The sequence below is a fragment of the Telluria sp. GW821-FHT07G12 genome, assembly GCF_059418525.1.
Genome location: NZ_JBWKQA010000002.1, coordinates 655,360 through 1,001,416 on the forward strand (window position 1 = coordinate 655,360; position 346,057 = coordinate 1,001,416).

At 66.1% G+C, this 346,057-nt stretch carries 291 protein-coding genes, 1 pseudogene and 1 riboswitch (1 of these 293 cut by a window edge); of the genes and pseudogenes, 168 read left to right on the plus strand and 124 right to left on the minus strand.

What is annotated here, in order from left to right; all coding sequences use genetic code 11:
- Positions 1–300, minus strand: partial view of a hypothetical protein gene (locus AC07PE_RS11035; RefSeq protein WP_498764166.1) — the 5' portion only. 201 nt of this gene lie to the left of the window's left edge; only the first 300 of its 501 coding nucleotides appear in the window; the start codon lies at positions 298–300; the stop codon falls past the left edge of the window.
- An 850-nt stretch (positions 301–1,150) separates the two neighbouring features.
- On the opposite strand from AC07PE_RS11035, the gene AC07PE_RS11040 reads away from it, so the two are divergent.
- Positions 1,151–3,268 carry a pilus assembly protein gene (locus AC07PE_RS11040; protein WP_498764168.1) on the plus strand — a complete coding sequence of 706 codons (2,118 nt, stop codon included), beginning with the start codon at positions 1,151–1,153 and terminating at the stop codon, positions 3,266–3,268.
- A gap of 4 nt (positions 3,269–3,272) precedes the next feature.
- On the opposite strand, the gene AC07PE_RS11045 is transcribed toward AC07PE_RS11040, so the two are convergent.
- A complete protein-coding gene (locus AC07PE_RS11045; protein ID WP_498764170.1) occupies positions 3,273–4,304 on the minus strand; it encodes a DUF3108 domain-containing protein in 1,032 nt (343 codons plus the stop codon).
- 76 nt (positions 4,305–4,380) lie between these two features.
- Between AC07PE_RS11045 and AC07PE_RS11050 the strand changes: the two genes are divergently transcribed.
- From AC07PE_RS11050 to AC07PE_RS11065, 4 genes are all read left to right on the plus strand, one after another.
- Positions 4,381–4,929 (plus strand): flavin reductase family protein, encoded by a 549-nt coding sequence (locus AC07PE_RS11050; protein WP_498764766.1) that lies wholly within the window; start codon positions 4,381–4,383, stop codon positions 4,927–4,929.
- A 149-nt stretch (positions 4,930–5,078) separates the two neighbouring features.
- Positions 5,079–6,356: a YaiO family outer membrane beta-barrel protein gene (locus AC07PE_RS11055; protein WP_498764173.1), complete on the plus strand. Its 1,278-nt coding sequence runs from the start codon at positions 5,079–5,081 to the stop codon at positions 6,354–6,356.
- Complete coding sequence (locus AC07PE_RS11060) at positions 6,350–8,734, plus strand: LTA synthase family protein (protein ID WP_498764175.1); 2,385 nt, start codon at positions 6,350–6,352, stop codon at positions 8,732–8,734. Before AC07PE_RS11055 ends, AC07PE_RS11060 begins: the two co-directional genes overlap by 7 nt.
- The gene (locus AC07PE_RS11065; protein ID WP_498764177.1) at positions 8,734–9,666 is read left to right on the plus strand and encodes a hypothetical protein; all 933 of its coding nucleotides are present in this window, start codon (positions 8,734–8,736) and stop codon (positions 9,664–9,666) included. The genes AC07PE_RS11060 and AC07PE_RS11065 overlap by 1 nt, the downstream gene beginning before the upstream one ends.
- On the opposite strand, the gene AC07PE_RS11070 is transcribed toward AC07PE_RS11065, so the two are convergent.
- From AC07PE_RS11070 to AC07PE_RS11080, 3 genes are read right to left on the minus strand one after another with little or no spacing between them, the layout of a single operon-like run.
- Entirely contained in the window at positions 9,663–10,115 is a 453-nt protein-coding gene (locus tag AC07PE_RS11070) for a universal stress protein (RefSeq protein ID WP_498764179.1), read from the minus strand. The two genes, AC07PE_RS11065 and AC07PE_RS11070, sit on opposite strands and share 4 nt — an antisense overlap.
- A gap of 20 nt (positions 10,116–10,135) precedes the next feature.
- Complete coding sequence (locus AC07PE_RS11075; RefSeq protein ID WP_498764181.1) at positions 10,136–10,573, minus strand: universal stress protein; 438 nt, start codon at positions 10,571–10,573, stop codon at positions 10,136–10,138.
- Between the two features lie 44 nt (positions 10,574–10,617).
- Positions 10,618–11,481, minus strand: a complete 864-nt coding sequence (locus AC07PE_RS11080) for a MaoC/PaaZ C-terminal domain-containing protein (RefSeq protein WP_498764182.1) — start codon at positions 11,479–11,481, stop codon at positions 10,618–10,620.
- 114 nt (positions 11,482–11,595) lie between these two features.
- Between AC07PE_RS11080 and AC07PE_RS11085 the strand changes: the two genes are divergently transcribed.
- On the plus strand, positions 11,596–12,723 hold the full coding sequence (locus AC07PE_RS11085; protein ID WP_498764184.1) for a branched-chain amino acid ABC transporter substrate-binding protein: 1,128 nt from the start codon (positions 11,596–11,598) through the stop codon (positions 12,721–12,723).
- 3 nt (positions 12,724–12,726) lie between these two features.
- On the opposite strand, the gene AC07PE_RS11090 is transcribed toward AC07PE_RS11085, so the two are convergent.
- Positions 12,727–13,314, minus strand: a complete 588-nt coding sequence (locus tag AC07PE_RS11090) for a TetR/AcrR family transcriptional regulator (protein ID WP_498764186.1) — start codon at positions 13,312–13,314, stop codon at positions 12,727–12,729.
- A gap of 153 nt (positions 13,315–13,467) precedes the next feature.
- On the opposite strand from AC07PE_RS11090, the gene AC07PE_RS11095 reads away from it, so the two are divergent.
- Entirely contained in the window at positions 13,468–14,469 is a 1,002-nt protein-coding gene (locus AC07PE_RS11095) for a diacylglycerol/lipid kinase family protein (protein WP_498764188.1), read from the plus strand.
- On the opposite strand, the gene AC07PE_RS11100 is transcribed toward AC07PE_RS11095, so the two are convergent.
- Both AC07PE_RS11100 and AC07PE_RS11105 read right to left on the minus strand, forming a co-directional pair.
- Complete coding sequence (locus AC07PE_RS11100) at positions 14,455–16,524, minus strand: putative bifunctional diguanylate cyclase/phosphodiesterase (protein ID WP_498764190.1); 2,070 nt, start codon at positions 16,522–16,524, stop codon at positions 14,455–14,457. The two genes, AC07PE_RS11095 and AC07PE_RS11100, sit on opposite strands and share 15 nt — an antisense overlap.
- A gap of 170 nt (positions 16,525–16,694) precedes the next feature.
- Positions 16,695–16,997: a hypothetical protein gene (locus AC07PE_RS11105; RefSeq protein WP_498764192.1), complete on the minus strand. Its 303-nt coding sequence runs from the start codon at positions 16,995–16,997 to the stop codon at positions 16,695–16,697.
- Positions 16,998–17,163: 166 nt separating this feature from the next.
- Between AC07PE_RS11105 and gntR the strand changes: the two genes are divergently transcribed.
- On the plus strand, positions 17,164–18,192 hold the full coding sequence (gntR, locus tag AC07PE_RS11110) for an HTH-type transcriptional regulator GntR (RefSeq protein ID WP_498764194.1): 1,029 nt from the start codon (positions 17,164–17,166) through the stop codon (positions 18,190–18,192).
- A gap of 26 nt (positions 18,193–18,218) precedes the next feature.
- Here the strand turns inward: gntR and AC07PE_RS11115 are convergent, their stop codons facing one another.
- From AC07PE_RS11115 to AC07PE_RS11125, 3 genes are all read right to left on the minus strand, one after another.
- Entirely contained in the window at positions 18,219–20,576 is a 2,358-nt protein-coding gene (locus tag AC07PE_RS11115) for a GH36-type glycosyl hydrolase domain-containing protein (protein WP_498764196.1), read from the minus strand.
- A complete protein-coding gene (locus tag AC07PE_RS11120) occupies positions 20,557–21,942 on the minus strand; it encodes an MFS transporter (protein WP_498764198.1) in 1,386 nt (461 codons plus the stop codon). Before AC07PE_RS11120 ends, AC07PE_RS11115 begins: the two co-directional genes overlap by 20 nt.
- A gap of 75 nt (positions 21,943–22,017) precedes the next feature.
- Positions 22,018–23,835 (minus strand): sensor histidine kinase, encoded by a 1,818-nt coding sequence (locus AC07PE_RS11125; RefSeq protein WP_498764200.1) that lies wholly within the window; start codon positions 23,833–23,835, stop codon positions 22,018–22,020.
- Positions 23,836–23,959: 124 nt separating this feature from the next.
- Here AC07PE_RS11125 and wrbA point away from each other — a divergent pair, with 124 nt between their 5' ends.
- The gene (wrbA, locus tag AC07PE_RS11130) at positions 23,960–24,559 is read left to right on the plus strand and encodes an NAD(P)H:quinone oxidoreductase (protein WP_498764202.1); all 600 of its coding nucleotides are present in this window, start codon (positions 23,960–23,962) and stop codon (positions 24,557–24,559) included.
- 15 nt (positions 24,560–24,574) lie between these two features.
- Here the strand turns inward: wrbA and AC07PE_RS11135 are convergent, their stop codons facing one another.
- Entirely contained in the window at positions 24,575–26,527 is a 1,953-nt protein-coding gene (locus AC07PE_RS11135) for an APC family permease (protein ID WP_498764204.1), read from the minus strand.
- 155 nt (positions 26,528–26,682) lie between these two features.
- Between AC07PE_RS11135 and AC07PE_RS11140 the strand changes: the two genes are divergently transcribed.
- From AC07PE_RS11140 to mntP, 12 genes are all read left to right on the plus strand, one after another.
- Positions 26,683–28,251, plus strand: coding sequence for an ATP-binding protein (locus AC07PE_RS11140; RefSeq protein WP_498764206.1), 1,569 nt, complete (start codon positions 26,683–26,685; stop codon positions 28,249–28,251).
- On the plus strand, positions 28,248–28,943 hold the full coding sequence (gene kdpE, locus AC07PE_RS11145) for a two-component system response regulator KdpE (protein WP_498764208.1): 696 nt from the start codon (positions 28,248–28,250) through the stop codon (positions 28,941–28,943). The genes AC07PE_RS11140 and kdpE overlap by 4 nt, the downstream gene beginning before the upstream one ends.
- Before the next feature lie 187 nt (positions 28,944–29,130).
- Positions 29,131–30,360, plus strand: a complete 1,230-nt coding sequence (locus AC07PE_RS11150; RefSeq protein ID WP_498764210.1) for an ABC transporter substrate-binding protein — start codon at positions 29,131–29,133, stop codon at positions 30,358–30,360.
- A 13-nt stretch (positions 30,361–30,373) separates the two neighbouring features.
- On the plus strand, positions 30,374–31,252 hold the full coding sequence (locus AC07PE_RS11155) for a carbohydrate ABC transporter permease (RefSeq protein ID WP_498764212.1): 879 nt from the start codon (positions 30,374–30,376) through the stop codon (positions 31,250–31,252).
- The gene (locus AC07PE_RS11160) at positions 31,249–32,175 is read left to right on the plus strand and encodes a carbohydrate ABC transporter permease (protein WP_498764214.1); all 927 of its coding nucleotides are present in this window, start codon (positions 31,249–31,251) and stop codon (positions 32,173–32,175) included. The genes AC07PE_RS11155 and AC07PE_RS11160 overlap by 4 nt, the downstream gene beginning before the upstream one ends.
- 9 nt (positions 32,176–32,184) lie before the next feature.
- Positions 32,185–33,246, plus strand: coding sequence for an ABC transporter ATP-binding protein (locus AC07PE_RS11165; RefSeq protein WP_498764216.1), 1,062 nt, complete (start codon positions 32,185–32,187; stop codon positions 33,244–33,246).
- A gap of 62 nt (positions 33,247–33,308) precedes the next feature.
- Positions 33,309–34,337, plus strand: coding sequence for a LacI family DNA-binding transcriptional regulator (locus AC07PE_RS11170; RefSeq protein WP_498764218.1), 1,029 nt, complete (start codon positions 33,309–33,311; stop codon positions 34,335–34,337).
- Between the two features lie 95 nt (positions 34,338–34,432).
- Complete coding sequence (locus tag AC07PE_RS11175) at positions 34,433–35,794, plus strand: GH1 family beta-glucosidase (RefSeq protein ID WP_498764220.1); 1,362 nt, start codon at positions 34,433–34,435, stop codon at positions 35,792–35,794.
- A gap of 118 nt (positions 35,795–35,912) precedes the next feature.
- Positions 35,913–38,423 (plus strand): glycoside hydrolase family 3 protein, encoded by a 2,511-nt coding sequence (locus AC07PE_RS11180; RefSeq protein WP_498764222.1) that lies wholly within the window; start codon positions 35,913–35,915, stop codon positions 38,421–38,423.
- Positions 38,420–39,397 carry a glucokinase gene (locus tag AC07PE_RS11185; RefSeq protein WP_498764224.1) on the plus strand — a complete coding sequence of 326 codons (978 nt, stop codon included), beginning with the start codon at positions 38,420–38,422 and terminating at the stop codon, positions 39,395–39,397. Before AC07PE_RS11180 ends, AC07PE_RS11185 begins: the two co-directional genes overlap by 4 nt.
- 20 nt (positions 39,398–39,417) lie before the next feature.
- Positions 39,418–40,719 (plus strand): L-fucose:H+ symporter permease, encoded by a 1,302-nt coding sequence (gene fucP / locus AC07PE_RS11190; protein WP_498764226.1) that lies wholly within the window; start codon positions 39,418–39,420, stop codon positions 40,717–40,719.
- A gap of 84 nt (positions 40,720–40,803) precedes the next feature.
- Positions 40,804–40,979, plus strand: a riboswitch (yybP-ykoY riboswitch).
- A gap of 9 nt (positions 40,980–40,988) precedes the next feature.
- A complete protein-coding gene (mntP, locus tag AC07PE_RS11195; protein WP_498764228.1) occupies positions 40,989–41,555 on the plus strand; it encodes a manganese efflux pump MntP in 567 nt (188 codons plus the stop codon).
- Positions 41,556–41,606: 51 nt separating this feature from the next.
- Here the strand turns inward: mntP and AC07PE_RS11200 are convergent, their stop codons facing one another.
- On the minus strand, positions 41,607–49,616 hold the full coding sequence (locus AC07PE_RS11200; protein WP_498764230.1) for a hemagglutinin repeat-containing protein: 8,010 nt from the start codon (positions 49,614–49,616) through the stop codon (positions 41,607–41,609).
- Positions 49,617–49,643: 27 nt separating this feature from the next.
- Positions 49,644–51,368 (minus strand): ShlB/FhaC/HecB family hemolysin secretion/activation protein, encoded by a 1,725-nt coding sequence (locus tag AC07PE_RS11205; RefSeq protein WP_498764232.1) that lies wholly within the window; start codon positions 51,366–51,368, stop codon positions 49,644–49,646.
- A 495-nt stretch (positions 51,369–51,863) separates the two neighbouring features.
- Here AC07PE_RS11205 and AC07PE_RS11210 point away from each other — a divergent pair, with 495 nt between their 5' ends.
- A complete protein-coding gene (locus AC07PE_RS11210; protein ID WP_498764234.1) occupies positions 51,864–53,381 on the plus strand; it encodes an FAD-dependent oxidoreductase in 1,518 nt (505 codons plus the stop codon).
- A 14-nt stretch (positions 53,382–53,395) separates the two neighbouring features.
- On the opposite strand, the gene AC07PE_RS11215 is transcribed toward AC07PE_RS11210, so the two are convergent.
- From AC07PE_RS11215 to AC07PE_RS11240, 6 genes are all read right to left on the minus strand, one after another.
- Positions 53,396–54,562, minus strand: a complete 1,167-nt coding sequence (locus tag AC07PE_RS11215) for an acyltransferase family protein (protein WP_498764236.1) — start codon at positions 54,560–54,562, stop codon at positions 53,396–53,398.
- Positions 54,559–56,049: a tryptophan halogenase family protein gene (locus tag AC07PE_RS11220; protein ID WP_498764239.1), complete on the minus strand. Its 1,491-nt coding sequence runs from the start codon at positions 56,047–56,049 to the stop codon at positions 54,559–54,561. Before AC07PE_RS11220 ends, AC07PE_RS11215 begins: the two co-directional genes overlap by 4 nt.
- A gap of 24 nt (positions 56,050–56,073) precedes the next feature.
- The gene (locus AC07PE_RS11225) at positions 56,074–57,096 is read right to left on the minus strand and encodes a cupin-like domain-containing protein (RefSeq protein ID WP_498764241.1); all 1,023 of its coding nucleotides are present in this window, start codon (positions 57,094–57,096) and stop codon (positions 56,074–56,076) included.
- Positions 57,080–57,826, minus strand: a complete 747-nt coding sequence (locus AC07PE_RS11230; protein WP_498764243.1) for a SapC family protein — start codon at positions 57,824–57,826, stop codon at positions 57,080–57,082. Before AC07PE_RS11230 ends, AC07PE_RS11225 begins: the two co-directional genes overlap by 17 nt.
- A gap of 34 nt (positions 57,827–57,860) precedes the next feature.
- Positions 57,861–59,390: a tryptophan halogenase family protein gene (locus AC07PE_RS11235; protein WP_498764245.1), complete on the minus strand. Its 1,530-nt coding sequence runs from the start codon at positions 59,388–59,390 to the stop codon at positions 57,861–57,863.
- A gap of 98 nt (positions 59,391–59,488) precedes the next feature.
- Positions 59,489–62,443, minus strand: coding sequence for a TonB-dependent receptor (locus tag AC07PE_RS11240; protein WP_498764247.1), 2,955 nt, complete (start codon positions 62,441–62,443; stop codon positions 59,489–59,491).
- 273 nt (positions 62,444–62,716) lie between these two features.
- On the opposite strand from AC07PE_RS11240, the gene AC07PE_RS11245 reads away from it, so the two are divergent.
- The gene (locus AC07PE_RS11245) at positions 62,717–64,291 is read left to right on the plus strand and encodes a family 16 glycosylhydrolase (protein ID WP_498764249.1); all 1,575 of its coding nucleotides are present in this window, start codon (positions 62,717–62,719) and stop codon (positions 64,289–64,291) included.
- Here the strand turns inward: AC07PE_RS11245 and AC07PE_RS11250 are convergent.
- From AC07PE_RS11250 to AC07PE_RS11275, 6 genes are all read right to left on the minus strand, one after another.
- Positions 64,234–64,569, minus strand: coding sequence for a hypothetical protein (locus AC07PE_RS11250; RefSeq protein WP_498764251.1), 336 nt, complete (start codon positions 64,567–64,569; stop codon positions 64,234–64,236). The genes AC07PE_RS11245 and AC07PE_RS11250 overlap by 58 nt on opposite strands.
- Positions 64,570–64,621: 52 nt before the next feature.
- Complete coding sequence (locus AC07PE_RS11255; protein ID WP_498764253.1) at positions 64,622–65,005, minus strand: hypothetical protein; 384 nt, start codon at positions 65,003–65,005, stop codon at positions 64,622–64,624.
- Between the two features lie 182 nt (positions 65,006–65,187).
- The gene (gene merP / locus AC07PE_RS11260; protein ID WP_498764255.1) at positions 65,188–65,478 is read right to left on the minus strand and encodes a mercury resistance system periplasmic binding protein MerP; all 291 of its coding nucleotides are present in this window, start codon (positions 65,476–65,478) and stop codon (positions 65,188–65,190) included.
- Between the two features lie 13 nt (positions 65,479–65,491).
- Positions 65,492–65,845 carry a mercuric transporter MerT family protein gene (locus AC07PE_RS11265; protein ID WP_498764257.1) on the minus strand — a complete coding sequence of 118 codons (354 nt, stop codon included), beginning with the start codon at positions 65,843–65,845 and terminating at the stop codon, positions 65,492–65,494.
- Between the two features lie 13 nt (positions 65,846–65,858).
- The gene (locus AC07PE_RS11270; protein ID WP_498764259.1) at positions 65,859–66,977 is read right to left on the minus strand and encodes a transglutaminase-like domain-containing protein; all 1,119 of its coding nucleotides are present in this window, start codon (positions 66,975–66,977) and stop codon (positions 65,859–65,861) included.
- Between the two features lie 47 nt (positions 66,978–67,024).
- A complete protein-coding gene (locus AC07PE_RS11275; RefSeq protein ID WP_498764261.1) occupies positions 67,025–67,549 on the minus strand; it encodes a TlpA family protein disulfide reductase in 525 nt (174 codons plus the stop codon).
- A 118-nt stretch (positions 67,550–67,667) separates the two neighbouring features.
- Here AC07PE_RS11275 and AC07PE_RS11280 point away from each other — a divergent pair, with 118 nt between their 5' ends.
- The 10 genes from AC07PE_RS11280 (at position 67,668) to AC07PE_RS11325 (ending at position 81,278) form a co-directional block, all read left to right on the plus strand.
- Positions 67,668–68,000: a DMT family transporter gene (locus AC07PE_RS11280; protein WP_498764263.1), complete on the plus strand. Its 333-nt coding sequence runs from the start codon at positions 67,668–67,670 to the stop codon at positions 67,998–68,000.
- Positions 68,001–68,067: 67 nt separating this feature from the next.
- Positions 68,068–69,894: a family 43 glycosylhydrolase gene (locus AC07PE_RS11285; RefSeq protein ID WP_498764265.1), complete on the plus strand. Its 1,827-nt coding sequence runs from the start codon at positions 68,068–68,070 to the stop codon at positions 69,892–69,894.
- Positions 69,895–69,994: 100 nt separating this feature from the next.
- A complete protein-coding gene (locus AC07PE_RS11290) occupies positions 69,995–72,025 on the plus strand; it encodes a glycoside hydrolase family 2 TIM barrel-domain containing protein (RefSeq protein WP_498764267.1) in 2,031 nt (676 codons plus the stop codon).
- A gap of 66 nt (positions 72,026–72,091) precedes the next feature.
- Positions 72,092–73,393, plus strand: coding sequence for an extracellular solute-binding protein (locus AC07PE_RS11295; protein WP_498764268.1), 1,302 nt, complete (start codon positions 72,092–72,094; stop codon positions 73,391–73,393).
- An 8-nt stretch (positions 73,394–73,401) separates the two neighbouring features.
- The gene (locus AC07PE_RS11300; RefSeq protein WP_498764270.1) at positions 73,402–74,289 is read left to right on the plus strand and encodes a carbohydrate ABC transporter permease; all 888 of its coding nucleotides are present in this window, start codon (positions 73,402–73,404) and stop codon (positions 74,287–74,289) included.
- Positions 74,286–75,119 (plus strand): carbohydrate ABC transporter permease, encoded by an 834-nt coding sequence (locus AC07PE_RS11305; RefSeq protein WP_498764272.1) that lies wholly within the window; start codon positions 74,286–74,288, stop codon positions 75,117–75,119. The genes AC07PE_RS11300 and AC07PE_RS11305 overlap by 4 nt, the downstream gene beginning before the upstream one ends.
- A gap of 19 nt (positions 75,120–75,138) precedes the next feature.
- Entirely contained in the window at positions 75,139–76,296 is a 1,158-nt protein-coding gene (locus AC07PE_RS11310; RefSeq protein WP_498764274.1) for an ABC transporter ATP-binding protein, read from the plus strand.
- A complete protein-coding gene (locus AC07PE_RS11315; protein ID WP_498764276.1) occupies positions 76,293–77,348 on the plus strand; it encodes a LacI family DNA-binding transcriptional regulator in 1,056 nt (351 codons plus the stop codon). Before AC07PE_RS11310 ends, AC07PE_RS11315 begins: the two co-directional genes overlap by 4 nt.
- A gap of 96 nt (positions 77,349–77,444) precedes the next feature.
- Positions 77,445–80,288, plus strand: a complete 2,844-nt coding sequence (locus tag AC07PE_RS11320) for a TonB-dependent receptor (RefSeq protein ID WP_498764278.1) — start codon at positions 77,445–77,447, stop codon at positions 80,286–80,288.
- 12 nt (positions 80,289–80,300) lie between these two features.
- A complete protein-coding gene (locus tag AC07PE_RS11325; RefSeq protein WP_498764280.1) occupies positions 80,301–81,278 on the plus strand; it encodes a glycoside hydrolase family 43 protein in 978 nt (325 codons plus the stop codon).
- Positions 81,279–81,309: 31 nt separating this feature from the next.
- Here the strand turns inward: AC07PE_RS11325 and AC07PE_RS11330 are convergent, their stop codons facing one another.
- Positions 81,310–82,218: an alpha/beta fold hydrolase gene (locus AC07PE_RS11330; RefSeq protein ID WP_498764282.1), complete on the minus strand. Its 909-nt coding sequence runs from the start codon at positions 82,216–82,218 to the stop codon at positions 81,310–81,312.
- Between the two features lie 130 nt (positions 82,219–82,348).
- Here AC07PE_RS11330 and AC07PE_RS11335 point away from each other — a divergent pair, with 130 nt between their 5' ends.
- Positions 82,349–82,984, plus strand: coding sequence for a class I SAM-dependent rRNA methyltransferase (locus AC07PE_RS11335; protein WP_498764284.1), 636 nt, complete (start codon positions 82,349–82,351; stop codon positions 82,982–82,984).
- Positions 82,985–83,007: 23 nt separating this feature from the next.
- On the opposite strand, the gene AC07PE_RS11340 is transcribed toward AC07PE_RS11335, so the two are convergent.
- The 3 genes from AC07PE_RS11340 to kefF are packed head-to-tail and all read right to left on the minus strand — an operon-like array spanning position 83,008 to position 85,982.
- A complete protein-coding gene (locus tag AC07PE_RS11340; RefSeq protein WP_498764286.1) occupies positions 83,008–83,622 on the minus strand; it encodes a DUF3885 domain-containing protein in 615 nt (204 codons plus the stop codon).
- A 10-nt stretch (positions 83,623–83,632) separates the two neighbouring features.
- Positions 83,633–85,441 carry a glutathione-regulated potassium-efflux system protein KefC gene (gene kefC, locus AC07PE_RS11345; protein WP_498764288.1) on the minus strand — a complete coding sequence of 603 codons (1,809 nt, stop codon included), beginning with the start codon at positions 85,439–85,441 and terminating at the stop codon, positions 83,633–83,635.
- 4 nt (positions 85,442–85,445) lie between these two features.
- Positions 85,446–85,982 carry a glutathione-regulated potassium-efflux system oxidoreductase KefF gene (kefF, locus tag AC07PE_RS11350; protein WP_498764290.1) on the minus strand — a complete coding sequence of 179 codons (537 nt, stop codon included), beginning with the start codon at positions 85,980–85,982 and terminating at the stop codon, positions 85,446–85,448.
- Between the two features lie 121 nt (positions 85,983–86,103).
- On the opposite strand from kefF, the gene AC07PE_RS11355 reads away from it, so the two are divergent.
- Both AC07PE_RS11355 and AC07PE_RS11360 read left to right on the plus strand, forming a co-directional pair.
- The gene (locus AC07PE_RS11355) at positions 86,104–86,400 is read left to right on the plus strand and encodes a hypothetical protein (protein WP_498764292.1); all 297 of its coding nucleotides are present in this window, start codon (positions 86,104–86,106) and stop codon (positions 86,398–86,400) included.
- Positions 86,401–86,411: 11 nt separating this feature from the next.
- Positions 86,412–86,675 carry a hypothetical protein gene (locus tag AC07PE_RS11360; RefSeq protein WP_498764294.1) on the plus strand — a complete coding sequence of 88 codons (264 nt, stop codon included), beginning with the start codon at positions 86,412–86,414 and terminating at the stop codon, positions 86,673–86,675.
- Positions 86,676–86,743: 68 nt separating this feature from the next.
- Here the strand turns inward: AC07PE_RS11360 and lpdA are convergent, their stop codons facing one another.
- The 4 genes from lpdA to AC07PE_RS11380 all read right to left on the minus strand — a co-directional run bounded on the left by lpdA (position 86,744) and on the right by AC07PE_RS11380 (position 91,888).
- Positions 86,744–88,171, minus strand: a complete 1,428-nt coding sequence (gene lpdA / locus AC07PE_RS11365; protein WP_498764296.1) for a dihydrolipoyl dehydrogenase — start codon at positions 88,169–88,171, stop codon at positions 86,744–86,746.
- A gap of 15 nt (positions 88,172–88,186) precedes the next feature.
- On the minus strand, positions 88,187–89,581 hold the full coding sequence (locus AC07PE_RS11370) for a dihydrolipoamide acetyltransferase family protein (protein ID WP_498764297.1): 1,395 nt from the start codon (positions 89,579–89,581) through the stop codon (positions 88,187–88,189).
- Between the two features lie 2 nt (positions 89,582–89,583).
- Positions 89,584–90,588, minus strand: a complete 1,005-nt coding sequence (locus tag AC07PE_RS11375) for an alpha-ketoacid dehydrogenase subunit beta (RefSeq protein ID WP_498764768.1) — start codon at positions 90,586–90,588, stop codon at positions 89,584–89,586.
- 67 nt (positions 90,589–90,655) lie between these two features.
- Positions 90,656–91,888 carry a 3-methyl-2-oxobutanoate dehydrogenase (2-methylpropanoyl-transferring) subunit alpha gene (locus AC07PE_RS11380; protein ID WP_498764298.1) on the minus strand — a complete coding sequence of 411 codons (1,233 nt, stop codon included), beginning with the start codon at positions 91,886–91,888 and terminating at the stop codon, positions 90,656–90,658.
- 296 nt (positions 91,889–92,184) lie between these two features.
- Here AC07PE_RS11380 and AC07PE_RS11385 point away from each other — a divergent pair, with 296 nt between their 5' ends.
- Positions 92,185–95,406, plus strand: coding sequence for a hybrid sensor histidine kinase/response regulator (locus AC07PE_RS11385; protein WP_498764299.1), 3,222 nt, complete (start codon positions 92,185–92,187; stop codon positions 95,404–95,406).
- Here the strand turns inward: AC07PE_RS11385 and AC07PE_RS11390 are convergent.
- The 3 genes from AC07PE_RS11390 to AC07PE_RS11400 are packed head-to-tail and all read right to left on the minus strand — an operon-like array spanning position 95,378 to position 98,654.
- Entirely contained in the window at positions 95,378–96,373 is a 996-nt protein-coding gene (locus tag AC07PE_RS11390; RefSeq protein ID WP_498764300.1) for an alpha/beta fold hydrolase, read from the minus strand. The genes AC07PE_RS11385 and AC07PE_RS11390 overlap by 29 nt on opposite strands.
- Complete coding sequence (locus tag AC07PE_RS11395; protein ID WP_498764302.1) at positions 96,370–97,179, minus strand: SDR family NAD(P)-dependent oxidoreductase; 810 nt, start codon at positions 97,177–97,179, stop codon at positions 96,370–96,372. The genes AC07PE_RS11390 and AC07PE_RS11395 overlap by 4 nt, the downstream gene beginning before the upstream one ends.
- Complete coding sequence (locus AC07PE_RS11400; protein WP_498764304.1) at positions 97,176–98,654, minus strand: flavin-containing monooxygenase; 1,479 nt, start codon at positions 98,652–98,654, stop codon at positions 97,176–97,178. Before AC07PE_RS11400 ends, AC07PE_RS11395 begins: the two co-directional genes overlap by 4 nt.
- Before the next feature lie 83 nt (positions 98,655–98,737).
- Here AC07PE_RS11400 and AC07PE_RS11405 point away from each other — a divergent pair, with 83 nt between their 5' ends.
- Positions 98,738–99,358: a TetR/AcrR family transcriptional regulator gene (locus tag AC07PE_RS11405; protein WP_498764306.1), complete on the plus strand. Its 621-nt coding sequence runs from the start codon at positions 98,738–98,740 to the stop codon at positions 99,356–99,358.
- Between the two features lie 9 nt (positions 99,359–99,367).
- On the opposite strand, the gene xth is transcribed toward AC07PE_RS11405, so the two are convergent.
- The gene (xth, locus tag AC07PE_RS11410; RefSeq protein ID WP_498764308.1) at positions 99,368–100,144 is read right to left on the minus strand and encodes an exodeoxyribonuclease III; all 777 of its coding nucleotides are present in this window, start codon (positions 100,142–100,144) and stop codon (positions 99,368–99,370) included.
- Positions 100,145–100,354: 210 nt separating this feature from the next.
- On the opposite strand from xth, the gene AC07PE_RS11415 reads away from it, so the two are divergent.
- The gene (locus AC07PE_RS11415; protein WP_498764310.1) at positions 100,355–102,766 is read left to right on the plus strand and encodes a glycoside hydrolase family 31 protein; all 2,412 of its coding nucleotides are present in this window, start codon (positions 100,355–100,357) and stop codon (positions 102,764–102,766) included.
- A 690-nt stretch (positions 102,767–103,456) separates the two neighbouring features.
- A complete protein-coding gene (locus AC07PE_RS11420) occupies positions 103,457–104,209 on the plus strand; it encodes a hypothetical protein (protein ID WP_498764312.1) in 753 nt (250 codons plus the stop codon).
- A 19-nt stretch (positions 104,210–104,228) separates the two neighbouring features.
- On the opposite strand, the gene AC07PE_RS11425 is transcribed toward AC07PE_RS11420, so the two are convergent.
- Positions 104,229–104,618, minus strand: a complete 390-nt coding sequence (locus AC07PE_RS11425) for a cupin domain-containing protein (protein ID WP_498764314.1) — start codon at positions 104,616–104,618, stop codon at positions 104,229–104,231.
- Positions 104,619–104,736: 118 nt separating this feature from the next.
- On the opposite strand from AC07PE_RS11425, the gene AC07PE_RS11430 reads away from it, so the two are divergent.
- The 5 genes from AC07PE_RS11430 to AC07PE_RS11450 all read left to right on the plus strand — a co-directional run bounded on the left by AC07PE_RS11430 (position 104,737) and on the right by AC07PE_RS11450 (position 111,421).
- The gene (locus AC07PE_RS11430) at positions 104,737–107,088 is read left to right on the plus strand and encodes a hybrid sensor histidine kinase/response regulator (RefSeq protein ID WP_498764316.1); all 2,352 of its coding nucleotides are present in this window, start codon (positions 104,737–104,739) and stop codon (positions 107,086–107,088) included.
- An 89-nt stretch (positions 107,089–107,177) separates the two neighbouring features.
- Positions 107,178–108,074 (plus strand): PLP-dependent cysteine synthase family protein, encoded by an 897-nt coding sequence (locus tag AC07PE_RS11435; protein WP_498764318.1) that lies wholly within the window; start codon positions 107,178–107,180, stop codon positions 108,072–108,074.
- Between the two features lie 59 nt (positions 108,075–108,133).
- Positions 108,134–110,104, plus strand: coding sequence for a CocE/NonD family hydrolase (locus AC07PE_RS11440; protein ID WP_498764320.1), 1,971 nt, complete (start codon positions 108,134–108,136; stop codon positions 110,102–110,104).
- Positions 110,104–110,679, plus strand: coding sequence for a flavin reductase family protein (locus AC07PE_RS11445; protein ID WP_498764324.1), 576 nt, complete (start codon positions 110,104–110,106; stop codon positions 110,677–110,679). The genes AC07PE_RS11440 and AC07PE_RS11445 overlap by 1 nt, the downstream gene beginning before the upstream one ends.
- A gap of 79 nt (positions 110,680–110,758) precedes the next feature.
- Positions 110,759–111,421, plus strand: a complete 663-nt coding sequence (locus tag AC07PE_RS11450; protein WP_498764326.1) for a TonB family protein — start codon at positions 110,759–110,761, stop codon at positions 111,419–111,421.
- On the opposite strand, the gene AC07PE_RS11455 is transcribed toward AC07PE_RS11450, so the two are convergent.
- Both AC07PE_RS11455 and AC07PE_RS11460 read right to left on the minus strand, forming a co-directional pair.
- Positions 111,408–111,938: a DUF6438 domain-containing protein gene (locus AC07PE_RS11455; RefSeq protein WP_498764328.1), complete on the minus strand. Its 531-nt coding sequence runs from the start codon at positions 111,936–111,938 to the stop codon at positions 111,408–111,410. The genes AC07PE_RS11450 and AC07PE_RS11455 overlap by 14 nt on opposite strands.
- Entirely contained in the window at positions 111,935–113,302 is a 1,368-nt protein-coding gene (locus tag AC07PE_RS11460) for an amino acid permease (protein WP_498764330.1), read from the minus strand. The genes AC07PE_RS11455 and AC07PE_RS11460 overlap by 4 nt, the downstream gene beginning before the upstream one ends.
- Positions 113,303–113,530: 228 nt before the next feature.
- On the opposite strand from AC07PE_RS11460, the gene AC07PE_RS11465 reads away from it, so the two are divergent.
- On the plus strand, positions 113,531–115,927 hold the full coding sequence (locus AC07PE_RS11465; RefSeq protein ID WP_498764332.1) for a TonB-dependent receptor domain-containing protein: 2,397 nt from the start codon (positions 113,531–113,533) through the stop codon (positions 115,925–115,927).
- Here the strand turns inward: AC07PE_RS11465 and AC07PE_RS11470 are convergent, their stop codons facing one another.
- From AC07PE_RS11470 to hmgA, 8 genes are all read right to left on the minus strand, one after another.
- Positions 115,928–116,623, minus strand: coding sequence for an MBL fold metallo-hydrolase (locus AC07PE_RS11470; RefSeq protein ID WP_498764334.1), 696 nt, complete (start codon positions 116,621–116,623; stop codon positions 115,928–115,930).
- 97 nt (positions 116,624–116,720) lie between these two features.
- On the minus strand, positions 116,721–118,250 hold the full coding sequence (locus tag AC07PE_RS11475) for an FAD-dependent monooxygenase (protein ID WP_498764336.1): 1,530 nt from the start codon (positions 118,248–118,250) through the stop codon (positions 116,721–116,723).
- Positions 118,247–118,702, minus strand: a complete 456-nt coding sequence (locus AC07PE_RS11480) for a DUF6691 family protein (protein ID WP_498764338.1) — start codon at positions 118,700–118,702, stop codon at positions 118,247–118,249. Before AC07PE_RS11480 ends, AC07PE_RS11475 begins: the two co-directional genes overlap by 4 nt.
- Before the next feature lie 4 nt (positions 118,703–118,706).
- Complete coding sequence (locus AC07PE_RS11485) at positions 118,707–119,138, minus strand: YeeE/YedE family protein (RefSeq protein ID WP_498764340.1); 432 nt, start codon at positions 119,136–119,138, stop codon at positions 118,707–118,709.
- Positions 119,135–119,473, minus strand: a complete 339-nt coding sequence (locus tag AC07PE_RS11490; RefSeq protein WP_498764342.1) for an ArsR/SmtB family transcription factor — start codon at positions 119,471–119,473, stop codon at positions 119,135–119,137. Before AC07PE_RS11490 ends, AC07PE_RS11485 begins: the two co-directional genes overlap by 4 nt.
- A 39-nt stretch (positions 119,474–119,512) precedes the next feature.
- A complete protein-coding gene (locus tag AC07PE_RS11495) occupies positions 119,513–120,280 on the minus strand; it encodes an OBAP family protein (protein WP_498764344.1) in 768 nt (255 codons plus the stop codon).
- A 23-nt stretch (positions 120,281–120,303) separates the two neighbouring features.
- Positions 120,304–121,614, minus strand: a complete 1,311-nt coding sequence (locus tag AC07PE_RS11500; protein WP_498764346.1) for a hemolysin family protein — start codon at positions 121,612–121,614, stop codon at positions 120,304–120,306.
- Between the two features lie 90 nt (positions 121,615–121,704).
- A complete protein-coding gene (gene hmgA / locus AC07PE_RS11505) occupies positions 121,705–122,985 on the minus strand; it encodes a homogentisate 1,2-dioxygenase (protein WP_498764770.1) in 1,281 nt (426 codons plus the stop codon).
- Between the two features lie 131 nt (positions 122,986–123,116).
- Here hmgA and AC07PE_RS11510 point away from each other — a divergent pair, with 131 nt between their 5' ends.
- From AC07PE_RS11510 to AC07PE_RS11535, 6 genes are all read left to right on the plus strand, one after another.
- Positions 123,117–124,022: a LysR family transcriptional regulator gene (locus AC07PE_RS11510; protein WP_498764347.1), complete on the plus strand. Its 906-nt coding sequence runs from the start codon at positions 123,117–123,119 to the stop codon at positions 124,020–124,022.
- A gap of 30 nt (positions 124,023–124,052) precedes the next feature.
- Positions 124,053–125,132: a 4-hydroxyphenylpyruvate dioxygenase gene (hppD, locus tag AC07PE_RS11515; protein ID WP_498764349.1), complete on the plus strand. Its 1,080-nt coding sequence runs from the start codon at positions 124,053–124,055 to the stop codon at positions 125,130–125,132.
- A gap of 169 nt (positions 125,133–125,301) precedes the next feature.
- The gene (locus AC07PE_RS11520; protein ID WP_498764351.1) at positions 125,302–126,129 is read left to right on the plus strand and encodes a TorF family putative porin; all 828 of its coding nucleotides are present in this window, start codon (positions 125,302–125,304) and stop codon (positions 126,127–126,129) included.
- 44 nt (positions 126,130–126,173) lie between these two features.
- Positions 126,174–126,542, plus strand: a complete 369-nt coding sequence (locus tag AC07PE_RS11525) for a CidA/LrgA family protein (RefSeq protein ID WP_498764353.1) — start codon at positions 126,174–126,176, stop codon at positions 126,540–126,542.
- Complete coding sequence (locus AC07PE_RS11530) at positions 126,535–127,290, plus strand: LrgB family protein (RefSeq protein ID WP_498764355.1); 756 nt, start codon at positions 126,535–126,537, stop codon at positions 127,288–127,290. The genes AC07PE_RS11525 and AC07PE_RS11530 overlap by 8 nt, the downstream gene beginning before the upstream one ends.
- An 85-nt stretch (positions 127,291–127,375) precedes the next feature.
- Positions 127,376–129,760: a sensor domain-containing protein gene (locus tag AC07PE_RS11535; RefSeq protein ID WP_498764357.1), complete on the plus strand. Its 2,385-nt coding sequence runs from the start codon at positions 127,376–127,378 to the stop codon at positions 129,758–129,760.
- Between the two features lie 125 nt (positions 129,761–129,885).
- On the opposite strand, the gene AC07PE_RS11540 is transcribed toward AC07PE_RS11535, so the two are convergent.
- Positions 129,886–130,467 carry a hemerythrin domain-containing protein gene (locus AC07PE_RS11540; RefSeq protein WP_498764359.1) on the minus strand — a complete coding sequence of 194 codons (582 nt, stop codon included), beginning with the start codon at positions 130,465–130,467 and terminating at the stop codon, positions 129,886–129,888.
- 153 nt (positions 130,468–130,620) lie between these two features.
- The gene (locus AC07PE_RS11545; protein WP_498764361.1) at positions 130,621–131,121 is read right to left on the minus strand and encodes an arsinothricin resistance N-acetyltransferase ArsN1 family B; all 501 of its coding nucleotides are present in this window, start codon (positions 131,119–131,121) and stop codon (positions 130,621–130,623) included.
- 273 nt (positions 131,122–131,394) lie between these two features.
- On the opposite strand from AC07PE_RS11545, the gene AC07PE_RS11550 reads away from it, so the two are divergent.
- Complete coding sequence (locus AC07PE_RS11550) at positions 131,395–132,309, plus strand: manganese catalase family protein (RefSeq protein ID WP_498764363.1); 915 nt, start codon at positions 131,395–131,397, stop codon at positions 132,307–132,309.
- 44 nt (positions 132,310–132,353) lie between these two features.
- Positions 132,354–133,256, plus strand: a complete 903-nt coding sequence (locus tag AC07PE_RS11555; RefSeq protein ID WP_498764365.1) for a ZIP family metal transporter — start codon at positions 132,354–132,356, stop codon at positions 133,254–133,256.
- A gap of 10 nt (positions 133,257–133,266) precedes the next feature.
- Here AC07PE_RS11555 and AC07PE_RS11560 read toward each other — a convergent pair whose 3' ends face one another.
- From AC07PE_RS11560 to AC07PE_RS11570, 3 genes are all read right to left on the minus strand, one after another.
- Positions 133,267–134,088: a hypothetical protein gene (locus AC07PE_RS11560; RefSeq protein ID WP_498764367.1), complete on the minus strand. Its 822-nt coding sequence runs from the start codon at positions 134,086–134,088 to the stop codon at positions 133,267–133,269.
- A gap of 135 nt (positions 134,089–134,223) precedes the next feature.
- A complete protein-coding gene (locus tag AC07PE_RS11565; protein ID WP_498764369.1) occupies positions 134,224–135,837 on the minus strand; it encodes an EAL domain-containing protein in 1,614 nt (537 codons plus the stop codon).
- Between the two features lie 149 nt (positions 135,838–135,986).
- Positions 135,987–137,333 carry an MFS transporter gene (locus AC07PE_RS11570; RefSeq protein WP_498764371.1) on the minus strand — a complete coding sequence of 449 codons (1,347 nt, stop codon included), beginning with the start codon at positions 137,331–137,333 and terminating at the stop codon, positions 135,987–135,989.
- A 162-nt stretch (positions 137,334–137,495) separates the two neighbouring features.
- On the opposite strand from AC07PE_RS11570, the gene cyoA reads away from it, so the two are divergent.
- Genes cyoA through AC07PE_RS11605 form a run of 7 tightly spaced genes read left to right on the plus strand, consistent with a single transcriptional unit; the run spans position 137,496 to position 144,241 of the window.
- A complete protein-coding gene (gene cyoA, locus AC07PE_RS11575) occupies positions 137,496–138,518 on the plus strand; it encodes a ubiquinol oxidase subunit II (protein ID WP_498764373.1) in 1,023 nt (340 codons plus the stop codon).
- Positions 138,519–138,520: 2 nt separating this feature from the next.
- A complete protein-coding gene (gene cyoB, locus AC07PE_RS11580; protein ID WP_498764375.1) occupies positions 138,521–140,524 on the plus strand; it encodes a cytochrome o ubiquinol oxidase subunit I in 2,004 nt (667 codons plus the stop codon).
- Entirely contained in the window at positions 140,517–141,152 is a 636-nt protein-coding gene (cyoC, locus tag AC07PE_RS11585) for a cytochrome o ubiquinol oxidase subunit III (protein WP_498764377.1), read from the plus strand. The genes cyoB and cyoC overlap by 8 nt, the downstream gene beginning before the upstream one ends.
- Positions 141,149–141,577, plus strand: a complete 429-nt coding sequence (gene cyoD, locus AC07PE_RS11590) for a cytochrome o ubiquinol oxidase subunit IV (protein ID WP_498764379.1) — start codon at positions 141,149–141,151, stop codon at positions 141,575–141,577. Before cyoC ends, cyoD begins: the two co-directional genes overlap by 4 nt.
- Positions 141,578–142,396 (plus strand): SURF1 family protein, encoded by an 819-nt coding sequence (locus AC07PE_RS11595; RefSeq protein WP_498764381.1) that lies wholly within the window; start codon positions 141,578–141,580, stop codon positions 142,394–142,396.
- Positions 142,380–143,687, plus strand: a complete 1,308-nt coding sequence (locus tag AC07PE_RS11600) for an ATP-binding protein (RefSeq protein ID WP_498764383.1) — start codon at positions 142,380–142,382, stop codon at positions 143,685–143,687. Before AC07PE_RS11595 ends, AC07PE_RS11600 begins: the two co-directional genes overlap by 17 nt.
- Before the next feature lie 17 nt (positions 143,688–143,704).
- Positions 143,705–144,241, plus strand: a complete 537-nt coding sequence (locus AC07PE_RS11605; RefSeq protein WP_498764772.1) for a response regulator transcription factor — start codon at positions 143,705–143,707, stop codon at positions 144,239–144,241.
- A 136-nt stretch (positions 144,242–144,377) separates the two neighbouring features.
- On the opposite strand, the gene AC07PE_RS11610 is transcribed toward AC07PE_RS11605, so the two are convergent.
- Entirely contained in the window at positions 144,378–145,079 is a 702-nt protein-coding gene (locus AC07PE_RS11610; RefSeq protein ID WP_498764385.1) for a hypothetical protein, read from the minus strand.
- A gap of 202 nt (positions 145,080–145,281) precedes the next feature.
- Here AC07PE_RS11610 and AC07PE_RS11615 point away from each other — a divergent pair, with 202 nt between their 5' ends.
- Positions 145,282–147,693 carry a catalase gene (locus AC07PE_RS11615; protein WP_498764387.1) on the plus strand — a complete coding sequence of 804 codons (2,412 nt, stop codon included), beginning with the start codon at positions 145,282–145,284 and terminating at the stop codon, positions 147,691–147,693.
- A gap of 3 nt (positions 147,694–147,696) precedes the next feature.
- Here the strand turns inward: AC07PE_RS11615 and AC07PE_RS11620 are convergent, their stop codons facing one another.
- Entirely contained in the window at positions 147,697–148,464 is a 768-nt protein-coding gene (locus tag AC07PE_RS11620; protein WP_498764389.1) for a ZIP family metal transporter, read from the minus strand.
- Positions 148,465–149,421: 957 nt separating this feature from the next.
- Between AC07PE_RS11620 and AC07PE_RS11625 the strand changes: the two genes are divergently transcribed.
- Both AC07PE_RS11625 and AC07PE_RS11630 read left to right on the plus strand, forming a co-directional pair.
- Positions 149,422–150,738, plus strand: coding sequence for a hypothetical protein (locus AC07PE_RS11625; RefSeq protein ID WP_498764391.1), 1,317 nt, complete (start codon positions 149,422–149,424; stop codon positions 150,736–150,738).
- Between the two features lie 301 nt (positions 150,739–151,039).
- Entirely contained in the window at positions 151,040–156,805 is a 5,766-nt protein-coding gene (locus AC07PE_RS11630; RefSeq protein ID WP_498764393.1) for an RHS repeat-associated core domain-containing protein, read from the plus strand.
- Between the two features lie 833 nt (positions 156,806–157,638).
- Here the strand turns inward: AC07PE_RS11630 and AC07PE_RS11635 are convergent.
- A pseudogene (locus tag AC07PE_RS11635) lies at positions 157,639–157,725 on the minus strand (helix-turn-helix domain-containing protein); the annotation flags it as partial.
- A 341-nt stretch (positions 157,726–158,066) separates the two neighbouring features.
- Here AC07PE_RS11635 and AC07PE_RS11640 point away from each other — a divergent pair.
- Positions 158,067–158,300, plus strand: a complete 234-nt coding sequence (locus tag AC07PE_RS11640) for a hypothetical protein (protein WP_498764774.1) — start codon at positions 158,067–158,069, stop codon at positions 158,298–158,300.
- Positions 158,297–158,599 (plus strand): hypothetical protein, encoded by a 303-nt coding sequence (locus AC07PE_RS11645; RefSeq protein ID WP_498764395.1) that lies wholly within the window; start codon positions 158,297–158,299, stop codon positions 158,597–158,599. Before AC07PE_RS11640 ends, AC07PE_RS11645 begins: the two co-directional genes overlap by 4 nt.
- A 781-nt stretch (positions 158,600–159,380) precedes the next feature.
- On the opposite strand, the gene AC07PE_RS11650 is transcribed toward AC07PE_RS11645, so the two are convergent.
- Complete coding sequence (locus AC07PE_RS11650; protein WP_498764397.1) at positions 159,381–161,813, minus strand: TonB-dependent receptor plug domain-containing protein; 2,433 nt, start codon at positions 161,811–161,813, stop codon at positions 159,381–159,383.
- Between the two features lie 172 nt (positions 161,814–161,985).
- Between AC07PE_RS11650 and AC07PE_RS11655 the strand changes: the two genes are divergently transcribed.
- The 3 genes from AC07PE_RS11655 (at position 161,986) to AC07PE_RS11665 (ending at position 165,915) form a co-directional block, all read left to right on the plus strand.
- The gene (locus AC07PE_RS11655) at positions 161,986–163,398 is read left to right on the plus strand and encodes a metallophosphoesterase family protein (protein WP_498764399.1); all 1,413 of its coding nucleotides are present in this window, start codon (positions 161,986–161,988) and stop codon (positions 163,396–163,398) included.
- Positions 163,399–163,598: 200 nt separating this feature from the next.
- Positions 163,599–164,780: a cation:proton antiporter gene (locus AC07PE_RS11660; RefSeq protein WP_498764402.1), complete on the plus strand. Its 1,182-nt coding sequence runs from the start codon at positions 163,599–163,601 to the stop codon at positions 164,778–164,780.
- Position 164,781: 1 nt separating this feature from the next.
- Positions 164,782–165,915 (plus strand): YbdK family carboxylate-amine ligase, encoded by a 1,134-nt coding sequence (locus tag AC07PE_RS11665; protein WP_498764404.1) that lies wholly within the window; start codon positions 164,782–164,784, stop codon positions 165,913–165,915.
- Positions 165,916–165,926: 11 nt separating this feature from the next.
- On the opposite strand, the gene AC07PE_RS11670 is transcribed toward AC07PE_RS11665, so the two are convergent.
- Entirely contained in the window at positions 165,927–166,433 is a 507-nt protein-coding gene (locus AC07PE_RS11670) for a MarR family winged helix-turn-helix transcriptional regulator (RefSeq protein ID WP_498764407.1), read from the minus strand.
- Positions 166,434–166,513: 80 nt separating this feature from the next.
- Here AC07PE_RS11670 and AC07PE_RS11675 point away from each other — a divergent pair, with 80 nt between their 5' ends.
- The 3 genes from AC07PE_RS11675 (at position 166,514) to AC07PE_RS11685 (ending at position 173,199) form a co-directional block, all read left to right on the plus strand.
- Positions 166,514–167,821, plus strand: a complete 1,308-nt coding sequence (locus AC07PE_RS11675) for a chloride channel protein (RefSeq protein ID WP_498764409.1) — start codon at positions 166,514–166,516, stop codon at positions 167,819–167,821.
- A 55-nt stretch (positions 167,822–167,876) separates the two neighbouring features.
- Positions 167,877–170,687, plus strand: coding sequence for a bifunctional diguanylate cyclase/phosphodiesterase (locus AC07PE_RS11680; protein ID WP_498764411.1), 2,811 nt, complete (start codon positions 167,877–167,879; stop codon positions 170,685–170,687).
- 79 nt (positions 170,688–170,766) lie between these two features.
- The gene (locus AC07PE_RS11685) at positions 170,767–173,199 is read left to right on the plus strand and encodes a penicillin-binding protein 1A (protein WP_498764413.1); all 2,433 of its coding nucleotides are present in this window, start codon (positions 170,767–170,769) and stop codon (positions 173,197–173,199) included.
- Positions 173,200–173,264: 65 nt separating this feature from the next.
- On the opposite strand, the gene AC07PE_RS11690 is transcribed toward AC07PE_RS11685, so the two are convergent.
- The 4 genes from AC07PE_RS11690 to AC07PE_RS11705 all read right to left on the minus strand — a co-directional run bounded on the left by AC07PE_RS11690 (position 173,265) and on the right by AC07PE_RS11705 (position 175,976).
- The gene (locus AC07PE_RS11690; RefSeq protein WP_498764415.1) at positions 173,265–174,143 is read right to left on the minus strand and encodes a glucose 1-dehydrogenase; all 879 of its coding nucleotides are present in this window, start codon (positions 174,141–174,143) and stop codon (positions 173,265–173,267) included.
- Positions 174,144–174,239: 96 nt separating this feature from the next.
- Complete coding sequence (locus AC07PE_RS11695) at positions 174,240–175,385, minus strand: mechanosensitive ion channel family protein (protein ID WP_498764418.1); 1,146 nt, start codon at positions 175,383–175,385, stop codon at positions 174,240–174,242.
- 161 nt (positions 175,386–175,546) lie between these two features.
- Complete coding sequence (locus tag AC07PE_RS11700) at positions 175,547–175,729, minus strand: DUF3606 domain-containing protein (RefSeq protein ID WP_498764420.1); 183 nt, start codon at positions 175,727–175,729, stop codon at positions 175,547–175,549.
- A gap of 112 nt (positions 175,730–175,841) precedes the next feature.
- Complete coding sequence (locus tag AC07PE_RS11705; protein WP_498764423.1) at positions 175,842–175,976, minus strand: hypothetical protein; 135 nt, start codon at positions 175,974–175,976, stop codon at positions 175,842–175,844.
- On the opposite strand from AC07PE_RS11705, the gene AC07PE_RS11710 reads away from it, so the two are divergent.
- The 4 genes from AC07PE_RS11710 (at position 175,975) to AC07PE_RS11725 (ending at position 181,326) form a co-directional block, all read left to right on the plus strand.
- Positions 175,975–179,076 (plus strand): amidohydrolase family protein, encoded by a 3,102-nt coding sequence (locus tag AC07PE_RS11710; RefSeq protein ID WP_498764425.1) that lies wholly within the window; start codon positions 175,975–175,977, stop codon positions 179,074–179,076. The genes AC07PE_RS11705 and AC07PE_RS11710 overlap by 2 nt on opposite strands.
- 230 nt (positions 179,077–179,306) lie before the next feature.
- On the plus strand, positions 179,307–179,630 hold the full coding sequence (locus tag AC07PE_RS11715; protein ID WP_498764427.1) for a thioredoxin family protein: 324 nt from the start codon (positions 179,307–179,309) through the stop codon (positions 179,628–179,630).
- Positions 179,627–180,916 (plus strand): MFS transporter, encoded by a 1,290-nt coding sequence (locus AC07PE_RS11720; RefSeq protein WP_498764429.1) that lies wholly within the window; start codon positions 179,627–179,629, stop codon positions 180,914–180,916. The genes AC07PE_RS11715 and AC07PE_RS11720 overlap by 4 nt, the downstream gene beginning before the upstream one ends.
- A 2-nt stretch (positions 180,917–180,918) precedes the next feature.
- A complete protein-coding gene (locus AC07PE_RS11725; RefSeq protein WP_498764431.1) occupies positions 180,919–181,326 on the plus strand; it encodes a GFA family protein in 408 nt (135 codons plus the stop codon).
- Here the strand turns inward: AC07PE_RS11725 and AC07PE_RS11730 are convergent.
- A complete protein-coding gene (locus AC07PE_RS11730) occupies positions 181,323–182,129 on the minus strand; it encodes a DUF481 domain-containing protein (protein ID WP_498764433.1) in 807 nt (268 codons plus the stop codon). The genes AC07PE_RS11725 and AC07PE_RS11730 overlap by 4 nt on opposite strands.
- A 210-nt stretch (positions 182,130–182,339) precedes the next feature.
- Here AC07PE_RS11730 and AC07PE_RS11735 point away from each other — a divergent pair, with 210 nt between their 5' ends.
- Both AC07PE_RS11735 and AC07PE_RS11740 read left to right on the plus strand, forming a co-directional pair.
- On the plus strand, positions 182,340–182,972 hold the full coding sequence (locus AC07PE_RS11735; protein WP_498764435.1) for a response regulator: 633 nt from the start codon (positions 182,340–182,342) through the stop codon (positions 182,970–182,972).
- 297 nt (positions 182,973–183,269) lie between these two features.
- Positions 183,270–185,897 (plus strand): GGDEF/EAL domain-containing response regulator, encoded by a 2,628-nt coding sequence (locus AC07PE_RS11740; protein ID WP_498764437.1) that lies wholly within the window; start codon positions 183,270–183,272, stop codon positions 185,895–185,897.
- A 19-nt stretch (positions 185,898–185,916) separates the two neighbouring features.
- Here the strand turns inward: AC07PE_RS11740 and AC07PE_RS11745 are convergent, their stop codons facing one another.
- Entirely contained in the window at positions 185,917–187,209 is a 1,293-nt protein-coding gene (locus tag AC07PE_RS11745; RefSeq protein WP_498764439.1) for an NCS2 family permease, read from the minus strand.
- Between the two features lie 343 nt (positions 187,210–187,552).
- Between AC07PE_RS11745 and uxaC the strand changes: the two genes are divergently transcribed.
- The 13 genes from uxaC (at position 187,553) to AC07PE_RS11810 (ending at position 207,410) form a co-directional block, all read left to right on the plus strand.
- Positions 187,553–188,947, plus strand: coding sequence for a glucuronate isomerase (uxaC, locus tag AC07PE_RS11750; protein WP_498764441.1), 1,395 nt, complete (start codon positions 187,553–187,555; stop codon positions 188,945–188,947).
- Positions 188,948–188,964: 17 nt separating this feature from the next.
- A complete protein-coding gene (locus AC07PE_RS11755; RefSeq protein WP_498764444.1) occupies positions 188,965–190,563 on the plus strand; it encodes a UxaA family hydrolase in 1,599 nt (532 codons plus the stop codon).
- Positions 190,564–190,565: 2 nt separating this feature from the next.
- Positions 190,566–191,993: a tagaturonate reductase gene (locus AC07PE_RS11760; RefSeq protein WP_498764446.1), complete on the plus strand. Its 1,428-nt coding sequence runs from the start codon at positions 190,566–190,568 to the stop codon at positions 191,991–191,993.
- 41 nt (positions 191,994–192,034) lie between these two features.
- Positions 192,035–193,339 carry an MFS transporter gene (locus tag AC07PE_RS11765; RefSeq protein WP_498764776.1) on the plus strand — a complete coding sequence of 435 codons (1,305 nt, stop codon included), beginning with the start codon at positions 192,035–192,037 and terminating at the stop codon, positions 193,337–193,339.
- Between the two features lie 23 nt (positions 193,340–193,362).
- Positions 193,363–194,634 carry a porin gene (locus AC07PE_RS11770; RefSeq protein WP_498764448.1) on the plus strand — a complete coding sequence of 424 codons (1,272 nt, stop codon included), beginning with the start codon at positions 193,363–193,365 and terminating at the stop codon, positions 194,632–194,634.
- A gap of 27 nt (positions 194,635–194,661) precedes the next feature.
- Positions 194,662–196,791 (plus strand): glycoside hydrolase family 28 protein, encoded by a 2,130-nt coding sequence (locus tag AC07PE_RS11775; protein ID WP_498764450.1) that lies wholly within the window; start codon positions 194,662–194,664, stop codon positions 196,789–196,791.
- 106 nt (positions 196,792–196,897) lie between these two features.
- Positions 196,898–197,827 carry a 2-dehydro-3-deoxygluconokinase gene (gene kdgK, locus AC07PE_RS11780; RefSeq protein WP_498764452.1) on the plus strand — a complete coding sequence of 310 codons (930 nt, stop codon included), beginning with the start codon at positions 196,898–196,900 and terminating at the stop codon, positions 197,825–197,827.
- Positions 197,824–198,501: a GntR family transcriptional regulator gene (locus AC07PE_RS11785; protein ID WP_498764454.1), complete on the plus strand. Its 678-nt coding sequence runs from the start codon at positions 197,824–197,826 to the stop codon at positions 198,499–198,501. Before kdgK ends, AC07PE_RS11785 begins: the two co-directional genes overlap by 4 nt.
- Positions 198,502–198,555: 54 nt before the next feature.
- On the plus strand, positions 198,556–200,145 hold the full coding sequence (locus AC07PE_RS11790; RefSeq protein ID WP_498764456.1) for a methyl-accepting chemotaxis protein: 1,590 nt from the start codon (positions 198,556–198,558) through the stop codon (positions 200,143–200,145).
- 104 nt (positions 200,146–200,249) lie between these two features.
- Positions 200,250–201,470 carry a hypothetical protein gene (locus tag AC07PE_RS11795; protein ID WP_498764458.1) on the plus strand — a complete coding sequence of 407 codons (1,221 nt, stop codon included), beginning with the start codon at positions 200,250–200,252 and terminating at the stop codon, positions 201,468–201,470.
- A 424-nt stretch (positions 201,471–201,894) separates the two neighbouring features.
- Entirely contained in the window at positions 201,895–203,130 is a 1,236-nt protein-coding gene (locus tag AC07PE_RS11800; protein WP_498764460.1) for a glycosyltransferase, read from the plus strand.
- Between the two features lie 74 nt (positions 203,131–203,204).
- Positions 203,205–204,476 carry a lipoprotein-releasing ABC transporter permease subunit gene (locus AC07PE_RS11805; protein WP_498764462.1) on the plus strand — a complete coding sequence of 424 codons (1,272 nt, stop codon included), beginning with the start codon at positions 203,205–203,207 and terminating at the stop codon, positions 204,474–204,476.
- 81 nt (positions 204,477–204,557) lie between these two features.
- Positions 204,558–207,410: a M16 family metallopeptidase gene (locus AC07PE_RS11810; protein ID WP_498764464.1), complete on the plus strand. Its 2,853-nt coding sequence runs from the start codon at positions 204,558–204,560 to the stop codon at positions 207,408–207,410.
- Between the two features lies 1 nt (position 207,411).
- On the opposite strand, the gene AC07PE_RS11815 is transcribed toward AC07PE_RS11810, so the two are convergent.
- From AC07PE_RS11815 to AC07PE_RS11830, 4 genes are all read right to left on the minus strand, one after another.
- Positions 207,412–208,242 carry a metallophosphoesterase gene (locus AC07PE_RS11815; protein ID WP_498764466.1) on the minus strand — a complete coding sequence of 277 codons (831 nt, stop codon included), beginning with the start codon at positions 208,240–208,242 and terminating at the stop codon, positions 207,412–207,414.
- Between the two features lie 74 nt (positions 208,243–208,316).
- Positions 208,317–209,471: a UDP-galactopyranose mutase gene (glf, locus tag AC07PE_RS11820; RefSeq protein ID WP_498764467.1), complete on the minus strand. Its 1,155-nt coding sequence runs from the start codon at positions 209,469–209,471 to the stop codon at positions 208,317–208,319.
- 353 nt (positions 209,472–209,824) lie between these two features.
- Entirely contained in the window at positions 209,825–210,160 is a 336-nt protein-coding gene (locus AC07PE_RS11825; protein WP_498764469.1) for a hypothetical protein, read from the minus strand.
- Between the two features lie 143 nt (positions 210,161–210,303).
- Positions 210,304–211,416: a mechanosensitive ion channel family protein gene (locus AC07PE_RS11830; protein ID WP_498764471.1), complete on the minus strand. Its 1,113-nt coding sequence runs from the start codon at positions 211,414–211,416 to the stop codon at positions 210,304–210,306.
- Between the two features lie 140 nt (positions 211,417–211,556).
- Between AC07PE_RS11830 and AC07PE_RS11835 the strand changes: the two genes are divergently transcribed.
- The 3 genes from AC07PE_RS11835 to AC07PE_RS11845 all read left to right on the plus strand — a co-directional run bounded on the left by AC07PE_RS11835 (position 211,557) and on the right by AC07PE_RS11845 (position 216,200).
- On the plus strand, positions 211,557–214,844 hold the full coding sequence (locus tag AC07PE_RS11835; RefSeq protein WP_498764473.1) for a response regulator: 3,288 nt from the start codon (positions 211,557–211,559) through the stop codon (positions 214,842–214,844).
- Positions 214,841–215,278: an NUDIX hydrolase gene (locus tag AC07PE_RS11840; RefSeq protein WP_498764475.1), complete on the plus strand. Its 438-nt coding sequence runs from the start codon at positions 214,841–214,843 to the stop codon at positions 215,276–215,278. Before AC07PE_RS11835 ends, AC07PE_RS11840 begins: the two co-directional genes overlap by 4 nt.
- A gap of 82 nt (positions 215,279–215,360) precedes the next feature.
- A complete protein-coding gene (locus tag AC07PE_RS11845) occupies positions 215,361–216,200 on the plus strand; it encodes a phytanoyl-CoA dioxygenase family protein (RefSeq protein WP_498764477.1) in 840 nt (279 codons plus the stop codon).
- Here AC07PE_RS11845 and AC07PE_RS11850 read toward each other — a convergent pair.
- The 4 genes from AC07PE_RS11850 to AC07PE_RS11865 all read right to left on the minus strand — a co-directional run bounded on the left by AC07PE_RS11850 (position 216,181) and on the right by AC07PE_RS11865 (position 217,433).
- Positions 216,181–216,435 (minus strand): hypothetical protein, encoded by a 255-nt coding sequence (locus AC07PE_RS11850; RefSeq protein ID WP_498764479.1) that lies wholly within the window; start codon positions 216,433–216,435, stop codon positions 216,181–216,183. The two genes, AC07PE_RS11845 and AC07PE_RS11850, sit on opposite strands and share 20 nt — an antisense overlap.
- Positions 216,436–216,501: 66 nt before the next feature.
- Positions 216,502–216,765, minus strand: coding sequence for a DUF5985 family protein (locus tag AC07PE_RS11855; RefSeq protein WP_498764778.1), 264 nt, complete (start codon positions 216,763–216,765; stop codon positions 216,502–216,504).
- Positions 216,766–216,776: 11 nt separating this feature from the next.
- Positions 216,777–217,040 (minus strand): DUF5985 family protein, encoded by a 264-nt coding sequence (locus AC07PE_RS11860; RefSeq protein ID WP_498764481.1) that lies wholly within the window; start codon positions 217,038–217,040, stop codon positions 216,777–216,779.
- Positions 217,041–217,433: a hypothetical protein gene (locus AC07PE_RS11865; protein WP_498764483.1), complete on the minus strand. Its 393-nt coding sequence runs from the start codon at positions 217,431–217,433 to the stop codon at positions 217,041–217,043. It abuts the gene before it with no gap.
- A gap of 201 nt (positions 217,434–217,634) precedes the next feature.
- On the opposite strand from AC07PE_RS11865, the gene AC07PE_RS11870 reads away from it, so the two are divergent.
- From AC07PE_RS11870 to AC07PE_RS11890, 5 genes are all read left to right on the plus strand, one after another.
- Positions 217,635–218,459 carry a DNA/RNA non-specific endonuclease gene (locus AC07PE_RS11870; protein ID WP_498764485.1) on the plus strand — a complete coding sequence of 275 codons (825 nt, stop codon included), beginning with the start codon at positions 217,635–217,637 and terminating at the stop codon, positions 218,457–218,459.
- Positions 218,456–218,722: a hypothetical protein gene (locus AC07PE_RS11875; RefSeq protein ID WP_498764487.1), complete on the plus strand. Its 267-nt coding sequence runs from the start codon at positions 218,456–218,458 to the stop codon at positions 218,720–218,722. The genes AC07PE_RS11870 and AC07PE_RS11875 overlap by 4 nt, the downstream gene beginning before the upstream one ends.
- A gap of 148 nt (positions 218,723–218,870) precedes the next feature.
- Positions 218,871–219,305, plus strand: coding sequence for a YsnF/AvaK domain-containing protein (locus AC07PE_RS11880; protein ID WP_498764489.1), 435 nt, complete (start codon positions 218,871–218,873; stop codon positions 219,303–219,305).
- A gap of 22 nt (positions 219,306–219,327) precedes the next feature.
- Positions 219,328–221,022, plus strand: a complete 1,695-nt coding sequence (locus tag AC07PE_RS11885; protein WP_498764491.1) for a DUF2382 domain-containing protein — start codon at positions 219,328–219,330, stop codon at positions 221,020–221,022.
- A 152-nt stretch (positions 221,023–221,174) separates the two neighbouring features.
- On the plus strand, positions 221,175–221,630 hold the full coding sequence (locus AC07PE_RS11890) for a hypothetical protein (protein WP_498764493.1): 456 nt from the start codon (positions 221,175–221,177) through the stop codon (positions 221,628–221,630).
- Positions 221,631–221,648: 18 nt separating this feature from the next.
- Here the strand turns inward: AC07PE_RS11890 and AC07PE_RS11895 are convergent, their stop codons facing one another.
- The 3 genes from AC07PE_RS11895 to AC07PE_RS11905 all read right to left on the minus strand — a co-directional run bounded on the left by AC07PE_RS11895 (position 221,649) and on the right by AC07PE_RS11905 (position 226,177).
- Positions 221,649–224,471 carry a M16 family metallopeptidase gene (locus AC07PE_RS11895; protein WP_498764495.1) on the minus strand — a complete coding sequence of 941 codons (2,823 nt, stop codon included), beginning with the start codon at positions 224,469–224,471 and terminating at the stop codon, positions 221,649–221,651.
- A gap of 78 nt (positions 224,472–224,549) precedes the next feature.
- Positions 224,550–225,509: a GGDEF domain-containing protein gene (locus AC07PE_RS11900; protein ID WP_498764497.1), complete on the minus strand. Its 960-nt coding sequence runs from the start codon at positions 225,507–225,509 to the stop codon at positions 224,550–224,552.
- 182 nt (positions 225,510–225,691) lie between these two features.
- Positions 225,692–226,177, minus strand: a complete 486-nt coding sequence (locus AC07PE_RS11905; protein WP_498764499.1) for a hypothetical protein — start codon at positions 226,175–226,177, stop codon at positions 225,692–225,694.
- Positions 226,178–226,335: 158 nt separating this feature from the next.
- Between AC07PE_RS11905 and queE the strand changes: the two genes are divergently transcribed.
- The 9 genes from queE to AC07PE_RS11950 all read left to right on the plus strand — a co-directional run bounded on the left by queE (position 226,336) and on the right by AC07PE_RS11950 (position 234,314).
- Complete coding sequence (gene queE, locus AC07PE_RS11910; protein WP_498764502.1) at positions 226,336–226,971, plus strand: 7-carboxy-7-deazaguanine synthase; 636 nt, start codon at positions 226,336–226,338, stop codon at positions 226,969–226,971.
- Positions 226,972–226,988: 17 nt separating this feature from the next.
- Entirely contained in the window at positions 226,989–227,435 is a 447-nt protein-coding gene (queD, locus tag AC07PE_RS11915; RefSeq protein ID WP_498764504.1) for a 6-carboxytetrahydropterin synthase QueD, read from the plus strand.
- Entirely contained in the window at positions 227,428–227,943 is a 516-nt protein-coding gene (gene tadA / locus AC07PE_RS11920; RefSeq protein ID WP_498764506.1) for a tRNA adenosine(34) deaminase TadA, read from the plus strand. Before queD ends, tadA begins: the two co-directional genes overlap by 8 nt.
- A gap of 115 nt (positions 227,944–228,058) precedes the next feature.
- Entirely contained in the window at positions 228,059–228,982 is a 924-nt protein-coding gene (locus tag AC07PE_RS11925; RefSeq protein ID WP_498764508.1) for an alpha/beta fold hydrolase, read from the plus strand.
- A complete protein-coding gene (gene ldcA, locus AC07PE_RS11930) occupies positions 228,979–229,896 on the plus strand; it encodes a muramoyltetrapeptide carboxypeptidase (protein WP_498764512.1) in 918 nt (305 codons plus the stop codon). The genes AC07PE_RS11925 and ldcA overlap by 4 nt, the downstream gene beginning before the upstream one ends.
- Positions 229,897–229,978: 82 nt before the next feature.
- Positions 229,979–231,580: an ABC-F family ATPase gene (locus AC07PE_RS11935; protein WP_498764514.1), complete on the plus strand. Its 1,602-nt coding sequence runs from the start codon at positions 229,979–229,981 to the stop codon at positions 231,578–231,580.
- 111 nt (positions 231,581–231,691) lie between these two features.
- On the plus strand, positions 231,692–232,825 hold the full coding sequence (gene nadA / locus AC07PE_RS11940; protein WP_498764780.1) for a quinolinate synthase NadA: 1,134 nt from the start codon (positions 231,692–231,694) through the stop codon (positions 232,823–232,825).
- The gene (gene nadC, locus AC07PE_RS11945) at positions 232,822–233,697 is read left to right on the plus strand and encodes a carboxylating nicotinate-nucleotide diphosphorylase (RefSeq protein ID WP_498764516.1); all 876 of its coding nucleotides are present in this window, start codon (positions 232,822–232,824) and stop codon (positions 233,695–233,697) included. Before nadA ends, nadC begins: the two co-directional genes overlap by 4 nt.
- A 116-nt stretch (positions 233,698–233,813) precedes the next feature.
- The gene (locus AC07PE_RS11950) at positions 233,814–234,314 is read left to right on the plus strand and encodes an NUDIX hydrolase (protein WP_498764518.1); all 501 of its coding nucleotides are present in this window, start codon (positions 233,814–233,816) and stop codon (positions 234,312–234,314) included.
- 6 nt (positions 234,315–234,320) lie between these two features.
- Here AC07PE_RS11950 and AC07PE_RS11955 read toward each other — a convergent pair whose 3' ends face one another.
- The 6 genes from AC07PE_RS11955 to AC07PE_RS11980 form a co-directional block, all read right to left on the minus strand.
- Positions 234,321–235,334, minus strand: coding sequence for an alpha/beta fold hydrolase (locus AC07PE_RS11955; RefSeq protein WP_498764520.1), 1,014 nt, complete (start codon positions 235,332–235,334; stop codon positions 234,321–234,323).
- Positions 235,331–236,248 (minus strand): NAD-dependent protein deacetylase, encoded by a 918-nt coding sequence (locus AC07PE_RS11960; RefSeq protein WP_498764522.1) that lies wholly within the window; start codon positions 236,246–236,248, stop codon positions 235,331–235,333. Before AC07PE_RS11960 ends, AC07PE_RS11955 begins: the two co-directional genes overlap by 4 nt.
- Before the next feature lie 80 nt (positions 236,249–236,328).
- Positions 236,329–237,228, minus strand: a complete 900-nt coding sequence (locus tag AC07PE_RS11965) for a DMT family transporter (protein ID WP_498764524.1) — start codon at positions 237,226–237,228, stop codon at positions 236,329–236,331.
- An 18-nt stretch (positions 237,229–237,246) separates the two neighbouring features.
- Entirely contained in the window at positions 237,247–238,875 is a 1,629-nt protein-coding gene (nadB, locus tag AC07PE_RS11970; RefSeq protein ID WP_498764526.1) for an L-aspartate oxidase, read from the minus strand.
- 120 nt (positions 238,876–238,995) lie between these two features.
- Positions 238,996–240,156: a glycosyltransferase family 4 protein gene (locus tag AC07PE_RS11975; RefSeq protein ID WP_498764528.1), complete on the minus strand. Its 1,161-nt coding sequence runs from the start codon at positions 240,154–240,156 to the stop codon at positions 238,996–238,998.
- A gap of 11 nt (positions 240,157–240,167) precedes the next feature.
- Entirely contained in the window at positions 240,168–241,448 is a 1,281-nt protein-coding gene (locus AC07PE_RS11980; protein WP_498764530.1) for a glycosyltransferase, read from the minus strand.
- A 180-nt stretch (positions 241,449–241,628) separates the two neighbouring features.
- On the opposite strand from AC07PE_RS11980, the gene AC07PE_RS11985 reads away from it, so the two are divergent.
- From AC07PE_RS11985 to AC07PE_RS12000, 4 genes are all read left to right on the plus strand, one after another.
- Positions 241,629–242,129 carry a pyridoxamine 5'-phosphate oxidase family protein gene (locus tag AC07PE_RS11985; RefSeq protein ID WP_498764532.1) on the plus strand — a complete coding sequence of 167 codons (501 nt, stop codon included), beginning with the start codon at positions 241,629–241,631 and terminating at the stop codon, positions 242,127–242,129.
- A gap of 78 nt (positions 242,130–242,207) precedes the next feature.
- Positions 242,208–242,837: a nicotinamide riboside transporter PnuC gene (gene pnuC / locus AC07PE_RS11990; protein ID WP_498764534.1), complete on the plus strand. Its 630-nt coding sequence runs from the start codon at positions 242,208–242,210 to the stop codon at positions 242,835–242,837.
- Positions 242,834–244,129 (plus strand): Xaa-Pro dipeptidase, encoded by a 1,296-nt coding sequence (locus AC07PE_RS11995; protein WP_498764536.1) that lies wholly within the window; start codon positions 242,834–242,836, stop codon positions 244,127–244,129. Before pnuC ends, AC07PE_RS11995 begins: the two co-directional genes overlap by 4 nt.
- A gap of 75 nt (positions 244,130–244,204) precedes the next feature.
- Positions 244,205–244,549, plus strand: a complete 345-nt coding sequence (locus AC07PE_RS12000; protein ID WP_498764538.1) for a four-helix bundle copper-binding protein — start codon at positions 244,205–244,207, stop codon at positions 244,547–244,549.
- On the opposite strand, the gene AC07PE_RS12005 is transcribed toward AC07PE_RS12000, so the two are convergent.
- Positions 244,550–244,927: a hypothetical protein gene (locus AC07PE_RS12005; protein ID WP_498764540.1), complete on the minus strand. Its 378-nt coding sequence runs from the start codon at positions 244,925–244,927 to the stop codon at positions 244,550–244,552.
- Between the two features lie 154 nt (positions 244,928–245,081).
- On the opposite strand from AC07PE_RS12005, the gene AC07PE_RS12010 reads away from it, so the two are divergent.
- The gene (locus tag AC07PE_RS12010) at positions 245,082–247,583 is read left to right on the plus strand and encodes an alpha/beta hydrolase fold domain-containing protein (RefSeq protein ID WP_498764543.1); all 2,502 of its coding nucleotides are present in this window, start codon (positions 245,082–245,084) and stop codon (positions 247,581–247,583) included.
- A gap of 8 nt (positions 247,584–247,591) precedes the next feature.
- Here the strand turns inward: AC07PE_RS12010 and AC07PE_RS12015 are convergent, their stop codons facing one another.
- Positions 247,592–247,870 carry a hypothetical protein gene (locus tag AC07PE_RS12015; RefSeq protein ID WP_498764545.1) on the minus strand — a complete coding sequence of 93 codons (279 nt, stop codon included), beginning with the start codon at positions 247,868–247,870 and terminating at the stop codon, positions 247,592–247,594.
- A gap of 188 nt (positions 247,871–248,058) precedes the next feature.
- Here AC07PE_RS12015 and AC07PE_RS12020 point away from each other — a divergent pair, with 188 nt between their 5' ends.
- A complete protein-coding gene (locus AC07PE_RS12020; protein ID WP_498764547.1) occupies positions 248,059–249,222 on the plus strand; it encodes a tyrosine-type recombinase/integrase in 1,164 nt (387 codons plus the stop codon).
- A 265-nt stretch (positions 249,223–249,487) separates the two neighbouring features.
- Here AC07PE_RS12020 and AC07PE_RS12025 read toward each other — a convergent pair whose 3' ends face one another.
- Positions 249,488–249,766, minus strand: coding sequence for a hypothetical protein (locus tag AC07PE_RS12025; protein ID WP_498764550.1), 279 nt, complete (start codon positions 249,764–249,766; stop codon positions 249,488–249,490).
- A 149-nt stretch (positions 249,767–249,915) separates the two neighbouring features.
- Between AC07PE_RS12025 and AC07PE_RS12030 the strand changes: the two genes are divergently transcribed.
- The 15 genes from AC07PE_RS12030 (at position 249,916) to AC07PE_RS12100 (ending at position 262,221) form a co-directional block, all read left to right on the plus strand.
- The gene (locus AC07PE_RS12030; protein WP_498764552.1) at positions 249,916–250,806 is read left to right on the plus strand and encodes an ROK family protein; all 891 of its coding nucleotides are present in this window, start codon (positions 249,916–249,918) and stop codon (positions 250,804–250,806) included.
- A complete protein-coding gene (locus tag AC07PE_RS12035; protein ID WP_498764554.1) occupies positions 250,799–251,530 on the plus strand; it encodes a copper homeostasis protein CutC in 732 nt (243 codons plus the stop codon). Before AC07PE_RS12030 ends, AC07PE_RS12035 begins: the two co-directional genes overlap by 8 nt.
- 49 nt (positions 251,531–251,579) lie before the next feature.
- A complete protein-coding gene (locus AC07PE_RS12040; RefSeq protein ID WP_498764556.1) occupies positions 251,580–252,245 on the plus strand; it encodes an amino acid ABC transporter permease in 666 nt (221 codons plus the stop codon).
- Positions 252,245–252,916, plus strand: a complete 672-nt coding sequence (locus tag AC07PE_RS12045) for an amino acid ABC transporter permease (protein WP_498764782.1) — start codon at positions 252,245–252,247, stop codon at positions 252,914–252,916. Before AC07PE_RS12040 ends, AC07PE_RS12045 begins: the two co-directional genes overlap by 1 nt.
- Positions 252,894–253,652: an amino acid ABC transporter ATP-binding protein gene (locus tag AC07PE_RS12050; RefSeq protein ID WP_498764558.1), complete on the plus strand. Its 759-nt coding sequence runs from the start codon at positions 252,894–252,896 to the stop codon at positions 253,650–253,652. Before AC07PE_RS12045 ends, AC07PE_RS12050 begins: the two co-directional genes overlap by 23 nt.
- Positions 253,649–254,575: a glycosylasparaginase gene (locus tag AC07PE_RS12055; RefSeq protein ID WP_498764560.1), complete on the plus strand. Its 927-nt coding sequence runs from the start codon at positions 253,649–253,651 to the stop codon at positions 254,573–254,575. Before AC07PE_RS12050 ends, AC07PE_RS12055 begins: the two co-directional genes overlap by 4 nt.
- Before the next feature lie 11 nt (positions 254,576–254,586).
- A complete protein-coding gene (locus AC07PE_RS12060) occupies positions 254,587–255,375 on the plus strand; it encodes a transporter substrate-binding domain-containing protein (protein ID WP_498764562.1) in 789 nt (262 codons plus the stop codon).
- A 21-nt stretch (positions 255,376–255,396) separates the two neighbouring features.
- The gene (locus AC07PE_RS12065) at positions 255,397–257,109 is read left to right on the plus strand and encodes an EAL domain-containing protein (RefSeq protein WP_498764564.1); all 1,713 of its coding nucleotides are present in this window, start codon (positions 255,397–255,399) and stop codon (positions 257,107–257,109) included.
- A gap of 24 nt (positions 257,110–257,133) precedes the next feature.
- On the plus strand, positions 257,134–257,817 hold the full coding sequence (locus AC07PE_RS12070; RefSeq protein ID WP_498764566.1) for a type 1 glutamine amidotransferase domain-containing protein: 684 nt from the start codon (positions 257,134–257,136) through the stop codon (positions 257,815–257,817).
- A gap of 6 nt (positions 257,818–257,823) precedes the next feature.
- A complete protein-coding gene (locus AC07PE_RS12075; protein ID WP_498764568.1) occupies positions 257,824–258,384 on the plus strand; it encodes a hypothetical protein in 561 nt (186 codons plus the stop codon).
- The gene (locus AC07PE_RS12080) at positions 258,384–258,938 is read left to right on the plus strand and encodes a hypothetical protein (RefSeq protein ID WP_498764570.1); all 555 of its coding nucleotides are present in this window, start codon (positions 258,384–258,386) and stop codon (positions 258,936–258,938) included. The genes AC07PE_RS12075 and AC07PE_RS12080 overlap by 1 nt, the downstream gene beginning before the upstream one ends.
- A 76-nt stretch (positions 258,939–259,014) precedes the next feature.
- Positions 259,015–259,482, plus strand: coding sequence for a hypothetical protein (locus AC07PE_RS12085; RefSeq protein ID WP_498764572.1), 468 nt, complete (start codon positions 259,015–259,017; stop codon positions 259,480–259,482).
- Entirely contained in the window at positions 259,482–260,387 is a 906-nt protein-coding gene (locus AC07PE_RS12090) for a DUF2145 domain-containing protein (RefSeq protein ID WP_498764574.1), read from the plus strand. Before AC07PE_RS12085 ends, AC07PE_RS12090 begins: the two co-directional genes overlap by 1 nt.
- Before the next feature lie 32 nt (positions 260,388–260,419).
- Entirely contained in the window at positions 260,420–261,775 is a 1,356-nt protein-coding gene (locus AC07PE_RS12095) for a serine hydrolase domain-containing protein (RefSeq protein ID WP_498764576.1), read from the plus strand.
- 95 nt (positions 261,776–261,870) lie between these two features.
- On the plus strand, positions 261,871–262,221 hold the full coding sequence (locus AC07PE_RS12100; RefSeq protein ID WP_498764578.1) for a hypothetical protein: 351 nt from the start codon (positions 261,871–261,873) through the stop codon (positions 262,219–262,221).
- Here AC07PE_RS12100 and AC07PE_RS12105 read toward each other — a convergent pair.
- Positions 262,211–263,317 carry a catalase family protein gene (locus AC07PE_RS12105; protein ID WP_498764580.1) on the minus strand — a complete coding sequence of 369 codons (1,107 nt, stop codon included), beginning with the start codon at positions 263,315–263,317 and terminating at the stop codon, positions 262,211–262,213. The two genes, AC07PE_RS12100 and AC07PE_RS12105, sit on opposite strands and share 11 nt — an antisense overlap.
- 196 nt (positions 263,318–263,513) lie before the next feature.
- Between AC07PE_RS12105 and AC07PE_RS12110 the strand changes: the two genes are divergently transcribed.
- From AC07PE_RS12110 to AC07PE_RS12120, 3 genes are read left to right on the plus strand one after another with little or no spacing between them, the layout of a single operon-like run.
- Positions 263,514–265,799 (plus strand): FdhF/YdeP family oxidoreductase, encoded by a 2,286-nt coding sequence (locus AC07PE_RS12110; RefSeq protein WP_498764584.1) that lies wholly within the window; start codon positions 263,514–263,516, stop codon positions 265,797–265,799.
- 11 nt (positions 265,800–265,810) lie between these two features.
- On the plus strand, positions 265,811–265,951 hold the full coding sequence (locus AC07PE_RS12115) for a hypothetical protein (RefSeq protein ID WP_498764586.1): 141 nt from the start codon (positions 265,811–265,813) through the stop codon (positions 265,949–265,951).
- 37 nt (positions 265,952–265,988) lie between these two features.
- A complete protein-coding gene (locus AC07PE_RS12120; protein ID WP_498764589.1) occupies positions 265,989–266,375 on the plus strand; it encodes a PPC domain-containing DNA-binding protein in 387 nt (128 codons plus the stop codon).
- Positions 266,376–266,406: 31 nt separating this feature from the next.
- On the opposite strand, the gene AC07PE_RS12125 is transcribed toward AC07PE_RS12120, so the two are convergent.
- Entirely contained in the window at positions 266,407–266,655 is a 249-nt protein-coding gene (locus tag AC07PE_RS12125; protein WP_498764591.1) for a hypothetical protein, read from the minus strand.
- Between the two features lie 116 nt (positions 266,656–266,771).
- Between AC07PE_RS12125 and AC07PE_RS12130 the strand changes: the two genes are divergently transcribed.
- Entirely contained in the window at positions 266,772–268,742 is a 1,971-nt protein-coding gene (locus tag AC07PE_RS12130; RefSeq protein ID WP_498764593.1) for a peptidase U32 family protein, read from the plus strand.
- 15 nt (positions 268,743–268,757) lie between these two features.
- Here the strand turns inward: AC07PE_RS12130 and AC07PE_RS12135 are convergent, their stop codons facing one another.
- Complete coding sequence (locus AC07PE_RS12135; RefSeq protein ID WP_498764595.1) at positions 268,758–269,213, minus strand: pyridoxamine 5'-phosphate oxidase family protein; 456 nt, start codon at positions 269,211–269,213, stop codon at positions 268,758–268,760.
- A gap of 307 nt (positions 269,214–269,520) precedes the next feature.
- Between AC07PE_RS12135 and AC07PE_RS12140 the strand changes: the two genes are divergently transcribed.
- From AC07PE_RS12140 to AC07PE_RS12165, 6 genes are all read left to right on the plus strand, one after another.
- On the plus strand, positions 269,521–270,855 hold the full coding sequence (locus AC07PE_RS12140; protein ID WP_498764597.1) for a sigma-54 dependent transcriptional regulator: 1,335 nt from the start codon (positions 269,521–269,523) through the stop codon (positions 270,853–270,855).
- A gap of 281 nt (positions 270,856–271,136) precedes the next feature.
- Positions 271,137–273,494, plus strand: a complete 2,358-nt coding sequence (locus tag AC07PE_RS12145; protein WP_498764600.1) for a hypothetical protein — start codon at positions 271,137–271,139, stop codon at positions 273,492–273,494.
- 82 nt (positions 273,495–273,576) lie between these two features.
- Complete coding sequence (locus tag AC07PE_RS12150; protein ID WP_498764602.1) at positions 273,577–274,005, plus strand: hypothetical protein; 429 nt, start codon at positions 273,577–273,579, stop codon at positions 274,003–274,005.
- Between the two features lie 44 nt (positions 274,006–274,049).
- Positions 274,050–274,691 (plus strand): C39 family peptidase, encoded by a 642-nt coding sequence (locus tag AC07PE_RS12155; protein WP_498764784.1) that lies wholly within the window; start codon positions 274,050–274,052, stop codon positions 274,689–274,691.
- Positions 274,692–274,701: 10 nt separating this feature from the next.
- Positions 274,702–275,205 (plus strand): hypothetical protein, encoded by a 504-nt coding sequence (locus AC07PE_RS12160; RefSeq protein ID WP_498764604.1) that lies wholly within the window; start codon positions 274,702–274,704, stop codon positions 275,203–275,205.
- Between the two features lie 23 nt (positions 275,206–275,228).
- Positions 275,229–276,518, plus strand: a complete 1,290-nt coding sequence (locus AC07PE_RS12165; RefSeq protein WP_498764606.1) for an acetate kinase — start codon at positions 275,229–275,231, stop codon at positions 276,516–276,518.
- 69 nt (positions 276,519–276,587) lie between these two features.
- Here AC07PE_RS12165 and lpxO read toward each other — a convergent pair whose 3' ends face one another.
- From lpxO to AC07PE_RS12180, 3 genes are all read right to left on the minus strand, one after another.
- A complete protein-coding gene (gene lpxO, locus AC07PE_RS12170; protein ID WP_498764608.1) occupies positions 276,588–277,487 on the minus strand; it encodes a lipid A hydroxylase LpxO in 900 nt (299 codons plus the stop codon).
- A 131-nt stretch (positions 277,488–277,618) separates the two neighbouring features.
- The gene (locus AC07PE_RS12175) at positions 277,619–277,846 is read right to left on the minus strand and encodes a DUF6139 family protein (RefSeq protein WP_498764610.1); all 228 of its coding nucleotides are present in this window, start codon (positions 277,844–277,846) and stop codon (positions 277,619–277,621) included.
- A 105-nt stretch (positions 277,847–277,951) separates the two neighbouring features.
- Positions 277,952–278,152, minus strand: a complete 201-nt coding sequence (locus AC07PE_RS12180; RefSeq protein WP_498764612.1) for a hypothetical protein — start codon at positions 278,150–278,152, stop codon at positions 277,952–277,954.
- Between the two features lie 202 nt (positions 278,153–278,354).
- Between AC07PE_RS12180 and AC07PE_RS12185 the strand changes: the two genes are divergently transcribed.
- Complete coding sequence (locus AC07PE_RS12185) at positions 278,355–279,068, plus strand: hypothetical protein (protein WP_498764614.1); 714 nt, start codon at positions 278,355–278,357, stop codon at positions 279,066–279,068.
- Positions 279,069–279,073: 5 nt separating this feature from the next.
- Here AC07PE_RS12185 and AC07PE_RS12190 read toward each other — a convergent pair whose 3' ends face one another.
- The 3 genes from AC07PE_RS12190 to AC07PE_RS12200 form a co-directional block, all read right to left on the minus strand.
- Entirely contained in the window at positions 279,074–280,006 is a 933-nt protein-coding gene (locus AC07PE_RS12190) for a class I SAM-dependent methyltransferase (protein ID WP_498764616.1), read from the minus strand.
- 130 nt (positions 280,007–280,136) lie between these two features.
- Positions 280,137–280,790 (minus strand): ankyrin repeat domain-containing protein, encoded by a 654-nt coding sequence (locus tag AC07PE_RS12195; RefSeq protein WP_498764618.1) that lies wholly within the window; start codon positions 280,788–280,790, stop codon positions 280,137–280,139.
- A 2-nt stretch (positions 280,791–280,792) separates the two neighbouring features.
- The gene (locus AC07PE_RS12200; protein ID WP_498764620.1) at positions 280,793–281,575 is read right to left on the minus strand and encodes a TatD family hydrolase; all 783 of its coding nucleotides are present in this window, start codon (positions 281,573–281,575) and stop codon (positions 280,793–280,795) included.
- A gap of 156 nt (positions 281,576–281,731) precedes the next feature.
- Between AC07PE_RS12200 and AC07PE_RS12205 the strand changes: the two genes are divergently transcribed.
- From AC07PE_RS12205 to AC07PE_RS12220, 4 genes are all read left to right on the plus strand, one after another.
- The gene (locus AC07PE_RS12205) at positions 281,732–283,333 is read left to right on the plus strand and encodes a L,D-transpeptidase family protein (protein ID WP_498764621.1); all 1,602 of its coding nucleotides are present in this window, start codon (positions 281,732–281,734) and stop codon (positions 283,331–283,333) included.
- 60 nt (positions 283,334–283,393) lie between these two features.
- A complete protein-coding gene (locus AC07PE_RS12210; protein WP_498764623.1) occupies positions 283,394–284,251 on the plus strand; it encodes an endonuclease/exonuclease/phosphatase family protein in 858 nt (285 codons plus the stop codon).
- Between the two features lie 72 nt (positions 284,252–284,323).
- Positions 284,324–284,536, plus strand: a complete 213-nt coding sequence (locus AC07PE_RS12215; RefSeq protein ID WP_498764625.1) for a hypothetical protein — start codon at positions 284,324–284,326, stop codon at positions 284,534–284,536.
- A gap of 7 nt (positions 284,537–284,543) precedes the next feature.
- Positions 284,544–285,179, plus strand: coding sequence for an HAD family hydrolase (locus tag AC07PE_RS12220; protein ID WP_498764627.1), 636 nt, complete (start codon positions 284,544–284,546; stop codon positions 285,177–285,179).
- Here the strand turns inward: AC07PE_RS12220 and AC07PE_RS12225 are convergent.
- Genes AC07PE_RS12225 through mltG form a run of 5 tightly spaced genes read right to left on the minus strand, consistent with a single transcriptional unit; the run spans position 285,176 to position 288,794 of the window.
- Positions 285,176–285,697, minus strand: coding sequence for a GNAT family N-acetyltransferase (locus AC07PE_RS12225; RefSeq protein WP_498764629.1), 522 nt, complete (start codon positions 285,695–285,697; stop codon positions 285,176–285,178). The two genes, AC07PE_RS12220 and AC07PE_RS12225, sit on opposite strands and share 4 nt — an antisense overlap.
- Positions 285,698–285,702: 5 nt before the next feature.
- The gene (locus AC07PE_RS12230) at positions 285,703–286,089 is read right to left on the minus strand and encodes a PilZ domain-containing protein (protein ID WP_230023003.1); all 387 of its coding nucleotides are present in this window, start codon (positions 286,087–286,089) and stop codon (positions 285,703–285,705) included.
- 28 nt (positions 286,090–286,117) lie between these two features.
- Entirely contained in the window at positions 286,118–287,161 is a 1,044-nt protein-coding gene (locus tag AC07PE_RS12235; RefSeq protein ID WP_498764631.1) for a DNA polymerase III subunit delta', read from the minus strand.
- Positions 287,158–287,784, minus strand: a complete 627-nt coding sequence (gene tmk, locus AC07PE_RS12240) for a dTMP kinase (RefSeq protein WP_498764633.1) — start codon at positions 287,782–287,784, stop codon at positions 287,158–287,160. The genes AC07PE_RS12235 and tmk overlap by 4 nt, the downstream gene beginning before the upstream one ends.
- A complete protein-coding gene (gene mltG, locus AC07PE_RS12245; RefSeq protein ID WP_498764635.1) occupies positions 287,781–288,794 on the minus strand; it encodes an endolytic transglycosylase MltG in 1,014 nt (337 codons plus the stop codon). Before mltG ends, tmk begins: the two co-directional genes overlap by 4 nt.
- A 97-nt stretch (positions 288,795–288,891) precedes the next feature.
- Here mltG and ygfZ point away from each other — a divergent pair, with 97 nt between their 5' ends.
- The 4 genes from ygfZ to AC07PE_RS12265 all read left to right on the plus strand — a co-directional run bounded on the left by ygfZ (position 288,892) and on the right by AC07PE_RS12265 (position 293,013).
- Positions 288,892–289,950, plus strand: coding sequence for a CAF17-like 4Fe-4S cluster assembly/insertion protein YgfZ (ygfZ, locus tag AC07PE_RS12250; protein ID WP_498764637.1), 1,059 nt, complete (start codon positions 288,892–288,894; stop codon positions 289,948–289,950).
- 12 nt (positions 289,951–289,962) lie between these two features.
- On the plus strand, positions 289,963–290,265 hold the full coding sequence (locus AC07PE_RS12255; RefSeq protein WP_498764639.1) for a DUF4936 family protein: 303 nt from the start codon (positions 289,963–289,965) through the stop codon (positions 290,263–290,265).
- Positions 290,256–291,014 carry an NRDE family protein gene (locus AC07PE_RS12260; protein WP_498764641.1) on the plus strand — a complete coding sequence of 253 codons (759 nt, stop codon included), beginning with the start codon at positions 290,256–290,258 and terminating at the stop codon, positions 291,012–291,014. Before AC07PE_RS12255 ends, AC07PE_RS12260 begins: the two co-directional genes overlap by 10 nt.
- Before the next feature lie 142 nt (positions 291,015–291,156).
- Entirely contained in the window at positions 291,157–293,013 is a 1,857-nt protein-coding gene (locus AC07PE_RS12265; protein ID WP_498764644.1) for a cellulose binding domain-containing protein, read from the plus strand.
- Positions 293,014–293,129: 116 nt separating this feature from the next.
- On the opposite strand, the gene AC07PE_RS12270 is transcribed toward AC07PE_RS12265, so the two are convergent.
- From AC07PE_RS12270 to AC07PE_RS12290, 5 genes are all read right to left on the minus strand, one after another.
- Positions 293,130–293,327: a hypothetical protein gene (locus AC07PE_RS12270; protein ID WP_498764646.1), complete on the minus strand. Its 198-nt coding sequence runs from the start codon at positions 293,325–293,327 to the stop codon at positions 293,130–293,132.
- Between the two features lie 23 nt (positions 293,328–293,350).
- The gene (locus AC07PE_RS12275; protein WP_498764648.1) at positions 293,351–294,064 is read right to left on the minus strand and encodes an SDR family oxidoreductase; all 714 of its coding nucleotides are present in this window, start codon (positions 294,062–294,064) and stop codon (positions 293,351–293,353) included.
- A 78-nt stretch (positions 294,065–294,142) separates the two neighbouring features.
- Complete coding sequence (locus AC07PE_RS12280; RefSeq protein ID WP_498764650.1) at positions 294,143–294,736, minus strand: TetR/AcrR family transcriptional regulator; 594 nt, start codon at positions 294,734–294,736, stop codon at positions 294,143–294,145.
- Between the two features lie 107 nt (positions 294,737–294,843).
- A complete protein-coding gene (locus tag AC07PE_RS12285; protein ID WP_498764652.1) occupies positions 294,844–295,173 on the minus strand; it encodes a hypothetical protein in 330 nt (109 codons plus the stop codon).
- Between the two features lie 92 nt (positions 295,174–295,265).
- Positions 295,266–296,645, minus strand: a complete 1,380-nt coding sequence (locus AC07PE_RS12290) for an MFS transporter (RefSeq protein ID WP_498764654.1) — start codon at positions 296,643–296,645, stop codon at positions 295,266–295,268.
- A 124-nt stretch (positions 296,646–296,769) separates the two neighbouring features.
- Here AC07PE_RS12290 and AC07PE_RS12295 point away from each other — a divergent pair, with 124 nt between their 5' ends.
- Positions 296,770–297,684 (plus strand): LysR family transcriptional regulator, encoded by a 915-nt coding sequence (locus AC07PE_RS12295; protein ID WP_498764656.1) that lies wholly within the window; start codon positions 296,770–296,772, stop codon positions 297,682–297,684.
- Here AC07PE_RS12295 and AC07PE_RS12300 read toward each other — a convergent pair.
- From AC07PE_RS12300 to AC07PE_RS12310, 3 genes are read right to left on the minus strand one after another with little or no spacing between them, the layout of a single operon-like run.
- Positions 297,647–298,552 carry an SDR family oxidoreductase gene (locus AC07PE_RS12300; protein ID WP_498764658.1) on the minus strand — a complete coding sequence of 302 codons (906 nt, stop codon included), beginning with the start codon at positions 298,550–298,552 and terminating at the stop codon, positions 297,647–297,649. The genes AC07PE_RS12295 and AC07PE_RS12300 overlap by 38 nt on opposite strands.
- A gap of 22 nt (positions 298,553–298,574) precedes the next feature.
- On the minus strand, positions 298,575–299,357 hold the full coding sequence (locus AC07PE_RS12305; protein ID WP_498764660.1) for an SDR family oxidoreductase: 783 nt from the start codon (positions 299,355–299,357) through the stop codon (positions 298,575–298,577).
- A 10-nt stretch (positions 299,358–299,367) separates the two neighbouring features.
- On the minus strand, positions 299,368–299,670 hold the full coding sequence (locus AC07PE_RS12310) for a Dabb family protein (RefSeq protein ID WP_498764662.1): 303 nt from the start codon (positions 299,668–299,670) through the stop codon (positions 299,368–299,370).
- 250 nt (positions 299,671–299,920) lie between these two features.
- On the opposite strand from AC07PE_RS12310, the gene AC07PE_RS12315 reads away from it, so the two are divergent.
- Positions 299,921–300,934 (plus strand): tyrosine-type recombinase/integrase, encoded by a 1,014-nt coding sequence (locus AC07PE_RS12315; protein WP_498764664.1) that lies wholly within the window; start codon positions 299,921–299,923, stop codon positions 300,932–300,934.
- Positions 300,935–301,095: 161 nt separating this feature from the next.
- Positions 301,096–302,799, plus strand: a complete 1,704-nt coding sequence (locus tag AC07PE_RS12320) for an MFS transporter (RefSeq protein WP_498764666.1) — start codon at positions 301,096–301,098, stop codon at positions 302,797–302,799.
- 42 nt (positions 302,800–302,841) lie between these two features.
- Here the strand turns inward: AC07PE_RS12320 and AC07PE_RS12325 are convergent, their stop codons facing one another.
- The 5 genes from AC07PE_RS12325 to AC07PE_RS12345 all read right to left on the minus strand — a co-directional run bounded on the left by AC07PE_RS12325 (position 302,842) and on the right by AC07PE_RS12345 (position 308,524).
- A complete protein-coding gene (locus AC07PE_RS12325; RefSeq protein WP_498764668.1) occupies positions 302,842–304,035 on the minus strand; it encodes an MFS transporter in 1,194 nt (397 codons plus the stop codon).
- 76 nt (positions 304,036–304,111) lie between these two features.
- A complete protein-coding gene (locus tag AC07PE_RS12330) occupies positions 304,112–306,196 on the minus strand; it encodes a 3-hydroxyacyl-CoA dehydrogenase NAD-binding domain-containing protein (protein ID WP_498764670.1) in 2,085 nt (694 codons plus the stop codon).
- Between the two features lie 84 nt (positions 306,197–306,280).
- Positions 306,281–306,832 (minus strand): GNAT family N-acetyltransferase, encoded by a 552-nt coding sequence (locus tag AC07PE_RS12335; protein WP_498764674.1) that lies wholly within the window; start codon positions 306,830–306,832, stop codon positions 306,281–306,283.
- A gap of 6 nt (positions 306,833–306,838) precedes the next feature.
- Positions 306,839–307,681 carry a DUF817 domain-containing protein gene (locus AC07PE_RS12340; protein ID WP_498764675.1) on the minus strand — a complete coding sequence of 281 codons (843 nt, stop codon included), beginning with the start codon at positions 307,679–307,681 and terminating at the stop codon, positions 306,839–306,841.
- Positions 307,682–307,702: 21 nt separating this feature from the next.
- Positions 307,703–308,524: a DUF6597 domain-containing transcriptional factor gene (locus tag AC07PE_RS12345; protein ID WP_498764677.1), complete on the minus strand. Its 822-nt coding sequence runs from the start codon at positions 308,522–308,524 to the stop codon at positions 307,703–307,705.
- Between the two features lie 107 nt (positions 308,525–308,631).
- Here AC07PE_RS12345 and AC07PE_RS12350 point away from each other — a divergent pair, with 107 nt between their 5' ends.
- Positions 308,632–309,258, plus strand: a complete 627-nt coding sequence (locus AC07PE_RS12350; protein ID WP_498764679.1) for a glutathione S-transferase family protein — start codon at positions 308,632–308,634, stop codon at positions 309,256–309,258.
- A 3-nt stretch (positions 309,259–309,261) separates the two neighbouring features.
- Here AC07PE_RS12350 and AC07PE_RS12355 read toward each other — a convergent pair whose 3' ends face one another.
- From AC07PE_RS12355 to AC07PE_RS12365, 3 genes are read right to left on the minus strand one after another with little or no spacing between them, the layout of a single operon-like run.
- On the minus strand, positions 309,262–311,103 hold the full coding sequence (locus tag AC07PE_RS12355; RefSeq protein WP_498764681.1) for a hypothetical protein: 1,842 nt from the start codon (positions 311,101–311,103) through the stop codon (positions 309,262–309,264).
- 9 nt (positions 311,104–311,112) lie between these two features.
- Positions 311,113–312,054 carry an ABC transporter ATP-binding protein gene (locus AC07PE_RS12360; protein WP_498764683.1) on the minus strand — a complete coding sequence of 314 codons (942 nt, stop codon included), beginning with the start codon at positions 312,052–312,054 and terminating at the stop codon, positions 311,113–311,115.
- Positions 312,051–312,461, minus strand: a complete 411-nt coding sequence (locus AC07PE_RS12365; RefSeq protein WP_498764685.1) for a GntR family transcriptional regulator — start codon at positions 312,459–312,461, stop codon at positions 312,051–312,053. The genes AC07PE_RS12360 and AC07PE_RS12365 overlap by 4 nt, the downstream gene beginning before the upstream one ends.
- 126 nt (positions 312,462–312,587) lie before the next feature.
- Here AC07PE_RS12365 and AC07PE_RS12370 point away from each other — a divergent pair, with 126 nt between their 5' ends.
- Genes AC07PE_RS12370 through AC07PE_RS12380 form a run of 3 tightly spaced genes read left to right on the plus strand, consistent with a single transcriptional unit; the run spans position 312,588 to position 315,574 of the window.
- The gene (locus tag AC07PE_RS12370) at positions 312,588–313,379 is read left to right on the plus strand and encodes a quinoprotein dehydrogenase-associated SoxYZ-like carrier (RefSeq protein ID WP_498764688.1); all 792 of its coding nucleotides are present in this window, start codon (positions 312,588–312,590) and stop codon (positions 313,377–313,379) included.
- Positions 313,380–314,303 carry a quinoprotein relay system zinc metallohydrolase 2 gene (locus AC07PE_RS12375; protein ID WP_498764690.1) on the plus strand — a complete coding sequence of 308 codons (924 nt, stop codon included), beginning with the start codon at positions 313,380–313,382 and terminating at the stop codon, positions 314,301–314,303.
- A gap of 2 nt (positions 314,304–314,305) precedes the next feature.
- Entirely contained in the window at positions 314,306–315,574 is a 1,269-nt protein-coding gene (locus tag AC07PE_RS12380) for an FCSD flavin-binding domain-containing protein (protein ID WP_498764692.1), read from the plus strand.
- Here AC07PE_RS12380 and AC07PE_RS12385 read toward each other — a convergent pair whose 3' ends face one another.
- Positions 315,575–317,236, minus strand: coding sequence for a 3-(methylthio)propionyl-CoA ligase (locus tag AC07PE_RS12385; protein WP_498764694.1), 1,662 nt, complete (start codon positions 317,234–317,236; stop codon positions 315,575–315,577).
- Positions 317,237–317,447: 211 nt separating this feature from the next.
- Between AC07PE_RS12385 and AC07PE_RS12390 the strand changes: the two genes are divergently transcribed.
- From AC07PE_RS12390 to AC07PE_RS12420, 7 genes are all read left to right on the plus strand, one after another.
- Positions 317,448–318,926, plus strand: a complete 1,479-nt coding sequence (locus AC07PE_RS12390; RefSeq protein WP_498764786.1) for a protein adenylyltransferase SelO — start codon at positions 317,448–317,450, stop codon at positions 318,924–318,926.
- Between the two features lie 28 nt (positions 318,927–318,954).
- Positions 318,955–319,350 carry a peptide-methionine (R)-S-oxide reductase MsrB gene (gene msrB / locus AC07PE_RS12395; RefSeq protein WP_498764696.1) on the plus strand — a complete coding sequence of 132 codons (396 nt, stop codon included), beginning with the start codon at positions 318,955–318,957 and terminating at the stop codon, positions 319,348–319,350.
- A gap of 27 nt (positions 319,351–319,377) precedes the next feature.
- On the plus strand, positions 319,378–320,025 hold the full coding sequence (locus AC07PE_RS12400) for a septation protein A (RefSeq protein WP_498764698.1): 648 nt from the start codon (positions 319,378–319,380) through the stop codon (positions 320,023–320,025).
- On the plus strand, positions 320,022–320,339 hold the full coding sequence (locus AC07PE_RS12405; RefSeq protein WP_498764700.1) for a BolA family protein: 318 nt from the start codon (positions 320,022–320,024) through the stop codon (positions 320,337–320,339). Before AC07PE_RS12400 ends, AC07PE_RS12405 begins: the two co-directional genes overlap by 4 nt.
- A 74-nt stretch (positions 320,340–320,413) precedes the next feature.
- Positions 320,414–321,205 (plus strand): peptidylprolyl isomerase, encoded by a 792-nt coding sequence (locus AC07PE_RS12410; protein WP_498764702.1) that lies wholly within the window; start codon positions 320,414–320,416, stop codon positions 321,203–321,205.
- Positions 321,206–321,283: 78 nt separating this feature from the next.
- Positions 321,284–322,063 carry a peptidylprolyl isomerase gene (locus AC07PE_RS12415; protein ID WP_498764704.1) on the plus strand — a complete coding sequence of 260 codons (780 nt, stop codon included), beginning with the start codon at positions 321,284–321,286 and terminating at the stop codon, positions 322,061–322,063.
- Between the two features lie 57 nt (positions 322,064–322,120).
- Positions 322,121–324,340 carry a hybrid sensor histidine kinase/response regulator gene (locus AC07PE_RS12420; protein ID WP_498764706.1) on the plus strand — a complete coding sequence of 740 codons (2,220 nt, stop codon included), beginning with the start codon at positions 322,121–322,123 and terminating at the stop codon, positions 324,338–324,340.
- On the opposite strand, the gene lpxD is transcribed toward AC07PE_RS12420, so the two are convergent.
- The 3 genes from lpxD to AC07PE_RS12435 form a co-directional block, all read right to left on the minus strand.
- Positions 324,318–325,358, minus strand: coding sequence for a UDP-3-O-(3-hydroxymyristoyl)glucosamine N-acyltransferase (gene lpxD / locus AC07PE_RS12425; protein WP_498764708.1), 1,041 nt, complete (start codon positions 325,356–325,358; stop codon positions 324,318–324,320). The two genes, AC07PE_RS12420 and lpxD, sit on opposite strands and share 23 nt — an antisense overlap.
- A gap of 81 nt (positions 325,359–325,439) precedes the next feature.
- Complete coding sequence (locus tag AC07PE_RS12430) at positions 325,440–326,105, minus strand: PEP-CTERM sorting domain-containing protein (RefSeq protein ID WP_498764710.1); 666 nt, start codon at positions 326,103–326,105, stop codon at positions 325,440–325,442.
- Between the two features lie 179 nt (positions 326,106–326,284).
- Entirely contained in the window at positions 326,285–328,060 is a 1,776-nt protein-coding gene (locus AC07PE_RS12435) for a glycoside hydrolase family 16 protein (RefSeq protein ID WP_498764713.1), read from the minus strand.
- 256 nt (positions 328,061–328,316) lie between these two features.
- Here AC07PE_RS12435 and AC07PE_RS12440 point away from each other — a divergent pair, with 256 nt between their 5' ends.
- The gene (locus AC07PE_RS12440) at positions 328,317–329,333 is read left to right on the plus strand and encodes a DUF2515 family protein (protein ID WP_498764715.1); all 1,017 of its coding nucleotides are present in this window, start codon (positions 328,317–328,319) and stop codon (positions 329,331–329,333) included.
- Positions 329,334–329,392: 59 nt separating this feature from the next.
- Here AC07PE_RS12440 and purL read toward each other — a convergent pair whose 3' ends face one another.
- Positions 329,393–333,394 carry a phosphoribosylformylglycinamidine synthase gene (gene purL / locus AC07PE_RS12445; RefSeq protein ID WP_498764717.1) on the minus strand — a complete coding sequence of 1,334 codons (4,002 nt, stop codon included), beginning with the start codon at positions 333,392–333,394 and terminating at the stop codon, positions 329,393–329,395.
- A 131-nt stretch (positions 333,395–333,525) separates the two neighbouring features.
- Between purL and AC07PE_RS12450 the strand changes: the two genes are divergently transcribed.
- Both AC07PE_RS12450 and AC07PE_RS12455 read left to right on the plus strand, forming a co-directional pair.
- A complete protein-coding gene (locus AC07PE_RS12450; RefSeq protein WP_498764719.1) occupies positions 333,526–335,163 on the plus strand; it encodes a tetratricopeptide repeat protein in 1,638 nt (545 codons plus the stop codon).
- 105 nt (positions 335,164–335,268) lie between these two features.
- Positions 335,269–335,529, plus strand: coding sequence for a hypothetical protein (locus AC07PE_RS12455; protein ID WP_498764721.1), 261 nt, complete (start codon positions 335,269–335,271; stop codon positions 335,527–335,529).
- A gap of 190 nt (positions 335,530–335,719) precedes the next feature.
- Here the strand turns inward: AC07PE_RS12455 and AC07PE_RS12460 are convergent, their stop codons facing one another.
- Entirely contained in the window at positions 335,720–339,322 is a 3,603-nt protein-coding gene (locus tag AC07PE_RS12460) for a hydantoinase B/oxoprolinase family protein (RefSeq protein WP_498764723.1), read from the minus strand.
- A 110-nt stretch (positions 339,323–339,432) separates the two neighbouring features.
- On the opposite strand from AC07PE_RS12460, the gene AC07PE_RS12465 reads away from it, so the two are divergent.
- The gene (locus tag AC07PE_RS12465; RefSeq protein WP_498764725.1) at positions 339,433–340,938 is read left to right on the plus strand and encodes an NAD(P)H-hydrate dehydratase; all 1,506 of its coding nucleotides are present in this window, start codon (positions 339,433–339,435) and stop codon (positions 340,936–340,938) included.
- A gap of 93 nt (positions 340,939–341,031) precedes the next feature.
- Here the strand turns inward: AC07PE_RS12465 and AC07PE_RS12470 are convergent, their stop codons facing one another.
- Positions 341,032–341,757, minus strand: a complete 726-nt coding sequence (locus AC07PE_RS12470; RefSeq protein WP_498764727.1) for an ABC transporter ATP-binding protein — start codon at positions 341,755–341,757, stop codon at positions 341,032–341,034.
- Here AC07PE_RS12470 and AC07PE_RS12475 point away from each other — a divergent pair.
- Both AC07PE_RS12475 and mnmH read left to right on the plus strand, forming a co-directional pair.
- Complete coding sequence (locus tag AC07PE_RS12475; protein WP_498764729.1) at positions 341,756–342,394, plus strand: arylesterase; 639 nt, start codon at positions 341,756–341,758, stop codon at positions 342,392–342,394. The genes AC07PE_RS12470 and AC07PE_RS12475 overlap by 2 nt on opposite strands.
- Before the next feature lie 3 nt (positions 342,395–342,397).
- The gene (gene mnmH / locus AC07PE_RS12480) at positions 342,398–343,459 is read left to right on the plus strand and encodes a tRNA 2-selenouridine(34) synthase MnmH (protein WP_498764731.1); all 1,062 of its coding nucleotides are present in this window, start codon (positions 342,398–342,400) and stop codon (positions 343,457–343,459) included.
- Here mnmH and AC07PE_RS12485 read toward each other — a convergent pair.
- On the minus strand, positions 343,441–343,872 hold the full coding sequence (locus AC07PE_RS12485; RefSeq protein WP_498764733.1) for a GNAT family N-acetyltransferase: 432 nt from the start codon (positions 343,870–343,872) through the stop codon (positions 343,441–343,443). The two genes, mnmH and AC07PE_RS12485, sit on opposite strands and share 19 nt — an antisense overlap.
- 76 nt (positions 343,873–343,948) lie before the next feature.
- Positions 343,949–345,865, minus strand: a complete 1,917-nt coding sequence (locus AC07PE_RS12490; RefSeq protein WP_498764736.1) for a SurA N-terminal domain-containing protein — start codon at positions 345,863–345,865, stop codon at positions 343,949–343,951.
- Positions 345,866–346,057 lie beyond the last annotated feature (192 nt).

The following is a 346,057-nucleotide window of genomic DNA, read 5'->3' on the forward strand; positions in this document are numbered from 1 at the left end:
CCAATACACCGCGTGCGTGCGCAGCCCGACTAGCAGCGCCGTGCAGGATTGCGCAAGCTTCGGCATTAACCTCCCGACCAATAACATGGTTGCCATCGTGCCCGTCGTATGTGCGACCGGCGCGACAAAGGCCAATGGAGATTGCACCGTCGTTGCGGATGGCAGCCGCAACGGTTGGACGCTCAGCGTCAATGCCCAGACCAAGACCTTGAGCAAAGGTACGGACGTTATCCCGTCCACAACGGCTGCAATTGGCGCGGGCGCCTCAATCTTCGTCCGCACCGATATCGTCTCGAGCAACAATAGTTACCCGAAAGCGGATGCCCGTACTGATTGCGCCGGTGGCACCTGCACCTACGATGAGGAAATGACCAACTTTGCCAACTGGTACGCGTATTACAAAACACGTAACCAGATGATGAAGACGGCGGTGGGTCAAGCCTTTCAGTCGCTGAATGGCAACTACAATGTCGGCATTGTTTCACTTGAATCCGCGGACGCTGAAGCAGCGAGCGGCTTCACATATCCGGCCCAATTCACCGGTACCAACCGCAGCACTTGGTATAACGCTCTTTACAAGATGAAAGGCTCCAACGCGACGCCGATGCGTAAAGCGTTGAATGCAATCGGCAAGATGTATGCGAACCAGGGAAATTTTGCCCGCCCAGCAGGATCGGAAGTCATTCAATACCCCTGCCAGCAGAACTTTGCCTTCGTTACGACAGATGGGTATTGGAACGGAAACGCCGCGACCAACGTCGCTAGCAATGACAACACCGAAAATTTATCGCGTTTTTGCAGCAAGCGCCTTGGCTGTGTCGACACGCGTACACAGAGCGCAGCCTCTCTTGCCGACGTAGCCCTGCATTGGTATAACGGCGGCTCCAGCACGGGCACAACGTCACTGCGTACCGACATCGACCCGATGACCAAAGACGGCTTAGTGCCAGCTGCCTCAGGTGACAATCAACATTTGCACATGAACACCTACGCACTCGGTCTGGGCGTCGATGGGGTGATGACCTTCGACCCTAAATACGACACAGGTGCCACCGAAGGTTCAGACTTTTACAAGCTTGTCACTGGCGTTAATACTGGCTGCCCTTGGAACAATAATGGCGCCTACGTCTGGCCTGATCCTAATACCACTGTGACTAGAACCGACGTGGCCTACCAGGAGCGCGTCGACGACTTGTGGCATGCCGCCATCAACGGCCATGGCAAGTACTTCAGCGCCTCCGATCCGACCCAGGTGGTGGATGGCCTGTCCAAGGCCCTGGCCAACATCGAAGTGCACGTCGGCGCAGCCGCGGCATCCGCGACATCGACCCCGAACATCACGCTCGAAGACAATGACATCTTCTCCGCGACCTTCACCACCGTAAAATGGTTCGGCGTGCTCACCGACCGCAAGCTGGATCCCGTCAGCGGTGAGGTGATCAAGACCATCACCTGGCACTCGAGCAATACGCTCGGCGCCAAGGTGGCGGCGGACACCGATACCCGCAAGATCAAGATGTTGGACGTCGACAACGGCGGCCTCAAGGACTTCTTGTACGCTAACCTGAACGCCACCGAAAAGGCCTGGTTCGACAACAAGTGCGGCGCGCTGGCCCAGTGCACCAACCTGTCGGCGGCCGACCGCCTGATCGTCAACGACGGCAGTAACATCGTCGACTGGCTCCGGGGGCGCCAGCAGTACGCGGACGACACCCGCCTGCGCGCCTACACGCTGTCCAGCACAAATGACGAAGGCGTGACCAGGGCGCTGCCCATCGTCCTCGGCGACATCGCCGCGTCCAAGCCGGCCTACCAGCGCGATCCGCGCAAGAACTATACGGCCGCCGGCTACGCCCAGTTCAAGGTCGACAAGGCCGGCCGCACGCCGGCGGTATTCGTCGCCGCCAACGACGGCATGCTGCATGCCTTCAACGCCGGCAACGGCGACGAGCTGTGGGCCTACCTGCCGCGCGTCACCATGAAGAAGCTGCACCTGCAGGCCAGCACGACCTACAGCACCAACCACCAGTTCAGCACCGACGGTTCGCCGGAGATCTCCGACGTCAAGATCGGCACCGAATGGCGTTCGGTGCTGGTGGCCGGCCTGAATGCCGGCGGCCGCGGCTACTATGCGCTGGACGTGACCGACCCCGCCAATCCGGTGGCCCTTTGGGAGCTGTGCGCCGACTCCAGCGTCTGCAGCGGCGGCAATTACGACGCCGACATCGGCCTTACCTTCGGCAATCCGCAGTTCGGCACCTGGAAGGACGCGTCCGGCGTCGAGCGCTGGGTCGTGTTCCTTACCTCCGGCTACAACAACATCCCGAGCACCGGCTTCAGCGGCGACGGCAAGGGTTACCTGTACGTGGTCGACGTCGCTACCGGCCGCGTGCTGAGCAAGAAGGGCACCGGCGCGGGCGACACCACCACGCCGTCGGGCCTGGCCAAGATCACGGCGATCACCAACAATCCGCTCACCGATCCGCTGGTCACCTATGTGTACGGCGGCGACAACCAGGGCAAGATGTGGCGCTTCGACTTTACCGTGCAGGGCAACCCGACGGTGGTACAGATGGGCGACGCCGGCACCGCCCAGCCGGTGACCAGCCGTCCGGAAGTGACGTTGTGCCAGATCGAGAACACCGACAGCGCGGGCGTCAAGACCGTCAGCGCCCAGAAGGTGGTGGTCTTCGGCACCGGGCGCCTGCTCGACCTGCCCGACATTGCCGACACCAACCTCCAGAGCGTCTACGTGCTCAAGGACAGCAGCACCGGTATTGCCGCGGCCAGCTGGCGCAATCCGACCGCGATGGTCGAGCAGACCCTGGCCCACCCGGCCAACACCCAGGCGTACACCATCAGCGGTGCGAGCACGAACCTCGGCAGCAAGGCCGGCTGGTTCTTCGACCTCGACCAGAACGCCGGCGAGCGGGTCAACCTGGATCCGAAGGTGGCGGCCGGCACCCTGACCGTGGTGTCGAACATGCCTTCATCCTCGTCTTCGTGTAAGGTCGGCGGCAGCAGCAATGTGTACCAGCTCAATGTCTGCACGGCGGCCCCGGTGAACAGCCAGCAGGGCATCGGCGCGATTGCCGGGACTTCGCTGTCCGGTAATTCGGCGGCGGTCGGCTTCATCATCGTGCGGCTGCCCTCAGGCGCCCTGAAGATGGTCACCACCACCGCCGACGGCAATACCATCACCTCCAGCGTGGCCCGCGCCACCGACGTGGAGGCGCACCGCGCCGGCTGGCGCCGCGTGCGCGAGTAAGCGCCTAGCGTTCGACCCGGGTCAGCACCTGGGTCGAAACCGTTCCATCTGCAGTTGTCAGGCGCATCTGTACTGGCAGCCAGTCCTGTGAAGGCGCGAGCCACAGCTCCAGGCGCGTTTGGCCCTGTGCCACCGCCTGCGCCAGATGCCAGGCGTGCAGGGTGCCAATGCCAGTAGCAACGTCTTCTTGACCCAGCAGTTGGTACTGGCTGACGCTCACTGCAACGGCATCCGCTACCGCTATCCCGATCACGTTCTGCAGCTGCTCAGAGTTGGCACGGCCGATGGCGGCTAGTTGCACTAGGACCGACGCGCGGTCCTGCATCCCGATGGTAGCTGACGCACTCACTCCGCCTGCTGAGAAGCTGACCTCGCCCGTTTCCTGGTCAAAACTAGTTCGCAACACAGTATCACCTTGCATTTCGTTGGCCTCTAAGGGGACGATGCCAGTATCGCCGCCAACGCCACGGCTAGAGAGACGGCCTGTCAGGCCGTCAAGTTCCAAAGTATAGCCCGCGCCGTCGTTTCGCCAGTCGAGGTAGGCCTGCTTGTTGGGTGCTGGCCGCCCTTGCAACACTAGGTCGTAGTACAGTCGTGCCGAGGGAGGCAGGAACGCGCGGTAGCGGTCAGGCATTTTCCGTAGGAGGCGAGTGCCAGATACCGGCTGTGTAGTAGCAGACGTGTTGTCAGCGGTAGGCGTCGGCGCGGGCATCGCCGCCGAGGAAGTTGCCACGTTGCGGGAATTAGCAGAACGCATCGGTGCTTGGACAGGTGCGTCGGGGACGTGCTGTGTTGGCTGCGCGGTTTCAGGACCAGATATGGCGGTCGGCTGGCGCTGTACATCGGCGGCACCGCTCCGCACGTGCGGCCCCAACTCCACCAGGCGCAGCGCCAGCGGCGCGGACGCCGCCATGGGCGCAATGGGCCCCGGCGCGCGGCGCGCGGCCAGTTCCAGCAGCGCGCCATGCAGGGCGATAGACAGCGCGCACAAGGCCAGTAGCCGGCGGTTGCGCGACAGGAAAGCGTTGGACTTCATCCCGCTAGTGTACCGCCTGGCGGCGCTGCCGCCCATCCGTGCGCCCCGGCTGCTGCCGCCGCGCGATCATGGGAACATGAACACGTCCCGCAAGCACGCGCTGCCGCTGCACCAGGTGCGGCGCTACCTCGAACCCGGCCCGGTGGTGCTGGTGTCCTCCGCCTGGCAGGGGCAGCGCGACATCATGACCATGGGCTGGCATACCGTGATGGAGTTCACGCCTTCGCTGGTCGGCTGCATCATCGCGTCCAGCAACCACAGTTTCGAGCTGGTGCGCGGCAGCCGCGAATGCGTGATCAACCTGCCGACCACCGCGCTGACCGACGCCGTGCTGGGCATCGGATCCACCAGCGGCGCCGGGATCGACAAGTTCGAGACCTACGGCCTGAGTGCCCAGCCCTCGCGGCTGGTGAGCGCGCCGGCCATCCGCGAATGCCATGCGCAGTTCGAATGCCGGCTCCATGACGACAGCCTGGTCGACAAGTACAACTTCTTCATCTGGGAAGTGGTGGCGGCGCGGGTGGCGTCGACCCCGGCGCATCCGGAAACCCTGCATTACCAGGGCGACGGCATCTTCACGCTGTCCGGGCGCGTGGTCGACCTCAGCCGGCCCGGACTGAAATAAGCTTGCCGGTCCGGCAGCATGGTTGACGGTATGACCATCGATTTGCGTGTTTTGCGCGACAGAAGGGCCGCACGATAGGGTGCTTTCCTTGACGCAACAGGATGAGTCCGGCACAGTTTGGCCTGCGTCTCTTGCCTCTCGTTCCCTACATGCCCATCGACTTCCAGCTCCCCGCCGATCCGCCCGCCCAGGTCCAGCCTCCCAGCGCCCCGTCCTTCGACGACCAGTACGCGAATGCGCGTGCGCTCGCCAATGGCGGCCAGCCCGAACTGGCCCTGGCCGCGTATTCCGCGCTGCTGACGCGCTCCCCGGGCAATGCCGACGTCCTGCTGGGCCGCGGCATCGTGTATTCGCGCCTGGGCCGCTGGAGCGAGGCGGTGGCCGACCTGAGCGCGGCCGCAAGCGTCTCGCCGGGCTATGACGACGTCTGGGAAGCCCTGGGCAATACCTGGCGCTGGAGCGAACAGCCGGCCAGGGCGCTGGAGGCCTACGAACACCTCGTGGCGCTGCGCCCGAACGACCCGGCCGCCCTGGTGGCTAGGGCGCGAGCGCAGCGCGCCCTCGGCCATGCCGCGCAAGCGCAGGCCGACCTCGAACGTGCGCGCGCCCTCGGCGGCGATGCGGGCGAGATCGACGGCCTGCTGGCCGACCTCCAGCCCGCAGCGCAGCCGGCAGTCCAGCCGAATGCGGCGCTGCCCTCCGCGGGCAATCCGGACGCCACCATCGCCGCCGGCTATTCCTGGGCCGCCGGCCTGTCCGCGAGCTGGACGGACGTCGGCAGCGGTCCGCGCTGGAACGACCAGACCGCCAGCGTGCGCCACTACATGAAGGCCGGTTCGCTGGGCTTCGAGACCCTGCGCGCGCACCGCTTCGGCCAGCAGGACATGGCCTGGGCGCTGGACGGCTACGCCAGCCTGTGGCAGGGCGCCTATGCCAACCTGCGCTACCAGCACTCGGCCACCAGCCGCCTGTTCCCGGCGAATTCGGGCCGTATCGAGGTTTGGCAGGCCCTCGGCAAGGGCTGGGAAGCCTCGCTCAGCGACGACGTGCTGGGCTTCGATGGGCGCGTCAACATCTATGGTGTCAGTCTCGCCAAGTACACCGGCAACTTCTACATTCAGCTGCGCCACCAGAACATCGTCTCGCAAGACTCGCACAGCACCGGCGACCGCCTGCTGGCGCGCTGGTACTACACGGGCGAGGCCGACAACTATCTTGAATTGAGCGCCAACAGCGGCCGCAGCGACGATCCCCTCAGCCTGGTCGGCGGGCGCGCCCGTTCGGGCGGCGGCGGTGTCGCCTGGGTGCGTTACTTCAGCCCGCAATGGGGCGGCAAGATCGGCGCCAGCTTCTCGCGCGCCGCCGCCACCGGCGCCAGCTCGGGCAATGAGCGCGGCTTGACCTTCGCGCTGTATCGCCGATGGTAGCCGTCGTCGAAAAGCCGCCGGCGCCCGTCAAGGAGCTCGGCCCGGTACGCCGCGCGCTCGGCGCCGCCCTTGGCGAGGTCCTGAGCTGCCTGCCGGCCCTGATGCTGGCCTGGCTGTGCCTGCGCGTGGCCGAGACTTCGCACGTGGCCGGCGGGATCAAGGTGTCCATCCTGTTCGGCCCCGCGCTTGCCAACGACCTGCTGTCGCTGCTGCGCTATGGTTTCCTGTTCCTGCTGGGCGCGCCGCTGCTGGCGCTGGTGCCGGCGCGGCGCTGGCGGATTGCGATCCTCGGTGTCTGCTGGTCGGCGCTGCTGGCCGCCCAGGCCGGCCTGCTGCAATACCAGTGGATCGCCGGCGTGCCGCTGGGCGCCGACCTGTTCGGCTATACGCGGGCCGAGGTCGCGACCACGGTCGGCGGCGGCTGGCGGGTGTATCCGCCGCTGGTGGTGGCCCTGCTGTCCGCCCTGGCCGTGCTGTGGGTGGCGCTGAATGCCTGCAGCCGCCCGTGGTGGCCGCGCGCCGGCGCGGGCCGGACCCTGGTCGCGGGCGCCGTCAGCCTGCTGGCCTTCGCCTTCCTGCCCGACCATTTCGCGCCGCCGGCCGCCCAGAGCGAAGCCAGCGTCGACTACCTGCTGAACAAGACGGCCTATTTTGCCGACCGCAACCTGGCCCACCTGACGGGCACGGGCGGCGCCGGCGAGTTCGAACACGGCAAGGGCGATCTGCCCTGGGCCGGCAAGGACCCGCGCTATCCCTTCGCGCATGCGGACCGCACGCCGGATACCCTGGGCCCGCTGTTCGCGCGCCAGTCCGCGACGCCGCCCAACCTGGTCTTCATCATTGTCGAAGGCCTGGGCCGCAACTTCTCCGGTCCCGGCGCGCGCCTGGGCAGCTTCACGCCCTTCCTGGACGAACTGGCCGGGCGCAGCCTGTATTTCGAAAACTTCCTGTCCGGCCAGGGCCGCACCTTCGGCGTGTTGACCACGGTGTTCGGTTCGCTGCCTTTCGGCGACAACGGCCTGGCCGCGCTCGGCGACAAGATGCCGCGCCATGCTTCGCTGCTGAGCGTCCTGAAGTCGCAGGGCTACCGCCTGAACTTCTACAGCGGCTCGAACCTGGAGTTCGACAACGAAGGCCTGTTCCTGCGCCACGAAGGCGTGGACAGTTTCGTGAGCGAACGCGATTACGGCCCGCCGGCCCAGCGCAGCAACGAGTGGGGCTATCCGGACGGCGAGCTGGTCGACATGGCCTTGCGCCGCCAGGGCCGCGAGCAAGCTGCGCCTACGGTCTCGATCATCCAGACTACCAGCATGCACGATCCCTTCACCTTCCCGGACAAGCCGCGCTATCTGGAGAAAGTGGGGCAGCGCCTGGCCCAGCTGGGCATCGCCGGCAACGCCAACCCGGGCTATGCGGCCCAGCGCGAGATCTTCGCCTCCATCCTCTACACCGACGATGCGTTGCGCCGCTACTTCGAGGGCGCCGCGCGCCTGCCGGGTTACGAGAACACCATCTTCATCATCACCGGCGACCACCGCCTGCCCGAGCTGCCGATGGACACCCGCATCGAGCGCTACCACGTGCCGCTGATCGTGTATTCGCCGATGCTGAAGGCGCCGCGCGCGGTCAAGGCGATGTCCTCGCAGTTCGACATTGCGCCCTCGCTGCTGGCCTATTTGTCGAACAACTACGGCATGAAGTCGCCTTCCGAAGTCAGCTGGCTCGGCACCGGGCTCGATACCGAGACCAGCTTCCGCAACCTGCACGTAATCCCGCTGAAGCAAACCAAGACGGAACTCAGCGACTTCGTCTCCGGTTCGGTCTACCTGGCCCAGGGCCGGCTGTATGCGCTGGCCGACGGCCTGCTGACCGACCGCGCCCCCGACGGCAAGGCGCTGGCCACGGCGCGCAGCCAGTTCGAGGGCTTCCTGCAGGCCAACCGTGTGGCGGCCCGCGCGCCGGCGCTGACGCCGCCCGGCGCGATCGAAGCGCTGGCGCCTTACCGCGCCGAGGTGCGCAGCCTGCGCAGCGTGGCGCTGGCGGCCGAGGGCGGGGTCGGCGTCTCGGGCGTCAAACGCGCCGCCGCGCCGGGGCCGGACGGCGCCGCCGTGATCGAAGCGACCATGAGCAACCAGTCGACCTCCACCTCGCAGCCTTTCGTGCCGTTACTGGTGATCAGCGACGCCGGCGGGCTGGAAGTCGGCGAGGCCGCCGGCGAACTGCAGACGCTGGCGCCGGGCGCCACGCTGAAGGTGGCGCTGCCGGCCAAGCTGGGCAAGCTGCCGCACGGGACCTATTTCGTGTCCATGATTCCCTCGCATCCGGAGACCGGCCGTTCGATCGGCATCGGCCAGTATCACGTGGAGATGAAGCTGTGATGCGCAGCCTGGTCCTGGCAGTCTTGCTGTGCGCGGGTGGCGCGCAGGCTGCCGACCTGGGCGCAACCGCCGCCGGCCCGCGTGCGATCTGGACCTGGGAAGGCGAGTCCTACGCCATGCTGGAAAGCGAGGGCACGGCGGCCCAGGGCATCGCCTTCCTGAAGTCCAAGGCGATCGGCACCATGTATTTGTATGCCGACGCCTACCGCGGCCGCAACCTGATCGCTTCCCAGCCGCAGGCCTACCGCCGGCTGCTGCGCCGCATGCACGCCGCCGGACTCAAGGTCTATGCGCTGCTGGGCTCGGGCTACCTGAACACGGAACGCTACGTGCTGCCGCGCCACCGCGAGGAGGCCGTGGCCATGCTTCAGCGCGTGCTCGACTACAACAAGGCCGCGGCGCCGGAAGAACGCTTCGACGGCATCAACCTCGACATCGAGCCGCACATCCTGGCCGAGTGGTCGACGCGCAAGATGGCATTGCTGGCCAACTTCGTCGAGATGTCGGACGCGCTGATGCGGGTGAAGGCCGCCTCCGGCCAGGACTTGCCGATGGGTCCTGCGATCCCGTTCTGGCTGGACGGCATCCAGCTCGAGTGGAAGGGCCAGCGCAAGCCCGTCAGCCAGCACGTGCAGGACATCTACGATTTCGTGGCGCTGATGGATTACCGCGACCACGCAGAGGGCGGCGACGGCCTGGTCAGCCATGCGATGGACGAGCTCACGTATGGCGAGGCGATCGGCCGGCCGGTGATGATCGGCATCGAGACCATGCCCAACGAACTGAAAAAGGTGTCCTTCCACCACCTGCGCGAGGCCGAGCTCGAGCGCGAGCTGGCGGCGACCTCGCGCGGCGTGGGGCGGATGCGTTCCTTCGGCGGCTATGTCGTGCACCACTACGCGGCCTACCGCCGCTGGCTCGGCCTCGACTAGACGCTTTTGCCGGCCGGCCCGCGCACCACCAGCACCGGAATCGCGCAGGTCTCCAGCACCTTCGAAGTTTCGCTGCCGAGCAGGCGTGCGCGCAGGCCGCCCTTGCCGTGCGAGCCCATCACGATCAGGTCGCACTGGCGGTCGCGCGCGGTTTCGACGATGGCCGCGGCCGGGCTGTCGCGGTGGACCAGCAGGGTTTCGCAGGGTACGCCGGCTTCCCCGGCGCGGCGCGCGATCCAGGCCAGTGCGTCGTCACCGGCCTGCTCGCGTTCGTTCAGCCAGGCGGCGCGCACCGGGTCTTCTTCTGCGAGCGGGTTCAGGCGGTCGGGCGGCCCGGCATGCAGGCCAAGGATGGATCCTCCGCCCAGTTGCGCCAGTTCGAGGGCGGCGGCAAGGGCGGCGGTGCACAGTTCGGTGCCGTCGGTGGGCACGAGGATGCGCTGGTACATGGTGTTCAGCCCGATGCGCTTCAGCGGTGCACCAGCACCGGGATCGTGCTGTGCACCAGCACCTTCTGGGTCTCGCTGCCCAGCAGCAGGCCCTTGAGGCCATGGCGCCCGTGGGAGGCCATCACGATCAGGTCGCAGCCGAGGCGCGCGGCGGTGGCGACGATGGCGGCATAGGGATCGTCGTCGACCGCATGCTCGCCGCGGCAGGGCACCCCGGACTGCCGCGCGGCGCTGTCGATGTCGGCCAGGATGCGCCGCGCGCGTCCTTCGCTGGCGGCGGCATAGCGCTCGGGCGTCTCTTCGATCATCTCGCTGCTCGTGCTGAGCACGTGGAACTCGGGCGTGACCGTCAGGCCCACCACTTCGGCGCCGACTTCGCGGGCAAACTCGACCCCGGCCAGGATGGCGCGCTGGGAGGCTTCGGAACCGTCGCTGGGGATCAGGATGCGTTTGTACATGGCCGTCCCTCCATGGATGCGCCGCCCGGCATGGGGCGGCTCACTCAGGATCGCGGATATGCACTTTGCATGGCTTGAGCTGAATCAAAAGCGAATTCGCCCTCGACGGCAATGCGGCCGCCGGCTTCGACCGTGCAGCGGCCGTCCGCCAGGCTGGCCGCCAGCGCCACGTCCAGGCCGAGTGCGATGGGCGCGCGGAAGCGTCCGTCCAGCTGCGCCAGCGGGCGTCCGCCTGCGCGCTCCAGCTCGGCGCAGGTCCGGCCCAGGGTCTGCATGCCATGGATGATGGGCGCGTCCAGGCCCATCAGGCGCGCCGACCACGGCCACAGGTGGATCGGGTTCCAGTCGCCGGACAGGGCGGCATAGGCGCGGCCGCTGGCGGCGGACAAATGCCAGCCGGCGACCGGCGCCAGTGCCGGCGCCGCCTCCGCCGTGCGCCGCGAGGAGCCGCCGCGCTTGCCGCGCACCACCAGGTAGGTGCTGCGGCAGGAAAACACCAGCTGGCCGTCCTGGCTCGCCCGGGTGTCCAGCACCGCATGCACGGCGCCGTTGGCGGCCGGCGCTGCGATGCCGACCTCGGTCGCCAGCTCCAGCGGGCGCCCGGCAAGCGGCTGCACACCGGCGCGCAGCGCATTGTCGACGTGGATCGCGCCCACCAGGCGGAAAGGGAAGGCGGCGCTCAGCATGGTCGCCAGGTGGGCGCGCTGGGCCAGCAGGTAATAATAGGTAAGCGGCACCCGCTCGCCGCCAAAGCCGAGCGCGGCCCGGTAGCGCGCCACCTGTTCCCGATCGACCTGGTCGAGCAGGTAGCGGGTGGCGATCGGCGCCGCGGCCGCGCCGGAAGCGGGGCGCTTGAACAGGGCCCGCAGCAGGGTGGCGGCGGAAAGTGTCGGCAGATTCTGGAGCATGGCCGCATTGTGCATGAAATCCGGATTGTTACCAGGGAATACTTGTTAGTTCTAACTTTCCCTTGTAACATATCGTTTTCGATATAAAGAATCACCTGTATATACGAGGATGGAATGAAGAAGTACGTATTTGCCTTGACCGCATTGTCGGCGGCCGGCCTGGCGCCGGCCCAGGAAGTCGTCCGTATCGGCCACGTGGCCGCCATGACGGGACCGGTGGCCCACTTCGGCAAGGACAGCGAAAACGGCGTGCGCATGGCGATCGAAGCGCTGAACGCGCGCGGCGCCAGCATCGCCGGGCGCAAAGTGAAATGGGTGCTCGCGCCCGAAGATGACGCCGGCGAGCCGAAGCAGGCCACCGCCGCCGCCCAGAAGCTGGCCGATGCGAAAGTCAACGGCGTGATCGGGCACGAGACCTCGGGCACCACAATCCCGGCCTCGAAGATCTACTTCGATGCCGGCATCCCGCAGATCACCGCCTCGTCGACCAATCCGGCGTACACGAAGCAGGGCTTCAACACCACCTTCCGCGTGGTCGCCAACGACATCCAGCTGGGCCGCGCGTTGGGCCGCTACGCCGTCAAGAACATGGCCGCCAAGCGCGTCGCCGTGATCGACGACCGTACTGCCTACGGCCAGGGCCTGGTGACCGAGTTCGTCAACGGCCTGCGCCAGCAGGGCATGAACGTGGTGGCCAAGGAGTTCACCAACGACAAGGCGACCGATTTCTCGGCCATCCTGACCCGCATCCGCGCCAGCAACCCCGACCTGGTCTTCTTCGGCGGGATGAACGCGGTGGCCGGCCCGATGCTGCGCCAGATGAAGCAGCTCGGCCTGAACGTCAAGATGATGGGCGGCGACGGCATCTGCTCGGACGAGATGCACAAGCTTTCCGGCGGCACCATGGCCGACGGCCAGGTAGTGTGCGCGGAAGCGGGCGGCGTCGAGGCGGCCGGCAAGGCCGGCATGGACAAGTTCCGCGCGGATTACAAGAAGCGCTTCGGCATCGACGTCCAGATCATCGCGCCGTATTCGTATGACGCGACCCTGATCCTGGCCGAGGCGATGAACAAGGCGGGTTCCTCGGCGCCGGCGAAGTACCTGCCGGAGCTGGCGAAGCTCCGCTACAAGGGCGTGACCGGCAACATCGCCTTCGACCCGCAGGGCGACATCCGCGACGGCACCATCACCCTGTACACCTTCAAGGGCGGCCACCGCACCGAGATCGCGGTGACCAAGTAAGTCCTAGTCTGCGCGCGGCGCCAGCAGCGCCGTTTCAATGAGCTTGCGGGTCGCGCGCAGCACCTCTTCCGACAGCACCGGATCGCCCTTGACGGCGCCGCGCGCCAGCGCCTGGGCGCCCACCATGGCCGCCACCAGCGTCAGCGCGCGCGCCCGGGCGTCCTCGCCCGGCGCCATGCCGTGCTCGAAGGCGCCCGCCATCGTCTGGATACCTTCCGCAAAGCGGGCGCTGATGGCGCGGTCCTGGCGTCCGATTTCGCTGGCCGAGGCGGCCACCGGGCAGTTGCCCGCATAGTCGTCGCGCCCGGCTGGCGACAGGTAGCCGTCGAGGAAGCGCGCCAGGCCGCTAGGGCCTTCCGCGCTGGCTTCGTCGAGGCCGGCGCAGGTCCGATCGAGCCCATGCGCGAGGGCAGCCAGCGCCAGCTCTTCCTTCGAGCGGAAGTGGGCGTACAGGGCGCCATGGGTGAGCCCGGCCGCCTTGCTGATCTCCGCTACGCCGACGCCGTCGATGCCGCGCTCGCGTATGAGTTTGCTTGCGGCGCGGACCAGGGCATCCCTGTTCTCGGCGGCTTTTTCCTTGCTGATTCTCATAGCGCCGCAGTATAAGCCTCGCCCGTGCGCGACGATGTAGCGAAATTGGCGACACAGCCAGCCGCGAATCCGGCCGGCAAGGGGAAGCGGCGCTTCGTCCAAAACTGCTATTCTGAAAAGAGGATGGCAAGCTGGAGACGAATCACGATGCACATGCAGGACCCAAGGCCCGACGCGCCCTATTATGTCGTGCTGAACGCCGGCTCGGGCCGCACCGACACCGAGCTGCGCTGCGCCATCATCCGCGAGGTGCTGGAAGGGGCGGGGCGGCGTTGCGAGATCGAGGTGGTGCGCGAGGGCGCGCGCATGCCGGCCACCGCGGCCGAGGTGGCTGAGCGCGCTGCACGCGACGGCGCGATCCTGGTCGCGGCCGGCGGCGACGGCACCCTGAACGCGGTCGCGCACGAGGCGGTGCGCCACGGCTGCGTGTTCGGCGTTCTGCCCCAGGGCACTTTCAATTATTTCGGCCGCACCCACGGCATACCCGAAGACCTGCGCGATGCTGTGCACGCGCTGCTGCGCGCCCGCGTGCGCCACGTGCAGATCGGGATGGTCAACCAACGCAGCTTCCTGGTGAATGCCAGCGTCGGCCTGTATCCCCGCCTGCTGGAAGAGCGCGAGATCGATAAGCGCCAGTTCGGGCGCAGCCGCGTGGTGGCGCTGATCTCGGCCCTGAAGACGGCGCTGGGGCGGCACCGCAACCTGCGCATCCACCTCGAACTGGACGGGCGGACGCACCGCCTGCGCACGCCGACCCTATTTGTCGGCAACAACCGCCTGCAGATGGAGCAGGTCGGCATGCAGCCGCTCGATCATGCGGTGGAAGAGGGCAGGCTGGCGGCGATCGCGCCGCGCCCGGTGGGCAAGCTGCGCATGCTCGGGCTGCTGCTGCGCGGCGCGCTGGGGCGCCTGGGCGAGGCGGAGGACGTGACCGCCTTCGCCTTCCGCAGCATGACGGTGCGTGCGCCGCTGCTGTCCAGCCGGCGCAAGATCAAGGTGGCGGCCGACGGCGAGGTCTGCGAGCTGGAACTGCCGCTGCGCTTCGAGGCGCTCGAAGGCAGGCTGGCGCTGCTGGTCGCGGATCCGCTGGAACCGGCGCCGGACCCGGGCGCCGGCGACAAGGACACGGCCGCCTTCTGGTCAGCCGCGCAGTAGGTTCTTGAGGTCCGCCAGCGGCAGCGGACGGCCCAGCAGATAGCCCTGGGCCTCGTCGCAGGAGGCCGCGCGCAGGAAGTCCAGCACCTCGGTGGTTTCCACGCCTTCCGCCACCACGTGCATCTGCAGCGCGTGCGCCATGTCGACGAAGGCTTTCACGAAATCGAAGGCGCTGATGCGGCCGTCGTCCTGCAGCACGAAGGATCGGTCCAGCTTGAGCACGTCGATCGGCAGGCGGCGCAGGTAGGCCAGGCCGGAATAGCCGGTGCCGAAATCGTCGACGGCCAGCTTCACGCCGAGAGCCTGCAGCTCGCCCAGCATGGCGGCGGTGCGTTCCAGGTCTTCGATCAGGGCGCTCTCGGTCAGCTCCAGCTCCAGCGCGACCGGGGCCAGGCCGGCGTCGGCCAGCGCCTCGCGCACCTCGGCCGCGAAGGCCGGCTGGGCCAGCTGGCGCGCCGAGACGTTCACCGACACCCGGATCGGGCGCCCGAACTCGTCGATCAGGCGGCGCGTCTGGCGGCAGGCTTCGCGCAGCACCCAGCGCCCGATCGGCACGATCAGCCCGGTCTCTTCGGCGATGCCGATGAACTGCTGCGGCGGCACCATGCCCTGCTGCGGATGGCGCCAGCGGATCAGCGCCTCCATCCCCACTACCTCCATGCTGCGCAGATCGACGCGCGGCTGGTAGTGCAGCTCGAATTCCTCGCGCGCCAGCGCCGGCCGCAGCGACAGCTCGAGCGCCATGCGCGAGCGCGCCGCCACCGTCATCGCCGGCTCGAAGAAGCGGTAGCGGTTGCGGCCCTCGGCCTTGGCGCGGTACATCGCCGTGTCGGCGGTCTGGAACAGCAGCTCGCGCGTGGCGGCGTCGCGCGGGTACATGCTGATGCCGATCGAGGCGCCCACCACCACGTCCTGCGCACCGACCGTGACCGGCAGGGTCAGTACCTCGAGCAGCTTGGCCGCGATCGCCGCCGCAGCATCGCTCCCGCCGCCGCTTTCGGCCGCCACCACGAATTCGTCGCCGCCCAGGCGCGCCACCACGTCGGCCGGGCGCAGCACCCTGCGCAGGCGCGTGGCGACTTCACACAGCAGGACGTCGCCGTATTCGTGGCCGAAGGAGTCGTTGACTTCCTTGAAGCGGTCGAGATCGAGGAACATCACCGCCACCGTGCGGCCCGGCGCGCAATCGTCGAGCATGCGCTGCAGGCGTTCGTGCAGCAGGGCGCGGTTCGGCAGCCCGGTCAGGGTGTCGTGGGTGGCCAGGTGGCGCAGCTGGCGGTCGGCGTCCTCGCGCTCGGTCAGGTCGCGGATGATGGCCTGGAAGAATTCCTGGCCGTTGTCCTCGAAGCGCGAAACGTGGACCTCGGCCGGAAAGGTGCTGCCGTCCTTGCGCCGCTTGAGGATGCGCAGCAGGTGGGTCTGGCCCTGGCGCAGGCTGTCGGCCAGCTCGGGCCCATAGTGGAAGTTGCTGTCGATCGCGCGCGCGGACATGCCGATCAACTCGTCCTCGCGGTAGCCGAAGTGGGCGCAGGCGCGGCCGTTGGCGGCCACGATGCGCAGCTGGCCGTCGGCGATCAGGATGCTGTCGCCGGCCTGCTGGAACAGGTTGCGGAAGCGCTGCTCGCTCTTGCGCAGCGCTTCTTCGGCGAGGCGCTTCTCGGTGATGTCGTGGAAGTAGACCGACAGCCCGTCGGCGGTCGGGTAGGCGCGCGCCTCGAGCCAGGTGGCCGATGGCTCCCACCAGGTTTCCATCGCTGTCGGTTCGCCGGTGTCCATGGCGGCCCGGTAGTTGGCAAGCAATTCCGTTCCAGCCAGGCTGGGCGCCACCTCCAGCAAGTGCCGGCCGATGCTGGGCTCCACTTCGACCCCGACGAAGCTGGCGGCTTTGCGGTTGGCGTAGATGATGCGCCAGTCGCGGTCGACGGCAAAGAAGGCGTCGCCGATACTCTCCAGCATGGCGTTCATGCGCTCGCGCGAGCGCTTCAGCTCTTCCAGGGCGTCGTCGATGCGCAGCTGCGGGTCTGCGACGAGGGATTTCGGGGCCGGCGCGTTCATGGTAGGAGGGAAAGGTGATATGCACGCAGGGTAGCCCTGCAGAGGCAGTATAGGCTTTCCGTGCGGAAACAGCCAGCGCCTGCGGCATGGATACGACAGTTCAAGAACCCTGGGATGGCCGGCGGATGCGAGTGCGCGGCGGACATTGCGCCCGCCGCTGAGGGAAGGGCTTACTTCTGCTGCTTGTTGCCCTGTTGCTGATTTAAATTTCCTCCTTGCTGACTGTTGCCCGGCTCCACCTGACCGCGCTGGGAGCGTCCCTGGGCTGGAGTACCGCCCGGTTGGCCGGCTTTGGCCGATTGCAAGTTACCCGAGTCGGCGAGGTCGGGCGATCCGATGCCGCCGTCGCGGCCGCCGTCGTTGAGATTGCCAGTGGTGCCGGTCTTGCCAGCGCTACTGGTGCCCACGCCGCTCAATTCATCGACATTGCGGCTCTTCGTGCCTTTACCTTTGTATTCCTGGTTACTTGGCATTCTTTCTCCTTGTCCCGTGCCGGAAACTTCATGCTAGCCGCATTGCTGATAGTCGCAATCGGAAAATAGGGGGTGGATTTGTAGGACCTCTCGGACATGACATTGACAAATTAGCCAAAGCATGGCGCAATCCGGGGTCGGCCGCGTGGCCTCAAGCAGGATAGCGATGAGCAGAAGCAGCACAGGGAAGAGCCGGGGAACGGGACGGGCAACGCTGGAGGAAGTGGCGCGGCTGGCGGGGGTGTCGACCATGACCGCCTCGCGCGCGCTCAGCCGGCCGCAGCTGGTCTCGGATGCGACCCGCGCCAGGGTCGAGCAGGCGGTGCTGGAGCTCGGCTATGTGCCGAACCGGGCGGCGCGGGCGCTGGCGTCGAGCCAGTCGCGCGTGATCGTGGCGCTGGTGCCTTCGCTGGCGAATGCCGTGTTCACGGCAGTGCTGGACGGGATCCAGGACGCCGTCGAGGCCAGCCAGTACCAGCTCCTGATCGGCAATACCCACTATTCGGACGCCGAGGAAGAAAAGCTGCTGCGCACCTACCTGCAATCCGACCCCGACGGCATCCTGCTGCCGGGCCTGAGCCACAGCCCCGAAGTCGCGGCCATGCTCGAAACGCTGCAAGTGCCGGTAGTGGCCATGATGGACCTGGCGGAGAAGCCCTCGGCACTGTCGGTCGGCTTTTCCCAGCTCGACGCCGGCATGGCCCTGACGCGCCACCTGCTCGGCAAGGGCTACCGGCGCATCGCCTTCGTCGGCGCCCAGCTCGACGAACGCACCCTGCGCCGCGCCGACGGCTGGCGCCTGGCGATGCAGGAGGCGGGCCTGTTCGATCCGCGCCTCGAAGTCATGACGCCGGCACCCTCGACGCTTGCCCTCGGTGCGGAGCTGATGCGGCGCGTGCTGGCCGAGCTGCCGGATTGCGACGCCGTCTTCTTCTGCAACGACGACCTCGCCCACGGCGCGATCTTCCACTGCCAGCGCGCCGGCATTGCCGTGCCGGGCCGGATCGCGGTGGCCGGCTTCAACGACCTGCCGGCGTCCAGCCTGCTGGTGCCCTCGCTGACCACGGTCGCCACGCCGCGTTACCAGGTCGGCTACCAGGCGGCGTCGCTGCTGCTGGACCTCATTGCCGGCAAGCCGCCGAAGGCGCGCCGCATCGACCTCGGTTTCACGCTGCGCGAACGCGAGAGCGCTTAAGAGAGGTCTAAGCCGCGGCGCCGCGTTCATTCGGCCGGCACCAGCACTTCCAGCCGGTAGCGGCGTCCGGGCGCGATGCCGTCGACGCGCGCCGCCGGCTGTTCCACGCCGTCGAGCCAGAGACGCAGCTGCCTGGTGTCGCCGCGCCGCACCTGCACGTCGAACTCGGCGCCGCGGAAGCGCCGCTGTACACGCATGCCAGGCCAGCCCGCAGGCAGCTGCGGCGCCACCGTCAGACCGCGCGCATCGCCCCTCAGGCCGCACAAGCCCTCGACCACGCTGCGATAGGCCCAGGACACGGTGCCGGTGTTGAACAGCTGGCTGGAACGGCCTGCGGTGCGCGGAATTTCCTTCACCGCGCCGCGATAATAGTTGGGAATGTAGACCGGCATCTGGCCGCGGCGCAGCAGGTCGTCCTGATCCGGCCCTGGGATCATTTTGCGCAGCGCGTCGAAGGCGCGGTCCGGCTCGCCGATCGCGTACATGGCATGGACCCAGAACGCGGCCGCGTGGTTGTAGACGGCGCCGTTCTCGGCGGAACCGGGATGCTTCTGCGTGACGCGGCCGATGTCCTCGCGCATGGCGCTGAAGGGCGGCGCGAACATCTGCATGCCGTAGCGTGTGTTTAGCTCGGCCTCGACTTCCTTCAGCATGGAAGCGCTCTGCGCGGCCGAAGGCGTACCGGCCAGCAGGGCCCAGCTCTGCGGGTTGAGCCAGATGCGGCCTTCGTGGTCGGCCGCGGTGCCGAACACCACGTTGTCGTCGGTGATGCCGCGCGCGTACCAGGCGCCGTCCCACAAATGGGTGTTGGCGGCGGCGTTCATGGCAGCGCAGCCGCTGGCATAGCGGTCCGCCAGCGACGCTTCGCCGCGGGCGGCGCAGACCGCCGACCACAAACCGAGTGCATGGGCCGCGGCCACGGTCAGCCAGCCCGACACCCCGCGGCCCTTGTGGCCCACCATGTTCATCGGGTCGCACCAGTCGCCCTGTTCGATGAAGGACAGGCCGCGCGCGTCGCGCTTGTGCAGCAGCCAGTCCATCGCCAGCGAGATCCGGTCGAACACGCTGTGCGCACCGCCCTCGCGGTCGCTCACGATCTCGTCGAGGATGGCCAGGTCGCCGGTCTCGTCGAGGTAGGCCTGCAGGCAGACCGGCAGCCACACGCAGTGGTCGGTATGCGGCACCTGGTTGATGTACTTGAGTTCCGCGCCCTCGAACAGCAGGATCCCGTCCGGCATCGCGCCGCCGGGCTCCTGCTGGGACAGTGCGTGCAGGAAGGCGGCCCTGGTCGCGGCCGGACGCACAAAGGCCATGCCCATCGCGTCCTGCAGGTAATTGCGGGTCTGCGGGTCGGTGCTGAGGCGGTTGACGTCGCCATGGTAATAGACCTGGCGCGCCAGCCAGTGATTGACGAAGCGGTCGAAGTCCGGGTCCGGGGTTTCGATCTCTACGGCCCCGCTGCCCTCGGCGATGTAGGCGCCGTAGTCGCGGGCGGCAGCGGCGAACTGCGCTTCGCCCAGGTAGCGCCGGCCCAGATCGGCGATCTGGGCGTCGTCGAAGGCGGGGCCGAACAGGAAGCGCTTCACGGCGCCGCCGCCGGCCTCCAGGCAGAGGCGGTACTGGACGGCCGCAACCGGGGTCTCGTAGCGGGCGTCGCCGCCGGCCAGGGTATCCATGTCCAGGGCGGAGGGCAGGTGCAGGCCGCCTTCGCCCTCGAAAGCGGCCTGGCTGGCTTCCCAGGCGTCGGGTGCGTCCTCGCACAGCAGCACCGTCTTGTCCATCAGGTGGCGGTTGCGGTAGTAGTCTTCCAGCTTCTGGTAGGGCGTGATGCTGGAGGCGACGATGCCGCCGAGGTCCGCGCGGTATTCGGCCGACTGGTTCATCCACGACATGGTGCCGATCGTGAAATAGGGGTAGACACTGATCCGGCGCGGACGGCCGGAGAGGTTTTTCACCTCCAGCGTCCACAGCTCGGCCACGTTCTCGAGCGGCAGGGCCAGGCGCAGTGTCACGCGTATGCCGAACTTCTCGACTTCCCATTCGATGCTGTCCGGGCCGGCGGTGAAGGCGAAGCGGTCCGGTTCCGCGCGCACCGGCTCGTGCGGTGCCGAGAACAGCGCGCCGGTCTCCTCGTCCTTGACGTAGAAGAAGCGCCCAGGGTGGTGGGCGTAATAGGCCTGCTCCGGCTGCATGAAGCTTTTCGCCTCCAGGCAGGGCGCGTGCGAATACTTGGCCGGCTCCGGCTGCATGAACTGGGCGGTGGCATAACCGCGGCAGGTCACGTGGATCATCATGCGGCGGTTCCACAGGAAGGCCCCGGCCTGGGGCATGGCGGTGGGGCTGGTCAGGGTCTGGCGTGAGCCGTCAGGGCTGGCGTAAAGCATTGCTGTCTCCGGAGTGATGGACGGTTGCGGCCTTGCGTGCGGCCAGTTCGGCGCCCACGCGCGCCAGCAGGGGTGCATCGAGCCTGTAGAAAGCCATCGCCGCGACCGCAGCGAGGGCGAAGCCGGCCGGGATGAAGGACATCAGCCACACGATGCCGGCGCCCGAGGCGCTGCTCTGGACCGCGTTCGGGGTGTAGCCCAGTGCGGTGAACACGGCGCCGATGGTGGCCACGGCCAGCGCGGTGCCGAGCTTCTGCGAGAAGGTGGCGGCGGCGAAGGTCAGCGCGGTGGCGCGCCGTCCGGTGCGCCACTCGTTGTAGTCGGCGGTGTCGGCCAGCATGGCGAAGGCCAGCGGCGACTTCGGCCCGAGCACCAGGCCGAGGGCGGCCTGCAGCACGAACATCAGCCAGACCGCACCAGGAGGCACGAAAAAGAAGGCGCTTGACAGCACGGCCGTGGCGCTCATCAGGCCCATCATCAAGCGCTTGCGGTCGAACCAGCGGGTCAGCAGCGGCGTCATGGCGGCGCCGAGCGCGGCCGCCACCATATAGGTCGGTACGAAGGCGGCCAGCAGTTCCGGGCGTCCGACCACGTACTTCAAGTAATAGGCGGCGCCGGCGCTGCGCAGCGTGATCGTGACCATGATGGCGAGGGCCAGGACGAACAGCACCAGCCAGGGACCGTTGTGCGCCAGGTCGCGCAGTTCGCGCCGCAGGTCCGGGCGGGTACCCGGCGCCGGCGCCACGCGCTCGCGGGTGCTGGCAAAGGTCACCAGGAACAGCAGCGTGGCCGACACGCTCCAGGCCAGCATGGCCAGTTGCCAGCCGCGGCGCTCGTCGCCGGCGCCCAGCAGCGCCACCAGGGCTGGCGTGGCCGCCGTGACCAGGGTGCTGCCGCCGAAGGCGAACACGAAGCGCAGGCCGTTCAAGGTGGCGCGCTGCTGGGGATCGGCGGACATCACGCCGGACAGGGCGTTGTAGGGGATGTTGACGCAGGTGTAGCACACCATCATCAGCAGGTAGCTGGCCCAGGCCCAGGCCAGGCGGGCACCGGGAGCCAGGTCCGGCGTGGTGAAGGTGAGGACGGCGGCGCCGGCCAGCGGCACGCCCATCCATGCCAGCCAGGGCCGGAACTTGCCGTGGCGGGTCGTGGTGCGGTCGGCGGCCGCGCCGATCAGCGGGTCGGTGAAGGCGTTGATCAGCTTGACCGCCGACATCATCCCGGCAGCGGCGGCGGCCGACATGCCGAAGGTGTCGGTGTAGAAGATCAGCAGGAAGGTCGCGACATTGGTCCAGTAAAAATTGAAACCCATGTCGCCGATCCCGTAGCCGATCTTTTCGCGCCAGGACAGGGCGGTGCTGCTCACGATGCTCTTTTCCTCAAGGGCGGCTCCGATGATACCGCTAACATCCGCGAGTATGCCCGAGCCGGAAAAGGCTTGTCAATCCAGTAATGCGGGGCTGGCCTGTTCCTGAGCGAGCGGGAAGCGCAGCGTGAACACCGTCCCCTTGCCCGCGCCGTCACTGTTCGCGCTAACGCTGCCGCCGTGCAGGGCAGTCAGCTCCCTCACCAGCGCGAGCCCCAATCCGAGGCCGCCCTGGGCGCGGTCGATCCCGGTCGGACCCTGGACCAGCGCATCGAAGATCATCGGCAGGGTGTCGGCGTCGATGCCGACGCCGGTGTCGGCGACCTCGATCACGGCCTCCGATCCCGACGCATGGGCGCGCACGGCGATGCTGCCGCCGGCCGGGGTGTACTTGATCGCGTTGTGCAGCAGGTTGTCGAAGATCTGTTCGAGGCGGGTCGGATCGGCGGCGATCCACAGGCTCTCCGCGTCGACCTGCCAGGCGTGGGCGCCGGCATCGGCCAGCCTGCGGGTCTCGCAACACTGGCGCAGCAGGGCGCCGGCGTCGATGCGCTCGCGGCGCAGGCTGACCTTGCCGGACAGGATGCGGCGCACGTCCAGCAGGTCGTCGACGATGCGGGTCAGGTGGCGGACCTGGCGCCGGCCGATCTCGCGCGCGTGCGCGGCCAGCTCCGGCTTCACGCCAGGCAGGTCGAGCACCTGGACGGCGCCGGCGATGGCGGCCAGCGGGTTGCGCAGTTCGTGGCTCAGCATGGCCAGGAAGGCATCCTTGGCATTGCTCTGGGCCTCGGCATGGCGCCGCGCTTCCTGCTCGCTGCGCAGCAGGGCTTCGCGCTCGTCCTGCAGGCGCTGGCGCGCGGCGCGCTCGCGCGTCAGGTCGGCGCTGGTGAGTCTCAGGCCGTCCAGCAGCATGTCGACTTCCGCCACCATCGTCGATCCGGTCGGCGGCTCGGCACCGCCGGCCAGCGCCTGGGCGGCCACGCGCGCCTGGTCGAGCGACACCGACAGGCGCTTGGCCAGGAACACGGCGATCGCGATCGCCAGCCCCATGACGCCCAGCAGCGCCAGCGCCGCGTACAGGGTCGCAGTGCGCGCCTTGGCTTCGATCTCGACCGCCGGCACGCCGATCGCCAGCGTCCAGCCGCTCAGCGGCGCGCGGGTATAGACGCTGTAGACGTCGACCCCGTCGTGGGTCGTGTGGCGCAGCACGCCGTTCGGCTGGCGCCGCGAGGCCTGGTACAGCTCGGGGCGCACCGGCTTGCCGACCAGCTCCTCGGCGTTGCGGTTGCGGGCGATCGAGATGCCCTTGGCGTCGAAGATGGTGATGACCCAGTCGCGGCCGATGGCCTGGTCGTCGAACACGCGGCGGAAATAGCTGGCGTCGAAGATCCGGCTGACCACGTAGCGCTTGCCCAGCGCCTGCGGCACCGGCACGTCGACCGAGATCGTCGGACGCCGCGCCAGGAGGCCGATGAAGAAGCCGGACACGCGGGTCTTCTGGCTGTCGTAGAGATCCGACACCCACCTGGCCTTGTAGCCTGGCAGCGGCTGGCCCCAGGGCACGAGGGTGTTGAACAGCGGCGTGCCGTCGTAGTCGGACAGCAGGGTCCAGGACCAGGGCGTGGCGCGGTCCATCGCGCTGGCCTCGCGGTGCAGCTGGGCGAAGTCGCCGCGGCGCAGGGCTTCCGAGTTGACGATGCCGCGCAGCGAGGCTTCGGCTACCGCGATCTCGCGGTCGATCAGCAGGGCAGTGGCGCGGCCGGTCTCCTGCACGCTGCGGATGCGCGATTCCCGTTCCGAATGCAGCAGCCGCGACAAACCCACCGATGCGACGAGGGTCACCGGGACCAGGATCGCGGTGGCCATCAGGATCAGGTAGGCTCGGGCTTTCATCGGGCCGTATTGTACTAGCAACATCCTGCAGCCGCTCGCCTCTCGACCGCGCGCCCCGTGGTCGCGCGAAGCGTTAGCATGCCCGCAGCACCCACCCACTCACTCACGAGCAAAGGAGAACGGCATGGCGAAAGTATTGGTGTTGTATTACTCCACCTATGGCCACATCGAGCAGATGGCGAAGGCGGTCGCGGAAGGGGCGCGCAATGCCGGCGCGACGGTCGAACTGAAGCGGGTGCCGGAGAGGGTCCCGGAGCACATCGCCCGCCCGGCGCACTTCAAGCTCGACCAGCAGGCGCCGATCGCCACCGTCGACGAGCTACCGGACTACGACGCCATCATCGTCGGCACGCCGACCCGCTATGGCCGCATGGCTTCGCAGATGGCGGCCTTCCTCGACCAGACCGGCGGCCTGTGGGCGCGCGGCGCCCTGAACGGCAAGGTGGGCGCGGCCTTCACCTCGACCGCGACCCAGCACGGCGGCCAGGAGACCACCCAGTTCTCGATCCTCACCAACCTGCTGCACCTGGGGATGGTGGTGGTCGGCCTGCCGTACAGCTTCCAGGGCCAGATGACGCTGGACGAGATCACCGGCGGCAGCCCCTACGGCGCCAGCACCATCGCCGGCGGCCAGGGCCAGCGCCAGCCCAGCCAGCTGGAACTGGAGGGCGCCCGCTTCCAGGGCGACCTGGTGGCGAAGACGGCTGCCAAGCTGTTCGGCTGAGCGGGGCGCCGCAGTTCAGACCTTCATCGGCAGGATGACCACCTGCAGGCCGTCGAAGTGCAGGCGGCGCTGGATCGCCAGCGCGGCCTGGTTGTGCAGCAGGCGCGTGAACGGATTGTCCGTCTTGAACACCAGGCGGCTGGTGAAGAACACCGCGTGCGGGAATTCGGCGCTCAGTTGGCGGCACATGCCGGTGATGGTATCGACCGGATCGGTGCCGAAGCCTAGCCGCGAAGTCGCCGGGATGCCGTGGCTGCGGCAGAAGGCGGTGAAGTCGTCGAGCGTCCGCTCGCTGGCGGCGCGCAGGCGCTCGATTTCGCCGTCGCCGCCGTAGGCCTGGGCGTCGACCGTGCGCGCGCTCAGGAACACCACGTTGCGGAAATGGCCGGGGAACATGCGCTGCACCCACAGCAGCGCATGCAGGCCGCCGCCGCGCGAACTGCCGACGATGAACACGGCGGTCGGCGCCTGCGGGGCGACGGCGGGCGTATCCACGCAAGGCCCGAGGGGCTGGCCGGCGAACACGCGGTCGACTTCCTGGATGCGCTCGCGGGTGGCGCGGTAATGGGCGCGCACGGCCAGGCACAGCGCCACCACCGTGCCGGTCAGGACGATGGTGACCCAGCCGCCTTCCGTGAATTTCTCCAGGATGGTGACGAGCAGGATGCTGCCGGTGACCAGCAGACCCGTCATCGACAGCAGCAGGCGGCGCAGCCAGCCGCTCTCGCTGCGATGGCGCAGCCAGTAGCGGCATAGGCCCAGCAGCGACAGGCTGAAGGTGAGGAAGACGTTGATGCTGTACAGGACCACCAGCAGCTCGACGCGGCCACCGCTGCCCAGCAGCACAGCGGCCGCTGCGGCGCCCATCAGCAGCACGCCGTTCTGGGTCACGAGGCGGCTGGACAGATAGCGGAACTGGTGCGGCACCCAGGAATCCGCCGCCATGTTTGCCAGCACCGCCGGACCGCCCAGGAAGCCGGTATTCGCGGCCACCAGCAGCAGGCCGGCCTCGAAGGCGAGCGTCGCCGTCAGGGCGATGGCGGCGGCCGGGCCGTCCAGGCCCACGTCCGCCAGGATGGCACGGAAGGCGACCGCGTTCAGGGTCTGGCCGGCGCTCGGCATGGCGTTCCACAATAAATACAGCAGGATGATCCCGCCGGCGGTGAAGGCCAGGCTGCAGGCCATGTAGAACATGGTGGCGCGGCCGGTGCGCACGCGCGGCTCGGCCAGCGAATTGACGTTGTTCGACACCGCCTCGATGCCGGTATAGGTGCCGCCGCCCAGCGAATAGGCCTTCAGCAGCAGCGCCAGGGTGAAGAACCAGGAAGTGTCGTGCGCCAGGCCGGCCGTTTCCGTGACGGTGTCCGGCAGCAGGCCGGGGATCAGCGGCGCCTTGGCCGCGATGCCGTACACGATCAATAGCGCATGCGTGACGACGAAGCCGAGGAAGATCGGCAGCAGGATGCGAATCGATTCCTTCACCCCGCGCAGGTTCAGCCACAGGAGCAGCAGCACCAGCGCCAGCTCCGTGCCCAGCTTCCAGTGCTGGAATGCGAGCGGCAGCATCGAGAACAGGGCGTCGGCGCCGCCGGCGACCGAGATTGCCACCGTCAGCACATAGTCGACCACCAGGGCTGCGCCCGAGACCAGGCCGGCGTGCGGTCCAAGCAGGACAGTGGCGATGCGGTAGCCGCCGCCCCCGGTCGGGAACAGCTCGATCACCTGGTTGTAGGCGAAGGCGATGATGAACACGGTGACGGCCGTGGCCAGCGCCAGGTAGAGGCCGAAGTGGGTGTGCTGCCCGAGTGCCTTGAAGGCTTCTTCCGGGCCGTAGGCCGAGGACGAGAGGCCGTCGGCGCCGAGGCCGACCCAGGCCAGGAAGGCGGCCAGGGTGAGTGAGTGACGGGTTTCGGCTTTGAGCGGGTCGAGTGGACGGCCGAGGAGGGCGGTGCGCAGGTTCGTTGGCATGGGAAGTCGTGAAGATGGAACAGGCTGTCACGATAGGCTTCGGTGCCGAAAATTGTCGTAAAGGCCGGCGCCATCCATGTAAACGCGGCGTAAACGCGATGGATTTTTACGCCGCGTTTACGCCCGGATGCGACCGGATCGCTTACCATGCCGGCATGCCCACGTTCCGCCCCAACCTGGAATCGAATGACGCGCCGCTGCGCGGGCCGGTGCTGGCCGGCGCCGGCATCGGCCTCCTGACCGCGCTCGCGGCGCTGCCGCTGCTGCCCCTGCTCGACCTGGCCAACGTGGCGATGCTGTTCCTGCTGGCGGTGGTGCTGGTGGCGATCCGCTTGGGGCGGGCGCCGGCGGTGGCGGCAACCCTGGTGGCCTTCTGCGCCCTGGTGCTGGCCGCGCATCCGGCCGGTGCGGAGGGCTTCGGTCCTGGGGAGTTCCGTTACGCGGTGGCGCTGGCGGTCATGCTGGCGGTGGGCTGGATCACGGCCGGCCTGACCGCGGAATTGCGCGAGCAGGCCGTCGGCGCGGTGCGGCGGGAGGCGCGTACCCGTTCGCTGTACGAATTCGCGCGCGCCCTGCAATCCGCCCTGCTGACCGAACAGGTATTCGAGATTACCCTGCGCTTTGCCGAGCGCAGCTTCGACGCCCGCGGCGCCATGCTGCTGCCGGATGCGCAGGAACGCCTGGCCTTGCCGGCATCCGCGGCGGGCATGCCGGTGCTGAGCGTGCTGGACATGGCCGCTGCCCAGTGGGCTTACGACCACGCCAGCGCGGCCGGCGCCGGCACCGAAACGCTGCCCGGCAACCAATACGTCTACCTGCCCCTGGTGGCCACCATGCGCACCCGCGGCGTGCTGGCCCTGCGCCTGCCGGAACAGGGCATGACGATGGAGCCGGCGCAGCGCGGTCTGCTCGATGCCTTCGCGGCGCTGGCGGCGATCGCGCTGGAACGCGTCCATTACGTCGAGGTGGCGCAGGATACCGAAGTGAAGATGGAAGGCGAGCGGCTGCGCAACTCCCTGCTGGCGGCCCTGTCGCATGACCTGCGAACGCCGCTCACCGGCCTGGTCGGCCTGTCGGAATCGCTGACCCTGTCGCGGCCGATGCTGGAAGGCGCGCAGATGGAGCTGGCCACCGCGCTGCGCGACGAGGCCCGCCGCATGAGCACCCTGGTCGCCAATCTGCTGGACATGGCGCGCATCCAGAGCGGCGGTGTGCAGCTGAAGCTGGAGTGGCAGCTGGTCGAGGAACTGGTCGGCAGCGCGCTGCGGGCCTGCCGCTGGCAGCTCGGCGCCCGCACCGTCGAGACGCGCATGCCGAAGGATCTGCCGCTGCTGCGTTTCGACGCTGCGCTGCTGGAGCGGGTCCTCTGCAACCTGCTCGAGAACGCGTGCAAGTACACACCGGCCGACGCCCATATCGCGGTCGAGGCGGCGGTGGATCCCGGCGCCGGCGTGCTGCACTTGTGCGTGCGCGACGACGGCCCCGGCCTGCCGCCCGGACGCGAGGATGCGCTGTTCGAGAAATTCGTGCGCGGCCAGCAGGAGTCGCCGATCGCCGGCGTCGGCCTCGGGCTCGCGATCTGCCGCGCCATCGTCGGCGCGCATGGCGGCCGCATGCGTGCATTCAACCACGAAGGCGGCGGCGCCTGCTTTGAAGTGAGCCTGCCGCTGGGCGATCCACCGCCGCTGCCCGTGCCCGATCCCGTCGACACCGAACACCCATGAATAACGAAACTTCCCCTGTCGCCCTCATCGTCGAGGACGAACCGCAGATCCGCCGCTTTGTGCGCATGGCGCTGGAAGGCGAGGGCTGGCAGGTGCACCAGTCCGAAACTCTGAAGCGAGGCCTGATCGACGCCGGCACGCGCACGCCCGACCTGATCATCGTCGACCTCGGCCTGCCGGACGGCGACGGCGTGGAGCTGATCCGCGAGGTGCGCGGCTGGAGCCCCGTGCCCATCATCGTGCTGTCGGCGCGGGTCGACGAAAGCGACAAGATCACGGCGCTGGACGCCGGCGCCGACGACTACCTGACCAAGCCTTTCGGTATCGGCGAGCTGCTGGCGCGGGTGCGCGCGGCACTGCGGCGCCAGCACAAGGCGGCCGGTGAGCCCTCTGCGCGCATGGTCTTCGGGAAGGTGGAGGTCGATTTGCAGAAGCGCCGCGTGGAGCGCGCCGGCCTCCCGGTCCACCTGACGCCGACCGAGTACAAGCTGCTGTCCGTGCTGCTCGCGAACGTGGGCCGGGTGGTGACGGCGCCGCAGCTGCTGCGCGAGGTGTGGGGGCCGTCGAACAGCGACAACGGCCACTACGTGCGCATCTACATGGGGCATCTGCGGCAGAAGCTGGAGGACGATCCGGCGCAGCCGCGCTATTTGTTGACGGAGACGGCGGTGGGGTATCGGCTTCAGCCCTGAAGGCCGTGTTAACGATTTGCCACACAAGTAACAATCTCCCCATCCATACCGGGTTTTATAGGAAAATCCACGCCAGGTATTTTCTGTTTGACACTAATTTCGGCCCGGGTGTATAGTCCGGCCAAAGCCATGGGAACGTTTCCAAACGGAGGTCCCCGCAAATGGCAGCCGATACATTGGAGACGAGATGGTTGCAGGTCGTAGCTTGGCGCTCGCCGCCTGGCTGTGCGCATCCGCTGCGGCGGCGCATGCCGGTCCGCGGGCCGAGGTGATCCACTGGTGGACCTCGGGAGGCGAGTCGGCCGCCGTGCGCCAGGTCGCCCAGGCCTACCGCGATGCTGGCGGCACCTGGATCGACAGCGCCATCGCCGGCGGCGACCAGTCGCGCGCCGTCACCGTCAACCGCATCATCGGCGGCAATCCGCCCACCGCCGCCCAGTTCAACACCTCCAAGCAGTTCCTCGACATCATCGAGGAAGACATGCTCAACGACGTCGACGAGGTCGCGCGGCGCGAGAACTGGGATCAGCTGCTGCCCGAACCCATCGTCGGCGTCATCAAGGTCAAGGGCCACTGGTACGCCGCGCCCATGAACATCCACATGCAGACCTGGCTGTGGTATTCGAAGGCTGCCTTCGCCAAGGCCGGGGTCAAGCAGGAACCGGCCAGCGTGGACGAACTGTTCGCCGCCCTCGACAAGCTGAAGGCCGCCGGCCTGATCCCGCTGGCCCACGGCGGCCAGTCCTGGCAGGAAGTCATCCTGTTCTCGAGCATGTTATCGAACCTGGGCGGGCGCGAGCTGTATCTGAAAGTGATCCGCGACCGCGACCAGGCGGCCATCAATTCCGCCGCCTTCCGCAAGGTGCTGCTGGCCTACAAGCGCCTGCAAAACTACGTCGATCCGGCCTCGCCGGGCCGCAACTGGAACGACGCCACCGCGCTGGTCATTTCGGGCCGTGCCGGCATCCAGATCATGGGCGACTGGGCCAAGGGCGAATTCACCAACGCCGGCCAGAGCCCGGGACGCCAGTACGGCTGCATTCCCGGCCTGTCGGCCAACAGTCCCTACCTGATCCAGGGCGACGTGTTCGTGTTCCCGAAGACCGCGGACCGCGACGCCATCCAGGCCCAGAAGCTGATGGCCAGCGTGGTTCAGCGTCCGAACGTGCAGCTCCAGTTCAGCAAGCTGAAAGGTTCGCTTCCGGTGCGCCCGGACCTCGACGCCAGCGAGCTGGATGTCTGTGCGCAGAAGGGCGTGGCGATCCTGCGCGACCGCTCGCGTCCGGTGGGCGTGACCGAGGTCTACCTGACGCCGGACCAGAACGGCGCGCTGCAGGACGTCCTGACCGCCTACTGGAACACCAATATGCCGGTCGAGAAGGCGCAGAAGAGCATCGCCTCGGCGCTGCGCTATTAAGGAGGGGACCCGGATGATCGCCAGAAGCCAGCTCCGCAACATCACGCCCTACACGGCGCTGCTGCCGATGTTCGTCACGGTCCTCGTCGGCTACATCGGCGCGGGCCTGTGGACGCTGGGGATGTCGCTGACGGCCTCGCGCACCTTCCCGTCCAGCCACTTCATCGGCCTGGCCCAGTACCAGCGCCTGTTCGACAACGAGCGCTGGATGCTCTCGCTGAACAACCTTGCGGTTTACGGCCTGCTGTTCGTGCTGGCCTGCCTGGTGATCGGCTTCCTGCTGGCCGTCTTCATCGACCAGAACGTGACCGGGGAGGGTGTGCTGCGCACCGTATTCCTGTATCCATATGCGATGTCCTTCGTCGCCACCGGCCTGGTGTGGCAATGGCTGCTGCAGCCCGGCGACGGCATCGATTCCGCCGTGCGCGCGCTGGGCTGGCACGATTTCACCCTCGGCTGGATCGTCGACCAGGACATGGCGATCTACACCGTCGTCATCGCCACCGTGTGGCAGGCCTCGGGCCTGGTGATGGCGCTGATGCTGGCCGGCCTGCGCGGCGTCGACCCGGAAATCTGGAAGGCCGCGCGCCTGGACGGCATCCCGGCCTGGCGCGTCTACCTGCAGATCGTGCTGCCGATGCTGTGGCCGACGATCGCCACGGTCCTGCTGCTGCTGGCCACCGCGGTGGTGAAGCTGTACGACGCCGTGGTCGCGATGACCCAGGGCGGCCCCGGCACCGCCAGCGAAGTGCCGGCCAAGTTCATCATGGACCACCTGTTCCTGCGCTCGAACGTCGGCCTGGCTTCGGCCGGCGCGGTCGTGCTGCTGGTGCCGGTGCTGGCGCTGCTCGCGCCTTATGCCTACGCACGCAGCCGCAAGGAGGCCGCATGAACCTCAACAGCATCGCCCAGCGCCTGCCGGCCGCAGCTGCCGGGGAACGCAACGCGGTCCGCACGCGCAAGCGCCGCTTGACGCCGGCCCGCATCGGCATCTATGCCTTCCTGATCGGCGCCGCGCTGTTCTTCCTGCTGCCGCTGTACGTCATGATCGTCACCTCGTTCAAGAGCATGGACGAGATCCGCCACGGCGGCATCTTCGCGCTGCCCCTGGCCGCCACGCTGGAACCCTGGCGCCAGGCCTGGAGCACGGTGTGCACCGGCGCCGCTTGCGAAGGCCTGCGCACCGGCTTCTGGAATTCGGTGGCGATCGCGGTTCCGTCGACCATCCTCCCGATCCTGATCGGCGCCATCAACGGCTATGCGCTGTCGTTCTGGCGCCCGCGCTACGCGAACCTCCTGTTCGGCATCCTGATGGCCGGCGCCTTCGTACCGGTGCAGGTGATGATCTATCCGCTGGTGCGGGTGCTGGCGCTGGCCGGCGTGTTCGGCTCGCTGCCGGCGATCGTGCTGGTGCACCTGGTGTTCGGCATGCCGATGATGACCCTGCTGTTCCGGAATTACTACTGCTCGGTGCCGCACGAGCTGTTCCAGGCGGCGCGCGTGGACGGCGCCGGCTTCTGGCGCATTTTTATCCGCATCATGCTGCCCATGTCCCTGCCCATCATCGTGGTGGCGGCCATCATCCAGGTGACAGGCGTGTGGAACGACTACATCCTGGGCCTGGTCTTCGCGGGACGCGAGAACCTGCCGATGACGGTCCAGCTGAACAACGTGATCAACACCACCACCGGCACCCGCCTGTACAACGTGAACATGGCCGCGACCATCCTCACCGCGCTGGTGCCGCTGACCCTGTATTTCGCATCCGGCCGCTGGTTCGTGCGCGGCATCGCCGCCGGCGCAGTGAAAGGTTAAGAGGACAGCATGGCGAACGTGAACCTGCGCAAACTGAACATCATCCTGGGCGGGAAGAGCATCATCCGCGACCTCGACCTGCAGGTCGAGCCGGGCGAATTCCTGGTGCTGCTGGGGCCTTCGGGCTGCGGCAAGTCGACCCTGCTGCACAGCATCGCTGGCCTGGTCGACGCCGACTCCGGCGCGATCGAGATCGGCGGCCGCGACATGACGGACGCCGACCCCAGCGAGCGCGGGATCGGCATGGTGTTCCAGTCCTACGCGTTGTACCCGACCATGAGCGTGGAAGACAACATGTCCTTCGGCCTGAAGATCGCCGGCACGCCGAAGGCCGAGATCAAGCGCCGCGTCACGCACGCGGCGGAGATGCTGCAGCTCGACGCGCTCCTGAGCCGCAAGCCGTCCCAGCTCTCGGGCGGCCAGCGGCAGCGGGTCGCGATCGGCCGCGCGCTGGTGCGCCAGGCACAGGTGTTCCTGTTCGACGAGCCGCTGTCCAACCTCGACGCCAAGCTGCGCGCCGAACTGCGCCGTGAACTGAAGCTGCTGCACCAGAATCTCGGCTCGACCATGATCTACGTGACCCACGACCAGGTCGAGGCGATGACCCTGGCCTCGCGTATCGTCGTCATGCAGGGCGGCCAGGTGCAGCAGATCGGCACCCCGCTGGAAGTCTACGAGCGCCCGGCGAATCGTTTCGTGGCCGGCTTCCTGGGCGCGCCGGCGATGGCCTTCGTCGAGGGCCGGCTCGACGGGGAAGGGCGCTTCACGGCGGGCGAACTGGATGTGCGGCCGGGCGCCGGCTGCTGCGCGGCAGCCGCCACGGACCGCGTCGCGGTACTGGGCATACGGCCGGAACACGTGGCGATCCGCGCGGATGGCCCGATGCGCGGCGCCGTGTCCCTGGTCGAGCCGATGGGGAATCACCAGGTGGTATGGATCCGCTGCGGCGTCCATACGCTGGCGTCCCTGGTGCGCGACGACGGCGCCTTCGCGCCGGGCCAGGAAGTGCGCTTCGGCGTGGATGCGAGCCGGGTCTCGCTGTTCGATCCGCAGTCGGGAAACCGACTCTGAGCGGGCGGGATACGTTATGCTTCTGTTTTTATCGACCCTGAATTTAGTCTGAGGATCTGCCTGTGGCCACTATCAAGGATGTAGCGAAGCTAGCCGGTGTCGGACTGGGCACGGCCTCGCGCGTGGTCAGCGGCAAGGGCTCGGTGTCGCCGGCCACCTTCGAAAAGGTGAAGAAGGCCATCGACGAGCTGGGCTTCCGTCCTTCGCACGCGGCGCGCGCGCTGCTGTCCGGTTCCAGCCGCATGATCGGGGTGTATATTCCGGTGCTGAGCGGGACCTTCTACACGCCCATCCTGCAGATCATCGACACCGAACTGCGCGCCGCCGGCCTGCACATGGTGCTGGCCTTCGGCGTCGGCCTCGGCGACGAGCGGCGCCAGGCGATCGACGGCATCGAGTTCCTGATCGAACGCGGCTGCGACGGCCTGATCGTTATGACCAGCGCCCTGCAGGAAGAGGACATCCCCTCGCTGGGCATCAAGGCCGGCCAGCTGGTGGCGCTGAACCACAGCTTCGAGAGCATCGCCGAGCAGTGCTTCACGGTCGACCACACGCTGGGTGGACGGCTGGCGGCGCGTGCGCTGCTGGACCACAAGCACCGCCGCATCGCGCTGATCGAAGGCCCGCGCCGCCTCGAGGACAGCGTGGCACGTATCGACGGCTTCGACAGCGAGCTGCGCGAGCAGGGCATCGACCCCGGCAAGATCTGGCGCATCGAGAGCGACTTCTCGCCGGCTGGCGGCTGGGCCGCGGCCAAGGCGCTGCTGGAATCGGATTACCAGTGCAGCGCGCTGTTCTGCGCCAACGACGAGATGGCGGTGGGCGCGCTGTCCTACTTCCAGGAAGCCGGCGTGCGCGTGCCGCACGACCTGTCCGTGATCGGCTACGACGACACGCCCAGCGCCGCGTTTTCGGCGCCGCGCCTGACCTCGGTGCACATGCCGTGGCGCGAGATGACCCAGAACGGCATCAACGCGCTGCTGAACCTGTGCTACGACATGAAACGGCCGGTGACCCGCGACTTCCCGGTCAGCGTGACCTTGCGCGCGTCGCTGTCGAAGGCCGCCACCGGGAGGCGCAAGGCGGCCTAGGCATGCCGGAGCGGCGCCGCGCCAGGCGCTTTTTTTTGTACGGACACTGGAAAGCTTTCCAACGAGTTCAAGAACACTACTGAAGAAACGAGACCATGAGCAAACCGACCCGCACCGAACCGCAAGCGCCCAAGCGCGCCGAATTCGCCTCCGACTTCCTGTGGGGCTGCGCGACCTCGTCCTACCAGATCGAGGGCGCGGCGCACGAGGACGGGCGCGTCGAATCGATCTGGGACCGCTTTGCGGCGACCCCGGGCCGCATCAAGGACGGTTCGAGCGGGGAGGTCGCTTGCGACCACTACCACCGCTGGCCGGAGGACTTCGACATCGGCCGCGAAATGGGCCTGAACGCTTACCGCTTTTCGATTGCCTGGCCGCGCATCTTCACGGAGCCCGGCAAGGTCAACCCGAAGGGCCTGGACTTTTATTCGCGCCTGGTCGACGGCATGCTGGAACGCGGCCTGCAGCCCTGGGCCACGCTCTACCACTGGGATCTGCCGCAGTACCTGCAGGACCGCGGCGGCTGGAACGAACGCGCCACCGTCGACGCCTTCGTCGAGCTGGCCGACGCCATGACCCGCAAGCTGGGCGACCGCGTCAAGCACTGGATCACCCATAACGAGCCGTGGTGCACGTCCATCATCGGCAACTTCGAAGGCTGGCACGCGCCGGGCCTGACCGATCTCAAGACCGCGCTGCAGGTCAGCCACCACGTGCTGCTCTCGCATGGCAAGGCGGTGCCGGTGATCCGCGCCAACGTGCCGGATGCGAAGGTCGGCATCTCGCTCAGCCTGCACCCGCTGCGCGCGGCCAGCGATAACCCGCGCGATATCGCGGCGATGGAGCGGCACGACGGCCTGCGCTACCGCTGGTTCCTCGATCCGCTCTATGGCCGCGGCTATCCGGCGCAAACGCTGGAACTGGTGGGCGAGAGTGCGCCGACGGTGCTGCCGGGCGACCTGGAAGCGATCGCCGTGCCGACCGACTTCCTGGGCGTGAACTACTACTTCCCCGAGACCATCGCCGACGATCCGGCGCACGCGCCGCTGGGCGCCCGCGTGCTGGCGCCGGACTCCGACGACATCACCGCGATGGGCTGGCCGGTCGAGCCGCAGGGAATGGCCGAACTGCTGGCGCGGGTCGAGAACGACTACCACCCGGGACCGATCTACGTGACCGAGAACGGCTCCTGTTATGAGGACACCGTGAGCGAAGACGGCAGCGTGCACGACACCGAGCGCCGCCACTACCTGATGCGCCACCTGGGCGCGCTGCGCCAGGCCATCGGTGACGGCGTGCCGGTGAAGGGCTATTTCGCCTGGAGCCTGGTCGACAACTTCGAATGGGCCGAAGGCTATCAGAAGCGCTTCGGCCTGGTCCACATCGATTACACGACCCAGCAGCGGCGCCTGAAGGACAGCGCCAAGTGGTACCAGTCCTTCCTCCGGGCCGAGTAAGCGGGCGTGGGAAGAGGGTCTTTTTGTTGACAGCTTCATCAATGTCATTCACTATTGTCGGATCGCATTGGAATCGTTTCCAATGCGATCCGAAAAAGAAAACGTGGAGACCTCCCGCATGCACAAGCCCCTTCGTTCCAGCGCCCTGGCGCTCGCCATCGCACTGGCCCTGCCGGCCTTCGCCGCCCAGCCGGCATCGAAACCTCTGAACGACTGGCCGCAGGTCAGCAGCGCCTTCAAGAAGGACGCCGCCATCGAGGCGCGCGTGGCGGAAATCCTCGGCAAGATGACGCTGGCGCAGAAGGTCGGCCAGATGACCCAGCCCGAAATCAAGTCCGTGACTCCGGACGAGGTCCGCCAGTACTATATCGGCTCGGTGCTGAACGGCGGCGGCAGCTGGCCGAACAACGACAAGCATGCCAAGGCGGCCGACTGGGTGGCGATGGCGAACGCCTTCTACGACGCCTCGATGGCCACCGACATGGCGATCAAGGTGCCGGTGGTGTGGGGCACGGACGCGGTGCACGGCCATAACAACGTCTACGGCGCCACCATGTTCCCGCACAATATCGGCCTGGGCGCCGCGCGCGACCCCAAGCTGGTCGGCGAGATCGGCGCCGCCACCGCGAAGGCGGTGCGCGCCACCGGCATCGCCTGGGTGTTCGGCCCGACCCTGGCCGTGGTCCGCGACGACCGCTGGGGGCGTACCTATGAAAGCTATTCGGAAGAGCCGATGTTAGTGCGGGAATATGCCGGCGTCTACGTGAAGGGCATGCAGGATTCGTTCAGGCGGGACGCCAACACTATCGCCACCGCGAAGCACTTCATGGGCGACGGCGGCACCGACCAGGGCAAGGACCGCGGCATCAACAAGTCCAGCGAACGCGACATGATGAACATCCACGCCCAGGGCTATTACACGGCGCTGGCCGCCGGCGCCCAGACCGTGATGGCGTCCTTCAACAGCTGGGACGATGTCGCCGCCGGCAAGAATTACGGCAAGGTGCACGGCAGCCGCGCCATGCTGACCGATATCCTGAAACAGAAGATGGGCTTCGACGGTTTCGTCGTCACCGACTGGAACGGCAACGGCGAAGTCCCGGGCTGCACCGCCGCCAGCTGCGCCCAGGCCATCAACGCCGGTGTCGACATGGTGATGGTGACCGACGAGTGGAAGGCCTTCATCAAGAACACCATGGCCGACGTCGAAGCCGGCCGCATCCCGCTGGCGCGCATCGACGATGCCGTCAGCCGCATCCTGCGCGTCAAGCTGCGCGCCGGCCTGTTCGGCAAGCGCCCCTCGCAGAACGCCTATGCCGGCAAGGACGATTCCTTGCAGGCACGCGAGCTGGCGCGCCGTGCAGTCCGTGAATCGCTGGTGCTGCTGAAGAACGAAGGCCCGGCGCTGCCGCTGACGGCCGGTAAAAAAATCCTGGTGGTCGGCAAGGCTGCCGACAGCATGGCCAACCAGACCGGCGGCTGGGCGCTGACCTGGCAGGGCACGACCAATACGAATGCCGACTTCCCGCATGCAGACACGATCCTGGCCGGCATCCGCGCGGCCGCCGGCGACGCCAATGTCCGCTTCAGCCTGGACGCCAAGGACGTCAACCCGGCCGACTACGACGCCGTCATCGCCGTGATCGGCGAAGGCCCGTATGCGGAAGGCGACGGCGACATCGGCCCGTCCGGCACCCTGCGCCATAGCAGCCGTTATCCGGAAGACCTGGCCGTGCTGCAGCAGGTGACGGGCAAGGGCAAGCCGGTGGTGACGGTCTTCCTGTCCGGCCGCCCGCTGTGGGTCAACGACCTGATGAACCTGTCCGACACCTTCATCGCGGCCTGGCTGCCGGGCACGGAAGGCAAGGGGGTATCTGACCTGCTGGTCGCGGCCAAGGGTGCGAAGAGTTACGACTTCAAGGGCACGCTGTCCTTCTCCTGGCCCAAGACCGTCTGCCAGACCCCGCTCAACGTCGGCGACGCCAACTACGCGCCGCTGTTCGCCTACGGCTACGGCCTTAAAAAGGGCGCGCGTTCGCAGCTGGGCAAGCTGGATACGAACTACCCGGCCGGCGGCTGCGGCGTCTCGAACGTGTATCCGCTGTTCGGCCAGTCCGACCGCGCCAGCTTCCCGCTGCAGATCCGTAGCGGCGGCAAGGTGCAGCCGCTGGGCGCGGACCTGAACGCCACGGTCAGCCTGCCGGGCATCACGGTCACCACCGCCCAGATCAACACCCAGCAGGACGCCAAGCTGGTCACCTGGACCGGTCCGGCCGCCATCGAAGCCCATGGCATGAAGGCGCTGGCGCTGCCGGCGGCGGCGAGCAAGGATGCGGTGCTGCGCTTCGACACCATCGTGCAGTCCGCGCCCGCCGGCAAGGTGAGCATCGCGATGGGCGGCACGGCGCTCGACGCCACGGCCCTGTTCCAGCGCCTGGCCGGCAAGGGCAAGCAGGCGGTCAAGATTCCGCTGGCCTGCTTCACCGCCAAAGGCGCGGACCTGGCCAGACTCGATACCCCATTCGTCATGAGCAGCACCGGCGCCTTCGCAGCCGCCATCGGCAATATCGATGCGGTCGGCGGCGCGGCCGGCGACCAGGACACCGTCCGCTGCGAGGAGCTCCAATGAACGGGCAGGCCGGAAGCGTGCGTCTGCTCGCGGACATCGGCGGCACCAACGCCCGCTTCGCACTGCAGCAGGCCGGCGGCGACGGCTTCGCCGACATCGAAGTGCTGGCCTGCGGCGACTACCCGGCGATCGGTGACGCGGTGCGCGCCTACCTGGGCAAGGCTGCCGTGCGGGGACTGGCGGCGGACGGCGTCAGGCACGCCGCGATCGCCATCGCCAACCCGGTCGAGGGCGATGAAGTCAGCATGACCAACCACTGCTGGAGCTTTTCCATCGGCGCGCTGAAGGCGGAGCTGGGCCTGGACACTCTGCTGGTGGTGAACGATTTCGCGGCGCTGGCGATGTCGCTGCCGCACCTGAAAGCCGAGCAGCGCGAGCGCATCGGCGGCGGCGTCGAACAGGCGGGCAAGCCGATCGGTTTGATCGGCCCCGGCACCGGGCTCGGTGTGTCCGGCGTGGTGCCTTGCGGCGCGCGCTGGATCGCGCTGGCGGGCGAGGGCGGCCACGTCAGCTTTGCGCCGGTGACGAAGCAGGAGATGAAGATCCTGCAGGCGCTGTGGGAAGAGTACGGGCACGTGTCGGCCGAGCGCCTGCTGTCCGGCCTCGGCCTGGAACTGATCCACCGCGCGCTGGCCGGCCAGCGCCTGAGCGCTCCCGAGATCACCGGCCGGGCGCTGGACGGCAGCAGCGTGGCCTGCCGCGAGACCGTCGAGACCTTCTGCGCGGTGCTGGGCAGCGTGGCCGGCAATGTCGCGCTCACGCTGGGCGCCACCGGCGGCATGTACATCGGCGGCGGCATCGTGCCGCGCTTGGGCAGCCTGTTCACCGGCTCGCGCTTCCGCGAACGCTTCGAGGGCAAGGGCCGGCTGTCTGGCTACCTGGCGCGGATCCCGACCTGGCTGATCACCGAGGAATACCCGGCGCTGCGCGGGGTCGCGGCGATGCTGGACGATGAACTGAACCTACAACGATAACAAGCAAACGAGGAGACAACATGGCACAAACCGCACCGAATACGGCGATCTCGCCGACGACGCAGGCGACCGGCAGCAACACCGGCCCGCTGGTGATCGTCACCATCCTGTTCTTCATGTGGGGCCTGCTCACATCGCTGAACGACGTCCTGATCCCGCACCTGAAGGCCATCTACACGCTCAGCTACGTGCAGGCGATGCTGGTGCAGTTCTGCTTCTTCGGCGCCTACTTCATCGTCTCGGTGCCGGCCGGCGCCCTGATCCGCCGCGTCGGCTATCAGATGGGCGCCGTCATCGGCCTGCTGATCGCGGCGGCCGGCTGCGCGCTGTTCTACCCGGCGTCGAAGAGCGGCTACGGCCTGTTCCTGTTCGCCTTCTTCGTGCTGGCGAGCGGCATCACCATCCTGCAGGTGGCGGCCAACCCCTACGTGACCGTGCTCGGCCCGGCCAGTACGGCATCCAGCCGCCTGACCCTGACCCAGGCCTTCAATTCGCTCGGCACCACCATCGCGCCCTACGTGGGCGGCATCCTGATCCTGTCCGCCGCGGCGGTCGGCGCCGACCGCCTGGCGGCCATGAACGCCACCGAGCTGGCCGCCTACCGCGCGCATGAAGCAGCGAGCGTGCAGGGGCCTTACCTGGCGCTGGCCGCGGCGCTGGCGATCCTGGCCGTGCTGTTCGCACTGGCGCGCCTGCCGAAGATCAGCCACGGCGAAGAGACCACCGCCGCCGCCAGCGGCAAGGCGTCGGCGCTGGCCTACCGCCACCTGGTGCTGGGCGCAGTCGCCATTTTCCTGTACGTGGGCGGCGAAGTCAGTATCGGCAGCTTCCTGGTCAACTTCCTGGGCGAGCAGCAGATTGCGGGCCTGGCGCCGGCGGTTGCCGCCGGCTACGTCAGCGTGTACTGGGGCGGCGCCCTGGTCGGCCGCTTCGTCGGCTTTGCCGTGATGCGTTACGTCAGCCCGGGCAAGAGCCTGGCCTTCAACTCGCTGGTGGCCATCGTGCTGGTGTTGACGGGGATCTTCGGCAAGGGCGCGCTGGCGATGTGGGCGATCCTGGCGGTCGGCCTGTTCAACTCCATCATGTTCCCGACCATCTTCAGCATGGCCGTGCATGGCCTCGGCCGCCACACCGGCCAGGGCTCGGGCATCCTGTGCATGGCCATCGTCGGCGGCGCCATCGTGCCCTTCATTCAGGGCGCGCTGGCCGATTCGATCGGCCTGCAGACCTCCTTCTTCGTGCCGGCGGCCTGCTATGCCTTCATCCTGTATTTTGGCCTGAAGTACGCCAAGCTGCACCTCGAGGTGTCGGCGCCGGCCTGACCCGTTTCTCACTGTCCCTAGGGTAGTCTTCCCGGCGGCGCGCCTGCGTGTCGCTGGGTTTTTTGTTTGTATTCGTGTAAGATGACCGCACCCATTGGGGAGTAGCCTGCTCCTGGACCCTTCAGGAGTTCCCGTATCAACATACTCGTTGCCTCTCTGGCGACGTGGTACGGGCAGCCGTCTCGGTTGGCAAGACCTTTGGCATCCTGCGCGCTTTTGACCGGGCCGTGCAGGCATGCCTTCGTGTTTGCCCGGCCAGCGAGAGTTCAATGAATGTAGCCGCCACGCTTGCCATCGCGCTTGCCATGTCCACCGACGCCTTCGCGGTCGCCATCGGCAAGGGCGCCGCACTGCACCGTCCCCACCTCAAGGAAGCCCTGCGCACGGGCCTGATCTTCGGCGTGATCGAGGGCCTTACTCCGATTGTCGGCTGGGCCCTCGGCAAGGTCGCGGCGCCCTACGTCGAAGCCTGGGACCACTGGATCGCCTTCACCCTGCTCGGCGTGCTTGGCCTGCGCATGATCCACGCCAGCCTGACGGCGGACGAGGAGGAAGAAGAGAAGCCCAGCAGCCATGGGTTCTGGCTGCTGGCGATCACCGGCTTCGCGACCAGCATCGACGCCATGGTGGTGGGCGCCAGCCTGGCCTTCATCGACGCCAACATCTTCACCACCGCGGGCGCGATCGGCCTGGCGACCTTCACCATGGTGACCCTGGGCGTGATGCTGGGGCGCGGGCTGGGGCAGCTGGTGGGCAAGCGCGCGGAGCTGATCGGCGGGCTGGTGCTCATTGCGATCGGGGGACTGATCCTGTACGAGCACCTGAGCGTGGGCTAAAAAAACGGCGGCCGGTTCCCCGGCCGCCGTTCGCACTTCAGGCAATGACGATCAGTTGGGTGCAACCGGCGGCTTTGCCTTTTCGTCCTCTTTCTTCTTTTTCGCATCGGCTTTGGCCTTCGCGGCGCTGACCTTGACCGGTGCGGCCTTGACGGCCGGCGTCACGCTCACCGGCGCGCTCTGCGCCGCGGCGGCGGCCGAAAGACCCGCGCTGCCGGTCTTCACCTGCACGCCGCCGCCGCCCGAGATCGTGGTCCTGGTGGCGCTGCTGGAACTGCTGCTGTCGTAGCCGGCCTCGATGGTGCCGACCGCGCCGCCGCTGTCCTTGCCGCCTTCGCTCTTGCTCTTGGCGCTGATCCCTGCCGCGAAGCCCGAGCTGGTGCTGCTGCTGGTCGACTTGGCGTCCTTCATCTCGACCGTGCCCGCGGCGATGGTGGCGGCGCCTTCGGCCTTCAGCTGGGTGCCTTCGAAGCTGGCCTTGCTGCCCGAGCTCAGGGTCAGGCTGCTGCCCGACTTGACGCTGCCGGCCGCCGCCTTGTCCGACTGGCTGCTGTCTTCCTGGAAGCCGCCGCCGAGTTCCACGCCCATCTTCGATTCGCCGCCTTCGCCGCCCCCCTTCTTGCCTCCGCCTCCAGATACCTGGATGCCAGCCTGGAAGGAACTCGAGCTGCTGGTCGAGCTGCTGGTGCTGTGCGCCGCGTCCATGGTCAGCTTGCCGCCAGCATTGACGCTGGCGTCGCCCTTGGCGTCGATGTTGGTGCCTTCGAAGCGGGCGTCGTTCTGGGTCTTGATGGTAATGCCGCCGCCCGACTGGATGCCGCCGGCCACCGCGGTGGACGAGTTGGCGCTGCTGCTGTTCTTCGCGAAGCCGCCGCTGACGCCGCCCTCGACGGTGTCCGAGCCCACGCCCACGCCGATGTTGGCCGAGGCGTTGATGCTCTGGTCGCTCGAGCTGCTGTTCGAGGTGTTGCGTGCCGCCGTGTAGTTCAGGTCCCTGGCGCCGATCTCGACGCCTTTGCCGGCGTCGATGTTGGTGCCTTCCATCGTGGTGGTGCCGGTCGACGTGCTGCTGACTGTGCCGCCGGCGCGGACGTTCGACACCACGGCGGTGCTGCTGCTTGCACTGGACGACGAACGCGAGCCATTGTACGAGGCCTCGACCCCGACGCTGGCGCCCGCATCCGCGCCGCTGGTGCCGGCGCCGGCATCCGCGCCGGCATACACGCCGATGCGCGCCTGGTCGGCCGAGGACGAGCTGTTCGACCAGCTGGTATTGGCCGCAGCCTTGCTGTCGATCGTGGTGGCCGACTGCGTGAAGTTGCCGGCCGCGTCGATGCCGGTGCCGACGTCGGTGATGTTGCCTTGCGCGGTACGGCTGATGCTGCCGTTGCCGGAGCGGATGGTCGAGACGTTGGCGGTGGTGGTGCCCGACGAGTCGGTCGACTCGTTATGGCGGCCCTGCAGGCCGACGCCGGCTTTCGCCTCGGCGCCGGCATTGGCGCCGCCGCCCAGCACGCCGGTCGAGGCGCCGGCTTCGGCGCTGGCGCCGCCGCTGACGTAGAGGCCGACCGAGGTCTTGCTGCTGCTCGAGCTGGTGCTGCTGACGTCCTGGGTGGCGCTGAACTCCATGTCCTTGGCCTTGACGTCCACGCCCTTGTCGCCGGACAGGTCGGACCCCTGCACCGTCAGTTTGTTGCCGGCGTTGATGTTCAGCTGGCCGCCGGCGTTGACCGTGCTGCCCTTGTTGTGCACGTTCAGCGTGTCGGTCTGCGAAGTCATGGTGCGCGCCAGGTCGATATTGGTATCCGAGCTGGCGCCTGCCTGCGCGCCCGCGCTGCTGGTCATGCCGGCATGCGCGCCCGCGCTGGCGCTGGCTTCGTTGTTCGAGTCCACGTACAGGCCGATCTGGCTGGTCTCGGTCTTGCTGCTGGTAGTGTGCACGTCCTGCGCGGCCAGGATCTTGACGTCCTGGGCGTTCAGGTTGGTGTCGCCACCGGTGTTCAGCTTGGCGCCCTGCAGGGTGATGTCCTTGTTGGCCGTCACCGTCAGGTCCTTGCCGACCGAGATCTCGGACCCGACCGCACGGGCGTTGTAATCCGTGTTGGTGGTGGTCTTGGTTTCGGCCAGGGTCACGCCGCCGCTCGCGCCGGCGCTGGCCTTGGCGCCGGCTTGCGCGCCGACGCCGGAACCGGCCACGCCACCCACGCCCTTGCCGGATTGCGCGCCGGCGCCGGCCGCGGAGTCGGCGCTGCCGCCGTCCAGCTTCAGGAAGGAGGTGGTCTTGGTCGTGGTGCTGGTGCGGTCGACGTCCTGGCCGGCCAGTACCTCGACCTTGTCGGCCTTGATGTCGGCGCTGCCGTCGACCTTCAGCTTCGAGCCCTGCATGGTCAGGGTGCCGTCGGTCTTGATGTCGGCATTGCCCTTGACCTCGATGCCGGAAGCGACGTTGCGGCCCTGGAAGGTATCGGTGGTGGTGGTGCTGGTGCCGAACAGGCCGCCGCCCACGCCGAAGCCCGACCCCGTGGTCGAGTTCGAGGTCTCCTTGGTATCCTGGCGCGAGACGACGTTGACGCCGCCCTTCGCGTCCATGGCCAAGTCGCCGCCGACCTTGACTTGCGAGCCGGCGATGGTGGTCTCGGCGCCGCTCTTGATCGACACATTGCCGCCGGTGCTGAGGCCGGAACCTATGTTGGTGGTGGTCGCGGTATGGGTCGAGCTGCCCGACTTGTTCATGCCGAGCAGGCCGCCCTCGGTCGAGCGCGAGAAGGAATCGGCGCGCTTGTCTTCGATGGTGTCGAAGCTGACCTTGCCGCCCGCCGCCAGGCTGGCGTCGCCGCCGGCCTTGACGTCCGCGCCCTTGACGGTGATGTCCTTGGCCGCGCCCAGGCTCAGGCTGCCGGTGCTCTCGATGCTGCCGGTGGCGCCGATGGTGGTGCGTGCGAAGTCCTTGCCGCCCTGGGCTTCGGCCACGGTCTGGTTGACGATGCTGCCTTCCGTCGACTTGAGCGCGACTTCGCCGCCCTTGATCTTGCCGCCCGTATTCGTGATGTCGCCCTTGGCCGTGATGGCCAGCTTGTCGCCGGCGATGGTGCCGCCGGTGTTGGCGACTGTGCCGGCATCGATCTTGAGGTTGGTCGCCGAGATCACCGGGCCGCCGTTGTCGATGGCGTCCTTGGTCGACTTGGCCAGGAATACCACCGGCGCCACGACTTTCTGGCCGTTGACCACGGTCTCCACCATCCACACCATGTCTTCTTTCAGGTTCGCCAACTGGTCGGCGGTCGGCGCCTTGCCGTACACCAGACCGAGCTTGGCTGCTTCGGCCGAGGCATTGTCCATCAGCGCCTGCATCTGTGCGGCTTCGCTTTGCATGCCCTTGAGGACGTTGTTGCCGGTCTGGGCGATCAGCTGGTCGCGCACCAGCTTGGCTTCATAGTTGGCGTCGCCCAGGCGTTTGATCTGCTGGTCCGGGTTGATGTTCAAGAGCTTGGTCAGGTAGTCCGAACCCACCGAGTTGCTGCCGGCGCCGAACAGCGGGTTGGTCTCGACCAGGAACTGCGAGTTCGGGTTCTTGACCGCGACGAAGTAGCCGTTCGGGTTGGTCGGCAGGTTCAGGTTCAGGCCCTGGAACTGCACCGTCGGGGCGGCCGCCACGCTCACCGTCTTGGAGACGGCCGGCGTGGTGCTCACCAGGGCGCTGAAGGCGGCGGCAAAGGGCGTGCCGGCCAGCGGATTGACGGCCGCCGCGCTGTCGGCGTTGACGGTCTGGTTGGCGGTGCCCTGCTGGTAGGGCGATCCGAGGTTCATCAGGCTGCCGCCGGCGAACGTGAGGTTGGTCGCGTAGATGCCGGCCTTCCATTTCTGGATCACGTGGCGTCCGGTTTCCATCCGGTAGGCGGCGTCCTGCGCGGCGCCGAGGCTGCCCGCGGTGCCGCCGAAGCAGTCGCCGTCGTTGCAGCCGCCCAGCTGGCCGGCGCTGGTGGCGTAGTTATAGGTGTGCCCGATCGGCCCGAAGGTCGAGTTGGTGCGGTAGTCGCGCCAGCGGCGGGCGTAATCGATCTCCTCCAGGTGCAGGTCGGTGTTGGTGAAGGCGCCGGCGCCGCTGATGCGGACCGTCGGCGCCGAGATCAGCGAGGCCTGGTTCAAGCCGCTGCCGCCATAATGGATGTCGATCGCTCCGGCCGCGATCACCTGGCCGAACTGGGTCGGCATCGGACGGTCCAGGGTCTGGGTGACGATGATGTCCTGCGCGAAGGTGGTCTTGCTGTCGCAGGCCGCGCCGAAGATGTTGCAGTTGCCGCTCCAGTAGTATGGCTGGGTGACCGGACGGTAGTCGTAGTTCGACACGATGGTCGGCATGGCGCCGGTCGGCAGGTTGCTGAACGCGGTGGTGGTGGTGATCGCCGTGTCGCCCAGCGCGATCACGGTGTTGTAGTTGTTGAAGGTGCCGGCCTTGACCACGATGTCGTGGGCGTCCATGGTGCCGGTCACGTTGTTTGCGAAGAGCTGGTTCAGGGCGCTGACGCTCAGGGTCGCGTCGGCATAGAGCGCGCCAGCGTTGTCGAAGCCGGCGCCGCCTGCATTCATGCTCAGCGACGATTCCGACGAAATGCCGCCGGTGCCGGTATTGTCCAGGCGCTGGCCGCTCACCGTGAGCGCGCCCGCGCTGTGGATCGCGCCTTCGTTGCGCACGCTGTTGCTGCCGGCGATGCTGCTGGCGCTGCCGTCCATGCCCAGCAGGATCACGGCGGCGCTGCCGAGGTTGGCCAGGTCGGCCGCGCTCAGGGTGCCGGCGCCGTTCGCCTGGATGCGGCCGCTGTTGGCGAGATTGCCCGCGTAGACGCCAACGGTGTCGCCGAACAGGGTGCCGCTGTTGGTGGCGTAGGCGGCCGCGTTGCCGGCGGCGCCGATCGCCAGGCCGGTCGCGGCCTGGATGCGCCCGCTGTTGTTGACGCCAAAGCCGGCGCCGCCGGAAATCGCGACGCTCGACTGGCCGATGATCTTGCCGCTGTTGTCGAGCTGGGTGCGGGCGTCCAGCAACAGCGCATCGGCGGCCTGGATCTGGCCGCCGTTGCCGATCGCGCCGGCCGTCGTGGACAGGCTGGCGTTGCCGCTGGCGTTCAGGCTGCCGCTGTTGCCGATCGAGCCGGCATGCACGGTCAGGCTGCTGCCGGCGCCGCGGGTCTGCACGGCCAGGCTGTTGGTGAGGGCGCCCGCGGCATCGATCGCCAGGCTGTCGTCCGCCTGCACGGTGCCGCTGTTGTCGATGTTGACGGCGCCGAGGCGCACGTTGTCCGCGCCGAGCAGGCTGGTGGCGCCGTGGTTGGCGATGTCCTGGCTGGCGCTGAGCTGCAGGTTGTGCGCCGCAGTGGCCTGGCCCGTGTTCGCGATCGTGCCGTGGATGGCGGTCAGGGCGGCGCTGCCGGCCGCCTTGACCGTGCCGGCGTTGCTCAGGGTGGCGCCGGCGATCGACAGCGCGCCGCCGTCGGCGCCGGTCTGCAGCAGGCCGTTGTTGACGAAACCGGCGCCGGCGCTGGCCAGCAGATTGCGCTTGGCCGTGATGGCGCTGTCGTTGACGATGGCGTTGGCGTGAGCGGAGAAATCGCCGCCGGCCTGCAGCAGCGCGGCGGCGCCGGTATTCGTCAGCGTGGTCGTGGCGGACACGCTCAGGTCGCCGCCGGCCACCACGTTGTTCACGTTGACCAGCTTGTCGGTGGTCGCCGCCAGGCTTGCGCTGCCCGCGGCCTGGATCGTGCCGACGTTGAAGAAGGTACCGCCGGCCAGCCTGGCGTTGCCGGCCTTGTCCAGCGCCTGCAGCGCGCCATAGTTGTTCAGCTTGCCGACAACCGCGATGTCGAGGTCGAGCCCGGCCTGCACAGTACCATCGTTGTCGAGGTCTTGCGCCTTCAGCGTGGCGCCGCCGCTGGCCAGCAGGCTGGCCTCGCCGCCCTTGTTGGCGAGCAGGCCGCCGGCGCCCGCGGCCAGGGTCGCGCCCTGGATCAGCTTCGTGTTCTCGATGCCATTGGCGGCGTTCAGCACGGCGGCGCCCGCGGCGACGATGGCGCCGCTATTGGCGATGCTGTCGGCCTGGCCGCTCAGCGCGCCGTCACTGCCGCCGTCCATGGCGGACGTCGTCAGCATCTTGCCGCTGTTGGCGGCGGCGCCGCTGCTGGTGAAGCTCAGCTTACCGGCCGACTGGATGGTGCCGCTGTTGTCCAGGCTGCCGGTGCGCAGCACCAGGTCCTTGCCGGCGGCGGTGTCGAGCAGCGCGCCGCTGTTGCGCAGCGCGCCGCTGGCGTCGACGCTCATGCCGCTGGTCGCCTGCATGGTGCCGGCGTTGGCCACGGTCGTCGCCTGTATGGCGATACGGTCGGCCAGCACGCGTCCGGCGGCGGTATTGGCGATGGCCGACGCGTGCTCCGCGCCGAGGCCGAACTGGCCTGCGGCCTGCAGCAGGCCGCTGTTGTCCAGGGTCAGCGCTGCGGCTGCGCTGCCGCCGTCGATGGTCAGATCGGCGCCGGCCTGCACGCTGCCGGCGTTGACGATGCTGGTGGCGGCGCGCAGGGCGGCCTTGCCGGCGGCCGCGAGGGCCGCGTCGGCGCCCAGTGCGATGCCGGCCTTGCGCGCTTCGACGGCCAGCGCGCCGGCGCTGGTCAGCTTGCTCTTGTCGATGGCGATGTCGCCGTCTGCGTCCAGCGTCAGCGTGCTGTCGGCCTTCGCGGCGGCGCCGCTGTACAGGGTCGCGTTGATCAGCTTGACGCTGGCGGCGTCGAGGGCCAGGCTGGCGCCCGCGCCCCAGCTGGCGCCGTCGATGGCGGCGCCGCCGCCCAGCTTGACGTCGACTGCGCCGTCGGCGCTGCGGGTTGCGGCCGCCGTCGACGTGTCCGCCAGGGAAGCGGCGCGCACCACGAGATTACTGGCGGCCTTGAGCTGGGCTTCGTTCAGCGCCAGCCCGCCGTCGGCCTGGATCGCCAGGTCGTTCTGGGCGCTGAGGGCGGCGTTCGCGCCCGCGATCTCGACCTGGCCGGGCGAAGCGTCACCGGTCTGGGTGATGCGCAGGTCGTGGGCGGCCGAGATGCGGCTCTGCACCAGTACCTTGCCGGCGGCGTCGACGCTGAAATCGCGGGCGCTGGCGGCGGCGTCGCCCAGCATGCGCACGCCGACCCCGGCCTCGGTGGCGATCAGGCGGATGCGGCCCGCGTACATGCCGCCCAGCGAGGTCGAATCGATCGCATACTGGGGTTTGGCGTCGCTGACGCCGATGGTGCCGGCGATGTTGCGGCCGGCGTAGTTCCACTGGATCGCACCGGTGAACACGCCCAGTTCGCCGTTGGCGCCGGCATTCACCTGGCCGTCGATCCGCACCGAGCGGGTCACCAGGTCGAGGATCTGCTGGGCGCTGCCGTTCAGGCCAGTGCCCGTGATGGCGATGTCGCCGCCCGTGACATTGAAGCCGATGAGATTGCCGTCGGCGGCCCATACCGGCGCGCCGGTGCTGAGGGTGACGCGGTCGGTGTTGATGAAGCCGCAGCCGGTGCAGGTGAGTCCGTTCGGGTTGACCACGATGACGTCGGCGCGGCTGCCGTACACTTCGGTGTAGCCGGCCAGGGTCGAGCGCCTGGTCGAGACCACCTCGTTGAGGATCACCTTCGCGGGGTCTTTCAGGTTGGTGTTGCCGACCACGCCGCCGGCCAGCTGCGACTGGCCGATTGCGCCTTTCGAGAAGGGCGTGTTGTTCAGCACCAGGCCCTTGGCTTCGACGTCATAGGTCGTGAAGCGGTTGTGCGAGATGCCTGTGGCGTTGGCGGTGTCGATGTTCACCACCGGCACGCCGTTCGTCGCGATATAGGTGTTGGTCTTGCCTCCGGTCGGGACGACCGAGGTCGGCGTCTTTATCTGTCCCCAGGCCGGGCCGGCGAGCAAGGCGCCGGCGAGGAGGGCGAGGGCGGGTGCGGCGGCCTTGACGGCGCCGCCGGATTTGCCGCGGCCGCGTGCGGTTTCGGCGGCGATGATGTAGGCGCAGCGGGCGGCGCTCCAGACGTGGCGGTACGAGCGGTTCATTGCGTTGTTCTCTCTCTCGGTGGGTGCTTAGATGTCGACGTTCAGGCGGACCCAGACCTGGGTTGCTTCGCGCTGGAAGAAGTGCGGTTCGTGCAGTGCGCGGGTGGCGGAGACGTCGAGCGAGGCGCCTTTGAAGGCGGCATTGAAGCCCAGTGCGACGCCGCTCAGGGTGCCGTCCGGGATGCCGTCGACGCGGTTGGACACGTGGCCGACGTCGAGGCCGGCGTAGAGGCGCAGCGGAATCGCCCGGCCGGCGATCTGCACGGCCGGACGCAGCGCCAACTCGTTGCGCAGATAGGCGCCGTGGTCGCCCGACAGCGTGTTGTTGTAGAAGCCGCGCACCGAGAACGGGCCGCCGATCAGCATTTGTTCGGAGCCGAACAGGGTGTCGAACGCATACTGGCCGCTGAGGCTGGAACTGAAGCTGGCGTCCAGGGCGCCGAGCTTGAAGGGGCGCATGAAGCTGGCGTTGAGGGTCAGCTTGCCGAACTGCGCGTGCGGCGCTGTGTCGATCAGGCCTTCCTGGTCGTGCAGGGCGCCGGCGATGCCGAGGCCGCGCGAGTAGCCGAGGTCGGCCGACAGCGCGCCGCCCAGCAGTGCGGTGCTGGCGGTGCCGCCCAGGTCGAGTACCGACAGCTTGCGGCTGCTGACGCCCAGCAGTTCGCCGCCGAGGTAGTTCTTGCTGTCCTTGGCGGTCAGGTTGCCGTACACGCCGGCGCGGGTGACCTGGTTGCGGTACAGGAGTTGGTCGACGCGCAGGCTCGCGTTGCGGGTGCGGCCGCGGAACTGCAGCGCTTCGCCGCTGGGCAGGTCCACCATGCTGACGAACTCCGATTCGCTGCCGGAGAGCGTGACGGTGGTCCAGCGGAAGGGCACGATCGCGGTCAGGCTCTTGCTCTCCGAACCCTTGTGTTCCATGTCGTTCGGCTGCGAGCGGCGGAAGGTGGCCAGCAGCAGTTCGTTCATGCCCAGCAGGCTGTCGCCGCTGAACGAAAAGCCGGCCTGCTTGCGGCCGGTGCTCTCGGAACCGCTGTTGTCGGCGGAAACGCTGGCGTGGACCGGGCGGCCCGGCTTGTTGTGGATGACGACCACGCTCTCGCCGGCACTGGCGCCGGGCTGGATGTCGAGTGCGGCGTTGTTTGAGGACAGGCGGTTCAGCTGGTCGATGCCCTGTTCGAAGTCGCGCAGGTTGAGCAGGCCGCCCCGCGCCGGGAACACGTTGCGCGGATTGATGCGCGCGCCGTCGTCGACCTTGACGCCGCCCAGGCGGCCTTCGATCACCAGGATTTCCAGGCGCCGCTTGGCGAGTTCCTGCGCCGGCAGGTAGGCGCGCGTGGTCACGTAGCCGCGGTCGATGTAATCCTTGGTGATCAGCCCCAGGATGGTCTCGATTTCGCTGACGCCCAAACAACGGTGGCTGAAGCGGGCCTCGATGTCGGCGCGCACCCTGGCGCTCAGTTGCGGCGCGCCGTTGATGACGATGACGTCGATGTCGTGGCAGCGCGGGCCGGCGCCGGAGGCGTCGACCGGCGGGCGCAAGCGGCTGGTGTCGATGCCCGGTTCCTTGCGTTCGGCCGGCTTGGCCGCTTCGATGTCACGCTTCAGGCGTTCCTGTTCCTGGCGCTGCAGCACGTCGGCGCGTTGCGCGGCAGCGGCGGGATCGATGCCGGTCTGGGCATGTGCGATGGGTACGATGGCGAAAGCGGCGGCAAGGGCTGTAGCGAGCCGGGTCTGGAATTGGGAGATGGCCATGTTGGCGGAGAGATCCTTGGTGGTCTGGAGTGCAGGGCTGCGTCTGGCGGCGCCGGTGACTGATGCGACGGGTATGCATGGGTTCATCTTTTTTTGCCCGTCGGAAACTGAACAGATCTTATTTGCAGGCCATTCGGCTGTCACGTGCTTCCTGTAAGAATCATCCTACGCTGTCGTCAATCCGCGACGATTTGTGCTTTTTGAATGCAATTACGATCAGATAATTATTGAAAGACGACGATATTAGAGAACGTGCGTTCTCTTTTTCCTTGCCATACTGGCAGCAACAGACGCTAGCATGCTAGAATTTTCGGGTCGAAAAAGGCAGCGGCGGTTCCCGGTAAGTCCGCCCGCTTCCCACGCACGGAAGTTCTGTTCCTTCATCTCGCATGCATGAGAACCCACGACGAACCCGAGACATTTTTTGTTCGGGCTCGTCTGCGTTTTCGCTTCGCATCTTCGCGACGCCGATGAGCCCCCAACCATGGAGCTCACATGCACACATCTCACCCCGACGTCGACGTCCTTATTGCCGGCGCCGGCCCGGTCGGCCTCTTTCTTGCCTGCGAACTGGCGCTCGCCCGCCGTTCGGTCCTGGTCCTCGAACGCGAGGCCGATCCGTCTTCGCCCTTCAAGCAGCTGCCTTTCGGCATACGCGGGTTGTCCGCGCCCACCATCGAAGCGCTCCACCGGCGCGGCCTGCTGGACCAGCTCGAGGTGCCGCGGCGCCTGAAGAATCCCTTCGGCAGCGGCAGCGCGCAAGCGGCCCGGAAGCCGCGCCAGGCCGGCCACTTTGCCGGCATCGGCTTCCAGGCCGAGCGCATCGACGCTGCGCGCTGGCCGTGGCGGCTGGCGGGATCGCCGCCCACCTCGCTGATCGCCGAGATGGCGGAACTCGAGACGGTGCTGGCGCGCCGCGCGCATGCGCTGGGCGTGGAGATCCGGCGCGGCTGCGCCGTCAGCGGCTTCGAGCAGGATGCGGAGGGCGTCGACGTCCTGGCCGGCGAGTTCAAGGTTCGCGCCGGCTGGCTGGTCGGTTGCGACGGCGCCCGCAGCATCGTACGCAAGGCGGGCGGCTTCGAGTTCGCCGGCACCGAGCCCGAATTCACCGGCTATTCGGCCCGCGTGGACCTGGCCGATCCCTCGGCCATCGGTGCGGGACGGCAACTGACGCCGCGCGGCATGGTGTTCCAGTCGCAGCCGGACTACCTGGCCATCCAGGAATTCGACGGCGGCGCCGGGCACACCGGCGAGCCGCTCACGCGCGAGCGCCTGCAGGCCGTGCTGCGGCGGGTGTCAGGCGTAGACGTGGCCATCACGGCACTGCACGCGGCCAGCACCTGGACCGACCGCGCGCGCCAGGCCACGCGCTACCGCAAGGGCCGCGTGCTGCTGGCCGGCGACGCCGCCCACATCCACGCGCCGCTGGGCGGCCAGGGCCTGAACCTCGGCATCGGCGATGCGATGAACCTGGGCTGGAAGCTGGCCGCGGCCATCCAGGGCAGGGCGCCGCAAGGCCTGCTCGACAGCTACGAGGCGGAACGGCATCCGATAGGCGTGAAAGTGCTGGACTGGTCGCGGGCGCAGGTGCTGCTGATGCGGCCCGACCCGGCATCCCGCGCCATGCGCGCGATCGTCGAGGATCTGATGGACACGCAGGATGGCGCGACGTATATGGCAGGCCGGGTCTGGGGTGTCGAGACCCACTACGATCTCGGCGGCGGCCATCCATTGGTCGGCATGAGCGCGCCTGGCTTCGCATTCGCAGACGGCATGGGTCTCGCTGAACGGATGCGGGATGGCCGGGCGCTGCTGCTCGACTTCAGCGCACAGGACGCGCTGGCAAGGCTCGTGGCGCAATACGGCGAGCGCCTCGACTACTGCGCAGCCAGCCCGGAAGAAAGCCTCGGCCTGGCGGCGCTGCTGCTGCGCCCGGACGGCATCGTCGCCTGGGCTTCGGCGGAAGCGGGCGACCTGGCCGGGGCGGCGTGCGCCGCCGCGGCCTGGCTATGATTTGTGACTGCCAGTCATAAATCCCGGACGGCGCCCACGGGCGCTGCCGGCGCCGCCGATTCCGGCGCGAGCCAGCGCCGCGCCAGCCAGCGCCGTACAGGTTCGTCATAGAACTTCAGGACCACCCAGGCCAGCCCCACGGAGCCGACAAAGGCCAGCGCCGCCACCGGCATGGCGTCGCGCAGCGCCGGCTCGGTGTCCGCCACCCACGCCGCATAGGTGTAGATGATGGGGTAGTGCAGGATGTACAGCGGATACGAGATCGCCCCCAGGAAGCCGCATACCCGCACGCCGAAGCCGGTATGCAGGCTACCGCTCGCACCGAGCCAGACGATCAGCGGGAACACCAGCACGATCGCCAGCGACTCGTACAGCCCATTCATCCACAGCGTCTGGGCGCCGCCGAAGCGCGGCAGCGCAAGCACCGCCACCAGCAGCAGGCTGCAGACCGGGAAGGCATGCCGCACCCGTCCCGGCTGCACCGCCCGCGGCAGCAGCAGTCCCGCAAAGAAGGGGAACATCAGCCGCGTGAAGCCCAGCTGCAGCTGCACCGGTTCCAGCGACCAGCCGCCGATCACGTCGCCCCTGGGGCCGAGCACCAGATAGGGCACCAGCACCGCGCCGGCCGCCAGCACCAGCAGGGACAGGGCCAGCTTCGAGAAGCGGCGGACGAACAGCGCGTACAGGATGTTGGCCACGTACTCGTAGAACAGCGACCAGGCGGGCGCCGCAAGCGGATGCATCTCGCCCCAGCCGCGCAGTTCCAGCGAAGGCGGCAGCGGCAGCAGCGTCATCCCGATCAGCATGGTCAGCACCACCTGCCAGGCGCCGGCCTCGTGGATCTTCGGGAAGACCGGGCTGTCCTGGAAGGGAAGGGCGAGGGCGCCGACGATCATCGCCGCCACGATCATCGGGTGCAGGCGGATCAGGCGGCGCTTGCCGAACTCGCCCAGCGTCATGCGGTTCCAGCGGTCGTCGTAGGCATAGCCGATCACGAAGCCGGACAGCAGGAAGAAAAAGTCGACCGCCAGGTAGCCGTGGTTGATCACCTGCTCGAAGCGGTTCGGCGCATGCGGCTCGAGCAGGTGGAAGGCCAGCACCATCAGGGCCGCGACGCCGCGCAGGCCATCGAGGATGGCGTAATGCGGCTTGCTGTCGGCGTAGCGCGGCGTGGCGATCACGGCTTGGCGCCGCAGTAGCGCTCCACGTATTCCTGGTGCGAGGGCAACTGCGCCACCGTGCGCTCGACGCGGGTGCGGATGCCTTCCAGGAAGCCGCTCAGTTCTTCGTCGCCCATCAGGTCGGCGCTCGGGTGGTGCTGCTCGGGCATGATGCCCTGGCCCAGCATCACCTGGATCCACGAGTTCTCGGCGAACAGCTCGTTCACGACGCGGAAGGAGCGGCCGGTCTGCTCGAACATGTCGATGCGGTGCTGCAGCTGGGGCGGCACTTCCATCTCGGCGGCCTGCTTCCAGTAGGGCGTGTCGCGGCGCTCGGTCACCTTGTAGTGCAGGATGATGAAGTCGCGGATGAATTCGATCTCGGACCAGGTCTGGGCGTTGAACTCGTCGACGTCGGTCTTGCGGATGCCCTGCGAGGGGAAGTTCTGCAGCAGGCGCACGATGGAGCGCTGGATCAGGTGGATGCTGGTCGACTCGATCGGCTCCAGGAAGCCGCTGGACAGGCCGATCGCCACGCAGTTGTGCGACCAGGTTCTTTCGCGCTGGCCCGGCTTGAAGCGGATCACGCGCGGTTCGGTCAGCACCTTGCCTTCGATATTCCCGAGCAGGGTCGCCTTCGCGGTGTCGTCGTCGACGAAGCGGCTGGCGTACACGATGCCGTTGCCGACGCGGCTCTGCAGCGGGATGCGCCACTGCCAGCCCCAGTCGTGGGCCATCGAGCGGGTCATCGGCAAGGCCGGGCCCGTGGATTCGGTCTGCACCGCGATTGCGCTGTCGTTGAACAGCCAGTGAGACCAGTCCAGGTACTCGACGCCCAAGGTCTGGCCCAGCAGCAGCGAGCGGAAGCCGGTGCAGTCGATGAACAGGTCGCCCTCGATGCGCTTGCCGGAATCGAGCACCAGCGCGGCGATGTCGCCGTTCGCGGCCTGCTCGACGCTGGCGATCTTGGCCTCGATGCGCTGCACGCCGAAGTGCTCGCTGTAGCGGCGCAGGAAGCGCGCGTATCGGCCGGCGTCCAGGTGGTAGGCGTAGTTCAGGCCATCGTTGGGCAGGTGGGCGAACTTGTGTTCGAGACCGGCGCGCAGCTCCAGGCAGTAGTCGCCATAGTCGCGTGCCAGGCCCTTCTTGCGGCCCTTCATCCAGAAGTGCTGGAAGCCGGCGGTCCAGTGGTCGGTGCCGGTGGTGCCGAAGGAGTGGATGTAATCCTTGCCGCGGTCGCGCCAGCCCTCGAAGCTGATGCCCAGCTTGAAGGTGGCCTGGGTGGCGGCCATGAATTCCTGCTCGTTGATGTCGAGCAGGCGGTGGAAGTGGACCAGGGTCGGGATGGTCGCCTCGCCGACGCCGACGGTGCCGATTTCGTCGGACTCGACCAGCGTGATGTCGAGGACCTTGCCGAGGGTGCGCGAGAGCGCCGCCGCCGCCATCCAGCCGGCGGTGCCGCCGCCTGCGATCACGATGCGGCGGATGGGCTTGTGTTCTTGTTCCATGATGTCTCCTGCGATTCGGTATTGTTATCGGTTGATTCGGTTCAGCAGCGTGCCGCGCAGGGCGCGGGCACGGTCTTCGTCGAGCGGCGCCAGCGCGTGGCGCGCGTGCGGCGGCAAGTGCGCCTCGGCTTCCTCGCTGGGCTCGAAGATGTAATGGCGGAAGACCTCCTGCCAGGCGCGGCGCTGCTCGGGCGGCAGTTCGCGCATCGTCAGCAGGGCCAGCATCAGGGCATTGGTCGGCGTGTCCATGTAAGCCGGGGACTGGCGCCACCAGTAATTCACCAGCACGTTGAAGGGCGCGAGCGCTTCCACGTGGTGCCACCACATCGACGGAATGAAGATGGCGTCGCCCGGCTCCAGCTCCGCCACCTGGGCGTGCCGCAGCGCCTCGCGGAAGCGCGGGAAGCGTTCGTCATCGGGCGCAGCGAAGTCGACCAGGCTGATGGCCTGGCCGGCCGGGTTGAAGTCGAGCGGGCCGATATAAAGATTCGCCAGCTGGTCCGGCGGGAACAGCGTGAAGCGCCGGCGGCCGGCCGCCACCACCGCCAGGTTGTCCGGCAGGTCGTAGTGGGCGGCAATGCGGGTCTGGTTGCCGATCCAGATGCTGGCCAGGGCATCGCGTGCGCCCAGGTCGATGTCGTTGTCGCGGCGCAGGCCGGGCAGCACGCTGTCGATCGTGGTCGAACCGACGTAGATGGCGGCCGGCTGCGGGTTGTCGCGGTAGCCCTTCATCTCGTCGAGCACGGCGTCCAGGCGCGCGCGGGCCGAGTAGTAATTGAAGCCGGTCAGGTCCTGGTTGTAGAAGAAGCGGCCTGCGATCTCGGGCTTGCCCAGCATCGCGCCCACCGGGGCGCCCTGGTAGAAGCGGCGCAGGTAGGCGTCCGCGGCGTCGATGGAGGTACGGGCGGCGTCGACCAGCGGCCAGTGCGCCGCCAGGCCGCGCACGATGTAGGGCTCGGTGGCGCGCAGCAGCTCATCGGGCAACTGCGCCGGCAGCTTGCCGTCGACCGCGCCCAGCTCGCGGATGCGTTTATCGATGGGCAGCATCGGTGCCGGCGACTTGGCGGTTCTTGCGGTCGATCAGGCTGCGGAACTGCGCCAGCGAGGCCAGCACCATGTAGATCGCCTGCAGATAGCCGGCCTGGTGCAGGCGCGCCAGCTGCTCGGCCTTCAGCGCCGCCAGGCGTTCCTCGTGGATCGTGTAGAAGCCGGCCAGGCGGTTCTGCGAGCCGTCGTTCAGTTCGATGTCGAGCACGAAGGATTCCAGCAGCTCCAGTTGCAGCAGGGCTTCGACGAAGCCTTTCGAGTTCTCGATGCCGTCGTGGATGGTGCGCAGTACGCGGCTGATGCGCTCCAGGTACTCGCTGCTGCCGCCGTAGGACAGGAACAGCGGCTCGCCTTCCGTCGCGCTCAGGCGCGGGCTGTCGAGGTCCACGTGGATCATCATGTTGTCCCCGCCGTCGGCCGGGCGGCCGATCAGGAAGGGCTGGCGCTCCACGGTCAGCGGGATGTAAGGCGCGTCCCAGCCATTGCCCAAGCCTTCGCCGCCGCCCAGGAACAGGTTCTCGCCCTGCTGGAAGCCGAACAGCGCGATCGCGTCGAAGGAGGTGCCGTCGTGGTTCTTGGCGAAGACGATCGGATAGTGCGCCTGCAGTTCGCGGAACTCGGCCGGGAAGGTGAGGGCGGACATCACCGCATCGCCATAGGCGGCGCCGCGCTTGGTGAGGATGCGCAGCTGCTTGTGTTCGATGTTGTTCAGGATGGCGTGATTGGGCATGGTGTCTCTTTGCTTTGTTATTGGTGTATCAGTATCAAATGCGCGGCAGGCCGTGCCTGCGGATGTGGTCCAGCAGTTCGCGGTTCGAGGGCAGGGCCGGCAGCATGCGCGCGGTCAGGCGCGCGGCCTCGCGGAAGGCTTCGTCGGCCAGGTCGGGGCGGTCCGAGCCGCGTGCGGGCGCCTCGAGGTTGAAGCCCATGCCGTACAGGATGTACTGCCAGCTGGCGGACGGGAACACTTCCTCGATGCGCGAGAAATCGCGGCGCGAGGGCGGGCGGGCGCGCCACAGCTGCAGCAGTTCCTGCAGGCGCTCGGGAATCGACGCCGCCTCGCGGTGCTCGCGCCAGTAGTCCGTGTCGCTGCGCTTGCTGAGCACATAGTGCAGCTTGAGGAAGTCGATGATCCGCTCCCAGCGGTAGGTAAAGGCTTCGTTGAAGCGCGCCGCCACCGTGTCCATCTGGGCGCGGGTGGCCGGCAGGTCGTCGGCCAGCCATGAGGCCGACAGCTCGACCAGGGCCAGGGCCGATGCTTCCAGCGGTTCGATGAAGCCGGCGGACAGGCCAATCGCCACCACGTTGCGGTGCCAGAAGCGCTCGCGGTAGCCGGGCTCGAAGCTCAGCTTGCGCGGCGCCGGCATGTCCGCCGGACCGCCGGATGCGGCGACGTAAGCGCGCAGCACGCGCTCCGCATCCTCGTCGCTGGAATGGGCGCTCGAATACACGTGGCCGATGCCGCGCCGGCTGGGCAGGCCGATGTCCCAGATCCACCCGTTCGGCTGCGCGCTTGACGTGGTCTGCGAGGCGATGGGCGCGTCTTCGCTCGCATACGGCACCTGCACGGCCAGCGCCGTGTCGTTGAACAGCACGTGGCGCTGGTGCAGCAGCGGCACGCCGTAGTGCTTGCCGAGCAGGAGCGACTGCATGCCGGTGCAGTCGACGAACAGGTCGCCCTCGACCATGTCGCCGCCACGCAGCACCAGGGCCGCGATGTCGCCGTTCTCCTTCGAACGGATGTCCTCGACGTGGCCGACCACATGGCGCACGCCCAGCCTGTTCACGCAGTGCTCGCGCAGGAAGACGCCGAACTTGCCGGCGTCCAGGTGGTAGCCGTAGTTGGCTACTGCTGCAAATTCGGGGGTGGCGGCCTGCTTCGGCGCCCGTCCGTTCACGCACAGGTGGGGCTGGAAGCTGACCATGTCGGCGAAGGGGATGCCGCGGTGGGCGCGCTGCCAGGCTGCCGGCAGGTTGGCGTCGAAATATCCCTGCGGGAGTACGAAGGGGTGGAAATACGCGTCCCGGTCCGAGCCGTCGACCCAGCGTTCGAAGCGCGAACCCTGCTTGAAACTGGCGTCGCACTCGCGGAAGAAGTCGGATTCGGACACGCCGATGCGGTGCAGGGTGTCGCGCATCGAGGGCCAGGTGCCTTCGCCGACGCCGATGGTGGGCACGGCCGGCGATTCGACAAGGGTTACGCGCAGACGATGTTCGGCGGCCAGGACACCGGCGACCAGCCAGCCGGCGGACCCGCCGCCGACGACCACGATGTGTTCGATCGTGTTATTCATCCGTAAAGTCTACCCAAAATCACTGTAGTTGAGGAAATTTTTAAAAAAAACGGCCGGGTCATCCCCGGCCGTGCGCGTTCATGAGCGTCGTGAAACGATCAGAACTTGTAACGCATGCCCAGCATGTAACGCGGGCCGGTCTGGGTCACGTACTCGGCCATTTCCTTGGCGCGGCCATGGCTGCGGGTGATCTCGTTGGTCAGGTTGATCGCCTCGAACTGCACGCTGAGCTTCTCGGTGATGTTATAGCCGAGGCTCAGGTCCAGCTGGCCGTACGGTTCGACGTAGATCGGGTTGGGACCGGCCGAATCGAAGGTCGACGACAGAAACTCGCCGCGCCAGTTCCAGGCCAGGCGGGCATTCATGCGATCGTTCTCGTAGATGCCGACCACGTTGTACGAGTTCGACAGACCGACCAGCGCGAACTGTTCGCCCACCGACTTGTTGTCGTAGCGGAGGCCCGAGTGCACGTAGGTGTAGTTCGCCGACACGCCGAAGCCGTTGTTGAACATGTGCTGGAGGTTGAATTCCAGGCCGTTCAGGCTCGCCTTCTTCTGGTTCGAGAAGGAGGTGATGCGGAAGTTGGCGATCGGGTCGCCCGGCTGGCCGACGATGGTGCCGGTGGCGTTGCCGAGGGCGTCATCCGCGCCGCGGGTCACGCCGTTGCTGCCGGCGTGGTTGCGGAAGATGTAGTTGCGGATGCAGGTGGTGTCCGAATTCGCGCAACCGTTCTTCAGGGCCTCGTTCCAGAACGCGCCGCCGACCGGGGTATGCAGGCCGAAAGGCTGCTCGACGACTTGCGACTGGCCGGCGTAGTTGTCCAGGTCCTTGTAGAAGGCGTTCACCGAGGCGAAGCTCTGCTTGGCGTAGTACCACTCGAAGGACAGGTCGAAGTTCTTCGACTTGACCGGCTTAAGCGCCGGGTTGCCCTGCGAGCCGGTGCCACCTTCGACGCGCGCCAGGGTATTCAGGATCTGGCCGCCGGCGATCTGGTCGTAGCGCGGACGGCCGATGGTTTCGCCGTAGCTCGCGCGCACCTTCATGTCCTCGCGCAGGTCCATGTCCCAGTCCACGCTCGGCAGGAGGTTGTGGTACTTGCCGGTGAGGGTGGTGAAGGTCGGCGCGCCCATGTTGACCGTGAACTCGTTCTGCGAACCCCAGCTGATGGAGGTTGCGGCCGGCACCAGCGCGGTCGAGGTGACGTCGGTCTTCTCGTAGCGCACGCCGACTGCCGTGTGCATCGGGAAGCGCGTATCCCAGTCCGTGTTGAACTGCAGATAGAGGTTCTTGGTGTCTTCCTTGGTGCGCTGGTCGGTCGTGAAGCTGGTCTTCGGCAGATAGCCGGCCGGGTTCTTGGTCGCGTTCGCAGCGGCGGTGCGGGCCTCGTTGAAGTTGAAGGTGTAGAAGTTGTTGAAGAGCTTGGGGTTGTCGCTGCCGTCGATCTGGTCGAAGTAGCCGCGCACGGTGGCCGGATGCCACAGGCTGCTCGGGTAGTCCGAGGCCTTGGAGGCGCCGCCCCAGGTGTCGAGCTGGTTGTTCGATTCGGCCGAGCGGTTGTTGACCTTGATGATGCCGAGGCCGAAGTTCAGGTTCGAGGACTCCAGCATGCGCAGGCGGCCCTTGGCCTGGTACTGGTCGATCTTGCCCAGCATGTAGCGGTTCTGGAAGTTCGAGCCGGTCACCTGTTGCGGCGCCTTGACGAAGTCCGCGCCGACGATGCTCAGCACCGGGAAGTCCTTCGAGAAGTCGGCGGTGGTGTCGCCGCGCGAGAAGCTGGCGGTGCCGAGGGTGTTGAAGGAGCCGAAGGGGCTGTCCGCCATCGATTCGGCGGTCGAATGGTGGCCGTCGAATTCCAGCTTCAGGTCATTGGTGGCGCGCCACTGGGCGTTGAAGCCCAGCGACTTGTTGTTGGTCTTGGTGGCGAAGTCGCCGGCGCCCATCGCGATGTCGCTGGTGGCCGGGGAGATCTGCTCGGTGTACAGCAGCGGCGCCGCGACCGGGCCGTTGGTCCACGAGGAGGTCGACGGACCGAAGTTGAACCAGGCCGAGAGGTCGTTGCGCTTGGTCTGCAGCTTGTTCTGCGAGTAGGTGTAGTCCAGGGTCGTGACCAGTTCCTTGACCGGTGCAAACTGCAGGGTCAGCTGGCCGTTGGTACGCTGGCGCTTGACGCCGGTGAAGCTGTAGTTCAGGTTCTGCGGCACCTCGTAGACGTCGCTCGGCTTCGGGTGGTTGGTGGCGCCGGTGGCGGGGATCGTGCCCCAGTTCTGCTCGTCGCCGCGGAACGGACCCTTCCAGCCGCTGGAAACGGCGGCCTGGTTGTAGCCCAGGTTGCGTTCCTGGTAGCTGGCGCTGATGCCCAGGCCCCACTTGCCGTCCTTGCTGGTGGTGGTGTAGATGCCCGAGAACTCCGGCGTGAAGGAGCTGTCGGCACGGTCGTCGTTCGGCAGGTTCTTGTTCGAGGTGTCGTCCATCATCTTGACGCCGATGCTCGAATAGGTGCCGAGGCGGTCGAGCGGACGCGCGGTGATGACGTTGATGGTGGCGCCGATGCCGCCGGTCGGCGTCTCGGCGCGGCTGGTCTTGTAGACCTGCAGCTGCGAGATCGCTTCGGAGGCCAGGTTCGAGAAGTCGAAGGCGCGGCCGTTCAGGTCGCCCAGGTTCGAGGTCGGCATCTGGCGGCCGTTCAGCAGCACCATGTTGAAGTCGGGGCCGATGCCGCGCACGGTGACCTTCTGGCCTTCGCCGTTGACGCGGTCGATCGAGACGCCGGAAATGCGCTGCAGCGACTCGGCCAGGTTGGTATCCGGGAACTTGCCCATGTCTTCGGCCACGATGCCGTCGACGATACCGTCCGAATTGCGCTTCAGGTTCAGCGACGAAGCCAGCGACTGGCGGATGCCGCTGACCACCACCTGCTGCACGCCGGCGGCTTGCGCCGTGGTGTCGCTGGTGGCACTGGCAGCGTCCTGCGCATGTGCCGACATGCCGAACGCCGTACAGGCGCCGGCGACCGCCAGGCTGATCAGTTTCTTGTTTGCCTTGGGATAATGCATTGGGTCTCCTCTGTTTTTCTTGGCGTAGTTGTAATTCATCAGGTGAGGGCTTGCTCCTTGAATCCTTTCAACTCATCTGGAAATGTTTGGAAACGTTTCCATATCAGTTGTCTGAATCTTATGTTCAGTAAAAATAATTGTCAACGGGTTACTTTGTTTTTTTCGAGAAGCGCGTGGCGGACGCAACACCTGTCAAAAGTGCTATAGTCGGCGCCGATCTGGGAACGTTTCCAAGCGGACCCGAAAAATAGAAAAAATGGAGACTGCCGAACGATGAAGATCCGTGACCTGATCCAGGCCGCGGCGCTGCTGATGTGCGCGCCGCTTTGCACCGACTCCGCGCTGGCAGCGGGCCGTCCCTTTGCCTGGCCGAACGGCGCCCGCGCCGCCGTCAGCCTGGCCTACGACGACGCCATCGATTCCCAGCTCGACCACGCCATCCCTGACCTCGACCGCTACGGCTTGAAGGGCAGCTTCTACCTGCAGCTGTCCAGCCCATCGGTGCAGAAGCGCATGGCGGAATGGCGGGCGGCAGCGAAACGCGGTCACGAACTGGGCAACCATTCGCTGTTCCACCAGTGCGCGCATTCGAAGCCGGACCGCAGCTGGGTGCAGGCGCAGCGCGACCTCGACACCACCACGCCCGCGCAGATGCGCGACCAGGTCGAACTGGCGAATACCATGCTGCAGGCGATAGACGGGGCGGTCGAGCGCACCTATACCGTGCCCTGCGGCGACCGGCTGGCATCGGGCCAGGATTACGTGGACGGCCTGCGCACGGCCTTCGTGGCCATCAAGTCAGGCGAAGGTTCGGGCGTGATCGATTCGATGGAGGCCCTCGACCCTTGGGCGGTGCCGGTGCTGGCCCCCGTTGGCCTGAGCGGGCAGGAGCTGATCGCCATCGTCAAGCGCGCCGAGGCGAAGGGGACCATGGTGAACTTCACTTTCCACGGCATCGGCGGCGACTACCTGACGACCTCCAACGAGGCGCACCGCGAGCTACTGGGCTACCTGGCGGCGCACCGCAAGACGGTATGGACCGACACCTTCCTGAGCCTGATGCGGCACGTGAAGGCGCAGCAGGCTCCAAAGCCGGCGGGCTGGGTGCTGGACTGGAGCGACGAGTTCGACGGCACGGCGCTCGACCACCGCAAATGGGTGGATGAACTCGGCGGCCATGGTTTCGGCAACCACGAGCTGCAGTTTTACACGGCACGGCCGGAGAACGTGCGCGTGAGCGAAGGGAATCTGGTGATCGAGGCGCGCCGCGAGAACTGGGAAGGCAAACAGTACACCTCGGCGCGGATCAAGACCGCCGGCCTGTTCGAGCGTACCCACGGACGCTTCGAGGCGCGCATCAAGATCCCGCGCGGGCAGGGCATCTGGCCGGCCTTCTGGCTGCTGGGCGCGGACTGCGAGCGGACCGGCTGGCCGCGCTGCGGCGAGATCGACATCATGGAAAACATCGGCAAGGAGCCTTCGACCGTGCACGGCACCCTGCACGGCCCGGGCTACTCGGGCGGGCAGGCCTTCGGCGAGCCGTCCAGTATCGAGGGCGTCTTCGCCGATGACTTCCACGTCTATGCCGTCGAGTGGGAACCGCGCGAGATCCGCTGGTACCGCGACGGCGTCCTTTACCACACAGCGCGTCCTGCGCTAGTGAAAGGCGACTGGGTCTTCGAGCACCCCTTCTTCGTGATCCTCAACCTGGCCGTGGGCGGCGACTGGCCCGGCAGTCCGGACGCCACGACGAACTTCCCGCAGCGGATGCTGGTCGATTACGTGCGCGTCTATCGTCGCTCAGGTTCGGGCTCGGCAGGCTCCGTGGGCGCCACCGCCGGCAGATAGCGCTCGCGCGCCTCGCGCGTCAGCTTGGCAATGCTGCGCAGGCAGTCCAGGGTTGGCACGCCGGCGTTCGCATCCGCCCCCTTGGCGTACATGCGGGCCAGCCTGGTTGCGACCTCCGCCGCGCCGGGAATCTGCTCGCGGAACAGCTTGATCAGGCTGACCACGGTTTCGTGGATGGCGGCGTGCGAGGCGCGCGCGATATTCTTGCCGCCGGGGTCGGCGGCCAGCGATTGCGCGATCGTGAGCTCGAACTGGGTTTCCGCGCGCTGGATGAGCATGCGGAGCTGTGCAGGTGTGTACTGTAGTCGCATGATGGTCTCGTCCTCGTGACTATTCCGCCCAGGCCGGCTCGCCTTGCGGCTGCGGCCGCAGGCGAGCGTGGGACTTTCCCGGCCTCACCCGCAAGGGCGCACGCGGCGCGGACGAGCGCACCGGTGTGAGCGGGCCTTCGTAGGGCGGGGTGTCGTGGTCGATTTCGGCCGGTTCGCCACGTCCGGCGCCGGCCAGGAACTGGGCGATCGCGATTTTGACGATGGCCCGGTTGCTGAGTTCTGCCGTCAGGCGGAACTTCCGGTTGTAATAGAAGAAGGTGGCCTTGTTGCCGTCGCAGCCGACGATGTCGACCTTCTTGGGCAGCGAGAAGCCGTAGCGTCCGCTGGCCCAAAGCTTGACCGTGCAGACCCCGGCATCGGGTGATGAAAAAGTAAAGTTCATGCAGGAATCGTAATCCTGCATACGGCCGCGCACGGAACGAAATTGTTCCAAACTATTACGGCGGGAACAGTTCTTTCCCGCCGGTAGCTTTTACTGCCTGGCGTAGGGTGGGCACTCTGTGCCCACGGTTGCATGCGGACCACCTACACATGGGTGGGCACGGGGTGCCCACCCTACATTGCTTATTGCCGGGTCGTCTTCAGCATCGACGGATAACCGACGTCTTCCGTAGCTTTCTTGAGGTCGGCCACGCTGGCCTGAGCGTCGTCGTAGACGATCACGGCTTCGCGCTTTTCGTAGCTGACTTGCACCTTGGACACGCCCGGCACCTTGACCAGCGATGCCTTGATCGTGATCGGGCAGGTGGCGCAATCCATGGTCGGCACGTTCAGCTTGACGGTCTGCTGCTTGGCCAGCGCGAACGGTGCTGCGAACAAGATGGCGATCAGGGTCAGTGCTTTCATCGTTTTCATATTGGCCTCAATCTCAATAGAACAAGGGGGCGATCAGCGGAAAGCCGAGCAGCAGGGCGATGAACAGGGCGCAGCCGAGGAACAGCTTGCGCATGGCGGGCCGGGTGGTGGTGCAGGCCGGGTCATCCACGGCGCAGGCTTGCGCCGGGCGGAACAGCAGCCAGCCGGCCCAGCCCAACGCGCCCAGGGTGAGGGCGATCGCGTAGGGCGTCAGGGGCTTCAGCGCGGTCAGGTGCACCATCCAGGCGCCGGTGATGCCGACCAGGACCAGCACCAGCGGCAGCACGCAGCAGGTCGAGGCCAGTATCGCCGCCAGTGTGGCGACGGCGATCAGCTTGCCGGCACTGCGTTCGGATGGTGCTTCCATGGCCGCTTGTACCTCAGATGGCGCGCGAGGTGATGGTGTAGGCGAAGCTGTCAGGCGCCAGCGAGTCGTAGGCCTCGCCGCGGCTTTCCGCCTGCGGGTACATCAGGAAGCCGACCTTGCCCTGCTTGGCGCCGGGCAGGCGAACGTCGTGGGCGAAGTTGTAGCCCATCCAGTTGCCTTCCCAGCCGCCGAACAGCGCCTGCTTGACCGGCGCAACGACCGGGTGGTCAGGGTCCTTGATCCAGTTCGGGGTTTCCTGGCGCATGACCTTGGCGACGTCGGCCGGATCCATGGCGACCCAGCCGTGGCGCTTCAGGTAGACCTCGGCGCGGCAATGCTGGGCGCCCTGCAGCGAGGCTGGCTTGCCGCCCAGTTCCTTGTAGCCGAAGGCGCTCGGGGCAATGCGGATGCCGTAGACGTCGCGCGCCGGCACGCCGGCAGCGCGGCAGAGGCCGACGAACAGGCCGTTCAGGTCGGCGCACTTGCCGCCGAAATTGCCGGTCTCCAGCATGGTCTTGATGTCGCCGGTGCCGCAGCCTTTGACTTTCGGCTCGCGGAAGGTGTTCAGCACGATCCAGTCGTAGATGCGCTGGACCTTGTCTTCATCGGTCTTCGCACCCGAGGTGATCTGCAGGGCCGTCTTCTTGACGATGCCGTCCAGCGGCATCAGGTCGGTGGGCTGCAGCCACAGGCGCAGGTCCTCGGCGGACTCGGCGCCGGCGCCCGGCTTCTTCCAGTTCTCGGCGCGGTCGCGGGTCTGGATGCGCGAGACGACTTCCAGCATCGGCGGTGCGCTGCCGTCGAATTCGGCCACCAGGAAACGGGCGCCGTAGCGCGGGTCGCTGCCAACCTTCATGCTCTTGGCGTTGCCCGACCAGTTGTTCGACAAGGTGCGCTGCCAGTCGGTGTCGACCGAGGGCAGGGGGATCCAGACGGTCGACGGGCCGGCCGCGCGCTGCAGGTTCACGCGGGTGACGACTTCATAGCTCTTCCAGTCGCCGGGGCGCGGGTCGAAATGGCGTTCGGCTTCCGCGGCGTTCTGGGCCAGCAGAGTACGCGGCAGGGCGCCGGCCAGCAGGGCGCCGGTGGCGGCTTTCAGGAGGGCGCGGCGGTTCGTCGGTTTGATGTTCATGTCGTCGAAGTCTTCCAGTCTGGATGTTGTTAATTATGCGTTGTTCTTCATTCGGCCACGAGGGCGTCGATTGCTGCTTTCAGGCGCGTGTCGCTGGCCCCGATCTCGCCCGCGCTGCGCCAGCGCGCGCGGCCCTTGCGGTCGACCAGGATCGTGGTCGGCATCACACCGGCGGTCCACTGCTTGAACATCTCGCCGCTACGGTCGCGCAGCACCGGGTAGGCAAAGGGATGGGCCGCCGAGAAGCGTTCGATGGTGTCGAGCGGCTCCTTGTAGTTGACCCCGACCACGGCCACCTTCGCCGGATCCTGGCCCGCCAGCGCGTTCAGCACCGGCAGCTCGTCCACGCAGGGCCCGCACCAGCTGGCCCAGAAATTCACCACCACGACCTTGCCGCGCAACTGGTCCAGCGTCCACTCCTTGCCGTCCAGTGCGGACAGGCGCAGCGCCGGCGTCGCCTGCTTCGCGGGCCAGGGCCGCAGTACCGCGTTCTCCGCGGCGCTTGCGGCATGGCCGGCGCAGGCCAGCAGGCAGGCGGCCGGGAGTAGGCGCGGGAGGAACCGGATCTGCATCGGCGTTCGTACTGGACCTGGTGGAATGGCCCCGCATGATACCAGACTGTCGTTTTCGCCGCCGGGACCAGGCCGGCTGGCGCTGGCTTGTTCGCGAGGTCTTGTTCATAATTGCCGCATGAATAACTGGATCTGCCTGGCGATCGCCATCCTCGCCGAAACCGTCGCCACCACGGCCCTGAAGGCCAGCGCCGGCTTCACCCGTCCCTTGCCCTCGCTGCTGGTCGTGGGCGGCTACGGCATCGCCTTCTACATGCTGGCGCTGACCTTGCGTTCGATACCGCTGGGTGTGACCTATGCGGTGTGGTCTGGCGTGGGGATCGTGCTGATTACGCTGGCGGGCTGGCTGCTGTACGGGCAGAAGCTGGATGCCGGGGCGCTGGCGGGCATCGCGCTGATTTTGGCGGGTGTGCTGGTGATGAATCTGTTTTCGAAGACGGCTGGGCACTAATTCCAAACGTGCAACGGCGCGGTCAACGCTACGGTATCCTCTTCCGCAAAAATCCGAGGAGACGCCCATGCACCCGTTCCGCTCCCTTGCCGCGGTCCTGCTGACGCTGCCGCTGCTCGCCAGCTCCGCCGAACCAGCCGCCTCTACCCGCGCCTACCACAACCCGCTCACGGTCCGCCTGGCCAGCGGCGAACCCGCCCAGAACTGCGCCGACCCGGCGGTGCTGCGCGACCCGCGCGCCGGTGGAAAAAACGGCGCCCCCACCTGGTACATGTACTGCACCAGCGACCCGGTCAGCAAGCGCGAGCGCGACCCGGCCGGCAAGGACGGCGGCTGGCATTTCCGCATGATCCCGATCTACCGCTCCACCGACCTGGTGCACTGGGACTTCGTCGGCGACGCCTTCTCGGACCGGCCGGCCGGGCTGGCCGCACCCACCTCGGGACTGTGGGCCCCGGAGCCGGAATACCTGAACGGCCGCTACTACCTCTACTTCACGGTCACCGACGTGGTCGACGAGCACAGTCCGGAGAAGGGCTGCGGCAACGACAGCGCGATCGGCGTGGCCACCTCCGACTCGCCCACCGGGCCCTGGCGCGCCAGCACCACGCCGGTCGTGATGCCGCGTCGCGCCGGCCCGGGCTGCAATTTCCACTGGACCTTCGATCCCAAGGTGATCGAGGCGAACGGCCGTAAATACCTCTACTACGGCAGCTACGGCGGCGGCATCTTCGTCACGCGGCTGAGCGAGGACGGCATGCGCGCCGAAGGGCAGGCGAGCATGGTGGGCGCGCCCGGCCGTTACGAGGGCGCCGAGGTCAAGTTCCATGACGGCTGGTGGTATCTGTTCGCGTCCGCCACCGACTGCTGCAACGGCCCGCTGACCGGCTACGCCGTCTACACGGGCCGCGCCCGCAAACCGGAAGGGCCCTTCCTCGACCGCTACGGCAACGACATGGCGAAGGGGCGCGCGGGCGGCACGCCGCTGTTGCTCCAGAACGGCAATCGCTGGATCGGCGTCGGCCACAACACCGTGTTCACGGACGCCGCCGGCCAGTGGTGGACCATCTACCACGGCATCGACCAGGCCGAGCCCTTCTTCAGCGCGAAGGACAAGCTGACCCGCCGCCTGGCGCTGCTCGACCGTATCGACTGGGTCGACGGCTGGCCGGTGGCGGGTGGCGGCCAGGCGCCGACCGACCAGGCGATGCCGGCGCCGATCGTCATCGAAGGCGCCCGCGCGGAGCAGCATCCGCGCGCGCTACACGCAGCGGTTCGTGTCCGCCCGCTGTGGCAGGACGAGTTCAAAAGCACAGCCTTGAATCCGCGCTGGACCTGGCTGCGTCCGCGCGATAAAAGCGGCTGGTCGCTCGGCCGAGAAGGCCTGCAGCTGAGCACCCAGGACGCCGACCTCCACGTCGACAACAACACCGCCAGCGTGCTGCAGGCCGCGCTGCCGAAGGGCGATTACCGAGTCGAGCTTGAACTCCGCCTGGACGCGCCGGAAGACTGCTGCACCACCGCGGTGCAGGCAGGCCTGGTCGTCATGCGCGACGACGACAACTACGTCAAGCTGGTCGAGATGGCGCGCGAAGGCCTGCGCCAGGTCGAGTTCGCGAAAGAGATGGCGCCCGTCGAGCAGTTCTACCCGCGCTACGGGAACACCCTGGCCGGCACGCCCGGCGCCACCACCTGGCTGCGCCTCGATGTCCACCGGGATGGGGGCGTCGAACGTTACACAGGGTATTCGAGCCAGGATGGCCGCAACTGGGTCGGCGGCGGTACGTGGACGCATCGCCTCGGCCAGGACGCCCGTCTGGGGCTCGTCGCGATGGGCGGCGCGGGCCGGCGCGCCACCGTCGTGCGGGTCGCCGTCAGCGCGCTGTCGCCATAAAAATACAGGGCGTGAAACCAGATGTAACGAGGCGCGAAAGCGCTTGCTTTCGGGTGCGGCGGGTCATTAAATAGGCTCATAAGAACAGCAGGAGCTGATCGTGGAATACCCCCGCCCCCAATTACGCCGCGCCGCCTGGCGCAGCCTGGATGGCCCATGGCAGGCCATGCTCGACGACCTTGCCGCGTGCGCCGACCCATCCGAAGTCAACTGGGACCGTACCATCGTGGTCCCGTATCCACCCGAGGCGCGCACCAGCGGCGTGCATGACCGCGGCTACCGGCGCCGGGTCTGGTACAAGCGCCAGATCCAGCTCGACCCATCGATGGCGCCCTCGCGCGACGAGCGCCTGATCCTGCACTTCGGCGCCGTCAACTACCGCGCCCGCGTGTGGGTCAACGGCCGCTTCGCGGTCGAGCACCGCGGCGGCCACAGCCCGTTCTCGATCGACGTCAGCCGCCACCTCGACGGCTCGCTGCTCGAGGTCGTGGTGCAGGCCGAGGACGATCCGCAGGACATGCACAAGGCGCGCGGCAAGATGGACTGGGAGCCGGAGCCGCACAAGATCTGGTATCCGCGCTCCAGCGGCATCTGGCGCACGGTGTGGATCGAGAAGCTGCCGCGCGCCCACGTCAGCCAGCTGCGCTGGACCGCCGACGTCGCGTCCTGGCAGATCCGGCTCGACGCCGACCTCGCCCACGTGCCGGAAGGCGGCATGGCCAACGTCACCCTCAAGCTGGGCGACAAGCTGCTGGTGGCCGACCGCTGCCTGCTGACCGGGCCGCGGCTGTCGCGCATCTTCCAGCTGCCCGACCCCGGCATCGACGACGCCAGAGCCCTGTGGATGTGGAGCCCCGAAAGCCCGCAGCTGATCGACGCCGAGATCGAGATCAGGACCAGCGACGGCAACCTGATCGACAGCGTGCAGAGCTACACGGCGCTGCGCACGGTGAGCGTCGAGGGCGACCATTTCGTCCTCAACAGCCGGCCTTACTTCCTCCGCATGGTGCTGGACCAGGGCTACTGGCCGGACAGCCTGATGGTGGCCTCCAGCGACCAGCTGCGCCACGACGTCCTGCTGATCAAACGGCTCGGCTTCAACGGCGTGCGCAAGCACCAGAAGTCCGAAGACCCGCGCTGGCTCTACTGGTGCGACGTGCTGGGCCTGTGCGTGTGGGGCGAGATGCCCTCGGCCTACGGCTTCTCCAGCGCTACCGTGCACGGCGTGATGGAAGAGTGGAAGGAGCTGGTCGAGCGCGACATCTCCCACCCCTGCATCGTGGCCTGGGTGCCTACCAACGAATCCTGGGGCGTGCCCGAACTGATGAACGACCGCCGCCAGGTCGACTTCGTGCGCGCCCTCTACCACATGACCCGTGCGCTGGACGGCACCCGGCCGGTGGTCGGCAACGACGGCTGGGAGATGCCCTGCGGCGACCTGGTCTGCGTGCACGACTACGCGCAGGATCCGAAGGTGCTGGTCGAGCGCTACGGCAGCCGCGATGCCGTCGCTTACACGCTGCAGCACGTGCAGCCGGACCGGCGCCGGCTGGTGATCGACGGTTTCACCGGCGTCGGCAAGCCGCTGTTCCTGTCGGAGTTCGGCGGCATTGCCCTCATGAAGAGCAACGAGGAGCCGGGCTGGGGCTATTCGGTGGCCAAGGACGGCAAGGAGCTGCTGGCGCGCTACCAGCAGCTGATGGCGGCCGTCCACGCCTGCCGTCCGCTGTCCGGCTTCTGCTATACCCAGCTGACCGACACCTTCCTGGAAAAGAACGGCCTGCTGACCGAGGACCGGGTGCCGAAAGCCCCGGTGGAGGCGCTGGCCAAGGCCACGCGCGGTCCCGACGCCCATCTGCAGGACTGGCATCTCGATCCGCTCGGGCACGCCAAGCGCTGGCTGGCGCGGCGCGGGCCGGATTTCCCTATAGAATGGACGCGCGTCGGAGATATTGCAGAAGTGTTAGCCTATCCGGGCGAGCGCCAGGGGAACGGTAAGGCTGCGGCCGCGCCGGGACCGAACGATCCGGGCCCGGACGATCCGCCGGCCAGTCCGCCGACCGGTCCGGGTGGATTCGAACGCCGGAGCCGTGGCGGCGCGGGAGTGCGGGTGCGGCGCAAGGCGGCCTGACCGGGATGGATCGAGTAGCACGGCAGCGCTCCGACAGCACATAAAAAAGAGAATGGAGATGACGACGTGGCGAGACGAGGATGGACCCTCGCCGCCGCCGTCGCGCTGCTGGTAACGCTGGCCGCAGGGCCGGCGCCGGCATGGGCCCAGGTTGAGGTCAGGATGTGGACGCTGCTCAGCGGCGGCGACGGCGCCCGCATGCGGGCCCTGGTCGAGGACTTCAACGCCAGCCAGCGCGAGGTGCGCGTGGTGAGCACGACCCTGAAATGGGGCGAGCCGTTTTATACGAAGCTGATCACCTCCTCGGTGGTCGGCGCCGGGCCGGACCTGGCCACCGTGCACCTGTCGCGCCTGGTCAACCTGGCCGGCGGCGGCGTGCTGCGCCCGATCACGGACGCCGAGCTGGCATCCGTCGGCCTGAAGGGCAGCGACTACCTGCCGCGCCAGTGGGAGAAGTCGCGCTGGCAGGGCCAAGCCTGGGCGGTGCCGCTGGACATGCACCCGCTGGTCCTCTACTACAACAAGACCCTGCTGGCGAATACCGGGCTGCTCGACGGCGACGGAAAACTGAAGCCCATCGAAGGCGTCGATGCACTCACGAACGCCTTTCGCATCGCCACCGAGACCAGCCACCGTCACGGCCTGACCATGGAGAGCAGCCAGAGCTCGTTTGCGATCTGGCGCCTGTGGCTGTCGATGCTGGCACAGCAGAACGTCGCCATCGTCCGCAACGGCCAGTACAGCTATGGCCCGGCCGGCGCGGCCACGCTGACCCGCATCAGCGACTGGTTCCGCAAGGGCTATGCCCAGGCCGGTCTCGATTATCCGGCGTCGACGTCGCAATTCATGGGCGGCGGCGCCGCGTTCATGCTGAACGGTGTGTGGGAAGTCCCGGAGCTGGTGCGCGCCTCGAAGGCCGGCAGCCTGGGCTTCGAATACGGCATCGTGCCGCTGCCGAAGATGTATGCCAATGCCAGCGCATGGGCCGATTCGCACGCCTTCGCCATGCCTTCGAACGCCGGCAATCCGCCATCCCCGGCCAAGGTGCAGGCGGTGCTGCGCTTCGTCGCCTACGTCAGCAAGCACTCGATGGGCTGGGCCGAGGGCGGCCACATCCCGGCCTACCGCGCGGTGGCCGAGTCGCCGGAAGCACTGGCGCTGCAGCCCAACGCCCAGTATGCGGAAGCCGCGCACAATGTGGTCTACGATCCGGACGGCTGGTACATGGGTGCCGCCGGGCCGCTGGAAGCGATCGCCTCGAAGTTCCTGCCGGCCGCGCTGTACGGCTACATGACGCCGGCGCAGGCGGTGCATCGCTTCGAGACCGAGGGCGCGCGTCTGATCCGCAAGAACCCGCCACGCTATTGAGGAGCCGGATGAAACCGAACGATCTAGTCCTCACCAGCGCGCGCCGCGAAGGCCTGCCGGCCAGCTTGCTGCTTGCCCCCTTCGTGATCGTGTTCCTGCTGTTCTTCCTGGTGCCGGCCGGCGTCACATTCTGGATGAGCCTCACCGAGAGCAGCCTGACCCGCACCAATGCCTTCGTCGGGCTGGCCAACTACCACACCCTGCTCAACGACCCCTCGTTCTGGGACTCGGTGCTGAACACCTTTTACTTCGCGCTGCTGACCGTGATCCCGCTGACGGCGCTGGGCCTGGTGATGGCGCTGCTGGTCAACCGCTTCGTCAAGGCCCAGGCCTGGCTGCAGGGCGTGTTCTTCCTGCCTTTCGTGCTGCCGATCTCGGTGATGACCCTGATCGCGGACTGGATGCTGCAGCCCTCGAGCGGCGTGATCAACCACATTCTCGGCGGCCAGCGGCCCTGGCTGGCGGATCCGTACTGGGCGCTGCCCGCGGTCGCGATCGGCACCGTGTGGTGGACGGTCGGTTTCAACATGCTGCTGTTCCTGGCCGGCCTGCGCAACATCCCTTCCGACCTGTACGAAGCGGCGGCGCTGGACGGTGCGCGCGGCTTCACCTTGTTCCGTTCGATCACCTGGCCGGCCCTGCGCCCGGTTGCGACCACCGCCCTGATCCTGCAGATCATCGCCTCGCTGAAGGTATTCGGCCAGACCTATATCCTGACTTCCGGCGGGCCCTTCAATACCACGCGGGTCACGCTGCACTACATGTACGAAACCGCGTTCACCCAGAGCGATGCCGGCTACGCGGCGGCGATCGCGATGGCTTTCGTGACCATCGTGATCCTGCTGTCGGTGCTGCAGGCCGGTGTCGTGCGCTGGCTGGCAAGGAGAGACGTATGAACGGCCGTTCAAATGTTGGCTGGTCCGTCATCGGCGTGATTGCGGCCGTGCTGCTGGCCGCCTTGTGGGCAGCGCCGCTGCTGTGGGCCCTCAGCACCGCGCTGCGCCCGGAACTGGAAACCGTCTCCGCCGAGTTCCACTGGCTGCCGCAGACCTGGACCCTGGACGCCTTCGCCAAGACCCTGGGCGCCGGCAATGTCGTGCGCTGGCTGTTCAACAGCTTCCTGGTGGCGCTGCTGGTGACCGTGGTGACGATGGCGATCAGCCTGATGGCCGCCTACGCCTTTTCGCAGCTGCGCTTCCGCGGCCGGTCGGTCCTGTTCGGGATTGCCATGCTAGCGTTCCTGTTACCGTTCGAGGCGCTGCTGGTGCCCCTGTTCCGCACCATGAACCAGCTCGGCCTGATCAACACCTATGCCGGCATCGTGCTGCCGCAGGTGGTGGCGCCGGTGGTCATCTACGTGTTCAAGCAGTTCTTCGACGAGATCCCGGCCGACTTCCGCGAAGCCGCGACCATCGACGGCGCCGGCCCGCTGCGGGTGCTGTGGAGCGTGTACCTGCCGATCTCGGGGAATATCGTGTGGGCGATGGCGATCGTGACCTTCATCGCGGCCTGGAATAACTTCCTCTGGCCTTTCATCATCGTCACCTCGAACGATATGATGACCATACCGCTGGGACTGACCCAGACCTACGACGCCTTCGGGGTGCGCTACGCCCAGCTGATGGCGGCGGCGCTGCTGGGCGCGATGCCGGTGGCGCTGGCCTACGTGGCCTTCCAGCGCCGGGTGACGCAGGGCTTCCTGGCGGCGAGCGGTCTGAAGGGATAAAAATATAAAAGGAGTGGAAATGGCTTCTGTAAGGCTGCGCGGCATCAGTAAGGACTACGGCGACAATCCCGTCATCAAGGGCATCGACCTCGACATCGCGGACGGCCAGTTCGTGGTCTTCGTCGGCCCGTCCGGCTGCGGCAAGTCGACCCTGCTGCGCATCATCGCCGGGCTCGAAGATGTGAGTGCGGGGGAACTGGAGATTGGCGGCGTGCCCAGCCTGGGCGTCGATCCGTCCAAACGCGGCATCGCCATGGTGTTCCAGAGCTATGCGCTGTACCCGCACATGACGGTGGCCGAGAACATGGGCTTTGCGCTCAAGCTGGCCAAACTGCCGAAGGACGAGATCGCGGACCGCGTGCAGCGCGCCGCCGAGATCCTGCAGATCGCGCACCTGCTGGACCGCAAGCCGAAAGCCCTGTCGGGCGGCCAGCGCCAGCGCGTGGCAATCGGCCGCGCCATCGTGCGTAAACCCGAGGTCTTCCTGTTCGACGAACCCTTGTCCAACCTGGACGCGGCACTGCGCGCACAGACCCGGGTCGAGCTGGCCCGCCTGCACCGCGAACTGGCCACCACCATGATCTACGTGACCCACGACCAGGTCGAGGCCATGACCCTGGGCCAGAAGATCGTGGTCTTCAACGCGGGCCGCGTCGAGCAGGTGGGCACGCCGTTCGAGTTATATGAAAGACCCGCCAACCTGTTCGTGGCCGGCTTCCTCGGCTCGCCGCGCATGAACTTCCTGGATGCCAGCCTGGTGGGCGAGGAGGGCGCCATCGCCACCGTGCGCCTGGCGGGTGGGGCCCAGGTGGATGTTGCGGCCGACGTCGACAGCACGGCGGTGGGCGCGAAGCTGACCCTGGGCGTGCGGCCCGAGCACTTGCGCATGCTGCGTGCGGAGGAGGGAGACACAGGCGGCATCCCGGGCACGGTGAGCCTGGTCGAATACCTGGGCGACGTCACCCTGGCCTATGTCCAGGTCGAGGAGGCGCCCGAAATGGTGGCCGTGAAGTGCGGCAGCGGCCAGCCGGCGCCAGCCACCGGCACGCGCGTGCTGCTGGCCTTCGAGCCGGGCCAGGCCTATCTGTTCGGCGCCGACGGCGTCGCCATGCCCGCACGCGCACGCAGCAGCCGCAGCGCCGCGCCGCGCCTGCGCATTAGGGACGGCGCACGATGAGCAGGCCTGCGCGCGGCCGCCGTCCGACCATGACCGACATCGCCAAGCTGGCCGGCGTGTCGCAGTCGACGGTCTCGCTGGTGATCAATCACCTGAGCGGGGCCAAGGTCTCGCACGCCACCCGCGAGACGGTGCTGCGGATCGCCCGCGAGCTCGGTTATCCGCTCGAGCGCCACCATGGACGCATCGACAACCGCCCCGGCGCAGTCAAGGAAACCCGCAACCTCATCATCTACCTGACCGACGAACTGACCACCAGCCCGCACGCGATGCAGACCATGGATGGCGCCAAGGACGGCGCCTGGGACCAGGACTGCCTGGTGGCGGCCTTCGCCACCCGCGGCGACCCCGAGCAGGAACAGGCGGTGCTGGCGCGCATGCTCGACCACCCGGCGCTGCTGGGCGTGATCTACGCCACCATCTTTACGCGCGCCGTGACGCTGCCGCCGGCGCTGGACGGGGTGCCGACGGTCCTCCTCAACTGCCATGAGCGCGAGCGCGGCCACCCGGCCGTGGTGCCGGCGGAGCAGCAGGGCGGCTATACGGCCACCATGCACCTGGTGGCGAACGGCCACCGCCGCATCGGCTTCATCAACGGCGAAGGCTGGATCGAGGCGGCCAGCGACCGTTTGAAGGGCTACCGGCTGGCGCTGACTGAGGCGGACATCCCCTTCGACCCGCTGCTCGTGCGCGAGGGCGACTGGCAGGTCGACAGCGGCTATGCGCACGCCTTGTCGCTGCTGGATGCCGCGAACCGGCCCAGCGCGCTGTTCTGCGCCAACGACCTGATGGCGCTGGGTGCGCTGGATGCGGCGCGCGAACTCAAACTGGCGGTGCCGCGCGACCTGTCCGTAGTCGGCTACGACGACCAGGACCTGGCGCGCTACACCCATCCGCCTTTGACAACTGTGTTGTTACCAAACTACGAAATGGGGCGTTGGGCGGCGGAAACTCTGATCGCCCAGGCGCGCGGCGGCAAGGCCGAAAACCGCGTTTTCAAGAGTGAATGCCCGCTGGTGAGCCGGGATTCGGTGGCGCGTCCAGCGTTGTAAAACGGTCACGGAAATCGTGCAAGCGCGCGCTCTTGTATAGTCTTTTGCGTTAGCTTCCTGATAAAAATTATTACTAATATTTTTCAGGAGACTTGCATGACCAGCTTCCAGCTTCGCCCTGTCTGCGCGGCGGTTCTTGCCCTGATCGCCCATTCGGCCGCCTTCGCGCAGAGCAGCGCCGGCACGCCGCCATCCCAATCCGACCAGGCCAATGTCCAGCAGGGCGCACCCGGCGCCGATGCCGCGCCCCAGAGTGACGCCAGCCCCGCCGCATCCACGCAGCCCGCGCAGATCCAGCAGGTGCAGGTGACGGGCCTGCGCAGCAGCATCCGTAGCGCGGAGGCGATCAAGCGCAATGCAGACCAGGTGGTCGACTCCATCAACGCCGAGGACATCGGCAAGTTCCCCGACCGCGCCACCGGCGACGCCCTGCAGCGCATCGCCGGCGTGCAGGTGGGCCGCGACCGCGGCGAGACCAGCACCGTCATCATCCGCGGCCTGCCCGACGTGGTGACGACCATCGATGGCAACCAGATCTTCACCGGCAACGGCCGGCGCCTGTCCTACCAGGACCTGCCGGTGCAGTCGATCGGCGGCCTGGACGTGTACAAGAGCGCGACCGCGAACCAGCTCGAAGGCGGCATCGCCGGCGCCGTCAACGTGCGCCTGCGCGCGCCCTTCGACATCAAGCGCGCCGAGGACGGGGGCTATAACGTCACCGGCTTCCTCGAAGAGCGGCGCCAGAAGATCAACGGTTCCAGCGCCACCAGCGACAAGAACAACCCGGCCGGCGGCTTCGCCGTCAGCAAGCGCTGGAACACCAGCTACGGCGAGATCGGCGCCCTGGTCGACGTCCAGTTCAACCGCGAGAACTGGGGCTATCCCGTGCAATGGGTCGACCGCCCGGACCGCATCTTCTCGGTCAGCCCGGACGGCACCGCGGTGCGCCTGAACGACGACCAGCCGATCGCGCCGCTGAAGGCCGGCGACCGCCTGGGCGAGCTGCCCAACGTCGGCGGCATCTACAACCAGGGCAAGCGCGACCGCGGCAGCATCCACGGCGCACTGCAGTGGAAGATCAGCCCGCAGATGGACGTCGCCGCCCAGTACCTCGGCACCGGCTACCGCGCGCGCAACGCGGTCGACTACATCCTCGGCATCGTCACCTGGACCCCGCGCCTGAGCAACGTCGTGCTGGCGCCGCAGGGCGACTACTGCAACACGCCGAACGGCTCCATCTGCCCGATCCAGTCGGCCTACGCGGGCGCTGCGCAGTTCGGCGGTCCCTACGACTGGGATCCCTACACCGCCACCTCGACCTGGGGCCAGAAGGAGCACACCACCACGCACTACCTGAACCTGGCGGTGAACTACAAGGACGGCCCGTGGAAGGCGTCGTCCAACTTCGCCTGGACCAAGTCGACCTTCGTCAACGACACCGTGATCGTCGACCAGCAGATCCCGGGCGCCAGCATCAACGTCTACACCTACGGCAGGGACGGCCACGGCGGCTACAACACCGTCACCACGCCGACCAGCGCCAACGCGCTGCGCGACCCCAGCCAGTTCGTGCTGCGCGGGATGGTGCAGAATTGGGGCATCTCGACCGGCGAGCAGACCCAGTGGCGCCTCGACGGCAGCTACCGCCTGGGCGACGAGGGCTTCTTCCGCAGCATCGACAGCGGCATCCGCCTGTCCCAGCGCCGCGCCGGCTTCAAGGGCGCCGAAGGCCACAGCGACATCAGCGGTACCCGCGCTTCGCCGATCGGCGCTTTCGGTCCGTCCTTCGAAACCCTGGTGCCGGGACTGGACCGGCTCGGCGGCCCGTGGGTGACGCCCTCGCACGACTTCCTGATCGACCAGGCGGACACCGTGCGCGCCTTCTACGGCGCCGCCCCCGGCCGCGTGGCGGAAGACCCGACCCGCGCCTTCAGCCAGAACGAGAACAACACCACCCTGTATCTGCAGGGCCGCTGGGAAACCAAATTCAACGAGATCGGCATCAGCGGCACCGTCGGCGGGCGCTACATGCGCATCAGCCGCAGCCTGCTCGGCAACAGCCGCATCGGCGACGTGGTCAGCCCGATCGACGTGTCCTCGCGCGACAACAACTTCCTGCCGAGCGCCTCGGCGGTGATCGCCTGGCGCGAGAACCTGCAGTCGCACCTCTCCTACGGCAAGACCCTGACCTATCCGGACTTTGCGTCGCTGAATCCGGCGCTGTCCCTGATTCCGCCGACGGTGAACGCGCCGGGCACGGGCTCGGCCGGCAACCCGAACCTGAGCCCCACGCGCTCGAAGAACTTCGACGCCACCCTGGAGTATTATTTCCCCAAGAACGGCTACGCGCAGATCGCGCTGTTCCATCGTGACATCGACGGCTACTTGCAGAACATGGAGTCGAACGAGACGATCGGCGGCCTGAACTACCGCGTGACGCGGCCGCAGAATTCCGGCTCCGGCAAGCTGAAGGGCGCCGAGCTGGGCATCCAGAAGTTCTTCGACTTCCTCCCCGGCATCTGGAGCAACTTCGGCGCGCAGGCCAACTACACCTGGATCCTGGGCGAGAACCAGACCCTGGTGTCGTCGACGGGGAACAGCTTGGCGACGACACCGCTGATCGGCGTGGCGAAGAAGAACTACAACTTCGCCCTGCTGTACGAAGGCAACGGCATCACCGGACGCTTGAGCGCCACCCACCGTGGCGACTACGTCGAGCAGATCGCCGAGCCCCGCTTCGGCCAGGACCGCCACGTCAAGGCGGCCACCTTCGTCGACCTGAGCCTGTCGTATGCGATCACGCCGAACATCTCGCTGCAGTTCGACGCGATCAACATCACGAAGGAGAAGTTCGAGAGCTATTTAAACGACCCGATCCGCCCGCGCGACATTCGCTACAACCCGACTACCTACGGACTGGGCCTGCGCTTTTCGCTGTAAGTGCGCCTTGATATGAACAAGACTTACCGCAATCCGGTCTATCCGGACATCTTCGCCGATCCCTTCGTGCTGCGGCACGACGGGGTCTACTACGCCTACGGCACCGGCCCGGGCGGTGACGACGGCCGGCAGGTCCCGGTGCTGCGTTCCACCGACCTGGTGAGCTGGCAGCCGCTCGGGCACGCGCTGGTGCCGGCGGCCGGCATGGAGGCGGAGCAGGGCTACCACTTCTGGGCGCCGGAAGTGGCCAGCCACGACGGCCGCTTCTACATGTACTACTCGTCCGGCAACGCGCCCGAGGGCACCGACCAGAAGCTGCGGGTGGCCGTCGCCGAGCACCCGGCCGGGCCCTTCTACGACGCCGGCAAGCTGCTGGTGCCCGACCAGCCGTTCTCGATCGACGCCCATCCTTTCCGCGACGATGAAGGGCAGTGGTGGCTGTTCTACTGCGTCGACTTCCTCGAAGCCTCACACGACGAGCGCATCGGCACCGGCATCGTGGTCGACCAGCTGCTCGACATGACGACCCTGGCCGGCGCGCCGCGCGTGGTGGTGCGCCCGCACCAGGACTGGCACGTGTTCCGCAAGGACCGGCCGATGTACGGCAGCGTCTACGACTGGCACACGGTCGAGGGCGCGGCGGTGCTGTACCGCGATGGGCACTACTACTGCTTCTACAGCGGCGGTGCGTGGGAGAAGGAGAACTACGGCGTCAGCTACGTGGTGTCCAGGCACGCCGAGGGGCCCTACCGCCGGCCCGAGGGTGGGCACGAGGCGCTGCTGATGCGGACGCCCCAGACTGGAGAATTGCTGGGGCCGGGGCACAACTCGTTCACGGTGTCCCCTGGCGGCAGCGAGACCTGGATCGTGTACCACGCCTGGGATCCTGCGCAGACCGCGCGCAGGATGTGCATCGACCGGGTGGATTGGGTGGATGGGAAGCCGGTCACGGCTGGGCCCACGTGGACCGATCAGCCGGCGCCTAGTTAGTGCGTCATTCCCGCGGACGCGGGAATGACGGTTATTTAGCCAAAAACTCCTTCACCTCCGACTGGAAGCGCACCGGCTGGTCCCACATGATGAAGTGCGCACTGTCCGGCACCCGCTTCAAGCTCAGCTTGCCCACCGGCGCGAACGCGCCCTTGTACACCGCATCGAACTGCTCGGCCGGGATCGGCACGTACTTCGGCTGGATGTACAGCACCGTCACCGGCACCGAAATCTTGGATAGCTCCGGCCCCAGGTCGGTGACGATCAGCTCGCGGTAGGCGCGCGTGCCGACGTCGGCGTCGCTGCGCATCGAATCCTCGATCGCCCCGACGCGCATGGCTTCGTTGTCGACCATGCTGTTGATGGTGGCGGCCGCGCGCTTGCTGCGGTCTTCCGGCGTCGCCGCGCGCATGCCGGCTTCGATGCGGTCGGCAACCGGCACGATGGTGGCGGCCGTTGCGCCGGGCCCGCCGAAGAACACGCCCAGGAAGGGCACCATGTCGACCACCATCAGGCGCGACAGATCGCCCGGATGGCGCGCCGCCAGCATCATGCCGATGGTGCCGCCCATGGAATGGCCGATCACGGCCGGCTGCTTCAAGCCGGTTTCCTTGATGTAGCGGTCGATTTCCTCGGCCACCGGCGCGGCCACCGGGCCTTCGCCGTTGCCGCCCTTGGGCTGGCCGGCGAAACCGGACACCTGCACCAGGTGGTAGCGGTAGCCGGGCACGGCCTTGATCATCTCGGTCCACACGCGTGGCGAGGAGTTCAGGCCGGGGATGAGGACCACGTCCGGGCCGGCGCCGGAGGTGGCGACCGTGATGCGGGTCGATGCGAAGGGCGCAGCCGAAGCCGGGACACTCGCGCCAAGCAAAGCGAGGAGGGCTGCCGCGCTGGCGGCCTTGAGGGTGAAACGACGTGGTGACAGTGCGGCAGGCATGTTGGCTCCAGGGACGTAATGGGGTGATTCTATTTCAAATTGACAACATCAACGCCTGCCAGAAATGACAGTATCCGGGCGAGGCGGCGGCGGTGCTGTATCATCCCGTCCCTCGAAACGAAAGCCGCACATGCTCATCATCACCATCAAACAGGGCAAGGAACGCAGCCTGCTGTCCGGCGACCCGCTGATCTACGTCTCCGCCATCGACAAGGTCGAAGGCAAGCCTTCGGAACGCAACAAGCCGGGCGCCACTGCGATCGTGCAGTCCTCGTCGCGCCAGTTCCTCGCCCGCGCAGCCTACAACGCCAAATCGCAGGTCGCGGCCCGCGTCTGGACCTTGCGCGAGGACGAGCCGGTCGACCATGCGATGATCAAGCGCCGGGTCCAGGCTGCGGTCGAGCTGCGCGCCGGTGCCATGCGCACGGCCGACCCGGAAGCCCTGTTCCTGCTGGTCGATGGCGACAAAGACGGCTTGTCCGGGCTGCTGGTGCACAGCTACGGCGGCGTCCCTGGCTATCTGGTGTGCCAGTTCAATGCCGCCGGGGTCGACCATTGGAAGGTGGCCGTGGTGCAGGCGCTTATCAAGGCCACCGGCTACGCCAACGTGGTCGAACGCTGCGACCCGCTGATGCGCAAGGGCGAAGGATTGTCCCTCACGCCCGGTACGTTGGCCGGCGACGAGCCGCCCAAGCGCCTGATGGTGCGCGAGGGTGGCCGCTTGCTGCCGATGGATATCCGCACCGGCTTCGTTTACCCGCGCTGACGTCGGCGGCCGTACGGCCTGACTCAGCCCGCCTTGAACGTCCTCGCCATGGCTTCCCTGTCATGGTCGAGGAGCCAGCGATTATGCTTCTCGTACAGGCCCTGAAGGCGCGAAGGGGCCCCGCAGATGATGTCCATGCCCCTGTCGTCGTAAGGATGCGCGAGGGTGCCGTTTGCCGCATCGATGAGGTATATCTGGCAGTGCGGATTCGGGCGTAGGGCAGGGAAATCCTTGACGAGAGCGCACCAGAGCAGACTTTGTAACACGGACGCCGGGACTTCGAACGCGCAGTTCACCCAGAACCCTGCACCGAAATCGTCGGTCTCATCCACCGCTATAACCCAGGTGTCGCGGCGTTCCGGTATCGCAATGCCGGCGTCACGGAACGCGCGAAGGCTGCCTCTCAGCCCGAAGCGCGACGACGACACGAAACGCTGCAGGTGCACAAGGATGGCGCTGTCGGCCTCAAAGACCTCTTCGCAAATGACGCTTGCCTTGCGCAGCGCAGTCAGCACAAGATCGAGCGGGCCGCCGCTTTCGGATAGCTCGAAACGCAGGCCCCCAGGGAGATGATGAAACAGCGCGTGCCGGTAGCTGCACCCATCGGCCAGGCTATCGATGATGTGCTTGTAGTTCATCGGGGCGCTCTCAATCCCAGTCATGTCTTGTCTCGTCCTCCTGCGCCCGCCGGTCCCGCGCAATCATCTCTTCCAGCTCCTCGCGCGCCCGCTTCGCCACCGACTCGTACTGTTCGCGGTCCTTGTAAAACGGGTAGACCGCATGCACGTTGGCGATGTTCAGCTTCCTGAACTTCAGCGCCGCCTGGCGCACGCGGTAGGCGTTGTGCCCGAGGCCGGCCGTCAGCACGGCGCGCCCCATCTGCAGGGATGACTCGAAGGTCTCGCGTTCGATCATGCTGACGCCGCGGTCCATCAGCTGGTAGTAGTGGGTGACGTTGCGGGCGCGCGCGAAGATCTGCAGCTCCGGCCAGTCGCGCCGCACGGTCTCGACCAGCTCCAGGCTGTCTTCGACGTCGTCGATCGCCACCACCAGCGCGCGGGCGCGGGCGGCGCCGGCGGCGCGCAGCAGGTCGGCGCGGGTGGCGTCGCCGTAGAAGACCTTGAAGCCGAAGCGGCGCAGCACCTCGATCTGGTCGGGGTCGTGGTCCAGCACGGTGAGCTTAATGCCGTTCGCGTTCAGGAAGCGGCCGACGATCTGGCCGAAACGGCCGAAGCCGGCGATGATCACGTGGTCTTCGTTCGGCTCGATGGCGTCGGCATCGGGTTTGTTCTCTTTGCACTCGCGGCGCGCCATGATGCGGTCGTAGGCCATCAGCACCAGCGGCGTGACCACCATCGACAGCGCCACCACGACCACCAGCATCGAGGCGACGTCCTCGGTGAATACTCTGGCGGTGGCGGCTGCGCCGAACACCACGAAGGCGAATTCGCCGCCCTGCGATAGCAGCAGCGCGAACTGCAGGTGCTGGCCGCGGGCGATGCCGAAGATGCGCGACAGCGCGTACAGCACGGCGGTCTTGATGAGCAGGAAGCCCGCCACCAGGCCCAGGATACGCCACGGATGCGCGAGGAAGACGGCGAAGTCCACCGACATGCCGACCGCGATGAAGAACAGCCCGAGCAGCAGGCCTTTGAAAGGTTCGAGGTCGGTCTCCAGCGCGTGCCGGTATTCGGAATCGGCCAGCAGCACGCCGGCCATGAAGGCGCCCAGCGCCATCGACATCTCGATCCACTGCATCAGCAGTCCGATGGCGATCACCAGCAGCAGGGCGAAGGCGGTGAAGATCTCGCGCGTGTCGGTGCGGGCGATGACCTGCAGCAGCGGGCGCACGAGATAGCGGCCGCCGACGATGATCCCGGCCAGCACGCCGACCACCTTGAGCGTGGCCAGCCAGAAGTTGCCGCCTGAGCCGGCATCGTCGGGGATGCCGAGCAGGGGCACGATGGCGATCATCGGAATCGCGGCGATGTCCTGGAACAGCAGGATCGCGAATCCGGCCTGGCCGGCAGGCGTGGGCATCAGGTTGCGTTCTTCCAGCGAGGCCAGCGCGATGGCGGTCGAGGACAGCGACAGCCCGAGGCCGGCGATCAGCGCCAGCTTCCAGCCGACACCCAGCAGCAGCGCCGCGCCGAACAGGGCCAGCGCGACCGCCGCCACCTGCGCGCCGCCCCAGCCGAAGATCGGGCGGCGGAGCGACCACAGGCGCTCGGGTTCGAGTTCGAGGCCGATCAGGAACAGCAGCAGCACCACGCCGAATTCGGCGAAGTGCAGCGCATCCTCGACGTTGGCGATCAGCTTCAGGCCGTAGGGTCCGATCAGGATGCCGGCCGCCAGGTAGCCGAGCACGGTGCCCATGCCGAGGCGTTTCGACAGCGGCACCGCGACCACCGCGGCGGCCAGGTAGACGAGAGCATTGGTGAGCAGGCTGTGTTCCATCGTCTTACTCCGTATAAGCCTGCAGGCGGCGCCTGAATTCGGCGATGTGGGCCTCGATCGCCGCCTCGCCGGCCTGGGCCGCGCCGTGCATGACCAGCGGTGCGATCCAGTCCATGCCGCACAGGGCGGCGGTCTGTTCGAAGGGGGCGAGGAAGTCGGCGAAGGGCCGTCCGTGCAGGCCGCCGGGCTGGTAGGCTTCTTCGCCGCTGCCCGTGGTCGCCACCAGCCAGTAGCCCTTTCCGCGCAGGACGGCGTCCGGCTTGCCATAGGCCCAGCCGGGCACCATCACCACATCCATCCACTCCTTCAGCAGCGAGGGCATGCCGTACCAGCGGATCGGGTGCAGGAAGACCAGCAGCCCGGCACCCTGGACCAGGGCGCGTTCGCGCTCGGCGTCGATGTCGAAGTCCGGGTAGGTGTCGTACAGATCCTGCACGATGACGCCGGGGGTTTCGCGCGCGGCGTCCGCCAGGCGGCGGTTGAGCGGCGAGCGGTGCGGCGCAGGGTGGGCATACAGGACGAGCGTGTGTTGTTTGTTCATGAGCTTGATTATTCCACAATGCCCCGCCCGACATGTCCTACAAGACAGCCGGGCGCCTGCCTATTTGCCATCGTCCGGGGTCGGACTATGATGAATCAAACCTTACCGAGAGGAGGGCATCATGTCCAACCAGAACGAGAGCAAGAACCCGAAAGGGCGCAGCTACGAGCAGGTGACGAAGGACGGGACCGGCTCGGCCGCGAGCGTGGGCACGGGCGGCACCGGCGATATCGGCCGCATGTCGGGCCAGACCGGTGCAGGAAATTCCCAGTCGGAATCACGTACCGATGACTGGCTGAGCCCCGGCACTGAGCAGGAAGAACGCCAGGGCTTCCGTCCCACCGACCCGGAAGGGATGAAGACCGGGATGGAAGGCATAGGCAACAAGAACCGCGACAAGACCGGCAACCGCCAGTAAAGGAGTTTTGCATGGCAATACCCAACGAATCGAAGCAACCGAGGGACGGCGCCGACATTGGCGGCGCCGGCAACCAGCACAATGACTGGGGACACAGCGACGTCGGCAACAAGCAGTCGGATTCGCGGCTGGACGATGTGGTCGGCTCGGATACCGGGGCCGGCAGTGAAGAAGCGGGCGAGTTGCAGCCCGGCCTGGGCGGCATCGAGAGCCTGAGTACCGGCAATGCAGGCAGCCGGCAGGCCGAGGACGAGCGCGGGCGCAACAAGCAGTAAGGTTTCAGGAATCGGGAGCGGACGGGAAACGCCAGAGCGGGTTTCCCGTCCGCATGCGTGCGTCCGGATCAGATATGCAGCGCGTGCCCTAGAGCCCGCAGCGCCGCCTCCTGCACCGCCTCGCCCAGGGTCGGGTGGGCGTGGATGGTGCCGCCCACGTCCTCCAGCTGCGCGCCCATCTCGATCGACTGCACGAAGGCCGTGCTGAGCTCGGAAATCGCGCTGCCGACCGCCTGCCAGCCCACAATCAGGTGGTTGTCCTTGCGCGCGACCACGCGCACGAAGCCGTCCGTCCCCTCGATGGTCATGGCGCGGCCGTTGGCGGCGTAGGGGAAGCTGGCGCTGATGCAGTCCAGGCCCTGTTTCGCGGCCTCCTGCGGAGTCAGACCGACCACCACCACTTCCGGATCGGTGAAGCAGACCGCCGGGATCGCCGCCGGCATGAAGTGGCGGCGCTTGCCGGCGATGATCTCGGCTACCATCTCGCCCTGCGCCATGGCGCGGTGGGCCAGCATCGGTTCGCCGGCCAGGTCGCCGATCGCCCAGACGTTGCGCATCGAGGTGCGGCACTGGTTGTCGATGCGTACCGCGCGGCCGTTCATGTCCAGCATCAGGCTTTCCAGCCCGAAGCCGGTGGTGCGCGGACGGCGGCCGACGGCCACCAGCACGCGGTCGGCCTCGATCGCCACTTCCTCGCCGCCGCCATTCTTCATGCGCACGGACTTGCCGTCCTCGCTCATGCCCAGCACGCTCGATTCCAGGTGCAGTTCCACGCCCAGCGACTTCAAACGCGCCGCGACCGGCCGCGAGAGCTCGTCGTCGTAGGCCGGCAGCACGCGGCCGGCTGCTTCGATGACGGTCACGCGCGCGCCCAGCTTGCGGTAGGCCGTGCCCAGCTCCAGGCCGATGTAGCCGGCGCCGACCACCACCAGGTGGCCGGGCAGGGTCTCGGGCGAAAGCGCCTCGGTGGCCGACACGACATTGCCGCCGAAAGGCATGAAGGGCAGCTCGACGGCTTCGGAACCGGTGGCCAGCAGCATGTGCTCGCAGCGGATGCGCGTGGTCTGGCCGCCGGCGTCGTTGGCCGCGCCGGTCTTGCCGCCTTCCGCGCCCACGACCTCGACCGTCTTGCCGTCGAGGATGCGGGCCCAGCCGCGGACCACTTGCACGCCGTTCTTCTTCAGTAGCGCGCCGACGCCACCGGTCAGGCGTTTGACGATACCTTCCTTCCAGGCCACGGTGCGGTTGACGTCGATGCTTGGAGCCGCCGTGCGGATGCCCAGGGGCGAGTCGCCTGCGTAATGGCAGGCCTTGTGAAATTCCTCGGCCGCATGGATCAGCGCCTTGGACGGAATGCAGCCCACGTTCAGGCAGGTGCCGCCCAGCTGGGCGCCTTCGACCAGCACGGTCTTGATGCCCAGTTGGCCGGCGCGGATGGCGGCCACATAGCCGCCCGGTCCACCGCCGATGATGAGTAAAGTCGTTTCCATCGTCATATTCTTGCTTGTCCTTTATTCGACGAACAGCGTGGCTGGCGATTCGAGGTAGCCGCGGACGGTCTGGATGAACTCGGCCGCCACCATGCCGTCGATCACGCGATGGTCGAAGGACGAGGACAGATTCATCAGCTTGCGCGGCAACAGGCCGCCGTTCTTTACCACCGGCCGGTCGAGGATGCGGTTGACGCCGACGATGGCCACTTCCGGATGGTTGATCACCGGGGTGGAGACGATGCCGCCCAGCGGACCCAGGCTGGTGATGGTGATGGTCGAGCCGGACAACTCGTCGCGCGCCGCCTTGCCGGTGCGCGCGGCTTCCGCCAGGCGCAGGATTTCCTTTGCGCTGGACCACGGATCGCGGGCCTCGGCGTTGCGGATCACGGGCACCATCAGGCCGGCGTCGGTCTGGGTGGCGATGCCGAGGTGGACCGGCTGGTAGCGGGTGACGATGCCGGCGTGGTCGTCGAAGCGGGCGTTGACCTCGGGGAATTTGCGGATTGCCAGCACCACGGCGCGCATCAGCAGCGGCAGCAGGGTCAGCTTGCCGCGTTCCTTGCCGTAGCGGTCGTTGAGCTGGGCGCGCAGGGCTTCCAGTTCGGTGACGTCGACTTCCTCGACGTAGGTGAAGTGCGGGATCTGCCGCTTGGACATCTGCATCTTCTCGGCGATCTTGCGGCGCAAGCCGATCAGCGGCACCGCTTCTTCGCCATGCAGCTCGGCATAGCGATTATCACCGCCGCCTTGCGCCGAATGCCCGCGCTGGCGGCCCGACACGTAGGCGTCGAGGTCGGCGTGAGTGATCTGGCCGGCCGGGCCGCTGCCGGCCACGTACTGCAGCTCGATGCCCATATCCCAGGCGCGCTTGCGCACGGCCGGTGCGGCCAGGGGTTTTTCGTTCGGATCACGGAAAAGCGCGCGCGAGGCGGCGCCGTTTCCCTGAGGCGCAGAGCCCGCAGCACGTGCAGCCGGTGTAGCCGCCGGTGCGCGCGACGCCGATGCCGCCGGGCCGGACACGCTGGCCGCAGCCGCCGCCATCCGTTGCGGCTCCGGTACGAAGCCGTGCGGCACCTCGGCCGGTTCGTCCGCAGCCGGCGCCGCGGCGGGCGCAGCGGCAGCGGCAGCGGCAGCGGCCGGCTTCGCAGCCTCGGCTTTCAAATTGCCGGCGCCCTCGATTTCGAGGCGGATCAATTCGCCGCCCACCGGCAGCGATTCGCCGACCTTGCCGCCCAGGGCCACGACGGTGCCGTGCACCGGCGACGGAATCTCGACCGTCGCCTTGTCGGTCATGACGTCCGCCAGGATCTGGTCTTCCGTGACCGCGTCGCCGGGCTGCACCCGCCAGGCCACCACTTCGCATTCTGCAATACCCTCGCCCACATCGGGCATCTTGATGACGTGAATACCCACCTTTATGCCTCCATCGCTCGTTTGAACGCCGCGCCGACGCGGTCCGGTCCCGGGAAATAAGCCCATTCCTGCGCATGCGGGTAGGGCGTGTCCCAGCCGGTCACGCGCTCGATCGGCGCTTCAAGGTGGTAGAAGCAATGTTCCTGCACCAGCGAGGCCAGTTCGGCGCCGAAGCCGCTGGTCTTGGTGGCTTCATGGACGACCACGCAGCGGCCGGTCTTCTTGACCGACTCGACGATGGTGTCCAGGTCCAGCGGCCACAGGGTGCGCAGGTCGATGATTTCGGCGTCGATGCCGGTCTCGTTGGCCGCCGCTTCCGAGACCCAGACCATGGTGCCGTAGGTCAGCACGGTCAGGTCTGCGCCCGGGCGGAAGATCGCCGCCTTGTCCAGCGGCACCGTGTAATAGCCCTCCGGCACCTTGCCCAGCTCGTGCTTGGACCAGGGCGTGACCGGGCGGTCGTGGTGGCCGTCGAAGGGGCCGTTGTACAGGCGCTTCGGCTCCAGGAAGATGACCGGATCGTCGTTCTCGATCGAGGCGATCAGCAAGCCTTTCGCATCGTAGGGATTGGACGGCATCACGGTGCGCAGGCCGCAGACGTGGGTGAAGAAGGCTTCCGGGCTCTGGCTGTGGGTCTGACCGCCGTAGATGCCGCCGCCGCAGGGCATGCGGATGGTCAGCGGAGACGTAAAGTCGCCGGCCGAGCGGTAGCGCAGGCGCGCCGCCTCGGAGACGATCTGGTCGGTGGCCGGGTAAAAATAGTCGGCGAACTGGATCTCGACCACCGGGCGCAGGCCATAGGCGGCCATGCCGACCGCGGTGCCGACGATGCCGCCCTCGGAAATCGGGGCGTCGAAGGCGCGGTGCTTGCCGTACTTGGCCTGCAGGCCGTCGGTGACGCGGAACACGCCGCCGAAATAGCCGACGTCCTGGCCGTAGACGACCACGTTGTCGTCGCGTTCCATCATCACGTCCATGGCCGAGCGCAGGGCCTGGATCATGGTCATCGGCGTGGTCTTTTCCTCCGTGGCGTCGTCGACGCCGACGGATGTTTTCTCAATATCTCGCATCACGTCACACCCCCAGTTGTTGGCGTTGGCGGCGCAGGTGTTCGGGCATCTCTTTATAGACGTCCTCGAACATCGATGCGGCGCTCGGCACCCGGCCATCGATCAGCGTGCCAAATTGCTCGGCTTCCTTTTGCGCGGCCAGGACTTCGGCTTCCAGCTCGGCCTGCAGCGCATCCTGCTCGGCGTCGGACCACCAGCCTTTTTTTACAAGGTGGCGCCGCAGGCGGGCGATCGGGTCGCCCAGCGGGAAGTAGGTCCATTCGTCGGCCGGGCGGTAGCGCGCTGGGTCGTCGGAGGTCGAGTGCGGGCCTGCGCGGTAGGTCACCCATTCGATCAGGGTCGGGCCCAGGTTGCCGCGGGCGCGCTCGGCCGCCCAGCAGGAAGCCGCGTAGACCGCCAGGAAGTCGTTGCCGTCCACGCGCAGCGACGCGATGCCGGCGCCGACGCCACGCGCGGCGAAGGTCACGCTCTCGCCGCCGGCGATGGCCTGGAAGCTCGAGATTGCCCACTGGTTATTGACCACATTCAGGATCACCGGGGCGCGGTAGACGTGGGCGAAGGTGAGGCCGGTGTGGAAGTCGCTCTCGGCGGTGGCGCCGTCGCCGATCCAGCCGGAGGCGATTTTCGTGTCGCCCTTGATGGCCGAGGCCATGGCCCAGCCGACCGCTTGCGGGATCTGGGTGGCGAGGTTGCCGGAGATCGTGAAGAAGCCGTCCTTCTTGGACGAGTACATCACGGGTAGCTGGCGTCCCTTCAGCGGGTCGCGCTCGTTGGACAGCAGCTGGCAGACCATCTCGACCAGTGGATACTGGCGCGCCATCAGCAGGCTCTGCTGGCGATAGGTCGGGAAGCACATGTCGCCGTCCTTCAGGGCCAGCGCGTGGGCGCTGCCGATGGCTTCCTCGCCGAGCGAAGTCATGTAGAAGGACATCTTCTTCTGGCGCTGGCCGATGACCATGCGGGCGTCGAAGATGCGGGTCTTCATCATCGTGCGCAGGCCGGACAGGAGGGTTTCCTTGTCCAGTTCCGGAGCCCAGGGGCCGACGGCATCGTCGTTGTCGTCCAGGACGCGGATCAGGCTGGAGGCGATCTCCGCGGTGTCCTGGTAGCGGACATCGACGGGCGGGCGCGGCACGGTGCCGGCCGGGTTCACGCCTAGGTACGAAAAATCAGTCTTGCAACCCGGCCGGCCGGTAGGCTCCGGGACATGCAGCGACAGAGGTTGACTCTGGCTCATAGTTCATTTTCCCTCGGTAAAGGTGTGTGCAGCAGAAAACATATTAATGGCCGTAAGGCCGCACACGCATGTTTTGCGGGAATATTTTTCTGCTGCCCTGCAGCAAGTGAAGCGGCTGTAAGGATGCCGCTGCCCCGCAGGTACAGGACAAGACACTAGCATGCGCCGCAGCGAAGCCGTGCCGACTGCGGCAAGCGTGCGCGCCCGGGCGGAGGTCCGTTTCTAATCGTGTTTCCTCGAATCTTTAAACCCTTTACAATTGCGCACTTCACAGAAATAGTAGGCATATTGACAAGATGGCGATGCGCGATGCGGCCCCGGCAAGGACCTTTTGCAGTGGCGGTGGACTCCTCGGGAAACTGATCGACGAGCACGATTGGACTGCCACCAGCCTCGGACCGATCGGCGGCTGGCCGGCCGCCATGCGCACCACCATCGAACTGGTGCTGCGCTCGCCGGCGCCGATCGCAACCCTGTGGGGCCGCGAGGGCATCATGATCTATAACGCCGGGTATGCCGCAATTGCCGCCTCGCGCCATCCGGCCATGCTGGGCACCCCGGTGTGCGAGGCCTGGCCCGAAGCTGCCGCCTTCAATGCGAATGTGCTGAAGGTGGTGCTGGGCGGCGACACGCTGTCCTACCGCGAGCAGCCGATGACGCTGGAGCGCGACGGCAAACCGGCCCAGTGCTGGTTCGACCTCGATTATTCGCCGGTCGCCGACGAAGACGGCACGGTGCTCGGCGTGATGGCGGTGGTGGTGGAGAGCACCGCCAAGGTCAGGGCCGAGGCCGGACTGGACGTCGAACACAGCCGCCTGCGCGCCATCTTCCAGCAGGCGCCGGGCTTTGTCGCCCAGCTGACCGGGCCGGAGCACGTGTTCGCGTTGGTGAATACCGCCTACAGCACCCTGATCGGCGAACGCCCGGTGATCGGCCGGCCGTTGCGCGAGGCGCTGCCGGAGACCGTGCCGCAGGGCTTCGTCGCCTTGCTCGACAAGGTGTACCGCAGCGGCGAACCGTGTGCCGCCACCTCGGCGCCCTTGTGGCTGTCCGAAGGCGGCAACCAGCGCCGCCTGTATTACGTCGACTTCGTCTGCCAGCCGATGCGCGGCGAGGACGGCGGCGTCACCGGCGTGTTCGTACAGGGCCACGACGTCACCGAGCGGGTGCTGGCGGAGCAGGCGCAACGCGCCAGCGAGGCGCGTTTCCACAGCTTCGCCCAGGCGATCCCGCATCACGTGTGGAGCGCCACCGCCGACGGCAAGAACGACTGGTTCAACGACTGCGCCTATGCCTACAGCGGCCTGGGCCTGGAAGAACTGGGCGGCACCGGCTGGACCGCCATCGTGCATCCGGACGACCTGGCGCAGGTGAGCACGCGCTGGGCGATCGCAGTGGCATCCGGCGCCACCTACGAAGCGGAGATGCGCCTGCGCGCGCATGACGGCAACTACCGCTGGCACCTGTGCCGCGCAGTGCCGCTGCGCGGCGACGACGGCGAAGTCAGCGCCTGGGTCGGCACGAATACCGATATCGAAGACCGCAAGCAAAGCGAGCGGAGGCTCGAGCAGCTGAACGCCAGCCTGGAACAGACTGTCGCGCAGCGCACCGCGGAGCGCGACCGCATGTGGCGCCTGTCGAAGGACGTGATGCTGGTGGCCGGTTTCGACGGCCGCATCGAAGCGGTCAGCCCGGCCTTCGGCTCGCTGCTGGGCTGGGGCGATGCCGACGTCGTCGGCCGCAACATCCTCGACCTGGTGCACCCGGACGACCATGCCGCCACGATGGCGCAGATGGAATCGCTGGGCGCCGGCCACTACGTCTACAAGTTCGAGAACCGCTACCGCCGCAAGGATGGCAGCTGGTGCCTGTTGTCCTGGTCGGCCGCACCGGACGCCGCCTTCATCCACGCGATCGGGCGCGACATCACCGCCGACCGCGAACAGGCCGAGCAGATCCGCCGCACCGAGCTGGCGCTGCAGCAGTCGCAGAAGATGGAGACCATCGGCAAACTGACCGGCGGCGTCGCCCACGACTTCAACAACCTGCTGCAGATTATCTCCGGCAACCTGCAGCTACTGGAAGTGCATTGCGAAGGCGCCGAGGTGCAGCGCTGGATAGGCAATGCCCGCTCGGCGGTCGAGAAGGGCGCCAAGCTGGCCAGCTACCTGCTGGCCTTCGGGCGCCGCCAGCCGCTGGAGCCGCGCGTCGTAAAAGTCAGCCGTGTCGTGATGGGCATGGAAGACATGCTGCGCCGCGCGCTGGGCGAAGAGATCGAAGTCGAACTGGTGATCTCTGGCGGCCTGTGGAATACCGCCGTCGACGTCGCCCAGGTCGAGAACGCGGTGCTGAACCTGGCGATCAATGCGCGCGACGCGATGGGCGGCGCCGGCCGGCTCACCATCGAAGCGAACAACGCGGTGCTGGACGACCTGTACTGCCGTAACCATGCGGAGGTGGCGGCGGGCCAGTACGTGATGATCGGCGTGACCGATACCGGCGCCGGCATGACGGCGGACGTGCTGCGCCAGGCCTTCGAACCCTTCTTCTCGACCAAGGACGAGGGCAAGGGGACGGGCCTGGGCCTGTCGATGGTGTACGGCTTCGTCAAGCAGTCGGGCGGCCACGTGAAGATCTACAGCGAACCGGGGCAGGGCACCACCGTCAAGATCTACCTGCCGCGCACCCTGGCGGCGGAGGACGCGATGGCGCCGGTGGTCGAGCCCGCGCCGGCGGTGGGCGGCACCGAGACCATCCTGGTGGCCGAGGACGACGAAGCGGTGCGCACCACGGTGGTCGAGATGCTGACCGACCTCGGCTACCGGGTGCTGAAGGCGGCCGATGCCGCCAGCGCGCTGGCGGTGGTGGAGTCCGGCGTGCCGATCGACGTGCTGTTCACCGATGTCGTCATGCCCGGCACCTTGCGTAGCCCGGAACTGGCGCGCATGGCGCGTGAGCGCCTGCCCAAGCTGGCGGTGCTGTTCACCTCGGGCTATACCGAGAACGCGATCGTGCACGGTGGCCGCCTCGACCCCGGCGTCGAACTGCTGGGCAAGCCCTATACGCGCGAAAGCCTGGCGCGCCGCATCCGCCAGGTGCTGGCCAACCAGCGCAGCCGCACGCTGGGCGAACCGGCCGTGATCCATCCGCGCGCGGACGAAGGCGATGCGCGCGCCTCGCTGCGCATCGTGCTGGTGGAAGATGAAGAGGAGATCCGCGACGCCACCGAGGCCCTGCTGGTCCATCTGGGCCACGAGGTGCGTTCGGCCGGCACGGCGGAAGAGGCGCTCGGACTGATCTCCGGCGAATCCGACCTGCTCATCACCGACGTGCAGCTGCCCGGCATGTCCGGCGACATGCTGGCCGCCGAGGCGCGCGTGCTGGCGCCCGGGATCCGGATCGTGTTCGCGACCGGCAAGGGCGAGGTGAACAACTGGCCGGATGCGGTGGTGCTGCGCAAGCCCTACGACTTGACGGCGCTGGCCGGCATCATCCAGCCGCAGCGTCTTTCGTGCTGATCGTCGACAGGCCAAGGATCGCAGTCTCGATGAATTCAGCGGTCTTGTCCACCTGGGTCACCGGCAGCATATGCCCGCCCTCGATCAGCTCCAGGCGCGCACCCGGCACCTTGTCGACCAGCGCCTGGCCATTCGCCTTCCAGTCGAGAATCCGGTCATCCTTCCCGTACAACACGCTCACCGGCACGCGCAGCTCGCCGTAGCGCGCCTGCACCAGCGGCAGCCGCTCCGGTAGCGCCTGCAGGTCGCTGGAGGCCGACAGGAAAGCCGAAGGGCGCAGGCTCAGCAAACCGCCGCCTTTGGTGGCGAAATCCTTGGGCACAGCTTCCGGCCCGAACACGACTTCCAGGGTCGGAGCGCTGTTCTTGATCGAAGCGGGAATCGCCAGCGTCCACGCGACCAGCTTGCGCACGAAGGGCGACTCGATGGTCAGGCCCTTGAAGACCGGCGGCACGTCCTCGCGGATGTGCGTGAGCGGCGCCAGCAGGCCCAGGCCGGCCACCTGCTGCGGATGCTCCAGCGCCAGGGTCAGCGCCACCGCGCCGCCCAGCGAATGGCCGACCACGAAGGCCGGGCCAGCGCCCAGGCTGCGGATCAGGGCCGCGATTGCCGCGGCTTGCGTGGACAGGTCGGCGGAGGTTTCCGGCGCGCGGGTCGAATAGCCCGAACCCGGGCGGTCGACCACGACCACGCGATGGCGCGCGGACAGCTTGCCGGCCACGCCGTAGGTGTAGTGCGAGAGCTGGCCGGCGAGGCCATGGATCATCACGATGGGCGGGCGCTCACCGTCGGCTTCGCCGAACTCGCGCACGTGCAGGCGCGCGCCCGGGACCTCGATGAAACGTCCCTTCGGCGGCAGCGCGCTCTCCACTTTGCGCGCGGTCCAGGTGGTGAACAGGACGAGGATGGCGCCGAGCAGCACCAGCACGCCAAGCAGAATGCCGAACACGGTAAGAAGGGTGGTCATCGCTTCATCGCTTTCTTCAGGAGGTTCCAGTAACCGACGGGGGCGAGGCGCTCCAGCAGCGCGGCGGCCTTGGAGTCGCTGCCCACGAGGATGCGGGCCTTACGCTTCTCGATGCCGCGCACGATGATCTCGCCGGCCTGTTCGGCCGGCATGCGCAGCATCTTTTGCATGGCCTTGCGGCCGCGCGCGATCTCGTCGCTGTGTGCGCCGGTCGGCACGCGGGCATTCTGCGCGATCGATGTGGCGACGCCGCCCGGATGCACCACGGAGACCCCGACCGTGCTGCCTTCGAGCTCGAGCCGCAGCACGTTCGAAAAGCCGCGCACCGCGAACTTGCTGGCCGAGTAGGCGGCCTGACCCGGCGGTGTAATGATGCCGAAGATGCTGGAGACGTTGACGATGCGGGCCTCATCCGAGCCGTGCAGCAGCGGCAGGAAGGCGCGGGTCATGCGCACCACACCGTGGAAGTTGATCTCCATCAGCCAGTCGAAGTCGTCCGCGCTGACCTGCTCGAAGGTGCCGCCCACGGCCACGCCGGCATTGTTCATCAGGATGTCGACCCGGTCGTGTCCCTGCCTCACTTCGTCCGGAAAGGCGGCGACGGCGGCGCGGTCCGCCACATCCAAGCGGTGGGCGGTGGCGCGCACGCCCAGGGCCTGGGCCGCGCGCGCGGTCTCCTGCGCGCCGGCTTCGTTGATGTCGGCCAGCGCCAGGTGGCAGCCGCGGCGGGCCATGGCGAGTGCGGTGGCGCGGCCAATGCCGCTGCCGGCGCCGGTGATGACGGCGACGCGATTACTGAGCTTCAAGGCATGGCTCCTTTCGCACCGAAGTGCATGACGCCGTCGGCGATGCGGCCGTAGCGGATGGTGATCATGTCCTGCAGGTAGTTCTGGTAGACCTGCCACGGTTTGCGCGAACCCTGCTGCGGCAGTTCGCCCTTGGCGCGCTGCACATAGCCGGAGGTGAAATTCAGGAAGGGCTCGGGTTCGACGCCGGCTTCGCGGCGCGGGACGGCGATCGCGATGCCCTTGCGGTCCATGTAGCGCAGCAGCCGGCACACATAGGCCGCGGTGAGGTCGGCCTTCAGGGTCCAGGACGCGTTGGTGTAGCCGAAGGTCATCACGCAATTCGGCAGCTCGCTCAGCATCATGCCCTTGTAGGACATCGATTCGCTGGCGTGGAAAGGCTTGCCGTCCACGGTGACGGCGATGCCACCGAGGATCTTGATCTTCAGGCCGGTCGCCAGCACCACCACGTCCGCAGTCAACTCCTTGCCGGACCTGAGCAGCACGCCGGTCTCGGTGAAGCGCTCGATGTGGTCGGTCACCACCGATGCCCAGCCCTTGCGGATGGCCTTGAACATGTCGCCGTCCGGGACCACGCAGACGCGCTGGTCCCAGGGCTTGTAGTCGGGCGTGAAGTGGGTGTCGACGTCGAAGTCCTTGCCCAGCTGGTGCCGCGCCATCGCCACGATCTTCTGCTTGGCCAGCTCCGGCTTGCTGCGCGCCACGCGGTACAGCAGCATGCTCTCGAAGATCACGCGCCAGCGCGTGGCCCAGTAGGCGGCCTTCTCAGGCAGCCAGCTGCGGAACTTGCGGGCGAAGCCATATTCGGACGGCCGGGTGACGACGTAGGTGGGGGAGCGCTGCAGCATGGTGACGTGGGCTGCCTTCTCGGCCATCGCCGGCACCAGGGTCACTGCGGTGGCGCCGCTGCCGACCACCACCACCTGTTTGCGCCGGTAGTCGAGGTCCTGCGGCCAGAACTGCGGCTGCACGATCTTGCCGAGGTACTCGTCCTCGCCTTCGAAGTGCGGGCGGTAGGCTTCCTCGTAGCTGTAATAGCCGCTGCACATGTACAGGAAGCGGGTGCGGATCGAGACCGGGACGCCGTCGTGATCGGCGCGGATGGTCCAGCAGGCGTCCTCGCTCGACCACGATGCGCCGGTCACCTTGTGCCTGAAGCGGATGTGCCGGTCGATGCCGTTGTTCGCGGCGGTGTCGCGGATGTAGTTGCGGATCGAGGGCCCGTCGGCGATGGCCTTGCCGGCGGTCCAGGGCTGGAAGGCGTAGCCCAGGGTGTACATGTCGGAGTCGGAGCGGACGCCGGGATAGCGGAACAGGTCCCAGGTGCCGCCGATGGCGTCGCGCGCCTCGAGGATGGCGTAACGCTTGTCCGGACAGCGCTGCTGGAGGTACCAGGCCGCGCCGATGCCGGACAGGCCGGCGCCGACGATCAGCACGTCCAGCAGCTCGTCCCGATGAGTCGAAGGAGAGTGCATGTTGTCTCTTTGTTCTGGTTCTTTATAGTGACACTGTACATTGTCACATTTGTTCTGACAACATTCCGTGGCAAAATAGAGGGATGTCTCGAGAAACTCCTTCAGCGCGTCCCTACCGGGGCGTGTCGCAAGACGAACGCCGCGCGCAGCGGCGCAGCCAACTGATCGCCGCCGCCATCCAGGTGTATGGAGAGCGCGGCTATCGCCAGGCCACCGTCAAGGCGGTCTGCGAAGCGGCCGGCCTCACCGAACGCTATTTCTACGAATCCTTCGCCAACAGCGAGGACCTGCTGATCGCTTCGTACAATGCGGTGACCTATTCCGTGTTCCGCGAGATCCGCGAGTCCGGCGCCGCGGCCGGCGCCACCCGCGCCGAGCGGGCGCGCGCAATGCTGCGCGCCTACTTCTCGGCCCTGCAGCGCGACCCGCGTTCGGCGCGCGTGTTCCTGGTCGAGATCCGGGGCGTCAGCCGCGCCGTCGACAAGGCCTTCGATGCCTCGCTGCGCGCGATTGGCGAAGAAGTCGCGCGCATCGCCGGACCCGAAGCCGGCGTTGCCGATACGCTGCTGCAGGCGGGGGTGGTGGGCGGCGTGATTCACATCGCGCTGCGCTGGATCGAGGACGGCTACACGCCGGATATCGACAACGTGACGGACAGCGCGATGCGCCTGGTGATGGTGGAGGCCAGGCCGGCGCTTGCCTGAGCGGGCTGCTTACGGCCAGTCCAGCTCCACCCAGGTCGGCGCATGGTCGCTCGGCTTCTCTCGGCCGCGCACCTCGCGGTCGACGCCGGCGGCCTTCAGCTTCGGCGCCAGCGATGGACTCAATAGCAGGTGGTCGATGCGCAGGCCGGCGTTGCGGCCGTAGGCGTCGCGCATGTAGTCCCAGAAGGTGTAGATGACTTCATCCGGATGGGTTTCGCGCAGCGCGTCGGTCCAGCCCTGGTCGAGCAGCTTGCGGTAGGCGGCACGGGTCTCTGGGCGGAACAGGGCGTCGTCGAGCCAGCGCTCGGGCTTGTAGACATCGAGCTCGGTCGGCATCACGTTGTAGTCGCCGCACATGACGACCGGCGCGCCGGTATCGATCAGTTCCTGGGCGCGCTTGTGCAGGCGCTCGAACCAGCGCAGCTTGTAGTCGAACTTGGGGCCGGGCGCCGGGTTGCCGTTCGGGAGATACAGGCAGCAGACCAGGATGCCGTTCGCCGCCGCCTCGATGTAGCGGCTTTGCTCGTCGTCCGGATCGCCGGGCAGTCCGCGCCCGACTTCCTGCGGCTCCGCGTCGCGCGCCAGGATGGCGACGCCGTTCCAGCTTTTCTGGCCGTGCCAGATCGGGTGGTAGCCGGCGGCGCGGATCTCCATCTCGGGGAATTTCTCCTGCGGGGCTTTGAGCTCCTGCAGGCAGGCGACGTCCGGCTGCGTCTCTTCCAGCCATTGGATCAGGGCGGGCAGGCGGCTGTTGATGCCGTTGACGTTGAAGGTGGCGATGCGCATGGAGGCTCCCGATGTCGATTTGTCAGTATTGTGGCAGAGTCAAGCCCTCGCCGCCGCACGCTGGGCTCGGCAGTAGTCAAACTACTTGGCGTTGACTATACCTGGATGGCTACTCCAGCTCGTCGACGTGTTTGCGGCTGTAAATTTACTACCTCATCCATGTAAATTCTGGCATGCTCTCGGAAGAACCATGACCATCATTCCGAGACCATGAAACACACCCGCCTCAAGGCCGCCCTGGCCGCCGCTTTCGCCGCGCTGGCCGCCAGCCCGCTCGCCCACGCCCAGAACGCCGACCGCCATTTCCTCGGTTTCAAGCAAGCCGGCAGCGGCTTCGAGATCGCCACCAGCGACGGCCGCTACCTGATCAAACCCTACGCCCCCAACATCGTCGAGACCAGCTTCGTGCCGTCGAACGAGGAAGGCAAGCCGCAGGCCGCCTCGCATGCCGTGGTCTTGCAGCCCGCCCAGGTGAGCACGCAAATCAAGGAAGACGCGAACCGCATCGTGCTCGCCACCGAGGGCATCACGGTCACCGTCGAGAAGTCGCCATTCCGCATCGGCTACAGCTACAAGGGCAAGCCGCTAGTGGCCGAGAAACTGGGCTACGGCCGCGGCGACAAGCTGGAGTCGATCGAATTCGCGGTCGACGGCGGTGAGGCGCTGTATGGCGCGGGTTCGCGCGCGGTCGGCATGAACCGCCGCGGCTATCGCTTCCCGCTGTATAACAAAGCCTCCTACGGTTTCGGCAACCACGCCGAGCAGATGGGCTACGGCATCCCGATGGCGCTGTCCTCGAAGCGCTATGCGATCCACTTCGACAATCCGCAGGCCGGCTACCTGGACCTGGACAGCCGCAAGGACGGCACGCTGCGCTTCGAGGCGATCGGTGGCCCCAAGACCTACCAGGTGGTGGCGGGCGACGACTGGGCCCAGATCATGGATGGCTACACGCGCCTGACCGGCCGCCAGCCGCTGCCGCCGCGCTGGGCCTTCGGTAACTTCGCCAGCCGCTTCGGCTACCACGACGAGGCGGAGACGCGCGCCGTGGTCGACAAGTTCATCGCCGACGGCATCCCGCTGGACGCCGTCGTGCTTGACCTCTACTGGTTCGGCAAGACCGTCAAGGGCACGATGGGCAACCTGGCCTGGGACCGCGACAGCTTCCCGCACGCCGAGAAGATGATGGCGGACTTCAGGCAGAAGGGCGTGCAGACGGTGGTGATCACCGAGCCCTTCGTACTCACTACCTCGCAGCGCTGGAACGAAGCGTCGCAAAAAGGCGTGCTCGCGACGGACAAGGACGGCAAGCCCTTCACCTTCGATTTCTATTTCGGGAACACGGGCCTGGTCGACGTCTTCAAGCCGCAGGCGCGCGACTGGTTCTGGAACATCTACAAGGAGCTGAAGGCGGGCGGCGTGGCCGGCTGGTGGGGCGACCTGGGCGAGCCCGAAATGCATCCGGCCGCGGCCCAGCATGCAATCGGCAGCGCCGACCAGGTCCACAACATCTACGGCCACGAATGGGCGCGCCTGATCCACGAGGGCTACGCGCGCGACTATCCGGCCGAGCGTCCCTTCATCCTGATGCGCTCGGGCTATTCGGGCTCTCAGCGCTTCGGCATGATCCCCTGGTCCGGCGACGTCAGCCGCGGCTGGGGCGGGCTGCAATCGCAGATGGAGATCTCGCTGCAGATGGGCATGCAGGGCCAGGCTTACATGCATTCGGACCTGGGCGGCTTTGCCGGCCCGGTGCTGGACGACGAACTCTACGTGCGCTGGCTGCAATACGGCGTGTTCCAGCCGGTGTTCCGTCCGCACGCGCAGGAGGACGTGGCGGCGGAACCGGTGTTCCGCGAACCGAAGACCAAGGCGCTGGCGCGCGAGGCGGTGCGTCTGCGTTACGCGATGCTGCCGTATAACTACACGATCGCCTTCGAGAACAGCCGCACCGGCATGCCGATGATGCGTCCGATGCTGTTCGAGGAGCAGGACGAGGAAGGCGCGGCAGGCATTTCGTCGACCTATCTGTGGGGCCCGAGCTTCCTGGTGGCGCCGGTGGTGGAGCCGGGCGCGACGCGCAAGGAGGTCCACTTCCCGAACAAGGGTACGGTCTGGTTCGACTTCCACGACGACCAGCCGCACCGCGGCGGCATCACGGAGGTGGTCACGCCGGTCGCCGGTCATATCCCGGCCTATGTGCGCGCCGGCGCCTTCGTGCCGATGGCGAAGGTGGTGCAGAGCACCCGCGACTACAACACCCGCGCGCTCGAGCTGCACTACTGGCACGATGCCGGCGTGACCGCGTCGACGGGCCAGCTGTACGACGACGACGGAAAGACCCCGAACGCCTATGAGGCCGGCAAGTACGAACTGGTGCGCTTCAGCAGCCGTGCCGACGCCAATAAGCTCGAGATCGGCCTGGCGCCGGAAGCCGGGGCGGGCTATGCCGCCTCGTCGCACAGCTTCGCGCTGAAGGTGCACAACGTCGCGCGCAAGCCACGCGCCGTGCAGGTCGGCGGCAAGGCGCTCGCCTACCGCTGGAACGCCCAGCGGCGCCTGCTGGAAGTGGACTTGCCACTGCTGCGCCAGAGTGCGATGCAGGTGTCGGTGACCCTGTAAGTACTTGTTTTTACTGCTGAGTTTTATCGCTGAGCAGCAAGGGGAGCGCGTTCAGGCGCGCTCCGGCAGGATGGGCGATCCGGTAAACTAAGAGGCCGGAACGCAGAAGCGACGCGATCGCCCATGAAGACCCAACTGCTACAGGATTTCAACGAGAGCCGGGCTGACCACGCCGGTACGCCGCGGCATGGTGCGCCTGCGCGGCCCGAGGCGCCGGCGGCGCCTGCTGCCTCTGCCGCACCGGGTGCGCCTGCGCTGCCGGAGTCGCCGGCTGTACCTGCCGAGGCTGCGGCACCTGCTGCATCGGCTACGCCGGTTGCGTCTGGTGCAGCTCCTGCGCCCGCACCGCGGGAGGCGCCGGCAGCACCTGCCGCACCCGTGGCACCGGAGCCAGCAGCTGCGCCCCTGGCCGGTCCGGCCGCACGACCGCGCCCGGCAGTGTGGCAGCGCCCGAAACAGGTCGATGCAGACGCAACGGTGCAATTCCCGCCGCACCCGATGCCGCCTGTCTCGCCATCGCCCCCTGAACCACCACCACCGCCACAAGCACCGCCACAAGCAGCGCCACCGCCACAAGCAACGCAGGCCGCGGAAGGGAACCAGCAAACCACGCCATTACCCGGCCGGGCCCGCGGATTCGCCCCGCAGCCGACGGCGGCAGGCCTGACGCCGCCTTTATCCGACACCACGGTGCGCGAGTGGCCGCCCGCTGCGCAAGCAGGTGGCGGCGACCCCGACTGGCTCACGGAGCGCCTGGCGCGCGACGCGGCCACGCACGACAGGACGGAATGGAACGGGCGCTGGAAGACCCGCCTCGTGAGCTGGGGCGCGGCAGGGGTGCTGCTGGCGCTGGTGGCGGGCGGCGGCTTCTGGCTGTACGAGCAGAGCCGGGTGGAAGGGGCATTGGTGGTCGTGGCGAATACGAATCCGGCGCCGGAGGCCGGTTTGCCGAGGTCGGCCCGCGCGCCCGAGCCGCTGGCGCTGCCGAAAAGCGCCCCGGTGGCGAATGCCGACAAGCCGGTCGCGATACTGGCGCCTGTTTCGGCGCTGCCGCCTGCACCGCTGCCTGCCGCGACGCCCGTCGCGCCGGATATGTCGGGCGCCGGCACAGGAAGCAGCGCGGTCGGCGGTTCAGTCGGGCCCGCGACGGCTTCCAGCGCGAGCACCATCGACACCTCGTCGCCGGCTATTACTGACCGGACGGTTAAAGCGGTCGCACTCGACGGCGAGCCGCCGCCGCTGCCGAAGCGCTCCCGCAGCCAGAGCCGCAAGCAGGCCAGGGCCCAGCAGGAGGCCAGCGCCCGCCTGCCAAGCGCCGAACCCTCGGCCCGCCAGCGCCGCGAAGAAACCCTGCTGCAATGCCGCGCCCATGGCTACAACGAGCGCCAGTGCCTGCAGCGCGGCTGCGAAATGACCCGCTACGGCTTCGCCTGCAAAGGCTGAAGCCGCGGCGGCGTCAGGATCATTCCTCGTGGTGGTGTTTCTCGTACTCGTCGGCTTCGGCCTTGGTCGCGTGCACGATGCCGTCCGGGTGCTCAGGCGGCGTGTACAGCGTGTACAGGCGCATCGGCTCGGTCTTCGAGGTATTGATCACGTTGTGCTCGGTGCCGGCCGGGACCACCACGGCCACGCCGTCTTCCAGCTTGTGCTCTTCGCCGTCCAGGATGGCGACGCCGGTGCCGGCTTCGACGCGGATGAACTGGTCGTGGCCGGTGTGGTGTTCCATGCCGATTTCTTCGCCGGGCTGCAGGGTCATGATGACCAGCTGGCTGCGCGGCGTGGTGTAGAGGACTTCGCGGAAGTTGTTACCCGCAAGGGTTTTTTCTTCGATATTGATGCTGTAACCTGACATGCTTGTTCTCCTGTTGATTCGGATTTGCCCAATGACGATTGTATAAGACGCGGCGATTCGGTGCAGGCAGTTCCCCCACTGCTATACTCGCCGCACCATTCCTTTCAGGCCTTCCTCCATGTCGAGCGACTTCAATGCCCAGCGCCGCGCCCAGCTCCTGATCGAGCGGGTGGCGGATTACGCAATCTACATGCTCAACCCGGACGGCACGGTGGCGAGCTGGAACGCGGGTGCGCGCCGCTTCAAAGGCTATACCGAGCAGGAGATCCTGGGCCAGCACTTTTCCCGGTTCTACACGGATGAGGACCGCGCCGCCGGCATCCCTGCGTACGCGCTAAATACGGCGCTGGAAAGCGGGCGCTTCGAGGCCGAAGGCTGGCGCGTGCGCAAGGACGGTAGCCAGTTCTGGGCGTCGGTCGTGATCGACCCGATCCACGACGATAGCGGTCAGCTGTTCGGCTTCGCCAAGATCACCCGCGACATCACCGACAAGAAGCTGGCGCGTGAGGCGCTGCGCCGCACCGAGGAGCAGTTCCGCCTGCTGGTCGACAGCGTGGTCGACTACGCGATCTACATGCTCTCGCCGGAAGGCGTGGTCACGACCTGGAACGCGGGTGCGCGCAAGATCAAGGGCTATACGAGCGAAGAAATCGTCGGCAGCCATTTCAGCCGTTTCTATACTGAGGAGGACCGCCGCAGCGGCCTGCCCGAGCGGATCCTGGAACAGGTGCGCCAGCAGGGCCGCTTCGAAGCCGAAGGCCTGCGCGTGCGCAAGGACGGCAGCACCTTCCGCGCCAACGTCGTCATCGATGCGATCCATGACGCCGACGGCAAGCTGGTCGGCTTTGCCAAGATCACCCGCGACGTCACCCAGCGCACCCAGCTCGAGGACGCGCGCGAAGCCCTGCAGCACTCGCAGCGCCTGGAGGCGGTCGGCAAGCTGACCGGCGGCGTGGCCCATGACTTCAACAACATCCTGCAAGTCATCGGCGGCAGCCTGCAGCTCCTGAGCGGCACCGTGGCCGGCATCCCGGCTGCGCAGCGCCACCTCGGCATGGCCTTGTCCGCGGTCGACCGCGGCGGAAAGCTGGCGGCCCAGCTGCTGGCCTTCGCGCGCCGCCAGCCGCTGCAGCCGGTGGTGCTGAACGCCGGGCGTGTCGTGCGCGGCCTCGAAGACCTGGTGCAGCGCGCCGTCGGCGAGACCGTCGAGGTCGAGACCGCGGTGTCGGCTTCGCTGTGGAATACGCAGATCGACCCGCACCAGCTCGAGAACGTGGTGCTGAACCTGGCCATCAATGCGCGCGACGCCATGCCGCAGGGCGGCAAGCTGACCATCGAGCTGTCGAACACCATGCTCGACGATACCTATGTGAGCGCGGCCCACGAGGTGCCGCCGGGGCAGTACGTGCTGCTGGCGATCAGCGATACCGGCACCGGCATGTCGTCCGAGGTGCTGGCGCGCGCCGTCGAACCCTTCTTCACGACCAAGGGCGAAGGCCAGGGCACGGGCCTGGGCCTGTCGATGGCCTTCGGCTTCGTCAAGCAGAGCGGCGGCCACTTCCGCATCTACAGCGAGGTCGGACACGGCACCACCATCAAGGCCTACTTCCCGCGCTCGCTGGAAGCCGAGCAGTCCTTGCCGGAACCGGCGAGCGGCGAGATCCGCGGCGGCAGCGAGACCATCCTGGTGGTCGAGGACGATCTGAACGTGCAGGCCACCGTGGTCGGCATGCTGTCCGAACTCGGCTACCAGGTGCTGCGTGCCGATAACGCCGAGATGGCGCTGGCCGTGCTGCGCGCCGGCGTGCGCTGCGACCTGATGTTCACCGACGTCGTCATGCCGGGCAAGATCAAGAGCACCGAGATGGCGCGCCAGGCCAAGGCCATGCTGCCCAACCTGAAGGTGCTGTACACCTCGGGCTATACGCAGAACGCGATCATCCACGGCGGCCGCCTCGACCCGGGCGTGGAGCTGCTCAGTAAACCCTATCGCCGCGAGAAGCTGGCCGCCAAGGTGCGCCAGATGCTGGGCGGGCAGGAGCAGCAGGCCGCGGCGGCGCCAAGCGCCAAGGCTGCGCGCGACATCAGTCCGGACGGCCTGCGCGTGCTGCTGATCGAAGACGATGCCCAGGCCCGTGAGCTGTACCGCGACATCCTGGAAGCCGCCGGCTACCGTGTCGCCGAGGCGCCGTCCGCGGCCGCCGCCATGGACATCCTCGGGCGCGAACGCTTCGACGCCGCCGTGGTCGACTACAGCCTGCCGGACCAGGATGGCCTCAGCCTGGCGCGCCGTATCGTCGCCGCCCACCCCGGCGTGGCGCTGGTGTTCGCGTCCGGCTACGGCAGCCTGGTGGCGGGCGCGTCCGACATGGCGGCGCGGGTGCTGACCAAGCCCTTCACCGACATGCAGCTGAAGCACGCGGTGCTGGCGGCTGTCGACGAACACGTGAGGACCGGCAAGCGCGCCTGAGCGTCTCTTTGCACGATTGCCAATCTAGCGCCGGGAAAAATCTGGTCGTGCTAACGTTTCCTTGTGGCAATCTCTCAAGGAAGCAAAGCGTGCAATCCCAAGTCAAAGCATCGGTGATGGAAGCAATCGGCGAGACGCCGGTTGTCAGGTTGGGCAGGATCTTCCCGGCGGCGAACGTGGTCGCCAAACTGGAGTACATGAACCCGGGCGGCAGCATCAAGGACCGCATGGTGCGGCACATGCTGCGCCATATGCCGGACAGTGCGACCCACGTGGTCGAAAGCTCGTCCGGGAACACCGGCGCGGCGCTCGCGATGGCCAGCGCCGTGATGGGACTGCGCTGCGACGTCACGGTTCCGGACACCACCAGCAGCGAGAAGGTCAAGCGCATCGCGGCCTACGGCGCCGCGGTCCACCTGTGTGCGCCCGACGATTACCACGCCGCGGCCGAACGCCTGGTCAGCGAGAACGACGCCCACTACCTCGACCAGTACTGCACACCGCTGAACCGCGAAGCCCATTACCGCGACACCGGCCCGGAGCTGTGGCGCCAGCTGGCCGGCGAGGTCGACGTGTTCGTGTGCGGCGTCGGCTCGGGCGGCACCATCTCCGGCATTGGCCGCTACCTGAAGGAACAGAATAAGCAGGTGCGCGTGATCGGCGTCGAGCCCGTGAACTCGGCCTACCGCAAGCTGGTGACCGACCGTCTCCCGGAAGGGGACTTCAAGTCCGCGATCGAAGGCGTCGGCAAGCGCCAGCCCTCGCGGAGCTTCGACCCGGCAGCGGTCGACGACGTGGTGCAGGTGCGGGACGAGGATGCGCTCGACTGGTGCCGGCGCCTGGCGCAGAAGGAGGGCATCCTGGCGGGCGGTTCCAGCGGCTGCGTCGTCGCCGGGATTGCGCAGCTGCTGCCCAAGCTGCAGGGACTGCGCGTGGCGACCGTGTTCCCGGATTCAGGCGCGTATTACCTGTCGAAGTATTTTTGAGTGGCAGTCACAAATCATCGACCTTATACTGGCGGTTTTGTCATTCCGCCAAGGACCCCATGAACGCCTGCCGCCTTTCGATCATTGCGCTGTCGCTGTCCCTCGCTTTTGCCGCCGGCGCCCATGCCGGCACCACGGCCGCCGCTGCCACGGCCGGTGAAACGGCCGCCGATGCGCCCGCGGCGCAGCGCGACCTGCGCGCGCTCTACACCAAGTACGAGTACCGCATCCCGATGCGCGACGGGACGAAGCTGTTCACGGTGGTCTACGTGCCGAAGGATGCGTCCAAGAGCTATCCCTTCCTGCTGAACCGCACGCCTTATAGTTCGGGCGTCTACGCGGACGGCGAGCTGCGCTACGGCGAAGACTGGTTCCCGACCTCGATCGGCCCGTCGAAGGAGTTCGAGGACGCCGGCTACATCTTCGTCAAGCAGGACGTGCGCGGCCGCTACATGTCGGAAGGGAAGTGGGTCGAAATGACCCCGCACCTGAATGCCAAGCGCGCGGCGGGCGAGGGCCAGGAAAGCCAGGACATGTACGACACCATGGAATGGCTGCTCAAGCACGTCCCCAACAACAACGGCAAGGCCGGCATCTACGGCATCAGCTATCCAGGCTTCTACACCGCGGCCAGCATCATCGACTCGCACCCGTCGATCAAGGCGGCATCCCCGCAGGCGCCGGTGACCGACCTGTACATGGGCGACGACTCCTATCACGGCGGCGCGTTCATGCTGGCGGCGAACTTCGGCTTCTACGCCAACTTCGTCGAGCAGAAAAACCCGACCACCGGCCCGAAGAACCGCGAGAGCTTCGACTACGGCGCCGCAGACGCCTACGACTTCTTCCTGAAGCACCAGACCATGCCCAACATCCTGGGCACGCTCACCGACGGCCAGCGCGCCTACCTGGCGCCGACCATCGAGCACGACACCTACGACCAATTCTGGCAGACCCGCGACATTTCCCGCCACCTGAAGAACGTCAAGGCGGCCGTGCTGACCGTGGGCGGCTGGTTCGACGCCGAAGACCCGCAAGGCCCGTTCACGACCTACAACGCGGTCAAGAAGTACAACCCGACCACGTTCAGCGGCCTGGTGATGGGCCCCTGGGTGCACGGCGGCTGGGCGCGCTACGACGGCCAGCAGCTGGGCCACGTGCGCTTCGACAGCAAGACCGGCGAGTACTTCCGCACCCAGATCCAGTTCCCGTTCTTCGAGCAGCACCTGAAGGGCGTGAAGCCGAATCGGCCGATCGCCGAGGTGACGGCCTTCGAGACCGGCTCCAACGTCTGGCGCCAGTACACGGCCTGGCCGCCGGTGCAGGCCAAGGCGCGCACGCTGTACTTCGGTGCAGGCGGGCGCTTGAGCTGGACCCAGCCTGTCGGCGGGGCCGAGTACGACGAATACGTGTCGGATCCGAAGAAGCCCGTGCCCTACATCGGCTACGCCTCGACCCACGTGCCGCAGGAGTACATGGTGTCCGACCAGCGCTTCGCCTCCACCCGTCCGGATGTGCTGACCTACCAGTCCGAGGTGCTGGAAGAAGACGTCACAGTGGCCGGCCCGGTCACGCCGAAGCTGTTCGTCTCGACCACCGGCACCGACGCCGACTGGGTCGTCAAGCTGATCGACGTCTATCCGGCCGAGTATCCCGCCGGTGAGCGCGGCGCGCGCGGCAAGGACGTCGGTGCGCCGGAGACCAGCCTGGCAGGCTTCCAGCAGCTGGTCCGCGGCAATCCGCTGCGCGGCAAGTTCCGCAACAGCTTCGAGAAGCCCGAGCCTTTCGTGCCGGGCAAGGTCGAGGCGATCAGCTACCACCTGGGCGATGTCAACCACACCTTCCGCCGCGGCCACCGCATCATGGTGCAGGTGCAGAGCTCCTGGTTCCCGCTGATCGACCTGAATCCGCAGACCTTCACGTCGATTCCGAAGGCGAAGCCGGAGGATTTCAAGGCGGCGACGCAGCGGGTTTATCATGCGGCGCAGACGCCGTCCGGGCTGCAGTTGCTGGTGATGCCGGGGCATTGATGGCCGAGCGCGTACCCGTCGAGTTAAGCAAAGCCTACCGCCTGATGAATCACGGCCCGACCGTGATCGTCACCAGCCATCACGGCGGGCAGTCGAACATCATGTCCGCGGCGTGGTCGATGCCGCTGGACTTCGACCCGCCCAAGGTGGCGGTGGTGATCGACAAATCCACTTTTACGCGCGGGCTGATCGAGGCGTCGGGCGAGTTCGTGCTGAATATTCCTTCGCGGACGCAGGCGCGGCTGACGGTGGATGTCGGGAACGAGTCGGGCAGCGATATCGACAAGTTCGTGGCGCATGGCATCGCTACCGCTCCGGGCTCAAAGGTGCAGGCGCCGCTGGTCGAGGGTTGCCTGGGCTGGCTGGAGTGCAGGCTAATCCCGGAGCCGCATATCCAGCAGGCGTATGACTTGTTCCTGGGCGAAGTGGTGGCTGCCTGGGCCGATCCGGAGGTGTTCGACGGCGCGCACTGGAAGATGGTGGAGGGCGGCAAGCGCAGCATCCATTACGTCGCGGGCGGGCACTTCTTTGAGACTGGCGAGGCGTTCGACGCTGGCGAGGATAAGGGCGCCTGATTCCGCCTACGCAAAGTTTGTCGCGGTGTTGACAATACTTTATGATTGCTATTTCGACCACTCGACCAGCGAGCGCCCCATGAAACGGATCACATCGGCTTTCGTTCTTGCCGCGGGCTTGTATTTCACCAGCAGCCTTGCGATTGCCGAGGGAGTGCAGTACAAGCTACCGACGATCGACTTCAAGCAATGCGGTTTTCCTTCCTACCCGAAGTCGGCCTTGAGGAACAGCGAGGAAGGCATGGTCTTCGTCGGCCTTCAGGTGGATGAAAACGGCGCCGTACTCGATTCGAAGATCCTGCTCTCCAGCGGGTCGGCGGCCTTGGACCAAGCTGCCCTGCAAGTCTTCCGCAAATGCCACCATACGCCCGGAATTGTGAGTGGCCAGGCGGTGACCATGTGGATGACTGTGCAGTATCTGTGGACGATCGATCCGTCGAACGGAAAGACGCTCGCGAAGCTCAAGCAGGCTGCTCTCGATGGCGATGCGCAAGCGCGGTATGTGCTCAGCGCTATCATCGAATCGCGGGCCAAGACCGACGAAGACCGTGCCGCAGCCCTGAAGCTGATGACGGCCGCTGCAGAGGGTGGGGAGCCCATGGCGCAGATATCGCTGGCGAAAAAGTACGAAAGCGGAAAGCAGATTCCCCGCGATATGGATGAAGCGCGGCGCTGGTATGCCAAGGCTGCGGCACAGGGCAACGTCCTCGCGATCGATCACCTGCGCATCATCGGGGAATAAAAGTGAGCGGGCGAATATTGGCCAGGAAATCGATGGTCTCCGCCAGCCAGTTCACGGCCTCGGTGGGGACGGCAGGCCCGCCACAGCCCTGGTAGAGCGTCACCGTCTTTGTCTTTGCGCTGTTGGTGACGCTGATTGTCACGGAGGGATTGTCGGTGTACATGGTGGTACATCCATCCTCGGCGGACAGGTAGCTGGTCTTCCACGACGCGAAACCGGACCGGTCCACCACCGCCGACATCAGGGCGACGTCCCCCGGGCTGAGCCGGACGTCGTGCACGCCCTTCGACTTGACGAATTCCTTGCCGGTGAAGGTGCCGGATCCGTCCTTGGCGATGTCCAGCTGGTACACCGGGCACTCGCCGAAGCATGCGGTACGCTCGAGATGGAGGCCATCGAATCCCGCTGTAGGCTTCGTGGCCGGCGGCTTCGCGGCCGGCGGCGCGTCGGCATGCCGCGCGCAGCCCGACACCGTCAGCGCGAGCATGGCGAGGCAGGCGAGGGCCGCTTGCTTCACGATGCGCTGCTTGCCACGAGCTTCCTGCGCTCGCTCATGCGATAGCCTATGCCCAGCGCCAGCAGCCACACCGGAATCAAATAAACCGACACCTGCATGCCCGGCGTCAGGAACATGATCACCAAAATCCCAGCCAAAAACGCCAGGCAAAGCCAGTTCGTCACCGGATAAAACGGGCTGCCGAACACCGGTTTGAACCCCTGCGCCGCCTTCGCTTGACGGAAGCGCAGATGGCTCCAGCTGATCATCGCCCAGTTGATCATCATCCCGGCCACGGCCAGGCCCATCAGCATGCCCAGCGCCTTGCCCGGCAGCGCATAATTGACCGCCACGCAGATGATGGTCGCCACAGCGGACACGCCCAGCGACACCAGCGGCACCCCACGCTCATTCACCTTCAGCAGCGCACGCGGCGCATGCCCCTGGGTCGCCAGGCCATACATCATGCGGCTGTTCGAATACACGCAGCTGTTATAGACCGACACCGCCGCCGTCAGCACCACCAGGTTCAGCACGTGCGCCACGACGCCGGCATCGAGCGCCTTGAAGATCAGCACGAACGGGCTGGCGCCAGGCTTGATCTGGTCCCACGGATAGAGCGACAGCAGCACCGCCAGCGAGCCGACATAAAACACCAAGATGCGCCACAGCGCCTGGTTGGTCGCCTTCGGGATCGACTTCGACGGGTTGTCCGCTTCCGCCGCGGTGATGCCGATGACCTCCAGTCCGCCAAAGGAGAACATCAGCACCGCCATCGACATCACCAGGCCTTCAACGCCATGCGCGAAGAAGCCGCCGTGCTGCCACAGATTGGCCACGCCCGCCTGCGGACCGGCGCCGCCGGTGAAAAGTAAAAACACGCCATACAAAATCATCGCAACGATGGCGACCACCTTGATCACCGCGAACCAGAACTCGGTCTCGCCGAAGGCACGCACATTGAACATGCTGATCGCGTTGGCGAACACGAAGCAGCCCAGCGCCGACACCCAGGTCGGAATCTCGGGGAACCAGTACTGGACGTAGATGCCGACCGCCGACAGCTCGGCCATGCTGACCAGCACATACAGCACCCAGTAGTTCCACCCCGTCAGGAAGCCGGCGAAGCGGCCGCAGTATTTGTCGGCGAAGTGGCTGAACGAGCCGGCCACCGGTTCGTCGACCATCATCTCGCTCAGCTGGCGCATGATCAGGAAGGCGACCAGGCCGGCCACCGCGTAGCCCAGCAGGATCGAGGGCCCCGCCATCTTGACTGTCTCGGCAACGCCGAGGAACAGGCCGGTGCCGATGGCGCCGCCGAGGGCGATCAGCTGGATGTGCCGGCTCTTGAGGCCGCGCTTGAGGTGATTTTCGTGGAGCGCCATCGGTTCCCGCCTTTGAACGTATTGCTTTAAAGACAGCAATAATAATCGATGCCTGACGCGTGGGGGAGATTATCCGAGCGTCGGGTATTCCCATGCTGTATTGACATGTGCAAAGAGTTGTAAGTCTCGGCAACTTTTTCGGGCGTTCAGGTATGCTTCACGCTTCGTTCGCCCGGCATGGCGCCCGGTCGGCGATTCCGAGACACGTTCGACGCCTACAACAATCAAATGAACCACTCCCCACGCAAGCGCACCGGTGGTGCGTCCCGGCGCCGCCGCGCGCATTACCTGGCCCTCGGCCTGGCCCTGTGCGACCTGGTCGCGCTGCAGCCGGCACTGGCGCAAACTGCCGAAGGCGCCGCGGCACAGGCGGCCAGCCCGGCATCGAATGGCGCCGCCACCTCCGGCCAGGCCACGACCGACGGCAAGATCCAGGCCGTGAACGTGGTCGGCGAACGCCAGACGAACCGCATTGACCGCCAGGTCTACGACCCCAAGACCGATGTCAGCACCTCGAACGACAGCGCGGCCGACGCGCTCGCCAAGGTGCCCTCGGTCGGCGTCGATCCGGATGGCACGGTCTCCTTGCGCGGGAATACGAATGTCCAGATCCTGGTCGACGGCAAGCCCTCGGCTATGCTGCAAGGCGAGGGCCGCGGCCAGATGCTGCAGGCGATGCCGGCCGAAGACATCGATTCGATCGAGGTCATCAACAACCCGGGCGCCGAATTCGGCAACGAGGGCGGCGGCGGACCGATCCTAAACCTGGTGATGAAGCGCACGCGCCGTCCGGGCGGCCAGGGCACGGTGAACGCCAACTATGGCAGCGCAGGCCGCTACAACTCGACGCTGGGCGGCGGCTACAACAGCGGACGCTGGGGCATGCAGGGCCGCGTCTTCGTGCGTCACGACGGCCGCGACACGACCACCGAAAGCGATCGCGACCGCATCGATCCGCGCACCGGCGTCGACCAGCACACCAGCCAGACCGGTTCGCGGACCGGACTGAACGACATGGCGGGCTTCGCCGGCCAGGTGACATACAACCTCGGCCAGGATGACACCCTGGAGGCCAGCCTCGGCTATCAGAAGCGCGATACCGATAACCTCAACCAGAACCGCTATACGACCGCGAATAACGGGGTAGCGTACAGCGATTACCTCCGCAGCGCCAAAAGCAGCGGCGACACCACTGGTTCCAACTGGGGCGCGCGCTGGGATCACAAGGGCGAGAAAATCGGCGAGTTGTTCCGCATGGACCTGCGCGTATCGAACAGCGACACCGACAGCCAGTCGCGCTCGGTCAACGATTACTTCCTGTCCCCGCCGCGCTCGCTCGATCCGCGTTTTCCATTCTCGGGTGTCGATTCGACCAGCCAGCAATACGGTGCGACCAAGGTCAGGATCGTCGATTACACGGGCGATTACGAGAGGCCGCTCGACAGCGGCGCGATCGTCAAGCTCGGCTACAAGATCATCGACACCGACAGCCAGTTCGACAACCGCTACTTCGACCTCGACCCGGTCACCGCCGCCGAACTCGCCAACGTACGCCTCACGAATGCCTTCGAGGTCAACGAGCGCGACGCGGCGCTGTACGGTTCCTACCAGTGGAAGGTCAACGAACGCTGGGGCGCGCTGGTCGGCCTGCGGACCGAGCACACCCACATGGACCTGGACCAGATCACGACTGGCACCAGCGTGACGAACAGCTACATGAACTGGATTCCGAGCGCGTTCGCGACCTACAAGCTGAACGACACGACCAATCTGCGCTTCGCCTACGCGCACCGGATCCGCCGCGCCACCGGGCAGCAGCTGAATCCCTTCGTGGTCTACCAGGACGAGCTGAACGAGTCGAGCGGCAATCCGAAGCTGAAACCGGTGCAGACCGACTCCTTCGAGATCGGCTACGAGACCAAGGCGGGCCAGCTGAACGCCAACCTGCGCGCCTATTACCGCGTCGATCGCGACATGATTCGCAGTCGCCAGCTTGCGGTCAGCGATACGGTGCTGCTGACGACGCTTGAGAACGGCGGCAGCAATCGCGCCGGCGGCCTCGAGTTCACCTTGAACGGCAAGCTCACGCCCAAGCTGACGATCACGACCAGCGGCAACCTCGCGTTCACGGAGCAGCAACAGATCGACATCACCGGCGCTGAGTACAAGCGCTCCGCCACCTCGCTGACCGCGCGCGGGCGCATCCAGTACCAGCTCACGCCTCAGGACGTGTTGCAGGTAATGGTGAATGCGCAGGGCAAGACGCTGGCGGGCACGGGCTACCGCGAGCCTATGTCGACCATGAATCTCAGCTACAAACGCTCGCTGACGCAGACCCTGAGCCTGGTATTCAACGTCAACGACGTGTTCCGTTCGCAGAAGATGGAGACGATTACCGACACCCAGTACCTGAAGCAGCACACGATTACCCGCTACGCAGGGCGTACCGCTTTCATCGGCTTGTCCTACCGCTTCGGCGGCTTCCAGGGCGGCGGGCAGCGGCAGCGCGGCGAGGGCGGGGAAGGACGTGAAGGCGGCTGGCGCGGTGGCCCGCCGCCGGGCGGACCTGGCGGCCCCGGTGGTCCAGGCGGATTCGGTGGCGGTGGCGGCGGCCCGGGTATGTAATTACACGCTGTGCGGCAAACCCAGATTGCGGTTTGCCGGCACGGCGACGTCGATCAGCTTCGGCCGGGGCAAATTCAGCTGCCCCATCAGTGCAACGAAATCAGCGCGCGTCCGGTTCGCCAGGCGCGCGTTGTTTTTTTTCTCCCAGCCGATGGTCGATACGGACTGTCCCTTATAGTCGTGGCCAGGCCAGACCTTGGTCTCGTCGGGCAGGCCGAACAGCTTGCCGGTGACGCTGTCGTACAGTGCCTCCGCGCTGCCGCCCTGGAAGTCGGTGCGGCCGCAGCCGTCGATCAGCAGAGTGTCGCCGGTGAAGACGTTCCCTCGCCAGACGTAGCACATGCTGCCCGCCGTGTGGCCGGGCGTGTGCAGCACCGCGATCTCCTCAATCTTGCCGAAGCGGACGGTGTCGCCGTCGCGCAGCTGCAGTTCGGCCGGCGGGATGCCGCAGCCGCTCGGCACCGCGGCCTTGGCGCCGGTCAGCGCGCACAGGCGGCCGGCCGAGGTAACGTGGTCGGCGTGGGCATGGGTCTCGAGGATGTAGGCCAGGCGCAGGCCGAGGCGCTCGATGTGGGCGAGATCGCGCTCCCAGTGCTGGTCGACCGGGTCGATGATCGCCGCTTCCTTGTCGCCGGGGCCGGCGATGATGTAGGTGAAGGTCGAGGAGACGGGGTCGAAGAGCTGGATGGGGTTCATGCCGATGTCTATACAGGTTGGATAGAGGCGCATAGTGCCATGGCGGGGCCATACCGGCAAGATACCGCCGTCGTTCCCGCTTTCGCGGGGATGACGGTCAGCTTGCGAAGCGCCGGTAGCCGATCTCACGGAAGTAACGCTGCAGTGCCTCCGGCTTCCCGCCCGCATCCGCGCAGCCCACATAGCCGTCCGGCCGCACCAGGTAAGCCGTATCGCGCGCCAGGCCCGCGTGCTCGTGCGCGCGCTCCCAGTCGAACACGTGCAGCGGCAGCCCCGCATGGTGGCACCAGCCCGACAACGCGTCGGTGGCGGCGCCGTACACGTGCACCTGCCAGTCCACCGTGCCGGTCGGCGCGAAGTTGTCGATGGCCGCGCCGGCCGCCCACGGCAAGCGGTCGCCGCCCTTCACCTTGCCGGCGGCCGTGCCGCTCAGCGGGCTGTGATGGTAATTCACCATGCACTGCGAGATCACGCGGAACATGAATTCCTTGACCGCGTCGACGCTGTAGGCGGCGCTGACGAACAGCGGTGCGATACGGGTGCGGACGAAGTTTGCAAAGCTGCCTTCGGCGCTGACAAAGGTGAACAGGCGGTCCGTGGTTTCGACCAGCGTGCGTGCGAAGGCGATCCTCTCGGTTTCGTAGCTGTCGAGCAGGCTGTCGTCCGCTTCGCCGCGCAGCACGGCCTTCAGCTTCCAGGCCAGGTTGATCGCATCGCCGATCCCGGTGTTCATGCCCTGGCCGCCGGCCGGGCTGTGGATGTGGGCGGCGTCGCCGAGCAGGAACACGCGGCCGTGGCGGTAGTGGTCCGTAACGCGGTGATGCACCTTGTAGGTCGAGAACCAGTTGACTTCGGCCACCTCCAGGCCGAGGTTGTGCAGGGCGCGCCCGCGGACGTCGTCGAAGCCGAGCGCTTCGGGATGCGCTGCGCGCTCGTCGCGTATCGTGCCGATCAGGCGTCCGCTTCCATCGTTCGAATAGGAGAACAGGGCCAGGAAGTCGGCGTCGTCGAGTGCGATATGGATTTCCCCATTGGTGGGCCCGCCCGTGGTCCTGACGTCGGCCACGTAGAACAGCTGGTCGTAGGTGCCACCTTCGAAACTCGCCCCGACCGCGTGACGGACCGGCGAATGGGCGCCGTCGCAGCCGGCCAGGAACAGAGTTTCGCAGGTTTCCTCCCTGCCGTCCGGCCCGCGCAGGCGTATCACGATGTGGCCGTCCTCCTGCTCGAAATACAGCATCTCGGTCTCGCGCTCGACCTCGACACCCATCTGCTGCAGATGCTCGACCAGCAGGCGCTCGTGCCGGTCTTGGGGGTACATGAGGACGTAGGGATAGGGCGTCAGGGTGGCGCCGGCGTCGCTGAAGGACACATGGGCGCGGCGTTCGCCCTTGACCCAGAGGCTGATGGCAGGGTTGATGTGCCCCTGTGCGACCACTTCGCCGGCAAGGCCGATCTGGCCGTAGAGCTCGAGCGTCCGCGCCTGTACCGCGACCGCGCGCGAGGTCGTTCCCGGCGCCGCGGTCTTGTCGACGATGCGCACGTCGACGCCCTGGCGGGTGAGGTAGAGCGCAAGGGCCAGGCCGGTGGGGCCGGCGCCGGCAATCAGGACTTCGCTCCGCTTCATGGGGCCTCCGTTGCGGGGTGCAGGCGGGACGCGCGCCAGGCCGCGATGCGCTCGCTGACTTCGAACACGGCCATCCCGGCGATCATGGCGGCCACGAACAGCAGCGTCGGCCAGCCGCCCACGCCCAGGCTGGTCAGTGCCGGGCCGGGACAGTAGCCGACCAGGCCCCAGCCGACGCCGAAGATGGCGGCGCCCAGCAGCAGCCGGCCGTCGACGCGCGCGGCGCCGGGCATGTGGATGGTGCCGCCGAAGACGGTGCGGGCACGCGCGCCGCCGATGCGGAAGGCGATGGCGGCGACCAGGATCGCGCCGACCATCACGAATACGAGCGAGGGATCCCAGCGCCCGGCGACGTCAAGGAAGGCCAGCACCTTGGCGGGATTGCTCATCCCGGACAGGATCAGGCCGGAGCCGAACAGCAGGCCGGCGATAAAGGCAGTCAGCATGGGCATGGCATCATCCTAAAACGTGACGGATCACGAAAACGGTGGCGAAACCGGCCAACATGAAGCAGGCTGTCGCCGCCAGCGAGCGCTTTGATGCGCGGGCGATGCCGCAGACGCCGTGGCCGCTGGTGCAGCCGGAGCCAAAGCGGGTGCCGATGCCGACCAGCAGCCCGGCTACCGCCAGCAGTGCCGGCGAGTGGTCGATCTGGGCCGGCGGCATGGCCTGCATCGCCAGCCAGATCAGCGGCGCAGCGAGCAGACCAAGCAAAAAGGCCAGGCGCCAGCCGATGTCGCCGCGCGCAGGCCGCAGCAGGCCGCCGGCAATGCCGCTGATGCCGGCGATGCGGCCGTTGGCGAGCAGCAGCAGGGCGGCGCCGAGGCCGATCAGCAGGCCGCCGGCCAGCGAGGCCAGCGGGGTAAAGTGAAGCCAGTCGATGTTCATGCCGATTCCTCCTGCTTGCAATAAAGCTGGTACAGCAGCTGCATCACGGCCAGCGCTTCGTCGCTGGCGATGCTGTAATAGATCTGCTTGCCTTCGCGGCGGGTGGCGACCAGGCCCTCCTGGCGCAGCACGCCCAGCTGCTGGGACAGCGAAGGCTGGCGCATGCCGAGTGCGCTTTCGAGCTCGCCGACCCGCTGTTCGCCCCGAGTGAGCTGGCACAGCAGGAGCAGGCGGTCGGGGTTGGCGAGCGCCTTCAGCAGCGCGCCGGCACGGCCCGCCGCCGCACGCATGGCGGCCGGATCGAAGTCCGGCGTGGAACGGATATCGTCTTTCATGGCTTCAGTCTATCAAACTATATTATATAATTCAATAGACTATTGCTGGGTTCGGCTGTCGCTGACGCCTGGAATCTCCTGGCTGGCGCGCCCGAACTTGCCCTTCAGGTCGTCCACGCCCGACTGCGGCCTGGCCAGCTTGCCCAGGTCCGCGCGTTTCTTGCGCTTTTCCGCTGTCCGGATCTTCATGCGGGTGTCGCGCTCCTCCTGCAGGTTGGGCAGCATCTCGCCGTCGCGGTTAAAGGACCAGGCCAGCATCGCCGGGCCCAGCGGCAGGCTGTCGCCTTCCTTGCCGTTGGCGCCCGTGTTCCAGACGTGCCAGGTCTTGCCGTAGCTATTCATCTTCTTTTTCATGAGCTCATGCTCGGCGGCGTCCGGGATGCCGGGCGCGACCAGCTGGCCGCTGAGGATTTCGCCGTTGTGCGGATGCCAGAAGCGGCGCTCTTCCTGGGGCAGGGTGTTGAACAGCTTTTCGGAGATGATGTATTCGATGCCGTTCAGGTTGGCGGTGGCCGTGTTGCCGTCGAACAGGGCGCACTGGGCCAGGTCTTCGTTGACCTGGCGGCAGAAGTGGTGGGCCTCGACCTGCTGGTCCGGCTGGTCCTTCATCGGGTGGAATCCGTTCAGGTAGATGTCAAACTTCGCCAGCGGCGCATTGCGCTGCAGGAGTTTGGCGCCGGCTTCCAGCGCGCGTGTCTTGGGCGCCTTGGCCTCGCCGGCGGGTGTGACCTGGGGTTTGGAGTCCTGCGCTGCGGCTGTTGCCGATGCCGTCACGAGGGCAGCGGCGATGAGCTTGTTGACCTGCATGTGACCTCCTTGTGGGTTGAGGTTCAGGTGGCGGCAGGCCTCGCCGGCATCACCAGCAGCCGGTCGATGCGGTTGCCGTCCATGTCCACGACTTCGAAGCGCCAGCCTTCCCAGTCCAGGGTTTCGCCGGGCTTCGGAATGTAGCCGAGCTGGTAGAGGATGAAGCCGGCCAGCGTGTGGTAGGCGTCGTCGCCTTCGTCGGGGAATTTCAACGCGGCGCCGGTCAGGTAGCGGAAGCGGTCGAGCACCATGCCGCCGTCGACCAGCCAGCTGCCGTCTTCGCGCTGCACCGCGTCCGGCGCTTCCTCGTCCTCCACCGCCGGCACTTCGCCGACCAGGGCCGTCATGACGTCGGTGAGCGTGATCATGCCCTGGATCTCGCCGTACTCGTCGACGACCATCGCGAGTTCCGCGTGGTTCTTCTTGAGCTGCTCGAGCAGGTCGATGGCACTCACGGATTCCGGCACGTAGAGCGGCACGTCGAGCTCGGCCTCGATGTCGATCTGCTGCAGCGAGCCCTTGCGGATCGCCTGGCGGAACAGGTCGCGCACGTTGACGATGCCCAGCACCTGGGAACGGTCGCCGCGGTAGACCGGGAAGCGGGCGTAGGGAATCTCGGCCAGTCGCGCCAGGTTGACTTCCAGCGGCTCGCCAAGGTCGAGGAATTCGAGGTCGACGCGCGGCGTCATCAGGGCGCGCAGGTGCCAGTCGTCGAGGCGCAGGGCGCGCGCCGCGATGTCGTATTCGGCCTTCTCGAACACGCCGGCGTCGGTGCTCTCCTTGATCATGCCGGTGACTTCTTCCTCGGTCGGCGTCTCGTCCTTGTGGTGGCGCATGCCGAGCAGGCGCATGATGAAGTCGGTGGTCAGCGACAGCAGCTGCACGAAGGGGTGCATCAGGCGCGACAGCTGGCGCAGCGGGCGCGCCACGCGCGAGGCCAGCACTTCCGGGTAAAGGATGGCGATGCGCTTGGGAACCAGTTCGCCCAGCACGATGGAGGCGAAGGTGATCGCCACCACCACGATGGTGAGGGCGACCGGCCGCGCATAGCTCTCGGCCATGCCCATCGCCGTCAGGCTGGGCGCCAGGCGCGCCACCAGCGAGGCTTCGCCGAAGGCGCCGTTGAAGATGCTGATCAGGGTGATGCCCACCTGGACGGTGGAGAGGAAGCGGCTGGGATCGTCGTTCAGTTTGATGGCGCTGCGGGCGCCGGTGCTGCCGTCGAGCGCCATCTTTTCGAGACGCATGCGTTTGGCCGAGACCACGGCCAGCTCCGACATCGCGAAGATGCCGTTGAGCAAAATAAGGGCAAGAATGATGATGATGTCGGCCATGCAGGTCCTGTCGGTTGTCGGCCTGATCATCGCACGGCGGCAATCGTGCGCCAACTCGCGCACGATTGACCTCAGCCGTTATTCAAGGTTTTAGGGCTGATTTGGCGAGAAATGCTTGCCGATCCCGGCCCAGCAATCCTGGTAATTCGCCTGCAGCTGCGGCGAATTCAGCGCATGGTCGGTCGCCGCGATCGGCGTGCGGGTCTCGAACATGAATGCCATCGTATCCGTCACCTTGTGCGGCTTCGAGGTATCCGCGCTGCTGGCCTTGTCGAAGGTCGAGGCGTCCGGGCCGTGGCCGCTCATGCAGTTGTGCAGGCTGGCACCGCCCGGCACGAAGCCCTCCGCCTTGGCATCGTAGGCGCCGTGGATCAGGCCCATGAATTCGCTGGCAACGTTGCGGTGGAACCAGGGCGGGCGGAAGGTGTCTTCGCCCACCAGCCAGCGCGGCGGGAAGATCACGAAGTCGAGGTCGTCGACGCCCGGCGTGCTGGTGGGCGAATGCAGCACCAGGAAAATCGACGGGTCCGGGTGGTCGTAGCTGATCGAGCCGATGGTGTTGAAGTGGCGCAGGTCGTATTTGTACGGCGCATAGTTGCCGTGCCAGGCCACCACGTCCAGCGGCGAATGCTTGATAGGCGCCGACCACAGCCTGCCGCCGAATTTGGCCAGCAGTTCGAAATCGCCCTCGACATCCTCGTAACGCGCCACCGGCGACAGGAAATCGCGCGGATTCGCCAGGCCGTTGGAGCCGATCGGGCCCAGGTCCGGCAGGCGCAGCAGGGCGCCGAAGTTCTCGCAGATGTAGCCGCGCGCCGCACCGTCCGGCAGGTCGACGGCAAAGCGCACGCCGCGCGGGATCACGGCAATCTCTTGCGGCTCGATCGCCAAGAGGCCCAGTTCGGTGGCGATGGACAGGCGGCCCTGCTGCGGCACGATCAGCAGTTCGCCGTCGGCGCTGTAGAAATAGCGGCCCTTCATCGGCTGGTTGGCGGCGTACAGGTGGATGGCGCAGCCTGCCATCGCGCCCGGCGAGCCGTTGCCGGCCATGGTCACCAGGCCTTCGACGAAGTCGGTCGGTGCATCGGGCATGGGCAGCGGGCTCCAGCGCATCTGGTTGGGCGAGGCCGCAAGGCCGTCGAACGAAGCGACGATGCGGGTGCGTTCGACCGGCTTGAAGGCCCCGTGCATGGCCGCAGGGCGGATCCGGTACAGCCAGGAGCGGCGGTTGTGGCTGCGCGCGGCGGTGAAGGCCGTGCCGGAGATCTGCTCGGCGTACAGGCCGTAAGCCACGCGCTGCGGCGAGTTGCGGTGCGCCGGCAGGGCGCCGGGCAGGGCTTCGGTGGCGAACTCGTTGGCGAAGCCGGACATGTATCCGTGGGTCAATGCAATCTCCTGGTGATCGGTGTGACGTTTTTGTCACTGTAGAGGAGACCAGCCAATTTTACGAGATGAATATAAAAATGTAGACTATTCATTACATCAATAAGACTATCGAGCGCATGATCGAACCGTCTAGCATCGACCTGAACCTGTTGTCCGTGTTTCAGGAGGTCTACCGCGAGCGCCAGATTTCGGGCGCGGCGCGCCGCCTCGGCCTGACCCAGTCCGCCGTCAGCAATGCGCTGGCGCGCCTGCGCCGCACCTTCGGCGACGAATTGTTCGTGCGGACCGCGCACGGCATGCAGCCGACGCCGCTGGCGCAGCAGATGGCCGAGCCGATCGGCGCCGCGATGGCCCAGGTGGCCCTGGCGCTGAGCCAGCGCAGCCGCTTCGAGCCAGGCACGAGCACGCGCCGCTTCACGCTGGCGATGACCGACGTCGGTGAGGTCTACTTCATGCCGGTGCTGATCGAGCGTTGCCGCGCTCTCGCGCCGACGGTGGAGATTTCTTCGGTGCGCGCGAATGCGCTGACGCTGAAGGACGACATGGAGACGGGCAGGGTGGACCTGGCGATCGGCGCCTTCGAGGAGGTGTCGGAAGCCTTGTACCAGCGCCAGCTGTTCCGGCAGCCTTTCGTCAGCATGTTCCGCAAGGGGCATCCGCTGGCGACGGGAACCGTGGACCTGGCGCGCTTCGTGCAGGCGACGCATCTGATCGTGGACGCGGCCCAGAGCCCCTACGACCGGATCAACGCGCTGCTCGAGAAGGCCGGCGTGACGGCCCAGGCGAGATTCAGGGTGCCGCATTTCACCGCGGTGCCGTATATCGTGAGCGCCAGCGACCTGGTGGTGACGGTGCCGCAGAAGCTGGCCGAAAGCGCCGCGGCGCCGTTCGGCTTGAAATGGATAACGCCGCCGCTGGAGCTGCCGACCCTGCAGACCAACGTGTTCTGGCACCGGCGCTTCAACCACGACCCCGGCGTGCAATGGTTGCGGGGATTGATCGCGGACGTGTTCGCGGAGTAGTACATAATTAATGAGATAGAGGACAAGACAATGGCTGACCTGTTTGAGAATCCGATGGGCCTGATGGGCTTCGAGTTCGTGGAATTCGCTTCGCCGACCCCGGGCCTGCTCGAGCCGATCTTCGAGAAGCTGGGCTTCACCAAGGTGGCCGTGCACCGCTCGAAGGACGTGGTGCTGTACCGCCAGGGCGAGATCAACTTCATCGTCAACAACGAGCCGAAGTGCGCCGCCGCCTATTTCGCGGCCGAGCACGGCCCGTCGGCCTGCGGCATGGCCTTCCGCGTCAAGGATTCGCACAAGGCCTATGCGCGCGCGCTGGAGCTGGGTGCGATCCCGATGGAGATTCCGACCGGCCCGATGGAGCTGCGCCTGCCGGCCATCAAGGGCATCGGCGGCGCGCCGCTGTACCTGATCGACCGCTTCGAAGACGGCAAGTCGATCTATGACATCGACTTCGAATTCATCGAAGGCGTGGAGCGCCATCCGAAGGGCCACGGCCTGCAGATCATCGACCACCTGACCCACAACGTCTACCGCGGCCGCATGACTTACTGGGCCGGCTTCTACGAGAAGCTGTTCAACTTCCGCGAGATCCGCTACTTCGACATCCAGGGCGAGTACACCGGCCTGACCTCGAAGGCGATGACGGCGCCGGACGGCAAGATCCGCATCCCGCTGAACGAGGAATCGCAGGCCGGCGGCGGCCAGATCGAGGAGTATCTGCTGAAGTTCAACGGCGAGGGCATCCAGCACATCGCCCTGCTGACCGAGGACATCTTCGCCACCGTCGACGGCCTGCGCGCCGCCGGCATCCCCTTGATGACCGCGCCGCCGGAAACCTATTACGAGATGCTGGAAGCCCGCCTGCCGGGCCACGGCGAAGACATCGAGGCCCTGAAAACGCGCGGCCTGCTGGTCGACGGCAAGGTGGAAGACGGTTCGAAGCGCCTGCTGCTGCAGATCTTCTCTGAAAACCAGCTGGGTCCGGTGTTCTTCGAATTCATCCAGCGCAAGGGCGACGAGGGCTTTGGCGAGGGTAACTTCAAGGCGCTGTTCGAGTCGATGGAGCGGGATCAGCTGAAGCGCGGCGCCCTGAAGACTGCTGCTTGATTCCACTTTAGCTTTTCAGTCTGTCATTGTTCACTACCGAAAGTGTTGTATGCGCACCGCATATCCTCACTTTCGGTAGATTCTCCCGGGCGATCCGCGCAAATCCGCCGCCGATCCCTCTAGAATTGCCGTGTGGAATCTCTCCACGCCACCCCACACGGACAATCCCATGCATCCAGCACACTGGCTCGCGCCCTGCGCAGCCCTGCTGCTGGCGGTTGCTTCGCCGCTAGCCCATGCCACTGACGCCAATAACGGGCCCTATGCCGCCGCCATCGAATCCGCTCTCGCACCTGCGCCCCTGAGCGCGCGCGTGACCGTCGCCTCGCAATACGTCTCGCGCGGCATCCGCCAGAGCTGGGGCCGGCCCGCGCTGCAGGCGGGCGTCGACTACGTGCGCCAAGATGGCTGGCGCGCCGGCGCCTGGACCTCGACCGTGGACAATCGCTTCATCGACAACGGCTCGGTCGAGATGGACGTCTACGCCGGCTACAGCCGCGCCGTCGGCGACTTCGGCTACAGCGCCCGCGCCACCTGGTATCACTATCCGGGCGCGCGGGTGCAGGGCAGCAGCATCGGTTTCGACTACGGCGAACTGACGGCGGGCCTGAGCTGGAAGACGCTCTACGCCAAGTACAACTACACCTTCACCCGCGACTTCTTCGGCGTGGCGGATGCGCGCGGCACGGGTTATCTCGATCTCGGCGCGAAGCACGAGTTCGGCCCGGGACTGCTGCTCAAGCTGCACGCCGGCGATGGCCGCGTGGCCGGCAGCGGCAACGGCGTGTGGAACTGGCGCGATCTTGCCGCCGGCCTGAGCACCCGGCTGGAAGGCGGCTGGACCGTGGCCGTGAACCTGACCCGCGCGATCGGCGGCGCCGGCGGCACCGGGGTCTACGACCGCTACAGCACCGGCAACGTGCGCGCCGACAGCCGTCCCTGGGCCGCGAGCGCCGGCCGCCGCTCCATGGTGTTGAGCCTGACCCGCCGCTTCTGATAGTTCTGCTATCCTCGCCGGATCGACCCGATCCGGAGAAAATCTTGCTGCAAGCGTTTGCCGTCCTGCTGGTGTTCCAATGTCTGGGCGAAGGCCTGGTGTTCCTGTTTGGCTGGCCGGTGCCCGGCCCCGTGACCGGCATGCTGCTCCTGCTGGCCGCCCTGGTGGCCGTTCCGCGCCTGCAGGACGTCGTCGAGTCCGGCGCCAGCGAGCTGCTGCGCCACCTGTCCCTCTTGTTCGTGCCCGCCGGAGTCGGCATCGTCGTGGCGGCTGCCAGCGGCAGCGGCCAGTGGCTGGCGATCGGGGCCTCGGTGGTGGCCAGCACCCTGGTCACGCTGGCCGTCACGGCCCTGGTCCTGCAGGGCCTGACGCCGCGTACGAAGCCTTCGAAGGAAGAAGGCGGCAGTGCTTAGTTTCAATGAACTGAGTTTCGACGAGCTCACCCACTTCTGGGTCTACCTGTCCGCCTCGCCGCTGCTGGGCCTGACGCTGACCCTGTGCGCCTATGTGTTCGCGCACTGGGTGTATGCGCGCTGCGGCATGTCGCCGCTGGCGAACCCGGTGGCGATCGCGATTGCCCTCATCAGCCTGGTGCTGGTGGCCAGCGGCATGTCCTACCAGCGCTACTTTGCCGGCGCCCAGTTCGTCCACTTCCTGCTCGGGCCCGCCACGGTGGCGCTCGCCGTGCCGCTCGCGCGCCAGGTGCCGCGCCTGCGCCGCAGCCTGTTCCCGCTCGCCTGCGCGCTGGTGTGCGGCTGCGTGGCGGCGATTGTGACGGCGGTCGTGGTAGCCGTCATGCTGGGCGCCTCGCCCGAACTGGCGCGCACCATCGCGCCCAAGTCGGCCACCACGCCGATCGCGATGGCGGTATCGGAACACCTGGGCGGGATCCCGGCGCTGACCGCGGTGCTGGTGATCGGCACCGGCATCTTCGGCGCCATCACCGCGCGCTTCCTGCTGAACGCCCTGCGCGTCGAATCCCATGCGGCGCGCGGCCTGGCGCTGGGCGTCGCCGCGCACGGCATCGGCACCGCGCGCGCCTTCCAGGTCAGCCCGGAGATGGGCGCCTATGCCGGTCTCGGCATGGGGCTTAACGGCGTGCTGACGGCAATCTTCGCGCCCTGGCTGGTGCCCTTGCTGCTGGGCTGGATGGGGCGCTAGCGCGGTCCGGGACGCGTATCGCGCGCCAACACCGCTGTGGCGGCGTATGATGGTCGTCCCGGGTAGTCCGTGCCAGGAGAACGAATTGAATCTGTCTCCACTGCCGCTCGCGGTCTTTGTCGCCGACGCCAGCGGCGCGATCACAAGCTGGAATCGGGCTTGCGAAAAGCTCGCCGGCTACACTGCGGCGGAGATGCGCGGCCGTACGCTCGGCGATCTGGTGGAATTCGAGGACAGCGCGGGCAAGGACGCATCGATCCAGGCCCGCGTCGACCAGGACAGCGTCGGCAGCCTGGTATGCGCCGACGGCCGCCGCGTGCCCGTGCGCGTGACGGTGGCGCCGCAGTCGCTGGATCCCGAACAGCCGGGCAGCTACAGCGTCATCGTGGTGCCGCGCGGCGTCACGGCGCCCTCGCGCTATGCGCTGATCCAGGACCTGCCGATCAACGACGTCATCGAAGGCCTGCCCTGCGTGTTCTACGTGGTCGACCAGAGCGGCCGCCTGCTGCTGTGGAACCACCAGCTCGAGGAAGCACTGGAGATGCCCAGCGAGGAGCTGCCGACCATCGAGGTCAAGTACTTCTTCGACGAGTCCCACCGCGCCGCCATCGTGCAGAAGATCCTGGACGCCTTCGAACAGGGCTCGTCCTGGCACGAAGCGGAGCTGATCGGCCGTAAGGGCAAGCGCACCAGTTACCTGTTCCAGTGTGCCCGCACCAGTGTCGGCAGCCTGCCTTGCGTGTTCGGCACCGGGCTGGATATCACCATGCGCAAGGAAGCGGAACACGTCCTGAAGGTGCGCGAGCGCGCCATCTTCGCCAGCGTGAACGCGATCTGCATCACCTGTTGCGACGGCCCGAACAACCGCATCGAGTACGTGAACCCGGCTTTCGAACGCATCACCGGCTATTCGCTGGCAGAGATCAAGGGACGCGACCCGCGCTTCATGCGCATCGAAGGCTTTGACGCCGGGGAGCACCGGCGAATCCACGAGGCCCTGCGCAAGCACCAGAGCGTGCGCTCGGTGCTGCGCAACGCCCGCAAGAACGGCGAGGTGTTCTACAACGACCTGCGCATCGACCCGGTGATGAACGCCGACGGCGAAGTCACGCACTTCGTGGCCGTCATCAACGACGTCACCGAGGCCCGCCATTACGAGCGCCGCCTGCATCACCTGGCCCACCACGATCCGCTGACCGGGCTGGCGAACCGCACCCTGCTGCAGGAGCGGCTCAAGCAGGCGATCCAGCACGCGGTGCGCAACCACACGCAGGGCGCGCTGGCCTTCATGGACCTCGACAACTTCAAGCACATCAACGACAACCTGGGCCACGACGTCGGCGATGCCGTGCTGCGCGAAACCGCCGAGCGCCTTCGCGCCACCATGCGCGAGGAAGACACGGTGGCGCGGGTCGGCGGCGACGAATTCGTGCTCGTGATCTGCAACCAGGACAGCGCGGAGCAGGTGGGCGACCTGGTCGAGCGGGTGCGCCGCAGCGTCGGGCGGCCCATGCTCATCGAGGGCAAGGAGGTAGTGTCCGGCACCAGCATCGGGGTGGCGCTGTTCCCGCGCGACGGCAGCTCGGTCGACAAGGTGATGCGCGCCGCCGACGCCGCCATGTACCACGCCAAGAGCCTGGGCAAGAACAACTGCCAGTTCTTCTCGACCGAATTGAACCGCCTGGTGCACGAGCACCTGCTGCTCGAGGCCAGCCTGGGCCGCGCGATCGGCAACCACGAGATGGTGCTGGACTACCAGCCCAAGGTCGACCTGCGCAGCGGCAGGATGGTGGGCGCCGAGGCGCTGGTGCGCTGGAACCATCCGGAACACGGCCTGATGGGGCCGGACAGCTTCATCCCGGTGGCCGAGCAGACCGGCCTCATCGTGCCGCTGGGCGAGTGGGTGATCGACGAAGCCTGCGGCGCGCTGCAGTCCCTGAATGCGCTGGGCATCCACGACTTCGTCATATCGGTCAACCTGTCGCTGCGCCAGCTGCGCCAGCGCCAGTTCGTCGACCGTCTGGCGGACAGCCTGCGCCGCCACGGCGTCGCGCCGGCCTGCCTGGAGCTGGAAGTGACCGAAAGTCTGCTGATGGAGCGCCCCGAGGAGGCCAAGGAAGTCATGGCCCGGCTCAAGAAGCTCGGGGTGCGGCTGTCGATCGACGATTTCGGCACCGGCTATTCGAGCCTGAGCCAGTTGCAGGCCTTCCCGGTCGACCACATCAAGATCGACCGCTCCTTCCTCGGCGACGTCGCCGCCGACGGCCACCTGGTGATCACGCGCGCCATCATCGCACTGGGCCACAGTCTCAAGCTCAAGGTGATCGCCGAGGGCGTCGAGACCCACGAGCAGCTGACCTTCCTGCGCGACCACGACTGCGACCAGATGCAGGGCTATTATTTCAGCCCGGCGCTGTCGCAGCAGGGGCTGGCGGACATGCTGAGCCGCGGCGTAAGGCTACACGCCTGATCCACTGGTAAATTAGGAAGAAAGAGGTGCCCGCCGACGCGCACGCACGCGAAGGCGGGCTTGGCACGGCGGGAGCGCGTGCCGGGGGAGCGCAAACGGCAGTGCCGCTGCGGAAACGGGAAGCGTCAGGTCGGTTGCTTGCGGGTGAAGGCGCGCGCGGCGAACAGTGCGCCGGCCACGCCCATGACGACGGCGGCGGTGCTGCCGGAGAAGCCGACGGCGGTGTTCTTGGCGATCTTGCCGGCCTTAGGCGTCACCAGTTCAAGGCGGCGCTTGGTCATCTGGGTGCCCAGTTCCGACAGGCGGTCCTTGCTCATGGTCTGCTCGGCTTCCGGCAGCAGCACGGTTTCCTCGTCGGCCACATGGTGCACGACGTCGCGCATCAGTTCGAAGACGAGATCGTCGTGGCGGCTGTCGCGCGGATCGGTATCGCGCAGTTCCTGGATGACGCGGCGCATTTCCATGTGCTCGGGCTCGCTCTTTTCCATCACTTTCTGGTCGGCTGCGCGCGGGCGCATCGCCGGGTAGAAGATCTCTTCTTCCAGGGTCGCGTGGATCTCGAGGGCGTCGCAGATGGTTTCGGCCAGGGCTTTCTTCACGCTCGGACGCTTGTCGCGGGTGTACTGGTGGAAGGTCACCATCACGTGCGAGTGGTCGAAGCGGATCATGTCGGTGATCGACGGGCTTAGTTTTTTCAGAGAAAACATCATCTTCTCCTGTCGTTGTAGTCGGATAGACAAATGTTAGTGCGCACGCCATGGCCGGCGCGTAGGAGTGCGGCGCAGCGCTTTGTCAGCGCAGAAGCCATGGCCCGGCCCGTCCAGGCCCGCAGTCGGGAAAACCGGACCGTGCCGCGTCCGTCAGGGCAGGGTCAGCTGCCAGTAGCCGACGTCGACCCAGGCGTCGAACTTGTGCCCGACTTCGTGGAAGCAGGCCACCTGGCGGAAACCGAGCCGCTCGTGCAGCCCGATGCTGGCCGCGTTCGGCAGGGCGATGCCGCCGATCACGCTGTGGAACTGGCCCTGCAGCCGGGCCAGCAGCGCGCTGTACAGCGACCGCCCGTGGCCGCGGCCGCGCTGGCCGGGCGCGACGTAGGCGCTGGACTCGACCGAGTTGCGGTAGCCGGGACGGGCGCGCCACTTGCTGGCGTAAGCGTAGCCGCGCAGCTCGCCGTCCTCGAGCAGCACCAGCCAGGGCAGGCCGCCGCCCTGGACGTCGGCGATGCGCTGCGCCATCTCGCTGGCTGGCACGGGATCGGTTTCCATCGAGATCGTGGTGGTCGCCACGTAGTGGTTGTAGATGGCGGCGATGGCGGCCGCGTCGGCCGGAACGGCGTCGCGCAGGGTCAGGGAGGTGTGCATGGGCGGTGATGGGAAAGATGCAAGAAAAACCCTATCGCATCCATAGATCTATTCTATGAATAGTGTTTCTTGCATTATTACATTGCTATTGGTTTACATCAACCGGATATCGCTTTGCGTCCTACACGGACACGGCGAACACGCTGATGCCCGCTCCCGGCAAGCCTGCGATGATGGGTCATCGACGGTCGTACAACAGTGCGCCTGTCAGGCTGCGCCGGCAACGCATGACGCGTTCCGGTGCGGTAATCCAACACGATCGGAGGACACGGAATGTTTGCACATAACAAGCGTCTGCAGTACACGGTAAGGGTCAGCGAGCCGAATCCCGGCCTGGCCAATCTCATGCTGGAACAGTTCGGCGGTCCGCAGGGCGAGCTTGCCGCCGCCATGCGCTACTTCACCCAGGCCGTGAGCGAGGACGATCCGGGCCGCAAGGACATGCTGTTCGACATCGCGACCGAAGAGCTCAGCCACCTCGAGATCATCGGCCACATCGTCGCCATGCTGAACAAGAGCGCCAAGGGCGAACTCGCCGAAGCTACGGACAGTGCCGCCGAGATGTACCGCAAGATCAACGGCCCGGGCAACGACAGCCACGTGACCCAGATCCTGTACGGCGCCGGCACCCCGCTGATCAACTCCGCCGGCGTGCCCTGGACCGCGGCCTACATCGACACCATCGGCGAGCCGAGTGCCGACCTGCGCTCGAATATCGCCGCCGAGGCGCGCGCCAAGATCGTGTACGAACGCCTGATTGCCTGCACCGACGACCCGGGCGTGAAGGAGGCGCTGGGCTTCCTGATGACGCGCGAGATCGCGCACCAGAAGTCCTTCGAAAAGGCACTGTATTCGATCAACCCGAACTTCCCGAGCGGGAAGCTGCCGGGCGACCCGCGCTTTGCCGATACCTATTTCAACATGTCCCAGGGCCCTGGCGAGATGCGCGGCTCCTGGAACCAGGGCGAGAAATGGGACTTCGTCTCCGACCGCGAGAAGCAGATGGCGGTCGACGGCGGCAGCGGCGAGGCCGAGGTCAAGCTGCCGGCCAAGGACATCGACATCCTCAGGGCCATGGCCGAGCGCACCAAGTCGGACCCGTCCATCGACCCGCCGACCGGCGCCGAGCTGGGCATGGGCAACCAGACCATGGCGGAAGGTAAAACGGTTCAGGGCAAGGGCAAGTAAGCGCCGGCGCCCTGGTCACCAGGCCTGGCCATACAAGGACAAGCATGAATACCCAAGTCATACGCAGCCTCACCGCGCGCAAGGCGCTCGGCATCCTGATCTGCGGCCTGGGCTGCGTACTGCTGCTGGCCAGGCTGTTCAGCCAGCTGCTCGACGGCGCGACCAACCTGCGCGCCGCGCTGATCGGCGGCGGGACCGCCGCCGCGGCAACCGCGCTCGGCACCATCCCGGTGCTGCTGTCGCAGAATTTCTCGAAGCGGACCTACGACTGCTTCCTCGGTTTCGGCGCCGGCGTGATGCTGGGCGCTACTTCCTTCTCGCTGGTGATCCCGGCGCTGGCCGCGGCCAAGGCCGCCGGCGCCGGCAACTGGAGCGCGAGCCTGAGCGTCGGCGCCGGCATCCTGATGGGCGCCGGCCTGCTGCTGGTGCTCGACCGCCTGATCACCACCGACGGCATCCTCAAGCCGAACGAGGCCTCCAGCGCCCATACGCTCAGTAAAATCTCCATCAAGCGCGCCTGGCTCTTCGTCTGGGCCGTGTCCCTGCACAATATGCCGGAAGGCCTGGCGATCGGCGTCGCCTACGCCGGCGTCGACCTCGGCAAGGCCAATTCCCTGGCCACCGGCATCTCGATCCAGGACGTGCCCGAGGGCCTGGTGGTGGCGCTGGCGCTGCGCACCGTCGGCTACGGGCGCGGCGTCTCCACCCTGCTGGGCGTGGCCTCCGGCCTGATCGAGCCGGTGGCGGCAGTGCTCGGCGTCGCCCTGATCGGCATCTCGGCCGGCCTGCTGCCCTTTGCGCTGGCCGCAGCCGCCGGTGCCATGCTGTTCGTGATCGCCAACGACGTGGTGCCCGAGTCGCACCAGAACGGCCATGGCACCTGGGCCAGCGTGGCCCTGATCTTCGGCTTCATCCTGATGACGGTGCTGGATACCGCGCTGGGCTGAGCGCGCGGCCTCAGATGCCGGCCGGCCACTGGTACTTCGGCACCACCGACATCGTCGAGCCGGTCACGATCAACACCTCCCGGTGCGGCAGCAGCTGGATCTGGTAGGGATCGCCGTCGTAGCGGGTGATGGTCGCGTTGTCGATGATATAGAAACGGACCGGCCCCGCCAGCCCCGCCACGTTGGTGCGCGACAGCGGCTGCTTCCACAGCGAGAACCACTGGCCCAGCTTGAACTGCCGGGGCGTGTCCGCTTCCATGTGCACGATGCCGGTGACGTCGTGCACGTGCATTTCATAGGCGTGGTAGCAGCCGGCGTGTACGCGCCCGATACCGTCCGGGAAGCCGAGGCGTTTGCCGTTGCTGTAGATCGAGATGAGTGCGTGCTTGTGCCAGTTTCCGTTCAGGAGGCAGTTGACGCCGTCGACCGGCTTGCCGTTGCCGTACCATACCGGCCAATAAGGCACTGCGTTGATGGTGGCCGGCACCAGCGCGGTCCAGGCCGGCGCCAGGCGGATGGTTTCGCCTACCGTGACGGCGGCGAGGGCGCTCTCCGACTGCACCGCGTCTGCCGGCGGTGTCGGGGCGGTCACGGACAGGCCGGCGCCGGCGGAGGTCGCGGCGGGATCGCCGGCCATGGGTGCCGGGTGGCCCTCGGCCGGAAGCAGGCCGGATTGCGGGCCGGCCGACATCGTGGCGGCATAGCGGTCGTCGACTTGCGATGGGGCGGCGCTGTCGCCGCCGCCGCAGGCGCCAACGAGGAGCAGGGGCAGCAGGGTGGCGCAGGCGGCAGGGAGCCGCTTCTGCGGCAGGCATTGCGGGAAGAATCGCATGATAGGTCCTGTGAGCTGGTTGTCTGGCGGGAGGCCAGTCCGTATGCTCACTGAATGGGCTGCGCCCGGTTTGACCTGCACTCAGCCCGCCGGCGAACCATGCGCGCCGCATCGATTTCGATCAAGCAGGACCCGTCAATCCGACCCGACGCCGGGCTCGAAGGGGGCCGGTGCCGCCAGGCACTTCGCGCGGCTCTCGAGCGCGGCACGGTGCAGGCCCGCAGCACGTTCGAAGCTCCCCGGGTGCCCGAACAGCCAGCCCTGCGCGAAATCGACCCCGCGCACCCGCAGGAAGGCCGCCTGCTCGTGGTTCTCGACGCCCTCTGCGATCATGCGCAGCTCCAGGTTATGGGCCATGCCGATGATGTGGCTGACCACCTGGCTGGTCGGCGCCCCGGTGCCGATCGACTCGATGAAGGAGCGGTCGATCTTCAGGAAGTCGAGGTCCAGCGACTCCAGGTAGGACAGGCTCGAATAGCCGGTGCCGAAATCGTCGACCGCCACCTCGATGCCGCGCGCATGCAGCGCGGCGATCACCGCGCGCGCCGATTCCTTCTCGACGAAGCCGCGCTCCGTGATTTCGACGATGACGTTGGACGGCAGGGCGCCGCTACGCGCTATCATGCGGTCCAGCAGGTCAACGATGGCGGTGGAGCGCAGGTCGGCCGGCGACAGGTTGATCGCCACGTGAAAGCCGGGATGGCTTGCCAGGAAGTGGCCCGCGTCCGCGGACACCAGTTCGATAACCCTCTCCGTCAGCTTGCCGACCAGGCCGCAGGACTCCGCGACCGGGATGAAGACGTCCGGGGGCACCAGTTCGCCGGTGCAGTCGCGCCAGCGCAGCAGCGCCTCCACGCCCACGCAATGGCCGCTGTGCAGGTCGATCAAGGGCTGGTATTCGAGGAAGAACTGGTTGCGGCGCAAGGCGACGCGCAAGCTGGATACCAGCGACAGTTGCTGGCGCGCCAGCAGCAGTACCGCGGCGGCCGCGGCCAGGCCGGCGAACAGGCCGGCTGGCACCAGGCGCGCGGCGATTTCGCGGTAGCGTGACTCAACGAGCGTGATCGGGATAGCGGCGATGGTCGCCGTCTTGTAGTGCTGCGAGCGGGCGATGGTGACGAGGTAGCGCCCATCGCTGAAGGCAACGCTGGCTTGCTTGCCGAGGCGGTTCAGCCAGGCCTGGTCGATGTAGCCGTGCTGCAGGCTGGTGATGCCGCGTTCCAGGTGCACGGCTGCCAGCGACACACCTGGCGCCGCGGTCCAGATGTCGAGCGGCAGGTCGCGATGGATCAGCACCGCGTAGCTGTCGCGCTCCATCGAGAGCAAGGGATGGCCGTAGGTGCTGCGGATCGGGACGTCGAGGTAGAAGTCGATGCCAGTCGAGGTGCGAAAGGTGCGCGGCCCCAGCGGTACCGGCGCGCCCGTCATCGATGAGCACACCAGCACGCCGTTGCGCACGTAGCCGATCGCCTGCAGGTAGGTGGAGGTGAGGTCGATTTCGCGCATCAGTTCACGCGCGCTGACGGAGCACGGCGGGAGGCCGGAGCGGACTAGCGCCCCGATCCCCGCCAGCGCCTGGCGCCCGGTTTCGTCAACGCGGTGCAGCACGTCGCGCGCATAGCCGAGCGTGAGAGCGGATTCGGCGTCGAAGGCCTGGCGCCGGGCTTCGCGCATGGCCAGCCAGGGCGGCAGGACGAGCACCGCCAGCGCCAGCATCAGCGTGAGGCCAAACGTCAAGTGTTTGCGCATGTCGAGCCCTCCCCGGACGCCAACGCGGCCATGCCGGACTTGTCCGGCACTCGATGACCGATTATAGCGAGGGGTGTAAAGACGCAGCGCGCCAAAAAAAAGCCCCGGCATGGACCGGGGCTCAAGCTCTGCTAGCGCTTACTCTAACGTCAGTTTCGGATCTCCAGCGCGCGGTTCAGGCTCAGCGCCGCCAGCGAGCCGACCGCGCCCGATAGCAGGTAGAGGCTGACGAAGCCGAGGCCGTAGTTGGCGGCCAGCCCCAGCGCGACCAGCGGGGCGAAGGCGGCGCCCACCAGCCAGGCCAGATCGGAGGTCAGGGCCGCACCGGTATAGCGGAATTCAGGCAGGAAGTTCGAGGTCACGGCGCCGGCGGCCTGGCCGTAGGACATGCCGAGCAGCAGGAAGCCGACCAGGATGAAGGTGTTCTGGCCGGTCACGCCGCCGTCCATCAGGGTCGGCACGAAGCCCGAGAACAGGGCGATCAGCGCGGCCAGGGTGCCGAGGGTGTTGCGGCGGCCGAATTTATCGGCCACCAGGCCGGATACCAGCACGCCGACGATGGCCAGGCCGCCGCCCCACATCTGGACGATCAGGAAGTCGGACATCGAGCGCGTGTCGTAGAGCTGCAGCCAGGACAGCGGGAACACGGTCACCAGGTGGAACAGCGCATAGCTGGCGAGGGCGGCGAGGGCGCCCAGCACGATGGTGCTGCCCTGTTTGCCGACCACTTCGCGTACCGGCACGGCATCCAGCTGGTGCTCGTCCAGCAGGTGGGTGTAGTCGGGCGTCGAGACCAGGCGCAGGCGGGCGAACAGCGCCACCACGTTGATGGCGAAGGCGACGTAGAAGGGGAAGCGCCAGCCCCAGACCAGGAAATCGTCCTGCGACAGCTCGGCCATCAGGTAGGAAAAGATGCCGGCTGCGATGATGAATCCGACCGGTGCGCCAAGTTGTCCCAACATCGCGTACCATCCGCGCTTGTGTTCAGGGGCGTTCAGCGCCAGCAGCGAAGGCAGGCCGTCCCAGGTCCCGCCCAGCGCGAAGCCCTGGCCCAGGCGCAGCACGGCGAGCGAGATGATGGCCCACTCGCCCCAGCGCGAATAGGTGGGCAGGGCGGAAATGGCGACGGTGGCCGTGCCCAGCATGAACAGCGCGACGGTCAGCTTGATCTCGCGGCTGAGGTGGCGCTGGATGGACATGAAGACCAGGGTGCCGACCGGCCTTGCAATGTAGGCAAGGGCGAAGATGGCAAAGGAATACAAGGTGCCTTCGAGCCGGTCCGCGAACGGGAAGAACACCGCCGGGAACACGAGCACCGAAGCGATCGCGTAGACAAAGAAGTCGAAATACTCCGAGGCGCGGCCGATGACCACGCCGACGGCGATGTCGCCGGGGGCGATGGCGGTATCGCGGGAGTTGATGTTGCGTGCGCCGCTGTGCGGGGCGCTGATTGGAGCGGCGGCTGCGTCGCCGTAGGTAGTTGTGTTCTGCTGCATATTCCGTCTCCTATAGTCAACTGACAACTGGGCAAAACCCTTCGGGATGAAACGTCGACAACAAATAAGTACGAAGGGTGGGACAAAACGTCCAATCGCCAAACGTGCACTGTTGGCGTTACATTAGCATGTTATCTTTCCCATGTAACGTAAAACACAAGCATGATTCCCAAGACCGTAAGTCGCGGATTGCTTCTCACCCCTCTGTTGGCGGCCCTTGCCGGCTGCAACACGGTGGTGATGAACCCTACCGGCGACATCGCCAAGCAGCAGGCGCATCTGATCACCGTGTCGGTGGTCCTGATGTTGTTGATCATCGTTCCAGTCATGATTCTCATCGTCTGGTTCGCCTTTAAGTACCGTGCCAGCAATACCGAGGCCGCCTACGAGCCCGACTGGGACCACTCGACCAAGCTGGAACTCGTGATCTGGGGCGCACCGCTCCTGATCGTGATCGTGCTGGGCCTGGTGACCTGGATCTACACCCACAAGCTCGACCCCTATCGTCCGCTGGACCGCCTCGACGAAAACCGTCCGATCCCGGCGACTGCCAAGCCGCTGATCGTGCAGGCCGTGGCGATGGACTGGAAATGGCTGTTCATCTATCCGGAGCAGGGCATCGCGACGGTGAACGAACTGGTGGTGCCGGTCGATCAGCCGCTGCGCATCAAGGTCAGCGCGACCTCGGTCATGAATGCGTTCTACGTGCCGGAACTGGCGGGCATGGTGTACGGCATGCCGGGCATGGAGATCACCCTGAACGCGGTGCAGAACAAGCCGGTGCAGTCCTTCGGCATCTCGTCCAACTATAGCGGCGCCGGCTACTCGGACATGAAGTTCGCTTACCGCGGCGTGGCCCCGGCCGATTTCGACGCCTGGGTTGGTTCCGTCAAGAGCACCGGCACCGTCAAGCTGGACCGCGCCAACTACCTGGTGCTGGAAAAGCCGAGCATCAAGGACCCGGTCCGCCACTACGGCGCCGTCGACGACGATATGTACTATCGCATCCTGAACCGCTGCGTCGCCGATGGCGTCGTCTGTCAGGACAAGATGATGATGGACGACGCCCGCAAGGCGCGCGAGATGGCGATGAACAAGATGCCCCAACATGCGGCAGCGACCCGCCTGGCCCAGGCCAACGGCGAAGTCTGCACCACGCCCGATGAATCTGTGAAGAAGAAGTAATCATGCACGAGCAACTAGACTTAATGAAGTTGATCTTCGGTCGGCTCAGCTGGGAAGCGATTCCCTACCACGAGCCGATCCTGATCGGTACCTTTGCCATGGTGGTCCTGGGCGGCCTCGTCGTCCTCGCCGCCATCACCAAGTTCAAGCTGTGGGGCTATCTCTGGAACGAGTGGTTCACCAGCATCGACCACAAGAAGATCGGCATCATGTACATGATCCTCGGCCTGGTCATGTTCCTGCGCGGCTTTGCCGACGCACTGATGATGCGCGCCCAGCAGGCGTTCTCCTTCGGCGATTCGCACGGCTTCCTGCCGCCGCACCACTACGACCAGGTCTTCACCGCCCACGGCGTGATCATGATCTTCTTCGTGGCGATGCCGCTGATCACCGGTCTGATGAACTACATCGTGCCGCTGCAGATCGGCGCGCGCGACGTTGCCTTCCCCTTCCTGAACAACTTCTCGTTCTGGATGACCACCATGGGTGCGCTGCTGGTGATGGCATCGCTGTTCGTCGGCGAATTCGCCCGCACCGGCTGGCTGGCCTTCCCGCCGCTGTCCGGCATCCTGGCCAGCCCCGACGTCGGGGTGGATTACTACATCTGGTCCTTGCAGATCGCCGGTATCGGCACGCTGCTCTCGGGTATCAACCTGCTGGTCACCATCGTCAAGATGCGCGCCCCGGGCATGGACCTGATGAAGATGCCGGTCTTCACCTGGACCGCGCTGTGCACCAACATCCTGATCGTGATGGCCTTCCCGATCCTGACCGCCACGCTGGCGATGCTGGGCCTGGACCGTCTGTTCGACACCCACTTCTTCACGAACGAACTGGGCGGCAACGCCATGATGTACGTGAACCTGATCTGGATCTGGGGCCACCCGGAGGTGTACATCCTGATCCTGCCGGCCTTCGGCATCTACTCGGAAGTCGTTGCGACCTTCTGCAACAAGCGCCTGTTCGGCTATTCGTCGATGGTCTATGCGACCGTCGTGATCATGGTCCTGTCCTACCTCGTGTGGCTGCACCACTTCTTCACGATGGGTTCGGGCGCGAGCGTGAACTCGTTCTTCGGCATCACCACGATGATCATCTCGATCCCGACCGGGGCCAAGATCTTCAACTGGCTGTTCACCATGTACAAGGGCCGCATCCGCTATGAACTGCCGATGATGTGGACCGTGTCCTTCATGATCACCTTCATCATCGGCGGCATGACCGGCGTGATGCTGGCGGTCCCGCCGGCCGACTTCGTGCTGCACAACTCGCTGTTCCTGATCGCCCACTTCCACAACGTCATCATCGGCGGCGTGCTGTTCGGTCTGTTCGCAGGCGTGAACTACTGGTGGCCGAAGATGTTCGGCTTCAAGCTGGACCGTACCTGGGGCGTGCGCTCCTTCTGGCTGTGGTCGATCGGTTTCTGGGTCGCCTTCACCCCGCCGTACATCCTGGGCTTCATGGGCGTGACCCGCCGCCTGAGCCACTTCGACGATCCGTCGATCCACTGGCTGTTCCAGATCTCGCTGGGCGGCACCGTGATGATCGCGCTGGGCATCGCCTGCATGCTGATGCAGTTCGCCGTGTCGATCATGAATCGCAAGGCGCTGCGCGACGTCACCGGCGATCCGTGGGATGGCCGCACCCTGGAGTGGGCCACCTCGTCGCCGCCGCCGGACTACAACTTCGCCTTCACCCCGGTGGTGTTCGATAACGACACCTTCGCCGACATGAAGAAGGCCGGCTACAAGCGTCCGCTGAGCGGTTTCGTGCCGATCCACATGCCTGCCAACACCTGGGCCGGCCCGGTGATCCCGTTCGTCACCTTCGTGCTCGGCTTCGGCATCATCTGGCACATGTGGCTGCTGGTGGCGCTGTCGTTCGTCGCGACCATCGCCGTGACCATCTACCACACGTTCAACTACAAGCGCGACTACTACATCCCTGCGGAAGAAGTGGCGCGTACGGAAGAAGCTCATACCCGACTGCTGGAAGCCCATGTCTGACATTAATACCAACACCGTCAGCGCCACGAGCGCGGACATCAGCTCGCGCTACTACGCGGTCGAGCACCACCCGGAAAACGGCACGCTGCTAGGTTTCTGGATCTACCTGATGAGCGACTGCCTCATCTTCGCCTGCCTGTTCGCGACCTATGCTGTGCTGGGCCGGAACTACGCGGGCGGCCCGTCGGGCGCCGAGATCTTCGAGCTGGGCACCGTCGCGCTGAACACGGCCTTCCTGCTGTTCTCGTCGATCACCTATGGCTTCGCCATGCTGGCCGCGCAGAAGAAGAACGTGAAAGCCACCCTGATCTGGCTCGCCATCACCGGCGTGCTGGGCGCCTGCTTCCTGTACCTGGAACTGGACGAGTTCGCGCACCTGATCCACGAAGGCTTCGGCCCGTGGCGCTCGGGCTTCCTGACCGCATTCTTCTCGCTGGTCGGTACCCACGGCTTGCACGTCACCTTTGGTATCGTGTGGCTGGTTACGCTGATGTTCCAGGTCGGTAAGCATGGCATCAATGCCGCGAATTACCGCCGCCTCGCCTGCCTGTCGATGTTCTGGCACTTCCTGGACGTCGTCTGGATCGGCGTGTTCACCTATGTCTATCTGATGGGAGTTCTGCCATGAGCGATCACCACACCCACGCTCACGGCCACGACCATGGGCACGGCCACGGCCATGGCATCGACCACGGCGACCACATGGAAGCCCACGGCAGCTTCAAGGATTACACGATCGGCTTCATCCTGTCGGTGATCCTGACTGCGATCCCGTTCTGGCTGGTGATGACCCACCAGCTGCCGCCGAACACGACCAAGTTCGTGATCCTCGGCTTCGCGGCCGTCCAGGTCGTCGTGCACATGATCTACTTCCTGCACATGAACTCGAAGTCCGAGGGCGGCTGGAACATGATGGCCCTGATCCTGACGGCGATCCTGCTGTTCATCGTGCTGACCGGCTCGATCTGGGTCATGTACCACATGAACGCCAACATGATGCCGAGCATGAGCAACGAGGGTTCGTCCGTGCATGGCATGCACGACATGCAGTAAATGGCAGTAAGCGATCAAGCAGTAGTGGAAGGGGCGCCACGGCGCATACCACGCGTCCTCCTGGCGGCCCTGGCGCTGCTGCTGATCGTGCTGTTCTCGGGTCTGGGCACCTGGCAGGTGATTCGCCTGCAATGGAAGCTGGACCTGATCGCACGCGTCGAACAACGCGTGCACGCCGCACCAGCCGCGCCGCCCCCGGTGGCGCGCTGGGACGGCATCACCGCCGAATCCGACGAATACCGTCGGCTGCAAGTCGCCGGCACCTATCTCTACGAATACACGACACCGGTCCAGGCGCTCACCGAGCAGGGCAGCGGCTATTGGCTGCTGACGCCCTTGTGCACCACGGACGGCCACGTCATCCTCGTCAACCGCGGCTTCATTCCCGCCAGCCCGGGAGAGCGCACGCGCTACGCGCCGCGCAAGTCGGACGGCTATCCCTGCGCCACCAATGCGGGCGGCGCGGTCCAGCTGGTCGGCCTGCTGCGCATCAGCGAAAAAGGCGGGGCCTTCACCCGCACCAACGACGCGGCGCAGAACCGCTGGTATTCGCGCAACGTGGCGGAGATCACGGCCGCGCGCGGTCTTCCCGGCTCGCTCACCGCGCCGTTCTTCATCGACGCTGCCGCCGGCCAAAACCCGGCCGGCTCGCCAGACCAGCCGCAGGGCGGCCTCACGGTGGTCAGTTTCCACAACAGCCACCTGGTGTACGCCCTGACTTGGTATGCTCTGGCCCTGATGGTGGCCGGCGGGTGGTGGTGGACCACGCGCGGCGCCGGATCGAAAGCCAGGGCCGGGAACGATGAACACGACGACTGACGTACTGAAAAACACCGCCGCCGACGTCGAATACGTCGCCGGCCACAAGAACATGCTGCAGCTGATCGAGCTGCGCTGGATCGCCGTCATCGGCCAGATCACCACCATCGCCGGCGCCATCCTGGTGTTCGACGTCCGCCTGCCGCTGGTGCAGATGCTCGAGGTGCTGGCCTGCCTGATCGCCTTCAACGTCGCCAGCCACCTGCGCTGGCACGAACACCGCCCCGTAACCAACAATGAGCTGTTCCTGGCCCTGCTGGTCGATGTCGCCAGCCTGACCATGCAGCTCTACCTGTCGGGCGGCACCACCAATCCCTTTGCCTTCCTCTACCTGCTGCAGGTGATCCTGTCGGCCGTGCTGCTGGAAGCCTGGTCGACCTGGACCATCGTCGGCATCACGCTGGCCTGCCTGGCCGGGCTGTCGATCTTCGCGCGGCCGCTGCCGCTGCCTTTCGACCACGCGCGCGGCATCTCCAGCCTGTACGTGCAGGGCATGCTGATCTGCTTCGTGCTGAATGCGGCGCTGCTGGTGGTCTTCATCTCCCGCATCACGACCACCCTGCGCGGCAAGGCCGCCCAGCTGGCCGACCTGCGCCAGCGCGCCGCCGAGGAAGAACACATCGTGCGCATGGGCCTGCTGGCTTCCGGCGCCGCCCACGAACTGGGGACGCCCCTGGCCACGCTTTCCGTCATCCTGGGAGATTGGAAGCGGATGCGCGAGTTCAAGTCCAACCCGGACCTGATCGAGGAAATCACCGAGATGCAGGCCCAGCTGAAGCGCTGCAAGTCCATCGTCAGCGGGATCCTGCTGTCGGCCGGCGAAGCGCGCGGCGAATCGGCGGTGCGCACCACCATCCGCAGCTTCATGGACGAACTGGTCGGGGAGTGGCGGGAAACGCGCCAGGTAGCGGAGTTCGCCTACGTCAACCGCATCGAAAAAGACATGCCGGTGGCCTTCGATTCGGCCCTCAAGCAGATGATCGACAATGTGCTGGATAATGCACTGGAAGCCTCGCCCGACTGGGTTGGCCTGGAAGCCTGTGCGCAAGACGGCACGCTGCTGCTGTCGGTGACGGACCGCGGCCCTGGTTTCGCGCCGGGCATGCTGGCCCAGTTCGGCAAGCCCTACCAGTCCACCAAGGGCCGGCCGGGCGGCGGGCTGGGGCTGTTCCTGGTGGTGAACGTCGCACGCACCCTGGGCGGCAGCGTGTCGGCCTCGAACCGGCCGCAGGGCGGCGCCGAGGTGCGCCTGACGCTGCCGCTGAAAGCGATCGCATTGGAGCAAGAGTGAACGAAGAAGAGAACATGCTGGAAGAGGATCGGCTCCTTCTGATCATCGAGGACGACGACGCCTTCGCGCGCACCCTCGGCCGCTCCTTCGAACGGCGCGGCTACACCGTCCTGCACGCGCCCGGCTTCGACGAAGCCCAGGAACTGCTGAAGGAGCACGACCCGCACTACGCGGTGGTCGACCTCAAGCTGAAGGGCAACAGCTCGGGCCTGGCCTGCGTGCAGCTGCTGCATGCGCACGACGAAGAGATGCAGATCGTGGTGCTGACCGGCTTCGCCAGTATTGGCACCGCGGTCGAGGCGATCAAGCTGGGCGCCTCGCAATACCTGGCCAAGCCATCCAACACCGACGACATCGAGGCCGCCTTCGGCCATGTGGCCGGGAACACGGAGCTGGAGCTGACCAACCGCGCCACCTCGATCAAGACCCTGGAGTGGGAGCGGATCCACGAGGTGCTGGCGGAGACGGATTTCAATATCTCGGAAGCGGCGCGGCGCCTGGGGATGCACCGGCGTACCCTGGCGCGCAAGCTGGAAAAGCAGCGGGTGAAATAGTTACATCCGTCATTCCCGCGCAGGCGGGAATCCATACCGAGGCGCCGGCAGTCGATATGCCTTAGTCACGTTGTCCGAAATCTGAGGTTCAGCATGGATCCCCGCTTTCGCGGGGATGACGGTCGCAATTGGCGGCTCAGACGTTCAGCATCACCGGCTTGCTCTCGGCGCCCACCGCCGGCACCGCGATATCCGCACTGCGCGCCAGCTTCACCACCGTCCCCATGAAGCCCGAGACGTCGACCGCCACCTTGGCCAGCATCGGGATCGCATCCTTCACCGGCGCCACGCGCACCAGTTCCATCGGGTTCATGCCCACCGAGGCCGCCATCGCCTTGCCCTGGCGGCCCAGTTCCACCGCCTGCAGCGCGCCGATCGCGAAGTTCAGCAGGGCCTGGCCGATCAGCTTCTTCTTCTCGCCATCCAGCGCCGCCATGCGCTTTTCCATGTCGCCGGAGTCGATCAGGCGTTTGGTTTCGCTGGCTTCCGCATCGTACAGCTGGCGGTAGCGCGCCGCCTTTTCCTTCGGGTCTGCCACTGCGGCGATCGCGGCCAGCGCCGCGCGCTTGGCCGTCAGCTGTTCCTCGTTGGCGAAGGCGGCGTTGATCGCTGTCACTGAACGGCCGGCCATCTCCGACAGGTCCGCCGACTTGCGCACGAAACCATCGACGTCGTAGGCGTCGGCGCCAGCCATCGGGTTGACGGTGCTGGTGAGCATGCCGCCAAGGCTGCTGGCCAGGCCGCCGAGGGCGGACAGCTGGGCATGGGCGGCGTTCATCGTCAGCAGGCAGGCGCCTGCGGCAAATATGGAAACAAGCTTGGAAGAAATGCGGGTCATGGAGGCCTCGTTGCTTTAATCGTTATTCGGAGGTGCGACGGTCTGCACGATATCTTTCGTCCATACGCCTGTAAATGAACTGTACGCAACATGAATTCGCTTCCCCCATGGATGGGGTGGCCTCCGGTTTGTAGTCGCTCAAGACCGCTGCGCGTGGCGCTAGCAGACTCGGCTATTGAATACACCAACCGGAGAGTGAATCATGGCTACGAACAACAACGGCCCCTTCGACGGCGCCGGTTCCATCCTCAGCACCGTCGGCGGGCCATCGGACCCGACCCCGCCGGAAAGCCTGGGCGCGGTCACGCCCGAGAGCGAGCGCCTGCTCGAGAAGGTCAGCGAAGATGCCGAACTGGCGGCGCGCATGCCCTTCAACGAGGTCAAGCCGCTGGAGTACGGCCAGGACGCGTTCACGCCGCACCGCGGCGAGACCCGTACTCCCGATACGCCGCTCGCCACCGCCAGCACCACCACCGAGGACATCGCCTCGCGCAAGGTCGGCGACGGCGCGCCGGACATCGGCGAAAACCCGCTGAACGGGCCGCTGGACCGGGTGCGGGTCGACGATTCGGGCCGCGAGCTGACCACCAACCAGGGCGTGAAGGTGGCGGATAACCAGGACTCGCTGAAGATCGGCCTGCGCGGCCCGACCGCGATGGAGGACTTCATCTTCCGCGAAAAGATCACCCACTTCGACCACGAGCGCATCCCCGAGCGCGTCGTGCATGCACGCGGCGCCGGCGCCCACGGCTTCTTCGAAAGCTACGACGACCTGTCCGCCATCACGCGCGCCTCGCTGTTCTCGAAGCCCGGCAAGCGCACCCCGGTGTTCGTGCGCTTTTCGACCGTGGCCGGCTCGCGCGGCTCGGCCGACACCGCACGCGACGTGCGCGGCTTCGCCACCAAGTTCTATACGGACGAAGGGGTGTTCGACCTGGTCGGCAACAACATCCCGGTGTTCTTCATCCAGGACGCGATGAAGTTCCCGGACCTGGTCCACTCGGTCAAGCCCGAGCCGCACAACGAGATCCCGCAGGCCTCCAGCGCCCACGACACCTTCTACGATTTCGCGGGACTCTCGCCGGAGATCTTCCACATGCTGATGTGGCTCGAGTCCGACCGCGCGATCCCGCGCAGCTTCCGCATGATGCAGGGCTTCGGCGTGCACACCTTCCGCCTGGTGAACGCGAAAGGGGAGACCCACTTCGTCAAATTCCACTGGACGCCGCTGGCCGGCACCCATTCGCTGGTCTGGGACGAGGCGGTCAAGCTGGCCGGCGCCGACGCCGACTTCCACCGGCGCGACCTGTGGGAAGCCATCGAATCCGGCAATTTCCCGGAGTGGGAGCTCGGACTGCAGGTGTTCACCGAGGCCCAGGCCGCCGCCTTCAAGGTGTTCGACGTATTGGATGCGACCAAGATCGTGCCCGAGGAACTGGTGCCGGTGCGGCCGGTCGGGCGCATGGTCCTGGACCGCAACCCGGACAACTTCTTCGCCGAGACCGAGCAGGTGGCCTTCTGCATCGCCCACCTGGTGCCGGGCATCGACTTCACCAACGACCCGCTGCTTCAGGGACGCATCCACTCCTACGTGGACACCCAGCTGACGCGCCTGGGCGGGCCGAACTTCCATGAGATCCCGATCAATTCGCCGGTGGCCCCGGTCCACAACAACCAGCGCGACGGCTTCCACCGCCAGGCCATCAACCGCGGCCGCGTCAGCTACGAGCCGAACTCGCTGGCCGGCGGCTGCCCCTTCCAGGCGGGTTCGCGCGGCTTCGTCAGCTATCCGCAGCCGATCGAGGGCAGCAAGGTGCGCGGCAAGGCGGAGCTGTTCGCCGAACACTACGGCCAGGCGCGCCTGTTCTGGAAGAGCCAGACCGCGGTCGAGCAGAAGCACATCATCGAAGCCTTCCGCTTCGAGCTGACGCGGGTGCAGACGCCGGCGGTGCGCGAGCGCATCGTCGCCGGCCTGGTCAACGTCGACCTCGGACTGGCGAGGGCGGTGGCGAGCCAGCTTGGCATCCCGGTGCCGCCGCCGCTGCCTCGCGTGCACGACACGCCGATTCCGGATTATCCGCCGTCGCCTTCGCTGTCGCTGTTCGCACGGCCGGGCCGCATCGGCATCCGCACGCGGCGGATCGCGATCGCGGTGGCGGACGGCGTCGACGGCGCCGTGGTGCGCCAGATCTACGCCTCGCTGCTGAAGGATGGCGCGCAGCCGCGCCTGGTCGGCCAGCACTTGGGCGAGGTCAAGGCGCTGAACGACAAACCGCTCGACGTCGAGGTCACCTTCGAGGCCACGCCGGCGGTGATGTACGACGCCGTGGTGTTGCCGCCGGGCGAAGCCGCCAGCGCGGCGCTGGCGAAGAACGGGAAGGTGCTGGAATTCCTGCGCGACCAGTACCGTCACGACAAACCCTTCCTGGTGCTGGGCGCCGGGCGCCAGCTGGTGGCCGCCGCCGGGCTGCCGACCGCGCTGCCGAACGGCGAGCCGGACCCGGGCCTGATCGTGGCCGACCCGGCCGGGCTGAACGCGGCGCTGGCGGCCTTCAAGACGGCCGTGACGCGTCACAAAATCTATGTGAGGGAGACCGACCCGCCGCGGGTGTGAAGTTCAGCGGCCGCCCAGCCGGCTCAAGGCAAACGCCGCCAGGAAGCCGGCCACGGTGATGATTCCCGCGAAATCGTGTGCCACCTCGAAGGCTTCGGGGATCATGGTATCGACCAGCATCGCCAGGATCGCGCCGGCCGCCACCGCGGTCGTCGCGGCCACTACTTCGCTGGAGAAGTTCTGGAAGACCGTGTAGCCGACCAGCGATGCGATGCCGGAAATGAGGGCAATGCCGCCCCAGATGCCGAACACATAGCCGGCCGATCGTCCCGCCTTCTTCATGCCGGCGGAACTGGACAGGCCTTCCGGCACGTTGGAGAGGAAGATCGCGGCCACGGCCACCATGCTGACCACGCCCCCCTTCAGCATCGAGAGACCGATCACGATCGATTCGGGAATGCCGTCGAGCAGGGCGCCGACAGCGATCGCGAGGCCGCTGCCGCTGTCCTCGGCCTCGGACGGCTGCTGGCCGCCGGAGCGCTTGCGGTGCTTGGCGCCGCGGTGGTTGAGGTACCAGTTGGCCGCCGTGTAGATCGCGGCGCCGGCCAGGAAGCCGAAGGCGGTGGCCTCGAAGCCGCCCTGGCGGTAGGCCTCGTCGACCAGTTCGAACGAGAGGGCGGAGATCAGCACGCCGCTGCCGAAGGCCATGATGGCGGCGATCAGGCGCTGCGGCACCTTGAGGTAGAAGCCGGCCGCCGCGCCGAGCAGCAGCGCGGCGCCGGCCACGAAACCCCAGAAGCCTGCCTGGGCCCACATTGGAATGCTTGCCATCCGCTTGCTCCCGTCGATGTCTTGTCTTGATGATAACCAGATTTGTAGGGATGGCGGTGTACGGCACTGCCGGATGCATTAAGAGGGCCCGGCCAGGCGCTACTTGTCGTGGGAGTAACAAGGCCATACACTGGTCGCTCCGACTGTCCGCAATCGGCCAGAAGCGGAGGTTCCCGTTGTCTACGTATCATCGACGTTCAAAGCCTTTGGTGACAGTTTCCTCGAACACAATCTCGCCATCGCGCACCCATGGGCCCACGATTCGCAGCATCTCATCCATTCGGTGTAGATAGTGGCGTGCCAATATGCTCTGCATGGTAGCGCGCTGCTAGAGGAGGTGGTGGAGTAATCACGGCCCCGGCGGCGATGCCTCAAGGCCGCCGCTGTGTTGACTAATCTGGCCGCAAATGACAATTCGGGTGCGTCGGTTAATCTGAGGGATTACTGCATCTCTGACCATGCGGTCGACGTTATCGAAGTACACGTGGACACACCGCTTAGCGCGCACACGTGCACACCGAGCTGTCCGGCGTTGGCGAAGCTACGATAGTCCGCTGCCCAATCCGCCCCAAGGAATTCGCGCAGCTACACCCACTTATCTCCGCCTTCAGTGCCGCGCGCCAGTGGCCGCGCTCGGCGTCGCGCGCAACGGGAGCGACCGCTGTCGAGCTCGCGGGAGCGCAGTAAGAGCAAACACGCAGTCTTGAATGGCCAGCCATATCAGACCACTAGGCATACGCAACTCGCACCCTTAGGGTGGGGCGACCCAGCACTTTCTCTGTAAACTATTTTTACATAATGTTACTTTTGGAGAGAATATTTGCTAGTTCAATAATGCACTATCCGGTTGGAAAGTTTCCTTGATGAAGCTCATTTCACAGAAATAGACGAGCACGACGAATAAATTACTGCCGCAGCTGATTGACCGATCAATAATCAACACGTAGGAGAACCGATTTGAAGTTCACCAAGTGGTTATTTTTGGCACTATTTGCGGCGTGTTGTTCCGCAAACGCTGCGGACCTGTTCTTCGTCGTTGGCCAAGTTGGCAATACTTGGCCTGGCCAGAAGGCGCAGTCGGGAGTAAAGCTTCTGAGCTGGAGTGTCGGGTCCAAGTTCACGTCGGTTGCCAGTCAGGCCTGCAAGGGAAACTGTCCAGACGTTGACCCCGTTGACGGCGTAATACCTGCCTTCGCCTACACATGGACAGGCCTGAGCAAGAGTGCTGCACACTTTGTCATCTACCGTAAGCCAGATGTTGCACTGACGCTGGCAGGAGCCGATGGCAAAGGCTACTGGACCGACTTCGAAACCAGTAAAGGCATTTATCAGGAGGCTCTGTCGGAGTTCCGCAAAGCCCAACAAAGCTCGACCTTCATCACGCCCGACGGCATCACCCGCCGCTACCTGATCTGGGTGCAGAACGAGTCCGATGCGCGTGCGGGGGTTTCCGCCAAAGACTACGCCGCAAAGCTTATCGAGCTCAACGATCGCTTCAACAAGGATCTCAGTACGGACGGCAAGCCGTTTGACGCCATGTTCATCGTCAGCAGCGGACTAGTGCGGGCCACCGGTGCGGCTGTTGCTGATCCCAATGGCAGTACGGCCGCAACGCCGGCTCTCGACAAGGTCAATGCCATCGTTCAGGCACAGGACGACGCTGCGGCGCAGGGCAAGCTTGTGATGATCTCGCGCTCCATGCGCAGGAGCGTAGCGGACTGCACCGGCAACCCGGGACGCCCCGGCTGTGCGAGCAAGGACCTGCTGCGCTACCAAACCTGGCTGTTTGAATCTTTGGGGGCAGAGATGGCCCGGAACGCGTTCACCTACCACACAAAGAACATCAAGCCGCTGTTGCCGGAGAGCTGCAAACAAGAGCCGGCCAGCTGTGCCGGCACGGTAGATGTCTACCGCTGGGTAGCAAAGGGCGACACAACACGCAAACCAGTCTACGGCACCGATCCCTACGAATTTGACGAGAAGACCTATTACAACAGCCGCATGCGCTTTGCCCTGTTCATGGATGCCGCGCCTGGGCGCATTCCTCTGTATCGCAGTGCCGAAGCTGGCGGGCCGGGACTCAGCACTGAGCGAGACAGCGCTAAAGTCAAGTCGCTGGGCTACTGCTATGGGGCACCGAGTGGCAACGCTAACGCCAAGCTCGTGTCCATGCGACAAGATGGCATGACCGCTGTCGCCCGCCAACCCACCGACGCGAGCGAGGTCAACGTGCTGAGCCAGGAAGGGGACAAAACCCTGTGTTATGTGAACTGAACCGTTGCCACTGTCGCTGCAGCGTGTAGGAACACATTTTCGGTTGTTGTAAAAATAATAACTATACATTCGGCATGTGTAACAGCGATCAACGTTCACTGTTACGCATGTTGCCCGAGGGGTAAACATGAATCGACTGATTGGCCGGCCAGCACATGTGCAAGGCTCGAAGGGACGCGTCCGCACTAGTGGGAATGGCAAAAATTGGCTGACGGGAAGTGGGCTAGCCCTGCTGTTCGCCGTCGGAGCGGCCGCTTTCGCGCAGACCGACCCTCCCCCGACCACGCCGCCTCTCGTACCTGTGCCGCCGGCCACCGACGTGCCGGTTACATCAGTCGAGGCGCCGTCGGACCCACAAACCGCGTTGAAGACGGTGGTCGAGCCGAAGTACGAAATGGACCCGACCAGTCTTGCACCGCTCGGTGACCACTTCAGCCCGGCAACGGGCACGATTACGTTCGCGGCCACCGACATATCTATACCAGGTAATTTTGCAATTCCCGTAGCACTTCGTCGTTGGCTTCCTTCCGATGACGCCGACACTGGTGGCCCTGCTGGTTGGAAGTGGAACATTCCATTTATAAGAGGCAACTACCTAGACGTCAAGGACGGACACAGTAGCGCAGGTTTCGATTGGGGCGGGCCTCTGATCTGGCGGAATGGGAAGAACTGCGATGGCAGTGCTGCCACCGTAACTTACGCCAACACTGACAATATTGCTCCCGATACGTATTGGCAGGGCAAGCTGCTGCACATACCGGGAGTCACATCGGAAACCTTTCTAAAGCCGAATAACGGTAGTAGCAGGGAGGTTACCAAGTCCCACTTCAAGATCGTCAGCTGCATCGACAATAACCCTCCCGACGAGCAAGGCATTGTTCAACAAGGCATCGTTGTCCTAGGGCCAGACGGTACCACCTATACCTTCAATCACATAAAAAGTTACTACAACGGCAAAGCTACGCTCAAGGATCCAATAGTCCGTACCCGCTTGCTGATGGTCACGAAGATCAAAGACCGCTTCGATAATGAGGTGAACTACGACTACGATGCAGAAGGCAGGCTCGTAGACATTAGCGCGAGCGATGGGCGTCACATCGCGATCACCTATCTAAACGGCGAAGTTCAGGCCACAGCACACGGGCGTACTTGGACATATCGATTGAATAGCGACGGATCCAACAGTGTCACGCTGCCTGACGGGCGGCAGTGGAGCTATACGGGCCTTGCCCCGCTGGCCTTCAACCCGAACGGGATCGGCGGCTACAGCCAGCAAATAAAACTGAACGCAACGCCTGCGATTGTCCCAGGCTGCGGGGTAGCAGCCGGCGATTACCTCGTCACGATTCAGAGTCCTGACGGTCTGCAGACGAGCTACACCTTCCGAGACACCATCCATTACCGCTCCGATGTCGAGCCCGACATCTACACTGACCGTTACATCCAAGACTATTCGCTCTCGCGGTCACTGTATTGCACGGTCAAACGTTCGCTGGTGAGCAAGACAAGCTCTGGTCCAGGCGTCGGTCCCTATACCTGGAATTACACCTATTCGGGCAATCGTGGCACATACAAAGAGGCCAGCATCCCGAGCAGTCTTCTTACGGGCCCGTTCGCCTTGCCCGCGCCGGTAGGCGGTTATCCTGCACCGGTATCCATCGGTGGCACTGTGAACTACCGCAGCGTTACTGTCAGCGGCCCTGACAAGCAAACTGTTTTCTACATTGATCGCAAATTCAAGTCGATCAGCGAGGATCGTGTCGTAGCACAAGACACACTCAACATTGCTGGCACGCAGGTGCTCGAACGCAGCGAGTCCAGTTTCGGGCAAGGTGCGGCGGTGTGTACGTTTTGGTCTAACTATGTCTGCGAGGGCACGACTCCGGCGGCCAACGAAAACCAGCTTAACTACCATGTTAACGAGACGCTGGCGCGTCGCATCCGCTACGTCGGCGGCGTTGCGGACGCCACGTTCACTACAGAGTATCCACTGGCTGATTTTGACGCACGTGGTCGTCCCAAGACGGTCAAGCGGTACGGGAGTGGAAATTCTCTTGGCCGTACAGAAACAATATTGTACGCTGCGGACAACACGACGTACGGGGTCATGGGGCAGGTCGAGAGTATCAGCGTCGCTGGAATCACTCCAGAAATGGTGAAGTACGTATACAACTCCAAAGCGCAACGTGAATCGACGACAAAGTTTGGTATCAAACAGGCGAGTTATGAGTATCACCTCGACGGGAACCTTTCAAAGCACACTGACGGTGGATCGCACGCAACTACATATGAAAACTATTATCGCGCGCAGCCGAAAACCATCACGCGCGCCAATGGGGCCGTCGAGACGGCAAGTATCGATGACTGGGGGCTGGTAACCGGTCGTACCGACGCGAATGGCTACTCTTGGAGCTACAGCTATGACGATGCCTTCCGGCTCCAAGGGATCACTCCGCCAACGGGCTGGAACCCTACGACTATCGCTTACGAGCGTGCCCAGTCGTCCGATTATGGGCTGCCGATTGGCCATTGGCGACAAACCGTTCAAAAGGGCAATGCTACGACCATTACTTACTTTGACGCACTGTGGCGTCCATTGATGGTACGTAGCTATGACACCGGTAACGAAGCCAACACTCGCAAAGTTGTTGTCAAGACCTTTAATGTCGGTGGACAGGTGGTGTTCGAGAGTTATCCAAAGCGCGACTTCAGCACAGTGGCAGTCAACTCGCCAGGTCGACGCATGCAATATGATGCGCTGGGCCGTATTACACGCATGGCCACAGACAGCGACACAGGAGAGTTGGTAACGACGACCGACTATCTGAGCGGTTTTCAGACCCGCCTGACCAACCCCCGCAATAACATCACGACCCAAGGCTTCTGGGCTTTGGATAACCCGAACGAGGCGCGGTTGGCGAAAGTCACGGCCCCCGAAGGCGTCAATGTTGACATCGCCCGTAACGTATTGGGTAACCCAACCAGCATTCGCCGCTCGGGCAGTGCCAATGGCGTGAGCGCCGACGTCACTCGCAGCTACGTCTACGATGCCGGTCAACGTCTGTGCAAGACGCTGGAACCCGAGCTTGTTGCCACTGCTCAGGGTTACGACGGTGCTGGAAATATTGATTGGCGTGCTACGGGCGTGAACTTGAGCGGCAATAGCAGCTGCGAATTGAAAGACAGCGTTCCTGCGGCTAAAAAAATCACGTACACCTACGACGCCGTCAATCAGTTGGCGACGATAACTTATGGTGACACCAATCTCAGCACTACTCGCACTTACTGGCCCGATGGCTTGCTCCATACAATCGATAATAACGGCGTGGTATGGTCTTACAATTACAACAGCCTGCGCAAACCCACGACCGAGCAGCTGACTTACGGCGGCAAAACATATGATCTCGGCTGGAATTACGATACCAACGGTAATCTCAGCACCTTGACCTACCCTACGGGTGGTCCAACCATTACATACTCGGCCAATGCCTTAGGCGAGCCAAGCCAAGTAGGCAATTACGCAACTGGCGTCACCTTCCATCCTAATGGCGCCATCTCCGGTTTTAAGTTTGGTAACAATATCGATCACAGCCTTAGCCAAACTCTAGAGGGTACGCCGAAGCTAAATAGTGATGGCACAGTCTTACAGGATTTGTACACTTACGACGCTAATGGCAACGTCAGCGGTATCGAAGACAAGCGCGTCAGTCCGAGCGGGGGTGGATTCAGTCGTACGATGACGTACGATAATTTTGACCGCCTGGCTGGTGTAACCGCGCCTGGTGTCTGGAGTACTGCTACCTATCTCTACGACCCGGCGGACAATTTACGAACGGCTAATGTCGGTACGCGTGCCAGCACGCTGTATTACAACGCTACTACCAAACGGCTCGACAGCGTTGTCACCAACGGCACAAGCACCGCCTACTATTATGATGGTAACGGCAACGTCTCGTCCAAGGGCGGCCAGACATATACCTTTGACCTGGGCAACCGACTTGTATCACCTCCTCAAGGCGGAAGCTACGCTTACGACGGTCACGGTCGGCGGGTAAAGATCCTGAGCAGCGATGGCAAGACCACCCGTATACAGGTCTACAGCCAGAATGGGCAACTACTTTGGAGCGAGAAAAACGAAATCGGTACTTTCCCGGCGATGGCAACCTACAGCTGCAGTACGGGCACCCTGGTGGGCCAGCAATGCGTGACCACAAGCACCTACCTTGCCACGTCGGGGTGCAATGCTGGTGACAGCCTCAGCGGCGGCACTTGTACCCATACCACCAGCTATGCCGCTAATGCCAGCTACAGCTGTCCGAGTGGCGGAAGCCTGAGCGGGAATACCTGCAGTCGCGATGACAACTACGCGGCTAGCGGCAGCTACAGCTGCCCGAGCGGAGGTACGTTGTCTGGCAGCACCTGCGTCAGTACCACCTATGTGCAGGCATCGGTGAACTATAGCTGCGCGTCAGGAGACACGCTGCACTACACGACCTGTACCACGCCAACATCGACGCCAGCCGCGGAAAGCTACAGCTGCAATGGCCTTCAACTCGATGCTTCCGGACAGTGTAACGGGGAGGGGACCCTGGCATACGATTATTATGAAGCAATGGATTATTGCTACGCTGCGGGCGACTATTACGGCTTGATATTGAACGACGTTGTGCTCGTCAGGGGCAGGATATACAACTGTGTCTTCCAAGCGAACATTGTTTATTCCTGCCCCAACGGCGGGATGCTCAGTGGCAGTCAATGCATTTCCTCGAGTAGTTACGCGGCAACGGCTACCTACACCTGCAACAACGGCACGCTCAACGGCAACCAGTGCGCGGTGACGCAGTACTACACTGCCTCATCCAGCTATAGCTGCCCAAGTGGCGGCACACTCTCCGGCAGCACCTGCATCAGAACGACGTCCTACACGGCAACAGCGTACTACAGCTGCCCGAGCGGTGGGACCCTGAGTGGCAGCACCTGCACGCAGACGAGTACGTACTCGTCCGCTTACCGCTGCAATACCGGCGACAGCCTGAGTGGCAGCACCTGTACCCATACAACCAGCATCGCGGCTACGGTGGTTAATGGCTGTCCAAATGGCGGCACGCTGACGGGGAATCAATGTGTGGGCCCGAACTCGATCAGGACAGCCTATATCTACTTGGAAGGCAAGCAGATTGCCGAAACCGTCATCAACGGCGCCACGCAGTACGTGCACACCGATGCGCTGGGTTCGCCGGTGGCGCATACCGACCAGTCCGGGTTCGAGCTCAATCGCACGAAGTTCGAGCCCTACGGTAACACCGCCGCTGGCACGAAGCCGGGGCCAACGACCCCTGGTTGGATCACGACGGGTAGCGCCATCGGTTTTACCGGGCATGTGAATGATCCCGAGACGGACCTGGTGTACATGCAGCAGCGGTACTATGATCCGATTGCGGGGCGGTTTTTGAGCATTGATCCGGTGGTGACGGATGCCAACACCGGATCGACTTTCAACCGCTACGCGTACGCGAACAACAGCCCGTACAAGTACATCGATCCAGACGGTCGCGCGGCAATCTCGGGCGAGGCCTGTCTTGGAATATGCTTAGGACTAACCGTTGGGTATAGCGTGAAGAGTGGCGAGCTTGCAGTCATAGGCAATTATGGAAGCGGCCTTGGCGGCGGTGTGAGCCTAGATCTCCGGCCAAACGAAAACGGGCGTGCGAACGCGAGCGATACAAGCCAAGGAAATGGTGCCGTCGTTAATTCCTACGCGAAGGCGGGTGTCGAAGGAAGCATTGGGCCGCTTACAATCGGTGCAGGCGCCAAAGGTGTCGCTGGAATGGACGTGTCAACAAAACAGGGTTTCGCTAGTAAATCGGAAGAATACGGGGTTTCCAAAAGCGAGGGACCAGGTAAGATTGGAGCCAAGGTTGTTGCAGGCGTTGGGGTCGAAGTTGCTGGTTATGTCAATGTTAAAGATATGGCGAAAAACGTAGTTTCAGGCGTGAAAGATTTCATTAAGACGGCTAATAAAGAATTCACGATCGAGAAGATTCGCGGGCCTGCGGAGGGATATTGATAAAGCAAATAACTCATAAGAAGGCGCTAATGTTTATCATAGTCGTCTGCTTGGTAATTATAGGCAGGTTGGCATTGGATTTGAACTCGGACGCCTACAGGTCAGCCAAAACTGCGCTTTATCAATCCGAGCAAGCAAGGAATTTTTTTAATGGCAGAATCAGGGGCTCCGTACTTGTCGGCCTAACTAACAAATATTACATAAATACAAAGCATGGTTCTCGAACGTCGGGGAAGTGTGCTTCAAGAATTTTTCTTGTTTGGGGGAATAGCATTGGCTTCGCTGAAGTCACGATGCGTTCGGATGTTGAGCCCAATTCCCAGTGGAAAATCCGGGAGATACTGCTTGGATGGTCCTCTTCTAGCTCGATTCCTTGTCCGACTAATTCTTAGGGGTGGGAGGGGAAAGGTCGTAGGCCGTTGTTTCGCCATTGCCATATGATAGATTGGAATTAATTAGAATCGTCAGGACTGTTGTATATTTCTGTGGGCGCAAAGAACGTCCACCACAACCTATACGCCAACGTCCACTGGAACGTCCACTCTAACGTCCATTCCAACGTCCATTCCAACGTCCACTGTCAGGGTAGGCATATCCCGGACAGGATGAGAAATGTATCCACGCGCAAGCGCGTGGATACACCGCTGCCCGGCATTCGGTGGCCTGCGGCCCCCTTCACGCCGCGCAGCTTTTCCTGAACTCAGGGCAGGCCCCGAGACCCTTACCGTTGGCGGTAGAAATTACCTCTTCTTTTTAAACAAAAAAAGCCACTCCCTCCGGTATCCCGGATGCGAGTGGCTTCTTCTTTTTTAGCCGCTAAAAAGCGGTTTCGTTTAGCTGCTCAAGTTGCCCACCATCTGCTTGGTCTGGAACTTGATGATCATCCCCTCGAGCAGCGCCTTGACGATCTTGCGCTCTTTCCAGGCGCTGCGCGCAGTCCACCATACGGGGTGAAGCCAGTCAGGCGCACAGGGCGCGCTCCTGCGTCGCTTGCCGCCGCGCTTCGCCGTCAGTCAGACGGAATCCACGCAAACCCAACCCCAGCGGCCAAGTCGGGCCATTAATAAACAGGCAAAGAAACAGCTTGTCGCGTGCGCGTGCGCGAGCCAAAATCGCGTCTAGGGAAAAATTCGCTCTTTACGCACAAGCCGCCAGCAAAAACCTGCGCCAAGTCCTTGAACGGGCTAGGGAAAATCGGCTCGCCTACGATAAACGCACGTCGGGTGGACGATTCTTGAGCGTTGATCCGGTAGTGACGGATGTGAAGACGGGAAAAAGCTTCAATCGTTACGGGTACGTCAACGGTAATCCGTACAAGAATATTGATCCGGATGGACGAGATGCTATTTCCGTAGATGCGTGTCTGTTGGGATGCGCCGGGGCGACTGTAGGGATTAATCGTACGACTGGAGAAGTCGCTCTTACTGTCAGCGTTGGCGTAGGTGTGGGTGGTGGCGCCCAATACGATCCCCGCCCCACAGAAAATGCCGAATGAGCCCAGTGACTGATGACAGTAAAGTGGCGCCGGGTCTGTCTGTAGCTGCCTATGGAAAAGCGGGAGCAACTGTGCTATGGGGTTCGGCGGGCGCAAAAGTCGGTGGTGGAAAAGACCTTGTTACTAAAGAACGTATTGGCGGGATTTCCACTGAAGCTTCGATTAACAAAAAGGGAGCAGAGGCTTCCATTCAAGGCGGTATAGAGTTTTCTCTCCACGTTAAAGTGTCAGATATCGTCAATAGATTTTCAGATGCTGTAACTGAGGCGCTTCAAAAAATTACACCAAGGTATAACTAATGTTTAAAAATAAGTTTTCTCCGAAAATAAGAATCAAATATGCTATCTACATTAGTTTAGTATTTTTAATACTTTATTTTTTCTTTTTGTTTGTTTTTGTAAAGACGTCTGATGCCCATCCTTTAGCCCTGACAGCAATACGAGCCAAGGTTGCGGCCGAGCGCTCTCATGGGGGAAACCCTATTGTCATACCAACTGGGGTAGAGTTTAAAGCAATCGGTACCAATCAATGCATGAGTCCAAGTTATCTAGTGTACAGTGCAGCCGGATGGCAATCGATCCAAGTTCGTATCGTGAGACGCGCAGGAGACGCTTGGCATGTTCGCGAAATTGCTTTTAATGGTCAAGGGCTGCGGTCCTCATGTTATAACTAATCATTAAAACGACTGTTCGAGTGAATGTCACAGCTCGTACATTATCTCGTGGATGACACACAACATCGACTATGCCGCCAACCGTTTGACAAGCCTGCGCGGCAGCTATGGCATGGGCTACTAGTACGATAGCTAGGCAACGTCGTCCAGCGCGCGGGCAGGTTTATGGGGCGACATACTTTGGCTCACTGCAGCGTCCTACTTTTTGCTTGTGGGCTGTATATGAAAGTGGCATTTTGTGCGTCGATGAGGCTGGCCGTTCGATGACAGTCCGCTTTGGGTCGTAAGCGGAAGCAGTCGAAGGTCTCCAATTGGCAATACAAACGATCGCTAAGCCTACAAGAAAACGGCGGCACCGAAGAAATCCGGCCCGCCGTTCGTAAAGCTATTCCAGAAAATTCAAGGAATTACCAGCTATAACCCACCTTACCGTAGAAGAAGCGCCCATTGAACCCATTCGGCGCCCACACGCTATACGGCTGGGTGCCATTCACATTCAGGTTACCCACCGAAGTCACCTGCGCCGGATAACGGTTGGTGACGTTGTCGATACCCAGGGTCACGCGCCAGTCGCTGGCCACGCGCACCGAGGCCGACAGGTCGAGCACCCATTGCGGATCGTAGGTCTGATCGAGCGCCGCATTGTTCTGCGGGACGGTGAATTTTCCGTAACGCGTCACGTTGGCATGGCCGCTCCACTGGCCGCGGGTGTAGTCGCCGGACAGGCTCAGCTTGTCCTTCGGCGAGCCGACCGTCAGGCGGTTGACGGTCTGGCGGTCCGCCAGCACCAGGCCCGCGTCGGCCAGCACGGCCGGGGTGGCGGCCACGTGGCGCACTTCGTTGTCGTTGTGGTTGTAGGCCAGCGTGAAGTCGGCGCGCGCGCCCTGGGCCAGGTTCATGCGGTAGGTGCTGACCACGTCCACGCCCTTGGTGCGGGTATCGACGGCATTGGTGAAGTAGCGCGCCGCGCCGACGAAGATGCCGCGGTTCTGCAGCGCCGTGTTCAGACCCGCCGCTGCGGCGCCGGACAGCTGCAGGTTGGACGAGAAGATGACGCGGTCGTCGATGTCGATGCGGTACAGGTCGACGGTGGTGGTCCAGTTGCGGATCGGCTGCCACTGCGCGCCGAAGCTCAGGTTGCGGGCGCGTTCCGGCTTGAGCGGCTGGGCGCCGAGGGCCTGGGCGGCGGCGCTGTTGACCGGGAAGGTGCCGGTTTCGATCGGCGTGTTCTGGCCGTTGACGACCAGGAAGTTGGTCGTCGTGATGGTGTAGAACTCCTGGGCCAGCGAAGGTGCGCGGAAGCCGTTCGAGAAGGTGCCGCGCAAGGCGAATTGCGGCGTGAAGGCATAGCGCAGCGCGGCCTTGCCCGAGGTGGTGTTGCCGAAGTCGCTGTAGCGTTCGTGACGCACGGCCACGGAGCCGGACAGCTGCTTGGTGATATCGCCTTCCAGGTTCAGGTAGAGCGACTGGTTGTTGCGGCTGTTCTTGCCCGCGTTTGCAAGGCGGAAGCCGGAGAAGCCCTGGGCGCCGCCGCCGAAGTAGGAGTTCGGTTCGCCGGCGCCGATCTCGTAGGACTCGTAGCGCGCTTCAAGGCCCAGCGCCACGGTCAGCGGGCCGGACATCCAGGCCACCGGGATGTCGCGCGCCACGTCCAGGTTCGCGATTTCCTGGGTCGAGGTCAGCTTGCCGGCGTAGAAGCTGGTCTGGCCGGGGTTGGGGAAGCCGGTGCTCAGGTTGGTGGTGTTGTCGACGTCCAGGCTGAAGCGGTTGCGTCCGTAGTTGACGCTGGCGTCCCAGCGCCAGCCGGCCAGCTCGCCGCGCAGGCCGGTGACCAGCGAGCTGTCCTTCGATGTGCTGTCTTCCAGCGGCAGGAAGCCTTCCGGATAGAGGGCGGAACGCAGGGTCGGATTCGCCGCGTTGAAGGGCGTGGTGTAGGCGGTGCGCCAGGTGGCCGCGGACGAGGTCTTGCGCTCGCCGTAGTTGGCGAAGGCGTACCAGTCGAGGTTCTCGTTGATGTTGTATTGGCTGTTCAGGAACAGGCTGCGCGGACGGCTGTCCGGGTCGCCGTAGCGCTGGGTGAGGGTGCCCCGGCGCGGGCCGGCTTCCGGACGCGGGTCGGGGAAGGCGCGGTTGGTCGGGTTGCGGTTGGCGGCTTCCACGGCCACGCGCACCCAGCCCTTGTCGCCGAGCTTGAAGCCGGTCGAGCCGCGCACGGTGGTCTGTTCGCCGTCGCCCTTGTCGTATTCGCCGTACTGGACTTCGGCCTCGCCGGCATCAAAGCCTTTCTTGAGGATGACGTTGACCACGCCGGCGATGGCATCCGAGCCGTATTGCGCTGCGGCGCCGTCGCGCAGGACTTCGATGTGGTCGATCGCGGCCAGCGGGATTGCGTTCAGGTCGACCGGCGCCGAGCCGCGGCCCTGGGTGCCGTTGACGTTGACCACCGCCGAGGTGTGGCGGCGCTTGCCGTTCACCAGCACCAGGGTCTGGTCCGGCGACAGGCCGCGCAGCTGGGCCGGACGTACGGCATCGCTGGCGTCGGCGCCGACCGGGCGCGGGAAGTTCATCGAGGGCAGCAGGCGCGAGAGGACGGTTGCCAGTTCGCTCGATCCGGTGCTCAGCAGTTCCTTGCTACCGATGACGTCGACCGGCGATTCGGTCTCCAGTGTGCGGCGGTTCAGCGAGCGGGTGCCGGTGACGACCACGGCCTGCATCTCGCCGCCGGCGGCGGGCTGGGCGTTGCTGGTTTCCTGGGCCTGCGCGGCGGGCAGGCTTGATGCGATCAGGCCGAGCGCGAGGAGGGCGCGGGCCGGGTTGGGACGGGAATGCTTGACGCTCATGTTCTTCTTTCGCTATGTTGCGCAGCACCATGGCTGCGGAGGGGCGCGAGCTTAACAGGCTGCCATCGCACACGGAAATAACGATTTGGATTATGTATATGCCCACCCTGGATAAGCGCCAGCTTGCATCCCGTGAATGTGGTAACTTGCCAACTTTGCCTGGATAGCATCCATGTCCCTGCCTCGAACTTCCCTCGCACTCCTCAGTGCGGCTCTGCTTGCCGGCTGCGCTGGCCTGCAGTCCCAACCGGCGCCGCAGTCGGCTTACGTCATCCTCGGCGACGACGGCGCCGCGATCGCCCGCGCCATCGTGACTTCTCCATCTTGCCCGGCCATCGAGATCGACGGCAAAGCCGCAGCGATGGCCGTGCGCTCGCCCTTGTCTGCCATCCCGCTGCGCCCCCAGACCGGGGATGCGAAAGATCGGCCGACGCCGGTATCCTCACCGGTGCAAAGCTGCGAGACGCCGCTGCCTGCGGGCACGCGCAGCGTCAGCGTGGCCGGCCAGCGGCTGCCGCTGCCGGTGCAGGAACCGAAGCGCATCGTGGTGATCGGCGACACCGGCTGCCGCTTGAAGGGCAAGGAATTCCAGGACTGTAACGATGCGGAGGCCTTTCCCTTCGCCAGGGTGGCTGCCAGCGCGGCCGCCTGGAAGCCGGATCTGGTGATCCACGTCGGCGACTTCCACTACCGCGAAGATCCATGCCCGGCCGATCGCCCCGGCTGCGCAGGCAGCCCCTTCGGCTATGGCTGGGATGCCTGGAACGCCGATTTCTTTGCCCCGGCCCGGACCCTGCTGGCGGCCGCGCCCTGGGTGGTCGCGCGCGGCAACCACGAGACTTGCGTGCGCGGCGGGCAGGGCTGGTGGCGCTTCCTCGATCCGCGTCCGCTGCGTCCGGAAAACAGCTGCGACGATCCGAAGCAGGACGGTATCGGCGACTACACCGATCCTTATGTGGTACCGCTCGGCGGCGACGCCCAGCTGCTGGTCTTCGACAGCGCCAACACCAGCTACAAGGGCTTCAAGGCCGGCGACGTCCGGATCGAGAAATACGCTGACACCTACCGCAAGCTGGAGGCTCTGGCCGGCCGTGCCCGCCACACCATCGCCGTCGACCACCACCCCCTGTACGGTTTCGGCGCCGAGCAGGACAAGAAGACGAATGAAATCCGGCTGTTCGGCGGCGATGCCGGGCTGATCCAGACCTTCGGCGCCATCCAGCCGCGCCTGTTGCCGGCGAACGTCGACGTGCTGCTGTCCGGTCACGTCCACCTGTGGGAGCAGGTCAGTTTCTCGTCCGACCATCCGACGCAGTTCGTCAGCGGCTTCGCCGGCACGGCGGAAGACATCGTCCCACTGCCGGCGACGGTTGCGCCGGGCACCACGCCGGCCCCCGGCGCCATCGTCGAGGCCATGAGTTCCTGGATCGACGGCTTCGGATTCATGACCATGGAACGCCGGGGTGCGGACCGCTGGGACGTGGTGATCCACGACCGTGACGGCAAGGAGCGCAACACCTGCACGGTGGAGGGCCGCCACTCGCGTTGCGCCTTGCCGCAGGTGCCGCGCGCGGCGCAGCGATAACTATATTTGCATAAATATGGTTGCCTGCAATACACGATCTATGTCACAATCGTCTCGTGAGCGGGGCTGCTGAGCTGGATTCTGGCAGTCTTCGCGATCAGCGATGAGGATACTTTGTATCGTTATGCTCCCGGCCCGGCCGGGAGCTTTTTTTCCCTGGTTGCCCGCTCCATCCGTCTCAATCACTCGGAGGAGGGCATATGGACGAGTTGATTTCCGCCGCCGCCCAGCTGGCCTGGCCGCTGGCACTGGTGGTCTCCTGGATGGCCGGCGAACTGGCGCACCGCTGGACCGGCGTTCCCCGCATCAGCATCTACGGCCTGGCCGGCTTCCTGGCCGGTAATCTGGCGCTCAGGGTACAAGGTCCGATCGACCATTCCCCCTATCTGCTGCTGGCCAGCCTGGCCTTCGGCCTCGTGTTGTTCGAACTCGGCTACCGCATCAACCTGCGCTGGCTGCGCGCCAACCCCTGGATCCTGGCGACTTCGCTGCTCGAATCGGGCGCCACCTTCCTCGCCGTCTGGCTGGCGGCTCACTGGTTTGGCGCGCCGCCGATCAGCTGCGGCCTGCTGGGCGCGCTGGCGATGGCGACCTCGCCGGCCGGCCTGGTGCGGGTGCTGAACGAGGAGGGCGCCGGCGGCCAGGTCAGCGAGCGCGCCATGCACCTGGCGGCCCTGAACTGCGTCGCTGCGCTGTTCGTATTTAATATCATCGTCGGCGTGAAGGTGTTCCAGACCTCGGGCGACCTGCTGCATGCGGCCGGCGCCACCCTGCTGGTGCTGGCCGCGTCCGGCATTCTCGGGGCGCTGGCCGGCATGCTGGTGCCGCTGTGGCTGCGCAGCATGGACGGGAAAAATGCCACGCTGACCTTCGCGCTGGCGGTGCTGTTGGTGGTGGCCGTTACCCACGTGTTCAAGCTGTCGCCGGTGTTCGCCGCGCTCTGCTTCGGGCTGGCCGCGCGCCACCGCCGCAGCGCGCTCGGCGTCGCCCAGCGCAATTTCGGCGCCCTCGGCGACCTGCTGTCGGTGCTGCTGTTCGTGTTCGCGGCCTCGACCCTCACCTGGGACCACGTGCAGCAAGGACTGCTGCTGGGCGTGCTGCTGGTGCTGGTGCGGATGTTGGTCAAGGTCGGCGTGTGCGCTGCGCTGGCGCGGCCGTCCGGGGTTTCGGTACGCAAGGGCGCGCTGTCCGGCCTGGCGCTGGCGCCGCTGGCCGTGTTCACGGTGCTGATGATCGAGCAGACCCGGCGCCTGGGCGTCGACTTCAACTACAGCCTGGCGCCGCTGATGGCGATGTGCCTGGTGCTGCAGGTATTCGGGCCGCTGATCACCCAGCGCGCCCTGGCCTGGGCCGACGAGACCCACCAACACAAGGAGATCTGACATGGCGCTGGGACCTTTCGCCGCCTCCGACTCGCTGACCATGGGCGTGGAGCTCGAGCTCCAGCTGGTCAGCCTGTCCGACTTCGACCTCGTGCCGGCCTCGCCCGACATGCTGGACCTGCTGGCGCGCGCGCCTTTCCCGGGCAATGTCACGCCCGAGATCACGCAGAGCATGATCGAGATTAACAGCAGCGTGCACACCGGCCACGACAGCCTGCTGGCCCAGCTGCGCCAGATCCGCGACACCCTGCTGGCGGCCGGCGACCGCTTGAACGTGGGCGTCTGCGGCGGCGGCACCCACGCCTTTCAGCAGTGGTCGGAGCGGCGCATCTTTTCGAAGCCGCGCTTCAAGGAAGTCTCGCAGCTGTACGGCTACCTGGCCAAGCAGTTCACGGTATTCGGCCAGCACGTGCATATCGGCTGCCGCTCCGGCGACGAAGCGATGTACTTGCTGCACGCGCTGAACCGCTATGTGCCGCACTTTATCGCGCTGTCGGGTTCCTCGCCCTTCCTGCAGGGCAGCGACACCAGCTTCCAGTCGGCGCGCCTGAATTCCGTGTTCGCCTTCCCCTTGTCCGGCCGGGCGCCTTTCCTGCTGGGCTGGGACGCCTTCGCCGAGGAATACTTCGAGAAGATGGCCGGCACCGGCATCGTGAAGAGCATGAAGGATTTCTACTGGGACCTGCGTCCCAAGCCGGAGTACGGTACCATCGAGCTGCGTGTCTGCGACACCCCGCTGTCGGTCGAGCGCGCCGCCGCGCTGGCCGCTTATCTGCAGGCCCTGTGCCGTTATCTATTGGAGGGCAACGAACCGGCGCCGCGCGAGGACGACTACCTGGTCTATAACTACAACCGATTCCAGGCCTGCCGCTTCGGCCTCGATGGCACCCTGGTGCATCCGCAGCGCCACGAGCAGGTGCTGCTGCGCGACGACATCCTCGGCACCCTGCGCCGGCTGGAGCCGCACTACGAAGCGCTCGGCAGCGGCGCCGCGCTCGAGCAGCTGCGCCGCGACATCCATCTCGGCAGCGACGCCGACTACCTGCGACTGGCTTTCCGCGAAGGCGGCAGCCGCGAGGCGGTGGTGGACGCGGCGTTGGAGCGCTTCCGCCAGGACCAGCCGGTCCCGGCCTGAAGCACGTGGACTTAGATTTGCTGGGACAGCAGGACCTTGGCGCTGGACTCGTCCGCCTCGAGCAGGGCGATCAGCGCGCCCAAATCCTGCTCCAGGCGTTCCAGCGTGGCCGGATCGAGACTGGACAGGGCATCGGGCAGCACACCGGCAAAGGGCATCGGTGCGGTTTTCAGCACCGCTTCGCCGTCCGGCGCGATGCGCAGGGAGACGCTGCGCCGGTCCATGCCTTCGCGCGCGGCCGTGACCAGGCCGCGCTCGGTCAGGCTCTTGATCAGGTTGCTGGCCGTGGACTGGTGGATGTCGAGCTCGCGCGACAGCTCGGTGACGCCGATGCCGGGGCGGCGCTCGATGACGGACAGCGCCCACAGCTGGGCGCCGCCGACGCCGGCTTCGCGCTCGACCTGGCGGAAGTGCGTCTTGACCGAGTTGAACACGATCCGGAACTGGCGCAGGACGCGGGTCTCGGGTGACGCGACCTCGGCCGCGTCACCTTCTTTTGACGAAAATGATGAGGACATAGGCGAATGATAACGGATAAATCGGTGCCAAGCCCAGCGTCTTGTTGCGAAGATACTGAAAAATGAAAGCGCCGCGCTCGATGAGGGAAGCGATACGCCAGGAACTGGCCGACTGGAAGCTGTGGCTGGCGCGCGCCCTGGTTGTGGCGGCCGCGGTGGTGGCCGGCTTGACGGTGGTCGGTTTCACCTGGCTGGCGGAGAAGGCGAGCAGTTATTTTGCCGCGCTGCGGGCCCAGGCCTGGTGGGCGCCGCTGTTGTGCGCGCCGCTTGCAGCCGCCGTGGTGGTCTGGTACACGCGACGGTTCGCCCCGGGCGCCGCCGGCTCGGGCATTCCCCAGGTGATGGCGACGCTCGAAAAGGAGGTCGGCGAGGCCGAGCGCGGCCTGTTCGTGTCGCTGCGCCTCAGCGTGGCGAAGATCCTGCTGACTTCCGGCGGCCTGCTGGGCGGGCTGTCGCTGGGCCGCGAAGGGCCGTCGGTGCAGATCGCCGCCGGCATCATGCTGCAGGCGCGGCGTTTCATGCCGACCGGCGCGCCGGTCGGCGTCCACGGCCTGCTGGTAGCTGGCGGCGCCGCGGGCATCGCGGCCGCCTTCAATACCCCGCTCGGCGGGGTGATGTTCGCGATCGAGGAGCTGGCGCGCGGGCCGGAGCGGCGCAGCAGCGGCCTGATCATCGCGGCGATCGTGCTGGCCGGCCTGGTGGCGGTGTCGGCGCATGGCAACGGCACCTATTTCGGCGTGATCCACGCGCCCACGCCCGGCCTCGACCTGCTGCTGCCGGGCCTGCTGCTGGCGGTGCTGGCCGGCATCGCCGGCGGCCTGTTCTCGCGTTTGCTGATCGCCTCGCTGTCCGGGCAGTCGCCCGACCCCTTCAGCCGCTTTCGGGCCCGCCGGCCGGTGCTGTTCGCGGCCGGCTGCGGCCTGGCGGTGGCGCTGATCGGCATCGTGACCGCCGGCGCGGCCTTCGGTTCCGGCTACGGCGCCACCCGCATCATGGTCGAGGGCACGGCCGCCATGCCGCCGGCTTATGCCTTGTTCAAATTCCTGGCCACCTGGCTCACGAGCTGGTCCGGCGTCCCGGCCGGCATTTTCGCCCCTTCGCTGGCGATCGGCGCCGCGATCGGCAACGACGTCGCTTTACTACTATACGGCATGCAGATGCCGGCCCTGATCGCACTCGGCATGGTCGGCTTCCTGTCCGCCGCCACCCAGGCCCCGCTGACCGCCTTCATCATCGTGATGGAAATGGTCGACGGCCACGCGATGGTGCTCAGCCTGATGGCCTGCGCCCTGGTGTCCTATGCGGTGGCGCGCGCGATCAGTCCGCCGCTGTATGCGACTCTGGCCGGCTTCCAGCTCGCGCGCCTGCCGTCCAGCCCGAAAGAATAGCCGCGCCTGCCGGTGGAATGCGGCGTGCGCGGGGCCATACCTGCTACCATGGCTTATGTCGAATTGGATAGCGCGCCTCGGCCGCGTCCGTCTGCGGCCACCGGATATCGCCGCCTTGCTCACCCTGCTGGGCGGCGCAGCAGTCGCTTTTGCGCTCGCCAGCGGCCTGCATGAGGCCGAACGCGAACGCGCCCGTGCCGAATTCCTCCAGCGCGCCGAGACCAACTACGCCGCCGTCGCCAACAGTTTCGGCGACGTGCTGGTCGTCCTCCAGGCCAGCAATGCCTTGTTCCAATCGGTAGGCGTGGTCGACCGCGCCCAGTTCGCCGCCTTCGCGCGTCCCCTGATGGAGAGCCATCCCTACCTGGACGCCATGGTGTTCCACCGCATCGTCGAGGCCGACGGCCGCAGCGGTTACGAGGCCGGGCAGGCGCGCCTGCAGCCCGGCTTTCGCATCCGCGAGCGGGGCCAGACCGGACTGGCGCCGGCAGGCGCCCGCAAGCGCTACCTGGTCGCCGAGTACATCGAGCCCATGAACGGCTACCGCGACGCGCTCGGCTACGACGCACTGTCCTTCGCGCCCCAGGCGCGGGCTTTCGAGCGGGCGCTCGACAGCGGCCAACCGGCCGCCAGCGTACTGCTGCCGCTGCTGCAGTACGAGCAGAAGCTGGGCGTGGTGTTCGTCATGCCGGTCTACCGCGGCGGCGTCGTCCCTTTCCAGGCCGCCGAGCGCCGCGCGAACGTGATCGGCGATACCTCGGTGGTGCTGGACGTGGCCGACCTGATGGGACGCAACCTGGCCGGCGCCCGGCTGCTGGGCCGCGCCGGCACGGCGATCGAGCTGGCCGGGATGGGAGAAAAGGGCATGCGCACCGCCTTCCGCTGGGACAGCATGGGCTGGCGCGCCAGTCCGGCCTGGCATGGGTGGCTGGGCGAGGAAATCTTTACCGTTCGCCGCCCCTTCGACGTGGCCGGCCAGCGCTGGGCGTTGCGCTTGTCCGGCCGCTCGACCGACATGGGCAGCGGCGCGGCGCCGCTGGCGGTGCTGGTGCTGGGCTGCCTGCTGAGCGCGGCGCTGGCGGCCTGGGTGCGCACCCGCAGCCGGCGCGCCGGCGAGGTCGAAGCCCTGATCGAGCGCCGCACGGCCGACCTCGAACAGGCGCTCGGCCAGACCAACCTCTACCTGCGCGCGATCGAGGCCAGCGCCAACGTGGTGATGCTGGTGAACGCCCGGGAGCCGGGCTATCCGATCGAATACGTGAACCCGGCCTTCGAGCGCATGCGCGGTTATAGCGCCGCCGAAGTGGTCGGGCGGCGCCTGTTCGACACCGCCCAGCGCGAGCCGGAGCAGGCCCCGGTGGCCGAGCTGCTGCAGCTGATGCGCGAGCGCCGCGAAGGCAATGCCACCATGCGCCTGCTCTGCAAGAGCGGGCAGGAGCTGTACGCCGACGTCTACGTGGCGCCGGTGTGGGAGGGCGAGGACGAGCCGGGCCACTTCGTGATCACCCAGTACGACGTCAGCACCGCCAAGCGCTACGAGGCCGAGCTGGAAGTACGGGCACGCTACGACACGCTGACCGGCCTGGCCAACCGCGCGCTGCTGCAGGACCGCATCGAGGCCGCCATTGCACTGGCCGGCACCGACGCCGCGGTGTGGGTGGCGGCGCTCGACCTCGACCACTTCAAGTACGTCAACGATACCCTCGGCCACAGCGCCGGCGACGAGATGCTGAAGGCGGTGGCAAGCCGGGTCCAGGCCGCCGTCGGCCGCGCCGACACGGTGGCCCGTACCGGCGGCGACGAGTTCGTGCTGGTGCTTCCCGGCCGCGCCGACGAGAGCGAAGCCGCGGCCGCGGTCCAGGCGGTGCTGCAGGCCCTGGCCGAGCCGCTGCGCCTGCACGGGCAGGACCTGGTCATGACGGGCAGCGCCGGCCTGGCGGCCTGGCCGGCGGACGGCATTGATGCCGCCGCCCTGGTCCAGCACGCGGAAGTCGCGATGTACCGCGCCAAGGACCTCGGCCGCAACGCGGTCCAGTTCTATACGCCGGCGATGAATGCGCGGGCGCGCGAGCGGATGGCGCTCGAGGGTGCGCTGCGCAGTGCGCTGAACCACGGCGAGTTCGAGCTGCACTACCAGCCCCAGGTCGACCTGTCGAGCGGCTCGGTGGTCGGACTGGAGGCCCTGATCCGCTGGCGCCACCCGATCCTGGGCATGGTGCGGCCGGACCGCTTCATCCACCTGGCGGAAGAGACCGGGCTGATCGTGCCGATCGGTTCCTGGGTGCTGCGCACCGCCTGCCGCCAGAGCCGCGAATGGCAGCATGCCGGCTACGGCCACTTGCGCATCGCCGTCAACCTGTCGGCGCGCCAGTTCGCCCAGCCCGGCCTGGTGCGCGAGATCGAGCGGGTGCTGGAAGAGACCGGGCTGTCGCCGGGCTGCCTGGAGATCGAGCTGACCGAGAGCCTCATGATGGACGATGTCGAGAGCGCGATCCGGACCATGGGGCAGCTCAAGCAGATGGGGGTGAAGCTCTCCATCGACGACTTCGGCACCGGCTACTCGAGCCTGTCCTACCTGCGCCGCTTCCCGGTGGACGTGCTGAAGATCGACCGCTCGTTTGTCCGCGACATCACCAGCAGCGAGGACGACGCGGCGATGGTCTCGGCCATTATCGAACTGGCGCGCGGGCTGCGCATGCGTGTCATCGCCGAAGGGGTGGAAACCGAGGCCCAGCTCGACTACCTGAAACGGCGCGGCTGCGACGAGGTGCAGGGCCATGTGTACGCACGGGCGGCCTCGCGCACCGAGGTGGAAGCGATGCTGCGGAACGGCCGCCACGTCACGCCGCAGACGGTCATTGCTTAAGCGGTCTGGCGCACCGTGAATCCGCACGCGCTCGGCTATACTTGCGGCGGACATAAACAGGAGCAGGCGGGAACACCACGTGGACGATCACAAGAACAACGAGGAAGAGCAACAAGGACAGGAACAGCGGCCGATGGGCTACCCCGGACCGGACCGGCGGCGCGGCGGCGCGGCGGCGGCGCGGGCACGGGCGCGCTACGCCCAGGTGCGCGCGGGCCTGATGGCGCGGCCGCCGCTGGAACGCTGGCTGCTGATCGGCCTGTGGTCGCTGCTGGCGCTGATCGTGATCTTCGCTCTCTACGTGGCCATGCTGTTCCCGCTGACCCCGGGCATCGAGGACGTCAAGCAGGCGCGGGTCGCGCAGCCCACCGTGGTGCTGTCGGGCGACGGCCGCGAGCTGGCCAGCTTCGAGCAGGGCCTGCAGGAAAAGGTCAAGCTGTCGCAGATCTCGCCCTATGTGATCACGGCCCTGATCGCGACAGAGGACCACCGCTTCTACGACCACCACGGGGTCGACTTCACCCGCATCGCCGGCGCCATGCTGGCCAACCTGAAGGGCGACGCCCAGGGCGGCTCGACCATCACCCAGCAGCTGGCGCGCAACATGTTCCGCGACGAGATCGGCAGCAAGCGCAACCTGAACCGCAAGCTGAAGGAGCTGATCACTGCCTTCAAGATCGAGAACACCTACAGCAAGACCGAAATCCTCGAAGCCTATTTGAACACGGTGCCCTTCCTGTACAACACCTACGGCATCGAGATGGCGGCGCGCACCTATTTCAGCAAGTCGGCCTTCCAGCTCAGCGAAACCGAGGCCGCGACCCTGGTCGGCATGCTGAAGGGGACCGCCTATTACAACCCGGTGACCAACCCGAAACGCTCGCTGGCGCGCCGCAACGTGGTGCTGGGGCAGATGCTGAAGGCCGGCGCCTTCGACGAGAACCGCTTCCGCCAGCTGAGCAAGCGTAAGCTCGGCGTGCGCTTCGCGCGCCAGTCCGAACGCACCGGCAAGGACGACCATTTCACCGCCTATGTGCGCCGCTGGCTGGTCGAGTGGGCCGACAAGAACGACGTCAACCTGCAGCAGGACGGCCTGGTGGTGCAGACCACGCTCGACTACGACCTGCAGCAGGCGGCCCAGCGCGCCGTCGAGCGCCAGGCCGACGCTCTGCAAGCCATCGCCGACGTCGACTGGGCCCATTCCTGGCCGATCAACTCGACCTCGACCCAGACCTATGCCGACATGCGCGAAGAGGTCACGCCCTTCGCCTATTACTGGCAGTCGCACGGCGAACTGCTCGACGCCTTCGTGCGCGAATCCGGCGAATACAAGAAGGCGGTGGACGGCGGCGAGGCGGCGGAAGCGGCGCTCAAGCGCCTGAAGGCCGACCGCGAATTCATGCGCCAGCTGAAGACCGCCAAGTCGCGCCTCGAAGCCGGCTTCGTCGCCATGGACCCGACCACCGGCGAAGTGAAAGCCTGGGTCGGCAGCCGCAGCTTCCAGCGCGAACAGTTCGACCACGTGAACCAGGCCACGCGCCAGCCGGGGTCCACCTTCAAGCCGATCGTCTACGCCGCCGCGCTGGAACGCGGCATCACGCCGGACCATCCCTACCTGGACGCGGTGACCACCATCCGCGACCCCAATGGCACCACCTGGCGCCCGACCGACAACAGCGGCACCACCGGCCGCCGGCTGACCATGCGCGACGGCCTGGTGTACTCGAAGAACACGATCACCGCCCAGGTGATGCAGGACGTGGGCGTGGCGCCCATCGTCAAGCTGGCCCAGGACATGGGTGTGCGCGGCAGCAAGCTGTCCGCCGTGCCTTCGATCGCGCTGGGCACCAGCCCGGTGACCCTGCTGGAAATGGTCAGCGCCTATTCGACCATCGCGGCCCAGGGCGAGTACCGCCGCCCGGTATTCGTGCGCAAGATCAGCGACCGCGACGGCAATGTGATCGCCGATTTCGCCAGCCAGACGCCGCAGCGCGTGCTGTCCCAGGCCTCGGCGGTGACGCTGATCGACATGATGCGCGGCGTGATCAACCGCGGCACCGGCACCGCCGTGCGCACCCGCTTCGGCATCGGCGGCGACGTCGCCGGCAAGACCGGCACCACCCAGAACAATGCCGACGGCTGGTTCATCATGATGCACCCGAACCTGGTGGCCGGCGCCTGGGTGGGTTTCAACGACAACCGCGTGACCATGCGTTCGAACTACTGGGGCCAGGGCGGCCACAGCGCGATCCTGCTGGTGGGCGACTTCTTCAAGGCGGCGCTGGACGGCGGCAAGCTGCCCGCCGACGCCGAGTTCCCGAACTTCCACAAGGCGGAGCCGGTGGTGCGCCACGAGGAACCGGAAGAGGACATGGAAGAGGGCAGCGACATGCAGCAGGAGGGCGGCCCGCCGGCCGACCTGCCGCAGTCGCCGCCGGAACCGAAACCGGAGCCGGAAGAGCAGCCGCAGCAACCGCAGGATACCGGGGTGCGGTTCCCGAACGACGCGTAGGGTGGGCACCCCTGTGCCCACGTGCGACGCCCATGCCGGCGTGGGCACGGGGTGCCCACCCTACATTACAAGATCGGCGTCCCGCCGGTGACCGCGATCCGCGCGCCGGACACGTAGCTGGCTTCGTTCGAGGCCAGCATCACATACACCGGCGCCAGCTCGGCCGGCTGGCCGGCGCGCTTCATCGGCGTCTGCTGGCCGAAGCTGGCCACCTGGTCGGGCGGCATGGTCGACGGGATCAGGGGCGTCCAGATCGGCCCCGGCGCCACCGAGTTCACGCGGATGCCTTTTTCGGCCAGCAGCTGGGCCAGGCCGGCCGTGAAGTTGGCAATCGCGCCCTTGGTGGTGGCGTAGGCCAGCAGGGTCGGCTTCGGGTTGTCCGAGTTGATGGACGTCGTGTTGATGATCGAGGAGCCTGGGCCCATGTGCTTCACCGCCGCCTTGCAGATGTAGAACATGGCGTCGATGTTGACGGCAAAGGTGTGCCGCCATTCCTCGTCCGCGATGTCTTCGATGGCTTCGTGGCTCATCTGGAAGGCGGCGTTGTTCACCAGGACGTCGATGCGGCCGAATTCCTGCACCGCGCGGTCGACCAGCGCGCGGCAGTGCGCGGGGTCGGCCAGGTCGCCCGCCACCAGCACCGCCTTGCGGCCGGCTTCCTTTACCAGGCGCTCGGTTTCTTTCGCGTCTTCGTGTTCGTTGAGGTAGGAGATCAGCACGTCGGCGCCTTCGCGCGCGAAGGCCAGGGCGACGGCGCGGCCGATACCGCTGTCGGCGCCGGTAATCAAGGCCTTTTTGTCGGCCAGCCGGCCGTGGCCGACGTAGCTGGATTCGCCGTGGTCGGCTTTGGGCGTCAGCAGGGCCTCGGTGCCGGGCGGGATCTGCTGCGGCGTCTGTTCCTGGGCCTTCTGCTGGTTCTGCTGCTGCGACTGCTGCTTGGACATCGTGGGCCTCCATCGATAGCGTGGGCCTGCGATTCTAGGTCGGCCGGGCGGCGGGCGGCGCCCGGCTGCCGCCCGGAAAGCGGCTCATTGTGCCGCTCAGTGAGCAGGCCTTGCCTGCGCGGTGCCGCAGCCGTCCGGCCGTTTCACCCCGACCGCATCGTTGGCCGCACGTTCCGGCCCGGCTGCATCGTTCAGCACCAGCTGTTGGGGCCGCGGCGCGGTCGAGATACCGAGCTCGCGGCACAGCGCCATCGCCTCCAGCAGCACTTCCTGCTGGGTTTTCAGGAACAGGCTGTAATTGGCGTCGCTCAGGTTGTAGACGATGTCGAACTCGATGAAGTTCTGGTCCAGCACCGTCAGGTTCACGTGGTCGAGCTTTACCTTTTCCTTGGCCTCGATGATGGTCGAGAGCCCCGGCGGCACCTTTGCCGCGAGCTCGGGCGGCGTGGCCGGGTTGATGCGGAGCGCAAACTGCACGCGCCGGGTGTTCATGCGCTTGAAGTTGTGGACCGTCTTGCGCAGCAGCTCGGCGTTGGCGATCACGATCTGCTCGCCGGACAGGGCGCGGATGCGGGTCGTCTTCAGGCCCACGTGCTCGATGGTGCCCGAGAATTCCGGTACCGAGATCGAGTCGCCGACCTCGAAGGGCTTGTCGATCGCGATCGACAGCGAGGCGAACAAATCGCCGAGGACGTTCTGCACCGCCAGCGCCACGGCAATGCCGCCGATGCCCAGGCTGGCCACGAAGGTGGTCACGTTGATGCCGAGATTCGCCAGCATCGCCAGCAGGAACACGGTCCAGACGCTCCACTGCAGGGCCCAGATCATCAGCGTGTGGGCCACCGTGACCTGTTCGTTTTCCTTGCCCTTGCCGTGGATGCGGAAGTAGCGGCGCGCCGTCACCGCGATCGCGCGGTGCAGCCACAGGGCCAGCTGGGCGCCGAGGGTCACGAACCACAGGTGGCCGACCCGCACGTCCCAGGGCGGCGGCAGATCCAGCACCGAGACGCCGATCAGCAGCGAGGTCGCCAGCACGGCCAGGTTGCTGGTGCGCGCGAGGGTATGGCGCAGGACGTCGACGATGGGGCGCTGGGCGGACTCGCCCTCCAGCTTGTCGAGGCGGCGCCGGAACAGCACCACGGCGCCGTGGATGAGGATGAAACTGAGGACTGCGGCGCCGACGGCGAAGGCGGCGTTGGTCCAGCTGATGTCGAGGGATGTGAAATAGCCGCGGATATCCATTGGGCTCCTTTCAGAAAGCGTGGGGCGAGGGAAGGCTGCGGGCAGGGCGCCCGAGCACGGACCGCGCGGTCCGGCGTGCGCAGCCGGCAGACGCTATGCGCCGCCGGGCTGCGTGGCTTGCAGGTCGGCGCCCGACAGCAGCGCCGCGGGATAGTGCTGGCTCAGTGCTTGGTCCGCAGGTGCTGACGGACGGCGTCGGCGCTGTTGCCGGCCTGTTTCACGGCCTGCTGCAGCTCCTCCTCGGTCACGCCGAGCGCCTTGGTCCAGTACTGGATCTCATGCCTCTCGTGCAGGTTGATGCGGGCGCGGTCCTGCTGGCCGCGGTTTTGCAGATTGTCGGACATGGTGCCTCCTATATTCACGAGTACATGCTCAGGATGCCAGCGGCCGGGGCCGTATTCCGTTCGCTGCCTCACCTAAAGCAACAGATTTTCTTCTGTAAAAAATTCCCATGCGTCAGCAATATGCCTTGATCGCGATCAGCAAACCCATCAATACACGCATGGTTGGGCGAGCCCGGCCGTAGGATTGAAGCGTCTTCTGCACCAGATTGGTGCGAATCGGCAACAATTCCACACCGGAGGCAGCCATGAAGCATCGTCATCTCCTTACAGCCCGCCGGACCGCGCTCGCGCTGGCGGCTACCAGCTTCCTGCTCTCGGCCTGCCAGCTGCATGGCGGCGGCAGGGTCGACCAGTTGAACGACCTGCGCGGCCCGACCCAGGACCTGCGCGTCGAACTGCGCGAAGGCACCAACATGGCGGCCTCGCCCTCGCCGGACGGCAAGCGCATCGTGTTTTCGGCCCAGGGCGCGCTGTGGGTGATGCCCGCCGGCGGCGGCACTGCTACCCGCATCACCGACTGGCACCTGGAGCCGACCGCGCCCGTGTGGTCCCCTGGCGGCAAGCGCATCGCCTTCCAGAACTACGCCCCGGAAGGCAATTACCATATCTGGACCATAGCTCCCGACGGCCGCCATGCGGAAGAGCTGACCACCGGCGCGAACGACGACCGCGAGCCGGCCTGGACGCCGGACGGCAGCGCCCTGGTCTTCTCGTCCGACCGCAGCAACGACGGCCAGTACAAGATCTGGACCGTGCCGGCGGACGGCGGCCCGCCGCAGCAGATTACCACCGGCCCCGGCGCCGAAAGCAATCCGGTGGTGTCCCCCGACGGCAGCACGCTGGCTTATGTGGACGGCACCAACGTCGTGACGCGGCCGTTGGCCGGCGGCGCCCCGGCCATCGTCGCCCCGGGCACGGCGCCGGCCTGGACCCCGGACGGCACCGGCCTGGTCTACCAGAACGCCGCGCGCCAGCTGGTGGTCCGCGGCACGGAGGTCACGAGCGGCGAAGACATCTTCCCCTTCCCGGTGCGCTTCCTCCCGGACGGGCGCTTCCTGTACACCGCCGACGGCCATATCCGCGTGCGCGACGCCGCCGGCGCCGGCCCCACCGACGTCGCCTTCCGCGCCGAACTGCTGCTGCGCCGCCCGGTCTTCGCACACCCCAAGGACCGGAACTTCGACAACTTCGGCCAGCGCAAGGTACAGGGCATCAGCGCGCCGGTGCTGTCGCCGGACGGCCAGAGCATCGCCTTCGTGGCCCTCAACGACGTCTGGGTGATGCGCATCGGCGACGTGCCGCGCCGCTTGACCAATGACCGCGACCGCGACATCAGCCCGCAGTGGACCGCGGACGGCAGCGCCGTCTACTTTTCGACCGAGCGCGGGAACGCCGGCCAACTGGCGGTCGACAAGGTGAACGTCGCCACCGGCGCGCGCACCCGGCTGGCGGCGATCCCGGGCCGCTCGATGGCGCTGCCCAAGCTCTCGCCGACGGGTGACCGGATCGCGTACACGACCCTGTCCGGCCAGCTCGAGGTCTGGAACCGCGCCACCGGCAGCTTCCAGGTGATCGCGCCGCCGGTCGGCAGCCAGGTCAGCACCCCGCAATGGCTGCCTGACGGCCAGCACATCCTGCTGGTCGACAACGAGCGCATCAACAACCGCTTCCGCGAGGGCTACAACAAGCTGCGCGTGATCGACCTGGCCACCGGGCAGGGCCGCTTCTACGCGGTCGCGCCAAGCCCGCGCCAGATCTCGGAACGCGACGAGGGCGCGGCCGTGCTGTCGCCGGACGGCACCCGGGTCGCCTTTATCATGGACTCGCTGCTGCACGTGATGCCTTTGAATACCGACGGTTCGCCGTCCGGGCCCGCGCGCCTGCTGAGCAGCGAGCCGGCCGACCTGCCTTCCTGGGGCGGCAACAACACGCTGCTGTACAAGTCGGCCAACCGGATCCGCGTGATCAATGCCGACGGCAGCGGAAGGTGGAGCGAACCCGGCGATGTGCCGGTGAGCCTGCAGTGGCGCCAGGCGGTGCCGAGCGGCTCGACCCTGATCCGCGCCGGCGCCCTGTGGGACGGCCTGGCGCCGACCCTGCGCTACGACGTCGACATCCTGGTGAAGCAGAACCGCATCGCCTGGGTGCGGCCGCACCAGGCCGGGTCGGAGTCGCAGGCCGAGCGCTACATCGACGCCAGCGGGCTGACGGTGATGCCGGGCCTGATCGAAACCCACATCCACCCGCTCACGCTGTACCAGGGCGGTCAGGTGGGGCAGTGGCTGCCGCTGATGCTGTCCTATGGGCTCACCACGGGGCAATCGGTGGGCGGGCCGCTGCACCAGAGCATCGAGCTGCGCGAATCGCTGGAGTCGGGCAATCTGGTGGGGCCGCGCCTGTTCGTCTCGCCGCCGCTGTGGGAAGGCAACCGCCTGTTCTACCACTTCGCGCGCACCCTGCGTACGCCGGCGGTGGCGGAGCTTGAGGTCGCCAAGGCCAAGGCGATGGACGTCGACTTCATGAAGTCCTATGTGCGCGCGCCGATCCCGATCATGAGCCGCATCGCCCAGGGCGCGCTGGACCTCGGCGTCCCCAGCGGCACCCACCCGATCGAACCGGGCGCCGCCACCGGCATCGCCGGCACGACCCACCTGAGCGCCACCCAGCGCATGGGCTACAGCTGGTCGAAGTCGGCGGCGCGCGCCATTACCTACCAGGACGCCTACGACACCTACGGCAAGGGCAGCTTCCACCTGATTGACACCTTGTTCTCGGCGGCCGCGCTGGCGGGGCTGGACCCGGGCATCGTCACCGATCCGCGCTTCATCCTGGTGCCGCCGAACTTCGTCCCCGGCCTGCAGAACGCGACGCCGCCGACCCCGGCCCAGCTGGCCGGCATCGTCAACGACGCCACCCAGCAAGCCAAGGTGGTGGCGGCAGGGGGCCTGGTGGCGAACGGCACCGACTCGCCGCTGGTGGTGCCGGGCATCCAGCTGCACTTGAACCTGCGCGCCGCCGGCATGGTTCTCGGTAACTACACGGCGCTGCAGACCGTGACCATCAATGCCGCCAGGATGGCGCTGGTGGACAAGGATCTCGGCTCGGTGGAGCCGGGCAAGCTGGCCGACTTGATCGCGGTACGCGGCAATCCGCTGAGCGACCTGCGGGCCGCGGCGGCAGTGGAGGTGGTGATGAAGAATGGGCGGGCCTGGACCCAGGCCGAGATCCTGGCGCCGTTCAGGACGCCGGCGGCGCTGGCGGCGCGGGTTGACGCGCTGTCGGCCTACCAGGCGCGCTGCCGCAGCCATCCGGCTGAGTGCGCGGAGGATGGCCAGCATGCCGATTGAGCCTTGTTGGTAGCCGGTTCCCGTTCGAGGCGCGGGAACCGGTTTCACGCCCGTGGCCCTGCGGCCGCGGGTTCTTTTCGTCAACCATAATTTGCAACTAACCCACAAGCGCCGGCAAACAAACAAAACCCCGCATCCAGGGCAGGCGAACGCCGTCGATCTCGCGGCGGGCACCCGTTTGAGGTACCCTAATGCCATTCGCACAATAAGCGCACAATAAGGAGAAAAAGATGAGCAAGCCCTACGAAACCGCCCAGCCCGAGCGCAGTGCCGTCGACGCCATGGCCGGCGTGGTAGCCGTCGACTTCGGCACCAACTGGTGCGGCTACTGCAAGGCCGCCGAGCACGACATCGACGAAGCCTTGAAGGACTTCCCGGCCGTAAAACACATCAAGGCCGAGGATGGCCCGGGGCGCCCGCTGGGCCGGTCCTTCCGCGTCAAGCTGTGGCCGACGGTGGTCGTCATGAAGGACGGGCAGGAAGTCGCGAGGGTAGTGCGCCCCGCCGATGCGAAGGAGCTGAAGGACGCGCTGGCCCAGGCAGGCGCCGCATGAGCGCGGCCGAACCGCAAGCGGTGCGCGCTGCCCGGAACCGTCCGGCGACGGTCCTGTTTGCCAGCCTGATCGGCACCACCATCGAGTTCTTCGACTTCTATATCTACGCCACCGCCGCGGTGCTGGTGTTCCCGAAACTGTTCTTCCCGGCCGCGGATCCGGCTGCCGCCACCTTGCAGTCGTTGGCGACCTTCGCCATCGCCTTCTTCGCGCGCCCGGTGGGCTCGGCCGTGTTCGGTCACTTCGGCGACCGCATCGGGCGCAAGGCGACCCTGGTCGCCGCGCTGCTGACGATGGGCGTTTCCACCGTCCTGATTGGCCTGCTGCCGACCTATGCGAGCATCGGCACCTTGGCGCCGCTGCTGCTGGCGCTGTGCCGCTTCGGCCAGGGCCTGGGGCTGGGCGGGGAGTGGGGCGGGGCGGTGCTGCTCGCCACCGAGAACGCGCCGCCGGGCAAGCGCGCCTGGTACGGCATGTTCCCGCAACTGGGCGCGCCGCTGGGCTTCTTCCTGTCCGGTTCGACCTTCCTGCTCCTGTCGCAGACCTTGAGCGACGCCGACTTCTTCAGCTGGGGCTGGCGCGTGCCCTTCCTGGCCAGCGCGCTGCTGGTGATCGTCGGCCTGTACGTGCGTTTGAAGATTACCGAGACGCCGGACTTCCAGAAGGTCCTGGAGCGCAACGAGCGCGTGCGCCTGCCGGTGGCCGCGGTGTTCAAGTCGCATCCAGGCGCGCTGGTGCTGGGCACCCTGGCCGCGATGGCGACCTTCGTGATCTTCTATCTGATGTCGGTGTTTGCCCTCAGCTGGGGCACCACCGCGCTGGGCTATTCGCGCCAGCAGTTCCTGTTGCTGCAGCTGTTCGCGATCCTCTTCTTCGGCCTGACGATTCCGGTGGCCGCCGTGCTGGCCGACCGCTTCGACCGGCGACGCGTGATGATCGGCGTGTCCGCGGCCATCGCCGTATTCGGCCTGGCTTTCGGCCCGATGTTCGGCTCCGGTTCGCTGGCCATGGTGACGCTGTTCCTGGTGCTGGGCGAGTGCCTGATCGGCATGACTTATGGGCCGCTCGGCACCTTGCTGTCGGAGATGTTCCCGGCCGAAGTGCGCTACACCGGCGCCTCGCTGACCTTCAACCTGGCCGGCATCCTGGGCGCCTCGCTGGCGCCGTATGTGGCAACCTGGCTCGCGACCAATCACGGCCTGGGCACCGTCGGCTGGTATCTGAGCGCGGCTGCGCTCATCAGCCTGGCGGCATTGCTGCCGGTGAAGTCCGCAAAGGAGGAGTGACTATGCTGAGGGGAGGCTGTTCCTGCGGCGCGGTGCGCTACGAAACGGCGGCAAGGCCTTTCCACCGCACGCTATGCCATTGCGTGGACTGCCGCCGCGCGGCGGGTGCGCCGGCGGTGGCCTGGTTCTCGGTGCCGGCGGCCGCACTGCGTTTCACGAAGGGGACACCGGCGACGCACCGCTCCAGCCCGCAGGTCGAGCGCAGCCACTGCGGCGTCTGCGGGACCGCGCTGGCCTACCGCAACGACGCCTACCCGGAGGAAGTCGACGTCACCACCTGCAGCCTCGACGATCCCGCCGCGGCCGCGCCCCAGGACCATACCTTCGCCTCGCAGCGGCTGGAGTGGATGCGGGTCGACGATGGTTTGCCCGTGTATCCGCGCAGCCGCGGCGAAGGCGTGCCGGCTTAGAAGGAGTAGACCAGGGTCAGCGAGGTCTGGGTATCGGTGTTCTTCTTGTCTTCCGGGACCTTGCTGTCGCTGCGGGCGCTGAATGCCGCCTTCATCTGCATGGTGCCGTTGATCTTGGTGCTGAGCGAGGTTTCCGCCACCGTGTGCGTGTTGGTGGTGCCGCGTTCGACGCTGACGGTCTGACTGAAGGCGGCAGACGGGCTGACCCGCCAGCGCAGCTGGGCCGCGCCGCGCACCGTCATGCCGGAATCCTGCTCGCCCGCCGCGCTCTCGCCATGGAAGTAGCCCGGACCGATTTCGACGTCGACGGTCTTGTCCTCGCGCTTCATGAGCTGGGTGCCGTAACCGACCGCCAGGGTCGAGTAGCGGGTGTAGGCGCCGAACTTGTCGTTGACGTGGGAGCCGAGCACGAAGGCGCGGTTGCCGTCTTCCAGCAGCTTGAACGCGGCCTTGGCGGAGACTTGCCAGCGTTCGGCCGAGCGGTTCCGCGTACGGGTGCCGTCGGCATTGGCCACTTCGTCTTCCTTGAAGAAGCCGCTGAAGATGTACTCGTTGCTCCAGTTGCTCATCTCGTGGCGGGCGTCGATCTTGCCCGTTACCGAGGTGCCGGTGGTGTTGCCGGAGGTGCTGATGGCGCCCAGCTCGGCGGAGGTAAACCAGTTGCTGCCTTCCGGAATTGCGATGGTCGGCGCTTGTGTGAAATACGTGGACGACGGCGTGGTATCCGCGAAGTCGTCGGGCGCGGCGCTGGCGGCGCCGCTTGCGCAGGCAAAGGCCAGCGCCCAGATGATCTGAGATTTCATGAGCATCCCGTGGTTCAATGGATGGCCCGACATTCTAAACCAAAGCGGATCGTCAAACTCATCAAACCGGCTTTTTTTGCGACACGGAAGCATCAAAAGATAATGTAATTGTAAATTCATCATTCATTATGTTTGCAATTCAAGCTTCTACCCGCCTAGAATTGACGGGTTTTGCCGGACATACCGGCATGTATGTATAAGGGACGGACCTTGATCAGGCTAGTCATCGCCGACGACCACGAATTGATTCGCGAAGGGATCAAGAAGCTCGTGCGCCACTGCGCCGACCTGAAGGTGGCCGGTGAGGCGTCCGACCTGAAGCAGACGATCGCCCTGGTGGCCCAGGTGCATCCCGACCTGCTGGTGCTGGACATCAGCCTGCCCGATGCCGACGGACTCGACGGGCTGGCGGAGTTGCGCCGCCACTTCCCGGACCTGCACGTGCTCATGCTGAGCGCGCACCCCGAGGAACGCTATGCGCTCGCCGCCCTGCGTGCCGGCGCCCTCGGCTACGTGTCGAAGGCAAGCGGCTCGGCCGAGTTGCTCGAGGCCCTGCGCCGGGTCGGGGAGGGCACGCGCTGGCTGGGCCCGCGGGTGTCCGCGCTCCTGATGCAGGAGGCGAGCTGCCCGCAGGCCGCGCCGCCGCACCACCTCTTGACCCCGCGCGAAGGCGAGATCGTCGCCCTGATCGGCGCCGGCCTGCAAATCAAGCAGGTTGCCGCCGAGCTCGGCATCAGCATCAGCTCGGTCAACACCTACCGCACCCGCATCTTCCGCAAGATGGGCCTGTCCACCAACGCGGCACTGATCCGCTACGCCTTGCGCCACGGCCTGGCCGGCTGATTATTGCGTTGCCAGTCGGCAACAATGTGAACCGACGCCTGTCGTTAAATCTGCGACAGCAAGCCTTCCGATTTACGACACCGCGAATGGCGGCTGCATCCGTCTCCCACTATGAGAGATGGCCTGCGAACGCCTGCGCCGGCGGCCTGCTGCCACCCTCGTCAATACGCCGGACAGCCACGAACCCCTCCTGCATGAGTGCGTCACAATGTTATAACTTATCCATCTTGCCTATCGATATTGCAAGTAATCCGGCAAATGAGCACGCACAAGATGACAACGACGCGAGAGAGAGAAATGGCCGTGGAGACAGTCGACATCCTGGTCGTGGAAGACAGCCCGACCCAGGCGCAGCACCTGGCGCGCCTGCTGACGAGCGAACCCGGCTGGCGGGTAAGGATCGCCGGCGACGGTGCGGGCGCACTTGCCGAAGTAGCGCGCCGGCGGCCGAACCTGATCATCAGCGACATCGCGATGCCCGGGATGGACGGCTTTACCCTGTGCCGCACGCTGAAGGACGACCCTGTGTACGCCAACCTGCCGGTGGTCCTGCTGACCAGGCTGGCGAGCCTGAACGACATCGTGCAGGCACTGGAATCGGGCGCCGACAGTTTCGTGCGCAAGCCCTACGACGGCATCCAGCTGCGCGAGCGCCTGCGCCGCATCCTGCAGGACTGCGCGCTCGGCGCGCCCGACCGGCCGCTGGAATTCATGGCGGCCGAGCGGCGCCAGATCTACGACCTGCTGGTCGCCACCCACGCCCAGGCCCTGCGCATGAATGCCGAGCTGGCCGACCAGCGCTGCGTGCTGGAGCGCTCCTGCCGCTCGCTGGCGATCCTGCACGGGATGGCCGCCGCGCTCAACGAGGCGGTCGGCGAGCAGGCCGTGGCCGAGGCCGCGCTGAGTCATCTGCTGGCCCTGCCGGGGCTGGCCGGGGCCGCCGTCTGCGCGGTGGAGCCCGACGGCGCCGTCCGGCCGCTGGCCGCGCGCGGCATGCCGGCCAGCCCTTCGATGGGCCTGCAGCTGCTGCGCCTTCCTTTGATGGTTCAGCAGCGCAAGGTCGGCGTGCTCGAGCTGCTGCCGGCCGGCCCGGCGCTGGCCGAGGCGGAACGCTCCCTGCTCGACAGTGCCGCCACCCAGCTCGCTTCCGCGCTCGAACGCGCACGCCTGTACGCCTGCATGGAAGCGCTGGTGGTCGAGCGCACCGATGCCCTGCGTTCCGAGCGCAACCGGCTGTCGGCAGTGGTCGACACCGCCGGCGCGCTGGTGGTGCTGGCGGCGCCCAGTGGCCACATCGTCATGTTCAACCGCGCCTGCGAGGAAGCGCTGGGCTGGAAAGCGACCGAAGCGATCGGCCAGCCGTGCTGGGAAGTGGTGCGCCGCGTCGACGACGAGCTGGCGGTGCGGCGCGTCTTCCAGCACCTCGACGGCATGCCCCAGACCTCGCGCATCCAGGGCGAATGGCATACCCGCAGCGGCAGCCCGCGCTCGATCATCTGGACCACGACCCTGCTGCGGCGCGACGACGGCAGCATCGAATACGTGCTCGGCACCGGCATCGACGCCACCGAGCTGCGCGGCGCCGAGGAGCGCCTGCGCTACGTCAGCAACTTCGACACCCTGACCGGGCTGCCGAACCGCCTGCTGCTGCGCGACCGCCTGCGTCAGATGAAGACCCAGGCGCAGGGAGCGGGGCAGGTACTCGGCTTCATGCTCCTGAGCCTGGGCCGGATGCCGCTGATCCGCGAGGCGCTGGGCCCGGCGGCCGAGCAGGCGCTGGTGCAGGAAGCCGCGGCGCGGCTGCGCGCCGTCGCCGGCGCCGATGCCGTGGGCCGCTTCACGGACGGCAGCTTCGCCGTGGTGGCGCTGCGTCCGGTGGCGGAAGACCTGGCCGCCACCGCGCGGCGCCTGCTGGCCGCGGTCGGCAGCCCCTATACCTGGGAGTCCGAGGAACTGCACCTGGATCCCTCGATCGGCATCGCGGTATACCCGAACGACGGTCTCAAATACGACATGCTGGTGAAGGGCGCCGAAGCGGCGCTGCGCCAGGCGCTGGAGAGCGTCGGCCAGCGCTATGCCTTCTACCGCCCGGAATTGAACCAGGGCGCGAACGACCGCTTCAAGCTGGAAAGCGCGCTGCGCCGCGCGATCGAGCGCGAGGAACTGGTGCTGCACTACCAGCCGCAGGTCGACCTGGCCAGCGGCCGCATCGTCGGCGCCGAAGCCCTGCTGCGCTGGCGCCATCCGGAGCGCGGCCTGGTCTCGCCGGCCGTGTTCATTCCGCTGGCCGAAGAGACGGGCCTGATCCTGCCCATGGGCGACTGGGTGCTGCGCGCCGCCTGCGCCCAGCAGCGTCTATGGCGCGACGCCGGGCTGCCGCTGGTGCCGGTCTCGGTCAACCTGTCGGCCCACCAGTTCGACGACCAGATCGTCGGCACCGTCGGCCGCGTCCTCGAGGAAAGCGGCATCGAAGCACAGCTGCTGGAACTGGAACTGACCGAGAGCGCCTCGATGGCGGACGCCGACAAGAGCGTGGGCCTGCTGGCCCAGCTCAAGAGCATGGGCGTGAAGCTGTCGATCGACGATTTCGGCACCGGCTTCTCGAACCTGAATTACCTGAAGCGCTTCCCGGTCGACAAGCTGAAGCTGGACCAGTCCTTCGTCGCCGACATCCTCGGCAGCGGCGACGATCTGGCCATCTCGCGCGCCGTGATCGCCATGGCGCACGGCCTGCGCCTGACGGTGGTGGCGGAAGGGGTGGAGGAGGCCGGCCAGCTGGCCCTGCTGGCCGAGCATGGCTGCGACGCCATGCAGGGCTATTACTTCAGCAAGCCGTTGCCGGCCGAGGACTTCGGCAGGATGCTGCGCGACGGCGTCACGCTGGACCTGGCGCCGCTGCTCGAAAGGCAGACGGCGCCGGCCTGAATATCGCCGGCGAGTCGCCTCAGGTTCCGATGTAGACGATCTTGAAGGCGAACAGCGCGGCGATCACCCAGACCACGGGCGCCACTTCGCGCGCCCGGCCGGTGGTCAGCTTCAGCACCGCATAGGTGATGAAGCCGAAGGCGATGCCCTCGGCGATCGAGTAGGTGAAGGGGATCGTCAGGGCGGTGATGGCGGCCGGTATCGCCTCGGTGGTGTCGCCCCATTCGATGTCGCCGAGGTCGCGCAGCATCAGGCAGGCCACGAACAGCAGGGCGGGCGCGGTCGCGTAGGGCGGCACCACGCCGGCCAGCGGCGCGATGAACAGGCAGGCGAGGAACAGCACGGCCACCGTCAATGCCGTCAGGCCGGTACGGCCGCCGGCCTGTACGCCGGACGCGGATTCGAGATAGGCCGTGGTGCTGGAAGTGCCCAGCGCCGCGCCGGCGACGATCGCGGCGCTGTCGGCCAGCAGGGCCTTGTTCAAGCGCTCCATCTTCCCTTCGACCAGCAGCCCGGCGCGGCTGGCCACGCCCATCAGGGTGCCGGTGGCGTCGAACAGCTCGACCAGGAAGAACACCAGGATCACGTTCAGGATGCCGACGGCCAGCGCGCCCGGGACGTCCAGCTTCAGGAAGGTCGGCGCCAGCGAAGGCGGCATGGACACCACGTGATGAAACTCGTTCCCGCCGAAGAAGAAGCTGAGGATGGTCACCGCGATGATGCCGATCAGGATCGCGCCGCGCACGCGCAGGCGGTCCAGGGTCACGATCAGCAGGAAGCCGACCATGGCCATGATGGCGCCGCCCTGGTGCAGGTCGCCGACCTTCACCAGGGTCGGTTCGCTGGCCACCACGATGCCGGCGTTCTTCAACGCGATCAGGGCCAGGAACATCCCCAGGCCGACCGTGATCGCCACCCGCAGCGAGCGCGGGATGCCGTTCACGATCATTGCCCGCAGGCCGAACACGGACACCAGGATGAACAGGCAGCCGGAGACGAACACCGCGCCCAGCGCCGCCTGCCAGGGCACCTTCATGCCCAGCACGACGGCGTAGGCGAAATAGGCGTTCAGGCCCATGCCCGGCGCCATCGCGATCGGGTAGTTGGCATACAGGCCCATCACCGCGCTGCCGAGCGCCGCGACCAGGCAGGTGGCGACGAACACGGCTTCTTTCGGCATGCCGGCGTCGCCGAGGATGGAAGGGTTGACGAAGATGATATAGGCCATCGTCAGGAAGGTGGTCAGGCCGGCCAGCATTTCGGTGCGGGCGTCGCTGCCACTCTGCCGAAGGTGAAATAGGCGTTCAAGCATGTTGTTTTCGCGCGTCAGGGAATGGATGACCGAAGCATAACACCACGGGCCAAAAGCGCCACTTCTTGGCTTGCCTGAAAAGTTTTCGATTGACGCTTTACTATGCGGCGCAAATTTTCATTGCCGAGCGGCACCATTGTGACCTCGTTTGCGCCAAAATCGCCTCACTTCATGGATGAGCAGCTGCTCATGCCAGTTTGGAAAGTGGTAACATAGGTGATACAAATTGGCTGGACCAAAAACAGCGAAAGACCTTGCGTCAGTAATATATTAGGCATACCATTCTGATATATCAGAAGCGTCCATCAAGGGCGCGCACCCCAACGCAAGGAGCTAGACAAGCATGACCGCCTTCATGGACAAGGATTTCCTCCTCACCACCGACGTCGCCAGGAAGCTGTACCACGAGGTAGCAGCCGACCTGCCGGTGATCGACTACCACTCCCACCTGCAACAGGGCGAAATCGCGGAACGCAAGAAGTTCCGCAACATCGCCGAACTGTGGCTGGCCGGCGACCATTACAAATGGCGCCTGATGCGCACCGCCGGCGTGGCGGAGGAGTACTGCACGGGCGAGCGCTCGGACAAGGAAAAATTCCTGGCCTTCTGCAAGGTGCTGCCGCTGGCGATCGGCAACCCGATCTACCACTGGAGCCACCTGGAGCTGCGCCGCATCTTCGGCATCGACCTGATCATCAACGAAAAGAACGCGGAAGCGATCTGGGAACAGGCCAACGCCAGGCTGGCCGATATGGACACCTGGAGCATGCTGGAACAGGCCAAGGTCGAAATCGCCTGCACCACCGACGACCCGGCCGACGACCTGCTGCAGCACGCCGAAATTGCACAATCCGCGCTGAAGACCCGCGTGCTGCCGGCCTACCGTCCGGACAAGGCCATGCGCATCAATAACCCGGGCTTTGTCGAGTACGTGGCGCGTCTGGCGGAGGTGTCGGGCGTGAAAATCGGCTCCTTCGCGAGCATGATCGAGGCGCTGGCGAAGCGCGTCGGCTACTTCCACGAGCGCGGCGGCCGCATCTCGGACCACGCCATCGACATCCCGCTGCCGACCGTGGCGGCCACCGCGGAACAGCTGGAAGCCTTCTTCGCCAAGCGCATGAAGGGCGAGCTGCTGTCCGACCTGGAGCAGAGCCAGTACCTGCGCGGCCTGCTGGAGAACATCGGCACCGTCTACGCCAAGTACGACTGGACCATGTGCCTGCACATCGGCGCGATGCGCAACAACAACCAGCGCATGCTGGCGAACCTGGGTCCCGACACCGGCTTCGACTCGATCGGCGACATGACGACCTCGAACGGCCTGGTCGCCTTGCTGTCCGCACTGGACGCCAACGACCAGCTGCCCAAGACCATGCTGTTCAACCTGAACCCGGCGATGAACGAGGTGCTGTCCACCATGATCGGCAATTTCCAGGACGGCAGCGTGGCAGGCAAGGTGCAGTTCGGCCCGGCCTGGTGGTTCAACGACCACAAGCTCGGCAACCTGAACCAGATCCTGGCCTTCGGCAACCACTCGGTGCTGGGCATCTTCGTGGGCATGGTGACCGATTCGCGCAGCTTCGCTTCCTATCCGCGCCACGACTACTTCCGCCGCCTGGTCTGCCGCCAGTTCGGCGAATGGGTCGCCGGCGGCGAGTACCCGAACGACTTCGAAGCGCTGAGCACGATCGTGCGCGGCATCTGCTACGAAAACGCCAAGAACTACTTCAAGCTTTAATCAGAGGCTGCACGTTCATGCAACGAGTAATCTGCATCCACCCGGACGACAGCATGCTGGTCGCCCTGACCGACCTCAATCCGGGCGATGTCGTCACCTGGAACGACGAGAACATCCTGGTCTCGACGCCGGTGAAGACCAAGCACAAGCTGGCGCGCCGCGCCTTCGCCGTCGGCGATGTGCTGAACATGTACGGCGTCCCGGTCGGCAAGGCCACCCAGCCCATCAGGAAGGGCGAGGCGGTCACCACCGAGAACCTGGCGCATTACGCCTCCGAAGTCGAGATCGGCGAGTCGAAGCCCTATACCTGGACCCCGCCGGACGTCGCCCGTTTCGATGGCGCCACCTTCGATGGCGTGGTCCGTGCGGACGGCCGTGTCGGCACCGCCAACTACTGGCTGATCTTCCCGCTGGTGTTCTGCGAGAACCGCAACGTCGAGCACCTGCGCAATGCGCTCGAGCGTCCGCTCGGCTACGCTACCGACGACCTGGCCACGCTGACCTTCCAGCTGCTGGGCGAGGACATGGAAGCGCCGAAGCCGGTGGTTCGTCCCTTCCCGAACCTGGACGGCGTGCGCGTGATCACCCACAACGGCGGCTGCGGCGGTACCCGGGCCGACGCACGCTCGCTGTGCAAGGTGCTGTCCGCCTATGCCGATCACCCGAACGTGGCCGGCATCACCGTGTTCTCGCTGGGCTGCCAGAACGCGCAGATCGCGATGTTCAAGGAAGCCCTCGCCAAACAGAACCCGGACTTCGACAAGCCCGTGCTGATCTATGAACAGCAGCAGTGGGAATCCGAAGAAAAGATGATGAAGGCGGTCCTGCAGGACACCCTCACGAACCTGAAGGAAGCGAACAAGGTCCGGCGTCAGCCGGTGCCGCTGTCGCACCTGAAGATCGGCGTGAAATGCGGCGGCTCGGACGGCTTCTCGGGCATCTCCGCGAATCCGACCATGGGCTATGTGTCGGACATGGTGGTCGCCGTGGGCGGCTCTTCGATCCTGGCCGAGTTCCCGGAACTGTGCGGTGTCGAGGCCAACCTGATCGAGCGCTGCGTGGAAGACGAGGACAAGCGCCGCTTCCTGGGCATGATGCGCGACTTCGAGGCGCGCGCGCTGGCGGTCGGCGCCCATTTCGCCGACAACCCGAGCCCCGGCAATATCCGTGACGGCTTGATCACCGACGCGATGAAGTCGGCCGGCGCCGCGAAGAAGGGCGGCACCTCGCCCATCGTCTCGGTCCTGGACTACGGCGAGCAGACCGACAAGCCCGGCCTCTCCTTGCTGTGCACCCCCGGCGGCGACGTCGAATCGGTGACCGGCATCGTGGCCTCGGGCGCGAACGTGGTGCTGTTCTCGACGGGTCTCGGCACGCCGACCGGCAACCCGATCATCCCGGTCCTGAAGATCTCCTCGAACAGCCGCGTCGCCGCCAAGCTGAACGACCTGATCGACTACGACTGCGGTCCCATCATCGAAGGCAAGCCCTTGCCGGAAGTCGCGCAAGGCCTGTTCGACATGGTCGTCGACACCGCCAGCGGCAAGTACACCTGCAAGGCCGACCGCCTGCAGCAGTACGACTTCATCTTCTGGAAGCGCGATATTTCGCTGTGATTATGCAAGCACTGAAACGCAGCGCGCCTTTCGCGCTGCCCATCAAGATCCTCCAGTTCGGCCAGGGCAACTTCATGCGCGGCTTCTTCGACTGGCAGGTCGACCTCCTGAACGAGCGTACCGGCCTGAATGCCGGCGTGGTGGTGGTGCGTCCGCGCGGCGGCTCCAGCGCGCCGCTCCTGGACGTACAGGACGGCCTGTTCACCGTGCTGGTGCGCGGCCTGAACGAGCAGGGCGCCCCCGTCAAGGAATACCGCACCGTCGAATGCGTCCAGCGCGAACTGGATCCGAACACCATGTACGGCGACTACCTGGCGCTGGCAAGCAATCCGGACCTGCGCTTCGTCGTTTCGAACACCACCGAAGCCGGCATCGCCGTCAACGAGACCGATGGTTTGAACGATACGCCGCCGTCGGCCTTCCCGGCGAAACTGACCCAGTTCCTGTTGAAGCGCTTCGAAGCCTTCGGCGGCGCCAAGGACAAGGGCCTGGTGCTGCTGCCCTGCGAGCTGATCGACCAGAACGGACCCGCATTGAAAAAGGCGGTGCTGCACTTCGCCCGCCTGTGGAAGCTGCCGGAAACCTTCGACGCCTGGATCGAGCAAGCCTGCACCTTCTGCTCGACCCTCGTCGACCGCATCGTCACCGGCTACCCGGCCGCGGACGCCGAACAGATCCAACAGGACCTCGGCTACCAGGACCAGTTCCTGGTGGCGGCCGAGTACTACTACCTGTTCGTGATCCAGGGCCCGGCATGGGTCGGCGAAGAGCTGAAGCTGGCCGGCGCGAACCTCAACGTGAAGCTGGTCGAGGACATCACGCCCTACAAGAAGCGCAAGGTCGGCATCCTGAACGGCGGCCACACCACGCTGGTGCCGGTCGCGCTGCTGGCCGGCCTGGAAGCCGTTGGCCCGGCGGTCGAGGACGAAGGCGTGGGACGTTTCCTGCGCGCGGCCATCGCCGACGAGATCATCCCGGCCCTCGGCATGGACCGCAAGGAGCTGGAAGCCTATGCGGAAGACGTGGTCCTGCGCTTCCGTAACCCGGCGATCCACCACCGCCTGGCCTCGATCGCGTTGAACAGCTGGAGCAAGTTCGCCGCGCGCGTGCTGCCGCAGCTGCTGCGCTATATCGATCTCAACGCGGGCCGCATGCCGCGCCGCCTGGTGCTGGCCCTGGCCGCGACCATGCTGCTGTACCGCGGCGGCGTGATCGAGCTCTCCGACGACAAAGCCAACCTCGATTGGTTCGCCCAGGCCTGGGGCAAGGTCGGCGCCGGCGAGTGGTCGCTGGCCCAGCTGGCATCGGGCTGGCTGGCGAATCGCGCGCTGTGGGGCAGGGACCTGAACGAGGTGCCGGGTCTGACCTATGCGCTGACCGTCGCGCTGGAACAGCTCGGCCGCCAGGGCGTGCGCGAGCTGCTGGCCTGATTAAAAAATAACAAGCAGGAGACGACATGAAAGCAACAGGAATGAAATTCCGTGGCATGCGCTGGTGGATGGTCGGGCTGGTCACGCTCGGCCTGATCGTCAACTACCTGGCGCGCAATACGCTGTCGGTGGCCGCGCCGACCATGATGGCCGAGCTCCACATCGACACCCAGCAGTATTCCTACATCGTGGTCGCATGGCAGGTCTGCTATGCGGTGATGCAGCCGGTGGCCGGCTACGTGCTGGACGCGATCGGCACCAAGATCGGCTTCGCGGTGTTCGCCCTGGCCTGGTCGCTGGCCTGCGCCAGTGCGGCGCTGGCCACCGGCTGGCAGAGCATGGCCTTTTTCCGTGGTCTACTGGGCCTGACGGAAGCGGCCGGCATCCCGGCCGGCGTGAAAGCCACCACCGAATGGTTCCCGGCCAGGGAGCGCTCGGTGGCGATCGGCTGGTTCAACATCGGCTCCTCGATCGGCGCCCTGTGCGCGCCGCCGCTGGTGGTGTGGTGCATCCTGCACGCCGGCTGGCAGACCGCCTTCGTGGTGGTCGGCGCGATCGGCACCGTCTGGACCCTGATCTGGGCGCTGTTCTACAAGCATCCGCGCGACCAGAAGCTGCTGAGTGACGCGGAGCGCGATTACATCCTGTCGGGCCAGGAGGCGAAGCACAGCGACGACGCGAGGAAGGCCGGCTGGCGCCAGATCGTCAGGAGCCGCAACTTCTGGTCGATCGCGATCCCGCGCTTCCTGTCGGAGCCGGCCTGGCAGACCTTCAATGCCTGGATCCCGCTGTACATGGCCACCGAGCGCCACATGAACCTGAAGGAGATCGCCGCCTTCGCCTGGCTGCCTTTCCTGGCCGCCGACATCGGCTGCGTGCTGGGCGGCTACCTGTCGCCGATCATCCACAAGCGCTTCAACGTATCGCTGTTCCAGTCGCGTAAGTGGGTGGTGGTGATCGGTTCGCTGTCGATGGTTGCGCCGGGCTGCGTGGGCCTGGTCGAGAGCCCCTACACCGCGATTCTCCTGCTGTGCATCGGCGGTTTCGCCCACCAGACCCTGTCCGGTGCCTTGTATTCGATCACCTCGGATGTGTTCGGCAAGAACGAAGTGGCAACCGCCACCGGTCTTGCCGGCATGTCCGGCTACCTGGGAGCGACCTTGTTCACGCTGCTGTTCGGCGTGCTGGTCACCCATGTCGGCTACAGCCCGATGTTCGTCGTGCTGGCCGTTTTCGATGTGCTTGCCGCCATCGTCGTCTGGATGCTGGTGCGGGAGGGCACCTCCGGCACCCCGCGTCCACCCTTGAAAGCCGTGCCGACCGTTCCGGCGGCGCACAACCCGTAATTCGTAACAGAAGAGAGCATCAAATGACGCATTTCATCACCAGGAAGACCCTCCTGGCCGCTGCCGCACTGGCCTGCCTGTCGAATGTCTCGATGGCGGAAACCACGCTCGGCGAACTGGCCAACATGAAGGTCGACACCACCATCTACGGTTTCCTCAACGGCCAGCTGGAGTCGGTCCAGGCCCAGGGCGGCGCCACCCCTTACAGCACCCGCGGCCGGGTCTCGGACGGCAATTCGCGCCTCGGCTTCCGCGGCAACATCGGCGTGTCCGACGACCTGAAAGGCGTGTGGCAGCTGGAAGCCGCGCTGAACAACTTCGACCAGGGCGGCGTCAACACCCGCGGCGAGTCGACCACCCTCAGCTCGCGCAACAGCTACGTCGGTATCGAGAGCGCGAAGTTCGGCTCCTTCGTGGTCGGTAACAATGACTCGGTCTACCGCAGCCTGATCGGCTCGGGCGGCGAGTTCGGTGGCAACCTGGGCCTGACCGTGCACGGCCTGGACGTGTGGAACAACACCTCGGCCCAGATGTCGGGCAACTTCGACAGCATCTTCTCGCGCGGCGAAGCGCGCTACAAGAACTCGGCGCACTACCTGTCCCCTAGCTATTTCGGCCTGCAGGTCGGCGCCTCCTACGGCTTCGACGAGAACCAGGAGAGCAACACCAACCGCGGCCGCTGGTCGGTTGCCGCCAAATACACCTACGGCCCGTTCTCGATCGGCGCCGGCTACGACCGCCAGAACAACACCGGCGTCGACACCGATGCGGCAGTGGCCGGTTACGGCTTCCGCACCACCGATACCTCGGGCGTGAACACCAGCTTCGCCAAGGTCATCGGCCGCTACAAGCTGCCGACCAACACCACCATCGGCCTCGGTTTCGAGCAGGGCAAGTACGGCTACGAGGAAACCTCGGTCCCGACCGCCGGCAGCTTCTACACCACCACCACCTTCGGCACCATGAAGCAGAATTCCGTGATGCTGTCCGTGGCCCAGGACATCGGCAAGGCCAGCATCATGGCCTCGGCCGGCAAGCTGTTCGACCTGAAGGGCGCGACCTTCGGCAAGGAAAGCGACTACGCCGCCAACCAGTACTCGCTCGGCGCGATCTACAACCTGAACCGCTACCTGAGCCCCTACGTCTACTACACCAAGATCCGCAACCACGCCCAGCAGAACGTGAACCTGGGCCAGGCGCCGGTGTACAGCAACAACGCCGGCAAGGAAGACGCATTCCTGGCGCCGGGCAACAGCCCGCGCGCCTTCGGCATCGGTCTGATCGCACGCTTCTAAGCAGCTGAATAAAGAGAGACACAAGCAATGAGCAAGCAAGTAATGAATGACGTCCGTCTCGTTGTGCCGATGCTGGCCATCGCCGCATCGCTGGCCGCCTGTGGCGGCGGCGGGGGCGGCGGCTCGGCCGAATCGGCCGTAACCTACACCGCGGGGAGCGTGGTCCAGGTCGGCACCACATCCTACGATCCGGACCTGCCGGCCGAGCCGACGCTGCCGTCGGACACCCAGGTCTGCGCGACCCTGGAAGCGAATCCGAAACTGGTGCGCCGCCCGGACGGTTCGCTGCCGCCGGAAGCGGACCCGAACAAGGCCGGCGTGGGCATCGCCCAGGACCCGGCCGTGATCAACCCCGACCAGGCCCGCATCCAGGCCGCGCTGGACGCCTGCGGCGCCGCCGTCGAAGCCGAAGTCGGCGCGAAGATTGCCGCTGCAGACGCCACCGCCACCGCGGCCCAGAAGGCCGCCGCCAAGCCGAACGTCAACATCGCCGGCGTGTCGGGCGAAGAACTGGCCAAGCCGACCTACAAGGCCAGCAAGTTCGCCGTGCGCCTGGTGGTCAACCCGAAGGGCGGCGACGGTTTCATTTCCGGCCCGCTGACCCTGCCGTCGGGCGTGACCCTGTGGATCGACAAGGGCGTGACCCTCTACGGCACCCGCGACGCCAAGGCCTATGCGCCGAACCTGGCCGGCCCGTACTGCGCCAACACCGCCGTCTCCTCGAGCAAGGCCGGTTCCTCGTCGAACTGCCTGCCGCTGATCGGCGGTAACAACCTGGTCAACTCGGCCGTGATGGGCGACGGTGCCATCGACAGCCGCGGCTACGCCGAGATCGTCACCACGGACAAGCTGTACCCGCTGATGAAGGTCGACATGACCTGCTCGAACACCTACGTGTCCTATGCCAAAGGCCAGCAAGCTACCGACGGTACCGCTTGCGACAACGGCGGCACCGTGGTGAATTCGAAGTCCTCGGCCCGCAACATGACCTGGTGGGACTTGGCCTACCTGGGCAACATGGTCCAGAACGGCACCACCGGCTTCGGTTCGCAGTCGAACTTCCGCATGATGGTCTTCAACTACGCGAAGAACCTGACCCTGTACCGCATCACCCTGAACAACAGCGCCAACTTCCACGTCGTGCCGAGCGGCGTCGATGGCCTGACCGTGTGGGGCGTGAAGGTGCAGACCCCGTCGCTGGCGGCGTTCGCCAACCCGGCCGGCAACGGCAACCCGCTGTACACCGGCGAAGTGTTCAACGAAGACAACGTCAAGAACACCGACGCCTTCGACCCGGGTTCGGCTTCGAAAGCCATCTCGGACTACCTGGCCACCGGTTCCACCGGCAAGTCGGCGGCCAAGATGTCCTTCGACGGCTACCTGAAGAACTTCGTGTTCGCCTACAACTACGTGTCGACCGGCGACGACGACATGGCCTTCAAGGGCAGCCAGAACCCGTCCCCGGCCGGCTCGGGCCTGCCTGGCATCGACGGCAACCGCGACGTCCGTTCGGACCGCAAGCACGGCATGGTCGTGGCGCACAACCACATCTACTACGGCCACGGCATCTCGGTCGGTTCCGAGACCAATGCCGGCGTGACCAACATCGAGGTGTACGACAACTCGTTCTGGGATTCGGAAGAAGGCCTGCGCATCAAGTCGGACTACGCCCGTGGCGGCGAGGTCAGCAATGTTCACTACAAGAACATCTGCATCAAGAACGGCCTGAACGCGCTGCTGTTCACCCCTTACTACTCGACCAAGGCGCTGCCCGCGGCCGGTCCGCTGTTCCCGAACTTCCATGACATCACCATGGAGAACGTGCGCATCCAGGGCAAGACCGCGGTCAAGCTGCAGGGCTTCCAGGCCAACACCGGCGGCTTCGGCAACCCGCAGTACCCGCTGGTCATGAACATGACCAACGTGGTGGCCGACAACCCGGACGAAGTCACGCTGACGACCTCGGACGCCAAGCTGACGGTCAAGGGCGTGAACCTGCCGCTGATCGCCACCGCGGACAACCGCAACGTGATCAACGGCGTGCCGACCAAGGCCGTCGATCCGGCTAAGGTCGTGGACTGCTCGAAAGCCTATGTCGACTTCCCGGCCATTGGCGCGTCGAACTTCTTCGGTTCGACCTGGGATTCGGCGCACTGAGCAAAAGTGCACTGAGCAATGCGGTAAACTGTAGCAACCGAGCCCCGTCTGCCCACCGGCGGGCGGGGCTTTGGTCTTGAAATACGCAGAACATCGAGGAACCTACATGGAAGCACAAACGGTCTACGCGATCGGGGAATGCATGATCGAGCTGCAGCGCAGCGCAGGCGGCACGGGCATGGATTACCGCTTCGGCGGCGATACGCTCAACGCGGCGGTCTACATGTCGCGCCTGCTCGACCCGGCCAAGGTACGCGTGGCCTACGTGACCGGGCTCGGCGTCGACGGCATGTCGGCCGAGATGCTGGCCAGCTGGGAGCAGGAAGGCATCGATACCCGTTGCGTGCAGCGCCTGCCGGAGCGCCTGCCGGGCATCTACATGATCGAGACCGACCCAAGCGGCGAGCGCCGCTTCCATTACTGGCGCAAGGATTCCGCCGCCCGCCACTGGCTCGAAGCGCCGGAAGCGGGCAAGGTGCTGGTGCAGCTGGCCAGCGCGCGCATGGTCTACCTGTCGGGCATCAGCCTGGCGATTTTGTCGGCGGCCGACCGCGAACTGCTGATCTCCGCGCTGGCCCAGTGCCGCGCGCGCGGCGGCAGCGTCGTCTTCGACAACAACTACCGCCCGCGCCTGTGGGAAAGCCCCCAGGCCGCGGCCGAAGTCTACCGCCGCGTGCTGGCCCATACCGACATCGCGCTGCTGACCCTGGACGACGAGCACGCCATCTACGGCCAGGAAACGGCGCGCGACGTGGTCGCCCGCACGCGCGGCTACGGCGTCAAGGAAGTCGTGGTCAAATGCGGCGCCGAGCCCTGCGTGGTATGGGCCGACGGCGAACTGCATGAAGTGGCGCCGGAGCCGGTGCGCGACGTGGTCGACACCACCGCGGCCGGCGATTCCTTCGGCGCGGCCTACATGGCGGCGCGCCTGTCCGGCCAGGATCCGGCAGCCGCCGCGCGCGCCGGACACAGGCTGGCCGGGACCGTGATCCGCCACCGCGGCGCCATCATCGCGCGCGAGCTGATGCCGGCATGAACGCATCGCGCCGCGTCTATCTCTGCCTGCGCCAGCGCATCGTCGAGATGAGCATGCTGCCGGGCGAGCGCGTCGTCGAGCGCGAGATCGCCGAGGAGTTCGGCACCAGCCGCACGCCGGTGCACGAGGCCGTGCAGCGCCTGGCGGACGAAGGCCTGATCGAGGTGATCCCGCGCTCCGGCACCTTCGTCGCCCGCATTCCGCTGGACCAGCTGGAAGAGGCCAACCTGGTGCGCCATGCGCTGGAGACGGCCGTGATCGAGAAGGCGGCCGAGCGCGCTGGCCCGGAAGGCGCTTCCCGGCTGCGTGCGATCCTGGCCGAGCAGGAAGCGGCGATCGCCGCCAAGGATTTCCGCGCCTTCCACCGCAGCGACGAGATGTTCCATGCGGCGCTGACGGAGCTGTCCGGCTATCCCGGCGTGTGGCCGATCATCCTGCAAGCCAAGACCCAGATGGACCGCTACCGTCAGCTGACCCTGCCGCTGGAAGGCCGCATGGCCGGGGTGCTCGAGGAACACCGCGCCGTCGTCGCCGCCATCGAGGCGCGCGATCCGGTGGCAGCGGTGAATGCGTTGCGCGAACACCTCGACCATGTGATGCCGGTGTTGGAAATCACACGAAAACTGCGTCCGGAATTCTTCACAAGCCACCTGAACCAACGCCCCCTACGTTAGAATTGCCGTACGTCAACTAGCACCATCCCGGTGCGCCGCTGTAAAAGATCCATCATGAAAGTATCGACTCGTCTCCTCATTCTCGTTGGCGCAGCGGTTGTCGCGCTCGCCACGCTTGGCGGCCTCGGCCTGACCACCTTGCAGCGCGCCATGCAGCACGACCGCGAAGCGGAAATCACCAATATGCTGGCGATGGGCGAGCACCTTGTCGCCCATTACTACGACGAACAAAAGCAGGGTCGCCTGACCGAAGCGCAGGCCCAAACCGCGGCCAAGGAAGCGTTGACCCAGCTGAACAACGACGGCAAGAGCTATTACTGGGCGCGCACGCCCGAGGGGCTGAATCTGGTGCATCCGAAGCCGGAAAACATCGGCAAGATCGCCCAAGGCGAGACCCTGGACGGCCGGCCTGACGCGCTGGCCTACCGCGAGGGCCTGGCGAAAAACCGCGTGGCCCTGGTCACGGTCAAGGCCAAGCACCCGAAGACCGGCGAGATGGGCGGGAAGCTGCAGGGCGTGATCGCCTTCGAACCCTGGGGCTGGTGGATCGGCACCGGTTTCTTCTCGGATGACATCGACGCCATGTTCTGGAACTCGGCCGGCCGCTTCTCGGCCGTGTTCGTGGCCGCGCTGGCGGCGATCTCGCTGCTGGGCTGGAACGTGGTGCGCTCGATCTCGCGCGTGCTGGGCGCCGACCCGGCCATTGCCGCCGCCATCACCCGCCGCATCGCCGACAAAGACCTGTCGCGCCCCGTCTACCTGGACGGCGCCAGCAAGGACAGCCTGCTGAACGCGATTGCCCGCATGCAGGACGAGCTGTCCGGCACCGTGCGCCACATCCGCGACCACTCGCGCACCATCGCCGAAGCCTCGCATCAGATCGCCGCCGGCAACCTGGACCTGTCCTCGCGCACCGAGTCGCAGGCCAGCGCGCTGGAACAGACCGCGGCGGCGATGGAAGAACTGACCGGCACCGTGCGCCAGAACGCCGAGCACGCGCTGCACGCCAACGAACTGGCCACGCGCGCCTCGCAGGCGGCCGCGGACGGCGGCGCCGTGATGGGCGACGTGGTGCGCACCATGAGCGCGATCGAAGCCTCGAGCAAGCGCATCGCCGACATCATCGGCGTGATCGACGGGATCGCCTTCCAGACCAATATCCTGGCGCTGAACGCGGCCGTCGAAGCCGCCCGTGCGGGCGAGCAGGGCAGGGGCTTCGCGGTCGTCGCCGGCGAGGTGCGATCGCTGGCCCAGCGCTCTGCCACGGCGGCCAGCGAGATCAAGGGCCTGATCGGCGCCTCGGTGGCGGAAGTCGGCAACGGCAGCCGCCTGGTCGGCCAGGCCGGCGCGGCGATGCAGGCCATCGTCGGCGAAATCGGCCAGGTCAGCACCATCATCGGCGAGATCTCCAGCGCGAGCGGCGAGCAGACCCAGGGCATCGACCAGATCAACCAGGCCATCATGGGCATGGACGACGTCACCCAGCAGAACGCCGCCCTGGTCGAGCAAGCCGCCGTCAGCGCGCAGTCGCTGCAGGAACTGTCGCGCGAACTGGCCGAGCTGGTGGCCGTGTTCCGCCTCGAGGACAACTGGGCCGGCAAGCCCGCTGCGGCACCGGAACCGAAGCTGCGCCTGGCTGCCTGATCGTCGCGATTCCTTCCCGAACCCTCGCGTGCCTGGCGGTATGCGAGGGTTTTTTTGCGCCATTTGATAACATGGGGCCTTGTTCACCTTTTACGATTGTCGCCATGCCAAAAAATAAGCGCCCAGCCCCCCGCAAACCCGCGAAACCGGCGGCGGAGGCAGACCACGAGGCGCTGGCCCAGAACCTGGTCGATCTCGCGCTCGAGATCACCGAGGCCGACCCCGAGGACGTGCAGGCGGCTGCACGCCGCCCCCAGAACGAGCAGGACCTGCTGACCCTGGTCCGCCGTTCGCTGCGCCGCAACCATGACGAGGTGCTCTACAGCGCCATCGAAGCCGCGCGCTACACCGATCCCGAGTGCTGCCGCTACCTGCAGGAGCACATCGAGGAAGAGGCCGCGACCCTGCACCTGCGCGACGAGGACGGCGCCGAGCTGGAGATCGACGCCTTCATGATCCCGCTGTTCGTCAGCAGCCAGGGTGGCCTGAAGGCGGAAGAGGTATTCCAGGACGATGCCGCCTTCGAGGAACTGAGCGACAGCTTCCGCCATGCCGGCCTGGCCAGCGCCGACAGCCGCGTGGTGCTGGTGCGTTACCTGTACGACCTCGACGAGGTCGACCACATCGGCTACAGCGGCCTGCAGCAGATGCTGAAGGAAGCCGCGGCCTCGATGCGCAGCAAGAAGCTGGTCGCTGCGCCGGCCATCGAAGCCAGCATGCGCGGCTGGCACGCCAGCGGCTACAGCCCGGACGACGAAGCGATGGAGCTGCGCTTCCTGCTCGGCTTCTCGCTCAAGCACGCCGACGATCCCTTCTACAAGGTGCCGAAGGACGAGGCGGGCGCCGATGCCTACTTTGAAGGCCGCCTGGCACGCTACCGCATGTGGGCCGGCACCATCCAGCCGTTGCTGGCGCGCAGCCTGGCGCCCTCGAACCCGGCGGACATCGAGCTGAACTTCCTCTACCAGGACCTGTTCTACGGCGCCAAGGGGCAGGGCGTGGCCGAGCTGGGCATGCTGGCCACCCTTTCCGAGGTCAACGCCCGCCTGGAAGAGCTGGATGTCGCGCCCGAGCGCATCAAGGCCGTGGTGGCGCCGGTCGACCTGGTCGACCATGCGGCGCTGCGCATCAACCTGTATCCGCTGGACGGCGGCGCGCCGCTGGCCTCGATCGACAAGCCGCTCGACCTGGCGGCCGACCTCGAAACCGAGATGGAGGACTTGTGCGACGGCCTAGGCACGGTCGGGCTGGACGGGATTCTGGTGGCGCGCGGCTTCGACGCCGGCGGGCAGCCGGAGGGCGCCGAGGCTTACCTGAGCGATTAAGGCCCGGCTCCCGGTGCACCTGTTTAGTGCGGGGAAACGACGTTTAGTGCGCCGTATCCCCGCAAATCACCGTTTCCTTCCCCGTAAACACGTTTTTCAGCCCCTTCCGTTCTCCATTTAACACCCCGCGCACGCTTGAGTGCACGATGTTTTTTCGTCGGGTTTTTTCCTGATTAATCGTAGGACTAAACCTACATTTTTGACTGACAGTCACAAGTTCCCTAGGGGCGCAGGGGCCGCCTTGGCCGGTTTTGTTTCTTGTTTTCAATATTGCAATTTGCAAACGAAAATCTTGAGAATTTTGCATGTTACGATTCTCGGGTCCGGCACCCCGGAAACCGGCGCGTCCAAGCGCACAAGCCAGTTACCGGCCGGCTGAATTCCAGATTAACTAGAACGCCCCAAGGCGAAAGGAACTTGTAAAATGCCAACCCTTATCGTGTTTTGCCACCTGCGTTGGGACTTTGTCTTTCAGCGTCCCCAGCACCTGATGACTCGCCTGGCGGAACACTACCGAATCCTCATCGTCGAGGAGCCGGTCTATCACGAAGGGCAGGCACACCTGAAGAAGACGGCCGTCGCGCCGAACATTACGGTGTGCCAGCCGCATACCGCGATCCATGCTCCCGGCTTCCATGACGACCAGATCCCGACCCTGCAAACCCTGCTGGCGGACCTGCTGCCGGAAGGCGAGAAGCCGGTCGTCTGGTTCTACACCCCGATGGCCCTGCCGCTGCTGCAAAGCTTCGAGCCCTCGCTGGTCGTCTACGACTGCATGGACGAACTGGCCGCCTTCAAGAACCCGCCGAAGCAGCTGGTGCAGCGCGAAAGCGCACTGCTGAACATCGCCGACCTGTGCTTCACGGGCGGCCCGAGCCTGTACAACTCGAAGAAGGAGCGCCATGCCAACGCCCACTGCTTCTCGAGCAGCGTCGACGCCAAGCACTTCCAGAAAGCCCAGGACCGTTCGTACAGCCACCCGGACCAGGCCCACATCCCAGGTCCGCGCCTGGGCTTCTACGGCGTGATCGACGAGCGCTTCGACACGGAGCTGATCCGCGAGATGGCTGCCGCCCGCCCTGACTGGCAGATCGTGCTGGTCGGCCCGGTCGTCAAGATCGACCCGGCGCACCTGCCGCAAGCCGCCAACATCCATTACATGGGCCAGCGCACCTACGACGAACTGCCGAAGTTCCTGGCCGGCTGGGACGTCTGCCTGCTGCCGTTCGCGATGAACGAATCGACCAAGTTCATCTCGCCGACCAAGGTGCTGGAGTACATGGCAGCCGAGCTGCCGTCGGTGTCCACCCCGATCACCGACGTCAAGGTGCCTTATAGCCACGTCGTCGAGATCGCGGCAACCCCGGCCGAGTTCATCGCCGCCTGCGACCGCATGCTGGCCCTGAGCGACGAGCAGAAGGCCGATCTGGCGCAGCGCATGCGCACCGTCGTCGCCGGCACCTCGTGGGACAAGACCGCCAACGCCATGCACCAGCTGATCCAGACCACCGAGCCGGGCAACCGCGCCCAGCGCCTGAACGGCGACCTGGCCGACATCGCCGAAGCCGGCGGCAAGGTCAGCACCCTGCCGGTCAAGCAATCGGTAGCGCAGGCCGTCGCCATCGACGACGAGCCGAAGAAAGCCCAGGCCGCCGAATAAGCCGCCTGCGCGCCGCGCAAACCGCCCCGCAGCAATGCGTGGGCGGTTTTTTGCTTTTATGGCAAAATGCGCGGATGTCTATCCTGCACCGCCTGCCTTACGAGTGGCTGATCGGCCTGCGCTATACCCGCGCCGGCAAGCGCGCCAGCCGCAACCGCTTCCTCTCCTTCATTTCCCTGATCTCGGTGGCCGGGATCGCGCTCGGCGTCGCCGCGCTGATCGTCGTGCTGTCCGTGATGAACGGCTTCGAAAAGGAGGTCACGGCGCGCATGCTCTCGGTGCTGGCCCACGTCGAGGTGATGGCCGCCGACGGCTCGATGCCGGACTGGCGCACCATCCAGCAGCAGGCCTTGCGCAATCCCGAAATCGTCGCCGCCGCGCCCTTCGCCGAAGCGCAGGGCATGCTGCTGCGCGAAGACACCATGAAACCGGTGGTGATCCGCGGCGTGCTGCCCGAGGCCGAGGTCAAGGTGTCCGAGATCGCCCAGCAGACCCATGCCCGCAACCTGGCGGCGCTGCAGCCCGGCTCCGCCAACCTGGTGCTGGGCAGCGAACTGGCCCGCTCGCTCGACGTGAAGCCCGGCGACAAGGTGCGCCTGCTGGTCGCGGCTCCGGGCGCTTCCGCGCAGCCGGGCCAGATCTCGACCCGCCAGCAGGTCTTCACCGTGGCCGACGTCTTCGATTCCGGCAACTATCAGTTCGACTCGGCCCTGGCCTTCGTTCACGTGGCGGACGCCGAATCGCTGCAGGGCCTGAGCGCGCCGGTCGGCCTGCGCCTGCGCCTGGCCGACATGTACGCGGCGCCGAAGGTCGCGGTGGAGCTGGCGCGCGGCCTCGACCAGCGCTTCTTCGTGCGCGACTGGACCCGTGTGAATTCGACCTGGTTCGCCGCCGTGCAGTCACAGAAGCGCATGATGTTCGTAATCCTGACCATGATCATCGCGGTGGCCGCGTTCAACCTCGTTTCCACGCTGGTGATGACGGTGCGCGACAAGCAGGCCGACATCGCCATCCTGCGCACCCTGGGCGCCTCGCCGCGCTCGATCATGCGCATCTTCGTGATCCAGGGGACCCTGGTTGGCGTGCTGGGCACCCTGCTGGGCGTGGCCTTCGGCGTGCTGGTCGCGCTCAACGTGGACCATATCGTGCCCGCCATCGAGCACCTGTTCGGCGTGCAGTTCCTGGCCAAGGACATCTACCTGATCAGCGAGGTGCCGAGCGACCTGCGCTGGGGCGACGTCGGGCGCATCGGCGGGGTGGCGGTGCTGCTGGCCTTCGTGGCGACCCTGTATCCGAGCTGGTCGGCGGCGCGCCTGCAACCGGCGGCGGCCCTGCGCTATGAGTAATGGGTGAGAATTAGCGTATCTTTCGAGGTTTCTGGCTGTTAAGCTTTGCAGTTCGTAATCAATACTGCAAGGATCCGCCGGATGCGCCGCTTTCTTACCCGTACCGTTCTCGCCACCGCCATCGCCACCGCTCTGTTGGTCCCCGGCGTTTCCAGCGCCGCCTTCGACCCGAGCGCCGTGGTCCCGACCGGCCCCGAGGTCAAGATCGGCAAGCTGCCGAACGGCCTGACCTATTACATTCGCCAGAACAAGAATCCCTCTCGCCGGCTCGAGCTGCGCCTGGTGGTCAAGGCCGGCTCCATACTCGAAGACGAAGACCAGCGCGGACTGGCGCACTTCGCCGAGCACATGGCCTTCAATGGCTCGACCCACTTCAAGAAGCACGAGCTGGTGTCTTACCTGCAGTCGATCGGCGTGAAGTTCGGCGCCGACCTGAACGCCTACACCTCCTTCGACGAGACGGTCTACATCCTGCCGGTACCGACCGACAAGCCGGAGCACATCGCCACAGCCTTCACCATCCTCGAGGACTGGGCGCACGGCATCGCCTTCGAGGACGCCGCCATCGACCAGGAGCGCAGCATCATCCTCGAGGAGTCGCGCACCCGCAAGGGCGTCGGCGAGCGCATCAACAAGGTCCTGCTGCCCAAGGTGTTCGGCGGCTCGCTGTATGCCGAGCGCCTCCCGATCGGCAGGGACGAAGTGATCCGCAGCTTCAAGCCGGAAGCCCTGCGCCGCTTCTACCGCGACTGGTACCGCCCGGAGCTGATGGCCGTGGTGGCGGTCGGCGACGTGGCGCCGGAAGAACTCGAAAAACAGATCAAGGCGCATTTCGGGCCGCTGGAGAACCCGGCCTCGCCGCGTCCGCGCAACTATGTCGACATCAAGCCGCTGCCCGCGACCGAGGCATTGGCCGTGACCGACCGCGAGATGCCGATCAACGAGGTGACGGTGCGCTATCCGGTCAGCGACACGCCGGACCGCAGCACCTACGGCGCCTACCGCGTGCGCCTGCTCGAGCGCCTGACCGGGGCCATGCTGTCGCAGCGGCTGGTCGAGGTATCGCAGCAGCCGAATCCGCCCTTCCTGGGCGCGAGCAGCGGCCTGGGCCAGCTGACGCCGCGCTACCGCGCCTACCAGATGCGCGCCACGCTGGGCGCCGGCGGTTCCGCGCCGGCACTGGCCGCGGTGCTGCAGGAACAGCAGCGCGCGCGCCAGCACGGCTTCGGCGAGGCCGAACTGGACCGGGCGCGCAAGAGCCTGCAGCGCAGCCACGAGCGCGGCTACAACGAGCGCAACAACACCTCGTCCGCCAGCTATGTGGCCGAATACCTGCGCAACTTCCTGGCCGGCGAGCCGCTGCCGGGCGCAGAAGCAGAGCACCGCATCGTGCAGGAGCTGCTGCCGGCCATCACTCTCGACGAGGTGAACGCTTTCGCGCGCGGCTTCATCCCCGGCGATACCAACAAGCTGGTGGTTTACGTCGGCACCGATGCCGTGCCGGCACCGAGCTCGGCGCAGCTGCTGGCGCAGGTCGCGGCCGGCGAGAAGGCAAGCGTTGCCGCCCGCGACGAAAAGGCGCTGGCGAGCCGCCTGATGGACGCACCGGCGAAGCCCGGCAGCATCGTCGCCGAAAGCGAGGACAAGTCGCTCGGCATCACGCGCCTGACGTTCTCGAACGGCGTCAAGGCCATCCTCAAGCCGACTACCTTCCAGCAGGACCAGGTGGTGCTGACCGCGCGCCGCTTCGGCGGCCAGAACCTGTTCGACGAGAAGGACCTGGTCAATGCCCGCCACGCTGCCCAACTGGTGGCGGCCATGGGCCTGAAGGACTTTACGCCCCTCGAGCTGCGCAAGATGCTGGCCGGCCGCAACGCCAACGTCGGCACCAGCATGGGCGCCGACTACGAGGAGATCAGCGGCGGCGCCGGCAATGGGCCCGAGGAACTCGAGACCATGCTGCAGCTGCTGTGGCTGCGCTTCGACGGCGTGCGCCGCGACGAGGGCCTGTACAAATCCTACCTGGCCAAGGAAGAGGAGGCGCTGCGCCACCGCGACGCCACCCCGCAGGCCCGCTACGGCGACGTGCTGGTCGACACCCTGTACGCCAAACACCCCTACGAGCCGCGCGCCACCGTGCTGGCCGATTTGAAGTCGGTGGACCTGGACCGCAGCATCGCGCTGTACCGCCAGCGCTTCTCCAGCGCCAAGGGCTTTACCTTCGTCCTCGCGGGGAATTTCGACGTGGCGAAGATCAAGCCGCTGCTCGCTGCCTACCTGGGCAGCTTGCCGGCGGCGGACCTGCCGGTGGCCTACCGCGACGTCGGCCTGCGCTACGCCAGCGGCGTCGTCAAGCGCGAGGTGAAGGCGGGCTCCGAGCCGAAGAGCAATGTGACGCTCGCCTTCACCGGCCCGGCCACCTGGTCGCCGGAGGAGGCCCTGCGCCTGGACGCCCTGGTCGAGATCATGAACCTGCGCATTATCGACGTGCTGCGCGAGAAGCTAGGCCTGATCTACAGCGGCCGCATGTCGGGCGGTATCGTGCGTACGCCATATGAGCACTACCGCATCGGCACCTCGCTGCCGACCGGGCCGGACCAGGTCGAGCGCATGACGGCGGCGCTGTTCGCCGAGATCGAGCGGATCAAGAAAGAGGGGCCGGACCCGGCCGACCTCGACAAGGTCAAGAAGAACTGGAGCATCAGCTGGCAGCGCAACCTGCGCAACAACGCCTGGTGGGCGTCCGCGCTGGGCAGTTCGGAACTCTATGGCACCGACCCGCACCGCTACCTCGACCAGATGCAGCGCGTGGCAAAGATCACGCCCGAGGATGTTCAGCTGGCGGCGCAGCGCTACTTCAACACCGGGAATTATGTGCAGGTGGTGCTGAATCCGGAGGATGCGAAGCCGGCGGTGGCGCAGGCGCCTCGCTGATTCATACCTCGATAATGAGCTCCGGCCGGAAGGCCGCCTGCTCGCCCTTGCTGGCATAGCCGAGCGGGTTGGCGACCACGCGGCAGGTCCGGCGCACGCCGCCGGCCTCGCCTTCGACCAGGTAATCGTTGGCGCAGTGCAGATGGCCGTGCATCCACAGGTCCGCATACGGGATCATGTCGTCCATGCTGTTGCAGAAGCCGGCCGTGCCGGGCGACACGCCGTAGCGCGGGTCGGCGCTGCGCAGGCTGGGTGCGTAATGGGTCACGGCCACCGTCGGCCCGTCGAAAGCCTCCGTCAATGCCGCCCGCAGCCAGTCCTGGCAACTTAAGGACATCTCGCGCTGGCCCTCCGCGAGGATAGGCTCGCCCTTGCGGAATGTGGTGTTCTTGGCCAGGTAGTAGTTGGCAGCCCGGAAGGCCTTGCCGCGCGCCTGCAGCTGCTTCGCGAGCTCCGATTCCTGGCCGGCGACGGCATCGAAATCGGCCCACAGGGTGCTGCCGATGAAGCGCACGCCGTCGATGATCAGCGTTCTCCGGTCCAGCCATTCGATGCCCAGATGCGCGCACACGCGCTGCAGGCGCTCGTAGGCGTCCTCGTATTCGAGGCTGTCGAATTCGTGGTTGCCGGGGACGTAGAGCACGCGCGCGGCGTGCCCGGTGCGCTGCGGGGAAAAGCGGGCCAGGCCGAAGTCCTCGTCCTGCAGGCGCGAGCGGGCCTGGTAGGAGCCGATGTCGCCGGCCAGCACGACCACGTCGGTGCCGGCGTGGAGGAGGGGTTCGAAGCCGGGATCGCGCTCGAGGTGCAGGTCCGAAAAAAGCTGAATTCGCATGATCGGACCAGTATAGCCGCTACGCGCGCCCCACGCCGGCAAGAAACCGGACGCGGGGCTGAACCAAACCGCGATCAGGCCAGCGGGTCGATGGCGAAAGCCGGCATGCGCGCGTTCTGCTGCGCGGCCTCGAGGAACTTGTCGGCGGTGGTGAGCGCCTCGTTGATGGTGACGTCCATGTCGAGGTAGCGGTAGGTGCCCAGACGGCCGACGAAGGTCACGTTGTCTTCCTGCTTGGCCAGGTTGACGTAGCGCTCCAGCTGCGCCTTCTCGCGCGCCTGGCGGATCGGGTAGTAGGGCACGTCCTTTTCCTCGCACTGGCGGCTGTATTCCTTGTACATGATCGAGCCTTCGTGCTGCTCCCACGGCGAGAAGTGCTTGTGCTCGGTGATGCGGGTGTAGGGCTGGGCGTTGTCGCAGTAGTTGATGACGGCATTGCCCTGATAGTCGCCTTGTGCGCGGAAGACTTCGAAGTCCAGCGTGCGGTAGGGCAGGCGGCCTTCCATATGCTTGAACCAGGAGTCGATCGGGCCGCTGTAGAACACGTGGTCGTAGTCGACCTTCGAATCCGGATCGAACTTCGTGTTCAGGTGCACGGTCACGCCTGGCGTGTCCAGGATGCGCTCCACCAGCACCGTGTAGCCGTCCTTCGGCATGCCTTGGTACTTGTGGTTGAAGTAGTTGTCGTCGTAGTTGAAGCGCACCGGCAGGCGTTTCAGGATGCTTGCCGGCAGTTCGCTCGGCTGCAGGCCCCACTGCTTGATGGTGTAGGTCTTGAAGAAGGCTTCGTAGAGCTCACGGCCGACGAAGCGCAGCGCCTGTTCCTCGAAGGTGGTCGGGTTCTCGATCGACTTGTCGCCGAGGCCCTGCAGGAACTCCTGGGCTTCGGCCGGGCGGAAGGTCTTGCCGAAGAACTGGTTGATGGTCAGGAGGTTGATCGGCAGGGTGTAGACGGCGTTGTTGGTAATGGCCTTCACGCGGTTCACGTAGGGCATGAACTCCATGTAGCGGTTCACGAATTCCCAGGAGCGCTCGATGTCCGTGTGGAAGATGTGAGGACCGTAGACGTGGACCATGACCCCGGTTTCAGGGTCGCGCTCCGAGTGGCAATTGCCCGCCACGTGGGGGCGGGATTCGAACACGTCGACCTTGTAGCCCGCCTGAGCGAGCTGGTTGGCAATCACGGCTCCCGAGAATCCTGCGCCGACGATGGCGATATTTTTTTTCATCTGTTTTATCCCGAAGTTGAGTTGAATCTGTACGCTTGCGGACATCGCAAGACCTGAGGCTTGGTACTGGATAAGAACATGAGTGTGACGAACACGACAGCATGCGCAGCCGGCCAGGCGCGACGTCGATCGCATGGGGGGCATGCGGCGTGGCTTTGGCGCGGCGTTCAATATCGTGCCAAAAATATATCATCGATCAGCTGTTCGGCATCGCACAATTGGATGCGCCGGCAATCGTCAATACATTGGGCGTTGGGGCGGGAATCGCTGTGATGCGACACAGCAAATGAGGGGGAGAACAAAACTGCCGGCATGGAGCCGGCAGTGCGCAGAGGAGTCAGGCGCGTCGGAAATCAGCGCTTGTCGTTCCTTTGGTTCAGGGAATTCTGGCTTTGCGAGCCGACGCGGTTGCCCATATCTTCGTCGCTCAGCTGGTCTTCGTTCTGCAATTCGCTTTGGCGGCTGCCTCGCTGGGTGCCGCTTTGCATATTTCCGCCCAGCTCATCATCCTGCAGACTGCCCTGCCGCTGGCCTTGCTGGCCAACTTGTTGGCCACCGCGCTGTTGGTCATCCGGCTGGATGTCGCTTTGCTGGCTGCCAGTGCGCTGGCCGCTTTGCTGGCTGCCTTGCTGGCCGATGTTTTGCTTGCTGCGATTGCTATCCTGTTGGTTGTTCTGTGCCATGATCATTCGCCTCCATGAATGGTTGCTATGCGATCCTCAACGTGAGGAAGTAAGTTCATTCTATGCTCGCTGCATAGATGCCGGTATAGGACGGGCCATGGCCGCCATGTAGGATGAGTCCGGCGACATGCGCGGCAACTAAATTTTTTCTAATGACGCCAGTTGCGTGCGCTCGCGCCGGGCCCGCCCTGGGCCAGCCCCGGCGGCGGATCGGCCAGCTTGACGATCGACAGCGGATGCGCGAAGCGGATGCCTTCCTGCTCGAAGCGCCGGTAGATCTCCAGGAAGATGTCCTGCTGCGCGTCCATGTGCAGGATGTAGTCCGGGCTGCGGAAGTGGTAGACCACCTCGAAGTTCAGCGACCACTCGCCGAACATGAAGAAATGGGCACGCTCGAAATCGATGTTCGGCTTGGCGGCGATGATGTCGCGGATGATGCGCGGGATCCGGCACAGCAGCTCCTCGCTGGTGCCGTAGGCGACCCGCAGCACGAAGGCCACGCGGCGCGTCTCCATCCGCTTGTGGTTGTGGATGCGGCTCTTGAGCAGGTCGCCGTTCGAGAACACCACCTGCTCGCCGCCCAGGCCGCGCACCCGGGTTGTCTTCAGGCCGATGTGCTCGACGGAGCCGAGGACGTCACCGACGATGATGAAATCGCCGATCTCGAAGGGTTTATCCAGCGTGATCGACAGCGAGGCAAACAGGTCGCCGAGGATGTTCTGCACCGCCAGCGCCACCGCGATGCCGCCCACGCCCAGGCTGGCCACCAGCGCCGTGATGTTGACGCCGAAGTTATCGAGCACCATCAGGAACACGATCACCCATAGCGTGAGCCGCAGGCTGAAGCCGAGGATGGCGCTGGAATTGCGGCGCGCGCCGTCCTGGCCCTGGCGCAGCTGGTCGCGCCAGGCGCGCAGGCCGACGTCGCCCCACACCGCCACCTGCATCAGCAGCGCCGCCACCGCCACGCGCGACACGAACAGCTCGCGCGCCCGTCCCAGCTCGAGGAAGGTGCTGCCGAAGTAGATGCCGAAGGCGACGATGAACAGCAGGTAGGTCCGGGACAGCATGGTCACCACCAGGTCGTCGAGCCGGGTCTCGGTGGCGGCGGAGTTGGCGGCCAGGCGGCGCAGCACGATCGAGCGGACGAAGGCCATCGCCGCCGTCGCCAGCACGGCGACCGCCAGGGCGATCGCCCAGTCTTCGAGGGAATTGCCAAGGAAGGAAAACCGGCGCAGAGGCGCCAGGAAGGGGAAACTCATCAACGGACTCCAGTTCGGTGCAACAGCTCCGTACTAGTTTGGAGGCGCCCCGCGCGAAGGTGCGCACAATTGACTTTCAGCAGCATGAAGCATACATTGCCTTAATTGCATCATCCTGTGCACCTCGCCGTCCGCCCCGCATGGCCACCGACCACACCTGCATCCTCCTCGTCGACGACCAGACCGCCAATCTCGCGGTGCTCCAGGCCACGCTGGCCGGGCTGGCCGACGAACTGGTGTCGGTGACTTCCGGCGAGGCGGCCCTGCGCGAGGTGCTGGCGCGCGACTTCGCAGTGGTGCTGCTGGACGTGCGCATGCCGACCATGAACGGCTTCGAACTGGCCGAGCTGATTCGCCAGCACCCGCGCACCCAGGCCTTGCCGATCATCTTCCTCACCGCCGGCGATGCCGAGGAATTCCCGATCGAGCGCGCGTATGCGCTGGGCGCGGTCGACTACATGACCAAGCCTTTCAACACCACGGTGCTGCGGGCCAAGACCGGCGTCTTCATCGAGTTGTACCGCAAGCGCGCCCAGCTCGCGCGCATCGAGGAAGAGCGCCACCGCGCCGCCATCAGGAGCCGCGACGAGCAGCTGGCGCGCAGCGAGCGCGCCGCCCAGGCGGTGCGCGACCAGCTGGTGCGCGAGCTGCAGGCCGCCACCGACCGCATGCGCGACATCTTCCACCGGGCCCCAGCCCTGATGTGCGTGATGGTCGGCCCGGCGCACGTGGTCGAGATGGCCAACCAGCGCTTCATCGAACTCGCCGCCGGCCGCATGCTCGATGGGCTGCCGCTGCGCGTCGCCATGCCGGAGCTGGAGGGGCAGGACTTCGTCGAGCTGATCGAACGCGTGTACCGCGGCGGCGAGGCGGTCGACGCCAGCAATGCGCGCCTGATGCTGCGCGCACCGCCGCCGCGCGCGGGGCTGGACGAGCACTTCCTGGACTTCGTCTGCATGCCGCTGCGCGAGCCGGACGGCAGCATCTCCGGCGTGCTGCTGCATGGCGTCGACGTCACCGAGCGCACCCGCGCGAATGCCCTCGCGGTGGGCCAGCGCGGGGCCCTGGAACTGGCCGTCACCGACGCGCCGCTGGGCGACGTGCTGGACGTGCTGGCGCGCACCGCCGAAGATGTCAGCGGCGGCGCCGCGCTGGCCTCGGTGCAGCTGGTGTCGGGCGACGGCCTGACCCTGCGCCACGCCGCCGCGCCTTCGCTGCCGCTCGAATTCCAGCTGGCGCTCGACGCGGTGCGGCTCGGGCCCCTGGCCGGGTCGGCGGGCAGCGCCGCCTGGCGCGCCGAGGCGGTCGCCAGCCCGGACATCGCCACCGATCCGCTGTGGACCGGCCAGCGCGAACTGGCCCTGGCGCACGGCCTGCGCGGCTGCCGTGCGCTGCCCATCCTGGCGCCGTCCGGGGCCGTGCTCGGCGCCTTCAGCCTGTACTACCGCGACGCCGGCCACCTGGCGCCGCAGGAGGAAGCCGCGCTGGCCCTGCTGGCCAACACCGCCTCGCTGGTGATCGGCCAGCGCCACGAAGCTGCCGAGCGCCAGGCCGCCGAGCACCGCTCGCGCGCGATCCTGGAAAGCATGAGCGAAGGCTTCATCGCCCTCGACGCCGGCTGGCGCATCACCTATGCCAACGGCGCGGCCGAAGACCTGACGCGGCGGCGCCGCGAAGACCTCGTCGGCGGCCAGTTCTGGGACCTGTTCCCGGAACTGCGCGGCAGCAGCAAGGCGCCGCTGCTGCGCCGCAGCGCGCTGGAGCGCAGCCGCAGCCGGATGGAGGTCTACGACGAGTCGCAGGCGCGCTGGTTCGAGATCAACTCCTTCCCGATGGAGGCCGACGGTATCGCCCTGTACTTCCGCGACGAGACCGACCGCCGCCGCGCGGAGGAGGGCGTGCGCCGCCTGGCGGCCGTGGCCGAGCAGTCTTCGGACTTCATCGGCATCTTCACGCCCGACGCCGGCGGCATCTACCTGAACCCGGCCGGGCGCCGCCTGGCCGGCCTGAGCGACGACACGAATATCGCCGCCTGGCGCATGCTGGACTTCTTCCCGCGCGAGGACCGCGCCTTCGTGCGCGACCACATGATGGCGGCCCTGACCGGCGCTCCCGCCGAATGGGAGGGCGAGCTGCGCCTGGCCCAGCCGCAGGGGCGCGAACCGATCCCGGTCTACTTCAAGGGCTTCGCGGTGCGCGATGCGAACGGCCAGAATATCGGCCTGGCCACCATCACGCGCGACATCACTGCGCAAAAGAATGCCGAGGACGAGCTGCGCCGGGTCGCCGCCGACCTCTCGGAAGCGGATCACCGCAAGAGCGAATTCCTGGCCACGCTGGCGCATGAGCTGCGCAACCCGCTGGCGCCGATCCGCACCGGCCTCGATCTGCTGCGCATGGCGCCGGGCGATTCGCAGACGGCCGGCCGCATCCACGGCATGATGGACCGCCAGCTGGGCCATCTGATCCACCTGGTCGACGACCTGCTCGACATCGCCCGCATCACGCGCGGCAAGATCGAACTGAAAAAGGAGCCGGTGCTGCTGCGCTCCATCGTCGCCACCGCCGTCGAGACCAGCACTGCGCTGATCGAGGCCAACCGCCACACCCTGACGGTGGAGCTGGCGCCGGAGCCGCTGGAACTGGAGGCGGACGTGACGCGCATGGTGCAGGTGCTGTCCAACCTGCTCAACAACGCCGCCAAGTACACGCCGGCCGGCGGCCGGATCGTCTTGTCGGCCTGGCGCGAGGACGGCCACGCGGTGGTCTCGGTGGCCGACAGCGGCGTCGGCATTCCGCAGGAGAGCATCGGCTCGGTGTTCGAGATGTTTACCCAGGTGCGCGGCAGCCTCGACCGGGCCCAGGGCGGCCTGGGCATCGGCCTGTCGCTGGTGCGGCGCCTGGTGGAGCTGCACGGCGGCCGCGTGAGCGCCTTCAGCGGCGGCCCCGGCCAGGGTTCGACCTTCACGCTGCGCCTTCCGCTGCGGCCGGGCACGCCGCATGCGCTGGCGGCGCCGGGCGAGGAAGGGGTGGCTGAGGCGGACGGCGCCGGCGGTCCGCTGCGGGTGCTGGTGGTCGACGACAACCAGGACGCGGCCGACAGCCTGATGGCCTTGCTGGAAATCCTCGGCCACACCACCATAGTGGCGCACGACGGCGTCGGCGGCCTCGAAGCCGCGCGCGAATTCGTGCCCGACCTGGTATTCCTCGACATCGGCCTGCCCGGCATGAGCGGCCACGACGTCGCGCGCGAGATCCGCCGCACGGCGGCGCTGCGCCAGGTGGTGCTGATCGCGCTGACCGGCTGGGGCTCGCAGAGCGACCAGCGGCTGTCGCAGGAAGCCGGCTTCGACCAGCATCTGATCAAGCCGGTCAGTCTGGAGGCGCTGGAGCAGGCGCTCGCAGCCGCCGCGCGGAGCCTGCCATGAGCAAGGCCGGTAAACCACGCGACGTCTCCTGCGGCACCCTGGTGGTCGACGGCGCCGGGCGTCTGCTGATCTGCCACGTGACCGGCACCGCCAAGTGGGACATCCCCAAGGGTTTGCTGGATCCGGGCGAGGACACGCTGGCCGCCGCGATGCGCGAACTGTACGAAGAAGCCGGCCTGGCCTTCGACGCCGCTCGCTTCGTGGACCTGGGCCGCTACGAATACCGGCGCGACAAGTGCCTGCACCTGTACAAGGTCGAGGTGGGTGAGGACCTGCCGGACCTCGGCCACCTGGTATGCCGCAGCTTCTTCCCGCATCACGTGACCGGCAAGCCGACGCCCGAGACGGACGGCTTCCGCTGGGCCACCCGCGACGAGGTCGCGAAGCTGTGCTGGCCGCGCATGGCCGAACGGCTGCTGTCGCTGGACTGGTGACGCCGCACCGCTGACGCGGGCGTAGCGCCGTGCGCGCCGCTTGCCGGCTTGGCGGTAGGATGGCGACCCAGGAGGAAACATCATGAGCAATGGAACCGAGACCGGCTTTGACACTGCCGCCATCATGGGCGGCCTGTACGGAGACGGCATCATCGCCTGCAAGGGCGCGTTCACGAAAGAGTGGGTGGCGCGGCTGAAGGAAGACATCGAGACCCTGTTCGCCGAGGCCCGCGCGCGGCCCGGCGGCGCCCTCGAACGCGGCCCCGCCCGCTATTACGTAGAGGTGCATCCGGAGCGCATCCGCGGTTTCGTCGACCTGGTCACGCATCCGTGGGTGAAGGCGGTCTGCCGCGCCGTGCTGGGGCCGGACTACAAGGTGGTCGAAGCCGGCTTCGACATTCCCTTCCCGGGCGCCATGCATCAGCCCTGGCACCGCGACTTCCCGGCGCCGGAAGCGACCCTGGTCGGACGGCGCCTGAATTCGCTGGCCTTCAATCTCACGACCGTCGACGTGACCGAGGAGATCGGCCCCTTCGAAATCGCGCCCGGCACCCAGTGGGACGACCTGGCGGGCGGCGACCTGATGTTTCCGGACAAGGCCCTGTATCCGCGCTACGAGGCGCGCGCCCAGCGCAAGCTGCCGCAGGTCGGCGACATCTCGGCGCGCTCGGCGCTCACCATCCACCGCGGCACCGCCAACCGCTCACAGCTGTCGCGCCCGGTGTTCGTGCTGGGCGTGGACGCGCCGGACGCGCGCAACGCCGAGAAGCACGACCTGCAGGTGACGCAGGCCTATTGGGACGGCCTGCCGGAAGAGGTGCGGGCCCACCTGACCTGCCGGGTGGTGGGCTCGCTGGAAGACATCTACCAGGCCCACACGATCGAGGGCCTGCGCATGGGAGTTACTCCCGGTCCGGCTTGAGGGATTCGGCCAGCGCCTCGGAGGCGATGCCTTTCGGCGGCTTGCCGACGCGGCGCGCGGTATCGGACTGCTGGTCCATGTTCACTTCCTCGGCCACCTCGAAGCGGCCGTCGGTGGTGTTGTCGGCGTCGCCCGCCGGCAGCAGGTCTTCGGAGCGCCCGTTCTGTTCCTGGGCCGGGGTTTCGCGCTGCTGGTTCTGCTGGCCCTGCTGGTTCTGGTTCTGCTGGTTTGCCATCGCTTTCTCCTTTGCTCGAATCGTCAGCCGATTATGGCGCAGGGGGAAGGGCGCGGGCGCACGCTTTCAGTCTTTCGGCTTTTTCCGCTCCGGCAGGTTCTTTTCCAGGATGGCCCAGAGGATCAGGCCGTAGGCCAGCAGGCGGATCAGGTAATGCAGCGGCGAGTCTTCGTTGTCCTGGTAGCTGAGGGCCGAGTACACGCGGTGCGCGCCCTCGATGCCGAAGGACAGCGCGAAATACAGGAAGAAGCGGTCGCGCGTGTTACGCCAGAAGCGCAGGAAGAAGAGTGCAATGACGGTGGAGGCCATGGCGATGGCGCCGGTAAGCATATCGGTCACGTTCATTCCTTCTCGTAGATCAGGCCGTACAACAGCAGCAGCATCGACACCAGCGCCGCGATCAGGCGGACCGGCAGCAGGTTGATCTCGGGGTCGGGGAAGACGATCTTGTCGAGCACCAGGAACAGGTTATTCACCGTCATCGCCACGAAGGACCAGCCGCTCCAGAACAGCAGGCGGTAGCCGCTGCGCCGGTAACTGGCCAGCAGCAGCCAGGCGCAGGCCAGGGAGGTCAGGGTGCACAGCGAATAAATGGTAAACGCCACTTAGGAATCCTTTCGCCATTTGAAGGCGTCAGCGAAATGCTGGGCCTTGCGGTCGAGGGAAGAATGGATGAGATGGGTGACTTCGACCAGGTGGGTCGAGTAGAGGTCGGCCAGGCGGTCGATCCGTTCGCGCAGCACATCCTCGCGCGGATGATAGCAATAGGCGCCGGCGCCGGCATCCGACGAGGGCGCGGCCATGCCTGCGCGGCACAGCTCGGCCAGCAGTCCTTCGGCGATCTTGTCGCGCACGTAGAGGCGGCGCGCGAGGGTATCGCGGCTCCAGCACTGTCCCGGATCGGCCCGCATCAACAAAAGGGCTTCCAGGAAAGGCACCGACGGAATGCTGGTCAGCACGAAGCGCCGGACATCCTCGGGAATGGAGAAATTATCCATTGCCACTATGTTTGCTCAAATGCACTTTAGCTTTTGGAAAGGACGGATTCTATATCATTCCAATTGGAAATGCGCTTTTCTATCGTGCGCGGGCTTTGTCTCATGCTATGAGGGTGCGCAAAGACTACTCGGCTACAATGGCGGCACGATTGATCTTTGTATATCACCATGCTTCAGAAGCTGTTCGCTCCACTTGTATTATTGTCCAGTTTGCTCGCCCTGGGGGCCTGCGACCGGCATGCCGCGCAGTCGACGCGGCCCAACCTGCCGATCGCCGACGCGCCGCCCGCCGCCGCGCCGCGCAGCGCGGAATCCTGCGCCGACCATTATCTCGAGGGCCGCGCACCGCAGATCCTGAATCCCAAGCTCGCGCCGGCGACCAAGGAACTCTGCTTCAACGTGTTTACCGTGATGCATTCGGGGGTGACGCGCACGCCGCTGTGGTCGGCCGAGCACCTGGAGGCGCATGAAGTGGCCTCGGCGCAGCAGCTGAGCCGCGAAAATTCCTTCCACGCCGAAAGCCGCCTGCCGTCCGGCCAGCGCGCCGAACTCGCCGATTACGCGCGCAGCGGCTTCGACCGCGGCCACATGGCGCCGAACGGCGACATGCCCGACCGCGACAGTCAGCGCGACAGCTTCAGCCTGGCGAACATCGTGCCCCAGGACGGCGAGAACAACCGCCACCTGTGGGCCGGCATCGAGGGCGTGGTGCGCAAGATGGCGAAGAAGGAAGGCGACCTGTACGTGGTGACGGGGCCCGCTTTCCTGGGCAGCAATCTGCGCAAGGTCGGCCAGGTGCTGGTGCCGACCCACTTGTATAAACTGGTGTACAGTCCCCGCCAGAAAGCCGGCGCCGCGTGGTTCGTCGAGAACACCGCGGACGCGAAGGCCAACGTGATCCCGATTCCCGAACTCGAACGCATCATCGGCATCAATCTGCTGCCCGCCCTCAGCGAGGAAGAGAAGGAGCGTGTGCTGAAGCTGCCGAACATCCGCCAGAAGAAGGGCGACAGGAGTAGCCAATGACCGACAAGCACGACACCAAGGGATTCGTCCCCTATGCCAACGAAGCCGACGTGATCGAGATCGGCCGCCTGATGCTGGAAAACCGCCTCGACCGCATCACGATTTCCGGCGACGTCGATCTCACCGCCGACAAGCAGGGCCTGGAAGCGGCGCGGCGGCTGCATGCGCTGCTGGGGCAGGTCGTGGCCAGTCTCGAAGGCAAGGACTTGCCTGACCGGCTGCCACCACCGCAGGTCGAGACGGTCGACAACCCCTTTGCCTGAGCACCTCGCTTACGCACATTGACGGGCCGCAAGGCCCGTTTTTGTTTTTGGATTGTCTACGTTTGTAGAGAGTCAATGGTGCGCGGGTTCCTTACTCTTTTGGGGTAACCTCGATTGCTCTAGCGTCGCGATATCAAGGAGATGAACCGTGCCAATTGACCCAGTGCAACCAAACGGACAGGACCGCCAGGAGGAGCTGACGATACCCGTGATCCGCGAGGAAGTGCAGGTCGACAAGCGGATCATCGACACCGGTCGCGGCGTGCGTATCCACAAGACAGTCGCCGAGCTTCCCTGCCATATCGACGAACGCCTGTTGCGCGACGAGGTCGAGGTCAGCCACGTCCCGGTGGACCGCATCGTCCCGCTGGACGCTGCGCCCGCCACGCGCTATGAAGGCGAAACGCTGGTGGTGCCCATCCTGGAGGAAGTGCTCGTGGTCGAACGCCGCGTGCGCATCAAGGAGGAAGTCCGCATCACCCGTACCCGGCGCGAGGAGCACCACGCGGAAACCGTCATGCTCAAGTCCGAGCAGGTCAGCGTGGAGCGCTTCGAGGAGCCCGGCGACCACCCATCTGAATGACCCACCAATCGGAGGATCCATCATGCAACATACTCTAGTAGCGGTTTTCGACAACCGTAGCGACGCCCAGAATGCGATGGACGAGCTGCTGGCATCGGGCTTCACCCGCACCGACGTCAACGTCTCGAGCGCCGACCCGACCGGCCAGACCGACAGCCTGACCGGCACCACCGTCCACACCAGCGAAGTGCACGAGGAAGGCATCGCCGCCCAGATCAAGCACTTCTTCACCGGCCTGTTCGGCTCCGACAACGACGTCCACGCTTCCCGCTATTCGGACGTGGTCAGCCGCGGCCATCACGTGCTGACCCTGGTCACCCAGTCCGAGCCGGAAGTCGAGCGCGCCGCCGACGTCATCGAACGCTTCGGCCCGGTCGACCTCGACGAGCGCCACGATCTGACCGGCTCGGCCAGCTCGCTGGATCCGGCCATGCTGGCGGCCGGCGCCAGCTCGGGCAGCGGGCTGCAGAAATCGTCCTCGATGTCGCAGCAGTCGGGCGCCGGCTCGGCTTCCTACGGCAGCGGTTCGCTGAGCGGCGAAACCGGCGAGCGCAATTCCTTCGCCACCCAGGACCTGAACGATCCGGTGCCGAAGGGGCAGACCTACCAGGAGCCGATGGGCGGCACGATGCGTGCCGGCGATTCGCTGCAGGCCGGCGGCTCGCAGGACACGAACATCGGCGGCAACACGCTCGACACCTCCACCGGCCGCACGCTGCAGAGCGACTCGCCGCTGAAGGGCAGCTCCTCGCTGCAAGGCTCGAGCGACGCCTCGCTGGGCGGCACCATCCAGACCGGCTCGATGCAGCGCGACATGGGTGAGATGCTCAACGAGCAGCGCACGACCGCCATCCCGGTGGTGCAGGAAGACCTGAAGGTCGGCAAGCGCGAAGTCCAGCGCGGCGGCGTGCGCGTGTTCTCGCGCGTGGTCGAAACCCCGGTCAACGAAAGCGTCAACCTGCGCGAAGAGCACGTGAGCGTGGAGCGCCGCCCGGTCGACCAGCCTATCTCCAGCGCCGATTCCAGCGCCTTCAAGGAGCAGTCGATCGAGCTGCGCGAAAAGGCCGAGGAAGCCGTGGTGCAGAAGACCGCCCGCGTGGTGGAGGAAGTCCGCGTCGGCAAGGAAGTCAGCCAGCGCCAGGAAAACATCAAGGACTCCGTGCGCCACACCGAGGTGCAGGTGGAATCGCTGGGCGCGCGGGATGACGACAGCTACTTCCGCAACGACTGGCAGACCAACTACTCGAGCCTGGGCGGCAGCTACGACGAGTACGCGCCGGCCTACCAGTACGGCAGCCAGATGCGCAGCGATGCGCGCTACCAGAACCGCAACTGGGACGACGTCGAATCCGACCTGCGCAGCGACTGGGACACCCGCTATGGCAAGGGTGGCGCGTCCACCTGGGAAAAGATGAAGGCAGCAATCCGCCGCGGCTGGGACAAGATCACCCCGGACAGCGATTCGGACGACTCCTACTACCGCAGCCACTGGACCAGCAACTACTCATCGCTGGGCGACAGCTACGACGACTACGATCCGGCCTACCGCTACGGCACCCAGATGCGCAGCGATACGCGCTACCAGGGCCGTAACTGGGACGACGTCGAGTCCGACCTGCGCAGCGACTGGGACACCCGCTACAGCAAGGGCGGCGTCTCGACCTGGGAGAAGATGAAGGCCGCGGTGCGCCACGGCTGGAACAAAGTGGTTCACTGACACGCGCTGCAGTGAGATGAAGAACGCCGGCCTCGGCCGGCGTTTTTCTTGTGTTTCGTCAGTGGCCAAAATCCAACTGAACTTAGGGCGCATTGACCGGCCTTCCACGCAAGCATACGATCGACAATCTGCCACCAACAATTGGAGGTCGTATGGCTTTTCTGGAAGGATGCAGCTGCCGGGTGTGGGCAATCGACGGCTGGGTGAATGACGCCATCTCGAACGCGGTGAATAATCAGATCGCGGACGTGGGCACCGGACTGATGGTGAACGATTTCGTCGGCACCCACGACGCCAAGCTCGCGCAGTTCAAGCGCTGCCGGATCTCCGCCCAGGTGGCCGTCCCCTGTGTCATCTACGGCGAATTCGAGTACCAGGACGATGTCACGCCGACCCACATGTGGCTCGAATACGGCCCCTATATCTACGACACCATTCCGGGCGCGCCGCTGCGCCGCAAGGTGGCGACGCCGCAATCGCGGAGACACCCGCCCAGCGCCTACCTGTACGAACCGGAACAGGTAGGCAGCGCGCTGTGGTATCTGACGACGGCCCATCTGAACGTCCTGCAAAGGGCCGTGTGGGTGAACGACGAATTCATGCCCTGACGGCCCGGGGCGCGGGCCTTACTGCGCGAAGGCCTGCGCCGCCGGCGTGATCTTCACCGCCTCCGGACGAAGTCCCAGCTTCATCGCACCGATGGCCTTGTCCTCGTCGAGCAGCGCTTGCGGCTTGGTCGCATCGTAGCTGATCGGCGAGAACGCATCGCCGAGCAGCTTGTCCTTCAGGCCGGCCGCATCCTTGGTAATGAAGACCACCGACAGGTTCTGCGCCGATAAATGCTTGCGCATCGCCGCATTGACGTCGGCCGCCGTCAGTTTCGAGAGGCCGTCGCGCATCATCTTCGTGAATTCCGGCGTGCGGTACCACTGCGAATCCAGCGCGTAGCCGAGCTGGGCGTCCTGGGTGGCGGTCATCACGAACACGTTCTTCATCAGGTAGTCGCGGGTGGCGGCGAACTGTTCCTCGGTCAGGCCCTTGTCGATCAGCTTGCCGAGTTCGGTCAGCGCGATGCGCAGCGCCATGTGGGCGTTCTGGGGCGCCACCGGACGGATCCAGACTTCGAAGATCTGCGACTTGCGGCCCAGGTTCGGGTTCGGGAAGAAGCCGAACATCCCGCGTGGGAAGGCTTCGATGTAGGCGTAGTCACCGTAGTTCATGCCGCGCAGTTCGCGGATGCGCTGGTACAGGTAGGAGTTCGAGGCGCGGTGCTCGCCCAGCCAGGTCTTGGCCAGCCACAGGGCCGGGAAGTCCGGGTGGGCGCGGTTGACTTCGATCGGCATGCCGAAGGAGATTGCGGTCGCGCGGGTGTTCTTTTCGATGATCTCGACTTCCAGGCCCTGCGCCTTGCGGCCCTGCGGCGCGGCAATGCGCGGCAGACCGGCGCCTTCCGGCAGTCCGGCCAGGCGGGTCTTCAGCTGGGCCGCCATCTCCGGGCTGAGGTCGCCGGAAATGCCCAAGTGCAGCGCGCCCTGCGCATAGGCGTGGCGGTAGAAGTTCTTGACGTCGTCCAGCGTGATCGAGTCGATTCCCTTCACGGTGCCGAGAACCGGATGGCCATAAGGCGTACCGGCGAAGATGTTGGCCTGCAGGCGCTCCTTGCCGAACTCTTCCTCGTTATTGTCCTTCAGGTCCAGCACCAGGGCGTTCTTCTGCGCGTCCTTCAGGCGGCGGAAGTCGTCCTCGCGGAAGCCCGGCGTGAGCAGCTGGGGCAGGGCGATGTCGAGGAACTGGTTCCAGTTGTCCTTGTGGATGGTGCCGGTGAAGGTGGTCATTTCCTTGTCGGTCTGCTCACCGAAGCCGCCGGCGATCGGGAACAGGGCCTTGGTCACCTCGTCGTACTTACGCTCGGCCGAGCCGGCGCGCGCGATCATTGCGGCGGTCAGCGCCGCCAGGCCTTCCTTGCCGGCCGGGTCCTGGGCGGAGCCGGCTTCGAACAGCAGCTTGAAGCGGATCTGCGGCAGCGCCGTTTTCTGTACCAGCATGTCGAATTTCGCGTCGCCGGCCTTGGGCGCCATCTCGGCCAGCTTGGGCAGGGTCTCGATGCCGGCCGGGAGGGCGTCGTACGACAGCGTCGTGACCACCATCGAGGCGTCGACCAGGTATTTGCGGGCGGTGGCCTGCAGGTCGGCCGGCGTCAGGGTATCGATCAGCCGGTAGTAGCGGTTGATCGTGCCGAAGGAGCGGTCGTAGTGGACATAGGACGCCAGGGTGCTGGCGACGGTGTCCGTGTTGTCCAGGGTGCGGATCAGCCCATACTTTTCCGAGGACTGCGCGTCTTCCAGTGCCTGCTTCGTGACCGGAGTGTCGTGCAGTTTCGCGACCGTCTCGAGGATGGCATTGCGTACGTACAGCGCATCCTCCGGCTTTTTCACGCGCGCGCCGATGGTCACCAGCGAGGGGTCGACGCGGGCCGGCGTGTAGTCGAACAGCTGGTCGACCTTCTGCTCGTCCTGCACCAGGCGTTTATACAAGGGCGAGGTTCTGCCGAAGGACAGCGACAGCAGCATGGACAGCGCCGCCTGGTCCTTTTTCGTGTCCGAGAAGGCCGGCGCGCGGAAGGCGACCGTCACCAGCGGCAGGGTCGGGCTGGGCCAGTTCACGTGGCGGTACTGGGCGCCTTGCGGCGCCGGTTCGGCGGGCACCGCCACCTTGTAGGAACCGCGCTTCCAGCCGCTCCAGTACTTTTCGACCAGCGCGATCGCGCTCTTAGGCTCGACGTCGCCGGCGATGATGATGGTGGTGCGCTCCGGGCGGTACCAGCGGTCGAAGAAGGTCTTCGAATACTGGTACTGGTTGGGCATGTCCTCGATGTCCTTCAGGAAGCCCATCGTCGTGTGCTTGTACGTGTGGGTATTGAAAGCGGCGTCGCGCTGGACCTCGAACAGCTTCTGCATCGGGTTGGCGCTGTTCTTGTTGTATTCGCCCAGCACGGCGCGCGATTCGGTCTTGAAGGCGGCTTCCGAGTAGTCCAGGTGCTGGAAGCGGTCGGCCTCGACCTTCAGCACCGTCTCCAGGTCCTGCTTGGCGAAGGTCGTGTAGTAGTTGGTAAGGTCGTCGCTGGTGTAGGCGTTCTGGCGCGCGCCGGCCTTGGTGATGATGTCCTGGTACTTCTCGGGCGGGTAGGCTTTCGTCCCGCGGAACATCATGTGTTCGAAGAAGTGAGCGAAGCCGGACTTGCCCGGCTCGACTTCGTTGCGCGATCCGGTCTGCACCGGGATCGTCACCGACACCAGGTTCGGGAAGCCGGTCGGCACGACAATCACCTTCAGACCGTTGGGCAGCTGCTTTTCGGTGGCTTTGAAGGGCAGGACGTCGGCCGCGTAGGATGGCAGGGCCATGGGCAACGCCAGGGCGGCCAGCGGCGCATATTTGAACAACTTTGACACGCGATCTCCTCGGGAATGAATGCTGTGCGCGACAGCATAGTGGATTCCCAAGGAAAGATATAGATCAGATAAGGCCGGTCAGGCCGGCTCGGACAAGGGCAGGCTGATGCGGTTGCGCCCCATGTGCTTGGCGCGGTAGAGGGCGGCGTCGGCAATCGCCACCAGCTCGGAGGCGGCAGTGTCCGGCGAGGCCAGGGCGGTGGCGGCGCCGATCGACACGGTCACGTGCTGCCCGATGGCGAGGCGGTTCGGCACCTGCAGCTGCTCGACCCGGGTGCGGATGCGCTCGGCCACGCTGGCGGCGCCCTTCAGCGACTGGTTCGGCAGGATCACGGCGAATTCCTCGCCGCCGTAGCGGGCGACCAGGTCGTTGGCGCGCATCTCGCTGGAGACGGCGGTGGCGATGCGCTTCAGGCACTCGTCGCCGCCGAGGTGGCCGTTGGCGTCGTTGTAGGCCTTGAAGTTGTCGACGTCGACCATCAGCAGGGACAGCGGCTGGCGCTGGCGCTGGGCGCGCGCCCACTCGGCCTGCAGGGTGTCGTCGAAGCAGCGGCGGTTCGCCAGTCCCGTCAGGCCGTCGCGCGTGGCCAGCTGCTCGAGGGCGATCTGGGCCATCTTCTCGTCGGTCATGTCGCGCAGGGTCTCGACCACGGCGCTCAGCCGGCCGCGTTCGTCGTAGATGGGACTGGCGTCCGCAGCCAGGTAGCGGCGCCGGCCGACGCGCGGCATGTCGAACCAGCTTTCGGCCGACAGGTGGGCCGGCTGGCCGGGGTTGGCGCGCGGATGGATGATCGGGATATCGCCGCCGCGGTCCTGGACCACCATATCGGCCAGGGTAGGGCGCTGCTCGTCGAAAAAGCTGCGCCAGTGCTCGCGCGTGCCGACCACTTCGGAGGCGGGGACGCCGGTCAGGTGTTCGCAGGCGCGGTTCCAGATCATCACGCGGCAGCTGGTGTCGAGCACGAATACCGGGATCGCCAGCATCTCCATGAGCTGGTGCGCGAAGGCGCGCTCGCCGTTCGCGTTGGGGGACTCCATGAGCCGCTGTATTGTTGTCGTGCCTGTCATATGCCGTCCTCTGATCTGTCCGTTGAGCAATTAGTTGACTGCTGACAAGATCGGATTGTGCGGTACGGCACATCGCGCCTTATTGATTTAAGGCAAGAAGGTTTTAGCCCCGGAATTATCCTAACGAGGACCGGGAATCCAGCCTAGTTATGTCATCCGGGTTCGGCGGCGCGGGCGCCAGTGCGCAGGCTGGTGCCAAGGCGGTCGAGGCGGGTGCGCAGGAGTTCCAGGCGATTGCGGGTGCCCTGGTCGGTGCGGCAACGCTGCTGGATCTGGGTCAGCTCGGCCTGGATGATGACCAGCTGGCTGGCGGGATCGGTGGCGCAGTTGCCGGCGGCGCGGGCCGCCATGCGGGCCAGCACCATGTCGGCCTCGGCCAGGGCCTGGTCGGCATGGCTGCGCGCCGACTGTTCGCGGCATAGCGCTGCCTCGAGGTCGGCGATACGGTCTTCGCTGCGCACCTTGCGGAACAGCGTCGTCACCAGGATGCCCAGGCCGAGCAGGAGCACGAAGGCGATCCGCAGGCGTTCCGGCGGCGCTGCGCCCATGGCGCCCGCGCCGGTATCGAGCCACCACAGGCCGGCCAGCAGCAGGGCAGCAACTATGGCGCGTAGGGCATGGTGCATCACGGTCTTCATGGTCCGCCTCCTAAAGTCGTAGGAACTTTCCGCTACGAAAAGGTACGTCTTTCCGAGAGGATAGTTTTTGCCGGAAGTCAATAATCGGCGGGTCTTCTGCAGCTGCCGCAGTGCGCGGTATAATGGAAGGTTGACGAGGGCTTAACCGGACTTTAACCGTGACTTACAGCATCAAAGAGATTTTCTACACCTTGCAGGGCGAAGGCGCACACGCTGGCCGGCCGGCGGTGTTTTGCCGCTTTTCCGGCTGCAACCTGTGGACCGGGCGCGAGAGCGACCGCGCCACTGCCGTCTGCCAGTTCTGCGATACCGATTTCGTCGGCACGGACGGTGAGCGCGGCGGCAAGTTCAAGGAGCCGGCCGAGCTCGCTGCCGAGATCGACGGCCTGTGGCCAGCCACCTACCCGGCCAGCAAGTACGTCGTGTTCACCGGCGGCGAACCCCTGCTGCAGCTGGACAAGCCCCTGATCGACGCCATGCACGCCCGCGGCTTCACCATCGCGATCGAGACCAACGGCACCCTGCCGGTGCCGGAAGGCGTCGACTGGATCTGCGTCAGCCCGAAGATGGGCTCCAAGCTCGTGGTCGGCAAAGGCAATGAGATCAAGGTCGTGATCCCGCAGCTGGGCCAGGACCTGGCCGCCTACGAGGCGCTCGATTTCGAAAACTTCTACGTGCAGCCGATGGATGGACCGCTGGCGGCCCAGAACACCAAGCTGGCGATCGAGACCTGCCGCCGCAATCCCAAGTGGAAGCTGAGCATCCAGACCCACAAACTCCTGCAAATCCCCTGAGCCTCATTGGCCTATTTATGCTGACCATTACCCGCAAGCTGGAATTCGATGCCGGCCATCGTATTCCCGACCACAAGAGCCAGTGCCGCAACCTGCACGGCCACCGCTACACCCTCGAGATCACCCTCACGGGCGAAGTCATCGACACGGAAGGCAGTTCCGACAACGGCATGATCATGGACTTTTCCGACATCAAGGCGCTCGCCAAGGAGCACCTGGTCGACGTCTGGGACCATGCCTTCCTGGTCTACGAAAAAGACGAGAAGGTGCGCGATTTCCTGGCCAGCCTGCCCGGCCACAAGACCGTGATCATCGACCGCATCCCGACCGTCGAGAACCTGGCGCAGGTCGCCTGGGGCATCCTGAAGGCGGCCTACACCGACCGTTACGGCACCGGCCTGCGCCTGCAGAAACTGGTGCTGCACGAGACCCCGAACTGCTGGGCCGAGATCACCGATGCCTGATTCGCTGCTGCCCGAGCCGGCGCCGCTCCAACGTGAAGGTGACGGCGCCTACATGGCGCTGGCACTGATCGAGGCGCGCAAGGCCTGGGCGGCCGGCGAGGTGCCGGTCGGCGCCGTGGTGGTCAAGGACGGCGAGATCGTCGCCGCCGGCTTCAACCAGCCGATCGGCCGCCACGACCCGACCGCCCACGCCGAAATCGTCGCCCTGCGCGCGGCCGCCGAAAAACTCGGCAACTACCGCCTGCCGGGCTGCGAGCTGTACGTGACGCTGGAACCCTGCGCCATGTGTTCGGGCGCGATGATGCATGCGCGCCTGGCGCGCGTGGTCTACGCCGCCACCGACCCCAAGACCGGGGTCTGCGGCTCCGTGCTCGACCTGTTCGCGCGCGAAGAACTGAATCACCACACCGAAGTCGTCGGCGGCGTGCTGGCGGAAGAGGCCGGCGCCATGCTGAAGGGCTTCTTTGCCGAGCGCCGCGCGGCGCGCAAGGCGCCGCTTCTCCCGTAACGCCCCGTTCCGGCGAAAATGGTATGCTGGTTTCACGCCGCCTGCATAGCGGCGCGGAGAAACCTCGTGCAACCGTCCATCATCCGGCATCCCGGCCGATGTCCATCCCGCCATCATGCCTAGCCTGAACGCCAACGGCATCCGCATCGCCTTCGACACCGCGGGCGATCCGAAAGCCGTGCCCCTGTTGCTCATTTCCGGCCTCGGCCTGCAGTTGACGGCCTGGCCGGACGAATTCGTCGAAGGCCTCGTCGAACTCGGCTTTTACGTGATCCGTTACGATAATCGCGACACCGGCCTCTCCACCAAGTTCGAGCACGCCGGCACCCCGAGCCTGGGCCTGGCCTGGCTGAAGTCGCTGCTCCGCTGGCCGATCCGGCCGCCCTATACCCTGGAAGACATGGCCGACGACGCGGTCGGCGTGCTGTCCGCTCTCGGGGTGGCGCGCGCCCACGTGGTCGGGATGTCGATGGGCGGGATGATCGCCCAGCTGATGGCTGCCAAATTCCCGTCGCGGGTCCTGAGCCTGACCTCCATCATGTCGAGCAGCGGCCGCCGCGGCCTGCCGGGACCGGCGCCCGAGGTCAAGCGCGCGATGATGCACCGCCCGAAATCCGCCGACGTCGACGCAATGATCGAGCACGGCGTGCGCCTGCTGCAGGCGATCGGCAGTCCGACTTATCCGACCCCGGAAAAGCAGCTGCGGCGGCGCGTGACGCGTGCGCTGCGCCGCAATTGCTGCCCGGGTGGCGTGGTGCGCCAGATCCTGGCCGTGGCCGCCAGCGGCGACCGCTCGCCGCAGCTGCGCAGCATCGTCGCCCCGACCCTGGTGATCCACGGCGCCGCCGACACGATGGTCCCGCTGGCCTGCGGGGAAGACACCGCGCAGGCGATTCCGAACGCACGGCTGGAGGTCATCGAAGGGATGGGGCATGACCTGCCCACCCAGCTGCTGGAGAGGCTCCTTGCCTTGATCGACGCCCATGCCCACGGTAAGATGGCGCCCGACTCGACACCACGGCTTTTCGTCAAACAGTGATCACCAAACAACTCGGCATTGCGCTCATCGCGCCGGGCGGCTACGCGCCCGATCCGGAAGCGGTAACGCGCGGCATCGCCCGCCTCGAATCCCAGGGCATCCTGGTCCACAACTACTACGAACACGACAAGCGCCACCTGCGCTTCGGCGGCACCGACGAGGCCCGCCTGGCGCAGCTGAACGCGGCAGCCGCCGATCCTGACGTGCAGGTCGTGGTGGCCCTGCGCGGCCAGTACGGCATGACCCGCCTGATGCCGCACATCGATTTCGACCGCATGGCCGACAGCGGCAAGATCTTCGTCGGCTTCTCGGACGTCACCGATTTCCACATGGGCCTGTACGCCCGGCGCGGCGCGATCAGCTACGCCGGCCCGATGTTCGCGGGCGATTTCGGCGCAGCCGAACCGGTCGACTTCACGCTCGACAATTTCTGGTCCTGCCTGAAAGGCCCGACCCACACCGTGGCAGGGCAGGGCGCGGGCAATCCTGCGCTGGATGTGAGCGGCACCGTCTGGGGCGGCAACCTGGCGATGATCATGTCGCTCGTCGGCACGCCTTACTTCCCGCAGATCGACGGCGGCATCCTCTTCCTGGAAGACATCGCCGAACATCCCTACCGTGTCGAGCGCATGCTGCTGCAACTGATGCAGGCCGGGGTGCTGGCGCGCCAGCAGGCCATCGTGCTGGGCGATTTTTCCGGCTACAAGCTGGCGCCTGCCGACAACGGCTACAACTTTGACGAAATGCTGGCCTATCTGCGCGCGACCTTGCCGTGCCCGGTGCTGACGGGGCTGGAATTCGGGCATATTCCGCGGCGGGTGACGATTCCGTTCGGGGCCAAGGGGCGGCTGGTGTCCGCAGACGGCGCCTGGAAACTGAGCCTGTCGGACTATCCGACCCTGCAGCTGGATTGAACGCCATCGGCGCGCCACGGGGACTACTCCTCAGTGGTAAAATGCACGGTTAATCGAAAACCCCTGCAGGAAGGTAAGTCCAGTGCTCAGTACAGCCAACATTACGATGCAGTTCGGCGCCAAGCCGCTGTTCGAGAATATTTCCGTCAAATTCGGCGACGGCAACCGTTATGGCCTCATCGGCGCCAACGGTTGCGGCAAGTCGACCTTCATGAAGATCCTCGGCGGCGACCTCGAGCCGTCCGGCGGCAACGTCTCGCTCGATCCGGGCGAGCGTCTCGGTAAGCTGCGCCAGGATCAGTTCGCCTACGAAGACGTGCGCGTGCTGGACGTGGTCATGATGGGCCACACCGAGCTGTGGAACGCAATTTCGGAACGCGACGCCATCTACGCGAACCCGGAAGCGACCGACGAAGACTACATGAAGGCCGCCGAACTCGAAGGCAAGGTTGCCGAGTACGACGGCTACTCGGCCGAAGCGCGCGCCGGCGAACTGCTGCTGGGCCTGGGCATCGGCACCGACCTGCACCAGGGCCTGATGAGCGCCGTGGCGCCGGGCTGGAAGCTGCGCGTGCTGCTGGCCCAGGCCCTGTTCTCGGATCCGGACATCCTGCTGCTGGACGAGCCGACCAATAACCTGGACATCCACACGATTTCCTGGCTGGCCGACATGCTCAACCAGCGCAACTCGACGATGATCATCATCTCCCACGATCGTCACTTCCTGAACTCGGTCTGCACCCACGTCGCCGACATGGACTACGGCACCCTGAAGGTGTATCCGGGTAACTACGACGACTACATGGAAGCCTCGACCCAGGCGCGCAATCAGCAGCTGGCGAACAATGCCAAGGCCAAGGAAAAAGTGGCCGAGCTGCAGGAATTCGTGCGCCGCTTCTCGGCCAACAAGTCGAAGGCCCGCCAGGCGACCTCGCGCGCCAAGCAGATCGACAAGATCAAGATCGAAGAATTCAAGCCGTCCTCGCGCGCCTACCCCTTCGTCCGTTTCGAAGGCGAGAAGAAGCTGCACCGCCTGGCGGTGGAGACCGAGGGCCTGTCGAAGTCCTACGACCGCACGCTGTTCAAGAACTTCTCGATCATGGTCGAAGCCGGCGAGCGCATCGCGATCATCGGCGCCAACGGTGCGGGCAAGACCACGCTGCTGCGCTGCATCGGCGGTCACGAGGTTACCGGCCTGGACGCCGACACCGGCCGCATCAAGTGGGCCGAGAACGCGAATCCGGGCTACATGCCGCAGGATCCGACCGAGGAATTCGCCACCGACCTCAACCTGACCGACTGGATGGGCCAGTGGACCAAGGAAGGCGACGACGACCAGGCCGTGCGCTCGATCCTGGGCCGCCTGCTGTTCGGCGGCGACGAAGTCAAGAAGTCGGTACGCGTGTTGTCTGGTGGCGAGAAGGGCCGCATGATGTACGGTAAGCTGATGCTGGGCCGTCACAACGTCCTGATGCTCGACGAACCGACCAACCACATGGACATGGAATCGATCGAATCGCTGAACGTGGCGCTGGACAAGTACGCCGGCACCCTGATCTTCGTTTCGCACGACCGCGAATTCGTGTCCTCGCTGGCGACCCGCATCCTTGAGGTGAAGGAAGACCGTGTGCTGGATTACCAGGGCAATTACGAGGATTACCTGAAGAGCCAGGGTCTCGAATAAGTTTTCGTGACGCGAACGTGAAATAACGTGGGCACGGGGTGCCCACCCTACGAAGTGATGTGGGGTGGGTGCTTCGTGCCCACGCAACATGGTGGAGCAATAATGAATTCCATAACCCCCATCAAGACCTTCGAGTACGACCGCCCGGTCGGCGGCGTGTGCTCGACCTCGGAAGCCTGGGCGCGCGTGCCGTCGCCCGTCGAGGCCGCCGAAAAGGAAGCCCTGAAAGACCGTATCCGGCGCCTGCTGACGGAAAAGGAAGCGGTGCTGGTCGCCCACTACTACGTGGACGCCGACCTCCAGGACCTGGCCGAGGAAACCGGCGGCTGCGTGTCGGATTCGCTGGAAATGGCGCGCTTCGGCCGCGATCATCCCGCTAAGACCCTGGTTGTCGCCGGTGTGCGCTTCATGGGCGAGACCGCCAAGATCCTCAGCCCCGAAAAGACGATCCTGATGCCGGACCTGGACGCGACCTGTTCGCTGGACCTGGGCTGCCCGGCCGACGAATTCGCCGCCTTCTGCGACCAGCATCCGGATCGCACCGTGGTCGTCTACGCGAATACCTCCGCCGCCGTGAAGGCGCGCGCCGACTGGATGGTCACCTCGTCGATCGGCCTGGACATCGTCGAACACCTGCACAAGCAGGGCAAGAAGATCCTGTGGGCGCCTGACCGTCACCTGGGCGCCTACATCCAGAAGAAGACCGGCGCCGACATGCTGCTATGGCAGGGTTCCTGCCTGGTGCACGACGAGTTCAAGGGCGTCGAACTCGACCTGCTGCGCGCCCAGTACCCGGATGCGAAAGTACTGGTGCACCCGGAATCGCCGGCCAACGTCGTCGAACAGGCGGACGCGGTGGGCTCGACCACCCAGCTGATCGACGCTGCCCGCACCATGGACGCGACCACCTTCATCGTCGCCACCGACAACGGCATCCTGCACAAGATGCGCGCCGCCGCGCCGGGCAAGCATTTCATCGATGCGCCGACCGCCGGCAACAGCGCAACCTGCAAGAGCTGCGCCCACTGCCCGTGGATGGCGATGAACGGCCTGGTCAACCTGGCTGCCGTGCTGGAAGCGACGGATGGCCGAAACGAGATCCAAGTCGATCCGGAAATCGGCCGGCAAGCCAAGCGCGCCATCGACCGCATGCTCGACTTCGCCGCTGCCAAGAAGGCCAAGGCCCTGCCGACCGGTTCGCTGGAGCAGGAAAGCAAACTGTTCTCCGGAATCGGACCCGCATGAGTAATCTTGGTAACCCATTCGCAGAAGAAGGCAAGCTCGACGAGAAGCTCCAGGCCGCGTTCGAGCAGAACCTGCTGGCCGCGCTGCTGGAAGATATCGGCACCGGCGACCTGACCGGCAAGCTGGTGCCGGAAGAGCCGCGCGCGAAAGCCCGCGTGATCGTCCGCGAGGAAGCCGTGCTGTGCGGCGCGCCCTGGTTCGAGGGTGTCATGCTGGCCGTCGACCAGGATATCGAGATCGACTGGAAGTATGCCGAAGGCGACACGATGGCAGCTGATAGCGTGGTTTGCACCATCGAAGGCTCGCCGCGCTCGCTGCTGACGGCCGAGCGTTCCGCGCTCAACTTCCTGCAGCTCCTGTCCGGCGTCGCCTCCGCCACCCGCAAGTACGTGGACGTGGTGGCCGGTACCCGCGCGCAGATCCTGGACACCCGCAAGACCCTGCCGGGCCTGCGCCAGGCGCAAAAGTACGCGGTGCGCGTGGGCGGCGGCGCCAACCAGCGCATGGCCTTGTACGACGGCATCCTGATCAAGGAAAACCACATCGCGGCGGCGGGCGGCATCACCCCGGCCCTGAAGGCTGCGGCGGCGCTGAATGCCGGCGTGACGATCCAGGTCGAGGTGGAGTCGATTGCCGAGCTGGAAGAAGCGCTGGCGGCCGGCGCCGTGTCTGTGCTGCTGGATAACTTCGATCTGGACATGATGCGCGAAGCGGTGCGCATCAACGGTGGGCGTGCGCTGCTGGAGGCGTCCGGCGGCATCAACATGCAGACCGTGCGTGCGATTGCCGAGACCGGCGTCGACCGCATCTCGATCGGCAGCCTGACCAAGGATGTGCGGGCCACCGATTATTCGCTCAGGATCGTCGGCTGAACCCCATCGTTCACCATCCCTGCCGCAACGATGACGGCGAACTCGTCGTCATCCACCGGCCCAGCTCGCCCACGCCATCGGCGCGCTGGGCCGAAGCCGGCGCGCTGGCGACGGCCGTGCCCGTCTGCCAGATGCCGGCCAGCCTGAACGGACTCGCACTCTCTCCATTAAGCGCCACGCCCAGCGAAGGCGAAGCCGTCGACGAACCGCCATTCCTCCTGCCGGCAGGCATGAAGGCGGCGGCCGGCGCTGTGGTAATCGAGGATGACGGCCGCGTCTGGCTGGTATCGCCGACCAACGGCTTCGGCGGCTATACGGCCACTTTTCCGAAGGGCCGCGTCGATCCGGGCGGCAGCCTGCAGCACACGGCCATCCGTGAGGTATATGAGGAATCCGGCCTGCTGGTACGCCTTGAAACCTTCCTGATCGACGTCCGCCGCACCCAGACTTACACGCGCTACTACATCGCGAAGCGCATCGGCGGCTGTCCGTCGGCCATGGGATGGGAGACACAGGCGGTGCACCTGGTGCCGGCCGCCCGGCTGGAAGACGTCGCCGCGCATCCGAACGAAGCCGAGGTCATCCGCGCCGCCCGCGCCTGGCTGGCGGCGCGCTAAGCCCGCTCAGACCCCGCTCTCGCTGGCCCGCGCCAGCGCTTCCGCCTGCGGCGTACGCTGGTACAGATGCTCACCGACCCGCGACGCGATCGAATCGACCGCCGCCAGCACCTGATCCGGATGCGCGTAATGCGTCATGTGGCCGACGCCCGGCTGCAGCTGCAGCTCGCTCTCGGGAATGCGCTCGTTCAGGCGCTCGGAATTGTGGCCGAAGTCGGCGATCAGGTCCTGGGTGCCCGCGATGATCACGGCGGGTACCTTCAGTTCCGGATAACGTTTGGATAGCGCCATCGCCGACGGCACCATCATCGCGGTCTCGGCGGCGCTGGCGCGCAACTGCTTTGGACGCAGCATCATCCAGACCGGCAGCTCGCGGAAGCGGGCATCGACCGGCTGCGGCGCGAAGGCGCGCTTGACGATAGGCCGCCACATCATGCGCCCGACCAGCGGCGACACCGTATAGCGCATCAGGTCCCCGACCACCGGGATGGCCGGACCGGAGCTCAGCACATCGGCACGCAGGCTCGGGTAGTAATAGCCTGACAGCAGCACCAGGCCGCGCACGAAATCCGGCGCCTCCAGCGCCATGGACAGCGCCACCAGCGTGCCCCATGAGTGGCCCAGCACGATGGCGGAGTCGACCTCGAGTTCCTGCAGCGCATGGCGCAGCAGTCGCGCCTGGGCTTGCGGCGTCCAGACCTTGCTGCGCGGGCGCTCGCTGTAGCCGAAGCCGGGGCGATCGAAGGCGATCACGCGATAATGCTCGGCAGCGCGGTTCAGCAGGCCGCTGTGCTCGAAATCATTGGCCAGCACGCCATTCCCGTGCAACAGGACCAAGGTCGGCCCTTCACCTTTTTCGATGTAATGCAGGCGCACGCCGTCGACGGTCACGAAGCGTCCCTGCGGGGGATTCTCGGCCTCGGCCTGCTTCGTTTTCGCGCGTACGTAGAAAAAGGATGCCGCGAGGCCCAGCCCGGCCGCAGCGGCGCCGAGTTGCCAGCCTTTGATGTTGTTCGTCACAGTGTTCCTCCGTCGAGTTGAATGGTTCGCGTGGTGGTGTTGTCTCCGGAGCGGGTCCGTTCGAGCAGCTCGAGCACGATGGGCAGGAGCCGCTCACTGGATTCTTCGATCTTGATGTCGAGCAGGTCGTCGGCGCGCGTGCGGCCGAGATTGATGGCGGCGATCGGCTTGCCGCTGGCTTGGGCCATGCGGCAGAAGCGGAAGCCCGAATAGACCATCAGCGAGGAACCGACAACCAGCAGCGCATCGGCGCGCTCCATCTGATCGAGGGCGATGGCTGTGCGCGCCGGCGGCACGTTGTCGCCGAAAAAGACCACGTTCGGCATCAGGGTGCCGGCGCAGCAGGTACATTGCGGCAAGCGGAAATCCGCCAGCTCGGCCGGCTCGACCGAGGCGTCGCCGTCGGGCAAGGGTGTCGCATCCGCGTGCAGCATGTGCGGGTTGGCGTCGGCCAGTTGACTCTGGACGAAGGCGCGCGGAAACATGGCCGAGCACTCCAGGCAGACGACCGAATGGATGTTGCCGTGCAGCTCGAGCACGCTGTGACTGCCGGCCTGGCCGTGCAGCCCGTCGACGTTCTGGGTCAGCACCGAGCCGATCTTGCCGATCTTTTCCAGCCCGGCGATTGCGTAGTGACCGGGATTCGGCCGCGCCTTCGACAGCACCGGCCAGCCGATCATGCTGCGCGCCCAGTAGCGCTTCTGGACGTGTTCGTATTTGCGGAAATCCGGCCCGTGGATGGGCGGACGGCCGCGGCGGGTGCCGTCGCGGTCGCGGTAATCGGGGATCCCGGAAGCGGTGGACAGGCCGGCGCCGGTCAGCACCAGCGCACGCGGGTGGCGGTCCAGGAACTCCGCCAGCTTGGCCGCATCGTCATGTACCGCATGGTCATGGACGGTAAAACCTTCTGCCATTGTGGTGTTTCCTCGTTGGGCTTCTTCCCTTGAGATCGTAACACCTTGCTTCCAGGATGGTCGCGCAGGAGACCTCGCCGTCAGCGCCGGCTGGACACCACGATGCCGCCCACGATGAGGGCGAAGGCCAGCGCATGATAGGCGTGCGGCAACTCGCCCAGGAACGCGGACGAGAGCAGCGCCGCGAACAGGGGCGTCAGGTTGACGAAAAAGGCGCCGATGCCGGGCCCGGCGCGGCGGATGCCGGCGCCCCACAGCGCATAGGCCAGCACGGCCGGGCCGGCAGCCACGAACAGCAGCGCCGCCGCCAGCTTGCCGCTCCAGGCGATAACCGGCGCACCCAGCGACCATTCGATGCCGGTGAACAGGCCCGACCACAGTAAACCATATGCGACCTGGACCGCCAGGAAGGCCGCCCAATCGCCGCGCAGCGCGGGCTCGTCTTTCGGCTGCAGCAGCATCCAGCTGTAGAAGGACCAGGCGATGGTCGCCAGGATCATGTAGAGGTCGCCGGCGACCAGGCGCAGGCCCAGCAGCTGGTGGACATCGCCGCGGCACAGCACCACCAGCACGCCCAGGATCGACAGCAGCGCACCCGCCACCTGCCGTTGCCGCACCGGCACCCCGAAGAACAGGCGGCCGACCAGCATCATCCACACCGGCATGCCGGACGCCACCAGGGTGACGTTGATCGGCGTCGAGCTCTGCAAGGCCAGGTATTGCAGGGAGTTGTACATGCCGATACCGACCAGGCCCAGCAGCGCGTAGCGGCGCCAGTTGCTCAGGGCGCCGCTGCCGTTCCGGAACATCGCCCGGGCGAGCGGCAGCAGGATGATCAGGGCGATCAGCCAGCGCAGCAGGTTGAGCGTCATCGGCGGCACGGCTTCGCGCACCAGGCGGCCGACGATGGCGTTGCCCGCCCAGAGGAGGGGCGGGACCGCCAGCAGGAGGATGGTCGAGGGAGAAAGCTTCTGGTTCACGGAAGCGACGGGCAGCTGTCAGCGACGTCGCGGCGTCAATACGCTCGGCAAAGCCTTCGGCAGGGTATCCGGATAATCCCGCGAATAATGCAGTCCGCGGCTTTCATGCCGCGACAGCGCGCTCTTGACGATCAAGGCCGCCACCTCGACCAGGTTGCGCAGCTCCAGCAAGTCGTTCGTTACGCGGAAGTTACGGTAATACTCGTCGATCTCTTCCTTCAGCAGGCGGATGCGGTGATGCGCCCGCTCCAGGCGCTTGGTGGTGCGCACGATACCGACATAATTCCACATGAAGCGGCGCAGTTCGTCCCAGTTATGGGCAATCACGACCTCCTCATCCGCATTCGTGACGCGGCTTTCGTCCCAGGCCGGCAGCACCGGCAAATCGGCGGACGGCGCCGCGGCGATCTGGTGCGCGCAGGCGCGGCCGACCACCAGGCATTCCAGCAAGGAGTTACTCGCCAGGCGATTCGCGCCATGCAGGCCGGTATAAGCCGTCTCGCCGACCGCATACAGGCCAGGGATGTCGGTGCGGCCCGCCAGGTCGGTCACCACTCCGCCGCAGGTGAAGTGCACGGCCGGCACCACCGGAATCGGCTGCTTGGTGATGTCGATGCCCAGCTCGAGGCAGCGCGCGTAGATGGTCGGGAAGTGTTCCTTGATGAATTCCGCCGGCTGGTGCGAGATGTCCAGGTGGACGTAATCGATGCCGCGCTTCTTCATCTCGAAGTCGATGGCGCGCGCCACCACGTCGCGCGGGGCCAATTCGCCGCGTTCGTCGTGGGCCGGCATGAAGCGGGTGCCGGACGCCAGCCCGGCTTCCGGCGGCAGTTTCAGCAAGCCGCCTTCGCCGCGCACCGCTTCGGTGATCAGGAAGGATTTCGCATACGGGTGGTACAGGCAAGTCGGGTGGAACTGGATGAACTCCATGTTCGACACCCGGCAGCCGGCGCGCCAGGCCATGGCGATGCCGTCGCCGGTGGCGGTGTCCGGATTGGTCGTGTACAGGTATACCTTGCCGGCGCCGCCGGTGGCCAGCACCGTGTGCTCGGCTTCGAAGGTCAGCACCTTGCCGCTCTTTTCGTCCTGCACGTACAGGCCGTAGCAGCGCGGCTGCCCGACCAGGCTGGGCGCGCCGCTATGGACGCCGCTGGGTGTCAGTTTGTCGGAGGTAATGACGTCGATCGCGCAGTGATGCTCGAACAGCGAGATGTTCGGGTGCGCGCGCACCTTCTGCTCCAGCGTCACCTGCACGGCGTGGCCGGTGGCGTCGGCGGCGTGGATGATGCGGCGCTGGCTGTGGCCGCCTTCGCGGGTCAGGTGGAAGCCGAGTTCCGCGTTCTCGTCGCGGGTGAAGGGCACGCCTTGCTCGATCAGCCATTCGATGGCTTCGCGGCCATGCTCGACGATGAAGCGGGTAGCCGCCTCGTCGCACAGGCCGGCGCCGGCCACCAGGGTGTCGGCGATGTGATTGTCATGGCTGTCGCCGGAATCCAGGACGGCGGCGATGCCGCCCTGCGCCCAGTTGCTGGCGCCGTCGAGGAGTTCGCGCTTGGAGATGATGGCGACCTTGCGGGTCTGCGCCAGGTGGAGAGCGACGGAGAGGCCGGCCAGCCCGCTGCCGACGATAACGACATCAAATTTCATTTTCTGGTCGGAGCGCCTGGGAAAGTTCTCAAGGCCCCATTCATTTTGTAGGGAGGCATCACTATAGACGATTTGCTGGTGGCTTGTTGGAACGTCATTCCCACCGATTAATGTGACGCATCACGATTTTCCGAGCACCTTCTCGTACACGCGCCGATAGCGCGCGGCCGTCAGCTCCCAGCTGCGGCGTGTGCTCATGAACTCGCGTCCTGCCTTGCCCAAGGCGTCGATACGCCAGGGTTCGGCAAGCAGTTCCTGAATCGCCTTGGCCAGCGCCGCACGGTTTCCGGCTTCGAACAGGATGCCACTGTGGCCGTGCACCAGTAACTCGCGATGACAGGCAAGGTCCGACGCGACCACCGCGCAACCCTGCGCCAGCGCGTTCAACAGATGGCGTGAGGGCTCGAAGGATGGCCTGCGCCCCAGCCCCGGGAAGATGGCGATGTCCGCGCGCGGCAGGACGTCGGCCGCACGCCTGTACGAGAGCGGACCCGCGAACACGACATGCCCACGCAGCGATGGCTGGGCGAGCCTGCGCTCGAAGCGCGCCTCGCCCTCGCCACCGGCCGCAACCAGCAGGCGCAGCGCGGGATGCTCGCGGCGCAGCTGCACCAGGGCCGCCAGCAATAGGTCCAAACCGTCGTCCGGCTCCAGCCCGCCCGCATACGCAAGCAAGGGCGCCCCGAGCAGATCCGGCATCCTGGCATTGGACAGCCTGCCGACGGCCAAGTCCGCCGCCGGCGGAATCACGGCAATCGTTCGCCCGACCAGGCCCTCGGCCCGCAGCGCGGCCCGGACCTGAGCGGTACCGGCTGCAATCGCTTGAGCGGCGCCGAGAGCCCAGCGCTCCGCGCGCGGGAAGGGGAAGGCTGGCGCTGCGTGTCCGCGCCGCTCGGCTTCCACCACCAGCGGGATCTTCGCCAGGCGAGCCACCGGCCAGGCGGCAAGCGCGTTCGAGCTCGGCAGATGAACGTGGATCAGGTCGGGCCGGGTCAGTTTCGCGACCTGCCGGAGGCGAAGCGCTAGCGCCGCCGTCGACATGGCCGCGCCGAGGCAGGAGCCCGGATCGAGCTGACCAATAAGGGGCAAGCGCCGGCGCGGGACGGAAGTGCGGTAGAAGTGCCAGCCTTCGCGCGTCGCTTCGGGTGCAGCATGCGCCGGACCGGTCAAGTGCACGGTCTGCACACCCTGCAGCCGCAAGCCCTGCAGCAGCGCCTCCGTACGGCGGCTGTAATCGCTGCGCCGCGGCGCGGAATGGTCGAGCAGGTGCAGGACGCGCATGTGAGGCCCGCTCAAGCCTCGCGCCTGGGTGTGTCGGGCGACTCGGCCCCTGTCAGTGCATCGTAGACGGCCAGGTAGTCGCGCGCCATCGCCGGCATGCTGTGGCGGGCGATCACCTGGCTGCGGGCCCGCGCGCCATGCCGCGCCGCCATCTCCGGAATACGGCAATAGTCCGACACCGCCGCTGCCAGCAGCTCCACCAACATCGGCGGCACCAGGATGCCGGTAAAGCCCGCGTGCACCAGCTCGGCGTTGCAGCCAACCGCCGTCGCCACCACGGGCAAGCCGCTGGCCATCGCTTCCAGGATCGCATTGGAGCGGTCCTCACGCAGCGCCGGCAGCACGAACAGGTCCATCGCGCGCAGCAGCTGGGCGGTGTCGCTGCGGGCGCCGGGTAGCCAGGCGCGGGCGGCGGCGCCGGCGCGGTTCAGCATCGCCTGGCATTCGGCGCGGGCCGGTCCCTCGCCGACGATCATCAGGCGCAGGCGCTGGTGGGCCGGATGGGGCGAGGCGATCAGGCGCAGGAAGGCGTCGACCAGGGTCGCGTGACCGGCGCTGTCATCCATCCGGCCTATGCTGCCGATGACGAAGACGCCGTCGTGCATGAAGCCTGCCGGGCCCACCGCGGCAGCCGGACCCAGGCGCGGGTGGAACTGCACGCTGTCGACGCCGCTCGCGATCTGTGACACGCGTGCGGGCTCGGCGCCGATGGAGTCGACCAGCCATCGCTCGAGATCGCTGCTGTCGGCGATGAAGTGGTCGACCAGCGGACACAGCATACGCCTCAGCATCCGGTCGCGCAGCCCGATGCGCCCGCGCTGGGCCATGCCGCGCCCGTGTTCGGCATGCACGCGCAGCCTCACCCCGGCGAGCGCGGCCACGAGCTGGGCCGGCAAGCCGGAACAGTTACGTGTGTGGATAAGGTCGGGACGCAGCGTGCGCAGCGTGCGGTACAGCTGCAGAAAGGGCACCTGGCCTGCATCGCGCTGGTGCAGGTTAACCACGTCGACGCCGTGTTCGCGCAGGCCGGCTTCGTAATCGCCCTGGTCGCGCAGGCAGACGATGGCATGCCGGTAGCGCTCGGCCGGCAAGTGGCGGATCAGATTCAGGAGATCCAGGTCCAGGTTGGCGCTGGCCAGCGAATCGACCAGATGCACGACCAGCCTCGTCCTCGCCTGGACACTGGCGGCGGACTCGCCAGGCAGCCCCGCATCGTCCACGGCCGGCGGATGTTGCGCAGCCATGCCGGCAAGGTCCGGAAACGACTGTGCATGGCGGTGGATGGGGTTCATTCGCAATGGACTCCGGCGCTAAACCGTGATTATATTTCCGCACTATCGGCCGTTTTTCGCGCTTTCCGGCATCGTTGATGGGTCTCAAAAAAGCTGTGCTTCGATGGTTCGCCGCCGCACCGACACGGCTTCTTGCGGTCGCTAACATGGATAAAAATTCTTCACCATGAGGACCGCCCCATGAGCACCCACCACGCAGCCGAAGTGGCCAAACTGGCCGAGAAAGTCAAGCACGTACGCTTCCCGATGTTCACCTGGCAGGACCCGCACGGCCACCTGCTGAGCCAGCCGATGACCCAGCAGCAGGTCGACGACGAAGGGGGTATCTGGTTCTATACCTCGACCCTGACCTCGCTTTGGGAATGCATCGCCCATCGCCCTCAGGTGAACCTCGGCTTTGCCGATCAGGACAGCAGCCTGTATATCTCCGTCAGCGGCACCGCCGAGCGCGTGGTCGACCGCGAGCAGATTCGCGCGATGTGGAATACCGGCGTGCAGGCATGGTTCCCGGCGGGTCCGGAAGACGAGCACGTGGTGCTGATCCGCGTCGACCCGCACTCGGCCGAATACTGGGACTCGAACGACAGCAAGATGGTCCGCATCTTCGCCATGGCCAAGGCCGCCATTACCGGCGACAAGCCGGACCTCGACAGCGAGCACAAGACGATCCGCCTGGAGTAAGCGCCAGGCGAACATTCCTGCCTTGCAATAATCCTGCCTGCTGACGTACAGTACACGCTTCTTTCAGCAGGAGTCGTCATGGAGCAGGCAGGGCAGGGGCTCTCATCCGTCTATGCGGCGCTGGCCGCGACCGCGCCGCTCGAGCTGGCGGCGAATGTATTTACCGCCCTGGCCATCGTCCTGGCCGGCCGCAATAACGTCCATACCTGGTGGACCGGCATCGCCGGCACGGCGCTGTTCGGACTCCTGTTCGCGCAGAACCGCCTGTACGCCGACGTGGCGCTCCAAGTCTTCTTTGTCGTCACCGGCATCATCGGCTGGTGGAAATGGCTGCGCGGCCAGCATGGCGAGCCGCTGCCCGTCACCCACGCCGGCGCCAACAGCCTGCTCTGGATCCTGCCCCTCGGCGTCGGCGCGACCGCGGCCTACGGCGCCATGCTGCACCACTTTACGAACGCCTACGCGCCTTTCGTCGATTCCGCCGTGCTCGTCTTCAGCATCATCGGCCAGCTCCTGATGATGCAGCGGCGCGTCGAGAACTGGGGTTTCTGGCTGCTCGTGAACACGATCGCGACACCGCTGTACTTCAGCCGCGGGCTGCACCTGACCGCCATCCTGTATGCCGGCTTCTGGATCAACGCCCTCGTTTCCTGGCGCAGCTGGCACAAGCTGGCCGCGCCGCCATCCCTCGAGAACATCCGCCCATGAAACTGAAAGCAATCGCTGCCACGCTCGCCGTCCTCGGCTTCGCCTCCGTCCACGCGGCGTCGCCCGAACATGTCGTCGCCGTCCGCGCCGGCAAGCTGGTCGACGTCGTTGCCGGCAAGGTGATGGAAAACCAGACCATCCTCATCAAGGGCGAGCGCATCGCCGCAGTCGGCCCGACCGCGAGCGTGAGCGTGCCGGCCGGCGCCGAGGTGGTCGACCTGTCGGGCGCCACCGTGCTGCCGGGCCTGATCGACGCCCACACCCACCTGACCGGCAACCCGAACCAGCACGGTTATGCCTCGCTGGGCGTGTCCGACATCCGCGCCGCCATGTACGGCGCCCATGCGGCCCAGGTGACCCTGAATGCGGGCTTCACCACCGTGCGCAACGTCGGCGCCAGCGGCTTCGGCGACGTCGCCCTGCGCGACGCCATCAACGACGGCGAACTGCAGGGGCCGCGCATGCGCGTGGCGGGCTACGCGCTGGGCATCCAGGGCGGCCACTGCGACAACAACCTGCTGCCGCACGATTTCCATTACACCGAAAACGGCGTGGCCGACGGTCCGTGGGCGGCGCGCGCCAAGGTGCGCGAGATGGCCAAGTACGGCGCCGACACCATCAAGATCTGCGCCTCGGGCGGCGTGCTGTCGAAAGGCGACGAACCGGGCGCCCAGCAGTTCACGCTGGAAGAAATGAAGGCCATCGTCGAGGAAGCCCATAAACTGGGCCGCCGCGTGGCCGCCCACGCGCATGGCGCCAGCAGCATCCGCGACGCCATCCTGGCCGGTGTCGATTCGGTCGAGCATGCGAGCCTGGTCGACGAGGAGGGCATCCGCCTGGCGCGCGAGAAGGGCACCTATTTTGTGATGGACATCTACAACGACGACTACATCCTGCAGGAAGGCGCCAAGGCCGGCATGCTGCCGGAATCGCTGGACAAGGAGCGCGCGCTCGGCCAGCTCCAGCGCGACAACTTCCGCAAGGCCTTCAAGGGCGGCGTCAAGATGGCCTTCGGCACTGACGCCGGCGTCTACCCGCACGGCGACAATGCGCGCCAGTTCCACTACATGGTCCAGTACGGCATGAGCCCCATGCAGGCGATTCAGGCCGCGACCATCAATGCCGCCGACCTGCTGGGCTGGAAGGACCGCATCGGCTCGGTCACGCCGGGCAAGTATGCGGACCTGATTGCCGTGTCCGGCGATCCGCTGAAGGACCCTGCCGAGCTGACCCGCGTGAACTTCGTGATGAAGGGTGGGGCAGTGGTGAAGGGCGCGAACGCCAGCCGCTGAGCCCGGCGTTCATTCGTACGAATCCATTTTTCATCGCGTGCTAGGCTGGACGCTTGCACAGCGATGGAGGATGCAATGCCCGACTTTCAGCACCCGGAATACCAGGCCTGTATCGACGCCTGCAATGCCTGCGCGGCGGCCTGCGACAACTGCTCGACGGCCTGTCTGCAGGAAGACGATGTCAAGATGATGGCGCGTTGCATCGCGCTCGACATGGATTGCGCCGCGATCTGCCGGCTGGCGGCCGGCTACATGGCGCGCGGCAGCGAATTCGCGGCCCAACTGTGGCGCCTGTGCGCTGCGGTGTGCACGGCCTGTGCTGACGAATGCGGCAAGCACCGGATGGACCACTGCCAGGCATGCGCGCAAGCCTGCCGCCGCTGCGCGGATGCTTGCCTCGCCATGGACAGCGCGCCCTGATCAGGGCTTGCGCGGCGGCGCCAGGTCGGCTTCCGACTGGTTGCCGCCGGTCTCCGGCGTACCGAGACCGGTCTCCTGGATGCCCGCCTGCTGGCTGCGCGTGTCCTGGGCGCCGCGCGCGGTCGCGGTAGCCGCGGTGCCGGCGCCTTCGGGCGCGCTGGCGGCATCGACCGCATGTTGAAGCTTGTCGCCCTGGGCCTTGTCCGAGGCCCCGCTCGGGGCGATCTCCTCGTCACGCGGCTTGGTCAGCGCGTCGCCGCCGCTGCCGCCCGTCTCGGCCATGGTTTCGTGGGTGAGGGTGGATCCGGCTTCGCCGCTGGTCGGGCCGCCGATACCCATCGTGGGCGAATCGCCGCTTTTGCTCTGTGATGCGCTCATGTTAGCTCCCTTTGGCATGCTGAGCGATTATCGGCACGATCCGGGCTCCCGACTGTCGGCGCGTGCAGCGCGATGCTGTAGGAGAGTGGCGCAAATGCCAAGCTCCCGGTAGCATGTTCGTTAATAAAAAGAGAACATAATCACGGGAGGGGACATGGGCGCACAGATGCCGGCGCGATTGCACGAGGTACTCATCGTCGGCGCAGGTTTCGGCGGCATCGGCATGGCGGTGATGCTGAAGCGCGCAGGCGTCGAGGACTTCCTGATCCTCGAACGGGGCGCGGACGTAGGCGGAGTCTGGCGCGACAATACCTATCCCGGCGCCGCCTGCGACGTGCCGTCCCACTTGTACTCCTTTTCCTTCGAACCGAACCCGGACTGGTCGCGCCGCTTCGCCAGCCAGGACGAGATCCATGCCTATCTGCGCCACTGCACTCATCGATTCGGCCTTACAGGCCATCTGCGCTGCCATGCGGAAGTGAGCGAGGCGGCCTTCGATGAGACAGCGGGACTGTGGCGGGTGCGTTTGCGCGACGGCGAGGAGCTGGCCGCGCGCACCCTGATCACGGCGACTGGGCAGCTGAGCAATCCCTTGCTGCCGCAGGTGGAGGGTATCGAGCGCTTCCGCGGACCGGCCTTTCACTCGGCGCGCTGGGACCACCGGGTTTCGCTGGCCGGCAAGCGGGTCGCCGTGATCGGCACCGGCGCCTCGGCGACCCAGTTCGTGCCGGCCATCGCACCGGCCGTCGCTAGCCTGACGGTGTTCCAGCGCTCGCCGGCCTGGATCATTCCGCGGCCCGGCAAGCCATATCCGGCCTGGCGCAAGGCGCTGTTCAAGGCCATGCCCTGGACCATGCGCCTGCACCGCGCCCTCATCTACAGCCAGTACGAATCGCGCGCGCTGGCATTTACGCGGGCCCGCTGGATCCTGCAGGTGGCTGCGGGGACGCCGTTCCGCCGCATGCTGAAGCGCCAGGTGCCCGATCCGGCGCTGCGCCTGAAACTCACGCCGGCTTATCCGATCGGCTGCAAGCGCGTCCTGCTCTCGAGCGACTATCTGCAAACCTTCAGCCGCCCGAACGTCGCGCTGGTCACGGACCGCATTGTCCGGGTCACCCCGGACGGCATCGAAACCGCGGATGGCAAGCATCACGAGGCCGACGTCATCGTCTACGGCACGGGCTTTGCCGCCACGCGCTTCCTGGCGCCAATGCGGATCGCGGGGCGCGGTGGTCTCGACCTGAATACGGCATGGGCCGGCGGCGCCTCGAGCTACCTGGGCATGACGGTGCCGGGCTTCCCGAATTTCTTCATGCTGTACGGGCCGAATACGAATCTCGGACACAACTCCATCATCTATATGCTGGAGAGCCAGTTCGCGCACGTGCTGCGCTGCCTACGCGCGCAACGCGCGGCCGGCGCCACGGAAATCGAAGTCCAGGCAAGTCCGCACCGCGCCTTCAATGCGGCCGTCCAGGCGCGTCTCGAAAAGAGCGCCTGGGTCGGCTGCAACAGCTGGTACCTCGACGAGAACGGCCGCAACACCGTTAACTGGCCTGGCTTCACGCTGAGCTACCGCTGGCTCGCCAGGCATGCGCGCCTGAGCGCCTACCGATTCACGCGTCCTGGCGCCGCGCCGTACGAAACGAGGGTGCTGCCGCCGCAATCGCGCCTGGAGCGCGTGTTCGCGGCCCAGAATCGGCTGCTGTTAAAAGGGGTGTTCCGGCCGCTGGTCGGTCCGCCATTCGGGTTGCGGGCGCAGCGCCGGGTGGTCGACGTGCTCGGCGTGCTGATGCCAGCTGTGCGCAAGGTGAGGCGCGAGCGGCGCATACTCGGCGGCGTGCCGGCAGAACTGGCGCTGCCCAGGAATGCCTCCGCAGGCGCCATCCTCTATCTGCACGGCGGCGCCTTCTGCCTGGGCTCGACATGGAGCCACCGTGGCCTGACGACGCGGCTGGCGCGTGCATCGGGAATGCCGGTGTGGACGCCGGACTACCGGCTCGCGCCCGAACATCCGTACCCGGCGGCGCTGGACGATGCCGTCGCCTGTTACGACGCGCTGCTGGCTGGCGGCTTGCGGGCGAAGGAGATCGTGGTCGCCGGCGACTCGGCCGGCGCTGCGCTGGCGATGGCGCTGCTGCTGCGCCTGCGCATGCGGGACCGGGAACTGCCGGCCGGCGCTGCGCTGCTGTCGCCGGGCGCCGACCTCGATGTGAGCGACCCCGGCATCGAAGCCAGGGCAGGGATGGACCCGATGCTGCGCCCGGCCTGGCTGCGGCAAGCCTTCGGCGCTTATGCCTGCCCGCCGGACGCGCTTGAACACAGGCCGCTCGCATCCGACCTGGACGGAATGCCGCCGCTACTCATCCAGGTAGGTAGCGACGAAATCCTGCTGGGCGACGCGCAGCGCCTGGCCGCGCATGCGCACGCATGCGGCGTCGATTGCCGGCTCGAGGTCTACGAGCAGCGCTGGCATGTATTTCAGCTGCAGGGCGCGCAGCTGGCCAGTGCGCGCTCAGCGATTAACACGGTTGCGGAATTCGCCCGCGCGCGGGTAGCACTACAACGGGATGCGCTGGATGGTGGGGAAGGGGACGGGTATATCGTCGCACGCCACGTCGAGCGTGACGAAAAACCGGTACCCGCTGCGCCCTGAGCGGAGAATCAGACGGGGATCTCCGAGGTGCCGCCGCCCGCGCTGCCGAAACTTTGCAGCTGATCCAGGCTCAGGCGCCGCTCGTTGAGGGCAGTGAGGATCGCCTTCAGCTGCTCGGGATCCGGCTGGATGTAGATCATGCGCTGTTCGAGCTGCTGATCCCAGTAGGGCGTGTAGGGGACGTCGGTCTCCGGCATGACCTTGGCCTTGAAGCTGCCGTCCTGCAGTTCGCCGACCAGGGTGATGCGGGTGGTGTCCGGGGTGGTGTTGTTGACCGTGATGTTCATGGACGCTCCTTGTTTGTCCGTTCGCTCGGAAGCATTGTCCCGTACGTCAAACCCGAGTGCCCACACTGTAGAAAGTGGTCGAAATCCCGAATTCTTTAACTCGACATTAGCGAATATATTGTCGAGTTCAATTTCTGGATCGATAAAATGATATACTGTATAAAAACACAGCCCTTTTCACTCGCACCATGCCGAACTTTACCCCAATCGACCTGGGTCCGTCAGCACCGGAAGAGACGACGACCGGCCCGAGCGGCCGCATGCACGTCAAGATGTACCGGCTCGCGGACGACGCGATTACCGAAGCCACCACCGACATCGAACTGGCCCGCGAATTCATCGCCCACGGCGAGCTGAGCGCGAAATCGATCCAGAACTCGCAAAAGGAACTGTATCGCTTCCTTACCTGGTGCCGCGAAGAAGCCAAAAAGACCCTGGCCCAGCTGAACGTTGCGGACCTGAACAACTACAAGGAATTCCTGAAAAATCCGCCGCCGGAATGGGTATCGAAGACCAAGTGGCCGCGCAGCGATCCGCGTTACCGGCCGTTCACCGGGCCGCTGTCCGACCCGAGCCGGCGCCAGGCCATGATCGCCGTGAAGGGATTGATGGGCTTTGCCGAACAGACCGGCTATCTACGCCGCAATCCTGGCGCGCTGGTTCGCAACGTCAAGGCCCCATCCGCGAGCCGGATTACGCGCTATTTGACCCAGGGCGCGATCGCGCTTGCGCTGGAAACGGTTTCCAGCCGCCCGGCCGACACGCCGGCGGCTTTCAGGCGCCGCGCGCGCGACCGCTTCCTGCTGATCGCCTTTGCGCATACGGGCGCCCGCCTGAATGAGATCGTCAGCGCGTCCATGGGATCGATCTACACCGAAGGCAACGGCCGCTGGTGGCTGGACGTCCTCGGCAAAGGCAACAAGCCGCGCCGCCTGCCGGTGCCGCCCGAGATGCTGGAAGCCTTCCAGGCCTACCGCCAGGCCTTCGAACTGCTGCCGCAGACCAGCCGCACCGACCGCACGCCGCTGGTCCTGTCCAGCCGTTCGCGCGAACCGGCGCGCATTACGGACGAAGCGGCGGCGGAAGCAATCAAGGCGGTGTTTGCCGACGCCGCGCGCGCCGCGGATGCGAAAGGCGACCAGGACACGGCGGCGACGCTGCGCCAGGCGTCGGCGCACTGGCTGCGTCACAGCATGCTGACCAACCACGCCAACAACGGGGTGCAATTGAAGACGCTGCAGGACACGGCGGGGCATGAAAACATCGCAACCACGGCGGCCTACCTGCACAAGACCGACAATGAGCGGCACGACGAGATCATTCGCTCGGTGAACGGGAAGAGCGTGCTGTGAGCTGTGCTGCCCCTTGTTGGGCAGCTTTACGGATAGCACATTTGACATAATATAGATTATGCGCACTTCGTCCGGGTCCGATGGGCTCCTTGTTTGCAGACAAATCGTGCAAATCCAGCCCGCTTTCCTGCGAAGCTGCCCCCTGGAGCGTGACGCTGCCAATTGCGTGACACATCACGGAAACAAACAAAACCCGGTGCGCGACTGAGCCTGCGCACCGGGTTTGATTGCTGCGCGGCCGGGATCGGCCGTCAGCTTTCAAGCTTCAACGCTTCTTGCTGCTGGAATCTTGCTGGTTGAAAGCCTGCGCAGCATCCTGTGCCGATTCACCCTTCTTTTTGCCGCCGAGGTCATCCAGTGCGGGCGTGCCGCCGGACGCATGCTGGCCACCATGCTGCTGGCTGCCTTGCTGCCCGGATTGTTGGCTTTGCTGTCCGGATTGCTTGCTTTGCTGGTCCTTGGAGCTGGCGGCATTACGGTTCTGATCGGACATGCCACTGTCCTGTCGAACGCCCTTTCCGTCTTTCCCTTGATTCTGAGCCATCTTGATCTCCTCAATGAAGTGGTCGGAGCCCAATCATACGCCTCAGAACGAGCCCAGCAAGCGGCGCGCCGGTACCGTGCGGCAACATGACGCCGCCTTGCCCTGCCGTAGTTCGCACCTCGGCAGCATTTCCCCTTATCATTCCGAGCATGATTACCTGTTTCGATATCGGCGGCAGCGCCATCAAATGCGCCGTCGCGACGGCTGACGGCCGGCTCGGCGCCCTCAGCCGCGTGCCCACGCCCGCCCAGGACTTCGCCGCCTTCACCGCGGCCATGAAGTCGCTGATCGATGCCGGCGGCGCCCCGCGCAGCGTTGCCATCTCGATCGCCGGCGTGATCGACCCGCTCGATGGCCGCATCAAGTGCGCGAACATTCCCTGCATCGACGGCCGCACGCTGGCCGCGGACCTGAGCCAGGCTTTCGGCCTGCCGGTCTGGATCATCAACGACGCCGACAGCTTCGCCCTCGCCGAGGCCCAGGCCGGCGCCGGGCGCGGGCATGCCAACGTGTTTGGCCTGATCCTCGGGACCGGCGTCGGCGGCGGCCTGGTCATCGGCGGACGTTTGATCGGCGGCCCTGGCGGCTTTGCCGGCGAATGGGGCCATGGCCCGGTTGTCGAGAGCCCCCGCTTCCCCTGCGGCTGCGGCCAGGCCGGCTGCCTGGACACGATCGGCGGCGCGCGCGGCCTCGAACGTCTGTACCGGTCCCTGCACGGGCGCTCGATGGACAGCCGCGAAATCATCGCCGCCTGGCAGAACGGCGATGCCGCCGCCGAGCGCACCGTCGCCTGCTGGGCCGATCTGCTCAGCGGACCGCTGGCCATGCTCGTCAATACACTGGGCGCGTCGATCCTGCCGGTCGGCGGCGGCCTCGCCAACAGCGCGGCGCTGATTGCGCAACTCGACCAGGCGGTACGGGCCCGGATCCTGCGCAAGACCGAGGCGCCGATCATCGTCCCTGGCCAAGCCGGCGCGGAACCGGGACTGATCGGCGCGGCCTGGCTCGGCCTGGAAAAGCTGGGCGGCGCGCATGCGTGAGGCGATCACGCTGGAGGTCTGCGTCGACAGCGTCGCCGGCATCAAGGCGGCGCTGGACGGCGGCGCCGATCGCATCGAACTGTGCAGCGCCCTCGACATCGGCGGCCTGACCCCGAGCGCCGGTCTGCTGCGTGCGGCGTCCAGCAGCCCGGTGCCGGTGGTGGCCATGATCCGCCCGCGCGGCGGCGACTTCTGCTTCGACGAGGCCGAAGTCCGTCTGATGCTGGACGAAATTGCCGCCGTCGCCGACGCCGGTCTGCAAGGCGTCGTACTGGGCGCATCGCTGCCGGATGACCAACTGGACGCGCGCACCCTCGAACGATTGGCCCAACACGCCACGAACCACGGGCTGCGCTGCATACTGCACCGCGCCATCGACCTGTGCCCGGACCTGGCGCAGGCCACTAGCCTCGCCATCGACCTCGGCTTCGAACGCATCCTGACGTCCGGCGGCGCCCGCAGTGCGCCCGAAGGCCTGGACGGACTGCGACGCTGCTTCGACACCGCCGCGGGCCGCATCGCCATCATGCCCGGCGCCGGCATCAATGCCGCGAACGTGGACCTGTTGCGCACGCGGCTGCCGCTGACCGATGTCCATGCCTCCTGTTCGGAACCGCTGCCGCCGCCGTCGCCGCAGGTGGCCGCTTTCGGCTTCGATACCGGCGCCCGCCGCCAGACCAGCAGCACTAAAGTCGCGGCGCTGAAAGCTAAACTGCTGGCCTGAGCCGGCCTTTCGCTTGAAATCGACGGCGGCGTGTGTGACACTCGGCCGGATGAGTTTGACCTTCGATCCGACCACGCTCACGCCTTATCTCGGCGACCTCGCAGCCGGCGCCCGGCTGACCGCCCTCGCCTGCGCGCTGGCCCTGGCCGGCGGCCTTGCACTGGGCATCGTCGTGGCCCTCATGCGCACCGCGTCCTCGCCGCTGGCACGGCGCCTGGCCGAGATCTACGTCGACATCTTCCGCAACGTTCCCTTCATCGTCCAGCTGTTCTTCCTGTTCTACGGCCTGCCCGAAATCGGCGTCGAACTGAGCGCCTTCGGTACCGGCGTACTCGCACTGTCGCTGGCGGGCGGCGCCTTCGTCTCCGACGTGATCCGGTCCGGCATCCTGGCGATCGAACCGGGCGTGCTGGAAGCGGCGCAAGTGAGCGGACTGTCGCGATTCGCGCTCTACCGCCGCATCGTGCTGCCGATCGCGCTGCGCAGCTCATTGCGTCCGCTCGGGTCGGTGTTCGTCAACCTGATCCTGACGTCGTCCATCCTCTCGGCGATCACGCTGAACGAGCTGACCGGCAGCGCCAAGATCGTCGCTGCCGACACCTTCCAGCCCTTCGAGGTCTACGCCCTGCTCCTTGTGCTGTATGCGGCGCTGACCTGGCTGGTGTCGCTGTCGGCCGGGGCGCTGCACCGGCGCCTGAACAAGGCCGAGGCTTGATGCGCTATACGGATTTCACGCCTCTCGATCTGCTCCTGCTGCTGCAGGGCCTGGGCGTCTCCGTCGCACTGTTCGCCGCCACCACCGTCACCGGCCTGTTCATCGGCCTGGCCTGGGCGCTGCTGCGCTACTACCGCGTGCCGCTGCTGGCGCCCCTGGCTGCCTTCGTCGCCGAGCTGCTGAAGAATTCTCCTGTGCTGGTGCAGCTCTTCCTGGTGTTTTTCGGCTTGCCGGTGTTGCTGGAGACCGATCTGACGCCGGTGCAGGCCGCGCTCATTACGCTATCCGGCAATACGGCGGCTTTCATCTACGTGATCGCGGTGTCTGCCATCGAATCCATCGGCCGCGACCAGCTGGAAACGGCGCGCGTGTTCAGCTTGACCCGCTGGCAGACGCTGCGGCGCATCGTGGCGCCGCAGGCAGCCGCCTTCAGCCTCGGGCCGCTGGCCGGGCTGCTGGTCAACCAGCTGCAGGTGACCTCGCTGATCTCGGTGATCGGCGTGGTCGACCTGACCAAGGTGGGCGCCATCCTCAACCTGCGCACCTTGAAGCCCTTCATCGTCTGGACCGTGATCGGCCTGCTGTACTACCTGATGGCCCGGCTGATCGCCAGGGTCTGCGCGCGTGTGGAGACGCGCCTGCGCGCGCATGGTCAATGGAAGGGTTTATAGCGTGATTCATATAGAAGGCGTGGCCAAGCGCTTCGGCGACCACACGGTGCTCGACGGGATCGACCTGCACATCGCGCCGGGCGAAGTGGTGTCCATCCTGGGCGCCAGCGGTTCCGGCAAGTCGACGCTGATCCGCTGCATCAATGGCCTCGAAAAGCTCGACGGCGGCAGCATCTCCGTCGACGGTCACCGCGTCGAGGATCCGAAGCAGCTGCAGCTCGCGCGCCGCTGTTGCGGCACCGTGTTCCAGCTGTTTAACCTGTATCCGCACATGACGGCGCTGCAGAACATCACGCTGGCGCCGATCGAGGTGCTCAAAGTGCCGCGGCGCCAAGCCGAGATGGAAGCGCGCGAACTGCTCGCCTCCGTCGGACTGGCCGAGCGTGCGAAGGCCTATCCGGCCCAGCTCTCCGGCGGCCAGCGCCAGCGGGTCGGCATTTGCCGTGCACTGGCAATGAAACCGCGCTACCTGCTGCTGGACGAAGTCACCAGCGCCCTCGACCCGGAAATGACGGCCGAGGTATTGAATATATTGGCGAAGCTGGCTGCAAGCGGCACCACCATGCTGTTCGTGACCCACGAAATCGAATTTGCCCGCCAGATCTCGAGCCGCATCGTCTTCCTCGACCAGGGCCGGCTGTTGGCCGACCTGCCGACCGCGAAGTTCTTTGCCGTGGAAGGCGGCCTGGCGCAGCCGCGCATCGCGCAATTTTTATCAAAAATGAGCAAATCATGAAGATGCTGTTAGCGAACGCCGAAGCCTGGCCGGGCTTCGAAACCACGGTGGAATTGCTGAAACAGGGCGGCCCAAGCGTCGATGCCATGGTCAGCGGCATCGCCAAGGTCGAACGCGAAGCCAGGGTGCGCAGCGTCGGCTACGGCGGCTGGCCGAACATGTTGGGCGAGATGGAATTCGACGCCGGCGTCATGGACGGCACCACGCGCGAGGTCGGTGCAGTGGGCGCGGTGCCGGCGACCCTGCCCGTCTCCGCGCTGGCGCACGAGGTGATGAAGCACCTGCCGCACGTGATGCTGACCGGCGCCGGGGCGCGCCGCTTCGCCACCGAGCGCGGTTTCGCCGTCGACGAGGTGCTGCACCCGGACAGCAAGCGTGTGTGGTGGGAGCGGCTGCAGACGGAGATGTCGCCGGAGCAGCTGGCGGCCTTTCCCGATATTCCGCTGGCGCCGCTCAGCCACGCCATCACCGATCCGGAGCGAGTGCGCGACACCACGGTGTTCCTGGGCCGGGACGCCGGCGCCAACATCGGCGTGGTCACCTCGACCTCCGGCTGGGCGTGGAAGTATCCCGGCCGCCTGGGCGACTCGCCGATCCCCGGCGCCGGCTTCTACGCGGACAGCCGCTACGGCGCCGCAGCCTGCACCCACACCGGCGAAATGACCATGCGCTGCGGAACGTCGCGCAGCATCGTGCTGGCGCTGCGGCTCGGTTACACGCTCGCAGATGCCACCAAGCTCGCGGTGGAAGAACTGGCCGAGCTGAAGTCCGGCTTCCTGGCCGGCGTGGTGATTCACGCGATCGACGCCAAGGGCAATCACCAGGTGGTCAATTACCGCTGCGACGAAGAGATACGCTATTGGTACTGGGACGAGCGCATGGCCGCACCCGAACTACGCGTCGCCTCCACCATCGAAACCTGAAAGGACTGAGCATGCACCTCCGTTTGACACGCTGTGCCGCCGCTGCCTTATTAATGCTGGCCGCGGGTTCCGCGCTGGCCGGCCGCATCGAAGACATCAAGGCCCGCGGCTACGTGCGCATCGGCGTCTCGCTGGGCGGCGAGCCGGTCGGCTTCCGCAATGCCGCCAACGAGCCGGTCGGCTATGACGTCGACGTCGCCAAGCAGCTGGCCGCGAAGCTCGGCGTGCCGGTGCGCTTTTCGGATGTGTCCAGCGATGCGCGCATCTCGATGCTGATGTCGAAGCAACTCGACCTGGTGGTGGCGAACGTCTCGATCACGCCGCAACGGGCGCGGGTGGTGGACTTTTCCATCCCCTACAACCAGGCCGGCCTGCGCGTGATCGCGCAAAAAAGCGCCCACGTCAAATCGCTGGCGGACCTGAACGGCAAGCGCGTCGTGGTCGGCCGCGGGACGACGGCGGATGCTTTTGTGAAGAAGTCGGCGCCGCAGGCTGTGATCGTCTACACCGACAATTTTGCGCCGGACGGGGTTTTACTCCTGCAGCAGAAACGCGTCGATGCCGGGGTCGAGGATTCGTCGCTGCTGGACTACCTGGCCAGCAAGAATGAGCAGCTGGAGACTTTGCCGGCAATGTATGGCAATACGCCGATCGGGATTGCCATGGCCAAGGGCGATCCGGTGATGCTGAAATTCGTGAACGGATTTGTTGCGGACTATATTCGGTCCGGCGCCTATGTGGCGAATTATAGAAAGTGGTGGGGTGCGAAAGCGTTGCCTCCGGTGCTACAGGCGCCGTAAAGATGCAGTAAGCTCGTGGACATGGGTATCGATTCCTCTACGGGCGACGACGTCTACCTCAAGCGTCTTGCCGAAACCTTGACGCGAGCGGCAAACGCCTCGCTGGCCGGCATTTATCTGGCCGAATGCGATGCCGCAAACAGAGCGCCATTCCGATATCCCATCCCCGGACTTCATGAAGACTGGCTCGAGGTCGAGGACACCGGGATAGACGAGCGCTTCGGCCACACCGCACATTGCCATTACCTTGCCCTGCCTGTCAGGATCGAGCCACTTCAATTGCGAGGCGCCGTCTGGATGCTGTGGGATGCGCCGGGACGGGTTGGAACGGAGGAGCGCAAGTCCCTGACGGCCCTTGCGGAGCTCATAGGCAGCCAGCTAAGCCTACGCTATTGCGATCAGGGAACAAGAATCGCCAACGAAACCTGGTTCATGCATGCCTTGCAGGAGCTGCTGGATACGCCCGCGCAGGAGGTGAGGGTCGGTCATATCAGCGTCGTTTCCTTCTCGCGCGTGAACGATGCCTATGGTGTCGCCGCCGGTTACGAGTTGCTCGCCATCCTGGCGCAACGATTGGTCGCCTGGGCCGGTCCCGATGCCGTCCTTGCCCACCTCGGCGGCGAACGCTTTGCATTTGCCTTGCCGGGTAGCGCCAAGGCTACTGCCCATCGCCTGTCCCTTCTTCACCCGGTCATCAATACACCCGCAGCTTTGGCCTGCAATAAACAATACACGGCGCGCGCCCGCGTCGGGCTGCGTGTGGCCAAGGCAAACTGCGGACTCCATCCTGCCGTCCTCCTGCACGAAGCGGCGAATGCGGCGAATTCCGCGACGATGACGTCGATTAGCACTTACCAGACCGCGTCCCGCATGGAATCGGCCTTGCTGGTAGGACTCAACGAACTGCTTTGCGGGCGTTCGGGACATGGCGAACTCGAGGTGCATTATGAGCCCCAGTTCGACTTGCGTACGGGAAGCCTGACCGGCCTGGAGGCGCTGGTGCGGTGGCGCCATCCCGTCGTCGGACTACTGTATCCCAAGGATTTTCTTGCCTTTGTCGAACAGTCGAGCAAGATGTTTTATCTCGATATGTCCGTCTTGCGCACGGTGTGCCAGAACCTGCGCGAATGGCGCGAAGCCGGCAATATGCCGCAAGTGCCGATCGCACTGAATTTCGCGCGCGAATCGCTGCTGGTCGATGGGATGGTCGACAAAGTGGCGCAGCAACTTGGCGAGTTCGGCATCGAAGGCCGGCACTTCGAGTGCGAAATCACCGAGAGCAACTGCAGCGATACCAAAGGCTTGCAGGTGCGCCTGCTGGGTTTGCGTTCGCTGGGCATGCAGATCGCCATCGACGACTTCGGCACTGGCCATTCCAATTTCGAGACCATCCGCCAACTATCTTTCGACAAATTGAAAGTCGACCGGCAATTCGTCGATGGCGTTGCGGATGACGACAGGCTGGCCGAGCTGCTGCAATTGATCGTCAACGCCGGCCGCCTCTTCGGCGCCGAGATCCTGTGCGAAGGCGTGGAACAGGTGCGCGACCTGGATTGGCTGGCCGAGCACGGCGTGACGCGCTTTCAGGGCTGGTATTTCAGCCGTGCCCTGGTGCCTTCGCAAGCGATGGAAGCGGTACGGCGCCTGGCGCATCCGAAACAGGCCTTGAGCCCAGCGCAAATACAGGCCACCATACGGCAGATCCAGATGCCGCAGGATCTGGCGACTGTTTGACCACCATGTCGGGAGACGAACCGAATGAAGATCCTGATTGTTCTCACTTCACATGACCGGCTGGGCGATACCGGGCGCAAGACCGGATTCTGGCTCGAAGAGCTTGCCGCCCCTTACTATATCTTCAAGGATGCGGGCGCCGATATCGTCCTGGCATCACCAAAAGGCGGCCAGCCGCCGCTGGATCCGAAAAGCGCCGATCCAGGCTTCCAGACCGATCTCACCCGCCGCTTCGAAGGCGACGCCGCTGCAAAAGAACAACTGGCTTCGACAGTACGGCTGGACAGTGTCTCCTCAAAAGATTTCGACACCGTGTTTTATCCCGGCGGCCACGGCCCCTTATGGGATCTCGCCGAAGACCGGAACTCGATTGCCCTGATCGAGTCTTTTATCGCCGAAGGCAAACCCGTGGCTTTGGTGTGCCACGCGCCGGGCGTATTGCGACACGTGGTCAGGGCCGATGGCAAGCCTCTCGTAGAAGGCAAGAAGGTCACCGGCTTTACCAATACGGAAGAGGAGGCCGTGCAATTGACCAAAGTTGTACCCTTCCTGGTCGAAGACGAATTGAAGGCGAAAGGCGGCATTTACTCCAAAGCGGAGGATTGGGCGCCCTATGTTGTCAGCGACGGCCAACTGATTACCGGTCAAAATCCCGCGTCGTCCGGACCGGCGGCGTCCTTGCTGCTCAAGCAGTTTGGCGCCCGATAAAACGCCATGGATTCATCCTGGCTCCACCAGCTGGAACAATGGCGGGAATTCTTCCTGCTGTGCGGCACGGCGGGCGGCATACTCGTTGCCGTGCTGTTCGTCGTGATTTCCCTCGCGCCGCGCATCATCGCCGCCGACAATGCGACCAGTGTGCGGGCCTGCATCTCGCCGAACGCGGTCCATTTCACCGCGGTGCTGGTGGTATCGAATGTGCTGATGGCGCATGCGCTGCCCCAGGAGCCGAGCGGCTGGCTGCTCTGCATCGGTGCTGCACTCATGCTGATTTACCTGTGGTCGATCCGGGGACGCCAGCCCTGGCATGAGGACGGCATCTCCGCGGCGGACATCGTCTGGTACGCGGCCCTGCCTTACCTCGCCTACGCGCTCGCGCTGGTGGCGGGCATCGGCATATTGCGCGACGACCCGCGCGCGCTGCCCCTGATCGCCGTGTTCGTGCTGCTGCTGATCGTCATCGGCGTGCGCAATGCCTGGGATCTGGCGGTCTGGTTGCCGGTCCAGGAGATGAAAGCGGGCGCCAGCGAAAACAATACCGACACGGAGGCGTAATGGAAGCATCCTGGGCTCACCAGCTCGAACAGTGGCACGAATTCTTCCTGTTGAGCGGCACCGCGGGCGTGACGCTGACCGGCGTGCTGTTCATCGTGATCTCGCTCGGCCCATCGATCATCGCTACCGAAAACACAACCGGCGTGCGGGCCTTCATCTCGCCGAACGCCGTGTATTTCACGACCGTGCTCGTGGTATCGAATGTCCTGATGGCGCCCGATATCTCGCAGAGCCTGGTCGGCTGGCTGCTGATCGTCGGGGCGGCGCTCTCCCTGCTTTACCTGTGGTCGGTCAAGGGCCCGCAGCGCTGGCGCGAAAACGGCCTGTCGGTGCTGGACTGGATCTGGTACATCGGCTTGCCCTACCTGGCGTACGCGATCGTGCTGGCGGCGGGTGTCGAGGTCCTGCGCGGCGGCGAAGAGGCTATGCTGCTGATCGCCGGGACCATGATCTTCATGCTGGTGATCGGGATCCGCAACGCCTGGGACCTCGCGGTGTGGATGCCCATGCAGGAACGCAATCCGGAGCGGCAGGCGACGCAGGATCCTTCATGATCTTGCCCACACAGCACCTGTGCAGCCGGGCTCGCGGCATGTACCATAGCATGCTTGAGCTCTACCAGGAAAACCCATGAACAACGCACTCATCCGTAACGCGACCATCGCCGCACTCCTTGCCGTGGCCTGCGCCGCCCCCATCGCGCACGCCGACAGCGTCGCCTCCAGCGCCTCCAGCGCCGGTTCCGCCTCCTCGGGCAGCATCTCCGACTCGATCGGCGGCTCCAGCAACAGCTCGAACCGCGACCGCCGCGTCACCGCCGGCGATTACCAGGTGATCGACATCGCCCAGGCCCCGGCCAAGCCCGACACCACGCGCCTGACCCTGCGCCCGGTCGCCGGTACCGCAGCCCAGGAATTCACGCTGGACGTGCCGAACCGCGCGCTGGCTGCCCGCGCCGTCGGCAGCGGCGCCATCGTGCACGTGAACGAGCGCGTGTACGGCTACGAATTCGCCTACGCCGACACCAGACAGCCTTTCTTCCTGGCCCTGCAGGACGACTGGTACCGCGAACTGGGTTCGCGCAAGGTCGCCATCTGATGCTGCCACGGCTCGCGGCTGCAACGCTGGCCGCGATCTGCCTCACTGCCAGCGCCGGGGCATCCGCCGGCATCCCGGCCTTCTGCGAACGCGGCAAGGAAACCACCGCCGCCGAGCAGGACCGCGTGCTGCGCTTTGCCGGCGCCGTCAAGCGGGAGCTGGAAGCCTCGCAGCAGAAGGTCGCGCTGATTTCGCGCGCGGGCCTGGACCTGAGCCGCTTCGACCTGCTGTATTCGCACGCCGGCATCGCCCTGAAGAACGAGGACAAGGCCTGGACCGTGCGCCAGCTGTATTACGCCTGCGACGAATCGCGTCCGCGCCTGTTCGACCAGGGCGTGCCGGGCTTCGCACTGGGCGCCGATGCGCCTGGGCGCGGCCACGTCTCGCTGGTCTTCCTCGACGACGACAATGCCGCCCAGCTGGAGCAGGCCGCGCGCAACAAAAGCATGGCGCTGGCCTTGCTGGCCGGCCGTTACAGCGCCAACGCCTATGCCTTCAGCACGCGCTACCAGAACTGCAACCAGTGGGTCGCGGAGATCCTGGCCAGTGCCTGGGGCGCGATCGACAGCCAGGACAAGGCCCGCGAACGTGCCCAGGCCTGGCTGCGTGAGCAGGGCTACGAGGCGGGTCCCGTGAAGCTCAAATCGCGCTGGCTGATGTTCGCCGGCCAGTTCGTGCCGCTGGTGCACGTGAACGACCACCCGGTCGACGATGTGTATGCGCTGGCGCTGCGCGTCAGCGTGCCGGCCTCCATCGAGGACTTCGTGCACCGGCGGGCGCCGCGGGCCCGGCGTGTGGAGCTGTGCCACGACGCGCGGCACATCGTCGTGCATCGTGGCTGGGAGCCGCTCGGGCGCGGGTGCACGCCAGGCCCTGGCGACGAAGTCATTCCCCTCGACTCTTGATTATCGTGATGCGTCACAAGAAAATCGCTACGATGCTTGCCACCGCCGCCCTGACCATCGCCGCTGGCCGCGCGCCGGCCAGTCCGCTGCCGGAAGCCCAAGCGGCGAGTCTCACCCGCCAGCTGCAGGCCGTCGCCAACGATCCCGCCATGCCGCTGCCCGGCCTCTCGGTGGTCGCGATCCGCCGCGGAGAGATCGTCTACCGCCACCACTTCGGCAGCAAGCGCCTGGCCAACCCCGGCAAGCCCGCACAGCCCATCGACGACCATACGCTGTTCCGCGCCGCCTCGGTCTCGAAATTCGTGACTACGCTGGGCGCCATGAAGCTGGTCGAACAAGGCAAACTACAGCTGGACGCCGACATCGGCAGCTACCTCGGCTACCCGGTGCGCAACCCGCATTTCCCGGACCGGCCGATCACGCTGCGCATGCTGCTCACGCACACCTCCTCGCTGCGCGACGAGGGCGGCTTCAAGTTCGCCCCCGAGGTCGACCTGAAGGAGGTCCTGCTGCCGAACGGCCGCTACTACGGTAAAGGCGCGATGTGGGACGCCGGCCATGCGCCGGGAAGCTGGTTCGAATACGTGAATTTCAACTGGGGGCTGATCGCCACCGTGATGGAAGCTGCCACCGGCGAGCGCTTCGACCGCCTGATGCGCAGGCTGGTCTTCGATCCGATGGGTTTGAAGGCCGGCTTCTACCTGAACGACTTCGCGCCCGCAAATGAAGACGACGTCGCCACCCTCTACCGCAAGCGCGAGAAGGACGGCGCCGAAGTCTGGGACCCGCAAGGCCCCTGGGTCGCCCAGGCCGACGATTTCGACCATGAAGCGCCAGCCGCGCCGACCGGCCTCGCGAGCTACAAGCCGGGCACCAACGGCACCGTCTTCGGCCCGCAGGGCAGCCTGCGCATTTCGACCGCCGACCTCGCGCAAATCATGCTGATGCTGATGAACCAGGGAGAATTCGAAGGCAAGCGGATTCTGGCGTCACAGACAGTGAAAACCATGTTCACCCGCCAGTGGACCCTGCACCCGGCCGGCGCGAACGGCAGCGCCAACGGAGACGGCGGCAGCTACCGCGGCCTGTATCACGCCTGGGGATTGGGCAACCAGCACTTCACGGACACCAGCATCGTGAAGGACGGCCATACCAGCGGCGACCGCCTGGTCGACGGCGGCGGCTTCAAGGGCGTCGGCCACCTCGGATGGTCCTGGGGCCTGAACGCCCTGTTCGTGTTCGACCCTGAAAAGCGCGACGGCATGATCTACGTGAGCACCGGCGTGGGCGCCGATCCCGACAAGCAGCCGGGCAGGTTTTCGTCCGAGGCGCGCTTCCAGGAGCGCATCACCGATGCGCTGTACCGCGGCGCCATCGCACCACGATAAAGGATTTGTGACGCCGAATCACAAATCCGTGACGCGTCACACAATCTAAAAATCCGGACTTGCCTTTACGTAACTCATCACGAATAATGTAGTTCATGAAACAGCCGGAAGACCAACGCACCATCGAACTCGCCCTCGACGCCGCCGCAGCCCGCAAGCGCGGCCGTCCGCCCAAGGCCGACAAGCTCAGCGACGCCGAACGGGCGCGCCGCTACCGCGCCCGCCAGAAGATGATGCCGAAGGACGACTGGAACTACGAGCAGCTGACCGCCCTCACCCGCGCCGAGATCCTGCGCCTGACGGATGGTGCGGCGGCCAAGCCGGCCTCGGAGGGCGAACTGGTGGCCAACTGGGCCTATGGCATGTTCCTGCTGTGGGACCGCACCACCGCCCAGTGCCAGCGCGCGGACGACCGCAGCGAGCTGCTGGCGCTGGTCACGAACTGAGTCCGTCCAGGTCTCGCGGCTCGGCGATCTCGACGCCATTGCGCTCGGCGCGGAAACGCTTCGAGATCGCATACACCTCCCTGCGCACGCGCATGATGGACCCGAGCGGCCGATGCGCCGCCAGCGCATGCCATGGATTGAATTGCATGCCTTCGTCGATGCGGCGCGCGCGGTCCTCGCTCCACGCCTGCTGCGGCCCGACCCTCAGCCGCGCCACTGTCACGTAGGGGCTCAGCTCCTGCGGCCACTCGACGGAAGCGTCTTCGATCGGCATCTTTTCCAGGTCGGTGCAGAGCTGGATGCGCAGCTCCCATTCGCCGCCCTGCGCCGCAAAATAATCGACCACCGCATCGCGCAGGCCGTCCGGCTTGTCCTTCAGGTCGACCGGCGCATCCGTCAGGGCGGTCAGGGATGGCGAGACCGGCGCCACCTGCACCTTGGCCATGTAGTCCCCGTACAGGATCGGCGCCTGGCTGAAATAGGTCTCGCCCAGCGGATGGGTTTCCGGATGCCCGCCCAGGGCCTTGATGGTGGCACTTTCGCCGCCGACCGCTTCGATCGCCTTCTCGGCGCCGCGTGCCACCGCCGAGAACAGACGCTTCAGGTTCGGCGCCTTGTCGGTGGTGGCCGCCAGCAGCTTGGCGTTGCCGGCGAATTTACGGGCCGTCGGCGCGGAGAACACGGGGCCGTTCACCAGCACAAAGTCCTGGGTGGTGTCGTTCTCGCTGCCGTCGACCCGCTCGCCCGGCACGCCGACCACTTTCAGCGCCATGCCGCGCGGGGTCGAGACATCGTCGCTGAGGATGTCGCCCGGCGTGGTCGACAGGCGCAGTACGACCGGGTAGCTGCCGCTCTTCGCGAACAGGCCCTGGGCATAGGCCGCCGGCAAGCCATCGGCCACGATCAGCTCACCCACCAGCAGGCCATGCGTCTTCGCGTGCACGCTGCGGATCGCGTGGCCGGAGTCCTCCCAGGTCTTGCGGGAGATGCTCTGCATGGTGTCCTTCAGGTCGAAGATGGTTTCGGTTTCCTTCTCCTCGGGCACTTCGACAGCCGGGGAATACGGGATCGGACGGATTTTGGAAGGAGCGTTCATGGCGGGGCCTGGTAAGTGGTCGGTCCACGATCCTGACAGGGGCGCCGGCGCCGCTCTGTGCTGCGCCGCACCGAAACGATGACTCGCCCGATTTTGCCCGCCGCCGTGTGCGGTCCCGAACAGACGATTGGCTGGCCTGGCTGCATGCTGGCGACTTCGCGCCCATCGGCGGCAGCTTTGAGGACGGCGGACAGACATGGACAAGGAAGGCAAGGGTCACGAACCGACAACGCCGGCCGGCGGCTGGGGATCGCTGAAGGAAGTCGGCACCATTCTCCTCGAGGAGAAAGTGCCGCCGCAGCGGGCCGCGCTGCTGCTCAAGCAGAACAAGCCGGACGGCTACGCCTGCGTCAGCTGCGCCTGGGCCAAGCCCGCGCATCCGCATCCGGCCGAGTTCTGCGAAAGCGGGGCCAAGGCCACGGCCTGGGAAATTACCAGCAAGCACATCGGCACCGATTTCTTCGCCAGGCACACGGTAAAAGAACTCGAGCGCTGGCACGATCACGACCTGGAAGACGCCGGCCGCATCACGGTACCGCTGCGTTATGACGCCGCGTCCGACCGCTACCAGGAAATAAGCTGGGACCAGGCCTTCAGCGAAATCGGCGCCCACCTGCGCAAGCTGGATCCGAAGAGCGTCGTGTTCTACAGCTCCGGCCGCGCCTCGCTCGAGACCTCCTACATGTACCAGCTGCTGGCGCGCATGTACGGCAACAACAATCTGCCGGACAGCTCGAACATGTGCCACGAAAGCACCTCGGTGGCGCTGCCGAAGAGCATAGGCGTGCCGATCGGCACCGTGGTCCTCGACGACTTCGAAAAGACCGACTGCATCCTGTTCTTCGGTCAGAACGTGGGTGTGAACAGCCCGCGCATGCTGCACCAGCTGCAGGAAGCGCGCAAGCGCGGCGTGTCCATCATCACCTTCAACCCGCTGCGCGAGCGCGGCCTGGTCAGCTTCACGAATCCGCAGTCGCCGCTGGAGATGCTGAGCGGCGCCGAGACCTCGATCAGCACCCAGTACCACCAGCTCAAGGCCGGCGGCGACACGGCCGCGCTGATGGGCCTGTGCAAGGCGGTGCTGGAAGAGGAAGACGCGGCGCACAAGCGCGGCGATCCGCCCGTCCTCGACACGGCCTTCATTGCCGAACACACCCACGGCCTGGGCGCCCTCAAGGACAAGGTCGAGGCGACCACCTGGCACGAGATCGAACAGGAAGCGGGCCTCGACCGCGCCGACATCCGCGACGCCGCGCGGGTCTACATGACGTCGAAAGCAGTAATCGGCGTCTATGGCATGGGCCTGACCCAGCACCGCAACGGCGTGCAGAACGTGCAGATGCTGGTCAATCTGCTCCTGCTGCGCGGGAATATCGGCAAGCCGGGCGCAGGCATCTGCCCGGTGCGCGGGCACTCGAACGTCCAGGGTCAGCGCACGGTCGGCATTACCGAGAAGCCGGAGCTGGCGCCGCTCGACAAGCTGAAGGAACTGTACGGCTTCGAGCCGCCGCGCGACAAGGGCCTGAACACGGTCGAAGCCTGCGAAGGCATCCGCGACGGCAAGGTCAAGGCCCTGGTCAGCCTGGGCGGCAACCTGGTGCGCGCCGTGCCGGAACACGGCCTGATGGACACGCCCTGGCGCGCGCTGCCGCTGACCGTACAGATCTCGACGAAGCTGAACCGCAGCCACCTGGTGCACGGCCAGGCCGCCTACATCCTGCCCTGTCTGGGCCGGATCGAGATCGACCGCCAGGGTGGCGTCGAGCAGGCGGTGTCGGTCGAGGATTCCACCGGCTGCATGCACGGCTCGAAGGGCATGGCCGCGCCGGCGGCGGACACCCTGCTGTCGGAACCGGCCATCGTCGCCGGCCTGGCGAAGGCGATGCTGGACCCGAATCCGAAAGTCGACTGGGATGCCTGGGTGGCAGACTACAGCAAGATCCGCGATGCGATCGCGCTGACCTGGCCGGAAATCTTCCACGACTTCAATGCGCGGATGTGGACGCCGGGCGGCTTCCGCAAGCCCAACGCGGCCGCCAAGCGCGAATGGAAAACGCCGAACGGCAAGGCCAATTTCACGGTGCCGGACAGCCTGACGGTGGACCCGGACCTGCCGGATCGCGAAGGCACCCTGCGCCTGTTCACGGTGCGCAGCGACGGCCAGTTCAACACCACGATCTACAGCCTGGACGACCGCTTCCGCGGCGTGACCGGCGACCGCATGGTGGTCTTCATGTCGAAAACGGACATGGAGGCGCGCGGCCTGCAGGACGGCGCCCGGGTCAGCGCGCTCACGGCCACCGACGATGGCGTCGAGCGGCGGGTCGATGGCTTGAAGGTGATGGAGTATCCGGTGCCGCCGGGCTGCATCGCCGGCTACTACCCGGAGTGCAATCCGCTGATTCCGCTGTGGCACTACGCCAAGGACAGTTATGTGCCGGCGGCCAAGTCGATTGCGGTGCGGATCGAAGCGGCGCAGTGACAGGAGATGAGATGAAAGACGTAAAAGTAGAAGTGCGTGTGAATGTCGGGGTCGATGCGGCGAGCGTCGTTTTATTGATTGCTTCCGCCGCGGCGGCGCTCTTCATGTACAAGGAGCACAAGCGCGAAAAGCTGGCCTCAAATGCCTCCTAGCACCGCAAAAGCGATACCGACCCCCACCGGCTGGCTGATGGTGCTGACCGAAGGCGACGATCTGTTTGCCGAGCTGGTGTCGCTGGCGCACCACCGCAATATTCCCAGCGCCAGCTTTAGCGGCTTCGGCTTTGCCGGCTCGGTGACCTTCGGCTTTTTCGACTTCGACAAGCGGGATTACAAGCCGAAGCGCTATGAAGACCGCGAGATGACGGGGATTACCGGCACACTGGCCTGGAAGGACGGCAAGCCGTCGGTGCACGCGCACGGCGTGGGCGGCGGCAGCGATTTTTCGGTGGCCGGCGGCCATTTGCTCGCCTTGATCGTCGGTCGCGGATCCCTGGAAGTCACCATTTCCGTGCACGACAGGCAGCTGGAGCGGCGGCAGGACCCGGCAATCGGGGCGAATATCCTGCGGTTGTGAACCCCAAGGTGGGGCCAGTGCGGCCCGAAGCTTATTGCCCGACGCAAATCACCTTGGTCAGGTAGTCCTTCGCATTGCCCTTTTTCTGCTGCGCCCACTGGACGACTTCCTGTGCCTCGGCGACCGTCATGATGGTCGCCTTTTCCTTGTTCCTGATAAAGGAAACGCCTTCGAACTTGCCTTCCTTGCTGCGCATGACTTTGGCAAATACAGGGGCGGCTTTGCCGTCGTCGACAAGCTTGTTCTGTTGGACGAGGTAGCGCTGATCGTTGGTTTCCATGCGGTGGTTCTGTTCATTGTGGATCGAGGCGACATTGTACCTGCACCGCATCGGTGACATAAACCCTTGATCCGACTATAATTTCCGCCTTTCGCACCATCTGCACGAAGGCCGCCATGTCCCTCCTCGCCCACCAGCTCGAACTGCTGTCCCCTGCCAAAACCGCCGAGATCGGCCGCGAAGCCATCCTGCACGGCGCGGACGCGGTGTACATCGGCGGCCCGGCCTTTGGCGCCCGCCACAATGCCAGCAATCCGCTGGAGGACATCGCGGCCCTGGTCGAGTTCGCGCACCGCTACCGCTCGCGCATCTTCGTGACCATGAACACCATCATGCACGACGCCGAGCTCGAGACCGCGCGCCAGCAGATCTGGGACCTGTACAACGCCGGCGTCGACGCCCTGATCATCCAGGACATGGGCCTGCTCGAGATGGACCTGCCGCCGATCCAGATGCACGCCTCGACCCAGTGCGACATCCGCACGGTCGAGAAGGCTCGTTTTCTCTCCCAGGTCGGCTTCTCGCAGCTGGTGCTGGCGCGCGAGCTGACCATCGAGCAGATCAGGGCGGTGCGGGCCCAGGTCGACACGCCCCTCGAATACTTCATCCACGGCGCCCTGTGTGTGGCCTTCTCGGGCCAGTGCTATATCTCGCACGCCGACAATGGCCGTAGCGCCAACCGTGGCGACTGCTCGCAGGCCTGCCGCCTGCCCTACACGCTGTCGGACGGCCAGGGCCGCGTGGTCGCCTTCGAAAAGCACCTGCTGTCGATGAAGGACAACGACCAGAGCCGCAACCTGGAAGCCCTGATCGACGCCGGCATCCGCTCCTTCAAGATCGAGGGCCGCTACAAGGACATGGGCTATGTGAAGAACATCACCGCCCACTACCGCCTGCTGCTGGACGAGATCCTGGAACGCCGTCCGGAACTGGCGCGCGCGTCGAGCGGCCATACCAATGTCCTGTTCACGCCGGACGTCGACAAGAACTTCCACCGCGGCCACACCGATTATTTCGCCACGGGCCGCAAGGAAACCATCGGCGCCTTCGATTCGCCGAAGTACGTGGGCGTCGAGCTGGGCACCGTCGCGCGCATCGGCGGCGACAACTTCGACCTGGTCACCAATGCACCGATGGCGAACGGCGACGGCCTGAACTACATGCACAAGCGCGAAACCGTCGGTATCCAGGCGAATACGGTGCAGAAGATCGGCGAAGACGCCGAAGGCCAGCGCTGGCGCGTGTTCCCGAACGAGCCGGTGTCGAGCCTGGCCGGCCTCAAGGTCGGCACCTCGGTCAGCCGCAACCGCGACCACCAGTGGGAGTCCGCGCTGACCAAGAAATCGTCGGAGCGCCGCGTGGCGGTCTACCTGAAGCTGGTCGAGATCGAAGGCGGCCTGCGCCTCTCGGTGAGCGACGAGGATGGCATCGAAAGCCACGCCGACGCGGCGATCGCTTTCCAGCCGGCCCAGCAGGCGGAACAGGCCGAAGCCGGCCTGCGCACCAGCCTGGGCAAGCTGGGCAACACCATGTTCGAAGCGCGCGGCATCGAGCTCCAGCTGTCGCGGCCCTGGTTCGTGCCGTCCAGCGCCATCAATGCGCTGCGCCGCGACGCCATCGCCGCCCACGAAGCAGCGCGCCTGGCGAGCTGGGAGCGTCCGGAACGCGCAGCGGCGGCCGAGCCGCCAGCGGTGTACCCGGAAGCCCAGCTCAGCTACCTGGCCAACGTCTACAACGAAAAGGCGCGCGCCTTCTACACCAAACACGGCGTGCAGCTGATCGCCGCGGCCTACGAGGCGCACGAGGAGCCGGGCGAAGTCTCGCTGATGATCACCAAGCACTGCCTGCGTTTCTCCTTCAACCTGTGCCCGAAGCAGGCCAAAGGTGTGCAAGGCGTGCAGGGCCAGGTCCGCGCGGAACCGATGACCCTGGTCAACGGCGACGAGCGCTACACGCTGAAGTTCGACTGCAAGCCCTGCGAGATGCACATCATCGGCGCGATGAAGCCGCATATCCTGAACTCGCCGCCGCCTTCCGCCATCCCCTACAGCCCGCTGGTCTTCCACAAGACGCGTCCGCGCGCCTGAACAGGGGCCTAGCGCTCATGCGGCCACACTGATCAACTCCGTGTGGCCGAAACCCTTCGAATAGTCGATCACCGACACCATCTGCGGCCGGATCCGCAGGAAGGCGACCTCGTGTCCCATGTCCGGTCCGACCCACTCGGCCACGGCCGGGAAGCGCCGCTCCAGGCAGGCCGCCGCCCGGGCAATCTCCACCGGGTCCTCCAGCAGCTCGGCGATGGCGCTCATCGACAGCCCGCGGATCTCGCGCCAGTCCTGGTAAGGCAGGTTGATCGTCAGCGACACCTTATCGCAGCCGCGAATGTTCTCCGCCTTCTGGCTGTTCCTGCCGATGCCGGCGTAGATCGCCATGTCCTGGTGCGCGAAGCTGACCGTGGTCGCCTGCGGATAGCCATCCGGCCGGATGGTCGCCAGGGTCATGTCCGGCGCCATGTCCAGCACCTGCAGGACGAAGTCGTTCTGTATCTTATCCATCACACACCTCCTGCCCGTCGGGGCCGCCGAACGTTTATGCGCCTGTAACTTTCGGGTACCAGAATAACGGATCGCGACATCGGAATATTCATGCCTTCCCACTCTGTAAACACAGAGTGTATCGTCCGCCACTGTTCAGAAACGCACGGCATAATATTGCAAAAAAGCCAATTGCAGGAATGTTATTTCCAAGAAGCTATTGAACGGCATGTAGTCCTACAAGTAGTTACAATTTTTAAGCAAAGTTTTGCCAGATTTAGTGTGTACGTAATTACTTTACTGGCCCCCTGTCTTATCTGGAGGATCGATGGCACTCAAACGCCTGCTTTGCATCGCCCCCGGCCATGTTGATATCGACGTACTGCTACGCGACACCATGCCGGATTGGGAAATCTGCAGCGTCACAAGCCTGGCTGAAGCCGGGCGCGAACTACGAAACAATCATTTTCTCGTCGGCCTGCTGATGCATGACCGCGACCAGCAGCGTGCAGCCGATCTCGACATATTCCTGCGCCGCCATGGCAACATGCAGTGGGTAGGCGTGTTCAGTCCGCGCGACCTCGAATCGACGGGCTATCGCGATATCGTGGTCGAGCATCTCTGCGACTACCATACCTCGCCCGTCGATCCAATCCGCCTGTCTCACACGCTGGGCCACGCGCATGGCTGGGCAATGCTGAAGCGCCGACGCCAGCAGCTGACCGACCATGCACAGGCCGACTCTCCACTGATCGGACATTGCGATGCGATTGTGCGACTGCGTGCCCAGATCGATCGCGTCGCCAAGGTCGCGGCGCCTGTCCTGATCTGGGGCGAGAGCGGCAGCGGCAAGGAGCTGACGGCGCAAGCGATCCACGCCGGTTCGGAGCGCTCCACCGGGCCCTTCGTGCCCATCAACTGCGGCGCCATCTCCCCTACCCTGATCCACTCCGAGCTGTTCGGCTACGAGCGCGGCGCCTTTACGGGCGCCACCCGCGGCAAGGCGGGCCTGATCGAATCGGCCGACGGCGGCACCCTGTTCCTCGACGAGATCGGGGACCTGCCCAAGGACCTGCAGGCGAACCTGCTGCGCTTCCTGCAGGAGAAGACCATCTGTCGCCTGGGCAGCACGCGCAGTATCCGGGTCGACGTGCGCGTGATCGCCGCCTCCCATGTACAACTTCAGCAGGCCGTCAACAAGGGCGACTTCCGTGAAGACCTGTATTACCGCCTTGCTGTGCTGCCGGTAACTGTGCCGCCGCTGCGCGAGCGGCGCGAGGACATCGTGGCGCTGGCCGAGCACTTCTTCCAGCTGTATGCGAGCGAAAAAGCGCCGCGGCTGAAGGGCTTTTCCGACCGCGCGGTCGCCGCCATCCTCGATCATGACTGGCCGGGAAACGTGCGTGAACTGATCAACCGGGTGCGGCGCGCAATGGTGATGTCCGATGGACGCCTGATCGCGCCCGAAGATCTTGGTCTGGCGCGCGGGATCCCGGCGCCGATCTCCGCGGCCCTGGAAGACACCCGGGCACGCACTGAACGGAGCGCCCTGCGCGACTGTCTCGAACGCAGCGGCCAGAACGTCAGCCGTGCGGCGCGGGACCTGGGAGTCTCGCGTACCACGATGTACCGACTTCTGAGCAAACACAACATGCGTCCCTGAGGCCTTAACAGCTGTAACAAGGTGTGACACTGTGTCCAGCTTCCTCGGTGCGTTGCCAGACACAAGTGAACAGAGTTGTACCAGAGTTGAAACAGTTCTTCGGCAAATTCGGCAAATTCTGCCGGAGAACTTCTGACGGTGTCGTAGGACGAGACGGACAAAGTCAACAAAAACAAGCACTTAGCAAACTCATCTATGTAGCTGGCATTGGTTGTGCAATAGACAAAAGTGTCGGCGCTACAGCCGACCTATCACCAACCAATACCCAGAGGGGAAATCGAATGAACAAGACTTTGCTCGTAACCGCCATCTCGCTCGCTTTCTCGCTGAGCGCATCGGCCGCAGACGACATCACGGCCCGCGGCGGTAGCACCGTCACGTCGAACCGCAACATGACGACTACCAACACGTCTACCGACAGCGGCAACAACAGCAGCATGAACTCGTCGAACAACGACAACAGCACCACCCGTACCAACAGCAGCATGAACTCGTCGAACAACGACAACAGCAACAACAGCACGAACACGAGCAATGCGAACGACAACAGCAACCGCAGCAACAGCAGCATGAATTCGTCGAACAACGACAACAGCACCACCCGCACCAACAGCAGCATGAACTCGTCGAACAACGACAACAGCACCACCCGTACCAGCACCCGTACCAGCACCGACAACAGCAACCGCAGCACCAACGACAGCAACAACACCGCAACGACCAATACGACCACGAACACCGACAACAGCAACCGCAGCACCAACGACAGCAACAACACTGCAACGACCAACACCGACAGCAGCAACAACAGCACCAACCGTACCAACACCACCACCACGAATCGCAACTCGGGCAACACCACCACCCGCGATTCGAACAACGACAACAGCGACCGCAGCGTCACCACGACCAACACCGACAGCAGCAACCGCAGCACCAACACCACCAACACCGACAACCGTGATCAGAGCACCGGCAAGAACGGCACCTCGACGGCGTCGGGCGTCGGCGCTGCCGCTTCCAACAACGGCAACGCTACCTCGAACCTGTCGAACGCCTACAACACCTCGACCGCCAGCGCGATCTCGCGCCTGAACGGTAACGTGTCGGGCAATACGATCTCGGGCATCGGCAACGTCGCCAACAACAGCGGCAGTGCAAACGGCGCCGGCGGTAATGGCGGTGCGGGCGCCCAAGGCTCGGCTGGTGGCGTGACTGCCACCAGCGGCGCGGGTGCAGCTGGCGCCGGGGCGAACGGCGCAGCAGGCGCAGCCGGCGGCATGGCCAGCAACGGCTCGGCCAATGCGGGCGGCGCCACCTCGGGCGGCTCGACCTCCGGCATGGGCGGCGCAGGCGGCAGCAGCGCCGCATCGACCACCGGCGCAGGCGGCTCGGGCGGCTCGGGCGGCTTCGGCGGCGCCGGCGGCTCCGGTGCAGCCGGCGGCGGCTCGACTGCCAACGGCGGCTACGGCGGCGCCAGCGGTGCGGGCGGCGCAGCTTCGGGTGGCAACGGCGGCTACGCCGGCGGCAACTCGGGTGGCAACGGCGGCTATGCCGGCGGCGCCTGGGCTGGTGATGGCGGCAACGGAGGCCGTACCGGCATGGCAACCGGCGGCGCCGGCGGCGCCGGCGGCTCGGGTGCGGCAGGCGGCGCAGGTGGCATGGCCGGCTCGGGCGGTGCTGGCGGCTTCGCCGGCGCGGGTGGCTCGGCAGGCAACGCCGGCGCCTCGACCGGCGACAACGGTGCTTCGAACGGCGCAACCCGTTCCGGCGGCGGCTGGGCTTCGACCGGCGCCGGCGGCGCATCGGGCGGTAGCGATGCCACTCCAGGTACCGGCGGCGCAAGCGGCACCGCTACCGGCGGTTCGAACACCGCCACCGGCGGTGCAGTGACCACCGGCGCCAACACCTCCACCGCAGGCACCACCACCGGTGGCGCAGCAGGCACCGGCGGCGCCGGCGCGGCTGGCGGCGCAGGCGGTGCTGGCGCAGCGGGCGGCGCGGGTGCAGCGGGCGGCGCAGGCTCCTCGGCCACCAACACCGCAGGCGCAGGCGCAGCTGGCGGCAACGCTGCCGCCGGCACCGGCGGCGCAGGTTCCGGCCACACCAGCACCGGCGGCGCCGGCGCGGGCAACACTGCGGGCACTTCGGGTGCAGGCGGCGCAGGCGCCTCCGGCACGTCGACTGCAGGCGCAGGCGGCGCGGGTGCGGCAGGCGGCGCAGGTGCAGCCGGCGGTAACGGCGCAGCGAGCGGCTCGGCTTCGAACACCGCGGGCACTGGCGGCGCAGGCGGCTCGTCGACCTCCGGTTCGGCAACCGGCGGTGCCGCGACCAACGGTGGCTCGACTGCAGGCGCAGGCGGCGCAGGCGGCGCAGGCGGCACCAGCACTGGCGGCCGTGGCGGCGACCTGGCTGCCATCACCACCGGCTACGGCGCCAATGGCGCGGGCGGTGCAGGTGCCGGCGGCAACGGCGGCTCGAACAGCGTCAATGCCGGCACCTTCAACATGTCCAACACCATGTCCGGCGCTGGCCAGAACGCGGCAGGCATCATGGTGATCAGCCAGAACACCGGCATCTCTTCTCTGGTCCAGCAAAGTGTCAACGTCCAGAGCAACATGAACGTCGGCGGCCAGTAATCCTGGCTTAGGTGAAACGAAAGCCGCGCCCTCGGGCGCGGTTTTCGCGGACCGGAAGTAGAAGAGCAAACGGGGGTAAAGAATGCAGCAATCATTCAACCAGGGAGTCGCCAGGCGCTTGTGCAGCATCGCTGTGCTTGCGCTGATGGCGTCTCCGGCCTGGGCCGGACCGGCCGAGGCTCAGGCCAGCCAGTCAGGGGCGGTCCAGCAGCCGGCGAAGCAGGAAGCTCAGGCAGCGGCAGTCCCGGCCAAGTCCGGCCTCAGCCTCGATTTCGGGCCGGCGGCCGACCTCGGCAAGCTCGAACAGTCACGCGGCGGCACCGAAACCAAGAACGACATGAAGCTGGACGGTGTCGTGACGGGTAACAGCGCCACCAATGTCAGCACCGGCGCCAACATGATCGACAACGGTGCTTTTTCGAACATGTCGGGGATCCCGGTGGTAATCCAGAACAGCGGTGCAAACGTGCTGATCCAGAGCGCCACCATCATCAATGTGCAATTCAAATGAACCGTAGCACCCCGCATCTGCTGACTGCGCTGCTGTGCGCAGTCATGGGCGCCACCTGCGCGAAGGCAGCCGACCTGCCGATCGTGGGCGGCGCCCGTTTTAACGTTCCCGTACACAGCCTCAAGGAACTGAAGTTCGTTTCCACCACCCGCCAGCAGTACGATTTCAGCTGCGGCTCGGCCGCGCTGGCGACCCTGCTGACCCACCATTACGGCTATCCGATCAGCGAGACCGTCGCCTTCCAGGCCATGTGGGAGCAAGGCGACCAGCAGAAGATCCGCCGCGAAGGCTTTTCGCTGCTCGACATGCAGCGCTACCTGGCCTCGATCGGCTTCAAGGCCGACGGCTTCCGTCAGCCCATCGACAAGCTGGTCGACGCCAGGGTGCCGGCCATCGTGCTGATCTCCGAAAAAGGCTACAACCACTTCGTCGTCGTCAAAGGCGCGGAAAACGGCCGCATCCTGCTGGGCGACCCATCCAGCGGCACCCGCGCGATCACGCGCGAACAATTCGAATCCATCTGGCCGAGCCGGCTGCTGTTCGTGATCCACGAAGCGCCGAGCCAGCCCCAGTTCAATCTCACCGCCGACTGGCGTGCCGCACCACGCGCGCCGCTGGGCGACGCGGTGGCGCGAACCGGCATCGATTACATGGGCCTGCCGAAACTGGGCCCCACCGATTTCTAGAGGAGATACCATGCGCCTCACCCTCAATATCTGCCTCCTCCTGGCCAGCGCCGCAGCGGCCGGCCAGGGATGGGCGGACGCCCCCGTCGCCGGCTTCGACCCCGCGCAGGCGGTCGAGCCGGCCGCGCTGGCCGAACTGCGCGGCGGCTTCGAGATCCCGGGCGGGATCGCCGTCTCGCTGGGCATCGACCGCATCGTCACCATCAACGGCAACGTGGTCGAGCGCAGCCAGCTCAACCTGGGCGACCTCGGCACCCTCACCAGCGGCATGTCGAAAGTGTCCGCCGACACCGCCGGCCAGGTCCGCCTGATCCAGAACGGCCTGGCCGGCGGCAACCTCCAGCTCGGCCGCGACGTACTGGGCGGAACCATCATCCAGAACAGCCTGAACGACCAGCTGATCAACAACCAGACCATCATCAATGCCAGCGTGAATGCGCGTGGAATGTTGCAGAACATGAATTTCCAGTCCACGCTCAACAACGCCTTAAACACTGCCGTCACAGGAAGGTGACGGCTCAACCGGAGAAAAAAAATATGCCTAAGATTCCAGCGCTGTCCTTCGCGATTGGCGTTAGCCTAGTCCTGGCGGCATTCCCCGCCGGCGCGCAGTCGCCCGATCTATTGGAACAGCTGAAGATCATGCGACAACAGCTGGAAGAACAACGTGCACGCGTGGACGAGCTGGAGCGCCAGTTGCGCGCCAGCGGCGTCGCAGCACCGTCGCAGCTGGACACTCTGCGCGGGACCGGCCCGGTTCCGGTGGCCGACGCCGGGCAGCAGATGGACAACGGCGGCGCCCCGCGTCCGTCGCCGCAACCTATCAACCCGGGCAACACCGTCGGCCGTCCGCCGAGCGCCGAAAGCCGCGCGCCGCAGGTGGCGCCGATCTTCGAAAGCCCGGGCGTGCTGACGCCGCGCGGCAAGCTGGTGTTCGAACCCTCGATCCAGTACGGCTACTCGTCCAGCAACCGGGTGGCGCTGATCGGCTACACGGTGATCCCTGCGCTCCTGATCGGCCTGCTCGACGTCCGCGAGGTCAAGCGCAACACGACCACCGGCGCCGCCACCTTCCGCTACGGCTTCGACAACCGCCTCGAGCTGGAAGCCAAGATCCCCTACACCTACCGCAGCGACGCCACCGTCAGCCGCGAGCTGTTCACCGGCACCGCCACCGAGCGCGCCTTCAACACCAGCGGCCAGGGCATCGGCGACGTCGAACTGGGCTGGCGCTACCAGCTGAACGAAGGCGGCGTCGAGAAGCCGTATTTCATTGGCGGCTTCCGCTTCAAGTCGCGCACTGGCCGCGACCCGTTCCAGGTGGTGACCGACTGCCAGACCCGCTGCGTGGGCGAGAACGTCACCGGCACCGGCCTGCCGCTGGACCTGCCCACCGGTTCCGGCTTCTACTCGGTGCAGCCGAGCCTGACCTGGCTGATGCCGTCCGACCCGGCCATCTTCTTCGGCAGCTTCAGCTACACCCACAACTTCAAGCGCGGCAACGTCTACCGCACCGTGCTGAACGGCGAAAAAGAATTCCTGGGCGACGTGAAGCCCGGCGACGTGTTCGGCTTCAACTTCGGCATGGGCCTGGCGCTGAACGAGAAGGCCTCGTTCAGTATCGGCTACGACCACAACTCGGTGGCCCGCACCCGCCAGGGCGGCCAGGTGGTGCCAGGCTCGGTGCGGATGCAGCTGGGCACCCTGCTGCTGGGCTACTCCTACCGCCTGAACGACAAGCGCACGCTCAACGTGTCGGTCGGCGCCGGTCTCACCCGCGATACCCCGGACGTGACCCTGATGGTCCGGATGCCATTTTCGTTCTGAACGCTCCAGGAACGGCAACGGCGCGCCGCCCTCTCGGGCTGGCGCGCCGTTTTTTTATGCACACAGACGTCAGATGTAGTAGACCAGCGCGGCCAGGCCGACGATCAGCAGCACCTTGGTCGCCTTGTAGGCGGTCTTGTTCCAGGCCTTGTAGCGGCGGCGGTACTGGCCCATCACGTGCGAAATGCGGAACAGCTTGCTCACCAGGCCGGTCTGGTCGCCGGACTCGTTGGGCGAAGCGGCGGCGGTCATCATGGTGCGGCCCAGCCAGCGGTTGACCGCCTGCGCCCAGCGGTAGCGCAGCGGGCGCTCGACATCGCAGAACAGGATCACGCGGTCCTGGCCGCTAGTGTTCTCGGCCCAGTGGATGAAGGTTTCGTCGAAGATCACGCCCTGGCCGTCGCGCCAGCTGTAGCGCTGGCCGTCGACTTCGATGAAGCAGCGGTCGTCGTTCGGCGTGGCCAGGCCCAGGTGGTAGCGCATCGAGCCGGCGAAGGGGTCGCGGTGCGGGTTCAGTTTCGCGCCCGGCGGCAGCTCGGCAAACATGGCCGCCTTCACCGACGGGATGCCCTGCAGAAGCGCATAGGTTTTCGGGCACAGGCGCTCGGCCGACGGGTGGCTGGCGTCGTACCACTTCAGGTAGAAGCGCTTCCAGCCGGTCTTGAAGAAAGAATTGAAGCCGGCGTCGTTGTTCTCTTCGGAGGCCTTGATCTTCTGCAGCGCCACCAGGTTCAGGGCTTCTTCGCGGATGACTTCCCAGTTCTGCTGCAAGACATCGAGCTCGGGGAATTCGCGGACCGGGATGTAGGGCGTGCTCGGCACCCGGGAAAACAGGTGCATGAAGATATTAATCGGGGCCATGAACGACGAATGGTCGAACAGCTGGCGGCCGAACGGCAGCCGGACCTTGCCGCGGAAATGAATATGCAGGACCGAAAGGATGAGAAAACCCACGACTGCCCACTTCATTACGCCTCCACGTGCACCTGACTAAACGGAGCGCAAGGATACCATAGGCATGACGATGCGTCCGACAACCTGCTCGCCAAGGGCGAGACGGTTGGCGGACGCCGACAATTTGTCGCGGGCGTACTACGGGATCAGTGCATGGTCGAGGTTACGGCATAGCCTTTTTCGGCCAGCTGGCCGCTCAGGTTCCGGATGTCGTAATCGTCGATCTGCTGGGCGTCGTCGTCCACCTCGACAGCGCGGGCTTCGACTTCCCAGTCGGTATTAGTGGCTTCCTCGGGGATGTTGCGGGTTTCGGGCACCGCCAGGTACGAGAACTTGCCGTCCTGTTCGGCTCTGCGGTAAATATCCAGGCGCATAGTCGTTTCCTTTCTAAACATGGCTGATGGATTCAAGCCATCAGTATGCCCACGTTAGGCGAAGGGCGGAGCACGGTCTGTTAACGGACGCACACGTCCGCCGTTTCAGCGTCCCGGCGAGGCGCCGAGCACCCGCGCCGGCAGCATCACGATGGCGCGCAGCAGCTCGAAGACGGCTTCCACGCCGATGCCAACCAGGCGGAACGGCAGCAGGATGAGCCACACCAGTGGATACATGAACAGCGCCAGCAAGGCGATGGGCCAGCACAGGAACAGCAAGACCAACCAGGCGAGGAATCCGAGCATTGTTCGCTCCTTCAAGGAGATGTTCGTCGATGCTGTGACTGTAATGACAAGTGGGTGTTGCGGCAATCGTCATGCGATAAATGGCAGCACGCCGGGATGGACGGGGCAAATGCGGGGATGAACGGCGCCGGGATGCTAAACTTCGGATGTTGTTGAACGAGAAAGCCGAATGCGACTCCGCCCTTTCCTTCCTGCTATCCTGATGGTATCCACCTGCGCGATCGTCCACGCCGAGGACCGCAGCAGCGTGGCCACCCGTTACGGCGCCGTCAGCGTCATTCCCGCCAGCGAAGCGCGCAGCGCCCTGCTATTCAAGGGCCAGCCCATCGCCCGCATGAACGGCGATGCAGGCCTGAGCAGGCTGGCGATCCGCGCCGACCACGACTACGTACTGGCGGACGCCAAGCTGCCGGAGCCGGACTGCCGTCATGAGTTCGTCCTGCTGGAAGTCGGTGCGGAGGGGACGCCGGCGGTCTCCAGCCCCTTCGGCAAGTGCATGACGCTGTTCGGTGCGCGCCTGCAGGATGGGAATGCGGTGGTGCAGCTGGCGGAAGCGGTGGCCGGAGGCCAGGGAGCGCCGCGCATCCACGAATTCGGCTTTGCCGGCGGCAAGCTGCAGGAGCTGCCGGGCGTACTGGATGCTTGCGAGGCCAGCGTGCGGGCCGCTGGCAGCGTGGCCGTGGCGCTCACGCCGGATGAAGCCAACAAGACCGTGGGCGGCAGCGGGCGCGCCTATTTCCACTCCGCGCCGCTGGAGGCCTGCCGCACGCCCAAGGTATTCCTGGTGCCGGGCGACCGGGTCCGCGCCAGCCGCGAGACCGGCGACTTCGTCGAGATCGAATACCGCCACCCGAAGAGCGGCCAGGTATCCACGGGATGGCTGAGGCGGGACCGATTGCTCGATCCCGCCCAGTAAGCGCCTCAGGCGTAGGCGGCGGCCGCAGCCTGCTCGCGCACGGCTTCTTCTTCGAAGCGCGCGACCAGCTCGGTGCGGATCGAGGCTTCCAGCGAGGGGATCGAGCCGCCGCAACGGTAGGCGAAGCTGACCTGGATTACGTCGCCGGCCTGCACGTCCATCGGCTGCGCCAGCGGCAGCATCATGTAGTGATTCAGCCAGTCGATGGTGGCGCCCTGCTCTTCGATAATCGACAGCACGTTCTTGGTGATGAAGCGCAGCGCGTTCAGGCGGCCGGTCTTTTCGATCAGGAAGCGGCCTTCCCAGGCGACGTTCATGTCGGTGGGCTGGCTGAAGTCCATGATGCTGTACACGGCCGGCTGGGCCAGCTCGACGGTGCCCGGCTCGATCACGTTGGTCGCCTGGAACTGCACGATCGGTGCGTGGAAGCCTTCGAAATCGTATTCCTGCTGCAGGGGCTGGACCGCCATGATCACGGCTTCCGGCAGGAACACCGGCAGCGGACCGCCGAAGCGCGCCAGGTAGCGGCGCTTGAAGGATTCCATCATCTCGACCTGCTTTTCGCGCAGCATGCCGACATGGATCATCTCGCAGATGACGATGTCGACCGGTTCCGGCGGCAGGTATTCGAAGGCGTCGGCGTGAACTACCTCGACCTTGTGGCCGTTCTCGTTCATGGCCAGGAACTTGCGGGCTTCACGCACCATGTCCGGGTTGAACTCGACGCAATAGACCTTGTCGGCGGCCTGCGCTGCGAAGAACGACAGCACGCCGGTACCGCCGCCCAGTTCCAGGACCTTGGCGCCCGGCTTGACGGCGTGGAAAATCGCCGACTTGAAGCTGTGCATGCGATTCTGGTCCATGAGCATGTTGTGGTGGTAATGGACCGGGATGAACTGCCCCAGATAGCAGCTCTCGATTTCGCGTTCGTTCAGCATGTTGTTCCTCGTTGTCAGCTCCGCGGTCCCGCCGGCGCCATGGTTGATTGCATGGAAGCATTATCTGCAACGAGGAAACATTTTGATGCGTGGAGCTGATGGGGATTTCCGCGCCAATTTGCGGCTTGAATCAGCGCGTCGCTTTTGCCCGGTCCGCGATCTGGCCGGCGGTCAGGCCTTCGCTGTTCGTCAGTTTCGGGTTGGCGCCCTGCGCCGTGAGGAAGGCGACCATGTCCGGATGCCCTTCGCGCGCCGCCATCATCAGCGGGGTGTAGCTGCCGCTGGCGGGCGGCGAGACCGCGTCGACGCTGGCGCCGCGCTTGATCAGCAGCCGCGCCACATCTTCGTCGCCGCTGGCGGCCGCATAGTGCAGCGGGGTCCAGCCCGTCCGGTTGACGGAGGCGCCGCGTGCGACCAGGGCTTCGGCGGCGGCGCGGTTGCGCTTGAAGGCGGCCATCATTAGGGCCGTGTTGCCGTTCATGGCGGTGGCGTCCAGCTGGATGCCGGGATGGTCGAGCAGCGCCTGCAGCACCCGCATCGAACCCTCGCGCGCCGCGATCACCAGCGCCGGTTCGCCGCCGATGGGATTCTGCTGGTTCGGGTCGACGCCCGCCGCCAGCAGCGACTTGACGGTGGCGGCGTCATCCATTGCAACGGCGCGGAAGAAATCCGCGGTTTGCTCGGGCGTAGCGGCCAGCGCGGCGGTTCCAGGGAAGGCCGTCAGTACCATCGCTGCAAGGACGGCCCGGCCGGTCAGACGAAGAAAACCGCGACGCTGCATCATGTTTACTCCCTGGGTACGTTGAACAGCTTGTAGAAGTTGTCGGTGGTGCGCTCGGCGACTTCGCGCAGCGGCACGTCCTTGAGCGTGGCGATGTACTCTGCCACGTGGGGCACGAAGCCCGGTTCGTTCATTTTCCCACGGTAGGGCACGGGCGCGAGATACGGCGAATCGGTTTCGATCAAGATGCGATCCAGCGGAAGTGCTTTGGCCACCGCCTGCAAGTCTTTTGCACTCTTGAAGGTGACGATGCCGGAGAAAGAGATGTAAAAACCCATCTCGATCGCGGCCAGCGCCACCTCCAGCGATTCCGTAAAGCAGTGCATCACGCCGGCCACGCCGCCCTTGTCGACCGCCGCGCCCTCTTCCTGCAGGATGCGGATCGTGTCTGCGCTGGCCGAGCGGGTGTGGATGATCAGCGGCTTGCGGGTCGCGCGCGAGGCGCGGATGTGAGTGCGGAAACGCTCGCGCTGCCACTCGAGGTCGCCCTCGAGGCGGTAATAGTCGAGGCCGGTCTCGCCGATGGCGACGATCTTCGGATGGTCGGCCAGGCGCACCAGGTCCTCGACGCTGGGCTCGGGCGTGTCTTCGTAGTCCGGGTGGACGCCGACCGAGGCGTAGATATGCGGATACTGCTCGGCCAGGGCGAGCACGCTGGGGAATTCCGGCAGGTTGACGGACACGCACAGCGCCTTGTCGACCTTGTTCTCGGCCATCTTGGCGAGAATCTCGGGCATGCGGGCGGCCAGCTCCGGGAAATTGATATGGCAATGTGAATCGATGTACATGCCCTCATTGTACGCGAGAGCCGTCCGCAGGCGTTTTCGGCGCCCATTTTGAACGCCGGTGCAAATGTGACAAATCGTTGCACCGCTGGGCGTGCCGCGCTTCGCGGCGTAACATGCATATCGGTAACGCACGGTTGCCGAAGTCCGAAAGTATCGATGAAGCTCAGCCTGAAAACCGGCGCCGCGCTCGCGTTCTGTGCGGCCGTCGCCCTCGCCCCCTTTCCCGTCCTCGCCCAGTCCGTCCCAGCCGCCATCCGCAGCCTGGCGGTCCAGGCCGCGCAGTCCCCCGTAGCGATCCCGGGTCCCTACGACGAACGGGGCTGGCTCGAGCGTTTCTATGGCCCGCGCAAGTATGCGCCGGCCTGGAATCCACAGACTGCGGCGGCCGCGCTGTGGGTGCTGCGCCAGGCCAGGCTGCAGGGCCTGGACCCCGCCGACTACGGCTCCGACGCCTTGCAGCAGCAACTGGCGGCAGGAAAAGCCGACCCGGCCCGCTTCGACGTCGCCCTGACGGCGGCGATGCTCCACTACCTGGCCGACCTGCGCGTCGGCCGCGTGCGCTCCGAATATCACTCGCGCCTGCCGGACCCGCGCCTGCGCCAGTACGACCCGGTCGAGCGTTTGCGCGCCGGGCTTGCCGCCGGCAGGCTGCAGGCCGCGGTGCAGGCGGCCGAGCCGCAGATCGTGCAGTACGCGAAGGTCAAGGCGGCGCTGGCGCAATACCGCGCACTGTCCGCCAAGCCCTGGCCCGCGCTGCCGCTCCCCGAGGGCAAGCTGAAGGCAGGCGACGCCTATCCCGAAGCGAAAGCGCTGTTCGAGCGACTGGTGCTGCTGGGCGACCTGCCGGCCGACACACCGCCTCCAGCGGAAGGACAGTATGGCGAAGCGATGCAGGATGGCGTGCGCCGCTTCCAGGCCCGTCACGGACTGACGGACGACGGCGTGCTGGGCCGCGCTACCGTCGCCGCGCTCAACGTGCCCGCCGGCCAGCGCGTGCGGCAGCTCGAACTCGCGCTCGAACGCCTGCGCTGGCTACCGGATGTCGGCCGCGGCCCCATGATCGTGGTGAACCTGCCCCTGTACCGCCTGTGGGCGATGCAGAATGGCGGCGACGAGCCGCCGCTCGAGATGCGGGTCGTGGTCGGCGCCGCGCTGGCGACGGAGACCCCGCTGTTCGTTGGCCAGATGCGCTACCTGGAATTCAATCCCTACTGGAACGTTCCGCACAGCATAGTCGAGAAGGAAATCCTGCCCAAGCTGAAGAGCAACCCTGCCTACCTGGCGCAAAAGGACATGGAGACCGTGCCGCCGGCCGCGAGCGTGGCCGAGCTCCAGGCAGGCCGGGCGCGGGTGCGACAGCGCCCGGGGCCGAAGAACGCACTCGGGGCGATCAAGTTCGCCATGCCGAATTCGATGGATATTTATTTGCATTCGACCTCCGCGCCCGAATTGTTCCAGCGCAGCCGACGCGACTTGTCGCATGGCTGCATACGCGTCGAGCATCCGGCTGCCCTCGCCCAGTTCGTGCTCGGCCGCCAGCCCAAGTGGAACGCCGACGCCATCCAGGACGCGCTACAACCGGGGCCGACCCGCCATGTCGACCTGGCCCGCGCGGTGCCCGTCGTGATCTTCTACGCCACGGCCGCCGTCGACAGCGACGGCAGCGCCCGCTTCGCCGCCGACATCTATGGGCGCGATGCGAAGCTCGAGCGCGAACTGGCGGCGCGCCGCAGCAAGCTTGTTACGAAAAAGAGCTAAACAGCGGCACCTGGCGCTCGGTTAGGGGACGTGGAGAGCGGAATATGCTTCACTGTCGCCATGAAAACATTCCACGCTTTATTTGCACGCCTACTCGCGGTTGCACTCCTGCTCGGCATGGGCCCGGCGTCGGCGGCGCCCACGGCGGCTTTCAATGTCGCCACCTATAACCTGCGCTACAACAATCCCGGCGACGGCCCGAATGCCTGGCCGGCGCGCAAGGAGATGGTCAAAGCGCTGATCCGCTATCACGAGTTCGACATCTTTGGCACGCAGGAAGGACTGAGCGACCAGATCGCCGACCTGGCGCAGATGGAAGAATTCGGCCACGTCGGCGTCGGCCGCGACGATGGCAAGGACGCCGGCGAACATTCGGCCATCTTTTACCGCAAGAGCCGGTTTGCGCTGTTGGGCAAGGGCGACTTCTGGCTCAGCGAGACCCCGGACCGCCCCTCCTTCGGCTGGGATGCGAAGTGCTGCCATCGCCTGGCGTCCTGGGCGCGCCTGAAAGACCTCGCCAGCGGGCGCACGCTGTTCGTCTTCTCGGTCCACTTCGACCATGAAGGCGAAGTCGCGCGCCGTGAATCGGCAAAACTACTGCTGCGCAAGATTGCCGAGATCAGCCGCGGCGAAGCGGCCATCTGCGTCGGCGATTTCAACTCGACCCCGGAAACGGTGCAGATCCAGGCCATGTCGGCGGCGATGCGCGACGCCTTCCGGGTCACCAAGGCACCGCCCTACGGTCCGAAGGGTACTTTCAACGACTTCCACCTGGACGCGCCCATGCGTGACCGCATCGACTACATCTTCGTCGACCGCCATGTCGAGGTGCTGAAATATGCAGTGCTGAGCGATTCGCTGGACCGGCGCTATCCCTCCGACCATCATCCGGTGGTCGCGCGCGTGGTGTTCAGGTAGACAAGTAGAGCGCCACGGGAAACGCCTCTATGCGAAACTCGGTCACAACGAGATTTCAGCAAGGAGCGTTCCATGAGCAACAAACAGCAGTCAAGCGAACAGCAGACCCAGCCTCAGGCCGGGAGCCAGCAAGGGGCGGAGCAGTCGGCACAGTCACAGCAGCAGGCGCAGCCGGACAAGCATCCGGATTTCGATGCGCTGGCCAACAAGAAGCCGGAAGAGCTGACGCCGGAAGAACTCCGGCTGATGGCGGATACGATGCCCGGCGAAGGACCCGGGGACTGAAGCGTCCATGCAAACCAGCAACCCACCGAGCGTCCACACCGTCGTCTTCGACCTTGGCAACGTTCTTATCAGATGGGACCCGCGTGAGCTGTACAAGAAGATCTTCGCCGAGGACGAAGCGGCGATGGAACATTTTCTCAGCGAGGTGTGCAACAGTGAGTGGAACGGGCGGCAGGATTGTGGACGTTCATGGAAAGATGGGATTGCACTGGCGATTCAGCAGCATCCTTCGCATGAAGCGAACATCCGGGCCTATCATGAACGCTGGGAAGAAATGATCCCCGGCGCCATCGATGACACCGTCGACATCCTCGCGCAACTCCGCGCGCTCGACATTCGGCTGCTCGCCCTCACCAACTGGTCGGACGAAACCTTCCCCATCGCCCTGAGGCGCTTTTCGTTTCTCGAGTGGTTCGAGGGAATTGTCGTGTCTGGCCGAGAGCTGCTCGTGAAGCCGGATCCCGCGATCTTCAGGTTGCTGATCGATCGCTACAAGCTGGATCCCGGGGCCACCGTTTTCATCGATGACAGCATTCGCAATGTCCAGGCAGCCGTAGCGGAAGGCCTTCACGGCATTCACTTTCAAAACGCTGCGGAGCTACGCCGCGAATTGCGGGCCCTGGGTATTCCGCTGGCGCCTTAGTCCACGACTCGCTTGCCCAGGATAATCAGATCGCGCTCGATCCCATCCAGGTTGGCCACGCGCGGGAAATTCGCCCAGGTCTCGAAGCCATATTTGCGGAACAGGGCCAGGCTGGGCACGTTGTGCCCGAAGATGAAGCCAAGCAGCGTGTGGACCTTGATCTGAGGCGCAAAGGCCGTCGCCTGCTCCAGGCAGTAACGGCCGATACCCTTGCCGCGCCAGGCCTCGGCAATGTAGATGGAGACTTCGGCGGTGCCGGAATACGCCGGGCGGCCGTAGAAGTTCGAATAGGAGCACCAGCCGATCACGGCCGGTTTTTCGGACTTGTCCTCGGCATCATGGATCACCCACAGCGGCCGGCGGTCCGGCGCATGGTCGGCAAACCACTGTTCGCGCGACTGGACCGTGACCGGTTCCGTGTCCGCGGTGACTTCGCGCGAAGCGATGGTGGAGTTGTAGATGTCGACGATGACGGGCAGGTCTTCGATGCGGGCAATGCGATGGGTATAAGACGGCATAAATATTAGAGCGTATGGGTGGCGCGCGAGGACCGCAGCGCCGCGCCCAGGATTTCTTCGATGCGCAGCTTGGCGCGCTGGCCGGTTTCGTCGGCCGGGAAATGCACGCCGATGCCTTGTGCCTTGTTGTTGTTGGCGCCGGCCGGGGTGATCCAGGCGACCTTGCCGGCGATCGGGTATTTGTTGGGATCGTCCATCAGCGACAGGATCAGGTAGATCTCGTCGCCGATCTTGTAGGGCTTGTTGGTCGGCACGAACATGCCGCCGTTTTTCAGGAAAGGCATGTAGGCCGCGTACAGCGCCGCTTTCTCCTTGATGGCAAGCGAGAGCACGGACGGACGCGGCGCCTGGGGCGCGAGCGGAGCGTTCGGATCGGTGGGCAAGCTGTTCATTCACATCCTTCGTTCGGCGGCAGCCAGATCAGCCGGCGCAGCAGGCAGTGTAATCAAGCAACATATCTTCGACAAACAGTTTCGGCGACAGCGGATGGTCCGCCACCGCGCGCCGCTCGTTGGTCGACTTGATCGCCTGCATCAACTTGGCCGTGTGCACACGCCCGGCCAGGTTCGCAAGTTGCTGGCGATACCGCGGATAATAGCGGATCGTGCCAGAGAGCTTGTACGAAAAAACATCATACAACCACCGCTGCTGCCATGCGACGAGCGATGCCAGCGGCGCTTTGCTCAATTTGTCTGCAGCGCGCAACGCGGCGTCGACGCTGGGCTGGGCCAGGATTTGCAGCAGAGAATCGAGTTCCTCGCGGCTACCGGTTTCCGCCTGCACTAAAGCGGCCAGCGGCGCCCCGCCCTGCTCGCGCAGCCAGCCGTCGGCGTCCTGCACGCCCTGGGCTTGCAGCCAGGCCACGGCCTCGGCGTGATCCGGCATCGGCAGCGCGAACTTGCGGCAGCGCGACAGGATCGTCGGCAGCAGCCGGTCCAGGCCGTTTGAGGCCAGCAGGAAAACGGTGCCCGGCGGCGGTTCTTCCAGGGTCTTCAGCAGCGCGTTCGAGGACGGCATGTTGAGCGCCTCGGCCGGATATAGCACGACCACCCGCAAACCCTGGCGGTGGGTCGAGATGTTCATGAAGTCGCTGAGCGCGCGCACCTGCTCGATCTTGATGTCCTTCGAGGCCGTCTTCGAGGATTTCGATTTCTTGTCGCCGTCGCCGGCTTCCTCGCCTTCGGCTGCCGGCGCTTCGTCTTCCATCGCTTCCGGCCGCACGCGGCGGTAATCCGGGTGGTTGCCCTGGGCGAACCAGCCGCAGGAAGCGCACGCGCCGCAGGCGTGGCCGTCGGAGCGCACGTTTTCGCACAGCAGGGACTGGGCAAAGGCTTCGATGAAGTCGGCCTTGCCGATGCCGGCCGGGCCGTAGAACAGGATCGCATGCGGCAGGCGCGCGCGCATCTGCTGCAGCTGCGTCCAGGCCTGCTCCTGCCAGGGGTAGATCGGGGTGCTGCTCGTCACAAAAACTTCTCCAATGCCGCGCGCAGCTGGGCGCGGACTTCGTCGATCGAACGGGTCGAGTCGATCACCACGATGCGGCCGTTGCTCTCGGCCGCGCGGCGCAGGTATTCATTGCGGCAGCGCTCGAAGAAGGCTGCCTCTTCGGATTCGAACTTGTCCAGGGTGCGGGTAGCGTCCAGGCGCTCGCGCGCCACTTCCAGCGGCACGTCGAACAGCAGGGTCAGGTTGGGCTGCAGGCCCGGATGCACCCATTGCTCGAGCGCCTCGAGCTTGGGCAGCGGCAGGCCGCGGCCGCCGCCCTGGTAGGCGAAGCTGGCGTCGGTGAAGCGGTCCGACAGCACCCAGTCGCCGCGTCCCAGCGCCGGCCCGATGACCTGGGCCAGGTGTTCGCGGCGGCTGGCGAAGGCCAGCAGGGCCTCGGTGCCGACGTCCATCTTCTCGTGCAGCAGCAGGTGGCGCAGCTTTTCGCCCAGCGGCGTGCCGCCCGGCTCGCGGGTCGAAACCACGGTCTTGCCGGCGTCCTTCAGCAGGCCGGTGACGAAATCGATGTGCGTCGACTTGCCGGCGCCGTCGATGCCCTCGAAAGTGATGAAACGGCCGCGGGCCGAAGATTGTCCATTCATTTGGTCCCCTGGCGCTGGTACTGGTTGACTGCTTTGTTGTGCTCGTTCAGGTTGACCGAGAAATGGCTGGTGCCGTCGCCGCGCGACACGAAGTACAGGGCATCGGTCTTGGCCGGGGTCAGGGCCGCGGCCAGCGACTGCACGCCCGGCAGCGCGATCGGCGTCGGCGGCAGGCCGGCGCGCGTGTAGGTATTGTACGGGGTATCGGTCTCGAGATCCTTCTTGCGGATCTTGCCGTCGTATTTGTCGCCCATGCCGTAGATGACGGTGGGGTCGGTCTGCAGCAGCATGCCGGTCTTGAGGCGGTTGACGAACACACCGGCGATCATCGCGCGCTCGCTCTTCTGGCCGGTCTCCTTCTCCACCAGCGAAGCCATGATCAGGGCCTGGTAGGGGTCGGTGTACGGCAGGTTCGGCTCGCGCTTTTCCCAGGCCGCCTTCAGGCGCTTCATCATCATCTCGTGGGCCTGCTTGTAGATCTGCAGGTCGCTCGAGTTTTTCGCGAACAGATAGGTATCCGGGAAGAACAGGCCTTCCGGGGTCGCGTATTTACCGCTCGCCTCCGGCAGGATCTTCGCCAACAGCTCCTTGTCGGACAGCTTGGCCGTCTCGTGCTTGAGGTTGGGCGCGGCGTCGACCGTCTGGCGCATCTGGCGGAAGGTCCAGCCTTCGATGATGGTCAGCGATTCCTGCGCGAACTCGCCGCGGACCAGCTGGGTGATCAGCCGCCGCGGCGTGGTGCCCGGCTTCAGCTCGTAGCTGCCGGCCTTGATCTGGCTGGCCTTGCCGGTCACGCGCGCCAGCACGCCGAACAGGAAGCCGTTGACCGGCACGCCGGCGGTGGCCATCTGCTGGGCCGCGCCGGCCACGCCGCTGCCCTGGGCAATCGCGAAAGGAATGACGGGGCTTTCCGTCGAGGTGATAGGCTGGCCCGACCACCACTGGAAGCCGCCGACGGCCGCGACTGACACGATCACGCCCGTTACGATAAGTTTTCTTATTAGTGCCATAGAAACCTGGTTTTGCGCCGTGCCCGGCGCGATTTTGACGACAACTCTATAATGAGGCCGTAATGATAAAGCCTAAACAGGAAATTATTCTGAATTTATGAGTAACTGGATCGAACATCTCGCTTCTCTGGGCGCGCGCTTCCACCAGGATGAGGCCACGCAGATCGAAGACTTCGGCACGACGCTGTCCGCCGCCGCCCTCGCCGAGGGCGTGGTGGCCCCGGTGACCGACCTTGGCCTGATCGCCATCGCCGGCGACGACGCCGCCAGTTTCCTGCACAACCAGCTGACCAACGACGTCGAACACCTCGGCACGGACGAGGCCCGGCTGGCCGGCTATTGCACGCCGAAAGGCCGCCTGCAAGCCACCTTCCTGATGTGGCGCACCGGCCAGGACATCTTCCTGCAGCTGCCGCGCGCCATCCAGCCGCCCCTGCAAAAGCGCCTGACCATGTTCGTGCTGCGCTCGAAGGCCAAGCTGCGCGACGCCACCGAGGAGCCGGGCACCGCCGCCGTGCTCGGCCTGGCCGGCGCTAAAGCGGAAACCGCACTGCGCCGCCACGTCGAGTCGCTGCCCGCCGCGCCCTACGCCAAGGTCGACGGCCCCTTCGGCACCGTGCTGCGCCTGGCCGACGCCCTGAACGCCCCGCGCTACCTGTGGATCACCTCCGCCGAGACCGCGATCGCCGCACTGCCGCAACTGCGCGAGACGCTGGCGCTGGGCGGCAACGCGGCCTGGCACCTGGCCGAGATCCACGCCGGCGTGCCGCAGGTGACCCAGCCGACCCAGGAACAGTTCGTGCCGCAGATGATCAACTTCGAGCTGATCGGCGGCGTCAACTTCAAGAAGGGCTGCTATCCGGGCCAGGAAATCGTCGCCCGCAGCCAGTATCTGGGCAAGCTGAAGCGCCGCATGGTGCTGGCCAGCCTCCCCAACGCGGCCGCGCGCGCCGGCGACGAAGTCTTCTCCAGCGAGGACCCGGACCAGCCTTCCGGCATGATCGTCAACGCCGCGCCGAATGGTGTCGGCGGTGCCGATGCGCTGGTCGAGATCAAGCTGGCCGCGCTGGACCACGAAGTGCGCCACGGCTCGGCCGGCGGCACCGCGCTGTTCTTCCTGCCGCTGCCGTATGCAATCGATACGCCCGCGGCCTGAGCGCGTGATCACATGATCGACCTGTACGTCTATTACAAGGTGCGCGAGCTCGACGCGGCGGCGCTGGCGCCGCGCCTGCGCGCGATGCAGGCGGCGCTGGCCGCTGCGCACGGCGTCACCGCGCAGCTCAAGCGCCGTCCCGGCAGCAAGGATGGCCTGCAGACCTGGATGGAAGTCTATACGGGTGCGCCCGACAGCTTTGCCGACACGCTGGCGCAGGCTGCACTGGACGCCGGCCTGGACGCGCTCCCGGACGGCCCGCGCCGCGCCGAAATATTCGTCGACCTGAACCCGGAGATGGCGCCATGTGCCTGATCGTATTTGCCTGGCGCGTGATTCCCGGCCTGCCCGTGATCGCCTGCGCCAACCGCGACGAGTTCTATGACCGTCCCGCCACCCCGGCCGGCCCCTGGCCCGAGAACCCGGACATCATCGCCGGCCGCGATCTGCGCGGCGGCGGCAGCTGGATGGGCGTCACGCGCACGGGCCCGAACGGCCCCAAGTTCGCGGCGCTGACCAACATCCGCGCGCCTGACGAAAAACGCGGCGATGCGCCGACCCGCGGTGCGCTCGTGGCCGACTTCCTCAAGGGCGAGCTCGATGCGCCGGCCTACCTGGACCGCATTGCCGGCCGCGCCGCCGAATACAACGGCTTCAACCTGATCCTGGGCGACCGCGCAGGCCTGTACTGGTTCTCCAACCGCGCCGGCGCCGACCCGCGCAACGGCAAGCCTCTGGAGCCGGGCATCTACGGGGTCTCGAACGGCCTGCTGGACGCGCCCTGGCCCAAGGTCGTGCGCACCAAGGCGACCTTCGCCAGCCTGCTGCTGCAGGGCGCCCCGGAAGACGCCTATTTCGAGATGCTGGCCGACACCACCCGCGCCCCCGACCTGCGCCTGCCGGATACCGGCATGCCGATCGAAGTCGAGCGCGAGCTGTCCCCGGTCTGCATCGAGATTCCGGGCTACGGCACCCGCACCTCCACCGTGCTCAAGGTCTATCAGGACGACGAGCCGGAGCTGCGCGAGCGCATCCTGCGGCCCGAAGGCGTGGCCGCTGCCTGATTCGGCCCTCGCTACATTGAGGCGCGCCGGTCCCGGCGCGCCTTCCCCCTCGGATGGGGTCATTACAAATTAGTGACAAGGTTTTGCAATCCTCCACTGCTACGATTGTTTCCGTACAGCAATCATACTATGGAGGATGCACATGCAGACCAGACTGAAGAAAATCGCAGCGCTCACCCTGCTGGCCGCCGGCGCAGCGGCCGCCAGCCTGGCGCCGGCCCAGGCAGCCAACCTCACCGGCAAGTGGGTCGGCGGCTACTACGCCGGCTACTTCTGGGACAACGCCCTGTACCAGGCGCCCGAACACGTCGACATGAGCCACATGACCCACTTCGTGTTCGCCCGCATCGGCCCGGGCAGCGGCAGCAACGGCAAGCCGGCCGGCGAAATCGTGCTGGGCGGCGGGAATGCCCACCTAGAGCGCGACCGCGGCCCCGGCGCCGCCTACGACTGGACGGTCGAGGAATTCCTGGTCAAGCGCGCCCACCAGGCGAACATCAAGGCCCTGATCATGCTGGGCGGCGAAGGCGATAATGCAGGCTTCCTCGCATCGACCGCGGACGCGGTCCGCCCGGCCTTCGTGAAGAACCTGGTCGACTACATGGTCGCCAAGGACTACGACGGCATCGACGTCGACTGGGAAGGCATCGACGACAAGGCGACGCTCGAACAGGAGCGGCTCGAAAAGCTGATCCGGGAGCTGCGCAAGGAAGCCAATTCGCGCGAACGCTACCAGGCGAACCCGGTGATCATCACTTTCCCGGGCGGGAACAAGAACATCAACACCGACAAGGTGACGCCGCACGACCTGCGCGTGGCCGCCATGGTCGATCAGTACAACATCATGAGCTATGGCGTGGGCTGGTTCGGCCAGGGCTGGCACAGCAACACCTTCTCGCCGCTGACGGGCGCCACCGGCCACCGGCCGGTGTCGATCGCCAGCACGATCCAGATGTTCGTCGACGCCGGCGTGCCGCGCGAGAAGATGGGCCTGGGCCTGGGCTTCTACGGCGAAAGCTATGCGCCGCCCTTCACTGGCCCGAACCAGGATACCGACGGCGACCTGAGCAAGTGGTCGGTGACCGACTTCAAATGGAGCTGGACCCTGCTGAACAAGCTGGGCTACCTGAACCGCGGCATCTACGCCTGGGATGCGCCGACCCAGACCAGTTACCGCGTCTACCCGGGCGGCTATACCCCGGCCGAGCGCCCGGACACCGCCAGCGGCTACATCAGCTACGAGGAACCGGCGACCATCGCCGCCAAGGGCGCCTGGGCCAATTCGACCCGCGAGGGCGAAGGCGTCGGCGGCGCCGTGATCTGGCTGGTCAACTACGGCACCACGGACGGCGTCGACAACCCGCTGCTGACCGCCACCGCGCAAGCCTTCCTCGACCCTGGCGCGACCCAGGCCGGGCCCTACCCGAACCCGCTGCCGCCGCCCGCGCCGCTGAACCTGACGACCACGCTGGAGACGCCCAACGACTGGGGCAGCGGCTACTGCGGCACCATCACCGTCAAGAACGTGGGCGACCGCGCCGGCTGGTGGAAGGCCGAGATGCCCTTCAAGGACAGCATCACCTCGCTGTGGAACGCGAGCTATACGCTGACCGGCGGCAAGCTGACGATGGAAGGTCCGGCCTACAACCGCAAGCTGCATCCGGGCGAATCGACCCAGGTCGGCCTGTGTGCGACCCGCCCGGCCAAGCCGGTCGAGACCCCGCCGCCGCCGCCGGCAGGCGCGCTGCAGGCCAAGCTGATCGTCACCGGCGACTGGGGCTCGGGCTACTGCGCCAAGATCGCCGTCACGAACACCAGCACGGTGAAAGTGCAAAGCTGGAAGGTGGACGTGCCGAACGTGGCCGGGACCCTGAGCGGGATGTGGAACGGCAGCTATACGATGGATGGGACGACCATGCATCTGTCGCCGCCGGACTGGAACAAGGACCTGGCGCCAGGGGCGACCAACGAGGATGCGGGATACTGCGCCAGCCGCTAACCCGTCGTTCCCGCGCAGGCGGGAACCCATGCTGAGCTGGCCGAAGTCGCTACGTATGGAGGGGATAGTGCTGGGGGCACTATCCCCGCTTCCGCGGGGATGACGTCATCTGGCGTTCACGATTCTCTCTTCATGAACGGCGACTCGAACTGCTGCCGTCTCTCCATGGGCCGCGTCAACACCCGCACCGCCACCTCCAGCGGCACGCCGAGCTCCGCCAGCCGGCGTGCCGCGCTGGAGCGGCCGATGGCGTCCGTTTCGTGGATCACGGCCTCGATCATGAGGGCCTTCTTGTAATCGGTGCGTCGTTCCATCGAACGATGCTACCACGGTCAGCTCAGGCGGGGCGCTGCACCACGTCGAGGTAGACCGCGGCGTCCAGCGACAGCCCGGCCTTGACCTTCTGCGACAACTCGTCGATCAGCACCTCGCTCTTGCCCTCTTCCAGCGCCGCGTAGGCGCGCTCGACCACCTCCGCAGGCGCCAGCTTGGGCAAATCGATCCCGCGCGTCAGGTCGGTGTCGACGAAGCCCACGTGCAGGCCTAGCACCTGCGTGCCCTGTTCCTTCAGCGCGATGCGCAAGCCATTGTTCACGCTCCAGGCGGCCGACTTGGTGGCGGCATAGCCCGCCAGGCCCGGGGTGCTGATCCAGCTCGCCACCGACAGTACGTTCAGCAAAGCGCCGCCACGGTTCGCCGCCAGCACCGGCGCGAAGGCCTGGCTGACGCGCAGCATGCCGTACACGTTGGTGTCCATCATTCGCTGCATGGCGTCAACGCTGCCTTCGTCCAGCAGACTGCCGTCGGTCGCGATGCCGGCGTTGTTGATCACCAGCGTGACGTCGGGGCAGGCTGCGGCAAGTTCCGCCACCTGGGCCGGATCGGTGACGTCCAGCCGCACCGGCACCACGCCGGGCAGCGTGACCTTGCCCGGGTCGCGGGCGGCGGCGTAGACCTTGCGGGCGCCGCGGGCCAGGGCCTGGCGGGCGAATTCCTGGCCGAGGCCGCGGTTGGCGCCGGTGACGAGGACGATTGCATTGTCGAGTTTCATGGCTATCCCTTTCGATATGATGCTCATCATATTACTACTCAAAAAAATGCCGGGCCCGTGGGCGCGGCGTCCAGCGCCTCAGGCCTTCGCGGCCGGGCGGTCGTACTGGGCAAGCAGCGCCTCGCGGCACGCCTGCAATACCTCGTTTCCTTCCTCAGCCCCCAGAACCCTGGCCAGCTGGATCGCGCCGACCAGGCTCGCGGCGATTGCCCAGGCGCTGCCGGGCGGCGTCTCCGGGTTCAGGGTCCCTTCCACCATCCTGGCGAGGGCACGTACACGGCCCTGCGATACCTCGCGCAGCGCATCGCCCGCGCGCTGCATGTCCGAACTCACGGCCCCCACCGGGCAGCCGAGTTCCAGGGACTGCATGTGCGAGCCAGACAGGTATTCGCTGACCAGGGCGCCCAACGCGGACTCGCCCGCGTCCATGCGCGCCCGCATCCGTTCGCGCACATTCGCATTGCTCTGGCTGGCCGCATGCTCGAGGGCCTCGGCCAGCAGCGCGTCGCGCGATTCGAAGTGGGCATAGAAGCCGCCGTGGGTCAGGCCGGCTTCCTTCATCACATCGGCCACGCCGACGCCGGCAACGCCGGAACGGCGCACGGCGCGGGCTGCCGCGTCGAGGATGCGTTCGTGCGACTGCTGGTGGCGGGAGGTGCGGGTGGCGGACATGGCAGTGAACTCAAATATGATGAACGTCATATTAGACCCTAAAAGGCACCGGGTCAAGGCCGTTCACATCGCGCGCGGGGCCCGCCCGATTCCTGCCTGGACGCTGCTCAGCGGTCCGGGTCGTTACCTGTCGTGCCCGGCGCGGAAGTTCCGCCCGTGCCGCCCAGCCTGCCCTCGTCCGGGGTGCCGGCAGCGGAGTCGCCGCCGCGCGAGCGCGTGCTGTTATCGGCTTGCGAGTGGCCTTTCGGGAATACATTCGCTTCCGGTGAGCTGTGCACGAAGCCGCTCTCGCGTTTTTCGCCGGCGCCGGGGCCGCCCGTGTACTGGCCGGAACCCGACTGCGAGCCGGAGCCCGTATTGCCGCTCTGGCGATTCTGGCCGTCCTGCTCGAGCACGTCCTGTTTGCCTTGCTGTGCCTTGTCTTTGTTGTTTGCCATCATGTTCTCCTTGATACGGTTACCGATAGGCCAATGCTAGCGCTCTCGCACGGAGGCCGAATAGGATGACATCCATTACACGTGTAGGACGATCACGGGAGAACATCGGGAGCGGACTTCAGCTTTCGCACAGTCGGGCCTGCAAGGCCCAGCATCGTGCATGCCACCAGCGCCGCAGCCAGCGCAAGGCAGGCCTGGAATCCCTGGGACACCGCCGCCGGCGACGGTGCAGCGCTAGGGCCGGCGAAGTGCATGAACACCGCGCCCATGAGCCCCGTCCCTGTAAGCAGGCCAAGGTTGCGCGACAGGCCCAGCAAGCCGGAGACCAGGCCGCGCCGGCCCGGATCCGCGGCGTTCATCACGGCCGTGTTGTTCGATGCCTGGAATAGCGCATAGCCGGCAGTCAGCACCGCCAGCGATGCGGCATACCCGGCTGCCGTCAGCGGCGGAGCGATCCACAGGATGCTTGCGCCAAGCTCCATGCCCGCCAGGCCGGCCAGCGCGCATGGCGATGCGCCGTAGCGGTCGACCAAGCGGCCCGCCGGCCACCCGGCAAGCGCGGCGACAACGGGACCCGCGGCCATTGCCAGGCCCATTCGTCCGGCGCCAAGGCCCATGGCGTCGGAGAGGTAGAAGGGTCCCACCACCAGGGTTGCCATGACCACGGCCGTCGCCACCATATTTGCTGCGAAGCCCGCGGCCAGGGCCCGGTCGTGGAACAGGGCGAGGTCGACAAGCGGCGCCACGCTGCGCCGTTCGACACGGACGAACAGGAGGGCGCCGACTAGCGCAAGCAAAAGGAACAGCGGGCCGGCGTCGGTCCCCGGCGTCAAGGCAAGGGCATAGGCTGTCAAGGCCGCACCGAGCAGCAGCGTGCCGCAAAGGTCGAAGCGAGCCTGGCCGGGTTCCGCGCTGTCGGACGGCAGGCAGCCCGCGACGCCGAGCAGCGCTGCCACGCCGAGCACGGACTGCAGGAGGAAGACGGACTGCCAGCCACAGGCGCCGACCAGCGCGCCGCCCACGGGCGGGCCCAGCGCCGTCCCGGCCGCCGAGACCGTGCCGAGCAGTCCCATCGCCCTCCCGGTCGCCTCCCCCGGCAGCGCATCCCTCGCGGCCGCCATCGTCAGCGCCATCATCGCCGCCGCGCCGACGCCCTGCAGCGCACGTGCGGCCGCCAGCAGCGGCAGTGCCGGCGGCAGGGCGCACAGTGCCGCCGAGGCACTGAACACGAACAGCCCGGCCAGCAGCAGGCGCTTCCTGCCGAACAAATCGCCCAGGCGCCCTGCCGCAACCACGAGCGAAGAAACGCCCAACAGATAGGCCAGCACTACCCACTGGACCGTTCCCAGCGGCGCGTGGAAGCTGCGCGCCAGCGCCGGCAGGGCCACGTTGGCAATACTGGTCCCCAGCGAGGACAACAATGCGGCCAGCGCCAGGCTGGCTAAGGCGCTCCTGCGCGTTTTCATGCTCATGCTCTGCTCCCTTGATGGATGAAGAGAGCCTAAACCGCGCCATGACATGGCGGAAGGTGCAGCATTTGCAGCAAATACCTGCATACGACGCCATGTATGCCGTCGGGCGTGCTATCGTTCGGCCATGTCGCCCCCCGATCTCAATCTCCTGATCACGCTGGACGTCCTGCTTGCGGAAGGCAATGTCGCACGGGCCGCCCGGCGGCTCGGCCTCAGCGCCTCTGCCATGAGCCGCGCCCTCGCGCGCCTGCGGGAAACCTGCGGCGATCCGCTGCTGGTGCGCGCCGGCCGCGGCCTGGTGCCGACACCCAGGGCAATCGAACTGCGTGCACGTGTCGGCAGCGTGGCCGAGGAAGCGAAAGCCATGCTCAGCCCTGCCGTTCCGCTCGACCTGGGCACACTGAAGCGCAGCTTCACGCTCCGTACCAGCGATGGCTTCGTCGAGAATTTCGGCGCGGCGCTGATCGCGCGCGTCGCCGCCGATGCGCCCGGCGTGCGCCTGCGCTTCATGCTGAAGCTCGACAAGGACAGCACGCTCCTGCGGGACGGCAGCGTCGACCTCGAAACCGGGGTCGTCGGCGGCGACGCCAGCCCCGAGCTGCGGACCCGCATCCTGTTCCGGGACAGTTTCGTCGGCGTGACGCGGATAGACCATCCCCTCGCCGACGGTGAGGTGACGCCGGCGCGCTATGCGGCCGCAAGCCACGTGCTGGTATCGCGGCGCGGCCGCGAACGCAATGCCGTCGACGAGGTCCTGGAGGGACTGGGCTTGCAGCGCCACATCGCGGTGACCGTCGGCGGCTTCGCGGACGCCCTCGCGCTCGCGCGCGGCTCGGCCCTTGTCGCCACCGTGCCGGCGCTGCATACCGGGCGCCTGCGGGACGGCATGCACAGCTTCGCCTTGCCGTTCGAACTGCCCGGCATCGCGGTATCGATGCTGTGGCATCCGCGCATGGACGCGGACCAGGCCCACGCCTGGCTGCGTGGCCTGCTGCTCGAGCTCAGCGCCTCTGCACGCCCGCCTTCAACATCTGCGTAAGCTGCGGCGTCGCCGCATACGGATCCGCCGGCGGCTTCGCGTGCAGGATCGCATCCATGCGCTCGCCCACGGCGGCCAGCAACTGCGGATGCGAGTAGATATAGAAGCGTCCCTCGCGGACCCCGTCGAAGGTGATGCGCGCCACGTCCGCGGCCGAGACCTTGCCGGAATCGACCGCCTTGCTCACCAGGGTGTGCGCCGCCTGCTGGCTGGCCGTCGGCCCCTCGTGGGTGGCCAGCTCGTGCGGACGGTGGGCCTCCGAGTGCGCGATCCCGGTCGGCACGAAGTACGGGCACAGCACCGATGCCTGGACCGGGGAATCGACCAGGCGCAGGTCGTGGTACAGGGTCTCGCTGAGCGACACCACCGCGTGCTTGCTGACGTTGTAGACGCCCATCGCCGGCGGATTCAGCAGCCCCGCCATCGAGGCGATGTTGACGATGTGCCCCTCGTAGCCGGGATCCTTGCGCGCGCACTCGAGCATGATCGGGGTGAACACGCGCACGCCGTGGATCACACCCCACAGGTTCACGCCCAGCACCCATTCCCAGTCGGCCTCGCTGTTTTCCCAGATCAGGCCGCCCGCGGCGACGCCGGCGTTGTTGAATACCAGGTGCACGCCGTGGAAGCGGATCATCGCGGCATCGGCCAGTTCCTCGACGTGCTCGCGCTTGCTCACGTCGACGACCATCGAAATCACCTCGGCGCCCCCGGCCTGCAATTCCCCGGTGGCGCGTTCCAGCGCCTTGGCGTCGACGTCGGCCAGCACCAGTTTCATGCCCAGGCTTGCCGCGGTATTGGCGAACTCGCGCCCCAGGCCGCTCGCTGCGCCGGTGATGACGGCGACCCGTCCTTCGAACTGCTTCATGTTTCCTCCCCGCGCCGCGCGCTCAGACGCTTGATACGCCGCCATCCACCGCCAGCACCTGTCCCGTGATGTGCTTGCCCGCATCGGACGCGAACAGCAGCACCGCGCCCTTCAGGTCTTCCTCGTCGCCGAGGCGCGCCAGCGGCGCCTGCTGCGCCAGCGTCTCCGCGCCGATCGATGCCAGTATGCCCTTGGTCATCTTCGATGGGAAGAAACCCGGGGCGATCGCGTTCACGTTGATGCCGTAGCGCCCCCACTCGCCGGCCAGGGTGCGGGTAAAGTTGATCAGCGCCGCCTTCGAGCTGTTGTAGGCGATGGTCTGCATGGCGCCCGGCGGGTTGCCGGCCAGGCCGGCAATGGAGGCGATGTTGACGATGCGCCCGCGCCCACGCGGAATCATCGATTGCTTGCCGATGGCCTGGCACAGTAAAAAGACGCTGCGCACGTTCAGGTTCATGACCTTGTCCCAGGCCTCGACCGGATAATCCTCGGCCGGCGCGCCCCAGGTGGCGCCAGCATTGTTGACCAGGATGTCGACCTGGCCCAAGTGCGCCAGCGCCGCATCGGCGAAGGCCTGGACGCCGGCCTGGTCGCCGAGGTCGGCAGCAATCGGCGTCGCCTCGATTCCGCGTTCCTTCAAATGGGCGCAGGCTTCGTCGAGCTCGGCCTGCTTGCGCGAAGCGATCACCAGGCGCGCGCCCTGCTCGCCCAGCGCCTCTGCCATCTGCAGCCCCAGGCCGCGCGAGCCGCCGGTGACGATGGCGGTCCGGCCCGCCAGCGAAAAGAGTTCCTTTACCGTGCGCATCGCCGCCCCTTCAGACTTCGTAATCCATGCACTGGCGCGCTTCGCGGATCGCGCCGATGAAGGGCACCAGCGCGTGGTGGGTCGGGTGCTTGGCGTAGGCTTCGAGCGCCGCCTTGTTCTCGAACTCGGAGTACAGCACCACATCGTAGGTCGCTTCCAGCCCCGGCTGGGCCAGCGTGACTTCGAACTTGAGGATGCCCGGCACGATGTGCGCACATTCGTCGAGGCGGCGCTTCATCTCGCGCGCGTTGGCGGCGCGGTCCGCGCCTTCGGCATGTTCCTTCAGTTTCCACATCACGATGTGCTTGAGCATGGTTTTGTTTTCCTTCTTTTGAGTGATCGAACAGACAGCATCGAGCATAACGCTTCGCTGCCGGGATGGCGAGTGCGGCCGGATTTGCCGCCCTGCTCATCCTGGTGGCGGGGTTTTGGTTTGTTTGTTGCCGTCTGTCGGTTAGTTGCAAAATAGTCTCAAAGCGAAGGCGGGAACGGCGCCGCCGCATGCCACTTGGACGCGCACTGCTGCCGTTTGCATCGGTCCTCGGTTAGTTGCAAAATATGGCATGAACAAACTCGCCGCCTGGGACGCCAATCCCGTCAAAAGCTTCGCCGCCTTCGTCGCCTCGCCCGACTTCGTGCTGACTTCGAGCCGGCAGCGCGACCTGATTCCGAAGCCGGTCTCGCCCGAGTCCGCGGCCATCTACCGCTTCATGTTCGGGAAGTTCGCCGCCTGGATGCTGGAGGAGCGCCTGAAGATCTCGACCGTCACCGCGCGCGACCTGCACCGTTTCGTCCAGCTGGCCCATGACGGCCACCGCGACCTGAACAGCAAGATCGCCTACCGCTACCTGCGCCTGCTGGAGCGCTGCTACGAGTACCTGGAGCGGTCGCCGAACCCGGCGCGCGACGCCATCGTCGGCATCGACCGCGCCCAGATCACCCGCGACGCGCCGATGGCGGCCCTGAACGCCGACGAACTGCAGCGCTTCCTCGCCGCCCTGCCCGGCCAGCCTGCCGACGACGAGGGCAAGGCCTCCGGCTGGAAGCGCCGCCGCGACCGTGCGATGCAGGTGACCATGGCGCTGGCCGGCCTGCGCGTGGCCGAGGCGATCGGCCTGCTGGTCGACGAGATCGGGCGGCAAAAGGATGTCGAAGGCGGCATCGCCTTGACGATCACGCCCGAGCACAAGCACCGCACCAGCTACGAGCACACCACCACCTTGCCGAAGGAAGGCGTGGCCGAGCTGACGGCCTGGCTCGAGGAACGCCAGGAGCTGAAGATTCCCGGCGAGCTGGTGTTCCCGGCCAACCTGGAAGGCGAGCCGCTGCACAAGGCCACCGTCTACCGCCAGGTGAAGGCGACTTTCGAGCGCGCCGGCCTGGCCGTGCCGCGCGCCGGCGGGCGCACCCTGCGCAATACCTTCGCCTCACAGCAACTGCGCCAGGGAACGCCACAGAGCGAACTGAGTACCACCTTGGGCCTCGCGCTCGAACGTTCCGCCGAAGCTTATAAGTACGCCAAGGTAAACGAGGAAACCTCCGCGCTGGATGCCGGTCCAACTGCCAAGGACGCCTGATTTGACCCCCTGTGCATGGGGACGCCGCAAGACGGTCGCTCTGTAAGTTTCGTGTAAGTTTGGAGCAAGCATCGCGTAAGTTTCGCGGTGCAGAGTCGCTGCCGTAGCTGGCGTAAATATCGGCTATCCATTGAACATTACAACTCATTACGGAGACTACAATGGCTATCACACCCGGCATGGCAGCAGGCGGCAAGGCAGCGCCTTCCGCTGGCGGAATGACCAGGGAAGAACGCAAGGTCATCTTCGCGTCCTCCCTCGGCACCGTCTTTGAATGGTACGACTTCTACCTGTACGGCTCGCTTGCCGCCGTCATCGCCAAGCAGTTCTTTACCGGCGTCGGCGATCCCACCACCGGCTTCATCTTCGCCCTGCTGGCCTTTGCCGCCGGCTTCATCGTGCGCCCCTTCGGCGCGCTCGTGTTCGGCCGCCTCGGCGACATGATCGGGCGGAAGTACACCTTCCTGGTCACCATCCTGATCATGGGCGGCTCGACCTTCGTGGTCGGCCTGCTGCCCGGCTACGCCTCGATCGGCATCGCGGCGCCCATCATCCTCGTCTCGCTGCGCATCCTGCAGGGCCTGGCCCTTGGCGGCGAGTACGGCGGCGCCGCCACCTACGTCGCCGAACACGCGCCGGAAGGCCGCCGCGGCTACTTCACCGCCTGGATCCAGACCACCGCCACGCTGGGCCTGTTCCTGTCGCTGCTGGTGATCCTGGGCGTGCGTACCTCGATGGACACCGCCGCCTTCGACGCCTGGGGCTGGCGCATTCCCTTCCTGGTCTCGGTCCTGCTGCTCGGCATCTCGGTGTGGATCCGCCTGTCCATGAACGAGTCGCCCGCCTTCGCCAAGATGAAGGCGGAAGGCAAGACCTCGAAGGCGCCGCTGTCTGAAGCTTTCCTGAAATGGAATAACGCCAAGTACGCCGTGCTGGCGCTGGGCATCGTGATGGGCCAGGCCGTGGTCTGGTACACCGGCCAGTTCTACGCCCTGTTCTACCTGACCCAGACCCTGAAGATCGACCCGGCGCCGGCCAACATCATGCTGGCGGTCGCGCTGGCCCTGGCCACGCCCTTCTTCATCTTCTTCGGCTCGCTGTCGGACCGCATCGGCCGCAAGCCGATCATCCTGGCCGGCTGCCTGATCGCGGCCCTGACCTACTTCCCGCTGTTCAAGGGCCTGACCACCTATGGCAACCCGGCGCTGGCCAACGCCCTGGCGACCTCGCCGGTGGTGGTGGTGGCCGACCCGGCGTCCTGCAACTTCCAGTTCAAGCTGACCGGCACCGAGAAATTCCCGTCCTCCTGCGACATCGCGACCGCCCAGCTGACCGCCGCATCGGTCAGCTACACGATCCAGCCGGCGCCGGCCGGCACCATCGCCGCCGTCCACATCGGCGACAAGGTCTACCCGTCCTTCAACGCCACCATGAACGAAAGCGGCCGCGACTTCGACAAGGCCAGCAAGGCCCGCGAAGCCGCACTGAAGAAAGACCTGGGCGCCGGCGTCAAGGAAGCCGGCTATCCGGCCAAGGCCGACCCGGCCGGCATCAACAAGCCGATGGTCGTGCTGCTGCTGTTCGTGCTGGTGCTGTACGTGACCATGGTCTACGGCCCGATCGCGGCCATGCTGGTCGAGATGTTCCCGACCCGCATCCGCTACACCTCGATGTCCCTGCCCTACCACATCGGCAACGGCTGGTTCGGCGGCCTGCTGCCGACCATCTCCTTCGCGCTGGTGGCGGCCAAGGGCGACATCTACTACGGCCTGTGGTATCCGATCGTGATCGCGGCAATCACCGTGGTGATCGGGCTGGTGTTCCTGCGCGAGACCAAGGACAACAATATCTACGCGGCCGACTGACCGGCCTGCGTGTGCAAAAAAGCCGCCTTCGGGCGGCTTTTTTCATTGTGGCTGCGGTACGCGGCTCCAGCTGCGCATCCTGAACGCCGCCCAGGCCGTCAACAAGGCCCCCGCCACCAGCACCAGCCGGGTATCGAACAGGGTCAGCACCGCCCCCGCCGCCGCCATCAGGATGTTGGCCAGGCAGAAGGTCGTCGACAGCAGGCCCATTACCGCGCCCTGGCCGTGGCCGCCGAAGCGGTCTGCCGCCCACACCTGGATCACCGCGTTGTAGCAGGCGTGCGGCAGACCGAACAGCATGATGCCGGCCAGGCCGATCCACAGCTGGCCCGTACCCAGCGAGGCGATCGCCAGCGCCACGCCGAGGGCCAGAAAGGCGGCGCGGCGCAGTGGCTCGTCACGATTTTGCCGTCCGGCAAAAACAGCCGTAAAGCTCATCAGCCCGCACATGCCGACGTTGACCAGCGAGATCGCGCGCGTATCGTAGCGGCCGACCTCGACCAGCCACAGCGGATAGAACTCGTAGAAGGCGGTCACGCCGCAGGTATAGGCCAGCTGGACGATGAAGAGCATGCGCAGGCCGTCGTGGCGCAGCAGGTTGAAGGCATGGCGCTCGCGCGCCACCGCCCACCAGCCCGGCCCGTGGCCGAACGTCTCGCGCCGCAGCGTGATCGCCACCAGCACCGTGCCCAGCAGCAGCGCGGCAGCGGCAATATAGAACGGCACCGTGATGCCGAAACCGATGGTGAGCCCGGCCAGCAGCGGCCCGAACAGCCAGCCCAGGGTGAAGCAGCCGTTCAGCCAGGACATGGCGTGGTTGCGTATCGAGCCCTGCAGATTATCGGCCAGCATGGCGCGCACGATGGCGCCCTGGCCTTCGAGCAGGCCGGTGGCGAAGCGCGCCGCCAGGAAAAGCGGATAGGAATGCACGGACAGCGCCCAGGCCGTCAGCACGTGGCCGATCGCGGCGCCGGCCGCGGTCCACAGCAGCAGGGGCCGGCGGCCGAAGCGGTCCGACAGCGAACCGAGGACGGCAGTGCCGATCAGCAGCCCGACCGGATTGACCATCAGGGCGACGGCGAACAGCAGCTTGGGCGGCAGGCCGAGGAAGTTGGTGAGACCGTCCGCGCCGCCGTTCACGAACAGCGGCGGCAGGATAGGATAAGGCAGCGAAGCGCCGGTCGTCGACAGCAGGCCGAGCAGGCAGGCGGTCGCGATCAGGAGGGCATTTTTCACGTGAGGCTCGGTATCGTCGGGACACCGAGCCTAACATGGAGCAATCCATGCCCGCATCAAGGGCATAGCCGCCCGCTCAGGCGTTGAAACCGCGCCCCTCTTCCGCCAGCTTGCGCAGCAGGGCCGCCGGCGCCCATGCCTCGCCATGGTAGCCGCGCGCATACTTCTCGATCGCGGCCAGCACGGCCGGCAGACCCACCGTGTCGGCATAGAACATCGGTCCGCCGCGGTAGAGCGGGAAGCCGTAGCCGGCCAGGTAGACCATGTCGATGTCCGAAGCGCGCAGTGCGATGCCTTCTTCCAGGATCTTCGCGCCCTCGTTCACCAGCGCATAGACCAGGCGCTCGACGATCTCCTCGTCCGAAATCGCGCGGCGCTCGACGCCGAGGTCTTTCGAATGCTGGACGATCATGTCGTCCACAAGCTGCGACGGATGCGCGCTGCGGTCGCCGGCCTGGTAGTCGTACCAGCCGGCCCCTAGCTTCTGGCCGAAGCGGCCCTGCTCGCACAGCAGGTCGGCGGTCTTCGAATAGGCCACATCAGGCATCTCGACGTAGCGGCGCTTGCGGATGTACCAGCCGATGTCGTTGCCGGCCAGGTCGCCCATGCGGAAAGGTCCCATGGCGAAGCCGAACTTCTCGATGGCCTGGTCGACCTGCTGCGGCAGCGCGCCTTCGTCCAGCAGGAAGCCGGCCTGGCGGATGTACTGCTCGACCATGCAGTTGCCGATGAAGCCGTCGCAGACGCCGGACACCACGCCCGTCTTCTTGAGCTTCTTCGACAGCGCCAGAGCGGTCGCCAGCACGTCCTTGCCGGTCTGCGCGCCGCGCACGATTTCCAGCAGCTTCATCACGTTGGCCGGGCTGAAGAAATGCAGGCCGATCACGTCCTGCGGGCGTTGGGTGAAGCCGGCGATGCGGTTCAGGTCCAAGGTCGAGGTGTTCGACGCCAGGATCGCGCCCGGTTTCATCACGGCGTCCAGCTGGCGGAACACGGTCTCTTTCACGCCCATGTCCTCGAACACGGCTTCGATCACGATGTCGGCCTGAGCGATGTCTTCATACGCCAGCGTGCCCTTCACCAGCGCCATGCGCTGCTCGCACTTCTCAGCGGTCAGCTTGCCCTTCCTGACCGTGTTCTCGTAGTTCTTGCGGATCGTGGCCAGGCCTTTGGCAAGCAGCTCCTGCTTCGTCTCGAGGATGGTGACCGGGATGCCGGCGTTCGCGAAGTTCATCGCGATGCCGCCGCCCATGGTGCCGGCGCCGATCACGGCGGCGGACTTGATCTCGCGGACAGGCGTATCGGCCGGGACGTCGGGGATCTTGCCGGCGGCGCGCTCCGCGAAGAAGGAGTGGCGCAGCGCCTTCGATTCGACGGTCTGGGTCAGGTGGATGAAGCGCGAACGCTCGAACTTGCAGCCTTCCTCGAAGGGCATGTTGACCGCGGCGGCGATGGTCTCGACGCATTCGAGCGGCGCCGGGAAGGCGCCGGCCGCGGCTTTCACTTTCGCGCGCGCGGCGTTCAGGAAGGCCTCCGCGTCCGCGTGTTCGACCTTGCGGTCGCGGACTTTCGGCAGCGGACGCACGTCGGCGATCTTACGCGCGAATTCGGCGGCAGCCGGCACCAGGTCGGTCCCGGCCGGGAACACTTCGTCGAAGAGCGTGCCGGCAAACTTCTCGGACGGCACCGGATTACCGGAGACGATCATCTCGAGCGCCGCCTCCAGGCCGATCACGCGCGGCAGGCGCTGGGTGCCGCCGGCGCCCGGCAGCAGGCCCAGCTTCACCTCCGGCAGCGCGATCTGTGCGCCCGGCACCGCCACGCGGTAGGCGCAACCCAGCGCCAGTTCCAGGCCGCCGCCCATGCAGACGCTGTGGATCGCGGCGACCACCGGCTTCGATAGCCCTTCGGCGGTGCGGATCAGGGTGTGCAGGGTCGGCTCGGTCAGGGCTTTCGGCGAATTGAATTCGCGGATGTCGGCGCCGCCCGAGAAGGCCTTGCCGGCGCCGGTGATGACCACGGCTTTGACCTCCGGATCGGCTTCGGCGCGCTGCAGCGCCTCGACGGCGGCGGTACGCGTGGCCAGTCCGAGGCCGTTGACCGGCGGGTTGTTCAAGGTAATGACGGCGGCATGGTTCTGGACCTGGTAATCGGCGCTCATGGGTCTCCCTTAGACTTGATATAGGTATATTGGAAAGGCAGCGAACACTATAACCGATTAAAAGTACGGTCGTGTTATTTCGTGCTATGCCGTCCCATACAGCAGAAAGGGCACGCCATTTTCGTCCGGTTCCAGCAAGCGCTCGTAGCGCAGACCGAGCTTTTCCAGCACGCGGCCGGAAGCCGGATTCTCCGGGTGGACGGTGCCGACGATGCGTTCCAGGCCCAGTTCGCCTGCACCATATGCCATGAGCGGTCGCGCGCTCTCGGTGGCATAGCCCTTGCCCCAGCAATCCGGCAGGAAGCGGTAGCCGATGTCGGCCGCGCCCAGCGCCTCGACGTATTTGAGCCCGCTGAAGCCGACCAGGCGTCCGCTGCTCTTCTCGATGACCGCCATGCGGCCATAACCATGCACGGCGTAGTCGCGCAGCGGACGGGTACGCAGGATCTCGCGCGCTTCCTCGACCGACGCAACCGGCACGTCCCCGGTGTAGCGGATGATCTCCGGCAGCGTGATCAGCGGCAGCCAGGCTTCGGCGTCGTCGAGGGTGAAGGGGCGCAGGATCAGGCGTCCGGTGTCAATGGTCCGCGGCGCCGCGCCGGCGCGGAGGCCACTCGCTTTATCGTTTTGCGTCACGTTAAATCAATCCTGTGCAATATGGATCTTGGCCTTCACATGCTTCAGGCTCGCCACGATGGTAAAGGTCATGATCACCAGCAGCGACCATGAACTCCACTTGCTGATGTGGACCGCCGACCATGCGCCCAGCTGGTTCGGATAGCGCCACACGCCCCAGAAGGTGCCGATGTTCTCGGCCATCCAGATGAAGAAGCCGGTCAGCACGAAGCCCAGCATCAGCGGCATGCGGCGGTCGCGGTCGAGCGGCCGGAACACGACCGTCGTGCGCGAATACAGGCCGAGCGCGCAGGCCGCCAGGTACCAGCGGTAATCGCCGATGTAGTGGTGGGTGAAGAAGTTCACGTAGATCAGCACCGCGATCGTGGTCGCCATCCAGTACGGCGGATGATGGCGCACGCGGATGTCCAGCAGGCGCCAGGCCTGCACGATGTAGCTGCCGATGGCGGCGTACATGAAGCCCGAGAACAGGGGCACGCCGAAGACCTTGGTGTAGCCGAAGTCCGGGTAGCTCCAGGACTGGATATTCCCCGATACCTTGAAGGCTTCGAGCGCGAAGCCGACCGCGTGGAACAGGCAGACGGCCTTCAGCTCGTCCCAGGTCTCCAGCTTCACGCGCACCATCCACAGCTGGATCGCAATCGCCACCACCAGCAGCAGGTCGTAGCGCGGAATGCCGAGCAGGCCGCCGCGCGGCATCAGGAAGATGGCGGCGAAGAACAGGCCGACGAACAGGCAGGCGCGCGCCTCCTTGATCCCGAACCAGAAGAATTCGACCAGGCCGCGCCGCAGGCCGGCCAGGGACCGCGGACGGTCGTCCATCAGGAAGCTGTCGATTGCTGAGAGCATGGGCGTGGATGATGGTAAGGGTCAGGCGCGTGCGCGCTTGCGGTACTGCGCGGGCGACTCGCCCACCAGCTTGCGGAAATCGGCGCTGAAATGGGCCTGGTCGAAGTAGCCCAGCTCGTGGGCCAGCGCCGCCAGGTCTGGTTCGATGCCGTTGGCCAGCCGGTCGGCGGCTTCGTGCAGGCGGAAGCGCCGGATCACCCACTTCGGGCTGACGCCGAGGTACTCGCTGAACAGCTGCTGCAGGCTGCGCACGCCCATGGCCGCATGCTCGGCCAGCTGCTCGACCTGGGTCAGGCCCGGCGTCGTTTCGGCCTGGCGCAAAATGGCGGCGATGCGCTCGACCTGCGGATCGGGCGCCGGCAGCAATGGCAGCAGCAGGCGGGTGGCGGCGGCCGTCATCGCCGCGTCGTCGGGCGTCTCCAGCACGGCGCGCCTGGCCTCGGCCTCAATCCAGGGAAAAACGCTGGACAGCGCCAGCACCTGGTCGGCGATGCTGTGCTGCGGCCGCCCGATAAAGGCGCGGAAGGCGCCGGGCCGGAAGCGCAGACCGCAGACCTTGCCGGCGCCTTTCAGCTCGTAGTCGAAGGCGCCGGTGGGCACGCCCCAGATGCCGCAGCGGCCGTCCGGCGTGCTGTCGAACACCAAATGCACGCAGGGATACGGGAGCGTGCGCTGCACATGGGGCGGCTGATCGCCGAGGTCCCATTCCACCACCCAGAAATGGTCGAGGAAGGGGGCGAGTTCGGGCGGAGGCAGGTAGCGCTCCATGCGGAACATCTTGCGCGCCTGCGAGGGCGCGACCACCCCTTTCGGGCGGTCCTGGACGGTGGCCGGTGCGTTCATCGGGTGCTCATCGGGGTCGATGCCATGATTCTAGCATTCGCGTTTTTCCAAGACGACAAGTTTTGACCGCCCTATGCTGGAGGTCCCAACAATCGCACGAGGATTCCATGAACCGCGCCATCACCCTGTTCCACGCTCCCCACTCGCGCTCCGGCGCCGTCCGCATCCTGCTCGAAGAGCTGGGCGCTCCCTACACGCTGGAGACCGTGAACCTGAAAGCCCAGGACACCCACACCCCGCGCTACCTGGAAGTGAACCCGATGGGCAAGGTGCCCGCCATCCTCAACGGCGAGGTGCTGGTCACCGAGCAGGCCGCCATCATGATCTACCTGGCCGACCTGTTCCCGCAAGCCGCACTGGCGCCCGCCCTGGACGACCCGCTGCGCGGCCCCTGGCTGCGCTGGATGGCCTTCTACGGCAACTGCTTCGAACCGGCGGTGGTCGACCTGGCCATGAAGCGCGAGCCGGCGCCCTTCTCGACCTGCCCCTACGGCGACTACGACACCATGCTGTCCACGCTGACGCAGCAGCTGCGCCGCGGTCCCTGGCTGCTCGGCGAGCGTTTTACGGCCGTCGACGTCCTGTGGGGCTATGCGCTGGGCTGGACCAGCGCTTTCAAGCTGGTCCCGGAGCTGCCCGAAATCACGCAGTACCTGGAGCGCTTCAATGCGCGCCCGGCAGTGCAGCGCGTGACGGCGCTGGACGCCGAACTGGCGGCGGCGCAGGCGGCCTGATCTTCAGGCCGCCGCCTTCGCAGCCGCAGGCGCCGCCGCCGCGAACCCGCGCGCCGCGCGCGGCTGCAGCACCATCAGCGACAGCAGCGCCGGCACGCCCACCAGCAGGCAGGCCAGGCACCAGGCCAGGCGTGCCCGCGGACCCAGCTTGGCACGGCGGGTCCACCAGACGGCCCCCAGCACAGCGGCCAGCGCCAGCACGATGGTCGCCGTCCACGCCGGCGCGGGACGCGGCAGCAGCAGCGGCGCGAAGCGGCTGGCGGCGTGATCGGGCACCACGCCTTTCTCGATCAGGATCCCGGGCAGGCTGACCACCGCGTTCAGCACCGGCGACACCCACCAGTCCTTGTGCTCGAACAGGACCGGAAAATCGTGCGCCAGCTCGCGCCGGCCGACTTCCGTGACGCGGCCGGCGCCGTCGACCACGTAGGTGATCTGCGGCGTGGCCACTACTCCGTCGTAGCGCCGCTTGCCGGCGACGAAGCTGACCAGGGTGCTGTCCGCCAGCTGCGCAGACTCGACCCGTTCCAGGTCGCCGAAGGGCACCGGCAGCGGGATCTCGGCGAGCTTCGCCGGCTGACCGCCGCTGTCCTGCAACACCAGCACGCGGCGGTTGGTCAGCAGCGCGGTGCGCGAACCGAGCGTCGCGATACCGCCGCCAAGCTGCTCGGCGCCCTCCACGTGCAGCAGGTGGCGCAGTGCCATGCCGCCCTGCCCCAGCTCGTACATGTCGTGGGCGGTCACCAGATAGCCGCGGCGCTGGTTCGTGATCGGTACCGGCTGCGAATCGAAGGGCAGCGCATCGCCTCTGCCGCCGGCACCGAGCCAGCCGGCGGTAGCGCCGGTGCGGCGATGCAGGCCGCTGTACATCATGCGGTCGTGACTGAAAGTCCAGTTGTGCTGATGGTCGTCGAAGACCTGCAGCGCACCGCGGGTCGAGACCAGGTTGCGCACCGCGTACTGGTAGACGTTCGGCCCGAGGGAAATCCCCTTGCCTGCTTCCACGCCGGCGCGCAAGGCGGGCGCGCGCGGGTCGGTGCTGTCCGCCAGGCCGGCAAGCAGGACTTCGCGCGAGTCGAAGCGCCTGGCCTCCACCAGGCCGCCGGCGCGCACCTGCCCGTCCGCAAGCGGGTGCATGCCGGTCGCCATTTGCCCCACCTGGAACAGGGTCGAGCCGCCCCACAGCAGCGCGATGTAGAAACTCAGCTGGATAGGCACGGCCGAGGCGACGATCGTCAGCGCATCGTCGCCGCTGCTGCGGTTGGGACGGAACACCGTGTACACGAGGAATAGCAGCACGCCGTTGCACGCCAGCGCCAGCGCCAGCATGGTCTCGAAGCGCGCCAGGTGCATGGTCATGAGGATCGGCAACACCAGAATCACGAAGGCCCAGCGGCTGCGGTGCAGCATGATGTAGGCGCCGGCCAGCCAGCTCGATATCGTCGACAGGGCCAGGTAGCCGATGCCGGCGTAATGGCGGGTGTCGACCACGCGCAGGGTGAAATAATCCTGCAGACCCAGCAGGATGAACAGCGGCAGCGCCATCGCCAGCGCGATCAATACCACCGACCCCAGGGCGATCCCCGCCAGGATCTGCGCGCGGTGCAGCGGCCGGTGCTGCAGCCAGATCCAGCGGCTGGGCTGGCGGTAGCTGCCGAACTGGTAGAGCGCGAAGCCCAGCCCGGACAGCGAATAGAGAAGCAGCATCACGATATGCACCTCGCGCTGGGCGGTGGCGATATCGACGAACTGGTTCAACACCGACACCAGCACCAGGCTGGCGGCAAAGTAGATCAGAGCCGCATTGCGGAAGCGGCGCAGCTCGGAAAGGAAAAGTTCGGTCATCGTGAATCCTCAAGCGGCGCGGCGGGCGCCGGCATGTCCGTGGGAGAGAAAAGCGTTCACGGCGCGGTCCAGGCCCAGCGGCATGGCCTGCACGCGGCGCGCGCCCAGCAGCTTGAGGCGCGCCTCGAAAGCCGGTCCGTCGTGCTGGTCGAAGGTGACGACATGGGTCAGGCCGTCGAGCTGCTGCACCTGCAGCACGCCCTCGAGGTCGCGCAGCTCCGGCGCCTTGAACGGGAATTCGGCCACCCACAGCTGCACCCGGCCGCAGAAGTCGTCCGGGCCGCTCATGTAGCGCAGGCTACCGCGCTCGAGGATGACCAGGTTGTCGGCCACGCGCTCGATCTCGTCCATCTGGTGCGAGCAGTAGACGATGGTGGAACCGTCGTCGACGCTGGACTGGAGCATGGCCTCGAGGAAGGCGCGCTTGGCGACCACGTCCAGGCCCAGGGTCGGCTCGTCGAGGATCAGCAGCTCCGGGCACTGGGCCAAGGCCAGCGCCAGGTTCAGGCCGGCGCGCTCGCCGCGCGAGAGCTCGCCCACGCGCTGCGCCGGCAGCACGTTGAAGTGGGACAGCACCTCGTCGTAGCGCGCCGCATTCCAGGGCTGTGCGCCGGCGGCTTCATAGTGGCGCTGCTGCATGCGCATCAGGTCCCGCACGCGCATCCAGGTGGGCAGGGTGTGCTCCTCGTTGACGAAGCCGATGCGGCCGCGCACGGCGGGCGTCAGCGTGGCGCAGTCGTGGCCCAGCACGCGCGCGCTGCCGCTGCCGGCCGGCTCGAAGCCCAGCAGGACGCGGAACAGCGAAGACTTGCCGGCCCCGTTGGCGCCGACGAAGGCGTGGATGCCGCCGCGCGGCAGGCGCAGGCTCAGGTGATTCAGGGCCAGCTTGCCTTTGTAGCGCAGGCACAGGCCTTCGGTTTCGATCACGTAATCACTGAGATAGTCGCTCATGCGGTTTTCTTGGTGGCGTAGTGGGAAAGCTCGCCCGCGACGCGGTCGAGGATGGTGTCGCTGGGGTAGTCGAGGCCGATGACGTCGCCGACGAAGCGGTCGACCGCCTCGTCCAGGCGCCGTTCGCGCTCGGCGTCCGACAGGCGCTGGCGCTGCTCGGCGACGAACAGGCCGAGGCCGGCGCGCGACAGCAGCCAGCCTTCGGCCGTCAGCTCGGCATAGGCCTTGGCGACCGTGTTCGGGTTGACGGACAGCTGCTGGGCCAGCCCGCGCACGCTGGGCAGCACATCGCCCGGCAGCAGCTCGCCGCCGGCGACCAGGCGTTTGATGCCGTCGGCGATCTGGCGGATGATGGGCCGCGGATCGCCGGTGACGATCTGCAGCATCAGGGGAGCACGTCGATTCATGTGGCACTCACTGTACTAGGACAGATAGTACAGTAGCACCGGGCCGGGCCGTGGTCAAGATGTTAATCACAGGGCGAATTGCGCTATAGTGGATGTGACAGCGAATCCGTATGGAGGCCCACATCCATGGATCATTTTCTCTTCAGCCTGGCCGCACTGGCCTGCCTCGCCTGTCCGGTGACGGCTGCGGCCGAGACGCCCGAGGCGGGCTGGCCGAGCCTGCAGGCATCCTACTACCGCGGCAAGACCCTGGAACCCGCGCCTTTCATCCGCCTGACGGCGCCCACGCGCGCACCCAGCGGCGAGCAGGTGCCTTTCGCCTTCAGCATCGACCACCCGATGACCGACAAGCGGTACATCAAGTCGGTTTCCATCTTCGTCGACGGCAATCCGGTGCCCCTTACCGCCGTCTTCCACCTCGGCCCCCAAAGCGGCAAGGCGGAAATCTCGACCCGCATCCGGCTCGAGTCCGACTCGCCGGTGCACGTCGTGGCCGAATCGAACGACGGCCGCCTGTATGTGAACGCAGTGACGGTCAAGGCCTCGGGCGGCTGCAGCGGCCCGGCCACCGGCGATGCGGCAGCGGCGCGAGTGGGCGCGGGAAAAATGAAGCTGGCCCTCGAAGGGCCCTACAAGCCGGGCGAAGTCAACCGCGCGACGCTGCTGATCAGGCACCCGATGGCGACCGGCATGCAGCGCGACCTGAACTCGCATGGCTTCCGGCCGGCCTATTTCATCGACAAGATCGACGTCAGCTACAACGGCAAGCCGGTGATGTCGGCGGACACCACCATCGGCGTCAGCGAAAACCCGTCCATCCGTTTCGGCTTCCTCGCCGACAAGCCGGGCGCCCTGCAGATCGTCGCGCACGACAATGAAGGCGGCACCTTCCGCCAGTCGCTGGATGTCGGAGGCTAGGTGCGGCGCCTGCTCCGCACGCTCCTGCTGCTGGCCGCCGCTGCAGCCTTCCACGTCGGCGCGGCGCCGCTGCGGGTCGAGCAGGTCGCGCCGGGCGTCTGGGTGCACATCGGCCAGCACAAGGATTTCGAGGAAGGCTACGACGGCGATATCGCGAATATCGGTTTCGTGATCGGGTCCGAGGCTGTGGCGGTGATCGATACCGGTGGCTCGTATGCGGTCGGCCAGGCGCTGAAGGAAGCCCTGCGCGCCGTCACCCGCCTGCCGGTGCGCTACGTGATCAATACGCACGCGCATCCCGACCACCTGTTCGGCAATGCCGCCTTCCTCGACGCCGGCGCGCCGCCGCAATACATCGGCCATGCGCGTCTGCCCGCGGCGCTGGCCGCGCGCGGTGACGTCTACCTGCGCAATCTGAGCGCGCAATTGGGCGGCGCGGCCGACAAGAACAGGCTGATCGCAGCGACACGAACCATGCAGGACCGGCTGTCACTCGACCTCGGCGGCCGGAAGCTCGAGCTGAAAGCCTGGCCGAAGGCGCATACCGACAATGACCTGAGCGTGTTCGACACCGCCAGCGGCACATTGTGGACCGGCGACCTGCTCTTCATCGAACGCACGCCGTCCGTCGATGGCGATCTGCAGGGCTGGCTGACTGCCATGGACGCGCTGGACAAGACGCCGGCCGCCCTGACCGTGCCCGGCCACGGCCCCGTGACCCGCGACAAGCACGGGGCCATCGCCGGGCAGCACGCCTATCTGACGACCCTGCTGCGCGACGTGCGGGCCGCCATCCGGCGCGGCGCCGGCCTAAGCGAGACCATGGAGACGGCGGCGGCGTCCGAGCGGCCGCGCTGGCAACTGTTCGACGCCGTCAACCGCCGCAACGTCAATGTCATCTATCCGGCGCTGGAATGGGAGTGAGCATGCGCAGGCGTGATTTTCTCGAGTTGGCACTGGCTGGATCTGCCTGGCCGGCAATCGCGCGGGCGGCCGCCGCTGGAGCCAACGGTGCGCGGCATGGCAGCATGGGACGTGTGGTCGTCGTCGGCGCAGGTTACGGCGGCGCGACGGCGGCCAGGCACCTGCGCATGCTGAGCGGCGGGCGCATCGAGGTCATCCTCGTCGACCAGAACGCCCAATTCATCTCCTGCCCCGTCAGCAACCGCGTGCTGGGCGGCCAGAAAACACTGGAGCAGCTCACCTTCGGCTACGATCATCTGCGAAAGAACCATGGCGTCCAATTCATGCGCGGCGGCGTCACCGCGATCGACGCCGACAAGTCGCAGCTCGTGGTGAACGGTAAAAAGCTTCACTACGACCGCCTGATCGTCGCACCAGGAATCGACTTCATCTACGACGCCTTCCCAATGCTCGCCAAGGCCCTGGAGCAGATTCCGCATGCCTGGAAAGCCGGCGCACAAACGCGCATCCTTCACAATCAGCTGCTGGCCATGCGCGACGGCGGCGCCTTCACGATCGTGGTGCCGCCCCAGCCCTACCGCTGTCCGCCCGCGCCCTACGAGCGCGCCTGCCAGGTCGCGTACTACCTGAAGACCCACAAGCCGCGCTCGAAAGTGATGGTGCTGGACGCGAATCCTGTGATCACGTCGAAGCGGGTGCTGTTCGAGCGCGCGTTTCGCGAACTCTATCCCGGCATGATCGAGTACGTGCCGGGCAGCGAACTGCAGCAGGTCGACGTGGCGACGAAAACCGTCAGGACCGGCTTCGACACCGTCAGATCGGACGTACTGAACATCATTCCGCCCCAGCGGGCCGGGCGCATCGCCCAGGATGCCGGCCTGGCCAAGGTGGAGCGGCGCTGGTGCGAAGTCGATGTCCTGAGCTACGAGTCGAAGGTCCTGCCGCGGGTCCACGTGCTCGGCGATGCCATCGAAGCCGGCCTGCCCAAGTCCGCCCACATGGCGAACGCTCAGGCCAAGATCTGCGCGCGCGCCGTCGTGGCGCTGATGCAGGGCGAGGCGCCCGACCAGGCGCCGGCCTTCGCCAACACCTGCTACAGCTTCATCGACGACCACCAGGCCATGCACATCTCGACCCTCTACCGCTACGATCCGGCAAAGCACGGCATGCAGGCCGAAGGAGCCGGCGTGCTATCGGAGCGCGCGTCGGCGCAGGAAGGAATCGATGCGAATGCGTGGGCCCGGCAGATCTGGGCCGACACACTCGGTTAATCAGACCCCCGGCAGCCGGTAATCCCTGAACTGCTCGCGCAGCTTGTTCTTCTGGATCTTGCCGGTGCCGCCGATCGGCAGGCTGTCCACGAACACCACGTCGTCCGGCATCCAGAAGCGCGCAATCTTCCCTTCGAAGAAGGCGAGGAGCTCCTCGCGTGTGACCTCGACGCCAGGCCGGCGCACCACCACCAGCAGCGGCCGCTCGTCCCACTTCGGGTGCGCCATGCCGATGCAGGCCGCCTGCAGCACGCCCGGGTGGGCCACCGCGATGTTCTCCAGGTCGATCGAGCCGATCCACTCGCCGCCGGACTTGATCACGTCCTTGCTGCGGTCGGTGATCTGCATGAAGCCGTCCGGGTCGATGGTGGCGACGTCGCCGGTCGGGAACCAGCCGTCCTGCAGGACGTCGCCGCCCTCGCCCCTGAAATAGCTGGCGATGATCCACGGGCCCTTGACCAGCAGGTGGCCGAAGCTGTGGCCGTCCCAGGGCAGCTCCTGGCCGTCGTCGTCGACGATCTTCATGTCGACGCCGTAGATGGCGTGGCCCTGCTTCTGCAGGATCTTGCGCTGCTCCTGGGCCGGCAGCTTGCGGTGCTTGGCCAGCAGGCCGCCGGTGGTGCCGAGCGGGGACATCTCCGTCATGCCCCAGCCGTGGATGACCTGCACATTGAATTTGTCGATCAGGGTGTCCATCATCGCGGGCGGGCAGGCCGAGCCGCCGATCACCGTGCGGCGGAAGGTCGAAAACTGCAGCCCATTCTGCAGCGCGTAGTTGATCAGGCCCAGCCAGACAGTCGGCACGCCGGCCGAGAAGGTCACGCCCTCCTGCTCGAACAACTCGTACAGCGACTTGCCGTCCAGCGCAGCGCCCGGGAAGACCATCTTGGCGCCGGACAGCAGCACGGAATACGGCAGACCCCAGGCGTTCACATGGAACATGGGCACCACCGGCAGCACGGTATCGATGGCGCCCACGTTCAGCACGTTGGGCAGCGCCGAGGCATAGGCATGCAGCACGGTCGAGCGGTGCGAGTACAGCGCGCCTTTCGGGTTGCCGGTCGTGCCCGAGGTGTAGCACAGCGAGGCCGCGGCGTTCTCGTCGAACAGCGGCCACTCGTAATTGCCGTCGCTGGCCTCGATCAGCTCCTCGTAGCACAGGAGATTGGCAATCTTGGCCGACGCCGGCATATGCGCGCGGTCGCTCATCAGCACGAAGGCTTTCACGCCCGGGCAGTGCGGCGCGATGGCTTCGACGAGCGGCAGGAAAGTCAGGTCGAAGAACAGGTATTGGTCTTCGGCGTGGTTGACGATGTAGGCGATCTGCTCCGGATGCAGGCGTGGGTTGATGGTGTGCAGCACCGCGCCCGAACCGGACACCGCGTAATACAGCTCGAGATGGCGGTAGCCGTTCCAGGCCAGGGTGCCGACCCGCTCGCCCATGCCGACGCCGCGCGCAGCCAAAGCCTTGGCCATGCGGCGCGCGCGCGCTTCGCAATCCCGGTAGGTGTAACGGTGCAAGTCCGGCAGGTCCGTTTCGACGCGGCGCGACACGATCTCGCTACTGCCGTAATGCCGCGCAGCAAAGCGAATGATGCTGGAGATCGACAGCGGCTGGCTCATCATCTGGCCCATGACGGGGCTCTGCGGATAGGACTGCATCTTCTCTCCCAGGAATGTTTGCGGCTGAGTTTGAAACGACCGTGCGGAAAGCGTCAACGGATTTCGATGCTGCAATGCACCACGCGCTCGCGATGCAATGGTTACCGAATGTAAGCTGCATGGTCCGCACACGAGCGCGCACTTAGAATCGCGCCGTGTGAGTTAGAATCCGGACAATTCCCCTTCTGGCTCTGACTATAAAGGAACCGCCATTCGCGCTGACGACCTGCCTTTCGACAATTCCTTCGCCGAATTGCCGCCCGCGTTCTACACGCGCCTGATGCCGACGCCCCTGCCCGCGCCCAACTTCGTTGCGGCCAGCGGCAAGGCCGCCGCATTGGTCAGACTCGATCCGGAAGTCCTGAAGCAGGACGATTTCGTCGCCGTCTTCAGCGGCAACCACGTGCCGCCGCGTTCGCAACCCCTGTCCGCCGTGTATTCGGGCCACCAGTTCGGCCACTGGGCCGGGCAGCTGGGCGACGGCCGCGCCATCCTGCTGGGCCAGCTGGACGGTCCCGAAGGCCCGATGGAGCTGCAGCTGAAGGGCGCCGGCATGACGCCCTACTCGCGCATGGGCGACGGCCGCGCCGTGCTGCGTTCCTCGATCCGCGAATTCCTGTGCTCTGAAGCCATGGCCGCGCTCGGCATTCCGACCACGCGCGCCCTGATGCTGACCGGCTCGCCGCAGCGGGTCGTGCGCGAAACCATCGAGAGCGCCGCCGTGGTCACCCGCATGGCGCCCTCCTTCGTGCGCTTCGGTTCCTTCGAGCACTGGCACTACCGCGGCAAGCAGGACGAGCTGCGCATCCTGGCCGACTACGTGATCCGCGACTTCTATCCGCATCTGCTGGTGGCGCCGAATCCCTACCTTGAGCTGCTGGCCGAAGTCACGCGCCGCACCGCGCGCATGATCGCGCACTGGCAGGCGGTCGGCTTCATGCATGGCGTGATGAACACGGATAACATGTCCATCCTCGGCCTCACGCTCGACTACGGCCCCTTCGGCTTCATGGAAGCCTTCGACGTCGACCATATCTGCAACCATACCGACCAGGGCGGCCGCTATTCCTATTCGAACCAGGTGCCGGTCGGCCACTGGAACTGCTATGCCCTCGCCAACGCCCTGCTGCCGCTGATCCAGGACAAGGAAGCCGCCGAGGCCGCGCTCGACGGCTATATCGACGCCTATGGCGACCAGTTCGACGAACTCATGCACGCCAAGCTGGGCCTGACGGCCACCCGGGACGGCGACAAGGACCTGTTCGACGCCATGTTCAAGCTGATGCACGAGAACCGCGTCGACTTCACCCAGTTCTTCCGCCGCCTGGGCGAACTGCGCGTCGACGTACTCGACAGCGACCGCGTCGAGGCGGATGCACCGCTGCGCGACCTCTTCCTCGACCGCCCCGGCTTCGACGCCTGGGCCGTCGATTACCGCGCCCGCCTGCGCCAGGAAAACAGCGAAGACGGCGCCCGCAGGCTTGCGATGCACCGGGTCAACCCCAAATACGTGCTGCGCAACTATCTGGCCCAGACCGCGATCGAAAAGGCGCAGAACGGCGACTATGCCGAAGTCGACAAGCTGCTCGCGATCCTGGAACGCCCCTTCGACGAGCAGCCGGAAAACGAAAGCTATGCGGCGCTGCCGCCGGACTGGGCGTCCCACCTCGAAGTGAGCTGCTCTTCCTGACCCCTTCATATTAGTACCAACGACGATCATGACCGAAAAAGTGAGCAAGACCGACGCCGAATGGCGCGCCCAGCTGGACCCGATGGAATACCAGGTGACCCGCCACGCGGCAACCGAACGCGCCTTCACCGGCAAATTCTGGGACCACCACGAGCACGGCATCTACCACTGCGTGTGCTGCGACACCCCGCTGTTCGAATCCGACGCCAAGTTCGAATCCGGCTGCGGCTGGCCCAGCTACTTCCGCGCCCTCGATCAGGACAATGTGATCGAGAAGGTCGACCGCACGCACGGCATGGTGCGCACCGAGATCATTTGCGCGGTCTGCGACGCCCACCTGGGCCACGTGTTCCCGGACGGCCCGCCGCCCACGGGCCTGCGTTATTGCATCAATTCGGCCGCGCTGCGCTTCGAACCGGCATAATACGAATTTTCCACGAGCTGCATACGCATGAAATTCCTGTTCGACCTGTTCCCGGTCATTCTCTTCTTCGCCGTCTTCAAGATTGCCGACGGCAATCAAGAGGCCGCGCACGCCCTCGCCGCCCAGACCCTGGGCTGGCTGGTATCCGGCGGCGCCGTGACGGCGGCGCAAGCCCCGATCATGCTGGCCACCGCGGTCGGCATCGTCGCCACCGTCCTGCAGATCGCCTACCTGCTGCTGCGCGGCCGCAAGGTCGACGGCACCCTGTGGCTGTCGCTGGGCGTGATCGCCGTGATGGGCGGCGCCACCATCTACTTCCATGATGAGAAATTCATCCTCTGGAAACCGACCATCCTGTACTGGGCCTTTGCGCTCGCCCTGTTCGTCGGCCAGGTCGGCTTCGGCAACAACCTGGTGCGCAAGGTGATGGAAGCCCAGATCAAGCTGCCGGAATCGGTCTGGCCCAAGGTCAACTACGCCTGGATGACCTTCTTCGCCCTGGTCGGCGTGCTGAACCTGTTCATGGCCTTCGTCGTCTTCAAGGACAATTTCAGCGCCTGGGTCAGCTTCAAGCTGTTCGGCGTCACCGGCATCTTCTTTGCCTTCATCGTCATCCAGACCCTGATGCTGTCGAAGCACATCCAGGAGCAGGAGCAGGGCCAGGGGGACGCATGAGCACCGGCGAACAAGTCAACGAGCGCGCCGAGCGCATCCGCTCCCTGCTGCAGGCCGCGCTGAGCCCGTCCAGGCTGGAGGTCGGCGACGATTCTCACCTGCACGTCGGCCATGCCGGCGCGGCCTCCGGCGGCGGCCATTACAGTGTGAAAATCGTTTCGGAACGCTTCGAAGGTCTGAGGCTCGTCATGCGCCATCGGCTGGTGTATGATGCCGTGCAAGGTATGATGCATACCGACATTCACGCACTGGCGATCACCGCCATTGCACCATCAGAACTGTCGAGCCAGCTGCCTTCAGGAAGTCTTAAGTAATCTGTTCGAAAATCTGCTACGTATTACAAGAACTAATCCAATCTCGTCCAAGCAACCCCCTCACAGGAACCACCATGACTTTTAAGCCAGCACGGCTGCTGTTAGCCCTGATCGCTATCGCCGCGTCCTTCGCAACTTCGTCCGCCTTCGCCCAGAACCTCGCCGTCGTCAACGGCAAGGCCATCCCGTCCTCGCGCGCTGACCAGATGGTCAAGCAGGTCGTGGCACAGGGCCAGGCAACCGATTCGCCGCAGCTGCGCGAAGCGATCAAGAAGGACCTGATCGCCCGTGAAGTGATGATGCAGGAAGCCGTCAAGCAGGGCTACGACAAGAATCCGGAAGTCAAGCAGGCGCTGGAGAACGCCCGCCAGACCATCGTGATCAACGCCCTGGCCAAAGACTACGTGACCAAGCACCCGGTCAGCGACGCCGAAATCAAGGCCGAGTACGACCGCTTCACCAAGCAGACCGGCGACAAGGAATACCACGTGCGCCACATCCTGGTCGAAAGCGAAGCCGACGCCAACGCCATCATCGCCAAGATCAAGGGCGGCGCCAAGTTCGAAGACCTGGCCAAGCAGTCGAAGGACACCGGCACCGCCAACAACGGCGGCGACCTGGATTGGGCAGCACCGGCCTCCTTCCCGCCGGAATTCGCAGCCGGCTTCACCGGCCTGCAAAAAGGCCAGGTGACCGAGAAGCCGGTCAAGACCCAGGTCGGCTACCACGTCATCAAGCTGGACGACGTCCGTCAGGCGAAACTGCCGACGCTGGATGAAGTCAAACCGCAGATCGCCGATGCCCTGACCCAGCAGAAGCTGGCCTCCTACCAAGAGGAAATGGTCAAAAAGGCAAAGGTGCAGTAAGATGTTGCATCACCGGCGGCGCACCAGCCGCCGGTTTTCGTCGCCTTGCGACTTTTGTGTTTAGATAGGATCGAATAAATGATTGTGAAGCCAGCCCGCCTGTTGTTAGCCATGACCGCGATGGTAGTCCTGCCGTCGTTCGCACAAAACGTCGCGACCGTCAATGGCAAGCCCATCCCCGCGGCCAAGGTCGACCAGGTCGTCAAGCAAGTCGTCGCCCAGGGCAAGGCCACCGATTCGCCGCAACTGCGCGATGCGATCAAGAAAGACCTGATCGGCCGCGAAGTCCTGATCCAGGAAGCCGACAAGCAAGGCATCGGCACCCGTCCGGAAGTCAAGAACGCGATCGACAATGCCCGCCAGAGCATCATCATCAATGCGATGCTGGCCGACTACATCAAGAAGAACCCGGTCAAGGACGCGGACATCACCGCCGAGTACAACAAGTTCAAGTCCCAGGTCGGCGACAAGGAATACCACGCCCGCCACATCCTGGTGGCTACCGAAGACGAAGCCAAGGCCATCATCGCCAAGCTGAAGGGCGGCGCCAAGTTCGAAGAGCTGGCCAAGCAGTCGAAAGACCCGGGCTCGGCCAACAATGGCGGCGACCTGGACTGGGCAAACCCGGCCTCCTTCGTGCCTGAGTTCTCGAAGGCCATGACCTCGCTGCAAAAAGGCGCGATCACCGAGACCCCGGTGAAGACCCAGTACGGCTACCACGTGATCAAGCTGGACGACACCCGCGCAGCGAAGATCCCGCCGCTGGAAGAAGTCAAGCAGCAGGTCGCAGAACAGCTGCAGCAGCGCAAGCTGGCAGCCTTCCGCGAACAGCTGATGGCCAAGGCCAAGATCCAGTAATCGGATCTTCCTGACCAAGAAAGCGCTCCTGTTGGAGCGCTTTTTTTTGAATCCGCCATGTCTCCTCGCCGCGGCCGTACGCTGCCGCTCCGCCACCTGCTCGTCCTGCTGACGGCGATCGGCCTGCTGCCGCTCGCCCTGCTGGGCATCTGGAGCATTCACGTGGCCAGCGAATACCGCCAGCGCGAGCAGGAACGCGCCTTGCTGGACATGGCGCGCGCCCTGTCCAGCGCGGTCGACGCCGAACTCGACTCCTCGGTTGCAGCACTGTCGACCATGGCGCAGAACCAGGCGATGCTGACGGGTGACGTGCGCGCCTTCTACGACATCGCCGTTGCGCAGGCCAGGACACAGCCGGAATGGCTGGGCGTGTTCCTGGCCGACCAGGACGGCAAGATCCTGTTCCGCACCAATGTACCCTACGGCGCCGAGGCGCCTCCCGTGGCCGACCTGGACAGCCTCCAGCGCGCCCTCAGCCTGCACCGCGCCGTGGTCGGCCGCATTGTCCGCGGCAAGGGTGGACGCCCCGCCGTCCCGGTCCGCATCCCCGTCACGGATGCCCGCGGCCATGCCTTCGTGCTGAGCGCCGTGGTCAAGCCGGACCGCATCCTGCGCGTCATCGCGCGCCAGCAGGCGTCCGCCGACTCCCTGATCGCCGTGATCGACGCCTCCGGCCACATCGTCGCGCGTTCGAAAAACCAGGAACGCTTCGTTACCCAGCCGATTACGCCGGCCCTGCGCGAGCTCATGAGCAAGAACGGCCTCGAAGGAGCCGGCCCGACGCTCACCAAGGAAGGCGACCTGGTGGCAACCGCCTTCACCAGCATGTCCCGCTACGGCTGGACTGTCGTCACCAACACGCCGATGGCCGCCCTGCGCGCCGGCTTCTTCGAAGGGATCTCGGTCTACGCTGCCGGCGTCGCCTTCTCGCTGGCCATCTGCATCGCCCTGGCCTACTGGCTGTCCAACCGCATCGTCGGCGCCTTCAATGGCCTGCGACGCGCCGCGGCGGCGCTCGGCGCCGGACGGCCCGTCAGCGTGCCGCAAGCCCGCATCCGCGAACTCGGCCGCATGGGCCGCGCGCTCGAAGCCGCGGGCCGCCAGCGCGCGCGCCGCGAGGAGGAGCGTTCGCGCCTGCTGGCCTCGCTGGAACAGGCGCTCGAACAGGCGCGCGAAGCCGGCCAGGCCAAGGACGAATTCCTGGCCGTGCTGGGCCACGAACTGCGCAATCCCCTCAGCCCGATTGTCGCCTCTCTGGACTTGATGGACATGCGCGACGAGCCCGGCGCGCGGCGCGAGCGCGCCATCATGCGGCGTCAGGTCACGCACTTGAAACGCCTGGTCGACGATCTGCTGGACGTATCGCGCATCGCCTCCGGCAAGCTGCAGCTGGAGCTACGCCCGCTCAACCTGGCCGAGACCGTGCGCCATGCCGTCGCCGCCCTGCCCGGCCACGCCCTGAGCCTGGAGGCGCCGGACGCCGTCTGGATCCAGGGCGACGACAGCCGCCTGGTCCAGGTGCTGAACAACCTGCTGTCGAACGCCGCCCGCTTCGGCAGCACCGCCACCCGCGTCTCCCTTATCAACGACGAAGCCGCCGGCCTGGCGCGGCTCTCGGTGCAGGACAATGGCATCGGCATGGATGCGGCCCTGCTGTCGCGCATCTTCGAACCCTTCTACCAGGCGCCGCAGCAACTGGCGCGGCGCACCGGCGGCCTCGGCCTGGGGCTCGCGATCGTGCGCAAGATCGTCGAGCTCCACGGCGGCGGCGTCAGCGCCGAAAGCGAGGGCGCGGGCCGCGGCAGCCGTTTCGAGGTAGTGCTGCCGCTCGGCGCCGCGCCCGCCCGGGCAGCCTCCGCCGAACCGGCGGCCGATCAAGGCGCCTGCGCCATCCTGCTGGTCGACGACAACGAAGATGCCGCCGCCGGCACCGCCAGCCTGCTGCGCCAGCTGGGCCACACGGTAACCGTCGCCCACAACGCGGCCCGGGCCCTGGCTGCCGCCCGCACGGCGTTTTCGACCGAGCTGCCGGCGGTCGCCATCCTCGACATCGGCCTGCCGGACATGGATGGCTACGCGCTCGCGCTTCTGCTGCGCCGCCAGCACGGCCCCGCCCTGCGCCTGGTCGCCCTTTCGGGCTACGGCCAGGAAGCCGACATCGAACGGGCGAAGCAGGCGGGTTTCGACCTGCACCTGACCAAGCCGGCCTCGCTCGACGATCTGTTGCGCGCCACCGAACTCGCCGCTTCGCCCCTCAGCGCCCCTCCAGCGCCTTGAGCGCCTTCTCCAGCGCCCGTATCTTGGCGCGCAGCGTAGACAGGTTGCGCACCAGCGCCGCACTGCGTTCCCACTCCGCGTTCGGCGCGATCGGATAGAAGCCCGTATAGCGGCCGGGCTCGGCAATCGAGTTCGACACCAGCGTGCCAGCCGTGATGTGCACGTGGTCGGCGATCGTGATGTGGCCGTTCACCATGGCTGCGCCGCCGAAGGTGCAGTATTTGCCGATGATGGCGCTGCCGGCCACGCCGACGCAGCCGGCCATCGCCGTGTGCGCGCCGATGCGGCAGTTGTGGCCGATCTGGATCTGGTTGTCGAGCTTGACACCATCCTCGATGACGGTGTCGTCCATTGCGCCGCGGTCGACGGTCGTGCCGGCGCCGATGTCAACGTCGTCGCCGATCACTACGCGGCCGGTTTGCGGAATCTTGATGTAGACGCCCTCGTCCACCGCAAAGCCGAAGCCGTCGCTGCCGATCACGGCGCCGGAATGGACGATGCCGCGCGCGCCGATCACGCAGCGTTCCAGGAAGCTGGCGTTGGCGAAGAAGTGGGTATGCTCGCCCACCACCGCCTCGCGGCCGATTAAGCAGCCCGCATCGATCACGGTACCGGCCTTGATCAGCGCGCCCTCCTCCACCGTGACGTGGGGGCCGATGGTGGCCGACGGGTCAACCTGCGCGCTCGCGTGCACGGCGGCCGACGGGTGGATGCCGGGCGGCGGCGCCACGAAAGGCAGCAGGAACTGCGCGGTGCGTGCAAAGTAGGCGTAAGGGTTGGCAGTGACGATGCGCGCGCCTTCATAGCTCGCCGCCACCTCCGGTTCGTCCAGCGGCGACAGGATCAGCGCACCCGCACGGCTGTGCGCCGCCTGGGCGCGCAGCTTCCCGTTGCCGAGGAAGCTGATATCCGCCGGGCCGGCACGCTCGAGCGGCGCGATGCCGCCGATCTCGAGGTCCGGATCGCCATGTAATTGTCCGCCGAAACGCTCGACGAGTTCGCCCAAGCGCATTCCCATGCCGTCGACCTCCGCGTTTGTCCATGCAAGGTTTGGACAGCAGGGCCGCGAGCCCGGTTCGAGCTCGGGGCTTGCGGACGCTCAGAGCCTGCCGTGCCGGCGCCTGCTTGCGGCCCCGGCGCCAAGCAGCCCCAGCGACAACAGGGCCAGCGAACCGGGCTCGGGCACCTCGGCTGCCAGCGTGAAGCCCTGGCGTACCTGGGTAATCGTGGCTGAACCGACTGCGGCCGAGACATTGATCGCCTTGGTCACGTAGAGCACGTCGTAGACGCCGTCCAGCGGGATGTCGAACCAGCCGTAAGCCGGATCCTGCTGATCGCAGACCAGCAGCGAGCAGCTGACCGTCAGGCGGCCGACGACCTTGCCCGTGGCATCGCGGATCGTTTCGGTCACGGAAGCCACGGAAACGCCGAAGAAGCTGCCGTCAAAATCGAGCTGGACCGCGCTGATGCCCTTGCCGCCGGCGCTCACGCGATAGTTCAGCAGGACATTGTCGAAGCTGAGGGACGTTGCCTTGAACTGGCTCGTGAAGTCGAGACTGCCGGCGCCGGCAGCGACGTCGATCTGGCCGCAATTGGCCGGCTTGGCCGAGAAGCCGCCCTTGCTGACCACGCAGCCGAAACTGTCGAAGGCCAAGCCGCCTGCCGACAGCGAGGACGTCGACGTAATCGGCGTCGCCAGAGCCTGGCTCATGCCGGCGAAACCAAGGCAGCCTGCGATCATGGCGCGAACGAGCGTGGTTTTCATGTTTGTCCTTGTCTGTCGGTTGGGTGGCGTAACAGACGAGGTCTTGCAAGTTCGGTGCCAAGGCCTGGCTTCGCTTTGTTTTCAAGCACTTGGCGCCAAGCTGATGCCAGACAGCTTAAGCAAATGTCAACTTTACCGACAATTCCCGGCCAGTCGGGGACGGGCCGGGAATCGCGGACTTACTTCATCGTGTAGCTCTGCTGGGCGGTATCGACGGCAAAGTTGCGCGCCGTGTCCCAGTAGGTGAAGCTGTAGTTCACCACGTCGCCGATCTTCAGGCCGCCCGCGGTGTAGCTATTGGTGGTGCCGTCCAGCCGCATGCGCACGTTCTGCTGCGTGCCGTTGTTGACGGTGTAGTGGACGTCGGCCCAGCTGCCGGTAGTGGTGTTGAACTGCAGCGTGGTGCTTGAGGTTTGCGTCACGGAGGTCGGGCCGGACGGCGGCGGGGTCGTCGTGCCGCCCGTGCCGGAGTCGTAGACGATGTCGTCGATCGCGAACTGGAACGTCGAGGCCGGCAGGTTATTGGCATCGCTCGAGATCATGAAGACGTCCAGCAGCGACTGCAGCGCCACCTTGGGCCCGATCAGGGTCGAGACCGGAATCGTGCCTTGCGCCCAGTCGCCATTGCGCACCAGTCCGTAGGCCGTGGTATTGGCCGGGAAGTTGACCCAGTTCTGGTTCGTGTAGGTATCGCCGACGCCGATGTTGAAGGACACGTTGGCCGGAATCTTGATGCGGAATTTCAGTGACCCGTTACGGAAATTGGTCAGGTCACGGGCCTGGCGCGACTGCACGCCGCCGCCCCACCACTGACCCGGCGCCGTATAGGCCCAGGCGATCACATTGCCGCCTTCGTACGGGGGCGTATTGCCGGCTCCACTGGACGCGCCATTCCACAGGAAGATGTCGGAACTGGTGCCGGCCACCAGCTTGTTGTTGGTCACGGTGTTATCGGTGAAGACGCCGAACTTGCCGGCGACCTCGGGCACCGTCTGGTTGCCCAGCTTCACCGAGCCTTTGCCGTCGAGCTGGTAGACGCGCACATAGTCGACGTACATGGTTCCCGGCAACGGCGCCGTCACTTGCGCGGAGGTGGCTGCGTCGGTGAAATTGCCGCCGACGGCCAGGTTCAGCAGCAGGTAGAACGGCGATTGCAGGGCCGTCGAATTGACCGGCAGCGGCGCGTTGTACATGTCGCGCTCGACGCCATTGTCGATGATGGTGAAGCGCATCTCGCTTTCCGTCCAGTACAGGCGGTATTTCACGAAACGGTTGGCCAGCGAGGTCGGCGTCACCACGTAGCTCTTGGTCTGCCAGGCGGTCGAGGCGGCGCAGCTCTCGTTGCCCGGGACGCATGCGGCCTGCTGCCAGGTGATGACGTTCGAGCCGACGAAGTTATTCGGCGACGACGCGCCGGCCGGCTGCCACGAGCTCGACTTGTGGCCCTGCTCCATGATGTCGATCTCGCCGTTGCGCGGCCAGGTCTGCGGACTCGTGCCCAGCATCCATGCGGCCGGCCACAAGCCGGTAGCGACATTGGGCGTGGACATGCGGACTTCGATCATCCCGTACTGCACCTGCACCTTGTTCTTGGTGTCGATTTTGCCGGACGTAAAAACATTGCTGCCGATGGTCTGGCGCTGGGCCTTGATCGCCAGCGCGCGCGTGCCCGGCTCGAAGGGCACGTCGGCGATGGAGAGATTGTTGGGGCTGTAGTACTCGAGCTCGGCGTTGCCGTAGCCGCACAGGTTGATCTGGCAGCCGTTGCCGTCGGTGGCGGTCCAGGTTGCCGTGTTCAGGGTGGCGCCGTTGAATTCTTCCGACCAGATCAGCTGGCCGATGGCGGGACTGGTGACGCTGGCCGTGGCCTGGGCGCCGCAAGCGAACAGCAGCCCTGCCGCAAATGCGTGGAAAGGTTTCCAATTTCCGTGATGATTTTGCTTATCGTTCTTCACTTCGACTCCTCGTTTTTCTCTGCTAAGAAAATGCGGACTGGCCGTGATGGCTGCCCGCGCCCTGCCAGCTTCTGTGCTGGTCTCGAATGATTCGTGCGGAAGATGAGTATGGAAACGTTTCCAGAGCGATTCGGAAAAATATATACCTGAGCTTGGTCGACGTCAAATCGAATCGTGCGCGTGGGATTGAGCCAGATCAAACTGCTGATGGCGGTGGTTCGACTAGATTGTCAGGCGGCCTCGACAAGGAGCAAACATGAACGATCGCCACGCGCCTGGCTCAGACAAACCGTCCTTCGCCCCCAACGACTACCACGGCATTCGGCTTGGCGGCGTGACGCCCGAGGGCGAGACCCTGAGCGCGGAACGCCTGTGGGCCAGCTTCCAGGTCGAAGCCGAAGAGCTGCTGAAATTCGACGGCCGCTGGATCGCCGACGACCGCGAACGCAACCGCCGCATCAACGCCGCCTACGCCCGCCTGTGGCTGGCCGACCGCCGCTTCCAGTGGGCCGGACTGGCGGCCTTCGCGTCGAAACAGGTCGGCTGCGGCCTGCTCCACACCGCCGACATCGTCGACGCCCAACGCCAGGAACGCGAGCACATCGAGCGCACGCTGGGCCAGGGCTCGGCGCCGGGCGTGCAGTACGGCGCCACCTTCAAGCAGCTGGCCACCGAGATGGGCAGCGCCAGCCTGGCCCGCCGCCTCGGCCACGGCAACGCCCACGTCTTCCTCGACATCTATCCGCTGCACCGCTTCTACATGGAGCGCGGCTTCGACGAGTTCATGGCCTGCCTGCCCGAGCGCCAGAAGGCGCGCTACGCGGTGCGCTGGGAAGTCGACCGCAGCACCCTCGCCTTCGCCGCGCCATTCCCCGAGGTGCCGCTGGCCTTTACGCAGATCGAACGCGGGCAGATTGCGGAGAGCGTACGGACCCTGGCCCAGCATGAGCAGGTGAATGTGCTGCAGAGGATCATGTATGACTCGCAGGTAATGCAGCTGCTGCTGGACTGGAACCAGCTGGCTTGGGCAATCGATTTTCCTTCGGGGGATTATGAGGAGATCAGGCTGAATCTGTCGGCGAAGTGTCCGGCGCGGGCTGGTACCACGACCGTGTTTTCGAAGGACCGGTATGCGAGGCTTTGGGATCCGGCGGAGCGCATGCCTTTTGTGTTCGAGGCGGCCGACAGGCTCGATGCCTTGGTCAAGGGTCCGGGGGGTGCGCAGGTCGAGGAATCGATGCGTGCGATTTCCACCGGCGCGGTCATCGCCTGAGAAAAAAAAGCGCCCGGAAAACCGAGCGCTTTTTCGTGACGCATCACGTAAGCATCAAATCAACCCACCCACTTCCGCGCATTCTGGAACATGCGCGCCCAAGGCGAATTCTCGCCCCAGCCATCCGGATGCCAGGACATGGTCACGGTACGTGCCACGCGCTCGGCGTGCGGCATCATGACCGTGAATCGGCCGTCCGGCGTCGTCACCGCGGTCAGGCCACCCGGCGAACCGTTCGGGTTGAACGGGTACTGCTCGGTCGCGGCGCCGCGGTTGTCGATGTAACGCAGCGCGCCGATCGCTTTCGACAGGTCGCCGGTCTGCGAGAAGTCCGCAAAGCCTTCGCCGTGCGCGATCGCCAGCGGCGCGTGGGTGCCCGCCAGATCCGCGAAGAAGATCGACGGCGAATCCAGCACCTCGACCATGCCGAAGCGGGCTTCGAACTGTTCCGACTTGTTGCGGGTGAACTTCGGCCAGGCCTCGGCGCCCGGGATGATGGACTTCAGGTTGCTCATCATCTGGCAGCCGTTGCAGACGCCCATGCCGAAGGTGTCAGCGCGGCCGAAGAAGGCGGCGAACTGCTCCTTCAAAGCTGCGTTGAACAGGATGGTCTTGGCCCAGCCCTCGCCCGCGCCCAGCACGTCGCCGTACGAGAAGCCGCCCACTGCGATCAGGCCTTTGAACTCCTGCAGTGATGCACGGCCGGCGATCAGGTCGCTCATGTGCACGTCGACGGCCTGGAAGCCTGCCTGGTCCATCGCCCAGGCGGTCTCGATGTGCGAGTTGACGCCCTGCTCGCGCAGGATCGCCACGCGTGGACGCGCGCCGGTTGCGATGAATGGCGCCGCGATGTTCACGCTGGTGTCGTGGACGAGCTTGGGCGCGAAGCCCGGGTCCTGCTCGTCCAGCAGGCGCTCGTATTCTTGGTCGACGCATTCCGGGTTGTCGCGCAGGCGCGCGATGCGCCAGCTGGTCTCGCTCCACAGGCGGTGCAGTTCGCTGCGGCGCTTGCTGTAGATGACCTTCGTGTCGCGCGTGAATTCGATCACGCCGCGGTCATTCACCTTGCCGATGATGTGGCTGCAGGCGCCCAGGTCGAAGGAGCGCAGCACGTTCATCACTTCGCTGCGCTGGTCGTGGCGCACCTGAATCACGGCGCCCAGCTCTTCGTTGAACAGCGCGCGCAGGGTCATCTCGTTGCGGCGTTCGCCCACTTGCGCGGTCCAGTTCTTGGCGTCGCCATGGTCGGAGGCGTGCTCGCCTTCCATCGTCAGGATGTCGAGATTCACCGACACGCCGGCGCGGCCCGCAAAGGCCATTTCGCACAGCGCCGCGTACAGGCCGCCGTCGGAACGGTCGTGGTAGGCCAGCAGTTTGCCGTCCGCATTCAGCTGCTGGATGGCAGCGAAGAAGGCTTTCAGGTCCTGCGGGTTGTCGAGGTCCGGGGTGTCGTTGCCGACCTGGTTCGTCACCTGCGCCAGCACCGATGCGCCGAGGCGGTTCTTGCCGCGGCCCAGGTCGATCAGGATCAGCGAGCTGTCGCCCAGATCCGTGCGCAGCTGCGGCGTGAGCGTCTTGCGCACGTCCGTCACCGGCGCGAACGAAGAGACGATCAGCGATACCGGCGAGATCACGGCTTTCGATTCGCCGCCATCGTTCCAGGTGGTGCGCATCGACAGCGAATCCTTACCGACCGGAATCGAGATGCCCAGCGCCGGGCACAGTTCCATGCCGACCGCCTTCACGGTGTCGAACAGCGCGGCGTCCTGGCCAGGCTGGCCGCAGGCCGCCATCCAGTTGGCCGACAGCTTGATGTCTTCGATGCTGGCGATCGGTGCGGCGGCGATGTTGGTGATCGCCTCGCCGACGGCCATGCGGCCCGAGGCGGCGGCGTCGATCACGGCCACCGGGGTGCGTTCGCCCATCGCCATCGCCTCGCCCTTGTAGCCTTCGAAGCTCAGGGTGGTGACGGCGCAGTCGGCCACCGGCACCTGCCACGGGCCGACCATCTGGTCGCGCACGCTCATGCCGCCCACGGTGCGGTCGCCGATGGTGATCAGGAAGGACTTGTCGGCCACGGTCGGCAGAAGCAGCACGCGGCGCGCCACTTCTTCCAGTTCCAGGCCGGTCACGTCGACCGGCTGGAAGCTGTTCTGCACGTGGGTCACGTCGCGCTGCATCTTCGGCGGTTTGCCGAGCAGGACGTCCATCGGCATGTCGACCGGGCTGGTGTTCGTCAGCGGGTCGATCAGGCGCAGCTGGCGCTCCTCAGTAGCGACGCCGACGGCGGCGAACAGGCAGCGCTCGCGCTCGCAGATGGCGGCGAAGCGCGGCAGGTCCTCGGGGGAGATCGCCAGCACGTAGCGCTCCTGCGATTCGTTACTCCAGATCTCGCGCGGAGACATGCCGCTTTCTTCCAGCGGCACCTTGCGCAGGTCGAAGGTCGCGCCGCGCTTGGCGTCGTTGGTGATTTCCGGGAACGCATTCGAGATGCCGCCGGCGCCGACGTCGTGGATCGAGATGATCGGATTGGCGTCGCCCAGCTGCCAGCAGGAGTTGATGACTTCCTGTGCGCGCCGTTCCATCTCCGGATTGCCGCGCTGGACCGAGTCGAAGTCCAGGTCGGCGGTGTTGGTGCCGGTCGCCATCGAGGATGCCGCCGCGCCGGCCATGCCGATGCGCATGCCGGGACCGCCCAGCTGGATCAGCAGGCTGCCGACCGGGATGTCGTTCTTGTGCGTGTGCGCGTCCGAGATGTTGCCGATGCCGCCCGCGATCATGATCGGCTTGTGGTAGCCGAACACGGTGTTCGCGCCCAGCGCCGTGTGGCCGACGTTCTGCTCGTAGGTGCGGAAGTAGCCGCCCAGGTTCGGACGGCCGAATTCGTTATTGAAGGCGGCGCCGCCCAGCGGGCCGTCGACCATGATCTGCAGCGGCGAGGCGATGCGTTCGGGCTTGCCGTAGGCCGGGCTTTCCCAAGGCTGTTCGAAGCCCGGGATCGACAGGTTCGAGACCGTGAAGCCGGTCAGGCCTGCCTTCGGCTTGGCGCCGCGGCCGGTCGCGCCCTCGTCGCGGATCTCGCCGCCGGCGCCGGTGGAGGCGCCCGGGAATGGAGATATCGCGGTCGGGTGGTTGTGCGTCTCGACCTTCATCAACGTGTGGGTCAGCTGCGTCGTGGGCTGGTATTCCTGTGCATCGCCCTGCGGGAAGAAGCGCATCGCTTCCGCACCGACCATGATGGCCGAGTTGTCGCTGTATGCCACCACGGTGCCTTTCGGCTGCAGCTGGTGGGTGTTCTTGATCATCTGGAACAGCGACTTGTCCTGCTTGACGCCGTCGATGGTCCACTCGGCGTTGAAGATCTTGTGGCGGCAGTGTTCGCTGTTGGCCTGGGCGAACATCATCAGTTCGACGTCGGTCGGGTTGCGCTGCACACGGGTGAAGGCGTCGAGCAGGTAGTCGATCTCGTCTTCCGCCAGCGCGAGGCCCATCTCGCGGTTGGCTTCTTCCAGCGCCACCCTGCCCTTGGCCAGCACGTCGACGGCTTCCAGCGGACGGCCTTCGAGTTCGGTGAACAGGGCCTGGGCTTCGTCGGCGCTGCGCAGCACGGTTTCCGTCATACGGTCGTGCAGCAGGCCAGCCACCAGCTGGGCTTCTTCCGCACCCAGCTTTTTCGGCGCGCCGAATCCGGTGCCGAGGATGCCGCTCTTCAGCACCACCGTGTAGGCCACGCCGCGCTCGATGCGGTGGACGTGGGCCATGCCGCAGTTGTGCGCGATGTCGGTTGCCTTCGAGGCCCAGGGCGAGATGGTGCCCAGGCGCGGGATCACGAAATACTCCTCGGTCACGCCCTCGTACTGCGTTTCCGGCACAGGCTCGCCGTAGGTGAGCATGGCACTCAGCCGCTCGGTGTCCTCAACGGACAGGGGCGCGCTGGTATCGATGAAATGGTAAAAACGGGCCTGCACGGCAGCGATCGTCGGCGCGACGGACTGCAGTTGGGTCAGGAGACGTTGGCTACGGAATGCAGAGAGGGCATTGGAACCCGGCAGAATCAACATGGCTTGAAAGTCGGTTGATGCAGCGTGGCTGCGGGTGGAAGATAGCCCGCTATTATACAGCCTCACCCATCCCCTCGCTTTACCGTTCTGGAATGGTTGCCGGAGCGGCAAGGAATAGGTATCTTAGCGTCATGCAAGAAAATAGCCAACTGAGCGTATTGGTGGTCGATCCGAACCCCGGTATCCGCGCCAACCTGCAAAACATGCTCAACCAGTCCGGCATCTCACGCGTCGAGTATGCCGTGAATGCCGGGACGGCCGTCAAGCAACTGGCCCGCAAGGGCTACGACGTGATCCTCTGCGAGTACGATCTCGGCGGCGGCTCCGGCAGCGGCAGCGAAGGCCAGGACGGCCAGCAGCTGCTGGAAGACCTGCGCCACCACAAGCTGATCCCGCCCTGGGCCATCTTCATCATGCTGACCTCGGAGGCCGCGCACGACAAGGTGATCAGCGCGGCAGAGCTACAGCCCACCGAATACATCCTCAAGCCCTTCACCGCCGACGCCCTGAACCAGCGCATCCAGCGCGCGTTGGCGCGCCGCACCGCGATGCTGCCGGCCTACCAGCAGGTCGCACAGGGCAACCCGCAAGCGGCGATCCGCACCTGCACCGACGCCACCACGGCCCAGCCGCGCTACGCCGTCGATTTCGCCCGCCTGCGCGCCGAGCTGCACGCCTCGCTGAAAGAGCATGAGCAGGCCGAAGCCGTGTACCGCCAGCTGATCGCCGCGCGCCCGCTGGGCTGGGCCAGACTGGGACTGGCGCGCAGCCTGTTCGCGCAGGGCCGTCTTGCCGAAGCGGTCGAGCTGCTGGAACAGCTGGTGCGCGACAACCCGCGCCTGATGGCCGCCTACGACCTGCTGGCGCGCTGCCATGAAGAGCGCGGCGAGCACGCGCAGGCCCAGAAGACGCTCGAGGAAGCGGTCGGCATCTCGCCGCATATGGTGCGGCGCCTGCGCAAGCTGGGCGAAGTCGCGCTCGAAACCGGCGACGTCGCCGCCGCCGAGAAATCCTTCAAGCAGGTGGTGACGCGCTCGCGTTATTCCGAATTCCGCAATCCCGAAGACCACGTCAACCTGGTCAAGGCGCTGGTGCGCAAGGGCGACCCGGTGTCCGCGGCCGGCGTCATGCGCGATCTGGAACGTTCTCTGCGCGGCACGCCAGAAGTCGATGCCTGCATGGCGATCTCGAACGCGCTGCTGCAGGAAGCCAACGGCAACCGGGCCGGCGCGGTGTCCGACCTGCGCAGCGCCGTGACGGCGGTGAGGGCGGGCAGCGCTTTATCGCCGGGGCTGAAAGTGGGCCTCACGCGCTCGCTGCTGGAACACCGCATGGACGAGGAAGCGTCGGAAGTCATGCTGACCGCCATGAACGGCCAGGACGGCGGCGTCACCGCCCAGCAGGCGATGAACGTGTTCGTGAAAGCCGGCCGCCCCGACCTCGCCGACGGCATGGGCAAGCAGTTGCGCGCTCAGGCCCACATCCTGCTCGGCGTGGCCGACGAGAAGCGCAACATGGGCGACGTCCGCGGCGCCGTGCAGACCCTGCTGGAGGCCCTGCACATGGCGCCGGGGAATCTGGCGGTGATGATTGCGGTGGTCGGCGGCATCCTCCGGCAGATCATGGAGATGGGCTGGGATCATCCGCTGGCGGGGCTGTGCGAGGAGCAGCTCGAGCATATCCGGGCGCTGGATCCGGGGCATCCGCGCTTGCAGGCGCTGGATGAGGAGTTTTTGGGGGCGAAACGGAAGTATGGTATTTCGACTTGATTGCTAGGAGAATTTACTGAAGACCCCGATGAGGGAGTACCACGTGACTGCAAAAAGGACCGGTAGGAAGCCGCCAGCGAGCTGACCTAAGATTGAAGGAAGCCAGTGAACGCCATATTCAAACGTGTTTCCGCGCTCTTTATTCGCATAATGATGAATAAAGCACATGGCAATAATCGCCCCTGCTATGCCGACGCCGATACTTACCGCTATTCCGAAACCGACCCATGGAAAAACGGATTGAACGATGAACAGCACAATCTCTCTGTTACATCCCTTGAGCTTCTTTTCGCTGTCAAAGAGGAGATCAAGAAGCGGCGCGCATCCGGCAAAAAGTATCGTTTGCGCAACCAACAGCCAAGTTAGCCGGTGATTTATCAAGTCATCCTCGTGTAGCCATCGCTCCCGCCAATAGGCGATGCCTTTGCCACTCGACACGTGCTCATTTCGGATAGCTCGGGGCATTTGTCGGCACCTCGCCAAACGACTATCAGCGACAAGAATTAAAACCCAGAATTTTTGACCTTCGGCCAATTTACAAGTTCAAACGATCAGCTTAATTCTCGTCGCCATACCCGCCCCCACCCGGCGTCTCTACCACGAACACATCGCCCGGCTGCATATCGACCTTACCGATATGCCCCAGCTCCTCAACGCTGCCATCCGCACGCACGACCAGGTTCCGCCCTTTTGCGGCAGGCTCCCCGCCGGCCATCCCGAAAGGCGCGAAAATCCGGTTGTTCGACAAGATCGCCGCTGTCATCGGTTCAAGGAAGCGCACTTTGCGCACCCCACCATTCCCACCATGCCAGCGCCCCGCCCCGCCCGAACCGGCGCGGATCTCGTAGCTCTCCAGCCGAACCGGGAAGCGGAATTCGAGAATCTCCGGATCGGTCAGCCGTGAATTGGTCATGTTCGTCTGCACCACGTCGGTCCCGTCGAAGCCCTCGCCCGCACCGGAGCCGCCGGAAATCGTCTCGTAGTACTGGTAACGCGCATTGCCGAAGGTGAAGTTGTTCATGGTCCCCTGCGCGGCCGCCATCACGCCCAGCGCGCCGTAGAGCGCGTTGGTGATGCAGGTCGAGGTCTCGACATTGCCCGACACGACCGAGGCCGGATAGTGCGGGTTCAGCATCGATCCCGGCGGGATGATGACCTTCAGCGGCTTGAGGCAACCGGCGTTCAGCGGGATCTCGTCGTCGACCAGGGTGCGGAACACGTACAGCACGGCCGCCATGCACACCGCCGAGGGCGCGTTGAAGTTGTTCGGCAGCTGATCAGAGGTGCCGCTGAAGTCGATCTCGGCGCTGCGGTTCGCAGCATCGACACGGATCGCCACTTCGATGCGCGCGCCGTTGTCGAGCTCATAGCTGTACGCACCATCCTTCAGCACCGCGATCACGCGCCGCACCGCTTCCTCGGCATTGTCCTGCACGTGGCCCATGTAGGCGCGCACCACATCCAAGCCGTAGTAGGCGACCATGCGGCGCAGCTCGTCGACGCCCTTCTGGTTGGCCGCCACCTGCGCGCGCAAATCGGCCAGGTTCTGGTCCGGATTGCGGGCCGGCCAGCGCGCGGCGGCCAGCATCGCCCGCGTTTCCTCTTCGCGCAGTACGCCATCGGCACCATCGACCAGTTTGAAATTGTCGATCAGGACGCCCTCTTCCTCGATGTGGCAGGAATCGGGCGGCATCGAACCCGGCGTGGTGCCGCCGATGTCGGCGTGGTGCCCGCGCGAGCCGACGTAGAAGAGGATCTCCTTGCCCGCTTCGTCGAACACCGGCGAGATGACCGTCACATCGGGCAAATGGGTGCCGCCATTGTAGGGGTCGTTCAGCACATACACGTCACCGGCTTTCATCTGACCGGCGTTCTTGCGCATCACGGCCTTGATGCTCTCGCCCATCGAGCCCAGGTGCACCGGCATGTGCGGCGCATTGGCGACCAGGTTGCCTTCATGGTCGAAAATGGCGCAGCTGAAGTCGAGGCGCTCCTTGATGTTGACCGAGTAGGCGGTGTTCTGCAGGCGCAGGCCCATCTGCTCGGCGATCGACATGAAGAGGTTGTTGAAGACCTCCAGCATCACCGGATCCGCGCTGGTGCCGATCGCATGCCGCTCCGGCAGGGCTTCCACACGGCGCAGCACCAGGTGATCGTAAGCCGTGACCTCGGCCTGCCAGCCCGCTTCGACCACGGTGGTCGCATTCGCTTCGGCGATGATGGCCGGGCCCTTCACGAGATCACCCGGCCTCAGGCCAGCGCGCAGGTAGACCGCCGTGTCGCGCCACTCTCCGCCGGCGAACATCCGCACCGTCTCGTGCGCGGTTGGAACAGCGCCGCCAGCCGCCACCGGACGCGCCGTCTCGGGCGGCGCATCGGAACGGCCCAGTGCCTCGACCGACAAGGCTTCGACCACCAGTGCCTTACCCGGCATGAGGAAGGAAAAGCGCCGACGGTAGGCATCCTCGAAGGCTTGCTGCATGGCCGCGTGCGTGCCGAGGCCGACAACGATCGCGGAATCGGTGCCTTCATAGCGCAGGTGCACGCGGCGCAGCAGCTCGATACGCTCGCTCGCCACGCCCTGCGCCAGCAGCTCTTCACGCGCCGTCGCGCCCAGTTCGTCCAGCTCGGCCGCCAGCTGGTCTTCGCCGATCTCCGCCAGCCGCTTCTCCACCGCGCGTTCGCGCATCGCGCTCTGGTCCGCCAAGCCCATGCCGTAGGCCGACAGCACGCCGGCCAGCGAGTGGATGAACACCGTCTTCATGCCCAGCGCGTCCGCCACCAGGCAGGCGTGCTGGCCGCCGGCGCCGCCGAAACTGGTAAGTGTGTAGCCGGTTACATCATGGCCGCGCTGCACCGAGATCTGCTTGATCGCATTCGCCATGTTCCCGACCGCGATCTGAATGAAGCCTTCGGCCACGGCTTCCGGCGCCGGCATGGAACCAGTGGCGGCGCCGATCTCGGTCGCCAGCGCACCGAAGCCTGCGCGCACCACATCGAGGTCGAGCGGCTGATCGGCACCGGGGCCGAACAGGCGCGGAAAATGCGCAGGCTGGATCTTCCCCAGCATGAGGTTACAGTCGGTGACCGTCAGCGGCCCGCCGCGGCGGTAGCTGGCCGGGCCGGGGTTGGCGCCGGCGCTGTCCGGGCCGACGCGGTAGCGGCTGCCGTCGAAGTGCAGGATGGAGCCGCCGCCGGCCGCCACCGTGTGGATGCTCATCATGGGCGCGCGCATGCGCACGCCAGCGACCTGGGTTTCGAAGACTCGCTCGAATTCGCCGGCATAGTGCGAGACATCGGTCGAGGTGCCGCCCATGTCGAAGCCGATCACGCGCTCGAAGCCGGCCAGGAGGCTGGAGCGCACCATGCCGACGATGCCGCCGGCGGGGCCGGACAGGATGCTGTCCTTGCCCTGGAAGGTGCGCGCGTCGGTCAGGCCGCCGCTGGATTGCATGAACTGCAGATTCACGCCCGGCAGCTCGCCCGCCACCTGGTCGACGTAGCGGCGCAGGATGGGCGACAAATAGGCGTCGACCACGGTGGTGTCGCCGCGCGCCACCAGTTTCATGAGCGGGCTGACCTTGTGCGATACCGAGATTTGCGTGAAGCCGATCTCGCCCGCGATGCGCGCCACCGCCGCCTCGTGCCGCGTGTGGCGGTAGCCATGCATGAAGACGATGGCCAGGCTGCGCAGGCCCGCATCGTAGGCCTCCTGCAGGCTGCGGCGCGCGCCCTCCTCGTCCAGCGCCTGCGCCACCTCGCCGTGGGCGCCGATGCGCTCGTCGATCTCGATCACGCGGCGGTACAGCAGCTCGGGCAGCACGATGTGACGGTCGAACAGGCGCGGCCGGTTCTGGTAAGCGATGCGCAGGGCATCGCGAAAGCCGCGGGTGATGGCGAGCACCGTCGGCTCGCCCTTGCGCTCCAGCAGCGCATTGGTGGCGACCGTCGTGCCCATCTTGACGGCCTCGATCGCGCCTTGCGGCACCGGCTCGCCGGCAGCGAGGCCCAGCAGGTGGCGGATGCCGGCCACGGCGGCGTCGCGGTACTGCTCGGGATTTTCGGACAGCAGCTTGTGGGTGACGAGGGCGCCATCGGGGCGGCGCGCCACGATGTCGGTGAAGGTGCCGCCACGGTCGATCCAGAACTGCCAATCCATGTACTCTCCATCCATTTGCCAATCGGGAAACGAGGCTTATTGTAGTCGGGTCTCGCCTGGCGCAGCGATTTTGGCGACAATGCAGGTCATCGTCTTCTTCCGGAGCCACCATGGACACCCTGCTCTACAGCTGCGACCAGATCCGCGCCATCGAAGGAGCGGCCCAGGCCAGGCTCGCGCCGGGCACCTTGATGGAGCGCGCCGGCCAGGCGGCCTTCGACTATGCCCTCGAGCTGCTCGGCGGCGAAGCGGCCGGCGCCGTGCTGGTGCTGGCCGGCCCCGGCAACAACGGCGGCGACGGCCTCGAGCTCGCGGCCCACCTGGCGCGTGCAGGCGCCGACGTCGAGGTGCTGCACCTTGCAAGCCAGGCCGCGCCCAGCTTCGAGGCCGCACGCGCGCTGCAGCGGGCCGTCGATGCTGGAGCGCGCTTCGTCGACGAGATTCCCGCCGGCCGGCCCTGGCGCCTGGTGGTCGACGCCCTGTTCGGCATAGGCCTCGCGCGCCCGCTGGCGGGACGCGCACGCGAGCTGGCGGCGTGGACGGCGGGCGTGGATTGCCCGTTGCTGGCGCTCGACGTGCCGAGCGGGCTGGATGCGGATACCGGCGCCATCCTCGGCCCGGACGGCGCGGCGGTGACGGCCACGCACACGATCACCTTCCTCGGCAACAAACCGGGCCTGCATACCGGCGACGGCTGCGACCATGCCGGCGAGGTCCACGTGGCCATGCTGGGCGCCGACGGCCTGCACCAGGAAAGCGCCCAGGCCGTGCTCAACGGCCCGGCGCTGTTCGCGGAGCGCCTGGCGCCGCGCCGGCGCAATTCGCACAAGGGCAGCTTCGGCGATCTCGTGGTGCTGGGCGGCGCCCGCGGCATGGCCGGGGCCGCGGTACTGGCCGCGCGCGCATCCCTGCACGGCGGCGCGGGCCGGGTGTTCGCCGCCATGCTGGACCCGGGCATGACGCTCGATCCGCTGCAGCCGGAGATCATGTTCCGCGAGGCCGCCGGCATGGACCACGCGGGCCGCAGCGTGGTGGCCGGTCCGGGCATGGGCAATGCGGATGCCGCCATCCACCTGTTCGGCAAGGTGCTGGAGGCGCGCGGTCCGCTGGTGGCCGATGCCGATGCGCTGAACCTGACTGCCGTGCGCGCGGAACTGCACGAGCGCCTGGCTGCGCATGGGGGCGAGGTCGTGCTGACGCCGCATCCGCTGGAAGCGGCGCGCCTGCTTGGCGTTACCGCGCCCATCGTGCAGGCCGACCGGCTCGAAAACGCCCGCGAGCTGGCGATGCGTTTCAACAGCGTGGTGGTGCTGAAGGGCGCCGGCAGCGTGATCGCGCGCCCGGATGGCTTCGTGGCGGTGAACACCAGCGGCAATCCGGGATTGGCGACCGGCGGCAGCGGCGACGTGCTGGCGGGTTTTTGCGGGGCACTGCTGGCTCAGGGCTGGCCGGCATGGGAGGCGGCCCTGGGGGCCGTGTGGATGCACGGCGCGGCGGCTGACTGGCTTGTCGAGGATGGGAGCGGGCCGATCGGATTGACGGCCGGCGAGCTGCCCAAAGCGATGCGGGCCGTGTTCAATGCGCTTGTTGCGGAGGCCGCTTCAAACGGTGTTTGAACGAAGGCGGTACGAATGTCGCGCGTGGGCACGGGGTGCCCACCCTACCGGCTCACGTAGGGTGGGCACCCCGTGCCCACGCACTTGCTATCGCTAATTAACCAAACGCCCAGCCGCAATGGTGAGCGTCCGCCCGCAACGCGCCGCCATCGCCGGATCATGCGTCACCAGCACCAGGGTCGATCCGCGCTCCCGGTTCAGCTCGAACATCAGCTGGATCACGGCCTCGCCGGTGGCGGCGTCCAGGCTGCCCGTCGGTTCGTCCGCGAACAGCAGCGGCGGCTCGGTGACGAAAGCCCGCGCCAGCGCCACGCGCTGCTGCTCGCCGCCGGACAGGTATTTCGGGTAGTGGCGCAGGCGGCTCTCCAGCCCAACCCGGCCCAGCATCGCCGCAGCCTTGTCGCGGGCGTCGGCATCGCCGCGCAGTTCCAGCGGCAGCATCACGTTTTCCAGCGCGCTCAAATGCGGGAGCAGCTGGAAAGACTGGAACACGAAGCCCAGTTTGGCCTTGCGGAAGGCGGCGCGGCCGTCCTCGTCCAATGCGAAGATGTCGGTGCCGTCGAGCTTGACGGTGCCGCTCGAAGGCGTGTCGAGGCCGGCGAGCAGACCCAGCAAGGTCGACTTGCCGGAGCCGGAGGCGCCGACGAGGGCAAGCGTCTCGGCCGGTTGCACGGTAAAATCGACGCTGTGCAGGATGGTGAGTTCGCCGCTGGCGTCCGCCACCCGCTTCGACAGGCCGGTAACTTCGATTGCCGGGTGCCGGTCTTTTGCATCAGCTAATGAAGCATCACGTTTGGAAGCCTCGGGAATATCACGCATGCTTGCTCATCTCAATATCAGAAAGTGGACTGTCGTCTTCCTCGCGGCCTTCGCGCTGGCCGCCTCGGGGAGCGCCTATTCTGCACCAAAAACCGTGCTGGTGGTGGGCGACAGCCTGTCCGCCGAATACGGCCTGGCGCGCGGCAGCGGCTGGGTGGCCCTGCTCGAACAGAAACTGAAGGCGGAAAAAGTGGACGCCCGCATCGTCAACGCCAGCATCAGCGGCGACACCACCAGCGGCGGCCGCTCGCGCCTGCCGGCCTTGCTGGCCCAGCACAAGCCGAGCGTGGTGGTGCTGGAACTGGGCGCCAACGACGGCCTGCGCGGCTTGCCGATCCCGTCCGCGGAAGACAACCTGCGCGCCATGATAGCTCTGGCGCAGAAGAGCAAGGCCAAGGTCCTGCTGGTCGGCATCCACATGCCGCCGAACTACGGCCGCGCCTACACCGAACGCTTCACCGGCATGTACAAGGAAGTCTCGAGCGAGCTGAAAGTGCCGCTGGTGCCCTACATGCTGCAGGGCGTGGAGCTGGTGCCGACCAACTTCCAGGCCGACCGCATGCATCCGCTGGCGACCGCCCACCCCGTCATCCTCAATAACATCTGGCCGCAACTGGCGCCGCTCATCAAAAACTAAAGAATGAAATACCCTGCTGTCCTCAGCTTCAACGACGTCCTGCCCCAACTCGACGCATTTGACACCATCATCGACGCGCGCAGCGAGTCGGAGTTCGCGCTCGACCACATCCCCGGCGCCATCAATTGCCCGGTGTTGAACGACGAGGAGCGCATCCTGGTCGGCACCACCTACAAGCAGGTGGGCTCCTTCGAAGCGAAGCGGATCGGCGCGCCGCTGGTCTCGCGCAATATCGCGCGCCATATCGAGACCCTGTTCGCCGACAAGCCGCGTGACTGGAAGCCGCTGGTCTACTGCTGGCGCGGCGGCAACCGCAGCGGCTCGATGGCCCACATCCTGGCCAAGATCGGCTGGCCGGTGGTGCAGCTGGACGGCGGCTACAAGGCCTTCCGCGGCTACGTCAACACGGCGCTGGAAAATCCGCCGGAGATGCAGTTCCGCGTGATCTGCGGCACCACCGGCAGCGGCAAGAGCCGGCTGCTGGAGACGCTGGACGCGAACGGCGCCCAGGTGCTGGATCTCGAGCGCCTGGCGGCCCACCGCGGCTCCGTGCTGGGCCATCTGCCCGGCGAGCCGCAGCCGAGCCAGAAGATGTTCGAGACCCGCATCTGGGACAAGCTGCGCCGCTTCGATCCCGCCAAGCCGGTGTTCGTGGAATCGGAGAGCAAGAAGGTCGGCAACCTGCGCGTGCCGGAGGTGGTCATGGAGCGCATGCGCGCCTCGCCCTGCATCGCCCTGACCCTGTCGCGCCCGAACCGGGTGCGCCTGCTGATGGAGGATTACCAGCACTTCTGCGCCGATCCGTCCGCGCTGAACACCCAGCTGGACCACCTGGTGCAGCTGCACGGCCGCGCCAGGATCGACGCCTGGCACGAGATGGCCAACAGCGGCCGCATGCCAGAGCTGGTCGACCAGCTGCTGGTCGAGCATTACGACCCGGCCTACCTGCGCTCGATCGACCGCAATTTCGTGCAATATCCGCAGGCCCGGACGGTCGAACTGGCGGACATCGGCAAGGACGATTTCCTCGCCGCCGCGCGCGCCCTTCAGTCGGCCACGATGTAACCCCGCGCGCTCGCCGCTTCCGGATCGTCGAAGATGGCCATGGCCGTCGTCATGCGCCGGAAGCCGAAGCGCGCATAGAAGTCTTCCTTGCCGGGCACCGCGTACAGGATGATCTTCCTGTGCCCGCGCGCCAGCTCCACCAGCCGCCCGACGATCGCCTTGCCGAGGCCGCAGCCCTGGTGGCTGGGCAGGATGGCGACGTCGCACAGATAGGCGGCGTCGACGCCGTCGCCCAGCACGCGGCCGCAGCCGACCAGTTTCCCCTCATGGTAGACGAAGCAGCGATACAGGCTGTTGCTGAAGGCCGTACGCAGCAGGTCCGGCTGCTTGTGGCCGAGCGGCGCCGCGCGGATCATCTCTGACAGTTCCTGCCAATCGATGTCGTCCAGTGACTCGGTCCAGGCAAATTCCATATTGTGCTCCCCGATCGGAAATGAAAAAAGCCCGGCTGCGTAAAGCATACCGGGCTTCCTGTTCATCGTTACTGGCTTACTCGGACTTGGCGCCCAGGTCGGCCGGCTTGACGTTCAGCTTGGCCTTGGCCTTCTTCTTGAGGGCCTCGACGTAGCCATACAGCTCGGCGTTGCCCATGGCGCGGGCGATGGCCTCGGCTTCCTGCTTGCGGCGCGCCTGGTCGGCCTGGGCCGGCTGGGTCACCTTGCCGATGCGGTACACGCCATAACCCTGGCCCGGCAGCTCGACGCCGACATAGGCCGGCAGCTTGCTGACGTCGGCCTTCAGGACCGCGATGGCGGCTGGCTGGGCGATGGTCGGCTGCTGCATGGTGCGCGACACGGCCTTCACTTCGCCGAAGCCGGTGGCGTCGCCGGAAGCCTTGGCGGCGGCCAGCTTGGCCTCGCCTGCCTGGCGCGCCAGGCGCAGCTCTTCTTCCTGGGTCACGCGCTGGCGGATCACCGCTTCGACTTCCGCCAGCGGACGCTTGGTGGCCGGCTTGAACTCGACCACGCGGCCCGACACCAGGGTGCTCGGCGCGACTTCCACCGCCTCGGTGTTGCGCTTGTTGGCGATGGCGTCCTGCGAGAAGATCGCTTTCAGGAACTTGTCGTTGTTGAGCAGCTGCTTGCCCAGCGCCGGGTTCGGCGTGCGGGTCAGGCCGTCGACGGTCTCGATGCTCAAGCCCAGCTTGTCGGCCACCGGCTTCAGGCTGTCCGACTGCTCGTACACGGTGTTGGTGAAGGTGTCTGCCAGTTCCGAGTACTTGCTCGACATCTTGGTCTTCTTCAGTTCCGCGGCGATTTCCGGTTTCGCTTCTTCCAGCGGCTTCTGGGTGGCCGGCACGACCTTGGTCACCTTGACGATGTGGTAGCCGAAGCTCGAACGCACCAGGCCGCTGGTCTCGCCTTCCTTGAGCGCGAAGATCGCGTCCTCGACCGGCTTGTCGAACAGGCCCTTCTCGACCACACCCAGGTCGCCGCCCAGCTCGGCCGAGCCCGGATCCTGCGACTGCGCCTTGGCGATCTTGGCGAAGTCGTTCGGCGACTTCTGCACCTCGGCCAGGATGGCTTGCGCCTTGGCCTTGGCGGCGGCGTCGTCGGCCGGCTTGGCGTCCTTGGCGGCCGTGATCAGGATGTGGCTGGCGCTACGCTTTTCCGGGGTGGAGAAGCGGGCCTTGTTCTTGTTGTAGGCGTCGACGATTTCGGCGTCGCTCACCGTCACCAGCTTCTCGACGGCTTCCGGGTTCAGGACCACGTACTCGGCCTTGATCGTTTCCGGCACCTTGAACAGGGCTGCGTTCTTCTCGTAGAAGGCCTTTACCATCTCGTCGGTGACCTTGACCTGCGAAGCGTAGTTCGCGGCCGGGAACAGCAGTTCCTGCACTTCGCGCTGCTGGTCGTTCAGGTCTGACAGGCGGCCCGCCACCGAGCGCGGCGCGAAGGCGGTGGCCTGCACCGATGCGGCCAGCTGCTGCACCGCCATCTGGTAACGGATGCGCTGCTCGAAGCCTTCGGCGGTCATGCCTTGCGACTTGAGGAAGCCCTTGTAGGCGTCGAGGTCGAAGCTGCCGTCCGGCTTGCGCATGCCGGTCTGTTCCTGGATCGCCTTGTACAGGCCTTCGTTACCGACGGTCAGGTGGTTACGGGCGACTTCGGCGCTGATGGCGCGCTCGGCAACCAGGCCGTCCAGGACTTCCTGCTTCGCTTCCGGGGTGTCGAACAGCTTCTGGTCGAACTGCGGGCCCATCATGGCGCGCGCCTGCTCGATCTGGCGGCGTTGCGCCGATTCCCATTCCTGCTGCGTGATCGTGCGGCCGTCGACGCTGGCGACGCCATCGTTGCTGCCGCGGCTTTCATACTGGCTGACGCCGACGAGCACGAACGAAGGAAGAATCAGCAGGAGCAGCAGGAACTGCATCAGCCGCTGGTGGGTACGGATAAATTCAAACATGGTCAGCCAATCAAGGTTGAAAATGCGATTACAAAAAGCCGAAAAAAAAGGCGAACCTCGTTCGCCTTTTTTTCGAGCCGTGTCGCCCGAAGGGTGACGGTTTCAACTGCTGCATTCTGGCGGAGCGGACGGGGCTCGAACCCGCGACCCCCGGCGTGACAGGCCGGTATTCTAACCAACTGAACTACCGCT

Excerpts from the sequence above, each read along its gene's own strand:
- AC07PE_RS11045 (WP_498764170.1), bottom strand. The coding sequence starts at position 4,304 with ATGAAGTCCAACGCTTTCCTGTCGCGCAACCGCCGGCTACTGGCCTTG.
- AC07PE_RS11050 (WP_498764766.1), top strand. The coding sequence starts at position 4,381 with ATGAACACGTCCCGCAAGCACGCGCTGCCGCTGCACCAGGTGCGGCGC.
- AC07PE_RS11055 (WP_498764173.1), top strand. The coding sequence starts at position 5,079 with ATGCCCATCGACTTCCAGCTCCCCGCCGATCCGCCCGCCCAGGTCCAG.
- AC07PE_RS11060 (WP_498764175.1), top strand. The coding sequence starts at position 6,350 with ATGGTAGCCGTCGTCGAAAAGCCGCCGGCGCCCGTCAAGGAGCTCGGC.
- AC07PE_RS11065 (WP_498764177.1), top strand. The coding sequence starts at position 8,734 with ATGCGCAGCCTGGTCCTGGCAGTCTTGCTGTGCGCGGGTGGCGCGCAG.
- AC07PE_RS11070 (WP_498764179.1), bottom strand. The coding sequence starts at position 10,115 with ATGTACCAGCGCATCCTCGTGCCCACCGACGGCACCGAACTGTGCACC.
- AC07PE_RS11075 (WP_498764181.1), bottom strand. The coding sequence starts at position 10,573 with ATGTACAAACGCATCCTGATCCCCAGCGACGGTTCCGAAGCCTCCCAG.
- AC07PE_RS11080 (WP_498764182.1), bottom strand. The coding sequence starts at position 11,481 with ATGCTCCAGAATCTGCCGACACTTTCCGCCGCCACCCTGCTGCGGGCC.
- AC07PE_RS11085 (WP_498764184.1), top strand. The coding sequence starts at position 11,596 with ATGAAGAAGTACGTATTTGCCTTGACCGCATTGTCGGCGGCCGGCCTG.
- AC07PE_RS11090 (WP_498764186.1), bottom strand. The coding sequence starts at position 13,314 with ATGAGAATCAGCAAGGAAAAAGCCGCCGAGAACAGGGATGCCCTGGTC.
- AC07PE_RS11095 (WP_498764188.1), top strand. The coding sequence starts at position 13,468 with ATGCAGGACCCAAGGCCCGACGCGCCCTATTATGTCGTGCTGAACGCC.
- AC07PE_RS11100 (WP_498764190.1), bottom strand. The coding sequence starts at position 16,524 with ATGAACGCGCCGGCCCCGAAATCCCTCGTCGCAGACCCGCAGCTGCGC.
- AC07PE_RS11105 (WP_498764192.1), bottom strand. The coding sequence starts at position 16,997 with ATGCCAAGTAACCAGGAATACAAAGGTAAAGGCACGAAGAGCCGCAAT.
- gntR (WP_498764194.1), top strand. The coding sequence starts at position 17,164 with ATGAGCAGAAGCAGCACAGGGAAGAGCCGGGGAACGGGACGGGCAACG.
- AC07PE_RS11115 (WP_498764196.1), bottom strand. The coding sequence starts at position 20,576 with ATGCTTTACGCCAGCCCTGACGGCTCACGCCAGACCCTGACCAGCCCC.
- AC07PE_RS11125 (WP_498764200.1), bottom strand. The coding sequence starts at position 23,835 with ATGAAAGCCCGAGCCTACCTGATCCTGATGGCCACCGCGATCCTGGTC.
- wrbA (WP_498764202.1), top strand. The coding sequence starts at position 23,960 with ATGGCGAAAGTATTGGTGTTGTATTACTCCACCTATGGCCACATCGAG.
- AC07PE_RS11135 (WP_498764204.1), bottom strand. The coding sequence starts at position 26,527 with ATGCCAACGAACCTGCGCACCGCCCTCCTCGGCCGTCCACTCGACCCG.
- AC07PE_RS11140 (WP_498764206.1), top strand. The coding sequence starts at position 26,683 with ATGCCCACGTTCCGCCCCAACCTGGAATCGAATGACGCGCCGCTGCGC.
- kdpE (WP_498764208.1), top strand. The coding sequence starts at position 28,248 with ATGAATAACGAAACTTCCCCTGTCGCCCTCATCGTCGAGGACGAACCG.
- AC07PE_RS11150 (WP_498764210.1), top strand. The coding sequence starts at position 29,131 with ATGGTTGCAGGTCGTAGCTTGGCGCTCGCCGCCTGGCTGTGCGCATCC.
- AC07PE_RS11155 (WP_498764212.1), top strand. The coding sequence starts at position 30,374 with ATGATCGCCAGAAGCCAGCTCCGCAACATCACGCCCTACACGGCGCTG.
- AC07PE_RS11160 (WP_498764214.1), top strand. The coding sequence starts at position 31,249 with ATGAACCTCAACAGCATCGCCCAGCGCCTGCCGGCCGCAGCTGCCGGG.
- AC07PE_RS11165 (WP_498764216.1), top strand. The coding sequence starts at position 32,185 with ATGGCGAACGTGAACCTGCGCAAACTGAACATCATCCTGGGCGGGAAG.
- AC07PE_RS11175 (WP_498764220.1), top strand. The coding sequence starts at position 34,433 with ATGAGCAAACCGACCCGCACCGAACCGCAAGCGCCCAAGCGCGCCGAA.
- AC07PE_RS11180 (WP_498764222.1), top strand. The coding sequence starts at position 35,913 with ATGCACAAGCCCCTTCGTTCCAGCGCCCTGGCGCTCGCCATCGCACTG.
- AC07PE_RS11185 (WP_498764224.1), top strand. The coding sequence starts at position 38,420 with ATGAACGGGCAGGCCGGAAGCGTGCGTCTGCTCGCGGACATCGGCGGC.
- fucP (WP_498764226.1), top strand. The coding sequence starts at position 39,418 with ATGGCACAAACCGCACCGAATACGGCGATCTCGCCGACGACGCAGGCG.
- mntP (WP_498764228.1), top strand. The coding sequence starts at position 40,989 with ATGAATGTAGCCGCCACGCTTGCCATCGCGCTTGCCATGTCCACCGAC.
- AC07PE_RS11200 (WP_498764230.1), bottom strand. The coding sequence starts at position 49,616 with ATGAACCGCTCGTACCGCCACGTCTGGAGCGCCGCCCGCTGCGCCTAC.
- AC07PE_RS11205 (WP_498764232.1), bottom strand. The coding sequence starts at position 51,368 with ATGGCCATCTCCCAATTCCAGACCCGGCTCGCTACAGCCCTTGCCGCC.
- AC07PE_RS11210 (WP_498764234.1), top strand. The coding sequence starts at position 51,864 with ATGCACACATCTCACCCCGACGTCGACGTCCTTATTGCCGGCGCCGGC.
- AC07PE_RS11220 (WP_498764239.1), bottom strand. The coding sequence starts at position 56,049 with ATGGAACAAGAACACAAGCCCATCCGCCGCATCGTGATCGCAGGCGGC.
- AC07PE_RS11225 (WP_498764241.1), bottom strand. The coding sequence starts at position 57,096 with ATGCTGCCCATCGATAAACGCATCCGCGAGCTGGGCGCGGTCGACGGC.
- AC07PE_RS11230 (WP_498764243.1), bottom strand. The coding sequence starts at position 57,826 with ATGCCCAATCACGCCATCCTGAACAACATCGAACACAAGCAGCTGCGC.
- AC07PE_RS11235 (WP_498764245.1), bottom strand. The coding sequence starts at position 59,390 with ATGAATAACACGATCGAACACATCGTGGTCGTCGGCGGCGGGTCCGCC.
- AC07PE_RS11240 (WP_498764247.1), bottom strand. The coding sequence starts at position 62,443 with ATGCATTATCCCAAGGCAAACAAGAAACTGATCAGCCTGGCGGTCGCC.
- AC07PE_RS11245 (WP_498764249.1), top strand. The coding sequence starts at position 62,717 with ATGAAGATCCGTGACCTGATCCAGGCCGCGGCGCTGCTGATGTGCGCG.
- AC07PE_RS11250 (WP_498764251.1), bottom strand. The coding sequence starts at position 64,569 with ATGCTCATCCAGCGCGCGGAAACCCAGTTCGAGCTCACGATCGCGCAA.
- AC07PE_RS11255 (WP_498764253.1), bottom strand. The coding sequence starts at position 65,005 with ATGAACTTTACTTTTTCATCACCCGATGCCGGGGTCTGCACGGTCAAG.
- merP (WP_498764255.1), bottom strand. The coding sequence starts at position 65,478 with ATGAAAACGATGAAAGCACTGACCCTGATCGCCATCTTGTTCGCAGCA.
- AC07PE_RS11265 (WP_498764257.1), bottom strand. The coding sequence starts at position 65,845 with ATGGAAGCACCATCCGAACGCAGTGCCGGCAAGCTGATCGCCGTCGCC.
- AC07PE_RS11270 (WP_498764259.1), bottom strand. The coding sequence starts at position 66,977 with ATGAACATCAAACCGACGAACCGCCGCGCCCTCCTGAAAGCCGCCACC.
- AC07PE_RS11275 (WP_498764261.1), bottom strand. The coding sequence starts at position 67,549 with ATGCAGATCCGGTTCCTCCCGCGCCTACTCCCGGCCGCCTGCCTGCTG.
- AC07PE_RS11280 (WP_498764263.1), top strand. The coding sequence starts at position 67,668 with ATGAATAACTGGATCTGCCTGGCGATCGCCATCCTCGCCGAAACCGTC.
- AC07PE_RS11285 (WP_498764265.1), top strand. The coding sequence starts at position 68,068 with ATGCACCCGTTCCGCTCCCTTGCCGCGGTCCTGCTGACGCTGCCGCTG.
- AC07PE_RS11300 (WP_498764270.1), top strand. The coding sequence starts at position 73,402 with ATGAAACCGAACGATCTAGTCCTCACCAGCGCGCGCCGCGAAGGCCTG.
- AC07PE_RS11305 (WP_498764272.1), top strand. The coding sequence starts at position 74,286 with ATGAACGGCCGTTCAAATGTTGGCTGGTCCGTCATCGGCGTGATTGCG.
- AC07PE_RS11310 (WP_498764274.1), top strand. The coding sequence starts at position 75,139 with ATGGCTTCTGTAAGGCTGCGCGGCATCAGTAAGGACTACGGCGACAAT.
- AC07PE_RS11315 (WP_498764276.1), top strand. The coding sequence starts at position 76,293 with ATGAGCAGGCCTGCGCGCGGCCGCCGTCCGACCATGACCGACATCGCC.
- AC07PE_RS11320 (WP_498764278.1), top strand. The coding sequence starts at position 77,445 with ATGACCAGCTTCCAGCTTCGCCCTGTCTGCGCGGCGGTTCTTGCCCTG.
- AC07PE_RS11325 (WP_498764280.1), top strand. The coding sequence starts at position 80,301 with ATGAACAAGACTTACCGCAATCCGGTCTATCCGGACATCTTCGCCGAT.
- AC07PE_RS11330 (WP_498764282.1), bottom strand. The coding sequence starts at position 82,218 with ATGCCTGCCGCACTGTCACCACGTCGTTTCACCCTCAAGGCCGCCAGC.
- AC07PE_RS11335 (WP_498764284.1), top strand. The coding sequence starts at position 82,349 with ATGCTCATCATCACCATCAAACAGGGCAAGGAACGCAGCCTGCTGTCC.
- AC07PE_RS11340 (WP_498764286.1), bottom strand. The coding sequence starts at position 83,622 with ATGAACTACAAGCACATCATCGATAGCCTGGCCGATGGGTGCAGCTAC.
- kefC (WP_498764288.1), bottom strand. The coding sequence starts at position 85,441 with ATGGAACACAGCCTGCTCACCAATGCTCTCGTCTACCTGGCCGCCGCG.
- kefF (WP_498764290.1), bottom strand. The coding sequence starts at position 85,982 with ATGAACAAACAACACACGCTCGTCCTGTATGCCCACCCTGCGCCGCAC.
- AC07PE_RS11355 (WP_498764292.1), top strand. The coding sequence starts at position 86,104 with ATGTCCAACCAGAACGAGAGCAAGAACCCGAAAGGGCGCAGCTACGAG.
- AC07PE_RS11360 (WP_498764294.1), top strand. The coding sequence starts at position 86,412 with ATGGCAATACCCAACGAATCGAAGCAACCGAGGGACGGCGCCGACATT.
- lpdA (WP_498764296.1), bottom strand. The coding sequence starts at position 88,171 with ATGACGATGGAAACGACTTTACTCATCATCGGCGGTGGACCGGGCGGC.
- AC07PE_RS11375 (WP_498764768.1), bottom strand. The coding sequence starts at position 90,588 with ATGACCATGATCCAGGCCCTGCGCTCGGCCATGGACGTGATGATGGAA.
- AC07PE_RS11380 (WP_498764298.1), bottom strand. The coding sequence starts at position 91,888 with ATGAGCCAGAGTCAACCTCTGTCGCTGCATGTCCCGGAGCCTACCGGC.
- AC07PE_RS11385 (WP_498764299.1), top strand. The coding sequence starts at position 92,185 with ATGGCGATGCGCGATGCGGCCCCGGCAAGGACCTTTTGCAGTGGCGGT.
- AC07PE_RS11390 (WP_498764300.1), bottom strand. The coding sequence starts at position 96,373 with ATGACCACCCTTCTTACCGTGTTCGGCATTCTGCTTGGCGTGCTGGTG.
- AC07PE_RS11400 (WP_498764304.1), bottom strand. The coding sequence starts at position 98,654 with ATGCACTCTCCTTCGACTCATCGGGACGAGCTGCTGGACGTGCTGATC.
- AC07PE_RS11405 (WP_498764306.1), top strand. The coding sequence starts at position 98,738 with ATGTCTCGAGAAACTCCTTCAGCGCGTCCCTACCGGGGCGTGTCGCAA.
- xth (WP_498764308.1), bottom strand. The coding sequence starts at position 100,144 with ATGCGCATCGCCACCTTCAACGTCAACGGCATCAACAGCCGCCTGCCC.
- AC07PE_RS11415 (WP_498764310.1), top strand. The coding sequence starts at position 100,355 with ATGAAACACACCCGCCTCAAGGCCGCCCTGGCCGCCGCTTTCGCCGCG.
- AC07PE_RS11425 (WP_498764314.1), bottom strand. The coding sequence starts at position 104,618 with ATGTCAGGTTACAGCATCAATATCGAAGAAAAAACCCTTGCGGGTAAC.
- AC07PE_RS11430 (WP_498764316.1), top strand. The coding sequence starts at position 104,737 with ATGTCGAGCGACTTCAATGCCCAGCGCCGCGCCCAGCTCCTGATCGAG.
- AC07PE_RS11440 (WP_498764320.1), top strand. The coding sequence starts at position 108,134 with ATGAACGCCTGCCGCCTTTCGATCATTGCGCTGTCGCTGTCCCTCGCT.
- AC07PE_RS11445 (WP_498764324.1), top strand. The coding sequence starts at position 110,104 with ATGGCCGAGCGCGTACCCGTCGAGTTAAGCAAAGCCTACCGCCTGATG.
- AC07PE_RS11450 (WP_498764326.1), top strand. The coding sequence starts at position 110,759 with ATGAAACGGATCACATCGGCTTTCGTTCTTGCCGCGGGCTTGTATTTC.
- AC07PE_RS11460 (WP_498764330.1), bottom strand. The coding sequence starts at position 113,302 with ATGGCGCTCCACGAAAATCACCTCAAGCGCGGCCTCAAGAGCCGGCAC.
- AC07PE_RS11465 (WP_498764332.1), top strand. The coding sequence starts at position 113,531 with ATGAACCACTCCCCACGCAAGCGCACCGGTGGTGCGTCCCGGCGCCGC.
- AC07PE_RS11470 (WP_498764334.1), bottom strand. The coding sequence starts at position 116,623 with ATGAACCCCATCCAGCTCTTCGACCCCGTCTCCTCGACCTTCACCTAC.
- AC07PE_RS11475 (WP_498764336.1), bottom strand. The coding sequence starts at position 118,250 with ATGAAGCGGAGCGAAGTCCTGATTGCCGGCGCCGGCCCCACCGGCCTG.
- AC07PE_RS11480 (WP_498764338.1), bottom strand. The coding sequence starts at position 118,702 with ATGCCCATGCTGACTGCCTTTATCGCCGGCCTGCTGTTCGGCTCCGGC.
- AC07PE_RS11485 (WP_498764340.1), bottom strand. The coding sequence starts at position 119,138 with ATGAACATCGACTGGCTTCACTTTACCCCGCTGGCCTCGCTGGCCGGC.
- AC07PE_RS11490 (WP_498764342.1), bottom strand. The coding sequence starts at position 119,473 with ATGAAAGACGATATCCGTTCCACGCCGGACTTCGATCCGGCCGCCATG.
- AC07PE_RS11495 (WP_498764344.1), bottom strand. The coding sequence starts at position 120,280 with ATGCAGGTCAACAAGCTCATCGCCGCTGCCCTCGTGACGGCATCGGCA.
- AC07PE_RS11500 (WP_498764346.1), bottom strand. The coding sequence starts at position 121,614 with ATGGCCGACATCATCATCATTCTTGCCCTTATTTTGCTCAACGGCATC.
- hmgA (WP_498764770.1), bottom strand. The coding sequence starts at position 122,985 with ATGTCCGGCTTCGCCAACGAGTTCGCCACCGAAGCCCTGCCCGGCGCC.
- AC07PE_RS11510 (WP_498764347.1), top strand. The coding sequence starts at position 123,117 with ATGATCGAACCGTCTAGCATCGACCTGAACCTGTTGTCCGTGTTTCAG.
- hppD (WP_498764349.1), top strand. The coding sequence starts at position 124,053 with ATGGCTGACCTGTTTGAGAATCCGATGGGCCTGATGGGCTTCGAGTTC.
- AC07PE_RS11520 (WP_498764351.1), top strand. The coding sequence starts at position 125,302 with ATGCATCCAGCACACTGGCTCGCGCCCTGCGCAGCCCTGCTGCTGGCG.
- AC07PE_RS11540 (WP_498764359.1), bottom strand. The coding sequence starts at position 130,467 with ATGTTTTCTCTGAAAAAACTAAGCCCGTCGATCACCGACATGATCCGC.
- AC07PE_RS11545 (WP_498764361.1), bottom strand. The coding sequence starts at position 131,121 with ATGCACACCTCCCTGACCCTGCGCGACGCCGTTCCGGCCGACGCGGCC.
- AC07PE_RS11550 (WP_498764363.1), top strand. The coding sequence starts at position 131,395 with ATGTTTGCACATAACAAGCGTCTGCAGTACACGGTAAGGGTCAGCGAG.
- AC07PE_RS11555 (WP_498764365.1), top strand. The coding sequence starts at position 132,354 with ATGAATACCCAAGTCATACGCAGCCTCACCGCGCGCAAGGCGCTCGGC.
- AC07PE_RS11560 (WP_498764367.1), bottom strand. The coding sequence starts at position 134,088 with ATGCGATTCTTCCCGCAATGCCTGCCGCAGAAGCGGCTCCCTGCCGCC.
- AC07PE_RS11565 (WP_498764369.1), bottom strand. The coding sequence starts at position 135,837 with ATGCGCAAACACTTGACGTTTGGCCTCACGCTGATGCTGGCGCTGGCG.
- AC07PE_RS11570 (WP_498764371.1), bottom strand. The coding sequence starts at position 137,333 with ATGCAGCAGAACACAACTACCTACGGCGACGCAGCCGCCGCTCCAATC.
- cyoA (WP_498764373.1), top strand. The coding sequence starts at position 137,496 with ATGATTCCCAAGACCGTAAGTCGCGGATTGCTTCTCACCCCTCTGTTG.
- cyoB (WP_498764375.1), top strand. The coding sequence starts at position 138,521 with ATGCACGAGCAACTAGACTTAATGAAGTTGATCTTCGGTCGGCTCAGC.
- cyoC (WP_498764377.1), top strand. The coding sequence starts at position 140,517 with ATGTCTGACATTAATACCAACACCGTCAGCGCCACGAGCGCGGACATC.
- cyoD (WP_498764379.1), top strand. The coding sequence starts at position 141,149 with ATGAGCGATCACCACACCCACGCTCACGGCCACGACCATGGGCACGGC.
- AC07PE_RS11595 (WP_498764381.1), top strand. The coding sequence starts at position 141,578 with ATGGCAGTAAGCGATCAAGCAGTAGTGGAAGGGGCGCCACGGCGCATA.
- AC07PE_RS11600 (WP_498764383.1), top strand. The coding sequence starts at position 142,380 with ATGAACACGACGACTGACGTACTGAAAAACACCGCCGCCGACGTCGAA.
- AC07PE_RS11610 (WP_498764385.1), bottom strand. The coding sequence starts at position 145,079 with ATGACCCGCATTTCTTCCAAGCTTGTTTCCATATTTGCCGCAGGCGCC.
- AC07PE_RS11615 (WP_498764387.1), top strand. The coding sequence starts at position 145,282 with ATGGCTACGAACAACAACGGCCCCTTCGACGGCGCCGGTTCCATCCTC.
- AC07PE_RS11620 (WP_498764389.1), bottom strand. The coding sequence starts at position 148,464 with ATGGCAAGCATTCCAATGTGGGCCCAGGCAGGCTTCTGGGGTTTCGTG.
- AC07PE_RS11645 (WP_498764395.1), top strand. The coding sequence starts at position 158,297 with ATGAGCCCAGTGACTGATGACAGTAAAGTGGCGCCGGGTCTGTCTGTA.
- AC07PE_RS11650 (WP_498764397.1), bottom strand. The coding sequence starts at position 161,813 with ATGAGCGTCAAGCATTCCCGTCCCAACCCGGCCCGCGCCCTCCTCGCG.
- AC07PE_RS11655 (WP_498764399.1), top strand. The coding sequence starts at position 161,986 with ATGTCCCTGCCTCGAACTTCCCTCGCACTCCTCAGTGCGGCTCTGCTT.
- AC07PE_RS11660 (WP_498764402.1), top strand. The coding sequence starts at position 163,599 with ATGGACGAGTTGATTTCCGCCGCCGCCCAGCTGGCCTGGCCGCTGGCA.
- AC07PE_RS11665 (WP_498764404.1), top strand. The coding sequence starts at position 164,782 with ATGGCGCTGGGACCTTTCGCCGCCTCCGACTCGCTGACCATGGGCGTG.
- AC07PE_RS11670 (WP_498764407.1), bottom strand. The coding sequence starts at position 166,433 with ATGTCCTCATCATTTTCGTCAAAAGAAGGTGACGCGGCCGAGGTCGCG.
- AC07PE_RS11675 (WP_498764409.1), top strand. The coding sequence starts at position 166,514 with ATGAGGGAAGCGATACGCCAGGAACTGGCCGACTGGAAGCTGTGGCTG.
- AC07PE_RS11680 (WP_498764411.1), top strand. The coding sequence starts at position 167,877 with ATGTCGAATTGGATAGCGCGCCTCGGCCGCGTCCGTCTGCGGCCACCG.
- AC07PE_RS11690 (WP_498764415.1), bottom strand. The coding sequence starts at position 174,143 with ATGTCCAAGCAGCAGTCGCAGCAGCAGAACCAGCAGAAGGCCCAGGAA.
- AC07PE_RS11695 (WP_498764418.1), bottom strand. The coding sequence starts at position 175,385 with ATGGATATCCGCGGCTATTTCACATCCCTCGACATCAGCTGGACCAAC.
- AC07PE_RS11700 (WP_498764420.1), bottom strand. The coding sequence starts at position 175,729 with ATGTCCGACAATCTGCAAAACCGCGGCCAGCAGGACCGCGCCCGCATC.
- AC07PE_RS11710 (WP_498764425.1), top strand. The coding sequence starts at position 175,975 with ATGAAGCATCGTCATCTCCTTACAGCCCGCCGGACCGCGCTCGCGCTG.
- AC07PE_RS11705 (WP_498764423.1), bottom strand. The coding sequence starts at position 175,976 with ATGGCTGCCTCCGGTGTGGAATTGTTGCCGATTCGCACCAATCTGGTG.
- AC07PE_RS11715 (WP_498764427.1), top strand. The coding sequence starts at position 179,307 with ATGAGCAAGCCCTACGAAACCGCCCAGCCCGAGCGCAGTGCCGTCGAC.
- AC07PE_RS11720 (WP_498764429.1), top strand. The coding sequence starts at position 179,627 with ATGAGCGCGGCCGAACCGCAAGCGGTGCGCGCTGCCCGGAACCGTCCG.
- AC07PE_RS11725 (WP_498764431.1), top strand. The coding sequence starts at position 180,919 with ATGCTGAGGGGAGGCTGTTCCTGCGGCGCGGTGCGCTACGAAACGGCG.
- AC07PE_RS11730 (WP_498764433.1), bottom strand. The coding sequence starts at position 182,129 with ATGAAATCTCAGATCATCTGGGCGCTGGCCTTTGCCTGCGCAAGCGGC.
- AC07PE_RS11740 (WP_498764437.1), top strand. The coding sequence starts at position 183,270 with ATGGCCGTGGAGACAGTCGACATCCTGGTCGTGGAAGACAGCCCGACC.
- AC07PE_RS11745 (WP_498764439.1), bottom strand. The coding sequence starts at position 187,209 with ATGCTTGAACGCCTATTTCACCTTCGGCAGAGTGGCAGCGACGCCCGC.
- uxaC (WP_498764441.1), top strand. The coding sequence starts at position 187,553 with ATGACCGCCTTCATGGACAAGGATTTCCTCCTCACCACCGACGTCGCC.
- AC07PE_RS11755 (WP_498764444.1), top strand. The coding sequence starts at position 188,965 with ATGCAACGAGTAATCTGCATCCACCCGGACGACAGCATGCTGGTCGCC.
- AC07PE_RS11760 (WP_498764446.1), top strand. The coding sequence starts at position 190,566 with ATGCAAGCACTGAAACGCAGCGCGCCTTTCGCGCTGCCCATCAAGATC.
- AC07PE_RS11765 (WP_498764776.1), top strand. The coding sequence starts at position 192,035 with ATGAAATTCCGTGGCATGCGCTGGTGGATGGTCGGGCTGGTCACGCTC.
- AC07PE_RS11770 (WP_498764448.1), top strand. The coding sequence starts at position 193,363 with ATGACGCATTTCATCACCAGGAAGACCCTCCTGGCCGCTGCCGCACTG.
- AC07PE_RS11775 (WP_498764450.1), top strand. The coding sequence starts at position 194,662 with ATGAGCAAGCAAGTAATGAATGACGTCCGTCTCGTTGTGCCGATGCTG.
- kdgK (WP_498764452.1), top strand. The coding sequence starts at position 196,898 with ATGGAAGCACAAACGGTCTACGCGATCGGGGAATGCATGATCGAGCTG.
- AC07PE_RS11785 (WP_498764454.1), top strand. The coding sequence starts at position 197,824 with ATGAACGCATCGCGCCGCGTCTATCTCTGCCTGCGCCAGCGCATCGTC.
- AC07PE_RS11790 (WP_498764456.1), top strand. The coding sequence starts at position 198,556 with ATGAAAGTATCGACTCGTCTCCTCATTCTCGTTGGCGCAGCGGTTGTC.
- AC07PE_RS11795 (WP_498764458.1), top strand. The coding sequence starts at position 200,250 with ATGCCAAAAAATAAGCGCCCAGCCCCCCGCAAACCCGCGAAACCGGCG.
- AC07PE_RS11800 (WP_498764460.1), top strand. The coding sequence starts at position 201,895 with ATGCCAACCCTTATCGTGTTTTGCCACCTGCGTTGGGACTTTGTCTTT.
- AC07PE_RS11805 (WP_498764462.1), top strand. The coding sequence starts at position 203,205 with ATGTCTATCCTGCACCGCCTGCCTTACGAGTGGCTGATCGGCCTGCGC.
- AC07PE_RS11810 (WP_498764464.1), top strand. The coding sequence starts at position 204,558 with ATGCGCCGCTTTCTTACCCGTACCGTTCTCGCCACCGCCATCGCCACC.
- AC07PE_RS11815 (WP_498764466.1), bottom strand. The coding sequence starts at position 208,242 with ATGCGAATTCAGCTTTTTTCGGACCTGCACCTCGAGCGCGATCCCGGC.
- glf (WP_498764467.1), bottom strand. The coding sequence starts at position 209,471 with ATGAAAAAAAATATCGCCATCGTCGGCGCAGGATTCTCGGGAGCCGTG.
- AC07PE_RS11825 (WP_498764469.1), bottom strand. The coding sequence starts at position 210,160 with ATGATCATGGCACAGAACAACCAACAGGATAGCAATCGCAGCAAGCAA.
- AC07PE_RS11830 (WP_498764471.1), bottom strand. The coding sequence starts at position 211,416 with ATGAGTTTCCCCTTCCTGGCGCCTCTGCGCCGGTTTTCCTTCCTTGGC.
- AC07PE_RS11835 (WP_498764473.1), top strand. The coding sequence starts at position 211,557 with ATGGCCACCGACCACACCTGCATCCTCCTCGTCGACGACCAGACCGCC.
- AC07PE_RS11840 (WP_498764475.1), top strand. The coding sequence starts at position 214,841 with ATGAGCAAGGCCGGTAAACCACGCGACGTCTCCTGCGGCACCCTGGTG.
- AC07PE_RS11845 (WP_498764477.1), top strand. The coding sequence starts at position 215,361 with ATGAGCAATGGAACCGAGACCGGCTTTGACACTGCCGCCATCATGGGC.
- AC07PE_RS11850 (WP_498764479.1), bottom strand. The coding sequence starts at position 216,435 with ATGGCAAACCAGCAGAACCAGAACCAGCAGGGCCAGCAGAACCAGCAG.
- AC07PE_RS11855 (WP_498764778.1), bottom strand. The coding sequence starts at position 216,765 with ATGCTTACCGGCGCCATCGCCATGGCCTCCACCGTCATTGCACTCTTC.
- AC07PE_RS11865 (WP_498764483.1), bottom strand. The coding sequence starts at position 217,433 with ATGGATAATTTCTCCATTCCCGAGGATGTCCGGCGCTTCGTGCTGACC.
- AC07PE_RS11875 (WP_498764487.1), top strand. The coding sequence starts at position 218,456 with ATGACCGACAAGCACGACACCAAGGGATTCGTCCCCTATGCCAACGAA.
- AC07PE_RS11885 (WP_498764491.1), top strand. The coding sequence starts at position 219,328 with ATGCAACATACTCTAGTAGCGGTTTTCGACAACCGTAGCGACGCCCAG.
- AC07PE_RS11890 (WP_498764493.1), top strand. The coding sequence starts at position 221,175 with ATGGCTTTTCTGGAAGGATGCAGCTGCCGGGTGTGGGCAATCGACGGC.
- AC07PE_RS11900 (WP_498764497.1), bottom strand. The coding sequence starts at position 225,509 with ATGGAGTCCCCCAACGCGAACGGCGAGCGCGCCTTCGCGCACCAGCTC.
- AC07PE_RS11905 (WP_498764499.1), bottom strand. The coding sequence starts at position 226,177 with ATGAAGACCGTGATGCACCATGCCCTACGCGCCATAGTTGCTGCCCTG.
- queD (WP_498764504.1), top strand. The coding sequence starts at position 226,989 with ATGCTGACCATTACCCGCAAGCTGGAATTCGATGCCGGCCATCGTATT.
- tadA (WP_498764506.1), top strand. The coding sequence starts at position 227,428 with ATGCCTGATTCGCTGCTGCCCGAGCCGGCGCCGCTCCAACGTGAAGGT.
- AC07PE_RS11925 (WP_498764508.1), top strand. The coding sequence starts at position 228,059 with ATGCCTAGCCTGAACGCCAACGGCATCCGCATCGCCTTCGACACCGCG.
- nadC (WP_498764516.1), top strand. The coding sequence starts at position 232,822 with ATGAGTAATCTTGGTAACCCATTCGCAGAAGAAGGCAAGCTCGACGAG.
- AC07PE_RS11960 (WP_498764522.1), bottom strand. The coding sequence starts at position 236,248 with ATGGCAGAAGGTTTTACCGTCCATGACCATGCGGTACATGACGATGCG.
- nadB (WP_498764526.1), bottom strand. The coding sequence starts at position 238,875 with ATGAAATTTGATGTCGTTATCGTCGGCAGCGGGCTGGCCGGCCTCTCC.
- AC07PE_RS11975 (WP_498764528.1), bottom strand. The coding sequence starts at position 240,156 with ATGCGCGTCCTGCACCTGCTCGACCATTCCGCGCCGCGGCGCAGCGAT.
- AC07PE_RS11980 (WP_498764530.1), bottom strand. The coding sequence starts at position 241,448 with ATGAACCCCATCCACCGCCATGCACAGTCGTTTCCGGACCTTGCCGGC.
- AC07PE_RS11985 (WP_498764532.1), top strand. The coding sequence starts at position 241,629 with ATGAGCACCCACCACGCAGCCGAAGTGGCCAAACTGGCCGAGAAAGTC.
- pnuC (WP_498764534.1), top strand. The coding sequence starts at position 242,208 with ATGGAGCAGGCAGGGCAGGGGCTCTCATCCGTCTATGCGGCGCTGGCC.
- AC07PE_RS11995 (WP_498764536.1), top strand. The coding sequence starts at position 242,834 with ATGAAACTGAAAGCAATCGCTGCCACGCTCGCCGTCCTCGGCTTCGCC.
- AC07PE_RS12000 (WP_498764538.1), top strand. The coding sequence starts at position 244,205 with ATGCCCGACTTTCAGCACCCGGAATACCAGGCCTGTATCGACGCCTGC.
- AC07PE_RS12005 (WP_498764540.1), bottom strand. The coding sequence starts at position 244,927 with ATGAGCGCATCACAGAGCAAAAGCGGCGATTCGCCCACGATGGGTATC.
- AC07PE_RS12010 (WP_498764543.1), top strand. The coding sequence starts at position 245,082 with ATGGGCGCACAGATGCCGGCGCGATTGCACGAGGTACTCATCGTCGGC.
- AC07PE_RS12015 (WP_498764545.1), bottom strand. The coding sequence starts at position 247,870 with ATGAACATCACGGTCAACAACACCACCCCGGACACCACCCGCATCACC.
- AC07PE_RS12020 (WP_498764547.1), top strand. The coding sequence starts at position 248,059 with ATGCCGAACTTTACCCCAATCGACCTGGGTCCGTCAGCACCGGAAGAG.
- AC07PE_RS12025 (WP_498764550.1), bottom strand. The coding sequence starts at position 249,766 with ATGGCTCAGAATCAAGGGAAAGACGGAAAGGGCGTTCGACAGGACAGT.
- AC07PE_RS12030 (WP_498764552.1), top strand. The coding sequence starts at position 249,916 with ATGATTACCTGTTTCGATATCGGCGGCAGCGCCATCAAATGCGCCGTC.
- AC07PE_RS12035 (WP_498764554.1), top strand. The coding sequence starts at position 250,799 with ATGCGTGAGGCGATCACGCTGGAGGTCTGCGTCGACAGCGTCGCCGGC.
- AC07PE_RS12040 (WP_498764556.1), top strand. The coding sequence starts at position 251,580 with ATGAGTTTGACCTTCGATCCGACCACGCTCACGCCTTATCTCGGCGAC.
- AC07PE_RS12045 (WP_498764782.1), top strand. The coding sequence starts at position 252,245 with ATGCGCTATACGGATTTCACGCCTCTCGATCTGCTCCTGCTGCTGCAG.
- AC07PE_RS12050 (WP_498764558.1), top strand. The coding sequence starts at position 252,894 with ATGGTCAATGGAAGGGTTTATAGCGTGATTCATATAGAAGGCGTGGCC.
- AC07PE_RS12055 (WP_498764560.1), top strand. The coding sequence starts at position 253,649 with ATGAAGATGCTGTTAGCGAACGCCGAAGCCTGGCCGGGCTTCGAAACC.
- AC07PE_RS12060 (WP_498764562.1), top strand. The coding sequence starts at position 254,587 with ATGCACCTCCGTTTGACACGCTGTGCCGCCGCTGCCTTATTAATGCTG.
- AC07PE_RS12065 (WP_498764564.1), top strand. The coding sequence starts at position 255,397 with ATGGGTATCGATTCCTCTACGGGCGACGACGTCTACCTCAAGCGTCTT.
- AC07PE_RS12070 (WP_498764566.1), top strand. The coding sequence starts at position 257,134 with ATGAAGATCCTGATTGTTCTCACTTCACATGACCGGCTGGGCGATACC.
- AC07PE_RS12075 (WP_498764568.1), top strand. The coding sequence starts at position 257,824 with ATGGATTCATCCTGGCTCCACCAGCTGGAACAATGGCGGGAATTCTTC.
- AC07PE_RS12080 (WP_498764570.1), top strand. The coding sequence starts at position 258,384 with ATGGAAGCATCCTGGGCTCACCAGCTCGAACAGTGGCACGAATTCTTC.
- AC07PE_RS12085 (WP_498764572.1), top strand. The coding sequence starts at position 259,015 with ATGAACAACGCACTCATCCGTAACGCGACCATCGCCGCACTCCTTGCC.
- AC07PE_RS12090 (WP_498764574.1), top strand. The coding sequence starts at position 259,482 with ATGCTGCCACGGCTCGCGGCTGCAACGCTGGCCGCGATCTGCCTCACT.
- AC07PE_RS12095 (WP_498764576.1), top strand. The coding sequence starts at position 260,420 with ATGCTTGCCACCGCCGCCCTGACCATCGCCGCTGGCCGCGCGCCGGCC.
- AC07PE_RS12100 (WP_498764578.1), top strand. The coding sequence starts at position 261,871 with ATGAAACAGCCGGAAGACCAACGCACCATCGAACTCGCCCTCGACGCC.
- AC07PE_RS12105 (WP_498764580.1), bottom strand. The coding sequence starts at position 263,317 with ATGAACGCTCCTTCCAAAATCCGTCCGATCCCGTATTCCCCGGCTGTC.
- AC07PE_RS12110 (WP_498764584.1), top strand. The coding sequence starts at position 263,514 with ATGGACAAGGAAGGCAAGGGTCACGAACCGACAACGCCGGCCGGCGGC.
- AC07PE_RS12115 (WP_498764586.1), top strand. The coding sequence starts at position 265,811 with ATGAAAGACGTAAAAGTAGAAGTGCGTGTGAATGTCGGGGTCGATGCG.
- AC07PE_RS12120 (WP_498764589.1), top strand. The coding sequence starts at position 265,989 with ATGGTGCTGACCGAAGGCGACGATCTGTTTGCCGAGCTGGTGTCGCTG.
- AC07PE_RS12125 (WP_498764591.1), bottom strand. The coding sequence starts at position 266,655 with ATGGAAACCAACGATCAGCGCTACCTCGTCCAACAGAACAAGCTTGTC.
- AC07PE_RS12130 (WP_498764593.1), top strand. The coding sequence starts at position 266,772 with ATGTCCCTCCTCGCCCACCAGCTCGAACTGCTGTCCCCTGCCAAAACC.
- AC07PE_RS12135 (WP_498764595.1), bottom strand. The coding sequence starts at position 269,213 with ATGGATAAGATACAGAACGACTTCGTCCTGCAGGTGCTGGACATGGCG.
- AC07PE_RS12140 (WP_498764597.1), top strand. The coding sequence starts at position 269,521 with ATGGCACTCAAACGCCTGCTTTGCATCGCCCCCGGCCATGTTGATATC.
- AC07PE_RS12145 (WP_498764600.1), top strand. The coding sequence starts at position 271,137 with ATGAACAAGACTTTGCTCGTAACCGCCATCTCGCTCGCTTTCTCGCTG.
- AC07PE_RS12150 (WP_498764602.1), top strand. The coding sequence starts at position 273,577 with ATGCAGCAATCATTCAACCAGGGAGTCGCCAGGCGCTTGTGCAGCATC.
- AC07PE_RS12155 (WP_498764784.1), top strand. The coding sequence starts at position 274,050 with ATGGGCGCCACCTGCGCGAAGGCAGCCGACCTGCCGATCGTGGGCGGC.
- AC07PE_RS12160 (WP_498764604.1), top strand. The coding sequence starts at position 274,702 with ATGCGCCTCACCCTCAATATCTGCCTCCTCCTGGCCAGCGCCGCAGCG.
- AC07PE_RS12165 (WP_498764606.1), top strand. The coding sequence starts at position 275,229 with ATGCCTAAGATTCCAGCGCTGTCCTTCGCGATTGGCGTTAGCCTAGTC.
- lpxO (WP_498764608.1), bottom strand. The coding sequence starts at position 277,487 with ATGAAGTGGGCAGTCGTGGGTTTTCTCATCCTTTCGGTCCTGCATATT.
- AC07PE_RS12175 (WP_498764610.1), bottom strand. The coding sequence starts at position 277,846 with ATGCGCCTGGATATTTACCGCAGAGCCGAACAGGACGGCAAGTTCTCG.
- AC07PE_RS12180 (WP_498764612.1), bottom strand. The coding sequence starts at position 278,152 with ATGCTCGGATTCCTCGCCTGGTTGGTCTTGCTGTTCCTGTGCTGGCCC.
- AC07PE_RS12185 (WP_498764614.1), top strand. The coding sequence starts at position 278,355 with ATGGTATCCACCTGCGCGATCGTCCACGCCGAGGACCGCAGCAGCGTG.
- AC07PE_RS12190 (WP_498764616.1), bottom strand. The coding sequence starts at position 280,006 with ATGCTGAACGAACGCGAAATCGAGAGCTGCTATCTGGGGCAGTTCATC.
- AC07PE_RS12195 (WP_498764618.1), bottom strand. The coding sequence starts at position 280,790 with ATGATGCAGCGTCGCGGTTTTCTTCGTCTGACCGGCCGGGCCGTCCTT.
- AC07PE_RS12200 (WP_498764620.1), bottom strand. The coding sequence starts at position 281,575 with ATGTACATCGATTCACATTGCCATATCAATTTCCCGGAGCTGGCCGCC.
- AC07PE_RS12205 (WP_498764621.1), top strand. The coding sequence starts at position 281,732 with ATGAAGCTCAGCCTGAAAACCGGCGCCGCGCTCGCGTTCTGTGCGGCC.
- AC07PE_RS12210 (WP_498764623.1), top strand. The coding sequence starts at position 283,394 with ATGAAAACATTCCACGCTTTATTTGCACGCCTACTCGCGGTTGCACTC.
- AC07PE_RS12215 (WP_498764625.1), top strand. The coding sequence starts at position 284,324 with ATGAGCAACAAACAGCAGTCAAGCGAACAGCAGACCCAGCCTCAGGCC.
- AC07PE_RS12220 (WP_498764627.1), top strand. The coding sequence starts at position 284,544 with ATGCAAACCAGCAACCCACCGAGCGTCCACACCGTCGTCTTCGACCTT.
- AC07PE_RS12225 (WP_498764629.1), bottom strand. The coding sequence starts at position 285,697 with ATGCCGTCTTATACCCATCGCATTGCCCGCATCGAAGACCTGCCCGTC.
- AC07PE_RS12230 (WP_230023003.1), bottom strand. The coding sequence starts at position 286,089 with ATGAACAGCTTGCCCACCGATCCGAACGCTCCGCTCGCGCCCCAGGCG.
- tmk (WP_498764633.1), bottom strand. The coding sequence starts at position 287,784 with ATGAATGGACAATCTTCGGCCCGCGGCCGTTTCATCACTTTCGAGGGC.
- mltG (WP_498764635.1), bottom strand. The coding sequence starts at position 288,794 with ATGGCACTAATAAGAAAACTTATCGTAACGGGCGTGATCGTGTCAGTC.
- ygfZ (WP_498764637.1), top strand. The coding sequence starts at position 288,892 with ATGAGTAACTGGATCGAACATCTCGCTTCTCTGGGCGCGCGCTTCCAC.
- AC07PE_RS12255 (WP_498764639.1), top strand. The coding sequence starts at position 289,963 with ATGATCGACCTGTACGTCTATTACAAGGTGCGCGAGCTCGACGCGGCG.
- AC07PE_RS12260 (WP_498764641.1), top strand. The coding sequence starts at position 290,256 with ATGTGCCTGATCGTATTTGCCTGGCGCGTGATTCCCGGCCTGCCCGTG.
- AC07PE_RS12265 (WP_498764644.1), top strand. The coding sequence starts at position 291,157 with ATGCAGACCAGACTGAAGAAAATCGCAGCGCTCACCCTGCTGGCCGCC.
- AC07PE_RS12270 (WP_498764646.1), bottom strand. The coding sequence starts at position 293,327 with ATGGAACGACGCACCGATTACAAGAAGGCCCTCATGATCGAGGCCGTG.
- AC07PE_RS12275 (WP_498764648.1), bottom strand. The coding sequence starts at position 294,064 with ATGAAACTCGACAATGCAATCGTCCTCGTCACCGGCGCCAACCGCGGC.
- AC07PE_RS12280 (WP_498764650.1), bottom strand. The coding sequence starts at position 294,736 with ATGTCCGCCACCCGCACCTCCCGCCACCAGCAGTCGCACGAACGCATC.
- AC07PE_RS12285 (WP_498764652.1), bottom strand. The coding sequence starts at position 295,173 with ATGGCAAACAACAAAGACAAGGCACAGCAAGGCAAACAGGACGTGCTC.
- AC07PE_RS12290 (WP_498764654.1), bottom strand. The coding sequence starts at position 296,645 with ATGAGCATGAAAACGCGCAGGAGCGCCTTAGCCAGCCTGGCGCTGGCC.
- AC07PE_RS12295 (WP_498764656.1), top strand. The coding sequence starts at position 296,770 with ATGTCGCCCCCCGATCTCAATCTCCTGATCACGCTGGACGTCCTGCTT.
- AC07PE_RS12300 (WP_498764658.1), bottom strand. The coding sequence starts at position 298,552 with ATGAAGCAGTTCGAAGGACGGGTCGCCGTCATCACCGGCGCAGCGAGC.
- AC07PE_RS12305 (WP_498764660.1), bottom strand. The coding sequence starts at position 299,357 with ATGCGCACGGTAAAGGAACTCTTTTCGCTGGCGGGCCGGACCGCCATC.
- AC07PE_RS12310 (WP_498764662.1), bottom strand. The coding sequence starts at position 299,670 with ATGCTCAAGCACATCGTGATGTGGAAACTGAAGGAACATGCCGAAGGC.
- AC07PE_RS12315 (WP_498764664.1), top strand. The coding sequence starts at position 299,921 with ATGAACAAACTCGCCGCCTGGGACGCCAATCCCGTCAAAAGCTTCGCC.
- AC07PE_RS12320 (WP_498764666.1), top strand. The coding sequence starts at position 301,096 with ATGGCTATCACACCCGGCATGGCAGCAGGCGGCAAGGCAGCGCCTTCC.
- AC07PE_RS12330 (WP_498764670.1), bottom strand. The coding sequence starts at position 306,196 with ATGAGCGCCGATTACCAGGTCCAGAACCATGCCGCCGTCATTACCTTG.
- AC07PE_RS12340 (WP_498764675.1), bottom strand. The coding sequence starts at position 307,681 with ATGCTCTCAGCAATCGACAGCTTCCTGATGGACGACCGTCCGCGGTCC.
- AC07PE_RS12345 (WP_498764677.1), bottom strand. The coding sequence starts at position 308,524 with ATGAACGCACCGGCCACCGTCCAGGACCGCCCGAAAGGGGTGGTCGCG.
- AC07PE_RS12350 (WP_498764679.1), top strand. The coding sequence starts at position 308,632 with ATGAACCGCGCCATCACCCTGTTCCACGCTCCCCACTCGCGCTCCGGC.
- AC07PE_RS12355 (WP_498764681.1), bottom strand. The coding sequence starts at position 311,103 with ATGACCGAACTTTTCCTTTCCGAGCTGCGCCGCTTCCGCAATGCGGCT.
- AC07PE_RS12360 (WP_498764683.1), bottom strand. The coding sequence starts at position 312,054 with ATGAGCGACTATCTCAGTGATTACGTGATCGAAACCGAAGGCCTGTGC.
- AC07PE_RS12365 (WP_498764685.1), bottom strand. The coding sequence starts at position 312,461 with ATGAATCGACGTGCTCCCCTGATGCTGCAGATCGTCACCGGCGATCCG.
- AC07PE_RS12370 (WP_498764688.1), top strand. The coding sequence starts at position 312,588 with ATGGATCATTTTCTCTTCAGCCTGGCCGCACTGGCCTGCCTCGCCTGT.
- AC07PE_RS12380 (WP_498764692.1), top strand. The coding sequence starts at position 314,306 with ATGCGCAGGCGTGATTTTCTCGAGTTGGCACTGGCTGGATCTGCCTGG.
- AC07PE_RS12385 (WP_498764694.1), bottom strand. The coding sequence starts at position 317,236 with ATGCAGTCCTATCCGCAGAGCCCCGTCATGGGCCAGATGATGAGCCAG.
- msrB (WP_498764696.1), top strand. The coding sequence starts at position 318,955 with ATGACCGAAAAAGTGAGCAAGACCGACGCCGAATGGCGCGCCCAGCTG.
- AC07PE_RS12400 (WP_498764698.1), top strand. The coding sequence starts at position 319,378 with ATGAAATTCCTGTTCGACCTGTTCCCGGTCATTCTCTTCTTCGCCGTC.
- AC07PE_RS12405 (WP_498764700.1), top strand. The coding sequence starts at position 320,022 with ATGAGCACCGGCGAACAAGTCAACGAGCGCGCCGAGCGCATCCGCTCC.
- AC07PE_RS12410 (WP_498764702.1), top strand. The coding sequence starts at position 320,414 with ATGACTTTTAAGCCAGCACGGCTGCTGTTAGCCCTGATCGCTATCGCC.
- AC07PE_RS12415 (WP_498764704.1), top strand. The coding sequence starts at position 321,284 with ATGATTGTGAAGCCAGCCCGCCTGTTGTTAGCCATGACCGCGATGGTA.
- AC07PE_RS12420 (WP_498764706.1), top strand. The coding sequence starts at position 322,121 with ATGTCTCCTCGCCGCGGCCGTACGCTGCCGCTCCGCCACCTGCTCGTC.
- lpxD (WP_498764708.1), bottom strand. The coding sequence starts at position 325,358 with ATGGGAATGCGCTTGGGCGAACTCGTCGAGCGTTTCGGCGGACAATTA.
- AC07PE_RS12430 (WP_498764710.1), bottom strand. The coding sequence starts at position 326,105 with ATGAAAACCACGCTCGTTCGCGCCATGATCGCAGGCTGCCTTGGTTTC.
- AC07PE_RS12440 (WP_498764715.1), top strand. The coding sequence starts at position 328,317 with ATGAACGATCGCCACGCGCCTGGCTCAGACAAACCGTCCTTCGCCCCC.
- purL (WP_498764717.1), bottom strand. The coding sequence starts at position 333,394 with ATGTTGATTCTGCCGGGTTCCAATGCCCTCTCTGCATTCCGTAGCCAA.
- AC07PE_RS12450 (WP_498764719.1), top strand. The coding sequence starts at position 333,526 with ATGCAAGAAAATAGCCAACTGAGCGTATTGGTGGTCGATCCGAACCCC.
- AC07PE_RS12460 (WP_498764723.1), bottom strand. The coding sequence starts at position 339,322 with ATGGATTGGCAGTTCTGGATCGACCGTGGCGGCACCTTCACCGACATC.
- AC07PE_RS12465 (WP_498764725.1), top strand. The coding sequence starts at position 339,433 with ATGGACACCCTGCTCTACAGCTGCGACCAGATCCGCGCCATCGAAGGA.
- AC07PE_RS12475 (WP_498764729.1), top strand. The coding sequence starts at position 341,756 with ATGCTTGCTCATCTCAATATCAGAAAGTGGACTGTCGTCTTCCTCGCG.
- AC07PE_RS12470 (WP_498764727.1), bottom strand. The coding sequence starts at position 341,757 with ATGCGTGATATTCCCGAGGCTTCCAAACGTGATGCTTCATTAGCTGAT.
- mnmH (WP_498764731.1), top strand. The coding sequence starts at position 342,398 with ATGAAATACCCTGCTGTCCTCAGCTTCAACGACGTCCTGCCCCAACTC.
- AC07PE_RS12485 (WP_498764733.1), bottom strand. The coding sequence starts at position 343,872 with ATGGAATTTGCCTGGACCGAGTCACTGGACGACATCGATTGGCAGGAA.
- AC07PE_RS12490 (WP_498764736.1), bottom strand. The coding sequence starts at position 345,865 with ATGTTTGAATTTATCCGTACCCACCAGCGGCTGATGCAGTTCCTGCTG.